Source organism: Rhizobium beringeri (assembly GCF_004306515.1).
Taxonomy (GTDB): Bacteria; Pseudomonadota; Alphaproteobacteria; order Rhizobiales; family Rhizobiaceae; genus Rhizobium; species Rhizobium beringeri.
The window spans coordinates 2,224,872-2,670,065 of record NZ_SILG01000001.1; the positions used below are offsets into that span (position 1 = coordinate 2,224,872).

451 protein-coding genes, 11 pseudogenes, 3 riboswitches and 1 other annotated feature (1 of these 466 cut by a window edge) are annotated in these 445,194 nt (G+C 61.3%); of the genes and pseudogenes, 205 read left to right on the plus strand and 257 right to left on the minus strand.

Annotated features, from left to right (window positions below):
* Together mobA and mobB are read left to right on the plus strand one after the other, a co-directional pair.
* Window positions 1-366, plus strand: the 3' portion of a protein-coding gene (gene mobA / locus ELH03_RS11225; protein WP_128410749.1) for a molybdenum cofactor guanylyltransferase MobA. 264 nt of this gene lie to the left of the window's left edge; only the last 366 of its 630 coding nucleotides appear in the window; its start codon lies beyond the left edge, outside the window; it ends in the stop codon at window positions 364-366.
* Window positions 363-884 carry a molybdopterin-guanine dinucleotide biosynthesis protein B gene (gene mobB / locus ELH03_RS11230; RefSeq protein WP_128410727.1) on the plus strand — a complete coding sequence of 174 codons (522 nt, stop codon included), beginning with the start codon at window positions 363-365 and terminating at the stop codon, window positions 882-884. Before mobA ends, mobB begins: the two co-directional genes overlap by 4 nt.
* On the opposite strand, the gene ELH03_RS11235 is transcribed toward mobB, so the two are convergent.
* The 3 genes from ELH03_RS11235 to ELH03_RS11245 all read right to left on the minus strand — a co-directional run bounded on the left by ELH03_RS11235 (window position 816) and on the right by ELH03_RS11245 (window position 5,506).
* Entirely contained in the window at window positions 816-2,981 is a 2,166-nt protein-coding gene (locus tag ELH03_RS11235; protein ID WP_128405358.1) for a PAS domain-containing hybrid sensor histidine kinase/response regulator family protein, read from the minus strand. The genes mobB and ELH03_RS11235 overlap by 69 nt on opposite strands.
* Window positions 2,956-4,467: an ATPase domain-containing protein gene (locus ELH03_RS11240; protein ID WP_128410726.1), complete on the minus strand. Its 1,512-nt coding sequence runs from the start codon at window positions 4,465-4,467 to the stop codon at window positions 2,956-2,958. Before ELH03_RS11240 ends, ELH03_RS11235 begins: the two co-directional genes overlap by 26 nt.
* A 145-nt stretch (window positions 4,468-4,612) precedes the next feature.
* On the minus strand, window positions 4,613-5,506 hold the full coding sequence (locus ELH03_RS11245; protein ID WP_128410725.1) for a LysR family transcriptional regulator: 894 nt from the start codon (window positions 5,504-5,506) through the stop codon (window positions 4,613-4,615).
* Window positions 5,507-5,626: 120 nt separating this feature from the next.
* Between ELH03_RS11245 and ELH03_RS11250 the strand changes: the two genes are divergently transcribed.
* On the plus strand, window positions 5,627-6,022 hold the full coding sequence (locus tag ELH03_RS11250; protein WP_128410724.1) for a (R)-mandelonitrile lyase: 396 nt from the start codon (window positions 5,627-5,629) through the stop codon (window positions 6,020-6,022).
* Between the two features lie 14 nt (window positions 6,023-6,036).
* Window positions 6,037-7,026 carry an aldo/keto reductase gene (locus tag ELH03_RS11255; protein WP_130766309.1) on the plus strand — a complete coding sequence of 330 codons (990 nt, stop codon included), beginning with the start codon at window positions 6,037-6,039 and terminating at the stop codon, window positions 7,024-7,026.
* 101 nt (window positions 7,027-7,127) lie between these two features.
* On the opposite strand, the gene maiA is transcribed toward ELH03_RS11255, so the two are convergent.
* The 6 genes from maiA to ELH03_RS11285 all read right to left on the minus strand — a co-directional run bounded on the left by maiA (window position 7,128) and on the right by ELH03_RS11285 (window position 11,908).
* On the minus strand, window positions 7,128-7,763 hold the full coding sequence (gene maiA, locus ELH03_RS11260; protein ID WP_128403537.1) for a maleylacetoacetate isomerase: 636 nt from the start codon (window positions 7,761-7,763) through the stop codon (window positions 7,128-7,130).
* A 21-nt stretch (window positions 7,764-7,784) separates the two neighbouring features.
* Window positions 7,785-7,967 (minus strand): hypothetical protein, encoded by a 183-nt coding sequence (locus ELH03_RS11265; RefSeq protein ID WP_128403571.1) that lies wholly within the window; start codon window positions 7,965-7,967, stop codon window positions 7,785-7,787.
* A 99-nt stretch (window positions 7,968-8,066) separates the two neighbouring features.
* Window positions 8,067-8,483 carry an organic hydroperoxide resistance protein gene (locus tag ELH03_RS11270; RefSeq protein ID WP_003559993.1) on the minus strand — a complete coding sequence of 139 codons (417 nt, stop codon included), beginning with the start codon at window positions 8,481-8,483 and terminating at the stop codon, window positions 8,067-8,069.
* A 191-nt stretch (window positions 8,484-8,674) separates the two neighbouring features.
* Window positions 8,675-9,997, minus strand: coding sequence for an ATP-binding protein (locus tag ELH03_RS11275; RefSeq protein ID WP_130806677.1), 1,323 nt, complete (start codon window positions 9,995-9,997; stop codon window positions 8,675-8,677).
* Window positions 9,994-10,734, minus strand: coding sequence for a response regulator (locus ELH03_RS11280; RefSeq protein ID WP_018242315.1), 741 nt, complete (start codon window positions 10,732-10,734; stop codon window positions 9,994-9,996). Before ELH03_RS11280 ends, ELH03_RS11275 begins: the two co-directional genes overlap by 4 nt.
* A gap of 124 nt (window positions 10,735-10,858) precedes the next feature.
* A complete protein-coding gene (locus ELH03_RS11285; protein ID WP_128403539.1) occupies window positions 10,859-11,908 on the minus strand; it encodes an alpha/beta fold hydrolase in 1,050 nt (349 codons plus the stop codon).
* 350 nt (window positions 11,909-12,258) lie between these two features.
* On the opposite strand from ELH03_RS11285, the gene ELH03_RS11290 reads away from it, so the two are divergent.
* From ELH03_RS11290 to ELH03_RS11340, 11 genes are all read left to right on the plus strand, one after another.
* Window positions 12,259-14,034 (plus strand): cytochrome c biogenesis protein DipZ, encoded by a 1,776-nt coding sequence (locus ELH03_RS11290; protein ID WP_130658946.1) that lies wholly within the window; start codon window positions 12,259-12,261, stop codon window positions 14,032-14,034.
* Window positions 14,035-14,088: 54 nt separating this feature from the next.
* A complete protein-coding gene (locus ELH03_RS11295) occupies window positions 14,089-14,847 on the plus strand; it encodes an alpha/beta fold hydrolase (protein WP_130658947.1) in 759 nt (252 codons plus the stop codon).
* Between the two features lie 396 nt (window positions 14,848-15,243).
* Complete coding sequence (locus ELH03_RS11300) at window positions 15,244-15,966, plus strand: DeoR family transcriptional regulator (protein WP_128403542.1); 723 nt, start codon at window positions 15,244-15,246, stop codon at window positions 15,964-15,966.
* A 174-nt stretch (window positions 15,967-16,140) separates the two neighbouring features.
* Window positions 16,141-17,169: a deoxyribose-phosphate aldolase gene (gene deoC / locus ELH03_RS11305; protein WP_130658948.1), complete on the plus strand. Its 1,029-nt coding sequence runs from the start codon at window positions 16,141-16,143 to the stop codon at window positions 17,167-17,169.
* Window positions 17,170-17,174: 5 nt separating this feature from the next.
* On the plus strand, window positions 17,175-19,562 hold the full coding sequence (locus tag ELH03_RS11310; RefSeq protein WP_130658949.1) for an aldehyde dehydrogenase family protein: 2,388 nt from the start codon (window positions 17,175-17,177) through the stop codon (window positions 19,560-19,562).
* A gap of 159 nt (window positions 19,563-19,721) precedes the next feature.
* Window positions 19,722-20,177: an RbsD/FucU family protein gene (locus ELH03_RS11315; protein ID WP_130658950.1), complete on the plus strand. Its 456-nt coding sequence runs from the start codon at window positions 19,722-19,724 to the stop codon at window positions 20,175-20,177.
* Between the two features lie 12 nt (window positions 20,178-20,189).
* Window positions 20,190-21,122, plus strand: a complete 933-nt coding sequence (gene rbsK / locus ELH03_RS11320; protein WP_128403545.1) for a ribokinase — start codon at window positions 20,190-20,192, stop codon at window positions 21,120-21,122.
* Window positions 21,119-21,994 carry a carbohydrate ABC transporter permease gene (locus tag ELH03_RS11325; protein ID WP_130766311.1) on the plus strand — a complete coding sequence of 292 codons (876 nt, stop codon included), beginning with the start codon at window positions 21,119-21,121 and terminating at the stop codon, window positions 21,992-21,994. Before rbsK ends, ELH03_RS11325 begins: the two co-directional genes overlap by 4 nt.
* A complete protein-coding gene (locus ELH03_RS11330) occupies window positions 21,991-23,019 on the plus strand; it encodes a carbohydrate ABC transporter permease (protein ID WP_072638228.1) in 1,029 nt (342 codons plus the stop codon). The genes ELH03_RS11325 and ELH03_RS11330 overlap by 4 nt, the downstream gene beginning before the upstream one ends.
* A gap of 44 nt (window positions 23,020-23,063) precedes the next feature.
* Window positions 23,064-24,518: an ABC transporter substrate-binding protein gene (locus ELH03_RS11335; RefSeq protein ID WP_128403547.1), complete on the plus strand. Its 1,455-nt coding sequence runs from the start codon at window positions 23,064-23,066 to the stop codon at window positions 24,516-24,518.
* Window positions 24,519-24,742: 224 nt separating this feature from the next.
* Entirely contained in the window at window positions 24,743-25,831 is a 1,089-nt protein-coding gene (locus ELH03_RS11340) for an ABC transporter ATP-binding protein (protein WP_130658951.1), read from the plus strand.
* 261 nt (window positions 25,832-26,092) lie between these two features.
* Here the strand turns inward: ELH03_RS11340 and ELH03_RS11345 are convergent, their stop codons facing one another.
* On the minus strand, window positions 26,093-28,270 hold the full coding sequence (locus ELH03_RS11345; protein ID WP_130766312.1) for an OmpA family protein: 2,178 nt from the start codon (window positions 28,268-28,270) through the stop codon (window positions 26,093-26,095).
* A 330-nt stretch (window positions 28,271-28,600) separates the two neighbouring features.
* Here ELH03_RS11345 and ELH03_RS11350 point away from each other — a divergent pair, with 330 nt between their 5' ends.
* The 4 genes from ELH03_RS11350 (at window position 28,601) to ELH03_RS11365 (ending at window position 31,610) form a co-directional block, all read left to right on the plus strand.
* Entirely contained in the window at window positions 28,601-29,374 is a 774-nt protein-coding gene (locus ELH03_RS11350; protein ID WP_128403550.1) for a transporter substrate-binding domain-containing protein, read from the plus strand.
* A gap of 113 nt (window positions 29,375-29,487) precedes the next feature.
* Complete coding sequence (locus ELH03_RS11355; RefSeq protein WP_128403551.1) at window positions 29,488-30,294, plus strand: ABC transporter permease; 807 nt, start codon at window positions 29,488-29,490, stop codon at window positions 30,292-30,294.
* Window positions 30,291-31,121, plus strand: coding sequence for an ABC transporter permease (locus tag ELH03_RS11360; protein WP_128403552.1), 831 nt, complete (start codon window positions 30,291-30,293; stop codon window positions 31,119-31,121). Before ELH03_RS11355 ends, ELH03_RS11360 begins: the two co-directional genes overlap by 4 nt.
* Before the next feature lie 222 nt (window positions 31,122-31,343).
* Complete coding sequence (locus ELH03_RS11365) at window positions 31,344-31,610, plus strand: usg protein (RefSeq protein WP_027684414.1); 267 nt, start codon at window positions 31,344-31,346, stop codon at window positions 31,608-31,610.
* Between the two features lie 167 nt (window positions 31,611-31,777).
* Here the strand turns inward: ELH03_RS11365 and ELH03_RS11370 are convergent, their stop codons facing one another.
* Window positions 31,778-32,503, minus strand: coding sequence for a DUF2270 domain-containing protein (locus ELH03_RS11370; RefSeq protein WP_128403553.1), 726 nt, complete (start codon window positions 32,501-32,503; stop codon window positions 31,778-31,780).
* Window positions 32,504-32,618: 115 nt separating this feature from the next.
* Here ELH03_RS11370 and ELH03_RS11375 point away from each other — a divergent pair, with 115 nt between their 5' ends.
* The 4 genes from ELH03_RS11375 (at window position 32,619) to ELH03_RS11390 (ending at window position 35,065) form a co-directional block, all read left to right on the plus strand.
* On the plus strand, window positions 32,619-33,437 hold the full coding sequence (locus tag ELH03_RS11375; protein WP_128410717.1) for a class I SAM-dependent DNA methyltransferase: 819 nt from the start codon (window positions 32,619-32,621) through the stop codon (window positions 33,435-33,437).
* A 130-nt stretch (window positions 33,438-33,567) separates the two neighbouring features.
* On the plus strand, window positions 33,568-34,254 hold the full coding sequence (locus ELH03_RS11380; RefSeq protein ID WP_128410716.1) for a glutathione S-transferase family protein: 687 nt from the start codon (window positions 33,568-33,570) through the stop codon (window positions 34,252-34,254).
* On the plus strand, window positions 34,251-34,592 hold the full coding sequence (locus ELH03_RS11385; protein WP_128403556.1) for an ArsR/SmtB family transcription factor: 342 nt from the start codon (window positions 34,251-34,253) through the stop codon (window positions 34,590-34,592). Before ELH03_RS11380 ends, ELH03_RS11385 begins: the two co-directional genes overlap by 4 nt.
* The gene (locus tag ELH03_RS11390) at window positions 34,589-35,065 is read left to right on the plus strand and encodes an SRPBCC family protein (RefSeq protein ID WP_128410715.1); all 477 of its coding nucleotides are present in this window, start codon (window positions 34,589-34,591) and stop codon (window positions 35,063-35,065) included. Before ELH03_RS11385 ends, ELH03_RS11390 begins: the two co-directional genes overlap by 4 nt.
* Window positions 35,066-35,167: 102 nt before the next feature.
* Here the strand turns inward: ELH03_RS11390 and ELH03_RS11395 are convergent, their stop codons facing one another.
* From ELH03_RS11395 to ELH03_RS11455, 12 genes are all read right to left on the minus strand, one after another.
* Entirely contained in the window at window positions 35,168-37,918 is a 2,751-nt protein-coding gene (locus ELH03_RS11395; protein WP_130766313.1) for a hypothetical protein, read from the minus strand.
* 3 nt (window positions 37,919-37,921) lie between these two features.
* The gene (locus ELH03_RS11400; protein WP_130766314.1) at window positions 37,922-39,604 is read right to left on the minus strand and encodes a molecular chaperone HscC; all 1,683 of its coding nucleotides are present in this window, start codon (window positions 39,602-39,604) and stop codon (window positions 37,922-37,924) included.
* A 410-nt stretch (window positions 39,605-40,014) separates the two neighbouring features.
* Window positions 40,015-40,470, minus strand: coding sequence for a DUF1801 domain-containing protein (locus ELH03_RS11405; protein ID WP_128410712.1), 456 nt, complete (start codon window positions 40,468-40,470; stop codon window positions 40,015-40,017).
* 46 nt (window positions 40,471-40,516) lie between these two features.
* A complete protein-coding gene (locus tag ELH03_RS11410; RefSeq protein ID WP_130766315.1) occupies window positions 40,517-40,987 on the minus strand; it encodes a DUF1801 domain-containing protein in 471 nt (156 codons plus the stop codon).
* Between the two features lie 11 nt (window positions 40,988-40,998).
* Window positions 40,999-41,220, minus strand: coding sequence for a hypothetical protein (locus tag ELH03_RS11415; RefSeq protein WP_128403560.1), 222 nt, complete (start codon window positions 41,218-41,220; stop codon window positions 40,999-41,001).
* 56 nt (window positions 41,221-41,276) lie between these two features.
* A complete protein-coding gene (locus ELH03_RS11420) occupies window positions 41,277-41,687 on the minus strand; it encodes an SRPBCC family protein (RefSeq protein WP_128410710.1) in 411 nt (136 codons plus the stop codon).
* Window positions 41,684-42,007 carry an ArsR/SmtB family transcription factor gene (locus ELH03_RS11425; RefSeq protein WP_128403562.1) on the minus strand — a complete coding sequence of 108 codons (324 nt, stop codon included), beginning with the start codon at window positions 42,005-42,007 and terminating at the stop codon, window positions 41,684-41,686. Before ELH03_RS11425 ends, ELH03_RS11420 begins: the two co-directional genes overlap by 4 nt.
* A gap of 240 nt (window positions 42,008-42,247) precedes the next feature.
* Entirely contained in the window at window positions 42,248-43,075 is an 828-nt protein-coding gene (locus ELH03_RS11430) for an ABC transporter ATP-binding protein (protein WP_130806679.1), read from the minus strand.
* A 10-nt stretch (window positions 43,076-43,085) separates the two neighbouring features.
* Window positions 43,086-43,922, minus strand: coding sequence for an ABC transporter permease subunit (locus ELH03_RS11435; protein ID WP_128403564.1), 837 nt, complete (start codon window positions 43,920-43,922; stop codon window positions 43,086-43,088).
* Between the two features lie 86 nt (window positions 43,923-44,008).
* Window positions 44,009-45,199 (minus strand): FMNH2-dependent alkanesulfonate monooxygenase, encoded by a 1,191-nt coding sequence (gene ssuD, locus ELH03_RS11440; RefSeq protein WP_027684401.1) that lies wholly within the window; start codon window positions 45,197-45,199, stop codon window positions 44,009-44,011.
* A gap of 380 nt (window positions 45,200-45,579) precedes the next feature.
* Entirely contained in the window at window positions 45,580-46,545 is a 966-nt protein-coding gene (locus tag ELH03_RS11450; RefSeq protein ID WP_128403566.1) for an aliphatic sulfonate ABC transporter substrate-binding protein, read from the minus strand.
* Window positions 46,546-46,741: 196 nt separating this feature from the next.
* Window positions 46,742-47,110: a hypothetical protein gene (locus tag ELH03_RS11455; RefSeq protein WP_128403567.1), complete on the minus strand. Its 369-nt coding sequence runs from the start codon at window positions 47,108-47,110 to the stop codon at window positions 46,742-46,744.
* 162 nt (window positions 47,111-47,272) lie between these two features.
* Between ELH03_RS11455 and ELH03_RS11460 the strand changes: the two genes are divergently transcribed.
* Both ELH03_RS11460 and ELH03_RS11465 read left to right on the plus strand, forming a co-directional pair.
* Complete coding sequence (locus ELH03_RS11460) at window positions 47,273-48,142, plus strand: NAD(P)-dependent oxidoreductase (RefSeq protein ID WP_128403568.1); 870 nt, start codon at window positions 47,273-47,275, stop codon at window positions 48,140-48,142.
* Window positions 48,139-48,822, plus strand: a complete 684-nt coding sequence (locus ELH03_RS11465) for a DNA alkylation repair protein (protein ID WP_130766317.1) — start codon at window positions 48,139-48,141, stop codon at window positions 48,820-48,822. The genes ELH03_RS11460 and ELH03_RS11465 overlap by 4 nt, the downstream gene beginning before the upstream one ends.
* Before the next feature lie 40 nt (window positions 48,823-48,862).
* On the opposite strand, the gene ELH03_RS11470 is transcribed toward ELH03_RS11465, so the two are convergent.
* From ELH03_RS11470 to ELH03_RS11495, 5 genes are all read right to left on the minus strand, one after another.
* Window positions 48,863-49,759: a LysR substrate-binding domain-containing protein gene (locus tag ELH03_RS11470; protein WP_128410706.1), complete on the minus strand. Its 897-nt coding sequence runs from the start codon at window positions 49,757-49,759 to the stop codon at window positions 48,863-48,865.
* Window positions 49,760-50,193: 434 nt separating this feature from the next.
* The gene (locus ELH03_RS11475; RefSeq protein WP_130658956.1) at window positions 50,194-51,258 is read right to left on the minus strand and encodes a porin; all 1,065 of its coding nucleotides are present in this window, start codon (window positions 51,256-51,258) and stop codon (window positions 50,194-50,196) included.
* Between the two features lie 717 nt (window positions 51,259-51,975).
* Window positions 51,976-52,464 (minus strand): Lrp/AsnC family transcriptional regulator, encoded by a 489-nt coding sequence (locus ELH03_RS11485; RefSeq protein ID WP_003540387.1) that lies wholly within the window; start codon window positions 52,462-52,464, stop codon window positions 51,976-51,978.
* 69 nt (window positions 52,465-52,533) lie between these two features.
* The gene (locus tag ELH03_RS11490) at window positions 52,534-53,166 is read right to left on the minus strand and encodes a uracil-DNA glycosylase family protein (protein ID WP_128411142.1); all 633 of its coding nucleotides are present in this window, start codon (window positions 53,164-53,166) and stop codon (window positions 52,534-52,536) included.
* Between the two features lie 4 nt (window positions 53,167-53,170).
* Window positions 53,171-53,728 (minus strand): thermonuclease family protein, encoded by a 558-nt coding sequence (locus ELH03_RS11495; protein ID WP_128411143.1) that lies wholly within the window; start codon window positions 53,726-53,728, stop codon window positions 53,171-53,173.
* Between the two features lie 106 nt (window positions 53,729-53,834).
* Here ELH03_RS11495 and ELH03_RS11500 point away from each other — a divergent pair, with 106 nt between their 5' ends.
* A complete protein-coding gene (locus tag ELH03_RS11500; protein ID WP_128404665.1) occupies window positions 53,835-55,370 on the plus strand; it encodes a sensor histidine kinase in 1,536 nt (511 codons plus the stop codon).
* A gap of 103 nt (window positions 55,371-55,473) precedes the next feature.
* Here the strand turns inward: ELH03_RS11500 and ELH03_RS11505 are convergent, their stop codons facing one another.
* Both ELH03_RS11505 and cobT read right to left on the minus strand, forming a co-directional pair.
* Window positions 55,474-55,863 carry a diacylglycerol kinase gene (locus ELH03_RS11505; RefSeq protein WP_128411144.1) on the minus strand — a complete coding sequence of 130 codons (390 nt, stop codon included), beginning with the start codon at window positions 55,861-55,863 and terminating at the stop codon, window positions 55,474-55,476.
* Between the two features lie 139 nt (window positions 55,864-56,002).
* Window positions 56,003-57,019, minus strand: coding sequence for a nicotinate-nucleotide--dimethylbenzimidazole phosphoribosyltransferase (gene cobT / locus ELH03_RS11510; protein WP_011652311.1), 1,017 nt, complete (start codon window positions 57,017-57,019; stop codon window positions 56,003-56,005).
* Between the two features lie 156 nt (window positions 57,020-57,175).
* Between cobT and ELH03_RS11515 the strand changes: the two genes are divergently transcribed.
* From ELH03_RS11515 to ELH03_RS11535, 5 genes are all read left to right on the plus strand, one after another.
* Window positions 57,176-57,958: an adenosylcobinamide-GDP ribazoletransferase gene (locus tag ELH03_RS11515; RefSeq protein WP_128411145.1), complete on the plus strand. Its 783-nt coding sequence runs from the start codon at window positions 57,176-57,178 to the stop codon at window positions 57,956-57,958.
* A gap of 18 nt (window positions 57,959-57,976) precedes the next feature.
* Window positions 57,977-58,195: a DUF1289 domain-containing protein gene (locus ELH03_RS11520; RefSeq protein ID WP_128411146.1), complete on the plus strand. Its 219-nt coding sequence runs from the start codon at window positions 57,977-57,979 to the stop codon at window positions 58,193-58,195.
* Window positions 58,192-58,893 carry a TIGR02281 family clan AA aspartic protease gene (locus ELH03_RS11525; RefSeq protein ID WP_128411147.1) on the plus strand — a complete coding sequence of 234 codons (702 nt, stop codon included), beginning with the start codon at window positions 58,192-58,194 and terminating at the stop codon, window positions 58,891-58,893. Before ELH03_RS11520 ends, ELH03_RS11525 begins: the two co-directional genes overlap by 4 nt.
* A 264-nt stretch (window positions 58,894-59,157) precedes the next feature.
* Window positions 59,158-59,595 carry an EamA family transporter gene (locus tag ELH03_RS11530; protein WP_128411148.1) on the plus strand — a complete coding sequence of 146 codons (438 nt, stop codon included), beginning with the start codon at window positions 59,158-59,160 and terminating at the stop codon, window positions 59,593-59,595.
* A gap of 130 nt (window positions 59,596-59,725) precedes the next feature.
* Entirely contained in the window at window positions 59,726-60,649 is a 924-nt protein-coding gene (locus tag ELH03_RS11535) for a LysR family transcriptional regulator (protein ID WP_128411149.1), read from the plus strand.
* On the opposite strand, the gene ELH03_RS11540 is transcribed toward ELH03_RS11535, so the two are convergent.
* The 12 genes from ELH03_RS11540 to ELH03_RS11595 all read right to left on the minus strand — a co-directional run bounded on the left by ELH03_RS11540 (window position 60,612) and on the right by ELH03_RS11595 (window position 75,385).
* Entirely contained in the window at window positions 60,612-61,349 is a 738-nt protein-coding gene (locus tag ELH03_RS11540) for an SDR family oxidoreductase (protein WP_128411150.1), read from the minus strand. The genes ELH03_RS11535 and ELH03_RS11540 overlap by 38 nt on opposite strands.
* 110 nt (window positions 61,350-61,459) lie before the next feature.
* Window positions 61,460-62,221: an ABC transporter permease gene (locus ELH03_RS11545; RefSeq protein ID WP_128404674.1), complete on the minus strand. Its 762-nt coding sequence runs from the start codon at window positions 62,219-62,221 to the stop codon at window positions 61,460-61,462.
* Entirely contained in the window at window positions 62,218-63,144 is a 927-nt protein-coding gene (locus tag ELH03_RS11550; protein ID WP_128411151.1) for an ABC transporter ATP-binding protein, read from the minus strand. The genes ELH03_RS11545 and ELH03_RS11550 overlap by 4 nt, the downstream gene beginning before the upstream one ends.
* 485 nt (window positions 63,145-63,629) lie before the next feature.
* Window positions 63,630-65,243 (minus strand): glycoside hydrolase family 43 protein, encoded by a 1,614-nt coding sequence (locus ELH03_RS11555; protein ID WP_130766318.1) that lies wholly within the window; start codon window positions 65,241-65,243, stop codon window positions 63,630-63,632.
* A 96-nt stretch (window positions 65,244-65,339) separates the two neighbouring features.
* The gene (mgrA, locus tag ELH03_RS11560; protein WP_105006406.1) at window positions 65,340-66,371 is read right to left on the minus strand and encodes an L-glyceraldehyde 3-phosphate reductase; all 1,032 of its coding nucleotides are present in this window, start codon (window positions 66,369-66,371) and stop codon (window positions 65,340-65,342) included.
* 127 nt (window positions 66,372-66,498) lie between these two features.
* Window positions 66,499-67,632, minus strand: coding sequence for a Gfo/Idh/MocA family protein (locus ELH03_RS11565; protein ID WP_130766319.1), 1,134 nt, complete (start codon window positions 67,630-67,632; stop codon window positions 66,499-66,501).
* Window positions 67,633-67,641: 9 nt separating this feature from the next.
* Window positions 67,642-68,403 carry a sugar phosphate isomerase/epimerase family protein gene (locus ELH03_RS11570; RefSeq protein ID WP_128404679.1) on the minus strand — a complete coding sequence of 254 codons (762 nt, stop codon included), beginning with the start codon at window positions 68,401-68,403 and terminating at the stop codon, window positions 67,642-67,644.
* A 37-nt stretch (window positions 68,404-68,440) separates the two neighbouring features.
* Window positions 68,441-70,903, minus strand: coding sequence for a beta-mannosidase (locus tag ELH03_RS11575; RefSeq protein WP_130766320.1), 2,463 nt, complete (start codon window positions 70,901-70,903; stop codon window positions 68,441-68,443).
* A 123-nt stretch (window positions 70,904-71,026) separates the two neighbouring features.
* Window positions 71,027-72,118 (minus strand): ABC transporter ATP-binding protein, encoded by a 1,092-nt coding sequence (locus ELH03_RS11580; RefSeq protein WP_003540428.1) that lies wholly within the window; start codon window positions 72,116-72,118, stop codon window positions 71,027-71,029.
* Window positions 72,119-72,122: 4 nt separating this feature from the next.
* Window positions 72,123-73,067: a carbohydrate ABC transporter permease gene (locus ELH03_RS11585; protein WP_130766321.1), complete on the minus strand. Its 945-nt coding sequence runs from the start codon at window positions 73,065-73,067 to the stop codon at window positions 72,123-72,125.
* Window positions 73,060-73,965 (minus strand): carbohydrate ABC transporter permease, encoded by a 906-nt coding sequence (locus ELH03_RS11590; RefSeq protein WP_012757807.1) that lies wholly within the window; start codon window positions 73,963-73,965, stop codon window positions 73,060-73,062. Before ELH03_RS11590 ends, ELH03_RS11585 begins: the two co-directional genes overlap by 8 nt.
* A 184-nt stretch (window positions 73,966-74,149) precedes the next feature.
* Window positions 74,150-75,385 carry an ABC transporter substrate-binding protein gene (locus tag ELH03_RS11595; protein WP_128404682.1) on the minus strand — a complete coding sequence of 412 codons (1,236 nt, stop codon included), beginning with the start codon at window positions 75,383-75,385 and terminating at the stop codon, window positions 74,150-74,152.
* 454 nt (window positions 75,386-75,839) lie between these two features.
* On the opposite strand from ELH03_RS11595, the gene ELH03_RS11600 reads away from it, so the two are divergent.
* Window positions 75,840-76,883 (plus strand): LacI family transcriptional regulator, encoded by a 1,044-nt coding sequence (locus tag ELH03_RS11600; protein ID WP_018074623.1) that lies wholly within the window; start codon window positions 75,840-75,842, stop codon window positions 76,881-76,883.
* A 57-nt stretch (window positions 76,884-76,940) separates the two neighbouring features.
* On the opposite strand, the gene leuS is transcribed toward ELH03_RS11600, so the two are convergent.
* The gene (leuS, locus tag ELH03_RS11605; RefSeq protein ID WP_130766322.1) at window positions 76,941-79,457 is read right to left on the minus strand and encodes a leucine--tRNA ligase; all 2,517 of its coding nucleotides are present in this window, start codon (window positions 79,455-79,457) and stop codon (window positions 76,941-76,943) included.
* A gap of 395 nt (window positions 79,458-79,852) precedes the next feature.
* Entirely contained in the window at window positions 79,853-80,761 is a 909-nt protein-coding gene (locus tag ELH03_RS11610) for a LysR family transcriptional regulator (protein WP_130658961.1), read from the minus strand.
* A gap of 172 nt (window positions 80,762-80,933) precedes the next feature.
* Here ELH03_RS11610 and ELH03_RS11615 point away from each other — a divergent pair, with 172 nt between their 5' ends.
* The 3 genes from ELH03_RS11615 to ELH03_RS11625 are packed head-to-tail and all read left to right on the plus strand — an operon-like array spanning window position 80,934 to window position 83,219.
* A complete protein-coding gene (locus ELH03_RS11615; protein ID WP_130658962.1) occupies window positions 80,934-81,548 on the plus strand; it encodes a cysteine peptidase family C39 domain-containing protein in 615 nt (204 codons plus the stop codon).
* Between the two features lie 34 nt (window positions 81,549-81,582).
* Window positions 81,583-82,659 (plus strand): D-alanine--D-alanine ligase family protein, encoded by a 1,077-nt coding sequence (locus tag ELH03_RS11620; RefSeq protein ID WP_128404685.1) that lies wholly within the window; start codon window positions 81,583-81,585, stop codon window positions 82,657-82,659.
* Between the two features lie 14 nt (window positions 82,660-82,673).
* Window positions 82,674-83,219, plus strand: a complete 546-nt coding sequence (locus ELH03_RS11625; RefSeq protein WP_128404686.1) for an AAA family ATPase — start codon at window positions 82,674-82,676, stop codon at window positions 83,217-83,219.
* Window positions 83,220-83,266: 47 nt separating this feature from the next.
* Here the strand turns inward: ELH03_RS11625 and ELH03_RS11630 are convergent, their stop codons facing one another.
* The 5 genes and pseudogenes from ELH03_RS11630 to gnd form a co-directional block, all read right to left on the minus strand.
* Entirely contained in the window at window positions 83,267-83,884 is a 618-nt protein-coding gene (locus ELH03_RS11630; protein ID WP_128411159.1) for a class I SAM-dependent methyltransferase, read from the minus strand.
* A 100-nt stretch (window positions 83,885-83,984) separates the two neighbouring features.
* Window positions 83,985-84,494 (minus strand): GNAT family N-acetyltransferase, encoded by a 510-nt coding sequence (locus ELH03_RS11635; RefSeq protein ID WP_130658963.1) that lies wholly within the window; start codon window positions 84,492-84,494, stop codon window positions 83,985-83,987.
* A 55-nt stretch (window positions 84,495-84,549) separates the two neighbouring features.
* Entirely contained in the window at window positions 84,550-85,044 is a 495-nt protein-coding gene (locus ELH03_RS11640) for a GNAT family N-acetyltransferase (protein WP_128404689.1), read from the minus strand.
* Window positions 85,045-85,056: 12 nt separating this feature from the next.
* Window positions 85,057-85,230: pseudogene (locus ELH03_RS11645) on the minus strand (carbon-nitrogen hydrolase family protein); the annotation flags it as partial.
* A 73-nt stretch (window positions 85,231-85,303) separates the two neighbouring features.
* Window positions 85,304-86,755, minus strand: coding sequence for an NADP-dependent phosphogluconate dehydrogenase (gene gnd / locus ELH03_RS11650; RefSeq protein WP_197729762.1), 1,452 nt, complete (start codon window positions 86,753-86,755; stop codon window positions 85,304-85,306).
* A gap of 210 nt (window positions 86,756-86,965) precedes the next feature.
* Between gnd and ELH03_RS11655 the strand changes: the two are divergent.
* The 3 genes and pseudogenes from ELH03_RS11655 to ELH03_RS11665 all read left to right on the plus strand — a co-directional run bounded on the left by ELH03_RS11655 (window position 86,966) and on the right by ELH03_RS11665 (window position 88,588).
* Window positions 86,966-87,756: pseudogene (locus tag ELH03_RS11655) on the plus strand (helix-turn-helix domain-containing protein).
* A gap of 70 nt (window positions 87,757-87,826) precedes the next feature.
* The gene (locus tag ELH03_RS11660; RefSeq protein WP_128404692.1) at window positions 87,827-88,225 is read left to right on the plus strand and encodes an SRPBCC family protein; all 399 of its coding nucleotides are present in this window, start codon (window positions 87,827-87,829) and stop codon (window positions 88,223-88,225) included.
* Window positions 88,226-88,588, plus strand: a complete 363-nt coding sequence (locus ELH03_RS11665; RefSeq protein ID WP_017988602.1) for a VOC family protein — start codon at window positions 88,226-88,228, stop codon at window positions 88,586-88,588. It abuts the gene before it with no gap.
* Window positions 88,589-88,614: 26 nt separating this feature from the next.
* Here the strand turns inward: ELH03_RS11665 and ELH03_RS11670 are convergent, their stop codons facing one another.
* From ELH03_RS11670 to ELH03_RS11705, 8 genes are all read right to left on the minus strand, one after another.
* Window positions 88,615-89,331, minus strand: a complete 717-nt coding sequence (locus ELH03_RS11670; protein WP_018074610.1) for a PAS domain-containing protein — start codon at window positions 89,329-89,331, stop codon at window positions 88,615-88,617.
* Window positions 89,332-89,579: 248 nt separating this feature from the next.
* Window positions 89,580-90,515, minus strand: coding sequence for a lipid A biosynthesis lauroyl acyltransferase (locus ELH03_RS11675; RefSeq protein ID WP_130658965.1), 936 nt, complete (start codon window positions 90,513-90,515; stop codon window positions 89,580-89,582).
* Between the two features lie 4 nt (window positions 90,516-90,519).
* Window positions 90,520-91,548, minus strand: coding sequence for a zinc-binding dehydrogenase (locus ELH03_RS11680; RefSeq protein ID WP_027684358.1), 1,029 nt, complete (start codon window positions 91,546-91,548; stop codon window positions 90,520-90,522).
* A 56-nt stretch (window positions 91,549-91,604) separates the two neighbouring features.
* Complete coding sequence (locus tag ELH03_RS11685; RefSeq protein ID WP_003540471.1) at window positions 91,605-92,891, minus strand: beta-ketoacyl-ACP synthase; 1,287 nt, start codon at window positions 92,889-92,891, stop codon at window positions 91,605-91,607.
* 12 nt (window positions 92,892-92,903) lie between these two features.
* Complete coding sequence (locus tag ELH03_RS11690) at window positions 92,904-94,109, minus strand: beta-ketoacyl-ACP synthase (protein WP_130806681.1); 1,206 nt, start codon at window positions 94,107-94,109, stop codon at window positions 92,904-92,906.
* Window positions 94,106-94,588, minus strand: coding sequence for a 3-hydroxyacyl-ACP dehydratase FabZ family protein (locus ELH03_RS11695; protein WP_003540474.1), 483 nt, complete (start codon window positions 94,586-94,588; stop codon window positions 94,106-94,108). The genes ELH03_RS11690 and ELH03_RS11695 overlap by 4 nt, the downstream gene beginning before the upstream one ends.
* 117 nt (window positions 94,589-94,705) lie before the next feature.
* Window positions 94,706-94,984: an acyl carrier protein gene (locus ELH03_RS11700; protein WP_003540486.1), complete on the minus strand. Its 279-nt coding sequence runs from the start codon at window positions 94,982-94,984 to the stop codon at window positions 94,706-94,708.
* A 52-nt stretch (window positions 94,985-95,036) separates the two neighbouring features.
* A complete protein-coding gene (locus ELH03_RS11705; RefSeq protein ID WP_128411161.1) occupies window positions 95,037-95,270 on the minus strand; it encodes a hypothetical protein in 234 nt (77 codons plus the stop codon).
* Window positions 95,271-95,416: 146 nt separating this feature from the next.
* Here ELH03_RS11705 and ELH03_RS11710 point away from each other — a divergent pair, with 146 nt between their 5' ends.
* Window positions 95,417-96,139, plus strand: a complete 723-nt coding sequence (locus ELH03_RS11710; protein ID WP_130658966.1) for a Crp/Fnr family transcriptional regulator — start codon at window positions 95,417-95,419, stop codon at window positions 96,137-96,139.
* A 43-nt stretch (window positions 96,140-96,182) separates the two neighbouring features.
* On the opposite strand, the gene ELH03_RS11715 is transcribed toward ELH03_RS11710, so the two are convergent.
* The 13 genes from ELH03_RS11715 to cobU all read right to left on the minus strand — a co-directional run bounded on the left by ELH03_RS11715 (window position 96,183) and on the right by cobU (window position 109,984).
* Entirely contained in the window at window positions 96,183-96,614 is a 432-nt protein-coding gene (locus ELH03_RS11715) for a L,D-transpeptidase (protein ID WP_196767180.1), read from the minus strand.
* A gap of 145 nt (window positions 96,615-96,759) precedes the next feature.
* Window positions 96,760-96,960: an ECs_2282 family putative zinc-binding protein gene (locus ELH03_RS11720; protein WP_128404697.1), complete on the minus strand. Its 201-nt coding sequence runs from the start codon at window positions 96,958-96,960 to the stop codon at window positions 96,760-96,762.
* 89 nt (window positions 96,961-97,049) lie between these two features.
* Window positions 97,050-98,030: an adenosylcobinamide-phosphate synthase CbiB gene (gene cbiB, locus ELH03_RS11725; RefSeq protein ID WP_128411163.1), complete on the minus strand. Its 981-nt coding sequence runs from the start codon at window positions 98,028-98,030 to the stop codon at window positions 97,050-97,052.
* The gene (locus tag ELH03_RS11730) at window positions 98,027-99,112 is read right to left on the minus strand and encodes a threonine-phosphate decarboxylase (RefSeq protein WP_128411164.1); all 1,086 of its coding nucleotides are present in this window, start codon (window positions 99,110-99,112) and stop codon (window positions 98,027-98,029) included. The genes cbiB and ELH03_RS11730 overlap by 4 nt, the downstream gene beginning before the upstream one ends.
* Window positions 99,109-100,416, minus strand: a complete 1,308-nt coding sequence (locus ELH03_RS11735; RefSeq protein WP_128411165.1) for a cobyrinic acid a,c-diamide synthase CobB — start codon at window positions 100,414-100,416, stop codon at window positions 99,109-99,111. The genes ELH03_RS11730 and ELH03_RS11735 overlap by 4 nt, the downstream gene beginning before the upstream one ends.
* The gene (gene cobA, locus ELH03_RS11740) at window positions 100,413-101,252 is read right to left on the minus strand and encodes a uroporphyrinogen-III C-methyltransferase (RefSeq protein ID WP_128404701.1); all 840 of its coding nucleotides are present in this window, start codon (window positions 101,250-101,252) and stop codon (window positions 100,413-100,415) included. The genes ELH03_RS11735 and cobA overlap by 4 nt, the downstream gene beginning before the upstream one ends.
* A 189-nt stretch (window positions 101,253-101,441) precedes the next feature.
* Window positions 101,442-102,395: a nucleoside hydrolase gene (locus tag ELH03_RS11745; RefSeq protein WP_128404702.1), complete on the minus strand. Its 954-nt coding sequence runs from the start codon at window positions 102,393-102,395 to the stop codon at window positions 101,442-101,444.
* A gap of 161 nt (window positions 102,396-102,556) precedes the next feature.
* Window positions 102,557-102,964 carry a cobalamin biosynthesis protein gene (locus ELH03_RS11750; protein ID WP_128404703.1) on the minus strand — a complete coding sequence of 136 codons (408 nt, stop codon included), beginning with the start codon at window positions 102,962-102,964 and terminating at the stop codon, window positions 102,557-102,559.
* A 62-nt stretch (window positions 102,965-103,026) separates the two neighbouring features.
* Window positions 103,027-103,683, minus strand: coding sequence for a cysteine hydrolase family protein (locus ELH03_RS11755; protein ID WP_128411166.1), 657 nt, complete (start codon window positions 103,681-103,683; stop codon window positions 103,027-103,029).
* A gap of 129 nt (window positions 103,684-103,812) precedes the next feature.
* Window positions 103,813-104,463 (minus strand): cob(I)yrinic acid a,c-diamide adenosyltransferase, encoded by a 651-nt coding sequence (cobO, locus tag ELH03_RS11760; RefSeq protein ID WP_113545845.1) that lies wholly within the window; start codon window positions 104,461-104,463, stop codon window positions 103,813-103,815.
* Entirely contained in the window at window positions 104,460-108,401 is a 3,942-nt protein-coding gene (gene cobN / locus ELH03_RS11765) for a cobaltochelatase subunit CobN (protein ID WP_130766323.1), read from the minus strand. The genes cobO and cobN overlap by 4 nt, the downstream gene beginning before the upstream one ends.
* A gap of 4 nt (window positions 108,402-108,405) precedes the next feature.
* Window positions 108,406-109,455: a cobalamin biosynthesis protein CobW gene (gene cobW / locus ELH03_RS11770; protein ID WP_113545847.1), complete on the minus strand. Its 1,050-nt coding sequence runs from the start codon at window positions 109,453-109,455 to the stop codon at window positions 108,406-108,408.
* A 4-nt stretch (window positions 109,456-109,459) separates the two neighbouring features.
* Complete coding sequence (cobU, locus tag ELH03_RS11775; RefSeq protein WP_128405645.1) at window positions 109,460-109,984, minus strand: bifunctional adenosylcobinamide kinase/adenosylcobinamide-phosphate guanylyltransferase; 525 nt, start codon at window positions 109,982-109,984, stop codon at window positions 109,460-109,462.
* A gap of 395 nt (window positions 109,985-110,379) precedes the next feature.
* A riboswitch (cobalamin riboswitch) is annotated at window positions 110,380-110,776 on the minus strand.
* A 259-nt stretch (window positions 110,777-111,035) separates the two neighbouring features.
* On the opposite strand from cobU, the gene ELH03_RS11780 reads away from it, so the two are divergent.
* The gene (locus ELH03_RS11780) at window positions 111,036-112,826 is read left to right on the plus strand and encodes a chloride channel protein (RefSeq protein ID WP_128412270.1); all 1,791 of its coding nucleotides are present in this window, start codon (window positions 111,036-111,038) and stop codon (window positions 112,824-112,826) included.
* Between the two features lie 28 nt (window positions 112,827-112,854).
* Here ELH03_RS11780 and ELH03_RS11785 read toward each other — a convergent pair.
* The 4 genes and pseudogenes from ELH03_RS11785 to ELH03_RS11800 all read right to left on the minus strand — a co-directional run bounded on the left by ELH03_RS11785 (window position 112,855) and on the right by ELH03_RS11800 (window position 115,336).
* Window positions 112,855-114,152, minus strand: a pseudogene (locus ELH03_RS11785) (adenylate/guanylate cyclase domain-containing protein).
* Window positions 114,153-114,254: 102 nt separating this feature from the next.
* A complete protein-coding gene (locus ELH03_RS11790; RefSeq protein ID WP_205934420.1) occupies window positions 114,255-114,425 on the minus strand; it encodes a DUF1127 domain-containing protein in 171 nt (56 codons plus the stop codon).
* A gap of 110 nt (window positions 114,426-114,535) precedes the next feature.
* Complete coding sequence (locus ELH03_RS11795) at window positions 114,536-114,808, minus strand: DUF4242 domain-containing protein (protein ID WP_003560176.1); 273 nt, start codon at window positions 114,806-114,808, stop codon at window positions 114,536-114,538.
* Between the two features lie 42 nt (window positions 114,809-114,850).
* Complete coding sequence (locus ELH03_RS11800) at window positions 114,851-115,336, minus strand: hypothetical protein (RefSeq protein ID WP_128405417.1); 486 nt, start codon at window positions 115,334-115,336, stop codon at window positions 114,851-114,853.
* Between the two features lie 186 nt (window positions 115,337-115,522).
* On the opposite strand from ELH03_RS11800, the gene ELH03_RS11805 reads away from it, so the two are divergent.
* A complete protein-coding gene (locus ELH03_RS11805; RefSeq protein ID WP_113545853.1) occupies window positions 115,523-116,656 on the plus strand; it encodes a helix-turn-helix transcriptional regulator in 1,134 nt (377 codons plus the stop codon).
* Window positions 116,657-116,737: 81 nt separating this feature from the next.
* Here the strand turns inward: ELH03_RS11805 and ELH03_RS11810 are convergent, their stop codons facing one another.
* The gene (locus tag ELH03_RS11810; RefSeq protein ID WP_128405416.1) at window positions 116,738-117,508 is read right to left on the minus strand and encodes an SDR family oxidoreductase; all 771 of its coding nucleotides are present in this window, start codon (window positions 117,506-117,508) and stop codon (window positions 116,738-116,740) included.
* Window positions 117,509-117,771: 263 nt separating this feature from the next.
* Between ELH03_RS11810 and ELH03_RS11815 the strand changes: the two genes are divergently transcribed.
* Window positions 117,772-118,329 carry a hypothetical protein gene (locus ELH03_RS11815; RefSeq protein ID WP_128412268.1) on the plus strand — a complete coding sequence of 186 codons (558 nt, stop codon included), beginning with the start codon at window positions 117,772-117,774 and terminating at the stop codon, window positions 118,327-118,329.
* A 22-nt stretch (window positions 118,330-118,351) separates the two neighbouring features.
* Here ELH03_RS11815 and ELH03_RS11820 read toward each other — a convergent pair whose 3' ends face one another.
* The gene (locus ELH03_RS11820; protein WP_128412271.1) at window positions 118,352-119,806 is read right to left on the minus strand and encodes a cobyric acid synthase; all 1,455 of its coding nucleotides are present in this window, start codon (window positions 119,804-119,806) and stop codon (window positions 118,352-118,354) included.
* A gap of 650 nt (window positions 119,807-120,456) precedes the next feature.
* On the opposite strand from ELH03_RS11820, the gene ELH03_RS11825 reads away from it, so the two are divergent.
* Window positions 120,457-121,458: a glycine betaine ABC transporter substrate-binding protein gene (locus ELH03_RS11825; protein ID WP_197729993.1), complete on the plus strand. Its 1,002-nt coding sequence runs from the start codon at window positions 120,457-120,459 to the stop codon at window positions 121,456-121,458.
* Window positions 121,459-121,479: 21 nt separating this feature from the next.
* Complete coding sequence (locus ELH03_RS11830) at window positions 121,480-121,842, plus strand: hypothetical protein (RefSeq protein WP_197729994.1); 363 nt, start codon at window positions 121,480-121,482, stop codon at window positions 121,840-121,842.
* Between the two features lie 87 nt (window positions 121,843-121,929).
* On the opposite strand, the gene ELH03_RS11835 is transcribed toward ELH03_RS11830, so the two are convergent.
* On the minus strand, window positions 121,930-122,085 hold the full coding sequence (locus tag ELH03_RS11835; protein WP_003540537.1) for an entericidin domain-containing protein: 156 nt from the start codon (window positions 122,083-122,085) through the stop codon (window positions 121,930-121,932).
* A 148-nt stretch (window positions 122,086-122,233) separates the two neighbouring features.
* Window positions 122,234-123,175, minus strand: coding sequence for a LysR family transcriptional regulator (locus ELH03_RS11840; protein WP_017960848.1), 942 nt, complete (start codon window positions 123,173-123,175; stop codon window positions 122,234-122,236).
* Window positions 123,176-123,248: 73 nt separating this feature from the next.
* Between ELH03_RS11840 and ELH03_RS38635 the strand changes: the two genes are divergently transcribed.
* Window positions 123,249-123,437: a hypothetical protein gene (locus ELH03_RS38635; protein ID WP_012757852.1), complete on the plus strand. Its 189-nt coding sequence runs from the start codon at window positions 123,249-123,251 to the stop codon at window positions 123,435-123,437.
* A gap of 111 nt (window positions 123,438-123,548) precedes the next feature.
* Here ELH03_RS38635 and ELH03_RS11850 read toward each other — a convergent pair whose 3' ends face one another.
* Window positions 123,549-124,157: a LysE/ArgO family amino acid transporter gene (locus ELH03_RS11850; RefSeq protein WP_128412265.1), complete on the minus strand. Its 609-nt coding sequence runs from the start codon at window positions 124,155-124,157 to the stop codon at window positions 123,549-123,551.
* 100 nt (window positions 124,158-124,257) lie between these two features.
* On the opposite strand from ELH03_RS11850, the gene ELH03_RS11855 reads away from it, so the two are divergent.
* Window positions 124,258-125,151, plus strand: a complete 894-nt coding sequence (locus ELH03_RS11855) for a LysR family transcriptional regulator ArgP (RefSeq protein ID WP_128401677.1) — start codon at window positions 124,258-124,260, stop codon at window positions 125,149-125,151.
* Window positions 125,152-125,190: 39 nt separating this feature from the next.
* Here ELH03_RS11855 and ELH03_RS11860 read toward each other — a convergent pair whose 3' ends face one another.
* The 7 genes and pseudogenes from ELH03_RS11860 to ELH03_RS11890 all read right to left on the minus strand — a co-directional run bounded on the left by ELH03_RS11860 (window position 125,191) and on the right by ELH03_RS11890 (window position 129,586).
* Window positions 125,191-125,550 carry a hypothetical protein gene (locus tag ELH03_RS11860; protein WP_128401678.1) on the minus strand — a complete coding sequence of 120 codons (360 nt, stop codon included), beginning with the start codon at window positions 125,548-125,550 and terminating at the stop codon, window positions 125,191-125,193.
* Window positions 125,551-125,659: 109 nt separating this feature from the next.
* The gene (gene greA / locus ELH03_RS11865; protein WP_128401679.1) at window positions 125,660-126,142 is read right to left on the minus strand and encodes a transcription elongation factor GreA; all 483 of its coding nucleotides are present in this window, start codon (window positions 126,140-126,142) and stop codon (window positions 125,660-125,662) included.
* Between the two features lie 213 nt (window positions 126,143-126,355).
* Window positions 126,356-126,541, minus strand: coding sequence for a DUF3008 family protein (locus ELH03_RS11870; RefSeq protein WP_003560205.1), 186 nt, complete (start codon window positions 126,539-126,541; stop codon window positions 126,356-126,358).
* Window positions 126,542-126,578: 37 nt separating this feature from the next.
* Window positions 126,579-126,789: pseudogene (locus ELH03_RS11875) on the minus strand (hypervirulence associated TUDOR domain-containing protein).
* A gap of 116 nt (window positions 126,790-126,905) precedes the next feature.
* Window positions 126,906-127,139, minus strand: a complete 234-nt coding sequence (locus ELH03_RS11880) for a DUF2171 domain-containing protein (protein WP_012757858.1) — start codon at window positions 127,137-127,139, stop codon at window positions 126,906-126,908.
* 81 nt (window positions 127,140-127,220) lie between these two features.
* Window positions 127,221-128,177 (minus strand): DUF2950 domain-containing protein, encoded by a 957-nt coding sequence (locus ELH03_RS11885; protein ID WP_130766326.1) that lies wholly within the window; start codon window positions 128,175-128,177, stop codon window positions 127,221-127,223.
* Between the two features lie 20 nt (window positions 128,178-128,197).
* Window positions 128,198-129,586, minus strand: a complete 1,389-nt coding sequence (locus ELH03_RS11890; RefSeq protein ID WP_130766327.1) for a DUF3300 domain-containing protein — start codon at window positions 129,584-129,586, stop codon at window positions 128,198-128,200.
* A 449-nt stretch (window positions 129,587-130,035) separates the two neighbouring features.
* Between ELH03_RS11890 and ELH03_RS11895 the strand changes: the two genes are divergently transcribed.
* The 5 genes from ELH03_RS11895 to ELH03_RS11915 all read left to right on the plus strand — a co-directional run bounded on the left by ELH03_RS11895 (window position 130,036) and on the right by ELH03_RS11915 (window position 134,401).
* The gene (locus ELH03_RS11895) at window positions 130,036-130,500 is read left to right on the plus strand and encodes a hypothetical protein (protein WP_128401682.1); all 465 of its coding nucleotides are present in this window, start codon (window positions 130,036-130,038) and stop codon (window positions 130,498-130,500) included.
* Between the two features lie 198 nt (window positions 130,501-130,698).
* Window positions 130,699-132,417 (plus strand): SulP family inorganic anion transporter, encoded by a 1,719-nt coding sequence (locus ELH03_RS11900; protein WP_128401683.1) that lies wholly within the window; start codon window positions 130,699-130,701, stop codon window positions 132,415-132,417.
* Window positions 132,418-132,459: 42 nt separating this feature from the next.
* A complete protein-coding gene (gene ppk2 / locus ELH03_RS11905) occupies window positions 132,460-133,293 on the plus strand; it encodes a polyphosphate kinase 2 (RefSeq protein ID WP_128401684.1) in 834 nt (277 codons plus the stop codon).
* A gap of 67 nt (window positions 133,294-133,360) precedes the next feature.
* On the plus strand, window positions 133,361-133,693 hold the full coding sequence (locus ELH03_RS11910; protein ID WP_128401685.1) for a hypothetical protein: 333 nt from the start codon (window positions 133,361-133,363) through the stop codon (window positions 133,691-133,693).
* Between the two features lie 180 nt (window positions 133,694-133,873).
* The gene (locus ELH03_RS11915; protein WP_128401686.1) at window positions 133,874-134,401 is read left to right on the plus strand and encodes a CYTH domain-containing protein; all 528 of its coding nucleotides are present in this window, start codon (window positions 133,874-133,876) and stop codon (window positions 134,399-134,401) included.
* 72 nt (window positions 134,402-134,473) lie between these two features.
* On the opposite strand, the gene ELH03_RS37375 is transcribed toward ELH03_RS11915, so the two are convergent.
* From ELH03_RS37375 to ELH03_RS11935, 4 genes are all read right to left on the minus strand, one after another.
* Window positions 134,474-134,728: a hypothetical protein gene (locus ELH03_RS37375; protein ID WP_233941259.1), complete on the minus strand. Its 255-nt coding sequence runs from the start codon at window positions 134,726-134,728 to the stop codon at window positions 134,474-134,476.
* 12 nt (window positions 134,729-134,740) lie between these two features.
* Window positions 134,741-135,781 carry a DUF2955 domain-containing protein gene (locus tag ELH03_RS11925; protein WP_128401688.1) on the minus strand — a complete coding sequence of 347 codons (1,041 nt, stop codon included), beginning with the start codon at window positions 135,779-135,781 and terminating at the stop codon, window positions 134,741-134,743.
* Entirely contained in the window at window positions 135,771-136,877 is a 1,107-nt protein-coding gene (locus ELH03_RS11930) for an HlyD family secretion protein (RefSeq protein WP_128401689.1), read from the minus strand. The genes ELH03_RS11925 and ELH03_RS11930 overlap by 11 nt, the downstream gene beginning before the upstream one ends.
* Before the next feature lie 155 nt (window positions 136,878-137,032).
* Window positions 137,033-137,290 (minus strand): hypothetical protein, encoded by a 258-nt coding sequence (locus ELH03_RS11935; RefSeq protein WP_128401690.1) that lies wholly within the window; start codon window positions 137,288-137,290, stop codon window positions 137,033-137,035.
* A gap of 144 nt (window positions 137,291-137,434) precedes the next feature.
* Between ELH03_RS11935 and ELH03_RS11940 the strand changes: the two genes are divergently transcribed.
* The 7 genes from ELH03_RS11940 to ELH03_RS11970 all read left to right on the plus strand — a co-directional run bounded on the left by ELH03_RS11940 (window position 137,435) and on the right by ELH03_RS11970 (window position 145,958).
* The gene (locus ELH03_RS11940) at window positions 137,435-139,255 is read left to right on the plus strand and encodes an adenylate cyclase (RefSeq protein ID WP_128401691.1); all 1,821 of its coding nucleotides are present in this window, start codon (window positions 137,435-137,437) and stop codon (window positions 139,253-139,255) included.
* Between the two features lie 142 nt (window positions 139,256-139,397).
* On the plus strand, window positions 139,398-140,708 hold the full coding sequence (locus tag ELH03_RS11945) for an alpha/beta hydrolase (protein WP_128401692.1): 1,311 nt from the start codon (window positions 139,398-139,400) through the stop codon (window positions 140,706-140,708).
* A gap of 47 nt (window positions 140,709-140,755) precedes the next feature.
* Complete coding sequence (locus ELH03_RS11950) at window positions 140,756-142,912, plus strand: mechanosensitive ion channel family protein (protein WP_130658982.1); 2,157 nt, start codon at window positions 140,756-140,758, stop codon at window positions 142,910-142,912.
* 55 nt (window positions 142,913-142,967) lie between these two features.
* Entirely contained in the window at window positions 142,968-143,366 is a 399-nt protein-coding gene (locus ELH03_RS11955) for a hypothetical protein (RefSeq protein WP_128401694.1), read from the plus strand.
* Window positions 143,367-143,475: 109 nt separating this feature from the next.
* Window positions 143,476-144,123 carry a MarC family protein gene (locus tag ELH03_RS11960; RefSeq protein WP_064250888.1) on the plus strand — a complete coding sequence of 216 codons (648 nt, stop codon included), beginning with the start codon at window positions 143,476-143,478 and terminating at the stop codon, window positions 144,121-144,123.
* A 319-nt stretch (window positions 144,124-144,442) separates the two neighbouring features.
* A complete protein-coding gene (locus ELH03_RS11965) occupies window positions 144,443-144,643 on the plus strand; it encodes a hypothetical protein (RefSeq protein ID WP_128401695.1) in 201 nt (66 codons plus the stop codon).
* A 295-nt stretch (window positions 144,644-144,938) separates the two neighbouring features.
* Window positions 144,939-145,958 (plus strand): GlxA family transcriptional regulator, encoded by a 1,020-nt coding sequence (locus ELH03_RS11970; protein WP_018242426.1) that lies wholly within the window; start codon window positions 144,939-144,941, stop codon window positions 145,956-145,958.
* Window positions 145,959-146,078: 120 nt separating this feature from the next.
* Here ELH03_RS11970 and ELH03_RS11975 read toward each other — a convergent pair whose 3' ends face one another.
* The 3 genes from ELH03_RS11975 to ELH03_RS38500 all read right to left on the minus strand — a co-directional run bounded on the left by ELH03_RS11975 (window position 146,079) and on the right by ELH03_RS38500 (window position 148,695).
* Complete coding sequence (locus tag ELH03_RS11975) at window positions 146,079-147,410, minus strand: diguanylate cyclase (RefSeq protein ID WP_047620983.1); 1,332 nt, start codon at window positions 147,408-147,410, stop codon at window positions 146,079-146,081.
* A gap of 186 nt (window positions 147,411-147,596) precedes the next feature.
* Window positions 147,597-148,427 carry a response regulator gene (locus ELH03_RS11980; RefSeq protein ID WP_130766328.1) on the minus strand — a complete coding sequence of 277 codons (831 nt, stop codon included), beginning with the start codon at window positions 148,425-148,427 and terminating at the stop codon, window positions 147,597-147,599.
* Window positions 148,428-148,572: 145 nt separating this feature from the next.
* The gene (locus ELH03_RS38500) at window positions 148,573-148,695 is read right to left on the minus strand and encodes a hypothetical protein (protein ID WP_261319549.1); all 123 of its coding nucleotides are present in this window, start codon (window positions 148,693-148,695) and stop codon (window positions 148,573-148,575) included.
* A 128-nt stretch (window positions 148,696-148,823) separates the two neighbouring features.
* Between ELH03_RS38500 and ELH03_RS11990 the strand changes: the two genes are divergently transcribed.
* A complete protein-coding gene (locus ELH03_RS11990; protein ID WP_130766329.1) occupies window positions 148,824-149,807 on the plus strand; it encodes a squalene cyclase in 984 nt (327 codons plus the stop codon).
* On the opposite strand, the gene ELH03_RS11995 is transcribed toward ELH03_RS11990, so the two are convergent.
* The 3 genes from ELH03_RS11995 to ELH03_RS12005 form a co-directional block, all read right to left on the minus strand.
* Window positions 149,793-150,404 (minus strand): TetR/AcrR family transcriptional regulator, encoded by a 612-nt coding sequence (locus tag ELH03_RS11995; RefSeq protein WP_128401698.1) that lies wholly within the window; start codon window positions 150,402-150,404, stop codon window positions 149,793-149,795. The two genes, ELH03_RS11990 and ELH03_RS11995, sit on opposite strands and share 15 nt — an antisense overlap.
* A 19-nt stretch (window positions 150,405-150,423) precedes the next feature.
* Window positions 150,424-150,927, minus strand: coding sequence for a DinB family protein (locus ELH03_RS12000; protein WP_128401699.1), 504 nt, complete (start codon window positions 150,925-150,927; stop codon window positions 150,424-150,426).
* A 115-nt stretch (window positions 150,928-151,042) separates the two neighbouring features.
* The gene (locus ELH03_RS12005) at window positions 151,043-151,567 is read right to left on the minus strand and encodes a DUF6428 family protein (RefSeq protein WP_128401700.1); all 525 of its coding nucleotides are present in this window, start codon (window positions 151,565-151,567) and stop codon (window positions 151,043-151,045) included.
* A 42-nt stretch (window positions 151,568-151,609) separates the two neighbouring features.
* Between ELH03_RS12005 and ELH03_RS12010 the strand changes: the two genes are divergently transcribed.
* The 6 genes and pseudogenes from ELH03_RS12010 to arsK all read left to right on the plus strand — a co-directional run bounded on the left by ELH03_RS12010 (window position 151,610) and on the right by arsK (window position 155,534).
* On the plus strand, window positions 151,610-151,966 hold the full coding sequence (locus ELH03_RS12010) for an ArsR/SmtB family transcription factor (protein WP_128401701.1): 357 nt from the start codon (window positions 151,610-151,612) through the stop codon (window positions 151,964-151,966).
* Entirely contained in the window at window positions 151,963-152,493 is a 531-nt protein-coding gene (locus tag ELH03_RS12015; protein WP_128401702.1) for an arsenate reductase ArsC, read from the plus strand. The genes ELH03_RS12010 and ELH03_RS12015 overlap by 4 nt, the downstream gene beginning before the upstream one ends.
* Window positions 152,493-153,188: an MIP/aquaporin family protein gene (locus tag ELH03_RS12020; RefSeq protein WP_128410615.1), complete on the plus strand. Its 696-nt coding sequence runs from the start codon at window positions 152,493-152,495 to the stop codon at window positions 153,186-153,188. The genes ELH03_RS12015 and ELH03_RS12020 overlap by 1 nt, the downstream gene beginning before the upstream one ends.
* Entirely contained in the window at window positions 153,185-153,607 is a 423-nt protein-coding gene (arsC, locus tag ELH03_RS12025; protein ID WP_128401704.1) for an arsenate reductase (glutaredoxin), read from the plus strand. Before ELH03_RS12020 ends, arsC begins: the two co-directional genes overlap by 4 nt.
* Window positions 153,582-154,307 carry an arsenical resistance protein ArsH gene (gene arsH / locus ELH03_RS12030; RefSeq protein WP_165420520.1) on the plus strand — a complete coding sequence of 242 codons (726 nt, stop codon included), beginning with the start codon at window positions 153,582-153,584 and terminating at the stop codon, window positions 154,305-154,307. The genes arsC and arsH overlap by 26 nt, the downstream gene beginning before the upstream one ends.
* Window positions 154,304-155,534: pseudogene (arsK, locus tag ELH03_RS12035) on the plus strand (arsenite efflux MFS transporter ArsK). Before arsH ends, arsK begins: the two are co-directional and overlap by 4 nt.
* Window positions 155,535-155,555: 21 nt before the next feature.
* Here the strand turns inward: arsK and ELH03_RS12040 are convergent.
* The 5 genes from ELH03_RS12040 to ELH03_RS12060 all read right to left on the minus strand — a co-directional run bounded on the left by ELH03_RS12040 (window position 155,556) and on the right by ELH03_RS12060 (window position 162,031).
* Window positions 155,556-155,822 carry a hypothetical protein gene (locus tag ELH03_RS12040; protein WP_017994411.1) on the minus strand — a complete coding sequence of 89 codons (267 nt, stop codon included), beginning with the start codon at window positions 155,820-155,822 and terminating at the stop codon, window positions 155,556-155,558.
* Between the two features lie 112 nt (window positions 155,823-155,934).
* Window positions 155,935-158,469 carry a mechanosensitive ion channel family protein gene (locus ELH03_RS12045; protein WP_130658986.1) on the minus strand — a complete coding sequence of 845 codons (2,535 nt, stop codon included), beginning with the start codon at window positions 158,467-158,469 and terminating at the stop codon, window positions 155,935-155,937.
* Window positions 158,470-158,560: 91 nt separating this feature from the next.
* The gene (locus tag ELH03_RS12050) at window positions 158,561-159,112 is read right to left on the minus strand and encodes a DUF924 family protein (protein ID WP_128405112.1); all 552 of its coding nucleotides are present in this window, start codon (window positions 159,110-159,112) and stop codon (window positions 158,561-158,563) included.
* Between the two features lie 130 nt (window positions 159,113-159,242).
* Window positions 159,243-160,307, minus strand: a complete 1,065-nt coding sequence (locus ELH03_RS12055) for a histidine kinase dimerization/phosphoacceptor domain -containing protein (protein WP_130766330.1) — start codon at window positions 160,305-160,307, stop codon at window positions 159,243-159,245.
* Between the two features lie 278 nt (window positions 160,308-160,585).
* A complete protein-coding gene (locus ELH03_RS12060) occupies window positions 160,586-162,031 on the minus strand; it encodes an MFS transporter (protein WP_128405113.1) in 1,446 nt (481 codons plus the stop codon).
* Window positions 162,032-162,599: 568 nt separating this feature from the next.
* On the opposite strand from ELH03_RS12060, the gene ELH03_RS12070 reads away from it, so the two are divergent.
* From ELH03_RS12070 to ELH03_RS12130, 13 genes are all read left to right on the plus strand, one after another.
* Window positions 162,600-163,925 carry an ABC transporter substrate-binding protein gene (locus ELH03_RS12070; protein WP_130658987.1) on the plus strand — a complete coding sequence of 442 codons (1,326 nt, stop codon included), beginning with the start codon at window positions 162,600-162,602 and terminating at the stop codon, window positions 163,923-163,925.
* A 105-nt stretch (window positions 163,926-164,030) separates the two neighbouring features.
* Window positions 164,031-164,999, plus strand: a complete 969-nt coding sequence (locus ELH03_RS12075; protein WP_128405109.1) for a carbohydrate ABC transporter permease — start codon at window positions 164,031-164,033, stop codon at window positions 164,997-164,999.
* Complete coding sequence (locus ELH03_RS12080; protein WP_128410619.1) at window positions 164,996-165,949, plus strand: carbohydrate ABC transporter permease; 954 nt, start codon at window positions 164,996-164,998, stop codon at window positions 165,947-165,949. Before ELH03_RS12075 ends, ELH03_RS12080 begins: the two co-directional genes overlap by 4 nt.
* Window positions 165,946-166,158 (plus strand): hypothetical protein, encoded by a 213-nt coding sequence (locus tag ELH03_RS12085; protein WP_128405450.1) that lies wholly within the window; start codon window positions 165,946-165,948, stop codon window positions 166,156-166,158. Before ELH03_RS12080 ends, ELH03_RS12085 begins: the two co-directional genes overlap by 4 nt.
* Before the next feature lie 3 nt (window positions 166,159-166,161).
* Complete coding sequence (locus ELH03_RS12090) at window positions 166,162-167,259, plus strand: ABC transporter ATP-binding protein (RefSeq protein WP_128405451.1); 1,098 nt, start codon at window positions 166,162-166,164, stop codon at window positions 167,257-167,259.
* Complete coding sequence (locus tag ELH03_RS12095) at window positions 167,252-168,259, plus strand: ABC transporter ATP-binding protein (RefSeq protein ID WP_128405452.1); 1,008 nt, start codon at window positions 167,252-167,254, stop codon at window positions 168,257-168,259. The genes ELH03_RS12090 and ELH03_RS12095 overlap by 8 nt, the downstream gene beginning before the upstream one ends.
* A 53-nt stretch (window positions 168,260-168,312) precedes the next feature.
* On the plus strand, window positions 168,313-169,956 hold the full coding sequence (locus tag ELH03_RS12100) for a dihydroxyacetone kinase subunit DhaK (protein ID WP_130658988.1): 1,644 nt from the start codon (window positions 168,313-168,315) through the stop codon (window positions 169,954-169,956).
* 46 nt (window positions 169,957-170,002) lie between these two features.
* Window positions 170,003-170,623, plus strand: a complete 621-nt coding sequence (dhaL, locus tag ELH03_RS12105; protein ID WP_128405454.1) for a dihydroxyacetone kinase subunit DhaL — start codon at window positions 170,003-170,005, stop codon at window positions 170,621-170,623.
* Window positions 170,620-171,018: a dihydroxyacetone kinase phosphoryl donor subunit DhaM gene (gene dhaM / locus ELH03_RS12110; RefSeq protein WP_128405455.1), complete on the plus strand. Its 399-nt coding sequence runs from the start codon at window positions 170,620-170,622 to the stop codon at window positions 171,016-171,018. Before dhaL ends, dhaM begins: the two co-directional genes overlap by 4 nt.
* On the plus strand, window positions 171,018-171,362 hold the full coding sequence (locus ELH03_RS12115; RefSeq protein WP_128405456.1) for an HPr family phosphocarrier protein: 345 nt from the start codon (window positions 171,018-171,020) through the stop codon (window positions 171,360-171,362). Before dhaM ends, ELH03_RS12115 begins: the two co-directional genes overlap by 1 nt.
* Entirely contained in the window at window positions 171,346-172,920 is a 1,575-nt protein-coding gene (locus tag ELH03_RS12120; RefSeq protein WP_130766331.1) for a putative PEP-binding protein, read from the plus strand. Before ELH03_RS12115 ends, ELH03_RS12120 begins: the two co-directional genes overlap by 17 nt.
* A gap of 1 nt (window position 172,921) precedes the next feature.
* Window positions 172,922-173,329: a hypothetical protein gene (locus ELH03_RS12125; RefSeq protein WP_003540656.1), complete on the plus strand. Its 408-nt coding sequence runs from the start codon at window positions 172,922-172,924 to the stop codon at window positions 173,327-173,329.
* Between the two features lie 51 nt (window positions 173,330-173,380).
* The gene (locus ELH03_RS12130; protein WP_128405458.1) at window positions 173,381-174,373 is read left to right on the plus strand and encodes a dihydroxyacetone kinase subunit DhaK; all 993 of its coding nucleotides are present in this window, start codon (window positions 173,381-173,383) and stop codon (window positions 174,371-174,373) included.
* A 16-nt stretch (window positions 174,374-174,389) separates the two neighbouring features.
* Here the strand turns inward: ELH03_RS12130 and ELH03_RS12135 are convergent, their stop codons facing one another.
* The 3 genes and pseudogenes from ELH03_RS12135 to ELH03_RS12145 form a co-directional block, all read right to left on the minus strand.
* On the minus strand, window positions 174,390-175,118 hold the full coding sequence (locus tag ELH03_RS12135) for an esterase family protein (RefSeq protein WP_128405459.1): 729 nt from the start codon (window positions 175,116-175,118) through the stop codon (window positions 174,390-174,392).
* Window positions 175,115-176,075 (minus strand): annotated as a pseudogene (locus tag ELH03_RS12140) (acetylxylan esterase). Before ELH03_RS12140 ends, ELH03_RS12135 begins: the two are co-directional and overlap by 4 nt.
* Before the next feature lie 85 nt (window positions 176,076-176,160).
* Window positions 176,161-176,778, minus strand: a pseudogene (locus ELH03_RS12145) (NAD(P)H-dependent oxidoreductase); the annotation flags it as partial.
* Between the two features lie 93 nt (window positions 176,779-176,871).
* Between ELH03_RS12145 and ELH03_RS12150 the strand changes: the two are divergent.
* Window positions 176,872-177,543: a TetR/AcrR family transcriptional regulator gene (locus ELH03_RS12150; RefSeq protein WP_128405464.1), complete on the plus strand. Its 672-nt coding sequence runs from the start codon at window positions 176,872-176,874 to the stop codon at window positions 177,541-177,543.
* Window positions 177,544-177,585: 42 nt separating this feature from the next.
* Complete coding sequence (locus ELH03_RS12155; protein WP_197727747.1) at window positions 177,586-179,103, plus strand: epoxide hydrolase family protein; 1,518 nt, start codon at window positions 177,586-177,588, stop codon at window positions 179,101-179,103.
* Between the two features lie 91 nt (window positions 179,104-179,194).
* Here the strand turns inward: ELH03_RS12155 and ELH03_RS12160 are convergent, their stop codons facing one another.
* Together ELH03_RS12160 and ELH03_RS12165 are read right to left on the minus strand one after the other, a co-directional pair.
* The gene (locus ELH03_RS12160) at window positions 179,195-179,587 is read right to left on the minus strand and encodes a VOC family protein (protein WP_105006477.1); all 393 of its coding nucleotides are present in this window, start codon (window positions 179,585-179,587) and stop codon (window positions 179,195-179,197) included.
* Between the two features lie 185 nt (window positions 179,588-179,772).
* A complete protein-coding gene (locus ELH03_RS12165; protein WP_130658990.1) occupies window positions 179,773-180,555 on the minus strand; it encodes an alpha/beta fold hydrolase in 783 nt (260 codons plus the stop codon).
* A 370-nt stretch (window positions 180,556-180,925) separates the two neighbouring features.
* On the opposite strand from ELH03_RS12165, the gene ELH03_RS12170 reads away from it, so the two are divergent.
* A complete protein-coding gene (locus tag ELH03_RS12170; RefSeq protein WP_130658991.1) occupies window positions 180,926-181,612 on the plus strand; it encodes a GntR family transcriptional regulator in 687 nt (228 codons plus the stop codon).
* 10 nt (window positions 181,613-181,622) lie between these two features.
* Here ELH03_RS12170 and ELH03_RS12175 read toward each other — a convergent pair whose 3' ends face one another.
* Both ELH03_RS12175 and ELH03_RS12180 read right to left on the minus strand, forming a co-directional pair.
* Window positions 181,623-181,991 (minus strand): Rap1a/Tai family immunity protein, encoded by a 369-nt coding sequence (locus tag ELH03_RS12175; protein ID WP_432422306.1) that lies wholly within the window; start codon window positions 181,989-181,991, stop codon window positions 181,623-181,625.
* Window positions 181,992-182,140: 149 nt separating this feature from the next.
* Complete coding sequence (locus tag ELH03_RS12180) at window positions 182,141-182,752, minus strand: O-methyltransferase (protein WP_130766332.1); 612 nt, start codon at window positions 182,750-182,752, stop codon at window positions 182,141-182,143.
* A gap of 269 nt (window positions 182,753-183,021) precedes the next feature.
* On the opposite strand from ELH03_RS12180, the gene ELH03_RS12185 reads away from it, so the two are divergent.
* Window positions 183,022-183,792, plus strand: a complete 771-nt coding sequence (locus ELH03_RS12185; RefSeq protein WP_130766333.1) for a siderophore-interacting protein — start codon at window positions 183,022-183,024, stop codon at window positions 183,790-183,792.
* 189 nt (window positions 183,793-183,981) lie between these two features.
* Here the strand turns inward: ELH03_RS12185 and ELH03_RS12190 are convergent, their stop codons facing one another.
* The 6 genes from ELH03_RS12190 to ELH03_RS12220 form a co-directional block, all read right to left on the minus strand.
* Window positions 183,982-185,193 (minus strand): FAD-dependent oxidoreductase, encoded by a 1,212-nt coding sequence (locus tag ELH03_RS12190; RefSeq protein WP_130658996.1) that lies wholly within the window; start codon window positions 185,191-185,193, stop codon window positions 183,982-183,984.
* Window position 185,194: 1 nt separating this feature from the next.
* On the minus strand, window positions 185,195-186,424 hold the full coding sequence (locus tag ELH03_RS12195; protein WP_128412294.1) for an Atu1372/SO_1960 family protein: 1,230 nt from the start codon (window positions 186,422-186,424) through the stop codon (window positions 185,195-185,197).
* A gap of 23 nt (window positions 186,425-186,447) precedes the next feature.
* Complete coding sequence (locus ELH03_RS12200; protein ID WP_128412295.1) at window positions 186,448-187,110, minus strand: amino acid ABC transporter permease; 663 nt, start codon at window positions 187,108-187,110, stop codon at window positions 186,448-186,450.
* Window positions 187,107-187,766, minus strand: coding sequence for an amino acid ABC transporter permease (locus tag ELH03_RS12205; RefSeq protein WP_128405374.1), 660 nt, complete (start codon window positions 187,764-187,766; stop codon window positions 187,107-187,109). Before ELH03_RS12205 ends, ELH03_RS12200 begins: the two co-directional genes overlap by 4 nt.
* Window positions 187,767-187,773: 7 nt before the next feature.
* Complete coding sequence (locus tag ELH03_RS12210; protein WP_047610405.1) at window positions 187,774-188,526, minus strand: amino acid ABC transporter ATP-binding protein; 753 nt, start codon at window positions 188,524-188,526, stop codon at window positions 187,774-187,776.
* 183 nt (window positions 188,527-188,709) lie between these two features.
* Window positions 188,710-189,588 (minus strand): ABC transporter substrate-binding protein, encoded by an 879-nt coding sequence (locus ELH03_RS12220; RefSeq protein ID WP_128405372.1) that lies wholly within the window; start codon window positions 189,586-189,588, stop codon window positions 188,710-188,712.
* A gap of 162 nt (window positions 189,589-189,750) precedes the next feature.
* On the opposite strand from ELH03_RS12220, the gene ELH03_RS12225 reads away from it, so the two are divergent.
* Together ELH03_RS12225 and ELH03_RS12230 are read left to right on the plus strand one after the other, a co-directional pair.
* Window positions 189,751-190,806 (plus strand): GlxA family transcriptional regulator, encoded by a 1,056-nt coding sequence (locus ELH03_RS12225; RefSeq protein WP_128405381.1) that lies wholly within the window; start codon window positions 189,751-189,753, stop codon window positions 190,804-190,806.
* A gap of 149 nt (window positions 190,807-190,955) precedes the next feature.
* Entirely contained in the window at window positions 190,956-191,429 is a 474-nt protein-coding gene (locus tag ELH03_RS12230) for a MarR family winged helix-turn-helix transcriptional regulator (protein WP_130658998.1), read from the plus strand.
* Between the two features lie 32 nt (window positions 191,430-191,461).
* Here ELH03_RS12230 and ELH03_RS12235 read toward each other — a convergent pair whose 3' ends face one another.
* Window positions 191,462-192,763 carry an epoxide hydrolase family protein gene (locus tag ELH03_RS12235; protein WP_130766334.1) on the minus strand — a complete coding sequence of 434 codons (1,302 nt, stop codon included), beginning with the start codon at window positions 192,761-192,763 and terminating at the stop codon, window positions 191,462-191,464.
* 232 nt (window positions 192,764-192,995) lie between these two features.
* Here ELH03_RS12235 and ELH03_RS12240 point away from each other — a divergent pair, with 232 nt between their 5' ends.
* Window positions 192,996-193,412, plus strand: a complete 417-nt coding sequence (locus ELH03_RS12240; protein ID WP_130766335.1) for an NUDIX hydrolase — start codon at window positions 192,996-192,998, stop codon at window positions 193,410-193,412.
* A gap of 41 nt (window positions 193,413-193,453) precedes the next feature.
* Here ELH03_RS12240 and ELH03_RS12245 read toward each other — a convergent pair whose 3' ends face one another.
* Window positions 193,454-194,497: a DUF3095 family protein gene (locus ELH03_RS12245; protein WP_130766336.1), complete on the minus strand. Its 1,044-nt coding sequence runs from the start codon at window positions 194,495-194,497 to the stop codon at window positions 193,454-193,456.
* A gap of 118 nt (window positions 194,498-194,615) precedes the next feature.
* Window positions 194,616-195,011 (minus strand): Ohr family peroxiredoxin, encoded by a 396-nt coding sequence (locus ELH03_RS12250; RefSeq protein WP_130766337.1) that lies wholly within the window; start codon window positions 195,009-195,011, stop codon window positions 194,616-194,618.
* Between the two features lie 273 nt (window positions 195,012-195,284).
* Between ELH03_RS12250 and ELH03_RS12255 the strand changes: the two genes are divergently transcribed.
* On the plus strand, window positions 195,285-196,082 hold the full coding sequence (locus ELH03_RS12255; RefSeq protein WP_130766338.1) for a class I SAM-dependent methyltransferase: 798 nt from the start codon (window positions 195,285-195,287) through the stop codon (window positions 196,080-196,082).
* 26 nt (window positions 196,083-196,108) lie between these two features.
* Here the strand turns inward: ELH03_RS12255 and ELH03_RS12260 are convergent, their stop codons facing one another.
* The 4 genes from ELH03_RS12260 to ELH03_RS12275 all read right to left on the minus strand — a co-directional run bounded on the left by ELH03_RS12260 (window position 196,109) and on the right by ELH03_RS12275 (window position 200,623).
* A complete protein-coding gene (locus tag ELH03_RS12260) occupies window positions 196,109-196,729 on the minus strand; it encodes a hypothetical protein (protein ID WP_130766339.1) in 621 nt (206 codons plus the stop codon).
* A 123-nt stretch (window positions 196,730-196,852) separates the two neighbouring features.
* Window positions 196,853-197,200: a CAP-Gly domain-containing protein gene (locus ELH03_RS12265; protein ID WP_012757920.1), complete on the minus strand. Its 348-nt coding sequence runs from the start codon at window positions 197,198-197,200 to the stop codon at window positions 196,853-196,855.
* A 137-nt stretch (window positions 197,201-197,337) separates the two neighbouring features.
* Complete coding sequence (locus ELH03_RS12270; protein ID WP_130766340.1) at window positions 197,338-198,654, minus strand: extensin-like domain-containing protein; 1,317 nt, start codon at window positions 198,652-198,654, stop codon at window positions 197,338-197,340.
* Between the two features lie 151 nt (window positions 198,655-198,805).
* The gene (locus tag ELH03_RS12275; RefSeq protein WP_130766341.1) at window positions 198,806-200,623 is read right to left on the minus strand and encodes a methyl-accepting chemotaxis protein; all 1,818 of its coding nucleotides are present in this window, start codon (window positions 200,621-200,623) and stop codon (window positions 198,806-198,808) included.
* Between the two features lie 290 nt (window positions 200,624-200,913).
* On the opposite strand from ELH03_RS12275, the gene ELH03_RS12280 reads away from it, so the two are divergent.
* Together ELH03_RS12280 and ELH03_RS12285 are read left to right on the plus strand one after the other, a co-directional pair.
* Window positions 200,914-201,300, plus strand: coding sequence for an acyl-CoA thioesterase (locus ELH03_RS12280; protein WP_130766342.1), 387 nt, complete (start codon window positions 200,914-200,916; stop codon window positions 201,298-201,300).
* A gap of 19 nt (window positions 201,301-201,319) precedes the next feature.
* Complete coding sequence (locus tag ELH03_RS12285; RefSeq protein ID WP_017994435.1) at window positions 201,320-201,907, plus strand: hypothetical protein; 588 nt, start codon at window positions 201,320-201,322, stop codon at window positions 201,905-201,907.
* 121 nt (window positions 201,908-202,028) lie between these two features.
* On the opposite strand, the pseudogene ELH03_RS12290 reads toward ELH03_RS12285, so the two are convergent.
* From ELH03_RS12290 to ELH03_RS12310, 5 genes and pseudogenes are all read right to left on the minus strand, one after another.
* Window positions 202,029-202,726: pseudogene (locus ELH03_RS12290) on the minus strand (DUF4405 domain-containing protein).
* A 33-nt stretch (window positions 202,727-202,759) separates the two neighbouring features.
* Complete coding sequence (locus ELH03_RS12295) at window positions 202,760-203,242, minus strand: cytochrome P460 family protein (protein ID WP_128405361.1); 483 nt, start codon at window positions 203,240-203,242, stop codon at window positions 202,760-202,762.
* A 57-nt stretch (window positions 203,243-203,299) separates the two neighbouring features.
* Entirely contained in the window at window positions 203,300-203,716 is a 417-nt protein-coding gene (locus ELH03_RS12300; protein ID WP_197727748.1) for a carboxymuconolactone decarboxylase family protein, read from the minus strand.
* 25 nt (window positions 203,717-203,741) lie between these two features.
* Window positions 203,742-204,830: an alpha/beta hydrolase gene (locus ELH03_RS12305; RefSeq protein WP_128412299.1), complete on the minus strand. Its 1,089-nt coding sequence runs from the start codon at window positions 204,828-204,830 to the stop codon at window positions 203,742-203,744.
* A 141-nt stretch (window positions 204,831-204,971) separates the two neighbouring features.
* A complete protein-coding gene (locus tag ELH03_RS12310; protein WP_130766343.1) occupies window positions 204,972-205,871 on the minus strand; it encodes a LysR family transcriptional regulator in 900 nt (299 codons plus the stop codon).
* 156 nt (window positions 205,872-206,027) lie between these two features.
* Between ELH03_RS12310 and ELH03_RS12315 the strand changes: the two genes are divergently transcribed.
* On the plus strand, window positions 206,028-207,017 hold the full coding sequence (locus tag ELH03_RS12315; protein WP_128400517.1) for an aldo/keto reductase: 990 nt from the start codon (window positions 206,028-206,030) through the stop codon (window positions 207,015-207,017).
* A 94-nt stretch (window positions 207,018-207,111) separates the two neighbouring features.
* On the opposite strand, the gene ELH03_RS12320 is transcribed toward ELH03_RS12315, so the two are convergent.
* From ELH03_RS12320 to ELH03_RS12345, 6 genes are all read right to left on the minus strand, one after another.
* The gene (locus ELH03_RS12320) at window positions 207,112-208,296 is read right to left on the minus strand and encodes a DUF1501 domain-containing protein (protein WP_128400516.1); all 1,185 of its coding nucleotides are present in this window, start codon (window positions 208,294-208,296) and stop codon (window positions 207,112-207,114) included.
* 115 nt (window positions 208,297-208,411) lie between these two features.
* On the minus strand, window positions 208,412-209,923 hold the full coding sequence (locus tag ELH03_RS12325) for a DUF1800 domain-containing protein (protein WP_130766344.1): 1,512 nt from the start codon (window positions 209,921-209,923) through the stop codon (window positions 208,412-208,414).
* 184 nt (window positions 209,924-210,107) lie between these two features.
* Window positions 210,108-210,455, minus strand: a complete 348-nt coding sequence (locus tag ELH03_RS12330; RefSeq protein WP_003560330.1) for a DMT family protein — start codon at window positions 210,453-210,455, stop codon at window positions 210,108-210,110.
* A 270-nt stretch (window positions 210,456-210,725) separates the two neighbouring features.
* Complete coding sequence (locus ELH03_RS12335; RefSeq protein WP_128400514.1) at window positions 210,726-211,976, minus strand: MFS transporter; 1,251 nt, start codon at window positions 211,974-211,976, stop codon at window positions 210,726-210,728.
* Between the two features lie 420 nt (window positions 211,977-212,396).
* Window positions 212,397-213,206, minus strand: coding sequence for a class I SAM-dependent methyltransferase (locus tag ELH03_RS12340; RefSeq protein WP_128400513.1), 810 nt, complete (start codon window positions 213,204-213,206; stop codon window positions 212,397-212,399).
* Window positions 213,207-213,287: 81 nt separating this feature from the next.
* The gene (locus ELH03_RS12345; protein WP_128400512.1) at window positions 213,288-214,199 is read right to left on the minus strand and encodes an AraC family transcriptional regulator; all 912 of its coding nucleotides are present in this window, start codon (window positions 214,197-214,199) and stop codon (window positions 213,288-213,290) included.
* 93 nt (window positions 214,200-214,292) lie between these two features.
* On the opposite strand from ELH03_RS12345, the gene ELH03_RS12350 reads away from it, so the two are divergent.
* Complete coding sequence (locus tag ELH03_RS12350) at window positions 214,293-215,030, plus strand: SDR family oxidoreductase (RefSeq protein WP_130766345.1); 738 nt, start codon at window positions 214,293-214,295, stop codon at window positions 215,028-215,030.
* 301 nt (window positions 215,031-215,331) lie between these two features.
* On the opposite strand, the gene ELH03_RS12355 is transcribed toward ELH03_RS12350, so the two are convergent.
* On the minus strand, window positions 215,332-216,213 hold the full coding sequence (locus ELH03_RS12355) for an NmrA/HSCARG family protein (protein WP_128400510.1): 882 nt from the start codon (window positions 216,211-216,213) through the stop codon (window positions 215,332-215,334).
* A 100-nt stretch (window positions 216,214-216,313) separates the two neighbouring features.
* Here ELH03_RS12355 and ELH03_RS12360 point away from each other — a divergent pair, with 100 nt between their 5' ends.
* Window positions 216,314-217,237, plus strand: a complete 924-nt coding sequence (locus tag ELH03_RS12360; RefSeq protein ID WP_128400509.1) for a LysR family transcriptional regulator — start codon at window positions 216,314-216,316, stop codon at window positions 217,235-217,237.
* Window positions 217,238-217,310: 73 nt separating this feature from the next.
* Here the strand turns inward: ELH03_RS12360 and ELH03_RS12365 are convergent, their stop codons facing one another.
* The 4 genes from ELH03_RS12365 to ELH03_RS12380 all read right to left on the minus strand — a co-directional run bounded on the left by ELH03_RS12365 (window position 217,311) and on the right by ELH03_RS12380 (window position 220,781).
* On the minus strand, window positions 217,311-218,777 hold the full coding sequence (locus tag ELH03_RS12365) for a SulP family inorganic anion transporter (RefSeq protein WP_130766346.1): 1,467 nt from the start codon (window positions 218,775-218,777) through the stop codon (window positions 217,311-217,313).
* A 70-nt stretch (window positions 218,778-218,847) separates the two neighbouring features.
* Window positions 218,848-218,903: a sequence feature (sul1 is cis-regulatory element that is thought to sense ions involved in sulfur or methionine metabolism; They are found in Alphaproteobacteria), on the minus strand.
* A 139-nt stretch (window positions 218,904-219,042) separates the two neighbouring features.
* Window positions 219,043-219,294 (minus strand): hypothetical protein, encoded by a 252-nt coding sequence (locus tag ELH03_RS12370; RefSeq protein ID WP_128411882.1) that lies wholly within the window; start codon window positions 219,292-219,294, stop codon window positions 219,043-219,045.
* 102 nt (window positions 219,295-219,396) lie between these two features.
* Complete coding sequence (locus ELH03_RS12375) at window positions 219,397-219,774, minus strand: response regulator (protein ID WP_018074478.1); 378 nt, start codon at window positions 219,772-219,774, stop codon at window positions 219,397-219,399.
* Window positions 219,775-219,992: 218 nt separating this feature from the next.
* Window positions 219,993-220,781: a DUF899 domain-containing protein gene (locus ELH03_RS12380; RefSeq protein WP_130766347.1), complete on the minus strand. Its 789-nt coding sequence runs from the start codon at window positions 220,779-220,781 to the stop codon at window positions 219,993-219,995.
* Window positions 220,782-221,044: 263 nt separating this feature from the next.
* On the opposite strand from ELH03_RS12380, the gene ELH03_RS12385 reads away from it, so the two are divergent.
* Window positions 221,045-221,635, plus strand: a complete 591-nt coding sequence (locus ELH03_RS12385) for an ankyrin repeat domain-containing protein (RefSeq protein ID WP_412034407.1) — start codon at window positions 221,045-221,047, stop codon at window positions 221,633-221,635.
* Between the two features lie 78 nt (window positions 221,636-221,713).
* Complete coding sequence (locus ELH03_RS12390) at window positions 221,714-222,205, plus strand: YHS domain-containing (seleno)protein (protein WP_105006516.1); 492 nt, start codon at window positions 221,714-221,716, stop codon at window positions 222,203-222,205.
* A 19-nt stretch (window positions 222,206-222,224) separates the two neighbouring features.
* On the opposite strand, the gene ELH03_RS12395 is transcribed toward ELH03_RS12390, so the two are convergent.
* Window positions 222,225-224,441 carry an adenylate/guanylate cyclase domain-containing protein gene (locus ELH03_RS12395; RefSeq protein ID WP_130766348.1) on the minus strand — a complete coding sequence of 739 codons (2,217 nt, stop codon included), beginning with the start codon at window positions 224,439-224,441 and terminating at the stop codon, window positions 222,225-222,227.
* A gap of 233 nt (window positions 224,442-224,674) precedes the next feature.
* Between ELH03_RS12395 and ELH03_RS12400 the strand changes: the two genes are divergently transcribed.
* Window positions 224,675-225,442 carry an adenylate/guanylate cyclase domain-containing protein gene (locus ELH03_RS12400; RefSeq protein WP_130659005.1) on the plus strand — a complete coding sequence of 256 codons (768 nt, stop codon included), beginning with the start codon at window positions 224,675-224,677 and terminating at the stop codon, window positions 225,440-225,442.
* Window positions 225,443-225,632: 190 nt separating this feature from the next.
* Window positions 225,633-226,430 carry a class I SAM-dependent methyltransferase gene (locus ELH03_RS12405; RefSeq protein ID WP_128400503.1) on the plus strand — a complete coding sequence of 266 codons (798 nt, stop codon included), beginning with the start codon at window positions 225,633-225,635 and terminating at the stop codon, window positions 226,428-226,430.
* A gap of 126 nt (window positions 226,431-226,556) precedes the next feature.
* On the opposite strand, the gene ELH03_RS12410 is transcribed toward ELH03_RS12405, so the two are convergent.
* The gene (locus ELH03_RS12410; RefSeq protein ID WP_233941269.1) at window positions 226,557-226,775 is read right to left on the minus strand and encodes a DUF982 domain-containing protein; all 219 of its coding nucleotides are present in this window, start codon (window positions 226,773-226,775) and stop codon (window positions 226,557-226,559) included.
* Window positions 226,776-227,026: 251 nt separating this feature from the next.
* Here ELH03_RS12410 and ELH03_RS12415 point away from each other — a divergent pair, with 251 nt between their 5' ends.
* Both ELH03_RS12415 and uvrB read left to right on the plus strand, forming a co-directional pair.
* Window positions 227,027-228,817, plus strand: a complete 1,791-nt coding sequence (locus ELH03_RS12415) for a glycoside hydrolase family 15 protein (protein WP_130766350.1) — start codon at window positions 227,027-227,029, stop codon at window positions 228,815-228,817.
* 326 nt (window positions 228,818-229,143) lie between these two features.
* Entirely contained in the window at window positions 229,144-232,155 is a 3,012-nt protein-coding gene (gene uvrB / locus ELH03_RS12420) for an excinuclease ABC subunit UvrB (protein WP_130766351.1), read from the plus strand.
* Between the two features lie 61 nt (window positions 232,156-232,216).
* Here the strand turns inward: uvrB and ELH03_RS12425 are convergent, their stop codons facing one another.
* Window positions 232,217-232,840: a hypothetical protein gene (locus ELH03_RS12425; protein WP_128411889.1), complete on the minus strand. Its 624-nt coding sequence runs from the start codon at window positions 232,838-232,840 to the stop codon at window positions 232,217-232,219.
* Between the two features lie 687 nt (window positions 232,841-233,527).
* On the opposite strand from ELH03_RS12425, the pseudogene ELH03_RS12430 reads away from it, so the two are divergent.
* From ELH03_RS12430 to dusA, 8 genes and pseudogenes are all read left to right on the plus strand, one after another.
* Window positions 233,528-233,645, plus strand: a pseudogene (locus ELH03_RS12430) (GNAT family N-acetyltransferase); the annotation flags it as partial.
* Between the two features lie 223 nt (window positions 233,646-233,868).
* Complete coding sequence (locus ELH03_RS37910; RefSeq protein ID WP_245462733.1) at window positions 233,869-234,540, plus strand: hypothetical protein; 672 nt, start codon at window positions 233,869-233,871, stop codon at window positions 234,538-234,540.
* On the plus strand, window positions 234,501-234,809 hold the full coding sequence (locus ELH03_RS37915; RefSeq protein WP_245462735.1) for a hypothetical protein: 309 nt from the start codon (window positions 234,501-234,503) through the stop codon (window positions 234,807-234,809). The genes ELH03_RS37910 and ELH03_RS37915 overlap by 40 nt, the downstream gene beginning before the upstream one ends.
* A gap of 73 nt (window positions 234,810-234,882) precedes the next feature.
* Window positions 234,883-235,269: a GNAT family N-acetyltransferase gene (locus ELH03_RS12440; protein ID WP_128411890.1), complete on the plus strand. Its 387-nt coding sequence runs from the start codon at window positions 234,883-234,885 to the stop codon at window positions 235,267-235,269.
* Between the two features lie 383 nt (window positions 235,270-235,652).
* A complete protein-coding gene (locus ELH03_RS12445; RefSeq protein WP_130766352.1) occupies window positions 235,653-238,505 on the plus strand; it encodes a cadherin domain-containing protein in 2,853 nt (950 codons plus the stop codon).
* Between the two features lie 229 nt (window positions 238,506-238,734).
* Window positions 238,735-239,202, plus strand: coding sequence for a DUF3828 domain-containing protein (locus ELH03_RS12450; RefSeq protein WP_128411892.1), 468 nt, complete (start codon window positions 238,735-238,737; stop codon window positions 239,200-239,202).
* 541 nt (window positions 239,203-239,743) lie between these two features.
* Window positions 239,744-239,956 carry a cold-shock protein gene (locus tag ELH03_RS12455; RefSeq protein WP_003540801.1) on the plus strand — a complete coding sequence of 71 codons (213 nt, stop codon included), beginning with the start codon at window positions 239,744-239,746 and terminating at the stop codon, window positions 239,954-239,956.
* 195 nt (window positions 239,957-240,151) lie between these two features.
* Window positions 240,152-241,153, plus strand: coding sequence for a tRNA dihydrouridine(20/20a) synthase DusA (dusA, locus tag ELH03_RS12460; protein ID WP_128411905.1), 1,002 nt, complete (start codon window positions 240,152-240,154; stop codon window positions 241,151-241,153).
* A 38-nt stretch (window positions 241,154-241,191) separates the two neighbouring features.
* Here dusA and ELH03_RS12465 read toward each other — a convergent pair whose 3' ends face one another.
* Window positions 241,192-242,148, minus strand: a complete 957-nt coding sequence (locus ELH03_RS12465; protein WP_130766353.1) for a S1C family serine protease — start codon at window positions 242,146-242,148, stop codon at window positions 241,192-241,194.
* 635 nt (window positions 242,149-242,783) lie between these two features.
* Between ELH03_RS12465 and ELH03_RS12470 the strand changes: the two genes are divergently transcribed.
* From ELH03_RS12470 to ELH03_RS12490, 5 genes are all read left to right on the plus strand, one after another.
* A complete protein-coding gene (locus ELH03_RS12470) occupies window positions 242,784-243,620 on the plus strand; it encodes an alpha/beta fold hydrolase (protein WP_128411894.1) in 837 nt (278 codons plus the stop codon).
* A 43-nt stretch (window positions 243,621-243,663) separates the two neighbouring features.
* Complete coding sequence (locus tag ELH03_RS12475) at window positions 243,664-243,945, plus strand: hypothetical protein (RefSeq protein ID WP_128411895.1); 282 nt, start codon at window positions 243,664-243,666, stop codon at window positions 243,943-243,945.
* 195 nt (window positions 243,946-244,140) lie between these two features.
* Window positions 244,141-244,356, plus strand: coding sequence for a hypothetical protein (locus tag ELH03_RS37920; RefSeq protein WP_128411896.1), 216 nt, complete (start codon window positions 244,141-244,143; stop codon window positions 244,354-244,356).
* Between the two features lie 304 nt (window positions 244,357-244,660).
* The gene (locus ELH03_RS12485; RefSeq protein WP_130766354.1) at window positions 244,661-245,143 is read left to right on the plus strand and encodes a BA14K family protein; all 483 of its coding nucleotides are present in this window, start codon (window positions 244,661-244,663) and stop codon (window positions 245,141-245,143) included.
* A gap of 149 nt (window positions 245,144-245,292) precedes the next feature.
* Window positions 245,293-245,883 carry a GNAT family N-acetyltransferase gene (locus ELH03_RS12490; RefSeq protein ID WP_130766355.1) on the plus strand — a complete coding sequence of 197 codons (591 nt, stop codon included), beginning with the start codon at window positions 245,293-245,295 and terminating at the stop codon, window positions 245,881-245,883.
* Between the two features lie 128 nt (window positions 245,884-246,011).
* Here ELH03_RS12490 and ELH03_RS12495 read toward each other — a convergent pair whose 3' ends face one another.
* The 3 genes from ELH03_RS12495 to ELH03_RS12505 all read right to left on the minus strand — a co-directional run bounded on the left by ELH03_RS12495 (window position 246,012) and on the right by ELH03_RS12505 (window position 249,147).
* The gene (locus tag ELH03_RS12495; RefSeq protein WP_128411899.1) at window positions 246,012-246,911 is read right to left on the minus strand and encodes a DUF3313 domain-containing protein; all 900 of its coding nucleotides are present in this window, start codon (window positions 246,909-246,911) and stop codon (window positions 246,012-246,014) included.
* A gap of 212 nt (window positions 246,912-247,123) precedes the next feature.
* Window positions 247,124-248,479 (minus strand): sensor histidine kinase, encoded by a 1,356-nt coding sequence (locus ELH03_RS12500; protein WP_128400487.1) that lies wholly within the window; start codon window positions 248,477-248,479, stop codon window positions 247,124-247,126.
* Window positions 248,476-249,147: a response regulator transcription factor gene (locus tag ELH03_RS12505; RefSeq protein ID WP_064652883.1), complete on the minus strand. Its 672-nt coding sequence runs from the start codon at window positions 249,145-249,147 to the stop codon at window positions 248,476-248,478. Before ELH03_RS12505 ends, ELH03_RS12500 begins: the two co-directional genes overlap by 4 nt.
* Before the next feature lie 141 nt (window positions 249,148-249,288).
* On the opposite strand from ELH03_RS12505, the gene ELH03_RS37380 reads away from it, so the two are divergent.
* Entirely contained in the window at window positions 249,289-249,435 is a 147-nt protein-coding gene (locus ELH03_RS37380; protein WP_003560398.1) for a hypothetical protein, read from the plus strand.
* Window positions 249,436-249,450: 15 nt separating this feature from the next.
* Here the strand turns inward: ELH03_RS37380 and ELH03_RS12510 are convergent, their stop codons facing one another.
* Window positions 249,451-249,993 (minus strand): NADPH-dependent FMN reductase, encoded by a 543-nt coding sequence (locus ELH03_RS12510; RefSeq protein ID WP_128411906.1) that lies wholly within the window; start codon window positions 249,991-249,993, stop codon window positions 249,451-249,453.
* A 157-nt stretch (window positions 249,994-250,150) separates the two neighbouring features.
* Between ELH03_RS12510 and ELH03_RS12515 the strand changes: the two genes are divergently transcribed.
* From ELH03_RS12515 to ELH03_RS12525, 3 genes are read left to right on the plus strand one after another with little or no spacing between them, the layout of a single operon-like run.
* Window positions 250,151-251,170 (plus strand): ABC transporter ATP-binding protein, encoded by a 1,020-nt coding sequence (locus ELH03_RS12515; protein WP_128400486.1) that lies wholly within the window; start codon window positions 250,151-250,153, stop codon window positions 251,168-251,170.
* A complete protein-coding gene (locus ELH03_RS12520) occupies window positions 251,167-251,967 on the plus strand; it encodes an ABC transporter permease (protein WP_128400485.1) in 801 nt (266 codons plus the stop codon). The genes ELH03_RS12515 and ELH03_RS12520 overlap by 4 nt, the downstream gene beginning before the upstream one ends.
* Window positions 251,925-252,773: an ABC transporter permease gene (locus ELH03_RS12525; RefSeq protein ID WP_197729995.1), complete on the plus strand. Its 849-nt coding sequence runs from the start codon at window positions 251,925-251,927 to the stop codon at window positions 252,771-252,773. Before ELH03_RS12520 ends, ELH03_RS12525 begins: the two co-directional genes overlap by 43 nt.
* A 25-nt stretch (window positions 252,774-252,798) precedes the next feature.
* Here ELH03_RS12525 and ELH03_RS12530 read toward each other — a convergent pair whose 3' ends face one another.
* A complete protein-coding gene (locus ELH03_RS12530; protein WP_130766357.1) occupies window positions 252,799-253,320 on the minus strand; it encodes a winged helix-turn-helix transcriptional regulator in 522 nt (173 codons plus the stop codon).
* Between the two features lie 89 nt (window positions 253,321-253,409).
* On the opposite strand from ELH03_RS12530, the gene ELH03_RS12535 reads away from it, so the two are divergent.
* Window positions 253,410-254,051 carry a dihydrofolate reductase family protein gene (locus ELH03_RS12535; protein ID WP_130766358.1) on the plus strand — a complete coding sequence of 214 codons (642 nt, stop codon included), beginning with the start codon at window positions 253,410-253,412 and terminating at the stop codon, window positions 254,049-254,051.
* A gap of 271 nt (window positions 254,052-254,322) precedes the next feature.
* On the plus strand, window positions 254,323-254,541 hold the full coding sequence (locus ELH03_RS12540; RefSeq protein ID WP_205934237.1) for a hypothetical protein: 219 nt from the start codon (window positions 254,323-254,325) through the stop codon (window positions 254,539-254,541).
* 166 nt (window positions 254,542-254,707) lie between these two features.
* Here ELH03_RS12540 and ELH03_RS12545 read toward each other — a convergent pair whose 3' ends face one another.
* On the minus strand, window positions 254,708-255,352 hold the full coding sequence (locus ELH03_RS12545) for a TetR/AcrR family transcriptional regulator (RefSeq protein WP_130766359.1): 645 nt from the start codon (window positions 255,350-255,352) through the stop codon (window positions 254,708-254,710).
* 88 nt (window positions 255,353-255,440) lie between these two features.
* Here ELH03_RS12545 and ELH03_RS12550 point away from each other — a divergent pair, with 88 nt between their 5' ends.
* Window positions 255,441-256,094: an O-methyltransferase gene (locus ELH03_RS12550; protein WP_130766360.1), complete on the plus strand. Its 654-nt coding sequence runs from the start codon at window positions 255,441-255,443 to the stop codon at window positions 256,092-256,094.
* A 52-nt stretch (window positions 256,095-256,146) separates the two neighbouring features.
* Here the strand turns inward: ELH03_RS12550 and ELH03_RS12555 are convergent, their stop codons facing one another.
* A complete protein-coding gene (locus tag ELH03_RS12555; protein ID WP_130659017.1) occupies window positions 256,147-256,764 on the minus strand; it encodes a TetR/AcrR family transcriptional regulator in 618 nt (205 codons plus the stop codon).
* Between the two features lie 138 nt (window positions 256,765-256,902).
* Here ELH03_RS12555 and ELH03_RS12560 point away from each other — a divergent pair, with 138 nt between their 5' ends.
* Complete coding sequence (locus ELH03_RS12560; RefSeq protein ID WP_130766361.1) at window positions 256,903-257,934, plus strand: aldo/keto reductase; 1,032 nt, start codon at window positions 256,903-256,905, stop codon at window positions 257,932-257,934.
* A gap of 267 nt (window positions 257,935-258,201) precedes the next feature.
* On the opposite strand, the gene ELH03_RS12565 is transcribed toward ELH03_RS12560, so the two are convergent.
* Window positions 258,202-259,077, minus strand: a complete 876-nt coding sequence (locus ELH03_RS12565; protein WP_130766362.1) for a bifunctional helix-turn-helix transcriptional regulator/GNAT family N-acetyltransferase — start codon at window positions 259,075-259,077, stop codon at window positions 258,202-258,204.
* A 118-nt stretch (window positions 259,078-259,195) separates the two neighbouring features.
* A complete protein-coding gene (locus ELH03_RS12570) occupies window positions 259,196-259,630 on the minus strand; it encodes a MarR family winged helix-turn-helix transcriptional regulator (RefSeq protein ID WP_130766363.1) in 435 nt (144 codons plus the stop codon).
* Between the two features lie 124 nt (window positions 259,631-259,754).
* Between ELH03_RS12570 and ELH03_RS12575 the strand changes: the two genes are divergently transcribed.
* Entirely contained in the window at window positions 259,755-260,123 is a 369-nt protein-coding gene (locus ELH03_RS12575) for a hypothetical protein (protein WP_130766364.1), read from the plus strand.
* 17 nt (window positions 260,124-260,140) lie between these two features.
* Here the strand turns inward: ELH03_RS12575 and ELH03_RS12580 are convergent, their stop codons facing one another.
* The gene (locus ELH03_RS12580) at window positions 260,141-260,608 is read right to left on the minus strand and encodes an Lrp/AsnC family transcriptional regulator (RefSeq protein WP_128412106.1); all 468 of its coding nucleotides are present in this window, start codon (window positions 260,606-260,608) and stop codon (window positions 260,141-260,143) included.
* A 124-nt stretch (window positions 260,609-260,732) separates the two neighbouring features.
* Between ELH03_RS12580 and ELH03_RS12585 the strand changes: the two genes are divergently transcribed.
* Complete coding sequence (locus ELH03_RS12585) at window positions 260,733-261,944, plus strand: argininosuccinate synthase (RefSeq protein WP_130766365.1); 1,212 nt, start codon at window positions 260,733-260,735, stop codon at window positions 261,942-261,944.
* Between the two features lie 318 nt (window positions 261,945-262,262).
* On the plus strand, window positions 262,263-262,436 hold the full coding sequence (locus tag ELH03_RS37385; RefSeq protein WP_164902023.1) for a hypothetical protein: 174 nt from the start codon (window positions 262,263-262,265) through the stop codon (window positions 262,434-262,436).
* A gap of 97 nt (window positions 262,437-262,533) precedes the next feature.
* On the opposite strand, the gene ELH03_RS12590 is transcribed toward ELH03_RS37385, so the two are convergent.
* Window positions 262,534-263,124: a TetR/AcrR family transcriptional regulator gene (locus ELH03_RS12590; RefSeq protein WP_130766366.1), complete on the minus strand. Its 591-nt coding sequence runs from the start codon at window positions 263,122-263,124 to the stop codon at window positions 262,534-262,536.
* 132 nt (window positions 263,125-263,256) lie between these two features.
* Between ELH03_RS12590 and ELH03_RS12595 the strand changes: the two genes are divergently transcribed.
* Entirely contained in the window at window positions 263,257-264,087 is an 831-nt protein-coding gene (locus tag ELH03_RS12595) for a class I SAM-dependent methyltransferase (protein ID WP_128412108.1), read from the plus strand.
* 41 nt (window positions 264,088-264,128) lie between these two features.
* Here the strand turns inward: ELH03_RS12595 and ELH03_RS12600 are convergent, their stop codons facing one another.
* On the minus strand, window positions 264,129-264,512 hold the full coding sequence (locus ELH03_RS12600) for a VOC family protein (RefSeq protein ID WP_128412109.1): 384 nt from the start codon (window positions 264,510-264,512) through the stop codon (window positions 264,129-264,131).
* A 215-nt stretch (window positions 264,513-264,727) separates the two neighbouring features.
* Here ELH03_RS12600 and ubiA point away from each other — a divergent pair, with 215 nt between their 5' ends.
* The gene (gene ubiA, locus ELH03_RS12605; protein ID WP_128412110.1) at window positions 264,728-265,642 is read left to right on the plus strand and encodes a 4-hydroxybenzoate octaprenyltransferase; all 915 of its coding nucleotides are present in this window, start codon (window positions 264,728-264,730) and stop codon (window positions 265,640-265,642) included.
* Between the two features lie 37 nt (window positions 265,643-265,679).
* Window positions 265,680-266,456 (plus strand): phosphodiester glycosidase family protein, encoded by a 777-nt coding sequence (locus ELH03_RS12610; RefSeq protein WP_128412111.1) that lies wholly within the window; start codon window positions 265,680-265,682, stop codon window positions 266,454-266,456.
* Between the two features lie 2 nt (window positions 266,457-266,458).
* On the opposite strand, the gene ELH03_RS12615 is transcribed toward ELH03_RS12610, so the two are convergent.
* On the minus strand, window positions 266,459-267,100 hold the full coding sequence (locus ELH03_RS12615) for a glutathione S-transferase family protein (protein WP_128400468.1): 642 nt from the start codon (window positions 267,098-267,100) through the stop codon (window positions 266,459-266,461).
* Window positions 267,101-267,284: 184 nt separating this feature from the next.
* On the opposite strand from ELH03_RS12615, the gene ELH03_RS12620 reads away from it, so the two are divergent.
* Window positions 267,285-267,899, plus strand: coding sequence for a LysE family translocator (locus tag ELH03_RS12620; protein WP_128412112.1), 615 nt, complete (start codon window positions 267,285-267,287; stop codon window positions 267,897-267,899).
* A 35-nt stretch (window positions 267,900-267,934) separates the two neighbouring features.
* Here the strand turns inward: ELH03_RS12620 and ELH03_RS12625 are convergent, their stop codons facing one another.
* A complete protein-coding gene (locus tag ELH03_RS12625) occupies window positions 267,935-269,827 on the minus strand; it encodes an ABC transporter ATP-binding protein (protein WP_128412113.1) in 1,893 nt (630 codons plus the stop codon).
* A gap of 227 nt (window positions 269,828-270,054) precedes the next feature.
* On the opposite strand from ELH03_RS12625, the gene ELH03_RS12630 reads away from it, so the two are divergent.
* Window positions 270,055-270,456 carry a GFA family protein gene (locus ELH03_RS12630; protein WP_130766367.1) on the plus strand — a complete coding sequence of 134 codons (402 nt, stop codon included), beginning with the start codon at window positions 270,055-270,057 and terminating at the stop codon, window positions 270,454-270,456.
* A 79-nt stretch (window positions 270,457-270,535) separates the two neighbouring features.
* Here ELH03_RS12630 and ELH03_RS12635 read toward each other — a convergent pair whose 3' ends face one another.
* A complete protein-coding gene (locus tag ELH03_RS12635) occupies window positions 270,536-271,009 on the minus strand; it encodes a VOC family protein (protein ID WP_025395052.1) in 474 nt (157 codons plus the stop codon).
* A 153-nt stretch (window positions 271,010-271,162) separates the two neighbouring features.
* Here ELH03_RS12635 and ELH03_RS12640 point away from each other — a divergent pair, with 153 nt between their 5' ends.
* Window positions 271,163-271,747, plus strand: coding sequence for a nucleotidyltransferase family protein (locus tag ELH03_RS12640; protein ID WP_128412138.1), 585 nt, complete (start codon window positions 271,163-271,165; stop codon window positions 271,745-271,747).
* Between the two features lie 157 nt (window positions 271,748-271,904).
* The gene (locus ELH03_RS12645; protein WP_128412114.1) at window positions 271,905-272,507 is read left to right on the plus strand and encodes a histidine phosphatase family protein; all 603 of its coding nucleotides are present in this window, start codon (window positions 271,905-271,907) and stop codon (window positions 272,505-272,507) included.
* A gap of 239 nt (window positions 272,508-272,746) precedes the next feature.
* On the opposite strand, the gene ELH03_RS12650 is transcribed toward ELH03_RS12645, so the two are convergent.
* Both ELH03_RS12650 and ELH03_RS12655 read right to left on the minus strand, forming a co-directional pair.
* A complete protein-coding gene (locus ELH03_RS12650; protein WP_128412115.1) occupies window positions 272,747-273,751 on the minus strand; it encodes a carbon-nitrogen hydrolase family protein in 1,005 nt (334 codons plus the stop codon).
* A 222-nt stretch (window positions 273,752-273,973) separates the two neighbouring features.
* Window positions 273,974-274,360, minus strand: coding sequence for a VOC family protein (locus ELH03_RS12655; RefSeq protein ID WP_128400464.1), 387 nt, complete (start codon window positions 274,358-274,360; stop codon window positions 273,974-273,976).
* A 193-nt stretch (window positions 274,361-274,553) separates the two neighbouring features.
* Here ELH03_RS12655 and ELH03_RS12660 point away from each other — a divergent pair, with 193 nt between their 5' ends.
* Together ELH03_RS12660 and dapB are read left to right on the plus strand one after the other, a co-directional pair.
* On the plus strand, window positions 274,554-274,769 hold the full coding sequence (locus tag ELH03_RS12660; RefSeq protein WP_128400463.1) for a hypothetical protein: 216 nt from the start codon (window positions 274,554-274,556) through the stop codon (window positions 274,767-274,769).
* 87 nt (window positions 274,770-274,856) lie between these two features.
* Entirely contained in the window at window positions 274,857-275,681 is an 825-nt protein-coding gene (gene dapB / locus ELH03_RS12665; protein WP_130766368.1) for a 4-hydroxy-tetrahydrodipicolinate reductase, read from the plus strand.
* 15 nt (window positions 275,682-275,696) lie between these two features.
* Here dapB and ELH03_RS12670 read toward each other — a convergent pair whose 3' ends face one another.
* The 3 genes from ELH03_RS12670 to ELH03_RS37925 all read right to left on the minus strand — a co-directional run bounded on the left by ELH03_RS12670 (window position 275,697) and on the right by ELH03_RS37925 (window position 277,774).
* A complete protein-coding gene (locus ELH03_RS12670; RefSeq protein WP_130766369.1) occupies window positions 275,697-276,617 on the minus strand; it encodes an ornithine cyclodeaminase family protein in 921 nt (306 codons plus the stop codon).
* 92 nt (window positions 276,618-276,709) lie between these two features.
* On the minus strand, window positions 276,710-277,216 hold the full coding sequence (locus tag ELH03_RS12675; protein ID WP_130766370.1) for a GNAT family N-acetyltransferase: 507 nt from the start codon (window positions 277,214-277,216) through the stop codon (window positions 276,710-276,712).
* Window positions 277,217-277,348: 132 nt separating this feature from the next.
* Complete coding sequence (locus tag ELH03_RS37925) at window positions 277,349-277,774, minus strand: PT domain-containing protein (RefSeq protein WP_130766371.1); 426 nt, start codon at window positions 277,772-277,774, stop codon at window positions 277,349-277,351.
* A 312-nt stretch (window positions 277,775-278,086) separates the two neighbouring features.
* Here ELH03_RS37925 and ELH03_RS12685 point away from each other — a divergent pair, with 312 nt between their 5' ends.
* On the plus strand, window positions 278,087-279,490 hold the full coding sequence (locus tag ELH03_RS12685) for a pyridoxal phosphate-dependent decarboxylase family protein (RefSeq protein ID WP_128400458.1): 1,404 nt from the start codon (window positions 278,087-278,089) through the stop codon (window positions 279,488-279,490).
* A gap of 77 nt (window positions 279,491-279,567) precedes the next feature.
* Window positions 279,568-279,888 carry a low molecular weight protein tyrosine phosphatase family protein gene (locus ELH03_RS12690; RefSeq protein ID WP_128412121.1) on the plus strand — a complete coding sequence of 107 codons (321 nt, stop codon included), beginning with the start codon at window positions 279,568-279,570 and terminating at the stop codon, window positions 279,886-279,888.
* A gap of 108 nt (window positions 279,889-279,996) precedes the next feature.
* Here the strand turns inward: ELH03_RS12690 and ELH03_RS12695 are convergent, their stop codons facing one another.
* On the minus strand, window positions 279,997-280,473 hold the full coding sequence (locus tag ELH03_RS12695; RefSeq protein WP_130766372.1) for a GNAT family N-acetyltransferase: 477 nt from the start codon (window positions 280,471-280,473) through the stop codon (window positions 279,997-279,999).
* A gap of 154 nt (window positions 280,474-280,627) precedes the next feature.
* Between ELH03_RS12695 and ELH03_RS12700 the strand changes: the two genes are divergently transcribed.
* Window positions 280,628-281,413, plus strand: coding sequence for a class I SAM-dependent methyltransferase (locus tag ELH03_RS12700; protein ID WP_130766373.1), 786 nt, complete (start codon window positions 280,628-280,630; stop codon window positions 281,411-281,413).
* A gap of 242 nt (window positions 281,414-281,655) precedes the next feature.
* On the opposite strand, the gene ELH03_RS12705 is transcribed toward ELH03_RS12700, so the two are convergent.
* The 3 genes from ELH03_RS12705 to ELH03_RS12715 all read right to left on the minus strand — a co-directional run bounded on the left by ELH03_RS12705 (window position 281,656) and on the right by ELH03_RS12715 (window position 284,996).
* Window positions 281,656-282,078: a TIGR02594 family protein gene (locus ELH03_RS12705; protein WP_128400454.1), complete on the minus strand. Its 423-nt coding sequence runs from the start codon at window positions 282,076-282,078 to the stop codon at window positions 281,656-281,658.
* Window positions 282,079-282,580: 502 nt separating this feature from the next.
* Window positions 282,581-283,756 (minus strand): MFS transporter, encoded by a 1,176-nt coding sequence (locus ELH03_RS12710; RefSeq protein WP_130766374.1) that lies wholly within the window; start codon window positions 283,754-283,756, stop codon window positions 282,581-282,583.
* Window positions 283,757-284,096: 340 nt separating this feature from the next.
* Window positions 284,097-284,996, minus strand: coding sequence for a LysR family transcriptional regulator (locus ELH03_RS12715; RefSeq protein WP_128412125.1), 900 nt, complete (start codon window positions 284,994-284,996; stop codon window positions 284,097-284,099).
* Window positions 284,997-285,187: 191 nt separating this feature from the next.
* Here ELH03_RS12715 and ELH03_RS12720 point away from each other — a divergent pair, with 191 nt between their 5' ends.
* Window positions 285,188-286,504 carry an MFS transporter gene (locus tag ELH03_RS12720; protein ID WP_130766375.1) on the plus strand — a complete coding sequence of 439 codons (1,317 nt, stop codon included), beginning with the start codon at window positions 285,188-285,190 and terminating at the stop codon, window positions 286,502-286,504.
* A gap of 165 nt (window positions 286,505-286,669) precedes the next feature.
* Here ELH03_RS12720 and tyrS read toward each other — a convergent pair whose 3' ends face one another.
* Window positions 286,670-287,947, minus strand: coding sequence for a tyrosine--tRNA ligase (gene tyrS, locus ELH03_RS12725; protein ID WP_128412127.1), 1,278 nt, complete (start codon window positions 287,945-287,947; stop codon window positions 286,670-286,672).
* A gap of 333 nt (window positions 287,948-288,280) precedes the next feature.
* Here tyrS and ELH03_RS12730 point away from each other — a divergent pair, with 333 nt between their 5' ends.
* Entirely contained in the window at window positions 288,281-290,182 is a 1,902-nt protein-coding gene (locus tag ELH03_RS12730; protein ID WP_128412128.1) for a potassium transporter Kup, read from the plus strand.
* Window positions 290,183-290,275: 93 nt separating this feature from the next.
* On the opposite strand, the gene ELH03_RS12735 is transcribed toward ELH03_RS12730, so the two are convergent.
* Window positions 290,276-291,859 carry a Na+/H+ antiporter gene (locus ELH03_RS12735; RefSeq protein WP_128412129.1) on the minus strand — a complete coding sequence of 528 codons (1,584 nt, stop codon included), beginning with the start codon at window positions 291,857-291,859 and terminating at the stop codon, window positions 290,276-290,278.
* Window positions 291,860-292,420: 561 nt separating this feature from the next.
* Here ELH03_RS12735 and ELH03_RS12740 point away from each other — a divergent pair.
* The 4 genes from ELH03_RS12740 to ELH03_RS12760 all read left to right on the plus strand — a co-directional run bounded on the left by ELH03_RS12740 (window position 292,421) and on the right by ELH03_RS12760 (window position 295,683).
* Window positions 292,421-293,176 (plus strand): SDR family oxidoreductase, encoded by a 756-nt coding sequence (locus tag ELH03_RS12740; RefSeq protein WP_128412130.1) that lies wholly within the window; start codon window positions 292,421-292,423, stop codon window positions 293,174-293,176.
* Between the two features lie 51 nt (window positions 293,177-293,227).
* Entirely contained in the window at window positions 293,228-293,632 is a 405-nt protein-coding gene (locus tag ELH03_RS12745; RefSeq protein ID WP_197729996.1) for a cupin domain-containing protein, read from the plus strand.
* A gap of 221 nt (window positions 293,633-293,853) precedes the next feature.
* Window positions 293,854-294,600 carry an SDR family oxidoreductase gene (locus ELH03_RS12755; protein WP_130766377.1) on the plus strand — a complete coding sequence of 249 codons (747 nt, stop codon included), beginning with the start codon at window positions 293,854-293,856 and terminating at the stop codon, window positions 294,598-294,600.
* 306 nt (window positions 294,601-294,906) lie between these two features.
* Window positions 294,907-295,683: a dioxygenase family protein gene (locus tag ELH03_RS12760; RefSeq protein ID WP_130766378.1), complete on the plus strand. Its 777-nt coding sequence runs from the start codon at window positions 294,907-294,909 to the stop codon at window positions 295,681-295,683.
* 89 nt (window positions 295,684-295,772) lie between these two features.
* On the opposite strand, the gene ELH03_RS12765 is transcribed toward ELH03_RS12760, so the two are convergent.
* The 3 genes from ELH03_RS12765 to ELH03_RS12775 form a co-directional block, all read right to left on the minus strand.
* A complete protein-coding gene (locus ELH03_RS12765; RefSeq protein ID WP_128400447.1) occupies window positions 295,773-296,549 on the minus strand; it encodes a molybdopterin-binding protein in 777 nt (258 codons plus the stop codon).
* Window positions 296,546-297,388 carry a cytochrome b/b6 domain-containing protein gene (locus ELH03_RS12770; protein ID WP_130766379.1) on the minus strand — a complete coding sequence of 281 codons (843 nt, stop codon included), beginning with the start codon at window positions 297,386-297,388 and terminating at the stop codon, window positions 296,546-296,548. The genes ELH03_RS12765 and ELH03_RS12770 overlap by 4 nt, the downstream gene beginning before the upstream one ends.
* Before the next feature lie 86 nt (window positions 297,389-297,474).
* Entirely contained in the window at window positions 297,475-297,744 is a 270-nt protein-coding gene (locus tag ELH03_RS12775; protein WP_128400445.1) for a pentapeptide MXKDX repeat protein, read from the minus strand.
* A 234-nt stretch (window positions 297,745-297,978) separates the two neighbouring features.
* Here ELH03_RS12775 and ELH03_RS12780 point away from each other — a divergent pair, with 234 nt between their 5' ends.
* The 3 genes from ELH03_RS12780 to ELH03_RS12790 all read left to right on the plus strand — a co-directional run bounded on the left by ELH03_RS12780 (window position 297,979) and on the right by ELH03_RS12790 (window position 299,586).
* Window positions 297,979-298,527, plus strand: a complete 549-nt coding sequence (locus ELH03_RS12780) for a sigma-70 family RNA polymerase sigma factor (protein WP_027683988.1) — start codon at window positions 297,979-297,981, stop codon at window positions 298,525-298,527.
* Window positions 298,524-299,168, plus strand: a complete 645-nt coding sequence (locus tag ELH03_RS12785) for an NrsF family protein (RefSeq protein WP_128400444.1) — start codon at window positions 298,524-298,526, stop codon at window positions 299,166-299,168. Before ELH03_RS12780 ends, ELH03_RS12785 begins: the two co-directional genes overlap by 4 nt.
* Before the next feature lie 136 nt (window positions 299,169-299,304).
* A complete protein-coding gene (locus tag ELH03_RS12790) occupies window positions 299,305-299,586 on the plus strand; it encodes a nodulation protein (RefSeq protein WP_128400443.1) in 282 nt (93 codons plus the stop codon).
* Between the two features lie 102 nt (window positions 299,587-299,688).
* Here the strand turns inward: ELH03_RS12790 and ELH03_RS12795 are convergent, their stop codons facing one another.
* The 9 genes from ELH03_RS12795 to ELH03_RS12845 form a co-directional block, all read right to left on the minus strand.
* Entirely contained in the window at window positions 299,689-301,182 is a 1,494-nt protein-coding gene (locus tag ELH03_RS12795) for a right-handed parallel beta-helix repeat-containing protein (protein ID WP_128400442.1), read from the minus strand.
* A 475-nt stretch (window positions 301,183-301,657) separates the two neighbouring features.
* On the minus strand, window positions 301,658-303,148 hold the full coding sequence (locus ELH03_RS12800; RefSeq protein ID WP_128400441.1) for a right-handed parallel beta-helix repeat-containing protein: 1,491 nt from the start codon (window positions 303,146-303,148) through the stop codon (window positions 301,658-301,660).
* Between the two features lie 522 nt (window positions 303,149-303,670).
* A complete protein-coding gene (locus tag ELH03_RS12810; RefSeq protein WP_128412136.1) occupies window positions 303,671-304,642 on the minus strand; it encodes a DMT family transporter in 972 nt (323 codons plus the stop codon).
* A 139-nt stretch (window positions 304,643-304,781) separates the two neighbouring features.
* The gene (locus ELH03_RS12815; protein WP_128400439.1) at window positions 304,782-305,984 is read right to left on the minus strand and encodes an ABC transporter permease; all 1,203 of its coding nucleotides are present in this window, start codon (window positions 305,982-305,984) and stop codon (window positions 304,782-304,784) included.
* Window positions 305,985-305,988: 4 nt separating this feature from the next.
* Entirely contained in the window at window positions 305,989-307,128 is a 1,140-nt protein-coding gene (locus ELH03_RS12820) for an ABC transporter permease (RefSeq protein WP_128400438.1), read from the minus strand.
* Window positions 307,125-307,829, minus strand: coding sequence for an ABC transporter ATP-binding protein (locus ELH03_RS12825; protein ID WP_128400437.1), 705 nt, complete (start codon window positions 307,827-307,829; stop codon window positions 307,125-307,127). Before ELH03_RS12825 ends, ELH03_RS12820 begins: the two co-directional genes overlap by 4 nt.
* On the minus strand, window positions 307,826-309,028 hold the full coding sequence (locus ELH03_RS12830; protein WP_409995849.1) for an efflux RND transporter periplasmic adaptor subunit: 1,203 nt from the start codon (window positions 309,026-309,028) through the stop codon (window positions 307,826-307,828). Before ELH03_RS12830 ends, ELH03_RS12825 begins: the two co-directional genes overlap by 4 nt.
* A 262-nt stretch (window positions 309,029-309,290) precedes the next feature.
* Window positions 309,291-310,361, minus strand: coding sequence for a helix-turn-helix domain-containing protein (locus ELH03_RS12835; RefSeq protein ID WP_128400435.1), 1,071 nt, complete (start codon window positions 310,359-310,361; stop codon window positions 309,291-309,293).
* 264 nt (window positions 310,362-310,625) lie between these two features.
* Window positions 310,626-311,606, minus strand: a complete 981-nt coding sequence (locus ELH03_RS12845) for an SDR family oxidoreductase (protein WP_130659033.1) — start codon at window positions 311,604-311,606, stop codon at window positions 310,626-310,628.
* A 261-nt stretch (window positions 311,607-311,867) separates the two neighbouring features.
* Here ELH03_RS12845 and ELH03_RS37390 point away from each other — a divergent pair, with 261 nt between their 5' ends.
* Together ELH03_RS37390 and ELH03_RS12850 are read left to right on the plus strand one after the other, a co-directional pair.
* A complete protein-coding gene (locus ELH03_RS37390) occupies window positions 311,868-312,044 on the plus strand; it encodes a hypothetical protein (RefSeq protein ID WP_164902022.1) in 177 nt (58 codons plus the stop codon).
* Between the two features lie 8 nt (window positions 312,045-312,052).
* The gene (locus tag ELH03_RS12850; protein ID WP_130766381.1) at window positions 312,053-312,427 is read left to right on the plus strand and encodes a VOC family protein; all 375 of its coding nucleotides are present in this window, start codon (window positions 312,053-312,055) and stop codon (window positions 312,425-312,427) included.
* Between the two features lie 84 nt (window positions 312,428-312,511).
* Here the strand turns inward: ELH03_RS12850 and ELH03_RS12855 are convergent, their stop codons facing one another.
* From ELH03_RS12855 to ELH03_RS12865, 4 genes are all read right to left on the minus strand, one after another.
* On the minus strand, window positions 312,512-313,123 hold the full coding sequence (locus tag ELH03_RS12855) for a dienelactone hydrolase family protein (protein ID WP_130766382.1): 612 nt from the start codon (window positions 313,121-313,123) through the stop codon (window positions 312,512-312,514).
* A gap of 71 nt (window positions 313,124-313,194) precedes the next feature.
* The gene (locus ELH03_RS12860) at window positions 313,195-315,183 is read right to left on the minus strand and encodes a primary-amine oxidase (RefSeq protein WP_130766383.1); all 1,989 of its coding nucleotides are present in this window, start codon (window positions 315,181-315,183) and stop codon (window positions 313,195-313,197) included.
* Window positions 315,184-315,259: 76 nt separating this feature from the next.
* A complete protein-coding gene (locus tag ELH03_RS37395) occupies window positions 315,260-315,433 on the minus strand; it encodes a hypothetical protein (RefSeq protein WP_164902021.1) in 174 nt (57 codons plus the stop codon).
* A complete protein-coding gene (locus tag ELH03_RS12865; RefSeq protein ID WP_128400429.1) occupies window positions 315,430-316,881 on the minus strand; it encodes an APC family permease in 1,452 nt (483 codons plus the stop codon). Before ELH03_RS12865 ends, ELH03_RS37395 begins: the two co-directional genes overlap by 4 nt.
* A gap of 121 nt (window positions 316,882-317,002) precedes the next feature.
* Here ELH03_RS12865 and ELH03_RS12870 point away from each other — a divergent pair, with 121 nt between their 5' ends.
* A complete protein-coding gene (locus tag ELH03_RS12870; RefSeq protein WP_128409465.1) occupies window positions 317,003-318,040 on the plus strand; it encodes an AraC family transcriptional regulator in 1,038 nt (345 codons plus the stop codon).
* Window positions 318,041-318,344: 304 nt separating this feature from the next.
* Here the strand turns inward: ELH03_RS12870 and ELH03_RS12875 are convergent, their stop codons facing one another.
* The 7 genes from ELH03_RS12875 to ELH03_RS12905 form a co-directional block, all read right to left on the minus strand.
* Window positions 318,345-319,040 carry a molybdate ABC transporter substrate-binding protein gene (locus ELH03_RS12875; RefSeq protein WP_130766384.1) on the minus strand — a complete coding sequence of 232 codons (696 nt, stop codon included), beginning with the start codon at window positions 319,038-319,040 and terminating at the stop codon, window positions 318,345-318,347.
* Between the two features lie 42 nt (window positions 319,041-319,082).
* A complete protein-coding gene (locus tag ELH03_RS12880; RefSeq protein WP_128400427.1) occupies window positions 319,083-319,448 on the minus strand; it encodes a cytochrome C oxidase subunit IV family protein in 366 nt (121 codons plus the stop codon).
* Window positions 319,449-319,455: 7 nt separating this feature from the next.
* Window positions 319,456-320,175 carry a heme-copper oxidase subunit III family protein gene (locus ELH03_RS12885; RefSeq protein ID WP_128400426.1) on the minus strand — a complete coding sequence of 240 codons (720 nt, stop codon included), beginning with the start codon at window positions 320,173-320,175 and terminating at the stop codon, window positions 319,456-319,458.
* Between the two features lie 11 nt (window positions 320,176-320,186).
* Window positions 320,187-320,906: a cytochrome c oxidase subunit 3 gene (locus tag ELH03_RS12890; RefSeq protein WP_128400425.1), complete on the minus strand. Its 720-nt coding sequence runs from the start codon at window positions 320,904-320,906 to the stop codon at window positions 320,187-320,189.
* On the minus strand, window positions 320,903-322,681 hold the full coding sequence (gene ctaD / locus ELH03_RS12895; RefSeq protein ID WP_130766385.1) for a cytochrome c oxidase subunit I: 1,779 nt from the start codon (window positions 322,679-322,681) through the stop codon (window positions 320,903-320,905). The genes ELH03_RS12890 and ctaD overlap by 4 nt, the downstream gene beginning before the upstream one ends.
* 55 nt (window positions 322,682-322,736) lie before the next feature.
* Window positions 322,737-323,555 carry a cytochrome c oxidase subunit II gene (locus tag ELH03_RS12900; protein WP_128400423.1) on the minus strand — a complete coding sequence of 273 codons (819 nt, stop codon included), beginning with the start codon at window positions 323,553-323,555 and terminating at the stop codon, window positions 322,737-322,739.
* A gap of 164 nt (window positions 323,556-323,719) precedes the next feature.
* On the minus strand, window positions 323,720-324,109 hold the full coding sequence (locus ELH03_RS12905; protein ID WP_128400422.1) for a c-type cytochrome: 390 nt from the start codon (window positions 324,107-324,109) through the stop codon (window positions 323,720-323,722).
* A 267-nt stretch (window positions 324,110-324,376) separates the two neighbouring features.
* Here ELH03_RS12905 and ELH03_RS12910 point away from each other — a divergent pair, with 267 nt between their 5' ends.
* Window positions 324,377-325,021, plus strand: coding sequence for a LysE family translocator (locus ELH03_RS12910; RefSeq protein ID WP_027683963.1), 645 nt, complete (start codon window positions 324,377-324,379; stop codon window positions 325,019-325,021).
* Between the two features lie 131 nt (window positions 325,022-325,152).
* On the opposite strand, the gene ELH03_RS12915 is transcribed toward ELH03_RS12910, so the two are convergent.
* Complete coding sequence (locus ELH03_RS12915; protein WP_128400421.1) at window positions 325,153-326,076, minus strand: MYG1 family protein; 924 nt, start codon at window positions 326,074-326,076, stop codon at window positions 325,153-325,155.
* A gap of 221 nt (window positions 326,077-326,297) precedes the next feature.
* On the opposite strand from ELH03_RS12915, the gene ELH03_RS12920 reads away from it, so the two are divergent.
* Window positions 326,298-326,795 carry an HIT family protein gene (locus tag ELH03_RS12920; protein ID WP_128400420.1) on the plus strand — a complete coding sequence of 166 codons (498 nt, stop codon included), beginning with the start codon at window positions 326,298-326,300 and terminating at the stop codon, window positions 326,793-326,795.
* On the opposite strand, the gene ELH03_RS12925 is transcribed toward ELH03_RS12920, so the two are convergent.
* The 4 genes from ELH03_RS12925 to ELH03_RS12940 all read right to left on the minus strand — a co-directional run bounded on the left by ELH03_RS12925 (window position 326,792) and on the right by ELH03_RS12940 (window position 330,268).
* A complete protein-coding gene (locus ELH03_RS12925; RefSeq protein ID WP_128400419.1) occupies window positions 326,792-327,355 on the minus strand; it encodes a hypothetical protein in 564 nt (187 codons plus the stop codon). The two genes, ELH03_RS12920 and ELH03_RS12925, sit on opposite strands and share 4 nt — an antisense overlap.
* Before the next feature lie 98 nt (window positions 327,356-327,453).
* Entirely contained in the window at window positions 327,454-328,218 is a 765-nt protein-coding gene (locus tag ELH03_RS12930) for an ABC transporter ATP-binding protein (RefSeq protein WP_128400418.1), read from the minus strand.
* Window positions 328,215-329,246, minus strand: a complete 1,032-nt coding sequence (locus tag ELH03_RS12935; protein WP_261319513.1) for a FecCD family ABC transporter permease — start codon at window positions 329,244-329,246, stop codon at window positions 328,215-328,217. Before ELH03_RS12935 ends, ELH03_RS12930 begins: the two co-directional genes overlap by 4 nt.
* Window positions 329,247-329,251: 5 nt before the next feature.
* The gene (locus ELH03_RS12940) at window positions 329,252-330,268 is read right to left on the minus strand and encodes an ABC transporter substrate-binding protein (protein WP_130766386.1); all 1,017 of its coding nucleotides are present in this window, start codon (window positions 330,266-330,268) and stop codon (window positions 329,252-329,254) included.
* 177 nt (window positions 330,269-330,445) lie between these two features.
* A riboswitch (cobalamin riboswitch) is annotated at window positions 330,446-330,703 on the minus strand.
* A gap of 227 nt (window positions 330,704-330,930) precedes the next feature.
* Here ELH03_RS12940 and ELH03_RS12945 point away from each other — a divergent pair.
* Window positions 330,931-331,533, plus strand: coding sequence for a tetratricopeptide repeat protein (locus tag ELH03_RS12945; RefSeq protein WP_128400415.1), 603 nt, complete (start codon window positions 330,931-330,933; stop codon window positions 331,531-331,533).
* A gap of 65 nt (window positions 331,534-331,598) precedes the next feature.
* On the opposite strand, the gene blh is transcribed toward ELH03_RS12945, so the two are convergent.
* Together blh and ELH03_RS12955 are read right to left on the minus strand one after the other, a co-directional pair.
* Window positions 331,599-332,879: a bifunctional sulfur transferase/dioxygenase Blh gene (gene blh / locus ELH03_RS12950; RefSeq protein WP_128400414.1), complete on the minus strand. Its 1,281-nt coding sequence runs from the start codon at window positions 332,877-332,879 to the stop codon at window positions 331,599-331,601.
* A gap of 182 nt (window positions 332,880-333,061) precedes the next feature.
* The gene (locus ELH03_RS12955; protein ID WP_128400413.1) at window positions 333,062-333,430 is read right to left on the minus strand and encodes a DsrE family protein; all 369 of its coding nucleotides are present in this window, start codon (window positions 333,428-333,430) and stop codon (window positions 333,062-333,064) included.
* Between the two features lie 90 nt (window positions 333,431-333,520).
* Here ELH03_RS12955 and ELH03_RS12960 point away from each other — a divergent pair, with 90 nt between their 5' ends.
* The 3 genes from ELH03_RS12960 (at window position 333,521) to ELH03_RS12970 (ending at window position 336,461) form a co-directional block, all read left to right on the plus strand.
* Complete coding sequence (locus ELH03_RS12960) at window positions 333,521-334,519, plus strand: AraC family transcriptional regulator (RefSeq protein ID WP_130766716.1); 999 nt, start codon at window positions 333,521-333,523, stop codon at window positions 334,517-334,519.
* A gap of 123 nt (window positions 334,520-334,642) precedes the next feature.
* Window positions 334,643-336,115 (plus strand): sensor histidine kinase, encoded by a 1,473-nt coding sequence (locus tag ELH03_RS12965; RefSeq protein ID WP_128409473.1) that lies wholly within the window; start codon window positions 334,643-334,645, stop codon window positions 336,113-336,115.
* Between the two features lies 1 nt (window position 336,116).
* On the plus strand, window positions 336,117-336,461 hold the full coding sequence (locus ELH03_RS12970) for a response regulator (RefSeq protein ID WP_128400411.1): 345 nt from the start codon (window positions 336,117-336,119) through the stop codon (window positions 336,459-336,461).
* Between the two features lie 104 nt (window positions 336,462-336,565).
* On the opposite strand, the gene ELH03_RS12975 is transcribed toward ELH03_RS12970, so the two are convergent.
* The 3 genes from ELH03_RS12975 to ELH03_RS12985 form a co-directional block, all read right to left on the minus strand.
* Window positions 336,566-337,048: a cupin domain-containing protein gene (locus tag ELH03_RS12975; RefSeq protein ID WP_197729997.1), complete on the minus strand. Its 483-nt coding sequence runs from the start codon at window positions 337,046-337,048 to the stop codon at window positions 336,566-336,568.
* Between the two features lie 44 nt (window positions 337,049-337,092).
* On the minus strand, window positions 337,093-337,473 hold the full coding sequence (locus ELH03_RS12980) for a VOC family protein (RefSeq protein WP_128409475.1): 381 nt from the start codon (window positions 337,471-337,473) through the stop codon (window positions 337,093-337,095).
* A 158-nt stretch (window positions 337,474-337,631) separates the two neighbouring features.
* A complete protein-coding gene (locus ELH03_RS12985) occupies window positions 337,632-337,895 on the minus strand; it encodes a DUF1127 domain-containing protein (protein WP_128409476.1) in 264 nt (87 codons plus the stop codon).
* 176 nt (window positions 337,896-338,071) lie between these two features.
* Here ELH03_RS12985 and ELH03_RS12990 point away from each other — a divergent pair, with 176 nt between their 5' ends.
* The 3 genes from ELH03_RS12990 (at window position 338,072) to ELH03_RS13000 (ending at window position 341,890) form a co-directional block, all read left to right on the plus strand.
* Window positions 338,072-340,084 carry a BTAD domain-containing putative transcriptional regulator gene (locus ELH03_RS12990; protein ID WP_130766387.1) on the plus strand — a complete coding sequence of 671 codons (2,013 nt, stop codon included), beginning with the start codon at window positions 338,072-338,074 and terminating at the stop codon, window positions 340,082-340,084.
* A gap of 107 nt (window positions 340,085-340,191) precedes the next feature.
* Window positions 340,192-340,728, plus strand: coding sequence for an ATP-binding protein (locus ELH03_RS12995; protein WP_130766388.1), 537 nt, complete (start codon window positions 340,192-340,194; stop codon window positions 340,726-340,728).
* 175 nt (window positions 340,729-340,903) lie between these two features.
* Window positions 340,904-341,890 carry an aldo/keto reductase gene (locus ELH03_RS13000; protein WP_128409479.1) on the plus strand — a complete coding sequence of 329 codons (987 nt, stop codon included), beginning with the start codon at window positions 340,904-340,906 and terminating at the stop codon, window positions 341,888-341,890.
* Window positions 341,891-342,091: 201 nt separating this feature from the next.
* On the opposite strand, the gene ELH03_RS13005 is transcribed toward ELH03_RS13000, so the two are convergent.
* Complete coding sequence (locus ELH03_RS13005; RefSeq protein ID WP_130659048.1) at window positions 342,092-342,514, minus strand: hypothetical protein; 423 nt, start codon at window positions 342,512-342,514, stop codon at window positions 342,092-342,094.
* A gap of 68 nt (window positions 342,515-342,582) precedes the next feature.
* Window positions 342,583-343,059: a flagellar basal body-associated FliL family protein gene (locus tag ELH03_RS13010; protein ID WP_130766389.1), complete on the minus strand. Its 477-nt coding sequence runs from the start codon at window positions 343,057-343,059 to the stop codon at window positions 342,583-342,585.
* Between the two features lie 145 nt (window positions 343,060-343,204).
* Here ELH03_RS13010 and ELH03_RS13015 point away from each other — a divergent pair, with 145 nt between their 5' ends.
* The gene (locus ELH03_RS13015) at window positions 343,205-343,873 is read left to right on the plus strand and encodes a response regulator transcription factor (RefSeq protein ID WP_113548076.1); all 669 of its coding nucleotides are present in this window, start codon (window positions 343,205-343,207) and stop codon (window positions 343,871-343,873) included.
* Window positions 343,870-345,237, plus strand: coding sequence for a sensor histidine kinase (locus ELH03_RS13020; protein ID WP_130766390.1), 1,368 nt, complete (start codon window positions 343,870-343,872; stop codon window positions 345,235-345,237). Before ELH03_RS13015 ends, ELH03_RS13020 begins: the two co-directional genes overlap by 4 nt.
* A 71-nt stretch (window positions 345,238-345,308) precedes the next feature.
* Here the strand turns inward: ELH03_RS13020 and ELH03_RS13025 are convergent, their stop codons facing one another.
* Both ELH03_RS13025 and ELH03_RS37935 read right to left on the minus strand, forming a co-directional pair.
* The gene (locus ELH03_RS13025; protein WP_245461820.1) at window positions 345,309-346,100 is read right to left on the minus strand and encodes an HNH endonuclease; all 792 of its coding nucleotides are present in this window, start codon (window positions 346,098-346,100) and stop codon (window positions 345,309-345,311) included.
* 249 nt (window positions 346,101-346,349) lie between these two features.
* Window positions 346,350-346,570, minus strand: a pseudogene (locus tag ELH03_RS37935) (phosphodiester glycosidase family protein); the annotation flags it as partial.
* A gap of 279 nt (window positions 346,571-346,849) precedes the next feature.
* Between ELH03_RS37935 and ftsZ the strand changes: the two are divergent.
* The gene (gene ftsZ / locus ELH03_RS13035) at window positions 346,850-347,869 is read left to right on the plus strand and encodes a cell division protein FtsZ (protein WP_113548104.1); all 1,020 of its coding nucleotides are present in this window, start codon (window positions 346,850-346,852) and stop codon (window positions 347,867-347,869) included.
* A gap of 106 nt (window positions 347,870-347,975) precedes the next feature.
* Here the strand turns inward: ftsZ and ELH03_RS13040 are convergent, their stop codons facing one another.
* On the minus strand, window positions 347,976-348,254 hold the full coding sequence (locus ELH03_RS13040; RefSeq protein ID WP_113548073.1) for a hypothetical protein: 279 nt from the start codon (window positions 348,252-348,254) through the stop codon (window positions 347,976-347,978).
* Between the two features lie 211 nt (window positions 348,255-348,465).
* Between ELH03_RS13040 and ELH03_RS13045 the strand changes: the two are divergent.
* Window positions 348,466-348,600: pseudogene (locus ELH03_RS13045) on the plus strand (cell division protein FtsZ); the annotation flags it as partial.
* 107 nt (window positions 348,601-348,707) lie between these two features.
* Here ELH03_RS13045 and ELH03_RS13050 read toward each other — a convergent pair.
* Window positions 348,708-350,249: a cadherin-like domain-containing protein gene (locus tag ELH03_RS13050; RefSeq protein WP_113548072.1), complete on the minus strand. Its 1,542-nt coding sequence runs from the start codon at window positions 350,247-350,249 to the stop codon at window positions 348,708-348,710.
* Window positions 350,250-350,488: 239 nt separating this feature from the next.
* Window positions 350,489-351,313, minus strand: coding sequence for a helix-turn-helix transcriptional regulator (locus tag ELH03_RS13055; RefSeq protein WP_113548071.1), 825 nt, complete (start codon window positions 351,311-351,313; stop codon window positions 350,489-350,491).
* Window positions 351,314-351,404: 91 nt separating this feature from the next.
* Here ELH03_RS13055 and ELH03_RS13060 point away from each other — a divergent pair, with 91 nt between their 5' ends.
* From ELH03_RS13060 to ELH03_RS13065, 3 genes are all read left to right on the plus strand, one after another.
* The gene (locus tag ELH03_RS13060; RefSeq protein ID WP_128405580.1) at window positions 351,405-352,295 is read left to right on the plus strand and encodes an SDR family oxidoreductase; all 891 of its coding nucleotides are present in this window, start codon (window positions 351,405-351,407) and stop codon (window positions 352,293-352,295) included.
* Between the two features lie 257 nt (window positions 352,296-352,552).
* Complete coding sequence (locus ELH03_RS37400; protein WP_018074344.1) at window positions 352,553-352,726, plus strand: hypothetical protein; 174 nt, start codon at window positions 352,553-352,555, stop codon at window positions 352,724-352,726.
* Window positions 352,727-352,905: 179 nt separating this feature from the next.
* A complete protein-coding gene (locus ELH03_RS13065) occupies window positions 352,906-353,838 on the plus strand; it encodes a hypothetical protein (RefSeq protein WP_128404802.1) in 933 nt (310 codons plus the stop codon).
* Window positions 353,839-353,897: 59 nt separating this feature from the next.
* Here the strand turns inward: ELH03_RS13065 and ELH03_RS13070 are convergent, their stop codons facing one another.
* The 3 genes from ELH03_RS13070 to ELH03_RS13080 form a co-directional block, all read right to left on the minus strand.
* Window positions 353,898-354,341 carry an SRPBCC family protein gene (locus ELH03_RS13070; protein ID WP_003560606.1) on the minus strand — a complete coding sequence of 148 codons (444 nt, stop codon included), beginning with the start codon at window positions 354,339-354,341 and terminating at the stop codon, window positions 353,898-353,900.
* Between the two features lie 218 nt (window positions 354,342-354,559).
* Entirely contained in the window at window positions 354,560-354,973 is a 414-nt protein-coding gene (locus ELH03_RS13075) for a GFA family protein (RefSeq protein WP_128404803.1), read from the minus strand.
* A gap of 154 nt (window positions 354,974-355,127) precedes the next feature.
* Window positions 355,128-355,820, minus strand: coding sequence for a type 1 glutamine amidotransferase domain-containing protein (locus tag ELH03_RS13080; protein ID WP_128404804.1), 693 nt, complete (start codon window positions 355,818-355,820; stop codon window positions 355,128-355,130).
* 321 nt (window positions 355,821-356,141) lie between these two features.
* Here ELH03_RS13080 and ELH03_RS13085 point away from each other — a divergent pair, with 321 nt between their 5' ends.
* Window positions 356,142-356,624: an alpha/beta hydrolase gene (locus ELH03_RS13085; protein ID WP_245504877.1), complete on the plus strand. Its 483-nt coding sequence runs from the start codon at window positions 356,142-356,144 to the stop codon at window positions 356,622-356,624.
* A gap of 13 nt (window positions 356,625-356,637) precedes the next feature.
* Here ELH03_RS13085 and ELH03_RS38760 read toward each other — a convergent pair whose 3' ends face one another.
* Together ELH03_RS38760 and ELH03_RS13090 are read right to left on the minus strand one after the other, a co-directional pair.
* The gene (locus ELH03_RS38760) at window positions 356,638-356,724 is read right to left on the minus strand and encodes a DUF6958 family protein (RefSeq protein ID WP_412034408.1); all 87 of its coding nucleotides are present in this window, start codon (window positions 356,722-356,724) and stop codon (window positions 356,638-356,640) included.
* A gap of 29 nt (window positions 356,725-356,753) precedes the next feature.
* Window positions 356,754-357,293, minus strand: a complete 540-nt coding sequence (locus ELH03_RS13090) for a GFA family protein (RefSeq protein ID WP_128404806.1) — start codon at window positions 357,291-357,293, stop codon at window positions 356,754-356,756.
* Window positions 357,294-357,416: 123 nt separating this feature from the next.
* Here ELH03_RS13090 and ELH03_RS13095 point away from each other — a divergent pair, with 123 nt between their 5' ends.
* Both ELH03_RS13095 and ELH03_RS13100 read left to right on the plus strand, forming a co-directional pair.
* The gene (locus tag ELH03_RS13095) at window positions 357,417-358,085 is read left to right on the plus strand and encodes a TetR/AcrR family transcriptional regulator (protein WP_128404807.1); all 669 of its coding nucleotides are present in this window, start codon (window positions 357,417-357,419) and stop codon (window positions 358,083-358,085) included.
* A 236-nt stretch (window positions 358,086-358,321) separates the two neighbouring features.
* Window positions 358,322-358,777 (plus strand): DUF4168 domain-containing protein, encoded by a 456-nt coding sequence (locus ELH03_RS13100; RefSeq protein ID WP_128404808.1) that lies wholly within the window; start codon window positions 358,322-358,324, stop codon window positions 358,775-358,777.
* Window positions 358,778-359,017: 240 nt separating this feature from the next.
* Here ELH03_RS13100 and ELH03_RS13105 read toward each other — a convergent pair whose 3' ends face one another.
* Window positions 359,018-359,404 carry an ectoine synthase gene (locus tag ELH03_RS13105; protein ID WP_128404809.1) on the minus strand — a complete coding sequence of 129 codons (387 nt, stop codon included), beginning with the start codon at window positions 359,402-359,404 and terminating at the stop codon, window positions 359,018-359,020.
* Window positions 359,405-359,534: 130 nt separating this feature from the next.
* On the opposite strand from ELH03_RS13105, the gene ELH03_RS13110 reads away from it, so the two are divergent.
* The 7 genes from ELH03_RS13110 (at window position 359,535) to ELH03_RS13140 (ending at window position 367,316) form a co-directional block, all read left to right on the plus strand.
* Window positions 359,535-360,413 (plus strand): LysR substrate-binding domain-containing protein, encoded by an 879-nt coding sequence (locus ELH03_RS13110; protein WP_130766392.1) that lies wholly within the window; start codon window positions 359,535-359,537, stop codon window positions 360,411-360,413.
* A gap of 224 nt (window positions 360,414-360,637) precedes the next feature.
* The gene (locus ELH03_RS13115; RefSeq protein ID WP_128404811.1) at window positions 360,638-362,293 is read left to right on the plus strand and encodes a putative bifunctional diguanylate cyclase/phosphodiesterase; all 1,656 of its coding nucleotides are present in this window, start codon (window positions 360,638-360,640) and stop codon (window positions 362,291-362,293) included.
* A gap of 74 nt (window positions 362,294-362,367) precedes the next feature.
* On the plus strand, window positions 362,368-362,877 hold the full coding sequence (locus tag ELH03_RS13120) for a hypothetical protein (protein WP_128404812.1): 510 nt from the start codon (window positions 362,368-362,370) through the stop codon (window positions 362,875-362,877).
* A complete protein-coding gene (locus tag ELH03_RS13125) occupies window positions 362,874-364,046 on the plus strand; it encodes a class I SAM-dependent methyltransferase (RefSeq protein ID WP_128404813.1) in 1,173 nt (390 codons plus the stop codon). Before ELH03_RS13120 ends, ELH03_RS13125 begins: the two co-directional genes overlap by 4 nt.
* A complete protein-coding gene (locus tag ELH03_RS13130; RefSeq protein WP_128410052.1) occupies window positions 364,043-366,406 on the plus strand; it encodes a SpoIIE family protein phosphatase in 2,364 nt (787 codons plus the stop codon). Before ELH03_RS13125 ends, ELH03_RS13130 begins: the two co-directional genes overlap by 4 nt.
* 3 nt (window positions 366,407-366,409) lie before the next feature.
* Window positions 366,410-366,970, plus strand: a complete 561-nt coding sequence (locus ELH03_RS13135) for a slr1658 superfamily regulator (protein WP_024320905.1) — start codon at window positions 366,410-366,412, stop codon at window positions 366,968-366,970.
* A gap of 7 nt (window positions 366,971-366,977) precedes the next feature.
* On the plus strand, window positions 366,978-367,316 hold the full coding sequence (locus ELH03_RS13140; protein ID WP_024320904.1) for a slr1659 superfamily regulator: 339 nt from the start codon (window positions 366,978-366,980) through the stop codon (window positions 367,314-367,316).
* Window positions 367,317-367,479: 163 nt separating this feature from the next.
* Here ELH03_RS13140 and ELH03_RS13145 read toward each other — a convergent pair whose 3' ends face one another.
* Window positions 367,480-367,917 carry an Lrp/AsnC family transcriptional regulator gene (locus ELH03_RS13145; RefSeq protein WP_018242678.1) on the minus strand — a complete coding sequence of 146 codons (438 nt, stop codon included), beginning with the start codon at window positions 367,915-367,917 and terminating at the stop codon, window positions 367,480-367,482.
* Between the two features lie 139 nt (window positions 367,918-368,056).
* Between ELH03_RS13145 and ocd the strand changes: the two genes are divergently transcribed.
* The 5 genes from ocd (at window position 368,057) to ELH03_RS37405 (ending at window position 374,537) form a co-directional block, all read left to right on the plus strand.
* A complete protein-coding gene (gene ocd / locus ELH03_RS13150) occupies window positions 368,057-369,112 on the plus strand; it encodes an ornithine cyclodeaminase (RefSeq protein WP_130766394.1) in 1,056 nt (351 codons plus the stop codon).
* A 7-nt stretch (window positions 369,113-369,119) separates the two neighbouring features.
* A complete protein-coding gene (gene ctlX, locus ELH03_RS13155) occupies window positions 369,120-370,052 on the plus strand; it encodes a citrulline utilization hydrolase CtlX (protein WP_165420521.1) in 933 nt (310 codons plus the stop codon).
* A gap of 156 nt (window positions 370,053-370,208) precedes the next feature.
* Window positions 370,209-372,410 carry a M48 family metallopeptidase gene (locus tag ELH03_RS13160; protein WP_130766396.1) on the plus strand — a complete coding sequence of 734 codons (2,202 nt, stop codon included), beginning with the start codon at window positions 370,209-370,211 and terminating at the stop codon, window positions 372,408-372,410.
* A 191-nt stretch (window positions 372,411-372,601) separates the two neighbouring features.
* Window positions 372,602-373,249, plus strand: a complete 648-nt coding sequence (locus tag ELH03_RS13165) for a hypothetical protein (RefSeq protein WP_128401496.1) — start codon at window positions 372,602-372,604, stop codon at window positions 373,247-373,249.
* A gap of 1,012 nt (window positions 373,250-374,261) precedes the next feature.
* The gene (locus ELH03_RS37405) at window positions 374,262-374,537 is read left to right on the plus strand and encodes a hypothetical protein (protein WP_164902054.1); all 276 of its coding nucleotides are present in this window, start codon (window positions 374,262-374,264) and stop codon (window positions 374,535-374,537) included.
* A gap of 41 nt (window positions 374,538-374,578) precedes the next feature.
* Here ELH03_RS37405 and ELH03_RS13175 read toward each other — a convergent pair whose 3' ends face one another.
* The 6 genes from ELH03_RS13175 to ELH03_RS13200 form a co-directional block, all read right to left on the minus strand.
* Complete coding sequence (locus ELH03_RS13175; protein WP_130766397.1) at window positions 374,579-374,800, minus strand: hypothetical protein; 222 nt, start codon at window positions 374,798-374,800, stop codon at window positions 374,579-374,581.
* A 213-nt stretch (window positions 374,801-375,013) separates the two neighbouring features.
* The gene (locus ELH03_RS13180) at window positions 375,014-377,146 is read right to left on the minus strand and encodes a beta-galactosidase (RefSeq protein ID WP_130766398.1); all 2,133 of its coding nucleotides are present in this window, start codon (window positions 377,144-377,146) and stop codon (window positions 375,014-375,016) included.
* Window positions 377,147-377,163: 17 nt separating this feature from the next.
* The gene (locus tag ELH03_RS13185) at window positions 377,164-378,309 is read right to left on the minus strand and encodes an ABC transporter ATP-binding protein (protein ID WP_130766399.1); all 1,146 of its coding nucleotides are present in this window, start codon (window positions 378,307-378,309) and stop codon (window positions 377,164-377,166) included.
* A gap of 46 nt (window positions 378,310-378,355) precedes the next feature.
* On the minus strand, window positions 378,356-379,207 hold the full coding sequence (locus tag ELH03_RS13190) for a carbohydrate ABC transporter permease (RefSeq protein ID WP_024320898.1): 852 nt from the start codon (window positions 379,205-379,207) through the stop codon (window positions 378,356-378,358).
* Complete coding sequence (locus ELH03_RS13195; RefSeq protein ID WP_024320897.1) at window positions 379,207-380,091, minus strand: carbohydrate ABC transporter permease; 885 nt, start codon at window positions 380,089-380,091, stop codon at window positions 379,207-379,209. The genes ELH03_RS13190 and ELH03_RS13195 overlap by 1 nt, the downstream gene beginning before the upstream one ends.
* A gap of 133 nt (window positions 380,092-380,224) precedes the next feature.
* Complete coding sequence (locus ELH03_RS13200) at window positions 380,225-381,499, minus strand: ABC transporter substrate-binding protein (protein ID WP_130766400.1); 1,275 nt, start codon at window positions 381,497-381,499, stop codon at window positions 380,225-380,227.
* 195 nt (window positions 381,500-381,694) lie between these two features.
* On the opposite strand from ELH03_RS13200, the gene ELH03_RS13205 reads away from it, so the two are divergent.
* The 3 genes from ELH03_RS13205 (at window position 381,695) to ELH03_RS13215 (ending at window position 384,143) form a co-directional block, all read left to right on the plus strand.
* Window positions 381,695-382,912: an ROK family protein gene (locus ELH03_RS13205; protein ID WP_128401502.1), complete on the plus strand. Its 1,218-nt coding sequence runs from the start codon at window positions 381,695-381,697 to the stop codon at window positions 382,910-382,912.
* 117 nt (window positions 382,913-383,029) lie between these two features.
* Window positions 383,030-383,416: a cupin domain-containing protein gene (locus ELH03_RS13210; RefSeq protein ID WP_128410056.1), complete on the plus strand. Its 387-nt coding sequence runs from the start codon at window positions 383,030-383,032 to the stop codon at window positions 383,414-383,416.
* Window positions 383,417-383,615: 199 nt separating this feature from the next.
* Window positions 383,616-384,143: a cupin domain-containing protein gene (locus tag ELH03_RS13215; protein ID WP_130766401.1), complete on the plus strand. Its 528-nt coding sequence runs from the start codon at window positions 383,616-383,618 to the stop codon at window positions 384,141-384,143.
* Between the two features lie 78 nt (window positions 384,144-384,221).
* On the opposite strand, the gene ELH03_RS13220 is transcribed toward ELH03_RS13215, so the two are convergent.
* On the minus strand, window positions 384,222-384,959 hold the full coding sequence (locus ELH03_RS13220) for a phosphotransferase family protein (RefSeq protein WP_128410058.1): 738 nt from the start codon (window positions 384,957-384,959) through the stop codon (window positions 384,222-384,224).
* Window positions 384,960-385,410: 451 nt separating this feature from the next.
* Between ELH03_RS13220 and ELH03_RS13225 the strand changes: the two genes are divergently transcribed.
* Window positions 385,411-385,746, plus strand: a complete 336-nt coding sequence (locus ELH03_RS13225; protein WP_128410059.1) for an antibiotic biosynthesis monooxygenase family protein — start codon at window positions 385,411-385,413, stop codon at window positions 385,744-385,746.
* A 60-nt stretch (window positions 385,747-385,806) separates the two neighbouring features.
* Here the strand turns inward: ELH03_RS13225 and ELH03_RS13230 are convergent, their stop codons facing one another.
* Window positions 385,807-386,670, minus strand: a complete 864-nt coding sequence (locus ELH03_RS13230) for a DMT family transporter (protein ID WP_130659591.1) — start codon at window positions 386,668-386,670, stop codon at window positions 385,807-385,809.
* Window positions 386,671-386,772: 102 nt separating this feature from the next.
* On the opposite strand from ELH03_RS13230, the gene ELH03_RS13235 reads away from it, so the two are divergent.
* The 3 genes from ELH03_RS13235 (at window position 386,773) to ELH03_RS13245 (ending at window position 390,770) form a co-directional block, all read left to right on the plus strand.
* Window positions 386,773-388,185 (plus strand): aminotransferase-like domain-containing protein, encoded by a 1,413-nt coding sequence (locus tag ELH03_RS13235; protein ID WP_130766402.1) that lies wholly within the window; start codon window positions 386,773-386,775, stop codon window positions 388,183-388,185.
* Between the two features lie 199 nt (window positions 388,186-388,384).
* Window positions 388,385-390,208, plus strand: coding sequence for a HAMP domain-containing methyl-accepting chemotaxis protein (locus ELH03_RS13240; protein ID WP_128410060.1), 1,824 nt, complete (start codon window positions 388,385-388,387; stop codon window positions 390,206-390,208).
* Window positions 390,209-390,398: 190 nt separating this feature from the next.
* Entirely contained in the window at window positions 390,399-390,770 is a 372-nt protein-coding gene (locus ELH03_RS13245; RefSeq protein ID WP_233941302.1) for a nuclear transport factor 2 family protein, read from the plus strand.
* 71 nt (window positions 390,771-390,841) lie between these two features.
* Here ELH03_RS13245 and ELH03_RS13250 read toward each other — a convergent pair whose 3' ends face one another.
* Together ELH03_RS13250 and ELH03_RS13255 are read right to left on the minus strand one after the other, a co-directional pair.
* Entirely contained in the window at window positions 390,842-391,243 is a 402-nt protein-coding gene (locus tag ELH03_RS13250; RefSeq protein ID WP_003560657.1) for a response regulator, read from the minus strand.
* Window positions 391,244-391,253: 10 nt separating this feature from the next.
* Window positions 391,254-392,999 carry a sensor histidine kinase gene (locus ELH03_RS13255; RefSeq protein ID WP_128410061.1) on the minus strand — a complete coding sequence of 582 codons (1,746 nt, stop codon included), beginning with the start codon at window positions 392,997-392,999 and terminating at the stop codon, window positions 391,254-391,256.
* An 85-nt stretch (window positions 393,000-393,084) separates the two neighbouring features.
* Here ELH03_RS13255 and ELH03_RS13260 point away from each other — a divergent pair, with 85 nt between their 5' ends.
* Window positions 393,085-393,621, plus strand: a complete 537-nt coding sequence (locus ELH03_RS13260; RefSeq protein WP_128410062.1) for a GNAT family N-acetyltransferase — start codon at window positions 393,085-393,087, stop codon at window positions 393,619-393,621.
* Between the two features lie 153 nt (window positions 393,622-393,774).
* The gene (locus ELH03_RS13265; RefSeq protein WP_130766403.1) at window positions 393,775-394,647 is read left to right on the plus strand and encodes a TraB/GumN family protein; all 873 of its coding nucleotides are present in this window, start codon (window positions 393,775-393,777) and stop codon (window positions 394,645-394,647) included.
* Between the two features lie 66 nt (window positions 394,648-394,713).
* Here ELH03_RS13265 and ELH03_RS13270 read toward each other — a convergent pair whose 3' ends face one another.
* From ELH03_RS13270 to ELH03_RS13280, 4 genes are all read right to left on the minus strand, one after another.
* Window positions 394,714-395,628: a phosphotriesterase family protein gene (locus ELH03_RS13270; protein ID WP_130766404.1), complete on the minus strand. Its 915-nt coding sequence runs from the start codon at window positions 395,626-395,628 to the stop codon at window positions 394,714-394,716.
* Window positions 395,629-395,715: 87 nt separating this feature from the next.
* Window positions 395,716-395,856, minus strand: a complete 141-nt coding sequence (locus tag ELH03_RS37410) for a hypothetical protein (RefSeq protein ID WP_165420522.1) — start codon at window positions 395,854-395,856, stop codon at window positions 395,716-395,718.
* A gap of 92 nt (window positions 395,857-395,948) precedes the next feature.
* Window positions 395,949-396,581: a Vgb family protein gene (locus tag ELH03_RS13275; RefSeq protein ID WP_128410064.1), complete on the minus strand. Its 633-nt coding sequence runs from the start codon at window positions 396,579-396,581 to the stop codon at window positions 395,949-395,951.
* Window positions 396,582-396,629: 48 nt separating this feature from the next.
* Window positions 396,630-397,850, minus strand: coding sequence for an ATP-binding protein (locus tag ELH03_RS13280; protein WP_128410065.1), 1,221 nt, complete (start codon window positions 397,848-397,850; stop codon window positions 396,630-396,632).
* 119 nt (window positions 397,851-397,969) lie between these two features.
* On the opposite strand from ELH03_RS13280, the gene ELH03_RS13285 reads away from it, so the two are divergent.
* Entirely contained in the window at window positions 397,970-398,752 is a 783-nt protein-coding gene (locus ELH03_RS13285; RefSeq protein WP_128410066.1) for a DUF899 domain-containing protein, read from the plus strand.
* Between the two features lie 5 nt (window positions 398,753-398,757).
* The gene (locus ELH03_RS13290; protein WP_128410067.1) at window positions 398,758-399,120 is read left to right on the plus strand and encodes a hypothetical protein; all 363 of its coding nucleotides are present in this window, start codon (window positions 398,758-398,760) and stop codon (window positions 399,118-399,120) included.
* Window positions 399,121-399,229: 109 nt separating this feature from the next.
* Here the strand turns inward: ELH03_RS13290 and ELH03_RS13295 are convergent, their stop codons facing one another.
* Complete coding sequence (locus tag ELH03_RS13295) at window positions 399,230-399,883, minus strand: metallophosphoesterase family protein (RefSeq protein WP_128410068.1); 654 nt, start codon at window positions 399,881-399,883, stop codon at window positions 399,230-399,232.
* Window positions 399,884-400,232: 349 nt separating this feature from the next.
* On the opposite strand from ELH03_RS13295, the gene ELH03_RS13300 reads away from it, so the two are divergent.
* Complete coding sequence (locus ELH03_RS13300) at window positions 400,233-400,595, plus strand: ArsR/SmtB family transcription factor (RefSeq protein WP_315855339.1); 363 nt, start codon at window positions 400,233-400,235, stop codon at window positions 400,593-400,595.
* A gap of 1 nt (window position 400,596) precedes the next feature.
* Window positions 400,597-401,052 (plus strand): SRPBCC domain-containing protein, encoded by a 456-nt coding sequence (locus tag ELH03_RS13305; protein ID WP_130766405.1) that lies wholly within the window; start codon window positions 400,597-400,599, stop codon window positions 401,050-401,052.
* 339 nt (window positions 401,053-401,391) lie between these two features.
* Here ELH03_RS13305 and ELH03_RS13310 read toward each other — a convergent pair whose 3' ends face one another.
* From ELH03_RS13310 to ELH03_RS13335, 6 genes are all read right to left on the minus strand, one after another.
* The gene (locus ELH03_RS13310) at window positions 401,392-402,222 is read right to left on the minus strand and encodes an inositol monophosphatase family protein (protein ID WP_130766406.1); all 831 of its coding nucleotides are present in this window, start codon (window positions 402,220-402,222) and stop codon (window positions 401,392-401,394) included.
* The gene (locus tag ELH03_RS13315; protein WP_130659079.1) at window positions 402,219-403,049 is read right to left on the minus strand and encodes a glycerophosphodiester phosphodiesterase family protein; all 831 of its coding nucleotides are present in this window, start codon (window positions 403,047-403,049) and stop codon (window positions 402,219-402,221) included. The genes ELH03_RS13310 and ELH03_RS13315 overlap by 4 nt, the downstream gene beginning before the upstream one ends.
* Window positions 403,050-403,161: 112 nt before the next feature.
* Complete coding sequence (locus ELH03_RS13320; protein ID WP_130766407.1) at window positions 403,162-404,268, minus strand: ABC transporter ATP-binding protein; 1,107 nt, start codon at window positions 404,266-404,268, stop codon at window positions 403,162-403,164.
* Window positions 404,269-404,270: 2 nt separating this feature from the next.
* Window positions 404,271-405,188 (minus strand): ABC transporter permease subunit, encoded by a 918-nt coding sequence (locus ELH03_RS13325; RefSeq protein ID WP_130659081.1) that lies wholly within the window; start codon window positions 405,186-405,188, stop codon window positions 404,271-404,273.
* Between the two features lie 4 nt (window positions 405,189-405,192).
* The gene (locus tag ELH03_RS13330; protein ID WP_130659082.1) at window positions 405,193-406,083 is read right to left on the minus strand and encodes a carbohydrate ABC transporter permease; all 891 of its coding nucleotides are present in this window, start codon (window positions 406,081-406,083) and stop codon (window positions 405,193-405,195) included.
* Between the two features lie 97 nt (window positions 406,084-406,180).
* Window positions 406,181-407,488 carry an extracellular solute-binding protein gene (locus ELH03_RS13335; protein ID WP_130659083.1) on the minus strand — a complete coding sequence of 436 codons (1,308 nt, stop codon included), beginning with the start codon at window positions 407,486-407,488 and terminating at the stop codon, window positions 406,181-406,183.
* A gap of 208 nt (window positions 407,489-407,696) precedes the next feature.
* On the opposite strand from ELH03_RS13335, the gene ELH03_RS13340 reads away from it, so the two are divergent.
* Window positions 407,697-408,848 (plus strand): ROK family transcriptional regulator, encoded by a 1,152-nt coding sequence (locus ELH03_RS13340; RefSeq protein WP_128401526.1) that lies wholly within the window; start codon window positions 407,697-407,699, stop codon window positions 408,846-408,848.
* Between the two features lie 285 nt (window positions 408,849-409,133).
* On the plus strand, window positions 409,134-409,847 hold the full coding sequence (locus tag ELH03_RS13345; RefSeq protein WP_128401527.1) for a DNA helicase: 714 nt from the start codon (window positions 409,134-409,136) through the stop codon (window positions 409,845-409,847).
* 71 nt (window positions 409,848-409,918) lie between these two features.
* Here the strand turns inward: ELH03_RS13345 and ELH03_RS13350 are convergent, their stop codons facing one another.
* Window positions 409,919-410,701, minus strand: a complete 783-nt coding sequence (locus ELH03_RS13350) for a class I SAM-dependent methyltransferase (RefSeq protein WP_128401528.1) — start codon at window positions 410,699-410,701, stop codon at window positions 409,919-409,921.
* A gap of 159 nt (window positions 410,702-410,860) precedes the next feature.
* On the opposite strand from ELH03_RS13350, the gene ELH03_RS13355 reads away from it, so the two are divergent.
* Complete coding sequence (locus ELH03_RS13355) at window positions 410,861-411,883, plus strand: LLM class flavin-dependent oxidoreductase (protein ID WP_128410077.1); 1,023 nt, start codon at window positions 410,861-410,863, stop codon at window positions 411,881-411,883.
* Window positions 411,884-411,979: 96 nt separating this feature from the next.
* On the opposite strand, the gene ELH03_RS13360 is transcribed toward ELH03_RS13355, so the two are convergent.
* The 3 genes from ELH03_RS13360 to ELH03_RS13370 all read right to left on the minus strand — a co-directional run bounded on the left by ELH03_RS13360 (window position 411,980) and on the right by ELH03_RS13370 (window position 414,545).
* Window positions 411,980-412,429 carry a potassium channel family protein gene (locus ELH03_RS13360; protein ID WP_128401530.1) on the minus strand — a complete coding sequence of 150 codons (450 nt, stop codon included), beginning with the start codon at window positions 412,427-412,429 and terminating at the stop codon, window positions 411,980-411,982.
* Complete coding sequence (locus tag ELH03_RS13365) at window positions 412,426-413,532, minus strand: AI-2E family transporter (RefSeq protein WP_128401531.1); 1,107 nt, start codon at window positions 413,530-413,532, stop codon at window positions 412,426-412,428. The genes ELH03_RS13360 and ELH03_RS13365 overlap by 4 nt, the downstream gene beginning before the upstream one ends.
* Window positions 413,533-413,720: 188 nt before the next feature.
* Complete coding sequence (locus tag ELH03_RS13370; RefSeq protein ID WP_128401532.1) at window positions 413,721-414,545, minus strand: helix-turn-helix transcriptional regulator; 825 nt, start codon at window positions 414,543-414,545, stop codon at window positions 413,721-413,723.
* A 97-nt stretch (window positions 414,546-414,642) separates the two neighbouring features.
* On the opposite strand from ELH03_RS13370, the gene ELH03_RS13375 reads away from it, so the two are divergent.
* Window positions 414,643-415,566, plus strand: coding sequence for a phytanoyl-CoA dioxygenase family protein (locus ELH03_RS13375; protein WP_128410078.1), 924 nt, complete (start codon window positions 414,643-414,645; stop codon window positions 415,564-415,566).
* 196 nt (window positions 415,567-415,762) lie between these two features.
* On the plus strand, window positions 415,763-416,698 hold the full coding sequence (locus tag ELH03_RS13380) for a LysR family transcriptional regulator (RefSeq protein ID WP_128401534.1): 936 nt from the start codon (window positions 415,763-415,765) through the stop codon (window positions 416,696-416,698).
* Here the strand turns inward: ELH03_RS13380 and ELH03_RS13385 are convergent.
* From ELH03_RS13385 to ELH03_RS13395, 3 genes are all read right to left on the minus strand, one after another.
* Window positions 416,685-417,947 (minus strand): MFS transporter, encoded by a 1,263-nt coding sequence (locus ELH03_RS13385; protein ID WP_128401535.1) that lies wholly within the window; start codon window positions 417,945-417,947, stop codon window positions 416,685-416,687. The genes ELH03_RS13380 and ELH03_RS13385 overlap by 14 nt on opposite strands.
* Window positions 417,944-418,588 (minus strand): winged helix-turn-helix domain-containing protein, encoded by a 645-nt coding sequence (locus ELH03_RS13390; protein ID WP_128401536.1) that lies wholly within the window; start codon window positions 418,586-418,588, stop codon window positions 417,944-417,946. Before ELH03_RS13390 ends, ELH03_RS13385 begins: the two co-directional genes overlap by 4 nt.
* A gap of 73 nt (window positions 418,589-418,661) precedes the next feature.
* Complete coding sequence (locus ELH03_RS13395; protein ID WP_128401537.1) at window positions 418,662-419,780, minus strand: adenylate/guanylate cyclase domain-containing protein; 1,119 nt, start codon at window positions 419,778-419,780, stop codon at window positions 418,662-418,664.
* Between the two features lie 284 nt (window positions 419,781-420,064).
* On the opposite strand from ELH03_RS13395, the gene ELH03_RS13400 reads away from it, so the two are divergent.
* Window positions 420,065-420,289 (plus strand): hypothetical protein, encoded by a 225-nt coding sequence (locus tag ELH03_RS13400; RefSeq protein WP_128407673.1) that lies wholly within the window; start codon window positions 420,065-420,067, stop codon window positions 420,287-420,289.
* A 115-nt stretch (window positions 420,290-420,404) separates the two neighbouring features.
* On the opposite strand, the gene ELH03_RS13405 is transcribed toward ELH03_RS13400, so the two are convergent.
* Window positions 420,405-420,713: a GCG_CRPN prefix-to-repeats domain-containing protein gene (locus tag ELH03_RS13405; protein WP_128401539.1), complete on the minus strand. Its 309-nt coding sequence runs from the start codon at window positions 420,711-420,713 to the stop codon at window positions 420,405-420,407.
* 231 nt (window positions 420,714-420,944) lie between these two features.
* A complete protein-coding gene (locus ELH03_RS13410; RefSeq protein ID WP_128401540.1) occupies window positions 420,945-421,391 on the minus strand; it encodes an SRPBCC family protein in 447 nt (148 codons plus the stop codon).
* 240 nt (window positions 421,392-421,631) lie between these two features.
* Window positions 421,632-421,774: riboswitch (FMN riboswitch) on the plus strand.
* A gap of 78 nt (window positions 421,775-421,852) precedes the next feature.
* Here ELH03_RS13410 and ELH03_RS13415 point away from each other — a divergent pair.
* Entirely contained in the window at window positions 421,853-422,287 is a 435-nt protein-coding gene (locus ELH03_RS13415) for a 6,7-dimethyl-8-ribityllumazine synthase (protein ID WP_018242719.1), read from the plus strand.
* Window positions 422,288-422,353: 66 nt separating this feature from the next.
* Here ELH03_RS13415 and ELH03_RS13420 read toward each other — a convergent pair whose 3' ends face one another.
* From ELH03_RS13420 to ELH03_RS13440, 5 genes are all read right to left on the minus strand, one after another.
* Complete coding sequence (locus ELH03_RS13420; RefSeq protein WP_128401541.1) at window positions 422,354-423,124, minus strand: SDR family oxidoreductase; 771 nt, start codon at window positions 423,122-423,124, stop codon at window positions 422,354-422,356.
* 63 nt (window positions 423,125-423,187) lie between these two features.
* Window positions 423,188-424,033 carry an alpha/beta fold hydrolase gene (locus ELH03_RS13425; RefSeq protein ID WP_128410081.1) on the minus strand — a complete coding sequence of 282 codons (846 nt, stop codon included), beginning with the start codon at window positions 424,031-424,033 and terminating at the stop codon, window positions 423,188-423,190.
* 270 nt (window positions 424,034-424,303) lie between these two features.
* The gene (locus ELH03_RS13430) at window positions 424,304-425,371 is read right to left on the minus strand and encodes an IS110 family RNA-guided transposase (RefSeq protein WP_130766408.1); all 1,068 of its coding nucleotides are present in this window, start codon (window positions 425,369-425,371) and stop codon (window positions 424,304-424,306) included.
* A 175-nt stretch (window positions 425,372-425,546) separates the two neighbouring features.
* The gene (locus tag ELH03_RS13435) at window positions 425,547-426,146 is read right to left on the minus strand and encodes a TMEM175 family protein (protein WP_128401543.1); all 600 of its coding nucleotides are present in this window, start codon (window positions 426,144-426,146) and stop codon (window positions 425,547-425,549) included.
* A 37-nt stretch (window positions 426,147-426,183) separates the two neighbouring features.
* On the minus strand, window positions 426,184-426,879 hold the full coding sequence (locus tag ELH03_RS13440) for an alpha/beta fold hydrolase (RefSeq protein ID WP_128401544.1): 696 nt from the start codon (window positions 426,877-426,879) through the stop codon (window positions 426,184-426,186).
* Between the two features lie 170 nt (window positions 426,880-427,049).
* Here ELH03_RS13440 and ELH03_RS13445 point away from each other — a divergent pair, with 170 nt between their 5' ends.
* Window positions 427,050-427,676, plus strand: a complete 627-nt coding sequence (locus ELH03_RS13445) for a CGNR zinc finger domain-containing protein (RefSeq protein ID WP_128401545.1) — start codon at window positions 427,050-427,052, stop codon at window positions 427,674-427,676.
* A gap of 187 nt (window positions 427,677-427,863) precedes the next feature.
* Window positions 427,864-428,553 carry a VOC family protein gene (locus ELH03_RS13450; RefSeq protein WP_128401546.1) on the plus strand — a complete coding sequence of 230 codons (690 nt, stop codon included), beginning with the start codon at window positions 427,864-427,866 and terminating at the stop codon, window positions 428,551-428,553.
* Window positions 428,554-428,853: 300 nt separating this feature from the next.
* Here the strand turns inward: ELH03_RS13450 and ELH03_RS13455 are convergent, their stop codons facing one another.
* Complete coding sequence (locus ELH03_RS13455) at window positions 428,854-429,738, minus strand: LysR family transcriptional regulator (RefSeq protein WP_130766409.1); 885 nt, start codon at window positions 429,736-429,738, stop codon at window positions 428,854-428,856.
* 122 nt (window positions 429,739-429,860) lie between these two features.
* Between ELH03_RS13455 and ampC the strand changes: the two genes are divergently transcribed.
* Window positions 429,861-431,018: a class C beta-lactamase gene (gene ampC, locus ELH03_RS13460; RefSeq protein WP_128401548.1), complete on the plus strand. Its 1,158-nt coding sequence runs from the start codon at window positions 429,861-429,863 to the stop codon at window positions 431,016-431,018.
* A gap of 115 nt (window positions 431,019-431,133) precedes the next feature.
* Here ampC and ELH03_RS13465 read toward each other — a convergent pair whose 3' ends face one another.
* Both ELH03_RS13465 and ELH03_RS13470 read right to left on the minus strand, forming a co-directional pair.
* Window positions 431,134-431,910 carry a DUF1194 domain-containing protein gene (locus ELH03_RS13465; protein ID WP_128410966.1) on the minus strand — a complete coding sequence of 259 codons (777 nt, stop codon included), beginning with the start codon at window positions 431,908-431,910 and terminating at the stop codon, window positions 431,134-431,136.
* A gap of 113 nt (window positions 431,911-432,023) precedes the next feature.
* Window positions 432,024-432,926: a LysR family transcriptional regulator gene (locus ELH03_RS13470; RefSeq protein WP_130766410.1), complete on the minus strand. Its 903-nt coding sequence runs from the start codon at window positions 432,924-432,926 to the stop codon at window positions 432,024-432,026.
* A 192-nt stretch (window positions 432,927-433,118) separates the two neighbouring features.
* Between ELH03_RS13470 and ELH03_RS13475 the strand changes: the two genes are divergently transcribed.
* Together ELH03_RS13475 and ELH03_RS13480 are read left to right on the plus strand one after the other, a co-directional pair.
* The gene (locus ELH03_RS13475; RefSeq protein WP_128401551.1) at window positions 433,119-433,844 is read left to right on the plus strand and encodes an SDR family NAD(P)-dependent oxidoreductase; all 726 of its coding nucleotides are present in this window, start codon (window positions 433,119-433,121) and stop codon (window positions 433,842-433,844) included.
* Complete coding sequence (locus ELH03_RS13480) at window positions 433,838-434,326, plus strand: RidA family protein (RefSeq protein WP_128401552.1); 489 nt, start codon at window positions 433,838-433,840, stop codon at window positions 434,324-434,326. The genes ELH03_RS13475 and ELH03_RS13480 overlap by 7 nt, the downstream gene beginning before the upstream one ends.
* Window positions 434,327-434,429: 103 nt before the next feature.
* On the opposite strand, the gene ELH03_RS13485 is transcribed toward ELH03_RS13480, so the two are convergent.
* Window positions 434,430-434,912, minus strand: a complete 483-nt coding sequence (locus ELH03_RS13485) for a Pycsar system effector family protein (RefSeq protein WP_245504887.1) — start codon at window positions 434,910-434,912, stop codon at window positions 434,430-434,432.
* A 186-nt stretch (window positions 434,913-435,098) separates the two neighbouring features.
* Between ELH03_RS13485 and ELH03_RS13490 the strand changes: the two genes are divergently transcribed.
* Complete coding sequence (locus ELH03_RS13490) at window positions 435,099-438,884, plus strand: FecR domain-containing protein (protein WP_130766411.1); 3,786 nt, start codon at window positions 435,099-435,101, stop codon at window positions 438,882-438,884.
* A complete protein-coding gene (locus ELH03_RS13495) occupies window positions 438,884-440,860 on the plus strand; it encodes a CHASE2 domain-containing protein (protein ID WP_130766412.1) in 1,977 nt (658 codons plus the stop codon). Before ELH03_RS13490 ends, ELH03_RS13495 begins: the two co-directional genes overlap by 1 nt.
* 48 nt (window positions 440,861-440,908) lie before the next feature.
* On the opposite strand, the gene ELH03_RS13500 is transcribed toward ELH03_RS13495, so the two are convergent.
* Together ELH03_RS13500 and ELH03_RS13505 are read right to left on the minus strand one after the other, a co-directional pair.
* Window positions 440,909-441,448 carry a GNAT family N-acetyltransferase gene (locus tag ELH03_RS13500; RefSeq protein ID WP_130766413.1) on the minus strand — a complete coding sequence of 180 codons (540 nt, stop codon included), beginning with the start codon at window positions 441,446-441,448 and terminating at the stop codon, window positions 440,909-440,911.
* Between the two features lie 44 nt (window positions 441,449-441,492).
* Window positions 441,493-442,245 (minus strand): nucleotidyltransferase domain-containing protein, encoded by a 753-nt coding sequence (locus ELH03_RS13505; protein WP_128401557.1) that lies wholly within the window; start codon window positions 442,243-442,245, stop codon window positions 441,493-441,495.
* Between the two features lie 284 nt (window positions 442,246-442,529).
* Between ELH03_RS13505 and ELH03_RS13510 the strand changes: the two genes are divergently transcribed.
* Together ELH03_RS13510 and ELH03_RS13515 are read left to right on the plus strand one after the other, a co-directional pair.
* Window positions 442,530-443,225: a fumarylacetoacetate hydrolase family protein gene (locus ELH03_RS13510; protein WP_017961148.1), complete on the plus strand. Its 696-nt coding sequence runs from the start codon at window positions 442,530-442,532 to the stop codon at window positions 443,223-443,225.
* 10 nt (window positions 443,226-443,235) lie between these two features.
* On the plus strand, window positions 443,236-443,766 hold the full coding sequence (locus ELH03_RS13515; RefSeq protein ID WP_128401559.1) for a gamma carbonic anhydrase family protein: 531 nt from the start codon (window positions 443,236-443,238) through the stop codon (window positions 443,764-443,766).
* A gap of 51 nt (window positions 443,767-443,817) precedes the next feature.
* Here ELH03_RS13515 and ELH03_RS13520 read toward each other — a convergent pair whose 3' ends face one another.
* Together ELH03_RS13520 and ELH03_RS13525 are read right to left on the minus strand one after the other, a co-directional pair.
* Window positions 443,818-444,528 (minus strand): methyltransferase family protein, encoded by a 711-nt coding sequence (locus ELH03_RS13520; protein ID WP_130659092.1) that lies wholly within the window; start codon window positions 444,526-444,528, stop codon window positions 443,818-443,820.
* A 226-nt stretch (window positions 444,529-444,754) separates the two neighbouring features.
* Window positions 444,755-445,156 carry a hypothetical protein gene (locus tag ELH03_RS13525; RefSeq protein ID WP_130659093.1) on the minus strand — a complete coding sequence of 134 codons (402 nt, stop codon included), beginning with the start codon at window positions 445,154-445,156 and terminating at the stop codon, window positions 444,755-444,757.
* Between the last annotated feature and the right edge of the window lie 38 nt (window positions 445,157-445,194).

A 445,194-nucleotide genomic window follows, 5' to 3' on the forward strand; every position in this document is an offset into this window, starting at 1 on the left:
GCCGGCCTACCCTCGATCACCCATGTTGTCACCGTCTCGGTGGATTGCCCGTTCTTCCCGGCCGATCTCGTCGTCCGGCTGGCGGCAGCGATCGAGCACCCGTCGCAGATCGCCATTGCCGCCTCCGAGGGCCGCAGCCATTCGGTCTTCGGGCTCTGGCCGGTGACGCTGGCCGCCGATCTCGGAGCCTGGATCGCCACCGACGAGAAGCGCCGCGTACGCGACTTCCTGTTACGGCATGACGTTACGGAAGTGGCGTTTCCGCTGCATCCGACCCGCGCCAGCCTGCTCGATCCCTTCTTCAACATCAACACGCCCGACGATCTCGTCGAGGCGGAACGCTGGCTGGAGGCCCTTCGCGGATGACTGCACCGAAAATTTTCGGCATCGCCGGCTGGAAGAACTCAGGCAAGACGGGGCTCGCCGTCCGACTGGTGACGGAGTTCACCCGCCGCGGCTACAGGATCTCGACGATCAAGCACGCCCATCATGATTTCGACATCGACAAGGTCGGGGCCGACAGCTACCGCCACCGCCAGGCCGGCGCCCACGAGGTCACCATCGTCTCCGGCACCCGCTACGCCATCATGCACGAGCTGCGCGGTGCGCCGGAACCCGAGTTCGAGGAGATCCTCGCCCGCCTCGCCCCCTGCGACCTCGTGCTGATCGAAGGTTATAAGCGCGAGCCGATCCCGAAGATCGAGGCCCGCCGCCTGGAAGCGGCAAATCGTGAACCGTTGGCGCCGAGCGATCCCCATATCTGCGCTATCGCCGCCGATCATGCGGTCACGGATACGGCCCTGCCGGTCTTCGATCTAGACGACACAGGCGCCATCGCCGATTTCATCGCTGACATCGTTGGCCTTGGACAGGCGAGGCTTTGAACCACCTGCGTCAACGCCGGATCTAAGAAGCGGAGCCGTTTCGCTTGCCATCGCCTTGGCGATTTCCTTGGCGAGCTGAGCCTGATCATAGGGCTTTGCCAATCTCGGAAGATCGATATCGGTGCCGGCAGGAAGATCGGCATAACCTGTCGCCAGCACGATCGGCAACGCCGGATAAATGTCCCGCGCGGCCTGGGCAAGCTGTGCGCCGGTCATACCAGGCATCGAATAGTCGGTTATGACAAGGTCGAAATGCTGACCGCTGCTGATCAGTTCCAGCGCCTGCGCGCCGGAGTTTGCCTCGACGACCTCGTGGCCGAGGTCTTCAAGCATGTCGACCGAACTCATGGCGATCAAGGCATCGTCATCGACCAGGAGGATCTTCAGTCTGGATGCAGCTTGCGGAACGGGCAGTTCCGCTTCGATCGCCCGCTCGGGGCGCCGTTCGGTCGCCGGAAGCCACAATTCAGCGGTCGTTCCGATCCCAAATTCGCTTTTCAGACGAAGTGCGCCATTGAGCTGAACGGCAAGTCCGTGGATCATCGATAAGCCTAGGCCCGTGCCCTTTCCGAGTTCTTTGGTCGAGAAAAACGGATCAACCGCCTTCTTCAGCGTCTCCGCATCCATGCCGGTGCCGCTGTCGGCCACCGCCAACACAAGATAGGCGCCTTTGCCGAGAACGCCGTCATCGCCGGCCACCTGCTCCTCGCGCAGCGAGATGGACAGCGTCCCGCCATCCGGCATTGCATCGCGGGCATTGACCGCAAGGTTGAGCAGCGCCAGTTCGAGCTGGTTCGCATCGACCAGCGCCGGCGGCAGGGTTGCCGGCAGGATGGTTTCAATGCTGATCGAGGATCCGACCGAGCGCCGCAGCAGATCTTTCATGCCGGAGACCAGCTCGGTCAGATCGACGGGCTTGACCTGCAGATCCTGCTGTCTGGCAAAAGCCAGCAGCCGCTGCGTCAGCGCCGCCCCGCGCCGCGCACCCTGAATCGCCCCGTCGACCAGACGCGTCGCCTTGGCATCTCCGGCAACGTGCTTGCCGAGCAGCTCCAGATTTCCGAGAACGACCATCAGCAGATTGTTGAAATCATGTGCGACGCCGCCGGTCAGTTGGCCGATCGCCTCCATCTTCTGCGATTGGCGAAGCTGCTCCTCGGCTCTTTCACGCTGGGCGACTTCCTCGAGCAGGGTCTGGTGAGCGGCGTTGACCTCTTTGGTCCGTTCCCTCACGCGCTCTTCGAGGTTTTCATTGAGCCGTCTCAGATTTTCCTCGATGGTCTTGCGGACGGTGGTATCGGAGCAGACGCCGACGAGTTTCCTCGCAGAACCATATCTGTCGGAATAAAGCTGCGCATGGACCTCGGTCCAATGCAGTGATCCATCCGGCCAGATCGTCCTGTGCTCGATCGAATAGTCGCGTCCGGTATCGATCGTCTGGCGCAGGCGTGCCAGCACAAGATCCCGGTCTTCGGGGTGGATGCTTGCGATCAGATCGTCGCGCGTCACATCATCGTCCGGCCTTCGGCCGAAGATCGCTTTGCAGGTGGCCGAAGCAGACAGGGCCATCGAGGATAGCTCCAGCTCCCACGCCCCGAGACGACCGGCGGCGAGCGCCGTCTGCAACCGGCGCTCTCCCTCGCCCAGAGCCTCAAGCCGGACTCGCGCTTCATATTGGCGCAGGCGTCCCTTTAATGCGGTCCGGGCCACGCTGATGAAAGAGGTCGCATGGAACGGCCTTTCCAGGAAGGTGACGTTGCCAAGAACCTCGGAAAGCCTGGCAGCGGCCGGATTTCGTTCAGGCCCGCCGCCACGTGTGGTGAGCACGATGAATGGTAGGTCTGACCAGCTCGGCTGGGCCGAAACCCAGGCGGCGATCGGCTTGAGATCGCTCGAGCGAACGGCCTCCTCCGTCAGGACGCCAAGCGCAACGTCATCGCTGAGCGATGACGCGAACATAGGCAGGTCGGTGGCGGCAATCGATACGAATCCGGCCTCATCGACCAACGATCTCGCCACCCAGGCATCGCGACCGACGGGGGTGTAGATCAATGCTTTCGGTTTGCCGGAATTAGGAATTGCCGCTATCCCCGCCATCGGTCGCGAGGAGCGGCGTTGAGGTCGTGACAAATTCTGGAACGCCGCGAAGCACGCCCTGGAACCCGACGAGAGGATCGCCGAACCTCAAGCCGGAAGCGTCTATGCGATACTCCCGGATGGTATCCTCGTGAAAGCCGGTCCTCTTCTTGATCACCGAGACTGCCCGCCGCACCTTTCCCGCAGCCTCGAAGTAACGCAGCAGAATGACGGTATCGGCGAGATAGGTAACGTCGACAGGTGCCTTCATGTCACCGACCAGCCCGTGCTGGGCAACGGTGAGAAAGGTGTTGGCGCCTTGCCTGTTCAAATATTGCAGCAACTCGTGCATATGAAGGATCAGCGAATTCTCATCCGGCATCGAAGCCTGATAACCGTTGATACTATCGATGATCACGGTTTTCGCATCCGACTTGTCGACGCAGTTGCGCACGCGGTGGGCGAATTCGCCCGGCGACAGTTCGGCGGCATCGAGCTGTTCGATGTGAATATCACCCGCGTTTCGCATGGCTTCGAGATCCATTCCGAGCGCCTTCAGCCGCGTGAAAAGCAGGCCCAACTCCTCGTCAAAAATGAAGGCCGCCACTTTCTCGCCGCGCGCGACCGCAGCCATCAGGAATTGAAACGAGAACGTGCTTTTGCCGGTGCCGGCAGGACCAAGGATGAGTGTACTGGAACCTCGCTCCAGGCCACCTCCGAGAAGCAGATCGAGTTCCGCAATATTGCAGGAAATCTGATCGCGGGCGTAACTCGACCTGTGTTCGGCGGCAACGAGCCGCGGAAAGACGATAACGCCGCCAGTCTGGATGATGAAATCGTGATAGCCGCCGCGGAAGGCCTGTCCGCGATATTTTATGACCCTGAGACGTCGGCGTTCGGAGCCGTAGCTCGGCGCCATCTCTTCCAGATGAATGACACCGTGCACAACGCTGTGCACCGTCTTGTCGAGCACCTCGGACGTCAGATCATCGAGCAGTAGGACTGTCGCTCCTTGTCGGGCAAAATAATGTTTGAGCGCGAGGATCTGCCGGCGGTAGCGCAGTGAGCTTTGCGCGAGCAGCCTTATCTCCGACAGACTGTCGAGAACCACGCGACGTGGCTTGATCCGCTCGAAAGCGGCAAAGATTTCCTTTGTCGTCTCTCCGAGTTCAAGATCCGACGAATAAAGCAGGCTCTGCTGCTGATCGGCATCCAGCAGGCTTTCAGGAGGCACGACCTCGAAGACCTCGATATTGCCATCGATCACCATGCCGTGCGATGCGGCACCGGCCCGAAGTTCGCTCTCGGTTTCCGAAAGGGTGATGTAGAGCCCCTGCTCGCCGAGCCGCGCACCTTCGATCAGGAACTGCAGCGCAATCGTCGTTTTGCCAGCTCCCGGATTTCCCTCCAGGAGAAAAACGTGCCCCGGCGAAAGGCCCCCCGCCAGAACTGTATCCAAACCGGACACGCCAGTCCGAGCTTTCGTGGCAGGTGCCGCAGTATTCATTCACTGTTTCCTTCAATTCCAAGTGTGAATTAGCGGCGAGTGATGGAATGTCAAATCACTGGCAGGCATGATTTCGCATCCGGCAAGAGCCGATCACCAGTGGTTCGGATATATGCCTGTCCGGGCGGCCCGAAACGGTGGGCGTCTATCCTCGATAGCGAAGTGCATCGACGACGAGGGCGAATGCCGGCGACGTATGCCTGCGGCTCGGATAGTAGAGATGGTAGCCGGAAAACGGCAGACACCAATCCTCCAGGACGCGCACCAGCCGCCCTTCGGCAAGATGCGCCTCGACCAAGTCCTCCGGCATATAGGCCAGCCCAAGACCAGCCAGCACCGCGTTCAACCGCAGGGCTATATTGTTGAAGACCAACTGTCCTTCGACCCGAACCCTGAGCTCGCGCCCGTCCTTCTCGAACTCCCATGCATAAACGCTGCCATAGGTCGGCAGGCGCAGATTGACGCAATTGTGATCCGTAAGGTCCTGCGGCGTCAGCGGCTTCGGCCTGGTGTCGAAATAGGCGGGAGCGCCGACCACGGCCATCCGCATGTCGGGGCCGATGCGCACCGCGATCATGTCCTTCGCCACCTGTTCTCCAAGCCGCACCCCCGCATCGTAGCGCTCCGCGACGATGTCGGTCAGACCGTAGTCGACAATGATCTCGACATTGATATCGGGATAATCAGGCAGGAGCTTTTCCAAGGCGGGCCAGAGGACGGCATCGGCGGCATGCTCGCCGGCATTGATGCGAATGGTGCCTGCCGGCTTCTCACGGAAGGCGCTCAAGGCAGCCAGCTCGCTCTCGATCTCGTCGAGCCGCGGTCCGATGGAGACGAGCAGGCGTTCGCCGGCCTCTGTCGGCGCGACGCTGCGGGTCGTGCGGGTCAGCAATCGCAGTCCAAGCCGCTCCTCGAGCCCGCGGATGGTGTGGCTGAGGGCCGATTGCGACACCCCCAGCTTGCCCGCCGCCTTTGTGAAGCTCTGTGCGCGTGCGACGGCGAGGAAGGCGATCAGGTCGTTGACGGCGGGGCGCGGCATTTATGAAACTTTCTCATGGGTTCTTGCCGTTTATACCATCTAATCGCGACCAGGCGCACGCCCTAAATACCTGGTTACTCCGAGTGGACACGTCCACCCGACATCGAAAGGAAGACAAAGATGGATATCAAGCGAAGCGGTTCGCAGCCTTCGGCCAAGGGACCAGCCGATTGGTTTACCGGCAGCGTGCGTGTCGACCCACTGTTTGCCGTGACCAGCCCAGCACGCGCGGCTGGCGCCAGCGTCACCTTCGAGCCCGGAGCCCGCACCGCCTGGCACACCCATCCGCTCGGTCAGACGCTGGTCGTCACGTCTGGCTGCGGTCGCGTGCAACGCGACGGCGGTCCCGTCGAGGAGATCCGCGCCGGCGACGTTGTCTGCTTCGCACCGGGTGAACGCCATTGGCACGGCGCATCGCCAACGACGGCAGTGACCCATATCGCCATCCAGGAACAGCTCGACGGCAAGGTCGTCGACTGGATGGAGCATGTCACCGACACGCAATACCAAGGTTAGAAAAGGAAACTTCTATGCAGAAGCGTGAACTTGGAAAGAGCGGACTTCAAGTCTCAGCCATCGGTCTGGGCTGCATGGGGCTGAGTTACGGTTATGGCCCCGCGACAGATATTCAGGAAGCAACCGCACTGATCCGGCGGGCATTTGAACGCGGCGTGACCTTCTTCGACACGGCCGAGGCCTATGGCCCCCATAAGAACGAAGAGCTTCTGGGAGAGGCCCTCGCCCCCTTCCGCGAGGAGGTGGTGATCGCCACGAAATTCGGTTTCAACTTCGATGCCAATGGCGGCCAGAGCGGCATGAACAGCCGGCCGGAACAGATCCGCGCGGTGGCCGACCAGGCGCTGAAGCGTTTGAAGACCGATGTCATCGATCTCTTCTACCAGCATCGCGTCGATCCCGATGTTCCGATCGAGGATGTCGCCGGCACGGTCAAGGCGCTGATCGCAGAAGGCAAGGTCAGGCATTTCGGCCTCTCGGAAGCCGGCGCCCAGACGATCCGCCGCGCCCATGCCGTCCAGCCGGTGGCGGCGTTGCAGAGCGAATATTCGCTGTGGTGGCGCGAACCCGAGCAGGAAATCCTGCCGACGCTGGAAGAACTCGGCATCGGTTTCGTTCCGTTCAGCCCGCTCGGTAAGGGCTTTCTGACTGGCGCGATCAGCGAAACGACCACCTTCGACAGCAAGGATTTCCGCAACGCCGTGCCGCGCTTTTCTCAGGAGGCGCGAAAGGCCAACCAGGCGCTCGTCGATCGTCTCGGAGAAATCGCCGCCCGCAAAAAGGCAACCTCCGCCCAAGTGGCTCTCGCATGGCTGCTGGCGCAGAAGCCCTGGATCGTGCCGATCCCCGGCACAACCAAGCTGCATCGCCTCGAGGAGAACATCCAGGCCGCTGAAGTCGAACTGACGGCTGACGATCTTGCCAGCATCGAAAGCGCACTCGCCACGATCAAGGTGGAAGGCGAACGTTATCCCGCACATCAGCAGGCAAGGGTCAACCGCTAAGAGCGGCCGACGGGCCATGACGGCGACGTCTTATTGCCAAGATTAGAACACCAGAAGAGAATCGGCCACAGTCACTTGCGGCCGATTCTTCATAGATTGGATTATCGTCTCGGCGCCGGTGTGTTCTCCTGGAAAGCCGGTATTGCCTCCAGTCTGGCGACAATCTCCGCGATACCAGGCCAGCGAGCGAGATCGAAGCCGAGGCGCCGAGCGCTGATCGCCTGCGGGAAGAGAAAGATCTCGGCAATACCAGGCTGATCCCCAATGGCGAAAGCCCCCTGCCTGCGGCCGGCGATCATCGTCTCGACCGCGGCCATTCCCTCGCCGACCCAATGACGATTCCAGGCGGCAATGGCATCGGCATCGGCCTGGAAGGTCTTGCCGAGATGCAGGCCGATCCGCGGCGGCAGCAGCGCGTGGATCTCGGCTGCGATCGCAAGCGCGATCGACCGCGCCTGCGCCCTGCCTTCCGCCGTGTCAGGCAGCAGCGGCGGCTCAGGCTTTATCTCGTCGAGATATTCGACGATCGCCAACGACTGGGTGATGAGAACGCCGCTATCCGTCAGCAATGCCGGCACGAGCCCCTGCGGATTGACGCTGCGATATCCGGCCTGCCGGCTCTCGGCATCCTCGCCGAGGATGGTGACCGGCAGCGCTTCCGCCGTCAGTCCCTTCAGAGCGAGCGCGATGCGGACGCGAGATGTCGCCGAGGAAATTTCATTCTGATAGAGCTTCACGGTCTTTCTCCTTTGGTGAGGTCAGAAGAGGAGTTGCCTTGACGCCAAAATCGGCTCGAACGGCCGCTGCTCCCCGGAAGACGAAGCTGCGGATGCCGCCGTCACGAGGCCTGCGAGCGGCGAAGGCTCCTGCGAGCTTATCTCGTAGATGCAGGGCGCGGCGAAGACCGCCGCTCCCAAAAAACAGATGATCATCAATCTCATCAAATCCTCCATCGACGAGGCCCGATCGGCCTCGTCCTGTTTGCTGTCCGCTCCCGTCACCTGTCCGCCGCTGCCAGTGGCCGGCGAGAAATCCATCCATCAGGCAACGGTCAATTCGACATGGATATTGCCGCGCGTGGCCTTCGAATAGGGGCAGGTCTGGTGAGCTTCTTCAATGAGGGCTCGTGCCACATCCGCTTCAATTCCCGGTAAGCTGACCTTGAGACGGGCCTGCAGGAAATAGCCGCCATCGGCGGTTCCGAGATCAACCTCGGTATCAACGGCAAGATCGGCTGGAAGCTTGACCTTTTGATTAGCCGCGGCGAAGCCGATCGCCCCGATGAAGCAGGCAGACCAACCGGCGGCGAAAAGCTGTTCAGGATTGGTGCCGGCGCGGTTGCTGCCCGGAGGCGAAAGCTTGATATCCAGCTGGCCGTCGTCGCTATGCGACGCGCCGTCGCGCCCGCCTGTCGTGTGGGTCTTGCCGGTATAAAGAACCTTGTCGATCTTTGTCATGGAACACTCCTTGTGTTGTGTCGCTCCAGGCGACTGGCCGCGCTGCGCGGCCGGGTTGACAGAGTGTGGTTTGACCGACGGATATATCCGCCATGTTTCCGAAAACGCCCGAAATGTCACAAAACGTAGCATCCGATATCGAAGACATCTTTACATACAAACATCTCGAAATTTTGCGGTGACTGCCGACGTCAACGAATGGTGACTTCTGCCGCCAGACCACCGCCGGCGCGATTGTAGAGCCGGAGTGATCCGCCGATCTTGGCCGTCAGCTGCTGGGCGATCGCAAGACCGAGACCGGTGCCGCCGGTCTCCCGGTTGCGGGATTGCTCCAGCCGGAAGAAAGGCTGCATGGCGGCTTCCAGCATATCGTCCGGAATTCCTGGCCCGCGGTCCATGACTGATATGACGATATCGTTCTCGGCGCTGCGCTCGACGCTGATCTCGGCAGCACCGGCAAACTTCAGCGCATTGTCGATGAAGTTCGACAGGATACGGCGAAGAGCATGCGGCTTGGTGAAGGCAGCACCCTGAACCAGGCCGATGACGGTGACGGCCTTTCCAGTATCCTGGTAGTCGTAGGCTATGCTGTCGATGAACGAGGCAAGATCGATGCGGGCACTCTTCTCGCCATTGCCATGCGCGCTGCGCGCATAGGCTATGCCATCCTGAACGAGGCGCTGGATCTCGCCCAGATCGTGCACCAGCTTGTCTTTCTCCTGCGAATCCTCCGCCATGTCGGCGCGCAGCCGCATGCGGGTGATCGGCGTCTGCAGGTCATGCGAGATGGCCGCCAGTATCTGGACGCGCTCTTCGAGGTAATGGGCGATCCTCTCCCGCATCGCGTTGAACGCTCTTGCCGCATGCGCGACCTCGCTCGGCCCCGCCTCACTCATAGCCGGACCGTCCTTGTTCGGGTCAAGAGCATCGGCGGCGGCGGCAAGCTCGCCGAGCGGACGGATCGCCTGGCGAACCGCGAACCAGGTGCAGAGGATGAGCAGCACCATCTGGACGACGAAGACATAGGGCAGCCATGCGGCAATCGGCATGACGCCCTTCGGCGTGACGTCGATCGTCAAGGGGCTTCCGTCGCTCAGCGTCAGATGCGCCTGCAGCCGGTTCACATCGCCAGGAATTCGTTCGATCCGGATCGGAAAGCGGTGCCCGATGGCCTCCTCAATCTTTCCTGAGATTTCCGCCCCTTTGCTTGACGTGTCAGGCACGCCGGGAAGGCCGGGCCCGAGCACGAAACGATAGTTGCCGCGGCTCAGCCGTTCGAGAAGATCGCCGCGTTCGCCGGGCGGAAGCCGATCGAGAACGGCAATCGACGTTGCAACGTCGCTTTCCAGCGTGCCGAGCATCACGGCCTTGGCCGATATGTACCGCTCCATATAGAGCACACTGAACGACAGCCCGTAGGCCAAGGCCAATCCGATCAGCAGGATGAGAAAGATCCGCGACCGCAACGTGCTCGGCCAGGTCAGCCCCGAACGCAAGCGGATTGCCGCCTTCATTGGCGCAGCTCCAAGATTTCGACCGGAACCGAAAACACATAGCCTTCGCTGCGCACCGTCTTGATATAGGTCGGTTCGCGCGCATCGTCGCCCAGCCTCTGACGCAGCCGGCTGACCAGGAGATCGATAGAGCGATCGAAGAGATCGGCGTCGCGGCCCTGCGTCAGGCTCAAAAGCTGGTCGCGATTGAGCACCCGCTGCGGATGGTCGATGAACACGCGAAGCAGACGGTATTCGGCGCCGCTGAGCGCAATCGCGGTCCCTTCCTTGTCGAGAAGGTGCCGGGCCACCGTATCGAGCCGCCAGTCGCCGAAGGTCAGCAATTGGCCGGCCTCGCTGATCTGCAGGTTGGGCGGCAACATCCGAGTGCGCCGCAGCACCGCCTTGATGCGGGCGAGCAGTTCCCGCGCGGCAAAGGGCTTGGGAAGATAGTCGTCAGCGCCCATCTCCAGCCCGAGGATCCTGTCCATCTCGTCGGTGCGGGCCGTCAGCATCAGAATCGGGATTGCCTTGTGCCGGCCGGCGCGCAGTTCGCGGCACAGCACCAGCCCGTCATCGCCGGGCATCATCACATCGAGCACGATCAGGTCGACGGCATTGGCTTCGAGAAAACTGCGCATCTGGCGCCCGTCTGCGGCAACGCTCGTGCGCAGGCCGTTCTTCTGCAGATAGCCCGATACCAGCTCGCGGATTTCGCGATCGTCATCGACGATCAGGATGTGATCGACATGATCCATATTTCCCTATTCCTTACCGATAGAAGCGGCCCCCGCCCTCGGCCTGGATGTCGAGGCGGTTGACGCGAGCTACGCATATTCCGCCGGTCGGAGCAACGAGGCTCTGCGACCGGCGGTGCCGATCTTAGAAGCGATCGACATCTATGACAGCTTGCGCGAAGGCCTGCGGCGCTTCCTGAGGCAGGTTGTGGCCAATGCCGCCGCCGATCGTGCGATGCTCGTATTTGCCGGAGAATTTTCCGGCATAAGCGGAAGGCTGCGGATGCGGCGCACCGTTTGCATCGCCCTCCATGGTGATGGTCGGCACCGAAATGACAGGCGTTGCGGCGAGCGTCGTCTCGTAGGCATCGTACTTGGCCTCGCCTTCGACAAGCCCCAGGCGCCAGCGATAATTGTGAATGACGATCGCGACGTGATCGGGATTGTCGAAGGCAGCAGCCGATCTGTCGAATGTCGTATCGTCGAAATTCCACTTCGGCGATGCCGTCTGCCAGATAAGCTTTGCGAAATCATGCGTGTTGCTCTCGTATCCCTGACGACCGCGTTCGGTGGCGAAATAGAACTGGTACCACCAGGCGAGTTCGGCTTTCGGCGGAAGCGGCTTCTTGTTGGCCTCCTGGCTGCCGATCAGGTAGCCGCTCACCGATACCATCGCCTTGCAGCGCTCGGGCCAGAGCGCCGCCATGATGTTGGCGGTCCGCCCGCCCCAGTCGTAGCCGGCAATGACAGCCTTCTCGATATCGAGCGCATCAAGCAGCGCGATCATATCGGCGGCGAGCGCTGACGGCTGGCCATTGCGCGGCGTCTGGTCGTCCAGGAAGCGTGTCGTCCCGTAACCGCGCAGATAAGGCACGATCACCCTGTAGCCTGCCGAGGCAAGCAGCGGCGCGACATCGACGAAACTATAGATGTCATAGGGCCAGCCATGCAGCAGCAATACAACAGGGGCATCCGCCTTTCCCGCCTCGGCATAACCGATGTCGAGCACGCCTGCCTTGACCTGCTTCAGCGCTTCGAAGGACGTGTTGGTTCCGGGCTTTATAGCTGGCACCGATGCGGCAGTCGCAGACGACTGGGCCGCGGCCGTGCCGGCCACGCCGAACTCGACGGCCGCAAGGGCGACTGCCGTCATGCCGAAGAAACGGCGGCGGTGATGGTTGATTTGCTCTGACATCGGTCTCTCCTGTCGAATGGATCACGGTCGCGAAAAGGCCCTCTACTTGTATCCCCGATATGTCGTAAGCAACCGTTTTTTGAATACGGATGTAGCTTCCGGCCGCCTGGATACATTCCGATACAATCGCGCTGCCTCAGCAAGTGGTCGCATTGGCCGCAGCCGTTTCCTCGCCACTGCGGCAGTTTGTATCGCTTTGTATCGCCGCCGCCCTACCCCGACACTTCGGTACATTTTCCCGCAAAGCCGGACACATCGGGGATACTTCACGCCGGCCATATCCCCGCCGTTGCTGGTTCAGGCCCCATCGCCGCCCAGAGCCCGATCAATCGGTTTCAAAGGAAACGATGATGACACTTCTGATCATTGCCTATCTCGGAGGCGCGCTGACGATCCTCAGCCCGTGTATCCTCCCCATCCTCCCCTTCGTCTTCGCCCGCGCCGGACAGCCCTTCGTCAGAAGCACGCTGCCGATGCTGGCGGGCATGGCCGCCACCTTCGCGCTGGTCGCCACACTTGCCGCAATCGGTGGCAGCTGGGTCATTCGCGCCAATGAATATGGCCGGCTTGCCGCCATCGTCCTGCTTGCCCTGTTTGGCGCAAGCCTGCTTTCACCGCGCATTGCAAGCACGTTTGCCCGGCCGATTGTCGACCTTGGCAACAATCTTATCAACGCCACCGGCGGCGGGCGCGGCACCACGACAGTGAAGAGCGCGCTTCTTCTCGGCGTTGCCACCGGACTGCTCTGGGCGCCCTGCGCCGGTCCGATTCTCGGCCTTGTGCTGACCGGAGCTGCATTGCAGGGCGCCAATCTGCAAACGACCTTCCTGCTGATCGCTTATGCCGCTGGTGCAGCAAGTTCGCTTGCCGTCGCCCTGCTTGTCGGTGGCAAGCTCTTCGCCGCCATGAAGCGCTCCCTCGGCCTTGGCGACCGGATTCGCCAGGTGCTCGGCGCTGCCGTGTTGGCAGGTGTCGCCGTCATCGCGCTTGGACTGGATACCAGCCTGCTGGCGCGGATTTCCTATGCCAGCACCGCGTCCCTGGAACAGGCCGTGCTTGACAGGCTGCATGCGAAGCCCTTGGGCGGCGCATCCTCCGAGCTGGCGAGCAACGACGTGATGATTGCGGCCGCCGATGCAAAACAGCCTTTCCGCAGCGATCTGCCCGTCGAAGGCTACGCGCCGTCGCTTGATGGTGCGGTCGAATGGCTGAACTCAACGCCCCTCACCACCGAGCAACTGCGCGGCAAGGTCGTGCTCGTCGATTTCTGGACCTATTCCTGCATCAACTGCATTCGCACCATCCCCTATGTCAGAGCCTGGGCCGAAAAATATGCAGACCAGGGCCTCGTGGTGATCGGCGTCCACGCCCCGGAATTTGCCTTCGAGAAGAAGATCGACAACGTCAAGAAGGCGATCGGCGACTTCCAGATCGGCTATCCCGTTGCGATCGACAATGATTACAGCATCTGGCGCGCTTTCGAAAACAGCTACTGGCCTGCCGCCTATCTGATCGATGCCAAGGGCCAGATACGCTACCACCATTTCGGCGAAGGCAATTACAACAGAACCGAAAAGGCCATCCAGGACCTGCTGCGCGAAGCCGGCAGCCAAACGACGGCAAGTGTGCCGGTCGTGCCGGATGCCAAGGGCGTGGAAGCCGGTCCTGATCTCGGCAATATCCGCTCCGGCGAAACTTATCTCGGCTACGAACAGGCGGCGAACTTCGCCTCTCCGGAAGGGCTGCAGGCCGACACAGCGCACAACTATTCAATCGCCGAACCCGGCCTCAATGGCTGGGGCCTGTCCGGAACCTGGACCATCGGCCGGGATCAGGCGACACTTGATCAGCCGGGCGGCGGCATCACTTATCGCTTCAGCGCCCGCGACTTGCATCTCGTTCTCGGGCCTGGCGCCGGCGGCAAACCGATCCGCTTCCAGGTGAAGATCGACGGCAAGGCGCCAGGACCCGACCACGGCTCAGACATCGATGCAAACGGCAACGGTACGGTGACCGCGACCAGGCTTTACCAGCTCGTCCGCCAGTCTGGCACGGTCGCCGCCCGCAACTTCGAGATCAGTTTCCTCGACCCCGGTGTGCAGGCCTACGCCTTCACCTTCGGCTGAACCTGAGACGCATCACTATCCCGATCATCAACACGACCCAAAGGAGTAATACCAATGAACAGACGTCTTGTTTTCACGGCAGCTCTCGCTTTCGCCACCACGACCATCGCATTCGCGGCAGAGGCTGCCGAGGTCAAGAACATCGTGATCGTCCACGGCGCCCTGGCCGACGGCTCGGGATGGCGCAAGGCAACTGACATTCTTGAGAAGCGCGGCTTCAACGTCACCGTCGTCCAGCAGCCCATCACCTCGCTCGACGACGATGTGGCGGCGACCAAGCGCGTTCTCGACCTGCAGGAAGGACCGACCCTGCTCGTCGGCCACAGCTATGGCGGCATGGTCATTACCGAAGCCGGCAATGACCCCAATGTCGCGGGCCTCGTCTATGTCGCGGCATTCCAGCCCGACAAGGGAGAAAGTCTGCTCAGCCTCGCCAGCTCGAAGCCTGCCGGCAGCATGGATATAAGGGAAACGAAGGACGGCAAATATCTCTATCTCGATCCGGGCGCCTTCGCCGCGGATTTCGCAGCCGACCTTCCGCAAGCCGAAGCCGATTTCATGGCAAAGTCACAGGTCTTCGCCTCGAAGCAAGCATTCTCCGCCAAGATCGCCCAGCCGGCATGGCGGACCAAGAAAAGCTGGTCGATCGTCGCTACCGAGGATCGCTCCATCAACCCCGAGCTCGAGCGTGACATGGCAAAACGCGCCGGCAGCGACGTGACTGAGATCAAGGCCAGCCACGCCGTCTTCGCATCCCAGCCGGAAAAGGTTGCCGATGCGATCGAAAAGGCGGCAAGGAAAGCCGGCGAGTAGCGCGTGCAGCCAGGAATGTCCTAAGCAGTCGCGAGGTGAAGCCTCTGGTCGGAAGGCCCCGACCAGAGGCGTGACGAAGTCGCCCATGCCGGCCGAGAATGTAGATCTCGTCGTCACCCGCTTCCTGGCAGCCGAAGTCGGGCACCGTTTATCAGTTTTGGGACTATTCCATCAAAAAATGGAAGATAAGTCACAAATTCTCATTTCAAATTACGCAGTTTCTCTATAAAATTGAGACGATATGCCATGTTGCGCGCGACCGGCTCGCGCAGAAGCTGTATCTCGGCGTACATGCCGAATCGTAGGCCGAGGGACAAATTAGATGGGAATGGCAGTCCCTTGTTAATTTTTCATCAGAACACTATTCCAGTGTAAACGATAAGGGAGACATGCGATATGGATAGTCGCAGGGGCCGGCGCATCGCAGTCTTATCCGAGGCCCTTTCACAACATCGCATTCTGCACATCAAGAATGCTGCCGAGATCCTGGGCGTCTCAGAGATGACGGTTCGGCGTGATGTCGGCGCCAATGCAGGCCAATTCGCGTTTCTCGGCGGCCATATCGTTCCGGCTGTCGAAGCGGAAAACGATCCCTATGAAATTTCCAAGGCAGCCGACAGCCATGCCGCTGCAAAACGGCAAGTTTGCACACAAGCCATTGATTACATTCACCATGATGATACGGTGTTTTTCGATTGCGGCACCACGTTACCCTATCTGGTCGATCTTCTCCCAGACCAGATTCACATAACGGCGATCTGCTACGCCATGAATGTCGCCGATCGTCTGACGCGAAAACCCAACGTTCGCCTTGTTATGCTCGGTGGTCTTTACCACCCAGCATCGGCGAGCTTTTCTGGTGCCTCGGGGCTGGAGATGCTCGATCAGCTTGTGATCAACGTGGCATTTCTTTCTGCAGCCGGTGTCGATGCCAGGCGTGGCGCGACCTGCGCGCATTTTCACGAAGCGGAGATCAAGAAAAAGGCGATGTCCCGGGCACGAAAGAATATTCTTCTCGCCGACAGCAGCAAAATCGGCAAGCTAAAGCCAGCCTTTTTCAGCGACATGAAGTCATTCGATGTGGTCATCACCGAAAACGGTATGAACGATTTCGACTGAGAAATTCGCATTTTTTCTGCGTCTGTCGAAATCTAAACTTGACGCGGCGGCACGGTGATGCAAACCTCACAAACAATGAAAAAAAAATCACATTTGAGCCAGTTGTGAAGCGCCGCCGCGTGCATCTGCACTTGATGGCAACAGGACTTCACGCTCTGACCGGGAGGATTCTATTTGGAAACCGTTGCTGTTCACAATGCGGCAAACACGGCGCGTCATGGAGCCCCTTCGCGATCGCCGGATGGCACCCATAACCGGCCGCGCAATACCGGTATGGAACTCGATCTGTCGTGGGTGCTTGACACCCGGGTCAACCTGTCTGCCACCGAGCGCCGCATAGTCTCGCTTCCAGGACGCCGGACCGTCAAAAAGGACGCACAGGCGGCGTGGCTCCTCAAGGCGATTACCTGCATCGATCTAACGACGTTGAACGGCGACGATACTCCCGAGCGCGTCAAGCGGTTATGCGCCAAGGCGATGAATCCGGTACGCGCCGACATTCTGGATTCGCTTGGCATGAGCGGCCGTTCGATTACCACCGGCGCCATCTGCGTCTACCATCGTTTTGTTGCAACGGCCGTCGAGGCACTCGGGGATTCCGGCATTCCGGTCGCCGCGGTTTCGACCGGTTTCCCCGCCGGCCTCAGCCCGCACCACCTCAAGGTCAAGGAAATCGAGGCGTCGGTTGCCGATGGCGCGAAGGAAATCGACATCGTCATCACCCGTGAGCATGTGCTGACGGGCAACTGGACAGCACTCTACGACGAAATGAAAGAATATCGCGCCGCCTGCGGTGATGCGCATGTCAAGGCCATTCTGGCGACCGGCGACCTGAAGACGCTCCGCAATGTCGCCAGGGCCTCGCTGGTCTGCATGATGGCAGGAGCCGATTTCATCAAGACCTCGACCGGCAAGGAAGGCGTCAATGCGACGCTGGCCGTGACATTGACCATGCTGCGGGCGATCCGCGCCTATCAGGAGCGCACCGGTATCAAGATTGGCTACAAGCCGGCCGGTGGCATTTCCGCGGCGAAGGATGTGTTGAACTACCAGTTCCTGATGAAGGACGAACTGGGGCGCGAGTGGCTGGAGTCTGATCTCTTCCGCATCGGTGCATCAAGCTTGCTTGCGGATATCGAGCGGCAGCTGGAGCATCACGTCACCGGTGCCTATTCGGCCCTCAACAGACACCCGATTGGATGATCCAGATGACTGTTGCAAAGTATTTCGACGAAATGTCCTACGGCCCTGCCCCTGAGTCCGATATCGAAGCTCGCGACTGGCTGGCGCGCCACGCTTCCGGCTTCGGTCACTTCATCAATGGCGCGTTCGTGCCCTCCGCGTCGGGCAAGAACTTCGACACATTCGAGCCAGCCACCGGCAAGGTCCTGGCGAAGCTCGCGAACGGCGGCGCGGCGGATGTGGACAACGCGGTTGCTGCGGCCCGCAAGGCACAGGCGTCATGGGCGCGACTGCCGGGCCACGCGCGGGCGCGCCATCTCTATGCGCTTGCCCGGATGATCCAGCGCCATGCGCGTCTGATTGCCGTGGTCGAGGCCATAGACAACGGCAAGCCGATCCGCGAAACCCGCGATCTCGATGTGCCCCTGGCAGCCCGTCATTTCTATCATCACGCCGGATGGGCGCAGATCCAGGATACGGAATTTGCCGATCATGTGCCGGTGGGCGTCGTCGGCCAGATCATCCCGTGGAATTTCCCATTCCTGATGCTGGCCTGGAAAGTGGCGCCGGCTTTGGCGCTCGGCAACGCCGTCATCCTGAAGCCTGCCGAATTCACGTCGCTGACGGCGCTTCTCTTTGCCGAACTAGCATCCGCGGCGGGCCTTCCGCCGGGCGTGCTCAATATCGTGACGGGAGAAGGCGAAACAGGCGCGCTGCTCGTCGGGCATGAGGATATCGACAAAATTGCCTTTACCGGATCGACCGAAGTCGGGCGCGTTATTCGCGAGCGTACCGCAGGTAGCGGTAAATCGTTGACGCTGGAACTCGGCGGCAAGTCACCTTTCGTCGTTTTTGACGACGCCGATATTGACGGCGCCGTGGAAGGCGTCGTCGACGCGATCTGGTTCAACCAGGGACAGGTCTGCTGCGCCGGTTCGCGGCTTCTGGTCCAGGAAGGCATTGCCGATCTTTTCCACGAGCGGCTGAAGCGCCGCATGCAGACATTGCGGGTCGGTCAGCCTTTGGACAAGTGCATCGATATGGGTGCGATCATCGCGCCCGTGCAATTGACGCGTATCGAAGCGCTGGTGAAAAAGGGAGTTTCAGAAGGCGCGACACTGCATCAGGCTAAGATCGACCTGCCGAAGGGCGGAAGCTTTTACCCGCCGACGCTTCTCAGCGGCGTGCAGCCGACATCGATCGTCGCAACCGAGGAAATCTTCGGGCCGGTTGCGGTCTCCATGACTTTCCGCACACCGGAAGAGGCTATCCAGCTTGCCAATCACACCCGCTACGGCCTCGCCGCCAGCGTCTGGAGCGAGACGATCGGCTTGGCGCTGAACGTTGCGGCAAAGCTCGCAGCGGGCGTGGTCTGGGTGAATGCCACCAATCTTTTCGATGCCGCCGTCGGTTTTGGCGGCAAGCGCGAATCCGGATTCGGCCGCGAAGGCGGACGGGAAGGTTGCTACGAATATCTGAAGCCGAAGGCTTGGGTCGGTCGTAAGGCGCGCGCAGCAATGCCCGCACTTTCGCAAGTGAAGCCGGTTGCCGGCGATTTTGCCCTGCCAAGCATGGACCGGACGGCAAAACTCTTCATCGGCGGCAAGCAGGCGCGACCGGACGGCAATTATTCCCGTGTCATCGCCTCACCCAAGGGCAAGGCGATCGGGGAGGTCGGCGAAGGCAACCGCAAGGACATCCGCAATGCGGTGGTTGCCGCACAGGCCGCCTCCGCCTGGTCGAATGCGACCACTCATAACCGCGCCCAGATTCTCTATTACATCGCCGAAAACCTCAGTGGCCGCGCCGACGAGTTCGCCTCGCGGATAACAGCGATGACCGGCGCTTCCGCAGCCAATGCAAACGCCGAGGTCGACGCCGCGATTTCCCGTCTCTTCACCTACGCAGCCTGGGCGGATAAATATGAAGGCGGCATTCACCAGCCGCCGCTTCGCGGCGTTGCCCTGGCCATGCCGGAAGCCATCGGCGTCGTTGGCGTCATTTGCCCGCCGGAAGCGCCGCTGCTCGGCTTTATCAGTCTGGTTGCGCCGTTGATTGCCACCGGCAATCGTGTCGTCGTGGTGCCGAGTGAGCCCTTCCCGCTTTCGGCCACGGATTTCTATTCCGTTCTGGAAACGTCGGATGTGCCCGCCGGTGCCGTCAATATCGTCACCGGGTCGGCGATCGAACTGGCAAAGATCCTTGCCGCGCACAATGACGTTGATGCGTTGTGGGCCTTCGGCTCAGCGGAACTTTCGACGACGGTGGAGAAGCTGTCTTCGGGCAATCTCAAGCGAACCTTCGTGGACAATGGCAAGGCGACGGACTGGATGGACAGAGCCGCTGGCGAAGGCGCGCTATACCTTCGCCGGGCTGTGGATGTGAAGAATATCTGGATCCCCTACGGAGAATAAGGGCTCCAACTCTGGTCATCCGGGCGGGAGGAGAACCGCGCCGGCAGGCGAGAACAACGGAATTTGAGGGAATCGCAGAGCTGTAACGGAGCTGCGGTTATCGGGCTCTGTTTTGCGGCACGAGGTGCTGCGAAATGGTGCAACTAAGGGAGGATTTCCATGCTTAAGAATATCGATCCGGCTCTGAATGCGGATGTGCTGCACGCGCTCCGGTCCATGGGGCATGGCGACACGGTCGTCGTTTCCGACACCAATTTTCCTTCGGATTCCATTGCCCGGCAAACGGTGCTCGGCAAGCTGTTGCGCATAGACAATGTGTCCTCTGCCCGCGCCATCAAAGCCATTCTTTCGGTAATGCCGCTGGATACGCCGCTGCAGCCGTCTGCCGGGCGAATGGAAATCATGGGCGCGCCGGACGAGATCCCTCCAGTGCAGCAGGAAGTCCAGGCCGTTATCGACGGCGCCGAGGGCAAGCCGGCGCCGATGTACGGCATCGAGCGGTTCGCCTTCTATGAGGAAGCCAAAAAGGCCTATTGCGTCATCGCCACGGGCGAAAACCGCTTCTATGGCTGCTTCCTGTTCACCAAAGGCGTGATTCCGCCGGAAGCCGTTTGAAGGGAAACGATAATGAAGGTGGGTGTTTCGATCCTCGGGATTTTCGTCGCCGACACGGCCTATCTGGCCAAGCGCATGCCAAACGTTGGCGAGACCATCACCGGGACCGGTTTTGCAGTAGGCCCGGGCGGCAAGGGATCCAACCAGGCTGTCGCTGCTGCCCGCGCCGGTGGAACAGTCTCCTTCATCTCGAAGATCGGCCGCGACACGTTCGGCGATATGGCGCTGAAGACCTATGCGGAAGCAGGCGTGACGCCGAAGGTCGTGCAGATGGATGATATGCCGACCGGCGCTGCCTTCATCTACGTCAATGACGGCAACGGCGACAATGCGATCATCGTCTATCCAGGTGCCGCAGGCACCATCGGCGTTGGTGATGTTGAGGCGGCACGCGAAACCATCGAGCAATCGGCTGTCTTCGTGACCCAGCTCGAACAACCGGCCGAAGCGGCGCAGCGCGCCCTCGAAATCGCCCATGCGGCCGGCGTTACCACAGTTTTCAATCCAGCGCCGGCCGAGCCGTTTCCGGACACGATCTATCCGCTCTGCGACTATATCGTGCCAAACGAAACCGAGGCAGCGGCCATCGTCGGTTTTCCGCTCGACACGCTCGACGATGCCAGACGGGCTGGCGACGCCCTACTTGCCAAGGGCGTGAAAGCCGCGCTGATCACACTGGGTGGTCGCGGTGTGTTGTATCATACGGCAGGGCAATCGGTTCATGTTCCGGCGATCTCGTCGGGAGCAGTCATCGATACCACCGGCGCCGGCGACGCATTTGTCGGTGGCTTCTCGGCAGCGCTCTCGCGGGGCGCTAGTCCCGTCGAGGCCGTGCGTTTCGGCTGCGCGACCGCCGGTATTGCGGTGACGCGGCGGGGTACCGCACCTGCAATGCCGAAGATCGAGGAAATCGAGGCGCTTCTCCAGAAAGGAGACGCGGCATGACCCGCAACGATCCGATCAAACACTTCTTCATCTGGCCGGCGTTGCTGATCGTGCTGGTGATCTCGATCTTCCCGCTGATCTATTCGCTGACCACCAGCTTCATGAGCCTGCGGCTCGTGCCGCCGATCCCCGCGCATTTCGTCGGCTTCGGCAACTATACGGAACTGCTTCAGAATCCGCGCTTCTGGAATGTCGCCTGGACGACGACGATCATCGCTTTTGTCGCAGTCGCGCTGCAGTATGTCATCGGTTTTTCCGTGGCGCTCGCGCTCAACCGTCGGGTGCCCGGAGAAGGTTTGTTCCGGGTCAGCTTCCTGGTGCCAATGCTGGTGGCGCCCGTTGCCGTTGCACTCATTGCCCGCCAGATCCTCAATCCCACGATGGGGCCGCTCAATGAGTTGATGACCGCCTTCGGCTTTCCCAATCTGCCGTTTCTGACGCACACCAGATGGGCTATCGGCGCCATCATTTCCGTCGAAGTGTGGCAGTGGACACCCTTCGTCATCCTCATGCTTCTTGCCGGGTTGCAAACCCTGCCGGAGGACGTCTACGAGGCGGCCGCGCTTGAAAATGCCAGCCCCTGGCAGCAGTTCTGGGGGATCACTTTCCCGATGATGCTGCCGATTTCGGTGGCTGTGGTCTTCATCCGCCTCATCGAGAGCTACAAGATCATCGACACGGTGTTCGTCATGACAGGCGGGGGGCCTGGCATTTCGACCGAAACGCTCACCTTGTTCGCGTACCAGGAGGGCTTCAAGAAGTTCAACCTCGGCTACACCTCCGCCCTGTCCTTCCTGTTCCTGATCGTCATCACCGTGATCGGGCTCGTCTATCTCGCCATCCTGAAGCCCTATCTGGAGAAGCACAAATGAGCGTGCGTGACCTCAAAGGATCCGGCCGCTGGTGGGCGCTCGCAGGCTGCCTGCTCTGGCTGGCCTTCACCTTCTTTCCGCTTTACTGGGTCGCGATCACCTCGTTCAAGTCGCCGCTTGGGGTCGTCGGCGGGCCGACCTATATTCCATTTGTCGACTTCGACCCGACGCTGACAGCCTGGAGCGAGCTTCTGTCGGGCGCGCGCGGCCAGTTCTACAACACCTTCATCGCTTCCACGATCGTCGGGCTTTCCGCATCGGTGCTGGCCACCTTCATCGGATCGATGGCAGCCTACGCGCTGGTGCGCTTCACCTTCGAGGTCAAGCTGCTGTCCGGCGTGATTTTCGTCGTTGTTGCTTTCGGCGGATATCTGCTCGGCCGTCATGTGCTGGGCTACGGGCAGGCCATTTCGCTGATCTTTGCCTTTGTTGCAGCGCTTGCGCTCGCCGTTGGCTCCAGCCGAATGAAGCTTCCAGGGCCGCTCCTCGGCAATGATGATATCGTCTTCTGGTTTGTGAGCCAGCGCATGTTTCCGCCGATCGTCGCCGCCTTCGCCTTGTTCCTGATGTATACGGAAATGGGCAAATTGGGGTTCAAGCTGGTAGACACCTATACAGGCCTCACCTTCGCCTATGTCGCCTTCTCGCTGCCGATCGTGATCTGGCTGATGCGCGATTTCTTTGCGGCACTGCCGGTTGAAGTCGAAGAGGCGGCGATGGTCGACAATGTGCCGTCGTGGAGAATTTTCTTCGGTATCGTCCTGCCCATGTCCAAGCCGGGCCTGATCGCGACATTCATGATCACGCTCGCCTTCGTCTGGAACGAGTTCCTGTTCGCACTCTTCCTGACCAGTTCCAAATGGCAGACCCTTCCCATTCTCGTCGCAGGGCAAAACAGCCAGCGCGGCGACGAGTGGTGGTCGATATCGGCAGCCGCCCTGGTCGCGATCATACCCATGGTCGTCATGGCGGGCATTTTGAGCAGGCTGATGCGGTCCGGCCTGCTTTTAGGAGCAATAAAGTGACCGTTCGACAAGCCTAGTCATTGTTCAATTCCGGGGAGGAAAACATGAGAAGATTGCTACTGAGTTCAACGGCCGCGGTACTGCTGGCGGCGGCAGGCACGACATCCGCGCTCGCGTGCGAACCGGACTACACCGGTGTCACGCTCACGGCCACGACGCAGACGGGGCCTTACATCGCTTCTGCGCTGCAACTCGCGGCCAAGGGCTGGGAGGAAAAGACCTGCGGCAAGGTGAATGTGGTGGAATTTCCGTGGTCGGAACTCTACCCCAAGATCGTAACCTCGCTGACCTCGGGCGAAGACACGTTCGACGTGGTCGCCTTCGCACCAGCCTGGGCACCGGACTTCACCGATTTTCTCTCGGAGATGCCCAAGACGATGCAATCGGGTGCCGATTGGGACGACATCGCTCCGGTTTACCGCGAGCAACTGATGGTCTGGAACGGCAAAGTGCTGTCGCAGACCATGGACGGTGACGCGCATACCTATACCTACCGCATCGACCTTTTCGAGAACGCCGACAACCAGAAGGCCTTCAAGGCAAAGTATGGTCATGATCTCGCGCCGCCGAAGACCTGGAAGGAATATCTCGACATCGCCGAGTTCTTCCAGCAACCGGACAAGGGCCTCTGGGGCACGGCGGAAGCCTTTCGACGTGGTGGCCAGCAATTCTGGTTCCTGTTCAGTCACGTAGCGGGATACACCAGCCATCCCGACAATCCCGGCGGCATGTTCTTCGATCCTGACACGATGGATGCGCAGGTCAACAATCCGGGCTGGGTGCGCGGCCTGGAGGAATATATTCGCGCTTCGAAGCTGGCGCCGCCAAATGCGCTGAACTTCTCGTTCGGCGAAGTGAACGCGGCCTTTGCCGGTGGCCAGGTCGCCGAGTCGATCGGCTGGGGCGATACCGGCGTCATTGCCGCCGACCCGAAACAGTCGAAGGTTGCAGGTAGCGTGGGCTCGGCATCACTGCCGGGATCGGACGAAATCTGGAACTACAAGACCAAGAAGTGGGACAAGTTCGACAACGTCATCCAGACCTCTTTCATGGCCTTCGGCGGTTGGCAGGCAGCCGTACCGTCGTCTTCCAAGAACCAGGAGGCCGCCTGGAACTATATCCAATTCCTGACGAGCCCGGCAGTTTCTGGTCAGGCGGCGATCACCGGCGGCACAGGCGTCAATCCTTACCGTCTATCGCACACGACAAATACGGAGTTGTGGTCGAAGATATTCACCGAGCGTGAGGCAAAGGAATATCTTGGAAGCCAGAAGGACGCGGTGACCGCCAAGAACACGGCGCTCGACATGCGCCTGCCGGGCTATTTCTCCTATACGGAAATTCTTGAGATCGAGCTTTCCAAGGCATTGGCTGGAGAAGTGACGCCGCAGCAGGCGCTGGATACCGTGGCTGCCGGATGGAACAAGCTGACGGACGAGTTTGGCCGCGACAAGCAACTGGCAGCCTATCGTTCGTCGATGGGCCTGCCTGCGAAGTAAGCCCATTCTCCACAACCCATCCCGGCGGTGCCGGGATGGGATTAGACATCGTTTGAAGAAGAAAGAAACCATCGCCGCTTAGAGCGCCCTGCGTCCTTTCGGACGCACAAAGGACGCTCTAACTCTTTCAATCCTCGCATCGTGCTTTCCAAAAATCGATTCCGATTTTCGGAAAGAACGATGCGCTAGGCCAGGCGATGGAATTTTCATGAAAAGGTTACAGCATGTCCCAGGTGCGTTTGGATCAGGTCACCAAGTCGTTTGGTAGCGTTGAGGTCATCCCTCCGCTCGATTTGTCAATTGCCGACAAGGAATTCGTGGTTCTTGTCGGACCTTCCGGCTGCGGGAAGACAACCACCCTGCGGATGATCGCGGGGCTGGAACAGACGACATCAGGGGAAATCCGTATCGGCGAGCGGGACGTTACTGCGCTGCGCCCGGGTCTGCGCAATTGCTCGATGGTGTTTCAGAATTACGCGCTCTATCCGCATATGACAGTCGCCGAAAACATCGGCTACGGCATGAAGGTGCGCGGGACGCCGAAGCAGGACATCGATGCCGCCGTTGCAAATGCGGCGCGCATTCTCAATCTCGGTGCCTATTTGAAACGCAAGCCGAATGCGCTCTCAGGTGGCCAACGCCAACGCGTGGCGATTGGCCGGGCGATCGTTCGCCAGCCCGATGTGTTCCTGTTCGATGAACCGTTGTCCAACCTCGACGCTAAATTGCGCATTGAAATGCGAACAGAAATCAAGCTCTTACACCGCAGGCTCAAAACCACGATCGTGTACGTTACACACGATCAGGTAGAGGCGATGACGATGGCAGATCGGGTCGTGGTTATGAATCAAGGGCGGATCGAACAGGCCGCTGATCCGATCACCCTTTATGAATCCCCGAAGAACCTCTTTGTCGCTGCCTTCATCGGCTCGCCAAGCATGAACTTCATCGAGGGGCGACTTGTACAAAACTCCGGTGGAATTGCCTTCCAAGCCGAGGGTGGGGTCGATATTCCGGTTCCAACGCAAAGAACCGAGCGCCTTTCGGCGGCAGTGGGACAGTCAGTCGTTCTCGGTATCCGACCGGAACATACTATGGTTGGGGATCCCAACGTTTCAACTGTGAGCCTTCATGTCGCCGATATCGAGCCCCTGGGTCCATACACACTGGCGATCGGCAAGGTCGGGTCAGCGGCCTTTACTGCTCAAATCCACGCGTCATCGCGCGTTGGCCCGGATGACAGGATTAGCGTTCCAATTGATACCCAAAAAATGCACTTTTTCCTTAAAAGTACCGGAGACACGGTGGGCTAAGAAGAACCGTGAACTTATACGGCAATCCACCAAGAGGACGTTCGGACATCGCGGTCTGCGCCGTATGAATTCAAAGATACGTGGCGCCGCCGCATAGGCGCTAAAGGGCGTCGCAATGCCTCGATGATTGACGACAATCCGCTCTCCTGCCCGCTGGGGAGAGGAGCGAGCCGCACTTCTCAACCATCCTTCAAGCCACTAGGAAAGAAGAAGCAAGAACGGAATGCCCCTCCCCAAGGACGGAGAGGGGCATCCACATCATCACTTGTTGGCAGCGACCGGGCGGACCAGTGCCGTGACGCGGCGGATGGTGACGCGGCGGTTTTCCTGCTCAGGGGCCGACGTGTTGACCTTCAGGTATTGCTCACCATAACCCTGCGTCGCAAGGTTCTCCGGCGCGATGCCGTAGACGTCGGAGAGCACATTGGCGACTGATTCCGCCCGCTGGTCGGAGAGGAGGAGGTTGCTCTGGTCTGAGCCGACAGCATCCGTATGACCCTCGATCAGGAAGGTCTCGCTCGGATCCTTCTCGAGCACCTGACTGATCGCGTCGGCGACCTTGCGCAACGTGCGTGCCTGGGTCATCGGAATGTCGGCGCTGCCAGTCGCGAAGGTGATCGTGTCGAGGTCGATGCGGCGCACCTTGTCGCGGATGCGGGCCGAATACTTCACCTCATCCAGCGAATAGACGCGTTCCACCGGCTCGACAGGCGGCTCGCTCAGGAACTCGTAATAGTCCCGGTTCGGGTCGCTGCGGGTATCGATGATGTAGTCGCTGAGCGGCACACGCAGCCGCATCGGCGGCAGGTCGGCGCCCGGATCCTCGAAATAGTCGCGGTCCGGATCGTCATAGAGATCCTGCGAATAATAGAGCACGTCCTCGCGTCCGCGTGCGTCGACGCGCGACCGCTGGATGATGTCGCCGTAACGGTTGCGGATCGTCACGATGCGATAGCCTTCCGGCCGCGTAATCGTCTCACGGTAGCGGTCGCCGGAGAGCTCCTCGTAGCTCGGCCGTTCGCCGTCGCGCAGGAAACGTCTGTCGTCATCGCCGCGCACGATCGTCCTGTTGTCGTACTGGATGATCACACGGCTGTCGTCGCCGCGGTCGTCGAAACGCGCGCCGTCGGGACGGACGAATTGCGGCCGCTCGTCGAGCTTCCTGCCCTTCTCGCGGGTCACCGCCTCGAGTTTGACTGGCGCTGGCGCTTTGGCGCCGCTCAAAGCCTGTGCATCGGCATCCGAGGTCGGCACCTTCACCTCCTGGCTGTCGGCGCGCTGCCTGTCGCGGTCGCGGCGGCCTTCTCGGCCCTTGCTGCGGTCGGCATCCTTGTCGCTGTCGAGCACGGCCCCACCGTTCTCCACCGGCAGCACGACGGTCTCGCTGCTCTTGGCCGGATCTGCGGCGATCTTCTTGCGGCGCTCCAGCTCCTCGGGAGAAGCCTTTTCCGGCGCCGGGATGGCCTGCTCCACCTGCTGGCCGCCGCTGGCATCCGGCAGCGGCTGGGCAGTGTCAGTCGCGGGCGCGGCGGGCTGTTCGCCGGCAGGCTTTGCCGCCGTTCCATCCTTGGGCTTTTCAGCGGGCGCAGCTTCCGGGGCCGCCGCCTTGTCTTCAGTCGTCTTGTCTGTAGGTGCTTTGTCTGCGGGTGCTGCAGTCTCGCCCTTTGCCGGCTTTTTCTCGGCCGGCGCCTCGGCGGCGGGTTTTTCCTCCGGCTTGGCTTCGGGCTTGGCTGGTTCGGCGGTCGGCGTCACGGCCTCGGGAGCGGCAGGCTGGGCCTCTTTCTCGGCCTTGCCCTTGCCTTTATCCCGACCCTGGGCCTTGTCCTGCCCTTTATCGCGCTTGCCGCCTTCCGGCTTGGCTTCTGGCTGCGCCTGCTCCGTCTCCGGCTGAGCTTCCTTTGCCGCCGGCTGCTGTTCGGGCTCAGCCTGCTGCGTTTCCTGTTTCTTTGGCTTTTTCGGCTTGTCCTGGGTTACCGGCTGCTGCTGTTCCTGCTGCGGCTCGGCCTCCGGCTTTGCCTCGGGCTGGGCTTCCGATTTGGCTTTCCGCTCTGGCTTGCCTTCCGGCTGCGGAGCAGGCTCCTCTTTCGGCGCCGCTTCGGCCTTGGGCGGTTCCGGCTCTGCCTTGGGTTCGGGGGCTGGCGCTTCCTTGCGCTCAGCCTTCGGCTTTTCGGCGGGCGCTTCCTGCTGCGCCGGCTTCTCGGCGGCCGGCGCTTGTTCGGCCGGAGCTTCCTCCTTCTGCTTGCGCTTCTTCTTCAGCAGCTCCTCTTCGGAAGGCGCATCCTGCGCCACCTGGAAGCTGCCCTGCTCGGCCTGCCGCACGGGCGAAGCCTGCGTCGCGACGTCGCGCACGGCCGCCATCACCGCTGCCGGCTGTAGAGCCAGCGAAAGAGAAAGCAACGGAAAAGCCGCGCTCGCGAACAATCTTGATTTCATGCCCATCGGGTTTCCTCGATCCTGTTTGAGCTTCTTAAGGCCGCCAAGCCCTGGTTCCGCCCCTAGCTTCGCATTGAGGCGAAACGGCGGAATGGCAATTGCCGAGCCGCCGATTTGTTCCGGTTCTAGGAAGTTGGGGATTAACCTCGCGTGAATGTTGCAGTCTGCCGGCGTTCATCTCGCCTGCTATTTGCACCGCACAATTGCGATGGGATTTGTGTTGCAATTCCATCAAAAAAAGTCTGATTATCGCCGCAAGGCGGTCTCGGGACCGTTGAACTGCGGCCGTCAGCCCAAGAGAAAAAGGAGCGGCGGCTACCAACAGAGAGGATCCTCATGCTTAATCCTACCCGTATTTTCGCGGCAGCCTCGATCGCGGCGATGTCCCTTTTTGCCGGCTCGGCCATGGCCGACGGCGAGAAATATGTGATCGGCACCGATTCGACCTATCCGCCCTTCGAATTCGTTGATGCCAGTGGCACAATCCAGGGCTTCGACATCGACATCACCAAGGCGCTCTGCGCGGAGATGAAGGCCGAATGCTCCTTCGTCAGCACCGACTGGGACGGCATCATCCCGGCGCTCAACGCCAAGAAGTTCGACATGATCGTCTCCTCCATGTCGATCACGCCGGAGCGTCTGAAGCTCGTCGATTTCTCCAACAAGTACTACAACACCCCGCCGGCCATTGCCGTGCCGAAGGATTCGACGATATCAGACGTCGCCGGCCTCAAGGGCAAGGTGATCGGCGCGCAGACCTCCACGACGCACGCCAACTATGCCGAGAAGCATCTCGCTGACACTGAGCTGAAGCTCTATCCGACCGCTGACGAATACAAGCTCGACGTTGCCAGCGGCCGTGTCGACGCCGTCATCGATGACGTCGTCGTTCTTTCCGAATGGGTCAAGTCCGACGCCGGCGCCTGCTGCAAGATCCTGACGACCCTGCCGGTCGACAAGGAAATCAACGGCAACGGCGCAGGCATTGCCATCCGCCAGGGCGATCCGCTCAGGGAAAAGCTGAACACGGCGATCGCTGCGATCCGCGCCAGCGGTGAGTACAAGAAGATCCAGGACAAGTACTTCGACTTCGACGTTTACGGCGAATAAGAAAATCGTTATCTGGCCGATGAACCTAATGGCGGGAGGCTTGCTCTTCCGCCATTTTTGTTTGACAAAGATTGCAAGATCAAAACGGCAAAAGCCGTGAGGGGAATTCTCGCATGGGCGGATTATTTTCCGCGCTGGGCTCCTTCTGGAGCTGGATTGTGCACATTTTCGATCCGCTGTGCGGACCCGTTGGCATCTTCACTTGGTTGGGGCAGTCGACGATCCTTGCCTGTGGCGATACCGGCTGGGGCGACGAGATCGCACTTGGCCTGCAGGTCACCGTTTCGGTGGCGATCGTCACCCTGCCGATCGGGCTCGCCATCGGCTTCCTGGTGGCGCTCGGCCAGCAGTCGGAGGAAAAGCCGCTGCGGCTTGCGGCCGGGATCTACACGACGATCTTTCGGGGCCTGCCGGAGCTTTTGACGCTCTTCATCATCTACTACGGCATGCAGATGCTGATCCAGTCTCTGCTGACCTTCGTCGGTTATGACGGGCCACCGGTCGAGATCAACGCCTTCTTCGCCGGCGTCATCGCGCTTTCTGTTGTCTTCTCCGCCTATTGTTCGGAAGTGCTTCTCTCGGCCTTCCGCGCCATTCCCAAGGGGCAATATGAGGCAGGCGACGCGCTTGGGTTGCATAGTGGCCACACACTGCGCCTGATCATCCTGCCGCAGCTCGTGCGCATCGCGCTGCCGGGCCTGACGAATCTCTGGATGGTGCTGCTGAAGGACACCTCCTACGTCTCGATCATCAGCCTTGCCGATATCCTGCGCCAGACGAGCGTCGCCGTGCGGGTGACCAAGGAGCCCTTCTTTTTCTATGGTCTGGCCTGCTGTCTCTATCTGGTGCTCGCCATCCTCTCCTCCTTTCTGCTCGTCTATGTCGAGCGTTGGGCCAAGCGTTCGGAGATCCGTCGATGAGCTACGCCGAATCGCTGATCCCGCCGCAGCCAGCACCCCGCGAGGTGATGAAGCCGATGACGCCGGCGCGTATCGCCGGCTATATTCTCGTGGCCATCTGGGCTGTGCTCGCAGCACTTCTCGTCATTTCCGTCATCAATGGCTGGGATCCGGAAAAATTCATTCGCTACGGGCCGCGTTACCTCCATGGTCTCGGGATAACGCTGAGCCTCGTTTTCATTTCCGTCATCTGCGGCGCCATCCTGTCGCTGCCACTTGCCGTGGCGCGCATGTCAAAGAGCCGTGTGCTGAATGCGCTGGCCTACGGCTACATCTATTTCTTCCGCGGCACACCGCTGCTTGCCCAGCTGTTCTTGGTCTATTACGGCCTCGGCATATTCCGGCCGCAGCTTGAGGCCGTCGGTATATGGTGGTTCTTCCGCGATGCCTGGTATTGCGGCCTTTTTGCCATGACCATCAATACCGCGGCCTACCAGGCGGAAATCCTGCGCGGCGCCATCGAAAGCGTGCCGCATGGCCAGCGAGAGGCGGCGAATGCGCTGGGTATCCACACGTTCATCGCCTTCCGTAAGATCATCCTGCCGCAGGCTCTCATCGTCGCACTTCGCCCTTACGGCAACGAGATCATCCTGCTGATCAAGGGCTCAGCGGTCGTCGCCATCATCACCGTGCTCGACCTGATGGGCGAAACCCGTTACGCCTTCTCCCGCACTTTCGACTACCAGACCTATCTCTGGGCAGCGATCTTCTATCTCACCATCGTCGAAGCCTTACGTCATCTCTGGGCCTGGATCGAGCGCCGCCTGACCCGGCATCTCAAGCGCTGATGCATGACGCCCAAAAGTGTGTCGCGGTTTTGGGATAACGGCATGCATTAAACAAAAGCCGGACTTGGCAGCACTCTCCGAGTGATGCTGCCAAACCGTTGAAATTAAAAATAAATTGCCCTTTTATCGAGTATCTGTAAAGCTTCCGTTAACCACTCGCATGTTTCCATATCATGCAGCGCTAATAAGCGCGCGAGTGGGAACAAGAAGAAGCGGAATACGATGCACAAGGACATGGAAAAACAATTACAGGGTTATGGTCTGACGACCGCCCAGATCCTTTACCACCTGCCGGACCACCCGGTGATCCTGCAAACCTACGTCTGGCAGGATTACGACCTCGCCCCCGATTTTCCCGAAATGCGCGGTTTCCTGAAATTCTGGGAAGAGAAGCTCGACGGGCCACTGCACTCGGTGCGCTACATCCACCGCAAGCTGATCTCGGCAACCGAGTGGCGGGCACTGAAGGGCGAGTTCATCCTGCACTGATCGGCTCTGGAGTGTGGTGCCGAATAGGGCGAATGGTTCAGGCCGTATCATGCTCCACTGCATAATTCCTTAAATCGGAATCGATTTAAGGATAAAATTATGCAGCAACTCAAAGTGCTACAGCGTCCTTTGCGCGTCTCAAAAGACGCGCGGCGCTGTAGGCCGCCTCAGACATGCGCCTCGCCATGGCGGAATTCGCCTTCGTCACGATCCGGGCGAAGCGCGAAACCGAGCATACCGAGATAGAAGGCGATGACGATTGCGATGACCGCAAGGCCGGGAACCGGCCCGAGCACAGCATTGTCGATGACATAGGCCCATGACTGCGCCTGTAGCGCCGGCATGCCTTCCGTCTGCAATTTCGGCGTCGAGATCTTCAGGCACCAGGCAAGGAGCAGGATGAAATACATCCAGCCGTAATTACGCTTGAGACGGCGGTGCATCGCCTCTTGATAGCTGAGCAGGAAGCGCGGCTTGCGCAGGCTGCTGGCAACCACCACAGCCCATTCGCCGCCAGCTCCAGCCTCGGGCGCCAGAATCTCAGCAAAGTAGCAGCGCTCAAGCTGGCGAATGCGCGCGCGGTAGATATCGAAGAAGCGGTAACGCCGCGCTTCGATCATCAGAAGCAGCGTCACCAGCATCATCCCGAACAGCAGCACTCCGTGATGCGAGGTCGGCGTCGACAGCGACACCGAAAGGAGTGCTGCGACCACGGTGATCGCCCAGTTGGACGTCCGGTCGATGCGGTCGCGCCAACTCGTCATCCGCCCGAGTTCACCACGGTAATAATGGCAGAGCGCATTGGTGACCTCGATTGGTGTCCTAGGCAGCAACAATGGCCGCGCGCCCTCTCCTTCCCTTGCCGATAACGTCCTGTCTTCCTCCATTTTCATGGCTCGTTCCTCCCTTCGTCTTCTTTTCGGTCATTCTGCGCCCGCAAGCGCACCATTGCAAAACATCCAAAGCCGCCTTAGACGCATGCCTGAAACAAAAGGACGATGGACTGCGATGGCAAAGAAGATCGACGAAGAAGCCCTTGGCGAGGCCTATAACCGCGCGCTGGCGCTGGAAAAGGCCGGCGATGTCGACGCGGCAGTTGCAGCCTATCAGGAAGTCCTGGCAATCGATCCCGACGATCACGGCGGCGCGGCCGTGCGCATCGCCGCGATGGGCCGCGGCGAAACGCCGGTCAAGGCGCCCGACGCCTATGTCGAGACCTTGTTCGACCAGCATGCCGAGGTTTTCGAGGACGTGCTCGTCGAGCAGCTCGGCTATCACGTTCCGATGCTGGTGCGCCAGCGCCTGCAGGCGCTGAAGCTCGGACCGTTCAAGCGGCTGCTCGATCTCGGCTGCGGCACGGGCCTCACCGGCGGCGCGCTACGCGACCTCTGCGCCGATATGACCGGCATCGACATATCGGAGAAGATGGTCGAGATCGCCCATGAGAAGGATCTCTACGAGACGCTCTTCGTCGCCGAGGTCGAGGATTTCCTCGACGACAATGACGAGGAAGCCTTCGATATCATCGCCGCCACCGACGTGCTGCCGTATCTCGGCGCGCTCGAACCGCTTTTCTTCGGCGCCGCCGAGAACCTGACGCCGAGCGGCTTGTTCATCTTCTCCTCGGAAACCCTGCCCGAGGAAATACTCGCCGGCCGCGCCTATATGGTCGGCCCGCACCAGCGCTTCGCCCATGCCGACGCCTATGTGAGAGAACGCCTGACGGCCACCGGTTTCGAACTCGTCGAGATATCGGATATCAACGTGCGCATGGAAGATGGCCAGCCGACACCAGGCCATCTGGTGATCGCCAGATATATCGGCTAAAGCCACTTCACCTGATATATCGCCTGACGGAATAGTTTCTCGGTTGGCGAAGTATCTGTTGCGTGATGCGTCATGACCTGATAGTTAGTCGATCGGTAAAGTTTACCGCAACGATAGGAAAGGTCGCCGCATGTCGCTCGTGCTCTATGGACATCCGCTCGCCTCCTTCTGCCACAAAGTGCTGATCGCGCTTTATGAAAACGGCACCCCTTTCGAAAATCGCATCGTCGATCTTTCCGACGAAAGCTCGCGCGCCGATCTCTTCGGCTTCTGGCCGATCGGTAAGATGCCGCTGCTGCGGGACGAGGCACGCGACAGCACCATTCCCGAGACATCGATCATCATCGAATATCTCGAGCAATATTATCCCGGCTCCGTTCGCCTGCTGCCGCTGGAGATCGACAGGGCGCTGCAGGTCCGCCTTTGGGATCGCTTCTTCGATCACTATGTCCAGGCGCCGATGCAGACGCTGGTCAGCAATCACCGGCGTCCTGAGGGCACGGCGGACGAAATCGAGGTGACGGCCGCCAAGGCGACGCTTGCCACCGCCTATGCGATGATCGAAAAGCAGCTCGCCGACAAACCCTGGATATCCGGTGACGGCTTCACCATGGCCGATTGCGCCGCAGCCCCCGCACTCTTCTATGCCGAGACGCTGATCCCCTTCACTCCGGAGCAGCCGAACCTTCGCGCCTATTACGATCGGCTGCTGGGGCGCCCTTCCTTTGCAAGGGCGCTGGAAGAGGCCCGCCCCTACTTCAAGTTCTATCCCTACAAAGAGAGGCTGCCCGCCCGCTTCCGGGATGCGGCGGGATGATCGAAAGCCAAGCGGATCTCGACCGCATGTTCCATGCGCTTTCCGATCGCAGCCGCCGCGGCATGATCGATCGCCTCGGCCGCGGCCCGGCCTCCGTCACCGAACTGGCCGCGCCGCTTGCGGTTGCCCTGCCGACGGTGATGAAACACCTGCAGGTGCTGGAGGAGAGCGGCCTCGTGCTCTCGGAAAAATCCGGCCGAGTGCGAACCTACCGCCTGCGGCAGGATGCGCTTGCCGCACTCGAGCGCTGGATAGAACAGCGAAAGATCCGCTGGACGACCACCTTCGACAGGCTGGATCAATTTCTCGCCAATGAAACGGAGAGCCTTCCCGAATGACGACACGATCCGCCGAACACGCCACTCTCGTCATCGAGCGTCACCTGAAGGCGCCAGTCGCCCGCGTCTTCCGCGCCTGGTCGGCGCCGGAGGCCAAACGCCAATGGTTCGCCTGCCACGGTGAGTGGGTGCCGCTGGACTACGGGCTCGATTTCCGCCCCGGCGGCGCGGAAAGGAACTACGTCGCCGATACCGACGGCCTTCTGCACGCCTATGATGCCCATTACATCGACATCGTTCTCAATACCCGCATCATCTATGCCTATGAGATGAAGCTCGGCGAAACCCGCATCTCCGCCTCGCTCACAACCGTCGCCTTCGAAGCCGAAGCCGGCGGCACCAAAATGGTCTTCACCGAACAGGTGGTATTCCTCGACGGCTACGCCGACAACGGCGCCCGCCTCCAGGGCACCGAAATCGGCCTCGACAATCTGCAACTGTTTCTCGAGCCCGAGGAAAGCCCGATCCACTGACACATCTCAAGTCGATCGCAATCCGGCGACAGGATGGGAGGAGAGCATTCGCAACTACACCTTCGATGGCATGTCGGGCACCGACAAGTGCGACGCCAGTCGCTAAGGCGTATGTGAATCCATTTTTTTGACCAATGTCTTGAGTGACGATTTCAAGGCGTCACCATTGGCATTGCCGATAAAGCACCTTCCGGGTGTCTCGCGTGCCCGCTGAAAATCTGCTTCAGCCCGCTTGTCATCTCCTAATGCCTGGAGCGCCTGACCTCGCGGAGCGTAAAACTCGCTGCACTCCTTCGCGTCCAGCGCCTGATCATATTCGAGGATCGCATTGCGATAATCCTCTCTGTTGATGAACCAGTTGCCAAGAAGAAAATGGCTGTGTGCGATCAGCCGATTACGGGTGAAACTGTAGATGCCGTGTTGGGGGACAATGAACCGAAGAATCTCTACGATGGCATCCGGCTCGGCCTCGGTGAACCGATCCAATTCATCGTCAATCGCATCGAACCGGTCGTCCAGTTGGGTGAGTGGTAAGTCGGGACCGGATAGCCTTCCGGTTGCAGAGGCATTACGATAGCACGCAGGCTCCGCAAGCGCGAGCCGCCCCAACGTCTGCCAAAGATCGGCACTCGACGAAATGCCGGCATCGGGCGAATTCGCCAAGGACCGCGCGATTACTTCACGCATATGTGAGCGATCCGTTTCGCTACTCGAATCAAGACACGTGCGGGCAACGTCGAAATAACTCGAGCGCGCCAATGCTGCATTCAGACGAGGCAGTGCCGGCGCTTCGTTCGCAGAGCGATCGCCATGCTCCCTGAAGTAACGTACAACGCCAGTTTCATCGCTGTTGTCCTCGTTAACGGATGCGAGGGGCGGACTCTGATCCGCAACAGCGACTGGCCGCAGCGGCCCGGCCTCGTAAAGCCTATCGGCGGGAACCGTTAGTAGCCAGTGAAACTGACCGACGAGCTGAACATCGCTGTCGACAAAATTGCCAATTGCGTTCGCCAGGAATTTGCCGATCAACAGCCAGCGCATCTCCTCCGGAAAGGCATCCAGATTCGGACCATTAGTGCGCGGCGGCATGGCGGCCCAGACTGCTGCAATGGCTTGCGGGCCTTTCGCAAGATTGAGCGTTAGCTTCCAGGCCGCAAGCGATCGCTCGATCTGCATGCGCCCTTCCGGCGTTGCCGAACGGTATGCATCGGCAAGGACACGCAATTTACGTTCGCGTTCCGCAGCAGGGGTCACGATAGCAGGACCTATCAGTACCCGGTCCGAGCCAGATATCCAGCTCTGGCTAAGCAATCGATCCTCGCGGCTGTGCAGCTCGGCCAGCCATCCGCGGTTTCCGAGATTGCGCACCAGGAGGTCGGCTCCCTTGCCGCGTTCGCTGAAATTCGCCTGCTCAGACGAAATTACGAAATCGATCAGATCGAAAAGCTGGCCGTCAGGCAGCCGGTCGTCGCTTGCGACTGCAACGAAGGCCGAGACGACGATCTCCGAAACGACAGTTTCAACCGGCCGATCCATGTCGTCCTTCAGCTGCCAAAAAGTCGAGATCATGATCGGCACCGAAACAAGCACAGCCAAGGACAGAAAGACCTCGCCCATATATATGAGCCGCTCATATTCCCGCCATTTATTGCGCAACGTATCCGGCCTGGGTTTCCTCGACCAGAGTCCAAGACGGTCAGCATACATCACCCGCTGCAACGCGGCGCCGACCGCCAGCCGGTTAAGAAACACCGCCATGACTATGCGCGCGCCCAGCAAAACAGGAATGCCCGTCAAGGCAATGAGCTGCGCGGTATCGTTGTTCAACGAGAAACCGCCCATCGCAATCACGGCCAGGAGCGCGAGAAAAAGTCCACCCTGCCAGATCAACCCGGCAGACACCGACCGTGTCCCCGGTAAGATCAAGGTTTTCAGGTCAAAGCGAAATGGCCAACGACCGCGATCGATTGCCTCCTTGTGGAATTTGACCAACTCGGCCGTTTCCAACGCAAAAAGTCGATCCTCATCCGGGAAGACCGGCAGGCCGGTACGTCCGTCGGTATAGGCCGTCCGCCCGGCCGCTCGCCGTTGCAGAACGTTACGTGCCGATTGCGCATGCGCCAGCCACGAGAAGTAAATCATGGCGGCCTCCTGGCCGCAAAAATGTATGAGGTCGGCCGGTCGCTCGGCAAACCGGCATTGCTGCTCAATCGTTTCGACGAGAGCGGAAACGCCGCGCCCTTCCGCGAACTCTCTGGTGGTTTCGAGCCCCTGGAGGCCGATGGGGGGAAGAATCGATGGAAACCGACGGCCAACTGCTTCCAGAAATTGCTCGTGACGCTGCAGGTTCATGCCCGCAGCGAGATTAAACAGCTCAATCCACGGCTGCGCCTCATAGACCGCAGGGTCCGTCCCCCAGGGACGCCCTTTCTCCCGTGCCACGATTTCGTTCAGGCGCTCGAACGCCAGTCTGTCGCTCCCGTCATCAATTGCCTCGAATTCGGCCGGAAATTCCGCCGGCTTTGCAATCGATGATTCCAATCGTGGCGTTATTTCGCCAGTCATGTCAGCCTTCGGCTGCTCGCAGCTGCCGGTATTATCTCGCGCCGTCGACTCGTTAACGTCGACATCCCACCCCACGCCATCGCGGCCGTCGATGGCCGCCGTCAACAGTTCAGCCGGTTGCGTGTTCGCCCAATTCAACGCGGCATCGCGCGCGCCAACCAGCCGCTGGAATCCCTCCGGATCCTCGTCGGGCCGAAAATCGCGGAGTCGCCGGGCATAAGCACGCCGAATATCGTTTTCTTCCTGCGTCGGTGCGATTTGCAGGAGCGTCCAGTAAGTTTCAACCATGGATTAAAGAATTCTGCGTTCGAACTGGTTCAATGTTTCGGCAAATGCACGGCGCAAGCCGTCGAGATCGTGGTTTGCCTGATCGTGCAGCGCGGTCTCGAATTGCAGGAGAAGCTGCGCAACGTGCTCCCGTGCTGGCCCCAACGATTCAACGTACAGTCTTTCAGCCCGTGCGATCAGCGAGCGGTTTTCCTGCTGATCGCGTGGCGCCAGCTTGATGGATGCCAGCGCCGCGAAGCTCTTGTCGAGCTCCTGGTCGCTGAGATTAGACTGGTTGCGGAAGACCTTTCGTTCGACATGCCCCGTTGAGATCACCTTTACTTCGACTTCCAGGGCGCCGTTTATGTCATAGGTGAATCGCACAGCCACAGATTCCCTGCCAGCAGGCCCCGGCGGGACCGATACACTAACGGCCCCGATCCGCACGTTCTGCGATGGGCGCATGTGCTCCCCCTGCAGCACCTCGATATTGACGTACGTCTGCATGTTCGACGCCGTCCAATAGGTATTTTCCCGGCTGATCGGGACCACGGCATTGCGCTCGATGATCGGGGACAGGATGACGCCATCAGGTGCCCTAGGATCGAGGACGGAGGTCCCAAGGGTAAAAGGACATACATCCGTCATGATGACTTCATCGAGAGCGCCGCGACGATGCTTGAGACCGGACTGCACCGCCGCACCGATCGCGATGGCATGGTCGGGCCGCGCATGTACCAGCGGAAAGCGGCCGAACAGCCTGGTGACGAGATTGCGCACGAGGGGCATCCTGGTCGCACCGCCGACGAGAACGATCTGATCTATCTTGGCAATGTCGACACGTGCATCGCGAACCGCGCTTTCGATCGGCATGCGCATTCGTCTGAGGAGCGGCGCTGCCGCTTCCTCGAATGTGGTCCGGCGCACCTCTCCAGTGCATTTCGTCTTGCCGAGCGTTAAATCATAACCTGCCTCCGCCCTATCGGTCAGAGCGAATTTGAGCGCTTCCGCCTCGCGCAACAGCCGCGCCCGGTCAGCAGGCTCAAGCTTGGCTTCGTCCAACTCATGTCGTTTGACCAAGAGCTCGACGATCACATCGCGAAAATCATTGCCTCCGAGCAGAGAATCACCAGCCGAAGCCCGGATTTCCATCACGTTCTCGTATTTGTGCAGTAGCGACACGTCGAATGTTCCGCCCCCGAGGTCAAGGATCAGAAAACATCCGTCTCCCACCGCCTCCAGGCCATGCGCCAGCGCCGCGGCAGTGGGCTCATTGATCAACCGCTCGACCCTCAGTCCGGCCAGTCGGGCTGCGTCGAGCGTCGCCTTGCGCTGAGGGTCATTGAAGTAGGCAGGAACCGAAATGACGGCTTCGACGATCTCTTCGCCCAGGCCGGCTTCGACATCATCCTTAAGCGACTTCAGCACCAGCGCCGACAGTTCCTCGGCGCGCCAGGTTTTGCCGGCCAGTTGCACGGTGTTGGCGCTTCCCATCCAGCGCTTGAAGGAAGCGACGGAGCGCTGCGGATGTGTGATCAATCGATCGGCAGCCGCCCGCCCGACCAGCAGCACGCTGTCGTCGGCAATGCTGACCGCCGATGGCGTTAGGGTTTCACCAAGCGCGTTGGCGATGAGTTCTGCACCATTTTCCGACCAGACGGCCACCAACGAATTGGACGTGCCAAGATCAATACCGATAATTGCCATTAAAACCTCGGATGCGAATTAAACAGGTGTGGCGTCTGCGCCGCTGCAATTGTGGTCACTTCTTCGCAGCCAGCGTCATCGTGTCCCGATGGCGGCCATCGTTGCACAAATCCGGATATGTATGAGAGCTGGCACAGGAGGCATTCTGACTATGAGACGATGTTATTTATGCATCTCATAGTTGATCAAAATTGAAGCATGTTTCAGAAAGTCGATAAAACTCTATCGATATAGGCGATGATCCTCAGCACCTGGCGGAGCAAGCCAACTTAGAGAGCTGCAAGGTATGTCGAGGCATGCGCGCAGCAAGGACGCGCGCCGACATCCGCAGCTCGACGACGCGCAGACGGCGACATGGTCAAGCAAGTCGCCACATTGTCCGGTTAGGTCCCGATTTCGCGGCTAGCGCCTCAAGCGCTGCCTGTTTTCTTCCGTGAGCCGGCAGTCCGCGCTGAAGTATTGAGGGCGGCGGCGGCGCGAACGAGCGTCTTCAACGCCTGCTCGTCAATCTCATCACCTTCGTGGAAATCGATGGCGCGCCTGGTATTGCCGTCAAGGCTGGAGTTGAAAAGGCCTGAAGGGTCCTCCAGCGAGGCGCCTTTGGCGAAGGTCAGCTTCACGACGCTTTTGTAGGTCTCGCCGGTGCAGATGATGCCGGCGCGCTCCCACACCGGAACCCCTCTCCACTTCCATTCCTCGACCACATCGGGCTCAGCCTGCCTGATGAGAGTTCGGACCCGAGCGAGCGTCTCGCCTCGCCAATCGCTCAACTCCTTAATTCTCGCATCGATCAAACGAGAAGGAGAGTCTCCGTCCTTCTCTTCGCTGGAGCCGCTCTTCTTCATGGTTGCCGTGGCTTTCTTCATCGATATTGCTCCTCCATCCCTTAAGTGCTGATGACCTGGCATCCGCTCACATTCGTTCACCGGGCAATTGGCTGGCTTGCTCCACCCAGGCGGCGAGCTGGGCCTCGTCGAGTTGGTCTTCCTCATGAATATGGAAGTAACGCACTTCCTTTTGTTTGGACTCGCCGGCCGGGATGGGACTGAGCGACGTGCCGCGGAAAAAAGCGAGTTTGATGTACTTCGCGAAGCAATGGACACCGAGGAACCAGCCCTGCCCTTCGATGCCATAGAGGGGCGAGTTCCATTTGACTGCCTTATGCACATCAGGAACGGTACTGGTGACGAGCGCGTCGAGACGGCGCCCGACATCGCTTTTCCACCCCGGCATGGCGGCGATATAGGCCTGCACGGGAGCATCTCCGTAACCCTTGGCGATCTGCGGATTGCCGCCCGAGAGAAGAACTGGATTTGCGATGGCTGCCTCGGCGGCAGTCTTTTTTGTGACTTTCGCAGAGGTCCTCGACGTCCTGCCAGCCATTCTGTTCACTCCTATCCGCTGCTGCGACCCGCGCTGCGCCATCTGGCGGCATAAGGCAGGACGAACAAGTACAGACCGGTGAGCAGGAGTAAGGCGAGCGGAAGAAGCGCCAACAGCCCTACCCAGACCGACGATTTCTCCTGCACCATCGCGATGATATTAATTATGACGGCCAGCGTAAAGGCAATGGACAGCCAACGGTGGATCTGCCGAAACCAGTTATTCCAATTCAAGGGAACCTCCTGCGAAAACGAGCCGAAGCGGATGGCGTGATCCGTTGGCAACTGTCTCATTCGATCCGTGCCAGCACCTGCTCCAGCTTTGCGAAGAATTGTTGCCAGCCGCTCCTGGCGCCCCCGTAAGCCTGCCGCTGATCCGGCCGGAAGCCTGACTGCTCCATACGCAGGTGCGTGCCCGCGCTGGTGGGCGTGAGAGTCCAGGTGACGACGCTTGCGAGATCATAGGCAGCCCAGGTGTAAGACAGGGTTTTGTTCGGTTCGACTTCCAGGACCTGGCAATCGACCGATCCCCAATCCGCGCTGAGCTTAAAACGGTGATCCACGACCGGCACGAAGTCGTTCTTCATCAGCCAATCCGCAATCAGATGCGGCTGGGTGAGCGCGCGCCAGATCTTTTCCGGCGGAAAAGGGATCTCTCGTTCGACGACGACGGAACGGGTTTCAGTCGATGTTTCGGTCATTGGTCCATCCTTTTCAGTAGATCTTCCAGCTGGTCGAACCGATTCTGCCAAAAGCCAGCCATCTCACTTGTCCAATCGACCAGCGGCGCCAGCGCACCGAGCTGGGCGCTATAGTGCGTCTGGCGACCTTCGTGACGGTCACGCACCAATCCGGCCTGCTTCAGGATTCCGAGATGTTTCGAGACGACCGGTTGCGAGACCCCGGCGCGTGCCGTCAAAGCCCCGACCGTCTTCTCTCCTTCGCGGCACAGCCGTTCGAAAAGAGCCCTCCGTGTCGGATCGGCGAGCGTTCTGAAGAGCACGTCTTGAGCGTTCGACATCCACAATCCATACCCCATTGGCTATGGATAAACGTATAGCCATAGAGGTATGGGTGAGTCAAGCTGGACGTGAGACAACGCGATTTGCTGATTTTTGGTGCGCGCAATAGCGCGCCTCGGCAGAGACAAATTGAACGTCTCATACCCTGGCGCCTATACATTTTCACTATGGTCATGCATGCTCGCTCGGACACGCCTCGCCTATGCCGAGGTCATGCAGCTTCGCGAACAGGGCTGGGATCAATGACCGCCGTCGGTGCCGAGGATCGCGGCAAGCAGCCGGCCTTCGAGCTCGGCGAGGCCGGGATGGCCATGCCGGCGCGGATGTGGATAAGGAATGGGAAGATCGAGTGCGATCCGCCCCTCATCGAGCACGATGACCCGGTCGGCGAGATGCACCGCTTCACTGACATCATGGGTGACGAGCACGGCAGTGAAACCGAGTTCACGCCAGACACGGTTGACGAGTTCCTGCATGCTGATCCGCGTCAGCGCATCGAGCGCGCCAAGTGGTTCGTCGAGCGCCAGCACGCCCGGCCGGCTCACCAGCGCCCGCGCCAGTGCCACGCGCTGCCGCTGACCGCCGGAAAGGCGCGCCGGCCATTCTCCGGCCTTCTCGCCAAGCTGGACTTCGGCAAGCACGGCGTCGGCCGCCTTCAGCGCCGCCCGGCTGTCGATGCCGTCGCCGAGCCCGACGACGACATTGTCGGCGACACTGAGCCAGGGCAGCAGCCGTGGCTCCTGAAAGACGATGCGCGCGTTCGGGCTCGCCTGCGCGCCGTCAGCATCCTCGAAATGCAGCTCGCCGGCACTCGGCGCGTCGAGACCCATCAGGATGCGCAGCAGCGTGCTCTTGCCGCAGGCGCTCTTGCCGATAACGGCAACGAACTGGCCGGCTGGAATATGCAGATTGATGCCGCGCAGTACGCGGTTGGCCCCAAAGCTCTTTTCAAGCCCCGTCAGGCTGATCGCCGCGGGCGCACTGCGGCCCACCGCGGGCGCGTTTTCACGCGCATAAGCTGGCTCTTCGGCGACGGCGTGAAAACGCTCATGTGCGATCGAAGTCATGGCGTCTCTCCTATTTCTGATAGACCGGGTTCCAGGCGAGCAGCCGCCTCTCCAGAACCCGGGCGATGGCATCGGCAAGCTTGCCGAGCACGGCATAGATGACGAGGGCGAGCACGACGACGTCAGTCATCATGAATTCGCGGGCATTGTTGGCCATGTGGCCGATGCCTGAGGATGCGGCGATCGATTCCGATACGATCAGCGTCAGCCACATGATGCCGAGCGCATATCTGAGGCCAACGAAGATCGACGGCAGCGCGCCTGGAAAGATCACCTTGCGAAACAGCGTCCAGTTGCCCATGCCATAGACCTTGCCCATCTCGATCAGATCGCGATCGACATTGCGCACGCCGTGATAGGTGTTGAGATAGACGGGGAAGAGCACGCCGAGCGACGTGAGGAACAGCTTCGATTCCTCGCCGATTCCGAACCACAGGATGACAAGCGGGATCATCGCCAGATGCGGAATGGTGCGCAGCATCTGCAGTGTCGTGTCGGTCAGCTGCTCGGAAATGCGCGACACCCCGTTGGCGATACCGAGCAGGAAGCCGATCGAACCGCCGACGAGAAGGCCGGCAAAGGCGCGGCCGGCGCTCACCAGCACGTCGTTCGGCAACTGGCCGGAAACCGTCGTTGACCAGAAGGCGAGGCCGACATCGGCCGGCGACGGCATGATGCGCGATGAGATCCAGCCGGCCGAGGAGGCAAGCTGCCACAACGCCACGATCGCCACCGGCACCAGATAAGGGGTCAGCTTGTCCAAGCCAGGCAGCGGCAGGCGCAAACCCGCCTTCCCGGCCTTTTCGGAAGCGACCGACCGTACGAACGGAGTATCGAAAGTCGACATGCATTGTCCTCGCGCTTATCGGGAGCAGGATGCCGCAAGCCCTAAGCGGCTTGCGGCGGTGTCACGCTCTGCGTCTTCGTTCGAGATCAGGAACCGGAGACGACTTTCAGATTGCCGCCATGGCTGCCGCCTGCGAAGACCTGCTTACGGCCGAACTCGTTGTTGAAGCCCAGGCGCTGCTGCTCGCGGGTGATGCCGAGTTCAGGGAAAAGTAGCTCGGCGACGCGATAGGCCTCTTCGAGATGCGGATAGCCGGAGCCGATCACCGTATCGATGCCAATCTCCTGATATTCGCGAAGGCGTGCAGCCACCGTCTTCGGCGAGCCGACCAGCGCCGTGCCCGCACCGGCGCGCACCAGGCCGACGCCGGCCCAGAGGTTCGGCGAGACTTCGAGCTTGTCGCGGCGCCCGCCATGAAGGGCGGCCATGCGCTTCTGGCCGACCGAGTCGGACTCCTGGACAAAGCGCTCCTGCGCCTCGCGGATCGTATCGTCGTCGAGATGGCGGATCAGCCGCTCGGCTGCCTCCCATGCCTCATCATCGGTTTCGCGCACGATGAAGTGCAGACGAATGCCGAAGCTCACCTCGCGGCCGCGTTCGCCGGCGGCTTTGCGCACCTTGGTGATCTTCTCGGCAACCTGTGCCGGCGGCTCGCCCCAGGTCAGGTACTTGTCGACGCGGCCGACGGAAAAATCGATACCCGCATCCGACGAGCCGCCGAAATAGAGCGGCGGGCGCGGGTTCTGCACCGAGGGGAAGCCGAGGCGCGCATTGGTCGCCTTGATGTATTTGCCGTCGAAGCTTGCCGTTCCCTTTTCCAGCAATTCCTCAAAGACGGTGAAGAACTCCTCCGCATGGGCGTAGCGTTCGTCATGCTCGAGATGGATGCCATCGCCGGCAAGCTCCGCCGGGCTGCCGCCGACCACGATGTTGAGCAGCAGCCGGCCGTTGGAGATGCGGTCGAGCGTCGTCGCAAGACGCGCGTAATAGGCAGGCGATGCCGTTCCCGGGCGGATCGCCACCAGGAACTGCAGCTTCTCGGTCTTGGCGGCAAGGGCTGCGGCGGTCACGAAGGATTCCTCGCAGGCAACCCCGGTCGGCAGCAGCACGCCGGAATAGCCGAGCCGATCGACGGCCTGGGCGATCTGCGTGAGATAACCGATCTCTGGCGCACGGTTGAGCTCGGAGGAGCCGAGATAGGTGCCGTCGCCCGATGTCGGGATGAACCAGAGGAAATTGATAGGCTCGGATGTGCCTGTATGGGAGGTGGTGGTCATGGAAGACGGTCCTTTAGCTGCGAAATTCGAAAATCAACTCGCGCGGTCGAGATGGCCCCTGGCAAGCGGCGACACACAGACTGCCCACTCGGCGCCGCCGCCGCGCGAAAGCTTGGGAGGATCGCGGTGGCGGCGGAGGCTGTTGTAAGGCCGGCTGTCCATCTATGCGCGAGCATCTGAAATATCCCTGTCGATCGGATGGCGGCTGGCCGACGCCTTTCGGTGTCCGCGTCGATCGTCAGGATACTGACATAGACTACTAATTAGATCGACAATATCAATTTGCTATTATAATCCGTTTTGGAGAATATTTTTCCGGTTCGGCGGCATGAAGACCCTCTCCATACCGCCTCGCGGAAATCTTAGTCCTGGCCGGAAAATCAGCTCGCCTTGGGACGCCAGACGATATCGCCGGTCACGAGCTTCTTCGGCAGGATGCCGAGCCCGTAGAACTCGTCTGCGAGTGCCTGCTGATAGGCGGCGGCGGCATCGGTGATGGTCGACACGCTGCCGAGATTGGCGCCCTTGCGCGTCAATGTCATGCGCGTCACGTCAGCCGGCACGCCGGTGATTTCGGAAAGCTCCTTCACCGTTTCGTCGAGATTGCTCTGTGCCGACTTACCGACCTCGGCAAGCTCATCGATCACGTCGACGACCACTTGCCCGTTGGCGTCGGTGAAATCACGGTTGGCGAGGAAGAAACTGTAGGAGTCGACGATGCCTTCAGCGGTCGTCAGGATACCTGTCTCCGGATCAGCTTCGGCAATCGCCAGATAAGGATCCCAGATCGACCAGGCGTCGATGCTGCCATTCTTGAAAGCTGCGGCGGCATCTGGCGGCGAAAGATCGAGCTGCTCGACATCTTCGGGCTTCAGGCCTGCCTTGCGCAGAACCTTGACGGTTACATTATGCGCGCTGGAGCCGCGCTTGAAAGCGACCTTCTTACCCTTGAGGTCTTCAAGCGTCTTGATCGACGAATCCTTGCGCACGAGGATGGCCGAGGCTGCCGGGCTGCCCTTGTAGAGACCGACATAATAGAGCTGCCCGCCGGCAGCCTGGGCAAAGAGCGGCGGCACATCGCCAGTCGCGCCGAAATCGAGAGCGCCGGCGCCCAGCGCTTCGAGAAGCGGCGGGCCGGAGGTGAATTCCGACCAGCTGACGGTAATGCCGTGATCGGCAAGCCGCTTTTCAAGTGCGCTGCGACGCTTGGCGAGCGCCAGCACGCCATTTTTCTGCCAGCCGATACGGAATTCGCTGGCGGCAGCGCGTGCCGGCCTGACAGCCGGCAGGATTGCCGTGGCCGCGGCTGCTGCGAAAAGCCCGAGCGTTTGTCGACGTGAAATCATGACTTTCCCCTTTTGATGGTGCCGGGCCTGTTTTCGGCTGGTCGACCCTGTCAGTGATGAATGCCATGATGATGAAATCTATAATTTATATCGACAATTTTATTTGCGAGATTCCGCCTTTGCTGAAATTTTGCGGCCCGAAAATCGCCCTCAAACGAAATTTTTTCGCGCGCGGCTTATGCTTCCCCAACCCGGTTCACTCCCGACCTTCGGCGGCCAGCCGCTCCCGGATGAAGGTGGGGCCGCCGGCAAGACGCTTCGCAAGCAGGCTTGCGGGATCGACCATGCGCCAATAGGGCGTGACCGTCGAAACCGGCTCACCCTTTTCCAGCGCGCCGTAGGACAGCTCAGCGATCGCACGCAAATGCCGCTGCACAGTCACCGGGCAACAGGCGTCCGCCCCGTATTGCGCGGCGAGATAGCGACGGAGAACACCGACGTCTGTGAGGATACCTTCCGGTGCCGATCGTATCTGCTCTGCGACCATCTCTTGCGATGGAATGAGCATCGCCTGCATTCCGTTGCGGCCTTTGCGCCGCGGCTTGATCGTCGGAATTTCGCTCATGTCACCCCCGGAACATAATGCCTTCCCTCCAATCTAGGGCTCGTCCGAAGGGCCGCCAGCCTCATATGCGTCAATCGGAAGGAAGTCCGCCTTCACGGGCTTTTCTGCTCCCGCCGTTTCGGTTAATCCTCGAACCTGCACTTGAGGAAAAGGATAGGACATATGGCTAAAGTCGCGTTCATCGGTCTCGGCGTCATGGGTTTCCCCATGGCGGGCCATCTGAAGACGAAGGGCGGCCACGATGTTACCGTCTACAACCGTACCGCCGAAAAAGCCGCCGGCTGGGCCGAGAAATTCTCCGGCAAATCCGCCTCCACCCCGGCCGAGGCCGCGGTCGGTGCCGATTTCGTCTTCGTTTGCGTCGGCAATGACGAAGATCTCCGATCGGTGACATTGGGCGAGAACGGCGCCCTGCACGGCATGAATCGCGGTTCAGTGCTGATCGACAACACCACCGCCAGCGCTGAAGTCGCCCGCGAACTTTATGCCGCGGCAAAGGAAAAAGGTGTCGATTTCATCGACGCTCCCGTCTCCGGCGGCCAGGCCGGCGCTGAGAACGGCGTCCTGACCGTCATGTGCGGCGGCGACGAGGCCGTCTTCGAACGCGCCAGACCTGTCATCGACGCCTATGCCCGCATGGTTGGTTTGATGGGACCGGCAGGCTCGGGCCAGTTGACCAAAATGGTCAATCAGATCTGCATCGCCGGCCTTGTCCAGGGACTTGCTGAGGCGCTGCATTTCGGCAAGCGCGCCGGCCTCGATATCGAAAAGGTGGTCGAGGTGATTTCCAAGGGTGCCGCCGGCTCCTGGCAGATGGAAAACCGCCACAAGACCATGAACGCAGGAAAGTATGATTTCGGCTTCGCGGTCGACTGGATGCGCAAGGATCTCGGCATCGTGCTCACCGAAGCCCGCCGCAACGGCGCCAAGCTGCCGGTCACCGCCGTCGTCGACCAGTTCTACGGCGACGTGCAGGCGATGGGCGGCAATCGCTGGGACACATCCTCGCTGCTCGCCCGCCTCGAAAAATGATCGACCCCTCCTCCGATGCGGCCGAATTGATCGCGCATCTCGAAACGCTGCGCTCGGGGGAGAATGTTGCTGGCATGGCGCGCTTCGGCATCGTCACCGATCGCGCCATCGGTATCTCCAATCCCGACATCAGGGCGGTCGCCAGGCTGGCGAAGAAAGATCACGTCAGGGCAATGCAGCTCTGGCGAAGCCATATCCGCGAAGCCCGCCTGCTTGCGCTCTACACAGCCGAGCCGAAGCGGTTGACGACGGAAGAAGCCCGAAATTGGGCCGATGATTTCAATTCCTGGGAGATCGTCGATTGCGCCGCCGATCTCTTCGTTGAAGCCCGGCTGGATGAACTCATCTCAGACTTCGCCGCCGACGAGCGTGAATTTATCAGGCGCACCGCCTTCGCCATGATTGTCGGTGCCGCGGTTCACTTGAAGAAGGAACCTGATGCGACCATCCTCGCCTGGTTGCCGCTGATCGAGGCCCATGCCGGCGACCCGCGAAACTTCGTGCGCAAGGCGGTCAACTGGGCGCTGCGCAGCATCGGCAAGCGCAATCTCGCCTGCCATGCGCCGGCACTGGCGCTCGCAAGGGCCCTGGCGGAAAGGCCTGACAAAACCGCCCGCTGGATCGGCAAGGATGCCGTCAGGGAGCTGGCCGGCGAAAAGCTATTGGCACGGCTGGGATAAGGAGAATGTCGGCTCGAATAGAGATGCCTGGCGCTGTGAGTCAATGCTGTCTGGATTTTTCGACCAGGAAATCGATCAGGACCCGCACCGCCGGCGGCATGCCCTTGGCTGTTGTGAAAACGATGTAGAATTGGCTCTCCTCCGACTGCCATTCCGGCAGCACCCGCACCAGCTTGCCGGCCTGGAGATCGGCCTCGCAGGCACTTTCGAGCAGAAGCCCGAAGCCGAGGCCGGCACGGGCCGCGTCGAGGATAGCGGTCATGCTGCGGCAGGTGAGCCGTGGCTGATGCCGAATCACCTGTTTGGTGTCATTCGGACCGACCAGTTCCCAGGTGTGGAACGACACCCATGACGTCATTGCTAACGTCGGCAGGTCCGCGAGTTCGTCCACGCAATTCAAGGTGCCGGTGCGCTCGACGAGCGACGGACTTGCAACCAGGATACGCCTGATACGGTCGAGCTTGCGCATCGTCAGGCTCGTCTGCGTCTCCGGCTCGTTGGTCGCCCTCACCTCGAGGTCGATCCGCTCGTTGATGAGGTCGGCGCGCCGGTCGGAGCCGATGATCTGCAGCTTGATCTTCGGATAACGTTCCAGGAATTCGGGCAGGATTCCCCCGACCGAGATGTCGACGAGGCCGAGCGGGCAGCCCATCCGCACCACACCTTGCGGGTCGGACTGAGCCTCGCTGACGATCGATTTGGCGCGATCGGCCTCCTGCAGAATGGTCTGGCATCTTTCGTAGAAAGCTTGGCCGATCTCAGTCACCCGGAAGTGACGGGTCGAGCGTTCTATGAGCCTTGCACCAAGCCCTTCCTCAAGCCGGCTGACCCGCCTGCTGAGTTTCGAACGTGGTATTTTGAGATCGCGACTTGCAGACGCGAAACCGCCGCTGGAGACGACAGCGGCGAAATAATAGTAGTCGTTGAGATCGTCCATAAGAACAAGCTATCCGAGAGTAGGAATGAATGCCGGCCCCAGCAAGGGTTGTATCCTCTCTCGCAAAAAGCTGTGATCACATTGTCGGCATTGGATTTTCTCTTCGCGACCTGTTGCGACAAAGCCAGCCAACACCGCATAGGAAGACAGACCAACAGCCGTCCGCGCGATAAATCTATCGGTGGATCCAGCTCGTTTGAAAGATTGAAAACGGGGTGCCTCAAGAAACGAGGCGGGCAGATGCCGACGTGCGCGCAACGTACCTGTTGGGCTCACCTGAAAGACTGTCTTGAAGACGGCGCTTCAAAAACGCTGCAAGGACGGTCCGGCAGGGAAGACCGGACCCGTCCCCGTAGCTGATCGGAGGTCACTCGGATCAGAAACTGATTTAAGTGCTCCCGGTCCGAAGACCGGGAGCATATCCACCAAGTGGATTAGAACGAACGCTGCAGACGGAAGTAGCCCGTCGTGGAGTCGTCAGCATCTTCCGGATCGAGGTACTGAACCGAAGCCTTGGCGTAGAAGTTGTCGACGATCTGGTAATCAACGGTCAGACCGACCTTCCATGCATCACCGGCACCGTCGTAATCGCTAGGAACGGTGTCAAACGCGCTGGCACCGCCGATGTAGTTGGCGTAGTACTGAACACCCGGGGTGATTTTCAGCTTGTCGGTTGCCTTGATGGCGTATTCGGCAGCAACTGCCCATTCAGCCGTCGAGTAGTAGGAGTTCGGGCCGGAAGAGTACACAGCAGCGAGGCCGAGCGTACCGGGACCGATGTCAACCGTACCCATTGCACGGACAGCGCCGTCTTCGTTGTCGACGTCCCAGCCGCCAGTGACCTGGTAGCTGAACGCGCCGGCAGTGCCGCCGATGCCGAAGGCAACGCCGACATTGTTCGGACCATCGTTCGGAACAAGGAGGCCGGTGACGGGATCCACGTCACCCTGATAAACGCCGTCTTCCAGTTCATCGACGCTGATGCCAGCGTAGAAGGTGCCGCTTTCATACTGATAGCGGAGCGAGTTGTGCAGCGTTACGACCGAGCCGATGTCGTCGGTTTCGCCAGAGAGACCATCGTCCCACCAGCTGTAGAACAGACCAGCGCGGAAGCCCGCGATGTCGAGGTAAGCGGAATCGAGAATGGCGTCCTGAGCCGTGGCGTTGTCAGCATTGAACTGCATGACGATGACGCCGGTCAGCGGACCATATTCGGTGTCGCTCTTGGCCGTGAACTGAACCTGACCGCGGGTGACAGCATCCCAGTCCGAATCGCCGCCGACGTCTTCGCCAACGTTAACCTGGAAACGGATGTAGCCTTCGATCTTGAGGCAGGTTTCGGTGCCCGGGATGTAGAAGTAGCCGGTGCCGTAAGCGTCGCAGACGCGAACATATTCAACCGGTTCCGGCTCAGCAGCAACAATAGCGTCAGCTGCAAGAACCGGCGTCGATGCAGCAAACGCTGCTGCTGATGCAAGCAAAACCATTCTGATGTTCATTTACCAATCCATTCCTTTGTCGATCGGGGCTGGCTTCAGATCGGGTAATCGATTTGAAGCCGGCCCAGTTTGAACAGCCATCTCGGCGTGCGGATCGATCGAACCGCCAAACCGTCATCACATACAAGGCCCTATCAAGCAATTCTCGATACACGCCAGATGGGTTCTCACGGGCTACTTTCCCCGACAACGTGATTTTTATACAACAATTTCAGATATTTGGACGAAAAACATGCCAAACGGCTCCGCGACGGAAATCTTCCATCGCAAGCCGCAAACGCTACACCCCTTTGTCAAATTCTCCACCGTCCGACCCCCGTCGAACATACTGGTGAAGCACATAAACTCTACCGCCTGCTAACGAGCACAAACAAGGTGGCGGTTTAGAACATAGTGTCCTGAATTCGATACCAATGAGACAAAATTATGACAGATCGCCCATTGGTTTCATCGACCATAACCCCGGAATCCTTACCAGGCTATTCACTTTTCCAGGAATTTTGTTCGATTTGAGCGTTTTTTCGCTATTTTTGAGGCTTTTTTACAATAGCAGATCGCGCATGCCTAAACTCGGCCTTGCCGAAGCGGCAATCCCACGTGCGGCCAGAGTGTCACACGCCGCCTCCAACGGGCATATCCCCGCTCAGACTCACGCCTGGCCCCGGACGCTCGCTGGATTTTGCATTATCGCGTGCGGTCACGGCCGCACGCTTGACCTCAATCTTCGTTGGATTTGGCATTATCGAGAATCATGTAGTCGAGCGGCAGCTGCGTCGAATACTTGATCTGCTCCATCGCGAAGGCGGAGGAAACGTCGCGAATCTCGATCTTGGCGATCATCCGCTTATAAAAGGCGTCATAGGCGGCAATATCGGGCACGACGACTCGCAGGAGATAATCGACATCACCGCTCATCCGGTAGAATTCGACCACTTCGGGGAATTCGGCGACCACCTCGGAAAAACGGCGCAACCATTCGATCGAATGAGTGGCAGTGCGAATCGACACGAAGACGGTGACCTTGGTGTTGACCTTCTCCGGATCGAGGATGGCGACTCGGCGCTTGATGACGCCGTCTTCTTCCATCTTCTGGATGCGCCGCCAGCATGGCGTCGTCGAAAGCCCCACTTTCTTGGCGAGATCGGCAACGGCAAGCGTCGAATCTTCTTGCAGAAGACGCAGTATTTTTCGGTCGAGGCGGTCCATGCGCACAACAGTCCTTTCGAATTATTTTCTTTGTATAACTCGATTCCGCGCAACTAAAAGAATTTTGTTTCAGGAAAGCAGCATTTTCGTCCGTTCCTGCAAGACCGGGAGCAATTCTTTCTCGAACCAGGGATTGCGCTTCAGCCAGCCGCTATTGCGCCAGCTCGGATGCGGCAGCGGCAGCACCGCCGGCAATCGGTGGGACAGAAGACAGTCACGCCACGCCCGCACCGTCTCGGTCATATTGTCCCGCCTTTCACCGGCCATATGCCAAGCCTGCGCATATTGGCCGATGACCAGCACCAATTCGATCTGTGGCATGGCCGAGATCACCCTTTGCCGCCAGAACGGCGCGCATTCGCGCCGCGGCGGCAGATCCGCGCCCTTACCGTCGTAGCCAGGAAAGCAGAAGCCCATCGGCACGATGGCGAATCGGTCGCGGTCGTAGAAGCTTGCCCTGTCAACGCCAAGCCATGACCGCAGCCGGTCGCCCGAGGCATCATCGAACGGCAGCCCGCTCTCATGCACCCGAAGCCCGGGCGCCTGCCCGGCGATCAGGATGCGTGCGCTCGACGAGATCACGGCCACCGGGCGCGGCTCGTGCGGCAGCCGGTGCTCGATGCCTTTTGCCGGTGCGTCTCGACAGATACGGCAGGAGGCGATCTCCCGCCGCAGCATCTCCAGCGTGGCCTCGTCGGTCATAACTTTACTCCCATCCGACGATCTGCCCCATGAAGTGCAGGACGCCGTCGAAACCCGACCTCTGGCGCGCATGGTCGCGCACATCGCGCGGCCGCTCGAAAGTCCCGGCCCAGAGTCCCGCCTTTTCAGCCTTCGCCTCGGCTTCCTCCCTCTCATAACCGCCATAGGAGATGGCCATGCCCCGGCGCACCATGGCGGCATTGATGTCGCCGCCCGCCCCGCTCCGGCAGATGACGAGCAGCCTGTCGTAGCGGTCGTGCCGGCTGCCCTGACAAAGTGTTCCAGATGCCAGCACCATGCCCTGCAGCGCCTCGCGCGCCGCGCGGCCACAGGCCCAGGCCTTCCCTTCCCGCTCGCAGCTCTGGTTGAGCTCCGGCGCATCGATGCCTTCGAGGCGCAAACGTTCGGCTCCCAATGTCAGACTGTCGCCGTCGGCGGCATGGAAAGCACCCATATGCTCGATTTTTGCCGCATCATTGAGCTTGGCGGCGATCAGCGCCACGAGCGCCAGCAGGGCAAAAGCGGTCACGCCGTCGCGAATCAGGCGCAGGCCCCGTGTCACGCTTTCGCCTCCTTAAAAAACAAATCCTTGGCAAAGATGGCAAACATCTTCTTAAGAATTGTCGATTAAGCTCTTATCCACCCTGGGATGAAGTTTCAACGTGCACATGAGTACCGGCGTAAGCACATCGACCGACAAGATCATCGTCGACAGGTCGCGCAGCCACCGCAATAAGGCCGTTTCCAAGGCCGTGCGGCAGACGCGCGAACGTCTTCAGTCCGGTCATGCGTCAAATTCCTCCTTCGATCGTGACGTGCTCAACATGTATGTGGCATCGGTGCTGCAGAGCGCGACGATCATGCCGCTCTTCGTCGTCATCGTCACCGCGCTTGGCGTCTATTTCACCCAGAATACGCAATTGCTCTTCTGGGCGCTGCTGACGCTCACCTGTCACACCGGCAATATCCTGCTGGCGCGGCGCGCCCGCCGGCAGGAAATCACTTCCGAGAGCGCCCGCAAATGGCGCCGCCTGCTGCTGCTCGGCCAGTTCCTGCTCGGCTGCTGCTGGGCCGTCTTCGCGCTGCAGGACTGCGACACCTGCGAGCCGTCGAGCTTCATTCTCTATAAGGGTGCGACACTGCTGATCGCGCTCTCCGTCACAGCCATGTCGAACTTCATGCTGACGCCCGCCGTGCTTGCCGCCTTCTCGCCCGCGGTCCTGGCGCTCGCCGCCAAGAGCGGCCTGTCGCGCGACCTGCTCGAAATCAGCCTGACGGGGGCCTTCACCACCACCCTTGTCTTCTTCAATTATATCAGCGACCGGCTCTTCAAGTCGAACCTCAGGATCCTCTCCTACCAGTCGGAGAAGGACGACCTGATCGCCGAGCTTGAGGTCGCGAAATCGATGTCGGACGAGGCTCGCCGCCGCGCCGAAGAGGCAAACCTCGCCAAGTCCCGCTTCCTTGCTTCCATGTCGCATGAACTCAGAACCCCGCTCAACGCCATCCTCGGCTTTTCCGAGGTGATGTCGGCCGAGGTCATGGGGCCGCTCGCCAATCCGACCTACAAGGAATATGCCGGCGATATCCACCGCTCCGGCCAGCATCTGCTCGATCTCATCAACGAGATCCTCGACCTGTCGCGCATCGAGGCCGGCAAATACGAGCTGAGCGAGGAGGCGATTTCGCTGCTCGATATCACCGAAGATTGCATCGGCATGGTCCAGCTGCGCGCCCGCGCCAAGAACATTGCCATTTCGGACCAGTTCGAGCGGCAGCTGCCGGCCATCTGGGCCGACGAGAAGTCGATGCGCCAGGTGGTGCTCAACCTTCTCTCCAATGCGGTCAAGTTCACACCGCAGGGCGGCGAGATCCACGTCAAGGTCGGCTGGACAGCTGGCGGCGGACAGTACATCTCGATCAAGGACAACGGCCCCGGCATTCCGGAAGAAGAGATTCCCGTTGTCCTGTCGGCCTTTGGCCAGGGCTCGATCGCCATCAAGAGCGCCGAACAGGGTACCGGCCTCGGCCTGCCGATCGTCCAGGCGATCCTTGCCAAGCATGACGGGCAGTTCCTGCTGAAATCGAAGCTGCGCGAGGGCACCGAGGTTATCGCCATCCTGCCTGCCAAGCGCGTGCTCCAGAGCCTGCCGGCCGTCGAGGAGGCTCAGGCCGTCGCGCGCAAGCGCAAGAGTTTTGCCTGATTCAGCTAAAGCATGATGCCGAAAAGTGTGAACGGTTTTCGGGCAACATTATGCGCTAATTTTAGAATTGGATCCGGATGACTTCAGGCCGATCCAGCTGAAATCATCCTGATCCAAAGAACAGGTGCTTGCCGAGGACAAAGCCGAGATAGAGACAGCAGGCGGCAATCATGCAGGTTACCGCGAAGGAGCCGAGATCCTTGGCATGTTTGCCGACGATCGAAATCTCCGGCGAAATCCGGTCGATCACCTCTTCAACGGCGGTATTCATCGCCTCCATCGAAAAGAGCCCGAGAAACAGAATCACTGCGACGACGATCTCGCCTGCAGTCGCTCCCACCAGCGCCAGCGCCGCGATCGAAACGACGAAGAATCCGAGTTCCTGGCGGAAAGCCGCTTCTTTCAGCACCCGCAGAAAGCCCGCCCAAGAGTAGCTGGCGGCGGCGATGAAATGCCGAAGTCCGGTCTCTTTCGTCACCGCAGGCTTCGTCAAGATGCCCTCTCCTCTTCCCGTTGCATCACAGACCGGGAGAGGCTTTGCCGTCTCCCCTTCGATGAGCGAATACGCAAATACCGAATCCATTTGGGCGGCGCAAGCGAACGCATGCGGATCGGCGGCACCGACCGCGGCCTTAATGCTTATTCGACACACCCGCCTGGGCGAAGGTCGCCATGCCGGAATGGCAGGCGGCGGCCGCCTTGACGATGCCGGCGGCTAGCGCCGCACCGGTGCCTTCGCCGAGCCGCATGCCAAGCGCCAGAAGCGGCGTCTTGCCGAGCATCTCGATTGCGCGAAGATGCCCGGGCTCGCCGGAGACATGACCGATCAGGCAATGATCGAGCGCGGACGGATTGGCAGCCTTCAGGATCGCCGCCGCGGCGGTCGCGACATAACCGTCGATCAGCACCGGGATGCGCTCCATGCGAGCAGCAAGAATGGCGCCGGCCATCGCCGCGATCTCGCGGCCACCGAGCCGGCGCATGATCTCCAGCGGATCGTCGAGATGGTCACCATGCAGCGCCACCGCCTTTTCCACCGCCGCGATCTTGCGCTCCAGCATCTCGCCTTCCGAACCGGTGCCGGGTCCGACCCAGTCGCGCGCCGAACCGCCGTAGAGCGCATAGTTGATCGCCGCCGCAATCGTCGTATTGCCGATGCCCATCTCGCCGATGCAGAGCAGGTCGGTGCCGCCGGCGATCGCCTCCATGCCGAAGGCCATGGTCGCGGCGCAATCGCGCTCGGAAAGCGCTGCCTCCTCAGTGATGTCACCGGTGGGATAATCGAGCGCCAGATCGAAGACTTTCAGTCCAAGATCATAGGCGACACAGATCTGATTGATCGCAGCACCGCCCGCTGCGAAGTTCTCTACCATCTGTTGCGTCACCGTTGGCGGAAAAGGTGTGATGCCTTGCTTGGTGACACCGTGATTGCCGGCAAAGATCGCCACCAGCGGCCGGTTGACGGCAGGTGTGCGGCCGGTCCAGGCGGCAAGCCAGAAAGCGATTTCCTCGAGCCGTCCGAGCGCGCCCGGCGGCTTGGTCAGCTGCGCGTCGCGTTCGCGCGCGGCCACCAGCGCGCGGGCATCCGGCCCCGGCAGGTCACGAAGCAGAGTACGGAAATCGTCGAACGGCAGGCCTGAAACGCTCATCTGTACGGTTTTCCTATAAATCCGGGTATTCTTGTTTTTTCCACGCAAATCAGCTTCTTTGCGAATGGCAACTCTCTTAAAGCGGGCGGACGAGGCGAACAACTCCAAAAGCGCAGCCGCGACCATAAGCCGAGACCTCCGGCAGAACGAAGCAGAATGAAGATCAAGGACTATGCGGTCGATACCGCCCGCGCCGTCGCCTTCCTCAGCCGCATTCCCATGCCGCAATCGCTGTTCAAGGGCTATGACGGCAGGCTCGGCCCGCTGGTGCGCGCCTTTCCCTTCGCCGGCATCGTCATCGGCTTCATCCCTGCACTCGCTCTCCTCCTCCTTTTGGGGCTGCGTGCGGACCCGCTGATGGCAGCCCTGATCGCGCTTTCCATCCAGGTCTTCGTCACCGGCGCGCTGCACGAGGACGGCCTGGCCGATACGGCCGACGGCATCGGCGGCGGCAAGAGCCGCGAGCACAGCCTCCTCATCATGAAGGACAGCCGGATCGGCACCTATGGCGCGATAGCGCTGATCCTCTCCTTCGTGATCCGCGCAGCCGCGCTTGCCGCCATCGCCCGCCATTCCGCGCCGCTCGCTGCCGCGCTTGCCATTCCCGCTGTCGCGGCGCTGAGCCGCGGCGCCATCGCCTGGCACTGGCAGCGGTTGGCGCCGGCAAAGGCCGATGGCGTGGCCGCCTCGACCGGCCAGCCGGACGAGGCGACGATGCAGTTTGCGCTCGCCTCATCCGGCCTCGTCGCAGCGCTTCTGATCTGGCCTGCCTTCGGCCTGCGGCCGCTGGTCGCAAGCCTGCTCGCCACCGGCATCGCAGGGTTTGCCGTCACCGCTTTCATCCGCCGCAAGCTTGCCGGCCACACCGGCGACACGCTGGGCGCAACGCAGCAAATTTGCGAGATCGCCACCCTTTGCGCCCTTGCCACGGCTCTTTGAAACTCCGATATATCCTCCATGCAAACACCCTGTGTTCACGTCTGCTCCCTGGTTTCAGCCACCGGATTTTGCGCCGGCTGCGGCCGGACTCTTCAGGAAATCGGCAGCTGGATGAGCTACTCCGACACCGAGCGAAGACGAATCATGGCGCTGCTGCCGGCAAGGCTTGCAGGTGCCGCCACGGCGTTCGATCACATGAAAACAAACCTCGCCAGCGGGCCGGAGCGGCCTTTATGATCCGTTTGACCGTCTTCCTCGTTGTGATCGGCATCGGCCTTGCCGTGCTGATCGTCAACAATGACAGCGGCCGCATCCTCAGCCTGCAGAGCGATGACTTCGGCCGCGTCGTCTATCTGCTGCCGATCGCGCTGATGCTGTCTGCCGGCATCTGGGGGAGCCGGCGCAGCGTCGGCGAAACGATGCGCCAGATGATGATCTGGCTGGTCATCATCCTGGCGCTTGTGACTGTCTATCTCTATCGCCAGGAGGCACTCGGCGTCGGCAACAGGCTGCTCGCCGGCCTCGTTCCCGGCCACGCCGTCGTCGTCACCACAAGTGAGGGCGGCCAGGAGATCATTCTGCACAAGCTGCTGAACGGCCATTTCGAAGCCGATGTCGCTGTCAACGGCCAGACGATCGAGATGCTCGTTGATACCGGCGCCAGCATGGTGGCGCTGTCGCGCGAAGACGCCGAACGGATCGGCATCGACCTCTCTCGCCTCACCTATTCCATGACGGTCATGACCGCCAATGGCCGCGGCCGCGCAGCACCTGTCACCCTCGACCAGGTGGCGATCGGACCGATCATTCGCAACAATGTCGCAGCCAGTGTCGCCGAAGACGGCCGGCTCGACCAGAGCCTGCTTGGCATGAGCTTCCTGGAAACGCTGGGCTCGCTGCAGATGCAGACCGACGAACTCCGCATGCGCGATTAATGCGGCTCCGCCGCTTTACGGCGACAACCGGATCTGGCAGCTTGGGCACAAGAACAACAAGACCACAAAGAGCAAAAAGAAACTCCTGCCGCATAATTCCTTAAATCGGAATCGATTTAAGGAATTTTGCAACAATTCAAAGTGCTACAGCGTCCTTTGCGCGTCTGAAAAGACGCGCGGCGCTGTAGTCTGGTGGCACCGCATGTTCGACCGGCCTTCGCCCGAAGCGAGGCCTTGACCCATGGGTGCGACAGGAGTTTCGCAATGAATTCACTCTGGCCGATCGTCATCGGCGGCGTTCTGCCCGCCCTGTTCTGGGGCATCACCGCCATATTCCAGAAGCAGAGCGCCACATCAGCCACCGGCTCCGCCGTCTATCTGATAGCCTTCGGCGCTGCCTGCGCGCTTGCTGGCCTGATCGCCGCATTGATCTGGCGCCCTGCCCCATGGACCGCCGAAGGTCTCGGCTTTGCCGCCACATCAGGCGCCTGCTTTGCCGTCGGCACCGGCCTCATCAGCTTTGCGCTTTTCACTTACGGTGTCCCCGTCTCGAAACTCGCGCCGATCTGGAGCTGCAACGCGCTGGTGACACTGGCAATCGGCGCCGTCTTTCTCGGCGAAGCCTCCGAGCTCGACATAATAAAGCTCGTCGCCGGCACCCTCCTCATCATCTCGGGCGCCCTTCTCGTCAGCAGCGCCTGACGGAAACCCGGCGCAATATGCGGCAGCACAAGATGAGCGGTTCGCCGCCCCATGCTCCTGCGTTGCAGCGCGTTCTGCTTTGTTGATATCCTGCGTCAAGGCGCCTGTGCGCGCCGTACCGGAGCCCGACATGAACCCACGACAATTGAAGACATTCCTAGCGGTGATCCGGCACAAAAATCTCACGCGCGCCGCTGCCGAGGTCAATCTCGCTCAGTCGAGCCTCAGCGACCAGATACAGGCGCTGGAAGAGGAACTGGGCGCAGACCTCTTCCTCCGCTCCCGGCAGGGCGTCGTCCCGACACCGGCAGGCGCGGCCCTCAAGGCCTATGCCGAAGAGATATTGGCGCTGAACGACGAGGCGAAGGCCGCCGTCAGTGCTGCAGCCGGCAGCGCCGGACAGTCTATCACCTTGGGTACGCTCGAAACCATCGCAGCCGAAAGGCTGGCGCCGTGGCTGTCACTCTTTCGCAAGAAGAACCCAGACCTCGGCCTCAAGCTCAAGATCGGCGGCAGCGGCGAATTGCTTGCGCAATTGCAGCAGGGCTCGATCGACGTCGCCTTCACCTTCGATCGCGGGCATCAGGATGAACGCTTCTTGACGCGCCGCATCTGCAGCGAACCGCTGGTGCTGATTGCCGGCCGCGATTCGCAAGCCCGACCACCCGCAAGCCTCGCGGCCCTGAGCACCGTGCCCTTCGTCGCCACCGAAACCGGCTGCGTCTACCGACACCTGTTCGACACGGCCTTTGCCGAAGCGCACATTGCAGCACCATCAATCGTCACGGAAGCCGACAGCATCGCGACGATCATCCGACTCGTTGCATCCGGCACCGGTTATGGCCTTGTGCCGCGCCTTGCGGTCGGCCCGGCCGCAACACGGGGCGACGTCGTCGAACTGCCATGGCCCGGCAAACCACCCGCAGCCTCGCTGGTGATGATGTGGCGGCGCAGGCGCGTGCAGCCGCCGGCGCTTACCCTTCTGCTGCAATCGGCAAGCGAAGAACTCTCGCCGCTCAGACCAGCCGATGCCCGCCTTCGACATGCAGGATAGTGCCTGTCGTGAAGCCGTTGCCGATGAGGAAGCGGATCGCATCGGCAATATCATCAGGCTGTCCAACGCGTCCGGCCGGCAGGCGCTGCGCCATCGCATCGAGCGTCGCCTGCTTGGCGTCGCCGGCGACGAAGCTCCAGATCGGCGTATCTACCCATCCGGGAGACACCGCGTTGATCCGGATCGGCGCCAGCTCGATCGCCAGCGCCCTGACCAGGCCTTCCAGCGCCGCATTGACGGCTGCGACCACCGATCCACGCGCCGCAGGCCGGTAGGCCGCGATACCTGACGTGTAGGTGATCGATCCTAAGGGCGGCAAATGGGCGGCGCCATATTTCGCCAGCAGCAGCGGCCCGTAGAATTTACTCTCGATCACCCTTTGCGCCGCCGCAAGCTCGATCGAAGGCAGCAGCTGATAGGCGCCCTCGATATCGGCCGCCGTGCTGACGATGTGATCGACCGGCCCGCTATTGCGGAACAGCGCCGCGACCTCTTCCTCCCGCGATATATCGGCGGCAATCGTCGCCAGTCCAGGATGGTCATCGAGATCGCGGCGGGCCGCCGCAAGCCTATCCTCGCTGCGTCCTGCGATCGTCACCGCCGCCCCTTCCCCGAGCAAACGCCTCGCCAGCGCCAGCCCCATTCCGGAACTGCCGCCAACAATAATGATCTTCGCGCCTTCGATCCTGATATCCGTCATCTGCCGTCTCCTTCTTGGCTGACGCAGCAGATGCCTCAGGCCGGAGCGGAAGAAAAACAGAAGAAACCGATGACATCATCGAGTTTTCCGATGGTTGTTTCAGAAAACGATCAGTTGCGCAGCCGGTAACCGGTCTTGAAGATCCAAGCGAGTGTTCCCAAGCAGATCACCAGAAACACCGTGATCATCGCCAGGCTGATCGCCGGGTTGACATCGGCGATGCCATAGAAGCTCCAGCGGAAGCCGCTGACGAGATAGAGCACCGGGTTGAGGTGGCTGACCGCCTGCCAGAATGGCGGCAGCATACTGACCGAATAGAAGCTGCCGCCGAGGAAGGTCAGCGGCGGCACGACCAGCATGGGAATGAGGTTCAGCTGTTCGAAATTGCCGGCCCAGATGCCGATCATGAAGCCGAACAGGCTGAAGGTAATCGCCGTCAGCAGGAAGAACAGGATCATCATGAAGGGATGCTCGATCCTGACGTCGACGAAGAGATTGGCGGTCAAGAGAATGATGAAGCCGATCAGCATCCCCTTGGTCGCCGCCGCCCCGACATAACCGAGCAGGATCTCCGTCATCGCCACCGGCGCCGAAAGCACCTCGTAGATCGTGCCGGTGAATTTCGGGAAATAGATGCCGAAGGAGCCGTTGCTGATGCATTGGCCAAGCAGCGTCAGCATGATCAGGCCGGGCGTGATGAAGGCGCCGTAGGACACGCCCTCCACCTCCTGAATGCGTGAACCGACCGCGGCACCGAAGACGATAAAATAGAGCGAGGTGGAGATCACGGGCGAGATGACGCTCTGCAGCAGCGTGCGGCGCGTACGCGCCATCTCGAAGAAATAGATCGACTTGACCGCCTCGACGTTCATTTGCTCGCTCCCACCAGCGCCACAAAGATGTCCTCGAGCGAGCTCTGCCGCGTCGAGAGATCCTTGAAATGGATATTGTTCTCGCCGAGCCGGGTCAGCAGGGCTGCAATGCTTTCCTGCTCGTTGTCAGTATCGAAATCATAGGTCAGGCGGTTGCCGTCTGCCTCCAGCGTCAGTCCATTGCCGGCAAAACAATCCGGCAGCCGGCTGAGCGGTTCGGTGAGATCGAGAATGAGCTGCTTGCGGCCGAGCTTGGCCATCAGCGCTGCTTTGTCCTCGACGAGCAGCAACTCGCCGCCATTGATGACGCCGACGCGGTCGGCGATTTCCTCGGCCTCTTCGATATAATGGGTGGTCAGGATGATCGTGACGCCGGAGGCCCTAAGCTCTTCGACGACATGCCACATGTCCTTGCGCAGCGTCACGTCGACGCCGGCGGTCGGCTCGTCGAGGAAAAGGATATCCGGCTCATGCGAGAGCGCCTTGGCGATCAGCACTCGCCGCTTCATGCCGCCGGAGAGCTGGCGCAGCATATTGTCCTTTTTGTCCCAGAGTGAGAGCGCGCGCAGCACCTTCTCTATATGGGCAGGATTGGCTTTCTTGCCGTGCAGACCGCGAGAAAAGCTCACCGTATTGAACACCGTTTCGAACTGATCGGTGGTCAACTCCTGCGGCACCAGCCCGATCATCCCGCGGGTGGCGCGGAAATCCTTCACGACGTCGTGGTCCGCGACCAACACCCGGCCGCCGCTCGGATTGGCGATGCCGCAGATGATCGAGATCAGCGTCGTCTTGCCCGCGCCGTTTGGCCCGAGCAGCGCCAGGATCTCACCCTTTTCGACGTCGAGATTGATGCCCTTCAGGGCCTCGAACCCATTGGCATAGGTCTTGGTGAGGTTCTGAACGGAAATGATGGGGGCCATGCGGGACTCTTGCGGATTCTCGGAATTACTTCGGCCGCTATATAGTCCCTTTGTAACGCTTTAACATCCTTTAGCCATGAACACTGCATTCACGCTGCTAACACAGTTGGCCCGCTGACCTGCTGACGTGGGCGAAGTAGCCGGCATCGGGTTTTCGCGAAAGAAAGGCAGCGTCGGCTTCGGATGTCATCATCCGGTGATATTCATGCCCGATAAGGGAGCCGAGGCCAGCACCGGCATCCGCCCCGCCGCCCACCCCTTTGCGGAGCCGTCTCCGGGTGTTCTCGTTGCGCCCCTTTTTCGCTGCCTCGGCATGTAGTCAAAGTTATTGTTCAGTCACGAAGTGCTTGGAACCGGCCAGTATCCCCTGTCTAACCGCGTCCCGTCTTAGCCGGCCCTGCGCCGGCTTTCTTTTTATCTGCCTCTTCTCCGCTCCTCGCTCTTTCCGTGATCCACGCGGATGAAAGCGACCAAGGGTGCACCCCTCACAGCTCGTCGTAATTGAACCAGTCGAAATCCGCGGCCTTCGCCCGGCCCGACGTATCGAAGGCGAATACACCAGCGAAGGCGCCGGTGAAGGAGCCGTGTTCGCCGCGTCCGCCTTCGTCGGAAATCACGCCGGCGTCAAGGATCGGGCCGATCGGCTGCCAGGCGCCCTTGCCTTCTGTCTGCCAGAAGAATTGCAGGTCGTTCTCGCGGATTTCCATGGCGAGCTGAACGCGACCCTCGGCGGCGATCGAAACCCCGCTTTCGGCGGGAAAGCTGAGGCGTCCGTTCGGGTAATCGCCGTTGCAGGAGAGGATCGTCACGCAGCGGCCGAGTGTTTCGTGCAGCGTTACGGCAACCGCGTGGAACTTGTGGCGGTTGTAATAATGCGTCAGCCCCGCCACCTGCTGATAGGTGTCGGGCGAGAACTCGATCACGGTTTCGGCGCGGAAACTGTGGTGTTCCTGGCGGCGGGCGACCAGCGACTGCTCAAACCAGGAGCCAATGCTTTCGCGCGCAATCAGGCGCAAATGGCCGGCACGATCCGTCAGGTTGAAGATGCGCTCGGGCTCGGGCGTGCGCAGCCACTGGAAATCGGCGGGCAATGTGCCGCCGTCGAAGTTGTATTCGCTGCGCATCGGCTTTTCCACGGGCACCGCGCCAAAGAGGCCCGGCACATCGACATCGGGCACTGAGGTGCCGTTTTCAAGATAGAGCCAGTCATCGTCGCGCCAGACGCATTTCTGTAAGGATGTCTCGCGCCCCAGCGTGCAGCGCCGTTTCGGCGGTAGCGGCCGGCCGCACAGATGGGTGTGATAGGCCTCGCCCTCGGGCGTCTCGACATATTGACCGTGCCCTGCCCGTTGCAGCACCGCGCCCGGGTGATCCTTGGAGGTGATCAGATGCATGTTCGGATGCATCTCATAGGGTCCGTCGATCTTTCGCGACCGCGCCATGGTGACGGCATGGTCGTAGCCGGTGCCGCCCTCGGCGGTGGTCAAATAATACCAGCCATTGCGTTTGAAGAGATGCGGGCCCTCGACGAGGCCGAGCGGGCTGCCGGCGAAAATGTTCTTGATCGGCCCCTTCAGCGCCTTTGCCGCCGGATCCCATTCCTGCAGCAGGATGCCGTCGAAGGCCGGCGATTTCGGCGAGCCGCCATAGCTTTCGGTGCGGTGGTTCCACTGCATGTTGACGAACCACTTGCGGCCGTCATCGTCGTGAAAGAGCGAGGGATCGAAGCCGGAGGAATTGACATAGACCGGCTCGGACCAATCGGCCTCGATCGTAGGTGCCGTGACGATGTAGTTCGGCGCATCCTTGAAATTGCCGTCGTAGCGCTTGACGTCGGTATAGACCAGCCAGAACTGCCCGTCGGCATAGGACAGGCACGGCGCCCAGATGCCGCAGCTATCGGGATTTCCGCGCATGTCGAGCTGCGATTTGCGCTCCAGCGGCCGGCGCACCAGCGTCCAGTTCACCAGGTCGCGCGAATGGTGGATCTGCACGCCGGGAAACCATTCGAAAGTCGAGGTGGCAATGTAATAATCAGCGCCAACGCGGCAGATCGACGGATCGGGATTGAACCCGGGCAGGATGGGGTTGCGGATCATGACAGGGTCTCCTCCGACCGGCGGGTGCTTTTGCTGTACGTACATCAGAGTATAGCAGAAAAAGGCCCGGAAGACTTGCCTCCGGGCCTGAGATGACTATTCGCGTTCGGCGGACTTGGCCCAGAGGTTGATGTCGGCCTCGCGGGCATAGACGTCGATCTCGGCGAGTTCCTCGACACTGAATTCGAGATTGTCGAGCGCCTTGACGCAATCGACGATCTGCGACGAGCGGCTTGCGCCGATCAGCGCCGAGGTCACGCGGCCGCCGCGCAGTACCCAGGCGATCGCCATCTGCGCCAGCGTCTGGCCGCGCCTTTCGGCGATCTCGTTGAGCTTGCGGATATTGTCGATGATCGAGGGGCGGATGTAGTCGCGCTTGAGAAAGTGGTTCTGCGCCGCGCGGCTGTCTTCGGGAATGCCACCGAGATATTTCGTCGTCAGCATGCCCTGGGCAAGTGGCGAGAAGACGATCGAGCCCATGCCGACCTCATCCAGCGTATCGAGCAGCCTGTCGTCCTCGACCCAGCGGTTGAGCATCGAATAGCTCGGCTGGTGAATCAGGCACGGTGTGCCGAGATCCTTGAGGATCTTTGCGGCTTCGCGCGAGCGCTGCGAATTATAGGAGGAAATGCCGACATAGAGCGCCCGGCCGGAACGGACGATATGATCGAGCGCGCCACAGGTCTCTTCCAATGGCGTTTCCGGGTCGAAACGGTGCGAATAGAAGATGTCGACATAATCGAGGCCCATGCGCTTCAAGCTCTGGTCGCAGGAGGCGATCAGGTATTTCCGGCTGCCCCATTCACCATATGGTCCGGGCCACATGTCGTAGCCGGCCTTGGAGGAGATGATCAGCTCGTCGCGAAGCCCAGCGAATTCGGTGCGCAGGATCTCGCCGAAGGCAGTTTCGGCGCTGCCGGGCGGCGGGCCGTAATTGTTGGCGAGGTCGAAATGGGTGATGCCGAGGTCGAAGGCCGTGCGGCACATGTCGATCTTGCGGTCATGCGGCGTGTCGCCGCCGAAATTGTGCCAGAGGCCGAGGGAGACGGCCGGCAGCTTCAGGCCGGAACGGCCCGTGCGGTTATATTTCATTTTCGAATAGCGGTCTGCGGCTGGTTGCCAGCTCATGATCCCAATCCTTAAAAGCAATTCCGGGAAAAGCGTGCAGCATTTTCCCTGAAAATTGCGCGTAACAAACGATCGAAGCAAAAAGGCGCGGGCTCGTCGCCCGCGCCGACAATAGAGTGTCGCAGGCCTACTTCAAGAGCGCCTGCGCTTCTTCGATGCCGAGGGCGGCCGGCTGCGTGCAGGTGGTGGTCAGGTCGATGAAACGGCCCTCCTCGCCCGATTTCAGGATCGAGGTCATGACGTCGACGCCGTGCAGCGTGCGGTCCAGCGAGCAGCGCGCATCGCGGCCTTCGATCAGCGACATCACCATGTCGGCAAGGCCGGCGGTGCGGTAATTGGCGCGCGCGCCGTTCGGGTTTTCCTGGTTGATCTTGCCGAATGGATGCTCCCAGGCGTCGAGCGGCTTGATGTCCTTGTCGCGGCCGCTGGCCTCGACGACGCCGCCGAAGAAGTTCGGGTCCGGCACGTAGAGCGAGCCATCGGTGCCGTAGAGCTCCATATTGGCATGGCGGTGCGACCACACATCCCAGCTCGCCGTCAGCGTCACCGTGGCACCGTTGACGAATTCGAGCAGCGCCTGGATCGTCGTCGGCGTCTTGACCGGGATGATCTCGCCATTGCGCGGCTCGCTGGTGATCGTGCGGGTGGGCGACGCCATCGAGGTCATGCCGCCGACGCGCTTCACCGGGCCGATCAGATTGATCAGATTAGCGATGTAATAGGGGCCGAGATCGAGGATCGGGCCGCCGCCCGGCAGGAAGAAGAAATCCGGGTTCGGATGCCACATCTCCATGCCGGGGCTCATCACGTAGCAGGCGCCCGAGGTCACCCGGCCGATGCCGCCGTCATCGATGAACTTGCGGGCGAGTTGATGGGCGCCGCCGAGGAAAGTGTCAGGCGCGCAGCCGACGGCAAGGTTCTTCTGCTTGGCGATACGGCGAAGCTCCTCGCCCTCTTCGAGCGAAAGCACCAGCGGCTTTTCGGAATAGACGTGTTTTCCGGCCTCGAGGATCGCCTTCGATACCCGGAAATGCGCATCCGGGATCGTCAGGTTGACGACGACGTCGATCTCGTCATTGACGAGAAGCTCGTCGATCGTCTGCGCTTTGACGCCATATTCCTCGGCCCGCGCCTCGGCCGCCTGCGCGTTGATATCGGCGCAGGCCAGCACCTTCAGCCCCTTGAAGAGCGGTGCCAGCGAGAAGTAAGTGGTGGAGATGTTGCCGCATCCGATGATGCCGACGCCAAGTTCCTTGGTCATGATGAAGCCTCAGTAGGTCTGGAAGGATGCGATCGAGCGGCTGATGTTGCGGTCGATGTCATTCGGGTTGTCGTGTTCGACGACGTAGTGCTTGGCCTTGGTGGCGCGCAACGCCGTCATCAGCCTGGCCCACTCGACCTTGCCGTGACCGACATCGGCCCAGCCGCTCTCATCCGTCGCCTCGCCGGCCGGTGCGATGTCCTTGACATGCACGGCGGTGATGCGCGGTCCGAGCTTCTCGATCCAGGCGAAGGGATCGGCGCCGCCGCGGATGACCCAGGCGATATCGGCCTCCCAGGAAATGTCGGGCGCGCCTTCAAAGATGTACTCGATCGGCCGCGAGCCATCCTGCAGCTTGAAGAATTCGAAATCATGATTGTGCCAGCCAAATTCGTAGCCGGCAGCCTTGTAGGGCTTGCTGATCTCCTGCAGCCGCTTGCCGAAGGCGACCCAGCCGGCAGCGTCGGACGGGCGTTCCTCGGCCGCCAGATGCGGTGCATAGATCGAATCCATGCCGAGGATCTTGGCAATGTTCAGCGACTTCTCGACCTCCTTCTCCAGGAAATCGGGGCTGAAATGACCGGTCGCCATCACCAGGCCGTTCTTGTCGAGGTCGGCGCGAAGGCTCTTCAGCCCGGCATCGTCGAGATCGGCATAAATGCCGCCGAAGCCCTCGACCTCCGCGTAGCCTGATTTGCCGAGCTTTTCGAAGATCGCCGAATAGGGCTGGAAGTTGCGGGCGCTATAGAGCTGGTAGCTGAGTTTCGTCATCATGTTCTCCTTGGGCCTCGTGCCCATTCTTGCAAGATCAATCCGCCGACTGGCAGGAATACAGGTCGTAGAACCGGAACTCCGGAAGCGCGCCACGATCAAGCGGCCGTGCCGGGGTAAAGGTGATGCGGCGGCTCTCACCGGCCGCAAGATCGAAGGCGTTGTCGGAATATTTGCCCTCCGTCTCGGTCTCGATCATCACGAAAAGCGCAAGTCCCCTAGCGGTGACGTTGATGTCGACGGAGCCATTCTCCTCGATATATTCGTGGGTGACTGTCAGCCCCGCGGGCTCCAGCTCCAGCGCCTTGTAGGTGCCGTTGACGTAATGCCCCTCGCCGCCCGTGCCGTTCGACGCGGTGAAGTGCCAGGCAAGCAGCGTTCCCTCGGGAATATCGGAGACGTCGATGCTTGTGGCAGTGACGGCCGCATCCGGCGAACACACAGCCTGCACGTCTTTCAGGTGCCGGCGTTCGCCCTTTACCGTCAGGATCGAGACTGCAAGATCAACGCTGACATCGGCAAGCGTGTCGTTGACCAGCGAGAAGCGGATCGTCTTTCCGTCATCGGAAGGAATGGCAGCAACCGCGACCGGCTGGAAGAAGCGCTTGACGAGGTAGTGCATCGCCTTCCAGCGGCCGCCATAGTCGAGGCTCGACCACGAGGCCACCGGCCACGTGTCGTTGAGCTGCCAGTAGATCGTGCCCATGCAATGGGGTTTGAGCGACCGCCAGTATTCCACCGCCGTCTTGATCGCCAGCCCCTGCTGGATCTGGGAGAGATAGACGAAGTTCGGAAAATCCTTAGGGAAGCGGAAATAACGGAACATCGTGCCGGCGATGCGCTCGTTGCCGCCGGCATTCTTCTGGTGCAGTTCCATGACGGGTGAAGCGACGTTCATGTCCTTCTCCTCGGCATAGGTCCTGATCACAGGCAGCGAGGTATAGGACTGGAAGCCGAATTCCGAGCAGAAGCGCGGACGCACCGAACGGTAATTGTCGAACGACTTGTTCTCGTGCCAGACCGACCAGTAATGCATGTCGCCGGATCCGTCCGCATGCCAGGCGTCGCCAAAATCGAGATAGCCGGACGCCGGGCTCGACGGCCACCAGAGCGCGCCGGGCAGCGCGTTCTTCACCGCCTGCTCGATGGTGCGGTTGAGGCGATCATAGGAGACGAGATAGCGGTCGCGGTCCTTCCTCGATTCCTCGAACCAGGTGAGCGCTCCGACCAGTTCGTTGTCGCCGCACCAGAGCACGATCGAGGCATGCGAGGAGAGCCGGCGCACCTGGTAATCGACCTCGATCGTTACATTGTCGAGGAAGTCCTCGGTCGAGGGGTAGAGGTTGCAGGCGAACATGAAGTCCTGCCAGACCATGAGGCCCAGTCGGTCGCAGAGATCATAGAAATGATCCTGCTCGTAGAAGCCGCCGCCCCAGACGCGGATCATGTTCATATTGGCGGCTTTGGCCGATTGCAGCAGGTCCTCGGTCTTCTCGGGCGAAGACAGCGAAAATAGCGCGTCGGCCGGGATCCAGTTGGCGCCGCGGCAGAAAATCTCGCGGCCGTTGACCTTGAAGGCGAAGCGGCTGCCTGACGCATCCGGCGTGGTGATCAGTTCGATGGTGCGAAGGCCGATCTGCTTGGTCACCTCATCCGTCGGCAATTGGACAGAAAGCCTGTAGAGCGCCTGCTCGCCGCTGCCAGACGGCCACCAGAGGCGCGGATTGTCGATATGGAAGAGGTGGTTGACATGGGTCTCGCCATTGACGCCGACATCCAGGCGCACGCGCTCGCCGTCGAGCTCGAAATAGACCTGGGCAATGTCTGGCCCCTTGGAAAACAGCGTCGCCGTCACTTTGAGATCGACCGAACCGTCATTATTGTGGGTCTGGCGGGTGACGACGTGTTCGATGCGCGCCGTTTCGAGCTTTTTCAGCGCGATCGTCCCGTAAAGGCCGAGCGGCGCAATGGCGATGTTCCAGTCCCAGCCGAAATGGCATTGCGGCTTGCGCAGCATGTTGCCGTCGGGGATTGGCGAATTGCCGGTGCTATAGGGAATGTAGAAGGGCTGCTGCTTCTGCCGCGCAGCAGCAATGGCGATGCTGGAGGCAAAGACGATGCGGATGCTGTTGTCGCCTGATTTCAGCATGCTGGAGACATCGGGCCGGTAGCGGCGAAAGCTGTTGTCGGCTTCGAGCGCCAGGAAGCCGTTGACGTGGACGCTGGCGACCGTGTCGAGATAATCGATATCGAGATACCAGTCGCCTTCGACCTTAGGAAGCGTGAAGCTGCGCTCGACCGCCCATTCGCGCTCGGCGACCCACTGCACCTTTTCCTCGTTGCGGCCGAAATAGGGATCGGGGATCAGGCTTGCGCGGTGGAGCGCGGTGTGCACGTCGCCCGGCAAGATGATCGCAGTGCGGATCTCGCCGTCGACGGAGGCTAGCTGCCACGAACCGGAAAGGTCGATGTTGAAACCGTTCTTCGGCAAGGATGTCATAGTCGTATCCCGATCGGGCCGCTCCTGGGATCGCCGGACAAGCCGGACCGCGGCCGAATTTGGCTGGCCTGATGGCCGATTGGAGGTAAGGCGGCGCCATTTCGGCCCCGCCCGCATAGTTCTCTAGAGACGCAGCTCGCTTTCGGCATCGAAGACCGAGGCGACCGTCATGTCGAAGCTGAGCTTCACCTTGGCTCCGACGTTGAAGCGGCGTGCGCCGTTGACACGTACCGACATCGTGTGACCGGCATGTTTCAGCCACAGCAGATTGTCCGCGCCCATCGGCTCCTCGATATCGACGGTGGCGTCATGTTCTTCGCCGCCGGTATTCTCGTTGACCTTGATGTGTTCTGGACGAACGCCGAGAACCACCTTGCGGCCGGGCTGCAGCGTCTCGCTGGCGTCGTAGGCAGCGAGCGAGAAAATGACGCCGTTGGCCAAAAAGGCAATGCCGTCGCCTGACTTGACCAGCTCGCCGTGCAGGAAATTCATCGACGGCGAGCCGATGAAGCCGGCAACAAACAGATTGCGCGGCCTGTTGTAGATTGTCGTCGGATCGTCGAGCTGCTGGATGATGCCGCTCTTCATGATGGCGATGCGGTCGGCAAGCGTCAGCGCCTCGATCTGGTCGTGGGTGACGTAGATCATCGTGTTCTTCAGCGACTGGTGCAGGCGCTTGATCTCAACGCGCAACTCCGAGCGGAGCTTGGCGTCGAGGTTGGACAGCGGCTCGTCGAACAGGAAGACGTCGACATCGCGCACCAGTGCCCGGCCGATCGCCACGCGCTGGCGCTGGCCGCCGGAAAGCTCGGCCGGCTTGCGCTTCAGGAGCGGCTGAATCTGCAGGATTTCGGAAGCGCGCGCCACCCGCTTGTCGATCTCTGCCTGCGGCACCTTGGCGACGCGAAGACCGAAGGACAGGTTCTTCTCAACGGTCATCTGCGGATAGAGCGCATATGACTGGAACACCATGCCGATGCCGCGGTCCTTCGGCTCTTCCCAGGTGACGTTCTTGCCCTTGATGAAGATCTGCCCTTCCGAGGCGTCGAGCAGGCCGGCAATGCAATTCAGCAAGGTCGACTTGCCGCAGCCGGAGGAGCCGAGCAGCACGAGGAATTCGCCGTCGTTGATGTCGAGATTGAGATCCTTCAGCACGCTCACCGCACCGAAGTTCAGGGACAGATCCTTGATGGAGACGCTTGCATTCATATTCATGAGATCAACCCTTCACTGCGCCGGCGGCGATGCCACGGACGAACAGCCGTCCCGACACGAAGTAGACGATGAGCGGCACGAGACCGGTGAGGATCGTTGCCGCCATGTTGACGTTGTATTCCTTCACGCCCTGGACGGAATTGACGATGTTATTGAGCTGCACGGTCATCGGATAGGTATCCGGCCGGGTGAAGACCACGCCGAACAGGAAGTCGTTCCAGATGCCGGTCACCTGCAGGATCATCGCGACGACGAAGATCGGCAGCGACATCGGCAGCATGATCCGCAGGAAGATCTGCCAGAAGCCCGCACCGTCGACACGCGCCGCCTTGAACAGTTCCTCCGGCAGCGACACGAAATAGTTGCGGAAGAGCAGCGTCAGGATCGGCATGCCGAAGATCGAATGCACGGCGACGAGGCCGGTCAGCGTGCCGTAGATGCCGATTTCGCGCAGGATGATGACGATCGGATAGATCATCACCTGATAGGGAATAAATGCGCCGACGATGAGGATCGAGAAGAAAAGCTCGGATCCTCTGAAGCGCCAGTTTGCCAGCGCATAACCGTTCACCGAGGCAATCGCGATCGAGATGATCACCGACGGCACCGTGATGCGCACCGAATTCCAGAAGCCGCGCGACAGGCCATCGCAGTTGAGGCCGGTGCAGGCCTGCGCCCAGGCTTTCACCCAGGGTTCGAAGGTGATCTCCATCGGCGGAGAAAAGATGTTGCCGAGACGGATTTCCGGCATGCCCTTCAGCGACGTCACGACCATCACATAGAGCGGCAGCAGATAGTAGAGCGCTGCGATCGTCAGTGTGCCGTAGAGCATGATGTTGCGCGCCGACACCGCCGGGCGCGGCCGGGGGCCGGTGGGGCCCTCGCCGAGTTTCGGCGCGACGGCGTCGATGCCCGCAGCCGTGGTGTTGAGAGTTCCTACATCAGCCACGCTTGCGCCCTCCGCCGAATTCCAGATAGGCCCACGGAACGATAATGATCGCGACTGTGACGAGCATCATGGTCGAGGCAGCAAAGCCCTGCCCCAGGTTTTGCGCCTGGAACATGTAATCGTAGACATATTTCGCCGGCACTTCCGAGGAAATGCCCGGTCCGCCCGATGTCTGCGCGACCACGAGGTCGTAGACCTTGACGATGCCGGAGGCGATGATGACGATCGTCGTAATGAAGACCGGCCGCATCATCGGGATGACGATGAAGAGATAGGTCCTCCACATCGGAATGCCGTCCACACGCGCCGCTTTCCAGATGTCCTCATCGATCCCACGCAGGCCGGCAAGCATCAGGCACATGACGAGACCCGTTCCCTGCCACAGCGCCGCGATCAGAATGCCGTAGATGACGATTTCAGGCGTATAGAGCGGATTGAAGGTGAAACTCGTCCACCCGATCGAGCGCACCACTGCCTGAATGCCGAAATCGGGATTCAGAACCCATTGCCAGACGAGGCCCGTAACGATGAAGGACAGCGCGAAGGGATAGAGAAAGATGGTGCGGAAGGTGTTTTCGAAACGGATCTTCTGGTCCATCAGCGCGGCGAGCATGAAACCGATGACCAGGCTGAAGATCAGCGAGAGGATGCCGTAGACAGCCAGATTCTCGATCGCCGTCACCCAGCGCGGCGCAGCCCAGAGGCGCTGGTACTGATCGAAGCCGACAAAGCTCAAACGCGGAAGGAGCTTGGAATTGGTGAAAGAATAAAAGATCGTCCAAAACGTGCCGCCGACAAAAATCACCAGCGCCGTCAGGATCATCGGAATGGACGCAATCTTGGCATTCAGATTGCGCAGCAACTTATTTGGCCGGCCTGCTCGCGCTTGACCCGTCATGAATACTTCTCCTCAAATCGCAACTGCGACCAGTGACAGATCGGCAAGTCGCCGCCTGTCGTCTCCACCTCCGATACCTGCTGAAGATGCCGGAGAGACCTCGCCGCCCGCCGGACCATCACCGACCGTCCGGAACGATCCGGCCCCCATGGGAGCCGGACCGCAAGAGCAGCGAATCTGCTGATCAGTCAGCAGAAGCGATGATCCCGGCAAAACGCTTTTGAGCGTCTTCCGGCGTCATCGACGGATTGGCGAAGAATTCGGAGAAGAGGTCTTCCTTCTGCTTCTGGCTGTCAGCCGAAAGCAGCTGGTCGGTGCCTTGGATCACGTTGCCCTTGGCCAGGATGTCGAGACCCTTCTTCATGCAATCGTTGGCGGCGGCGAGATCGACGTCGCCGCGAACCGGCAGCGAACCCTTCTTCAGGTTAAAGGCAACCTGGGTCTTGGGATCGAGCAGGGTCTTGGCAAGCACGGCCTGCGCCTTGGACTTTTCTTCGTCCTTCAGCAGCGGGAAGTAGAAGGCGTCGCCGCCAGTCGAGATGATCTCGTTCACGCCGAGGCCCGGCAGGCAGGTATAGTCGGTACCAGCCTTCTGACCGGCGAGCGCGAACTCACCCTGCGCCCAGTCGCCCATGATCTGGCCGCCGGCCTTGCCTGTGATGACAAGGTTGGTGGCCTGGTTCCAATCCTGGACGTTACTGCCTTTGGCCATGCGCCGAGCGTCGTCGGCGGCCTTGAACACCTTGGCGATTTCAGGACCGGCAGCAACTTCCGCATCCTTGTCCTTGAACACCTTGTTGAAGGTATCCTTGCCGGCGACAGCAACCATCAGCACGTCGAAGGCGCCTGTCGCCTGCCACGGCTGACCGCCGACGGCGAGCGGAATGATACCAGCCTTTTCGAGAGCCGGAGCGGCAGCAACGAACTCGTCCCAGTTCTTCGGAACCTCGACGCCGGCCTTCTTGAAGGCGGCGTTCGAAAGCCACAGCCACTGCCAGGAGTGGATATTGACGGGAGCGCAGTAGATCTTGCCGTCGATGGTGCAGGAATCGAGCAGGCTCGACGGACGAACGATGTCCTTCCAGTGCTCGGCGGTCGCCACATCGGTCAGATCGCGCATCAGGCCGGCCTGAACGAGTTCCTCGGCCTGGCGGCCATGGTTGAACTGGGTGGCGCCCATCGGGTCGCCGCCGGTGATGCGGCTGATCATGATTGGACGGGCAGTGCCGCCGGAACCGGCGATCGCGCCGTCGACCCAGTGGTTGCCGGTGGCGTCGAATGCCTTTGCCAGTTCGGCGACGGCAGCTGATTCGCCACCCGAAGTCCACCAGTGCGTGACTTCGAGATCGGTGGCATTTGCGGCGCCGAACGGAAGCGCGGCTGAAGCGGCAAGCAGGGCCGCCATCATACGGATTTTCATGAGTTCTCCTCCCTCACTGAAACGTTGCCGGAAAAACTTAGATCAATCGATTTCTCCACGCAACTGCCCGCAGGCAAATTTTTCCGCAATAACGGGAATTGCTACTTCTGCCTGTTTCCATCAGAAGCGCCGCATCCCCTGAAGCGATATTCAGTCGGCCGTTCTCGCACATGCGTTTTCGATTTATCTAGTTGAATATACATAGTAATTTTATGCGATAAATTTAGCCGTCCAATTCAACCTCTTCGCAATCGCAAAAAAACAGAGCAAGAATTGCCGATTCAACCTATACGTACAATGTTGCAACGCACACAACAAAAAGCACTCGACATTTCTACTGTATCGTTACAGATTGCATTCCTCAGGGAGGCGCGATTTTGGCAGGCGGCGGGCTTACGACGCTGGAAAAAGCCTCTATAAGCGGCACCAATTCGCGCGAGGCAGGCCTAAAGGGATGGAAAACAAGGGAAATTTCGGGAACGCGGCATCGACGCCGGCAGCGCGCGAGCGCCCGACGTTGAAGACGATCGCCTTCATGACCGGCCTTGGCGTGACGACGGTGTCGCGGGCGCTGAAGGATGCGCCGGATATCGGGGCGGAAACCAAGGAGCGGGTGCGCATGGTCGCCCGCCAGCTCGGCTACCAGCCGAACAGGGCGGGCGTGCGCCTGCGCACCGGCAAGACCAATGTCATCGCCCTCGTCCTCAGCATCGACGAGGAGATCATGGGCTTCTCGAGCCAGATGGTCTTCGGCATCTCCGAGGTGCTATCCGGCACGCCCTATCATATCGTCATCACACCGCATTCCCACAGCAAGGACCCGATGCTGCCGGTGCGCTATATCCTCGATACCGGTTCGGCCGACGGCGTCATCATCTCGCGCATCGAGCCGGACGATCCGCGCGTAAGGCTGCTGAGCGAGCGCGGCATGCCCTTTGCCACGCATGGGCGCACCGATGCGGGTCTCACGCACCCCTTCCACGATTTCGACAACGAGGCCTTCGCCCATCAGGCGGTGGAAAAGCTGGTCAAGCGCGGCCGGCGCCGCATCGCCCTGCTGCAGCCGCCGAGCAAGCTCACCTACTACGCCCATATCCGCATCGGCTTCCAGACCGGCCTGCATGACTACGGCGCCGAGGAAGTGCCGCTGCGCGTCAACACCGACGCACCGCTCGCCGACATCCGCGACATCGTCGAGGTGATGATGCGCTCGGCCAACGCCCCCGACGGCATCGTCTGTTCGGCTGGCAGCGCGGCGATCGCCGTCAATGCCGGCATCGAGGCCGCCGGCAAGGCGCTCGGCCGCGATCTCGACATGGTCTCCAAGCAATCGGTACCGATCCTGAACTGGATCCGCCCCGAGATCATAACCGCCCAGGAAGACGTGCGCCAAGCCGGCCGCGAAATGGCCAAAGCCGTCATCGCCCGCATCGACGGCGTCGAACCGGAACTGCTGCAGAGCGTAAGCCAGCCGACCTGGCCGGAGAGCGGCAGGTAGGCGGTCGGTTGAGGGAACGGACCGTCGGGCTCAAGTCCGACGATCAGCTTTGGATCATCACAGGTCTTCGACGACGAAATTCACCAGTCGCCCCGGGACCAGAACTTCCTTGACCACCATTCTGCCGTCGAGCAAGGCCATGACAGCGGGTTCCGATCGCGCCGCTGCCAGCAGCGCCTCGCCGAGATCGGCGGCGGCTTCGAAGCGGTGGCGAACCTTGCCGTTGATCTGCACCACATATTCGCGGGTTTCCATCTCGATCATCGCTGGGTCGAAGGTCGGCCAGGAGACCCATGTCAGTGTTTCCCCGTGACCAAGCTTGCTCCATAACTCCTCCGCGATGTGGGGCGCAAAGGGTGCCAGCAACAGCACGAATGTCTCCACCACTTCGCGCGGACGCGCGGCTTCCAACGTCAGTGCGTTGGCCAGTTCCATCAGCCGGGAAACCGCGGTGTTGAACCGAATTGCTTCGATATCCGCCGTCACGGTCTTCACCGTCTGGTGGCGCAAGCACAGAAGCTGCGGGCTCGGAGCCGCCTCCCGCACCGCTGCGGAGAGTCCGTCGCTCTCGTCGCAAACAATACGCCAGGCACGCTCCAGAAACCGGCGCACACCGATCACGCCAGCCGTCTGCCAGGGTTTTGCCGCATCCAGAGGCCCCATGAACATCTCGTACAACCGCAAGGCGTCGGCCCCGAATTGATCGACAACATCGTCGGGATTGACAACGTTCAGCTGCGACTTCGACATCTTCTCGACGGCGCGCTCCACTTCGACCGGCCCAGCGAACCATCTGCCCTCCTCTTCGACGACGGAAGACGGCGCGTAATACCGGCCCGCCGTATCGCGGTAGGAATGAGCAAGGATCATGCCCTGGTTGAACAGACGCTGGAACGGCTCTTCTGTCGAAACGACCCCGATATCGTAAAGAACCTTGTGCCAGAAGCGGGCATAGAGCAGATGCAGGACCGCATGTTCGGCACCGCCCACGTAGAGATCAACCGGCATCCAATAGCGCTCGGCCTCGCGCCCGACGGGTTCGCGGGCGTTGCCGGGATCGAGGAATCTCAGAAAATACCAGCAGGAGCCCGCCCATTGCGGCATCGTGTTAGTCTCCCGCCATGCCGGAATGTCGGTGCCTGGCACGATCATTTCGACCCAGGCATGCGCACGGGCAAGCGGCGGTTCGCCATCCGGCGTCGGGGCGTAGTCGTCCAGTTCAGGCGGCAGCAGCGGCAGGCATTCCTCGGGCAGCGGTATCACCGAGCCATCAGCCAGATGCAGCACCGGTATCGGCTCGCCCCAGTAGCGCTGGCGGGAAAACAGCCAATCGCGTAGGCGATAGGTGACCTTGGGCCAGCCTGCGCCGCTCGCCTGCAGCCAGGCAATCATGGCTTTCCTGGCCTCCGGCGCGGCCAGACCATTCAGGAAGCCGGAATCAACCATCCTCCCCTCGCCCTCAAAAGCCGCGTTTTCGATGTCGTCCGCACTGTCGATCACGCGAATGATCGGCAGGCCGTGTGCGCAGGCAAAGGCGTGGTTCCGCGCATCATGGGCCGGCACCGCCATCAAGGCGCCGGTGCCGTAGCCCGCCAGGACGTAATCGGCCACCCAGATCGGCAGCCGGGCGCCGGTGGCGGGATTGACCGCATAGGCGCCGGTGAAGACGCCGGTCTTCTCGCGTCCAGCATCGGTACGCGTCGTTTCCTCCAATGCCTCGGCCTCGGCAATATAGGCGTCAACCGCCTCTCGTGCTTCGGGCGTGACGGTGGTGGCGACATCGGGATGCTCCGGTGCGAGCACGACATAGCTTGCTCCGAATAGGGTTTCGGGGCGCGTCGTGAAGACGGTAATGCCCTCCGCGCCCTGCTCGAGCGAAAAACGGATTTCGGCCCCTTCAGAACGCCCGATCCAGTTGCGCTGCATGGTTTTCAGGCTTTCGGGCCAATCCAGGCCATCCAGTCCCTCCAGCAGCCGGTCGGCATAGGCGGTGATGCGCAACATCCACTGGCGCATCCTGCGGCGGATGACGGGATCGCCGGTCTCGACGTAACGCCCGTCCTTGACCTCCTCGTCGGCGAGCACGGCGTTCTGTGCCGGGCACCAGTTGACCGCGACCTCGGCTTGATAGGCGAGGCCCTTCTCGAACAGCTTCAGGAATATCCACTGCGTCCAGCGCACGTAGGCAGGATCGGTGGTGGCCAACTCGCGGCTCCAGTCATAGGAGAAACCCAACCTCTGCACCTGTCCGCGAAACGTCTCGATATTGCGCTTCGTCGTGATATCGGGGTGCACACCAGTCCGCATCGCGTGGCGCTCCGCCGGCAGGCCGAAACTGTCCCATCCCATCGGATGCAGGACGTTGAAGCCGCGCATACGTTTGTAGCGGCACATTATATCCGTGGCAGTGTAGCCAAGGGGATGGCCAACATGCAGGCCCGCGCCCGAAGGATACGGAAACATGTCGAGCGCGTAGAATTTCGGCCTGGCCGGATCGATTTCCGCGCGAAAAATATGGTGATCGGCCCAATAGGCCTGCCACTTCGGTTCGATCGTCCTGGGATCATAAGGCATGTATCACTCCTGGCGCCGGCCGGCTCTGGCGGCGGCGTGTCCTGAAAAATGGAGGCGTTCTTTGGTTCAGGAGCAGCTACGGCTGCCGGTGCTCCGGTGACGTCCGGCAGCCGCGGCTAAGTCGAAACGCGTGCGGAGTTGCGGCGCAGGACGTCTGCACGACGCTCCGGACGAAAAAAGCGCGATGTGGCTTTGGAAACGATCTGGTGTCCATGGACGGTGGCTCAAGGCAAATAAGGAGAAAGCAAACGACAGTGTTAACCCGGCTCCGATCAGGAGGCCGTGGTGGTAAGTCGTGCGTCGCGTGCGCGAACGTCTGCTGCTTGAGTTGCCATAACCATGAACCAAGAGTGCCCGATATGATCGCTCCTGCCAAGAGTGCATTCGCGCGAAAATCAGGACCTGTTCAAATCCCGCGGCGCGCTCTTTGCCAGTTGATCGAGCACCGCCGCGATCTTCGGGTTACGCGCCTCGCCGCGCCGGCTAATCGCATAGATGCTCCGGTAGGTGGATGGCGCCAGCGGCTTGACGGTCAGGCTTTCGCCAAAATCTCGAAGCGCCAGTCCAGGCATCACCGAAATCGAGCATCCGGCTTCGACAAGCGCGAACACGACTTCGAAACTGTCGCTGAAACCGTTGATGACGGGCTCGAAACCAATATCACGGCAAGCCTGGCGGATGGCCCTGCAATAGGCGCTGGAGGCAACGTCGAGCGCCCAATGTTCATCCCTCAGCTGGGCGAGTTCGATGACGGGCTCGCTCCCCAGCCTATGGCCGGCGGGCAGAAGCACGAAGAGCTGGTCGCGGCAGAGGAACAGCATGTCGGCCGTGCCCTCCAGCGTATCTGGATCGAAGGATATGTCGTCGGCAACGACGATATCGGCCTGCCAGGCCCGGAGCGCTGCCACGCCTTCGGCAGGTCCCATCGTCGTCATGACGATGTCGAGATGCGGATGGTCGATGGCGAGCTGGCGCATCGCAGCGGGAATGAAGGACGAGGCCGAGGACGGTTGGGTGGCGATCCGGAGGTCGCCGGCGACGATGTTCTGCAGCTCGGCAATATCGGTTTTGGCTTCCTCGACGACGGCGAATATCCGGTCGGCATGCAGGACGAGCCGCTGGCCGGCCGGTGTCAGCGTCACCCCTCGCCCGCGCCGCTGGACGAGCGGGATTCCAACTTCGTCCTCCAGTTGGGCGATCTGCTGAGAAACGGCCGATGAGGAAATACCCAACGCGTCGGCGACCGCCGCCATCGTCTCGCGGCGCGAAAGCTCGCGAAGCGTGCGCAATCGGAAGAAATCCAAACCTGTTTCTCCTTGATCGATCGGCCATAATTTCTAACCTATATACTTATTTTAATTAAGTGGACCTGAAGGAAACTGCACCTTAGCCTTGGATTCGCAAGCGGGGCATCGGTTCGAAAAAAGCCAAGATTGCCGGCCATCTCATGAGACGAACCACAGGGATATCGACAGGATGCAGCAGAGCGGCGTGCCTTATTTCAGCCAATGGGAAACACCCGGCATGACGTTGCCGGTGCTTGCCGAGGGATCGCAGGCTCTGCTCAGCGATCCGCTCTGGCGCCACTCTGGGGCCGCGACGATCGAGGAATATGCGCACTGGGCGGCCAATGTCTGCGGCATGGCCTGCCTGAAGATGATCCTTGCCGCGCGCGGCGAGATCCATCCGACACTCGAGCTTGCCCGCGCCTGCACCGCCTATGGCGGTTATGTCGTCAACGAGATCGACGCCACGATCAAAGGGCTGATCTACGCACCCTTCGTCAGCTTCGCCACCAACCGATTCGCGCTTAGCGCCGAGACGATGACCGGCGTCGAGACATCGGCCATTCCCGACCTTCTGTCGAGGCGGCGGTTCTTCATCGCCTCGGTGCATTCAGGCATCCGCTGGCCGGAACGCGAGCCGCCCTCGAAAGGCGGACACCTGGTGCTGGTGACGGCAGCCAGCGATAAGACGATCCGTTTCCACAACCCGTCCGGCCACGACGCTGCCAGCCAGGCCGATGTGACGCTGCCGCTTGCCGTCTTTGACCGCTTCTTCGCCAATCGGGGCATATCGGTCGACGCCTGACCCTTTTCAACACCAGATCGTTTCGGAGGTTTTCATGACCCCTTCCCCACACAGGCTGTGCATTGCCGTGCTCTTCGGCGGCCGCTCGGCCGAGCATGAGGTTTCCGTGCTCTCGGCAACCAATGTCATGGGCGCACTCAAGCCCGAAAAATACGATGCCGTCCCCATCTTCATCACCCGCGCGGGACAATGGCTGCTGAGCAGTTTCGAAGACGGCATATTGGCGACGCCTTCATCGGGCACCGAAATCTGCCTCGTGCCGGGCGGACGGGGCCGGATGCTCGCGATCTCGGCCCATGGCGCGCCGCATGAGTTGGCAAGGATCGACATCCTGTTTCCCGTGCTGCACGGCCCCCATGGCGAAGACGGCTCAGTGCAAGGCGTGGCGGAGGTGGCTCGCGTGCCGCTTGCCGGCTGCGGCATCCTCGGCTCCGCCGCAGCGCTCGACAAGGACATAGCCAAGCGCCTGCTGAGGGCGGCGGGCCTGCCGGTAGCGCGTGCGGTGACGATCCACCAGGGTGCTGCCCCTTCGCTGGCAGCCCTCGAAGGTGAACTCGGCCTGCCGCTCTTCATCAAGCCGGCGCGGCAGGGATCGTCGGTCGGCGTCGCCAAGGTCCATGCCAGCCAGGAATTCGCGCCCGCCCTTGCCGAAGCCTTCCGCCACGATCGCACGCTGCTCGCCGAAGAATTCGTGCATGGCCGCGAGATCGAATTCAGTGTGCTGGAGGATGCGGCAGGAGAACTCTTCGTCTCTCGGCCGGGCGAGATCGTGCCGGCGGAAAGCCACGGCTTCTACAGTTACGATGCCAAATATGTCGACGAGAAAGGTGCGGCGCTGAAAGTGCCGGCCGAGCTGCCGCAGGAGGTCGAGGCCGCCATGCGCGACGTGGCCGCAAGAGCCTTCCGGGCCGTCGGTTGCGACGGCATGGCCCGCATCGACTTCTTCCTGACTGATGACATGCAGTTCCTCGTCAATGAAATCAACACCATCCCCGGCTTCACCGATATCAGCATGTATTCCAAAGCGATGGCGGCAAGCGGCGTCGGTTACGCCGAAATCATCGACAGGCTCGTCGACCACGGCCTGGCGCGCGCCCGCCGGGCCGCCTAGGCGGGAGCTTGAACATGAACAAGTCGGTCTTGATTTCGGGATGTTCCGGCGGCGGAAAATCGACGCTGCTTCAGGAGCTTGCCGCCCGCGGTCATGCCGTCGTCGAAGAGCCCGGCCGGCGGATCGTCAGCCAAGAGCTCGAGGGCGACGGCGCAGCCCTGCCCTGGGTCGACATGGCGGCCTTCGCTCGTCGCGCGATCGAGATGGCGATCGCCGACCATTCGGCGGCGCGTGAGCAGACCGGCTGGACGTTTTTCGATCGCGGGCTGGTCGATGCGGCGGCAGCGCTTCAGCACCTCACCGGAGAACCGATCCTGGAAAAATTGAGCGTCGCCCACCGCTATCACCAGAGGGTTTTTCTGACCCCGCCATGGCCAGAAATCTACACGACCGACCCCGAGCGGCGCCATGGCTTCGACGAGGCGGTCGCAGAATATGACCGGTTGGCCGCGATCTATCCAACGCTCGGCTACGACGTCGTCACGCTGCCGAAAATTGCGGTCGCAGACCGGGCGGATTTCATCCTCGACTGCCTCTCTCGGGAAACGAGGCAGCAGTAGACGAGATCATAAGGGTCGTGTGCTTCTCGGCCGCCGTCTCAGAGGCCTCAGCGCCTGCGAAAGACGCACCACTGGAACGACTGCCGGCCACCAGCGGGTGTTGCGTGCTCCTCGCGCCACTCGCGCTGAAGCGCGAAGGTGGACGAGAATTCGGTCGCAAGCGCTAACGCGTCGTAACGCTGGACCGGCAGGCCGCTGCACCGTTCCGGCCCGTCCGGCGCAAAGGTCGCTATGATCAAGACGCTGCCCGCCACCGTGCCGGTTTCGAGCGCGCGTCGATAGCCCAGCCGCTGCTCGGGCTCGGTGAGGAAGTGAAAGACGGCGCGGTCGTGCCACACATCGTAATGGCGGTCGGGTTGCCATGCCGCGACGTCGGCAACCACCCAGGCGATCCGGCCGGCTTCATCCCGCAGCCGCGCCTTGGCGACCTCGAGCGCCGGCGCGGCGATGTCGAGGACGGTGAGGTTGGACCACCCGCGCTCAACAAGACGGTCGACAAGGTTTGATGCGCCGCCGCCCACATCGATCAGCGAGGCCGTGACCGGCAGTTGCAGCTCGTCAAGCGCCCGCAAGGAAGGCCCGGGCGTCGGCTGATACCAGCTGACACTGTCGGCAGATTTCGTGCGGTAGACCTCGTCCCAGTGTTCCCGTTTCCCGCTTGTCATCCGATATCCCCATCTCTTGCGGAGCCCGACATCTTAACTGATCGACATGTAGGGACAGAGACGTCCGCAACCAGTCGCAGTGCGCCTCAATGTTCTCCGTTCAGGAAGCGAAGTGACGATAGACCAGATCCTTAGGGTCATCTCGGGGTGCTGTGAGATCGAGGCGCGCGCCCAGCCGTTCCGCAACGGCAACGGAAGCAGCATTGCCAGGAGCGATATAGCTGACGAGCGATGGCAGCTTGAGCGTCGCAAAGGCCCAGTCGCGCAGCGCCAGCGCCGCTTCGGTGGCATAGCTCTTGCCCTCATATTCCTCATAGACGAACCAGCCGAGCTCCTTCTCAGGAAAGAGCGGTCCGTGATTGATCCCCACCTGACCGACGCATTCGCCGGTTTCGCTGAACTCGATCATCAGCGCTCCGTGCCCGAAAAGCTGCCAGAGAGCGACGTCGTGACAGAACATCCCCCACGCCGCGCGCAGATCGAACGGGCCGCCCATTCCGACCGATCTCGGCGACGCCATCAGCTGCGCATAGGCGGCGAAATCGTCGATATCTGGCATGCGGAGCCTGAGACGCTTGGTTCGGATGGTCATCGCGCCCGTTTCGGACATGTCGCCGCCTTCTCTGTCAGTTTGGTTTTGAAGCTCGGCCGTTGAACGGAATATCCTAGCTTTCAAATGCCGGGGCGAATTGCAACGTCCCGCTTGGCGGGGATCCGCGAAAAACAATCCGCTGCACGAGCCGCGTATCGAGGTCGAGGTACTTCAGTTGCCCGTCACTGCTGAAACCGACACGGCTATAGATGTCGGGATTGCCGATCAGGGCACATCCGCTGGCACCCATCTCGTTCAGCAGTTCAAGTCCCCTGGCAATCAGGGCCTTGCCGATCCCCTGCCGCTGTCTCTCCGGCTTCACCGATATCGGCCCCAGCCCGAACCAGCCATCATGCGCGCCGTCGATGGTGACAGGTGAAAACGCGACATGCCCCAGGATCTCGCCGTCCTGCCCAGCGACCAGCGATATCGTTAGATCGCCGTTTTCACGAAGTCTTCGGACAATCTCCGCTTCCGTCCCGTCGCTGTAAGGCATCGGCTTGAAGGCGGTCCAGGTCAGATCATGGATCGCGTCGATATCCTCCGGCGTTTCGTCTCGGATAAGCATCTCTATCAATCCTCAATCGCGATAGCTCACAGGTTCTATGCAAGGAAAGTCGAAGACCAGCAAGCCGGGCTCCTCCAGAGGCAGCTGCGCCACGACCTGCCCTTCCGGGTTCAGCACCGCCGTCGGCCCCCAGGCGATGCGCCCGTCGCGCTCGCCTGTCACGTCGGACGAGATCAGCCACAGGCCGGCAATAGGGAGCCTGAGCGACGCAACCACGAAAAAGCCCGGCGCGGCGGCCGGGCTTTTCCTCGATCTCTTCTCAGAAGGTCGACGCACCGCTGCCCCAGGGGCCGTGGTGGAAATCCTTGCCGTCCAGGCGGTCGAAACCGTGGGCGCCGAAGAAGTCGCGCTGCGCCTGGATGAGGTTTGCCGTTCCCCTGCCCTGGCGGTAGGCGTCGAAATAGGTCAGTGCCGAGGTCAGTGCCGGAACCGGCAAGCCGGCCGAAATGGCAGCGCCGACGACGCGGCGAAGTGCCGGGATCGATTCCTTGACCATGTCGGAGAAGGCAGGCGTGACGATCAGGTTGGCAGCGTCAGGTGCCTTGGTGAAGGCCGAGGTGATCTCGTCGAGGAACTGCGAGCGGATGATGCAGCCGGCACGCCAGATCCTGGCAATCGTCGGCATCGGCAGCGACCAGTTGAACTCGCGCGATGCTTCCGCCATCACCGCGAAGCCCTGCGCATAGGCGCCGATCTTGGCGGCAAACAGCGCCAGTTCGAGATCCTTGTTCAGCTCGGGGCCGTATGCGATCGGGAAGGACACAGCCTGCGTGCCGAAGATCTTTTCGGCGGCTTCGCGCTGCGACTTCATCGAAGAGAGGCTGCGGGCGGCGACTGCGGCTTCGATCGCCGTTGCCGGAATACCCATGTTCTGCGCCTCGATCGCCGACCACTTGCCGGTGCCCTTCTGGCCGGCCTTGTCGAGGATCATGTCGACCATCGGCCCGCCGGAAACCGGATCGGTGGCCGCAAGCACCTTCTCGGAGATTTCGATCAGGTAGGAGTTCAGCCGGCCCTTGTTCCATTCGCCGAAGATGCCGGAGATTTCGGAGGCGCTCTTGCCAAGGCCGTCGCGCAGGATGCCGTAAATTTCGGCGATCATCTGCATGTCGGCATATTCGATGCCGTTATGGATGGTCTTGACGAAATGGCCGGCACCGTCATTGCCGAGCCAGGCGACGCAGGGCTCGTCATTGTAGCGGGCGGCAATCGATGTCAGCACCTTCTCGACGCGCTTCCAGGACTCTTCGGTGCCGCCGACCATGATCGACGGGCCATGGCGCGCACCTTCTTCGCCGCCGGAAACACCCATGCCGATGAAGGTCAGATCGGTATTCTTCAGCCGGTCGAAGCGGGCGACGGTGTCGCGGAAATTGGCGTTACCGGCATCGATCATGATGTCGCCCTTGGAGAGATGCGGGCGCAGCAGCTCCATCTGCTGGTCGACGGGCTCGCCCGCCTTGATCATGATGATGATCGGACGCGGCGGCCGGATCGCATCGACGAACTCTTCGATCGTCTTGCAGGGAACAATCTGCTTCTTCAGATCGCCGGCGCTTTCGTAGAATTCGTCGGTTTTCTCCGGCGTGCGGTTGAACACCGCGATTTTATTGCCTTTCTCCGCGATGTTGAGCGCCAGGTTGGAGCCCATGACCGCAAGGCCGATCAGTCCGATTTCTGCCTTTTCCACGACAAACCTCCGATGTGTCATTTGGACCGGTGTTGTGGCACTGTCTCGGTCAAACGGCAAGTCTCGCAAGGGTCTAATCGGTTCGCAAAAGCCAATGAAATGAAGCTTGCAATATCGCCGCTTGTCCGACAACCCACAGGCTGCCGCTTAATCCGAAGCCGCAAGTTTTTCGAGCATCCTGCCCGTATTGCCCTATCTCATGTTATCATCAGTGCCCCGGGAGATATCGCATTGGCATCGGGAAGACGAAAAGATACGGCTCTCCTGGCGGCCCGCGCCGGCCGCTACCGCGAGTCTGTGCCGCCGCCGGCGCTGCGACGCCATTTCAGCCGCCTCTGGTCGCATGCGCTGCATGACGGACCGCCGGCAACGGTGGCGATCGTGCCGGACGGTTATTGCGACCTGCTCTGGATCGACGGTCGGCTGGTCGTCGCCGGCCCTGACCGGACAGCGGCGTTTCCCGTCATCCGGCCGGGCGCGACTGTCATCGGCGCACGTTTTGCGCCCGGCGCCGCAGCACCCTGGCTGAAGACGCCGCTCTCGGCACTGGTCGGCTGCTCGGTGCCCCTCGCTGACATCGGCCGGAAGGACACGGCCGAATTCGAAGCGCGGCTTGCGGATTGTCCCGACCCCTTGGCCGCCACGGCGCTGTTTAGCCGCCTGCTCGAAGAGACCGCGCGCGATGAGGAGGAGCCCGCCCGCGACGCCGCCATGATCTTCGCCGCCGCCGACAACGCTCGCCCGGCGTCCGGTCTGCTCGACCACCTCGGCATGAGTGAACGGCAGCTGCGCCGCCGCTGCCACCACCATTTCGGCCACGGCTCAAAGACGCTGGAACGGATTCGCCGGTTCCAGCGTTTCCTCGACCTCTGCCGCAGGTCGGGCGCGATGCCGCTGCCCGTCTTGCGCTCGAAGCGGGCTTTGCCGACCAGCCCCACATGACACGCGAGGTCGGCGAGCTCTCGACGCTGACGCCTGCCGTCATTCTCGACCAGTTCAGCATACGGCAAAGAGCCGATTGACCGTTTTGTTCAAGACGCTGCTGGCCGGTCTGTTATTCTGACGAAACCAAATGCCGGGGACCTGCAAGCCATGTCGACAATGCCCGCGAAAATCATCCACCTGTCGATAGAGCGCGACTGGCGCGACGTCTATGACTTCGCCGGCAAGCCGGAGAACATGCCGCTCTGGGCCTCCGGCCTTGCGACCGGCTTAGAGCCTCACGGCGCCGACTGGATCGCCCACGGCGCTCTCGGCAGCGTCAAGGTGAGCTTCGTTCCTGCCAATGAATTCGGCGTGATCGACCATACGGTGACGATCGAATCCGGCCTCAGGGTTTATAATGCCCTGCGCATCGTGCCGAACGGCGATGGCTGCGAGGTCATGTTCACGCTGCTGCGTCTGCCCAACATGACCGACACACAGTTTTCCGCCGATGCAGCCCATGTCGAGAAGGATCTCGCCATGCTGAAAGCCCTGATGGAGAGATAGATGGCCGAGAAGACAGAAAACCACGACCGCCGCATCGACTATGTCGAATTCAACGTCGCCGACATTGCCGCCGCTAAAGCCTTTTACGGCTCGGCCTTCGGCTGGCGCTTCACCGATTACGGCCCCAATTATTGCGAATTCGACGATGGCCGGCTGAAGGGCGGCTTTACCGACTTCGGACCGGTGCGGCCGGGCGGTGGCCCGCTGGTCGTCGTCTATGCCAGTGATCTGGAAGACGTGCTGACCTCAGTCGAAAGAGCCGGCGGCACGATCTGCCGGCCAATCACCGATTTTCCCGGCGGCCGTCGCTTCCACTTCCTCGACCGCGATGGTTACGAGCTCGCCGTCTGGGCGGCTGCTTAGCCAGACTACCCAAGGCAGCCGATTGATCAGGCAGCCTGCGACAGCCGATCGAGATCTTCCATGACGAGCAGGGCGCCGATCACGGTACCGCCCGCATCGCGCAGCGGCGACATGCGACAGCGCACCTGCCGCGATTTGCCGCTGCCGGCCGAGCGCTCATAGGAATAGTCGATCTGTTCGCCGGCAAAACAGGCGTCGAGCTTATGCTTGGCGCATTCGGCGAACCGCTCCTCGCCGATGAATTCGGAAAGGTGGCGGCCGATGAGCTCCATCGGCTTCCTGTTGAGATGGGCGCTGTTGGCTGGATTGGAATAGAGGTAGCGATAGTCCCTTGTCAGCACCGCCACGCGATCCGGCAGGCTTTCAAGGATTACCGCGTTGAGGAACTGGCCATTGTCGGTATCAGGCACATAGGCCGGCGGCGGCTCGATGCGCACATCCTGCGGCGAAGGCACGCGCCAGTCCGGCCCATGTGCCCCGAAATAGCGGTCGAGCAGGTAGGAAAGCACCGACGTGTGCTCCGTGACGCTGGCGCTGTCGTCGGCATCCTGGCTGATCAGGTGGCTCACAAACTGCAGCTGCATGTAGACTTCGAGCAGATTGACTGCCCGGCAGGCGAGGATTGCCTCGACCAGCGGCTCGACATGGCGGTCGAGCGCCGTGACGCGCTGGTCGTCGCCCAGGCGTATGGCTTCCTCGATTTGCACGCAACGCAAGGAAAAAGCTCGAAAAAGCTCCAGCAAGACGCCTCCACTCCCATTGTACCAAGAGACGAGTCCGAAACCTCACACGGCTGCATTTCCCAAAAATGCGCCTTCCGGTAGACATTATTCGCGCCTTGGTGGTGACGGGTAACATGAAGTGCCCTCAGTTTCAATCCGAGAACACCTGCCGCTTTTCACCGCTGATAAATGAGGGTGGACGTTTTTGGAGCATGATGCCGAAAGTGTGAGCGGTTTTCGGGCGACATTGTGCTCTAACTCATCCTGATCTAAGGCGCGAGCGTCTGCTTAATCTGCCAGCGGTCGTGATACCAGAGCCACTGTTCCGGATATTCCCGCACCCAGCTTTCCACCTTGTCGTTGAGCAGCTGGGCGGCCGCCGGCAGGTCGAGATTGCCATTGGCGTCGCGCGGCATGTCCAGCCGCGGCTCGATTTCCAGCCGGTAGCGATTTCCCGGCAGTCGGATGCAGCGCGCCGGATAGACTTCGCAGTCGAACTGGCGCACCAGCTTCGGCAGCAGTGGATTGGTCTTCACGTCGCGGCCGAAGAAGGTACCCTTCAGCCCCTTGCGGAATTTCTGGTCGACCAGCACGCCCACGCCCTGACCTGCTTCCAGCTGACGGGCAAGCGCGAAGGACGAACCGGCATGCGAGGGCACGAGCTTGCCCATGCGCGCGCTCCTGAAGTCGAACACTTTCTTGGCGACATAAGGATTATTCGGCGGCCGAAAGAGCACAGTTACCGTGAGCCCGAAGGCGGCGCCCGCCACCGGCAGCAGCTCGAAATTGGCGGTATGGCCGGTAAAGACGATGAAGGGGCGCGGATTGTCACGCAGGTCGAGGAAGATCGGGACGCCCGACACCTCCACCCTGCCCGGCTCCGACTTTTCGGGATCATAGTCGAACAGCTGGTCGAGGAAGACGTATTCCGCAGCAAGCCGGCCCATATTGCCCCAACTGGCGAGCGCGATCTCCTCGATCTCGGCCTCGCTCTTCTCAGGAAAGGCGTTGCGCAGATTGGTCAGCATCAGTCTGTGGCGGCTGGTCAACCGGCCGAGGCGGCGCATCATCCTGTCGGCGAAGCGGATCGCGCCATCGGCCGGAAACAGCTTCAGGAAATTCAGGAAGCCGAACATCATCTGCGCCACCAGCCATTGCTGGAAATTCCTGAGCGCCAGAACGATCCGGGTGATGAACAGCTTCACGCGGTCAATCCATCTTCAGGATGATCTTGCCGAAGATCTGGCGCGATTCCATCCGCTCCAGCGCCCGGTCAATATCGCTGAAGCTGACCTCGGTATCGATGACGGGATGGACGAGCCCGCGGCCCATCTTCTGCATCGCATTCGCCATGTTCTCCATGCGGCAGCCGAAGGAGCCAAAGAGCTTCAGCTGCTGCTGGAACAGCATCATCAGGTTCATCTCTGTGGAAACACCCGAGGTCGAGCCGCAGGTGACGAGGCGTCCGCCACGCTTCATGCAGAGCATCGAGCCCGCCCAGGTGTCCTTGCCGACATGTTCGAAGACGACGTCAACGCCCTTCTTCTTGGTGAGTTTGCGCACCACGCCCTCGAAACGGTCGGTGCGGTAGTTGATGACGTGATCGGCGCCGAGCGCCTTGGCCCTCTCGATCTTGTCGTCCGAGCCGACCGTGGTGATGACGGTGCAGCCGATCTTCTTGGCAAGCTGGATTGCCGCCGTGCCGATGCCGGAGCCGCCGGCATGGACCAGGATGGTCTCGCCCGGCTCAAGCTTGGCATTGTCGAACAGCATGTGCTCGACCGTGCCGAAAGTGACCGGAGCAAGCGCCGCGCCGATCGCGTCGACGCCGGGAGGAGCCGGCACCAGCAGGCGCGCCGGCAGGTTGACCTTCTCCTGCGCAAAGCCGTCGAGATGGAAGCCGTGCACGCCTGAGACATGTTCGCAGAGATTGTCGCGGCCTTCACGGCAGGGACGGCAGAGGCCGCAGGTGCGCGCGCCGTAGATGGAAACGAGCTGGCCCGGCAGCACGTTGGCAACGCCCGGGCCGATCGATTCCACCACGCCCGAGGCTTCCGCACCGATGACCAGCGGCATCTTGCGCTTGGCGAATGCCATGCCACGCCAGCCCCAGACGTCGATATGGTTGAGCGCCACCGCCTTGACGCGCAGCGTCACCTCGCCAGCGGCTGGAGCATCCGGTTCCGGCAGATCGGTGATCTCAAGCTTGCGGTCGTCGATCAGTTGCAAAGCGCGCATGGCAAAATCCCTCGCCTGAAGGCGTCATCTCGTCTCAAAAATTTGTCGGGAACCGCTTAAGCCGGTTCGAGCGCCATGACAAGGCTGGCATTCTGCCCGCCGAAGCCGAAGGAGTTGGAAAGCACGGCTGAAACCTGTGCTTCCCGCTTCTTGTTCGGCACGACATCGAGAACGATCGACGGATCAGGGTTGTTATAGTTGATGGTCGGCGGCAGCGTTCCGGTCAACATCGTCTGCAGCGAGAACACCGCCTCGACGGCGCCCGCCGCTGTCAGCGTATGGCCGATCATCGACTTGTTCGACGAAACCGGGATGCCGACGAGCCGATCGCCGAACACAGCCGACATCGCGCCATACTCCATCTTGTCATTCTCCGGCGTCGAGGTGCCGTGCGCATTGATGTAGCCGATGCCGCTCTCGTCGATGCCGGCATCGGCAAGGGCCGCGCGGATCGTCGCGATTGCCGGGCCGCCATCGGGCGACGACCGGGTGCGGTGGAAGCTGTCAGCCTTGTCGCCGGCGCCCTTCATGATGCCGAGCACCTTGGCGCCGCGGGCGACTGCTGATTCCAGCGATTCCAGCACCAGCGTCGCCGCGCCCTCGGCGATGACGAAGCCGTCACGGTCCTTGCTGAATGGCTTGGAAGCCTTGGTCGGCGGATCGTTCTGCGTCGAAAGGGCTGACAGCAACGAGAAGCGGATCAGCGCTTCGGCACTCAGCGATCCGTCGGTCGCGACCGTCAGCGCGCGATCCGTGCGGCCCTGGCGGATTGCCTCGATGCCGAGCTGTATCGCCGTGACGCCCGAGGCGCAGGCGGTCGACAGCGTCACGGGCAGGCCGCGCGTGCCAAACCGGTCGGCAAGGCGCTCGGAAATCGCGCCGAACAGTGCCGCCTCATGGAAGGCCGGGTCCGGACGCTGGCGCAGCGCCGTCAGGAAGCGCTCATAGGCATCACCCGGATGGTCGGAGGCCGGCGAACGGTCGGCAAGCTCGAAGCGCGCGCTCCATTCCGGCTCGATCGGCGGGGCGGCGAGGAATAGCGGGCCGTTGAAATCGCCGGAAAGGCCGGCATCGGCCAGCGCCTCGATCGTCGTTTCGCGGGCAAAGGCATAGGAGCGCTCGACGGCGTTCGGCACCGGAATGCCGATGAAATCGACGGTGCCGGCGATCCGCGTCGACAGGCCCTCGGTCGGGAAGCGGTTGATCTCGTGGATGCCCGACGTGCCTGACGAAAGCGCTGCCCAGTTGTCGCTGAGGCCCTGGCCGAGCGAGGTGATGATGCCCATGCCGGTAACAGCCACGATCGGACGGCCGAGGTGATCTCTATAAGCGGAAGCTGTCATATCTCTCACTCCTCACGCATCTGCGGAAAGAACGGCAACGCCCTCGCCGCGCTGGTGTCCGACCGTGGTCACGACGGCGGCGGTGGCGCCTGCCCGCATCGGCGCCTCATGGGCGGCATCGAAGGGTGGAACTTTTGCCTTGCCATCGACGGCAAGCGCCGCAAGCGCCAGACCCAGCGTGAACTGCGTCTCAATCGCATGGCCGGTGATGCCGCCGAAGCCACGGATCGCAACGTCCGGCAATTGATGTTCGAGCACCGCCCGCTCACGGGCGGCCAAATCATGCATGCCGGTCGATCCGGAAAAGATCGCTGTGCTTTCGGCGGCAAGCCCGGCAGCCGGCCCCAAAAGCCGCTCCAGCCGGACTTCGAGATTGCCGGAATTGCGGTTGCCGCGGTCACCCTCGACCGCGTCGATGACAGCATAGATATGGGCGCCGCGGGCTTCGGCGTGTTTGCGCGATTCGAGCACCAGGAAGGCGCCTGCCGAACCGGTGATCATGCCGCCGCCGTCGCTCGGCTTGCGCGACCAGAGCGGCACCCAGTTGCCGCGCGCATGGGCGCCGATCGCTTCCGTGAGCAGGATCATATCGGGCCGTTCGGCCGCGAAGGCGCCGCCGACCAGCGCATGCGAGGATTCGCCTGATTTGATGCGGTAGAAGGCGGTCTCGACGGCGGATATGCCGGCTGCTTCCTCGCCCATGAAGGTGCGCGACGAGCCGGTGACCTTGTGCACGATCGAGATATTGCCGGCGAGCAGGTTGGAAAGCTGGGCGAGGAACAGCGTCGGCCTCAGCTCGGTCGTCAGCTTCTCGTTGAGCAGCAGCTCGCGGTCATTGCGCTTCAGCGCTTCGTCGACGATCAGTGTGTCGACATTGATGTCGCGCTCGCCGCCGCCGGCCGCCACGATCATGTCCATCGTGCCGCAGGCTTCGATATCATCCTTGAAACCGGCATCATCGAGCGCAAGGCCGGCGGCGAAGACGCCGATGCGCTGCCAGTTCTCCATCTGGCGCTGATCACCGCGCTTGGCGATCTGCTGCGACCAGTCGATCTCGGGCAGTGGATGCACCGGATAGGGCTTGAACTTCTCGGTCTCGACGATCGCCTTCGGCGTGCTGGCGGCCGAAAGCAGCGCGATATGCGCATCCTTGCCGACGCCCTGACAGGTGACTATGCCGATGCCCGAGATGACGACGTCGTTTGCAGCCTTGCTCATCCAATCACTCCCTGCGCCGCGATCGCTTCGAGAAGCCCGATCTCGCCGGCACGTTTCTTCACGATATCGCCGAGCGGCACCTCGGAAAACGGCATGGTGCGCAATTTCAGCTGCGCATCGCAGACCTTCTTACCACCGCTGGTGATTTTAGCCTTGGTGACCGCGAAACCCGAACCGTCATGCTCGAGCACCGCCTCGATGTCGAGCACGGCTTCCGGTTCGACGAAGGTGCGCATCTTGGCGCCGTCGACTGTCATCAGGAAGGGCATGGCTGCAAAATTGGTGACGGCAAGCACCAGCATGCCGGAGGCCTGCGCCATGGTCTCGATCAGGAGCACGCCGGGAACGAGCGGCATGCCGGGAAAATGACCCTCGAAGACAGGGCTCTTCGCCGGCACGACGGATCGCGCCTTAAGCGTGCCCTTCTTCAGGTCCACCGCTTCGACGCGGTCAATCATCTGGAAATATTCCAGCAGCATTCGGATCCTCCGGCCCGACAGGCCAGATCCGCCCGCCGGTGACGCCTACTTAGGAACAAAATCGCCCGGCCGCCATATTCAGGGCGGCAGGGCGTTCAAAAAAGACTGTTATATCGCTCAGGCCTTGGCTGCTTTGAGCTCGTCGATCTTGGCGCAGAGGTTCTTCAGCACGAAGTATTCTTCGGTGGAAACCTTGCCTTCGTTGACTTCCTGCGTCCACTTTTCGAGCGGGATCTTGATGCCGAATTCCTTGTCGATCGCAAAGACGATGTCGAGGAAATCGAGGCTGTCGATACCGAGGTCGTCGATCGTATGGCTCTCCGGCGTGATCGTCGCGCGGTCGATCTCACTGGTTTCTGCAATAATGTCGGCAACTTTATCGAATGTAGCGGTCACGCGCTGTACCTCATGAAATGACGATTTAAACCCCCTCATAGGCAAATCCATTTCAAAAGCCAATGCTTTCGTCCCGGCGTTGCGGCAATTTGCCGGCTGGGTGTTGCCTAAACAGCAATGGAATGCCGGCCTTTGCCGTCACCCAAGGCGCGAGGCGATGCCGCTGCAGAAAACCCGTCTCGCCAGCGAGGGCGAAAAAGCCGTTCGAATCAAACCCGCGGACGGCCTCGTCTCGACGCCGCACTTCCAATAACAGCCAGGGCACGCAAACTTTGATCTGGATCAAATCGCGATCCGGCCAAAATTGATAATCATCAAGCCGCGCTGGAAGAAATCGGGATAGCCGAACCCGCAATCGCGGCGTAATCGTCTAGGCTATGCCCAGCATGCCCGGCTACGCATGGCACACGCGGATTTCGAAGGGATCAGGATATGGACGTCGCACATAGTCGGGTTCTCGAGGTTGGCATCCCCGTCGCCTGCCGCTCCTGCCAGGCGCGGCACGGCGTCGTCTGCGGCGTACTGTCGAGCGGTCAGTTGAAGGACCTCGGCCGCCACTCGCTGCGCCGCAAGGTCGATGCTGGCTGCGAGATCATCGCTCAAGGGTCGGAAAGCTCTTTCTATTCGAACATCATGCGCGGGGTGGTGAAGCTCTGCAAGATGATGCCGGACGGGCGCCAGCAGATCGTCGGCCTGCAATTCGCTCCCGATTTCGTCGGCAGACCTTTCGTGCGCGAAAGCTCACTGTCGGCCGAGGTTGCGACCGATGCCGAAATCTGCGTCTTCCCCCGCAACCTGCTCGACCGCATGATATCGGAAACGCCGGAACTGCAGCGCAGCCTGCACGATCAGGCGCTGAAGGAGCTGGATGCCGCGCGCGAATGGATGCTGACGCTCGGCCGGCGCACCGCCGAGGAGAAGGTCGCAAGCCTGCTCCACCTCATCGCCACCCATGCCGAACCGCAAACCGCCACAAGCACCGCCTTCGACCTGCCGCTATCCCGCGCCGAGATCGCCGATTTCCTCGGTCTGACGATCGAAACCGTCAGCCGCCAGATGACTAGGCTGCGCAAGAGCGGCGTCATTCGCATCGAGAATTTCCGGCATATCATCGTCCCCGACATGGATGAGCTGGAGAGGATGATCAGCGCGTAAACTGGGATCAGCTGCCGATTTCGGGTCAGGCACTGATCCGGGATTAGCGTGTGATCACTACGCGGGTATTGGCAAGACCGGCCTGTCGCGCCAGCGAGAAGAACTGCGCCGCATTATCGGGATGCAGGCGAACGCAGCCATGCGAGGCCGGCCGGCCCAGGCGTTTCAGGTCGAAGGTGGCATGAACGGCGTAACCGCCGTTGAAGAACACGGCAAAGGGCATCGGCGCATTGTCGTATTTCCTGGAGCGGTGATCGCGCGACAGCCACTTGGCGCTCCACGAACCGGTCGGCGTGACATAGCCGTTGCGCGCGGTCGAAACCTTCCAGCGATACTTGACGAAGCCGTTCTCGGAAACGGTCATCATCTGCTTGCCGATGCTGATATTGGCGACCAGCGTTGCTGCCTGAGCGGCAACGGGAGAAAACTGCAGCAATAAACTTGCGGCCGCAGCCGCCAAAATCGTCTTCATCATAACCCCTCTTCGAACTCGCGCAGCTTAATTGCGCCCTCACGAAGAGAGACTACGGCAATACTTATTATATTGCTTTAATCCGAATGGTAATCACAATTTTAACGAGCCAAAGCGACAGCTGGCGCCGGAAGATAGCGGCACCTGCTCACTGGAGTTTGCGCGCCGCCGAAGGCTTCTTGAGCCCCTGGTAGGCCTTGTTCATCCTCTCGCGGATCGAGGCCATTGTGCCGAGATTATGCCCGCAGGCAGCACAGGTGATGATGTCGGTCTCCCGGATCTCGGGCCGCTCGAACTTCATCTTGGTGCTCTTGCACTTCGGGCACGGTAATTCAACCTGAACTGTCATCGCTCTGCTTCCGGTCTGATGGAGATATGAGGCGGTCGGAATAAACGTTTGCGCCTGGCCTGTCCACTGGGGGCATGCACGGCACAATCCTACAGAAAACACAAAAACAGCCCGAACGTAACACCGGCGAGCACCATGCAGCTGGCATAGAATACCGATACGCCGTCCTCGATGTCGCCTGATGTCGCCACGTCGCGGCCGGTGTCGTTGATCATCGGTTCACGCACGATGACGCCGCCATAGATGCGCGGCCCGGCGAGCTGAACGTTCAGCGCACCCGCCATGGCCGCCTCCGGCCGGCCGGAATTCGGCGAGCGGTGCAAGGCCCCGTCGCGCATCGCCACGCGGATCGCCTCACGGCCGGCGCTTGTTCCCCGCCGGATCCAGGCACCGGCGGCAATCAGCAGGATGGAGAGGCGCGCAGCCGGCCAGTTGGCGACATCGTCGAGCCGGGCGGCGGCCCAGCCGAAGTCGATGTATTTTTCCGACTTATGGCCGATCAGCGAATCTGCCGTGTTCAGCATCTTGTAGGCGAAGAGCCCCGGCAGGCCGAAGACGGCATACCAGAGCGCCGGCGCGACGACGCCGTCGGAGAAATTCTCGGCAAGGCTTTCGATCGCCGCGCGGCACACGGCTGGCTCGTCCAGCGTCTCGGGATCGCGTCCGACGATTCGGGAAACGGCGGCCCGCCCGCCGGCAAGGCCCTCGTCGCGCAGTCCAGCGGCGACGGCCGCGACGTGATCAGCAAGGCTTTTCTGCGCCAGGAAGATCGCCACCAGCCCGGTCTCCAGCAAGATGCCGACAAGGCCGAACAGTGCGAAGAACCGGCTGAACACGAAGCCTGCAGCCACCGCCAAAAGAAGCAGCGCCAGGATGGCGGCGATACCGTTCATTCGGCGTTGCGAGCCCGTGAGACTTGCTGGGTTGAGCTGCCGGTCGGCATAGGAGATCGCCGCGCCGAACATGACGACGGGATGCGGCATCCGCGACCACAGCCATTGCGGATCACCGGCGATTCGGTCGAGCAGCAGCGCCAGAAGCAGTACGAGAAGGTTTTCGTCGATCGTCATCGCTCAAATCTCTGAAGGGCTTCGCCAAGCCGCCTGTCTGCCGCCGGATCGGGCGTCAGCCCGAAACGCAGCCACTCCGGCGCATAGTCGAACTTGCGGACGAGAATATGATGGCGGCAGAGATGTGTGTAAATGTCGCCGGCTCTCGCATCGGCGACAAGGGTGAAGAGTGTCGTTCCTCCTGAAATCTGCAACCCGGCGCCCGTCAGCACCGCATGTAGGCCGGCGCAGCGTTCAATGATGCGACCGCGAATCGGAGAAACGTCCGAGCGCAGCAGCGAAGCTGCGAGCGAAAGGGCCGGGCCGGAGACCGCCCAGGGGCCGAGCCAGTCTTCGAAACGCGTGAGAATATCGCTGCGCGCAATCGCAAAACCGAGCCGCAGGCCGGCAAGCCCGAAGAACTTGCCGAAGGAGCGGAAGATGATGAGGTTGGAAAGTTGCGGCGCACGGGATGCAAGGCTGAGCGCCGGGTCGGTATCGCCAAAGGCTTCGTCGACGACAAGAAGTCCGTCCGCTGCCTTCATCCTGTCGTGCAGGGCAATCAGCGTTTCGGCCGGCCATACCAGCCCATCAGGATTGTTCGGATTGACGACGACAGCCAGCCGATGCCCGGCTCCGACCGCGGCAAGATCGTCGACCGCATCGACGGCAAAACCGGCCGAGGCGAAGGCGCGCGCATACTCGCCATAGGTCGGCGTTACCACGGCAACCTTGTTGTCCGTCACGGCGATCCGCTCGTCCGTCACGGCAACCCTGTTGTCCCTCACGGCGACCCTGTCGTCCGTGCCGCCAACCAGCCTACCCGCCTCGACGAGACGCGGCAGAAGCTGGATGACCGACTGCGTACCTGGCACCGGCAGCGGCAGGATCTCGCCGCTGCGGTAATGATCCCGCGCCGCACGCCTTGCCTCATCGATGAGATGCCGGTCCGGCAGGCGATGCCAGGCCCTTGCCGGAATGTCAGGCAGGGCGACGGGGCACGGATTGATGCCCGTGGAAAGATCGAGCCAATCTTCCGGGCTACCGCCGAAGGCAGCGGCAGCCGCGGTGATGCCGCCGCCGTGGACAATCGGTGCGCTCATGCGGCGGCTCCGGCAAGATCGATCAGATGCATGTAGGAGCCTGCCACTTGGTCGCGCCTGAGACCAGCGGCACCCAGATCGGTTCCGAGCGCATCCTGCACCTGAAAAAGCCGCTTGCCCTCGCCCTCGGAGACGACGCTGGAATAGTGGAATTCATGGGCCGTCATCATCCGCGCAAAAAAGGCGCCGTCGAGGGGCACAACACGGCGATAGCCGAGATGACGCTTTCGCTCGGCATAGGTGGTGACGACGGGCAGCAGGCCGAGCATTTCGTGGCGATGCCCCTTTGCATCGATCAGGCCGTCGCCAAGCACCATGTAGCCGCCGCATTCGCCATAGATCCGGATGTCGCGCGCTGCCGCATCGAGCATGCCGGCGCGGAAATTCTGCGCCTCTGCCAGCCGCCCGGCATGCAGCTCGGGATAACCACCGGGCAGATAGATCGCATCGGCATCACCAGCCGGCGCCTCGTCGGCGAGCGGCGAGAAAAAGGAAATCGCAGCACCCCGGCGGCGCCAGCCGAGCAGCATATGCTCGTAGGAAAACGCAAAGGCGACATCGCGCGCCACGGCGATGCGGGCACCCAACGGCGGCAACCGGTCGATATTGGCGGCCGACGGCCGGTTGAGCCCCTGCTTGGCGATGCGCAGCAGGAATTCAAAATTACATTCCTCGGAGACGGCATCCGCCGCATGGTCGATGAAATTGTCGAGGGTTGCGTGTTCGCCGGCCTGGACGAGGCCGAGATGGCGCTCCGGCAGGGAAAGCGCCTTGTCGCTGCCGATGACGGCGATGACAGGCATGCGGATAGCTTCGAGCGCCTGCCGCAGCATCGCCTCGTGCCGGTCGCTGCTGACCTTGTTGAGGATGACGCCGGCGACGCGGACATCAGCACGGAAACCGGCAAAACCAGTAACCAGCGCCGCCACCGACTGCGACATGCGCGAGGCATCGACGACCAACACCACGGAAAGCCCAAGCTGGGCCGCCAGATCGGCTGCCGTCCCCCTTCCGTCAGCCGCCCCGTCGAAAAGCCCCATCATCGCCTCGATGACGAGGATGCGGTCGCCAGAACGGTGAAGGGCGGCATTGGCCGAGATCAGCTCCGGGCGCATCGCCCAGGGATCGAAATTCAGACAGAGCGTGCCGCTCGCTGCCGCATGGAAGGCGGGATCGATATAGTCGGGGCCGGCCTTGCCGGGCGCGACCGCGATGCCGCGCCGGCGAAGCGCTCGGAGCAGCCCAAGCGTCACCGTCGTCTTGCCGGCGCCGGAGGAAGGGGCTGCGATCAGGAGGCCGCTCATGCTCTCACCTTGCCGGATCGGCGGAACGGATCGGGTTGCAGGCGCCGCCCCGCCAGCGCGCCAAGCCAGTCGAGCGAAGCTCGGAGCCGGACCACCTCACCGACGACGACCACTGCCGGCGGCTCCAAGCCGGAGGCGGCAACGGCCCCGGTCGCCTCTCCGAGCGTTGTCTCCAGCACCTGCTGCCGGCCGGTGGCGGCATTGCAGACGAAGGCGACGGGTTCCGACGCCAGCCGTCCTGCGGCGATCAGGTGGGCGCTGATCTCGGCGATATGCTTCATCGCCATGTACATGACGATGACGGGCGAGCCCCGGCCGATCGCCTCCCAGTCGATCCTGTCGGGCACGATGCCGGAGGAATCATGGCCGGTGAGGAAGGTCACGGCATGGTTGATGTCGCGATGCGTCACCGGAATGCCGGCATAGGCGAGCCCGCCGATGCCGGCGGTGATGCCGGGCACGATGCGGAAGGGGATGTTGTGCTCGACCAGCGTCAGCGCCTCTTCGCCGCCGCGGCCGAAGACGAAGGGATCGCCGCCCTTCAGCCGCAGCACTCGCTTGCCGGCGCGCGCCAGCTCCACCAGCCGCAGCGAAATGTCGCGCTGCTTCGCCGAAGGCTTGCCGCCGCGTTTGCCGGCATATTCCACCAGCGTTTCCGGCCGCGCCAGCGCCAGGCATTCCTCGTTGACCAGCGCATCGTGGACGATGACGTCGGCCTCGGAAAGCCCCTTGGCGGCGAGCAGCGTCAAAAGCCCGGGATCGCCGGGACCGGCGCCGACGAGCCAGACGCTGCCCGGCTCAAGCACCGGAAGATGGGAGAATGCGGCATCGATCATCCTGCTGATCTAGGCCCCGCAAAGGGCAAGGTCAACGCCGCGCCCATCACCTCACTTGAAGTTGCTGAGATGACCACGACTCACTTTGTGAAGTGTCGGATTCAAATCCTCGGAGAACCCGCACAACGCAATGAATATATTGCAATATATCCCGAAGACCGGCCGCGATGCTGCCGGCCTTCAAGCTTGTCAGGCTGCAAGCAGCGTATTGCGGATGAGGTCGAGGACCCTCTCCGACTCGATGCCGGTGCAGACGATCTGGCTCGGCAAGCCATCCCAGGCGCCATCAGGTGGAAAATGCCGCCCATCTCGCCTGACGATCGTCTGGCCATCGGCAATGCCGCCGCAGACGACGCGCACCGCACCCGATATCGACGAGAACAGCTCCGGCGCCACGGCATAGACACAGGCGCAGCTGTCATGCACCATCATGCCGTCCTCGACCGCATGCTTGTAGAAGTCGATGTAGGACTGCGAGAGTGCGTCGAGCTGCTTGACCGCCTTGTCACCCCTAGCTGCCATTTCACCGAGATAGCTGCGGCTCATCGTGGTGATTGCGGTGACATCGAGGCCGATGACGGCCACCTTCCACGGCGCGGTCATGACGATGTCGGCGGCCTCGGGATCACCGTGGATATTGGCCTCGGCGACCGGCGAGACATTGCCCGGCACATAGAAATTGCCGCCCATGATGACGACGTCCTTGGCCAGCGTCGCAATCTCGGGGTCTTCCTTCAGCGCCAGCGCCAGATTGGTCATTCGGCCAACGGCGACGAGTCGCACTTCGCCCGGATGGGCGCGCACCGTGTCGATGATAAAGCGATGCGCCGGGCGCGGATCGAGCGCCAGGTCGATCGTCTCGGGCACGTCGATATCACCGAGGCCGTTCTCGCCATGCACCATGGCCGGCCACGGCCGCTCGGCGCGCGCGGAATCGATGGTGACGCTGGCGCCTTTTGAAACGGGTGCCGGAATATTCCATTCGCGCTTGAGGAAGAGCGCATTGCGCGTCGTCGTCTCGACCGAGGCGTTGCCGAAAACCGTGGTGATACCGAGAAGGTCGATCTCGGGATGACGATGCAGGAAGAGAAGCGCCATGGCGTCGTCGACGCCAGGGTCGGTGTCGTAGATGACCTTGTGCATGAGATATCCTCTAGATGTGAACCGGGAGGCTGCCGGACGGCGCCGCGAATTGGCGCCACCATAACGCCAGAGAATGCTGCTGAAAAGTGCGAGCAGTTTTCAGCCGACATCATGATCTATTTTATTGATCTTGATACGGATTCAGACTTTAGCTGATCGCCCTAAAATCTGCGGGCCAATGCCGCCGTCGCATGCGCAGATTTGATCTTGGCGACGACAAGCTCGGCCGAGGCGCCCGCTGCGGCCAGCGCTGCCGCCTCGGCGACGCCATGGCAGCCGACGCGGGCAAAGACGATTTCCGACGGATTCTTCAGCCGCGGCGTCTCCTCCTCCAGCCGCGCGGCGGCAAAAAACACCGCCGGCACGGAGAGATGAGCGGCGACCGCAAGCACCGCTGGCTCGCTCTTACGGCTGTCGATCGAAGCGATGGCGGCAAGCGCCTCCGCACCTGCGCCCGCCTCCCGCAACGCCCATTCAGCGAGCGCCAGCACCTCGTGCACCGGCGCGCCGCGCTCGCAGCCGAGTCCGAGCACCAGACGCCGAAGACCGTCGAATTTCACGTCACTCATGATCTGGTCCCTAACACGCATCGGACCCAAGACACAGACCTGCGGCATCTTTGGCTCGGCGTTTACTTGCCGAACTTGATCTCGTCGATCGCAGTGAGCGTCGTCTTGGCCGAAACGCCGGGCGCGTTGGCGAAATGCCAGGCGACATACTGCTCGGCATAGGGATTGGTGGAGGACATCCCGTCAACAGGCAGGATGACGTTCATGCCCTTCAACGCCGCATAGGCGGCCGTATTCAGCACCGCGCCTTCCGAGGCCGTGCCCGTGACGATGACTGTTTTGACGCCCTTGTCCTTCAGGATCTTTTCGAGATCGGTGTTGATGAACTTGTTGGCGCCGGATTGCACGACCGGATCGCCCTCCTTCGGCGCCAGCGCCGTGGCGATATCACCCGAGGTCGCACCGCCGGTGATGCTGTAGACGACGGGAACGCCGCTCGCGCGCGCCTCTTTCATTAGCTTTTCGACCTTCGGCAGCGAAGCGATGCAGCGCTGCTTGGTCTTGGTGTTGCACGGCCCCTTCTCCGGGTTCTGCGCGCCATTGAAATCGAGAAGCAGAAGTGCCGTATCCGACGTCTTCACATCGACCGGTTTCAGAACAGGAGCAGCCGGCGCCTTCACCGTGCTCCAGTCGTCGATGATCGTCGCCTTAGCGACGGATGAGACGAATGCGGCAATCAAAAGAGAGCCGGCGAATGCGGCTACGGCATTGGTTTTCATGATGATATTCTCCGGGGATAAGGGGTCGCGGCAAATGTCCGAATAAGCCATCCGCCTGTCAAATCACCAAGCCGCGACCGGTATTTGATCCGCGTTCGATTACCTCTGGGGATGGATGTCGCGCGCCGATCAGAACTCCACGCCCGGCTGACCCTTGATGCCGGAGCGGAAGGGGTGTTTGACGAGTTCCATCTCGGTGACCAGATCGGCGATCTCGATCAATTCCTCCTTGGCGTTTCGGCCGGTCAGCACGACATGCGTCATGGCGGGCTTCTCGCTCTTCAGGAAGGCGACGATGTCGTTGATGTCGAGATAGTCGTAGCGCAGCGCGATGTTGATCTCGTCGAGCAGCACCATGGAATTGCCTTCGTCGCGGATCAGTTCCTTGGCCTTTTCCCAGGCGGCCGAGGCGGCGGCAACATCGCGGGCGCGGTCCTGCGTTTCCCAGGTAAAACCCTCGCCCATCGTGTGGAACTGGCAGAGGTCGGAGAAATGCTTCTCGATCAGGTCGCGTTCGCCGGTCCACATCGCGCCCTTGATGAACTGCACGACGGCCGACGGCTTGCCGTGGGCGATATGACGGAAGATCATGCCGAAGGCGGCCGAGGACTTGCCCTTGCCCTTGCCGGTGTGAACGATGATCAGGCCCTTGCCGTCGGTCTTGGTCGCCATGATCTTATCGCGCGCGGCCTTCTTCTTCGCCATCTTCTCGGCGTGGCGCGCATCATCCTTGCCAGCTCCGCCGTCTGCGATCTCGCTATCAGGGGTCTCGTCGCTCATTGGGTTACCTCAATCTGTTGAGTAGAAGCCAGGTCGAACCGGGCCGAATTGCTGCGCGGCGTCCAGAGGCTGCGGTCGATCGCCTCCAGCAGCCGCTCCTTCATCTCGTCGAATGCCGCAGGGTTCTTTTCGATCATGAAATCGCGCACGCCGGGATCGGCAACGAAAGCTTGGTACACCGCCTCGAAATGATGCTCGCCGACCGCACCCGTCGTCGCCGAAAAGGCGAAGAGATAATCGACGGTGGCGGCGATCTCTGCCGCCCCCTTGTAGCCGTGGCGCATGACGCCCGATATCCATTTCGGATTGACGACACGCCCGCGCACGACGCGGCCGATCTCCTCTTCCAGCGAGCGGATCACCGGCTTTTCCGGCCTTGAATGGTCGTTGTGATAGATCGAGGGACGCGCACCGGAGAGCTGTTCGGACGCCGCCGCCATGCCGCCCTCAAACTGGTAATAGTCATCGCTGTCGAGCAGGTCGTGCTCGCGATTGTCCTGGTTCTGAATGACCGCCTGCACCGAGCGCAGCCGCTCCTCGAACAGACCGCGTTCGGCCTTGCCCTCCTCGCCGGCGCCATAGGCATAGCTGCCCCAGACGAGATAGGCCTCGGCGAGATCGGCGCGCCGTTCCCAACCCTTCTCGTCGATCAGCGCCTGCAATCCGGCGCCATAGGCACCAGGCTTCGAACCGAAGACCCGGTAGCCCGCCCGGCGCGCCGCCGTCTTTTCGTCAAGACCTGCAGCCGCAAGCCGCGCCGCCTCGCTGCGCATCCGCTCGGCAATAGGATTATCGCCAGCATCCTCCTCCAGCGCGCCGACGGCGCGGATCGCCTTGTCGAACAGCGCGATCTGCTCGGGAAAAGCATCGCGAAAGAAGCCGGAGATCCTGAGCGTCACGTCGACCCGCGGCCGTCGCAACATCGCCGGCGCAATGATCTCGTAGCCGGTGACGCGGCGTGAACTCATGTCCCAGAGCGGCTTGACGCCGATCAGCGCCAGCGCCTGGGCGATATCGTCACCGCCGGTGCGCATGTTCGACGTGCCCCACGCCGTCAGCCCGAAGGAAACCGGCCATTCGCCATGATCCTGCACATAGCGGCGCACCAGCAGCTCAGCCGATTTGCAGCCGAGCTCGTAGGCAGCGGGCGTCGGCACTGCGCGGCTGTCGACCGAATAGAAATTCCGCCCCGTCGGCAAGACGTCAGGCCGCCCGCGCGTCGGCGCGCCCGAGGGACCGGGCGCGACGAAGCGGCCGTCGAGCCCGTTGAGTAGACCGTGAATTTCGGCGGGGCCGCAGGCGAGGATGGAGGGCTTTAGGCGGGTTTCGATCTCGGAGAGTACACGTCTGGTTTGGGACCAGAGGGTCGGGCATTCCATCTCACCGGAAACAAACTTTGCCGCCAGCAGTTCGATGCGCTCGACGGCGTCTCCGTTGGTTCGCCAAGGGGCATCGAGAATATCTGCGAGGATTTCAGGTCGTGGGCCTGTCCAAGGAGCGGCCATATCGGTGTCGAGAGGATCGAAGGAAGACCCCTCCCCGACCCCTCCCCACAGGTGGGAGGGGCTTGCTGGGCGCGCCGTCTCAACATCAGCTTTGGCAACGGAGGCTGCCGCAAGCGCGGAGGTAAGTCCCTCCCCCTTGTGGGGAGGGGTTGGGGAGGGGTTTCTTACCTGGCGAAGGGGTGAGGGGTTTCCGAACGCATCCACCGCGATCGCCCGCTGCAAACTCGCATCACCGCCCTCGCCAAGCCCGCGCGGCACCCGCGCCAGCGCCACGGTCAGGTCAGTCAGGAGCCGTCCTTCTGGCGAGACCCCGAACACATGCAGCCCGTCGCGGATCTGCATTTCCTTGAGGTCGCAGAGATAGGCGTCGAGCTTCTTCAGCGCCTCGCCCTCGCTTTCACCCTTCGTTATGCCGGCATCCCGGTCGAGGCCGATATCGGCAACGAGCTCGAGGATCTGGCGGCTGAGCAGCCGGATGCGGCGGGGATCGCCGCCCGACGCCTCGTAATATTCGTCGACCAGCGCCTCCAGATCCTTCAGTGGCCCATAGCTTTCGGCGCGCGTCAAAGGCGGCGTCAGGTGATCGATGATGACGGCAGCACTGCGGCGCTTGGCCTGCGTGCCCTCGCCTGGATCGTTGACGATGAAGGGATAGAGATGCGGCAGCGGCCCGAGGATCGCCTCGGGATAACAGCTTTCAGACAGCGCCAGCGCCTTGCCCGGCAGCCATTCGAGATTGCCGTGTTTGCCCATATGGATGACGGCATGAGCGCCGAATTTCTCGCGCAGGAAAGCATAGAAGGCGAGATAACCGTGCGGCGGCACGAGATCCGGCGAATGATAGCTCTCTTTCGGATCGATATTGTAGCCGCGCGCCGGCTGGATGCCGACCAGCACATCGCCGAAACGGGCAAAAGGCAGGGCGAAGACGCCCTCGCGAACATACGGATCATCTACGGGATCGCCCCAGCGGGCTCTCACCTCATCCTGAATCTTGTTAGGAAGAGATTCCAGGAAGCTGTTGTACAGACTCAGGGAAAGCGTCTCGCGGATGATCTTTCCATCGGAACCGGAATTGGTCGGCCCTTGCATCAGGTGCCGGATCAGCGCATCGCCGTCGGCGGGAATCTCGGCGACCGGATACCCGGCCACCCGCATAGCCTTCAGCACCTCGACGGTGCCGGCCGGCGTATCCAAGCCGACGCCGTTGCCAAGTCGACCGTCCCGGTTCGGGTAGTTCGCCATGACGAGCGCGATGCGCCGGTCGCCGGCGAAAGTCTTCCGCAGCCGCGCCCAATTGGCGGCAAGCTCCGCCGTATAGCGCACCCGGCCGGCATCGGCCTGGCTGGCGACGATATTCGTCTCGACCAGCGCATCGTAGCGCGCCGCCGTCTTGAAGGAGACCGCCCGCGCCAGCACCCGGCCATCGACTTCAGGCAGTGCCACGTTCATGCCGAGATCGCGCGCCGATAAGCCCTGCGAGGAAGCCGCCCATGCCTCCCTCGACGAGGCCGACAGGATCGCCTGCAGCACGATCGCCTCATTCGCCTCCAGCACCGTCGGCTGCCGGTCCGCACCTGGCGCGGAGACCGCAAAGCCAGTCGTGTTGATGACGACATCGGGTTTCAACGCCGAAAACACGCTCTCGATAATGCCTGTCGAAACTGGATCCTTGAGACTATAGGCAAAGATCGGCAGCGGCCGGAGGCCGAGTGCGGCCAGCGCTTCGACAAGCGCTTCGATCGGCCCGGTCTCGCCGCTCTGCACCAGGGCGCGGTAGAAGCTGATGGCAACTGTCGGGGGTTCAAGCCCCGCCTCCGCTACCATCCCCGCACCCGAAGACATCTCTGCAACAGCCCGACGCCACTCCTCAACCCCGATCAATCCCCGCCCCGGCCACCAAATACCTGCCTTCATCAAAGGCACAGCCGGCGCCGGTTTCTCGGCACCCGACAGCATAGCCTCGGCATAATCGAGAAAGGCCCGCGTATTGGCGTCGCCGCCCTCGATCAGATAGGCCCAGAGCGCGTTCAGATCGCCCAGATCAACATTGGAGAAAGGAACCAGCCCGGCATCCGGCCTGGCATCACCCGGCAAAACCGCAATCAGTGCTCCGGCGCGGGCCGCCGCCGCATGCAGCGCTTCCAGCGCATAGTGGAAATAGCTGGCGCCGCCGAGCGCACGCACGATGATCAGCTTCGCATGCCGAGCAGTGCGCTCGACATAGGTATCGACCGACATCGGATGCTTGAGGCTCATCAGGCTGGCGAGCCGCAGCGAAGGTGCTGTCCGGCTATCGCGATGGGCCGCCGCGATCGCGGCAAGCTCGGTGTCGGCCGCCGACAGGAATAGGATGTCGCCCGGCGTCTGCCCGAGGTCGATGGCCTCCTCGCCGTCGCTGATCGTTCCCTGCTGGGCCAGAAGCAGATGCATCGGTCTATGCCAGCGCTTCGATCGCCGCCCTCACCGCGCCCTGGTCCATTTCATGCAGGCCAATGACGACGAGGCGTGTGCCGCGCTTTTCGCCTGAGCCCCAGGCGCGGTCGAAATAGTGGTCGATGCGGCTGCCGACGGCCTGGAGCTGCAGGCGCATCGGCTTGCCTGAAACGTCGACGAAACCCTTGAGACGCAGCACGTCATGGGCTGATATGATGTCCTTCAGCGCTTCGACGAAGCCGGCGGCATCGGCAATGGCTCCGAGATCGACGACGAAGCTGTCGAATTCATCATGGTCGTGCGGCGCACCGTCTTCATGCTCCAGCTCGTGATGCGACTTGCGATTGGCGACATCGTCCTCTGTGCCGACGCCAAGGCCGAGCAGGATGCCGGCCGACACCTCGCCGTTCCTCGCCTCGATCATCACGGGCTTGCGCACCGTGCGGGAGGCAACCTCGTCGCGCACCCTGATAAGGCCGGCAGCATCGATCAGGTCTGTCTTGTTGAGCACGATGAGGTCGGCGCAGGTCAGCTGATCCTCGAACAGCTCCTCGATCGGGCTTTCGTGATCGAGCGATTCATCTTCGGCACGGCGCGCATCGACCGCATCATGATCGTCGGCAAAACGGCCGGCGGCTACAGCGGCGCTGTCGACCACCGTGATGACGCCGTCGACGGTCACCTGGGTGCGAATGTCGGGCCAGTTGAAGGCGGCGACCAGCGGCTGCGGCAAAGCAAGGCCCGAGGTCTCGATGACGATGTGATCGGGCCGCTGTTCGCGCTCGAGCAGCTTCGTCATCGTCGGAATGAAATCGTCCGCAACGGTGCAGCAGATGCAGCCATTGGTCAACTCGATGATGTCGTCCTCGGTGCAATTATCAGCACCGCAGCCCTTCAGCACGTCGCCGTCGACACCGAGATCGCCGAATTCGTTGATAATAAGCGCAATCTTCTTGCCGCCGGCATTGGTCAGCAGGTTGCGGATCATCGTCGTCTTGCCGGCACCGAGGAAGCCGGTGATGACGGTTGCGGGAATCTTCTGCTGGTTCATGGACTTAACCCTTCATTTTCAGCGGCAGGCCTGCCGCGATGAAATAGACTTCGGCGGCCTTCGCCGCGATCGATTGGTGCAGCCGGCCGGCATGATCGCGAAAATCCCGCGCCATGCGATTATCCGGCACGATGCCGAGACCGACCTCGTTGGAAACGAAAACGAGCCGCGCCTTCGCAGCGGGCAGGAAATCGGCAAGTGCGGCAAATTCCGCCGCCATCTCACGCTTCTCCATCATCAGATTGGTGACCCAGAGCGTCAGGCAATCGATCAGCACGATGCGCCCCTCGCCGTCGATGGCGGTAAGCCTGCCGACAAGATCGAGAGGCTCCTCATGCGTCGTCCAGGACGGACCGCGATCGGCCTTGTGTTGCGTTATGCGCGCCTGCATCTCCTCGTCCCAGGCACGGCCGGTGGCAAGGTAGTGGCGATCCAGATCGGTCGCGGTGACGAGGGATTCGGCGAACCGGGACTTGCCGGAGCGCGCACCGCCGAGGATGAAGACGGCGTTGGAAGGAGCGACGGTCATGCGCAAACGGTCCCTCGGGTGAAGGACATGTGGTTTGCCCCCCACTGTCCGCTCGAGCTTCTGCTGCAGAACGAACCGCAGTCCAAAGCCGTCTCTTTGACTTCCATGGGATCAGACGAGGCAAAGCATCGCCACATGTCTCTTCTCCCCAGCGGGGAGAAGGTGCCGGCAGGCGGTTGAGGGGGCGAGCGGCAAAGCCGCGAATGCACTGAGCGCAAGCGAAGGGCAATGATGAAGGGCGTGCCGTGCGGCCCCCTCATCCGACCCTTCGGGCCACCTTCTCCCCGCTGGGGAGAAGAGGAAGCAAATCGCGCCGCACCAGGCCGCGCTGAATTCAATCGTTCAGCCAAGACAACCTCCGTGCTGGCAACGGGCATAGTGCCCAGGTGTGGGCTTCTCGCCCGGCACGCATGGCAGGTCTCCTGGCTCGCGGTTATCGGCCGCGATCGGGGCAGACCGGAAACCGGTCGCCCTGATCGTGCCAGCGGATCATCCTCGCCTTCCCGGCTGCATCAGTGAAAAGGTGGACGATTCGTAGACTTGAGAGGCGTCCGACCCCGGTTGATCACCATGCATATCCAGTGGCTTTTCCGGCATATCGCCCGTCCCGCCCGCCCGCACGATTGCAGGCTCCGAGCCGGAAGGGCTTGATGCCGGATGGAAGACCCTGACCGCTCTACAGTCGCGGGGTCGGCTGTGATGAAGGCGCCCGGCTTGGGTCCGCCCCGTCACATTCCCTTTTCATCCGGAAGGGCGCAACACCGATCCGGAACCATCCGTTATGTCAGGATGGTCAGTCGACCATCCGTTATCGGGATGGTTAGGCAAGCACAGGGGGGAAGTCAACCGGCCTTGGCGGAAGCTCGATCGCCAGCCACGCGACACACTTACTCAAACACGACTTACCCTACCTAAAATATCGTCATTTATCAGTGGCTTACGTCATAAAAATTTATCCCAACCGCCGGCTTTTCGCCGCAATTGCGTCGCAAGCGGACTGCGCGACCATCTCTGCCCTTGACCGGGCCTCTCCCCGCCTAGTTGTCTAGCCATGCTTATGAAATTGGATCGGCGCCGTTTTCGTGCGCTGCGTGTATTCTTCGATCCGGGACGCCTGCGGGCGCTGACCCGCCGTAGCGAGGTCGGCCTGTCGCTGGCGGGCGCCGTCGTCGGCATCATCTCGGGTCTCGCCGTCACCGGCATGAGTTACGTCTCCAACGAGCTGCATCAGCTGGTCTTCGGCATCGCCGACAGCGAGCGGTTGAGCTCGTCCGAGATCGAGAACAAGATGCTGCTGCTCACCGCCCCCGTCATCGGCGGCGCCCTGCTCGGCCTGTTGCTCCTAGTGCTGGCGAAACGACGGAAGAAGCCGATGGTCGACCCGATCGAGGCCAATGCGCTGCATGGCGGCCGCCTGTCCTTGACCGACAGCATCATCGTTGCCGTGCAGAACCTGATTTCCAACGGTTTTGGCGCCTCCGTCGGCCTGGAGGCCGGCTATACCCAGCTTGCCGCCGGCCTCGCCTCGAAATTCGGGCTGAAGCTGCAGCTTCGCCGCTCGGACCTGCGCACCCTCGTTGGCTGCGGCGCGGCGGGCGCCATCGCCGCCGCCTTCAACGCGCCGCTGACCGGTGCTTTCTATGCCTTCGAGCTGATCATCGGCACCTATACGATCGTCTCGCTGACGCCTGTCGTCGTCTCCGCCCTTGTCTCCACCCTGATCGCAAGGCTGCTTGCCGGCAGCGATTTCACCATCGATATCGGCAGCTTCGGCTCGGTCGTGCCGGCCGATTATATCCCGGCACTGCTGCTCGGTGCTTTCTGCGCCGGTGTCGGCATCCTGATCATGCAGGGCGTCGCCTTTGTCGAAGAGCTGGCACGCAAGAGCTCGATCGCCCCACCCTTCCGCCCGGCCCTCGGCGGCATCATCGTCGGGCTATTGGCGATGATCTCGCCGCAGGTGCTCTCAGCCGGCCACGGCGCGCTGCATCTCAACCTTTCCCGTGAGGTGGCAATCCCGACGCTGATCGGCCTCTTCCTCTTGAAATCCTTCGCCTCGGCGATCTCGATCGGCTCCGGCTTCAGGGGTGGGCTGTTCTTCGCCTCGCTGTTCATGGGCGCCCTGCTCGGCAAGCTCTTCGCCTATTGCGGTCCCTATTTCGCCGATGCGACGCTGACGCCCGTCATCTATGCCGTGGTCGGCATGAGTTCGCTTGCCGTCGCCGTCATCGGCGGGCCGCTGACCATGACGTTCCTGGCGCTCGAAATCACCGGCGATTTCCCGATCACGGCGCTGGTGCTTGCCGCCGTCATCACCTCCTCGCTCGTCGTGCGCTCGACCTTCGGCTACTCCTTCGCCACATGGCGATTCCATCTGCGCGGCGAAAGCATCCGCAGCGCCCACGACGTCGGCTGGATCCGCAACCTGACGGTCGACAAGCTGATGCGCGCCGACATCAAGACGGCAAGGGCTGGCATCTCTCTGGAGGAATTCAAGCAGGCCTTCCCGATCGGCTCGACCCAGCGCGTCATCCTCGTCGAGGAGAGCGACAAATATGCGGGCCTTGTGCTGGTGCCGGAGATCTACGCCAATCCGACCGACGCCCAGGACGAGGGCAAGACGCTTGCCGATTTCATCCACTACCGCAACGATTTCCTGCAGCCGCAGATGAATGCCAGGCAGGCGGCGGCGATCTTCGACAAGAGCGAAAGCGAAGCACTCGCCGTCGTCAACAACCTGATCGAACGCAAGGTGATCGGCCAGCTCAGCGAAAGCTATACGCTGCGCCGCTACAGTGAAGAACTCGACCGCCGCCGCCGCGAGGTCTCAGGCGAGATCTGATCCGTCGTCGCGCCATCGGATCGACGCTTCAGGATACGGCGTCGGCGAGCTTGAACACGTTTACCGCTTTCGAAACCCCGCGCAACTCGAAGGATCCCAGACATTCGTTGGCGACGGCGCAGGTGACGGCGAAGCTTTCCGACATCAGAAGGTGATGTCCGAGCGTGCTGCAGAGTTTTTCGAGGCGCGAAGCCTCGTTGACGGCGCTGCCGATCACCGTGAAATCAAGCCTGCCGCGTGCGCCGATATTTCCGTAGAAGACCTCGCCGAGATGCAGCACGACATCGACGCCGATGTCAGGACCTCCATCATTCCTCCGCTGACCATTCAGCACCTTGTTGGCTTCCAGAATATTCTTTGCGGAAGCCAGTGCAGCCATGCAGGCCTTTTGCGGATCTTCAGCATCGGTCGGAAAGATCGCCAGCACGCTATCGCCCATGAACTTGAGGATCTCGCCCGAATTTTCCTCGACATGCCAGCCGATCAGCTCGAAATGTTCATTCAGAAACCCGGCGATTTCGCCCGGCTGATAAACCTCGGTCAGCGCCGTGAAGTTTCTCAGGTCCGCAAGCAGGATCGCAGCATTGATCGCCCCTCCCTTTCCCCTCTGAATATCGCCTGCAAGGATGCGTGCACTTGTCTTGGCGCCTGTATAGACGGCGAGGATATCCGATGCGGTTTTCGTTGCCGCGATACGATAACAAGCCAGCCCCAGCGCCGGGAAGAGCTTCGCGACGATCGCCAGTTGATCATCAGAAAATCCGCCCGGCCTGTCGCTTGTGAGAGACAGACTGACTCCGCGTAGCGCAGCCTCCTTCGGGAACTCCAGCAGGCTGACCAGATGATCCGTGCCGCCGCTATGCGCGAATTCCGCAAGCTGCGGGTAGTCATCGACACCCTCACCCTTGGCGATGTTCCAGCGACCTGACGTTTCGCCACGGCCCAAAAGAAAATAGATCGGGGTCTTCTCGAAATTCAGCACTCCCGCAGTGCCATATTCGGCATTCTCGATCGTGGTCGCACCGCCGCGCACGAAATTGGCCGAGACGCCGCCATACATGGGATGAATTGACGGCATTGAAATGCTTCCCCGCCAAATCGGAAAGCCATCCGCGATCAACCGATCGCACAATCCGGCTATCAGCTCGGCAATGTGCTCAGCTGTGATTCCATGTTCTATAAGCCACTGAATATGATTGCTAATTTTAAAACCTCCACATGAGCCGCCACAATCTTATGATGGCAAATCGGGCAAATGGGCGGCAATCCGAACCGGGTCGCCACGACATCCAGTGATAGCCCGGCCAAACCGATGTTTCTAGCCATCGAGCTCGGCGACCACAACCGCGGGGCAGATGGCAGAGAGACTGATACCGGTATCGACGCACTGCAAGGTTTTACGCCCGATGCGGACGCCCGCCAGGGACGCTAGCGGAACCTGCTCCAGTCTGCATCCTGGGAGGCGACGAAGGGTATTTCGCCCCTCGACACGGCAATGTCTTTCAGCATGTGATCTGGCAAGGCGCCAAGCTGATTTGCCGCCGATCGCCTGCGCCGCCAGACGACAAGGGCGCGCAGCGGAGAGGTAAGCAGCGCCATCACTTTGCGCAGTCGCAGGTCGACCGCGCCGGACAATTTGCGCGTGCCGATGGCAAGATCGCAACCCGGAGAACCGGCCGGCGACTCGTTCGCCGGCCGGTTCCGACATCCTAGCGCGCCGAATGTGGGCCGATGAGCGTCGTGATCTCCGTCACCCGGTCCGCCGGAAAGCCACCCTTTTCCGCGTGCCGATAGACCGCTTCGGCGCTCTCGGCCTCATGAACGCAGTACATCTTGTCCCCGGTCACATAGCTGGTGATCCAGGTATAGGGTTCGCCGAGGGACGCTACGACGGCGTTGGATTTCGCCGAGATCTCGCGCAGGGTTTCCTTGTCCATGTCCCCGAGACCTGGAATGTTTCGTTCGACAACGAATTGCGGCATTGTTTTATCCTTTCATGATGTTTTGAGTGACCTGGCGCTTCATCAACCGTGCGCATGCCGGCAGCTGACGTCAGGGTTCATGTCGGCGAACGGTCCCTTCGGATTGTTCTTCCATGCCCAGACGTGCAGCTCGTAGAAAGCCGGAAGGCCGTAGCGGTTCGGTGCGTTCGTGAAACTGAACAGCTGGCCGCCGAGATTGGCGGGACCTTTCGTCGTGATGTATTCGACAGCGACGAGTTTCATCTTGCCGTGTTCGTCAGGCTCGTACATCACGGCCTCCGGCTTGGAGAGATCAATGGCCTCATCCTTGATGAGGTCGGCACTGACATAGTGGATACCCATCGCACCTCCATCTATGCCGCTGGTGCATGGGATCGGCGAATAGCCTTCCTTGACGGCCTGGTTGACGTCCCGGAAGCGCGCATTGGCCTCCCGGACCTGTTCCGGCAGGCCGCCGCCGCCGAGCGCTGCAGCCGGAAGAGCTGCCATAATGAGAAGCGCCGCGATCGGCGCTTTTGTCGCTTTCATGAAGATTGCCCTCCAATTTCTGGTTGTCCAAGCCGATTGGATTCCGGCCGGCAGTGCGTTGTAAAAAATCCGCGCGATGAAACATCTCCCGCATGGGGGATGAAATCTTCCGCAAATCCCGGAAATGAAGGCGCCATGGCCGGCGACAATTGACCGGGCTGGCCGGGCTGATGCAGGATTGTGATCATGGAACAGCAGCTGTCGGAAATTATTGGCGCTATTTATGATTGCGTGGCCCGGGAGGATGCCTGGCCAAACGCTCTTCGTCTGATCAATGGTCAGGTGAATGGTTTTCTAACCACGCTTGCCGTCTTCGACACCACCACGCGGTCCGCACGGCTGGCCCAGATCGCCTGCGACGACGGAGAGGCCATCCGCACCCTCGTCGCGCATGCGAAGGACGTCCCGTTCTTCCACCTTCTCCACCGAATGGAGATCGATCAGCCGGATACGCTGGAGCGGATGTTTTCCCTCTATGGACCCGATGGCGAAGCCGTCTGGAAGAGCGGTGCGCTATACCAGAACTTTCATGCCAGGTATGGGGTTCTAAACTCGATCGACATGGCCGTGCTGAAGCGCCCGACCCGTGTCGGGACGATCAACATTTCGGTGCAATACGAACCGAGCGAACGACGTATCTTCGACATCGTCGGGCTGCTCGGTCCGCATATCCGCCGTGCCGTGACGATCCACGACATGTTCGAGATGGAGCGCGCCGAAGCCGCCGTCCTCAGGGAGGTCATCGACGCCCTCGATCATGCGGTCTTCATCGTTGCAGAAGACATGACAATCCTCTTCGCCAATGAAGCCGCCGAAGCACGCCTGCGCGAGCAGCACGTGGTCCACTCGCTTTCAGGCCGTCTGGCCGCTCGCTACAGTTATGCAGGCGCCGCCCTTTCCAACGCCGTGGCGCTTGGCGCGCGCGACGAAATCAGTCTCGCAGCCGCTGGGATCGATGTTCCTCTTGCCTCGGCGGAGCGCCCCGCCGTCGCTCACGTTCTGCCGTTGCAGCGGCGCACCGAAAGGGGACGCTTTGAAAGCCGGGCGGCGGCGGCGATCTTTCTCGCCGCGGCGGGAACGGTGATCCAGTCGGCCGTCGAAGCCGTTGCTGCCCTTTTTGCTCTCACGCCTGCCGAACGGCGCGTGGTCGGCTACGTGTCCGAAGGCATGACGCGATCCGAGATCGCAAATGCACAGGGCGTTGCCGACGGCACCGTGAAATCGCAACTGGCCGCCATCTACGACAAGACGGGAGCGGAAGACCAGCGCAGCCTGCAGCAGCTCGTACGCGAACTCAGCCCACCTGTCAGGCGCACCTAAGAAGTCGACATCAACCTTCGGCCGACTGACAGCAGATGCGAAAAGGCACGCCGGCGCGACAGCAGATGCGGGCATCTCCGCTCACATCCTGACCGTCATTCCGCCGTCGACCGTCAGCACATGGCCGTTGACGAAGGAAGCGGCGCCGCTTGCCAGAAACAGCGCCGCGCCAGCGATCTCGTCTGGCCGTCCCCAGCGCTGGACCGGGATGCGCTGGCGCACGAAGGGCATCAATTCCTCATTCTGAGCCATCACCGCATTCGTCTCGGTGGCGAACCAGCCGGGCGCAATCGCGTTGCTGGTGATGCCGTACGGGCCGAACTCGACCGCCATGCCGCGCATCAGGCCGGTCAGGCCCTGCTTGGCTGCTGGATAGACGCAGTCGCCAGGCATGACGACATGGCCGCTGATCGAGGTCACCGCGATCAGCCGGCCGTGATTGCGTCGCTTCATCAACACGGCAGCGTCGCGCGAAAGCGTGATCGCCGCCGCCAGATCGGTGCGCAGCAGCTCGATGATCGCATCATCGTCGAATTCAGCCAGCGGCCGCCGGTCGCGGGCACCGACATTGTTGATCAAAATATCGAGACGACCATGGATCTTGTCGATATCGGCCATCGCAGCACGCTGTGCCTCGCGGTCGGCGATATCGAATGCGGCGGCCTCCGCCGTGCCGCCCGCGGCACGGATGGTCCTGACGGCGCCTTCCAGCGTCGCCGCCGTGCGTCCATTGACGATGACATGCGCGCCGGCCTCGGCAAGGGCGCGCGCCATCTCGAAGCCCAGACCACGGCCGCCGCCGGTCACGAGCGCCACCTGACCTGCCAGTGAAAATCTATCCAATATGCTCATAGTTCGTCGCTCTCAACCGGGTCCGCCACGACAATTAATGGACTCAGTCAACTAATTTGGCAATAGCCGAACGACGGCCGATGAACACCAGTGCCCGCCCGGGAGATATTCCGACTAACCGAGCAGGCTGAGAAGGACGTCGATGAGCCCGGATAGAATTTGCCCTGCAGTGCGGTCACTTCGGCTCAGGCTGTTGGCTGTTGACTTGCTTCGGCATTGTGAAACGGTTCCGAAATCGCAGAGGGTGGAGAATGAAATCTAGATTGCTCATCATTGCTCTATCCACGCTGCTTGCAACGGCTGTGAACGCCGCGGCGGACGAAGCCCTGCCACCTTACTTCGCACCACTTATAGCGGGACAGGGAGTCGAGATCGAAGCATGCTACACCGCAATCCTGGTACGCGATGGGTTGGACTCCCCTGCTTGTAGTTCTACGCGATGGCTGATTTTGTTCACACAAAAGAAGGCGAAAGTTGCCGCTCGCGACTACCAGGACAAAACAGGTTTCAAAGAGATTATAAGCAAGCTCATCCAAGCAAGAAACGGAAAACGGGTGTATGTGCAATCGCCTGCCCAAACACAGCAGGTTATCGACAACATCAGGACCGTTGTTGGCATAGCTCGATCTGAGTTGAAGGATGATAAAGTATCGCACTGCTTGGCAGATATCAGATATAACAATTATCCCTCAAGCTTATACTGTGATTATGCGATAGCGGTTATCAATCTTACGCTTTCCGCACTCACCGAGACACCTCCCATTAAGATGCGGAGAGAGGACTTGGCGGCGGTTCTGGAACAAGCGCTTCCGGCGAGATAATTTTTCCAAAAGTCCACACTTCCTAACCGAGCAGCCCGGCCAGCCAGCGTGGATCGAGATGACGTTCCAATTCCCCGGCGACGTCGTCGAGCGCCTGCTCGACGCTCTCGCGGTAATTCCTCCGCTCGCCTGATAGGCCGAAGCTTTGAAGCAGTCGGGCGCGGTAGGTGTCACTGCCGAAGAGCCCGTGCAGATAGGTGCCCATGATCCGGCCGTCGGCCGAAAGCGCCCCGTCGGGTGCTCCATCGATGATCGCCGAAGGCCGATTGCAATCCGGGCCGCGGGTGATGCCGAGATGGATCTGGTAGCCGGCAAGCGGCGCGTTATATTCGGTCGAGCGAGCCTGGCTGTTGCGCACGGTCTTCTCCGGCGCCATCTCGGTCTCGATGTCGAGCAGCCCAAGCCCCGGCGTCTCGAGCGTCCCACCCTCGATGCCGAGCGGATCGTGCACCGTCCGGCCGAGCATCTGGTAGCCGCCGCAGATGCCGATCACCCGGCCGCCGCGCCTGACATGCGCCTGGAGATCGCGGTCCCAGCCTTGCGCCCTGAAGTCGGCGAGATCCGATATCGTCGATTTCGAGCCGGGAAGCACAACGAGGCTCGCATCGGCAGGTATCCGCTCGCCTGATCGCACGAAGACCAGTTCGACATCCGGCTCGGTCCTCAGCGGATCGAGATCGTCGAAATTGGCGATACGTGGCAGCACCGGCACGGCGATCTTCAGCGCGCCCGCCCCGCCCCTCGCCAGCCGTTCGAGCACAACCGAATCTTCGGCCGGCAGGCGCGCCGCACCCGGCAGCCACGGCACGACGCCGAAGCATCGCCAGCCGGTAAAGCCTTCGATGGCGCGGATGCCGTCGTCAAACAACGAAACGTCGCCGCGGAATTTATTGATGATATAGCCCGCAATCATCGCCCGGTCGCCATCATCGAGGATTGCATGCGTACCGACCAGCGAAGCGATGACGCCGCCGCGGTCGATATCGCCGACAAGCACGACGGGCACGCCGGCCCGCGTCGCAAAGCCCATATTGGCGATATCGCCGGCCCTGAGATTGATCTCGGCCGGCGATCCGGCGCCCTCGACGATAACGAGGTCGACGCCCGCAGCCACTTTTTCGAAACTTTCGAGCACGGCGCCGAGCAGCTCAGGTTTCAGCCGCTGGTAGTCCCGCCCCTTCGCCTGGCCGAACACCCTGCCCTGCACGATGATCTGGCTGCCATTTTCCGATTGCGGCTTAAGCAGCACCGGGTTCATGTGCACCGAGGATGGCGTGCGCGCGGCCAGCGACTGCAGCCACTGCGCCCGACCGATCTCGCCGCCGTCATCGGCGACCGCCGCATTGTTCGACATATTCTGTGGCTTGAACGGCCGGACCGTCAGCCCGCGATTGGCCGCCAGCCGGCAGAGGCCCGCAACCAGAACCGTCTTGCCGACATCGGAGCCGGTTCCCTGCAGCATGATCGCTCTTGCCATGGTGGCCCGCATCCGCCTCTCGTTCAGGCGAGGCCTACAATGGGCGGCAATCCCGGGTCAAGACTTGGCCCAAAGTTCCGTCTCTGAAACGCGAAAACCGCGCATGGCCATGGCTCTGCGCGGTTTGCCGAAAACTCAGGCGTCTTCGCCCTTACACGGCGAAGCTCGCTTTCTCCGGTACGCACTACCTGAACCAGAGAAGCGGCGGTCATTGCCGCCACGACCCAACTGATAACGGCACATTCTTACCGGAGAGTTATTGAAGGCTTACGCAAATGTTAATTTTGATCTTTTTTGACATTCTCGTCGAAATTTCTGCCGAAGATCCGCCGCCGATCGCGAAGAGCGTGCATTTCGCCCAGGGGCGCCATTTTCGAGATCCTCACATAAATTCTTCGAATTCAATAATTTAGTCACGCAACCATGAGCAGAAGATGGTTGATTTCTGCGAGCGAACGCGTAGGCTCCGTCACAATGCGCCATTGTTGAACATGGCCTGCGACGAGTTGCCGGAGCCGCAAGGACGGACGGTGCCCGTGAACCGGAAAGCCTGTTGCTGAATCGCCCGGCAGGCGTTTTCCCTTCGGGTGCCGGAGATATTTGTCGGTTGATTTCAGAGCCTGCGCGTCCGCCTAAGAAGAATTCGGGGAATGACGATGAAGACGTTTCTGATTCCGGCCGTCTTTGCCGCGGCTATTTCTACCGTCACGCCGGCTGAAGCCGCCGAATGCGGCAGCGTTTCGATCGCCGAAATGAAATGGGCCTCGGCAGGCATTGCGGCGAGCTTCGACAAGATCATCCTGGAAAAGGGATACGGCTGTTCCGTCACCATTGTCGATGGCGACACCTTGCCGACCTTCGCCTCGATGAATGAGAACGGCACGCCCGACATCGCCTCGGAATACTGGATCAATTCCGTCAGGGCCCTGCTCGATCAAGCCATCAACAGCGGTCGGTTGGTGCAGGGGGCCGAAATCCTGGCGGACGGCGCCGTCGAGGGTTGGTGGATCCCGAAATTCATCGCTGACGCCCACCCCGACATCCGCTCGGTCGAAGGCGCGCTGAAACATCCCGAACTCTTCCCCGCCGAGGACGACCCGTCGAAGGGCGCAGTTTACAACTGTCCCGCCGACTGGAGCTGCCAGATATCAACCACCAACCTGTTCAAGGCGCTTGCCGCCGACAAGAAGAGCTTCGAGCTTGTCGAAACCGGCAGCCCCGAACAGCTTGATGCGTCGATTGCCCGCGCTTTCGAAAACAAGGTCGGCTGGCTCGGTTATTACTGGGCGCCGACTGCCATCCTCGGCAAATACGACATGACGCGCCTGAGCTTCGGCGTCGGCCACAACAAGAGCGAATGGGACCGCTGTACCGCGGTTGCCGGCTGCTCGAGGCCGCAGCTGAATTCCTACCCGGTCTCGCGCGCCTTCACGCTGATGACCCGGTCTTTCGCCAGCCGCGCCGGACCTGTCACGACCTATCTCAAGACCCGCAAATGGGACAATGAGACGATCAACCAGGTGCTCGCCTGGCAGGACGAGAATCGCGAAAGCAACGAGGATGCCGCGATCTATTTCCTTCGCAATTACGAGAGTCTGTGGACGAAATGGGTGCCAGCGGATGTAGCCGGGAAGGTCAAGGCGAGCTTATAACGACCCAAAACACGATCAAGCATGGACGATTCGATGACAGGCAATGTTCCCTTTCCCGACCGCGATACCGTTGCGGAAAAACTCGCCGCGCTGTCGGAGACCGACAAGTCGTATTTGGTGCTACTGATGGAAAATGCCGCCCAGGACGACAACCTGCTCGACGGCCTGCGCCGCCATCTCGATCTTGCCGCCGGATCGCGTTTCCTGAACTCGCTGAAGCTCGAAAATCTGGGAATTTGGCTCGGAACCCAGGCGCCGGACCGGTTACAGATTCGACTGATGGAAGCCGCCCGCTCCAGCCAACATCCCGCCTACCAGGCCTTCCGGACCGGTCTCGACCGAGCCGGCGGGCTGGAAAAGCTTTATCCCCCGGTCATCCGTTAGGAAGATCCGGCCCCGGTCATCCGTTAGGATGATCCGACCCAGTCAGCACGTGATCTGGCAATCCCGGAAGGAACCTGAACCGTGGGGTTACTTCTTCGCGGCGCGGTCGACCGAGCGGCCGGCATCCTGCGTAGCGTTCACGGTATTTGCCGTATCCTTTCCTATGCCGCGGATCGTGTTGCCGCAGGAGGAAAGGGCAAGAAGAACCATCAAGGCTGCGGCAATTTTGGCCGTTGTCGTCATCTCGGATATCCTTGTTTGAAATCTACCCCGAACGGCGACAATTGCCGTCCGCGCCAATAACGCACGACAAACCAAAAGGTTCACTGGCTATAAGGACACCCGCTACAGCGCCGCACTTTCGATCGGCTCATAATCCTGTCCGATGCAGCTAGGCGGCCACCGCCTTCGCTCTCTCGGCAAAGGCGCCGCGAATGCTGTCGGCCACCGTCTCGATCGGCCCCGACACTTGGGAGGCGGTCAGCAGGCGGATATCGAAGGCGCCGAGCTCCGGCAGCCCTTCCTGAGGCCCGAGGATCGCCATGTCCTCGTTGACATAGGACAGCGGCAACGGCGCGATGGCGAGATCGGAAAGCACGGCAGCGCGCTGCGCCATCGTGTGGCCGCTGAGATAGGCGACGCGATAATGCCGCTTGTTGCGTTCGAGCTGGGAGAGTGCCTCCTGACGCCAGATGCAGCCGTCTTCCCAGATCGAGATCGGCAGCGGATCGCGGCGATGCGCCGAACCGCACTTGGCGCCGGCCCAGACCAGCCGCTCGCGGAATACCACCTCTCCGCCAGTCGGGAACGGCCGTGTCGCACAGTTGATCAACGCCAGGTCGAGCCGCTGCTCCTCCATGCGCTTCTTCAGCCCGATGCTCATGTCGATCGTCACATCGACCATGATGCCGGGATAGCTCTCGGCGAAACTCTTCAGGATGCTCGGCAGCAGCCGTTCGCCGATATCCTCCGGCGCGCCGAGCCGCACGACGCCGCTGAGCTCCGGCATGATGAAGCGCGACACCGCCTCGTTCGACAGCGCCAGGATGTTGCGCGCGTAGGACAGCAACATCTCGCCGTGGCGCGTCAGTGATACCGAGCGGGCGTCGCGCAGAAACAGCGTCGCACCAAGCTGTTCTTCAAGCTTCTTGATCTGCATCGACACTGCCGACGGCGTACGGAAGACCGCCTCTGCGGCGGTCGAAAAATTGCCTGTCTCGGCGATTGCCACGAAGGTACGCAGCACTTCGTTATCAAGCAAAGGAATGGGACGGCGAAATGGAATGCTCATCGTCGCATCTTTCAATTTTTCTGATTTATAACCCCATATCATTTTGTTTGATTGAATGTCAATTGACCCTCATATTTCGGGTGTCGGCAGCTAAATGCAGCAAAGGAGGCCCGACATGTCTCAAACAAGCATCTGGAATATCGTACAGGCCCTTTCCGCATTCAAGTCGCAGAGGCGCAGGGATGCCAACCATGAACATGCGCTCCGGGAGCTAAGGCGCTTTCCGCCACATCTGCTGGCAGATTGCCAGCGCGAGCTCGAGTTGACCGTCCCGGAGCGCCGCGCTTGCGATGGGACGCGGTAGAGACGCTTCATCGCTTTGAATCCGCTGAGGATCTGGGCAGATCGATGCCGGTCAACTCGCAACGTCCCGCTCGACCTGCGCCGCAGCGAATGATCGACGGTCGAACCGCGATCACATCCCGCCCAGCAGTTTGAAGGCTATGATCCACATCGTGAAAGCGACGAGCGTTTCCAGCATGCGCCAGGATGAAGGTTTGGAGAAAATCGGCCGCAGCCGCTTTGCGCCATATCCGAGCGAAAAGAAGAACAGGAAGGAACCCGTCACCGCCCCTGCGGCAAAAGAAGCCTGTTGTCCCGGATATCGTGTCGATATCGTGCCGAGCAGCACGACCGTGTCGAGATAGACGTGCGGATTGAGCCAGGTGAGTGCGAGGCAGGTTGCGAGCGTCTGCCGAAAGCTCGATGTTTTGGCTTCCCCGGCCGTGAGAGCGGCGGACGACCGCAAGGCCGAATAGAGGCTTCTTGCCCCGTACCAGACCAGAAATGCTGCTCCGCCATAACGCATGACAGGATCGAGCCAGGGCATGAACCTGGCGATTTGCTGGAGGCTGGTCACGCCAAGCACGATCAGCGCGGCATCGGAGACCGCGCATGCGAGGCAGACGGCGAAGACATGTTCGTTTCGCAAGCCCTGGCGGAGGATAAAGGCGTTCTGCGCGCCGATGGCGACAATCAGGCTGAGGCCCATCATCAGGCCGGTTCCATAGATCGGAAAACTCATCGCTTCGGCCACCGCCCCTCATTTCGCTGAGGTTGCGCTATCGCGATTGGGAGAATTAGGCTAGTTAATCTACCTTACTCTGATTAAGTGAAACTAATCTGTGCTCGACTATCCCGCTCTGCGCGCCGTCGCAACCATTGTCCAAACAGGCAGCTTCGAAAGAGCTGCGACCGTCCTGAACGTGACCCCATCGGCTATTTCTCAGCGCGTGAAGCAGCTCGAGGAACGTCTCGGCGTCGTCCTCATCGTCAGGGGCACGCCGTGCACGGCGACCGAAAAGGGAGAATGGCTGTGCCGCCATATGGAGAATGTCGGCATGCTGGAAGCCGAACTCTTCGGGCAGTTGCCGGCTCTCGTCCATCCCGACGAACCACGCCAAAGGGTCACGCTTCAAATCGCGACGAACGCCGACAGCCTCGGGACATGGTTCGTCGAGGCCATGTCGAATTTCGCCAGGAGCTCTTCCTATCTGCTGAACGTCGCCGTCGACGATCAGGACCACACCGCCGAATGGCTGCAGCGCGGGCGGGTGATCGCCGCTGTCACCAGCCTGGAAAAGCCGGTCCGCGGATGCCGACGTTTTGCCCTCGGCATTCTGAGTTACCATGCAACGGCAACCCCCGACTTCGTCGCACGCCACTTTCCGCATGGCGTGACATCAGAGGCGATCCGCAACGCCCCGGCGCTGACCTTCAATCAGAAGGACAGGCTGCAAAGCAGCTGGGTGCGGCGAATGTTCGGACGCGATCTCGACTATCCCACCCACTGGCTGCCATCGCCGCAAAGTTTCGTCGAGGCGAGCCTATCGGGTATGGGTTGGGGGATGAACCCGACCCAGCTGACCCGCGAGCATCTCGCGTCCGGACGGCTGGTCGAGCTGGCGCCCAACACACCGCTCGATGTCCCGCTCTACTGGCAGATCAACCGCCTCGCCGCCGATCGTCTGGCGGATCTGACGCGCGAAGTTGTCACTGTGGCCAAGCGCCGTCTTTGACGCGTCACTCAAGAATGCAGCAGAACCGGGTCGCTTTTATCAGACGTAAGCCGTGCGGTTGCCGAACTCACTGGTCTCGTCAAAATTCGTCGTGCCGATACGCTCGCTTTCGCCGGAAAATTCTCCAGGAGCGTCACCGGCAGGCTTCGATGCAGTAGACGCCTGAGTCTGGCTGCTCTCGCTCGCTTCAAGCTTGGCAATCTTCGCCTCCAGCGTATCGATGGATTTTTCGATCGTGGCCTTCTCTTGCTCGTCCTGCGTTTCCGACAGGGCTGCCTTCTTTTCGGCAAGCTGTGCCTCGAGAGAGGCAAGCTGATCTGACGAACTGGAAGACGAGGTTGTAGCGGTTGAACTCAAAATGGTGGATGCAGAACTGGAAATTGCGCTGACCATGAGCATGACTTTCGATGGTGGAATGTCATCGTTCTAGCCACCGATGGTAAAGGTTCGATAAATAAAGTACCGGATGGTACCAAAATAATGAGAGGGCTGCGCGAACAGCGCTCTCCTATGCGATGGCGATGATTTCCAGTTCCTGGCCGCCTGTCTCAACCACATCGCCGACAGCCTTGCCCATCAGCAACCGCGCCACCGGAGAAACGTAGGAAATCGATCCGGCTTTGGGATCGGCTTCGTCCTCTCCGACGATACGATAGGTCTGCACGCGCCCGTCGTCACGGCGGAAAGTCACCGTGCCGCCGAAGGCGACGGTGTCGGTTGACGTAGGGTCAGGCACGAGCTGGGCAGTGCGAAGTCTTGCCGCTAAATAGCGAAGATCACGCAAAGGATTGGCTGTCTGCCGCCGCCGTTCGTTCACGTCGTCGATGGTGCTCGCGCCATCATAGGCCTCGCGAGCCTCTTTGAACTGCAGCTCGAGAGCCTTCAGTCCTGCTTCCGTAACAAGGTTCGGATGCGCCGAAATCGGACGATCGGGCAGCAGGGTTTCCGAAGCGGTTTCGAAACTCTCTTCCTTGGTAAAAGCGACGGCCAATCTCGGACTCCGTTTTAGCGCGATGCGCTCTTCTAGCTGATGGGCAATTGCCTCGAAACGATTGTCGGAACCATACACCGACCGCGAACGAACCGCCAACCTTGCTTCATAGGCAGCCGTCGCCGGCGGCAGAGGCAACCGCTTTCAAGATCACCGCCCCGTAGCTGTTAAGCGGCGGGAAGGTCCTGCAACGCATGGCGGTGCTCGGCACCCTTATTTCGAAACGTGCTGGGGTTTGCCCTTCCTCTTGGTTGAGGCGAACTCCTCGAGCTGCTTTTCGCTCATGGATTCGACCATTTGTTTCGAGGCGCCTTTGAGTTCGCTCTTGGGCGTCTCGCCGCGCTTGGCCGAAAGTGCGGCGCCTGCGGCCTTTTGCTGGGCCTTGGACTTGGCTGGCATATCAATCTCCTATCGCTTGAACGGGCGGTGGCCGGCGTCAAAGCCTCCTGAGTTCGTCGGGCTTGTGTGCAGCGCGCTTTCCCGACTTGTCGCTCTCGACGATATATTGCGGCTCGGCCTTCGATGCCTTCACGCTATGGCCTATGATCTTTGTCGGACTGCTCTGCCTTTTTGACCACCCTGCCCTCTGTTTTTCCCTGGCTGGTATTCCAGCTTACCTCATTGCCCTTCTTCAATTGCTTCGACATGACAGGTTCCTTTGACAGCATGATGCCGAAAAGTGTCAGCGGTTTTCGGACGACATCATGCTTTAATCATCCTGTTCTAAGGAGGCTGCGGCCCGCAAGCCGCAGCCGACCGGCTGTCAGTTGATGGTGGCCCACTGGCTTCGAACATCCCTGGCGTTCTTCGACAGATGGACGTGAGCATCGACGTGATCGACCCAGTCGATCGGGATCAAGTGGTGCTTGCCGTCCTCCGAATCGAGCTTCGTCAGCTTGATACGCGTGGGGCCGTCGAGATGATCGACTGTGCCGACATGGGTGCCGTCGGCAGCCCGCACTTCCATATGTTCACGGATCTGCTCTGCGGAAATCATCGTTTCCTCCTTTGCAACATTGTCAGGTACGAAGCGGCAACGAGGTGGAGCAGACTTGGTTCCCAACACGCGCGACCGTGTTCAATCAGCAGTCACGTCCCAATTGTCACCCGGGTTGAAGGTCCTGACGCCAGCAGCTATTTTTTCGGTCTCCCGACCGAGATCGGCCTGGTAGACCGTGCCGTTCGCGTTCACGACGAAGGCGTGCACGCCGGTTTCGCCATATCGGATCGGCCAGGCGATAAGGGCAAATCCTGCGATCATGTTGCCGTTGATCACGTAATCGAACTTTCCGCCCGCGATGTTCGGCCCCTGGCTGTCGATAATCCTGTAGCGATAGCCGTAATAGCCCTCGCCGGCCTTGGCTTTATCAAGCGCCGCATTGTCTTCGAGGGCGTTGCCCGCCGGGCTATCACCCTCGCCCAGATCAGGCGACCAATAGAGACCATCGGTTTTGCCATCGCTGCTGATCAGTTTCTGGGCATATTCCAGAACGCCGTCGTCGTCGTGGTCGGCGGATGAATATTCCTTTTGGGCGTCGACATAGGCCCGCATCGTGTCGATGGTCTGCAATTCGTTCTCGCCGACGCGACGATCGATGATCTCCTCGAACCCGGCATAGGTGTCGAAGCCCCATTTGCCATCGTCGCCCTTCGCGATCGGAAATGGCAGAGGCCATAATTTGTCACCGATCTCGATGATCTTGCGGCCGTCGACGTCCTTCACGACGATCTTCTTCTTCGTGCCGTCCCGGATCTGTGCGTAGGTGTCCATCACCCCTTCGCCTGCCTTCGCTTTCGCGGCATCAATTCCCAGCAGCGCCGCGAACTTGTCGAAATCATCAGCCGACAAGGCCGCCTTGAAGGCGTCGACGGCTTGTTCCGGCGTCTCGAATACCGGGGGATCGCTCTGCGAAGCGAAGCCCGAGATGACGGTCTCATCGGATGGCTCTGCTGCAGATGTCGGAACCGGATTGGTGGCGAGAGACGCAAGAGCGAACACAGAACCCAGAAGCATGTTTCTGACTGACTTGGTCATGACTTTCCTCCTTCTTTCGGTCACCGACGACCGCCGCCGCGGCCGCCGCCGCCGCGGCCGCCGCCACCGCCACCGCCACGCATTGCTCTACCGCCGCCGCGATTGCTCCCGGCCATGGCCTGTCGGCCGCGGTTGGACTGCATCTGCGCGCGCTTGCCGCTGTCGACCTGACCGAGGGCTGATGGCTTTCTGGGCCGGCTGTCGACCCGGGCCGCAGGCTTCGGCTTTGCGACCTGGCGTTTGGCGTTGCCCCCAGGCCTTGCTTTTTCACCAGCTCTGTTCGTCGTCCTCGCGTCGGGCCTGCGGTTCTGCGCGGCCTGCGCTGCCTTCCCGCCTCCAGGAGCCGCTCCCGTATTGCCTGCCTTGTTGCGGGCAGCACTGATCCTGTCCGCATCGACCTTGCTCTTGCGGACATCGTTGACACTGATTTTGCCTGGCTGGTCGCGGATCGTGTTCACACGGTCGTTGCCTCCTGCTCCGACCCTGTTGCCGGGATTCGCCTCGATACTGCTCCGGAAGGAGCTGCGGTCGATCTTGTTGAACTGCGCGCCGTCGAACCCGATCTTGCTGCGGTCGACATTCTTCCAGTCGACGTCGTTGATATTCACTTTGCCGTTGATGTTGTTGAGGCAATTGTTGCAGTCGATATCGACATTGCCGTTCCAGCGCCCGCCCCATACGCCCCAGCGGTTCCAGTCGACGGCGGCGGCCCACACCGCTCCCGTCACCACGCCCGCGAAAAAGGTGGCGGTCGGATAATAGTAGTTCGGATACGGCTCGGAATAGTAGCCGATAGGCTCGGCCACATAGTTTGGTTCATACAGCATCTCCGGCGCGTATTGTGGAACGTAGATCTTGTCAGGACTGGCGGAGACGATCACGACGTTGTCGTTCTCCTGGCTGACCTTGATCTTGTCGTCGGTCTTGATGATGTCGTCGGCGACCGCTTTGTCACGCAGTTGTTGTATGGCGATCAGGACGTCCTTCTGCTGGTAGGAGAGCGCCTCTCCGAGCGACTGCGTCCAGTCCAGATCCTCGCTCATCATCGTCACGATCTGAGGATAATTCAGCAGCGATACGATGCTGCCATCCCACGTCGTCTTCGGCTTGAGCTTGGGCTGCTTCTTCAGGGTTTCGAGAAACCGGGCTGCTTCCACGACCTGCAGTGGGTAGAGCGACGCCGACGTGACGAGCGCAACCAGTTCGTCCGGATAAAGCGCGATCCGCGCCACCAGGATTTCGAGTTCGTCCTCGCTCAGCGGCGCCGGCGCGTCGTCTTCCGCCACGACGGGATTGGAAGCGGCCGGCTCCTGCGCGGCGGCAGGCGGAGTCAGATGTGGCGAAAACGGGAAACCTGCAAAAGGCAGGAACAAGCCCGTGGCGAGTAACAATGCGTGAGGTCTAGCCATCTCAAATCCTCCCTGCGGTCAGACATGGTGTGTAGGCTGTCGACTATTGTATCTTCGCTCGTGCCGCATACTCCTCCGAGTGAAGGAAGATTGATAGCTAAACATCGGCCAAGCCGTCTTTTGCTCCAAATTTATAGCAAAAACAGCGCCAGGCGTAGTCGCGGGACTGATCTGGTACGTATGTTACAGTAACACACTTACAAAAGCGGAGTTCAGCGCGCTGGCTAAAATCGACCGCGGGCCGCTTGATCACGCGGTCAGACACACGGAACCTGCCGCCTTTGAAGGCGATATGGCACGCCAATTATCAGTCACCGCAAGGGCGCGGCTGACGGCTAAAATATCGGCCAGGCCGTAGGTTACCAGAACCTACAGTATCATACTGTCTAGTTTGACTTATCGGTGCTGTAGTTTTCGGTCTTGGCCTTCGGCCACTGGGAGGCAACGTCATGGCTGAAAGTGAAAAGTCAAATCCTCAAATGCTTAGCGCGGACGAATTGAGGCAGAAAGCTCTGGAACTGCAGCTGATAGAAATGCAGCGTGATGACAAAGTCAAAGCGCGTGAAGCAAAAAAACACGCGGAGTTCGTCGATGACTTCTTCCGCAAACACGTCGGCGACAAGGAACGTGACATTATCAGGCGCGTCGTCATGAAGGCAGCCGCCGACGGCAAATCCGAGGCCATGGTCTATAGCTTTCCGTCGAGCTTCTGCACGGATAGCGGCCGCGCGATCAACAGTGCCCGGCCAGAGTGGCCGACGACGCTTCAAGGAAAAGCCAAGGAAATATATGATCTTTTCGTCGAAGTCGCCCGGCCTCACGGCTACAAGCTGAAAGCGATGGTCATCAGTTTTCCGGGCGGCATGCCGGGCGACATCGGCTTCTTCCTGAATTGGGAGGCACCAGTCGGCTAGGCCGCTGCGCAACTATGCAGTTCGTCAGCCATGGGTTCGGCCGGCGCATCGGCGCCCGCGGTCAACCCTTCGGCTGATGCTGCTTGGCAAGACCATCTTCGTCAAAGCCCAATCTGCGCCCAGTCTGGAGCGATCGGAGGCTACCCACTGGTAGCCTGAGTTCGCTTCAGCAGATGAATGAATTTCCGGGGGAGTGGCATGCTTCAGCGTTTTCATATGCCGATATTCAGGGGCCTGGAGGGATTTCGCGCGGACTGGCTGCGAAGCGATATTCCTGCGGGGCTGTCGATTGCAGCTGTCGGCCTGCCGAGTGCGATCGCTTATCCCGCCATCGCCGGCCTCCCCCCGGAAACAGGGATATATGCAAGTATCGTCGCGCCCGTTGCCTACGCTCTGTTCGGGCCGTCGCGGCTATTGGTGGTCGGGCCGGACGCCGGGACCATGGCGGTTCTCGCAGCGGTCATGGGAACTGTCATCGCCGCGCAACCCGCCGGCACATCAGCCGATCCGGTTGCGATCGCGTCTGCCCTGGCGCTCGGCGTCGGAGGCTTCTATTTTGCAGCACGGCTGCTGCGGCTGGGCGTCCTCGCAAGCTTTCTATCCCGCCCGATTCTGGTCGGTTTCTTTGCCGGCGTATCCATCTCCATCCTTGTCGGGCAGATCGGCCGCTTTACCGGGGTGCGTATCGAGTCCGACGGCCTCCTGCCGCCGATTGCCGAGATCATTCGCAAGAGTGCCTTGATCCATTGGCCGACATTGCTGTTCGGCCTCGCCATGTTCGCATTGTTGTGGATCGTGAAAGCCACACGGCTGCCTGTACCGGGACCCGTCGTCGTCGTCGTCGTTTCCGTCATTCTCTCCGCCATCTTCAACTTTGAAGCCGCAGGCATCCGCGTCGTTGGTGATCTCCCTACCGGGCTGCCGTCATTCTCCCTCCATGCACTCTCGCAAATGCCCATGGACAGGATCGTGCTTGGGTCGGCAGCCGTCTTTCTGATCAGTTTTGGCTCGAGTATCGTCGCCGCGCGGAGCTTCGGGGCGCGCTCCGGCGAGGAGGTCGACGCCAACCAGGAACTGATCGGGCTGGGCGCGGCGAACATCGCCCCCGGCCTGTTTGGTTCATTTCCCATCGCCGTGTCCGACTCGCGTACAGCGATCAATCTTGCAGTCGGCGGCAGATCGCAGGCAGCCGGTCTCGTTTCCGCCGTGACCCTGATGGCGGCGCTGCTTTTCTTGCATGATGCCCTGCGCATCCTGCCGATCCCCGCCCTGGCAGCGATCCTCGCGGCAGCCGCAATCAGCCTGATCGATGTCCACGAGCTGAGAAAGATATGGCACATCAGCCGTATGGAGTTCGTCTTCGCCCTGATCGCCATGTTCGGGGCTATCAGCTTCGGAGTGCTGAACGGCGTCATCGTCGCGATCGCCGCAACCTTGATCTATCTCCTGCGCAAGACGATGTTTCCACGAGACGTACTTCTTGGCCGCATTGCCGGACGCGATGGCTTCTACGATATGCAGCGCTTTCCGGACGCTCGGGGCATTCCTGACATCGCCATATGTCTCATCCAGGGCAATCTGCTGTTTTACAACGCGGATTATGTCCGCATCCGGCTTCAAGCCATCGCTGATGGCCTGCCGGCCGAAACACGTTGGTTCATCCTGGACGCCAGCGCCATTGCGCATATCGACAGCACCGGCGCCGCAGCACTCGATGCCGTGCAGGCAAACCTCTCCGGGCGGGGCATCGCCTTCGGCGTCGCTCACCTGAACGCCGAGGCCACGGAGCTGCTGGAACGCGCAGGCGTCGTTGCCGGCATCGGAGCAGAAAATTTCTTTGACGACACGGAAGACGCGCTGCGCGCCGCGCGCCTTGGGGACGGAAGCGATCGGCCTTTGGCCGGTGGTCACAAGTGAGGTCATGGCGCGAAGGCACCTTAGCGGGGCGAGGAGGAAGTGATGAACAAACGGCAGGATGACGACACCGATGTAGACGAAAAGAAGCGCAAGAAGTCCTGGAACTACGACAAGGAAATCGTAAAACTTCAGGTCGAACTCGCGCATCTGCAGGCCTGGGTGAAGAAATCGGGCGCCCGCATCGTGATCATCTTCGAGGGCCGGGATGCTGCCGGCAAAGGCGGGATGATCAAGCGAATTACCGAGCGCGTCAGTCCACGGGTCTTTCGCGTCATCGCGCTGCCAGCGCCAACCGATCGCGAAAAGACGCAAATATATATGCAACGCTACATCGCACATATGCCCGCCGCGGGCGAAATCGTCATATTCGATCGCAGCTGGTACAATCGCCCCGGCGTGGACCGGGTGATGGGATTCTGCTCGGAGAAAAAGGCAAGGCGTTTTCTCGAGCTGGCTCCCGGTTTCGAGGCCTCGATCGTCGAAAGCGGCATCACCTTGCTGAAGTACTTCCTCACGGTCGGCGAGGAGGAACAGGATCGCCGCTTCAGACGGCGGATCGACGATCCGCTGCGGCAATGGAAGCTCAGCCCGATGGATGTCGAGTCGTACCAGCGGTGGTGGGACTACTCGGTTGCTTACGACGAGATGATCCGGGCGACGGACCGCCAGTACGCCCCATGGTGGATCGTGCCGTCGGACGACAAGAAGCGCGCGCGCATCAACTGCATCTCGCACATCCTGAAGTCGATTCCATACGAAAAGGTGAAGTTCGACGCACCGGACCTCGGGAAGCGTCAGAAGCGACCCGGTAGCTATGTCGAAGACGAAAGCGTCCGTCATGTGGTGCCGGATGTGGTCGCCGAGGACAGACGATGATCGAAGCCGCGCGGGAACAGCGCCGGCTGTCCGGCGCGGTGATGTTTTCAATCAATGGGAGTGTGTGATGATCTATCCGTCAATCCGTGTGCTGTCTGTCGCCATTGCCTGCATTCCTCCATTGGCCGGCACATGCGGTTCGCAAGCTCGTGCCGCCGAGCCATTCGATCAATTTCCGATCGCGATAACCTGCGAATATAAAAACCTGCACCAGGTTTTCTATCTCACCAGATTGGATGCGGATGGTGTGGCCACTTACATCAACCCGAGCAAGCTTGCCGGAACGATATCTGTCCGCGGGACCGCCAAGGCGTTGGGCGAACCAGTCGGCGGAAGTTGTCTCGGTAAAACACTTGAGCAGCTCAGGGCGTCGGGACAGGTCCTCGATCTGAAGCGCTAGCAACCTTCCCTTCCGGATGTCCTGGATCCGGCATGTCGCAATCGACGGCACGATCCAGCGGGAGGGAGGCTGCACCCTGCATACCCAATTTAAGGTTCGGACTGCGGGGCCTGGTGGGGAAGCCCGTCATGCATCGCCATCCAGGTTCGTCGGGGTTCGGAACGACAAAGGGAGGGCAAGATGACCGCGGAGATTGAGCGAAAATACCTCGTCGTAAACGATAGTTGGCGGGACCACGCTTCCAAAGGCGCCGCATTCTGCCAAGGTTATCTACTGGCTAGGAAAAACCGCTTCGTGCGGGTCAGGATCATCGATAACGCACATGCCGTCCTGACCGTTAAACTCCGGACCGGGCGCCTGCGGCGCGAAGAGTTCGAATATGAGATTCCCTATGCCGATGCCCTGGAAATGATCGCCTATGCAACGAGTGTGGTGGATAAGACCCGCTATGAGGTGAACCATTGTGGCTGCCTTTGGGAGGTGGATGTCTACAGTGGCGTCCACGACGGACTCGTTGTCGCAGAAATCGAGCTTGCCGACGAAAGCGACGAACCTCCCTGCCCGCCGTGGCTCGGCCCGGAAGTGACCGGAAATGCCGCATTTTCCAATCGTACACTCGCAATGTTTGCGCGACGTAGCGAATACGGCAGCCGGAATATGTTAAAGCTGCAACCTGCTGGCCAGCTTCCCCGACGGAGGGAACAATGAGTGTCTTGGTCACGGGCGGCAGTCCCTCCGTGCCGGGTTGAAAGCAAAGACCTGATGCTAACGCATCGGCAGTCAGCGCTGCAGGTCGTAGCACTGCGCCCTGCGGCTCCCGGTCTGGCAGGTCGGCGAGAAATGGAGGCGATAGCGCCTTTCTTTCATGCATTCGCTGAAGCCATTAGGGTCGGGTGGATCCTTCCACAGATGGGCGAGTTCGCAGTGCTTGCGGGCATTGAGGAAGTCTTCTGTTCTCTGGGCGGCGTCTACTGAAGCCGCCGAAGCGACTAACGCCAAGAACATCGCGGGACTGAAGACAGCCGACTTCTTCAAGGTAACCTGCTCTCAGAGTACGACTGAGTCATACCGACTCTTCGTTTCCGCGGCCCGCGGCCACAGGATTGCGGCAAACAACAGCGCATAGATCAACGCCGCCGCGACATAGACGATGCGGGTGGCGAAAGATTCTGCAGCACTCCCCGGCAGAGGCGAGACCCCGAGGCCGAACAAAATCAGGAACGTCGTCAGGGCGCCAGCAAATATCGGTGCGTCCTTCGAGCGGGCGGCCGCGCGCCCTCCAATGAGGAGGACGACGACGAGAACGATGAGGAAGATCGAGAAAAGATTGGGGCGCAGTGATAGCACGCCGTAGGCAACGGAGGCGAGCACGCCGCCGAAGAGGTTGACGAGCACGAGCCCGATCGCCGCCCGCGCGCTCGCAGCAACGTCGAGCTGCCCGAGCAGCGACGCCACGGTTATCGGAATGACCGCCGCAGCGGTCAGGTTGTCGCTCGTCAGGCAAATCACGACGGAGCCCAGAAGGATGACCGTGTTGGCCAGTGCCCGACCCAAGGCCGGCGGCCGCTCTTCGATCGGCGCCGCCCCGATCTGGTGGGAGAACGGCTCGGGAAAGACCGCATGCGCAAACCACATCAGGGCCGTACCCGACAACACCCCGGTGACTAGGATGGACAGGATGGAGTTGGCGAGTTCCTTGTTGAGGATGCCGAGCAGAGGCACGATGATCGCAACGACGAGCACGAGAAAGACCGCCGCTCCTCCTTTTCCCGTCGACTGCGCCGCGAAGCATGCGAAATAAGTCAGCCCCAGGATCAGCAGAAAAGGCGCCGGACGGTCGCCGAGCACGTCGGTCAGAACCATCATCGCGATCCCGGCGATCAGCATGACCATCGCCGCGCCGAACGTCTTCGCAAGCGGCATGGGCCGCGAACTACCAAGCAGAAACTGGGCGGCAAAGAGCGGACCGAGGAAGGGCACGATGGCCCCCGCATAGACTGCGAGCGTGAAGCCGATGGAGACCGCGAACGCTACCCGAAGCCCCTTGCGTTTCTGCTCCTCGACCGCAGGGCTCCTCTCAGCGGACATAGGTCAGCACCGACATGATGCGGATCCAGAGCGATCCCCAGGCATTGGTGACCGGGTTGTCGCCGGTGTAGATGACGACGGTCGCCTGCGATCCGTAGCGGACGCCGCCCTTGGGCCTCTGCGCCTCCTCGATGATGAGCCGGACTGGAAACCGCTGCGGCTCCTGGACCCAGCCGCTATCGCTCCGGATCGTCGGCAATCCGGTGTTCGGGTCCGTGCTGCCTTGCGATACGCCGAAACCAACGCTCTCGACTTGCGCCGGAAACACCCGACCGGGAAGTGCGTCGAAAAGGACTTCCGCTCGGTTGCCGACTGCGACATTCTCGAGGCTGTTCTCCTTGAAGGCGGCGGCGATCCAGATCGTTCCGACATCGATAAAGGTCATGGCTGACTGTCCAGCCGACACGACCTTACCGGTTGTAAGTTGGAGGTTGGTCACGACCCCGGCCGAAGGTGCCTGAACGGTGGTCCGCACCAGATCGAGCCGTGCCTTTTCGAGCGCTGCCAGAGCTGCCCGGAGCTGCGGATTGTCATTTCCGCTCGGCCCGAGCTGCTCCTTGGCCTTGGCCAGCTCGGCCTCAGCACCGGTGACGGCCGCCTCTGACTGACCGAAAGCCGACCTGGTTGATTCAGCCCGCGCCTTGGAATACACGCCCCTCTTTTCCAGCTCTTCGGCACGCGCAGATTGTTCGCGAAGATTGTCCCGATCGACCTGGGCCGTTACGAGCTTTGCCTGCGCCGCGTCGACAGCAGCCGTTGACGCGCCCATTGACTGGCCGACACTTGCAAGGCTCGCCTCGGCCTCACTGACCGCGAGTTCGTAGCGCTCGGGATCGATACGAAAGAGAATCTGATTGGCCTCGACGCGCGAGTTGTCGACGACGCCGACTTCCACCACCCGGCCGGTGACTTCGGGTGCGATGCCGACGATATAGGCCTGGACCTGAGCCTGCGAGGTCGATGGCGTGCGCCGTTCCATGAAGATGGAGAGGACGAACAAGACGAGCGCCAGCAGAGCGACGATGAGGGCTATCCTGCGGAGCGGATTCCGAGGCGTTGGGGAAATGGCAGGCTCGTCCAAGTCTTCGGAAACCACGGCAATATCCTTCGGAAGCGTTTCGTTTCGTGGAAGCGCAAAGTTTCAGCGCCGGACGTCTGTCGCGATGGTCGCTACCGGGCGATGGAACGCAAGTAGGTAACCGTAACATACGCCTCGCGATGGCTCGCCGCCGGGGGCCGGTCTCGCGCGTATCAGCGAGCGGGTGGCGGCAGCGAGGCGTCAAGCGCGCCCTCTATCTCCTTGGAGAGTTCTGCGATCAGCTCCCGGTATTCGACGACGCGCTCGTCGCGCTTCGGATCGGTTGAGACGTTCCATTTTTGCAGCGCCGATTGGGCGTCGGCAAAGTCCCTGCAGATTTCCCGAAAGTCCTCACTGCGGGCAGAGAGATCATCGATCGCCTTGATCCTGGCTGGAAATTGCCGACGGACTGCGGTCATGCCTTCGTCCATGGTTCACTCCCTAACGGCATTTGGAACGCTGCTTCTGCAACCTGTGCCAAGCCCGATCTTCGTGGACGACGGAAGGTTCGTGGAGTATGTTACTGTAATATACGGTCTGGCAGTGATGTGACTCAACGGGGGATTGGGGCAAACATGCAGACGTGGACACCAGCAGAGGGGTCTGCAACACCCATTTCTTTGAGGCCGGCGCCTCAAGCCGACGACATCAGGGAGCAACTGGAACGTGTCATCTCCAGCCCTGAATTTCCAGGTGTCGGTCGCGCAGCGGCGTTTCTGCGCTATGTCGTCTCGGAAACCCTTGAGGATCGGGGCAACCGGATCAAAGCCTACTCGATCGCGATCGAGGTGTTCGGCCGGGATGCCGGCTTCACCCAGGACGATCCGGTAGTCAGGATCGAGGCCGGACGGCTGCGGCGATCGCTTGAGCGCTATTATCTCGTCGCTGGGCAGCATGATCCGGTCAGGATCGACATTCCCAAAGGCGGATATATCCCAACCTTCACCTGGTCCTGTCCGGCGTCGGTCGACACCGGAGACGAAGAAGCTGGCGAAACATCACCCTCTGAGGTCAGCTCCAGACGCTGGTGGCGCGCAAGGCGGGTCTTGTTGCCGGGTGCTGCTGCGCTCGCTGCAGTGGCTATTTCGCTATATTGGATCGGGACGCGGTCTCCCGCTCCGTCGCTCGAACGCGTTGCAAGCCTCTCGCCCGATCGTCCGGCCCTCGTGGTGGCTCCCTTTACCAATCTCGGCGAAGGGCCGGAGGCGCAGCTCTACACGGCCGGCCTGACCGAGGAACTGATGACCATCCTGCCGCGGTTCAAGGAGATCAAGGTCTTCGGCCGCGAGACGTCCAAGTCTCTCCCCGCGGATGTTGGCGCATCGGAGATCCGGACCGAATTCGGCGCACGCTATCTCCTTGCCGGCGGCGTACGCATTTCGGGCAAGCGTCTTCGCGTGACGGCAAGATTGCTCGATACGTCGGACGGCGAGATCCTCTGGTCGCAGAACTATGACAATGATCTCGCATCGGAGGACCTGTTTGCGATCCAGACGGATGTCGCCAGAAAAGTCGCGACCGCCATCGCCCAGCCCTACGGGGTCATGGCACAGGTCGACTCCGCCAGTCCGCCGCCTGATGATCTCGGCGCGTATGAGTGCACGCTGCGCTTCTATGCCTATCGTTCGGAACTGAGCCCCGAAGCGCATGCGCGCGTGCGGGATTGCCTCGAGGCCGCGCTCGCACGGTTTCCGAACTACGCGACCGCTTGGGCAATGCTGTCGATCGTCTATCTCGATGAGGACCGCTACAAGTTCAATCCGACGCCAGGCCAGGATGCAGCCATACAGCGTGCACTCGATGCCGCCAGGCGCGCAACGCAGATCGATCCGAACAATACACGCGGACTTCAAGCGCTGATGACGGCGCTGTTCTTCGACAGGCAGCTCGCTGAATCACTGCGTGTGGGCGAGCAGGCGCTCGCCACCAACCCCAACGACACCGAACTGATGGGCGAGTTCGGAACCCGGCTTGCGATCGCTGGCCAGTGGCAGCGCGGAGCAGACCTTCTGGACCAAGCCATCGCTCTGAATCCGGGAAGCGGCGGCTTCTACCATGGAACGCGAGCCTTGGCCGCCTACATGCTCCGCGACAATCACACCGCCGTGCTGGAGATCCGGCAGGCGAACATGCAGAAGTTCCCTCTCTTCCATGTTGTCGCTGCCATCATCTACGCGGAGGCAGGCATGATGGACGACGCCCGCCGGGAAGGCCAGGTATTCGTCAGCATGCGACCTGACTTCCTGCCGAACCTTGTAACGGAACTCGCAATGCGCAACATGCAGCCTGAAGATCGCGACCGTCTGATCGAAGGGCTTCGCAAGGCAGGGATGACGGTGCGCGATCCCGATGCAATCGCGTCGACCGCCGCCACCTCGGATCTGCAACCCCGCTGATACTGTCTCCCCGACCGTAACATACCCGATCATACGGGTAAGCCATCTCATCTTCGCATAGTCTCGCCCGGTGCCGACTTCGACCGCCGCGGCGTGCGGCGTCGAGGCCTGCCCGAACTTGACTGGTCGATGGGGAACAGCAGTGAGCACAAAATGTCGCAATGGCCGAATTCGACCAAGCCCTTCCCCAGGTCTGAAATGGATCTCGGCTCTCATGCTGGTCTGCGCATTAGCCGGATGTGGCGGTCACGCGAAGAACGTGCTCATTCCCGTTGCGGATAGCGCGCCCAACGCCACCAAGGTCGACATGCTCGTGGCCACGACGCGCAGCCGCTCGACGATACAAGGCGAGATGTTCACGGGCGAACGCGCACTCGCCCCGGCTTTTGCCGACATCACAGTGTCCATTCCCCCAGCGAACGTCCGCAAGATCGGCGAAGTCGCCTGGCCGAGAAGGCTTCCATCCAACCCGGCAACCGACTTTGCAACCTTGAAAGCCGACGAGATCACGCGCGACGACGCCAAGAAATGGCTGAGCGCCTCAGTCAGGAAGAGCCACGACCGCAGCGTGCTCGTGTTCATCCACGGTTTCAACAACCGCTTCGAAGACTCCGTCTATCGCTTCGCCCAGATCGTCAAGGATTCCGGCGTCCATAGTGCGCCCGTGCTGGTGACATGGCCGTCGCGCGGCAGTCTGCTTGCATACGGATATGACAGGGAGAGCACGAACTACACGCGCAACGCATTGGAGACGCTCTTCCAGTATCTCGCCAAGGATCCTGAGGTGAAAGAAGTCTCGATCCTTGCGCATTCCATGGGGAACTGGCTGGCGCTGGAAGCGCTTCGCCAGATGGCGATTCGCAACGGCCGCCTTCCCGCCAAGTTCGAGAATGTCATGCTGGCCTCGCCCGACGTGGACGTCGATGTCTTCCGCCAGCAGATCGTCGATATGGGTAAGCAGCATCCGAAGTTCACCTTGTTCGTTTCGCGAGACGACCGCGCGCTCGCGGTATCCCGCAGAGTATGGGGCGACGTCGCCAGACTCGGCGCCATCGATCCCGAGCAGGCCCCCTTCAAGAAGGAACTGGCCGACAGCCAGATCACGGTGATCGACCTCACCAAGGTCAAGGCGGGCGACAGTCTGAACCACGGAAAGTTCGCGGATTCGCCCGAGGTCGTTCAGCTGATCGGCGCACGGATTTCCAACGGCCAGACGCTAACCGACAGCAAGGTCGGGCTCGGCGACAAGATCCTTGCCGCGACGACGAGCACGGCGGCGGCGGCGGGCAGCGCAGCCGGCCTGATCCTTGCCGCCCCGGTCGCCGTCGTCGATGCGGATACCAGAGACAATTACGCCGGCCAGGTGAGCGGCCTCACGGGTCCTGTGGGTACGCCGCCGAAGGCATCCGAATGCACCGCCGCAGGCCGATCGAAGGAGTCGTGCAGGCAATGACGGTTCAGGAACCGGCAAACTGACGTTCATAGAGATCAGGATAAACAATGCCACTACTTTCCAAGATCCGCATGTTTAAAGCACTTATCACGGCGGTTGCCCTGGCTTCCGTTCTCCTTTGTGCCTCGATTGCCGTGGCGCAGAGCGTGACGCCTGCGAGCCCACAGCCAGAAAGTGTCCAGCGCTTTATCGGCATGTTCTCGGATCCTGACGTCCAACGCTTCCTGCAGCAGCAGTCGCAAGCAGCCAAGGCCGCGGCGGAACCGCCCTTGGAAACCCCGAACGCAGACCCTTCATTCTCGGAATTCACGATGCGATTCCGTGCCCATGCCTCAAGTCTTCTCGGCGCCATCCGGTCCTTTCCCCTGGAGACGATGCGAGGCGGGGCGGTGCTCGAACGGGACATCCAGGCGAACGGCGGGACGCGGCCGATCTTCCTGGTCGCTGCCTTCGTCGCCGTCGGGCTGGCCGCGCAATGGCTGTTCTGGTGGATCAGCGCCGGCTGGCGCTCATGGATGGCGCGCGCGTCCTTTGCCACAGTTCGCGAGAGGGTGATCGCATTGGCCGCGAGGCTTCTGTGGGCGGCATGTTACGTCCTTTCCTTCGGGCTTGGCAGCATCGGCTTCTTCCTGCTGTTCCAATGGCCGCCTGTTATCAGGGAGATCGTCGTCGGCTATCTCTTCGCGATCGTCGTCTTCCGTCTGGCAAGCGCGTTTTTCGACGTGCTTCTGGCGCCACGGGCGGAGGAAGAGGGTCGGTTCCGTGTCGTCCCGATCACGAAGGATGCCGCCGGCCACTGGGCGAAACGCCTGGGTTATCTCGTCGGCTGGTATGCCTTTGGCTGGGTGACCATCCGCCTGCTCGGCACCCTCGGCTTTTCCGTTCCGGCCCGGCAACTCGTCGCCTATTCCCTCGGCCTCGTGCTCCTCGTCATCGGCATCGAAGCCGTTTGGAGACGTCCGTCCCGATTGACTGCCGGCCAAGCCAGCCGGATCGGACTACGCGCGCGGAACTGGCTCTGGACGGTCTACTTCGTTGCCGTCTGGCTGCTGTGGGTGGTCGGAGCCATGAAGCTGTTCTGGATCGCGGTGGTCTGTGCCGCCCTGCCCGGGGCCATCGCCCTCACCAAGGCGTCGGTCAACAATATCCTGAGCTCTTCCGCGGATGAAGAGGACGGCCACAAGAAAGGCACCGTTGTCTCGGTGATCGTCGAGCGCGGTATCAGGGCAGCGCTGATCGTCGGAGCGATCGTTCTGCTTGCGGATGCCCTGGATATCAGGCTGACGCAGATGACGATGCAGGATTCGCCGCTTCTACGCCTCGTGCGCGGCCTCCTCAGTGCCGGGATCATTCTCCTGATCGTCGATCTCGCCTGGAGCGTCGTGAAGGTCATGATCGACCGCAAGCTCGGCGACACCGAGGCGGTCCTTGAAGTCGGCAGCGAACGGGAGCGGCGGCGGACACGTCTCAGAACCCTGCTGCCGATCCTTCGCAATTTCCTGATGATCCTCTTTGTCGCCATCGCGATCATGATGGCGCTGTCGTCGCTCGGCGTGGAAATCGGCCCATTGATCGCAGGCGCCGGTGTGGTCGGCGTCGCGATCGGTTTCGGGGCACAGACCGTGGTGAAGGACGTCATCAGCGGGATGTTCTACCTGCTCGACGACGCCTTCCGGGTGGGCGAATATATCCAGAGCGGCAGCTACAAGGGTACCGTCGAGTCCTTCAGCTTGCGGTCCATCAAGCTCAGGCACCACCGCGGCGCAGTCTACATCGTGCCCTTCAGCGAACTCGGAGCAGTCCAGAACATGAGCCGCGACTGGGTGATCGAGAAGATGACGATCACCATTACCTACGATTCCGACATCGAGAAGGCCCGCAAGATCATCAAGAAGATCGGCCTGGAGCTGTTCGAGGATCCGGAATTCAAACCGACGACGATCGAGCCGCTGAAGATGCAGGGGATCGACAGCCTGGGCGACTCCGGCCTGCTCCTGCGGATGAAGGTCATGACGCTTCCGGGCCAGCAGTTCACGCTGAAGCGGCGGGCCCTGCGGATGATCCATCAGGCGTTCAACGAAAACGGCATCAAGCTCGCCGTGCCCACAGTTCAGGTCTCGGGCGGCAAGGACGACGCTGTCGCCGCCGCTGCCCAGCAGACGCTTGCGGCACACAACGCAGCCGCAGCCGCAACCCCGGCCTGAGGGCGGCATCTTCGAGGAAATGAACACACACAGGAGAGCAATCGGAGGAAATGAAATGAAGATCCTGGTCACCCTGTCGCGCATGCTTGCGACACTTGCCGTCATCATGACGGTCTGCGCACCCGTCCTCGTTCCCGTGACGGCCGAAGCCCGTCGCGGCGTAGCGGCATGCGGCCCGAGAGGCTGCGGTGCTGCTGCCTGCGGACCGCGCGGATGCGCTGCAGTCGGAAGCACCCGTCCTGCCGTTCGGCCGCCCGTCCGGCGCGGCGTCGTGGTCGTCGCCCCTCGCCGCTACTGGCGCCCGGGGACCGCCATCGCCGCAGGTGCTGCCATCGGCTTCGTCGCCGGTGCTGCCGCCGTCTCACTGGCAGGCACGCCGCCACAGTCCGGTCAATGCTGGTACTACACCTCGCCCGCCAAGACGACGGGCTTCTGGGACGTGTGCCCGCGCTGAGCGATCCGGCAGAAAAACTGCCAGCTCGTTTGGTTCTCTTCGTCGCCCGCCCTCCCCTGAGTGGGGAGGACCTCGATTTCTAGGTCACAAATTTTAGAGGGTACGTTCCATGGATTTCACAGTCATCGATGCCGCACTCGTCGGAAAACTTCTCCTGCTGCTTCTGGTCGGGCTGGGGCCGAAGATCGCCCTGGTGCCGTTTCTGGAGAAGACCCATGCCTTCGATACCGAAACCAAGGCGCGCATCGGCCGCCAGATGGTTTTGGTCGCAGTGGTCACAGCCTTGATCCTTTTTGCCACCGGCGCTTTGCTGATGCGGCTTCTCCATATCACGGGTGGCGCAGTCGCCGTCGCCGGCGGTATCATCCTCGCGCTTATCGCGATTAAGATGGCATCAGGACCAACAGAGAAGCCGCATGAGGAAACGGGGCTTCCCGTCGATCCCGAAAAGATCGCCGTCTTTCCGCTTGCGGTCCCTTACCTGCTCAATCCTGTCGGCATCACCGTCGTCATCATCGCCTCCGGCGAAGTCGTCTCGATTGCCAGCGCGATACTCGTCATCGGCCTGATTCTGATCGTCGCTGCGTTGGACTATGTGGTGTTTACCAATATCGACGCGCTCGCCAAGCGCATGAAGCCTGCCAGTCTGATCGTCTCGGAGGTCGTCTTCGGGATTCTGCTGACCGCAGTCGCAGTCCAACTGGTCGTCAGCGGGCTTGGCAATCTCGGCATCATCACCCCGACCGCCGCGCATTAGATGCGGATGATTTGCGGCCCGATGGCCTAAAAATCTGAACCCGGATTTAAATCAAAAAATAGAGCCGAAAGCCGCTCGGTTTTCGGCGTCATGCTCAGTTGCGGATTTGCTATCCCCTGAGCGGAAAGCCCGGAGATTAAGGTCGATAACAAACAGTCACCATCGACCGCCGGCTCAAGGCCATCATTCAATATCTCTGATGTTATCCATAAGTTCTATTCGTTTGAATGATGAGTTTCCAGGGCCCATATTGTGATCATGGACATGGACGAACCTCCCATTGACGACCATGCCCCTGACCCTAGAAAGGACCCGGAAAATGACCACGCTCACCTATCGCGGTGGTGGTAAGTCCCTCACCTCCGGCCAAGGCCGCTTCGATCTGGCACATTATGCCCGCAAGCTCACCCTCGCCTGGACACGCTGGCAGACGGCTCGCGAAATTGAAGCCATGCCCTTCGACATCCGCAAGGACATCGGCTGGCCGAGCACGGACGACAGCAATCACCGGACCATGTAATGAATGCGACATTCCACCCAAGATGAGGGCGGCGTCTGCACTACGCAACGCCGCCTTTTTCGCGGCCTGACCGTCCATTCCCAAGCCCTTTTCAGTCTTGAATTTCAGTCGCCTATCAGCCCGTCATCCGCCCTATCCGCAGCCATTTCGGCAGTTTGACCGGCCAAATCGTGGCCGATGTCGCATATTTGCTCTTCCCGGCCGCATTTTTCCATGCCAGTGTCGCTTTCAGGACATCGGCGCGACGCATTCCGCGCAACGAATGTGTCATCGCCCCTCGAGCATGGATTTCGCTATGAACAGGATGCAGATCAAGAAGCGTTCGCTGGTCTTCTTTATGGTACCGCAATTCACCATGCTGCCCTTTTCGGCGGCCGTGGACACCTTGCGCATCGCCAATCGCATGCTCGGTTATCAGGCCTATACCTGGCGGCTGACCTCTGTCGATGGAGAAAAGGTCTATTCTTCCTGCGGCATCGGCGTCGAGGCCAATTCCTCGCTTGCCGAGGAACGCCGTCATCTCGGCGGCGAAAACCGGCCGGGCATGGTGCTCGTCTGTTCCGGCATCGATGTCGAGCAGTTCAACAACAAGTCGGTCAATGCCTGGCTGCGTGAATGCTACAATCGCGGCGTCGCCGTCGGCAGCCTCTGTACGGGCGCGCATGTGCTTGCCCAGGCCGGTCTCCTGAACGGCAAGCGCTGCGCCATCCACTGGGAAAACCTGCCGGGCTTTTCGGAAGCCTTCCCGCAGGCGGAGGTCTATGCCGATCTATACGAGATCGACGGCAATCTCTATACCTGCGCCGGCGGCACCGCCTCGCTCGACATGATGCTGAACCTCGTCGGCGAGGATTTCGGCGAAAGCCTTGTCAACCGCATCTGCGAGCAGCACCTGACCGATCGCGTGCGCAACCCGCATGACCGCCAGCGTCTGCCGCTGCGCGCCCGCCTCGGCGTGCAGAATGCCAAGGTGCTGTCGATCATCGAGTTGATGGAAGGCAATCTTGCCGAGCCGCTGTCGCTGATCGAGATCGCCGACGGCGCCGGCCTCTCCCGCCGCCAGATCGAACGGCTGTTCCGCCAGGAGATGGGTCGCTCGCCGGCCCGCTACTATCTGGAAATCCGCCTCGACCGTGCGCGCCACCTCCTGGTGCAGTCATCAATGCCCGTCGTCGAGGTCGCCGTCGCCTGCGGCTTCGTCTCGGCCTCGCACTTCTCCAAGTGTTATCGCGAACTCTACCATCGCTCACCGCAGCAGGAGCGCGCCGAGCGCAAGATGACCATGGCGACCGCTCGCCAGGCCGTCGCCGCTTGAGACGATAAGAAGACCGTCGCCGCTTGAGACGATAAGAAGGCCGTCGCCGCTTGAGACGATAAGAAGGCCGTCGCCGCCTGATGTGAAAGGCGGCGACTTGGCTCTGCCCTTCGGATGGCGCTATTGCGCCGCCTCTTCCGTCATCCTGGCGTCCGAATAGACCTGGTTGCGGCCCCTGTGTTTGGCCATGTAGAGAAACTGGTCGGCAGCGTTGAGGTAATTCTCGAAGGTCTCGTAACCGCCGATCTCGGCGATGCCGATCGAAATCGTGACGCCGAGTTCCTCGTCGTCGGCCGTGACTTTCAGCCGCGAAATGTCTGAGCGGATCTCGTCGCAGAGCTTGGTCGCAGCAGCGGAATCCATCTGCGGGAAGAGGATGGCGAATTCCTCGCCCCCGAGGCGCGACAGAAGATTGTCGCTGCCCTCAAAGATCGTAAACAGCCTGTTTGCGACAGCCTTCAGCACCTTGTCGCCGATCTCGTGGCCATAGGTGTCGTTCAGCCGCTTGAAATGGTCGATATCGAGAATAGCGACGGAGCTCGGTACCTTCAGCCGCAGGCACTCGTTCACCAGCTTCGGGCCGTTGTCGTAGAAATAGCGGCGGTTATAGAGGCCAGTCAGGTAGTCGCAGGCCGCCGCCGCCCTCAGCTGCCGCATCTGCGCCAGCGTTTCGGCATTGTTGGCGATGCGGCATTGCAGCTCCTCGGCAACGAAAGGCCGGTAGACGAAATCGCTGGCGCCGGCCTTGAGAAAACTCGCCGAAAGCATGCGGTCATTGGAGGAGGAAACGCCGATGACACGCAGCCTGTCCGAACCAAATCGATGGCGGATGCGCCGCGTCAGCTCATAGCCGCTCATATCGGGCATATGGTGATCGGTGACGACGAGCTCGATATCGCTATAGGCCTCGAGCGCCGCCAGCGCCTCGAGCCCCGAATTTGCCTCGACGACGAGATATTGCTGTGCCTTCAGCAGGTCAACGAGCACCTGACGCGCCGAGACGACATCGTCGACGACGAGCACCCGCGTCTTGCGGTTGGAGATCGCCCGCCGGACGGTGGCGACCAGATTGTCGAGCGCGAATTCATTGTCCTTCAGCACGTAATCGATGACATTGCGCTCCATAATCTTGTTGCGCGTGTTGAGATCGAATGTCGCGGTGAAGACGATTGCCGGGATATCGTGCTCGATCGTGCAGTCGAGCGCTTCACCATAGGGCGAATCCGGCAGGTTGAGATCGACGACGGCCATGGTGTAGCCGTGACCGTCCTCGGCAAGTTCCTTGCGAAGAGCTTTCAGCGACGGGCAGGATTTGACGGCAAGGCCGAGCTCCGTTTGGAACCGGTGACAGAGCACGGCGGAAAACATCCGGGAATCTTCAACCAGAAGTATCTTGAGCCCGCCGGAGCGCAGCCCGATACCATCCCGCTGGAAATCCGCTTGAAAAGCCACAGCCCCTACTCCCCGATGCGTCCGATGGGCTCGACTCGGCCCTCTCCCCGGCGGGGACGATAACCGAGAGGCCTGTGCGCGTGAAGGGGACAAATAACGGTGACATTACCTGTAATTGCAGAAATTCGACGACTGTCTCCGACCGTGATATCCGCCCCCTTGGCGATACCGATACTGGAGGAGCCGTCAGGCAACCGCCCGCTCCTTGCGCATCGATTGAATCTGCAGCAGCGTATCGAGGTTCTGGTTGACGCGGCAATAGAACTCCTCGTCAATGAAGGGACGCAGCATGAAATCGTTGCCGCCGGCCTTCAGGAATCGCGCCGAAAGCAGCCGGTTCGAGGAGGAGGAAACACCGATGATGCGCAGCTCGTGCGAGCCGATGCTGGCGCGGATGCGCCGCGTCAGTTCGAAGCCGTCTATGTCGGGCATGTTGTAGTCGGTGATCATCAGGCCGATATCGCGGTTGGCCTTCAGGATCTCCAGCGCCTTGCCGCCGCTCTCAGCGACGCTGACACGGAAATTGTAGCGCTTCAGCCGGCTCGACAGCAGGGCGCGCGCGGTCGCACTATCATCAACGATCAGCACGTGGTGGCGGTGATTGGTGAGGAAGCGGCAGATCGATTCCGCCAGCAGGTCGACGGCGAAGATATTGTCCTTGAGGATATAGTCGACAATATCCTTGGCCATCAGCTTGTCGCGCATGCTTTCATGGAAGGTGCCGGTAAAGACGATTGTGGGTATGGAGAGCTCGACCAGATATTCGAGCGCTTCGCCGTTTTCGGCGCCGGGCAGATTGATGTTCGAGATCGCCAGCGTGATCGGATCGGAAGACTTGTCGTAAGAAACCTGCAAATCCTCGAAGCTGCGGCAAATCTCGACATCGATGTCGAACAGCTCCTTGAGGCGTTTGCTGATCATCGAGGTGAATACGTTGGAATCTTCCGCGACAATAATACGCGCACCAGCAAACATTTCCCCGGAATATTGCATCCCCGAAATACCTAGAAACGCCATAGCAAACCTTTGATGTAAAATCTGTCCCCGGATCAAACTGATACACCAATTGATTTGAATAATTATTAATCGGCGCGCCCAGATATAAACGAAGAGGCGGCCCGATGAGGCCGCCTCCGATTTCTTTGCGGATATGATTAAGAAATCAGGCGCAAAGCGCCGCATTCTCGGCATCGAACGGGCTTTCGCCGACAACCGTCGCATTATAGGTCGACCCGAGGATTTTGATCTTCAGCTTCGTGCCTTCCCTGACATAGTTCGGCGGCATCGCAAGCGCCAGCGCCTGACGCGACCACGTCGGATTTAGAGGATTTCCCGTGGGCCTGTCCGGGTGGCACCGCACGGCCGAAGCGATTATAAACGAGCCATCGACCCGACCCACGACAGGTTCGCCCCATGATCCAATCCGACCCGGTGATCGAATGGCTTCTCGACTCCGATCCGTCGATCCGGTGGCAGGTGATGCGCGACCTGCTCGATACCCCAGATCGGGAATGGATGGCCGAGCGGGCCAAAGTCGAGACCGAGGGCTGGGGCGCCAGGCTGCTCTCCTGCCAGGACGAGGACGGGCAATGGGCGGGCGGCGCCTTCCTGCCCGCCGGTTTCGACGCTCGCGAGTGGAAGGAGCGCGGCCAGCCGTGGACCGCCACGACTTTCTCGCTGTCGCAATTGCGGGAGTTCGGTCTCGATCCAGCCTGCACGTGCGCCAGGCGCACCGTCGAATTGATCGGCGCCAACGCCCGTTGGGAAGAAGGCGGCCAGCCCTACTGGGAAGGCGAAGTCGAGGAGTGCATCAACGGCCGCACCGTTGCCGACGGCGCCTATTTCGGGATCGACGTCTCGCCCATCGTCGACAGGCTGGCCGGCGAGCGTCTCGACGACGGCGGCTGGAACTGCGAGCGGATCAATGGCTCTGTCCTCTCATCTTTCGCCAGCACCATCAACGTGCTGGAAGGCTTGCTGGAATACGAGGGATCGACCGGCGGCACGCATCGGTCTCGAGAGGCGCGCAGGACGGGCGAGGAGTTTCTGCTGGCCCGCAACCTCTTCCGCCGCCTCGGCACCGGCGAGCCGGCCGACGAGCGCTTCCTGCACTTCCTGCACCCGAACCGCTGGCGCTACGACATTCTGCGCGCGCTCGACTATTTCCGCTCCAGCGCGATCCTGACCGGCAATAATCCCGATCCGCGTCTCGGCGAGGCGATCGATCACCTGCGTTCCAGACGCCTGCAGGACGGCAGCTGGCCGCTCGACGGGAGCCCTGCAGGTCGGGTGTGGTTCGAAGTCGATGACGGGCAAGGCAAGCCCTCGCGGTGGGTGACGCTCCGGGCGATGCGGGTGCTCAGATGGTGGGATGCCCAGCCTTCAATCAATGCCTGACGGCAATCCCAGCGCGCGCAGGAAATGCACCTCGATCGCCCGGAGCAATTCGGCGCGGGCCGAGGGCGTCTCGCCGATGCCGGGCTGATTGACCACGCCGTGCAGGGCGTTGAACAGAAACACCGCCGTGAAGCCGGGATCGTCGATCGACCAGGCATTCTCGCCAGCGCCAGCGGCAAGCAATTCGTTCAGATGGTCAATCAGGATGTTGCGCGAAAGCCCTTCCCTTGTTGCGGGAGGTGCTGCCACGAAGGCGAGATGATGCAGCCCTGCCGCGTCAAGATAGCCAATGGCGCATGCCGTCGACCAAGCAGCAAGCTTCCCGCGCCAATCCTCTTGCCGCCGTCCTTCGACCGCCGCGACGATGCCATCCAGCACGCCCTGCACGAAACGGGCGCGCAGCGCCTGGAGAACATCAGCCTTCGAGGAGAAGTGCAGGTAGAACGTGCCCTTGGCGACCCCCGCCCCCGTCGTGATCTCCTCGATCGTGGTCCGCTCCACACCCTTTTCCAGAAACAGCAGTTCGGCCGCGGTCATCAGCTCGTCGCGTCGCTCTTCGGGGGGCTTGGTTCTCAGTTTTGATACATTGGCCGGCATCGGCAGGACTGGTCCACTCTCACTGACGGCGCGCGGGATCGGTCCTGTGCAGGTAGCCCGTAAACACGTCGCGCATTGCGGTGCTCTCGATATCAGGCAGCAGGCGACCGACCTCACCGCGATGATAACCGCCATGCGTCACCACATGGGCCAACATCTCCTCGCGGGACATGCGTCCGCGTCCGCCATCGGTGAAGGTGAAGTCGACGAACTCCTCCATTTCCGGAAGGGTTATACGCGAGGTATAATCGATATACCAACGGTCCGTTTCCCGGATATCGGACGACAGCTGCGCCAACGGCGGCGCTTCGCTGCTCCAGCTCGCCGCGTAGGAATGATCCTGTCGTTGAAGATTGGCGACGAAAATACGATCGACGAGATGGGCGTGATTGAGCACACGAAGGGCTGAGCGAAAGTCGTCCGATCGCACCTCAGCCCCGAGCGCGTTCAAGGCATCGAGAAGCTCATCGTCAACGCTGGCTTTGTACTGGAACAGAGAGTTCAACAGGGTCTGTGCGCTCATTGCGATCTCCGGGTGTGAAACGGGCGGCGCCGGCATCAAACCGACAGCCTCCATTTATACGACTGACTGGTGGTCAGTCAATACGATCCCGACCGAGCTGCACAATCATGTGTCCTTACGCGCAACAGCCGCTCGTTGCCGCTCGCAGCCCACAGCAAGCCGCGGCCTTGCTGTTTTCCTCTGCCAGCCAGCGATCGCGCGGCTTGCAGCTTGCCGGCCGCGGCGAAAGCGAAACATGGACAGCGCCGGCGCTGAGAATCGGCATCGCCGCGCAATAAAGCTGCATCGGCCGCACGCCGTCGCTGACTTCGAAGGTCAGCTTCGCCGAGCCATCCAGCTGCACGTGGTCGGTAACCTTGCGGATGATCGCCTGGAACTTGCCGGCCGGCATATGCGTGCGGTCGCCTTCCTCGATATCCCAGAGCTGGATGAAGATCTCCGTCCAGGCCTCAGGATTGGCGCCACAATCGAGGGCCGAGAATTGGCCCGCCTTGACCTCGGTGATATGATAACCAGGCTTCACCGGCCGGCCGTCGTAATAGAAAACCAGCGGCGCGTCCCTTTCGCCGGCGAGCGTATTGAGTAGCACGCCAAGGCTGATGTCGTCCTCTTGAATTTTTCCGTTGTCGATCGCGTTCATATCAGCTAATCCTCATTTCAATAATTCAAGGATCATTGAAATATGGATCAACGTCAAGCCCTCGTCGCATTCGGTGCTCTCTCGCAAGAGACTCGCCTGCACATCGTCCGCATGCTCGTGGTTTCGGGTCCCGATGGCTTGGCGGCAGGTTCGATCGCGGAAAAGGCGGAGGTCTCGCCGTCCAATATTTCCTTCCACCTGAAGGAGCTCGAACGCTCAGGCCTGATTACGCAGCAGCGCGAATCCCGCTCGATCATCTACACCGCCAATTACGAGGCGCTGGGCGGCCTGATCCGTTTCCTGATGGAAGACTGCTGCGGCGGAAACCCTGAGATCTGCGCGCCGGCTGCTGCCGTCGCCGCATGCTGTGCACCTGCAACCAAGGAGGAACTGCAATGACCACAGACCGCGTTTACAACGTGCTTTTTCTCTGCACCGCCAATTCATCCCGCTCGATCCTGGCTGAATCCATCCTGGAGACCGAGGGCAAGGGCCGGTTCAGGGCCCATTCGGCCGGCAGCCAGCCGAAGGGCGAGGTCAATCCCTATGCGTTGAAGGAGCTGCAGGCGCTGGGTTATCCCGCGACCGGCTTCCGCTCGAAAAGCTGGGACGAGTTCGCCGAGCCGGATGCGCCGGAGATGGATTTCATCTTCACCGTCTGCGACACTGCCCACGGCGAAGCCTGCCCGGTCTGGATCGGCCATCCGATGACCGCCCATTGGGGCGTCGAGGACCCGGCCGTTGTTGAGGGCAGTGAGGTCGAGAAAGGCCGCGCTTTCGCGCAGGCCGCCCGCTTCCTCAAGAACCGGATCATGGCTTTCCTCAGCCTGCCGCTGTCGTCGATCGACAAGCTGGCGCTGGAATCGCACCTGCGTCAAATCGGCGCCATGGAAGGCACGTCCGCAAAACCGGCGACGGCCGGCTGATGGCGCCGTTCGATCTGCCGCGCCGTCTGGTCGCAGAGGCCCTCGGCACCGCCATGCTGGTCGCGACCGTCGTCGGGTCGGGTATCATGGCGACATCGCTGACGGAGGACGTGGGACTTGCCCTGCTCGGCAATACGCTGGCGACCGGCGCCATCCTGGTGGTGCTGATCACCGTGCTCGGACCGATCTCTGGCGCCCACTTCAACCCCGCGGTCTCGCTGATCTTTGCGATGTCGCGGACGCTGGCGAAACGCGATCTCGCTGGATATGTCGTTGCCCAAATCTTTGGAGGCATCGTCGGGACCGTCGCCGCCCATCTTATGTTTGCCCTGCCGCTTCTGGAAATGTCGAGCAAGATACGCACCGGCGGCGCGCAATGGTTTTCGGAAGGCGTTGCCACTTTCGGCCTGGTCGCGGTCATCCTCGCCGGCATCAAGTTCGAGCAGAAGGCGGTGCCGTGGCTGGTTGGACTCTATATCACCGCCGCATACTGGTTCACCGCCTCGACCTCCTTCGCCAATCCGGCCGTCGCCTTGGCTCGCTCGCTGACCGATACCTTCTCCGGCATTCGCCCGGTCGATCTTCCCGGCTTCTGGATCGCCGAAATCATAGGTGCGGTCGCAGCCCTTCTCCTGTTCACCTGGCTGCTGCAGCCGGGCACTTCATCAACCCTGTCGTCAGAGGCAAAGCTATGAACGTCACCATCTATCACAACCCTGCCTGCGGCACCTCCCGCAACACGTTGGCGATGATCCGCAGTGCCGGCATCGAACCTGATATCATCGAATATCTGGAAAACCCGCCGTCACGTCACGAACTGGGCAAAATGATTGCCGATGCCGGCCTGACCATGCGCGATGCCATTCGCCAGAAGGATACACCCTACGCCGAACTCGGCCTCGACAATCCCGATCTAAGCGACGATCAGCTTCTCGACGCGATGCTGAAAGATCCGATCCTGATCAACCGGCCTTTCGTCGTCACCCCTCTCGGCACGCGCCTGTCGCGACCGTCGGAACTTGTCCTCGAAATCCTGCCGGAAACGCACAAGGGCGCCTTCACCAAGGAAGATGGCGAGAAAGTGCTCGATGCCGAGGGCAAGCGCATTGTCTGATCTGCCTGCCGTATCGCCGATGCATCTGCATCAACCGGATATGGACGCACTCAGGCCGGCGTTCTCGACGCACAAGCCCCGCATCCTGATCCTTTATGGCTCCTTGCGAGCCGTTTCCTATAGCCGCCTGCTCGCACAGGAGGCGGCACGGCTGCTCGAATATTTCGACTGTGAAGTGCGCATCTTCAATCCGGAAGGTCTGCCGTTGCCCGACGCCGAGCCGGCGAGCCACCCAAGAGTTCAGGAACTGCGCGAATTGTCGGCTTGGTCGGAAGGCCAGGTTTGGGTCAGTCCCGAGCGTCATGGCGCGATGAGCGGTATCATGAAAGCGCAGATCGACTGGATTCCGTTGTCGGTTGGCTCGGTCCGGCCAACGCAGGGCAAGACGCTGGCGGTGATGCAGGTCTCCGGCGGTTCCCAGTCCTTCAACGCGGTGGGTCAGCTCCGCATTCTTGGCCGCTGGATGCGGATGATCACTATCCCCAATCAGTCCTCGGTCGCCAAAGCTTTCCAGGAATTCGACGCGGACGGCCGTATGAAACCTTCATCCTATTACGACCGCGTCGTCGACGTCTGCGAGGAACTTGTGAAGTTCACGCTGCTGACCCGTGATGCCTCGAACTATCTGACCGACCGCTACAGCGAGCGGAAAGAAGAAGCCGAAAAGCTCGAACAGCGTGTGAGCCTCAGATCTCTATGACCATCAGCACCGAACGACCGCCGGTAGCGGCCATTGTCGCACTCGGGCTCACGCAGATCATCGGTTATGGATCGCTCTATTACAGCTTCAGCATCCTCGCCCCCGACATGGCCCGTGATCTGGGCTGGTCATCGGAATGGATCTTCGGCGCGCTCTCCGCGGCCCTTCTGATCGGCGGCTTGGCCGCACCTCTCATGGGCACATGGATCGATCGCTTCGGCGCAGGCAGGATCATGACATCGGGCTCGGCGGTTGCCGCCGCGGCCTTGGTCGCCTGCGCCTTCGCGCCGGGAAAGATCGCTTTCGTCGCGGCATTGATCGGCATCGAGATCGCCTCGAACCTGGTGCAATATGGCGCCGCCTTCGCCCTGCTCGTGCAGATCAGGCCGCGCGTCGCCCAGCGCAGTATCACCTACCTGACGCTGATCGCCGGCTTCGCCTCGACCATCTTCTGGCCGATCACCACGGCGCTGCACGCGCATCTGTCATGGCAGAATGTCTATCTGATCTTCGCCGCGCTTCATCTCGCTATCTGCCTTCCCATTCACGCCTGGCTCTCCCGTGACGTCAGCGAGACCAGGAAACGGACCGGAGAGGAGGCCGCAAAACGCGTCGAGCCGAGCCTTCAGCCATCGGTGCGAAGGCCGGCCTTTATCCTGATGGTGACGGGCTTTGCTGTGGAAAGCTTTGTGAACTCAGCTCTTCTGGTTCACATGGTGCCTGTGATGTCGGCACTCGGCCTCGGCGCCATGGCAGTGGTGGTCGGAACGCTCTTCGGCCCGTCACAGGTGCTGAGCCGCCTCATCAACATGATCTTTGGTGAGAGCTTGTCGCAAGTGATGCTGGCGATCATCTGCGCCATCCTGCTGCCGACAGCGCTTGTCATCCTCATCGCCACCGCACCCTCAGTGCCCGGCGCGCTGGTCTTCGCCGTCATCTTCGGCCTCGGCTCCGGCCTTAACAGCATCGTCTACGGAACCTTGCCGCTCGCGCTTTTCGGAAGCGATGGCTATGGCCGGCGGCAAGGACAAATCATGTCGGTCCGTCTTGTCGTCTCCTCGATGGCGCCATTCGCGCTTGCCTTCCTGGGGCAATCTCGGCATATCGTGGTCGCTGTCGATCGCTGCATTGCTCAGCACCGTCGCCGTTGCCGCATTCCTCGCCATTATGCGGCTGACGCGCCCGGTTGCCCGGCCGGAATCTGTTCCCAATCCCCGAGAAGCTTGAGCGCATTAATCCGGACAGGCGCTACTTGACGACGGCCGAGCCCTTGACGATGTCGATCGTCTCGCCACCGTCGAGCCCGATGCGGTCGCCGTCGGGCGTTGTCATGAAGCAGCCGGAAGCACAGAGGTTTTCCGAAGCGCCGGCATCGACCACGACCTCGACGCGCTGGCCGCTCTCGGTGATGACGAGCACGACGGCGGCTGGATCGGTGTTGGTGATGGATGCCGCTTCAGCCGCGGGTGCGGCAAGCAGCGGGACAAGCAGAACGGCGGCAAATCTTGCCATCATGTGCGGCGGCGCTGGCGCGCCCTCCCCTCGAACGATCGGTGCTGCCCCCGGCAGCGATCCCGATAGTGGAGATCATGCACATATAGCTGTGAATGATGGCTGAATGACCCGTTCAGCCTTTCCGATTGCCGTCTGCCGTCTTGCTGCGCAATTGCCGCACCGGCTGCTCTTCCTCCTCCATGGGCGTGTCCGCCGAGTTTTCCTGCTCGTTGGGTTGATCCCTACCCGCATCGGCAAGCGCGGGACGAGCCTCCCGATGGATGGTAAGATCTGTCTGTGGCAGCGGGATCTCGATGCCCTCGGCCTTGAAGCGCTTAAGGATCTCGATCCTGAGATTGTTGCGCACCGCCATGCCGTCACCCATGTCGGCGAGGAAGAAACGCAGCTCGAAATCCAGCGAATAGGGGCCGAAGCGCAGGAATTCGACATGCGGCTCCGGATTGCGCATGACGAGCGGTATCTTGGCCGTCAGTTCCAGCAGGATGTCCATCACCTGCTGCGGATCGGCGTTGTAGGCGACGGAAACCGGAATTTCCGAGCGGCCGATCTTGTTGCGGTGCGTCCAGTTGCCGACGAGGCCGTTGATCAATTCCGAATTCGGCACGATGATCGACTGCTTGCGGAAGGTCTCGATCTCCGTGGCGCGCACCGAAATGCGTTTGACGATGCCTTCGGCCGTGCCGGAAACGACATGGTCGCCGACCTTGAACGGCCGTTCGACGAGCAGGATCAGGCCGGAGACGAAGTTGGAGACGATGTTCTGCAGGCCGAAACCGATACCGACCGAAAGTGCGGAGGCGACGAGCGCGAAGCTCGACAGGTCGATGCCCGCTGCCGAAACGCCGATGATCGCCGCTATGCCGACGCCGAGATAGCCGATACCAGTCTTGACCGAATTGCGCACGCCAAGATCGACATGGCTTCTGGCCATCACATTGCCGTCGAGCCAGCGCTGCAGCCAGCGCGTCAGCAGGTAGACGCCGGCAAACAGCAGGATGCCGGTGCAGATGCCGAGCAGCGAGATGCTGATACCGCCGAGCCTGACCTCGGTGAACAGCCGATAGGCAAGAATCTGCAGGTCCTGCACGTGGAAGCCCCAGAGCAGCAGGATCAATGGGATGCCGACGAGAAGAGCCACTGCATAGATTGCAAGGCCGACGACCAGGCCGGCCTGGTCGATCGCCACCGGCCCGAGCTTGAAGCGGCGCGTCAGGAAGCGCGCAAAGAAGGTGTCGCCGAAGCTCTCCTGCCTGGATATCGCCTTGCCGGAGAGCAGACCGACATACATGGTGACGATGACGGCGCCGGTGATGATGAGCTGTGTGGCGACGAAGCGCGCCAGCCCGACGTACCCCGTCAGCGCGGTGAGGATGAGACCGGCGCCGACGACGCGCAGGATGATCGCCATGCCGCGCGGCCAATGCCGGCCCGGCGCATCGGGATCACCGTTCCTGGCCAGCATCGGTTTGCCGAATGAGACCGAAATGAGGATCAGGCCGATGATCAGCGCGGCAATCAGGCTCCTGACCACGGTCAGCACCAGCGGCGAGCCCATCGACTCGCCGATCGTGCCGAACAGATAATCGAGCGCGTTGACGACGGCCATCGCCAGCAAGCAATAGCCGATCGAGAGCGCGCCGCGATTGGAAAGCCGAACGAGCCGCCAATGCGGTTCGTTCGGCGCGAAGATGGCGTTGACGAAGCGGCCGACGAAATAGACGAGCCCGATCGCCCCGAACAGCGCGCCGATGACAGGTGCGATGTCGGGCCTCAGCACATTGAAACCGTTGAGGAAGAAGAACGAGGTGACGAGCAGCACCGAGAGCGCCAGCGTGCGGATCAGTGTCGACCAGAAGGCGATCGACAGCCGGCCGATATAGGACGGGTTCTCCACTGCTTCGTCGCGGCGCAGATACGAGCCGAACAGCCGGTAACTGCCGGAGAGCAGGATCAGCGCCGAGGCGAGCGACAGGAAGATCGCGGCAAACATCGGGAAACGCTTGAATTTCCAGACGAAGGTGGCCCAACTGGACAGGGCCTGCGAGAATTCGCTGGCCTCGTGCACGAAGGCGCTGGCGGCATCGTCGAGCACCGAGACCGAAATCTCGGTACGCCTGAGCAGCGTATCGGCAAACAGCCGCCGCCGCATCTCGGTGATCTCGTTGACGAGCTTTGTTACTGTGATCGACAGGTTTTCGGCGTCGCCCGTCAGCGCGTTGATCTGCGCGCGTTCGGCGGCGAGCGCATTGCGTTCCTGGGTAACGATCTCGGCCTCCGGCGGCTGCCCGTCCTTCGGCGGATCGCCGATCTCGGCAAGCCGGTTCTTGATCTGGTCGAAACGCGGCCTGAGATTGACCGATATGGTGATGACGGCGCGGCTGAGTTCGTCGGCCTTGGTCGCAAGCCCGACCAGGACATCGTCATTATCGGCATTCTGCTTGGCGCCGTCCTGAAGCGCCGTCAGTTGAACCTTCGCCTTGTCGATCTCCTTTGTCGCCTGGTCGAGCGGCGTATCGGCAAGCGGCGCCTGCGCGGCCGCCGGTGCCTGTGGCTCCTGCGCAAAGGCCGCAGCACCCTTGAAATGCGCGCCGGCGACCGCCAGCGTCAGCAGAAGAATGGTGCGAAGCAGGATAGGTCTCAGCCGCAAAAGCGCCTCCGGAAGGGTTGTCGTCGGGGTAGAATGCCAGCTTGTCATAGTAAAGAAAGGCGACAGAAAGGCGGAAGCTCCCTGGAAAGGCTTAGAAACCGGCGCCGGGCTGGGAAAGATAGTCGCGCTCTCTAGCCGTCGACTCTCGCCCGAGCATAGCATTGCGGTGCGGAAAACGGCCATATGCAGCGATCACGTCGCGGTGGCGGATCGCATAATCGAGATATTCTTCATCGCCAAGCGCAGCGAACAGTTCCACCGATCGCTCCTGCTCGCCAAGGTCTTCGGCGTGTTCGAACGGCAAGTAGAAGAAGGTACGGCATGCGGCCTCCACCGCCCGGTCGGCGCCGGATGCCAGCGCGAGCTTGGCTTCGCGAAGCGCCAGCCCGTCGGTCGCAACGGCAAGTGGGGTGCCGCGATAGATGTTGCGGGGAAACTGGTCGAGCACGATCACAGCCGCCAACCGGCTCTCCGCATCCGCCCGCCATTCGGCGCCAACATCCGCGGCAAGGGCCAGATGGGTATCGCGAAAAACCGTGCTGATCTCCGCGTCGAGGTCGGGCGTCGCGCGGAACCACAGCTCCCGGCCGCATCTGACGAACCAGAAATCATAGACTTCCTTCGGTGTGCGAATCGTCGTCATGTGTCCTCCCCTAGCGTCATGTTCCTTGATGCGATGTCGGTAAGCTATTGTAGAGATGGGCAAACGGCGTGCTGTATAGGGCAAACGCAGCGGCGAACGAGAGAAACATCGTCGAGTCCAGCGTCAAACGCTACTTCACCTCGTGCAACGAAAACACCAGCGTCGCCTTGGTTCCGCCATGGCCGGGGTCATAGGCGAAATCCGATTTCAAGCTGGCGGCCATGGCCGTCAGAATGCGTGTACCAAGGCCGGTTCCCCTGGCCGGGCTCGATGGGTCGAAACCGGCGCCGTCATCCTCGACGATGACACGCAATGCCTCTTCCGTCTGGTCGACGATGACGCGGATCTCGCCCGGCACGCTGTCCGGATAGGCGTATTTGAAGGCATTGGTGACGAGTTCGCTGACGATCAGCCCGAGCGTGATCACCTTGTCGGTCGCCAGATTGACCGGCTGCGCGGTGAGTACGATCCGATGCGGCCGCTTGTCGTCGCGCATCGAGGCTTCAAGTTCGGTGAGCAGGCTGTTCAGATATTCGTCGACCTGGACCGAGCCGACCTGCCGATTGGTGTAGAGCCGACGGTGTACGCTGGCGATGGCGTTGATGCGCATCTGCGTTTCGTGCAGCGCATCGATCGCCACCTGGTCCTTGGTCATCGAGGATTGCATGCGGATCAGCGCGCCAACGAGGCCAAGGCTGTTGGCGATGCGGTGATTGACCTCGGCAAGCAGCAGTTCGGCATGGTCACGCTGCTGGCGGATCACCTCCTGCGCCTGCGCCGTCTCGCGGCGAAAACGCGCCCGCTCCAGGGCCTGTTCGAGCGCGGCCGCGAGCAGGTCGAAATAATCGGCTGAGATCCCCTTGAGCATGTAATCGTCGGCGCCCGCCTTCAGCGCCGCGACCGCGATGCTTGTATCGTCCGAACCCGTCGCATAGATCACCGGCGGATGATCCGGCATCGCCATGATGCAGGGAAGAATGTCGAGGCCGGTCTCGTCAGCTAGGATATGATCGAGCACGATGGCGTCGATACCGCCTTCGCCGAGTCTCGCAAGACCGGCAGCGCCGCTCTCGGCCCACTCGACCGAAAAGCCACACCGATGCAGGTTTTTCTGCATCAGTAGGGCAAGCCCCTCGTCGTCGTCGATATAGAGGATGTGGATCGGAGCATCCACATCGCCGTTAGAATTGCTCATTCTGTCTCCCGGCGTTCTCTCGCAGCGACGACCGCCCGCAGGCGTCCGAGTCGTCCGCATGGCAATGTCGTATTGCATTGGCCGCCTGGGGTAAACAGCAGTTATCCCTCGCTCTTGTCGCAGGCGGCGCGGAAGGAGGATGTCGGGAATCCGGCATTTTCAGAACATGACCCTGGCCTGGGGGAATCCCCATGGAAGCCGCTGAAGGAGATGGGAAAACGAAGAACCTGAAATGAGATGCATAAACGCCGAGCGGCCCGATTGGTTCCGCCCATAAGCTAATTTTTCTGGAATTTCCGATGGCCGGACACTTCGGCCCCTGCCTCTGCCGGCAATTGCAGGAAGCGCAGCGACGAGACGACGCCGATCGCGCCGACCACGACGAAAGCCCAGCGGAAATCGGCAAGAACCGGATTGTCGGCGCCCCTGAGAGCCGAGCCGATATTGAGCACGGCCGCCGCCACCGCCACGCCGAGCAGCATCGATACCTGCTGCAGCATGCTCGACAGCGTAGAGGCCGAGCTTCGCTGCGCCGGGCCGATATCGGCGAAGGCCAACGTGTTCAGCGCGGTGAATTCCATCGACCGCGACAGGCCGGCGAGAAAGAGTAGCGCATGGATGAAAAACGGCGGCGTCTCCGGCGAAAGGAAACCACAGGCGGCGATCGAAAGCGCCGCGATCAGCCCATTGACCCCAAGCACGGTGCGAAAGCCGAAGAAGCGCAGCAGCGGCGTCGTCACCGCCTTCATGCTGAAATTGCCGAGGAAATAGACGAGCAGATAGCTGCCGGCGGCAATCGAGCTCAGGCCGAAGCCGAGCTGAAACAGCAGAGGCAGCAAGAACGGCGTTGCATTGATGGCCATCCGGCAAGCGGTGCCCGCCGACAGCGTCGACATCGAGAAGGTCTGGATGCGGAAGGCCGAAAGGTCGAGCAGCGGGTTGTCGACGGCAAAGAAATGCCGCGTCGCCATGACCGACAGCACGATGCCCGCCGCCAGCATTGATATGACGAGCAAAAGTCCGCCCTCCCATTTGACCGAGAGTTCGAGGGCGGCGAGCAGGAAGGTCAGGCCCGCAGCACTGAGGACGAAGCCCATGAGATCCAGCCGGCCGGGATTGGTCTCACGCTGCTCCGGCACGAAACGCAGCACCAGCGCGATGCCGAGAATGCCGATCGGGATATTGATGAGGAAGTTCCAGTGCCAGCTGGCATAGGTGGTGATGAAGCCGCCGAGCACCGGGCCGATCACCGGCGCCGTCAGCGCCGGCCAGGTGATCAGCGCGATCGCCTGGACGAGTTCCGACTTGCGGGCGTTTTTCAGCACGATGATACGCCCGACCGGCGTCATCAGCGCGCTGCCCGCCCCCTGCACTGCGCGCCACAGCACAAATTCCGCAAGGCTGCCGGACAGCCCGCAAAACAGCGAGGCGCCGGTAAAGACGGCAATCGACATCAGGAAGATGCGGCGCGCACCGAACCGGTCGCCGAGCCAGCCCGACAGCGGAATGAAGGCGGCCATCGTCAGCATATAGACAGTGATGCCGATGCTCATCGACACCGGCTGCACGCCGAAGCTTGCCGCCATCTGCGGCAACGAGGTGGTAACGATCGTACCGTCGAGGATCTGCATGAAGAAGGAAACGGCAACGACCAGCGCCACGATCTTCGCCTGGCGGCCGCTCGCGGCCTCTTGCCCATTCTCGCTCGTCTCTGCCGTGGTCATCGATCTGCCAATAAAAATTCCGGATGACGCGACAGGAAACGGGAAGGAAGTCGATCGGAGATCTGCCGCGCGGGGGAGCACGGACATGGAAAGCCGCGCACTGGCTGAATACGCTCGTTGCAGCCGGGCGGAAAGGCTAAATCTCGCACTACGTAGGAATATTCCCGATGCAGCCGGATAGCTGGCCGCTATCGATCCCAAGAAAGGATTCAAGAAAAAGGCCCCGCCGAAGCGAGGCCAAGCTTGATCCGCTCCGGGGGAAAACAGGAGCGGCGCGCAGTCCATACCGTGCGATCCATGTCGCAGCGAGGCCAGATGTCGCTGCATCGGTACGCTCGCCAAAGAATTTTCGAGATCGGACTAAAAGATCGGATCCCAAAAGTCTCCGCCCATGTGGCGCCACACCTGTCGCATTGCAGCAACGATTGACGCTTGCAATGTTTATAAAAATGGATATCACTAAACATATTGCTAAACATGATGATTGAGGAGTTCATGTGAGCATTCTCTGAAGTGGGTGAACATGCGACGCCGGCGGGGAGCCGGCTTTTGGTTCTGGGAGGAACTTATGCAGAAAACATCGAAAGCCCTTTTGGGGCTGGCCACGGCATTCGTCATGTCGTCGGCATTGCCCAATCTCGCCAAAGCCGATGAATTGACGCTGTGCTGGGCCGCATGGGACCCCGCCAATGCGCTCGTCGAGCTGTCGAAAGAATTCACCGCCAAGACCGGCACGCAGATGAAGTTCGAATTCGTTCCCTGGACGAGTTATGCCGACCGCTTCCTCAACGAGCTGAATTCCCACGGCAAGCTCTGCGATCTCATCATCGGCGACAGCCAGTGGATCGGCGGATCGGCCGAGAACGGCCACTATGTCAAGCTCAACGACTTCTTCGACAAGGAAGGCATCAAGATGGATGACTTCGTGCCGGCGACCGTCGTCGGCTACTCGGAATGGCCGAAGAACACGCCGAACTACTGGGCGCTGCCTGCCATGGGCGACGTCGTCGGCTGGACCTACCGCAAGGACTGGTTCGAGAAGCCGGAACTGCAAAAGGAATTCAAGGAGAAATACGGTCGGGATCTCGCAGCCCCAAAGACCTATGACGAGCTGAAGCAGATCGCCGAGTTCTTCCAGAAGCGTGAGATCGACGGTAAGACCGTCTACGGCGCCTCGATCTATACCGAGCGCGGCTCCGAAGGCATCACCATGGGCGTGACCAACGTCCTCTACGACTGGGGCTTCCAGTACGAGAACCCGAAGAAGCCCTATGACATGGAAGGCTTCGTCAACTCGGCCGACGCGGTCAAGGGCCTCGAATTCTACAAGTCGCTTTATGATTGCTGCACACCGCCCGGCAGCTCCAACGTCTACATGGTCGAATCCGCCGATGCCTTCAAATCCGGCCAGGTCGCCATGCAGATGAACTTCGCCTTCACCTGGCCCGGCCTCTACAAGGACGAGAAGGTCGGTGGCGACAGGATCGGCTTCTTCCCCAATCCGGCTGAAAAGACGCACTTCGCCCAGCTCGGCGGCCAGGGCATCTCGGTGGTCTCCTACTCCGACAAGCGCGATGCAGCCCTGCAATACATCAAGTGGTTCGCACAGCCCGACGTGCAGGCCAAATGGTGGGAACTCGGCGGCTTTTCCTGCCTGAACTCCGTCGTCAACGCGCCAGGCTTTGCCAAGAGCCAGCCCTATGCCCAGGCCTTCCTGGACTCGATGGCGATCGTCAAGGATTTCTGGGCCGAGCCGAGCTATGCCTCGCTGCTGCAGGCCATGCAGAAGCGCGTCCATAACTACGTGGTCGCCGGCAACGGCACCGCCAAGGAAGCGCTCGACGGTCTGGTGAAGGACTGGAGCGACGTCTTCAAGGACGACGGCAAGATCTGACGCGTGGCATCCCTGATGCGCGCCATCCTCGGCAGGATGGCGGCCCGGATCGGCAGACGAGCCGGGCCGCCAAATTTCCCATATCCCAAGAGACCGGGTGAAAACTTGACTATTTCCTCTTCCTCGATCGTCGAGAAAGCAGCCGATGCGACAGCAAGGGCGACGCCCGTCTCGGTCGCCCGGCGCGTCCGCGGCCTCTCCGACAGGGCCATCGCCTGGCTGTTCATCGCGCCTGCCATCACCCTGCTGTTGGCGATCAACATCTTCCCGCTACTTTGGGCGGTCTATCTCTCCTTCACCAATTACCGCGCCAACCGGCCGAACGCGCCGGTCCAGGGAGTCGGCCTTGGAAATTACCAGCGCGTCCTCAACGATCCCGATATCTGGCAGGCGATGCAGACCACCGCGCATTTCGTTTTCTGGACGATCGCGCTGCAGACGGTGATCGGCTTCACGCTGGCCTATCTGATCGACCGCAAGTTTCGCGGCCATGCCTTCTGGACGACGATTATCCTGATCCCGATGATGCTGTCGCCCGCCGTCGTCGGCAATTTCTGGCGCTTCCTCTACGAGCCGCAGATCGGCCTCTTCGCCTATGCCGTGTCGATGGTGTCTGGTATCCCGACGTCGGATATCCAGATGCTCGGCAATGTCTCGCTGGCGCCCTGGGCGATCATCATCGTCGATACCTGGATGTGGACGCCCTATGTGATGCTGATCTGCCTCGCCGGCCTGCGCTCGATCCCCGACTATATCTACGAGGCGGCCGAGGTCGACCGCGCCTCGCCGTGGCGCCAGTTCTGGTCGATCACCGTGCCGATGGCTCTGCCCTTCATCATGCTCGCCGTGCTCTTTCGCGGCATCGAGAATTTCAAGATGTTCGACATGGTGACGCTGCTCACCGGCGGCGGACCAGGCTCGGTCACCGAGGTCGCTTCGATCACGCTGAAACGCGCCGCCTTCGAAAGCTGGGCGACCGGCCGGGCCTCGGCCTTCGCCATCGTCCTCTTCGTCGCGGTGTTCGGCCTCGCCAACATCTACGTCAAGGCATTGAACAAGGTGAAGCAACGATGAGCGCCGCCAACTCAGCCCATTCGGTCGTCGAACCGAGCCTGTCCAACAAGCGCATCGCCGGCACCATCGTCGTCATCTATGCGCTGATCACCCTTATCCCACTCGTCTGGATCTTCCTGACCAGCATCAAGTCGCCGCCGGATTCGATCAGCTATCCCCCCAAGATCGTCTTCACGCCATCGCTCGAAGGTTATTGCAATCTGTTCACCACGCGCACGCGGCAGACGCCTGATTACATCGCCTCGCTGCCGGCGCCGGTCGGCACCTGCGATGAGGTGACGCGCAAGCGCAACATGGTGATCGCCGGCCCGTCAAACTTCATGCCGCGCTTCGTCAATTCACTGGTGATCGCCTTCGGCTCGACCTTCCTCGCCGTCTTTCTCGGCACGCTCGCCGCCTACGGCTTCTCGCGCTTCAAGGTGCCGCTCGCCGACGACCTGCTGTTCTTCATTCTGTCGACGCGGATGATGCCGCCGATCGCCGTCGCCATTCCGATCTACCTGATGTACCGCGAGCTCGGCCTATCCGACACAGCATTGGGCATGATCCTGCTCTACACCGCCGTCAACGTCTCGCTCGCCGTCTGGCTGCTCAAGGGCTTCATCGATGAGATCCCGCGCGAATACGAGGAAGCGGCGATGATCGACGGCTATACTCGCCTGCAGGCCTTCCGCAAGGTCGTACTGCCGCAGGCAACGACCGGCATTGCCGCAACCGCAATCTTCTGCCTGATCTTCGCCTGGAACGAATATGCCTTCGCCGCTCTTCTGACCTCGGGCGAGGCCCAGACCGCGCCGCCCTTCATCCCGACGATCATTGGCGAAGGCGGGCAGGACTGGCCGGCGGTCGCCGCCGGCACGACGATCTTCCTGATCCCGATCCTGGTCTTCACCATTCTCTTGCGCAAGCAGCTGCTGCGCGGCATCACCTTCGGAGCCGTCCGCAAATGAGCCATCTGATCGAAACACCCGCCCCGGCCCGTCCGAAGCGGCCGTTCTTCCTGCGCCGCGGCCCGATGGAAACGATCGCGACCGTGCTGATCGGGTTGGGCTTCCTGATGCTGTTCCAGCCCTTCCTGCTGGTGCTCTACACCTATTCGCTGGTGACCCTGCTTGCAGGCACCGTCATGTTCATCATCGTTTCGAAATTCCCGGAGTAAACCATGGCGGACATCCGGATCGAAAATCTCCGCAAAGAGTTCGGCAGTTTCGTCGCCGTTCAGGATTCCAGCTTCACCGTCCATGACGGCGAGTTCCTGGCGCTGCTCGGGCCTTCCGGCTGCGGCAAGACCACCACGCTGCGCATGATCGCCGGCCTCGAGCTGCCAAGCAGCGGCAAGATCTATCTCGACGGCGAGGACGTCACCTTCAACCGCGCCAGCGCCCGCGACATCGCCTTCGTCTTTCAGCTCTTCGCGCTTTATCCACATATGAACGTGCGTAGGAATATCGGCTTCCCGCTGCTGTCGCAGGGCATGGCCAAGGCAGAAATCCGTCAACGCGTGGAAGAGACCGCCCGCCTGCTGCAGATCGACCATATTCTCAACCGCTCGGTATCGGGCCTTGCCGGCGGCGACCGGCAGCGCGTGGCGCTCGGCCGCGCCATCGTCCGGCGTCCGAAATGCTTCCTGATGGACGAGCCGCTCGGCACGCTCGACGCCGAGTTCCGCGAGATCATGGTCCACGAATTGCGCGAACTGCACAACCGCATCCACGCGACCACCGTCTACGTCACCCATGACCAGCACGAGGCGATGGCGATGGCCGACAAGATCGCCGTGATGAACCATGGCGTCATCGAGCAGTTCGGCACGCCGCAGGAGATCTATGCCAAGCCCGCAACCATGTATGTCGCCGATTTCATCGGCTCGCCGCCAATGAACTTCATGCGCTTCACCTCGGGCCTGAAAAGCGGCGACCGCTCCATTCTGCTCGACGGCGTCGACGTCACCGTTCCTGAGATCCACCAGGACATGGTCGAAAGCGAGCTGGCGCTCGGCGTGCGGCCGGAGCATATCCGCTTCAGCGACGCCTCGGCGCTGCGCGGCGCCGTCTATGGCAGCGAATATCTCGGCACCAACCAGGTCGTCGCTGTGGAAACCCCAGGCGGCCTGATCAAGGCCCGTGTTCCCGCCAATCGCAGCTTCCAGATCGGCGAGAGGGTCGGCCTGGAGTTCAATCCGGCGAAACTCGCACTCTTCGACTGCACGTCGGGCCGCGCGGTGCCATCCTCACTCTATCAGGAGACCCGGCATGGCTGATGTCGTCCTCAGGAACCTCGCCAAGCGCTTTGGCGACACCCAGGCTCTGGCCGATCTCGATCTTTCGATCCGCGACGGCGAGTTCGTCGTGCTGCTCGGTCCCACAGGCGCCGGCAAGACGACGACGTTGCGGCTGATCGCCGGCCTCGAAAAGCCCGATAGCGGCCGCATCGAAATCGGCGGCCGCAATGTCGCCGCCGAAGCCCCCGCCGAACGCGACGTCGCCTTCGTCTTCCAGCAATATTCGCTCTATCCGCACATGACGGTTTACGAGAACCTCGCCTTCCCGCTGAAGGCGCCGGTCCGCAAACTAAGCGCCGAGGAGATCGACCGTCGCGTCCGCGAGGTCGCGCGCATGGTCCGGATCGACCACAAGCTGGAGAACCGCTCGACTAGGCTTTCCGGCGGCGAGATGCAGCGTGTCGCGATCGGCCGGGCACTGGTGCGCCGGCCGGCGATCTATCTGATGGATGAACCGCTGTCCTCGCTCGACGCCAAGCTGCGCGCCGAACTGCGCTTGGAGCTGAAGCGTATCCAGAAGGAACTCGGCTCGACGCTGCTCTATGTCACCCACGACCAGGTGGAAGCCATGACCATGGCCGACCGTATCGGCATCGTCGCCGAGGGCCGCTTGATGCAAGTGGGAACACCGCGCGAAATCTACGGCAATCCCGCCAACTTGCACGTCGCCGCCCGCCTCGGCCAGCCGCACATCAACCTGTTGCCGGCCGACCTGCTGCCGGGCGGCAGGCCGCCCGCGGGCACCAAAACCGTCGGTGCGCGCACCGAACATCTCGACATCATTGTCGGCAAGGATGCCAATGCCGAGATCGACTGGATCGAACATCTCGGCGACCAGAACCATCTGCACATCAGGGCTGGCAATCACAAGCTCGTCACACTTGCGGATCCATATCTGGCGATCGCGCCGGGAGACCGGATCAGCCTGACGCTACGCGATCCGCTTTATTTCGACGCGAGTGGACAGCGCCTTTCCTGACCGGCAAACAGACATGATGATGGCATGAAAAACAAACAGACGGGTCTCAATCGATGAAACACTTCTTCAACCGCAGGGAAAACATCGTCACCGAGGCCTTGGATGGTCTGCTTCTGACGAGCAGCAATGGTCGTCTGGCCCGCCTCGACAGCTTTCCCGACATCAAGGTGATCCTGCGCGCGGACTGGGACAAGTCGAAGGTGGCGATCATCTCCGGCGGCGGCGCCGGCCATGAGCCCTCCCATGCCGGCTTTGTCGGCAAGGGCATGCTGACGGCGGCCGTATCCGGCGAAATTTTCGCCTCGCCAAGCGTCGATGCCGTGCTGACGGCGATCCGCGCCGTTGCCGGCCCGAAGGGCGCCCTGCTGATCGTCAAGAACTATACCGGCGACCGGCTGAATTTCGGCCTTGCCGCCGAAAAGGCGCGCGCCGAGGGCTTCGACGTCGAGATGGTCATCGTCGCCGACGATATCGCCATCCCCGACATCAACCAGCCGCGCGGCGTCGCCGGCACGCTGTTCGTCCACAAGATCGCTGGTTATCATGCCGAAAGGGACGAGGATCTGAAGACGGTCGCAGCCCAGGCCGCGGCAGCGGCCGGCAACATCGTCTCGCTCGGCATGTCGCTATCCACCTGCAGCGTGCCCGGCCAGGCGCATGAGGACCGTCTCGGCGCGGACGAAGGCGAACTCGGCCTCGGCATCCATGGCGAACCCGGCGTCGAGCGCATCATGCTGCAGCCGGTCGCCGATATCGTCGCCACCATGGTGGCGCGCCTGTTGCCGACGTTGCGCGAAGGAGGAAGTCATGCCCTCCTGATCAACAATCTCGGCGCCGTGCCGCCGCTCGAAATGACCGTCATCGCCAATGCAGTGCTGTCCTCGCCGCTTGGCAGCCGCGTCCGGCTGATCATCGGTCCGGCGCCGATGATGACCGCGCTCAACATGAACGGCTTCTCGCTGTCGCTGATCCGGCTGGACGCCGAGCGCGAGATGGCGCTGACGGCGGCGGCCGAGCCGCATGCCTGGATGCCGGCCGTCGAACGCCACGAGATCCAGATCATCGCCGCACCGAGAACATCAGCCGGACTGAACGGCGCCAATGGCAAGGCCGGAGAAAATGATCGCAACCGGCGCCTGATCACAGCGCTCTGCGAGCATCTGATCTCGCAGGAAAGCGAACTCAACCGGCTGGATGGCCGCGTCGGCGACGGCGATACCGGCTCGACGGTGGCCTCAGGCGCCCGCAGTGTGCTTGCCCGCCTCGACACGCTGCCGCTCGATCGGCCGGCGGCAACGCTTGCCTCGCTCGGCGATATCCTCGGCACCAGCATGGGCGGATCGAGCGGCGTGCTGCTGTCGATCTTCTTCACCGCCGCGGCAAAGGCGATGGCCGACAAGGCCGATATATCAGCAGCCCTTCTTGCCGGGCTCGACAGGATGACGTTCTATGGCGGAGCCGGAGTCGGCGACCGGACGATGGTCGATGCGTTGTCGCCTGCCCTGCAGGCGCTCGCATCCGGCGATGTCGCCGCCGCGGCAAGGGCTGCGGCAGCGGGTGCGGAGTCGACGAAGACGATGATGAAGGCGAAAGCCGGACGCGCCTCCTATGTCGGCGAAAGAGATCTGGCGGGTGTCGCCGATCCCGGCGCCGTCGCGGTTGCCGGCGCGTTCGGCGTGGCGGCAAGCCTCGCCTGACGAAAGAGACGTTTGATAGCCCGCGGGAGGCGCGGCGACAGGGAGGATGGCAGTGCAGGCTGAACCGGTGCTTGTGGCAGGATTGATCGAGGTGTGCCGCGCGACGATCGCGGCAAACAGCGATCATCTCTGCGCGCTCGATCGCGCCATCGGCGATGGCGATCACGGGACCAATATGCGGCGCGGCTGCGAGGCGGTAAGCGCCGAAGGCGAAAGCCTGTCCAGCCTGCCCTTTCCCGACGCCGTGGAAAAGATCGGCCTAACACTGGTGATGAATGTCGGCGGTGCCGCCGGGCCGCTCTATGGCACGCTGCTGATGGAGATCGGCCGCGAGCTTCGCAAAAATGATGAAAAGGCCGATTTTTCGCAGGTGCTGAAACAGGCGATCGACGCCGTGGCACGGCGCGGGCGCGCGCATGCCGGCGACAAAACCCTGCTCGACGTGCTCTATCCCGTGCATGCGGCACTCGCCAGCCGCTCGCCGCTCGGCGCCATCGCCCGCAGGGCCGAGCGTTCCGCCAACCGCACTGCTGACATGAAGGCAATGCGCGGGCGCGCGGCCTATCTCGGCGATCGCTCCATCGGTCATGTCGATCCCGGCGCGTCGAGCTGCGCGCTGCTGACCACGGCGATCTGCCGCTATCTCGGGGAGCACCGTCCGCAATGAATGGAAAGACCGCAAATGTGGGTATCGTGATCGTCTCCCACTCGCCGTTGGTGGCAAAGGGGATCGCCGACATGGTGCGGCAGATGGTCGGCGACTGCGTGCCGCTCGCCTGGTCGGGTGGCAACGTCCATGGCGACCTCGGCACCGATGCCGGCGGCATCCTGAGAGCCATCGAGGCCGCCTGGTCCGATGCCGGCGTCGCCGTCTTCGTCGATCTCGGCGGCGCCGAAACCAACAGCGAGATGGCGATCGAAATGCTGGGCCTTCCCCGCGCGGCCCTCGTCTCCATCTGCAACGCGCCTTTGGTCGAAGGCGCCGTCATCGCCGCCGCCGAGGCGTCGGGGGGCGCGTCGCTGGCCAAGGTCGTCGCCACAGCCGAGGAACTGTCCCCCTGATGACGAGCGGATTGCGTAGTGAAAAACAGGAGCCCGATCCATTGCACGTGAATTACCAGACGGAGGTGGAAGTCAAGCACGGTGTCGGGCTGCATGCCCGCCCCTCCGTCACCTTCACGCGGCTTGCCAAGTCCTTCCCCTGTTCGATCGAGATCGCTGTCAACGGCAGCGACGTCTGGCTGAACGGCAAGAGCATCATCAAGATCATGGGCGCGAGAATCCGAAAAGGGTCGATTCTCAGGATCCGCGCCGACGGCATTCTCGCCGAAGAGGCGATCCGCGCGCTGAAGGAACTCATCGAGCGCAACTTCGATGAGGAAAAGAAACATGGCCGAACCGCTTAGACTGAAAGCGAAGAGTGCATCCCCGGGCATCGCATCCGGCCCGGCCTTTCTGGCCGAGCGGCCGGACGCCGTCCCTGCGTCCCGAGCCGTCGGTGGATACAGCGCGCTGGAGAAGGCGATCGACATCTCGATCGGCGAACTCGAGCGCCTTGCCGAGGGCGCCGATGCCGAAAGCCGCGATATCATCGATTTCCAGATCGAGGTGCTGCGCGATCCGACGATCGCGGAAGCAACAGGCGCACGCATGGAGGCCGACGAGAACGTCGTCTTCGCCTGGGTCGCCACCCTCGACGCCTATATCGGTGAACTCGAAGCGGCCGACGAGGAACAGATGCGGGCGCGCGCTGTCGATATTCTCGACATAAAGAACCGCGTGCTCGGGGCGCTGGCCGGCACCCCGATCGCCGATTTCCCGCCCGGCTCGGTCTTCGTTGGCAAGGATATGGAGCCGAGCCGCTTTCTCGCCCATGACTGGTCGAAAGGCGGCGGCATCGCGCTGTTTGCAGGCAGCACTGCCGGCCATGTCGCCCTGCTTGCCCGGGCGAAATCGGTGCCGATGGTGGTCGGCACGGGTCGTTTTTCGGCAGCAGATGGAGATCCCGTTCGCGTGGATGGCAACGCCGGTGCAGTCGTCCTGCAGGCGGGCGGCATGCTGATCCCGGCACCGGCACAAATGCCCGCCGGCGACACGCAAACCGGCAGCAGTGAGCTGCGCACCGCGGACGGCGTGCCGATCCAGCTTTCCATCAACATCAACGATCCCGCCGAGATCGATGCGCTCGATCCGGCAACGGCAGGCGTCGGCCTGATGCGCTCGGAATTTTCAGTCACCTCGATCGCCGATGCCGCCAACGAGGAGCGCCAGCTGGCGATCTATCGCCGCGTGCTGGAACAGGCGGGCGATAGGCCGGTGATCATAAGAATGCTCGATATCGGTGGCGACAAGCCGCTCGCCGGCCTCGAAGACCTGCCGGCTCTCTCCGCCTCGGGCCTGCGCGGCATCCGGCTGCTGCTTGCCCGCCCGGAAATCGCCCGCGTCCAGGCCCGCGCCCTGCTGCGCGCGGCCGTCTTCGGCAGGCTGTCGGTGATGCTGCCGATGGTGACCTTTCCCGACGAGATCGACAGGATGCGCGAGCTATTCCGCGAGGAAGCCGAAAAGCTCGGCCGCCGCGCCGTGCTCCATCGGATGCCGCCGATCGGCATGATGGTCGAGGTGCCGGCCGCCGCCTTGATGCTCGACGCCTTCGGGTCGGCGGCGTTCTTCTCGTTCGGAACCAACGACCTCACCCAATATCTTGCCGCCTCCGCCCGCGACGATATCGACGCCGATGCCAGCAAGGCCGCACCCGCCGTGCTCCGGCTGATTACCCAGGCGGTGAAGCTTGCCGCCGGCAAGCCCACCAGCATCTGCGGCGACATGGCCGGCAATCCCGGTTATCTGCCGGGGCTGCTCGCCGCCGGCCTGCGACATTTTTCCGTGGCGCCGGCCCGGCGTCCCGCGATAAGATCGGCGATCATCGGCCTCAACGCCGATGGCACAAGGGCAGCCGGAGAATAGGATGGCGCGCGAAGACACCGAAGACGCCATTATCGCCTACAAGTCCATTCTGGCGCAGATCATCGACAACAGGCCATCGGGCACGCGCCAGCGCCTGGCGACGGCGCTTGGAAAACATCGCAGCTTCGTCACCCAGATCACCAGCCCGACCTATGCAACGCCGCTGCCAGCGCGCCATCTGGCCACCATCGTCCGCGTCTGCCATTTCAGTGCCGCCGAACAGGAGCGCTTTCTCGAAGCCTATCAGGCCGCCCATCCCGGCAAGCTCCCGGACCTCGGCCATTCCGAGAAATTGCGGCACCTGTCGCTGATGGTGCCCGACTTCGGCGACGACAGGAAAAACCGCCTGCTGGAGGAGGCGATCTCCGATCTGGTGCAGAAAATCGTCGCGATATCGGGTGCGGAATGACGAGCGGGTTGATTGACGTAAAGTAATGCTTTTGGCCTTGGGAGGGGCTTAATGAAGAAGTTCATGAACACTGCGGAAACCATGGTCGCCGAAAGCGTCGAAGGCTTCGTGCGCGCCCATGAGGCCTTCGTGGTGTTCGGGCCCGAGCGCAAGTGCATCCGCCGCCGGCATCTCACGCCTGAAAAGGTGGCGCTCATCTCCGGCGGCGGTGCCGGTCATGAGCCGATGCATATCGGCTTCGTCGGCCACGGCATGCTGGATGCCGCCTGCGTCGGCCATATCTTCACCTCGCCGACACCGAGCCAGATCATTGCCGCCATCGAGGAGGCCGATACCGGCGCCGGCTGCCTACTCGTGGTCAAGAATTACGACGGCGATCTGATGAATTTCGAAATGGCGATCGAGATGGCCGGCGACCGCCACAGCCTCGACATGGTCGTCGTCAGCGACGATATCGAAACGTCGAGAACAGGCGAAGACCGTGCCCGGCGCGGCGTCGCCGGAACGCTCATCGTCGAAAAGCTCCTGGGTGCTGCTGCCGAACGCGGCATGTCGCTGGCCGAGTTGAAGCAGCTCGGCGAAAGATTGAACACACGCATCCGCTCGATGGGTGTGGCGCTGAACGGCGTGACGGTGCCGCAGACCGAGCGCACGACATTTGCGCTCGGACCCGGCGAAATGGAAATGGGCGTCGGCATCCATGGTGAGCCTGGCCATGCCAGGCAGCCTTTCGCCGCCTCCGACACCATCATCGGCCATCTCTGCGAGACCATCGCCGGAGACATCGCGGCAGCGCCTGATACCAAGGCGTTGCTCTTCGTCAACGGCCTCGGCGGCACGCCGCCCGCCGAACTCTACCTCGCCTATAATGGCGCCCGCCGCTTCATCGAGGAAAGAGGCATGTCGATCGAGCGCTCACTGGTCGGAACCTACGTCACCTCGCTCGACATGCAGGGACTGTCGGTCACCCTTGCCTTGCTGACCGACGAGGAGATTGCGCTCTGGGACGCGCCGGTGGCGACGGCGGCTTTGCGTTGGCCGTGACGGCATCTCTAGGGTGTCAGATGTAAAGCGGTGCCATCTTCCGCCAGGCGCCGGCGCGGTGGGCGCGTCCGTCCCAGACATGTAACTGATGGCCGACATTCTTCTCGCCCAACAGCCGGCTGAGATAGCGGTTATTGTCGAGGAAAGGATCGGCATCGCCGATGGTGAGAACGATCTCGAGCTGACGCAGCCTGTCGAGCCGCCAGTCGTCGCCAAGTCCGGGCAGGAAATGCGCCGGCGTGTGGAAATAGATGCTGTCGTCGTAATAGCCGTCGAACAAGTCGCCGAAGGATTCCACCTTCATCGTCAGGTCGTAGCGGCCGGAAAAGGCAACGAGCTTGCGGAAGAGATGCGGATGGCGGAAGACGAGGCTCGCCGCCTGGAAGGCGCCGAGGCTGCATCCGTGCACGATGGTGCAGTCGTGCGAGTTCTTCGCCGCCATCAGCGGCAGCACCTCGTTGAGGATATACTCCTCCAGAGCGGCATGCCGGCGGATGCGTTCGGCCGGATGGCGATGGAAGCCGTAGAGGCTCTCGGCCGCCAGGCCCTCGATGCAATAGAGTTGAAGTTGCCCGGCCTGCAGCTTGTCGGCAAGGCTTCCGACCAGGCCGAGTTGCTCATATTCGAAGAAGCGCCCTTCCCGCGTCGGGAAAACCAGAACCTTGGCGCCGGCATGGCCGAACACCAGCATCTCCATGTCTCGATGCAGCCGCTGACTGTACCAGCGCAGATATTCGCGGTTCATGGCACCCTGAAAAACTGACCGATCTTGTCGCGGAGAACCGCCTCTTGCTCAGCGCTGCCAGGATAGTCGAAATGCCCCGCATCCAGGATGAAGATTTCATTAAATTTTGGTATCGCATTTGCGACGGCGAACTGACAGGGCGGCGCGACGGAAGGATCGAAAAGGGCAACGGCCGTCAGCATCGGCACCTTGATCCGGCTGGCAGCGGTCGCCGCATCGTAGAAGCGCAGCGTTTCCAGCACGTTTCCATGTTCAGCCTGATATTCCTGCACCGATTCCGCACTGCCGACGCTCGGTAACATCAGCCGCAGCGGCTGATGCCCGAAACTCGGCAGCGCCAGATGGCCGCGATCGATGCGCTCGTCGTAGGGCGATCGCCATCGCCCCGACGCCGCCGCCGAAGCTGATGCCGCTATAGCCGATGTGCCCTGAAAGCCAGGGATAGAGTGACGTAAGCGTCGAGACGGCAAGCCAGATATCCTCGACGCAGCCGCCGATGATATAGCCCTCCGGCTTGTCGATATCGTGCAGCACATGCCAGGACGGGTTCTCGGAGATCGGCGGATGCGCGCTGAGCGACAGCCCCCGGCAGCAGGGAAATATGAGCGCCGTTTCCCTGACCGGCAGATCGAAATCAGGATGATCCCGCCCGCCGTAACCGTGCCCGACGACGAGGCCGCGCCGCACCTGCCCTTCCCGCGGCAGGAGCAGCCAGCCGCCGATCCGAAACTCGCCGGTCGAGAGATAGACGAGGTCGAGCACACGCCAGTCGGGATGGGTGATCCGGCTGCGGGAAAGCACCGGCTGCGGATCGACCGTCAGCGCCCTGAGATAACGCGCCTCCCAGAAATCGTCGAAACCCTCAGGGGACTCGGGCGGATCGACCGCAAGAAGCTCTTCGAGCTGCATGCCGTAGGTCGGATCGAACTCGAAGGGATGGGTCGTCGGAATACTCATCCAAGGCTTGTCTCGTGAAAAGGCCGGCGGCGCAAGACTCTGCCTTAGCCCAGCCGATAAACCTTACCGGCACTCGGACACCTTTAGCGGCGTCAGTCTCCTCGTATCGCCCGGATGTGACGAAGAGCCTGTGGCCAACGGCGCGCGCAGTCTCCAGATGGGCGGCCGCATGGTCCGGTCCGGCTTCGAGCAACAGCTCCGATGTCACGACGCGGGCGCCGCAATAGTCGAAGATCCCGTGATCGATCTGCGTCTTCATGGCGCCGAAATAGCCGTGCCGCATATAAGTCCCGGCATCGGCGCCGCCGAGGCCGACCAGATGCACCGGTAGGCGGCCAAGCAGCTTCACCAGCCCGGTATCCGGGCGATCGTCGTAAGCCCAGCCATTGGTGAACACCCGGTCGATCCATCCCTTGATAAGCCCCGGCATCGACCACCAGTAGACGGGATAGACGAGCACCAGCGCATCGGCGCGGTCAACCCTTGCCTGCTCGGCAGCAACGTCGGCGGGCAGCACCCCTTTCCTCAGATGCAGAGCGATATCGGCCGCGGTGAACCGGGGATCGAAGCCCTCGGCCGAGAGATCGGCAAACTCGACGGAATGGCCGGCATCTGAAAGTGTGACACCTTCGGCAAGATGGGTGGCGACGCCGTGGGTGAGCGACTGGGGATCGGGATGCGCGACGACGATGAGCGCGTGCATGCAGAAAACTCCTGTTGAATGATTGCGGACGGAAGTCCCGGGCTGTATACTTTTGGTAAGCTACTTTCAGTAAGTTACTTTTGGTATATAGTGATATCAAGCGCCGAAACAACAGGTCAGCCGACCGATCCGCAACCGCGCCGCCGCCTGTCGCGGCAGGATCGGCATCGCCAGTTGCTCGACGTCGCTTGGCAGATCGCCCGTGACGAGGGAACGGAAGCGCTGACCCTCGGCCGGCTTTCCGAGCTGGCGGGCGTAACGAAACCCGTGGTCTATGATCATTTCGAAACCCGCCCCGGCCTGCTCGCAGCGCTCTACCGCGAATTCGACGCCCGCCAGACGGCTGTGATGGACGCAGCCCTTGCGGCAAGCCAGCCGTCGCTCGCCGACCGGGCCACAGTCATCGCCACCTCCTATGTCGACTGCGTGCTTCTTCAGGGCCGCGAAATCCCCGGTGTGATCGCAGCACTTGCCGGCTCGCCGGAACTCGAAAGGATCAAGCGCGAATACGAAGCGGCCTTCATCGAGAAATGCCGCATCGCGCTTTCGCCCTTTACCGGTACCGGCACGATCGCCGCAGCCGGCCTCTGGGCCATGCTCGGCGCCGCCGAAGCCCTCTCCTATGCCGCCGCGTCGGGCGACATCACCGCCGTCGAGGCAAAGAACGAACTCTTCGAAACCATCGTCGCGATGGTGGCGAGAAGTATGGGCGGCGGCACGCATCCCGATCACCTGCGCAATACGGCCGGCCTCGCATCGAGATGATCCGGCGGGAATACCTGTAGCGAATCCACCGCCCGCTTCGCCATGGAACTCGGTTATTTCGCGACCCTGGTGAGCGACGCGAGGGCCGCCTTCTCGCACCTAATGATGCATGCTGCGCACAAGCTGAACGGCCCGACCTACGCCCATGCTATTCTGACGACGGCCGAACTCATCGAAGTCTTGCCCAAGGCGTGTGCTTCAAAGGACAATGCCATGACCATGCTCTTCAAAATGCTCACAAGTGCCGGCTCGGAATCCCTGAACCGCGACCGGCGCAGGTTCCTGACCACCGCGGCGATCGGGATCGCCGCCGCAGGCGCGACCAGCCTGTTTCCGTCCTATCCGGCATCGGCTGCCACGGGAGATGCGATCCGCCCGTTTCGCGTCGACACTCCCGAGGCGGACCTCCTCGACCTTCGCCGGCGCGTGCTGGCAACACGCTGGCCCGAACGCGAGACGGTCGACGACCAGTCGCAGGGCATACAGCTCGAAAAGATCAAGCCGCTCGTCCATTATTGGGGCACCGGCTACGACTGGCGAAAGGCGGAAGCGAAGCTGAACGCGCTGCCGCAATTCATCACCGAGATCGACGGCCTAGACATCCACTTCATTCACGTCCACTCGAAACATCCGAATGCCCTGCCCGTCATCATCACCCATGGCTGGCCGGGATCGGTATTCGAGAACCTCAAGATCATCGGCCCGCTCACCGATCCGACCGCTCATGGCGGACGCGCCGAAGATGCGTTCGACGTGGTCATTCCGTCAATGCCGGGCTACGGCTTCTCCGGCAAGCCGACCGGCACCGGCTGGGGGCCGGACCGCATCGCGCGGGCCTGGGCGGAACTGATGAAGCGCCTCGCTTACGGCAGCTACGTCGCCCAGGGCGGCGACTGGGGCTCGCCGGTCTCCGGCGCGATGGCACGGCTCGCGCCACAAGGTCTGCTCGGCATCCACATCAACCTGCCGGCTGTCGTGCCGCCCGAAGTTGCCGCTGTGCTCGCCGCGGGCGGGCCGGCGCCGCAGCGACTCTCCACCGAGGAACGCGCGGCGTTCGATGCCCTCAGCGCCGCAGCCAAGATGGGGAACAGGTCCTATGCCACGATGATGGGCACGAGGCCGCAGACGATCGGCTACGCCATATCGGACTCCCCGGCCGGCCTTGCGGCATGGACGCTCGGTCATCCAGGCTTCACGCACTGGACCTACGACAGCAGCGATCCCGAAAAGTCTCCCGACGAGGTGCTCGACGACATCACGCTTTACTGGCTGACCAACAGCGCCGCTTCCTCGGCCCGGATCTACTGGGAATATGGCGGCGGGCGCAGTCCCGTCCTTGCGGCCGGGGAGAAGACCTCCAAGATCGCGCTTCCGGTCGCCATCACCGTCTTTCCTGGGGAGAGCTATCAGGCCCCGGAGACATGGGCCCGTCGCGCCTATCGCAACCTTATCTATTTCCACAAGGTCGACAAGGGCGGCCACTTCGCCGCCTGGGAGCAGCCCGAGCTCTTCTCCGCCGAGCTTCGAGCAGCGTTCAGGCCGCTGCGCCGACCGATATGAGAGGAGCGGCGCCCCCTCGCCGCTCAGGGATGCTGCCGCCTGGTATGATTGTCCATGATCGGCACCGGGGTCGCCTCCCTTGGCGCCAAGCTCACGGATTCCAGCCGCCGCTGCCATAGGGGCGCGTGATGATTTCAACCAGGTGGCCGTTCGGATCTTCGAAATAGACCCCGCGCCCACTGTCGTGGTCATTGGTCTCGCTCGGCTTCCGCTGGCCGGGGTCAGCCCAGTAGCGCAGGTTCCGCTCGCGAATTCGATTGAATATCGCCTCGAATTCACCGTCTCCGACCAAGAAGGCGTAGTGTTGGCGGACGATCTCGCCTTCCGTATCCATATAATCGAGATTGGCGTCATTGTCGGTCGTGACCATGTAGAACGGGCCCCAGCGCCGCGGCGCCGGCAGCCCCAACATGTCGGCCAGAAAATCTGCCGAGGCCTTGCTGTCGCGAGCCAAGAGGATTGTATGATTGAAGTGGATGGCCATAGCGGTCTCTCGCAAACGAGGTGAACTGCAACCTCGATGGAGGCTTAGCTCGGTTAAACACCCTTGTCCGCCTCTTGTTCCGAACCTCGGCCAAACTTGACGCGACCGTCGCGGCATCATGGCCCATCACCAAAGCAAGCCGGTGACCAGCCGGCGAACGGCCCTGCCGCTTCCCGGCCTCGGCATCAGTCCGTATTTTGCCCCGCCGCCGTGAGGATCAGCTTTGTGAGCTCGTCCGGGTGGGAGATCAACGACAGATGGCTGGCCTGGATTTCAATGGTCTTTGCTCCCATGCGTTTGGCCATGAAGCGTTCGAGATCGGGATTGATCGTCCGGTCCTCGGTCGAGACGGCATACCAACTCGGCTTCGAACGCCAGGCGGCCTGTGTCGTCTTGCCGGTCAGCAGCGCCTTCTGGAACGGTTGCTGCACGGCATAGAGCACTTTCGCCTTCGCCTCCGGCAGGTCGCCGGCGAAATCACGCAGGAAGGCTTCCTCGCTGAGGCGTCCCTCGTCGCCGTCGAAGACGATGCCGGCGGACGCCGGCGGCGTCGGGAAGGTTTTGGCGAGAGCGGTATAATCCTCATCCGCATCCGGCGCCCGCGCCGCGACATAGACGAGCGCCGAAACATCCGGGTGCACGCCGGCCTCGGTGACCATCATGCCGGAAAACGAATGCCCGACGAGAACCGTCGGGCCATCCTGCCGGTCGAGCACCCGCTTCACGGCAGCGACGGCCTCGGGCAGCGTCGTCAGCGGGTTCTGCACCGCCGTGGCATTGAGCCCGGCCGCTTGCAGGCGCGCGATCACCTCGGTCCAGCACGAGCCGTCGGCAAACAGCCCGTGCGCCAGCACGACGTTGCGCGCCTTCACGGGAGCGGATGTCGCGGCCATGCCGCGTGTGGCAAGCAGAGAAGCGGCGGCGCCGGCAACAAGGGCGGCCGAGAAAGTCCGTCTGTTCATCATCATGATCTGGTTCCTCGTGTGTCCAGGAATTGAAGGATCGAAAGCATGTCGGCTCGGGACCGAAGAACGGAAGCCAAGTCAAAATCGGTTGGTCTGTGATGCCGTGTCGGGACGGTTCGCTTTGCTCGGCGCGACGCGCTGGCCTTCGTCACGCTGCGGCTCCCGTCGTATTCAAATTCGGCAGTTGAAGCGGTTTTGCGTATGCAGAGGCCCGCTTACTGGAGATTTATGTATTCCCATCCGACATAATGTCAATTATTGAATACGTAACACCTTCGTGATGCCGCACATGTATACGCCGAACGGGCACGCAATCGCATTTGCATACACGGGCGCTCGGGGCCGATGCTTGAAACAGATTGGAGACAACGGAATGGCGAATGGTTTCGAAACCGGGGATGACGGCGATGATCGAGGGTTGCTCTCCGACCGCATTCGCAACGCCCTGACCGATGAGATCGCCACCGGCGCGCTGGCGGCGGGCGCAGCGTTGGACGAACAGCAGCTTGCCGATCGTTTCGGCGCCTCCCGCACGCCGGTTCGCGAAGCGCTGCGTCAGCTGGCGGCGGGCGGCCTCGTCGAGCTTCGCGCCCGGCGCGGCGGCGTCGTCGCCCGCATGACGCCGGAACGCATCATGGAGATGTTCGAGACGGTGGCCGAGATCGAGGCGGTATGTGTCAGGCTCGCCACCTACCGCATGACGCCGCTGGAGCGGAGCCACCTGATCGAACTGCACGACCTCTCAGAGCCGATTGTCGAAGCCGGAAATTTCGACGCCTATGACAGCTTCAACCGCCAATTCCATGAAGCCATCTATCACGCCACCCACAATGGCTTCCTTGCCGAACAGGCGATCGCCGTGCGCAACCGCCTGAACGCCTTCCGGCGCACGCAATTGCGCCAGGGCGAACGGCTGCGCCGATCCCGGGACGAACACGAGGCGATCATGCAGGCGATAGCCGAAGGCGACGGCGAAATGGCATCCCGGCGCATGCGCGCCCACATGCTGAATGCCGCCACCTCGCTCAGCCGTTTTATCGAAACCAACAAGCCCGCGTAAGTTCGACGTCCTACGGCGCGGGGCAGCGGTATTTGTAGGCGATCAACGTCGTCATCAACTCGTCGCCGGTGGCCTCGCGTATGCCGGGATTCTCGTCCAGGAATGTACACAACGTATTGCTGATTGCTTCCGCGGTGGTTCCAACCGGCACACAGACGTTTACCCCAACGGAGTTGGCAAAATACGCCGAGTTCACCATTGCTTTCGGCGCGGGAACGACTTCGGTGAAAATACGGCGGGCCAAATACTCGTCCCGGTTCCACTTGTCCAACCAACCCGCGACATATCCGACGACAAACTGCCGTGAGCCGCCGCAATCAGAATAAAGGAAGTCACCGCTCGAAAATCCGGCGGGAACCTTTGCTGAAGCCGTTGCCAAAAGGGTGGCGATAAGGATGCCCTACATCACATCTCCAAAGCTCGCTATAACGCAGAGCTTTGATCGGGACCGTGTCGGAAATTAGCTTAAAACGTGTCTTCTTTTTTGCTGCAACTAAAAACAAAATGGCCGCTAATCTCACCTCAGCCTCAATCGAACCGACTGACCTCAAGCCCGCTGCCGACCGGCAGGAGCACGCTTGATATCCCGGGCTTGGCACGGACAGCCTCGCCATAGCGTTTGAGATCATCGCCTCCCGGGCGCAGCATGTTGTCAGCGACGATGATCGCGCCCGGATTGAGCCTGGGATAGAAAGCTTCGAGGCAGGGAACGTAGAGATCCTTCCAGAGATCCACCAGCACGAAGTCGATGCCGGAGGAAAGCGCGCCGATCATCTGGACGGCATCCCCAACCTTGAATTCCACATACTCGGCGAGCCCTGCCTTGACCGCCATGTCGCGTGCGTAGGCCGATTTGTAACCGTGCATTTCCATGGTGATCAGCCGCCCGCCAGAAGCGCGCGCGGCTTCCGCCAGCCATATCCCGGAATAACCGAAGGAGGTGCCGAGTTCGAGAATGGTCGGGCTCTTGAGGCTCTTGGCGAGGATATTGATGAACTGTCCGGTCGCAGGCCCGACCGCCCGCAGCCGCTGATCCTGTCCTCCGTCGCGCCCGCCAGGAGGCAGTTCGCGCGGACTGTTATGCTCCGTCTCGATCATCGCGTGATAGATGTCGAGCACGTCCTGGATTCTGCTGTTCATTGTCTTCTCCATGACCGCCTGCGCGTTGATCAGCCGATCATTGCCCGACCGAAACACCGCCGGAAAGTTAAACTTTGGCAATCATCGCCATTGCTACGCCCCTTGCGGTTGCACATGCCGCCGTCGTCGGCTACATCATGCCGTCAATGGTCGGGTCACCCGGCCACGTAAGCGTTAACGTCACTCAACGCGTATGATCGAACGGCTCTGCGGCTTCGATCTGCGCGACTGTGTCCTGCGGATCGAGTTCAAAGAGCTCCTGAGGACACATGGATAACAATCAACTCAAAGATCAGACTTCACCGGCTCCCGGCATCGAACGGGTCCGCCACGACACGCGAAGGCGCACTCTCTCGGTCGAGAGCGTCGTCGACATCACTCCCGGCATGCGCCGCATCACATTGACCGGCGATGATCTTGCCGATTTCATCAGCCTTGCCCCCGACGACCACATCAAGATTTTCGTGTCGGCCGCCGATGGCAGCGAAGAACGCCGTGACTACACGCCACGCCGTTATGACAATATCGAACGGAAATTGATCATCGATTTCGCCTTGCATGAGGCAGGTCCAGTGACCCAATGGGCGATCGACGCGCGCGCCGGCGACAGTCTCGAGATCGGCGGACCAAGGGGCTCCGCCGTAGTGTCGAAGACCGTAAAACGATGGCTGCTGATCGGCGACGAAACCGCACTGCCGGCGATCGGCCGCCGGATCGAGGAGAGCAGCGCCGGAACCGTCATCACCACAATCGCAGCCGTCAGCGGCCCGTTGGAAGAACAAGTCTTCGAGACATCAGCCGAACTGCACGCCCACTGGGCGCACCGGCCTCTTTCGCAGGCAACCGATGCCACTGCACTGCTGAAACTGTTGAGCACGGTCGATATCCAGCCGGAAACCTTCATCTGGGTGGCGGCGGAAGCCTCGGTGACACGCGATATCCGCGCCTACCTGCTGGAACGAGGTTGCCCGCTCGGCTGGATCAAGGCATCCGGCTACTGGGTGTTCGGCAAGGCCGATAGGACCGAGAAATTCGGCTAGGACCAACCCGCATTCCGGATTCCATTTGGTGATGAGTTCTGACTCCCTTCGTTCCGGATTTTAAGATCCGGAACGATCAGATTGAGGTGAAGAGGTATGAATTGAGCGAAGTCCCGGCAGCCTCTGCCGGAACGCTGCGGCAGGTGGAAGAGCGTCCACAACTGTAAGCACCGGGCGCCGACCACCGACTTATTGAACGAGATCGACCACGCGGCGGGCAGAACCTAATGCAAGCGTCCATCCCAACATGCCGTGACCGGCATTGATGTAGAGACCTTTGATGCGTCGGGAGGCAGCGATAATGGGCTTGGAGGTCGGAGTCATAGGCCTCTCGCCCGACCATCTCATCAGTTCGTCCGATCGCTCGAAAAGGTCGGGCAGCACTGCAGACGCGGCCAGCTTGAGCGTGTCGAAACGTCTGGCATCAAAACCGGCCCCGGGACGCTCGATGTCTGCCAGTCCGGCGACACGAAAACGGTCGCCGATGGCTGCAAAGGCAAGCTTTCGCTTGACGTCTGTCAGGCTGATACTTGGTGCAAGGCCAGTTCTTGGAATGGTGAGCGAGTAGCCTCTGACGGGGCGTATGTCCCGGGCTTCAGGCAAATCGGACATCAGGGAGCGGATCTGCGGTCCTGCCGCAACGATGGCCGCGTCGACGCGAAGCTCGTCGCGGTCCTCGAACCTCAATCCTGTCAGCACGCCTCCCGTTTGGACGAAGCTCGAGACCCTCCTGCCGAAAAGCACCGACACCTGCCCGCGCTCGATCATCCAGGCGGTGAGCTGGCGGCAAAATCCGGCCGCATCGCCGAGGGCATCACCTGGAGTGTAAACGGCCCCGGCAATCTCTCCCTGATACGCGGCGAGCGCAGGTTCGATGTTTTCCGCCTCCACTCGCGTCAGCAGGCGCTGTTCGAAGCCAAGGGCATTCTTGCGGGCGACACTGGAATCCGCGGCAGCAAAACTTTGCCGATCGGCGTAGAGATGCAGTTTTCCGGCGACACGGTAATCGAATTCGACATCGGTTTCCTTAAGCAGGATTGCGAGCTCGTGACGGGATTGTTCGGCAAGGCGCAGGATGTCCTGCGTATTGTTCCACCAACACCTGAACCGGGTATTGGCAATAAATTTCAGGCCCCAGCATAGAAAGTCCCGATCGAGTTGCCAGCGGATCCGGAAGGCCGGATCGCGGCCCATCGCGATGGATGGCAGATGCTTCAGCAGGGCTGGCGATGCCATAGCGTCACCATAGGCCCAGGACAGCTGCGCGGCGTTGCCGGCACTCGCCCCCATGCCAGGCTCACTTGCCGCATCGATAAGTGTCACATCATGCCCCGCCCGGGCCAGAAGGTAGGCCGACGATACGCCGATGACGCCGGCGCCGATCACCGCAATACGCGCCATCTCAAGCCTCGTCGCCGACGACGGCCGTCAACTCGACCTCAACGGGAACCCCGCGCGGCAGAGATGTTACGCCGATCGCGATGCGGGCATGCGCCCATCGATCCGGGAAAAGCTCTCGGAGTAGTTCCGAAGCGCCATCGACGACGGCGCCGTGGCGCTCGAAAGCAGCATCCGCCGCGACATAGCCCGCCAGCCGGACGAAGCCCAGAATGTTGTCAAAGCCGCCCGCAGCCCCCTCCAGCTGCGCAAGCGCATTGAGAAGCGCCCAGCGCGCGCATTCTCGCCCCTCTTCGATGGAGACGCGTGCTCCGAGGTGTCCCGTCTGCAGCACCACTCCGTCCTTCAGCGGCACCTGACCGGAAACGGTGATGATATTGCCGTTCCGCACAGCCCCGGAAAATGCACCTGGCGGCGAGGATGCTTCCGGCAGAGCAAGCGCGAGCTGTGCCAGCCGTTCGCGTACGCGATTGCTTCCAGCCGATGAAGCATCGCGTGCCTTGCGGGCCGCCGCTTCTGCGCTGCGGTCGACAAAGGCCCCTATGATATTCCTGTCGAGTTCGGTCAGCCGGTATTCGGGATGCCACTGGATGCCGAGGCAAAAGCCGTCCGTTTCCCCTTCGAACGCTTCGATGGTGCCGTCCGGCGCCCTTGCAGCGATACGGAAGCGCCCGTGGCCGGCCAAAGCATGCCGGTGCAGGCTATTGACGCGTGCCGGCCCCTTCCCCACCCAATCGGTCAGCACGCTGCCCGGCTCGACTATGATCTCGTGCGCCAAAACGTCGGGGATATCTTGCGGGATGTGTGATTCGGCGGCGGCCGGCAGTTCGGATTGAAATTTGCCTCCAAGGCATTCACCGATCAGCTGCATGCCGTGGCAGATGCCGAGAAGCGGCTTGCCCGTTTTCAAGGCCTGCTCGACCAGCTGAATTTCGAACTGCCTGCGCGCGCCTGTCACCTCCGTCCCCGGCCGCGCACCGGTGAGGACGATCCCATCGGCGAGTGCCAACGCCGAGGCCAGGTTCTCGGTGTTATAAGGCAGGATCAACGGAATTCCCCCGGCCTCGGCTATGGCGTCCGCATAGTTGGCACGCACCACATACTCCGTCTCGGTCGGCGCATCAGGCGCCTCGCTGACGTCGGGCGTCATGAGGATCACCGGCCAGCGAGGTTCATGCGATTGCGTTGCATGCCGACGGGCGTTGCCCGTGACAACGGTCGTTTCAATGGTCATGGTCTTGGCCTTGTGATGACGAGTTAGCGGGCGGCCGGAAGGGCTAGCCGGCGTGAGAGGACCGAGAAAGGCCAGGCTATCGCGAAGTAGCAGAGGCCGACGCCAATGTAGATTTGCAAGGGCAGGAAAAACTCGGTCGCCATGGACCGCCCGGTGAGGACCAGTTCGTTGACGGTAATCAGCGAAGCGAGCGAAGAATCCTTGAGCAGCGAGACGAAGGTGATGATCATCGGCGCCAGAATGACACGCGCGACCTGCGGCAGGATGATCAGGACGAAGCTCTGGGCCGGGGTAAAGCCCGCGGCCAACGCGGCTTCGCTCTGCCCGGCCGGTATAGCCTTCAGGCCGGCGCGGAAAAGCTCTGCGACCTGGGCCGCGAAACACAACGCCAGGCCCGCAATCGCCGCGCCGAAAGCATCAAAGACGATCCCGATACCCGGCAAACCGAAATAAAGCAGAAACAAAACCGCCAGCAGCGGCACGCCACGCACGATCGTCACATAAAGGGCCGCAAAATACCTTAGCGCCGCGAAACTGGATTTCTGGCAGAGCGACAGCAGCAAGCCAAAAACGAATGCCAGCGCAAAGGCACAAACGGAAAGCAGGGCCGTATTCACCATCGCCCGCAGCAGGAGAGGCAGCCATTCGGCACCATAATCGCCATAGGGCGCTAGGAATGCACTCATCCTTTCAATCTCCCGTAACGTCTTTCGAGGAACCGCGTGACCTGCATCAAGGGCAAGCTCAGCAACAGGTAGAGTGCCGCCGCCGTCGCGTAGATCATTGTTGTCTGGAAGGACGACGTCACCATTGAACGGGCAAAGAACATGATTTCCGGCGCCGCAATGGCCGAGACGACGGATGTATCCTTGAGAAGCTGCACCGCGTAGTTCCCGAGCCCTGGAAGCGCTATCCGCATGGCCTGTGGCGTCAGGATCTCAAAGATCGTCTGGAGCGGGGTCAGCCCTGCGGCAAGCGCCGCCTCCGCCTGCCCACTAGGCAGCGCGGCGAAACCGGCGCGAAAGATTGCACAGGTGATCGCCGCTCCGATGAGCCCGAGGCCCAGGACGGCCGCCGTGATTGACGTCAATTTCACGCCGAGGCTGGCAAGCCCGAAATAGAGGATGAACAGATGCGTCAAGGCCGGCACATTGCAGAGAATCTCGCAACAGGCATCGATCGTCAGATCGATGAACTTGATCCCGGCAAATTGCCTGAGCAGGGCGAGAAGGAACCCGAAGACGGCTGCGAGCGCCAGTGAGGCGATCGTGACGAAAACGGTTACGCCGAGCCCGGCGACGAGCCCCTCGACGACCGAGAAGAATATGGAAAATCCGGTCATGACGCGCCTAGTGCCGGATCTTGTTGAGAAACGCTTGCGTGCGCGCTTCGCGGGGAGCGGTTATGACCTGGCGTGCCGGCCCGGCTTCGACGATGGTGCCGCCGTCAAGAAACAGGACGCGATCGGCAATGTCGCGCGCAAACGCGATCTCGTGAGTGACGATCAGCATCGTGCGCCCTTCGGCTGCCAGCTCCTCCATCACTTTCAGAACCTCCTGGACCAGTTCGGGATCGAGTGCGGATGTCGGCTCATCGAACAGCATGAGCTTGGGCTTCTGGGCAAGCGCTCGCGCAATCGCGACACGCTGCTGCTGGCCGCCGGACAGTTCGAGCGGTGAGGCGTCGGCGCGGTGTGTCATGTGGACTTTGGCCAACATTTCCAAAGCCAGTTCGCGTGCCTCGGCAGCAGGCAGGCCGCGCACCTTGCGCGCCGCGATCGCCACGTTTTCCGTCACCGACAGATGCGGCCAGAGATTGAAGAGCTGGAAGACCATGCCCATCTCGGCGCGTTGCGGTGCAAGTTGCCGGTCGCTCATGACATGGCCGTTGCGCACGCCGATCCGCTCGCCGTCGAGGCGGATCTCACCGGCACTGGGCTTTTCCAGAAAATTCATGCAGCGCAGACAGGTGGATTTCCCGGAGCCGGATGGGCCGATCAGGGCAATCTTCTCACCTGGCGCGACATCGAAATCGATGCCTTTGAGAACTTCGATAGGACCATAGCTCTTGCGCAGGCCTGCAACGCTGAGAAGCGCATTCATCGCCGTTTCCTTATGCGATCATATCTACAGCGCCGCGCGTCTTTTCAGACGCGCCAAGGACGCTGTAGCACTTTGAATTGCTGCATAATTTTCTCCTGAAATCGATTCCGATTTAAGGGATTATGCAGTAGGCGAAGAGAGTGGACGAAAGCCGCGAATTGCAGCTTCCGTCCGCACGGTCGTTCAGCCGCCAGCTGCGCAGGACGGCAGCTTGTAATCTGCGGGGCGATCGACGCCGGCGCGGAAATTTTGACCCACAGGCTTGAACCAGACATCCGACGACAATCCGTAGCGGGCGCCGATTTCCTTCATCTCGCAAGTCTTCCACATGTCGGCGATGATGGCGTCCATCTTCTGGCGCAGATCGTCGTTCTTCTGATTGAGGCCATAGACGACCTGCCCGAGACCGGTCAGCAGCGGGAAATCCGGACTGTTATCGGTGAAGGCAAGGAAGTGCATATTCCAATCAGGGTTCTGCTTGATGGCGAAGGAGATCACCGGCGGATCGCCGATGACAGCGTCGATGCGCCCGGCGATAAGATCGCGCACGGCCGCATCGGAAGTGTCGTAGAGCGAGAGCTGGAGATCTTTGATGCTCTTCAATTCCGGAATGAACGAAAAGCCGGTGATCGTGCCGATCTTCTTGCCTTCCAGGTCAGAAAGCTTGTCCCAGTTCGTCTTCGTCGACTGCATGATGCCGTTCTTGAAGTAGTGGATCGGCTCGGACAGGGTCATGATCTTCGTACGCTTTTCAGTCCAGCCCATGGTGCCGAGCATGACGTCGACGCGGCCTGACTGAACGGAGGCGATGGTACCCGACCATTCCATGAGCGCAGGCTGAACCTTGAGGCCGAGCTTGTCGGCAATGCGCTGCATGATTTCACCGTCATAACCTACCAGCTTCCCGTCCTGCCAGCCGGAGCCGGGCATGTCGCCGGTGAAGGCAACCGTCAGCTTGCCCTGCTCGGCAAGTTCGAAAGCATTGGCGATAGATGAAAGGGACATGAAGCTGCCTGCCAGCAGAGCGCACGTCACCATCCTTCTCGAAAGAGAAAGTGCCATTGTTCTGATCCTTGATTTGTTGGTTCCCCGGTCCGGTGGTTTCTGTCCCCGGATGTCGCGTTCGACGAGAGGAAACTTGACACTGAAGACTGCCGCTGAATTTTATAAATCGGACATTTTCTTTGAAAAAAGGACATGATGACTCTATCATCGCCACACGCCATGATCACATCCGAGGAACCTTCCGAAATATCCGCCAACGAGCCGGACTATGTGCGCTGGCTCGACGATCTTTGGGCCGAGCGACTTCTGGTCGCACGCGACCGAAAGGCCGATCTCTCTGTCGGCATTCTCCTCTGGCCGACCTTCCCGATGATGTCGCTGACGGGTATCGTCGAGCCTCTCAGGCATGCGGCGGACTTTGCCGACAATTCCCGTCCATTACATTGTCGCTGGTCGATCATGGGGGCTCCGGGCCATGCAGCGGTCGCCAGCTGTGGCATCCGGGTTCACGCCGATGCGCCCTACATTAACCCGACCGACTTCGACTACGTCGTGGTTATCGGTGGCCTCCTGCCACATCTGCGCGCCGCACCTAGCAAGCATCGCGACTATCTCAGGGTGGCGGCATCGGCAGGTGTCCCGGTAATTGGCGTGTGTACGGGCGCCTTCATATTGGCGCAGGAGGGACTGCTCGCCGGACGCAAGGCGTGCGTTCATCCCTTTCACGCGGAGGACTTCCGGATTGCCTTCCCGCGTCTTGCCTTCTCCACCCGCGATGACTTCCTGATCGAAAACGGCCGCATTACCGTGCCTGGCGGCGTATCGATCCTGTCGCTGATGACTGAACTCATCCGCACGCATTGCGGACCGGATCGGGCGGCCAAGGCCGTGCACCAGCTTTCGCTCTCGGAGCAGAAGCACATGAGCGCCTTCGATCACGGCCGCGCCACAACATTTCGCCGCACGGAAGATTCGCGCATACAGCGAGCCGTCGTTCTCATTGAGAGTCGGAAAGGCCGCGACGTCTCACCGGAACAGGTGGCCTCTCTGGTCGGCCTGTCACCACGCCAGTTCGCGCGTCTGTTCCAGGACAATATCGGCATGACCCCGAAGCGCTTTATAGTCGAGACGAGATTGCGCTATGGCCGGTTTCTGGTCGAAAACAGCACACTGCCCATGACGGCGATCGCCTTTGAAATCGGGTTCTCCGACTCCGCCCATTTCGCGACCGCTTTTCGCAAGAAGTATGGGAAGCCTCCCAGGAGTTTCCGCTGATCTTTGTCGAGTCACCACAAACGGCAGGATCGAAAATCGAATTCGACACTATTGCGATTTAATCGGATGCGATTTATATAGATATCATCGTCAGAAAGCTTGGACAGGATGGACCTATGCCGACATCTAAAGCAGCTAAGGGGCCGGATATGCCCGCGCCCACCTCCTCGCCAGCGAGCAAGGAAGGCAGGAAACTTTCGAATTTCCTGTGCTTCGCGGTCTATTCGGCAAATCTCGCCTTCGGCCGCGCCTACAAGCCGATCCTGGACGAGCTTGGCCTGACCTATACCCAATATATCGCCATGGTGGCTCTCTCCGAAGAGGACGACCAGACCGTCGGCGTGTTGGGGGAAAAGATGTTCCTCGAATCCAACACCCTGACGCCCATCCTCAAGAAGCTGGAGTCGAATGGCTATATCACCCGTCACCGCGATCCCGCCGACGAACGGCAGGTACGGGTCAGCTTGACGCCGGCGGGACGCCAACTCGTTGAATCTGATCCCGCCAACGCGCTGCTTGGCGCCACCGGCCTCGGCGACGACTTTCCCGTCGTGCAGAAATCGGTGACGACGCTGCGCGATAACCTGCTGCGGTCAACGCAGGGCGAACCGGGGAAATCGTGATCGCGGCATCAGTCGCCTGATCCGGGGTGGGTCTACTGCCGCAGCGGCCGGAACGCCGTCCTGAGCTCGGCAGTGAAAGCCATCGGCTGTTCCCAGGCGGCGAAGTGACCGCCCTTCGGCAGCCTGGCGTAGTGGATGAGCTTCGGATAGGCCTTCTCCGCCCAGCTCTGCGGCGCCTGGTAGATCTCATCGGGAAAAGCACTGACCGCCACCGGGATCTTGATGCCCCTGGGGTCGAAGAACCCGCCCGACGGATGGTGCGCGTTGTCCCAATAGAGGCGTGCCGAGGAGATTGCGGTGTTCGTCAGCCAGTAGAGCGTGATGTTGTCGAGGATATCGTCCTTGGTCAGCCCCTCGGGCTCTCCGTCGAAAACGCGGGCGATCATCCGGTAACTGCGGATGTCGTGGTCGAGCATCCACGACGCAAGCCCGACCGGCGAGTCGACGATCCCGTAGAGCGTCTGCGGCCGGTTGTTCATCTCGATGGCATAGCCCAGCCCATTCTTGTAGAAGTCGTCGAGCTGATCGAAGGCGCGCCTTTCGTCCGGCGACAGGTCGGCTGGCGGCATGCCGCCGGCGGCAAGAGCCTTAGCGATGTCAGCAGGAACCGTGGCCGCCATGTTCGTATGGATGCCGAGCAATCCCGGCGGCTCCTGCACCGCCATCAATTCGGTCACCGCGTTGCCCCAGTCGCCGCCCTGCGCCACGAATTTCGTGTAACCGAGACGTTGCATCAGCGTCACCCAGGCGTGCGCGATGCGCGGCGGATTCCAGTTCCCCGCCCCCGTCGGTTTCCCGGAAAAGCCGTAGCCCGGCAAAGACGGGATCACCACGTCAAATGCGTCCTCTTCGCTCCCGCCATGCGCTGTGGGGTCGGTGAGCGGTTCGATGATCTTCAGCTGCTCGATGATCGAGCCGGGCCATCCATGTGTGACGATCAGCGGCAGCGCATTTTTATGCTGGGAGCGCACGTGAATGAAATGGATATCCAGCCCGTCGATCTCGGTGATGAACTGCGGCAGCGCATTGAGCCGCGCCTCCATCTTGCGCCAGTCGTAATCCGTCGCCCAATGCTTTGCGAGTTTCTGGATCGTTGCGAGCTGCACGCCCTGCGTATCATCCGCGACGGTCTCCTTGTCAGGCCAACGGGTGGCCGCGACGCGCCGGCGCAGATCGTCAAGCTGATCCTCGGGGAAATTGGCGCTGAAGGGGATAAGCCCGTCGCCGTTTGCCTCAGCGCTACGCGTCCCGGCAAACATGCTCATGGCTCCGGCGGCGGCCGTGGCGGCAAGCAGCTCGCGCCGCGTGGGCGTCGATAGGGATGTGGGTGGCATGACGCTCTCCTCTCCGTTTGATCTGTTCGGAAACGGACGAAGATCGACTGACCGACCTCGTTCGTAACAGCAGGTCATTCGCGTCTGTCCGGGGACTATGCGCCCGGGCAATGAGGGGGTCAACTTACCCTGTCAGGCTATGCATCGACTGTCTCGATAGACGACTGGTCCTTGCAAAGAGCCGTGGCTGCGGGCAGCATCGGCGCGAGATCGATGAGGCAGAGGAGAATGCATGCCCGACATCGCGATGGGCGTCTTGAGCCAGAACGGAACCGTTCTTCTGGCTAGGCGCAGTGCCGAGCGCAAGGTGCACCCGGACCGCTGGAGCCTCCCCGGCGGCCATGTCGAAGAGGGCGAAGGCGCCGAGACGGCAATGTGCCGGGAACTGATCGAAGAAATAGGCGTGACGCCGCAGCGCTGGCGGTTTGCAGGACGGTTCGGATCGGAAGGCCCGCCCGAAGCATCCGTCATCTTCCATGTCTATCACGTCGATAAATGGCACGACCAACCGCGACTTGTCGGTGATGAACACACAGAGCTCAGATGGTTCACCGCCGCCGTGATAGAAAAGGAAACCGAATTGGCGTTGCCTCAGCTCACTGACATGCTGGCAAACCTGGCCATGCGGGAAACAGGCACGCCCGCTTAGGTCACTTCACGGTCACGACGTCTCGCCGGCTGGACGGCTCTTCAGTGCGCATGATGCTGAACGTCACCAAGCGCACCGGCCTCCATCATCTCGGCCGCCCTCGCATAACCGCCGCCCATTCCGTCGAGGAAATGCAGGTGCGAGTCCGCGCTGCCTGATGGCACGAGGCAGGTCATCAGCGCATGCGACTGGCGGTGCAGTCCGAAGTTGATCTCGCCGCGCGCCCTTGCCGGAACGAGGATCGCTTCGACCCTGTCGATCTGTTCCGGCGTGCAGTCCAGCGTCAGGCGCAAACCGTCGTCGAACTTGCGGAAATCCGAGCTGGCGGCGACCTCCGACCAGCCTTTCGCATCGACCTGCTTCCCGCTGTCTCCTGACAAGGGAACACCGGCGGGAAGCGGATGAGATTGGCGCGGCGCGGTATCGAAAACCGCAAGCACACGCTTCGCCAGCGCCGCAAAGACCTCGGAACTGATATGGTCACTTGGCTCGACCAGCAGCGACAGGATCTCGCCTCGCTGGCTTGGGAATGGGGTCCAGTCACAGCTCAGTCCAGTCAGATCAGGCTTCGCCGCGTAGCGGCCCGGCTTGACCAGATACCGGCCATTCCTAATCTGCTGCTCCGCCCATTTGAGCCCTCCCCCTGTAAACATCGCATAGGTCGCGTTCTCGGAGGCGGCATAGCGGGCAATTCTGACGTCGCGCCCACCGGCCCGGATTTCACGCACGGTGAGCAGCCCGATCCGAAGGTTGAGGTCGAGATCGGTGCTGGCAAAGCTTGCGACCTGCCGCAATGCCGAGGTCGCGGCCATGATGCCCTGCGGCGGCAAGGCGAATGCCGCCCCATCCCCACGAAACACGAAGGGGAAATCGAACGAACCCCAGGCATTGCCGAGCGCCGCGATAACAGATGCGCCGGCATAGTTGACGTCTTCATAGCGCCCCGACCGGATCGCAGCGGTCGAGCTGACGACGTCGGTGATGCCGATCAGCCAGTCATCGGGCAATGGCTCATAGACATCAGGGTCGAGCACGAGTGAAAACTCGTCATAGGCCTGGTGCGGCTGGGCGTGGCTATTGATCATGGCATATTCTCCAGATCGGCAAGGTTTCCGGTGCCTGCTACCTCAGGAAGGGGTCTGCCAGCCGATCGGCAGGCCCTCCGCATCAAATCCTCTGACGGTGGGGTCCGCCCTTCCCCGCTCAGACAAGCCTGGTCTGGACGTCGATATTGCCGTGTGTCGCCTTGGAATAAGGGCAGATGCCATGGGCTGCCTCGATCAACTCCTCAGCAACGTCGCGATCGATGCCGGGCAGGCTGACATTGAGGCGCGCCCTGAGGAAGAAGGAGCCGTTATCGACGTTGAGATCGATCTCCGCGTCGACCTCGGGACCGGCCGGCAGCGCGATCTTCCGCTGCGAGGCGGCGAACTCGATGGCGCCGATATAGCAGGCCGACCAGGCGATGCCGAACAGGTTTTCGGCAGCCGGATGCGGTTGCGGCAGCTTGATGTCGATCGTGCCGTCGCTGCTGCGTGCAGAGCCGTTGCGGCCGCCGGAGATGTGGGTTTTGCCGGTAAAAAGAAGCTTCTCGGTCATGATGATATCCTTTCGGTTTGATTTATTACGCGTCCGATTAAATCGGATACGCTCTAATACGCCGCACCAAAACCGATGTCAACACTATTCCGATTTAATCGGATGCGATTTATTTCTCCGGCCAAACTCATCACATCAAGGTAATCCTCAACGTCAGCTGTGCGAGCAGGCCGACCCGCTGCGCAAAGTCACGTCTTGTCCGGGAACAGAGCCCTCTATAGGCTCTGCCGGCAAGCGCGAGGTGGCTCCCATGAAAAAGCCCGGAGAGATGCCATGTCCTCCATAACGGCAGACAATGCGGGACACTATGTCGACAGCCGGAAGCTCGCCGCGCGGGCTCGACTGCATAGCCAATACACCATCGCCGAGACGCCCTGGTTTCCATGGGTTGCGGCGCAATTGTCCCTGAAGTCGGGCGATCGTGTCCTCGACGTCGGCTGCGGACCGGCCTGGTTCTGGGCAGCAACGGCAGGTCTGCTGCCGGAGAATCTTGACCTGACGCTCGCCGACCTTTCACAAGGCATGGTCGACGAGGCGGTGGCGCGTTGCAGCGCCCTGCCATTCGGCTCCGTCTGGGGTTGCCAAGCCGACGCTGCCGCGCTTCCCTTCGAAGATGGCGCCTTCGATGCCGTGGTCGCGATGCATATGCTCTATCACCTGCCCGAACCGGCCGCCGGCATCGCGGACATGTCAAGAGTGCTGAGGCCGGGCGGCCTACTCGCGGTCACAACCAACGGCGCCGGCAATATGCGCGAGATCTACGCGCTGACGACCTTGTTCGGCAGTGCCCCATCTGATCCGGCTGCCGAAGCCTTCGGATATGACGCTGCCGAACGATCGATGCGGTCGCAGTTTGGAAACGTGAGCATGTCGCAGCATCCGGCAAGCCTGAGGATCACTGAGCCCGAGGATGTATTCCTGGCGCTCACCTCCTACCCGCCCGGCGATGGCGCCAGCGAGCTCCAGCTCACCAAGTTCCGTCAAGCCGTTGCCGATGCCTTCAGCCAACGCAACGGCGTGCTTGAGGTCCGAAAAGAGACCGCGCTGTTCCTGAGCAGGAAGACGGCCTGATCCGTATCGCGGTGTCTGATGCGGCCTTACGACCGCGGCCGGCCGTCGTCGAACAGCGTGGCCAGCCACTGATAATATCGCGGCTGCTTCTCCCGCAGCTGGCTGCGCGAATGAGGCGGCCGGTCGATGTCGCCGAACAGGTAGACGCTGGCCGTGACCGCGAAGAATTCGTGGCTATTGCTCATCATGTAGGAATCGCCTGGCCAGACCCGCCGGCCGATATCGAAGAATTGCGTGACATCGGCATTGTCGAATCCCTCAGGAAGCATCCGGTCGTGATAAGCATGCAGAAGTTCATGCAGGATGATCGGCTTGTCGGGCGCAAGATTTTTGACGCGCAGGTCGATGCCGGTCTTGCTGCTGTAGTGGCCAGGCCCGGCTTTTGCGGCGGCGGGGTTGGCCCAGATCCTGATCGTGCGCATGAAAGTGAGGGCATCGGGTTTCAGATCGACATGCTCGACAATGTCGAGCTGCCGCTTGACGGCCGCGACCATCTCCCGATCGGGCTCCGCGCCCTTGGCGTTGGTGAGATCGACCTGCCATCCGTGATAGTTGAAAACCAGCGGATCGGCGGCCGCCGCATCCGTTGCCGCGACCGTAATGGCGATGGCAGCGCAGAGCGCCAGGATTCTCGAAATCGGTCTCACGGCCCCTCCTCTACATGTCCGACGCGGACTGTTGCACAGGCACCCTGAAGGCACAATCGCGTCACCACGGCGTTGATGTCGCGCGCATAAAGTCGGAAAAATGCTGATGTCGCCGGGCGGCGCTCAGACCTTTTCTTTCTTCCTGATTTTTTCCTTCGGTTCCACCGGCGCATCGGGCGTCGGCGCCAGAAGCTTGCGCAGTGACGAGATCTTGTCCTTCACCAGCGGCCGGAAGCGCGTCGCGCGATAGGGCATGTCGGCCGCACCATAACCCTCCGGCCCGTCGTCATTGCCGCGATTGATTTCCGCGAGCTTCACCCCGATGAAGGTGCCGTCGATATAATGGGTATATTCGCCCACCCAGCGGATCGTATAGATCTCGCCTTTGCGGATGAGCTGGTCGATGCTGACATGCTTGAAGGTATCGTTGATGCAGACGACCTTCTGGCCGACGTGGAAATCATAGCTCATGGATCAAACTCTCGAAACGGCAATCCGCCTCGCCGATCTATAGCGTGCCCTGCGGCGGGGATGAACCGTTTTCTGCCAGCCCGGCCCAATTGCGGCCGCAACATCAGCATCCGCCGCATGGTTTAGGAGGACATGCATCAGTCACAATAGGCCTTGCCGCTCTTGCGGGAGCGCAGATCGAAGTGAAAGTGGTTCCAGTGCTCCGGGTTGCTGCCCGGACCGAGTACGGTGTTGAAATAGCGGCAGCTGTCGCTGCGCACCGCCTTCAGCAGCCGCCCCTCGCGTAGCGAGAACAGCCCCTTCTTGCGCACGTCGATCTCGTGGCCGTTCTTCAGCACGAACTTGCCGACGTCGATGGCGTTGCCGCGGGCGTGTTCCGACATCGGATTGTATTTCTGCCGGCTGTTGTTCATGCGCCGGCAGGAATAGCCGCCGAGCGGCTGGATCGTCTTGATGCCGGACCAGTAACGGTAGCGGGCGGACGGTGCCAGTTCGTTCTTCACCCATTTGGCGAAGGCGAGCGTCACCTGGCAGTTCAGCGTTACGGCCGGGCGAACGCCGATATTGCCGGAAAGCCCCTTCAGCGACACCGGATAAGGCACCTGACAGGCCGGCCCATTCGAAATCGGCGGCTTGTCGTCGAAGAGCACGCCCATGCGCTTCAGCTCGCGCCGGCAGGCAAGCTCGGAGGATGGCATGACGCTGGGATCGACGGGTGCCGCCGGCTCGCTCATCATCGGATTGTTCGGCCGCAGCATCGCGACCTCTTCGCTCTCGTCCTCTTCGGGAACACGGGTTGGCGCCACCACGGGGCTGCCGTCGTTCCAGGCGGGCGCCCGGCTCATCTGCGTCTGCGCAGCCGGTTGCGGCATCGGCTGCTGCGCGGGTTGGCGCATAGGCTGGTTGAGCTGCGTCGGATTGTCGGTGCCGATGCCGTCGACAACCGGCTCGGTGGCATTGCCCTCGGCGATCTGCTGCTGTTGCTCCTGCGCCAGCCCGACGACCGGCTCGGCCCCGAGCTCATCATCCATGTTGACGCCGCCGGATGGGATCGCAAGATCCTGCGTGCCGCCCCAGTTCTGGTTCTGCTGCGCCAGCGCCTCGTCGCTGTCGATCATCGGCAGCTTGCGCCCCGGTGCGGTTTGCGACGGAGCGGCTCGTGCAGCGTGGCCAGTACCGGCAAGGTTCGGCGTGTCGAGGTAATCGACGGAGCCCTGGCTATTGCCGACGGGCGCGCTGGAAACCGGATAGGAGGCCTGACTTTCCACGGGTGCCATTCGGACCGAGGGCGCCATGCGCGCCGCTGGCGCCCGCGCGGGCGAGATCGAGCTGACCCTGGTGCCGTTGTCGACATTGGCCGGCGGCACCAGCCCATCACTGATCGAACAGGTCGTCAGCGCCGCCGAGAGGATAACGGGCAAAAGGATTCGCCGAGGAAAGGAAACAAACGCCATACTCTTATCGCTTCCACAGGCTGGCTGGGCAGTGACCGAAAAAACTCACTCCAATTTTAATTAAAAACGGTGAATGAAAACTTACCGGCACAATCTGAACGCGACGGAATTGAAAAAGGCCGGTTTCCCGGCCTTTAATCTCTCCGCTTCCTCACGCTGCCCGTGTGTATCGGGTCACCGCCGACTGCTCCGCGCGCAGGCGAAAATTCGCGAGCAGCGTTTTCAGCTGGGTGCTTTCGTCGGCAAGCGTGCGGCTTGCCGCCGTCGTTTCCTCGACCATGGCGGCATTCTGCTGGGTCATCTGGTCCATGTGGTTGACGGAACCGTTGATCTCGTTCAGCCCCGTTGACTGCTCGCGTGCCGCCGTGGCGATCGATGCAACGTGATCGTTGACCTGATTGACCAGCGCCTCGATCTCCAGCAGCGCTTCGCCCGTCGAGCGCACCAGCGCCACCCCGCCCTCAACTTCCGTCGCCGACCGGCTGATCAGCTCCTTGATCTCCTTGGCCGCATTGGCGGAACGCTGGGCGAGTTCGCGCACCTCTTGGGCAACGACTGCAAAGCCGCGGCCCGCTTCGCCCGCCCGCGCGGCCTCGACGCCGGCATTTAGCGCCAGAAGGTTCGTCTGGAAGGCGATCTCGTCGATGACCGAGATAATCTGACCGATGCGGTTGGACGAATCCTCGATCCGGCCCATCGCGGTGACCGCATTGCGGACGATCTCTCCAGATTTTCCGGCGCTTGCCTTGGTCTCGGCCACCATCTCGCGCGCCTCGTTCGCCCGTTCGGATGCCGTCTTGACCGTCGCGGTGATCTCGTCGAGCGCTGCCGCCGTCTCTTCGAGTGCGGCCGCCTGCTGCTCCGTGCGCTTCGACAGATTGCCGGTCGCCTCGCTGATGTCGGAAGCGCTTTCGTTGACGACATGGCTCGATTCGGCGATCGCATGGATCACACCGTTCAGCGCATCGACAGCGGCGTTGAAATCGCCCCTCAGCTTGGCGTAATCCTCGCCGATATCGCCGATCACAACCGTCAGGTCACCGCCCGCCAGCTTCTCCAGGCCGACGCCGAGCGCCTGCATCGCTTGAGTTTGCCGTTCGGACGCCGAACGCAGACTTGCCTCGTTGCCGCGGCGCTCTTCCTCGATCTGCCGCTGCCTATCGTCTTCCCGCCCGCGCAGCGCGCTACGCTCACCGACGGAGTCGCGCAGCACCAGCAGCGCCTTGGCCATCTGGCCGATCTCATCGCGACGGTCACTGCCTGCGATCTCCACCGATGCTTCTTCGGCGGCAATCGCGTTCATCGCCGCCTTCAGCCGGGCGATCGGCGCCGTCACGCTGCGCACGATGGCATAGGCGATGGCAATTGTCGCGGCGGCGCCAAGCAGGCAGAGCAGCGCGGCCCACATCGCGTTCTGGCGATAGAGCGCGGCAAGATCATCCGCATAGACACCTGTGCCGACGATCCAGCCCCAGGGCTCGAAACCGGCGACATAGGAATATTTCAGCACTGGCTGGTCGGCGCCCGGCTTCGGCCAAAGATAATCGACGAAGCCCTTACCGTCCTTCTTCACCTTGTTGACGAACTCGACGAACAGGAACTTGCCGGTCGGATCCTTCATCTGGGAGATATCGGTGCCGTTCAACTGCGGCTTGATCGGGTGCATCACCATGGTGGGACGCATGTCGTTGATCCAGAAATAGCCGTCGGCGCCGTAGCGCATCGCGCCGATCACGTCCTTGGCGGCCGCCTGCGCCTGTTCGCGGGTCATCGTGCCCGCCTGCTCCATCTTGTAATATTTGTCGAAGATGCCGAGCGCCGTCGCATCCATTTGCGCCAGCCCCGCCTTCCGCTCCGCTTCCAGCTCGGAATAGGAATAGTTCAGGAAGAAGACCATCGTCGCCGCCAGTACGGCAAGTGTGAATCCGACGAGGCAGTAAAGACGGGTGGAAATCTTGATGTTGCGCATGAGGTTCCCGGCGATTCTTGTATTTGAGATCGATCGCATTCTGAATTGCCGGAATTACTGGAGCGTAAAGCTTAATTAGAAGATGATTAAATAACGTTAGGTCAGGTAACAGTTGCAAAATTCAACCATTTGAAATCGAATGGGATTTCAATCGGCAAAGGCGGCAACATTTTTCTCGTCGACCGCCTGTTGCGCTTGGCCTTGCCGTCTTTTACAGCCCACAGCCTTTGCACTAGGGTGCTCCCCAGTGAATCGCCGGCCCATGGCCCGCACCAGATGGAGAAGACTTGATGACCGATGCCGCCAAGCCGAGAGGCGAACTGACGCTCAGGACGCTTGCCATGCCGGGCGATGCCAATCCAGCTGGCGATATCTTCGGCGGCTGGGTCATGGCGCAGATGGACCTTGCCTCAGGCATCCGCGCCGCAGAGCGTGCCAAGGGCCGCGTCGTCACCGCTGCGGTCAAGGAGATGGCCTTCGAGTTGCCGGTCAAAATCGGTGATACGCTTTCCGTCTATACCGATATCGACCGCGTCGGCCGCACCTCGATCACCCTCTGCGTCGAAGCCTGGGCGCACCGCGCGCGTTACGCCAAGATGGAAAAGGTCACGGCTGGCACCTTCATCATGGTGGCTCTCGACGAAGAGGGCAAACCGAAGCAAGTCCCCAAGGAGTGACAGACCAAGGATTGAAAGTATGGAAACGGTCAGCTCGCCGGAGGTCTTCCTTCACATCAAGGTGGTGATGGGCATGGTCATCAGCCTTTCGCTCGCCAGGGTGCTGACCGGCCTTGCCGGCATCGTCCAGCATCCAGGCAAGGCCAAGGTCTATCCCATCCATCTCGGCTGGGCACTGTCGATGTTCCTGTTCATCATCCATATCTGGTGGTGGGAATATCGCCTGCAGGCCGTGCCGGCCATCGGCTTTGGCATCTATCTCTTCCTGATCTGCTTCTGCAGCCTGTTCTTCCTGCTCTGCGCCCTGCTCTTCCCTGCTACACTCGACGAATATGGCGGCTACGAGGAATATTTCATTTCCCGGCGCAAATGGTTCTTCGGCATCCTCGGCCTGACCTACGCCGTCGATATTCTCGACACGGCGCTCAAGGGCCATGAACGCATCCTCTCTCTCGGCTGGGAATACCCAGCCCGCAACATCATCTACATCCTCCTCTGCGCCATCGCCGCCTGGACTCCCAACCGCCGCTTCCACGCCGCCTTCGTCATCGCCAACCTGATCTACCAAATCAGCTTCATCTTCCGCCTCTATGATGTGCTGGGGTGAGACGTGGTCCCGCGAAGCGGGAGCAATCGATCCAGTGAATCGATTGCAGCTTCGAACGCCCAGAGCCCAAGCGAAGGGCCGGGCAGCCGCAAACTCCATCCCCACAAAACCGTCACAAACATCACTCGCCGGCATCCGTCACCCGCCGTACCCCACCCACCCATCGAAGCCAGACGACCGCGTAATGCGCAGCGCACGCACACGTCCCCAGGATCGCGATGTGATTCAGGAAGAACCCGATGGTGGACTCCTGGAAGTCCCAGAATCGATCGATGGCCGGGCAATGAGCCGGTCTCCGATTCCCATGACGAACAGGCTGTGGATGCCCCACGCCGCTATTGCGCCCGCCGCTGCGCGAAGGGATGCAGTCCTGATCGCGTTTGGGGCACCGACCCGCAAAAGCCTGCCTATGACGGCCATGATCATCGACCAGTGAAGGCCGAGATGGACGGCTGCGAGGATGAACGCCCAATAGGCCGCAAGGATGTGAATTTCGCGCGCCGTCGGCCCGCCGCTCACGGGAAGGAAAGCAAACACCATGCGGGAAATCAGCATGCTGGTCACCAGCAATGCTGATATCGCCAGGGCGATCGAGATATTCGACGCGATTGTCAAAAGGTTTGGCCTGCCGAGCGCCGCCTTTGGCAGCCTCGCCCACCACCGCCTGTTGAAGACGTTGTGCGAGACGAGAAGGACGAACATGCTAGTGCCGATCAACTCATGCGAGGTGTTGTCGAGCCACCAGTAGGCGAGCGCGGCCAAGAGCAGCCCGGCGGCGGTGAAGTCGAGCACGAGGCGGATCACGAAAAAGGGACTCACGATGCGACGCCCTCACCGGGGTCTCGATCCGGCCTAGTCAATGACGGCTCCGTCAAATTCCTTGAGAGCGTCGAGGGTGTAGAGGAAGTCTTCGTCGGCCCTGGACGAATGACAGGACTGGCACCGCGCCGTGTTCTCGGCCATGTTGACGCTGCCGTCCGGCTTGAACCATTGGAACTGCCAGTCGCCGGTGCGACGGTCTTCGTCATAATCGCTGCCCCAGCCGGAACCCTTTTCCATGACGAAGGTGCGATAGACTTCCCCATCACGGTAATCGACCAGCACGAAGTGCGTACCGTCTGGAACGGGCTGCCCATTCTTCACAGCCTGGATGGCTTCGTTCGTCGTCATGATGTGCTCGGTCACGTTGCCGCGCCTGACGGTCGTGTAATGAACGAGGCCTGCCAATTCGGGCAGCGTCGTCCGGTTCGGTTCGGCATCGACGTTCCAGCCGACCAGAACCACGGCGCCAGCCATGGCAAAGAGAATGGAAATGCGCTTGATGAGATGACGCATGGATGTCTTTTCCTGGTTTTGTGCGGAAGATTCGGTAAAGGCGGAAGGCGGCTCGTCTCATTCGCGTCCGAAGACGTCCTTTGCGACGGCAACGGCCGAGACCGCGTTCGGCCAGCCGGCGTAGAAGGCAAGGTGGGTGATCGTCTCGATCAGCTCGTCCTCGGTCACACCGTTCTGGCGGGCCATGGCAAGATGGGATCTGAGCTGGTCGGGCCGGTTCATAGCGATCAGCGCGGCAACAGTGACCAGGCTGCGATCCCGCTTCGACAGCTGCGGGCGCTCCCATATGTCGCCATAGAGGACGTCGTCTGTCAGTTCCGCCAGCTTCGGCGCGGTCGCGCCCATCAGTTGCTGGGCGCGCGAGCGCCGGGACTTATCGTCCTCTTCGGCCGGTGCCTGAGCACTGACGACGCCCGGCAGAACGGCCAGCATCACGCTGGCGGACAGCATCAAGTTTCCCAACAATTGTTTCATGGTCTTCACCTCATGATTTCCGGGATCAGTCGAGCTTCCTCTCGCTAAGGAAAGCCGAGACCAGGTCAGCGATCTGGATGTTGTTCAGGTCGGAGAACGCGAAGTGGGTGTTACCGCGGATGCCGATCTCGGGAAGGTGCACGACGGTGACATCGCCGCCATGCTTGTTCACGGTGTCCCGCCACAGGCGGGCCATTGCCAGGCGCACCCGCCAGCTGTCCTGTGCCGGCATCGTCGTTGGCTGGTCGGGGATGTTGTCGCCATAGTAGATGACGATCGGGATCTTGGTCAGCTTGATGAAGTCGTCCATCGGCACCGGCACGCCCTTCAGCGTGTCGAAGGCGCTCGGCATATCGGCGGGGACCTCGCCTGCCGGAAACACGAAGCTGCTGCCGGGTTCGAAGGCGACGATGGCTTTAACCTTGTCGCTTTTGATGGCCGTTAGCCAGCCCGGTCCGCCGCCCTGCGAGTGAGTGAAAAGAATGCCGGGACCGATTTTCTCGAACAGCTTTGCCACCGCATTGGACACAACGTCCATATCGAACGGCCCGGTGTTCGGCGTCATCGCGCGGAAGTACTGGTTCAGCGCTTCCGGATCACGGGAGAATTGCACGCCGTCGAAATAGTTCGGCCAGATACCAACGCGAAACTGGTTGAACCAGAGCTGCTCGTCCGCTGTCGGCTTCACCACCGTCTCGGCCATGCTCCGCCCGGCCCCGCCCCGGCGCGGCTGGTCGAGGAGATAGGTGGAGAAGCCTCGACGCAGGAAGATATTCTGGAAGCCTTCGCGGCCGTCGGGCGTCGTCTCCCAGGTCTTGGAGAATTGTCCGGCACCGTGCCACATCACGATCGGATACTGACGCGGGTTTGCCGGCACCTGATAGAAGGCAAAGGCATGATCGCCGTGATAGGTCTGCCCCGCGGGATCGAGAGGTTTCAGCGGATCGAAGGTTCCGGGCGCCGTCGTGCTGGTTCCCCCGACGGCAAAGCTGCCCTGCTCCTGGATGACCAATGGCTCGGGCTTTACCGCATCGGCAGCCGTCGCCAATGGCGCGGCAAGCTGCGCTGAGGCAAGCAGCAATGCGGCCAGGGTGTTGGACAATCCATATCGCATGTCGGCTTCTCGCTTCGTTTCAGATGGCGAGAAGGTAGCGGCATCGGACGGAAAGGATTAGCCGGCCTGAACAGCTAGGGTCTATTAGGCTGACTAATTAATCACAGGCTGTTGATAAGCCGTGATGGAATAAAATCGGCACTATTTTCCTCTATAGCGTAGCGCATCGACGAACAGGGTGAAGGCGGGAGATGCATGCCGCCTGTTCGGATAGTAGAGATGGTATCCTGGGAAAGGCTGGCACCAGTCCTTGAGAACCCGGATCAGGCGCCCGTCTTCAATGTAGGACTGAACCTGATCCTCGGGCATGTAGGCCAGCCCCAGACCGTCCAACACGGCGCCGATCCTCATGGCAACGTTGTTGAACACGGCCTGGCCCTCGACACGGACGCGCAATTCACGTCCGTCCTTCTCGAACTCCCAGGGATACATGGTCCCGTGCGTCGGCAACCGCATGTTGATGCAGTTGTGCGCCGTCAGATCCTGAGGGACATCAGGGCGCGGATGGTGCTCGAAATAGGCGGGCGCTCCGACGACCGCCATGCATATCTCGGGGCCGATCCGGACCGCGATCATGTCCTTTGCCAAATGCTCGCCGAGCCGGATGCCGGCGTCGTAACGCTCGGCGACGATGTCGGTCAGGCCGTAGTCGACGATCACCTCGACATTTATATCGGGATGACCAGGAAGAAACCGAGCCAATGCCGGGGCGAGAACGGAAATCGCCGGATGCTCGCCTGCCGTGATGCGAATGGTGCCCGCCGGCCGCTCGCGCATTTCGCTGAGCGCGGCGATCTCGAACTGGATTTCTTCAAATCTCGGTCCGACCCGTTCCAGCAGACGTTCTCCTGCCTGCGTCGGCGACACGCTTCTGGTCGTGCGGGTCAAAAGGCGAAGCCCGAGCTTCTCTTCGAGACCGCGCACCGTCTGGCTCAGCGCCGATTGCGACACGCCGAGCTTGGCGGCCGCCCTGGTAAAGCTCCGCTCCCTGGCGACGGTGAGAAAGGCCACGAGTTCGTTGAAATTGTTGTCCTGAGGCATTCATTAGTCCGTCTTATAGGTTCATGCGCATTACAGCATCTAATCGAAAGCTGACACGAGGACTAAGTTCACGTCAACTCGACCGCGAGACCGGCTGCTCCCGCGCCGCGGAACGGACTGCCCCGAGCCCAAACAAAACCAGGAATGGATACGACCATGAAAACACGCACTATCGGCGATCTCCAAGTCTCGGCACTTGGTCTCGGCTGCATGAGCATGAGCGCCGCTTACGGCCCGCCCGCCGATGAAGGTGACATGATCAGATTGATGCGCACCGCCCATCAGCAGGGCGTGACCTTGTTCGATACGGCCGAAGCCTATGGCCCTTTCGTCAATGAAGAGCTTGTCGGCAAAGCGCTCGCACCGATCCGCGACCAGGTGGTCATCGCCACCAAATTCGGCTTTGATATCGATCAGCAAACCGGTGAACGCCGCGGCGGCACGAATAGCCGCCCCGAACATGTCAAGGCAGTTGCCGATGCTTGCCTGCGCCGCCTGAAGACGGACCGCATCGACCTGTTCTATCAGCATCGCGTCGATCCCGACGTGCCGATCGAAGACGTGGCCGGTGCCGTCAAGGACCTGATCGCAGCCGGCAAGGTCAAACATTTCGGCCTTTCCGAAGCCGGCGTTCAGACGATCCGCCGCGCCCATGCCGTCCAGAAGGTGACAGCCGTCCAGAGCGAATATTCGCTCTTCTGGCGCGGCCCCGAGGCGGAACTGCTGCCCACCCTTGAGGAACTCGGCATCGGTTTCGTGCCCTTTAGCCCACTCGGCGCAGGCTTTTTGACCGGTAAGATCGACGAGAATACCAAGTTCGATCCAAGCGATTTCCGCAACAGCGTGCCGCGTTTTTCGCCCGAGGCGCGCAAGGCCAATTTTGCGCTCGTCGACCTGATCAAGCGGATCGGCGACCGCAAGGGCGCAACACCCGCGCAGATCGCCCTCTCCTGGCTACTGTCCCAAAAGCCATGGATCGTCCCGATCCCCGGAACAACGAAGCAGCATCGGCTGGAAGAGAATCTCGGGGCGGTAGACGTCGACCTGCTGCCCGACGACCTCGCCGAAATCGACGCAGCCCTCTCCGGCATCGAGGTTCAAGGCGAGCGGCTTCCCGAGGCAGCGCTGAAGATGACTGGCCACTAAAGGCCTATCACCCCGGCCCCTCGCTTGGGCTCAGGGCGTTCGGCCCTGCGATCGATTCACTGGATCGATCGCTCCCGCTTTGCGGGACCGGGCCTCACCCACGCAGAAACTGCGACCCCTTGTCGAACCCCAGCCCCGGAAAGATCTTCCCCGTCAAATCATCGGCAGACACATCGAACTGCCGGTAGAGCATCGCCGCGGCGAGTTCGCGCACGTCGGCGGTCGGCATCAGGTCGCGGTCGTCGAGCAGCTGGCCGTCGCCGATGCCCGGCCAACGGCCGAGGATGCGGCCGCCGTTGATGGCGCCACCGGCAAGCAGCGCGCAGCCGCCGGTGCCGTGGTCGGTGCCGGCTGAGCCGTTCTGGCGCACCGTGCGGCCGAACTCGGTCATGGCAAGCACCACCGTCTTTGCCCAGATCTCGGGCCCGAGCGTGGTCTTCAGCGTATTGATCGCCTGCGAAAGGTCCTGCACCGGCCGCTTGAACTGGCCGGCCTGGCCGATATGCGTGTCCCAGCCGCTGATCGAGAAGCTGGCGATGCGGTAATCGCCCTTCAGCATGTTGCCGGCGAGCGCCGCCACATCGGCGATCTTGGCGCCGCGCTGGCCCTCCGGCTCGACCATCATCGAGGCGGTGTCAGCCCGTGTCGCCTCGGCAAGCGCCTCGGCGAACGGCGGATCGCCGGCATAGAGCCGCGCCAGGAACTGCATCTCGTCGCGCGCCGGCGTCAGATTGGAATCCGACGCCCAGACATCGACATTGTTGGGTCCGGAGAGGATCAGCTCCGTTGAAGTGTTGATGTCGATCGCCTTGCGCGCATCCGAGCGCGGAATGACGGCGAGCGCCCGATTCAGCCAGCCGGTCTTTTCCTCGGCGACATGCTCGCCGCCGGATTCCAGCATGTCCTGCCCGTCGAAATGGCTGCGCTGGTCGCGGTAGGGCGTCGATACCGCATGCACGAAGGCAAGCTCGCGGCTCTTCCACAGCGGCATCAGCTCGGCCGCCGCAGGATTGAGGCCAAAATGGCCATCGAGATCGAGAAGCCCGGTATCGGGCGTCAGCGCCAGTGCCGGCCTGAGCGCCGCAAAGCCGGCATCGCCATAGGGCTGCACAAGATCCAGCCCGTCCATCGCGCCGCGCAGCACGATGGTGACGAAACGGTTGTCACCCGGCATCGCCGCGAAAGTGACCGGCGTGAAGACGGGGGCGGCGGCAAGACAGCAGGCAGAGGTCAGAAAGCCGCGGCGGGACAGCGAAATCCGGTTCATGGGCAGCGTCATGGGCGAGGCCTCCTAAGCAGGTTCCGGAAAAGTGTCCAACGGTTTTCCGGCCAGAACCTGCGACAAAACAAGGGAGCTAAGCAGACGAAGCGTTGGCTTGCCAACGAAAGTCTGGTTAGCGGCGATTGAATTCGGGCGATGCCAGCACCAGCGTCAGCCCGCTGATCTTGTTCGGCGCCTGCGACACCACGCGGATCGTCTCGTCGCGGGCAGCATCGGCAAGCGTCGACTTCAGGAATTCGCGCGGATCCTCATCCCGGCCGAACTGTGCTGCGGCCCGCCTTGCCCAGGCCAGCCGCTCGGCGAGCTGGCTGCCGGTGATCCAGGCGGAGAAGCCTTCCTCGAAACCGGCCGGGCTCGGCGGCAGCCAGGTCGGCTGCCCCATGCGCCTGAGTGCCCCCTGCCCCAGCGCCCGCGCCGTCTGGAAGGCTTTGAGGCGCTTCTCCCTCGCCTCGCCGGCAGGATCCGTCGTCACTGGCGATCCTGCCATGCCAGGCGTGTTCGCCGCCATGTCGCCCTCATCAGTACCCTGCTGGTTGGCCGCGAGGAAACTGCCGACAACGCCGTTGACCGGTCCCGCATTCAGCGCCCTCAGGCCGGCGACGACATAATCGAAGGGCTGGCGCGCCTTGGCGCCCTCGTCGCGCCAGGCGGCAGGATGGTCGAGCATGGCGGTGTAGACGGCGGTCAGGTCGCCATCCGTCTTCTTCCAGGCTTCGGCCATGTCGGACACCATCCCCTCGTCTGGCTGGTCGGAGATGAAATGCACCGCGAGCTTGTGGCTGATATGCGCCGCCGTCTTCGGATGGAGCGCGAGATCGTCGAGCATGTCGAGATAATCGTCGCGCGAGCGCCTGCGCCCGCCATAGCTGACGCCGAGCACCTCATGCTCGCCGGGCTCCGAAATATTCGGCCGGAAGGCGATGTCCATCTCCTTGCGGTCGATGGTGAGCCCCGTCAGCACCATGGCTGCCGCGGTCACATCCGCCTGGCTATAGCCGCTGCCAGCGCCGAGCGTGTGCAGCTCCAGCAGTTCGCGGCCGAGATTTTCGTTCAGCCCCTTGTTGCGTTTCATGCCGCCGGCCGAATCCGGCCCGAGCGAATCCGCCTGGTCGAGATAGATCAGCATGGCCGGATGGGCGGTGGCATTGCGCAAGAGATCGCCGAACCTGCCTGAGATGAACGGCCGGATCGCCTCGGCCTCGTAGAGCGGCACGATGAGGCGCATCGGCAGGCTCTTGTTGGCGCTGGTGGAGAAATGATCGGTCCAGAAGGTCGCCAGCCGCTCGTAGAAGCCGTACGGCGACAACACCGCCTGCATCAGCCGCAGGTTCGAATCATGTTGAAACTGCTGCTGCGCCTGGCGCTGCACCCCTTTGCGCATCTCGCGCTGCGTCGTATCGTCGGTCACCGTCTTGGCGTCCTGACGGATCTGCTTGAGCTGCTCCTGCAGGCTGAGGATCGCCCGGTGGCGCATATCGGGACCGCCAAGGGGAAAGTCCGGCATCGCCGCCACCCCCTTGCGCAGCTGGCCGATGAGCTCGTCCTTGCTGCTCGGCGGCGCCTCGCCTGGCCGGAAACCATAGCCGAACCGGAGCGCCGCCATCGTCGGGAAAGACAGGCTCATGGCAGATCACCTCCTGATCACTGCTGAAGCAATTCCAGCAAAAGCGCACAGCGGTTTTGCGCCCGGAATGCGCAAAACCAAAAGCTTGAGGTGACAGGCTGCCAGCCGATTGCGACCGCAATCTGTAGGAAATGCGGCAATATCTAGACATGGACGATTTGTAATCTATTGAAAAGGCTAAAGTTTATGCACGGAAGATGAAGGATGCACCAATTGCGATCAGGGCAAAGCCAATCGCATGGTTCCAGGTGAGGTTCTCGCCGAGCCAGAAAATCGAGAAGCCGGAAAAGACGATCAGCGTGATCACCTCCTGCATCGTCTTCAACTGCGCCGTCGTATAGACCGCCGAGCCGATACGGTTGGCCGGCACCGCCAGGCAATATTCGAAAAAGGCGATGCCCCAGCTGACGATGATGGCGAGGAAGATCGCGCTGCTCTTGTGCTTGAGATGCCCGTACCAGGCAAAGGTCATGAAGATGTTGGAGGCAAACAGCATGACGACGGGCCAGACGGCGGCGGGAGAAAAGGACATGGAATAACTCGGGACTGTAGAGGGAAAGATCGATCCGGCGAGATGCCAGCGGGCCTTACCTAGCACGCCGTCATTCGACGGCAAGCCCTCAAGGCTCGGACCAATCGTCTCACGCGACTGATTGGGATCAGCGGCAGCTCGCGCAGCGGCTTGCCTTCCAGCATCAGCCTGTTGCGGTCGGCGTTTTAAGATCGCATCTGCGGTTGCAAAGTGCTGAGGAGTTGAAAGGCCGGCGACAAGTGCCGCCGGCCTTCATAACCGCAGGCAGCGCTAGATTCGCATCGCGCCATGCGGTTCCTCGGCCTCCTCCGTGCCGAAGCGGACGTCCTTCTTCTCGTAGCCGAAGCCGGCAAGGGCCGCGACGATGAGCGCCACCACGGCCGCGACGATCAAGAGCGCATAGGCATAGTCGCCGTCCCAGCGGGCGGCCAGCCCCGCCTGCAGCGTCGCATTGCCCGAGGCGAGCAAGTTGCCGAGCTGGTAGGCGAAGCCAGGAAAGGTGCCGCGCACCTCGTCGGGCGACAGCTCGTTCAGATGCACCGGCACGATGCCCCAGGCGCCCTGGACGAAGAACTGCATCAGGAAAGCGCCGATGGCGAGCAGCACCGGCCCCGGCGCATAGGCCCAGAGCGGCGCGACGGGTATTGCGATCAGTGCGGCGATGACGATAGCCTTCTTCCGGCCGATCCGCTGCGACAGCGCCCCGAAGAACAGCCCGCCGCAGATCGCCCCGATATTGTAGACGATGGCGATCGCGCCGACCGTATAGCTCGAATAGTTGCGCTGCGTCTCGAGGAAGGTCGGGTAGATGTCCTGCGTGCCGTGGCTAAAGAAGTTGAACGCCGTCATCAAAAGCACCGCCCAGATGAACAGCGGAATATTCTCGCGCAAGACCGTCAGGAACGGCCGGCGGCCCTCGGCCTGCCGCTTCAGGAAGGCCGGGCTCTCCTCGACATTGCGTCTGATGTAGAGCACCAGCAGCGCCGGCACCGCGCCAACAAAAAACATGCCACGCCAGCCGATGACCGGGAAGAGCAGGAAGAACACGATCGAGGCGATGAGATAGCCCGAGGGATACCCGGCTTGCAGGATGCCGGAAACGATGCCGCGGCTTTCCTCCGGCACCGTCTCCATAACAAGCGAGGCGCCGACGCCCCATTCGCCGCCCATGGCGATGCCGTAGAGCGCCCTGAGCACAAGGAACATGGTGAGCCCTGTCGAGAAGCCGGTCAGGAATTCGAACAGCGAATAAAGCAGCACGTCGGCCATCAGCGTGATGCGCCGCCCGTAACGGTCGGCCGCCAGCCCGAAGATCAGCGCGCCGAGCGCCCGCATGGCAAGCGTCAGGAAGATCGCCACCGACACGGCGGGAACGTCGGTGTGGAATTCCTCGGCGATATATTTGAGAACGAAGACGAGAATGAAGAAATCGAAAGCGTCGAGTGTCCAGCCGAGATAGCTGGCGATGACGGTGTTGCGCTGCTGCGGCGTCAGCCGGCGCAGGCTTTCCAAAGCGGACATCTGATATTCCTCCGTCCGAAAGCGGCGGCGAGGCGGGCAATTCCGGATGCCGTCGGAAGGGGTGCCCGAAACGGGCGGGTGATGCTGTTACGGCAGCGTTTGCAGTCGGAGACAGCGGGCAATAACGTCAGCAATGCTGCCCGTGTTCCATCACGATTGCCGTGATCGGCCGGCACGTCCAGCGCCACCATTGAAGGCATGCCACTCTCCAGCGCCTTTTGTTCTTGGCGCGGCATCCTCCAACGCCCCTGATCCTGAGGCGCGGAGCCCACAGCGCGAAGCCTCGAAGGACATGCCGCAACGCCGCTGCTTGCGTCCACTTGACGCCGGCCGCGCCGCCCCGTCCTTCGACGCGCCTCAGGGTTCTCTCCGGCGTTGCCACCATACCCACCACACTCGGTCGCAGCGAAAATGCCATGCCTAGCTCTGGCCCGGCACCCTGCCCCGGCACGCCCACGCCACCGATGCGAACGACCGCGGCCCATTCGGCTCGCCAGCCTCGTAAGCGGCCCTGACGGCGGCATCGACCGCCTTTCGCTTCGCCGAGTCGAGCCCTGCGACATATTTACCGAGCGGTCCCTCGCCGGCGGCGATCGGGCCCCAGTAATCCTCGAAGGAAAGATATTCCATCCGGATCAGCAGCGAGGTCTCCTCAACATCGGCTAGGCCCTGCGCGATGAAGCTCTCCTGCATTTCCCCCGGCCGCATCATCGGCTGGAAACAATATTTGCGCCGCAGGGGCAGCGCGCCCTCATCAAGCATCGCCACCGTATCCCACATCATCCGCATGCCGGACATGCCGCCATAATGGTCCCAGACGGCGGCCGCGACCACGCCACCCGGGCGCACCACACGGCGCATCTCGGATACCGCCTTTCCCGCCTCCGGCACGAAATGCAGTACGAGCAGCGCCATCGCCCTGTCGAAGCGATTATCCTCGAAGGGAAGCGCGCAGGCATCGGCCTGCTGGATCGATACGCGCGGATCGGTGTTGCGTCGCTTTGCCGCCTCGACGAAGACCGTTGAATAATCGATGGCGACGATCTCGCGAAGACCCGGTGTTTCCGCAAGGGTGAAGGTCAGGCTGCCAGTCCCGCAGCCGACATCGAGCACGCGATCCCCATCCGCCAGACCGGCGAAATCGACCAGCATCGGCGCCAGCTTCCTGCTCCAGCGCCCCATCAGCCGTTCATAACCATCCGCACTTTCGACATTGAAACTCGACGGCATTGAAGTCTCCCCTTCAAGGACGATGGTCTGCCGACGGACAATAGGATTCCCCAGCAACCCTAGCAAGCGGAACAGCCGTTCTCACCCGACCTTCGCGTCCGACCAGTAGCGCTTCGGTGCGCGCCCGAAGACACGCTTGAACGCGTTTCCGAAGGCGCTTTCGGAGGAATATCCGAGTGCCGCGGCAAGGCCGGCGACCGAGACATCCTCTCGGCGCAGGGCTTCGCGGGCGCGATGCATGCGCCAGCGCGTGACATAGTCGAGGGGTGCAACGCCGACCAGTTCCTTGAAACGTTGCGCAAAGGCGGAGCGCGACATGCCGATCCGGGTCGCCAGCGCCTCGACCGTCCAGCGATGGCCGGGGCTGTTGTGGATCAGGCTGATCGCCGCGCCGATCTGCGGATTTGTCAGCGCGCCGATCCATCCCGTTTCGGCAGCACCCTCCCGGCCCACATAGGCCCGCAGCGCCTGCACGAGCAGGATGTCGCCCATGCGCCGCGTCATCAGCGTCGAGCCCATCTGCCCGGCCTCGAGTTCGTCGTCGAGGGTTGCGAGCGTAGTGCTGAGGAGTGCGGCGCCGCGGTCGCTGGCCGGGATATGAATGAACGGCGGCAGCGCGTCGAGCAGCAGCCGGGCGTTGCCGCCTCCGATGACGAAGCTGCCGCCGATCAGCGCGGTCTCGCCACCGCCGTGCCGGGCGATGTTGGAATGCTCCCAGTCGAAGAAGGCGATCCCGTCCTCCGGCTCCCTATCGAGATCGTTGGCGATCACATAGGCGGGCGCATTGGCAAGCAGGAAGGTGTCGCCCGCGACAAGCGAAAATGGCGACTCACCCGGCAGAACGATCGAGCACGCGCCGCGGAGGACAGCAACGAACTTGAGCGCGGGCTTGGCCGGAAAACGAAACGCCCATTGCCCGCCGACCTCGAAACGCGTGCAGCGCGCACTCTCTATCTCGAGCAGCGAAAAGACATCGGACAAGGGATCGATCACGGGTTCTGGACGATCTCGACGAAATCAAAGAGCAACTAGCATAGATTCTCCAGGCAGTACCTGCAATCCTCAAAGGCACAAAGGAGAACGAAGATGCCTGATATCAAGGATAAGGTTATTGCAATCACGGGCGCCAGCAGCGGCATCGGCGAAGCCACAGCGCTGCTGCTGGCCGAGCGCGGTGCGAAGCTCGTGCTTGGAGCCCGCCGCGCCGACCGGCTGCAGGCCCTGGCGCGACGCATCGCCGAAAAAGGCGGCGAGGCCGTCTGCCTCGCCATGGACGTGAAAAAGCGCGAGGACCTCACAGCTCTCGTGGCGCTTGCCTGCAACAGCTATGGCAGGATCGACGTGATGATCAACAATGCCGGCATCGGGCCGATCTCCCTTCTTGATGAACTGCGGGTCGAGGATTGGCAGGAGATGATCGACGTTAACATCAAGGGCCCGCTCTATGGCATCGCCGCGGCCTTGCCGGTGTTCCGCCGGCAGGGTTCCGGCCACTTCGTCAGCACGCTCTCGACCGCCGGCCTCATCATCAAGCCGACCATGGCCGTCTATGCCGGCACGAAGAACGCCATGCGCACCATCGCCGAAGGCCTGCGGCTGGAGGCCGGCCCGCATCTGCGCGTCACCAACATCTCGCCGGGATTTATCAAGACCGATTTCGCGGGCTCCATGACCAGCCCAGAGATCAAGGCAGAGATGGCAAAGCGCATGGACGAGATGGCAATTTCACCCGATGCTATCGCCCGCGCCATAGCTTTCGCCATCGAGCAACCCGCCGATGTCGATATCAGCGACATCGTTGTTAGGCCGACCGCTCAGGCGTGAGGTATCGTTGGCAGCGGCGGCTCCTGTCTATCTCGAACAGCAGGACAATCGCCATGCGGCGTGGAAGCGATCGATCTGCCAGTCCAGCGCTCTTCAATTCTGCGATGTAGAGTTCGGACATGCCCTTTGCTCTCCGTCATGCCCGGGCTTGACCCGAGCATCCACGCGGCACCCGCGAGCGGCCGTGGCCCATGGATCCTCGGCTTAAGTGTAAAGCCCGAGGATAACGGAGAATGTGGCCAAGACCATCAAGGCATCACCTGTCGGTGACACCGGTCAGATCACCGGTGTCACAGCGAACTCAACCAGCCGCCTTATCGAGAACACTCCAGTCAAAACCGCGTGCCCAGTCGGCGTAGCTGTGCCATCCGACATCGGGGAAATCGCGGCGCAGGGCGGCGATATCGGCGTCGTAGCCGGTACGGTCGAACCATTCGAACATCAGCGCCGTATCCTCGCTCTGCTGCCGTATCGCCGCGATCGGCAATTCCCGGTAAGTGATGGGGCGGCCGAGCACCTCGGACAAGATCTTCGCCTGCTGCTCGCCGGACAATTCGTCGCCGGCAATATCGAAACGCTTGCCGAACACCTGCTCGCGCCTCTCGGCCAACGTCGCGACGAAAGCACCGATGTCATCGATGGTGACCTGTTGCAGCACGCGGGCGGGCGGCAGCGCTGCGGCATAGACGCCCTGACGCAGCCCGTCGATCGCCCAGGGCGCCACGGTGTTCTCCATGAAGGCGACGGGTGCGCTGATCGTGTAAGGGATGCCGAGGCCTGCAATGTGCTTCTCGACGAGATACTTGCTGTCGAAATGCGGAATGCCGGTCGTCTTGTCGGCATCGGCGACGGAGGAATAGATCAGGTGGCCGATGCCGGCGGCCTTTGCCGCATCGGCGGCGGCAATGCCCTGACGGGTTTCCGCGTCCGTTCCGGCCTCGTAGCTGTTGCCCATCAGGAACATCGCGTCGACGCCCTCTGCCGCCGCTGCCACGGATGCCGCGTCGTCAAGATCGCCGGCGACGACCTGGGCTCCTGCCGCGGTTAGCCGCTTTGCGCCGTCGCTCTCGGGCCGACGGGTGATCGCCTTGACGCGGTGTCCCCGCGTCATCAACGCGCGTGCAACCGCGCCGCCTTGCTGGCCGGTGGCGCCTGTGACCAGTACGCTTCGTGTGTTGCTCATCTGCCTGCTCCTTGTTGTGACTGATGCAGCAAAGTTAGGGCCTGTCACATTGAACCATAATGGCCTATAATTGGAAAACATCGTACCATACCAGGATACAATGCTCGATCTCAACGATATCATGATTTTCGCCCGCGTCGTCGAATCGGGCAGCTTCACCGCCGCCGCGCGCTTGCTCGGCATGCCGAAGACGACGGTCAGTCGCCGTATCGCCGCACTCGAGCGCGAACTCGGCATCCGGCTTCTGCAGCGCACGACCCGCAGCCTCAACCTGACCGCTTCGGGGCGTCTCTACTACGAAGAAAGCAGCCAGGCGCTGCGCACGATCGAGGGCGCCAACCAGCGGCTTGCCGAAGAGAGGGCCGAGCCTGCCGGCACGATCCGTATATCGGCGCCGGTCGGCTTCGGTGGCCACTTCCTCCAGGATGCGATCTTCGAATTTCTTTCGACCTACCCGAAGACGAGCGTCGAGCTGCGCCTGACCGACGACAGGCTGAACCTCGTCGAAAGCGGTATAGACCTCGCCTTCCGCACCGGCGTCCTCGAAGATTCTACCTTGGTGGCCCGCAAACTCGGTTCGATGCACCGCCTTCTCTGCGCAAACCCGGATTATCTCGCCCGCTGCGGCCCACCTGGTGTGCCTGAAGATCTCGCCCGCCACGACTGCGTCATCGCCGGCCAGGCCACACATGCGCAATGGTTGCTGGAAGGTCCGCACGGTCAGGAAACGGTCGCGGTTTCGGGCCGCTTCGCCGCCAACGAGATGCAGGCGGTGATGGCCGCCGCGATCGCCGGCCATGGCATCGCCCAATTGCCGCACCGATTCGCCGAAGCCTGCATCAAGGACGGGCGGCTGCGCCGCGTTCTCGACGGCTATACGACCCCGGCCGGCGGCTTGCATGTCGTCTATCCCAGCAGCCGACACCTGCCGCCTTTGGTCAAGGCATTCATCGAACTGGCCGTCAGACGGCTGAACGCCACGGGAATCGGCGGCGGCGATGATTTCGCGATCGTCTCGCGCTAGAACAGGATGTCGTCCGAAAACCGCTCACAGTTTTCGGCATCATGCTCTAGGAAATCCGCCCGCTCTCGCGCCGTCACACCTCTTTCAGCACCACCTTGCTGTCGAGGCTTCCGATCAAGGTCGCGCTCGCCTGGTTGAGGCCCACGACCTCCACGGCTATGCCGTGCGCCCCGAACCGTTGGACGACCTTGTCGAGTGCGGCAACGGCGGTGATGTCCCAGAAATGCGCTTCGGACACGTCGATCAGCACAGACTTGCCGATCGCGTCCTGAACGTCGAAGGCTTCGACGAAGACGTCGGACGATGCAAAGAACACCTGGCCGGACACGCGATAGGTCAACCGCCCGGTAGCTTGGTCGGGCGCCGCGTCGACGCGCAGCAGGCGGGCAACCTTGAAGGTGAAGAACACGCCGCTGAGCAGCACGCCAACCGTCACCCCGAGCGCCAGATTGGCGGTGAAGACGGTGACGACGACGGTTGCCACCATGACGGCGCTCGACATCCTGGGATGAACCACAACGGATCTAAGCGACGACCAGTCGAACGTGTCGATCGACACCATGACCATGATCGCCACCAGCGCGGCGACCGGAACCTCGGAGACCCACGGCTTCAGGAGCACCATCAGGATCAGCAGGAACGCGCCGGCAAATAGCGTCGAGAGCCGGCCGCGCCCACCATATTTCACGTTGCTCACCGTCTGGCCGATCATGCCGCAGCCGGCGATACCTCCGAACAGGCTCGCGGCCGCGTTGGCTAGGCCGAGACCAGTGCATTCACGGTTCTTCGAGCTTGGCGTATCCGTGAGATCGTCGACGACGCTCGCCGTCATCATCGATTCCAGCAACCCGACCATGGCGATGGCAAATGCAGGTCCGGCGATGATCCGAAACGTTTCAACCGTCAGCGGCACCGCCGGCCAGCCGAAAACAGGCAGCGAATCCGGCAGCTTGCCGAGGTCGGCGACGGTGAGAACGGGAAGTCCGAGCGCCATCGAAGCGACGGTCAGGATCAGGATGCAGATCAGCGGCGACGGGATCGCGGTGGTGATCCGCGGCGTCAGGTAAATGATGACAAGCCCGGCAATCAGCACGGCATATTCCATCCAGCCGGCGCCGACAATATGCGGCATCTGCGCGGCAAAGATCAGAATAGCCAGCGCATTGACGAAGCCGGTGCGGACGGATTTCGAGACGAAGCGCATCAACACGCCAAGCCGCAGCAGGCCGAAGGCGATCTGGATTAACCCCGCCAGCAGCCCGGCCGCAAAGAGATAGGGCAAGCCGTGGGCATGCACCAGCGGTGCCGCGACCAGCGCCACCGATCCGGCGGCGGCCGAAATCATCGCCGGGCGTCCGCCGGTAAAGGCGATAACGATGCCGATCACGAAAGAGGCGAACAGCCCGACCTCGGGATCGACCCCGGCCACGAACGAGAAAGCGATCACCTCGGGGATCAGAGCGAAGGTCGCCACCGCTCCGGCAAGCATTTCGCGCATGGGATTGGCGGACCAATCACGACGGATGGAGGAAAGCAGCATAGGATGGATTCTCGCAAAGCACGGCCGGACCCGCTCTGCCGAGCGGTCGCGTAATGGCATGCAGGTTTTGCGTTATCTGGCGGATCGGCGGCCAGAAGAGCCACCCGGGGTCTCACCGGGTCCGTGGTGAATGCCTGTTGTATAGACGAGATTTTTATCGCAGTGCAACATTCAATTGCGCTGAAATGAAAAACGCAGAAGTCGACGAGCAAGCCTCAGACACCCGAAGCGCGCGCTCCCTGCGCCTCTCTGGATTGCGGAACCCTCACTGCCAGAGGAAGTCCGGCCCGGTGCTCTGCGACGTCAGCTTGAGCGTCCCATCCGGTTGGACGACATAGGTTTCGAACACACGGTAACCGAAATCGCCAAGAAAGGTATTCTTGACCACCGTTCCTGGACGATAGGGCGAATGGAGGACCTCTCCGCCATAGGTGAGGCTGCCCGGAAGAGGCTGCGGATCCCCTGCGCTGGCGCAGGCCGAGAGGGCGAAAAGAACGCCAATGAGCGCATATTTCATCCGGACTATCTCCTCGGGCAGGCAGCAGCGGCCTGAATGACGTCGATCTCCTTCTTATCACAACGCAGCTTGCTGCTGTTCACAAAGCAGCCTTGCTGCTGTTCACAACGCAGCCTTGCTGCTGTCGAAGTTTTTGCGTCGCTCCTCTGCCCGCGAGAGCGCGCTGGCGATCCTCTCATCGGTGAAGGGCTTGGAGATCACATCAAGCGCGCCTTCGATACCGTGACCGACATTCTCGGGACTGCCGGTCACGAAGATGACGTCAACCCGATGGCGGTCGATCAGCCGGCGCGCGAGCTGAGCGCCGCTCAGCCCATCGGAGAGACTGAGATCGACGAGCGCGACATCACTTCTTTGAGCGTGGGCGAGAGCCTGCTCCACCGTCGAAACCGGGCCGATGGTCTGGTGTCCAGCCTCTTGCGCAATGCGTTCGAGTTCCAGAGCGATAAAATTCTCGTCTTCAACAATCATGACCTTCATGAATAAGCCTCCTCATAGACGGCCTGTCAGGCGCACTGCCGGTAGCGGCTACAACGCAACCGTCCCCGGAATGTTTCCACTTTGAGAAGAATAAGTTGGCGATCGGCGGGCAGCGCCGCGTGCAAGGCGACGGCTCTATGGCGGGCGACCCGAAGATTCGACGGCGCGGCACGACGGATCGGAGCTCGCCCGCCGCCGGCCGCCGCTACCCGTCTCGCTCACGATTTCTCGTTTGCACTCTCGGCTCGAAATGCCGCCTCGCCGGCATCTGACACCTCGACCCATTTCTTGTCGGGCTCGGCGTCCGGCACATAGCTGTCGTGCCAGTTCCACCACTTGTAGGTCGGGGATTGCGGATAGCCCTCGGGCGAATCCTCCCAGACTTCTTGGCGGCCGAGCGGCGTGATGTCGAGATAGTTCCAGGTGCCGCCCATCTGCTCGTCGCCGCGGTTGTTGATGAAATAGGTGCGGAAGATGCGCTCGCCGTCGCGGTAGAACACGTTGGTGCCGTGCCACTCGTCGACGCCGAAGTCCTTGTCGAAGCTGTCGGTGATCGTCACCCAGGGCATCGTCCAGCCCATCCGCGCCTTCAGCCGTGCAATGTCGGCCTGCGGCGCGCGCGAGGCGAAGACCAGCGTCGTGTCGCGCGCGTTAAGATGGGCGACGTGAGCGACCTGATCGGCCACCATCGAGCAGCCGCGGCAGGCATGCTCGGGCCAGCCGAACACGCCGGGCTCGTAAAAGGCGCGGTAGAGGACGAGTTGGCGTCTACCTTCGAACAGGTCGAGCAGGCTGACTTTGCCTTGGGGACCCTCGAACGCGTATCCCTTTTCGACTGCCATCCATGGCATGCGCCGGCGCTCGGCGGCCAGCGCGTCGCGGGCGCGGGTCTCAGCCTTTTCCTTCACGAGCAGCTGCTCGCGGGCCGCCTCCCAAGCCTGCGGCGACACGACCGACGGTTTGTGCATGGCTTGTCCGCTTTTTCCATTCTCGGCCGAAGCAGTCATGGCTTTCATCTCCTCATTAGGGCGATTTCCCGGGCTTGGAAGCCCGGTTCATTGCGCATTGGTCTGAGATAGTTTCGCATCGGAAATCGAACAGGGGGAGTAACAAGTGTGACCGTATTCCCCGGAGCCGCCGGTCGTAGCCGTGGCGCACGAATGGTGTTGGCCGGGAGCGCGTTCATTAGCGTAATCTTGTTTACGAATGGGTCGCGTGCTAAAACGCCACAAAACGGCGCATGCCCCCCAATCAAATCGAGATCGTGCCCGTGAATGTTTTTATCGCGACTATTGCTGCGCTTGTCATTGGCGTTATGCCCTCGTGGGCAGGTCCTTTGCACGACGCGGCCAAGGATGGCGATATCGCCCGCGTCACACAGTTGCTGGGCCCGAGCTCCGATCTGTCGGAGCCCGATGAGGCGGGTGAGCCGGCGCTGATTATCGCGTCATTGGCGGGCCATGCCGATGTCGTCGCTCTTTTGCTGGATCGCGGCGCCGACATCGAAGTTCGCAACAAGGGTGGGCTGACGGCGCTGCATGCGGCATCCTATGGAGGAAATCTGGAGGTGGTGAAACTGCTTGTCGCAGAGGGAGCTGATGTCAACGACAGGAAGAATTTCTATCAGATGTCGCCGCTGCACGGCGCCGCCGAAGAGGGCCGCACCGAGGTAGTGGCTTTTCTGTTGACCAAGAATGCGGATGTCGAAGCGACGGAAAGAAACGGGTACACGCCCCTCACTCAAGCCGGGTGGCGGGCGCATTGGGATACGGCCAAATTACTCATGGAAGCCGGTGCTGTTTGCCAGAAAGCCGAGCTTGTAGGCGAACCGCTCTACAAGGAATGCACCAAACGGCAATAGCATTTCGCTTGAGGTATCAGACCGCGTCCGGGAACGGAGCTTGTTATGTCTTATCATGTGCAAAAATGCGGAACGCGCATGGGCGTGGCTGTTGGCGCTGCGGTCATGCTGCTTTCCTTCCTTCAGCCTGCGGGGGCCGAGGAATTCGTCAATACCGGCTATTTCGGCGATATCGCGATCAAGGGTTATGACCCGGTTGCCTACTTCACTGAAAACCAGGCCGTCGAAGGATCCGAGACATATTCCTACCACTGGCTTGGCGCGACCTGGTATTTCGCCAGCGCTAGAAATCGCGATCTCTTCAAGGGCGATCCATCCAGATATGCGCCGCAATATGGCGGCTATTGCGCCGACGGCGTATCCTTCGGGACAGTGACCACCAATATCGATCCCAAGGCCTGGCGGATCATCGATGGCAAACTGTATCTGAGCTATGATCCTGGGGCGGCAGAAGGCATGGAGAAGAACCCGACCAAGGTGACCGACTCGAAGAAACATTGGTCCGAAGTTCAGCAGACGCTGATTTCAGAGAAGATGCACACCGTCTGGCAGCAACCGGCTACGAAATGAAGCCGCAACGCCTGGCCCCTCAGGGTACGGGTGAAAAGAACGTCAGGGCGCGCGGCGTCACATGTATGTACTGCCTGTCGCCCTGTTCGCCCGACGTGTTGCGGTAAACATATCCGCACACCATCCGGTCGAGGAAATAGCCGTCGAATTTTTCGCAGATTCTATCGCCCCGCACCTCGACAATGCCGGTGATATTGGTATTCGCGCTGCGATAGGCGGTATTTCCGGCCTTGTCGAAATACTGGATGAAATCCGTGCCGTTCTTGTGTTTGCCCGTCCAGCTCTTGCCGTCGACGAGATTGCGCAGCTCTGCCTCGCCGAGCCTGTCGGCTTGATTGCCTGTAAAACCGAAGGGCCATTCAGGAATGCCGGCCTTGCGCAATCCGGCCAGATGGCGCTGCAGATCGCCGTCCCGCCAGTAATCATAGAGATAACCGTAATAGGTGAGATTGCTTTCGGGGAAGAGTTCCAGCAGCTTTGCCGTTTCCGCCGCGGCCTTGGTTTCATTGCCCTGATCCGCATAGGCCGCCGCCAGATATTCGCGCGCCGGCTCGACCTTCGGCAGGCTGTCGAGCGTCGGCTCTATCAGCGAGATCGCGCGCCGATCGTCACCCGCGGTATAAAAGACGATCCCTGCCAGCAGTTGAAAGCTCGACGCCGGCGAAGGGTCGAGCCGCAAAGCCTTTTCCATCTCAGTAACCGCCTGCCCGCTGCTTCCGGTGTGGACCAGGATGAGAGCGAGGTTGGCGGCGGCCTCCGCATCGTTCGGCTCCATCGCAACCGCCATGTTGGCGGAGTTTCTGGCCTCCGTCTCGCGCCCGTCCACCCATTGCAGCAGGGCAAGCACGGTGTGCGCCCTGGCATTGTTGGGATCCAATTTGAGGGCCTGCCCGGCGGCGTCATAGGCGATCTTGCGGGCGACGGCGGCCGACCAGAGATAATTATAGTCGTTGCGCCAGACATCGACGGCGACGCGGGCGATTCCCGCATGGGCATTGGCAAAGCCCGGATCGAGGTCGATCGCCTTCTGGTAGAAAGACAGGGTCCGGCGATAGGTGTCGACATCCCTGAAGATGAAGCCCTCCTGCTCGGCCCTCATGTAATAATCGTAGGCTTCGAGATTTTCGGTCGGGATCCGGGCTAGTTGATCGCGCTCGCGCGCGCTGAGCTTGACCGACAGAGCCGAGATGATCTTGCCGATCACATCGTCCTGAACGGCGAAGAGGTCGGCATACTGGCGATCGTAGCGCTCGGCCCAGAGCGACAGGCCGGTGACCGCGTCGATCAGTTTGACATTGATCCGCAGCCGCGGCCCGGCCCGCTGCAATGTCCCTTCGAGCACGTATTGAACGCCGAGTTCGGCGGCCACATCCTGAATCTTGCCGACGGAGTCCTGGATGGCGAAGACCGAATGGCGGGCGATGACGAAGAGACCCGACACTTTGGACAGCTCGGTGATCAGGTCGTCCGTCAGACCCTCTGCGAGATGGTCGTGCTCGGTGTCGCCGCTGACATTGATGAAAGGCAGAACCGCGACCGAGGGCCTGTCCGGCAGCGGATAGGCGAAACGTTCACCAGGCCCCGGCGGTTTTGCCGGCATCCATGGCTGCCACCAGAGTGCTGCGCCCGCAAGAGCAAGGACAACGGCCGCTGCGATGCCTGCCAAGAGCCGGCGTCTCGGTGGGCGCCTCGGGCTTGGGAGGGTTTTGCCGGCAGCAGTGGGGTCAAGCAGGACGCGATAGACCCGGACCGGTTCGGTGATGCTCTTCAGCCGCTGCTCGCCGAGCGAAGCGAAACCGACTGGGATTTTCGATTTCACCTGATCATATGTCGTGCCGGATATCGCGATGCCGCCTGGCTCCGCCAACGCCTGTATTCGATCGGCGATATTGACGCCGTCACCCTGGATGTCCTCGCCCTCGACAATGATATCACCGAGATTGATGCCGATCCGGAACTCGAGCCTGCGCTCTGGGAGGACCGCGGCACTCTGCGTGGCTTTCAGTTGCTGGACCTCCACCGCGCAACGCAAGGCATCGACGACACTCTGGAATTCGACCAGCAGACCATCGCCCATGGTTTTGACCAGCCGGCCATGATGACGCTCGATCGCCGGCTCGAAGACATCATTCAGGTCCGCTTGAAAACGTACGCGGGTGCCCTCTTCGTCGATCTGGCTCAATCGACTGTAACCGACGACATCAGCGATCAGGATTGCTGCAAGACGGCGCTCCATCCCCGGTCTTTCCTGGAGAGCGAATGTATTGTTAACAATATCCTACAGTAGGTTCCATCGTGATGCTATCGCCCGGGCCGCACGATATTCAATTTGGCGGTGATGTGCCTGATCAGGATGGCGCCGGACGAAATACTTCAAGCCATCGTTGTCTTCGATGATTGGGAGAGTTGCCAAAAGCAGGAGAGTGTCGGAAGCTTGTTTTTTGGCTCTCAGGCGATGGATTTGGAGATATGACGGCAACCTCTTCCACGGAGCCAACCAGGCACGGCAGCGCCAGGATCTGTCGCGGCTGCTGGGACCAGATGCATATGCCGATTCCGATCGGCGGCCCCCTCGCCTTGCCCTTCCGCGCCTTCGGCATCACCCGCAGCAAGATGAATCCCGATATCTGCACGATCTGCGAACGCTCCTTCCAATATGTCAAGAAGCAGCGCCAGATCACCGTCGACGCCACCATCCTGTTTGCCGATATCAGGGGCTTCACGGATCTGTCGGAGCGCATCGAGGCGGTGCAGCTGAGCGAGATCGTCAGCCTGTTCCAGGATCGCTGCGCGCAGGCGATCTGGGCGCATGATGGCATCGTCAACAAGCAGATGGGCGACGGCCTGATGGCGATCTTCAATTTCCCGATCGTCAGAAAGGATCACGCCGGCGCCGCGATCCTGGCCGCGCAGGAGATCCAGCGAAACTGCGCCGCCGCGCTGAGCGGTCTGGTGCTCGAGGCATTGCCCGGCCGCACCCTCGGCGTCGGCGTCGGCATCCATTCCGGCGAAGTCCAGATCGGCGAATTCTCAAGCTTTCGCAGCGATTTCACCGCGATTGGCGGCGTCGTCAATCAGGCCGCAAGGCTGGAATCCCAGGCCGCAGCCGGCGAGATCCTGATCTCGGCCGAAACGGCCGCAAAGGCGCCCGATCTCACGCCAGGCGCCGAAACGCGCATGCTTGTGCTAAAGGGCATCGAGCAGCCGGTGCAGGCACGAGTGCTGGCCAAGCGCTGAGCGATGCGCCACGGCCTTATTCGGAGCATCATCCCACCCCCAACGTGGCAGCCACATAGTCCCCGTTCGGCAATTCGGCGGATGGACACGGCGGCATTGGCCTTGCCGATGTCAGGCGCGCGGAACAGCACTATATCAGTGCAGCGAGTTTATCGCGTCACTGGAAATGATCGGGAGGTTCCGGAAGCCCATGCCATCCACCTTCGTCGCCAAGGGTGCCGAGGCCTATGAAGCCAGTATGGGGCGCTGGAGCCGGTGGCTGGCCGCGCCTTTCCTTGATTTCGCCGGCGTGCCATCCGGCGGTCGTGTCCTCGACGCGGGCTGTGGCACCGGCAGCCTGACGCTTGCCCTCACGGGTTATCCCGAGCTGGAAGCCATCGAAGCCCTTGATTTCGAGGAGAACTTCGTGGCGGCTCTGCGCTCTCGCACGGATGATGCGAGGATAGGGGCGCAACAAGGCGATGTCTGCGCCCTGCCCTTCGAAAGCCAGACCTTCGACGCCGCCTATTCCCTGCTGGTGCTGCATTTCGTCTCCGACGCTCATAAGGCAGCGCGGGAAATGCGCCGAGTCCTGCGACCGGGTGCTGCCGCCGCCGCCGCAGTCTGGTCCTACGAAGGCATGCCGAGCTGGCGCCTGTTCTGGGATACGATCCTTGCACTGGAACCCGAAGCCGCCGGCAATGGCGTGCCCTCCGGCAGGCGGCCACTGACGGCCGAGGGCGAATTGCGCGAACTCTTCGAGACTGCCGGCTTCAAGGATATTGCCGAAACCACGCTCGCGATTACCATGGACTATGCCAATTTCGAAGATTTCTGGCTTCCGAAGGTCTACGGCCAAGGCACCTTCGCAGCCTTTTTTGATGCGTTGCCCGAGCCGAGGCGCGATCGCCTTCGGGATGCGCTGAGAGCAGCCTATCTCGCGGGCGAGCGTGAGGATGGTCCTCGTGGGTTTGAGAGCGTGGCCTTCGCAGTGCGGGGTACTGCTTAGCGTCATTCCACCGATGGCGGATGCAGCCGCTGCATGGCTGCTTCCGCAATACACTTCCAAAGCCAGACATCGCTTGGCCGTAAACCGGTGCCCGTCCCCGAACCGATGGACGACGCTTCCGACAGCTCAGCAAACGGGTACCGCGGCTTCGGCCCCGTCTTCATCATCGTTGATCGACACGCCGGCTTCCAGCGCGGCCAGGATGAAGGCCTGCCGCACCGTCTCGGCCGGCATCCGCCCGGCAAGCCAGGCGCGGCAGAAATCGATCGCCCTCTGCTGATGGACGCCGCCATTGACCGGCCAGTCTGAGACGAGTGCATAAAGCGCGTCCTGCGGTGAGCGCAAAACCAGCCGTTCGCCGGTATCGAGGTCGATCGAGATGGGGGTTCCCCAGAAGGCAGAATGATCGCTAATGGCAGTAGCACCTGAAGCTGAAGTGACAGGAATCTAACTGCGGAAGGTCGATTCCGGTTCCGATACGAGGGTCGGACGATTGCCGCGCGGGCCGGCATGCCTACCGCCCCGTTAGTTTCCGCGCTTGACCTCCGCGCACGGCCTCTACCTAAAAGCCCGACTGCTATGCAAAGGAGGCTCCGGTGTCGGTACCCATTGAGGACTACGCGCTCATCGGCGATTGCGAAACCGCCGCACTCGTCTCGAAGAACGGCTCGATCGACTGGCTCTGTTTTCCGCGCTTCGATTCCCCCGCCTGTTTTGCCGCCCTGCTCGGCGCCGAGGATAACGGCTTCTGGTCGCTGTCACCATCAGGTGAAAATGTCCGCGTCACGCGCCGCTACCGCAACGATACGCTCATTCTCGAAACCGAGTTTCAGACCGAGACCGGCACCGCCGTTCTCATCGACTTCATGCCGCTTCGCGATGGCACGAGCGATCTGATGCGCATCGTCGAGGGCAAGAGCGGCACTGTCGCCTTCGATATGGAGCTCAACCTTCGCTTCGATTACGGCCGAACCGTTCCCTGGGTCACGCATGGCGAGGATGGCGGCATCACCGCCATTGCCGGCCCGAACAGGCTAACCCTGAATTGCGCCGTCCCGCTCGAAGGCCGCGGCCTGAGCACGGTCGGCTCCTTCCAGGTTGCCGCTGGCGAGAGCCAGATCTTCACCCTGACCTGGTCCCCCTCGCATATGCCGCAGCCGGCTCAGCGGCAGGTGGAATATGCGCTGCCGGACACGGAGGAATTCTGGCAATCCTTTGCCGCGGCCTGCCCGAAAGTGGGCCGGTGGACGGAACAGGTCAAACGCTCGCTCATCACGCTCAAGGCACTGACCTACATGCCGACTGGCGGCATCGTCGCCGCGGCGACTACCTCCCTGCCGGAAAAGATCGGCGGGCCGCGCAACTGGGACTACCGCTATTGCTGGCTGCGCGACGCGACGCTGACCCTGCTCGCCCTGATGAAACTCGGCTATTACGAGGAAGCCAGTGCCTGGCGCAACTGGCTGCTGCGCGCGGTCGCCGGCGCCCCGGCGCAGATGCAGATCATGTATGGCGTCGCCGGCGAGCGCAATCTGCTGGAATGGCAGGTTCCCTGGCTGAGTGGCTACGAGGGCTCGACACCCGTACGCATCGGCAATGCCGCTGCCGAACAGGTGCAGCTCGATGTCTATGGCGAGGTGGCCGACGCTATGCTGCAGGCCCGCAAGGGCGGGCTTCCGCCGCATCACCGCGAACGCGAACTGGCGGCGGCCATTCTGCCCTTTCTCGAAAAAATCTGGGTGGAGCCCGATGAAGGCATCTGGGAGGTGCGCGGCCAGCGCCAGCATTTCACCTATTCGAAGGTCATGGCCTGGGTGGCCTTCGACCGCGCCGTCCAGATTGCCGAGGCGGACGGCGAGCCCGAGGCCGCCGCACGTTGGCGCACGCTCGCAGATCACATCCATGCCGAGGTTTGCGAGAAGGCTTTCGATCCCGAACTCGGCTGTTTCGTGCAGGCCTACGGCTCCAAGGCGCTTGATGCCAGCCTGCTGCATCTCGGCATGGTCGGCTTCATCCCGCCTGATGATCCGCGCTATGTCGCGACAGTCGAGGCGATCGAGCGCAAGCTGCTGCGCGATGGCCTGCTGCTGCGCTACGAGACGCAGGAGGTGGACGACGGCCTGCCGCCAGGCGAAGGCGCGTTCCTCGCCTGCAGCTTCTGGCTCGTCGACGCCCTCGGCATGATCGGCCGCCGCGACGATGCGCTGCGCCTGTTCGAGCGGCTGTTTGATATCTGCAACGATGTCGGGCTTCTGGCGGAAGAATATGATCCCGCCGCCCGCCGCATGCTCGGCAACTTCCCGCAGGCCTTCAGCCATGTCGGGTTGATCAACAGTGCGTTGAACCTCGCGCGGCTGGAGGGGCCGGCGGACCAGCGTTCGGCTTGATGAGTGTAGAACCGCTGAAGAAAGACCCCTCCCCAACCCCTCCCCACAGGTGGGAGGGGCTAATCCGGCGGCACCGCCTTGCCTCTTCCGAAACGTTGAGGATTTGGAAAGCCGGCGCGGCAGGTTAAGCCCCTCCCACTTGTGGGGGTCCGAAGGACGGGTCGAGACCCGTGGCTCGTCCCCGGCATCCGACAGGATGGGTTTGGGGCGGGGTCTTTTAGTATCACGCGACCGGGAGACTATTCAAAAATCCGAACGATTCATTCGTTTCCCTTTTGTACTCTTTCCCTCTTCACTTTCGCGCTGACTCTCTCCATATTCGCGGCATGGCCAGATCTCCGAAGAAATCCCCCGCCCCGAATGGCTTCGAGGAAGCCCCTCAATCGTCCTTCACCGGGACGCCCTTCGAGTGGAACGAGAAGGACAAGCGAGTCCCGGCAGACGAGTCCGCGCCGCTTTCCGGCTCCGTCGCCGATTGGGTGAAGCAGCTGGAGGCCGATGCCGAGGCCTCGGGCGTCGAGACCCAGCGCCAGATCGCCTCCAAGGCCGGCAAACACCGCAAGAAGGTGGAGATCGCCGCCTCGAAATCGGCCCGCGGCACCTCGATGGGCGGCTCGACCGATCCAAAGACGCGCGCGGCCGCCGGCCTCAATCCCGTCTCCGGCATGGATACGACGCTGGAGGAGGCCTCTTCGCTGCAGGCCGGCACCGCCGTCACCGCCACGGTCGAAGCGCTGTCGGCGCTGATCGAGAGCGGCAATCCGCTGCACAAGAACGGCAAGATCTGGACGCCGCACCGCCCTGCCCGGCCCGACAAATCCGAAGGCGGAATCGCCATCCGCATGCAGTCGGATTACGAGCCGGCAGGCGACCAGCCGACCGCCATCCGCGACCTCGTCGAGGGGCTGGAGAATGGCGACCGCAGCCAGGTGCTGCTCGGCGTCACCGGCTCCGGCAAGACCTTCACCATGGCCAAGGTGATCGAGGCGACGCAACGCCCTGCCGTCATCCTGGCGCCGAACAAGACGCTGGCCGCCCAGCTCTATTCCGAATTCAAGAATTTCTTCCCCGACAATGCGGTGGAATATTTCGTTTCCTACTACGATTATTACCAGCCGGAAGCCTATGTGCCGCGCTCCGACACCTATATCGAGAAGGAATCCTCGATCAACGAGCAGATCGACCGCATGCGCCACTCGGCGACGCGCTCGCTGCTCGAACGCGACGACTGCATCATCGTCGCTTCGGTCTCCTGCATCTACGGTATCGGCTCGGTCGAGACCTATACGGCGATGACCTTCCAGATGTCGGTCGGCGACCGGCTCGACCAGCGCCAGCTGCTGGCCGACCTCGTCGCCCAGCAATACAAGCGCCGCGACATGGATTTCACGCGCGGCTCCTTCCGGGTGCGCGGCGATACGATCGAACTCTTCCCCGCCCACCTTGAGGATGCCGCCTGGCGCATCTCGATGTTCGGCGACGAGATCGACGCCATCACCGAATTCGACCCACTCACCGGCCAGAAGGTCGGCGACCTGAAATCGGTGAAGATCTACGCCAATTCGCACTATGTCACCCCGCGCCCAACGCTGAACGGCGCCATCAAGTCGATCAAGGAAGAGCTCAGGCTGCGCCTCGCCGAGCTGGAGAAGGCCGGCCGCCTGCTGGAGGCCCAGCGCCTGGAGCAGCGCACCCGCTACGATATCGAAATGCTCGAAGCCACCGGCTCCTGCCAGGGCATCGAGAACTATTCGCGTTACCTCACCGGCCGCGACCCCGGCGATCCGCCGCCGACGCTGTTCGAATATATCCCCGACAACGCCCTCGTCTTCATCGACGAAAGCCATGTCACCGTGCCGCAGATCGGCGGCATGTACCGGGGCGACTTCAGGCGCAAGGCGACGCTGGCCGAATATGGCTTCCGCCTGCCCTCCTGCATGGACAACCGGCCGCTGCGCTTCGAGGAATGGGACGCGATGCGCCCCGACACCATCGCCGTCTCGGCCACCCCTGGCGGCTGGGAGATGGAGCAGTCGGGCGGCGTCTTCGCCGAACAGGTGATCCGCCCGACCGGCCTGATCGACCCACCGGTCGAGGTTCGCTCGGCCCGCACCCAAGTCGACGACGTGCTCGGCGAGATCCGCGAAACCGCCGCCAAGGGCTACCGCACGCTGTGCACCGTGCTGACCAAGCGCATGGCCGAGGACCTGACCGAATATCTGCATGAGCAGGGCGTGCGCGTCCGCTACATGCACTCCGACATCGACACGCTGGAGCGCATCGAGATCCTCCGCGATCTGCGCCTCGGCGCTTTCGACGTGCTCGTCGGCATCAACCTTTTGCGCGAAGGCCTCGACATTCCCGAATGCGGCTTCGTCGCGATCCTCGACGCCGACAAGGAAGGCTTCCTGCGCTCGGAGACCTCGCTGATCCAGACGATCGGCCGCGCCGCGCGTAACGTCGACGGCAAGGTCATCCTCTATGCCGACCAGGTCACCGGCTCGATGAAGCGGGCGATGGAAGAAACCGGCCGCCGCCGCGAAAAGCAGATGGCCTATAACGCCGAACACGGCATCACCCCGGAATCGGTCAAGGCCAGGATCTCCGACATCCTCGACTCCGTCTACGAACGCGACCACGTCCGCGCCGATATCTCGGGCGTCTCCGGCAAGGGCTTCGCCGATGGCGGGAACCTCGTCGGCAACAACCTGCAGACCCATCTCAACGCGCTCGAAAAGAGCATGCGCGACGCCGCCGCGGACCTAGACTTCGAAAAAGCCGCCCGCCTCCGCGACGAAATCAAGCGCCTCAAGGCAGCAGAGCTTGCCGTCATGGACGATCCGATGGCCAGAGAAGAGTCAAAGGCAATGGAAGGCGTCAGACGGAACGCCAAAGCGACCAGCGAGTCCCTTCTCCCGGCCGGCGAGAAGGTGCCCGGCAGGGCGGATGAGAGGGCCACCCCCTCCTACTTCTCAAGACCCAGCCTCGACGACATGGGCCCAGGCACCGATGCCACCACTCCCCTCTTCCGCAAACCCGCTCTGGATGAGATGGGCCGCGACATCGCCGAGCCCACGAAGAAGGGCCTCTTCCGAAAAAACGACCTCGACGAAATGACCGTCGGCCGAACCGAAAAACCGATCACTGGCGCGCTGCCGGAAAAGCCGGATGCCGCCAAAAGCACGAAGCGGTTTTCACCGCTGCTGGAAGGCCAGCCGGAACGCGATGACGTGCGGCCGGTCGTGCGTGGGAAGACGGGTGTTGGGAGCTATGAGGACCCGGGCGAGCAAATGCGCAAGGGGCGGACGAAGGGGAAGACCGGGCGGCCGGGGCGGTGAGATTCAAATGCTGCCGCAGCAGCCGACCAGTGCATAAGTGACTGTCTGCGACTTCGGGCACCTACTTTTGCTTTGGCTTTTCCATGGCGCCTTCTGCCTCTGCGAGACGTTCGAGCAGAAATGCGTCCGGCCCGACTTTAAATCGCGCGGGATTCTCTGGACTGCGCTTTTCAGGCGGTATTTCATATATCGTGAAATGCTCATGGATTGGTCGAGTTAGTACGCATTGCGCAACAATCTCCTCCCCAAATTCCAGCAGGCGAGTTAGCGCTAGCTCTAAGTCAGGCAAAATCAACGAAGACTGCCCATGCTGTCCGTTGACGTCTCGTCTCCAGCACGGCGAAGCAATAGTCGGCCCGACAACACGGTAATTTTGAAGTATGAGGGAACCGGAATGGCCCCCAGGATGCTCCATGGCATTTCGACGTTTAACTAGCTCTGCAATCCATGTCGCATCGGCCCGAAACATCTGCGTAAGGCGATGCCCAGAACCATAATTGCATTCTGCCCATGCTTCGGCTTTGCTAGCCAAACCTTTCTTGTCCCAGAAAATAGACGAATCTTCATTTAGATTTTCTCGATAAATTTTGTTGATCGGTGCAACGATATCTCGAAGATACTGCTTAGCTACCATCAGAAAATTTTCGACCTCGTCCTGTAAGTTTATCAGGTAAGGGATGGCCATCGCACCACTCCCAAAGATATTCCTTATTCCCGCAATTGCAGCTCGATCATTTTCTTTTAATTTTTCTAGGCAGTCATGACATCGCAACAATTTTTTATGCAATCAAATATCAGAGATGAGGCATCATATCTTTCTACATCACTAATATCCACCCATTTCAGCAATTCTATACTCTGAAGCCCAAGTCAAGCAACGATAGGATTCGACGTCCCATGGTTAGATATACTTTGCATAGTGAATATGGGTTTTCGCATTTTTTCGATCCCGCCACAGGAAAAGCCTCGGCCGCTCAAGGGTACCACTCACGTCCCGCCAGATCGAAGCTCAACCTCATCCCACCCAACTAGCAGCATCCATGGAACAATATTTTGGCAAAGCTTACGCGATAAGCTTGTTTGGATTCGCTCCAGACCGCCAGCTCCAATACAAACCTTACCCACTTAGCACAGTGACATGCACAGCAATGGGGCGTGCGTTGGGCTAAGTCAGCGCCCACCAAGCAATAAAGCCGGTGCCGGCAGCCCCGGCCGTCCCCATTCCGTCGGTGATGCGATGCCGGAGCGTTCCACTGAGCGAGGCGGCGGCGGGCGCGGTGAGCGGGATTGGAACACCACCCTTGCAGGCGGATAGAAGGGGTGCTGCGTAAGCGTAAGCGCATTTTCGCCTGAATCCCAAAGAAAAGTGCCCATGCCAGACCTCCGCGTCGACCCCTTCCCCGCCGCCGCCGAACGCAACACCCTCTGGTCTGCCGCCTGGGACGCCCGCCCCGCGCGACTTCACCCGCGTCCTGTCCCGTAGCTTCGCCCGGTATAAGACCGCCGCCCTCTCCCGGCCGATGCGCACCATCCGTCATTGATCGGCAACAGCTTTGCCCTAGCTTCTGCTGGCGGCCGGCCGCTGCGGCAGCTTCGGGGGACGACATGCATGAACGAACGCGTGAAACGCGCCGCGTGAATCCGGTTCGCCGCAACGCGCCACGGACGGCGGGCGGGCGGTTGCCACCTCTTTCGCTGGCGCCGGAGTCCAGGATGCGGATCGTCAATCTTTCGGTCGGCATCGCCTTGATCCTGACGCCGGCGGCAGCTTACGCGGACACGACACATCAGGGAAACGCCGACATGTTCAAGACCCTTTTCTCGAAAATAGGCCTCCGCTCTGAGGGGCAGCCCATGCCGGCCGCGCCGCCCGAAACGCTGGCGCAACTGCGCGACGCTGTTGCCGCGCGTCTGCGCAGCGAAGCCGCGGTCGAAGAAGTTGCGGTCGACCCCGGCAATCCCGCCGTTCTCCGTGTGCGGCTTGCCAATCGCGGAAGCGAAGCGGTGACGGGGACGGTCGATGTCACCAACGTCTACGGCAGGCTCTATACGCTCCGCAACGATCTGGACCGCGAGGCCGCCATCGAAAACCTCGTGCAGAGCGTTCTCGTCACGGTCCGCAGGTCGGAACTCGACCTGCAGCATGTTTCGCCAATGTCCGGTTCCGGCAGCCAGGGAATGAGCAGGATGCGGCAACGTCCCTGGCGGAGGAGCTTGCCGGCGACGTGGCGATTGTCTTGCAGCTGGACACGCCGCAAAGCCTGGTCGGGCTCTCGCGCGCCGATCTCGGCGAGCGCTCCGTCGCCGAGCTCCGCCAGGCCGCGCAGGGGAATATTCTGCGGGAAATGTCAAAACTCCAGGAAGAACGGGTCAACGATCACATGATCGCCTACCGGATCGACGACAACCCACCGCTGACGCCGGCCATCGTGCTGACGGATGAATTCTGGGCGATGGTGGACAAGAATTTCCCGGATGGTGCCTTCCTGATCCTGCGCCAGCGCGACGGGGTGGCCGTGATCGACCGGAAAGCGCCCTCCGCGCTGACCACGGCCCGGCAGTTGATCGACATGGCAAAGCAGCGCGGCGTCGATTTTCTCTCCGACAGGATTTTCGAGCGACGCGACGGCCGGCTCGTCGCCGTGACGGAATGAGCCCGTGACGCCGCCGTGGCCCGTTATCGGAAAGGCCTCCGTTCCATGCTCCGCTGAATGAAGGGAACCGCCAATGCTGGAACTGCGCATCGACCCTTTCCCGTCCGCCGCCGAACTGAACGCCCTCATTTTCGTCGCCTGGGGCAGACCGCAAAGCCGGGATTTCACCGCCATCCTCTCCCGCAGCCTCGCCCATATCGGCGCCTACCACGACAACCAGCTCGTCGGCTTCGTCAATGTCGCTTGGGATGGCGGCATTCATGCCTTCATCCTCGATACATCGGTCCATCCCGACATGCAGCGGCAGGGGATCGCAACGCGTCTGGTCAAGGAAGCAACGCGGGTTGCGCGGGAGCGGGGCGCCGAGTGGCTGCATGTCGATTTCGAACCGCGCCTGACCGGCTTCTACCGCGCCTGCGGATTCAAGCCGACGAAGGCAGGACTCATCAAGCTCGTGTGAGGCGTCCTGCGAGAGAGGCCGAAACAAGTCGAAGCCAGCACCAACCTGCGATAGTGACACGGACCGCCGTACGGCGCGGCGCCACCGAAGAATCCGCTGAAAACACAATTGTGGCGAGAGTATCCCACCCGAAAAGGAAAGATAATACCATTTAGGAGACCAAAGTATGCCTTTGAGTTCCCAAATTAAAACTCGTTTCTCCAGTATTTCATCGTTAGTTTTTCATTAAAAAAGCAATGAAAAGACACAATTTTGCATTGAAAACTTAATCGGGGATTGGCATAGATCCCCAGGGGGTTGTCGTCCGTTGAAGCTGCAAGAACAGTTCTACTGAGGATTTCTCATTTTCATAGAATGCAACGCATCTTTTTGGAAAGTTTAATATGGCCTTGAATATTCTGGACACGAACGGCGCAACGATCACCAAGACCGGCGCCGAATTCGAAGCTTACGACGGCATCCGGGACTCCGCCGCAAATCCTTCCTCGCCTGTCACTTTGGTTGTCTCGGATTCCAGCGTGGCCGATCTGGCCGATGAACTGGGTTCGGTCTCCGCGAGGGTGACTGGTTCGAGCAACGGCAGCACGATAACGACGGGCACAGGCAACGACACGCTGCTGGGTGGTGACGGCGCGGACACGCTGAACGGCGGCGCCGGCGACGACACGATCAACGGTAATGGCGGCAACGACAAACTGATCGGCGGCGGCGGCAACGATAGGATCACTGATGGTGGTTTTCCCGTCTTTCTGCCGGGACCTGGCGGCCCGCAGCCGGAGCTCATCGACATTGACGCCGGCGCTGGCGACGATTCCATAACCATAGACAGACTCGCGTTACAGATTTCAGGAACAATCGATGGCGGCACCGGGATCGATACGCTGCAGGCCCCATCGCTCCAGGGCCTGACGATCAAGAATATCGAAATCCTTGATACGGGGTTTTCGCAGGTTAGCGGTTCGAGCGCACAGTTCGAAAGCTTTGATAAGATCGTCGGCTCGAGCGATCCATTTTTTAATATTCGTCCGTCATTGACGGTGACCGACAGCACCCACCTCGATCTTTCCGACGAATTGGGAGCCCGTGGGGCTTTCATTACCGGCTATGACGGCGTTGACGCCAAGACCGGCAGTGGCGACGACGAGTTTTGGGGCACCGACGTCAATGATATTTTCGACGGCAGCGGCGGCAACGACCTAATCAATGGCAATGCCGGCAATGACAAATTGACCGGCGGCACCGGCAACGACACCATCAATGGCGGCGACGGGACCGACACCGCGGTCTTCTCAGGCAACTTTGCCAATTATTCCCTCGCGATCGACAATGGCAGCCGTGTCCTGACGAGCGCACTTGAGGGCACGGACAAGCTGACAGACGTCGAATTCGCGCGCTTTGCAGATGGCGTCTACAATTTCGCCACGGAAACCTTCACCGTCAACAGCACCGAGCCGGGTACTCCGCTGAATATCCTGGACACGAACGGCGCCACGATTATCAAGACCGGCGCGGAGTTCGAAGCTTACGACGTCATCCGCAACTCCGCAATCAATCCTCTCGTCCCAGTGAACCTGGTCATCTCGGATTCAGGGACGGTGGACCTTGCAGACGAACTGGGCTCAGGCTCCGCGAATGTGACGGGCTCAAGCGGCGACAATGTGATCACGACGGGTGCAGGCCAAGACAAAATCAATGGCGGTGACGGAGTAGACACGTTGAACGGCGGCGCCGGAAACGATGAGATCCGTGGCGAAACTGGCAATGACACACTGAATGGCGGCATCGGAAACGATGAGATCAATGGCGGAAATGGCAATGACACGCTGAATGGCGGTGACGGCAATGACCTGCTCTGGGGAGACGCAGGAAATGACGTCATCAGAGGCGGTGCGGGCAACGATACGATCTCAGATGGTGAGCACTTCGGCTCTACCCCGGAAGTTGTCGACATCGACGCTGGCGACGGCGACGATGCTATCACCTTACAATTCGCTCCACCGCTTTCCGGAACAATCGATGGCGGTGCCGGGATTGATGCCCTGCAAGCCTCGTCGCTGCAGGGCCTGACGCTCAAGAACATCGAAGTCCTTGAAACGGTGGGATGGTCAGTTGCCGGCTCGAGCGCGCAGTTCGAAAGCTTTGACAAGATCGTCTATTCGACCGATCCGACCTTGAATTATAAAGCCGACTTGGTGTTGACGGACAGCGCCCACCTCGATCTTTCCGACGAGTTGGGAGATCGCGGGGCTTTCATTGCCGGCAATATCTCCGGCATTGACGTCAAGACCGGCGGCGGCGACGACGAGTTTACGGGCACGAACGGCAACGACATTTTCGACGGCAATGGCGGCAACGACATCATCAATGGCGAGGCCGGCAATGACAAATTGACCGGCGGCGCCGGCAACGACACCGTCAATGGCGGCGCCGGTATCGACACCGCGATCTTCTCCGGCAATTTCGCCAATTATTCGTTCGCATTGAACAATGGCGATCACATCCTGAGAAGCGCCGCGGAAGGGACGGATACGCTGACAGACGTCGAATTCGCGCGCTTTGCCGATGGCATCTACGATTTCGCCACGGAAAAGTTCGCGCTCGACGGCAGCAATAGCGCTCCGACCAATATCCAGCTGTCGAAAACCGCCCTGTCAGAGGACACGCCGATCTGGACCACAGTCGGCCTGCTCAGCGCCAAGGACGCCGATGGCGACGCGCTCACCTATACGCTGCTCGACGGGGCGAACGATCACTTCCGGATAAAGGGCAATCGCATCGTCACCTCGAAGGCTCTGGACTACGAGACGGACAAGTCGCACACGATCAAGGTCGCGGTTTCGGACGGCAAGGTCACCGTCCAGAAGGACATCACGATCAACGTCCTCGACGTCAACGAAGCCCCCGTCAACCAGGCGCCGATCAAGCTCGCCTTCTCACGCAGTTCAGTCTCCGAGAATATCGCCATCGGCACCTCGGTCGGCCTGCTGACGGCCGTCGATCCGGAAGGCGGCGCGGTCAAATGGCGGCTGACGGACGATGCCGACGGCATCTTCAAGCTCGTCGGCAACAAGATCCAGACGAAGGCTGCAATCGACTACGAAAACACCCACAGCCTGACCTTCACCGCCGAAGCCTACGACGCGGCTGGAAACGCAACCAGCCACGATTTCACGCTCGCCGTGAAGGACGTCTTCGAGCCGTCGTTTTCGAGCTTGTCGCATGAGGCGTTGATCTAACTGCGGCTTGATTCCAAGCGGCGACGCAATACGTCGCCAATGGCTTTAAAAACGGGGGGCTTGCGGTCAGCAAGCTCCCCGTGTCGATGAGGCGGAACGAGGCGCCCCGCCGAATCTCTTCTCCCCACTGGGTAGAAGCGGGAGTTCGGGCTGACCGCCCGGTCCAAATTGCTGCTCCCCCTTCGCACCCGGTTCGGCTATAACTCCTGCCGATCCGAGGAGAGCCCGCATGCGCTTGCCCACAATCATCCTCGCCCTCGCCATGGCGGCGCTCGCAGCCTTTCCCACGTCAGCGGCAACCTACAAGACGCCGAAGGCGCTGCTCGAGGCGCTCTATAGCTACGACACCGACAACAGCGACGCCGAGGCGCCCTCGCCCTATTCCGCCTTCTTCTCCGACCACCTGAACAAACTCCTCCAGACCGATCTCGACAACACGCCGGAGGGCGATGTCGGCGCAATCGACTTCGATCCCGTCATCGCTGGACAGGATGGCGCCGCGAGCGACGTCAGGATCGGCCAACCGATCCTGCTGGATGATAAGGCCGAGGTGGAAGTGCAGTTCGAAAACGGCGCGGAGGTGACGCTCTTCTACACCCTGGTGCGTGAACGTGGCGGCTGGAAGGTCGACGACATCGCCAACCAAAAGGGGGATAATCCCTGGAGCCTCGGCGCGTTGCTGGGTGTTGCGCAGTAGGCGGCCCAGCCACCCGCCCTCGTGGATCGAGGCGACCCTGCGTTTGTCACTGCAATCGATTCATTGGATCGATTGCTCCGTTCCTCACTCCACCATAAGGGCTGATCGATGCGCCTGCCGCCCCGACCGCCCCAGGAACAATCCTGCCCGGCTATCGAATCCGCCCGTCATCCCGTTTCGGCACGGAATCCCGATATGGCACAGCCGTGCAAGAATCCGTTAACCCATCGTCAAGTATCTGAATCTTCGGCATTTCCCGTCACGGTAGCGGGCATGGCACAATAATCCCGCTTGCTTTTTGCCCGAAATGCTGGCACGAATTGACTTACTCGGGCATTTGCATGCCGGTGACTGGACTGATGTGGTAATCCCTTCCGTTTGGAAGGCGGCGCGGGAATACCCGCCTACGTAGACGTTCTTTCCCCGTACGTGACTTCTCCGACTGACCCTTCGTCCCAATCGATCGGGGCGAAAGCTAAAGCCGTCCGCTTCCTCTCGGGGGCGCGGATACTACACAGACTAAGGGAAAAGGACGATCCCAATGGCCACCAAGGGCACCGTAAAATTCTTCAACCAGGACAAGGGTTTTGGTTTCATCACGCCGGACGGCGGCGCAAAGGACGTTTTCGTCCATATCTCTGCGCTGCAGGCTTCTGGCATCCAGTCGCTGCGCGAAGGCCAGCAGGTTACCTTCGACACCGAGCCGGACCGCATGGGCAAGGGCCCGAAGGCTGTCAACATCTCGGCTTCGTAAGTCAGACTTCCGCTCACGCGGCATGAACGGCGCTCCGCAAGGGGCGCCGTTTTTGTTTGTGGTCGCTCAGTTTGTCGATCGCATCACCAAGTGTTATATGCGCGGTAATGGATGACCCCGCCCCTCACGGCGGTGACGGCGCGGCAGTGGGGCACCGAAGTGCGGCGCCCGGGAACAAGGAACAATGGAACGTCGATGACGCAGAAGAGGCCGATTTTTGCTGTCGCCCCGATGATCGACTGGACGGATCGGCATTGCCGCTATTTCCACCGGCAGATCAGCCGCGAGGCGCTGCTCTATACCGAGATGGTGGTGGCCGATGCGATCATCCACGGCCCGCGCGACCGGCTGCTCGGTCATGACGCCGCCGAGCATCCCCTGGCATTGCAGCTCGGCGGATCGGACCCGGCAAAGCTTGCCGAGGCGGTGAAGATCGCCGAGCCCTACGGTTATGACGAGATCAACCTCAATGTCGGCTGCCCCTCCGACCGTGTGCAGTCGGGCACCTTCGGCGCCTGCCTGATGCTGACGCCGGAGACGGTGGCCGAATGCATCGCGGCGATGAAGAGGGTTGCGACCGTGCCGGTGACCGTGAAATGCCGGATCGGCGTCGACGAGCAGGAGCCGGAACAGGCGCTGCCCGAGCTGATCACCCGCGTTCTCGACGCCGGCGCCGATGCGATCTGGATCCATGCGCGCAAGGCCTGGCTGAAGGGCCTGAGCCCCAAGGAGAACCGCGAAATCCCGCCGCTCGACTACGACATCGTCTACCGGATGAAACAGCGCTGGCCTGACGTTTTCATCGGCATCAATGGCGGCATCCGCACGCTCGACGAGGCCGCCGTTCATCTCGACCATGTCGATGGCGTCATGCTTGGCCGCGCCGCCTATCAGAATGCCGCAATCCTTGCCAACATCGACCAGCGCTTCTTTGGTGCGCCTGCGGCCGAACCGGATTGGGAGGCCCTGCGTGACCGGATGATGGTCTATGCCGAACGCCACATCGCCAGCGGCGGCCGGCTGCAGCACGTGGCGCGCCACATGGTCGGCCTCTTTACCGGCCTGCCCGGCGCACGGCGCTATCGCCAGATCCTCTCGACCGATGCGGCAAAAACCGGCGCCGGGCCGGAGGTGCTGGCAGCAGCCTTTGCGGCGGTGGATTTCTCAGGGACGGAGCAGGAGGCAGTCAGCGCCTGACCTCAGGTGATGTCTTGTCATGGCGCCGAAGCGCGGCGTCACGAGCGGGCCATCGGCAGCAAGATCTTCTTCTCGATCCGGCCCGCCACCGAAAACACCAGGATTTCCGTATCCCTGCCGATCCTGCTGCCATCCATCAGTCGGACAATATCGTCGACGCCGCCGACCGGGCTGCCGTCAATGGCGAGGATATAATCGCCTTCCTGCAGCCCTCCCTTCGCCGCCGGCCCATCGGCTTCGACGCGCCGGATGCGAACGGAGGTCGTTTGTACCGTGCCTGCCGCAAGGGCCACCCGGCGCGGCAGCACGATCGTATCGCCTGCAATCCCAATGAAGGCGCGCCTCACCTGGCCGTATCGAAGAATCTCTGAAACCACGAAATTGGCCATATTCGACGCCACGGCAAAAGCGATGCTCTGCGCGCCCTGAATCACGGCGGTATTGACGCCGATGACCTCTCCGCTTGACGACACCAGCGGCCCGCCCGAGTTGCCGGGATTGAGCGCCGCATCGGTCTGGATGACGTCCTCCATCAGCCGGCCGCTTGCGGCCCGCATCGATCGGCCGAGCGCCGAGACGATGCCGGCGGTAACAGTCCATTCGAAGCCGAGCGGGTTTCCGATCGCGACGGCGATATGCCCCCTGCGCAGGCGTTGGGAATCTCCGAGTTTCGCCCAGGCGCCGGTGCTTGTATTGGCGCGAATGAGGGCGATATCGGTATCCACATCGCGGCCAAGCACGCGGCCCTCGGTAACGAAGCCATCGGGCGTGGTGATGCGAACCACCTTGGCGTCGTCGACGACATGGTTGTTGGTGATGATCAGGCCGTCAGGCGAGACGGCGAAGCCTGACCCGTGCCCTTGCCGGCCACCCACCCTCGCGATCCGGCTGACTGCCGGCCCGACGATGTCGACTGCTGCAGCGATCGATTGCGAATAGGCATCGATCAGCGCCCCATCATTCTGAGGCGCTATGTCCTTATCCATGTAACCCATTATTAGATCCTCAGGCGGCAATAACGGCCGTCCCGCCGCCGGCGAAGCGGTCGCGATTGCGACGGTTCGCCATTGTGCTGTTTCGTGAGGATTAGATGGTTGGGCATAGACCCGTGTTCAAGTGAGCGCCGGCGGCGGTCTGCAATGCGCGCAACGCAGAGAATGCCAACACACCTAGCCGGAGAGATATACTGAACTACCCGGACAGATATCTTGAACGAACGCCAAAAAGTTGGCTCATTGCAGACATTCGCCCGTCAAATCAGCTGCCTTCGCTACGCCATGACGAACCTGCCTGAGGTGTCCAACAGGCCGACATGCCGGGGATCAAAAGAATGTTCGCAGCACGAAGCAGTCAGGCGAGGATCGCCAAATTCCCGTCCCGTCTTGCGAGATGGACGGGCGGCTGCGCGCCCAATTCGCGGAGACATACAAACTTATGTCATATCAATAGAATAGAAAGAGCCTTTCAATAAGCACATCAGCATATTCAGAGCCGGTTGATCCCCTCAGGCGCGACCTTCTTGCCCCTAGCCTCCGGCGCAACGGCGCTCGTGGCCTTGCCAATTCTGCCGGCAACGGCGCAAACTTCTGACCGCATGAATCCAATCCAACCCCAACAACGGAGCCAAGAGATGACCACAGTCACAACCAAGGACGGCATCGAGATCTTCTACAAGGATTGGGGGCCGAAGACCGCCCAGCCGATCATGTTCCATCACGGCTGGCCGCTATGCTCCGACGACTGGGATACCCAGATGTTGTTCTTCCTTGAGAAGGGCTATCGCGTCGTCGCCCATGACCGACGCGGCCACGGCCGCTCCACCCAGGTGGGTGACGGTCATGATATGGATCACTACGCCGCCGATGCCGCAGCCGTCGTCGAGCATCTCGATCTCAGGAATGCCATCCATATCGGCCACTCCACCGGCGGCGGCGAAGCGACCCATTATGTCGCCCGCCATGGCCAGCCGCAGGGCCGCGTCGCCAAGCTCGTCATCATCGGCGCCGTGCCGCCCATCATGGTGAAAACGGATGCCAATCCCGGCGGCCTGCCGATCGAGGTCTTCGATGACCTGCGCCGGCAGCTCGCCGCCAACCGCTCGCAATTTTATCGCGATCTGCCGGCCGGCCCGTTCTACAGCTTCAATCGGCCGGGCGCGAAAGTGTCGGAGCCGATCATCAACAATTGGTGGCGCCAGGGCATGATCGGCGGCGCCAAAGCGCATTACGACGGCATCAAGGCCTTTTCGGAAACCGACTTCACCGAAGACCTGAAGATCATCACCGTGCCGACCTTCGTCATGCACGGCGATGACGACCAGATCGTGCCGATCGCCGACTCCGCCCTGCTCTCGGCCAAGCTGCTGCAGAGCGCCACGCTGAAGGTCTACGAGAAATTCCCGCACGGCATGTGCACCACCCATGCCGACATCATAAATCCCGACATCCTCGCCTTCATCAAAGGCTGATCCGTGATGTTACCGGGCGCCGACGAGGCGCCCGGTTGCCACGATGGCTTGCCATCCTCCACGCCGGCGTTCTGGCCACGTCGATCGATTGACAGCCAGAGACTCATTTTCCCATGAAACCGTTTTCGCCGATTTGCGTTTAGCGGCCATGAAAAGAGAACGTGAACCCTCATCAAAGGCTTACCGGCAGGATCGTTTCGAAAACACCGAGCGAGCCGCCAAGGAAACCATCGAGGCGGAGCAGCGAGCCCGCCGCGAAAAAACCAAGCGGCTGAAAGAGCTGCGCCTGTCACAGCAGGGAGCCAAGGACCCCGCAACCAAGTAGATCTCACGCTGCACTATCCGGTTGGCACGCCGATCGGTCTCATATCCATGCCTTGCCACCCTCACCCGCGTCTTCCAGTGCGTGCCCCGAATTGTTTTTGAATTTCGGACCTTCGCCCATCTTGCAGAGCAAAGATCGCGAAATTATCTTTTTTCCACGATAGCGATTCACGGCATCGAAGAAGGGCAGATTGCGATGTCAGACAAGCTGTTCAGCACGCGTGACGAACCGCTCACCTCCGAAGACCTCGATGTGTGCAGGCGTGTCCACGAAGCTCTGTGTAGCGGGCTAAAGATGGACAGATCAAGCGAGGAGGCCGACCGTCTGGGCTCCCTTATCATCGAGCTTTACCGCCAGGGTGTGCATGACGAAAGCCAGCTCCGATTGCTGGCCGGCGGAAGGCGAGCCTGATAGCTCGAGACGTCAAGTTACCTGCAGCTTCTCCATTTCCCTCGGCGTCAAGCCTGCCCTGATCCGCCACCATTGCGGGATCTGGTGCATGCCTGCCGGACAGCTTTGGTGTCGTGGATGACGGTGGCGGCGCGTCTGGGTTGAACCGGCTGTTCACCGAATGACCGATGGCCTGTCGCCTTGGCCTATCATTACCTACGTTAGTGCCGACGCACATACCGCGCCTCATTCCATCCCAAAATGAAACCTATTCCCTTCCCCTGCGTTACTCCCTCGATACATCCGTTGACCCAAGGTGAGTGAAATGAACAGATTCGCCATCATTGCCCTGTCGATAACGACGGCCTTCTCCGGAATGCCGGCCTCGGCAGGTCCGGCTTTCGTGCCGAGCCCGGTGCAATCGGCGCAGCCGGCGCCTCAAAATACGGATGCCCGCATCGTGACCATCGGCTGCAATAACTTCACGAACTGCCCGGGTCAGTTCAGTAATAGTCGCAGGTGGTATCGCAACCGCCATCATTATCGTGACCGGAACTACGACCGCGACGACCGCTATGGCTGGGATCGCCGCTACGATCGCCGGTATCGCGGCCATGACAACACCGGTGCCATCATAGGCGGTCTGGCGGCCGGCGCCCTCCTCGGCGGCATCATCGCTTCGCAGCCGCGCACGCGTGCCTACAGTTCTGATTCGCATGCCGAGTATTGCTATAGCCGCTACCGGTCATACCGCGCCTATAACAATACCTACCAGCCGAACTACGGCCCACGCCGTCAGTGCCGGTAACCCGGCCGATCCATCAGAGCAAGCCTCGCATGAAGATGCGGGGCTTTTTTGATGGCCGAAAGCCCGTTGCACGGCTTTCAATCGGCGGTCAGTCGTGCTTGTCTGCCCGGCCAGATTGGTCGGTTGGGCGACACGAACCTAGGTGCGAAATGACATCTGGACATGCAGCAAAGCCCGCCAGCCCCGTCGTCCTGGTGCCGCCGGATCTGGAAAACCTGTCGAGCTTCGAAGCGGCGCTCGCCGCTGGCTGGTCTCCCGATCCGCGCCGCGCGGGCGACGAAACCTATGTACGCGGTGAGCTTCAGCGGCTGCGCCAGGACCGGGCGAAGTTCCTCGACGATCTCATTCCTGATGGCACGCGGTGCGCCGGATCCGGACCGCCGCCTCTGACCACCCGACTGTTCTGGATCTGGGACGGCGAATTCTGCGGCAGCATCAGCCTGCGTTTTCAAGCGGGCACCGAGGAGCTGCCGCCCGAGGTGTCGGGCCATGTGGGATATTCCGTCGTGCCGTGGAAACAGCGCAATGGCCACGCGACCACCGCGCTGAGCCTTCTGATGGCCGTGGCATCGAAGGAAGGCCTCGACCACCTGGTCGTCCTCTGCAACGAGGACAACGACGCCTCGCGCCGCGTGATCGAGCGCAATGGCGGCGAATTGTTCATGCGCGGCCCGCATCCCTCCGACAGACCCGATCAGATCAAACTGTATTTCTGGCTGAAGCCCGGAGCCGCCGGCTGACGTGAAGCGCGACGGATTTCCAGACGGACGGAGCACAGGCCTTGCCCGCCTTTGCTCCGTCCGTCCCGTCAGCCTGGGGCTGGCTGAATGCTGGTCGCGGAGCGGCTGCCGTCGCCGCGCATCGTCTCTCAATAGGTCGCGGCCGGTTTCGGCTTCTTCTCGGTCCATTGCGGCGGCGCGCCGTATTTGGCAGCCACAGCTCCCATCAGTCCGGGCGGCCGACCGAAGGCGTCGCAGGCGGCGTATTTCGGTTTTCCGCCGAGCCACGATTTCATCCGCTGCCCCGATGGCAGCGAGATATCCAATCCCTTCGGCTCCTTGCCTTTGATCAGCATGCGGGAAAACTCGCTGCTGAATTTCGAAGCCAGGCTATAGGCGTCGCCGACTTCGGAAACGCGGGGGTTGTTCTGCAGCGAGTTTGCCCCGCGCGACCAGACGATGGCCGCCCGCTGCACGCCACCGCTGTCGATGGCTTCCGCCTCGACCGCCAGTCCGCCCAGGCCGGCCGGCAGCCGCGGCACGCCGACCGGCAGCACGAAACCGGTACCGACGGTCACGACGGTCGAAACACCCGCCATCGCCTTGTTGGTCGGCACGATGTCGGTGACAACCGAGCGGATTGTCAGGTCCGACGGCTGGCCGGCTGAGACCAGCTGATATTTGTCGCTGAGCGAAATGCAGAGCGCCCGGTCCAGCGCGTTCGCCACCATCACGCGGTCGGCGTCCGATTTGACGCGGGTCGCGGCGCTGAAGGCGAAGGTCGTCGGCACGATGCTCACCGTCTTTGCCGGGCTAAGGCGCGTCCCATCGACATAGACGCGCGATTTCGACAGCTTGCCCTTCGGCGCGCCGAGATTGCCGTAGGAAGAAAGCGTGCCGGCCTCCTTCAGTGGCACCGAGCTGCAACCGGCCGCGGCCATGGCGAGCGCCAGCGGCAGAGCGAGAGACAAGCCTCTCGACGCCAGTGGGAAGGAAAATGGGAATGGATTGCTGCGCACGCTGTCTGGCCTCCGTCGCCGATAGCGCATAACCCCGAAAATCGAGATCGATTTTCGGAAAGGATTATGCGCAGGTTTAAAACGCTAGAGCGTCCTTGGCGCGTCCTGTCGGACGCGCGGCGCTCTAGTGTCCGGCGAAAGTGGCGGTCGACAATTGCCGCAACATTACAGATCGCTTCCCAGAGCCTTTCCTAGAACCAGGAAAGGCTCTAGGGGCGGATGCTGCTCAACCAGGCCCGACCTTATGCGAGTTCGATCGTCACCCGCGTCCCGGCAGCACTGCTCTCGATACTGACCTCGCCGCCATGATTTGCGGCGACCTGCTTGACGAGGCTGAGGCCGAGACCGGCGCCCCTGCTCTTCGGGGTGACGCGATAGAAAGGCTCGAACACCAGCTCCCGATGTTCGGCCGGAATACCCGGCCCTTCGTCGGCAACACTGATCCAGCCGCCGCCGGAAGGCGAGCGCGATACCGAAACCGTGATCATCCCCCTGTTGCAACCGTGGTCGATGGCGTTGCGCACCAAGTTGCTCACCGCCCTCGGCAGGGCAGAAGGGCTGCCCCGGCGTTCAAGGCTCTCCGCCTCGCTTAGAAACGAGATTTGATAGCCGTCGGCAATCGCCAGCGGCGCGAGATCGGCAACGACCGTTCGGGCGACTTCGACGAGATCGATCGTTTCGTGCAGATCGATCGCCTGATTGTTGCGCTCGAAATCGAGCAGTTGTTCGGCAGTCTCGGCGAGGCGCGCGACGTCATCGAGCAATCGCCTTCGGTCCTGGCCCTCGGGCGTTCCGTCGATCCGCGTCTGCATGATCGCGATCGGCGTCCTGAGTTCATGCGCGGCATCGATCAGGAAGTGTTGCCGTTTGCGGAATTCATTTTCCAGCCGGTCAAGCGCCTCGTTGAAGGCAATCACCAGCGGGGCCACCTCCTTGGGGATGCCGTCCAGAGGCAGGCGTGCATCGTAGCGACGAGGTTCGATCTCCGATGCCTTGCGGGCAACCTCGCTGACACTGGCCAGAGCACGCCTGACAATTCGCGGAACGGCAAGGAAAACTGCCGGCAACGCAACGGTGAGCAGCGAGACATAGATCGGATAGACGGCGCCCATAAGGACAAGAACGGGCCAACCCTTGTCAGCGACGCCGCCAAACAGAACCCGGAGCTCGCCTATGGCAGTCTCCACGTTTTCAACGGACGCGATCTCGTTCGTGTCGACCGATCCCCTGATGTCTGCGCCCTGGAACAAATGGGTGAGATGCGCAATTTCGCCATAGGCTGCAGGGATGGCGCCATAGGATACCGAAGAACCGTTCGTCGTGGCGGCGACATACCAAAGCCCGTTATACTGCTCCTTGAGCGACGCCAGCTCTGGCGTATCGCGTATTTCAAGCTGGCCCTGCGCATCGAGCGCGACGGACCGGGCCAGTACCGCGGTGATATGATCCTCCAGCGCGACATTGGGAGAGAGGATCGTGGCGCCATAAACGCAGAGGCCGAAGATCACCGCCGCCACCACGGCGACGAAGACAATGCTGAGCTGCCAGCTGAGCCGCCACCAAAGCGATGGATTGGCGTATTGCGTCTTGGCCATCATTCTTCCTTCATGAGATAGCCGACGCCGCGGATATTATGGATCGCGACGCCGGCACCGGCATCGATCAGCCGCTTGCGCAACCGCGAAATATGCGCGTCGAGCGCATTCGACTGGATTTCCTCTTCGTAATTATAAACCGCGGCCTCCAGCGTCGAGCGCAGCACGGTCTTCTCCTTGCGCCTTGCGAGTGCCGCCAGCACCAGAAGTTCGCGCCGGGGCAGGTCCAGCGGCACGGCATCGACGGTGACGCTCAGATGCAGCGGGTCGATCACCATCCGTCCGGCAGTGATCTTGAGTTCGGCCAGTTCAGGCGATCGCCGCAGCACGGCCCTGAGCCGCGCCATCAGTTCCTCCACAAGGAACGGCTTGCCGAGATAGTCGTCGGCGCCGAGATCGAGCCCTTCCACCCGCTGCCTCGGTTCGTTCAGCGCCGTCAGCACGATGATCGGCGTATCCTTGCCCGTCCGCCTGAGCTCCGGAATGAAGCTCAGCCCCTCTCCGTCGGGGAGGCGACGGTCAAGCAGGATCGCATCGTAGCCATTCTGCCGCGTCAACTCGACGGCGTCTGCCAGATGCATCGTGTGGTCGGTGACAATCCCATGTTTGCCGAGTGCGGCCGACAGCGCCTCGGCCAGCTCCCTCTCATCCTCTATCAGCAGTATCCGCATCGCCCGTCCATTGTCTCGCTCTCCCCCTTCTGTCTGCCACAAGGGTTGCGGCAGCATTGCGGAGCTTGCAAGGCAGCCGGTCATGCTGCTGCAATTGTTGAAGTCCAGCACAAAGAATATTCGCGGCAGCTGGAGATCAAGATGATCCGACCTATCCTTCGTCTCCTGACGAGACACTTCCTCTCCGCCTTTATCCTGGCCGCACTGCTCGCAGCCCCACTCGTCATTCTGCACACGCTTCACGAAAAAACGGCATTCGAGAGCGGCCTGCTGATGGATGTGCGGTGATGCAGCGGGCGAGCTTCAGGCGGTCTTACTGTCTGCCATGCAATAGGCCGAAAAGGCCTGAAGATAGGCCTCCACCCTGGAACGATTATCCGCCATCTCGATGCTCCGAAGCACCTCGGCTGGATCCAGTTTCATCAGAGGGAGTCGAAGGAAGATATCGCCCGCGAACCGGTCGGTGATGGTCGCGAGAACGGTGCGAAGACCCGCCAGCATATCGTCGCCCCGATGCGATGCATGCAGCAGGGCAATCGGCTTATGGACGATCTCATCTCCCGACACGAGCCAGTCGATCGCATTCTTGAGGCCGCCCGGGATGGATCGAACATATTCCGGGCTGGCAATGATCACCCCGTCGCTCTGAGCGACCACATCTATGAAATCCCGCACCGCCTCCGGTAGAGATTCTCCCTCGAGGTCAGGCGAGAATACCGGCAACCGTCCGACACCGTCGAAGATCGAAACCTCGATATCGCTGGGCGCTATGGTACGGATCGCCCGCAGCATAGCCGTGTTGGTGGAATTGAGCCGGGCGCTGCCGGATATTGCGAGAATCCTCATGATCCTAACAGGAATCGATTGATCATGGCTGTCAACGCAAAAGGCTAGGTTCGATTGAGTAACGCCAAAAAGGCGACTTTTGCTTGAACTGGCCAAGCCCCGCGTTAGCCTGGGTACTGCTGCCGAATCGGCTGGAATCACCCTCGAGGAAATACACATGTCGGCTTTGATCGAGGCGCGGGGCGTCAGCAAACGCTTCCGGCAGCACAAGCGATTTCCGGGCCTGCTGGGCGCTCTGAAGACGCTGGTGACCAGCGAATACACCGAGGTTCAGGCGGTTTCCGACATCGGTTTCGACATCGCGGCGGGCGAAGCCGTGGGCTATCTCGGCCCCAATGGCGCCGGCAAATCCACGATGATCAAGATGATGACCGGCATCCTGGTGCCGAGCGCCGGCACGCTCTCGGTGCTCGGCCGGACACCGCATCTGAAACGCATGGACAATGCGCGCGAGATCGGCGTTGTTTTTGGCCAGCGCAGCCAGCTGTGGTGGGACCTGCCGCTGGTCGACAGTTTTACCTTGCACCAGCGCATCTATGATATCCCCGTCGCGCGTTACGCGGATAATCTCCGGCGCTTCAGCGAATTGCTTGACTTGACGCCCTTTCTCGACCGCGCGGTGCGCCAGCTCAGCCTCGGCCAGCGCATGCGCGCCGAGATCGTGATGTCGCTGCTGCACGATCCCAAGATCCTTTTTCTGGACGAGCCGACCATCGGTCTTGATGTGGTCGCCAAGGATGCGGTTCGGCGCTTTCTCGCCGAGATCAACCGCGAGCGCGGCGTCACCATCATTCTCACCACCCATGACCTGCAGGACATCGAGACAATCTGCCCGCGGCTGATCATGGTCGATCACAGCAGGCTCATCTTCGACGGCGAGTTGAAGAGCCTGCGCGCGGCATTGGGCTCTGCCCGGCGGCTGACACTCGAATTTGCCAGTGACCCTGGACCGCTGCCATTGCGCACCGCGGCTCTGGTCAGCGACGAGGGCTTGCGCAAGAACTATCTCATCGAGCGTGAAGACATCTCGCTGGTCGCAATCCTGTCGGAGGTCGGCAGCGGGCGCGACCTCAAGGACGTGGCGCTGCACGAGCCCGACATCGAAGAGGTCATCCGCACCTTCTACCAGCGCCGCAACGCCGACCAGCGTAGCAATGCCAAGGCCCGGGCATCATGAGCGCCTATGTCGCCTTCGCGCGCAGTTCCTTCCATTCGCAACTCGCCTACCGCAACGAAGTATGGGCCAATATCTTCGGCAAACTCGTGCAGGTTTTCGCGCGTGTCGCCATCTGGCAGGCGGCCTATGCCGGCATCGGCGCAATCGTGGTCGACGGGGTCTCCCTGCAGCAGATGGTGACCTATGCGCTGCTTGGCGGCGCCGTGATGGGCGCAACCCGCCCCGAAAGGATCATCGGCGAGATCGGCCGGTCGCTCAAGACGGGCGATGTCGCGGTCTGGCTGCTCAAGCCCTTGTCCTATCCGCTCTATCTCTTCGCCAATGAATGCGGCAGCTTTGGTTATCGCCTGATGACCCAGGTCATTCCGACCGTCGTCTTCACCGCGTTGTTTTACGGCATGCTGCCGCCGGCAAGCCTCTTCGATGGCCTGATGTTCATCGCCTTCTGGGCGCTATCCTTTACGTTGCTGTTCCTGATGTCGGCGCTCTTCGGCCTCGTCGCCTTCTGGCTGATGACGAGCTTCTCGCTGGACTGGATCCTGGGCGCCCTGCTGCAATTATTCTCGGGCTTGCTGATACCGTTCTGGTTCTTCCCCGAACCGCTGGCCACGATTGCCCGCCACCTGCCCTTCGCCTGGGTGGTCTATTATCCCAATGCCGTCTATCTCGGCAGGCTTTCCACGGCCGATGCCTGGCTCCATCTCGGCCTGGGTCTTGCCTGGGCCGCGTTGTTCCTTACCGGCGTCCTCTGGCTATGGCGCCGGGCCTCCGGCCGCATCACCGTGCAGGGAGGTTGATCGTGCTCATTCATCACCTGCGCGTCCTTCCACTGCTGGTCCGAATGCATGTCCGCTCCCAGATGGAATATCGCGGCGCCTTCTGGCTCGACCGTCTTGCGCAGATCCTTTCCTATGGCAGCGTCTTCGCCACCATCGGCATCCTGCTCACCCGCTTCGACACGCTCGGCGGCTGGACCTGGCCGGAGCTGGCGCTGTTGTTCAGCTTTCAATTGCTGGCTTATTCGCTGGGTGCCGCGATGAGCTTCGTGCAATTGCGCGACCTCGAAGAACTGGTGCGCTTGGGCACGTACGATACGCTGCTGGTCAAGCCTTTCAGCCCCTGGGCCTATCTGGTCTTTTCCGGCCTCAATATCGGCTATACCGGCCACGTCATCCTCGCGGTGGCGCTGATGGGCTGGGCCGTTCTGTCCGTCGACTTCGCCTGGTCGATCTGGTCCGCCTCGTTCCTAATTGCTGCGCTCATCAGCGCGACGCTGCTGACCGCTGCCCTCATTACCATGATCGGCGCCACGGCGCTGATCTGGGTGCGCTCCAACCACCTTTTCTCGATCTTCTTCGGCTTTTGGGAATTGACGCGCTACCCGCTCAATATTTTTCCGGGCGGCATACAGGCCATCCTCATCACCGCGGTTCCGCTGGCCCTGACCAGTTCGGTCCCCGTCGGCGCCCTGCTCGGCAAGCCCATCCCGATCCTCGGGGACTGGGCCGGGCCTGCATCTCTTGTAGCCGGCCCGATTTGGGTGTTGATAGCAATCGCTCATTGGCGGTACGCCACCGGCAAATACCAGGGTGCCGGAGGCTGATCGGGCCGACTACTTTCCTGTATATTCAGGATGCCTGCGACAACGATCGCGCGCGAACCTCTAGGAACGCCGCCGTCAGCTTCGCCAGTACGGGCGAGGTGCATGTGCCGTTGGCGCCGCCGATCGGATCGACGATGTGGATCTGCCGGAGATCCTCCATGAATTCGTCCCAAAGCGGCGGCCCGCCTTCTTCGAGAAGCTGCGCGCGGATGCTCAGCTCCTCGCTGACCGGGAGATGGCGCCGCCCCCAGGCGCCGATCATGGCGAAGACGGGAACGAGCTGAATCGCTGGCTCCAGGAGGCTGTAGATCGCTTTCTGACTGTGGCTCGGATCGTCCCGCTTGCTGATGAACCCGAGCGAAAGCAGACGCTTCAGCCTGGCGGCGAGAATGTTGGAGGCGATGCCCTCCTCCGAATGGGTCAGAAGATCGCGGAAATGGCGGCGATTGCCGTACATGATGTCCCTGATGATGATGAGGCTCCACCGGTCGCCCAGCACTTCCATCGTCAGGTTGATCGGGCAACCCGACCGCAGTTCGATATCCACGATATTCTCCTTTGAAAAACTGGTTGCATTATAGGATCACTTATGCGACAACGCAACTAGTTTCAAAATGCAATCATATGGAGGAGAGCATGCCCAAGGTGCGTGTCGCAGCATTTTCCCTTTCCATAGATGGTTTCGGCGCCGGGCCGGAGCAAAGCATGAGCGATCCGCTGGGCAAGCGGGGGACGGAGATGTTCGAATGGTTTTTCCGCACCCACACCTTCCGCGCGATGATCGGAAAGGACGGCGGCTCTGAAGGCGTTGACGAGGATTATGCGGCTCGCGGCATGGCCAATTTCGGCGCATTCATTCTCGGGCGCAACATGTTCGGCCCCATCCGCGGCGAGTGGCCGGATGACGTCTGGAAAGGCTGGTGGGGGCCGAATCCGCCCTATCACACGCCGACCTATATTCTGACGCATTATCCCCGCGAACCGATCGTCATGGAGGGCGGCACGACGTTTCACTTCGTCACCGGCGGCATCGAGGAAGCGCTTGACAAGGCGGTGGCTGCGGCCGGCGACAAGGACGTGAAAATCGGTGGCGGCGTCAGCACCGTCCGCCAATATCTGAAGGCTGGCCTGATCGACGAATTGCATTTCGCCATCTCGCCGGTCGTACTCGGCAAGGGCGAAGCGATGTTCACGGGCATCGACCTCCCCGCCCTCGGCTTCCGCGTCGCCGAGCATGTCGCAACCGAACACGCCACGCATATCGTGCTGGCGAAATAAACGAGCCCGGTCGGTATTCTAGGCGCTTCCAGATGGAACACCTCGGCCGCATCGAAGGCGTCCGCAACATCAAGACGGAAATCCCGATGGAGAAGATCAAGCAATCCTGGCCGATACCGCTCTGACGAGCGCCTGTCGGGATCGTTCGGCTGTCACCAAGCCGTGTCAAAATGGCCGTGGTATTGCTGCTGAATGAGCGTAGAGTAAACGCCATCGCTCATCGGATCATCGACACGACCGCTTGCGAGGCTATAGGTGCTCTTGCCGTTTCATGGAGGGTACGAAGGTGCTCCTGTCGCTCATCTCGCTCAATGATGATGACATAACCATCGTCACCGATGCCGTTCGGCAATGGTGCTGCGAGAGGAAGCTCGACATCGACAGCATCGAAGGACGCCACGCCATCACCGTCGCCGTCGATCTCGTTCAGTTGAACACCGGCCGCGACAGACTGTTTTCCGAGCTGTCGAAGCAGTTGGACGACCGCTAGAATCCGACATCCATCCATCGAAGCCGAGGCGTCCTCCAATGACCGATGTTGAGGATGCCGCGCTTTCCCTTGCCGCCCCGTTGCGTCACCGCCGAGGAGCATCCGCGCCTGAGAGAGCCTCATCCTGAAGTCTCGAAGGACGAGGCGGGCTTTCCGGCGGGAAACGTCATGCCCCGTCCCGGCCAGCCCCAAGCCGTTCGAGGTAGGCGCAAAACATATCGGCCATGGTGTCGGCATAGACGTCGATCTCGGCAAGGTTCCGAGGAGCCTCCGAGAACTGCTTGCCCACCGTGCCGAGCGTCGTGGTGATCAGGTCGCCGACGAGCACCCGGGTCGCCTCCGGCGCGCAAGGCAGCGCTTCCTGCATAAATAGTTCGACGATGCGGTCGCCCGATGCCCTCGCCGCCTGCGCCTCCGGTGCATCGCGATAAAGAGGTGCCGCGTCATGGAGCGCCACGCGCATCGCCGCCTCCTCGCACTCCGAGCGGAGGAAGGCATGAACGAGGCGGCGCAGCCGTTCGAGCGGCGGCCTTTGCACATCGGCGAGGATGCCGCCGAGCATGTCCGTCGTCTGCCGCCATTCGTCGCTCTGCAGCCGGAAGAGGATCGCCGCCTTGTTGGGGAAATATTGGTAGAGCGATCCGATGCTGACGCCCGCCCTTTCGGCCACCCGCGCCGTGGTGAAGCGCTGGGCGCCTTCCCGCGCCAAAACCTGAGCAGCGGCATCCAGGATCGCCGCCACGAGCTCCGCCGAGCGGGCCTGCTTGGGCTGTTTTCGTGAGGAAATCCGGGCCCTTGGACGATCAGTCATGGCGGCGCTCAGCAATGCGAATAGCAGATGCGATGAATTACTCGTATTTTTCGCTCCAGACAAGAAGCTGTCACCAAGGAGATATGACATGACGACACTGACCACCGCCCCGCTGGCACCCTTGCTCAATGGCCTGTTCGAAGAGGCCGCCACGGCGACGAGCCCGGCAATGTCGGCCCTGTCAGGTGATGAGCGAATGCGCCTGATCGGCAGCAAGACCGAATATCTCGACCTTTACGGGCGCCTGAAGGATCTCTGGCTTCCCGTCTCCAGGGAGGCCGGCGCGCTGCTCTACATGCTGGCGCGAAGCAGCCGCGCACGAACGATCGTCGAATTCGGCACATCCTTCGGCATCTCGACCCTCCATCTCGCAGCCGCGCTGCGCGACAATGGCGGCGGCCGGCTGATCACCAGCGAGTTCGAGCCGTCGAAGCTGGCCCGCGCCCGCGCCAACCTGACGGCGGGCGGCCTCATCGACCTCGTCGAGATCCGCGAAGGCGATGCCCTTGAGACCCTGAGCACGGATCTCCCGGAAACGATCGACCTGCTGTTCCTCGATGGCGCCAAGGCGCTCTATCGCGATATCTTGGAACTGGTGGAAGACCGCCTGAGGCCGGGCGCCCTCATCGTCGCCGACAATGCCGACCTCTGCCCGGAATACCTCGCCCGCGTACGCTCGCCCGCAGCCGGCTACCTCTCGACACCATTCGAAGAGGATATCGAGCTGTCGATGCGGACCTGATGATCCCAGGCCGTTACCCGGCCAGGCGTGCGCCAGCCGGGCGATCGCATCCTCACCGCTGTACGGCGCCGTAGCGCAGCCCGTCGACCAGCAGCGAAACCATGCGCCGGGCATGTTCGGGCCCTTGGGCGTAGGCGTGCATGCTGAGGCTCGCAGCCGCATTCAGAAGATCCTCGGCAGCGATATCGGTGCGCACCTCGCCGGCGGCAGCAGCGGCATCGAGAAGCGAGCGAAGGGCCGGCTGCAGTCGCTGCTGGAAGTAGGCGGGCAAGGGATCGAAGGCCGGGTTGCCAGAGTGCAGGGCCGCCGCAAGCCCGCGCTTGGCCGCGATGAAACCCACGAACCGCTGCATCCATCTGGCCAGCGCCTCACCCGGCGCATGTTCGGCGGCAAGGATCGGCGCAGCGTCGGCGCAGGCATCGATTTCGCGGCGGAAGACGGCGACGACGAGGTCGGAACGCTCGGGAAAATGCCGATAAACAGTGCCGATGCCGACGCCGGCTTTCTCCGCGATCTCACGCACCGGGGCGTCGACGCCAGAACTCGCAAATACCGCCATCGCCGCCTGAAGCAGTCCGTCGAGATTGCGCTTGGCGTCGGCACGCACCGGCCTGTCCGCCTTTTCCCCGGGCTTCAGGCCGTCCCCCTGCTCTTTGCTCTCGTCGTTCATCTTTCATCCGCTTGCAAAACGGAACATCGTTCCGTATATAAACGGAATACGGTTCCGTTTATGCAAATTAACACGGCGCGACGGTGTTGGCCACATCGACGCGCACGAAGTCCGCCTCCCCAATAAAAGGAACAGACCATGCAATACCGCACGCTTGGAAGAACCGGCATCAAGGTCAGCCCCTATTGCCTCGGCGCGATGATGTTCGGCGCCGCCGGCAATCCCGACCACGAGGATTCGATCCGGATCATCCACAAGGCGCTCGATGCCGGCATAAACTTCATCGACACCGCCGATATCTACAGCCGAGGCGAATCGGAGGAGATCGTCGGCAAGGCGCTCAAGGGACGGCGCGACGACGTCGTGCTCGCCACCAAGGCGCATCTGCCGATGGGCGACGACCCGAACCGCCAGGGCAATTCACGCCGCTGGCTGACTCACGCGGTCGAGGATTCGCTCCGCCGCCTGCAGACCGACCATATCGATCTCTACCTGATCCACCGGCCAGCACCCGATACCGACATCGAGGAGACGCTATCCGCGCTCACCGACCTCATGCGGGCGGGAAAGGTGCGGGCGGTGGGATCGTCGACCTTTCCCGTTTCGGAAATCGTCGAGGCGCAATGGGTTTCCGAGCGCCGCGGGCTGGCCCGCTTCCGCGTCGAGCAACCGCCCTATTCGATCCTCAACCGCGGTATCGAACGCGAGGTTCTGCCCGCCTGCGAGCGTTACGGAATGGGCGCGATGGTGTGGAGCCCGCTGGCGATGGGCATGCTCACCGGCAAATACCGCAAGGGCGCGCCGCAGCCCGACAGCGCCCGCGCCAAACGCTTCCCCAGGCAGATGAACGATGAGCGCCGGCTGGACGCGGTCGAACGGCTCATCCCGCTCGCGCAGCAGGCAGGGCTTTCGCTGGCGCACATGGCGATGGCCTTCGCTATCGCCCATCCCGCCGTCACCTCGGCCATCATCGGCCCGCGCACGATGGAGCACTTCGACGATCTGCTTGCCGGCGCGGGGGTGAGCCTGACGGACGAAATCCTCGACCGAATCGACGCGATCGTCCCGCCCGGCACCGATACCGGCCCACTGGAGGCGGCCTATAACCCGCCTGCGGTGATACAGCCGAACCTGCGCCGCCGCCCACCCGCCGAGCGCTTCGTCGCCTGATCCTCACGGGGTGAGGCCCGGTCCTGCGAAGCAGGACCGATCGATCCAATGAATCGATCGCAGGGCCGAACGCCCTGAGCCATGCGAAGGGCCGGGCAGCGGCGGCACCCTTACCTCCCTCGTTCCCGTGCTCGTCACAGGAATGAGAGAGGAGAAAGGGTAACATCTGCTGCCAACTTGACTGCCGTTCCGTTTCAAATTGCCGAAAGGCCAAAAACACAGACGTCCGCACGATCAACCATTTGGGCAGCACAACGCGACCTTCGCTTAAAGGCGTTTCTCAAAGAACCTGTCCGGGTATGGGTCGTCATTGAAACGGTCGATCTCACTCCAGCCGGTTCCGCGATAAAGCTGTGTTGCCTCGGGCAGCGCGCTATTCGTATCCAGACGCAGGAGCTTGAAGGATAGCTCGCGGGCGATGTTCTCGGCGGCCGCCATAAGGCGCGTTGCGAGCCCAAGGCCACGCGCTGACGGGGCGACCCAGAGCCTTTTGATCTCCGCAACCTCGCCGCCATTGCCCTTCAGCCCGACACAGCCGATCGGCAGGCCATCCGACATGGCCACCAGGAACGCACCGTGCGGACGGATCATATCCTTGGCGTCGGGATCGCGAGAAAGCGATACATCGAAACCCTTCTCGAAGCGGCGTGCAAGTTCGCCGTAGTATTCGTTCAGACAATAGCTGGCGTCCTCGTGCCGAGGGTCTTTCTCCTCGAGCACGATCTGCTCACGTCTTAGCGAGGAAGCGACGATATCCATGGCGCGCAGCAGTTCGTCCGGGCGGCGATGGCGCGCCAGAAATGCTTTCGCCTGCGCATTGGAAAGCGCTTCATAAGCCTGAAACTCGGAACGGCCGGTTTCGGTCAGCCCGGCAACGCGGCGACGTGCGTCCTGAGGGTTCGGCACCGTCTCGATGAGACCCTCCTCTTCCAAGCTGCGCAGCAGACGGCTCATCAAGCCGGAGTCGAGACCGAGATAATCGCGGATCACCGCAACATCCGATTGCCCCCGGCCGATCGAATTGAGGACGCGGGCAGCACCCAGCGGACGGCCGCGTCCGAGGAAAGACGTATCGAGAGCGCCGACTTCGGAGGTGACGGCACGGTTGAAGCGACGGACACGAGAGACAGGATCGTAGGTCATATTATCTGACTTTAGTCAGATAATTGATCCTGTCAATTCAAAGCACTCCAATGAACAGCCCTCATCTCTATGCGATCGTCCAGGGCACGGGAAACGGCAATCGGTCCCGAAAACCCCGTCACCCCTCTCCTTCGGTCTTGGCAAGCAGCCTCGCCAGCTCTTCGAGCTCTCCGGCCGAAAGGTGCAGGAGTTCCGCCGGCGGGCGATAATGCTCCGTCAACAGTTCGTCCTTGGTGGCTGCGCCCTTCCCGGTCAGCCGTACCAGCTTGACGCGGCGGTCACGTGCCGGCGTGACGCGTTCGGCAAGGCCCGCCCGCTCCAGCCGGTCGACCAGCCACGTCGCAGTCGAGGCGTCGCACCCCCATTGGCGGGCAAGCGCGCTGATCGGCTCCCCCTCGTCGTGCAAAGTGAACAGAGCCCTGGAATCATTTGGCGTCAGCCCCCTTCTCTGAAGGCTTTCCAGCCGCTGCGGCGCCGATTTCATCAACAGATTGAACATCATCCGCCACGCCGAGGCAGCGGCTCTGGCATGACGGTCGGGGGCGGAAGGCATCAAATATCCTCGTAAGTGCACTTGAAAAGTAGTTTTATTACTCAAATTATCGTATCAATCAAATCTTATTGGCGACTTCCCCCGGAAAGCCCATTGCGCTTCCACCTTGCTAAGGAGCCATGCCATGCGTTCAGCCATCGCGATCCTCTTCCTGATCGAAGCCTGTCTTTATGCCGTTGCCTCCCTCACCCATGCCGGGTTCGTCCTCCAAGGCCACGAACACCGACAGGCGATGATTGCCGAAGCGGTGATATCAGCCGTCCTCCTTCTCGGCCTGATCTTGCTCGCCCTCGACCGACCATGGAGCCGCACGGCTGCGATCTCGGCCCAGTCCTTTGCCCTCCTCGGCACCCTCGTCGGCGCCTTCACCATCGCCGTCGGCGTCGGTCCGCAAACCAGGCTCGATTACATCACCCATGCCGTGATGATCCTGCTCCTGGTCACAGGCCTCGTCTGGCTGGCAAGGAACCGGAACGCCTCTCCCCTAGGATAGGGATCGTGCCACGACGTCTATCTCAACGGCAGTTCGAAGCTTCGCTTCAGCGTTTCCATCGGCACGTCGGTCTTGACGCTGAGGACGCTCGGAATGCGCGTCAGGTGATCGGCCTGAAAACGCCAGTAGCTATGCAGATCGGCGGTCACGATCCGAAGCACGGCATCACATTCCCCTGTCGTCAGGTAGCATTCCATCACCTCGGGAAACCGCCTGACGGCTTGGGCGAACTGAAGCGTGACCTCGGCGTCCTGGGTCTTGAACCACACGCGGGCAAAAACCGTCAGCCCCGCGCCGACCTTTGCAGGGTCCAGCACGGCGACGTAGCGATCGATGATCCCGGCCTCTTCCAGCAGCCGGACGCGACGCAGGCACGGTGACGGCGACAGGCCTACCTCCTTCGCCAGATCGACGTTCGAAATACGCCCATCGCGCTGAAGCACGCGCAGGATATGGCGATCGATTGGGTCCAACGTGATTAGCATTTCATAGCTCCAAGCATTCTTCAAATGGCAGAATATGCCAAATTTTTGTAATTTTGAAGAAGCTTTGCAAGCTCATTGCGCAGGACTTGGCCTATCGTTCTAGCATCGAGATGGAGATGGGCTAATGACGAAGATAGAGAAAATTGTGCTTTCTTATTCGGGCGGGCTGGATACCTCGATCATTCTCAAATGGTTGCAGGAAACCTACGGATGCGAGGTGGTGACTTTCACCGCCGATCTCGGCCAGGGCGAGGAGCTCGAGCCGGCACGAACAAAGGCGGAGATGTCGGGGGTCAAGGACATCCGAATCGTCGATCTGCGTGAGGAGTTCGTCCGCGATTTCGTCTTTCCGATGCTGCGGGCGAACGCGCTCTATGAGGGGCAGTATTTGCTGGGCAGTTCCATCGCACGGCCGCTGATCGCCAAGCATCTGGTCGGCATAGCCCGAGAGGTTGGCGCGGATGCCGTTACCCACGGCGCGACAGGCAAGGGCAATGATCAGGTCCGGTTCGAACTGGCCGTCAATGCACTCGACCCGTCGCTTAAGGTCATTGCTCCCTGGCGCCAATGGAACATCCGCTCCCGCATGCAGCTTCTGGAATATGCCGAGAAGCATCATATCCCGGTGCCGAGCGACAAGCGCGGCGAGGCGCCGTTCTCGATCGACGCCAACCTGCTGCACACCTCGACCGAAGGCAAGATTCTCGAAAATCCGGCGGAGGTCGCGCCCGATCATGTCTATCAGCGCACGGTAGATCCGCTCGATGCTCCCGACACGCCCGAGATCATCACCATCGGTTTCGAAAGGGGCGATCCCGTTTCTGTGAACGGCAAGGCCATGACACCGGCCGCCTTGTTGACCGAACTCAATGGACTGGGCGGCCGGCACGGCATCGGGCGGCTCGATCTGGTTGAAAACCGCTTCATCGGCATGAAGTCGCGGGGAATTTATGAAACGCCTGGACGGACGATCCTGCTCGCGGCACACCGCGGCATTGAATCGATCACGCTCGATCACGCCGCGGCGCATCTGAAAGACGAGATCATGCCCCGCTACGCCGAGCTGATCTATAACGGCTTCTGGTTCGCGCCCGAGCGGGAAATGCTGCAAGCCTTGATCGACCAAAGCCAAGCCTTCGTCAGCGGCGATGTGACGCTCAGGCTCTACAAGGGAAGTGCCTCAGTTATCTCCCGCACCTCCCCCTGCTCACTCTATTCCGCCGACCTCGTCACCTTCGAGGAAAGCGCTATCGCCTACGATCATCATGATGCCGAAGGCTTCATCAGGCTCAACGGCTTGCGGCTCAGGAACTGGGCGGCCCGCAATGGAAGATGACCGCTCGATCTTACGTCAGCCAGCGCACTTAACGCTCGGCAGATACCGGACGAAACGGGCCGGTTCAGATACTCATAAACTGCGAGGGTCAGATGGGCCGATAGGTCAATGCCCACATTGACGGCACCTACCCTCGTGGCTGACCGAAGCAGTCCCGGCATCCAGGGAGAAGCGCGAATCCGATTTCAAACGATTTTAAAATCGCAGCTCGACAAGTTAATCGATTTTAATTTTATCGTTAAAATTTTCTTGTTGCGACGCAAAAGAATTTAGACATTAATTTTTGCGGATGCTCAGTTTATTCGTTGGAGAACTCGCATGACTGTGACATTTCCGCTAACCGAAAAGCGCGATGCGGAGACATTGCTGAAGCACTTGACGTTGCACAATCTCAGCTTTCCGGGAAACTGCGTCGTGTCGCTCAAGACGCACGTCGCCCAGGTCTCGTCCTCTCATACGACCGCGCTCGGCACCGCCCGTACCGCCTGGTAGCGATTGAATGTCCCGGCATCGCCGTCGACAATAGGATCGAAGCAATCCTCGCTGGGTCGCCCACGCGGAGAAGGATGAAGCCGAGCGCGTCGACAGCTTATCTCGCGGCAGGCAGCCCCATGCCGGCGAGCTTCAGGATATCCTCGACCCTTGCGTCCGGATCGGCGCCGGGTTCGACCTGGCCGTCTATCATCAGCAAGGCAAGGCCATGCGTCAGTGACCAGAGAAAGAGCGCGGCGTTCGGCACCTCCTCGGGCGTCAGCCGCTTTTCGAGGTCGTCCTTCATCTGCCGGTAGACCTGCATCCGCAGGGCGCGTATCGATTCGTTTCCCTTGGAATAGGCCTGAAAACCCTCCCCGAACATCAGCCGGTAGAGACCGGGATTCGCGCGGGCAAAGGCGACATAGGCGATGCCGCCGGCGAGCAGATTGCGTCGAGGACCGGTTAGCGCGGCATCGATGCTTTCGCTGAGTTCGACAAACCCTTGTTCGGCGAGTGCTGCCGAGATGGCGTCCAGGCTGCTAAAATAGTGGTATGCCGCCGGAGCCGAGACGCCGGCGCGGCGGCCGATCTCCCGCATGCTCAGCGCAGCCGGGCCTCCCTCCTCCAGCAGCGCCCTCGCCACGGACAGCAGCGTGGGGCGCAAATTGCCATGATGATAGCGGGTCGATCCGTCGTGCGTGGCCATGTCTCGATCTAATCTTTACAGCGTTAAAATCATGCTCTAGTCTTCCCGCGATGACAAGGTATCCGCCGCGGTTCGGGTGCCGGCAAGCTTCCTGCCCGCGCCAGCAGCAGATTTACAGAGAAAGAGGCTTTCATGCGAGCATCGGAACCAAGCCGCACCGCGATCGGCGCGGCGGCGTATCGAGCAGCGCACCAGAGCATGGACGGCGGCGCCATCTTCTTAGACCCCTATGCCCGCCGCATCCTCGGCGAGGTTGCCTGCGCCGAGGCCGATCTGAAAGCCCAGGACCCCTCCACGCGATCCTTTCGCCTGTTTATGGCGGCGCGAAGCCGATATGCCGAAGATTGCCTTGGCCTCTCCGTCGCAAGGGGCGTCAGACAAGCCGTCATCCTCGGTGCTGGGCTCGACACCTTTGCGCTGCGCAATCCCCATGCCGGCCTGAAGGTCTTCGAAGTCGATCATCCCGCCACGCAAAGCTGGAAGCAGATGCGGCTTGACGAGACCGGACTGACGCAGAGCCTGCCGACATTCGTTCCCGTCGATTTCGAACATGAGGATTTGAAAACGCGTCTCACCGATTCCGGCTTCGAGCCCGAAACGCCGTCCTTCTTCATCTGGCTTGGCGTCGTGCCGTATCTCAGGGAGGCGTCGGTCTTTGCCTTGCTACGCTTCGTCGCCGGCCTGCCGAGTGCATCCATCGTCTTCGACTACAGCGAACCCCTCGAAAACTATTCGCCGGAACGCCGCGCCCGGGCCGCGGAAATGGGCGCGCGCACGGCTGCGGCCGGCGAACCATGGCTGACGCACTTCGATCCGAAGGAAATTGCGGAGCGATTGCTGAGCCTGGGCTTCACATCCCTGGAGGATATCGGCCCGACCGAAATGGCAAAACGCTTCTTCGGCCTGCCCAGGGATGCGCCGGATCGCGGCGCCGGTCCCCACGTCATATTCGCCGGCAAATAGGGAAATCCCCGAGACGTCGAGTTGCGGCGATCGAGCTGGCCTCAGCCGTCGTAGACGACAGCGATCTTGTTTCCGGCGGGGTCACGCACGTAAGCGGAATACCAGTTCGGCCCGTAGTGCGGACGTAAACCAGGCGCGCCCTCATCCGTTCCGCCGTTGGCCATGGCAGCATCGTAAAAAGCGTCCACCTCGGCGCGGGACTTGCCCATGAAAGCAACCATCGAGCCATTTCCGGCGCTCGCCGGTTCGCCGTTGAACGGCTTGCAAACCCATAGAACGAAACCTTCACCCTTGCCGCCTTGGGAATAGGCGCTCCATCCGGGAAACTCCCGATGTTTGCTCCATCCGATCGTGGCCAAGCTCGCATCATAGAAGCCATTCGATTTGACGGAATCGATTGCGCCGACGGTTGCGTAGACACTCATGATCTTCCTTTCGCTGCTCCAAGATCGGGAGAATTCATATCGCAACCATGTGAACACAACAAGAACATCTAACTGCATTTTCCGCAGAAGGTCAGCGACCAATCGCAAACGGACGGTTATTGCCGTGTCTGCAAAAATTCCTATTCTGGGCAACGCCGATGGCGACAAAAACCTGAGGCTTCACGGCTATTTGCGACAGGAAATTTGGATCCCATATGACGACTCTGAGCCGCCCTGATCTCAGCGATATCCACCGTGGCGACTGGGTGGATCGCCGGCTGCCGGCCGCATGGCGGCCATATACGCGGTTGGCGCGGCTGGATCGCCCGGTCGGAATATGGCTGACGCTCTTCCCATGCTGGGCCGCCCTTATCCAGGCATCCCATGGTCTCCCGGACCTCAGGCAATTGGCGATCTTCTCTCTCGGCGCTCTTCTGATGAGAAGCGCCGGTTCCACGATCAACGACATCGCCGATCGGAAGTTTGACGGCCATGTCGAACGGACCCGCTTTCGGCCCTTGGCAAGCGGAGAGATCACCACGCTGCCGGCCTTTGTCTTCCTGGCCGTTGAACTCGCGCTTGCGGCCTCGCTTCTGTTTTTCCTGACGCCTTACACCCGCCTCATCGCGATATGTGTGTTGCCGCTCGTCTTTGTCTATCCGCTCTGCAAGCGCTTCACCCACTGGCCGCAGGCCGTCCTGGGCGCGGCATTCAATTGGGGGATGCTGATGGCATGGGCCGAGGCTGCCGGACATATCCCGGTCGGCGCCGTGCTGATGTGGGCCGGGGCCATCGCCTGGCAGATCGGCTATGATACGATCTATGCCTATGTCGATCTGAAGGACGACACCCGTCTTGGCCTGAAATCAACGGCAATCCTGTTCGGCCGGCACGGCAAGACCTTTATCGGCCTGTTTTATGCTCTGGCGGTCGGCGCGTGGTCGCTCGGGGGCTGGCTGTTGGAAATGTCGCCGCCTTATGCGATCGGAATGCTGGTGATCGCCGTCCATCTTGCCTGGCAGACCCGGCGGATCGATCTTGCCCGCCCGGACATGAATTATCGCCTGTTCCTGGCGAATATCCTGACGGGGGTGCTGCTCGCCTGCACGGCGTTCGCTGGAACATGGTAAGCGGCTTGATGGATTTGAAAGATTGGACGCGGCACCGATGACCTATCTCAAACACAGCGTGCTCGCCGCCGCCATCATGCTGACAGCAACGATGACATCCATGCATCAGGCGCATGCGCAACCATGCGAGCAGGAAAGCTTCGAAGAGGCGAAATACGTCGTCTGTACGCTGGAACCGGGCAAAGCCGACCTGCGATTGTTCTGGAAGAACGCTGATGGCGCGCCATACCGCGCTTTTTCAAGCCTTGCCGAAGCCGTTCGCGCCGAAGGGCGAACGCTGGCTTTCGCCGTCAACGCCGGGATGTACCGGGCCGATTTTTCGCCGATGGGACTCTATGTCGAGAACGGCAGGGAATTGAACCCCGCCAATACGACAGAGGCCGAAAGCTCCTCGGGTCAGGTGCCGAATTTTTATAAGAAGCCGAACGGCGTATTCTTTCTCCGTGAAACAGGCGCCGGGATACTCCCGACCGATGAATTTCTGAAGCGTCGGCCCAAGGTGCGGTTCGCCACCCAGTCCGGCCCGATGCTTGTCATCGCCAACGAACTGAACCCGATCTTCATCGTCGGCTCGACAGACCAGACCCGCCGCAGCGGTGTCGGAACCTGCGAGCGCGGCGCGGTTCGTTTCGCGATCAGCGAAGACGGGGTGAATTTCCACGATTTTGCACGGCTCTTCCGCGACCATCTGAAATGCCCGGATGCCTTGTTTCTCGATGGCGGACGCGGTGTCGGACTTTACAATCCTGAAATGGAACGCAACGACCGATCCTGGCACGGCGGCTACGGCCCCATCTTCGGGCTTGTCGAGTAGGGTCAGTCTGCCGCGGCAAAATGCGCCATCTGGTCTGCATGTGCCTTTGCGAAGGATGGGCGGGCTGTGGCGCGCGCGACATAGTCACGGCAGGCGGGATATCCCGCCAGCCCGTCGAACCGGTCGATGAGGCGCAGCACATCGGCCATGAGGATGTCGGCGACGGAGAAGGTGCCGGCCAGCCATTCGCGCCCTGCCAGGACCGGCTCCATGTGCTTCAGCCGGTGGTCCTTGAGGAATGAGTTCATAAGCCCGTATGCCGGCGCATCACCCGTAATGCCGGAGAAGATCAAAATCGACCAGGGCAGGCTTGCCGCCTCGACGGAATTCAGCGCCGCAAACAGCCATTCCAGAACTTCGGCGCGACCGCGTGGATCGGCAGGCATCAATGCATCGCTGCGATTGCCGAGATGCAGCAGGATGGCCCCGCTCTCGAAGATCGAGATATCGCCATCGGTCAGCCACGGCACCTGGCCGAAGGGCTGGTGCGCGAAATGCTCCGGCTTGCGATCGCGAAACGGCACGCTCTCGACGCGATAGGGCAAGCCGCTCTCTTCGAGCGCCCAACGCACACGCAGGTCACGCACATAGCCCCGCGGCATCTCGGGAACCCAATCGAAGGTGGTGAGGGTAAGGTCGCCCATCCGGCATCTCCATTGTCGCTTCATTCATGGCAAAGGACGGACGAGCGACACGCGCTCCGACATGACCGGCAGGTTTTTTCGTCATTGCCAGCCCGATACCTGATGCATCGGGCCTGGGGAGGACGAGCCTTTCAAAAACCGCCTGTTTTGCATAGGCTCCCGGCCTGCAAAGTAGGAAAGCCGGATGGAATATATCGATTCACTCGCATTGCTCGTCAGCGTCTACATCGTCTCCCTCGTCAGCCCCGGACCGAATTTCATCATCGTCACCAACACGAGCATGACGGTATCACGCGCCGCCGGGCTCTTTGCGGGTCTCGGACTTGCCTTCGCATCCCTGACCTGGGCCATCATGGCGATGGCGATGGCGGGGCTCGGCTTTCTGCTGACGCATTTCGATTGGCTGCATATAACGTTGCAGGTGGTCGGCGCGCTGTATCTGATCTGGCTGGGCCTGAAGATGATCCGCGGCGCGGCCAAACCGTTGAAGACGACAGGCTCGACCGAAGTCACATGGCGCTCCGCGATGCGCCGCGCCTACGTCGTCAGCATGACCAATCCGAAATCGGTGGCTTTCTTCGGAAGTATCTTTGCGATTGTCATCCCCGCACATGCGCCCGTCTGGCTTTATTGCGTCATCGCCCTGACCTGCTTCCTTCTTTCGGCTCTCTGGTATTGCGGCCTGGCCTTTTTCTTCTCGAATCCGCGCGTTTCCGCCAGTTTCCTGCGGTTCAAGGCCAGCATCGAGCGCGTGATGGGCGCCGCCCTCATCGGCAGCCGCCTGCTCCTGGTCCGCTGATGTCATCCCGGTTTACGGGAGGGCCAGCCGCTCGGTCAGGTCGCAGGCGAGGCCAGCAAGGGTTCATCCGAGGGTTCGTCGATATCTTCGGGAATGAAGCCGCCGGTCTGGCGTTTCCACAGGCGGGCAAACAGGCCGTCGCGTTCGACCAGTTCGTCCGGCCTGCCCTCTTCCACGATGCGCCCGTGATCGAGCACGACGATCCGGTCCATCCTGGCAATGGTCGACAGGCGGTGGGCGATGGCGATCACCGTCTTTCCCTCCATGACGAGGTTGAGCCTTTCCTGGATGGCGGCTTCGGACTCGCTGTCGAGGGCGGAGGTCGCCTCGTCGAGCACGAGGATCGGCGCGTCCTTCAAAAGAACGCGGGCGATGGCCACGCGCTGGCGCTGGCCGCCTGACAGTTTGATGCCGCGGTCGCCGACGAAGGCATCATAGCCCCTGCGGCCTTCGCCGTCGGAAAGATCGGCTATGAAGGCATCGGCGCTGGCCATCTTCGCCACCGCTTCGATCTCGTCCGTCGTCGCCTCTGGCCGGCCGTAACGGATATTGTCGCCGACCGAACGATGCAGCAGCGCGACGTCCTGCGCGATGACGCCGATGGCGCGGCGAAGGCTTGCCTGCGTGACCGCGCGGATATCCTGCCCGTCGATCAGGATCGCGCCGTCGCCGATATCGTAGAAGCGCAAGAGCAGGTTTGCGAGCGTGGTCTTGCCAGCGCCGGAGAGACCGACCAGGCCCACCTTCTCGCCGGACCGGACCGTCAGCGACAGCTCGTCGATGACAGGCTTGCCTGATTTGTAGGCGAAACGGACATTCTCGAAACGGATTTCACCACGCTCGACCACGAGGTCCTTCGCATCCGTCCGGTCGGTGATGGTGGGCGGTGTCGTCATTACAGGCATGGCATCCTTGATCGTGCCGATCGCCTGGAAGATCTGTTGGCCCATCTGCAGGAAGACGAAGATCTGCGACGACAGCCGGTTGAGAATGTAGACCGCGCCGACGAATTCGCCGACCGTGAGAAAGCCTTTGACGAGGCCGGAAAATCCAATCGCCAGCATGGTCAGCCACAGCAGCGTGTTGAGAACCACGACCATCAATTCCGACGAACGATAGATACGCTGTTCGCTGTGCTGCGTCTGCACCGCCTTTCCTATGATGCGGCGGATCGCGCCCGCCTCGCTATCTTCAGCCGCAAACTGCTTGATCATCTGCATGTTGGTATAGAGATCGGTGATGGCGCCGGCGACCAGGCTGCGCTGCTTCGCGGTGCGGCGCGAGCGCTCGACGAAGGTCGGCACGATCCTGGCGGTGAATACGACATTGAGCGCGATCCAGATGACGACAGGCAGGGCAAGCTGCCACGCGAGCGCGCTCAGCAGGATCACGGAGCCCACCAACTGCATCAGGAAGCGTGGGATGGACTGGAAGGCGGCGAGGATCTGCTGCTGGACGGCGGAAGAGACCTGCTGCAGCCGTGAGGAAACCTGGCCGGCATAGAGATCATGGAAGAAGGCAAGGTCCTGCCGCTCGACAGCCTTATGGCCCTGCCACTGAATGGCAGCCGGCATGCCGATGCCGAGCGTGTGCGAGTTCAGCGTATTGAGCATGAAGGACACGATCGGCATGACCGGAAAAATCAGGAAGCCGAGAATGGTCAGCAGCAGCCATTCATCGCGCAGGAAGGCGGGAGCGCCCTGTTGCGTCACGCCATCGACGATGACCGAAAGTCCCCAGACGATCGTCAGGTTGATCACCTCGAACACCATGGAGCAAAATGCCAGCGCAATCAGCACACCCCGAAACATCGAGATGAAATGCAGGAGCACCGTTACAGGCCCCTTCGAAGGCAGCGGCCGGTAGGGGATGTCGAGCGGCCGGATCAGGCTTTCGAAGGGACGATAGATCGCATCTGAAATCGACATGGGCCACTCGGATCAAAAATCGGGAGAAGGCGCGGACTCAGCTACGCTGGGTCGCAGAAAATCACCTTCCAGCCGCGATCTCAATTAGAAATTTCAGAAAATCTGCCAACAGGAGGTATCGGTTCGCAAGCGCTGGAAGCAGGCGGCGGCGAAAGGCGCCAATTGCGGTCGTCACGGGATTGGGGCAGATTGAGATCGTTGTATGGTACAGGACGGAACCTACGCTCATGCTGACGGGCTCATGTCATTGCGGCAAGGCGGGCTGGACACCTGAGGGTGATCCGGGCTCGATCACCGCCTGCAACTGCACGCTCTGCAGACGTTACGGCACGCTGTGGGCTTATGACTACGAAGGAGAGCGCATCGCTCTCACCGGTGAGACCGCCTCCTACACCCGCGCCGACAGGGACGAGCCGTCTCTCGAAATATTGTTCTGCCCATCCTGCGCCTGTGTCTTGAGCTGGCGCGGCCTGCGTCTTCGAAAGGATGGCCGCTGGCGCATGGCCGTCAACATGCGGCTTGCGCCGCCGGATCTCGTTCACGATCTGCCTATCGATCATTTCGACGGCCTGGACACGTTTGAGGACCTGCCTTCCAAAGGGCGCTGCGTACGCGATCTCTGGTTCTGAGCCGACTGCGAAGATCGCCACCGGGCCGGATCACACCAGACCTGAACTCTGGCAAAAGATCGTTCTGCGCAAGGCCACCTCAGCCACGCCGCGCCGCCTCGATCGCCGCAATGTCGATCTTCCTCATGGTCATCATCGCGTCAAAAGCACGCTTTGCCTCGCCACCGCCTGCCGAGAGCGCTTCGGAAAGGACGCGCGGCGTAATCTGCCAGGACACGCCCCACTTGTCCTTGCACCAGCCGCACTCACTTTCCTGGCCGCCATTGCCGACGATGGCGTTCCAATAGCGATCGGTTTCTTCCTGATCGTCGGTTGCGATCTGAAATGAGAAGGCTTCGTTGTGTTTGAACGCAGGACCGCCGTTCAGGCCGATGCAAGGAATGCCCGCAACGGTGAATTCCACGACCAGTACGTCTCCCTGCTTGCCGTCAGGATAATCTCCCGGTGCACGAATGACGGCACCCACGGCGCTATCGGGAAAAGTCGCGGCATAGAAGCGGGCAGCCGCCTCAGCGTCTTTGTCGTACCATACGCAGATCGTGTTCTTTGCCATTGCGCGGTCCTTTCGCTCTTCGCTTCGCATTTCCCAGTGAAATAAGAGGCAAGCCGTCTTTCTCCAGCCCAGTTCGAGCAATTTCACGCGGACGATTGCGATCATCGTCGATCGACGAGAATCGGCTATGCTCGCAAAATGGAAGGAATGAGCGTGGGGATCACGACTGAACAGTTTCTGGCCCGCATACGGCTTAATCCGGTCAACCATCTGCTGTTGGAGAAATTGCCGGCTCTTGGCCTGCCGCAGTGTATGCTGACAGCTGGTTGCCTGTTCCAGACGGTATGGAACTTGAAGACTGGAAATGATCCCGAGCACGGCATCAAAGATTATGACGTCTTTTATTTTGACGACCATGATCTCTCATGGGAAGCAGAGGACGAAGTGATCTGCCGTGGCAAGGCCTTGCTGGGAGACCTCGCAGACAAAGTTGACATAAAGAACCAAGCTCGAGTCCACCTCTGGTATGGAGAGAAGTTTGGCAAAGACTTCCCCGCCTTCAAGTGCACTGAAGACGGCGTTGATCGTTATCTTATCTCCTGTACTCGGCTGGGAGTGAGAGTTCGTGACGGCAGCCTCTACGCACCCGATCATCTCGACGACATGTGGCACGGCATCCTTAGGATGAACCCGCTCAACGCTCAGCCCGAATTGTTCGCCCGCAAATGCAGACAATATCAGCAGCGCTGGTCGTGGCTGCGTGTCGAGGCGGAGGCTTCAGGCGATGATGCCCAGTGAGTTCCTTGGTAGCTTTGAGCCGATAGAAAAACATCGGGCTCGCCCGGATCACTCCAATTGCGGTCATCATTGAACTGTCGCACGACCTAGCTGCTACAATCGGCCTCGGGCGGGTCGCTCAGCTAATTGTTTCATCAATTCATTTTGGACAACACCAATGATTTACCTGCTTCGCCACGGCGAGACCATTTGGAACACCTTAGGTCGGTTCCAGGGCCAAAAAGATTCACCGCTTACAGAGCGCGGCATCGAACAGGCCGAACAGATGGCGAAGCTTCTGAAAAAGGAAATGGCAGGGAGCCAACAATCATTCCAACTCCATGTCAGCCCTCTCGGCAGAACGCAGGAGACTGCGGCTCGCATCGAACGGGTGTTGCCACTGGCGGCTCGTCCGGAATCGCGGCTAATGGAGGTGACCGTCGGTTCTTGGGACGGCATGACCAAGTTCGAGATCGACAACGAGTTTCCAGGAATGCTGGACGGGTCCGACGCTTTCGATTGGTATTTCAAATCTCCAGACGGGGAGAGCTTCGATGCTGCCTGTGCGCGAGCAAAGGACTGGATCGCAGGCATACATGAACCGACAGTTGCGATTTCCCACGGGCTGTTTGGCAGATTGGTACGTGGTGTATATGGCGGTCTTTCGAAACGGGAAATGTTGGAATTGCCCGTTCCCCAAGACGGGTTTTATCGTCTTTGCGACCGTGAGTTCAGCCTGGTAAGCGGTTCGGCTGATATAATATCCGACGTTGTCGCTTAGGAAGGGTTCATCCCTGAGTGACGGCTCCGGCCGCCAAACGTCATCGCTGATTATAACGCGGCTCAATGCCAGAGATTGACGCCTCGACTTGCGACCATCGACCTCCATGCCCTCAGAATGAGGCTCTCTTGGCGCTGCATCACCGGTGGAGCCGAGCCACCGGTGATAAAATTCAACGCGCCTGAGCCACAGGAAAATCATTGGGCAAGCGCGTCGGTTGGATGAGGTTCGATACGGCTCTAAAATCTATCCCGCGCATCGCTGCGCGGATCGCCGGCCACGCGATGCGGCTCGTAGAGGCCGCTCCGCGCCTTGCGCCGCCACGGCCGGGAAAGATCGCCGGGATTGTCGTCGATATCGGCCAGCGATATGGCGGCCGTTCCTTCAGCAGGGCATTGCGCCGCCCATCGGCCGCCGGGCGCGACGACCCCGGAAGAGGCCGGATCAGCCTGACCGGGATGGGCAAGGATCGAGAAACTGACCCAGTAGCTGTTGCTCGCCGCATGCCCTTGTGCCTCGGCGGCGAAGGACGGCTCATTGGCCGGCGAACCGCCTGTGGACGAGAACAGCACGCAATGGACGTCGAGCCGCTCATATTCGCTAAAAATCTCCGGATAGTGGCATTCCATGCCGAGAGCGCAGCCAAAGCGGATGCCGTCGACCTCGAAGGTCACGGGGATCGAACCCGGGGTGTACATGAAGGAGATCTTGGTGTTGGACAGCAGGCGCTCGTCGTAGCGCGTCACCAGTTCGCCGCGGTCGGAGACGACATAGAGGCTGTTGTGCGGCCGGTGCGGCGCCGTCAGTGGATGCACCGAGCCGATGACCGTCCAGAGGCCGAGTTCACGCGCCAGCCTGCGCGTTGAATCCAACTCCTCGCGAAGCACGGCCCATTCGAACCGCCGCCAATCGGAAGGCCCGATCTCCCGCGGCCCGATTTCCGACATGATGCGCTTGTTCGGCGATGATGTCGCCCCTTCGGGAAAATGGACGAGCCGCGCGCCCGCCTCCCGCGCCTGGCGCATCAGCAGGCGCATCTCCTGGCCGCTCCAGCGAAGCTTGTCGATATCGCGGGGATCGTCCGCATAGGTGGTCTGCGCCACGGCGAGACGCAGGCGTCTTGCCTCAAGCGCTGCGTCGTTCGCCGACTTTGGGAAAACATGCATGCGGGCGGTGGTGTAGGATTCACCCGTCTTGGCGGCGCGCGCACGCACCCGCCGTTTGAAATTTCCATTCTCAGTCATAACAAGGGCCTCTCACGTTCCGGACATCGTTCCCCAGCAACAGCCCAAAACATCAGGACCAAGATCACGACCCGAGACGAAAGTCCCTTTGCCTCCGCTTGAAGACCCTGCTGGGGAAGGTCTGGAGAGGTTCGGCGGTAGGCCACGCCGAAGCAAAGATGCCGAGGCGGCTGCGATTCGTCAATTCGGGAAATGGCCGGAATCGGCTGCCGAGCACCTACCTTAAGCGGGCCTACCTTGATCCACCCGCCACGGCGGATCGAGGCGGTTCGAACCGGCGAAATAAAGGATGATGCGGTTGCCGCCGGGGTCGAACAGCTCCGCTTCACGCCAGAGCCAACTCTTGTCCTCCGGCCCGCTCACGAAACGAAGACCGGCTTGGCTGAGACTGCCGACCGTCTCGTCCAGGTTCTCGCACTCGAAATACACCGTGGTTCCGCCACCACCACTTTCGCCCTGATGCAAGGAGAAGGTGCTGTCTCCGTCCGGGCAGACAAAGCGCGCATACCGGGGACGGGCGTCGACGACAGGCCTGAGACCGAGAATGCAGTAGAAGTTCCAGCCCGCATCAAGGTCAGGCATCGTAATGGTTACCTGGTTCAGGCGCATGACCTATCCCCTCAGCTGAGTTCGCCCAAAACTGTCCGGCGGTTTGGCACCACGACATTCATAAAAACAAAGACCTGAAGCCATCGCATGAATCAAATTCTAAGCGAGTAGTTTTAGTGTCATCGACACAAAACTCGTGTCAGACTGTGTAAGCTGCGCACACGACGGCGCGCCGATCGAGAAGGCCGAAGCCATGCACAAGTTCACCGTATCAATCACCCGAGAGATCGAGGCCGATACCGCCGAGGAAGCTGCCTTGCTCATGTACCAGGAACTATCAACCGGACCGATCCCTGACCGCTACTCCGTCACCGACGAGACGAAGCTGGCCACGGAGGTGAAGCTGGACCGGGACAAGGCCGACGAATTCGCCAGCATCGATCACACCGCCGACCCCGGCAACTGGTAAGCGGCAGACGACCAGAGGGACCACAGGAGATACGGTTTTTCGCCGGGAGCGGAATGCAGTAGTTGCAGGTCGCCTTCTCCGGCGCGAATGCTGGATGTAAATAGCCGCTCAGCCGGAAATATCGCGAGCCAAGGAAAGACCGTGACCTCACCAATCAAAATAGCCGTCGCCGGCGCGAACGGCCGCATGGGGCGCGCCATCTTGCCACTGCTGGCGGCCGATCCGGATTTCGCGTTCGTCGGCGGCATCGGCCGTGAGGGCTCCATGGGCGCCGGGCTGATCAACCGTTCGGCCGCGATTAAGGCGGCCGCCGTGATCCTGGATTTCACGACGGGAAGCGCTGCCGCCGAACTTGCCGGCTTGTGCGCTTCGGCCGGTGGACCGGCCCTGGTGATCGGGGCCACGGGTTTCGAGCCGGATGAACTCGAACGGATCGCAGAGGCCGCCCGCGCGATTCCGATCCTGCGCTCCAGCAATTTTTCCATCGGCGTCAACATATTGGTCGGCCTCGTCGCCCAGGCGGCCCGCGCCCTTCCCGCGCATGGCTGGGATATCGAAATCCTCGAGGCCCATCACAACAGGAAGATCGACGCGCCGTCCGGCACGGCACTGATGCTCGGCGAGGCCGCCGCCGAGGGCCGTGGAGTTTCCCTTGCATCCGTCGAGCGGCGCGGGCGTGACGGCATCACCGGCGAGCGCCCGACCGGCGAGATCGGCTTTGCCGTGTTGCGCGCCGGCGGGATCGTTGGAGAACACAGCGTCCTGTTTGCCGCCGCCGAGGAAGTTGTGACGCTCTCCCATTCGGCTCTCGATCGCGGCATGTTCGCCCGCGGCGCGCTTGCCGCCGCCCGCTGGATCGCAGGGCGCACACCCGGCGAATACGCAATGGGAGATGTTCTGGGGCTCGCATAACTAAGAGAAACTGGCTCAAAGGATATCAAGGATTGCCGAGGCGACGACGACTTCGGTTCCCGCCAGCCCGACGGAGCAAAACAGGGTCGTATCCTCGGGCGATCCCCGACCGGCCGCTTTTCCGGCAATGATATCGGCAAGGTCGGCCATGCGATGCTCATTGCCGGAGCCGGCGAGGAAAAAGGGCGACGCATAGGCGCGCGTCTGCTCGGGAGAGTCCGTCGCGATCACGGCTGCGACATAGGCGATATCCAGGCCGAGTTCATATCCCTGCTGTGTTTTCGGGCCAACGGTGTTGACGTGCACCCCGGGCTTCAAATCCCGCGCATGGATGACCGGTGTTTGGCTCGTCGTCGCGCAGATGACGATGTCGGCACCATCGACGGCTTTAGAGGCGCTGCCGGCAGGCTCCACCTCAATACCCAAGGCCTGCTGCATCTCAGCTGCAAAGGCGGCGCGATTTTTCGCGTCGCGGCTATAGACGCGGGCGCGATCCAGCTTTCGAACGGCGGCAGCCGCGGCAAGCTGGGTTCGCGCTTGGGCTCCGCTACCGAGGATCCCGACGGTCCTGGCATCCGGCGCGCTAAGATGTCGGATGGCGAGACCTCCGATCGCACCAGTTCTGAGGTTGCCGAGGCGCGCTCCAAGAACGATGCCTTTGAGCCTGGCGTCGTCGGCCAACCACACAGCGACGATCTGCGAATGCTCCATCCCCTCGAATGTTTCATAGACCCGAAAGCCCGCGAGCGGTTTCTCGCCGAGGATGCCACCGACGGTGAAGACGAGATCGCCGCGATCGGGAAACGAGACATGATGCCGGGGCGGAGAGATCAGCCGGTTGCCGGCTCTCGCGAGAAAAGCGGTCTCGAGCGCATCGATTGCGACCGCCATCAACGCGCCGCTGACCAGATCCTCGTCTTTCAGGATTTTCGTCATGACCAAACCTCCAGGCCGGCATCCTGCAACCCCAAGCCCGCTTGAGGTCAATAGGTCAGGCAAACCGATATGGGCTGATATTCGCGTGAGAGCTAACCGACCAGACGGCGAGCCATCATGACGTCGTCGATCTCCCTGCCCTCCTCCAGAACCCCGCCGGGAATTCTGCCGATCTCGGAAAAGCCCTCCCGCTGATAGAACCGTATTGCCGCCGGGTTCTCCGCGCTGACGAAGAGTTCCAGCTGCAGGATGCCGATATCACGCGCGTGATCGGCAGCAGCGCTGAGCAGTCTCGCGGCAAGCCCCGTTCCGCGCAGGCTCCTTCTGACGTAGACCATGATGATCGTCGCGCGATGAGCCATCTTGCTCGACCGCTGTCGAAGCAGGCCCGTTATGCCGACAGGTTCGCCATCCTGAAAGGCGATGAAAACCGGCTCGTTCAGGCGATTGCGCCACTCCTCGAGAGAAAGAGCCACCCAGTCTTCGTAGCGGCTTGCAAAGAGGGAAGGTTCGGTGCGAAGCGCTTCCAGACGGATGCGCCTGAAAGCCTCCACTTCGTCTGCCTGGATATGTCTGATCGTCGTGCCGCTTCCATCCATCGGGACCTCCTGCAAGATGAGAGGTACTCTCAATACAGATGGCCCCAGCCGTCAACCGGTGTCAGCAAGCTTCATACTTCAGCCCATGCTCGGAGTTACGAGATCGAACGGAATCCATCATCTCAGCGCCGATTACTGCGCCGGACTCCCCAGCCGACCGCCCTTCCGGATGACCGGTCCATCGGTTGGCCCGACTGCCGATTGATCGGTCGGCCTCGCGGCCGGTTCGTCGGTCGGTCCGCCCACTGGTTTACCAGTTGGCCCGTCGACCGGCTGGCCGGCGGACCGGACGACCAAGGGATCGGCTGGCTGGACGGCGGATTGATCGGTTGTTGGCCCGGGCACCGACTCCCCGGTTGCCGCGGGCGCCGGCTCGCCGGTTGCCGCGTTCAACGGCTCACCGGTTGGTCCGGCCGCTGATTGCTCGGTTGGCTTGTCGATCGCGAATGGTACAACTTCACGGATGATGAAGAGAAGAACTATCCCGACCAACGTGCACGTAAGCGCGTAGAGAAGGAAATATTTCAGTGCACATACCCCGTTGATTGGCAGCACCAACTTGACAATGGTGCAAATGATATTTCCACATTATTGAACGATACTTGAAAAAAGGCAATCATTTTTAACAAGAGCCACGAAATTTCAAAAATGCACAGAACGGGATAAGGTAGTTATTGTAGATATTTAGGAAGCGCCTCCCCGATGCTCAATTTGTTTTGAGGTCTCGGCACGCCCAAGGAAGGCCCCGGAACCCAGATCCGGGATCTGCCAGGCGAAGACAGCCCCGGCGATATCGGCTAGATTGCGTGTGCCGGCAGCCTGCTTTCGAGGGTGAGGCCCTCCAGGATCGGTGGCGGCAGGGGGATCCGCATGACGGCAATTGCATCTCTGTTTCAGGAAGCCGCCCGCCTTGCGGCGGGATTCCGGCAGGCAGCGCCCGCCCGCCATGTGCCCACCCACGACTATGCAGCCTCGCTTGCCTGTTTCGACGAACCGCTGCCGGTGGCCGGTTCCGATATGCTTGATGTCATCAGGCGTCTCTCGGACGGCGCCGAACCCGGGCTGCACGCGACCACAGGGCCGCGCTTTTTCGGCTGGGTCATCGGCGGCTCCCATCCGGTCGGCGTCGCGGCTGATTTCCTCACCAGCGCCTGGGGCCAAAATGCCGGAAACCATGCCGTTGCCCCGGCCGCGTCAGCCGTCGAGACCGTCGCGGCGAGATGGCTCCTCGATCTCCTGCAGCTGCCGGCCGAAAGCTCGGTCGGCTTTGTCACGGGTGCGACGGTGGCGAACTTCACCTGCCTTGCCGCCGCACGCGGCGAGGTGCTGCGCCAGGTGGGCTGGGATGCCGATGCCAACGGCCTGTTTGGCGCGCCTGAGATTACAGTGCTGATTGGCGACGATGCCCACACAACGGTGTTCTCCGCGTTGCAATTCCTAGGGCTCGGCCACGATCGCGTGCTGCGCGTGCGCACCGATCCGGTAGGCCGGATAGACCCGGCCGCGCTGGCGGGCACACTCGATACCGTCTCCGGTCCCGTCATCGCCATTCTCCAGGCGGGGCAGATCAATACCGGCGCCTTCGACGATTTCGCCGCCATCATCCCGCTGTTGAAGGCGAAAGGCGCCTGGGTGCATGTCGATGGTGCCTTTGGCCTCTGGGCGCAGGCATCGATGAAGACCAGCCATCTCAGCCGCGGCATCGAAGCGGCCGACAGTTGGGCGACCGATGGCCACAAGTGGCTGCAGACGCCCTATGATTGCGGCTATGCCATCGTCCGCGAGGAACTCGCCCATCGCCGGGCCATGACGATCGCCGCGAGCTATCTGCCGCTCGCCGGCCAAGGCGAACGCGATCCCTCCCATTACGTGCCCGAGCTTTCGAGGAGGGCACGCGGCTTTGCCACCTGGGCGATGCTGAAACATCTCGGCCGCGACGGCATCACCACCCTCATCGATCAGTGCTGTGCCTCAGCGCGGCTGATCGCCGATCTCCTGTCGCGGCAACCGGGCATCGGCATACTCAACGACGTCGTGTTGAACCAGCTCGTCATCCGCTTCGGAACGGACCTGCCCTCCGAAGAAGGCGACGCGCTGACGCGAAAGACGATCGAAAAGATCCAGGCGGACGGCATGATCTTCGCCGGCGGCGCCAAATGGCGCGGCCGCGACGTCCTGCGCCTCTCCGTCACCAATTTCCAGACGACATCAGATGAGGCGCAACTCGCCGCACGGAGCATCATCGCTGCGTTCAAGAGTGTCAGCCGAGGGTGACGCATCAACTCCCTTTGGTTCGCCCGGACACGGAATTGTGCTATCGCCGGCCCTGTTCGCTTGAAGAGAGAAGAAGCGTGAAAAACGTCCTGTTCGTCTGCAGTCAGAACAAGCTTCGCAGCCCGACGGCCGAACAGGTCTTCGCGAACTGGCCTGATATCGAAGTCTCCTCGGCCGGCACGAACAAGGATGCCGAAAATCCGCTATCGAACGAGCTGATCGAATGGGCCGATATCGTCTTCGTCATGGAGAAGGCTCACCGTGCGAAAGTTCAGGGCAAGTACCGGTCAGCTCTCAAGGACAAGCGGTTGATCTGCCTTCATATTCCTGATGACTACGATTTCATGGACCCAGCGCTCGTGCAGCTGCTGAAGGCAAAGGTGCCTCGGCATCTCTAAGCTCGGTCATGCGACCGTAAAACGCCGCCCGCACAAGGCGGGCAATTCTTCCGTCCGCCCGCGTTGCGCCAATGGTGGCAACTTGCGGCCAAGCTGCGGGGCCGATGGTCAAACTTGTTGAAAGACATATTCCGGAAACTCGGCCGCACCGCGACTTAGGGCTTTCACCATCAACAGACCGTCATCGAAGTAGCCGTTTCTCGCGTAGAACTGGTGCGTACGCTCCCTGCCCAGCACCATAGCGATGCGGATCACCGCGCATTCAGTCCGCTCCGCCTCCGCCTCGATCCACGCCATCATCTTGCCGCCGATGCCCTGACTACGCACGTCGCTGTCTACCACCACATTGTCCGTCTCGACATACTTGCCGCACCACAACTGAGTGCCAGTCCAGAAACCCGACGCGCCCACCATCCGTTCGTCGATGTATGCTGCTATGCAGCGGTAGTTGCTCTGTGCAAACATGGCTGAAAGTCGTTGGCAAACCACGGCCTCACTCAGGCGACTAACCTGGCTGTACAGCGGGAAAATTGTCATCATCTGATCGAGGCCGACCAGTTCGCGGATGATCACTTCGTCGGACACAGCAGCCCCCTATCCTTTCGATCGCATGATTGTGCACGCGAACTTGATCATGATCCATAGGCGTGAATCGCTTACAGTGGACCACCCGTCTTCCCATTGACACACGCTCCGCTTATAGCTCCCCGCCCGTTCCGATCGCGCAGGGAGGAGAACCATGAACGCCAATGATGTCGCCGCCCATTGGGAGAGCAATGCTGAAACCTGGACGATCTATAGCCGCGCCGGCTACGACAAATACCGCGACGCGCTAAACACGCCGGCCTTTCTGGACATGCTGCCGGCGGTAGCAAACCTTGCCGGGCTCGACCTGGGCTGCGGCGAAGGCTCCAATACTCGCGCCGTCGCCCGCCTCGGCGCCCGCATGACCGGGCTCGACATCGCGCCGACCTTCATTCGCTATGCTCGCGAGAGCGACGCAGAAGCGCCGCTCGGCATCGACTACGTGCTCGGCGACGGCCAGAGCATCGATTTCCCGGAGGCGAGCTTCGATTTCGTCACCGCCTTCATGTCGATGATGGATATGGCCGACCAGCGCGGAGTGCTGAAGGGCATCCACCGGGTCCTGAAGCCGGGCGGCTTCCTGCAGTTTTCGATCTTGCATCCCTGTTTTGTGCCGCCGACGCGCCGCAATATCCGCGACGAGGCCGGCAAGCCCGTCGCGGTTGAGATCGCCGATTATTTCGACGAAAGCGACGGCCGGATCGATCGCTGGATCTTCTCCTCCATCCCCGAGGCCGAACGGGCGACGCTGACGCCGTTTGCCGTCCCGCGCTTTCACCGGACGCTGTCGACCTGGGTGTCGATGATCGTCGAAGCGGGACTGACGATCGACGCTTTCGGCGAGCCCATGGCATCAGTCGAGGTGGCTCTCGCCGAGCCAATGGTCGCCGATACCCGCATCGCACCGATCTTCCTCCACGTCAGGGCGCGCAAGACCTGAAAGCCCACTTGCCGGCAGTTGTCGCCGAGGTTGGAACGATTTTTAAGAAGCCAAACTTTTTCCGGGAAAGCCCGAAACATCAGCGGCAAAAACTGCCTGCCTGTTTTATGGAAAGTTAGCCCCTTAAAAACCTCTCTGTCAACGGCAAGATATTGAATCCAATCATCTTTTGCAGACAAGAGGTTTTTAAGGAGCGATACCTCGCCTTTTTCAGAAGCGATGCCTGCTCCCTTAGGCCGGCATCATCGTCGCACCGCGACGACCGAACTGGCGCGATATCTGGATAGCTGGACCCGGTTGGATTGGTTGCCGCCGAACAGGTAGACGTACTGGCGGCGCTGGTCGATGTGATCGAACAGGCTGACATGAAAGCGCCGACCGGTACGGATCACCACGACATCTCCTCGCCTGGCGGCGCGGAAGAACACCGGCTTGCCGAACTTCCTCCAGGACGCCGCCATGTTGGGGTTGGGCGGCGGTTGGCGCGAAGATCGCTTGGCGACAAAGGCCAGGAACGCCCCGCACCACGATACTCTGCGCGGATTGATGCTGAGGAAGGAGATGGAGCGTTCGTGCATGCTCTTGTACTTGGACGCCGTGCCGAGCATGTCCGCCTCACAGGGCACGGCAAGCGCCATGAGGACGATGACGAGAATAACCTTCATAGTTACCCACCATTGTTTGTATAATCTTGAAATTCCGAAATGTGGCGAAGAATAAAACAGGCGCGGCAACGTAGATGCGAATTATGGCGTGATTTAGAAACAACTAATACTGGCATTTTAGCGGCGGAAATTTGTCCGAAGCGAGGCGCGGATCTCCGTGGGCGAGCCTCCCTTTTGCGGCCGGACACGACCATCACAAACCCCGCAAAACATATGTTTTGCTGGGCCGAGAGGCTGGAGTTTCGCCATCCCAACCAGGTCCATTCAGACGAGATGGACTGTGTCCGCAATGCTTGAGCAGCAAAACCATTCGCCAAGAGTTGACGACAGTGCGCGGAATTAGCTCCTCACCTATACGAGCTATATTTCCGATTGCCGTTCATAATACTTCGATGTGATGGGAAATACATTGCGCTCGCCCAATTCATCAGCGAAAGCCGGAGGTTGCCCCTCCGGTTGCGGACGTGAACGAGCTTACGACAGCGGAGGCCGGCGTGGCGTGTCAACCGTGTGGTTGCGCCGGTTCGGGCTGGCCTGTGACCGGGGCAGGATCAGCGGCAAGTGCCTTGGTGACCAGCAGTGCTGCGGCGAGAACAGGGACGACCGCCCAGTACGAAAAGCGGATGCCGAAGTGTTCGGCAACGAAACCGAGCAGTGGCGGCCCGGCAAAAAACACAAGGAACGTCGTCTGCCCGAGCGCTGCAACGTTGACGGGTGCGGGTCGATCCGTGCGTCGGGCCGCAGCCGAGATGGCAAGCGGATAAACTGAAGAGCAGCCGATACCTGTCAGGCCAAAGCCTGCGAGCGCGACAATAGGGTGTGTCGCCGTCGCAACCATGACAACACCGATGGCCGCGATCCCAAGGAGAGTGATTGCGACCGGGCGAGGATTGAAGCGGTCGATGACAGGGTCCATGCCGAGCCGCCCGATGGCGATGAACGAGGAGAAAATGGCCACGCTGAGCCCGCCGACGAAGGGTTCGACCGCGAATACGTCCCGCATATAGATCGCCGACCAATCGACGCTTGCGCCTTCGGCAAGAAGCGGAGCTGCGGCGACAAGGCAAAGGGGGAGCAGTCCGATCGTGGGAAAAGCGATGATCGGCGTATCTCCGGGGTGAGCGTCCTGCCGCCGGGGCGCATTCTCGATCCCGGAGAAAACGATCGACCCGGCAATCAAGACCGTCACCAGGACGATGAAGGTATGCAGTTCCATGGAGACGGCAGCCTGCCGCATGCCGGCGGCAACAAGGGCGGTGATGCAGAAGCCGAAGCTCCACATACCGTGAGCCCGGCTCATGATGCGGTACCCAAGCAGCGCCTCATGGCGATCGGTTTCGATATTGGCGTTGATCTCGAATGCTCCGGTGAAAACGCCGGCAATGAAGAACAACGGCACCGCCAAGAGAGCTGAGGGCATCCAGGGGATCAACGCGAAAAACAGCGACGCACCGAAGACGGTGACGAAGGCGGTGGGGCGCGCACCGAGCCTCTCGATGAACCTCACCGAGAACGTCAACCCGCAGAGAACACCGGAGGACAGGACGGCGAGCAGAAGGCCAAGCTCGCCTTCCGTCAGGCTAAACTTGAGCTGAAGGTCGGGCAGCCGCGAAACAAACGCCCCCAGGGAAAGGGCCACGGCAAACTGAATGAAGAAAATACGGTGGTGCGGCTTCATCTCGCGGACTCTGCTCCGATTGGGGCGGGATTGAAGCCCAGGCATCCGACGGCATAGCTGGACATTCCGACGAAATGGCGACTGGCTCGGACACCCGCGGTCTCAGCATTATCGACCACCTTTGCTGACAGCCCCTGTCAGCATGATGCAGCCGGTAATTACACAGTGGTTGGCAGCCGCTCACGACTGATGTCCACTTATTGGCACCATCAGCGATCACCATTCGGCGCTGCCGAGCAGTAATTCCCGCTCCCTGCATCAACGGGAGGCTGCACCGCATAAGATCGCGGATCACCTCCGCGGAACGGGAACGAAGCGCTTGCTTTGACAGGTCACACACTCAGTTCATCGAGTGGAACGTCTCAAAAATCAGCGCCCTCAGCCAGCGATGCACGGGATCTGCGTCCATGCGGGGGTGCCACGCCTGCACGATGTTGAAACCCGGCACGGCTACCGGCAGATCAAAGGTTTTGATATGGCTCATCGCGGCGGCCTTGCAATATGACTTCGGAATCGAGCCGATCAAATCGGATGCCGCCGCAACTGCTATCACCGCCGGAAAGCTTGGCACGATCAGCCTGACATCACGGACATGGCCCAATTCGGCGAGCGCCCTGTCGATCGGACCGGCGAAATCCGCTTGCAACGAGAAGAGCACGTGGCCCGAGGCGGCATAGCGCTCGGCCGTTATCCGATCTGCATCGAAGATCGGGTGCCCTACCCTTGCGAGACCGACATACCGATCCTCGAAAAGGGTTTGGCAACGCAGCTCCCCGCTGTCACGCGGGAGAACACCGATGTCCAAATCTATGGCCGCGTCCCTCAAGGCCTGAACGTCCTTGTCCGATCTCGGCGCAAAGCGAAGCCTTATCCCCGGCGCAGCGTTCGTCACAGCGGCGCTCAGACCCGCGGCGTAGAGAAGCACGAATGCTTCATTGGCACGGATCGTGAAGTGGCGCCGCACCTCCCGAATCTCCACGGTCGACGGCGGACTAAGCACGGCTTGCACGGCTTCTTTCAACAAGTGTACCTCGGCACCAATCGCCAGGGCATGGGGCGTCGCAACCATGCCACGCCCGGCCGGCACAAGGATCGGGTCACCTAGCGCGGTCCTCAACCGTGACAGCGTCCGGCTCATGGCGGACGTGCTGAGGCCAAGCCGACGAGCGGCGGCCGATACGCTCTGCTCGCGCAGCAACGCATCCAGTGCCACCAAGAGGTTAAGATCGAGATCAGACATGGCTCAATTCTATTCAGGCACGGCGCAAGACGCAACGGTCAATTGATTTTGTTGCGTCTGGCGCGGGCAATCAGCAAAGCCTAAGTAGTCGACCGTCCAACAAACATCGAGGAGTGCTTATGTCCCTCACCTACACCGCACCAATTTCTCAAGACGGCCTGGCGTCGCCTCGACGGTACCTGGCTATTGCCATGTTGCTTCTTACGCTTGTTCTTGTCGTTTTGGACGGAGCCATTGCCAATGTCGCCTTACCCTCGATCGCGGTCTCGCTGCACGCCGAGGCGGGTAGCACCGTATGGGTCGTCTCGGCCTATCAGCTGGCCGTGCTCGTTGCCATTCTTCCATGTGGCGCGCTGGGTGAAATCTACGGCGCGCGGCGGGTCTTCCTGATCGGCGTCGCGCTGTTCACTGCGGCTTCCGCGGCCTGCGCCTTCGCGGGCGACCTTCCCTTACTGATCCTTGCTCGTTTCGCGCAGGGCTTGGGAGGTGGCGCGATCATGGCGCTTGCCATGATGAACCTGCGCTCGGCTGTGCCGCAGCACATGCTGGGCCCTATCATCGGCATCAATGCCATGGTCATCGCCATTTCCTCCGCTGCCGGCCCCGGCATTGCCGGCGCCATCCTTTCCGTCACCACCTGGCCTTGGCTGTTTGCAGTCAATATACCACTCGGCGTCATCGTTCTGCTCGGCGGCGGTCTGCTCGGGCAAATTCAGGGCGCGAAGCGCAAGCTGAACGCGAAGGCGATGCTGGCCAACACGCTGATGTTCATCCTTTTCTTCTGCGGCGCCGACCGGATAGCGATCGCGCCGATAAGCGGCGCCGTCCTCATCGCCGCCTCGCTGGCCTGCCTTTTCGTCCTGCTGCGCCTTGAACGGACCAGTGACGCACCAATCGTTCCCACGGACCTGCTGGCGGAACCGGCATTCCGCGTGGCGGTCATCGCCTCGATATCGTGCTTCTGCGGCCAGATGCTGAGCTACATCGCGCTACCCTTTTACCTTCAACACACGTTGCACATGACGCCGGTTCTGGCCGGTCTATACATGATGCCCTGGCCTGCCGCGACCGCGATCATCGCGCCCATTTCGGGACGTTTGGCAAACCGCGTCAAGACGGCATGGCTTTGCGCCATCGGCGGCGCGCTGCTCGCCCTGGGCCTCCTGGTGGTCGGATTCGCCCCGCCCGATCCGAGAGGTATCGCGTTTCTCGTCGGCACTGTGATCGCCGGCCTCGGTTTCGGACTGTTCCAAACGCCGAACAACCGAATTCTCCTTCTGTCGGCACCGAAAGCCAGAAGCGGCGCCGCCGGCGCCATGCAAGGCACCGCGCGGCTTCTCGGCCAAACCCTGGGTGGGATCTGCATGTCGATCATCTTCGCAACATTGCCGTTGTCGAACGCGCTCGAATTTGCGGTCGTCACTGCGGGCGGCTGCGCGGCAATAGCGAGCCTGGTCAGCCTGAGCCGGGCTCGCTACGAAGTGGCGAGACAGCCTGGAGCGGCTTGAACAGGCGGTTCGCGGTCGTGCGGGTGAACGAGGGCGTTCTGCCCTCGGCTGTTCTTTCTCGTTGCATGAAGACCGCTGCCGCACACGCTGCCACATCAAGCTTGTATCCATGGGAGCGCGACAAAGTGGTCGACTTGGACCGCTCCCCGCATTGAAGACACCACACTAAACCGACTGAAGGAGGACGTGTCGCTTCTTGCCGACCGATAGCCGGATCACGCCGTCCTGAACGTCGGAGTCGCCAAGCCGCATTGCCTCGTCGTTTACACCGCCGCCGTTCACCCGAACCCCGCCGCCGACGATCAATCGCCGTGCTTCGCTTTTCGATTTGGCGAGGCCGGCGGCGACCATGGCGTCGACAAGCGGAAAATCGCCGCGAAGGTTATCCGGGAGCCTGACCGTCGGGAGACCAGCCGGTACCTCGCCCGCTTCGAAGGTGCGCCGGGAGGTTTCGGACGCTTGCGCTGCCGCATCTGCCCCGTGGCACAGGCTGGTGATCTGGTCGGCAAGGATCTTTTTCGCTTCGTTGATCTCGGAATCCCGAAGCACGTCGAGGCGTGCAATTTCACTTAAGGGTAACTCGGTGAACAGCCTGAGAAAACGACCCACATCGGCATCCCCGGTGTTTCTCCAGAATTGCCAGAACTCATAGGGCGACAACCGGTCGGCGTTTAGCCAAACCGCCCCCGAAACGCTCTTGCCCATCTTCACGCCCGACGACGTCGTCAGTAGCGGAGCAGTCAATCCAAACAGCGCTCGCCCGCCAATCCGCCGTCCAAATTCAACGCCGCTGACGATATTGCCCCACTGGTCGGAGCCACCAAGTTGAAGCAGGCAGCCGCGGCTTTCTGCGAGGACATGAAAGTCGTAGGCCTGCATGACCATGTAGTTGAATTCCAGCAATGACAGTGATTGCTCTCGTTCCAACCGTTGGCGCACGCTCTCCGATGTAAGCATCCGGTTGACTGAAAAATACGGCCCAATATCGCGCAGAAAATCGAGGTAGTTGAGCCCACCCAACCAGTCGGCATTGTTGACCATGACAGCATCGGTCGGGCCGTCCCCGAAAGCGAGGAACCGCTCGAAGACACGGCGGATGCCGATCAGGTTTTTCGTGATCTGCTCGTCGCTGAGAAGGGGACGCGACGTGTCGCGGAAGCTCGGATCGCCCAGGCGGCTTGTCGCACCACCGAGCAATGCAATGGGTTTGTTGCCGGTCTTCTGGAACCACCGCAGCATCATGATCGGAATGAGATGCCCGACATGCAGGCTGTCGGCGGTGAGATCGAAGCCGTTATAGGCTCTGCCGGCTCCTGAACAAAGCCAATTGTCCAATGCTTCCAAGTCGGTGCATTGATGCAGGAAGCCGCGCTCGCTCAGAGTGCGAAGAAAGTCGGATCTAGGTCCGGTGGGCTGAGAGGATAGTATCACGAGGGTCTCCATTTGGGCCGATGAGGCCGGAGACCATCTGTTGACACACGTGCCGCCGACCGTGCGGCGTCTCGAGTGTCAGGAATATGACCTTGCGCCGCTCTATGGGAGCAGCGTGTAATAGAAGCTCGAAAGGTTCAGGGCGCAGGTCATGCATCCCTATTACCATGCGACAGCGCAATCGCAAGGGGATGCGAACTGACGATATTTGAACGGATCGCAACGCCACCCTCCCATCCCCGCATCCGCCCCTCACAAAAATATTCGCACCCGCATCAATTTGCTTGCCGTTCTGCAATGCGGCATATGTTTGTTCTCATAGGCAAGTGGCATGAGCGGGGAACCATGACGTCGACGCATATGGAGAAGACGGGGGACGGCGTCGGCAGGAAGGGCTTTGTCGGGCTGGTCATCGGCGCGGTCGGCGTCGTCTATGGCGATATCGGCACTAGCCCGCTCTATGCCTTTCGCGAGGCGCTGAGGCCGTTTGCTGCCGATGGCGTGCATGAGGCCGAGGTCATTGGTCTGATTTCGCTGATGGTCTGGACGCTGACGATCATCGTGACCTTCAAATATGTGCTCTTCCTTCTCAGGGCGGACAATGACGGCGAAGGCGGCGCGCTTTCGCTGCTCGCCCTCCTGATGAAGAAGATGGGACGAAACGTGCCGGTGCTCTTCTTCGCCGGCCTGATCGGCGCTGCCCTCTTCATCGGCGATGCGATGATCACGCCGGCCCTGTCGGTGATGTCGGCGCTCGAGGGCCTGAAATTGATCACACCCGCCTTTGCCGAATACGTCCCGCTTGCATCGGCGGCGATCATGATCGTCCTGTTTGCCGTCCAGTCGAGGGGAACGGCTGCCGTCTCCAAGCTTTTCGGGCCGATCACGGTGTTGTGGTTTCTGGCCATGGCGGCCGGCGGCCTGATCCATATCGGCGACGACTGGAGGATTCTGGCCGCGCTCAATCCGGCCAATGCATTCCTGTTCCTCACCCATGCCGGCAGCGTCGGCCTCATCGTGCTCGGCGCCGTTTTTCTGACGGTGACGGGTGCCGAGGCGCTCTATGCCGATCTCGGGCATTTCGGACGCCGCCCGATCCAGATGGCATGGTTCGTGCTCGTCTTTCCCGCATTGTTGCTGAACTACCTCGGGCAAGGCGCGCTGGTTCTCGCCCATCCCGAAACGGCCGGCAACCCGTTCTTTCTGATGTATCCCGACTGGGCCTTGCCGCCGATGGTTCTGCTGGCGACGATGGCAACGATCATCGCCAGCCAGGCGGTGATAACAGGCGCATTTTCGCTATCCCGCTCGGCGGTTCACCTCGGCTTCCTGCCGAGGCTGAGGATCAAGTTCACGTCGGAGACCAACACCGGCCAGATCTACGTGCCGGCCGTCAATCTTCTCCTGCTGGTCGGCGTGCTGATGCTGATCTTTTCCTTCGGCGACTCCGAGTCGCTGGCGACCGCCTACGGCATCTCCGTGACTGGAACCATGGTCATCTCGACCATGCTGGTCTTCCAGTTCCTTCGGGTCGTCTGGGGCTACTCCCTCGTGCTCGCCGCCGCCTGGCTGCTGCCGCTCTTCACCATCGAAGTCATGTTCCTGGCGGCGAATCTGCTGAAGATCTACGATGGCGGCTGGGTTCCAGTCGCCCTTGCGCTGGCGATCATGATCCTGATGTGGACATGGACCCGAGGCCAGGCCTATCTGAAGAGACTGCGGGCCAACAACGAGATCCCGCTCGATTCCTTCATCAGGTCGATCGAGCGAAAGTCCGACCATTCGCCGGTCACCGTTCCGGGAACGGCAGTCTTCCTGACCAGCGTTCCTGACCGGACACCGAACGTGCTGCTCCACAATCTCAAGCACAACCACGTGCTCCACGAACAGAACGTCATCCTGACCGTCTGGACCGAGGACGAACCTTATGTCCCCGACAGCCGCCGCATCAAGATCAGCCAACTCTCGCCGCGTTTCGTCCGCCTCGACATCACCTTCGGCTTCATGGACGACCCTGATGTCACCAAGGCATTGGCTCTCTGCCGCGAGGGCGGCTTCAAGTTCGAGATCATGAGGACCTCCTTCTATCTCGGCCGCCGGAACCTCGTCAGGACGCCGAACACCGGGCTGCCCGCCTGGCAGGAGCGCATATTCATGGCGCTGGAGGGCTTGGCCATCGATCCGTCCGATTACTTCAACCTGCCATCCAACCGCGTCGTCGAACTCGGCGAACAGATCGCCATTTAGGGCAGGACGCCGCTCGGCGGCGACATCAGGACCGCGCTTGTCTAAGCCTCGATATCGCAATGCGTTGAAGCCGAAGACGCGAGGCGCTGAACCTCACGCCTTGGCCGAGATCGCACTCAGCTCCTCGAGATCGAGATCCCGTTCCAGCTCCAGCAACGTCTCGTCGTCGATCTCGCCGGCGCGATGAAGGCGTATGAGTTCCCGACGCCCGATGGCAACCGCTTCGAGAATGACGTCGAAATGCGCATGCAGCACCGGTATATATTGCTCGGTTTTCTCGGCGTAGTCGATGATCGACGTGGCGCGGCGCTGGTAGCGCTCCAGCAATTGCGGGTGGATGAGTTTTCCTTCTTCGTCATAGGCCAGGCTCTGGACGATGCCGAACTGCGCCTGCGCCATGGCGGCTTCGGCCTGGCTCATCGTCAGGCGCGCTCTTTCCGACTCCGGCTCCACCAGCCGCGCCCAGGCAATCACCCGCCCCAATGTCGTGCCCTGTATGAGCACGGTTCCGAGAATGACGGCGAAGGCTGTCACGAGGATGAAGTCGCGGCCGGGAAATCCTTCCGGCAAGCTCAGCGCCAAAGCAAGCGTCACCACGCCACGCACGCCCGCCCAGCTGAGAACGGTGGCGCCGCCGACGCCGAGCGGCGCGGCGCGTGTGAACCCCAGGGCAGTGCATAACCTGATGACGAAATCGGCGGCGAAGACCCAGGCAAAACGCGCGAGCACGAGCGCCACGAGGATCGCCAGCATCGGCAATCCCATGGTCGCGATCACGGTGGCAAAGCCGCCGCCGCGTTCGACGACATCCCGGAGCGACAGCCCGATCAGGATGAACACCGCCGCTTCCATCAGGAAGATCATCACCGTCCAGAACGAGATGCCGCGCATGCGCATTGCGGCTGAAAGCACGGTGTGCTGGTGCCAGCTCATGATCAGGCCGGCGGTAACCGTGGCGATGACGCCGGAAACATGCAGTTGCTCGCCGAGCAGATAGGCAATCCAGCCGAGCAGCACCGAGGCTGCGATGATGAGATATTCGTCGCCGAGACGCCGGACGAGTTTGTACCATGCCGTTCCCACAACGATGCCGACGACGGCGCCGCCGAGCGCCAGCACGAGGAAGCTGCCGGCCGCCTCCCCCGCGCTGAAGGCGCCCGTTGCGGCAGCGGCAACGGCAAAGCGGAAGAGAACCAGGCCGCTGGCATCGTTGAGCAGGCTCTCGCCTTCCAGCAGAATCTGAAGCCGCCGCGGCAGCCTGACCCGCTGCAGCACAGCACGCGCCGCAACCGCATCAGGCGGCGCAACGATCGCGCCAAGCGCCGCGCACGCCGCCCAGGGAAGCGACGGAAAGATGAGGTGGGCCACAACGGCGACGACCGCGCAGGTGAAGAACACCGCGCCGACGGCAAGCGAGGCGATGCCGATCACATGCCGCCGCAACCGCCCGGCGGCAATGGACCAGGCGCCGTCCATCAACAGCGGCGGCAGGAAGATGACCAGCACCAGTCCGGGATCAATTGATATCGCCGGCAGGCCCGGCACAAACGCCAGCGAAGCGCCACCCGTCAGCAACGCCACGGACGGCGGCAATCCGAGCCTGTGGGCGGCATAGTGCAGCGCGATGATCGCAAGAAACATCGCGATGACGAGCTCGAACAAGTGTGTTGGTTCCATATGCCTCTGCCCCGGCTCGGAAACGAATCTTGGATGCCTACGGCATTCTTCCTTAAATCGAAATCGATCTAGGGAAGAATGCAGCAATTCAAAGTGTTACAGCGTCCTTGCACATCTGAACAGACGCGTGCGCTGCAAACGCCGCCGGCCTGGCAACGGCTGCTCCAGAGGCAGCCGGAGACAATTTTCGCTTTGTGCTATCAACGCTCGGTCTACACCTAGCGATTTCCTTCAGAGCTAGCCGTATTGAGCTTGCTTGGAACTGCCCTCACCTCAATCACACCTCAATGATCCGCCCGGCACATGTCATGTGGCGATGCTGAATCTCCGCGCGCCATTTGAGTTGCGCCTGATCGCATTAAGGAGGATTCTGCCTGGCACCGCGATGCCAGGTTCGGTCTCGGCTGACCTCAGCCATGGCGACGATATACGGCGACTTGACTTGTCCAAGCCTCAAACGTCTTTCGCGGCTCATTCCGACTTGCGTGATCTAGATCTGAGACATCTGGCCCGAAAGGGCGTCAACACCGACCCGAAGGGGCGTCAAAAGGGAGGTTCGTCATGAAAATCGTTCTTATCGGCGGCACGGGGCTCATCGGGTCCAAGACCGCGGCGCGTCTGCGCGTTAAAGGCCACGAGGTGCTGGCCGTCTCACCAAGCACCGGCGTCAACACCATCACCGGAGAGGGCCTGGCGCAAGCGCTGGCCGGCACCGACGTCGTCGTCGACCTTGCAAACTCACCGTCGTGGGAAGACAAGGCGGTCCTTGATTTCTTCGAAACCTCGGGCCGCAATCTGCTCGCTGCGGAAGCCAAGGCCGGCGTCAAGCACCATATTGCGCTCTCCATCGTCGGAACGGAGCGATTGCCTGAGAACGGCTACTTCCGTGCCAAACTCGCCCAGGAGAAACTCATCAAGGCATCGCCTATCCCCTACACGATCGTCCATTCGACGCAGTTCCTCGAATTCCTGAAGGGCATCGCCGACGAAGCCACTGTCGGCACCGTCGCGCGTCTTTCTCCCGCAGCTTTCCAGCCCATCGCATCGGACGACGTTGCCGATGCGATGGCGGACGTCGCGCTTTCAAAGCCGCTTAACGGCACGATCGAGATTGCCGGGCCTGAGCGCGGCCCCATGCACGAGATCGTTGCCCGGTATCTGAAAGCGATCAACGATCCGAGAAGGGTCGAGGCAGACGTTCATGCGCGCTACTTCGGGTCTGAACTGGACGATCGATCGCTTGTGCCCGGCGAGGGCGCGAGGCTCGGCAAGATCGGCTTTGAGGATTGGTTTCGACAGTCCCAACGGCCGACCTAGATCAAGGCATCAAACCCACATCCGCATTCAACGAGCAGAAGGATTACGGCAATGAATTCAGCTTTGTTATCGCTATGTGTGTCGGCCACGGTTTGCCTTTTTGGCACTTTGGCGGTTGCTGCCGAAGACGGCGCAGCCGTCACACCGCTCATGAAAAAGAACCTTCCGAATTATCCCGGCAAGGAAGGGCTGATGATATCGGTCGAGTATGGGCCGGGAGGTTCCTCGCCTATTCACAAACATGAGGCGAATGCATTCGTCTACGTTCTGGAGGGCTCGATCGTGATGCAGGTCAAGGGCGGAAAAGAAGTCACCTTGTCACCGGGAGAGACCTTCTACGAAGGTCCTTCCGACATTCACCTGGTCAGCCGCAATGCGAGCAAGTCCAAACCGGCGAAGTTCATCGTCGTGCTGCTGAAGAAGACGGACGCTCCGGTTGTCATGCCGGTGAAGTGACATTCAGTAGGATAGCGGCGAACCCGTGCGTCCTTGAGGCGACCAACTCCTCTTTCGTCATGCTCGGGCTTGTCCCGAGCATCTGCTGTCGGCGCAGCAAATGCCAGGCACAAGGCCGAGGATGACGTCGAGTAAAGAGCGAGGTTGTCGCCAACCCCCGAGGCGTCCTTGGCAGCCAAGGCGTCCAGATCACAGTTCGGCACAATAGATGGAGCAAGCAGATGAAAATTACGGTCATGGGAGCGAGCGGGCGCATCGGAACGGGGCTCGTCAAGGATCTTCGACAGGCAGGTATCGAAGTGGTCAGCGCATCCCCGTCTCTAGGCGGAGTCGACAGCGTGACAGGAGAAGGCCTGAGGTCAGCCATAGCAGGAGCCGACGTCGTCATCGACGTCACCAACGCCGCATCATTTGGCGACAGCTCCGCCCTGGCGTTTTTCAAGGCCTCCACCCGGAATCTGCTGGCGGCTTCCGCGGATGCAGGCGTCGGCCACTATATCGCCCTTTCCGTGGTGGGAACGCCTCGCCTTGTCGAAAGCGATTATTTCCACGCGAAGATGGTGCAGGAAAATCTCATCCGGGCAGCGCGGCGGCCCTATACCATCCTCCATTCCACGCAATTCTTCGAGTTCATCGGCGGTGTGGTCGACATGGCGGCGGATGGAGGCTTCCGGCTTCCTTCGGCGTCCATACAGCCCATAGCTGCCGATAACGTTGCCGAAATTCTGGCCGAACTGGCGATGGGAGCAGCAAGGAATGACACGATAGAGATCTGCGGGCCTGAGCAATTCGGCCTCGACGAAATTGCCCGCATGCACCTCACCGCGAACGAAGACACACGCCAGGTCATGACCGACAACAGCGCCCGCTACTACGGCGTCGAACTGAACGACGACACACTGCTACCGCGCAAGGGAGCACGGTCGGGTTCGCTACGGTATGCCGACTGGCTGTCTATGTCAGACTGATCGTTGACGCGCTAGGAAATGGCTGCGTCACCGACGCTCCGGCTTCAGTCTCCGGAGCGAGGGCCACAGGAAAGGAAGATCCCATGGCTCGCGTTCAGCGACGATACCGCCGCCAGAACCAGCGGTGGCTACTGGTATCACCGCGAACGGCACAGGCCCGCCGCCGACGTTCTGGACCCGGGCTTCCAGGACCAGCTCATGGACAAGCTCGCTGAGCTGACAGGCATAAAGCTTTTCTGCTCAGATTTAATTGGAATTTCTGGTCTACCCTCCTTAAATCCTGCGTCTTGAGGCAAAGGAAGACAGATGAAAAGGCGGACCCTTGTGCTTGGAGGTGCGGCCATTGTCGCATCATCGGTGACTGCGGCGGCAATCTGGCCGCGGCGGCATATCACTGTTGCCGCCGGGACATTCGACTGGAAGGGAACGGATTTCGTAAGCGGCGGCACAAAGTCGATCGCCGTGGAAAAGCTGCCCGCGCCGCTCTTTCGCACCCGTCCGAATTGCGTCGTGACCGTCGCCCAGACCCTTGGCCCCTGCCATGTCAACAATATTCCCGCCCGTCAGGATGTCTCGGAAGGAAGGGCAGGACTCCCTTTGCGGCTGGCCGTTCGTATCGTCCATGCGGCCGATTGCCGGCCGGTCGAAAACGCCGATATCGAGATCTGGCATACCGATCACCGCGGTATCTATTCCGGCCGTGAGGCTGCGCAGATGTGTACGCTTGGCGATGCCGAGGCCATCAGCGGGCTCGCCTTTCGCGGCCGCCAGCTGACGAATGGAAACGGGCAGGTAAGCTTTCTGACGGCCTATCCCGGATGGTACCAGGGCCGCACGCCGCATGTTCACTGCCGCATCCTTGTCGAAGGCAAGGAGCTTCTCGTCAGCCAGATCTATTTCGACGATGCGCTGAGCGACATCATCTATGGCGAGCATCCCGACTATCTCGGGCGCCCTGCCCGCGATACACGCAACGACGAAGACGGCATCATCCCGGAGGACGCTGCCGATCACATCTTCGATTTCGAAAAGCTCGACGGCGGCGTGCTGTCCGCCACCATCACGATCGGCCTTTCTGCCTGAGCTCCGCACCCTCGACCACGACGACCTCCGGCCGTGGCATCCGGCACGAGGAAAAGGTCAAGATCGGCATGTCGGTCGGAGCACGCCGCCTATATGCCCGCATACCATTCATAACCGCGATCCTCCCAGAAGCCGCCATTGCCGCCGTAAAGCTGGCTGAGATCGGCGACGGCCTCGATTCCGGTCAGGTATTTTGCCTGCTTGTAACCGAGCTGGCGCTCGACCCGGAGCCGGAGCGGCGCGCCATGGGCGACTTCGAGATCGCGGCCGTTCATGGTGTGGGCAAGGATCGTCTGGGGGTGGAACGCATCGATGAGATCGATACTTTCATAATACCAGCCGCTGCCGTCGAGCGTCTTTTCGTATTCGTCGGCGCAGTGGAAAACAATGTAGCGGGCTTCGGGTTTCAGACCCGCCGTTTGCAGCAGCGCGCCGAGCGGCACGCCGGTCCATTTGCCGATCGCGCTCCAGCCTTCGACGCAGTCATGCCTTGTGATCTGCGTGCGGGCCGGCAGGGCTTTAAGATCCGCCAGCGACAGCTGCATCGGCTTGTCGACCAGCCCGCTGACCTCGAGCTTCCAGCTCGAAAACCGTTGGTTCATCCAGTCGATATACCGGGCATTATCCGGCATGCTCGTGCCATTGGCGCGGAAGGTCGGCGAGATGTCGGCTTCGGTGAACTCGCGCGCGAGCGCGTCGTCGCCGAGCAGGAAGCGTTGCGTCTTCATGCTGAAGCCTTCGGCGATCTTGAGCACGGATTTCGTCCGATCGCTTTCGACGAGGGCATCGCAGCCGGCGAGCCCCAGCGCCGATGCCGTCATCGTCGCGCCGATCAGGAAGCGACGTCTGGTGATGATGCGGCTCATGACTTTCCTCCCTGCCCGATGTCGTAATAACCGGTGATCATCGAGCGCAGATTGTTGAACACGCCCGAAACCAGCACCATCGCCACATGCACCGCGACGAAGGCGACGAGCGAGAAGGCGGTCAGGAAATGCAGCGTGCGGGCCGATTGCCGGCCGCCGAACAGATCGAGCAGCCAGGGCGCAACCGCATTGAAGCCCGGCGACATGGTAAGCCCCGTCCCGATCATCAGCGGCAGCAGCACGAAGATTACGGCGACATAGGCAAGTTTTTGCAGCGTATTGTAGTGGCGTGCTTCTGGCCCCTTGGGAAAGCGCAGCCGGGCGTGACTGACGATCTCATGGCCGAGATGCGAAGGCTTCAGCTCTTCGGCCGCCGGCAGCAGATCGCGACGGAAATGCCGGCTGACAAAACCATAGGCGAGATAGATGAAGCCGTTGATGACGAACAGCCAGGCAAAGAAGAAATGCCAGCGCCGGCCAGAAGCCAGATCCTGGTAACTCGGCAAAGTCAGCCAGTTCGGAAAACCGCGCACAGTAGCGTCGCCGTCGACGTTCGAAACTCCGAGAACGCCGGTCGTTGTAAAGGCGAATGCGCCGACGCGCGTCACACCCTTCAGCCCATCGCCTTCCTGCTCCGCCTCCACGGAAATGAAGGACGGATCGTTGTCGGCGCCGTACTGGCCCCAATAAAGCGCGGGATGGGCATTGAAGATCTGCAGGCCGCTGTAAAGCAGCACCGTCATGCACAACACATTCACCCAGTGCGACAGGCGCACCAGCAGGCCATGGCGATAGAAGAGCGTGCCTCCACTCGTCATGCCGGCATCGGTCGTGGCCATCGTAATTCCTCCGGATCGGCGTAAAAGGTCTTCGCGAGAAAAGACGCGGCCGCTGGCGATAAAGTTTCAGCGGCCGCGGCCAAAGCTTACTTCATCGCGTCGCAGGCCTTCATCATCGTGTCCTTCTTCATGGTGTCCTTCTCCATGCCCGCATTGTGCATGCAGTCGGCCTTGGTGCTGCCGGTCGCCATGTTGTCCTTCTTCATCGCGTCCTTGGACATCGCATCCTTCGACATGGCGTCGGTCTTCATGCTGTCTTTCTTCATCGCATCGCTGCTTTGGGCGTTGGCGACGCCGGCAAGCGACAGGCCGATAACGAAGGTGCAGGCGGCAAGGCTGGAAAGGATCTTGGTCATGAGGGTCTCCTCGGATCGATTGACATGTCCGCCGACACTCGCCGACGGCTCACAGTCCTGAATTCGATCCCCTTGCGAAGGCGGTTACAGCCTCACGCTTATGTGATAGCGCTACAGCGCCGCGCGTCTTTTGGAGACGCGCAAAGGACGCTGTACACTTTGAATTGCCGCCGGAAGATTTTTGAATCGACCTGTAACCAAAGCGTCATCCACGCGAATGACATTGCAGACGACATGACGAGCGCCCATTCGGAACAAGCACTGAAGATGCTGATGCTTCTTTCCCTTGACGGGGACGAGGCGGCCTATCGACGTCTGCTCGTGACGTTGCGGACCCTGCTCGTCGGTTATTACGGCGGACGTATCGGCACTACCGCGAAATCCGACACGGAAGATCTTGTGCAGGAGACGTTGCTGGCGCTGCATTCGCGCCGAGCGACCTATGACAGGGAGCGGCCGTTCACCGCGTGGTTCTTCTCGATTGCCCGTTACAAGCTGATTGACCATCACCGGAAGCATGGCGGCCGGTACAAGGCGGAAATGGAGCTGGACGAGGAGATCGAAGACGACTTCAGGGAGGATGCGATTGCAGCGCGCATGGATGTCGAACGGCTGTTGAGCGGCCTGCCGCAGCACCAGCAGGAGCTGATCCGGCAGGTCAAGCTCGAGGGGCAGTCGGTGGCCGATACGGCAAGCCGCACCGGACAGTCGGAATCGGCGGTCAAGGTCGGCGTTCACAGAGGTATCAAGGCGCTGGCGGCAAGATTGCGAGGTGGAATGTGAGAGAGACTGAGGACGTGATCGACAGCCTTGTCCGGGATCTGAAGCCGGTGCCGAGACATGCGCTCGAACGCCGCTTCGCGCTCGCCATCCTGACCGCTCTGGCAATCTCGCTGGTGCTGATGCTTGTCGTCGTCGGCCTTCGCACCGACATGGCGCAGGCGCTGATGCTGCCGGTCTTCTGGATCAAGTCCGCCTACAACGCCCTGCTCGCAATCGCCGCCTTCGCAGCCGTTTACCGCCTGTCCCGGCCGGATGGCTCGGAAGGCCGCTTTTTCGGGATTGCCGCGGCCATCGTACTCGCCCTCGCCGTCATGGCGGTCATCCAGCTCGCCTTGTCACCCGCCGCAAGCTACCCCGTGCTGGTGCTCGGCTCCTCCGCCCTGCATTGCCCGCTGCTGATCTTTGCCTTTGCCATGCCGATCCTGATCGCAAATACCTGGGTGCTGCGTGGCGGCGCGCCGAGCAACCTCGGGGTGACCGGCTTCATCGCCGGCATTGCCGCCGGCGCATCCGGCGCCTGGGTCTATTCCTGGTTCTGCACAGAAAACGGCCTGCCCTTCGTCACCCTCTGGTATTCGCTCGGCATCCTCCTGACCGGTGCGATCGGCGCGCTGCTCGGGCCCCGCCTCCTGCGCTGGTAGCACCGGCTGGTTGCGGCGCAGCGCCGATAATCCTTCATCCTGCATGAAACCAGATGCAGCATTCCTGCGTACTACTCCGGGGATGAGTAGTGCGTACCCCCTGAATAGGAAAATACAGGCAGCGAGGAATGACGGCATGGTCAGGAAAGAAGGCGTAGCCCATATCACCCGGCAAGCCGCGGAACAGGGGCTGGCCAGGCTGATGATGCGGCTGCCTGCGACGCGGGCAACGATCAGAGCGGCCGCGGCGAGCCAGCCCCATTTTTACGAATTATGCGGCACGTATGGCGAAGCCTGCGCCGTCCTCGATCGCATGCGCCGGGATAGATCGGCCGATCCCGCAATTATCACCGAATACGAGATCATCTGCGCGGAAATCGAAGTCGACGTCATCAGGATCCTGCTCGGCGATCAATGAGACCCTCGCAAGCGCCGGGGCAGATCGCCGCCCTGATGATTCAGCGCCGCCGATAAGGTTATGGCCGCCCACCGCGGCATCGAACGGGGCGATACGCCCCCATCAGGTCAGCAGATCATCCACATGGATGGAGATGCTCAGCGTATCCGTGTCGAAATGCAGCGAAGTCCCATCCGAGATCTTGTAGTGGAAGGTATCGCTCACGTCTCCGCTGAGCCCGGCGAGTTTCGCGGCGTCGGCCGTATAGGTGTAATCGCCATCACTATCGACATGGATGGTGCCGTATTGGCCGGTGAGCGTCACGCCGTCCTTGTCGACGTATTCGCCCTCGAAGCGGCGAAGCAGCAGGGTTCCATTGGCCGAGCTGTCGTTTTCAAGGATATTGCCGTTATGGGCAGCGTCCAGGTCGGACGAGATTTTCAGGCTGTCATGGGTTGCAACAAGCGCAGGCGCCGTGTCCGTATGCGTCGTATCGCCGACCGCGAGACTATCGCTGCTCGCAAGCAACGTCGCCTGGGCTTCGTCGAGCGTCGTGTTGTTACTGACCGGAAAGGTGTTCGCGGCGATGATGGCGGGAGATATGCTGTAGGGAGTGACATCGCTGGCGATGACATTGTCGTGGAAGGAGCCGGATGCCGGCCTGTCGACCTTCAGCGCTGCCTGCGACAGATCGTCGAAGACGTTATTGTGAATATCGATATCTTCGCGAACGTAAGTGGTCGTGCCGGCGGCACTGACCGCCACGCCCCATACGCCGTCATGGATGTAATTGCCTGATATATCGTAGTCTCGCGTATCGCCCTGATCGCCGAGACCGATGGCGTAGGACCAGCTGTAGCCACCATAACCTGAAATATCGTTGTCGTGAATAGCGACGTTGGTGCCCGCTTGTGCGCCGATCCCGAAGCCGCCACCGATAATCGCGTTGTCCTCGACCAAGGCATTTACGGGCCGAACGAGCGCGATGACGCCCTTCGGCGTGGCGGCGCCCGTCTGGTCGAGGTAATTGCCGCTGATCACGATGTTGCTGCTGTCATTCATCTGGACGGCATCTGCCGCGGTGCCGTGGGCGTTGGTGACGGTGTTGTTGAGAAAATTGACGCCGTTGACTTTTTCGATCCAGACCCCGTCGCCGTTCACGTCGTTGATCGTGCTGTTTTCGATGGTGATGTTCGAACCGGTCCTGAACGTGACGGAACCTGACTTGCCCGCCAGTCCGGTATGATCGACCTCGACATTGCGCACGGTCCAGTTCGAAACAGAGCCGCCATAGATGGCCGCGCCGCCGGTATCCGATATCTTGATATTCTCTATGACGATGTTCGATGCATAGAGGCTGTGGATGCCGTCGTTGGGGCTATGGATGACTGGCGCATCGCCGACCCCGTAGCTGCCGATGGTGATCGGGGCATTCACTGTGCCGGAATATTTCAGATCGAGCTGGTCGTTGAACACGCTTCCGGCGGCGAGCAGCACGCTGTCGCCCGGCTGCAGCTTCAAGTTTTCCACCGCCCAGAACGATGCAAACGGCGTGTCCTCGCTCGTTCCACTGTTGCCGTTGGAGCCTATTGCTGGATTCACATAATAGATTGCCATATCGCCTTGTTCTCGAATTGCCGCGCAGCCGTCTGGATCGGCTGCGACGCGTGGATCGGATGCGGTCGGGGCTAAAGGCCATGTTAAGAGGGCCTTCGATATTGCCTTCACGACGGTTGGCAGACCCTATGGGCCTGCCTTGGTCCCGAGAAACGCCTGGCGGTGGCGATATCCTACGAACTACAACTTATACGAAAACAATCTACTAAAAAGCGACCGAAAGGTGAATGAACGATAATCGTACCCCTCGGCGACGTATGGTCGCAGAGGCTGTAGACGTTCTGTTTCAGGTCAGTCGTAAGCCAGAAAGGCGAGGCCGTGTGGCACGCCCCTTACCCTCACCCGGCTGCAGCCGGATGAGGGGCGCTGCGGAGCCATTTGATGGCGAGAGCAACGCTTCCCCGGGGAGCGGAAGCAACGCCTCCCCGGGGGAGTCACGCCTCCCCGGCGTAGCGCCGCTCCCGGCACCCTCACCTCAGCTCAGCAAGCTATCCAGGTGGAGGTAGACGGTCAGCGTATCCCCGTCGCTATGATGCGAGGTTCCATCGTTGACCCCGTAGCTGAAGGACTCGCTCACATGTCCGCTATGGTCGGTGGGGAGCTTCGTTTCATCGAGCGTGTAGGCATAGTTGCCTTCCCTGTCCACGTGGATGTCGCCGTATTCCCCGGTCAGCGTAAGGCCGTGCTTGCCGACGGTTTCATCCCCGAAGCGGCGAAGCACCAGGGTGTCATTGTCCGAGCTGTCGTTTTCGAGAAGATTGCCATGATGGGCAGCACCCGTATCGGTCAGGATCTTCAAATTGTCATGGACAGCGACAACTGCCGGATCCGCGACCGCCTCCGTTACTGCGGCAGTCTTGGCAACCGGGCTCGCCAGCGCCGTCTCGACATTGGCGACCGTATGGTTGCCTGTGACCGTGAAGGTATGAGCGTCGACGATGGCGGGCGAGATGCTGGTGGCCTTGGTGCCGGTCTCGACGGTATTGTTGTAAAAGGAGCCTGATGCGGGCCTGTCGACCTTCAGCGCCGCCTGCGTCAGGTCGTCGAAGACATTGTCGTGGACGTTGATATTCGTGCGGACATAGCTGGGGCTGCCGGCAGCGGAGATGACCACACCCCATGCCCCATCGTGGATATGATTGCCCGCGATATCGTAGTCTCTCGTATTGCCCGTGTCGCCGAGACCGACGGCGAAGGACCAGCTGTAGCCGTGAAATCCCGATATGTCGTTGTCGCGGATGGCAATATTCTTGCCGGCCTGCGCGCTGATGCCGAAGCTGCCGCCGGTGAGCGTATTGTCCTCGACCACGGCACTCACCGGCCTGACGAGTGCGATCACGCCCTTCGGACTATCGGCATGCGTCTGGTCGAGATGATTGCCGCGGATCAGAATGTTGCTGCTGTCGTTCACCTGCACGGCATCGGCCGTCGCGCCATGGGCGTTGGTGACGGTGTTGTTGAGAAGCTTGATGCCGGTGACCTTTTCGATCCAGAAGCCGTCGCCTCTGACGTCCGATATCTTGCTGTCTTCGACCGTGACGTTCTTGCTGCTCCGGAAGGTGACGGCGCCCGCATTTTCCGACAATCCCGTCTTGGCGATCTCGACGTCGCGGACCGTCCAGTTCGTGACACTTCCGCCATAGATGCCCGCACCTGATGTATTCGATATCTTCAGGTTCTCGATGACGATGTTCGAGGCATAGAGACTGTGGATGCCGTCGCCGCTGCTGTGGATGACGGGCGCAACACCCGTCCCGTAACTGCCGATCTTGATCGGCGCACTCTCGCTGCCTGAATATTTGATATCGAACTGCTCGTTGAACACGCTTCCCTTGGCAAGAAGCACGCTATCGCCGGGTTTCAGTTCCAATGATTCCACTTTGGACAAAGTCGCAAAAGCCGATTTCTGGTCCGTTCCGCTGTTGCGGTTGGAGCCAGTCGCTGAGTTCACATAGTAGACTGTCATATCGCCATGTTGCCCTGTTCGTCGGATCGCTAAGTCGCCGCCGGGATCGCCCAGGATCGGCCGATCGGATGCGGCGGGGGGCAGCCGGCCACGGCAAGAAGGCGATAAGATGTTGTCAATGGGGCAATGGGCGGGTTCGCGAGCCTCATTCCACAGGCAATTGCCTGGTGTGACGAAAGTTACAACTTGGGCCGAGAAATCGGCGACTTCGAGGTGAATAAATCGCGGCGTGTTTGCGCGAGGCGCACGTCGCCTTCGGTCTGTACGCCATGTGATTCTTGCCTTCGCTTACGCTCAAGGCGTGAGGAGCGCCAGCGACGAACGCCTTGAGCGTAAGCGAAAGGCGTACTCCAAGGTGAAACCCTACCCCCCTCGCCCTCAAAGCCGAGGTCAGCGGCAACCATGTCGCAGCGATGGGGAGACCTCAGGCCCTACAGCGCCGCGCGTCTTTTAGACGCGCAAAGGACGCTGTAGCACTTTGAATTGCTGCATAATTCCTTAAATCGATCCCGATTTAAGGAATTATGCAGGAGCCGCTTCGGCCTTGGTCTTCGGCTTCAGCAGGATGATGAGAAGCAAGCCGGCAATGATGAGTGCCGCGCCTTCGAGGTGATAGCGTTGCAATTGCTCGCCGAGGATCAGATAGGCGAGCACGGCGATGAAGATGGTCTGAATGTAGAGGAGGACGCCAGCCCGAGCCGCCCCCAGTGCCTCGATGCTACGATTGAAGAGGTAGTACATGACCGCCCCGCCGGGGATCGCGACATAGGCGAGCGCGATGAGCCCGCTGCCGTTGAGCGTCGAGCGCTCGTCTGAGAATAGCTCGAACAGGTAGAAGGGCAGCGCCGTCAGCACCGCCGCGCCGAGCAGCAGCACCAGGAGCGCAAGGCGATTCATATCGAATTTCGCGCGGCGGAGCAGGACGGTATAGAGGCTGAAACAGAACGCGCCAGCGACGATCCACAGTTCACCCGGGTTGAAGTCGAGCCGCATCAGCGCGGCCGGACTGCCCTTGATGATGATGACCACGATCCCGAGAAAGGCCAAGATCGATCCGATCACCTGCCAGTGTCCCATCGGCTCGGCCAGCATCAAACGGGCAAGGATCATGGTGATGATCGGGATCAGGGCGATGATGATGCCGGCAGTGGTGGCATCGGCATGTTCGAGGCCGACAAAAATCATGCCCTGGCAGATCGCCAGTCCCACACCGCCAATGAGAAGCAGTTCGAGCGGGCGAGCCCGCACCAGCGCGACCATGTCGGCGAAATGCCGGCGCACGATCGGCATCAGGATCGCGAAGGCGATCAGCACGCGCCAGAAGCAGAGCGCCCAGGGCGGCATCTCGGTAGAAACCCATTTCGCGGCGATATAGACGCCGGCCGACAGCAGCCAGCAGAGAACACCCACGGAATAGGCGGCGGCAAGCGAATTGCCTGCCGCCTGTTCCGTCCCGACTGTGTCGCGATGGACCGCCAAGACATTCATTGCCATGGCTCAGTTATGCCACAGTTTCCATGGGCTGCACAGATGAGGCGGCGGCGCTCCGCCTGTTGCAGATGTCTCCTTCGGGCCGATCAGGACGGGTCGCCATGATGATGTGACTCGCCCGGAGGGTTTAGACAGCCAGCCTCTACCCCCTCGCCCGCAAAGCCGAAGTCAACGGCAGCCGTGTCGCCGCCAGCGCCGGCAACGCCCCGCCGATGATGCCGATGGCAAGGCCCAGCAGGCCGGCGGTGAGTGCCACGTCGGCGGTGACGTCGAGCTGGAAGGCCATCTTGGTATTGTCAGCGCCCATCGTGCTTGCCTGCCAGCCGTTAAAGGCGAGCCATGAGACGAGGATGCCGAGCGCCGACCCCGCGACAGACAGCAGCACGGCCTCGACCCAGGTCGCGGTAAAGGCCGGCAGGCGGCCGAAGCCGAGCAGACGCAGCGTGGCGATCTCGACAGTGCGGTCGGAAACCGAGCTCATCATCGTGTTCAGCGCGCCGGCCGTTGCGCCCACCGCCATCAGCAGCGCGAGGGGCCAGCCGAACAGGCGAATAAGGCTCTCGGTGCGCTCGGATTGCGCGGCATAGAGATCGGCCTCGGAGACCGCGGCGAGCTGGGCGCCGGGAATTGCCGAAAGATGCTGTCTCAGCGCGTCCAGACCACCCGCCCCATCGAGGCGCATACGCAGGCTCTGCACCTGCCCCTGCCGGTCAAAGGCCGATTGCACCGCTTCCAGATCCGCCCAGACCTCGGATTCGAAGGCGCTGCCGCCCGAGGTGAAATGCCCGACGACAATCCAGTCGACCGCGCCGAGCCGCACCCTGTCGCCGACAGCGAAGCCGGAGAACTCGTCGGCGATACGGGCGCCGACGACGATTTCGCGGGCGCCTTGGGAAAAGAGCCGCCCCTGCGAAAGCATCGCTCGATCGCGCAAGCCGGAGCCGGCCGGATCCATGCCGCGTAGCGACAATGTCTGCTCGGCGCCATCGCTTGCCCTGATGACATCGACGGGAACAATGACCTCGCGCGACAGCGCCAATCCGCCCGCCGCGTCGCGCACCACGCCGATATCGCCGGTCATGGCGCTTAGGCTGCGGATCGCCTCGGCCGGCACGTCCGAGCCGGTCTCCTGGTTGGTGCCGCCGCCAAGGACGACCGCGATGTCTGGCGAGCCGGCGCCGCCAAGTGCCCTCTCGAAACCGCGCGCCATGGCGAGAAACCCCGACAGCACCGCCACGACGAGAGCGACCGACAGCACCATCGACAGCGAGATCCAGAGCCGCCGCGGCAGGCTGCCGAGATTGACTCTGATCATGAGAAATATCTGCTTGAGCGCTGATGACATTGGACTATCTCGATCTGAAGGCGTTGACGATGGGCAGGCGCATGGCGTTGAGGGCGGGCAACAGCCCGGTCAGGAGCCCGAGACCAGCAATGATGGCGACGGACTTCAACAGCACCGACAGACTGAAGGCGAGGCCGAACTCGGCGCCGATCAACAGCGTCGCAAGCTTGGCAAGAAAGAGCCCGCCCGCCCCACCGGCTGCGAAGATGAACAGCGTCTCGCCGAGCACCAGCGTCATGATCCGGCCTTGGGAAAAGCCCAGCACCTTCATGACGCCGATCTCGAAGCTGCGTTCCCTCACGGCAAAGAGCATGGTGTTCACCGTGATCATCAGGATGGTCACCAAGGCCGCGCCGACGACGAGACTGACGATCAGGCCGACGTCGGCGAACTGCCGCAGGAAGGCTTCGAGGAACTGCTTTTCTGACTGTGTCCGCGTCTGCGCCGCCGAGTTGGCAAACAGCGCATCGATCCGCGCCGCCAGCACGCCCGGCGACACGCCCTGGCGCGGGCGCACCACGAAGGCGTCGACCGTATCCTTGTCGCGCGCGCGAGCCGCATTGATCGTATCGTAGCGGGCGAGCATGAAATAAGTGTCGGTGCTGGCATTCGCACCCTCGAAGATACCCGCGATCACGAAGCTCCAATCGCGGCTTCCATCGGTCTTCATCAGCTGGCTGGTGACGCCGATGCGCTGGCCGACCGACCAGCCCTGCGCCTCCGCCAATGCCCGGCCGACGAGCACCCGGTCGCGGCTCTCTTCGAGCGCTGCGATCAGCTCCGGCGTCAGCCCGAGCTCGTCGCCATTGGCAGCGGCAATCGAGCGCGGAACGACTGCGCTCGTCATGACGACATTCTTCTCCACCTCGACGAACCCACGCATACGCGCGGTATAGGCGACGGCGGCGACATCGCCGTCCGCAGCGATCCGGTTGAGATAGGCGAGCGGCAGCGGCAGCCCTCGGCCTGATTTGTTGAAGACGCCGAGCAGATTGTCGCTGGCGCCGGCCGCCCCTTGGCTGCCGCCGAGGAAACTCGCCGTCAGGGCGTAGATCAGGAAGGCGATGCCGACCGAGAACATCAGCAATGTCGCCCTCAGCCGCTTGCGCCAAACATTACGCCGCATCAGTTGGAAGAAGGTCATCGGCCCCTCCCTTGCTGCTCGACGAATTCGCCCTTGTTGAGATGCAACGTGCGTCGGGCGAAGGCGGCGGCCTCGGGATCATGCGTGACCATGATGATAGTCTTCTGAAGCTCGCTATTGAGAAAACCCAGCATCTCGAGGATATCGTTGGCCGATTTCCGGTCGAGATCGCCGGTCGGCTCGTCGCAGAGCAAGAGGTCGGGATCGCCGACGATGGCGCGGGCAATGCCGACACGCTGCTGCTGCCCGCCGGACATGCTCGATGGAAACTGCCGCTGCCGGCCCGCAAGACCGACGAGCTCCATGACAGTGTCGACGCGGGCGTGCCGCTCCTTTCGCCCGAGCGGCTTCAAGAGCAGCGGCAGCTCGATATTCTCGCCGGCATTCAGCATCGGCAGCAGATTGTAGAACTGGAAGACGATGCCCATGCCATGCGCCCGCCACGCGGCTCTGGCGCCCTCGCCCATCTGCTCGAGATGGCTGCGGCCGATCCTGATCTCCCCGGCATCAGGGCTGTCGATGCCGCCGAGCATGTTGAGCAGCGTCGATTTCCCCGAGCCCGACGGCCCCATGACGGCAACGAAATCGCCGCGCGCGATGGAAAGGTCGAGCGAGGAAAAGATCGGAATCGTCTCCGCGCCGATCCTGAATGCCTTCCGGACGCCGCGAAGCGCGATATAGGGTTCTTGAGAGTCGGTCATCGCTCTGCTCCTTGCTGATGGTCAGTGATATTCGCGGCCTGCGGCCGAAAGGTCGCAGTTCCGCCCGCCTGCGGGCCGAAAGTTGTTGTTTCGTCCACCACAAGGCGGATGCGCGCGGCCATGGCGGGGCGCATGTCTGGAGGCGACGAGGAGAGCGACAGGCGAAGCGTCACCGTCCCCTTCTCCCGCGAGATCATGGGCGCAATCTGCGATACTTCGACCGCAAACGGCTGGTCGGGAAAGCCGTCGAGCACCGCCTCCCCACGCAAGCCCGGCCGCATCAGTGCAATATTCGCCTCGGCCACATCGGCATCGATGACCATGTTTGTCATGTCGGCAATCGCAAGCAGGCTTTCATTCTCCCGCACGCTGTCCTCGCGCGACAGCACGGTGTCGCCGACATGCGCGGTAAGCCGCGTGACGGTACCTGATATCGGCGCCCGGACGGCCAGTGCCTCCACCTGCTCGCGCGCCCTTTCGATATCGAGATCCGCCTTGGCCACATCTTGCCGTGCCTGCAGGGCGGCATTTTCGGCAGTGTCGAACGCCGTCTTCGCCTCCTCCAGCGTCTGCGCGGACATCGCATCGCGCCCTGCCAGCCGCTCGGTGCGCGTGAGGGAAGACCGCGCCTGCGCCAATTCGATAGTCTTCGCCGCCAGCGCCAGCCCCGCCGATTGCCGGGCGATCTCGGCCCCCTCAACCGCAAAGCGGGCGCCCGCATCGTCGAGCCGCAGCAGCACCTGCCCCGCCGCAACCTTGCCCCCCACCTCGACTTCGACGTCGACGATCCGGCCCTCATATTTGGAAAAGACGGTAGCGATATCGGGTGCCACGACGTAGCCGGAGCCGGTGACTTCCCGGGTTGGCAAGGCCGGGCTCGCTGCTTCATCGGCAGGCAACGCCCGCCCATGCTCGGCAGTAGCGCCGCCCTCGGCCGGCGCCTCCGCTCCACGAACGGATATCGCAGGGTCGCTGCTCGCGAAGCCTGCAAGCATGGTCTCGATGCGCTCAAGCGCCTCGGGCCGATAGAAAAGAACTACCGCCAGCGATGCCGTCGCGGCAAAGGCCAGCATTGCTCCGGGGATCACACGCCGCCGGACACGGGGCTCCGGCGGCTCTGTCTCGAAGACCGCGGGCTCGATCGAAAGCGATCTCAGCTTGGCGGCAAGGTCTCGGTCATGTTCTGATGTCGTGTTCATGCCGCAAGAATGACGAAGGGCAGCCACACCGCGACCTCGAACGCGTTTCTGGCAGTCCTCGATCGCGATTGTGTACGTGGCAGGCAAGGCACCGGGGTCAGCGCTGATGGTGAGGAGGCCCGAAGGGCCGTCTCGAACCACGAGGGCGGGTGATTGCGTGGGTGCAGGCTCATGCTGCTGGATGAAGCGCCGGTGGCCAGCCCCGTCCTTCGAGGCCCCTTAGCGGCACCTCAGGAGGAGGCGGAAGAGGACTGGCCTCAATTCAGGACGACACCGGAGGGAAGCCCGCGCCCTTCTTCTGCCGCCAGGCAAGCGGCGTCATATCCGTAACCCGGCGGAATTCGCGGTTGAAGTTGGACTTGGTCTGGAAGCCGACCTCGAACATTACCTCGGTCACCGATTTCTGGGTAGCGGTAAGCAGCCGGCAGGCCTCGCCGATCCTGTAGTCATTGACATATTGCGAGACGTTCTTGTCCATCGCTCGGTTGATCGCCGCCGAGATCTGGCGGGCGGGAATGCCGGCCTTGCGGGCCAGCCGGTCGAGATTGAGATTGGCGTCGCGATAGAGCCTCTTTGCCTCCATCAGCGCATCGACCGTGGCGATCGTCTCCTTGTCCTCGGTCGTTTCGGGCTTCAGCGCCGCCTCCACCGTCTCGGCCGGCGCCTGGCTTCGGCTGGCGGCTGCGGCCGCAATACCGAGGATGACAAGGACGGCGAGGTTGCTGACGCTGATCAGCGTCAGCGCATGCTCGCCATGCGCCCATGTGAAATCGAGAAAGACGAAGATATCGACTGAGGCCGACAGGCACAGCGCCACCGCCGCGAAGATGATTGCCCGATAGGCCGGCACCGCCCCCTCGAAGGGCGCTAGCCGAAGCGCATCGGCGCCCGGCCGCATCAGAAGCAGGATCGCCAGGGCATAACCGACGAACACAAGCACCAGCGCAATATCGATCACATCCCGCCGGGACACCATCAACAAGAGGATGACGGCGGCGGGCACGGCATGCAGCGCAATCCGCGCCGCCAGCGGCCGCCGGCTCGTCCTCACCAGCCTCGAAACCCCGGCATAGGCGAGCGGCGGCACCATCGCCGCTGTGACGGGCGCAATCACGCCCACCGCCTGCACCCCATACCCCCAGCGCAGACCGGCGAGGATGGATTGCAGCACGGCGAACAGGATCAGTGCCAGAAACGGCCGGTTGGGCTGCGCCTCCTCGTCGCGCCGGAGGACGGTGACGAAGAGGACAAGCAGCAGAAGGGCAACGACGAAGGGAAGCGGAATGAACAGCATGGCCTGGTAGGATCGGAGTGGCGAACAGATGGCCATCATTGCCGAGATCCTCACCCGGCGCGACCTCCATCATGTTTTTGGACGCGTTTTAGGCTGGGATTTTTTGTGAACTGCATACCGTGATACCCCCGTCCGACCCTTCGGTCGCCGGCCACAAGTCTCAATCCGTCGTTGAGGTCGGTATGGTTGTTTTCCAGCCAACCCGACAGGCTGTCGAGATCGGCGACATCGCAAGTCCGGCGATCAGCGCGAGCACGACCGCCTGCGTCGGGTCTTTTGGAAAGTTGTTCTACGAAGAACTGCCTAGCCGAGAGCGCTTTGCGCAGCGCAAATCCGATCGACCAAAGCATCAAGATCGCCCCTTGGCGGGCGGTTCTTGGCCAGGCGCTGCTTGAGATGCATGATCGGCTCCGCCAGAATTTCATCAAGGCTCTCGGCGCAGGTGAAATCGCCTGCCACACTTTTGACCTTTGAATTGTCAAAGATCGCCGACCATGCCTTGTCGCCCCGCAGCGGCCCAAGCCACTCCGGATTGTAGCGGACCAGGGTGTCCGTCGGCACGTGTACGATCCTGGGCTCGACATCAAGCAATCTGGCGATCGCCGTTTGAATATCGTTCCAGATGTGGGCGCGGTCGGAGGTGATATGGAAGATTTCGTTCAACGCCGCCGGCTTGCCGAAAAGCCCGACAAAGGGCACCGCAAAATCAACCGAGCGGGTCAGCGTCCAGGGCGTATGGCCATCGCCCGCCACGATGGTGGGCTCGCCATCCAGCATGCGTCTCGCCATGACATCGCTGTCGCCCATCATGATGGGCAGGCCCGTGCGAACGGTGTGACTGGGACGGACGATGGTCCAGGCGAGATTCTGGGAATTCTTGAGCAACGTCTCGCAGGCGATCTTGTCCTGACTATAGCGCCAGTAGGGGTTGATCGCCGGTGTCTGCTCGGTAATCACGTAGTGGCGCGGCGGCTTTTCATAGACCGAGGCCGAAGAGATGAAAATGTACTGGCCACACTGCCCCGCAAACACATCGATATCACGCGCGATCTGATCGGGTGTAAAGGCAATGAACTGGCAGACAACGTCATAATTGGCCTTGGCGAGATCCACATAGGCGGGTGCCGCGAGATCACCGACGATCGAGGTAACCCCCGAAGGCAATGGGTTGCCTCTCAAACTGCGGTTATAGACGCTGACATGGTGACCCTGAGCCACGGCGCGCTCGACGCACGGATATGAAATCTGGCCGGTACCGCCAACGAAAAGAATTTTCAAAGCCATGTAAAGGACCCCGGTGTCGGATGTGGCGGGATATACGGTCAGTCTTCATAGCGTGAAAGAAATTGGTCGTCTCCTGCAAAATCAGGCGCACCGGGTCACGTCGTTTGGTCGACTAGCCCTCTCGACCAACGTCGTGACATTCCGCACAAGCCGATCGGTCGACGTGAGGTTTGGCCGCAACCATTGCCGATACCGCAAAGATCTCTATCTCAAGCGAATGATGCCGCTTCTGTTTGATATCAGCACAAGACCGAGGCTCTCTTGAAGGATTATCTGCCCTATGCAGCCGGGGCGCTGGCAGGTTTGCTGGTCGCCTTCCTCATGTCTGGCCTGTTGGCGCTGACGGAGACGCCGCAGCTCGTGCTTTTTGCATTGCTGCCGGCAGTCGGCGGCGCGGTCGTCGAACGTGTTTGCCATCGCCGGTCCAACAATTCTTGAAGGGCTCCATGGCAAGGCTGAAAGAAATCGTCATTGATTGCGACATTCCCTCGCGTGTCGCCCGGTTCTGGGCGGAGGCGCTCGATGGCTACGACGTGATGCCATATGACGACGAAGAACTGGCCCGTCTTGCCGCCCTCGGATTGACACCCGACACCGACCCGACCGTGATGGTCGAGGGTCCCGGAACCCGCCTTTGCTTCCACCTTCGCCAGGGGGAACGTCCTGTCCGCAACCGGCTTCATCTCGATATTGCCACCCCCGATCGCGCCAGGGAGGTAGAACGGCTTTTATCCCTCGGAGCGACCTTCGTCCGGGAAGCAGATGGCTACACGGTCTTGAATGATCCCGAAGGCAACAATTTCTGCGTGGCGTCCGAATAGTCCGCGCCGCGCCGCAGGATGAGCGGCACCCATCTCAAGACGGCTATGCCGGAGCCAAACCGGATCTCTCGCGGAATGTCTGGATCAGACGCGATTCAGGAACTCGATCACGCGGAGGGTGAGCAGCGCGGTCGCATCGGCGTCATAGGACGGCAGCGAGTTGTCGGCGAAGTAGTGCTGATCACCTGGGTACAGGAAAAGCTCCGCGTCCTCGACCTTTTCCACGATCTCGCGGGCGGCATCGATGTCGCCCTCGCCTGCGAAAATCGGGTCGTTATCCATGCCGTGGATCTGCACTGCGACACCGTCCGGCCAGGGTCCGAAGGCCCACTCGCCGCTGATCGGCAGGCAGGAATAGAAGAGCAGCGCCCCTCGGGCGCCGGGCCGTGTCTGCGCCAGCTTCTGCGCCGGCAGCACGCCGAACGAGAACCCGGCATAGACGAGCCCGGGTGGCAATTCGTCGGCGACGCGGACGCCGCGCTCCCTGACCTCGTCGAATCCGATCTCCCCGATATAGGCGAGACCCTCCTCGATGCTGGGGAACGTGCGCCCCTTAAACAGGTCAGGCGTGTGCACGATATGGCCGGCTGCCCTGATGTCATCGGCGAATGCACGCACACCCGGGGTCAGCCCTTGTGCGTGGTGAAACAACAGGACCTCAGCCATACGGAGCCTCCGGGTGGGATGGTAGGGCAAACATTCTGCAACTCTACAGCGTCATTCCCTCGCCGGGAAGAGTGCCGACACGGTACAGAAGCTGCCATGGTCTAGGCGTGGCAGCAGGAACCGTTTCCGGTGTCGTCGGGCGAAGGCTGCAGGCGATTGTCGACGCTCTGGCTGTTTCCTTCCGGCGGCAGGTCCATGGCGGTGTTGGATGCGAAGAAGCCGTTTGGTTTCAGCGTGAAGCCGGCATATTCCACGGGCATGATCGGAAAATCCTCGGGCTTGCAGACATGGGTATGGCCGAAGGAATGCCAGAGCACGACATCGGCATTCTCGATTTCCCGATTCTGCTTGACATAACCCGGCAGGCCGTCGCCGCCGGCGTGCACGTTCGGATAATCGCCGCTCGCATATTTTTCCCTGGCATCGAAGGCGGTGACCCAGATGTGTTTCTTGGCGAAGCCGCCGCGCTGGGCAACGGTCGAATCCGGCTGGGCAAGCATAACAGGCGACGGCATGACGACAATCTTGTAGCCCGGCGCCTTGCCGACGCTGTTCTGAATGTTTGGGTTGGAGACTTTCCAGTAGCGGCCGGTCTCGCCGTTGGCGAGTGCCGGGGAATCGAGTTCGCGCTTCAACACACGAGTCTTGGTATCGAAGACATTGCCATAGGGGTTGTCTTCACCCCAGGGACGCGGCACGAACTCATGCTCGGTTACGGTATTGTCGCCGCCGTCGACATCCATGTGCAGACGCGCATTGAAGAAATGCTGGTGGGTCGGACCGCCGAGATGGTCATCGACCATGCCGCCCCATGGATAGGTTTCGCCGGTCGCGACCGCCGCGGTCTGGATGATGCCGGTGAGCTTGGCTTCGAGTTGGATCGTGCCGTCCTGGTAAAGATACCAATAGAAGCCGTAATCGTAGTTGCCGACGGTTGCGAAGAAGGAAATGACGAGGCGGCGCGAACGGCGCACTTCGAAAATACCGTTGCGGAATTCGTAATGCTTCCAGAGGATGCCGTAATCCTCCTCATGCATGCAGATGGCATTCTTCATGATGAAGGGCTGGCCGAAATCATCGGCCGCCGGCACGTCGAAATAGTGAATATGGCCGAGGCAGTCGCAGCCGAGTTCGAGGCAATTGGCCAGGCGTCCGAGACCATATTCGCCAGCATCGAAGGCGCTTTTCCAATAGTGGTTCGCCGTCGGATCGGCATAGGGTACGACCATTTCGGTGACACTGGCGCGAAAGACGACTGGCCTTAGCCTGCCCTGATCCTTGATGCCGAGTTCATGCAGAACGAGCCCCTCGCGCGGGGTGAACCCGACACGGAAACTCCAATTCTGCCATTCGACTTTCCAACCGTCGACAGTAAAGCTCGACCCTTGCGGCTGAACGATACCCAGCGGCTTGAGATCAGGCCGTGGTTCCGGGAAGGTTTCGCGGCCATAATTGTGCTTCTTCCTCGGGACCGGAATGATCTTCTCATCGTCGACGAGATCGACCACTCGGTTGGTGATCAGATCGACCACCGCCACCACGCCCTCGATCGGATGCGCGTAGCCGTTGTCACGGATATCCTCGCGCCAATAGGACACGGCGCGGACGATGCGCTTTCCCTTCTCGAATTCGCGGCCAAAATAGCCCGAGGAAAAAGGATCGATCTGGATGAGCGGAATATCCTCGTCGGTAATGCCGCGCTTCTTGACGGCAGCGATCCAGCGCGGATCAGATTTGACGGTGCCTTCAACGGTTTCGAATTCGCACAGCATGATCGGCGGCTGGCCATAGGGCAATTCATCGACGGGCAGCCGGATATAGGAGGACACCGTGCCGGCAGTCACGTCTACGACGCCCTCGAAGGTTTCGCCATTGCTGATGTCGATTGCCAGGATGAAGGCGAGGCGCGGCAGCCGGTCGCCCAGGCGATAGACGGCAAGATCCGCCTTGGTCGGCTCCTCCAGCCGGGTTATCGGAAAGCGGAAGGTGGGTGCGAGTGTCTGCGTATCCTTGAGTATGGCAACGGCAGAAGCGATCTCGTCGAGGCTCAGGGGATCGAGCGGATGGGTGACTGCGACAACGGCGTCCATTGAAATACCTCTTGGTTTCAAGCCTCTTGGTTTCGGGGGGAGACGACGCACCATGGCGCGTCGCAAGTTGCGGTGATCAGGATCGACCGGAGCAGATCTGCGTATCGATCATCATCTGGTCCGCATGAATGCAGAACACCGAGCAGAAGGCGTGTGCCTCGAAGGCAACCAGCAATGTTGCGCCGGCAAGCATCGCGACCGCGAGAACCAGAAGGCGATCGACGGGTGCAAATTCAGCAATCGCACTCATTCGAAGACCCTTCCGAGGGAGGCGTAGAGAGCGGGCTTGGATCTCTTGATCCGGATCGCAAACAGCGCGCCAAGAATGCCCACCAGCACCATGGCATAGGGGAAAGCTTTGACGATCAGGCTTTCGCTGCCGGAAAGGAGTGAAAGATTGGAACTGACCAGCACGAGCGAACCCATGAGACCGAGGAGCGCGAGCATCGGAGCGGTCATCGTGGTCCAGGCGCTGTAGCTGTTCGGCGTCTTGCGGAAGAACATGATGATCGCGACGGAGACAAGCACCTGCACCAGCAGGATACCGATACCTGCGAGCGCGGCCATCCACGAGAACACGACGGTGTAAGGATCGGCGCCGAAGATCACGAACAGGCCAAGGACGACGGCCGCGATCAGGCTTTGCAGCAGACCGGCAGCATAGGGTGAGCCATGCCTGGCGTGCACCTTGCCAAGTACCTGGGCTGCCAGGCCTTCACGGCCAAGAGCGAAGAAATAGCGGTTGAGCGTATTGTGGAAGGACAGGATACAGGCAAACAGGCTGGTGATCAGCAGCACGTTCATCGCCTGGCTCGACCATGCGCCGAGCACGGAATTGGCGGCGGTGAAGTAGAAGCTGTCGAGGCTGGCAGCCGCAGTAGCCTGCACCTTGCCCGGACCGTAGAATTGCACGATCGCCCAGGTGGAGAAGGCATAGAAGAGGGTGATGAGCAGCACGGCAACATAGGTGGCACGGGGGATGGTCTTTTCCGGATCTTCGGCTTCCTCGCCGAAAATGGCCGTAGCTTCGAAGCCGATGAAGGAACCGATGACGAAGACCAGCGCCACACCAAGACCGGGCGCAAAGACCGACGATGGCGCGAAGGAGGAGAAGCTGATGCCTTCTGGTCCGCCGCCTGAAAAGACGATGGCAAGATCCAGAACCAGCAATATGGCGATTTCGGCAATCATGCAGACGCCGAGGATCGCGCCTGAGAAGGCGATGTTGCGCTGACCGCAGACCAGCACGACGACGAGTGCTGCGAAGGCCCAAGCCCACCAGGGCAGGACCAGCCCGAGCGGCGCTATGGCGTTGGCCATGAAGAAACCGAACAGGCCATAAATGGCGATCTGAACCGCGCTATAGGTGACCAGCGCCATGAAGGCGCCACCCACACCCGCCGGCTTGCCAATGCCGTGGGTTATATAGGTGTAGAAGGCTCCTGCCCCGCCCACATGCCGGCTCATGGCGGTGAAGCCGACCGAGAAGAGCAGGTAGAGCAGGCCGGCAAGCACGAAAGCGCCGGGGACGCCTGCACCATTGCCAAAAGCGAAAGCGGCCGGCGAAGCGCCGACGACGGCCGTGAGCGGCGCGGCCGCAGCAACGACGAAGAACACGATATGGGCGAGGCCTACCGAGTCCTTGGCCAGACGACGCTCCGGCGATGATGGTGCGGGCATGCTTGCTTCCAGTGTCATGGAGAACCCCTCTTTGCTTGTTTGTTGCCAAGAAGGTAAGCGCGGCGATCTGGCCCCGAAATTGCAGTTTATGCCAATGAATCGATAATTCGCGCCACGAAGGTCACCGGAGACGCTGAAAATGGCAGTTGCATCGCATTTGATCAGCCGCATGCCCGCAGTTGCTTCAATTCGAGCCTCCGTTTTGATCCCGCTGGTGCAACAAATCGATAAAAGATCCGGGAAAACCGACCTTCTTCTGGCTTCGCACGGCATTCTGCGCTCGCAACTGGAAGATCCCTACGCTGTCCTGCCCATGGCGCGTTATGTCGCGCTGTTCGAGGAAGCCGCGACCATAACAGGCGAACCGGCACTGGGAGCCCGCATGGGCACCGGATTCAAGCCCGCCGACATCGGCCCCATCGGCATGCTCTTTGCGCTCTCGCCGACCATTCGCAGCGCTTTCGAACGGCTGTCGAAATATGTCAACGCGGTCCAGGGCGCGACCAGTTCCGGCGTGTTCGAGGAGAATGGCGATTTTGTCTGGACCTACCGGATCGTCGATCCCGGCATGTGGCCACGCCGGCAGGACAGCGAATTCACGATTGCCGCCTCCTGTCAGCTCGTCCGTTCGTGCTTCCGCCGTGGCTGGCGGCCGATCGAAATCCAGCTCGAGCATCAGGCCCCGCGCGACGCCAGCATGCTGGAACGCATCTATGGCGCGCCGATCCTCTTTGGCCAATCCGGCAACCGGATCGTCATGAACAAGGCGGATGCCGATCGTGTGCACCGCTTAGAAGACAAAAGCCTGATCGAAATCCTGGAGCGGCACATCGGCGATCTGGTCAACGAGCCGGCGGCCGGCGATGTCGTCACGGAAAAGGTCCAGGCTCTGATCAGCATCTATCTCGGCCGCAAGCCGATCACGGTCGCAACCCTCGCTGCCGAACTGAAGATGTCGCCACGAAGCCTGCAGCGCCGGCTGTCGGAGGAAGGCGTGTCGCTTCGCGATCTCGTTCGCCAGCACCGCCAGACACTCGCCGCCCATTATCTCGGCGACCAACAAGTCGCACCGATGTCCGAGATTGCGCGTGTGCTGGGTTATGCAGACAACACGGTGCTCTGGCGTGCGCTGCGATCCTGGGAGAGGAAGGGGAGTCATCCATCTTCGGGCCGTTGATCGAAGATGCACGGCAACGGAGATCGCCCGATTGCTGCCCTACGGACGGAACCAAAAGCCCGGCATCCTCCAGCGCCCGAGCACGGCATTCTCCAACGCCCCTATGGTGACGGTGCCTACTTCTCCTCCCTCATTCCTGTGCTCGTCACCGGAATCCAGCCACGGCGCGTCCGCGCCGTGAATGACTCTCATACGACGAAGGTCGTTCTCCGGCGCCCAAGGACTTGGACACACTGGATTCCTGTGACAAGCACAGGAATGAGGGAGGTTGGGTTGGCGTTCTCGTCGTCAGCCAAGCACGCTTTCAGCAACGCTCGACGCCCTTTGCCGCCAGGATGTCATCAACGGCTATCGACGTCAGAAATTCCGACAGCTGCCTGGCAGCTTCTGCGTCCGTTGAATCGGCGCTGATGCCAATGGCGAAGTCAATGTAACTTTGGAGTTCTGCCGGAAACCGACCCACAAGCATGACCTCGGGAGCGGCGGCGAGAATCGAAGTCACGGGAACGACGCCCAACTCGGCCTCCCCACGGCCGACGGCCGGCGCTGTCTGCCCTCCGGATATGGCCACCAGCTTGGGCATCACCTCATCGGCTATTCCCAAGCGTTCCAGCAAACCAGAGAAGTAGCCGCCGCTGCTTCCTTCACTGGCGTAGGCGATCGATCTGGCGCTCTTCAACGCATGTTTGAATGCTTCCACCGATCCAATGTCGAGCGGCCGGCCTCCTGCCTTGGCCGCGACCCCCATTGCTATCCGGCCGAACGCGACCTCGCTCCCCGCCTTGACTTTTCCCAAGGCGGTCAGATCCTCAACCAGGTTCGGATTGGTGATGACGAGGTCAAAAGGTTCCCCGGCTTCGATCTGCTTCTTGACGACGACAGGATTGAGCTCCCACTTGAGCGCAACTGTGAATCCCGTGTCCGTTTCGAACCGGCATATGAGAGCAAGGACGGCAGGCCGGACCGCAATAGCGCCAAAAAGGCGGATTTCCTGGGTCATGGCCCAACCTCTAGGATTTCGAAGCCTGCCTCTAACCTATCCCTACGGCCCCGCCCCAAAGAATGCCACCCGCGTGAAAATCGTATAGTCCGCTTCCGATACCATCAGCGCCACGAACACCAGCACCAGCAGCGGTGGCAGCAGGATGGCGTAGACGAGCGCCAGCCTTTCCCAGGCCATGTGCATGAAGATGGCGACGATCAGGCCGGCCTTCAGCATCATGAACAGAAGGATCAGCGTCCACCTCAAGTAGCTCTGGACGCCGAGATAATCGACCATGTAGGAGGCCGCGCTGAGCACGAAGAGCAGGCCCCAGACGAAGAGATAGAGCCGGATCGGATGCTGCTGTCCGGTATGTGCCTGTGCATGCGCCGTTTGGACTTGTGCATGCGCCGTTGTTTCGCTCATGACGACCTCACCACAGATAAAAAAATGCGAAGATGAAGACCCAGACCAGGTCGACGAAGTGCCAGTAGAGGCCCATGATCTCGACGGCCTCGTAGCGGCCTTTCCGGCTGGTGAAGAAGCCGCGCCGCTCCACGTCGAAATCGCCCCGCCAGACCTTGCGGGCGACGATGATGAGGAAGATGACGCCGATCGTCACGTGGGTGCCGTGAAAGCCCGTGATCATGAAGAAGGTCGATCCGAACTGTGCCGCCCCCCACGGGTTCTCCCAGGGGCGCACGCCTTCGGTGATCAGCTTCGTCCACTCGAAGGCCTGCATGCCGACGAAGCATGCCCCAAGAACCGCCGTCAGCAGCATCAGGATCGCCGTCGTCCGGCGGTCGCGGCGATAGCCGAAATTGACCGCCATCGCCATGGTGCCGCTGCTAGAGATCAGCACGAAAGTCATGATCGCAATCAGGATCAGCGGCACGTCCTGGCCGCCGATATGGAGCGCGAAGACCTCGCTCGGATTAGGCCATGGAACGGGCGTCGACATGCGGGCGGTCATATAGGCGATCAAGAAACAGCCGAAGACGAAGGTGTCGCTGAGCAGAAAGATCCACATCATCGCCTTGCCCCAGGAGGCGGTCTTGAAGGCGCGCTGATCCGAGCTGAAATCGGACGCGACACCGCGCAGGCCTGCCGGTCTGAGGTCTGCCCCGCCGTGTGTCTCGATAGTCTGTGCCATCTGCAAACCCCTTAGTTCAGTAGCGTGCGGCAGAGATCGACGAAATCATTCGCCCAGCCGGCAAAGAGCGCGAAGAGCAACAGCCAGACGGCGAGCATGAAATGCGAATAGATGGCGGAGAGATCGACGCTGAGGCGCAGCCTCTCCGGCGCAACGTCGGTTGAAAATGCCCTGACCGTCGTATGCGCGAGCACGGCAAGCCCGCCGAGGATATGCAGCCCGTGCAGGCCGGTCAGCATGTAGAAGAAGCTGTTGGCGGGATTGTCGGCAAGCACGTAGCCGGCTGACACCAGCTCCCGCCATGCCTGGACCTGCCCGACGAGAAAAGAGACGGCGAGGACAAACGCGGCGGCAAGCGCCGGCCGCAGGTTTTCCATGCGGCCATGCCCCGCTTCTCGTTTTGCCCATTGCAGCGCCGCACTGCTCAAGGCGAGTGCCGCGGTGTTCACCCAGAGGAGGCGCGGAACCGGCATCGCCCACCAGTCGGCGGACGCCGCACGCATGAAATAGGCGCTGACGGCAAGGCTGAAGACGGCGCCGACGACGCCGAGAAACACGAAGAGGCCGATTTTCACCGCCGGCGCGGGCGACTGTTGCCGGTCGACGCCGTCATGAGCCGGCAGCTGTACGGACCCGGTTTCCAGCCAGGGCTTCGAGGTCAGCCGCTGCCCTGCCAGCCACCAGATGATGATGGCGCCGATGGCGGCAAGGAAGACCAGGATGACGTTCATGCGTGGACCTCCCGGGTTACGCCGCCGCCTGACGGCACATTCTGCGGAATGAAATCCTCGGCGGCCCCCGGCACGCTGTAGTCATAGGCCCAGCGGTAGACGATAGGCAGATCCTTGCCCCAGTTGCCATGCGCGGGCGGCGTCTGCGGCGTCTGCCATTCGAGCGTCGTTGCTCGCCATGGATTGCCGCCGGACTCCCTGCCCCGGAAAAGACTCCAGACCAGATTGAACAGGAAGACCATCTGCCCGGCCCCGACGATCAGCGCCATGACGGTGATGAAGATGTTCAGCGTATGGGCCGAAGGCGGAACGAAGGCCGTCTCTCCCATCTCGAAGTAGCGGCGCGGCACGCCGAGCAGGCCGAGATAGTGCATCGGAAAGAAGATAGCATAGGTGCCGAGGAAGGTGATCCAGAAGTGGATATGGCCCAGCACGTCGTTCAGCATGCGTCCCGTCACCTTCGGATACCAGTGATAGATCGCCCCGAAGATGACGAGGATCGGCGCCACACCCATGACCATGTGGAAATGCGCGACGACGAACATCGTATCCGACAGCGGCACGTCGACCACAACATTACCGAGGAACAGGCCGGTCAAGCCGCCATTGACGAAGGTGACGATGAAGGCGAGCGCAAAAAGCATCGGCAGCGTCAGGTGGATATCGCCGCGCCACAGCGTCAGCACCCAGTTGTAGACCTTGATCGCCGTCGGGACGGCGATGATCAGCGTCGTGGTGGCGAAGAAGAAGCCGAAGGCCGGGTTCATGCCGCTGACATACATGTGGTGCGCCCAGACGACGAAGCTGAGCGCGCCGATGATGACGATCGCCCAGACCATCATCCGGTAGCCGAAGATGTTCTTGCGCGCATGCGTGCTGATCAGATCCGAAACGATGCCGAAGGCCGGGAGTGCTACGATATAGACCTCCGGATGCCCGAAGAACCAGAACAGATGTTGGAACAGGATCGGGCTACCGCCGCCGTGCTGGAGCTGCGTGCCCATCTCGACAATGGCGGGCATGAAGAAGCTCGTGCCGAGCACGCGATCGAACATCATCATGACGCAGGCAACGAAGAGCGCGGGAAAGGCCAAGAGCGCCATCACGGTGGCGGTGAAGATGCCCCAGACGGTGAGCGGCATCCGCATCAGCGTCATGCCACGCGCCCGCCCCTGCAGCACGGTCACCACATAGTTCAGCCCGCCCATGGTGAAGCCGATGATGAAGACGATCAGCGAGGAGAGCATCAGCAGGATGCCCCAGTCCTTGCCGCCCGGCGTGCCGGAGAGAACGGATTGCGGCGGATAAAGCGTCCAGCCCGCCCCGGTCGGGCCGCCGGGCGCGAAAAAGCCGGCGGCGAGGATCAGCACCGCAAGCAGGTAAATCCAGTAGCTCAGCATGTTGGCGTAAGGGAAGACCATGTCGCGCGCGCCGACCATCAGCGGAATGAGGTAATTGCCGAAGCCGCCGAGGAACAGCGCAGTCAGCAGATAGATCACCATGATCATGCCATGCATGGTGATGAACTGGTAATAGTGATCGGCATCGATGAAGGCGAAATAGCCGGGAAAGGCGAGCTGAATCCGCATCAGCCAGGAGAGCACCAGCGCCACCAGGCCGATTGCGATGGCGGTGATCGAATATTGCACGGCGATGATCTTGGCATCCTGGCTGAACACATATTTGGTCCACCAGCTGTGTGGATGATAAAGCTCGACATCCTCGACTTCGGCAGAGGGGATGGCGCCTGCGCTGTCGGATGGAATCTCGACCATGATCTCTCTTCCCTTCCCGCCGGTTCCTTGAACCGGCACGCGGCCTCCGGCCGGTTCAGTTTGCCGGCGGTAGCTCTCCCGATGACGCCGTCAACTGGGTGAATGTCTGCTGCTGCCCGAGCCAAGTCTGGTAGTCCGCATCCTCGTCGACAACGACGGTGCCGCGCATTTGCGGATGGCCGACACCGCAGAGTTCGGCGCAGAGAATCTCGAAGGTCCCTGTCCGCGTCGGCGTGAACCAGAAATAGGTGATCATGCCGGGGATCATGTCCATCTTGGCGCGGAATTCCGGCACGTAGAAATCGTGGAGCACATCGACCGAGCGCAGCAATATGTGCACCGGCTTGCCGATCGGCAGATGCAGCTCGCCGCCCTCGATGATGACGTCGTCGAGGCCGCTTGCATCGTTTTTATCAAGACCGAGCGGGTTTTCGGGGGTGACGTCGCGCGTCTCCGCGCGGCCGAGCTTTCCGTCCGCTCCGGGCAGCCGGAAGCTCCACAGCCACTGCTGGCTGACGACCTCGACCGATGCGGCATCAGCAGGCACCGTGATGAACTGGTTCCACACGATCAGGCCGGGCGCCAGCATCGCCGCAACGCCGACCGCCGTTCCCCCTCCCAGCAGCAATTCCAGCCTGCGGTTCTCAGGCTCATAATGCGCCTTGTTTCCCGGCTTGTGCCGGAAGCGGAAGACGCAATAGGCCATGAACGAAACCACCGCCACGAAGACGATGCCGGTGATCCAGAAGGTGATAACGAGGGTGCTGTCGATATAGGTCCAGTTGGACGCGATCGGCGTCCACCACCACGGGCTCAGCACATGGAACAGCACGGAGCCGACGACAATCAGGACGAGGATCAGCACGACAGCCATGTCCGCTCCTCCCTGAGCAGTCGACCCGTGAAACCGCATTCCGCAAAAAGTCTGTCTTTATTATCGCACAGATAGAAAATATCGGCAATTACGGCAATTTAGGCATGCGCCACCGGCTGCGACCCGTCATTTGGACTATTGCCCGTCATTGGGAATATTGCCCATCATTGAGAATACTGTTTGAGATAGGCGATGAGATCGGTGATCTCCTTGTCGTCCTTGACGCCGACAAAGGCCATCTTGGTGCCCTTCACCTTCGCCTTCGGATTGTGCAGATAGTCGCGCAGCACTGTCTCATCCCAGACGAGACCACCCTCGCCGGCCGCCTTCATTCCGGCCGAATAGGCAAAATTAGGATGCGTTCCCGCTTTCCTGCCGAACAGCTTGTTCAGCGACGGACCGACCTTGTTTGTATCGGAATCGGCGACATGACAGGTCGCGCATTTTTTGAAAACGGCAGCGCCTGCCGTCGCATCGCCCTCCTGCGCCCCGGCGTTACCGGGGGAAAGGGCAATCACGGCTGTGGCGATCAGCAGAACAGCACGGTAATCCATGGCAAACCTCATCCTCCTCAAGGTTGCCAGCCACTCGCACCCTCCGCTATCTCTCGCGTGTGAGTGGTGGTTGTATGGCGTAAAGCTTAGTCCTTCACGATAGCAAGTCAATCGGTTCCACAATTTGGACGCGGGCCAGGCCTGTTCCAGTCCTCCCGGGAGGGTCCGTCACCCTCGAGGATTGAATATTGACGCCGGTATCGGCGACGACATACTTGACCGCCGGCTTCAAAGCCGCCCTCGAAACCAGCTCAGGAAAGGCGCGCAATGTCGATTGCTGAAATTCTGTCTTTTGCTTTCGTCACCTCGCTGCTGATCATTTCCCCCGGGCCCAACGGCGTCCTCATCGCCAAGACGGTGCCGGCCTCGGGGCGTGGCGCCGGTTTCGCCAATATTGCCGGCTTCGTCGCCGCCTTCTATGTGCACGGCACCCTGTCGATCTGCGGCATCTCCCTGCTGCTGGCTCAGTCGGCGCAGGCCTTCCTCGTCGTCAAGATGATTGGCGCTGCCTATCTCTGCTGGATCGGTATCAAGGCGCTGGTCGGCGCTTGGCGCGGTTATGCTGCCGTAACGTCAGTGGCCCCTTCCCGTAAGGTAAGGCACCTCCCCCGCGCCTTCCTCGAGGGGTTCCTCACCAACGCCCTGAATCCGAAGGTGTCGATGTTCTACCTCGCGGTTTTCCCGCAGTTCATCTATCACGATGCCAATGGCCGGGCCGCGATCGGCGAGGCTTTCCTTCTGGTCACCGTCCATGCCAGCCTCAACGTCATCTGGTTCGGCTCGATGGTCATGCTCTTTGCGAGGCTCGCCAGAGCTGCGCGCAACCAGCGCTTCCAGCGCTGGCTGAAAGCCGCGACAGGCGTGGTCTTCATCGGCTTCGGCGCCAAGATGGCGACATTGCAGGCCGGATAGCGAAGACGGGCAAACCGCCTTCGTCACGGAAAGGCTGGGCGAACGTCCGGAGGGCGGCAACAGGATCAGCGACCGGCCGCCGGGACTGAATATGATACTGGCCTCGCGCAACCTCAACTGCCGCCGTTTAACTACGCCCCGATCGAAAGCGCCTCTTTTACTGCCAACTCGGCCATGGCGAGAGCGGCCTCGCGAGTCTTGGCGGCGGCGATGAAGCGGCCGTTGTGGCAGAAGCTTGCGCCCTCTATACCGCAAACCGCCTCCAGTGCGCCATTGGTGAGCCCGGCCCATGCTGCCGGCAGATCGGCGCGGAGCTCGAACCCCTCCTCGGCGCGGCGAATACCGGTCACGCACCAGTCCTTTTCGCGCGGATGAACGACGAACAGCAGGTGATCGGCGCCTGCCTTGACGATCGCGGGACGGAAGGGCATGCCCCTCGGCAATTCCAGAACACGCCCCTGCCCCGCAGCTTCGATTGCCCGATGCACGATCGCCTCAGCCCGCAATTTCGCGGCACTCTGGGCGATCCTGGCCTCAACAAAACTGCGGGCAATGGCAAGGGCCGCGTGGAAGGCGCGGTTATCGGCCTCAGGGTCCGTCTCGTCGAAAACCGGCTTCAGGGTCTCCAGCAGCGCCGGCAGCGTCAGCCCGGCCAACGGCCCCGAGGGGCTGAGCGCGCCATTATCAGTCAGATCGACCGGCAGCACGAAGCTGGCGTCGAAAGAGCTGTGCATCGCTTCCACATGTGCTTCGGGAAGGCCGAAGGCTGTGAGATAATCACGGCCGTAATGCTTCCAGATCAGGCCGAACGAGCTGTAGGGCTGGCCATCGTCGCGCAGCGGCGCGCCGCGCTGGTGGTGATCGAATATCCCGGCAGCGGGATCATAGGTTCCGCCGACATCATAGATGATCCGGTCTTCGCCCGGCGTGATCCACTCCGGCGCCCGGCTGCGGACGATACGCGCCTGCGGGAAAAGCCGGGTCAGGATGACGCTCGACAGCAATTCGTCGGCATGAAAGCCACCGGAATGGGTGACGAGGAAATCGGGGATCATGGGAGCTATGCGCCTTGTCGTTCGCGGAGAGTCCGCTTGCAGGTCGGCACCAAATAACCGTTGCCGGCTGCTATCTCAACCCATACCTTAAATCGGAGACGATTTAAGAATTAAATGATGCAGCAATCCAATGTCTTACAGCATCCTTTCGCATGTCACCGAGATACCGGCCTCTGGCGGGATTCATCGAAGCCCCTGAAGGGTGCATCAGGAGTAAGTCCGTGGAGATCCCTCAGCACTTTCACGTTGTCGAGACGGCCGTATGGCTTGTGAACCACCGCATCAATTCTGCCCTTCCCGGTTACCTCATGATCAGCTCCAAGACCGACACCAACAATCTGTCGGATTTATCTGAAGATGCTTTGGCCGAATTCGGCCCATTGCTCGCAAGGGCTCAGAGTGCCCTGAAACAGCAATTGAATGCTCAGCGCGTCTATATCGGCCGATACGGGCACACGCCTGGTTACCCGATCCATTTTCATGTGATCCCGATATATGACTGGGTGGAGGAGTTGTTTTGGAAGGACGCTCGCTATCGCCTGCTCGAGAATTTCGCAGAGGGACCGGGGGAAACCGCAACGGATGGCGCGGAACTGACGCTGTTTGTCTGGCGCGAGTTCTGCGAACGCGCAGAGCCGCCACCGGTCAAAGGGCCATCGGTCTCAGAGGCCATCGAGCTGCTGCGGGAGACAATGCGGTTTCCGGCGCCTCAAGCCTAAGACAACACCGTTCCCGGCTGTCTTGCAACGAGCGCACGGCCAGCTGCGGCGCCGGCATGCAGGCAGATGAGCCCGATCGCCGCGAGAGAATTGATCAACAGAACATCAGCCACCACCGATGCCGAAAACGCTCCTTCGCCTGACGGAAGCACCGCCGTTGCGACAAACAGCACGCCTTCATAGGCAACGAACCCGGCCAGGAAGACGCCGGCCATCGTAACGGTAAGATCTGTCGAGAGACGAAGTACCCCGAGCGCCGTAGCCAGGCATGCAAATGCCGCGATACCGATCGCCAGACCCCAGGCATAGCTGTCCCAGGTCTGGGGATAGCCGAGCACGAGATATCCGACCATCTGGTTGGCAAGCCAGGCCAGCAGAACCGCCGTCACCGCCATCCGCCGTGGAAGAATGACCGCCGATACCGCGGCCAAGGCCACAAAGGGCGTGATGCAGGCAAAAAGCAGGCTGAGAGCGACGCTCGCACCTGAAATGACGACGACCCAGGCGACAGCGAAGCTGGGTGCGACAGGACGCAGGGGAAGCTGATTTCGTTCGAGCATCTCGAAACTCCATTCGACCGCGAGAAATCATACGCCAGTCCGGGAAAAAGGCTAGCGAGGCCATACCTCCTCTTGAGATCGAAATTCCCAGCCATTCCTCAATCCATGACGTATTGGATATGATGCCGGCCGTGCACGGCCGATTTCTGGACATGAGCGCGAACGCCGAAGACCCGGCCGATCATATCCTCCGTCAGCACCTCCTCCGGCGCCCCCGAGGCGACGACCTCGCCTTTCTGAAGCACCGCCAGCCTGTCGCAGAACATCGCCGCCAGATTGAGATCATGCAGCGCGACGATGCAGGTGATGCCGAGCTTCGAGATCAGCGAGAGAATGTCGAGCTGATGCTGGATATCGAGATGGTTGGTCGGCTCGTCGAGCAGCAGTTCGCTCGGCGCCTGCGCCAGCGATCTGGCAATATGGACGCGCTGGCGCTCGCCGCCCGACAGCGTCTGCCAGAGCTGGCCCGCCCTCTCCCGCATGCCCGTCCGCGACAGGGCCTCGTCGACGGCTGCGTCGTCTCCGGCGCCCCAGGACGACAACAGCCCGCGATGCGGCGTGCGGCCGAGCCGCACCACGTCGCGCACCGTCAATTGCGTATCCGTCGTCGTCTGCTGCTCGACGAAGGCGACGCGCCGCGCAAGCGCTGCGCGCGACAGCGATGATATATCGTCATCGCCGAGCCGGATGACGCCGCTGCGAACCTTGCGCAGCCGGCAAATCAATCTGAGAAGGCTCGATTTGCCGGAACCGTTCGGCCCGAGCAGGCCGAACACCTTGCCCCTTTCCACCGTTAGGCTGACGCCGTTGACGATGACGGTATCGCCGGCGGCAAAGCTTACCTGGTCGACGCTGATGCTCATGCATTTCCTCGCACGCGATAGAGGATGATGGCGAAGGCCGGCGCGCCGAAGAGCGCGGTGACAACGCCGATCGGCAGGATTTGCTGCGGTATGATGACGCGCGAAACAATATCGGCGCCGACCATGTAGATCGCACCGCCGAGCGCTGTTGCCGGCAGCAGCCGCCCATGCCCCGGCCCGACGAGGAAGCGGGCGGCGTGGGGAATGACGAGGCCAACGAAGCCGATCGAACCCACCATGCTGACGACGCTTGCCGTCATCGCCGCCGTCATGCCGAACAGCACGATTTGGACGCGGCGTATGGGAATGCCGAGCGAGGCGGCGGCATCCGTGCCGAAAGCGAAGGCGTCTAGCGCCCGCACATGGGCCATGCAGATGATGAAGCCGGCAAGCGCGATCGGCACCGACAGATAGACATCGGGCCAGCGCACGCCGCTGAGCGAACCCAAAAGCCAGAACAGGATGCCGCGCGCCTGCTCGGCATTCGCCGATGTCGTCACGATGTAGGAGGTCAGCGCATTGAAGAGCTGCGAACCGGCGACGCCGCAAAGGATGATGCGCTCGCCGCTTCCCCCCGCACCCGTCGCCAGGAAGCCGACCAGCAGAAAGGCAATGACCGCACCGATGAAGGCGCCGCTCGACAGGCCGAGAACACCGTAGCCGAAGCCGAGGATCATCACGCAGACGGCGCCCGTCGAGGCGCCGGCGGAGATGCCGAGCACGTAGGGTTCGGCCAGCGGATTGCGCAGCAACGCCTGCAGGATCGCGCCGCAAAGCGAGAGCGATGCGCCGGCGCTGGCCGCGACGAGCGCGCGGCTCAGACGATAATCCCAGACGATGCCCTGGTGGATGCGGCTGAGCTCGAAATCCGTTCCGAACAGCCGGTTCGAAACCGCCTCCGCGGTGGTCGCAACGGGAATTGCGATCTCGCCGATGGAAACGGCAAGGCTGATCATCAGCCCGAGCAGGAGAAGTGCCGCAATGGTGAGCGCACCAAGCGCCCACCATCCCTGTTGCCTGACCGACATTGCCTTCACTGCGCCAGGCCGAAGGACTTGATGCCGTTCGCCAATGTCTCGATGCCGTCGATCGTGCGGATCGTCGGGTTCATCGACTGTGCGTCCATCATCACGAAGTGCTTGTTTTTGACCGCGTCCAACTCTTTGGTCACAGGATCGTTCTCGAGGAAATCAACCTTGACCTTAGGATCGTCAGCCGCGTAACGGCGGCGGTCCATGGTCGCCAGCACGATGATGGCAGGGTTCGCCTGGGCGATGGTTTCCCAACCCACCAGCGGCCATTCCTCTTCCGTGGTGACGACGTTCTTCGCACCGATCGTCTTCAGGATATAGGCGGGCGCGCTGTTCTTACCGGCGATGAAGGCGTCGCCGTTGACCTCTTTGCTGGAGAACCAGAAGACGACGGGCAAGTTCTTGCCCGATGCGCCTGATATCGAAGCGACGGCATCCGCCTCGCGCTTCTTCAGCTTGGAAATCAGCGCATCGCCGTGCTCCTTCACGTCGAAGATCTCCGAGAGCTCAGCGATTTTTCTGTAGATCAGCTCCATCGTGAACAATTCCCTGCGCACGCCGTCGCCGCCGTCGGTATTGACCTTGGCGACGCAATCGGCCGGCGCGAGATAGGTATTGATCCCGAGATCCTTGAACTGCTCCCGCTTGCCGACGGATCCCTGCGCGCCGACATGCCATTCGAACTCGGCCGCCACCAGGTCGGGCTCCTGCCCGACGACGGATTCGAAGCTCGGATCGTTGTCGGCAAGCCGCTTTATCTTGCTGTTGGCCTCGGCATATTGCGGCAGCACTGGACCGACCCAGACGGCCGTTCCGGCGATCCTATCGGCAAGGCCGAGCGAGAAGAGAACTTCGGTCATGCCCTGGCCGATCGAAACGATCCTCGCCGGCGCCTTTTCGAAGGTCACCTGCTGGCCGCAATTGGTGATGGTCAAGGGATATCGGGTCGCGGCAAGGCTTGGTGCCGCAAGGCCGGCGAGCCCGAAGGCAAATGTCATGGTGGCGAGAATCTGGCGCATGGAAAACCTCGATCAAGGGAAAAATCACGGCCGTTCCGCTCATGTGCGCGGACCGAAAGCACGCTTAGGCGTGAACTAGCCGCAGGAGACCCAATCGAGGCGGATGCATGCCGGAATTCGGCGAAGGTTCAGCAGGTCAATCATATCTGTTCCTTTCCGGGCATCCCCGCCCGGTTGATTGGATCGTGATTGACGGCAGGTCTCCTGGCTTGCGGATATCCGTCGTTTCATCCGCCTTCCCGCGCGATAGTTCGCAGTGGCAGGGCGATAGGCCCATCAGAGATGGCCAGTCGCTGGCCACTCCTGAGATGATCGACAATCCGCTTACAGTTGCGGGGGCAGCCACGGTCTCGGTCCCTACTGGGTCGTCCTCACCGTGTTCCCTATTAATCCCCTTGGAGTCATCTTCAGGGAACCGTCGCACCCAGTTATGTCGCCCACCCGCCTGACGTCAATGATTATTGCGGAGGATCGTGCCGGCTCACCATGGCAAATTGCGAGACCTAAAAGCAAAACTCGCCAGCGCCCTCGAGCAAAAGCTATCGTCTGCGGTGCTGACGCCAGCGCCGGGGCATCCGTCGGCGTGCGTCACGACGGATTGCGAAAGGCAGGCCCCCGACATAGCTTTGGCGCCACCGATTTCAACGAGGTTTGATGTAGCAATGAGCAATCCGGATAGCGCCGATCTCGCCGCAGCCAGGATAGGCGCAATTCGCCAAGCAGCCGAGCAAGGCGATGCGCAAGCACAATTTGAATTGGGCCACATCACTGCACGAGGTGAAGGTGTCACCGGGGATAAAGCCGAAGGCGCGAGATGGCTTCGGAAAGCGGGCGAACAAGGTCATGTCGATGCGCAATTCCTCCTGGCTGGCCTGTATCTCATGGGGGACGGCGTTGCACAAAGCGCGCCCGAAGGCTGCAAGTGGTTTGAGAAAGCCGCCAGTCAAGGCCATGCCGACGCACAGTATTTATTGGGATTGATGAGAGAAGACGGCGACGGTTGCGATATCGATCCAACAGACGCCGTGAGATGGTACGGCCAGGCCGCAAATCAGGATCATGCCGGTGCACAATACAGGCTAGCCCAAATGAAAGAGCATGGCGTGGGCTGCGAGATCAATCTGACGGAGGCATTCAAATGGTACCGTCGTGCAGCGCTTCAGGATTACCCTGATGCAAGAGAAGATCTGCTCGAATTATGTCGTGCACATCCAGACCTGCCGCTCCCAGTATCAGAATTGCTCGATGGCAAAGGTCGTTCCTGATATCCAGCCCTTTGTCCGGCGGCGCAATCGTCCAGACGCCGTCGCCACCTGCTAGTCACTCCGCCCTACAACGCATCCAGCGGAATCTTCAAATACCGCCTGCCATTCTCCTCTGGCTCGGGCAGCCGCCCGCCGCGGATATTCACCTGCAGCGCGTGCAGCATCAGCTTCGGCTTCGGCAGGGTGCGGTCGCGGGCCTGGCGCAGCGCCACGAAGCCGGGCTCGTCGATGCCTGCGATATGAGGATTAGCGCTTTTCTGGGCGGTCACCGTGCTTTCCCAGCGCGGGTGGCGGCCGCCCGGCTGGTAGTCGTGGCCGGAAAAGAGGCGGGTCTCCTCGGGTAGCGACAGGATCGCCTGGATCGAGTGCCAGAGGGCACTGGCGCTGCCGCCCGGGAAATCTGTGCGCGCCGTGCCGGAATCCGGCGTGAACACTGTGTCGTGCACGAAGGCGGCGTCGCCGATCACATAGGTCACCGAGGCGAGTGTGTGCCCGGGCGAAAACATCACGCGGGCCTTAAGCGCGCCGATCTCGAACGTGTCGCCATCGGCAAACAGCCGGTCCCATTGCGAGCCGTCGGTCGCGAGCGCCGGCCAGTTGTAGATCTCCTTCCAGAGCGTCTGGACGTCGGTGACGTGGGCGCCGATCGCGGTCGGCGCACCGGTCTTCTCATGAAGATAATGCGCGGCGGAGAAATGATCGGCATGCGGATGCGTGTCGAGGATCCATTCGACCGTCAGCCCTTCACTTTTGATATGAGCGAGGATGGCGTCGGCATTGGCCGTTCCCGTCGCCCCCGACATCTCGTCGAAATCGAACACCGGGTCGATGATGGCGCAGCGTTTCGTCGCCGGGTCGGAAACAACATATTGCACACTGCAGGTGCGGGGCTCGAAGAAGGCCTTCACACCAGCCGCCTGCCTTGACCGCTTTTCCAGCCAACGGCGCGCGCCGGCAAGATCGAAGCCGAGGTTTTGACCGAGGGCCTCGACATCTCCGGGCTTCATCCGCCCGTCGAGCACCTCGCCCAGCGCGTAGAGCGTCAACGCCCGCGTGCCGCTCTTGCAATGGGCGACGACCGGTCCCTTGGCCTCGGCCATCGCCGCCTGGAACGCACGGATATCGGCCTCGGTGATCTCGGTCCCCTTCACCGGCACGAAGCTGTAGGCGAGCCCGGCGGCGGCGGCGGAAGCCTTTTCCGCCGTATTGCCCGGCTGCGCCGGCTCCTCGCCATCCGGCCGGGCATTGATGACGGCGGCAAAGCCATCAGCCGCGAAGGCGGCAAAACCTGCGGCGTCGGGCTGCCCCGCCACCGATATCAGCTCATTGACCCTCACGGATGTCATCGAAGCCCCCGCGCTGCCCGCACCAGGCATTATCGCACGTATATCGATACAATCTCACAAGTATATTGCCGAACGCAAGAATAGGCGCTTGGTATTCCTCTGCACCCGTCGCCGATCCGCAAAGCCTGACGAAACCGGCGGGAGACGCCGCCCAAACTCCCACTCGGCCCGGCCGTGTATCGTCAAAACGACAGCGTCGCCGCACCTTCCTTGATCTCGGCATGCATGGCGCTTGCACCGACGATGACGACGCCATCGAGCAAGTCTTCCTGCGTATAACCGCGCGAGGTCACGCAGGGCGGACAAGCCCAGATCGTGCCGCCGCGCTGCTGGAAATTTTCGATCAGCATCGAAAGGGGATCGAGCGGCGGTACATGCGTCATCCGCTGGCCGCCCTTGCGCACCAGGTCGATCCCGGTGCTGGTGAGGAATATCGAAACCTTCAGCCCGGCAGTGATGCCGCCATTGGCAATGGTGAAGGCGACGGAGGACAGTTCGGATTCGATGCCCTTGGTGACGAGCACGACCAGTTTATCGCTTTGGGTTTGCATAGTATTCTCCCGTTTGTCAGGGTGAACGGCGTTCACCTGGTCTGAACGAGATGATGATAGGAGGGTGCGCGGGGCGCGTATTTGGCCGGAATGCGTGAAGCCTTGTCCGAAAATCCAGGCTCTGCGGGCGGTGTCGCACGCGACGACGTGCTGTCGGCGCTGCTGTCGACGATCCGCCTTTCGGGATCGCTGCAGTTTTGTTTCATGCCGACGGGCGACTGGCAGACCGATACCGCGCCGTCGCTGGCAGGTCTTTCGGCGAAGGCTTCGGGCACGATGCCGTTTCACATCGTTGTGGCCGGCCACTGCTGGCTGAAAACGGAAGGTGAAGAGACCGATCTCGAGGCGGGCGACGTGCTGGTCTTTCCCTTCGGCACCGGCCATCAGCTCGGCGCCGGAAGAGACGGCATGCTGGTGCTGCCCACCCGCGACCTGCCGCAAAAGCCGTGGCGTGAGATTCCCGTGCTCCGCTACGGCGACGAGACACAAGGCGTACGGCTGCTTTGCGGCTATCTGCAGTGGGATGGCCTGAGCTTTGCGCCGCTGCGCCAAGCACTGCCGAGGCTGATCCATGTCAGGACACTGGCCGCCAATGACGGCGACTGGCTGCGCGCCACCATCCGCCAGATGGTCGAGGAGGTCGACAGGCCGCGCGCCGGCAGCGTCTCGATGCTGCCGCGGTTGACCGAAATCATCTTCATCGAGATCCTGCGCCATCAGATCATGATGGCCGAGCCAAGCTCTGTCGGCTGGCTGGCAGCCCTCGCCGACCCCGCGCTCTCGCGTTGCCTCTCCCTCATTCACGACGATCCCAGGCGTGATTGGTCGCTGGAACAGCTGGCGGCGGCCTCCGGCCTGTCGCGCAGCGCGCTTGCCGATCGCTTTCAGGCAATGCTCTCGACATCGCCGATCCGCTATATCAGGGACTGGCGGCTCTACCTCGCAAGCGTCGCACTCGCCACATCAGGCCAGCCGATCGCGACGATAGCCTACGAGGCCGGCTATGCCACCGAAGCCGCCTTCAACCGCGCCTTCTCCCGCGCCTTCGCCACCCCGCCGGCCGCCTGGCGGGCGATGGCGCGGGCGTAGAGGGTGATCGGCTCAATAAGCCAATGCTCAAGAGAGATTGGTAGGAAGAAGCCGCAACATCCATGGGTGGAAAAAATCAAGGGATGCGCTAATTAGAAACACCATCAAAATTTGGAGCGAGCCTTGGATTCCGAATCCCCTCAGCCACTCACAGCTCGCTTTCCTGTCGGTGGCGGGGAAATTGGCCGGCTGATCCAGACCCGCGACTGGAGCAAAACGCCGCTCGGTCCTCTCGACCTCTGGCCGCAAAGTCTGAAGACGGCCACCAACATGCTCCTGCTTTCACCCGTGCCGATCGTTCTTCTCTGGGGCCAAGACGGCGTGATGATCTACAACGACGCGTACTCCGTGTTCGCCGGCAGCCGCCATCCGGATCTTCTCGGTTCCAAGGTCCGCGAGGGCTGGAGCGAAATTGCCGACTTCAATGACAATGTGATGAAAGTCGGACTGTCAGGGAAAACACTCGCCTACGAGAATCAGGAGCTGACGTTGTTGCGCCACGGCAGTCCGGCTCCTGCCTGGATGAACCTCGACTATTCGCCCGTCCTCGACGAAAGCGGAAAACCCGCCGGCGTCATCGCAATCGTCGTCGAAACCACGAAAAGCGTCCTTGCCCAGCGTCGGCTGCGCGAGAGCGAAGAGAGGTTCAGGGCGTTCACGACCGCGACAACCGATATCGTCTACCGTATGCGCGCCGACTGGAAGGAGATGCAGCAACTCGACGGTCGTAACGTTCTCGCAGACACGGCCAATCCAACTGTCGCGTGGCAGGAGGCCTATTTGTTTCCCGAGGACATTCCCGCGATCCAGGCGGTGATCGATGAGGCCATCACAAGCAAGGGTGTTTTCGAATGCGAGCATCGCGTCCGGCGGGCCGACGGCAGCACCGGGTGGGTGCTGTCACGGGCTGTTCCACTCTTGAACGACGCAGGCGCCATCGTCGAATGGTTTGGGGCTGCGACCGATATCACCGAGCGGCGACGCAAGCAGCAACAGCTGGAACTTGTCGTTCATGAGCTCAACCATCGCGTCAAGAACAATCTCGCGATGGTGCAGGCTTTTGCGTACCGCACCTTCCGGGATGCCGAAGACATCCCTCGTGCACTGGACAGTTTCACTGCGCGGCTGGTGTCGCTCGGCCGTGCCAATGATCTGTTGACAGGCGAACTGTGGAGCAGCGCGTCGTTGAAACAGACGCTCGACCAGGCGACCGTTCCGCATCGGCCGGACGGCGAGCGATGGAAGCTGACCGGAGACGATATCCGGGTTTCCGCAAAAACGGCGCTGGCGCTGACCATGGCCTTTCACGAACTCGGCACAAACGCTGTCCGCCACGGGGCATGGTCGAATGATGGCGGCGCCGTCAGCGTCAAATGCTCCCTCCAAATCATCGACGATGGAACGCAACGCTACCGCATAGATTGGGACGAACATGGCGGACCGCGTGTCGAGCAGCCGAAGAGGAAGGGATTCGGCACGGTCCTCATCCAGCGTGGCCTTGCCGCGGAGACCGGAGGCAGTGTGGATATCTCGTTCGCCGAAACGGGTTTTTCCTTCCGTCTCGACGCTCCGGCAGACCGTCTCCGGAATGAATGACATGGCCAAGCGCGTCCTGGTCGTTGAAGATGAAATGACCATCGCCATGATGATCGAGGACATGCTCATGGACCTCGGTCACGAAGTGGTGGCAACGGCCGCGCGCTTGCCCACGGCGCTGGAGGTTGCCGGCGACGGTAATCTTGATTTCGTCATTCTCGATGTGAACCTCGCCGGGCATCAGTCATTCCCGGTGGCGGCAGTCCTTCAGCAGCGCGGTATCCCGTTTGCCTTCGCAACCGGATATGGGCCAGCGGGTATCGATCCCGCCTTTGCCGGCCGACCGGTGCTGACCAAGCCGTTCACAACTGCAGATCTCGCCGCTGTCATCGAAACTGTCGGCTGAGACCCAAGAGGGCCGACGCCCAAGTCCAAGAGCCGCCCCAATGAGACGTGTTATGGCGGGCGATGGCGCAGGGCTGAGGATCCGATCGACACCCTGATGATCAATCAGCGCGGTTGCGGACCTGTCAATCCGAGGGCCAGCGTGATGTCGTTGATGATCCCCAATCGCGCTTCGATCACCGCGATTTTCTCAGGCGTATCGGCACCAAAAGCCTCGATATCGATGAACAATTGCTCGCAGCCGCCTGGCGTGACCGTGCCGAACATCTGGCCTGGTTCGTCGCCTATGTTTCGCCAGCTGTGCGGTACATGTGGCGGCAGAACGACGACGGTTCCCACAGGCGCGTCGAACGCCTCGTCGCCGCATTGGAATCGATAGAGCCCGCGGATGACCCGAAAGACTTCCGTCTCCCGCGTATGCGTGTGCGGGGCCGGACCATGACCGGGCGGCGTGAAGGTTTCCCACATCCCCAACGCGCCGCCGGTCTCGGCGGCAGTGGCATGGATGACGATCCTCGCGCCAAAGGGCGTGCTCGCCACGCGCTCCTTGCCGGGCAAAGAGACGACGGCATTCCTGAAACTCGACATATCCACCTCCCCCTCGATTGCATTCTTTGGGCGGAGCCCTGCGCTCACCCTTGCGGCGTCGGCTCGTTGAGCATCGCTTCGATATTGTATCCGTCGGGATCGAGAACGAAGCAGGCATAATAGTTCTCTTCATATTCCGGCCGCGGGCCGGGCGCACCATTGTCTCTCGCACCGGCTTCGAGCGCGGCCCGATAAAACGCCTCGACCTCCGCCCTGCTCCGAACCCGGAAGGCAACGTGTAAACGCGTCAGAGGCGGCTTGTCGTCGGTGTGCTGGATCTCGAACAGGCTGCCGCCGACATCGAAGGCCCAGAACACGCCCTCCTTTCCGAAGGAGAGGCGATAACCCAGAGGTTCGAAAGCGCGCTCGTAGAACAATTTGCTCTTCTCAAGGTCACTCACTGCGATGGTGATATGATCGATCATGCCGTGCCCTCCCTATCGTTCCAGCGTCCCATCATAGTTGAATCCCGGCAGCGGAAAAACAGGCAAAGCCCACTCGATGTCCTGCCAATGCCGCCGCCGTGAGCTCTTTCCGGCCGCTCGACCGGCAGCCGACGCGTCCCCGCAGTCGAACATTCCGACTATCGCATCGACATCAACTTCGTCATCAGCCCTGCCTTGATTTCGAGCACGGGTCGATTGACCTGGGGATGACCGATGTCATCCCGGGGATAACCGATGTCCCTCAGCTGGTCGGGCGTCAGATCTGCCAATGCCTTTCGTCTTGCGACGCTCCGCTGCCACTTCCTCAGGGCAGCGACGATGATTGCGACGCTGTTCGGCCTGAACCCGAACAACTGTCCTTTCGGCGCGCTGATGCCGGCGTGAGTTTCCGTGTGAGCCATTTTCAGTCTCCCATTTGTGAGATTTGCAAGTGGGAGCCTGACACGCGGGCGTATTCCGGCTGTTCGGTTCAGCGTGAACGGCCAGGAAAACTTCGACAAGCCGCCGCTAAATCGGTGTTAAATCTATCTGCCGAAATGCTATTCTGCGGTGGCGGTCGAAATCTGGGAGACGATCTTTGCGCATCAGGTTGCTGGGTGGCCTTGAAGTGATGTCCCGGGAGCACCGGCAAATCCGCTTCACCACGCGCAAGACGGCACTTCTTTTTGCTGCCCTGGTGCTTGCAGGCCGCCGCGGCCATCGCAGGGAACTGCTTTCCGAAGCTTTCTGGCCGGGACGAAGCAATGAGCAGGCCCGCAACAGCCTGCGCCAGGCGCTGGTCGATATCAGACGATCGTTTCCGGCTGGCGCGGATGCCGCCGTCTACATCGACGGGGATCAGGAGACTGTCGCGCTGATAACAGGTCCTGATGAAATCGACATTTCGATCTTCGACCGCAAACTGGAGGCCGACCGGACGGCCGATCTCGCCTTCGCCGCCGATCTCTACCGCGGCGAGGTGCTCGCAGGCGAGGCCATTCCGGACGGGCTGGATGAGTGGTACGGACCCTATCGCAGCACATATCAACGCAAGGCGCTGCAGCTGGTGGAGCGGTTGAGCCTCGCATTCTCCGAGCCAGGCTCGGCGGAAGAATCGGCTTGCGAAGGGCTCGCCGAAAGGCTGCTGGCTGTGGACCCGACCATGGAGGCCGCCCATCGGGCGCTGATGCGGATCCATGCTCTCAGGGGTCACGAAAACGCGGCCCTGCGCCAGTTCGAAGCCTGTCGGGCGTTCTTGAAGAAGCATCTTCAGGCAGAACCCGAGGCAGAGACCTCCTCCCTGGCCGCTTCGCTGCAATCGCGCCAGGGATCTGAACATCAGCGGACGGCATCCAGCCTCGACGTGGCCTCACAGCCGCAGGTCTTCCCAGCCCCGGCGAAACATCACGACCGGCCATCGGTTGCCGTATTGCCGTTTCAGAATCTGAGCGGCGACGCGGAGCAGGAATATTTCGCCGACGGCATCGTCGAGGACATCACCATCGCGCTTGCTCAATTCCGCCACCTCTATGTCATCGCACGGAATTCGAGCTTCACCTACAAAGGTCAGGCGGTCGATATAAAGCAGGTCGGGCGTGAGCTGGACGTACGCTATGTGGTCGAAGGAAGTGTGCGCCGGACCGGTGACCGTCTGCGCATTGCCGGGCAACTCATCGACACGTCGACCGGTACACATCTTTGGGCCGATCGTTTTGACGGAACCCTGGCTAATGTCTTCGATCTTCAGGATCAGGTCGCCTCGAGCATCGTCGGCGCCATAACGCCGAAAGTGGAGGAGGCTGAGATCGAGCGTGCCAAACGCAAGCCGACCGAGAGCCTCGACGCTTACGACTACTATCTCCGAGGCCTGGCGGCCTTCGACCGAACGATCACCAACAGATCGGTCATCGACGAGGCCTTGCGGCTTTTCATGAAGGCGATCGAGCGTGACCCGGAATTCGCCATAGCCCATGCCCGCGCGGCACGCTGCTACGCTACGCGAAAGAGCAACGGCTGGATGCTCCATCCCGCAGACGAGACTGCCGAAGCGACCCGGCTGGCCCGGAGAGCGGTCGAACTCGGCTGGGACGATGCGGTTGCGCTCACCTACGGCGGATATGTCATCGGTTATGTCGGCGGCGACCTCGACGACAGTGCGGCCTGCATCGATCGCGCAGTCTTTCTCAATCCGAACTTGGCGGCAGCGCTCGGCGTCAGCAGCTGGGTGAAGGCTTGCCTCGGCGAGCCCGATAAGGCCGTCGAACACGCAGCCCTTGCCATGCGCCTCAGCCCTTTGGATCCACGCTTGTTTGCCTGGCAGTTCAACACCGGGCTCGCGCATTTTTGCGCCGGTCACTATGAAGATGCTGTCGCCTGGGCAGGAAAATCGCTACGCCACCAGCCGAACTACCCGAGCGCCATGCGCGTGATGGCGGCGGGCCAGGCCATGGCCGGGCGGCTTGCGCAAGCCCGCGAAACGATCGCTCGCCTGTGCCTGATGGACCCCGCCCTCCGACTTTCCAATCTCGCCGACGTGCTGCCACCATTCCGGCGACCGGACGATCGCAATCGATATATCGAGGCTCTCAGGATGGCGGGACTGCCGGAGTAGCTGCCGCTTCAGCGGCTTCTTCAGAACGAAGGGGTCATGCCGGGTTATTGCCGACCCCCTATCGGCTAATTGCGAGACGATGCTGCTTCGTGCGAAATTGCCATGCTATGAATCACACGGGCGAAGTTCTCATTCTCACCGGGCCGCCGGGCTCCGGAAAAACCACGACGGCCGAGGCGCTCGCCGGCGAGCCCGGCTCGCCGAAGGTCCATCTTCATTCCGACGACTTCTGGCATTTCATCAAGAACGGCGTGATCCCGCCCTATCTGCCGGAAGCTCATGAACAGAATATCGTTGTCGTCGACGTGTTGACGAAGGCGGCGGCGGGCTATGCCGGCGGCGGCTACTTCGTCGTCGTGGACGGGATCGTCGGGCCGTGGTTCCTGGAACCGTTCCGGAAAATCGCGGCACCCCTCCACTACGTGATTTTGCGTCCGCCGCTCGATGTCGCCATCCGGCGCTGCCGGGAGCGTGGCGGCAACACGCTGACCGATCCCGGCCCTATTGCAGAGCTCCATCGACAGTTTTCATCGCTGGGTGCATTTGAGCGACATGTTCTGTCGACGGATGGACACGACAGGAAGGAGACACTGGGCGCGGTTATCGAAGCCGTGCAGAGCGGAGCCTTCCAGCTGGCGTCATGACGTCAAGCCATCGGCCTTCAGAGCAAACGGGCGCTCCCGCCCTTGGCAATTCGCCGCTTCCCAGTTCTCTGGGAGACATTCATGAACCCAACTCATAAGCCCATGCCGATATCTCCGGCTAATCGATACAAGCCTTTGCCCTTAGGTTACGATCAAACCTGAGGAGGACATCCGCATGATCAAACGCAAGCTCGGCCAAAGAGGCCCTGACGTATCGGCGATCGGTTTCGGCTGCATGGGGCTGAACTACCATCGCGGGCCGGCGATGGAGCGCGGCGATGCCATTGCGCTCTTGCGGGCGGCGCATGACCGGGGCGTGACCTTCTTCGACACGGCAGAGGCCTACGGGCCATTCACCAACGAGGATCTCGTCGGCGAGGCGCTGGCGCCGATCCGTGATGAGGTGGTGATCGCGACGAAATTCGGCTTCAAGGATGGCCGGCCGGAAGTCGGCTTGGATAGCCGGCCGGAACGCATCCGTGTGGTCGTCGAAGAAGCCCTCAAGCGGCTTCGCACCGATCGCATCGATATCTTCTACCAGCATCGGGTCGACCCTGCCGTACCGATCGAAGAGGTGGCAGGCACGGTGAAGGATCTGATCGACGCCGGCAAAGTGCTGCATTTCGGCCTGTCAGAAGCGGGCGTCGAAGCCATCCGCCGCGCCCATGCCGTCCAGCCCGTCACCGTGTTGCAAAGCGAATATTCGCTCTGGTGGCGCAACCCGGAACGGGAAATCCTGCCCGTCGTCGAAGAACTCGGCATCGGCTTCGTGCCCTATAGCCCGCTCGGCCGCGGCTTCCTCACCGGCAAGATGGACGAGAACACCAGTTTCGAAGGCGGCAACGACCACCGCAAGACCAATCCGCGCCTTTCGGCCGAAAACCGCAAGGCAAACCAGCCGGTGGTCGATGCGATCGAGGCGATCGCCGCTCGCAGAAACGCGACCGCGGCCCAGATCGCCATCGCCTGGCTGATGGCCAGCAAGCCCTGGATCGTCCCCATTCCCGGCACCACCAAGCTGCACCGGCTGGAAGAGAATATCGCTGCCGCCGACATCACCTTCACATCGGAGGAATTGGCCGAGATTGACGCGGTCTTCTCAGGCATCGAGATCCACGGCGACCGCTACTCCGCAACGTCGGCAGCCCGCGTCACGCAGTGAGCCGAAGGCCCTTCAGTCGCCGACGCTAAATCCCCCTGACAAGGGATCGACCAATTCGGGCGGCGGGAGCATTTCCTTCAGGTCGAGAGGATGGCGTTCGACCTCGACGGCGGTGTCACGGCCTCCGAGAAACCCGCAAAACCGCCCGCGAGACGCGGGCGGCTGCATCATCGTGCGGGCATCCGCCTCAAGCGCGGATGATCAGTCCTGCCCCTGCAGGCGGTCCATCACCTGGAGCAGCAGATCCGCGCAGGCCTTCATCGGTTCGTCCTCGGCGCATTTCAGATCGATCCGGGTGTTCCCATCCTCAATCCGGAAATGGGCTGCCTTGGACGGCGGTGGCGGTGGCGGGCGATGACCACGGAAGCCCATGTCGCCACGAAAGCCCATGTCGCCTCTCCGACCATGCCATCGGTAATCGGGGCGATCTCCCGGCCTCGCATCCGGCCCGCCCATCATCGGCCCGTCGTCATCAGGAGCAGACGAAGACGGAGGCGGAGGCGGCGAGCCGGGTTCGGCCGCCGCCGGTGGAGTCCCGGCGGATGGCGGAGCGGGCGGCTGTTGGGCGAAGGCGGTGCCGGCCAGTGCGGCAAGGGCAAGGCCCGATAGGAGAAGTCGTTGCATGGAAGCGTTCCTTTCGGAGTTAGGAGGCGTGTCTGTAAACACCGCAGCGCGGCTTTGGTTCACGCCCGTCAGGGCCTGTGATCGAAATCGGCAAACCGTCTGTGCGGCGGACCTTTCGGCGGACGCAGCGCTTCGGTGCGTCCGTCCTGGCGAACGAGGTAGCTCGCATGCACGAAGCCGTCGTCGAAGCGCCCTTGCACGGTGACGGCTTCATCCCGGGTGACCAGAGCGCCATCCTCGCCGGCCCGGCCGGTTTCAACAAGCGCCTTGCCGCTCTCGTCCTGCAGCACAAACTTGTTACCGTAAATCTCGGCAACCTTGCCCTTGATGGTGACGAGGCTGGTGGCCGGCATGGCCGAAATCGCCACCGGCGTCAGCGGCGCCATCTCGGGCGTCGGACGCATCATCTTCACGGCGCTCGCGCCCCCGGCAGCACCGATGACAAGCGCCACGGCCGCGGCGATAACGGGAATCGTCAGCCGGCGCCGGCGCGGCACGGGCGCTGCGCCCTCGGCATGTTCGTTGTCCTGGTCTTCATCAGGCATATATCTGCTCCTTGCTTCAGTAATAGTCGCAATCTAGCCGCCACACCCCCTCGCCTGCCTGAACCTCTCCGTTCAGATTGAGTTAAGCTCGGCCCGATAGTTTTGGCCCGTCCCCAGAGATGCCCTGCGATGAAAGCCCTGCCTCATGCGCGTACTGCTCGTCGAAGATGACGAAGACCTGAGCGGCCGGATCGCCGCCGTACTGCGATCGGAGAACTTCGTCGTCGATATCGCTCGCAACGGCGAGGACGCTCTCCATGCGGGGCTGACCGAACTCTTCGATGTCGCAATCCTCGACCTCGGCCTGCCGAAGATCGACGGGGTCAGCGTGCTGAAGGGCTGGCGCGAGGGCGACCGCAACCTGCCGGTTCTGGTGTTGACGGCGCGCGACGGCTGGCCGGATAAGGTCTCGAGCTTCAAAGCCGGCGCCGACGATTTCCTCGCCAAACCCTTCAAGGTGGAAGAACTGGTGCTTCGCCTGCGCGCCTTGGTGCGCCGGGCGTCCGGTCACGCCGCCTCACGGCTCGTCTGCGGCGCGCTGGTCTTCGATGCGCAGCTCGGCACCTTCGAGCTCGACGGCCTGCCGCTGAAGCTGACGGCGCTGGAATGGCGGGTGCTCTCCTGCCTGATGCTGCGCAAGGAGATGATCGTCGACCGGCGCGAACTCACCGAGCGCGTCTATGACGGCGATGCCGAAGTCGACTCCAATTCCATCGAAGTCATCATCGCCCGCCTGCGCAAGAAGCTCGGGGCCGATCGGATCGAAACGGTGCGCGGCCGCGGCTATATGCTGACGGCAGCAGTGACGCCATGAAGGCCCCCTCCCTCAAGCCGAAATCGATCGCCGGCCGGCTGCTGATGTTCTCGGGCATCTTCGTGACGCTGGCGCTCGCTGTGGCCGCCATCGTGCTCTGGCTGGCGCTCAAAACGGTGGTGCGCGAGCAGGTTGACCAGCGCCTCGACACCCAAATCGGCGCCCTTGCCGGCGCGGTGACGCGTGACGCTGAGGGACGGATCGCCCTCTCCGCGCCGCTCGATGCGCCGCCCTTCGATCGCCCCTCATCCGGCTGGTACTGGCAGATCGATGACGGGCAACAGCGCCTGACCTCCCGCTCCCTGATGAACGGCACGATAGACGCACCGCCGCCCCGGCAGGACCTGCGCCATGTGCTGATGGGCATGCCGACATCAGGCAGGGGCGGTGATCGCGGAAGAGGGCCGCTCTACCTACGCCAGGCCGTGCGCAGCATTGACGGCATGACACTGACGATCACCGCGACGGCGCCGATGATCGCCCTCGTCGGCCCGGCGCTCGGCGCGCTCTTCTGGCTGGTGCCTTGCATGCTGCTGCTCGGCCTCGTGCTGATGGCCGGCACGCTCTGGCAGATCCGCTTCGGCCTGCGCCCGCTGAAATCCATAGCGGCCAATATCGATGCCATCAACCGCGGAGAACGTGCCCGCCTGCCCGATGAGGCAACCGTCGAGCTCGCGCCGCTCGCGCTGAAAACCAATGCGTTGCTGGTGTCCAACGAAGAGAGGCTCGCGGCGACGCGCATGCAGTTCGCCAATCTCGCCCACGGCCTCAAGACGCCGGTGGCGAGCCTGGTGCTGGCGCTCGACGAGCAAAACGATCCCGAAGGCGCATTGCGCAGCCTCGCAGCCCGGATCGACAACAGGATCAAGCATCACCTCGCCGCCGCCCGCCGGGTGATGGCCTCGTCGGACAGTGTCGCCAGCACCGACATGGCGACTTCGGTCACCGATCTCCACCGGGCGATCGGCCAAATCCACGCCGAGCGCAACATCGCCTTCGACACCGATATATCAGAGGGCCTGCGAGTCGCCTGCGACGAAAGCGATGTCGAGGAAATGCTCGGAAACCTGATCGACAACGCCTTCAAATGGGCAGCCTCCCACGTCACCCTCCGCGCCCACCGCGACGGCCCAACCGCCCGCATCACCATCGATGATGACGGCCCCGGCATCCCCCCGGGCCGTCTCGCAGCTGTGCTGCTGCCGGGTGTGCGTGAGGATGAGCTTGTGCCGGGGAATGGGTTTGGGCTGAGTATCGTGAGTGAGCTGGCGGGGCTTTATGGCGGGTCGCTGGTGCTGGAGGCGAATGGGGCGGCGGGGTTGCGGTGTGTGTTGTGTTTGCCGGTGGTGGGGTCGGGGCGGTAGGATTTTGGCTGGTTCGATAGAAGGTGAAAGTGCTGCCGAGTGATCAGCGTCTTTTGGGTTCTTATCATTTGTCACAACGCTCTCCCGACTACGACCTCGTACGGATTACAAATATTCGTGCCTTGCTGCGAGTGACAGGAAGCAAATAGGTGAACCAAGACCGTCAACCATTCAGCCCTGCGACGGAAATACAGACCGTGAAGATGCCGTGTCGATAACCTTTCGGGATTCTCTGCGTTGCCAACAAAGTTGTAAACGTCATCACGCGTTCCCATCAAAAGCGCTCGGATATCCGTGGCATCGAAATAATCATCGCCGTATTCAGCCATCGCATAGCAATAGCCAATTTTTGCAATCATCATTGCGAACGGACCATTGATAAACGGAACCCTAGTCCTGACATTTTCGAGACCGTTGCCCCCTAAGTTGAAGAACGCCAGCCGTGGATTAACAAGAGTAGCCCCTCGATCGATTCCAACTAAGAGCCCCGCCTGACTAAACTGCACTAGCGAGAAGTGTTTCGGGTAGTCCTCGATCGGGAAGTCAAGGCGTTTTCCCTCCTCGCCCATCACTGAATCGCCTGCAAAGACCTCAGGCATATGTCGCGCGTCGCGCGGTCCGCTACCTTTCGACTTGCCACGGAGACCTAATAGCACCCTGGGGACTTTAAGGTCGACATTGAGCGCTTGGTTCTCGTATTCTTGATTGGAGCGCGTAGCGCATTCCTTGCAGGAACCGTAGCGTATCACCAAGGAGCCATTGATAGCTTCGGGGATGATGTGCTCGTCAGTGAGATCTGCCTGCGTAAATACTTTTCGGCAAAAGACACATCTTCCGTCCAGATAGTAATTCTGCTTCCGCATTGCCAAAGAGCGCATGCCGTAGGCAATACAACTTATCAGACGATTCTCATAATTGTTGCTTCGTGCAAAACGGCCTTTACAGTACTCTCAAAATAGGCTGTGCACCCGATATCCAAATCGTCCCATTGACGCCCGTCGATTTTAGGGACCATCAATCCTCTTCTTCGAAAGAGCCCAGAACCAGCCCTACTGACCGTCGCATCCGCCAGCCGGCCGTTTCGGGGACAAGCCGCATTCCCGCAACTGCCGTCATTCCACCACGCCAAACATGGCCCATACCCGCTATGCCAGGGCCAGTCGTTACGGCCCATCTCGGGATTGTAGATCCCCACCCCTCGCCCGCCATCCAGAAACAAGGCATCGGGGCATTTCAGATGGTCGCGGAAGAGCCGCGCGAAGTCACGGAAATTCAACCCGTCTTCGCTGATCGAGACACGATCCGCGCCGTGACCGCAGGTTCCCACACCGCTCGGCGGGCTTGGTCCGCCGAGCGGAGCCTCATAAATTTCGATCTTTGGTCTGCCTCTGGCGTAAGGCTACCTTCGCGACCTATTCCTAAAGCATAAATGTCAGCTCCCGGCATGATCCTCCCTCCCTCAAAGCCGCAACCAAGCTCCCTTCCCGGTCATCTCCGCTCTCGCCGAGACGTCTTTCGCCTCGCCTCTGCCTTGTTGCTCGCGTATCGTGGACGCACGATTCGCCGTCCGCAAACGAGGGTGGGCATGAACGAAGCATCAAAGGAGAGCGCGATGACGGACGCCAAGAGCGGCATTTCGGGACTACGGCCGCATATTACAGTCATTGGCGTCGGCGGCGGTGGTGGTAATGCGATCAACAATATGATCGCGGAAAAGCTGGCGGGCGTCGAATTCGTCGCTGCGAACACGGATGCTCAGGTGCTGGCCACCTCCAAGGCGACGCGCCGCATCCAGCTTGGCGCGAATGTGACGGAGGGTCTCGGCGCCGGTTCGTTGCCGGAGGTCGGCCATGCGGCTGCCGAAGAGTCGCTCGATGAGATCATGGATCACCTGGCCGGCTCGCACATGTGCTTCGTCACCGCCGGCATGGGCGGCGGCACAGGCACGGGTGCTGCACCTGTCATCGCCCGCGCTGCGCGTGCCGCCGGCATCCTGACGGTCGGCGTCGTCACCAAGCCCTTTACCTTCGAAGGCAACCGCCGCATGCGGATGGCGGAAATCGGCATCGAGGCGCTTCGCCAGGCCGCCGATACGGTCATCGTTATTCCCAATCAAAACCTCTTCCGCATTGCTGATGCAAAAACGACGTTCGCCGATGCTTTCATGACAGCCGACCGCGTGCTCTATGCGGGCGTCGGCTGCATTACCGATCTGATCGTCAAGGAAGGCCTGATCAACCTCGATTTTGCTGACGTGAAGTCGGTCATGCAAGGTATGGGCCGCGCCATGATGGGCACTGGCGAAGCCTCCGGTGAGAGCCGCGCGATGAAGGCGGCGGAAGCAGCAATTGCCAACCCGCTTCTCGACGATATCTCGATGCGGGGCGCCAGGGGCGTGCTGATCTCAATTTCCGGTGGTTCGGATATGACGCTGTTCGAAGTGGACGAGGCGGCAAGCCGCATTCGTGACGAAGTCCAGGAAGACGCCGATATCGTCGTCGGCGCGATCTTCGACCGCAGCCTCGACGGCAAGTTCCGCGTCTCGGTCGTGGCGACCGGCCTCGAAGGCAGCCCCCTGCCCGCATCCGCGCCTCACGCCGCCGAGCAGGTCCAGACGCGTACGCTGCAGTAAGCGCAGCGGCGCGATCCGAGTACGACCGGCTGCCGCGTCTTTTCAGACGCGCGGCGCCGTCGTGCGCTCCGGGAAATCGCCGCGGTCACCGGTCGTTGATTCGCGATCACCTGTCGTTGATCGTGGGAAGGTGCGTTTCGACCTCTACGCGGCGCTTGTCATCCAACGGCTCAATGTGCTTCTGCCAGAAGGCCTCGGCCTCCGGCGTGTCATCATCCCAGTGGCGGATCTTGACAATATTGTCATCGATCTTGGCCAGCCGTTTGCCGCCAAGCCGCAGGTATTCGTCCGCCAGTTCTTTGGATCGGGTCGTTTGCATGTCGTGCTCCTCCATAGGCGAACCGAAAGGCCGATCGTCTTTACCGGGTTGGCCGGCAATCGGCATCCCCGTTATCGGCGCTTCCGCGCCTTCCAGTTAAACAGTACGGCGGGATCATGGTTCCAAATCATCGGCCGAGACCGGGTCTACGCGGCCGGCTGAAGGCGTCGGCCGCCATCCATGTTCCGCACGGCCCGCCGCTCTTGCTGCCAGGACAGCCGGAGACGCCTCGTACTGGCAGGAGAGCGGCCTTGTCCGGAACGGCAAGACTGCATACGTCGGGGCGATCTTCGACCGCAGCCTCGACGGCAAGTTCCGCGTCTCAGTGGTCGCGACCGGCCTGGAAGGCAGCCCGCTGCCCGCATCAGCGGCTCACACCGCCGAGCAGATCCAGACGCGCACGATGCAGTAGCGTGGCTGCAATTCGCTGATTTGTGTTTGCGAAGGCTCCGGCCGGTTAAACGCCCCGCCGTAAAGAGAACGGGCGGGGCGGCGTCGGCATTCGGCCAGCAAAGACCGTCAGACGAAGAGTATGTCCGAGATATTGTGCACCACGGAGATTTCGTCGATCCCGGTGTTGGTGATGTAGAGATTATCCGCCGCTGAATCATAGACCACGTTGGTGATCAAGTCGTCTCCCGGTATGGCGATGTTGACGTCGACCGCTGTCTTGACCCCGGTTTCAAAGTCGAAGGCCGTGCCGATATGCTCGCTGCTGGAGGAATCGCCGAAGAAGAACGTGCCGTCGACGGCAAAGCCGTAGCCGAGCCCGCCGGCCGCGAAGGTCTTGGACTCGATCGGGTTCAGCGTGTCGGGATCGATCTTGGAGACTTGCCAGGTAGCATCATCGATGCGGCCGACGACGTAAATGCCGGTCGAATCCTGCATCGTATTGACGGCCGTGTATCCACCCCAGTCGAAGGTACCCGCCCCGTTCTGGCCGATAAGGCCGGGAATCGGGTCGCCCTTCTGATCGAGCGATCCGTCGGCGGCATCCCACTTTGCGAGATAGGTCTGATCGGGGAAAGGGTCCTCCTCGCCTCTCGCCTCGTTGGTTCTTCCGATGATCTCGCCGCCGCGGACCGAAAAATAGGTTCCGCCGATGTCATATTCGCCCTTGTCATAGTCGCCGAGAGAGATGGCGCCGCTGGCGTTGTCGGCTTCAAATGCGGCTGCGTTGTCGTAAATGCTCACCATTGAATCATCTGGGAAACCATGGCCGGAACTGACGTAATACTTGCCGGTTAGCGGATCGATCGCGACCCCCTGGAGTTCGTAATGGTCCAGGAAGGGGCGCACCACATCCGCCTGGGCCTCGACATGATTGGTGTTCAACGACTTCTCGTCCGTCACGCCGTCGACGGTCAAGGTGATCACGCCGGCATCCGCGTGACCGGCGCCGTCGGAGACCTTGTAATATTGGAGTTTCTCCGTGATATGCTCGCCGTCGTTGAGGCCCGCCTTTACGGCCGGATCGAGATCGTAGGTGAAGCTTCCATCTCCTGCAAAATGGAAGGTGCCGAATTCACCCGCCACGTCGGTCGTCTGCCCTTGCCCCTGACCGGCAGGAATGCTCGTGCCCTCGACCGAACGCAGGAAAAGCGTGCCCGCCTCTCCAGCGTGATCATTGGCAAGCACGTTGCCGGCCATCTCGCTTCCTTCGCGGAAGGAAAAGGCGTCGTCGACCGCGACCGGCGGGCTCGTCACCCCGTGAATGTCGAGCGTGAAATGGCCGACATCGGTATTGCCGGAGCCGTCGGAAATCTTGTAGCCGATCGTCTCCGTCAGCGTCATTCCGTCAACTAAGCCCGCCTTGGCCGCCTCGTTCAGCGTATAGGTGTAAGAGCCGTCGGCCTTGACGTGGAACGTGCCGTATTCACCCTCGATATCGGTGATCGCTCCATCCTTCTTGGCAAGCACCCGCTCGCCGTCGAAGAAGTTGAGAAACATGTTGCCGGAGCCACCGGCGAGATCATTATCCAGCAGGTTGCCTGAGATCACGTCATTCTCGGAAGCGCTCCTGACATCATCGACCGCCACAGGTTTTGCAAGCACTGTCATGGATATCTCCTTCAAGATCCATTCGCCTTGGTCTATCGGGAGGAAAGCAGCTAAGACCGGGACGGTCAACAAATTTTCTAGCAGGAGTAGTATTTTAGCTTTTCACAGCTCTGCCATGCTTAGAGGCTTCGCCTCAGGCGGATGCCGCCGACGCAGACAGCACCATCAAAACCGACGCGGCGACCAAGACCGCAGCGAGGCGATGACCGCTTATCATCGATCGACCAATTGCCCTCGCCTCAGCCCACCAGCTCCCTGATCTTCGCCGCATCCTCCGCCGTCGCCGGGTTGTACACCACCATGCTGAGATCCGGCCGGCCATCCACCTGGAAGGCGGAATATTCGAAAGCGAGTGGGCCGAGGATGGGGTGTTTGATGTGCTTGGCGCCCTCGCCGTGGCTGCGCACGTCATTGTCGCGCCACATCGCCAGGAATTCAGGGCTCTTGCGGCAGAGTTCGTCGACGAGGGGCTCGACTTCGGCCGCGGCACCCGCGCGGGCCGCATCCACGCGGAAAGCGGCGACGACAAAGCGGGCGACACTTTCCCAGTCGTACTGGGCGCCGCGTACGCGCGGATCGAGGAAGATGAAGCGCAGTACGTTGCGCTCTTCCGGCGGCAGCGCGCCGTAATCGGTTAGAAGCACAGTCGCCGCCCTGTTCCAGGCAATCACGTCCCAGATGGCGTTGCGGATCAGCGCCGGGCTCGGGTCGAGCGCATCGAGCACGCCCTGCAATCTCGGCGTCACGCCCTCTTGCCTGTGGTAGCGCACCTCGGGCGGCCGACCGAGGCCGATGAGGAAGAGATGCTCGCGCTCGACATCCGTCAGCATCAGCGCGCGAGAGATCCGGTCGAGCACGTCGGCAGACGGCGCACCGCCGCGCCCCTGCTCCAGCCAGGTGTACCAGGTCGGGCTGATATTGGCGCGGCTCGCCACCTCCTCGCGCCGCAGACCCGGCGTGCGCCGCCGCTCCCCCGCAAAACCGAGGGCCGCGGGATCGAGCCTGACGCGGCGCCCCTTCAGATAGGCGCCGAGCCGGTTATCCGAGGTGACGAATTCACCCATCCTGTTAGCCTTTATACCATGATAATATCACTACTTTACCATGATACAGGCAGAGCCGATATGTGTCTTCGGCAAAAACTGGAGATATCACATGCGCGTATTCGTCACTGGAGCCACCGGCTGGGTCGGCTCGGCCGTCGTCAATGAATTGATCGCCGCCGGCCATCAAGTGCTCGGCCTCACCCGCTCGGACAAGGGAGCGGATCAACTGGCGGCAGCCGGTGCTGCGATCCATCGCGGCACGCTCGATGATCTCGAAAGTCTGAAGAGCGGTGCGGCTGAGGCGGACGCCGTGATCCACACGGCTTTCAACCACGATTTCTCGAAATTCGCCGAAAACTGCGCCGCCGACCGGCGCGCCATCGAGGCGCTCGGCGAAGCCCTTCAAGGCTCCGATCGTCCGCTGCTGGTCACAGCCGGCCTCGGCTTTGCCCCCGGCCGCATTGGCACCGAGAAGGATCCGCCCATGCCGACGTCGGAGACCTACCCTCGCGCCTCCGAAATCACCGCGGTATCGCTTGTCGCCCGCGGCGTGCGCGCCTCCACCGTCCGGCTGCCGCCCTCGGTGCATGGCCATGGGGACCACGGCTTCGTGCCGACCCTGATCGATTTGGCCCGTCGCAAGGGCGTCTCGGCCTATATCGGCGAAGGGCAGAACCGCTGGCCGGCCGTGCACCGGCTCGATGCCGCCCGCGTCTATCGCCTGGCGCTGGAGCGCGGCGCCGTCGGCGGCCCGTTCTTGTCAGTCGCAGAAGAGGGAGTTCCCTTCAGGCAGATCGCCGAGGTCATCGGCCGGCGGCTCGATGTGCCCGCCGTCTCGCTCTCACGGGAAGAAGCGGCCGAGCATTTCGGCTGGTTCGCCATGTTCGCCGGCTTCGACATCCCGACATCGAGCGAGCATACCCGCACGCTGCTCGGCTGGCAGCCGCAACAGCCCGGCCTCCTCGCCGATATCGACCATCCCGCCTATTTCGGTGGGTAGGAACCGTGTCCGCATATAAAAATGGAGCATTTCCGTGACTGGAGAAAACGGAAATGCCTGCCGGCTTGGCTCGTGAGGAGAACCAGCGGCAGTTCCCATCGGGTGCGCGGCAGCGAAGCGAGGCGCCGACGGCGGGTGAGTGAGCGTTTCCCTCAAACCCGTCGCCTTCGCAGAGGGCACTGCGCCGGCAGAAAATATGGAACAGTGTCGTCCGCCATCGGTTGATCAGAGGTCCACCTCAAACATGGAGCCGAAAAATGAGCAAGACCAACGCTCGTGAACTTCAGAAACGCGCCGAACGGCAGGTGAGGAATACCAGCGCCGGCGGCCATCTCGGCGGCACATACTTCGGGCAGCAACCGGACGGAAAAACCGCCTCGTCGACCAACAATGATAGCGCCAAGGCGCGGCCGAACGACGGAAGCAAATAGGGCCGCAGGCCTCACCTCACCCCTAAGTAAAGAATTCTCCTGCGCCCAGGGATCTGGGCGCCTCCCCTGCTCGCGCCATCCACCTCGCTATTGATCGGCGACGCCTCCGCGCTAGCTTCTGCTCGCGGGCCGAGCGGCCGCGGGGGATACGATCTATGGGCGAAGGCGGAGGGGGCGACGTGGCATCCTATTCGATTGACGATGCGATCCGGGAACTTGCGCCGGCTCTCGGCAAGGCGCCGGCGGGCGCAGTCAGCGGCGAATGGACAGCCACCACGATGCAGGCGGGGCATTCCTCCCGGACGGGCGGTTACCGCGATGCCGAAGGAAACTATGTCCCGGAGGCCTCCAGGCATCCACTCGATATCATCTCCGATGTCGTCGAAAAGCTGGGTGCATCAGGGGTGCCCCGCTTTAACAAGGTGATAATCCGCTGGAAGAAGCCGAAGTTTCCCTTCATGCGGGGAGAAATCACACTCGAAACCAATTACGATCGAACGATCGTGCCGCGCGGCCCCGACGACCCGATCTACGAAACCGCAGCCGCTGCGCGGCGCGTCTTCTGGCAGAGCCACGGTACAGTCCAGGGGGACTTTGCCGCTGAGCGCGGAACGGCCAACATTCACGCCCAGACGAAATGGTTCGGCCCGCATCGCCGCATCCTCGCCATCCATGCGCCGGGAAGGCTGACACTTGCCACCGACGGGCTGTCGACACCCTGGGCCGGCATATCCGAGCCGGAGAATGGCGTCGAATGCGAGCTTTTCATGGAATTCGACGCCGCGAGACTGGATGCGGCCGGAATCGAAAACTGGGCGAACCTGTTGATCAACATCGGCGACCTCGTGGCAGACGGGTATCGCGTCGCCCGCGATGTCGAGAAGCACGGCGCCATCCTGTTCTGCCGGCTGACCGAAGATTACCGCCCGATGACCCGCATCATGCTCAGCCGCGACGCAGGCCGGATCGACAGTCTGCCTTTCGGCTCCGTACCGCTGATCCGGGCAACGCCGATCGCGGAAAGCGAAATCGAGGGGCAGGACCTTTCCGACGACTGGGGCGCTGCGGCCGCCCGCCACGCCCTGGCCAAACGCGGCATGGCGATTGGTTGATGTCGCCGATGCCGGGCGCCAATGCCGGGCGACTATCGTCCGGCCGGCGCGATCTTGCGCTATTCCTGGATGTCGGGTTCGACGACCCTGGCGAGGTTTCGCAGCGACTCCTGCCAGCCGAGATAACAAGCCTCGGGCGGAATGACATCAGGCACACCTGCCTGCACGATGTCCACCTCGGTGCCGACCGAAACTTTCTTCAGCGTCACGGTGACTTCCATTTCGCCAGGCAGGTTGGGGTCGTCGAACCTGTCGGTGTAGCGCAGGCGTTCGCCCGGGACGAGCTCGAGATATTCGCCGCCGAAGGCGTGGCTATTGCCCGTCGTGAAGTTGCGGAAGGACATTCTGAACGTGCCGCCGACAACCGGCTCCGAATGGTGCACGGTGCAGAGGAAGCCGTTCGGCGGAAGCCACTTGGCAAGTGCGTCCGCCTCCAGGAATGCGCGATAGACTTTCTCCGGGCTGGTCGCCAGAACGCGGTGCAAGCGTATGGTACTCGGCATGGTCGTGATCCTTTTTGGATTTACGGAATGGACGAACCTAGGACGGGCGTGGCTTGGCCGATCCGACACCGGATCGAATTTTTCTTCAAGAAAAATGCTTAAAGCGTGTCGCGCAAAACTGTGCAGCGGTTATGCGATAACGATATGCGTGGAAACAAAGACCTAAAGCGCAACGAGCAAATCTGAAAGATTGCGACGCGCTTTAGGGGTATCGCGGCTCAGCTAGGCATGCCATCGAACTGCGGAAGATCGAGCGGCCTTGCCCAGGCCAGCCGGCGCCGGGTGAACATTTCGACCCCCGGCTTGATCAGTTCGGGCCGGTCGAGGCTGCCGAGCGTCACGAAGACGAGGCCCGGAAAGCTCTCCAGGTTGCTGCTGAACAATCTGGCGCCGCAATCGGGGCAAAAGTTGCGGTCGAGCCCCTTGCCTGAATCGGCGATGTAATGAAACGCCTTCGGGCTGCCGCTGATCACGGTGAAATCCTTTTGCGGCACGGCGAAGAACGTGGCGGCCTCGCCGCCCGTTGCCCTCTTGCAGTCCAGGCAATGGCAATTGGCGACAAAGTTCGGGTCCGTGTCGAAGGCAAATCTCACCGCGCCGCAGGCGCATTGCCCCGTATATTTCCTCGTCATATCAGGTGCCTTTTCTTCCTGTGTTTGAACGTTTGGCTCTCCAACGCCGCTGTTCCACAGACGTCGTTGAAACGCGCTTGCGGCCGGGTCAGCACAAGCCAAATAGGGAGATCTCGACGTCCCGGGCAGCAATCGTGCTCAGGGGCTGAAGCGCTTAAGCCGCGGCCTGCTTTTTCAAAGCATCGAGCAGCGTCCGGGCGCCCTGTTTTGACGAGGCCGGGTTTTGGCCGGTGATCAGCAGGCCATCCTGGACGACATGCACGCCCCAATCCGCTGTCTTCGAAAACTTTGCGCCCTGCTCTTTCAGGACGTCCTCGAGCAGGTAGGGAACAACCTCGACCAGGTGCATGGCCTCTTCTTCGGAGTCGGTGAATCCCGTGACGGCCCGGCCCTTGGCGACGGGCTTTCCATCCGGCGCTTTCACATTCGTCAGGATACCGGGTGCATGGCAAACGAGCGCCACAGGTTTTCCCGCCGAAAGCATGTCCTCGATAAGCGACAGCGCATTGCGGTCGTTCGTCAAGTCCCAAAGCGGACCGTGCCCGCCGGGGAAGAACACGCTGTCATAGTCCGCCTGGTTGATGTCGGACAGCTTCAGCGTGTTGGCGAGCGCCCCCATTGCGGCCGCGTCTCGTTCGAACCGTCTCGTGTCTTCCGTCTGGAAGGCCGGCTCATTGCTCTTCGGATCGAGCGGAGGCTGGCCGCCCTTCGGCGAAGCGAGTGTGATATCGACCCCGGCGTCGCGGAAAACGAAATAAGGAGCAGCAAGCTCCTCGAGCCAGAATCCCGTCTTCTTGCCGGTGTTTCCCAACTGATCATGCGATGTGAGAACCATGAGAATTTTCATTGCTCAGCTCCTTCAAGCCGGCCGGCGGACAACGCCGTCGGCACCCGAATTTACGGTGAATACTGCCTGCAGATCTCATGCTGAAACGGGAGAGGACATAGAGCGGCTGCGCGGCGAAACAAGCTCTCCCGCGGGGCGTTCGCTAGAATTGCTTTAGCCGAAGCCTAACGCTCCCAGAAATCCTTCGCCGATAAAGCGTGCCGCGATGAGCAATAGCCCGCCCAGCCTTGCCTCCGTCCATGCCGGCGAATAAAATGGCGCGATGGTGAAGCAGGTCAAGGAGCCGGCGAAGGCGTTCACGATCGCTGGGACAACAAGCTCGTGGCGAGCCTCGAGCGCGAGCTCGGCGAAAACTATGCCGTCCGCTATCCGCACATGCCCTGCGAGGACAATCCTCGCTATGCTGCCTGGAAGGCTACGCTCGTCAGCGAATTCGCAGCCCTGGAGGACGGATCCATTCTCGTCGGCCACTCGGTCGGCGGCACCATTTTGACGCATGTGCTTGCCGAGCAGCCGCCGAAAGTGAGGCCCGCGGGGCTATTCATCATCGCCGCGCCCTTCATCGGCGAAGGCGGCTGGCCGAGTGATGACATCGACGATGGCAAGGATCTCTCACAACGCCTCCCGCCCGGCATTCCCGTCCATCTCTACCACGGCGCCGCCGACGCCGAGGTGCCCACAGCCCATGTTCACCTCTATGCCAAAGCGATCCCCCACGCCGTGGTCCAAACGCTCGAAGACAGGGATCACCAGCTCAACAATGATCTGAGCGAGGTCGCTCGCGACATCCGTTCCCTGGGCTAAGCCAGCAGATGTATCAAAGGCATTTGAAAAGCCTGACCGGCTTTCCCGGCCCGCGCTGGATGATGCGCTTGGCTTCGAGATCCAGCTGAACGGCCTTCAACTACCATCCGGCCTTAGAACAGGATGATTTTAGGCATCGATAGCTCCTTTGATGGCGATGTCGGGGGCTTTGAAACCCATCGCAATCCACGCGGTGAGAAGTCTGCCATAGAAGCCGGTCGTCGCCAGTGCGCCGGAAGGAACGTCATCAGGCACGCCCGCGCGATCGGGCGCAGTCTGGGTCATCGTGCGCAATTGCAGAGGTGGAAGCTCGTCCTGCTTCCAGAGATTGCCGTAGAGGCTAAGCCAGTGGCCGCCCTTGAACTCGAGAAAAACAGGCGTGTTGCAGCAGGACGCCAGGACGCGCCGCGTTGAAGCGTTAGGTCCGAGGCGGAATTCCCGCAGGTTTTCGGTTCCAGCCAAAAGGCTGACCCGATCCTTGCGATAGAGCACGTAGCGCGTACCGCCATGGATCGTCCGGATCGCCGCCGGCACCGGAAGCGTCTCCAGCCTTCCGGCCGCGTCACTGCAGCTCTTGCAGTGGCACTCCGCGCTGATGATCGGTGCGCCGCGCAGTTCAAGGCGTAAGGTTCCGCAGGCACACGTCAGATGGGTTGGCTTGCTTTTCATGACATCACTCGCTGTTGAGGGTCGCCGGATAGTCGCAAAATCAAACTAGACCGTTTGGTTCCGTTATAAGAACTAGACGGTTCAGTTTGATCATGTCAAGTAGGGTTTGAGCGGAGATCGAGAATGTTGATACCCGGTATTGAAGCCGACCTGGCCCATGGGCGGACTGGCACTCGTTCGGAGCGCAAACAGGCGGCCATCGTCGGTGCCGCGGCCGAAGTCTTTCTGAGCACCGGCTATGCCGGAGCCAGCATGGACGAGATCGCCAGTCGGTCCGGCGTGTCCAAGCAGACGGTCTACAAACACTTCTCCAGCAAGGAGGCGCTGTTCGTCGCGGTGCTCACCCAGATGATGGGCGAGGCAGATACCGCCGTTCACACCGGCCTCCCCCAGGTGGAGAATCGCGCTCAGCTGGAAGCCTATCTCCTTGATTACGCCGTCCGCCAGCTCACCATCGTCCTGACGCCGGGGCTGATGCAGTTGCGCCGGCTCGTGATTGCGGAGGCGCAGCGTTTCCCGGAACTCGCCAAGGTGCTTTACACGCGCGGGCCCGCACGGGCGCTCGAAGTCATGGGCAGCGCTTTCGAACAGTTGGCCGGCAAGAACCTGCTGCAGTTCTCCGATGCAACGGTCGCCGCGTCACAGTTCAACTGGCTGGTCATGGCCGATCCCGTCAATCGGGTGATGATGCTGGGCGATGCGGCCATTCCGACGAAGCAGGAGATTCACCGGCACGCCGAGGCGGCTGTCGCCACGTTCCTGGCGGCATTTCTGCATCCAGATAAGCGCTGAACGCCACCGCAGGTCCGGGCATCACAGAATCCGGCATTGACTGGAATTTTCCGCACGTGCCGACATGCCGGCGGTCACAAAGCTGCCGCTCAATCGTCAGCAAATCGCCCCCTTACCGCCGCACCGTGCCCTCTTAAAGGTTCCATCGTCGCGACCTCGCCGGCCTTTGAGCGGCTGAGCGATCGACCGAGGCGGTCTTGCTGCCGATCAAATCATGCACTTGAAGAGGAATGAATATGATCAATCGTTACACATCTGTCGCAACATTGAGCACTGTGGTCTTCAGTCTGCTTGCTTTCAGCCCGGCATCCGCTGTCGACACGGCCCAGGCGCAACAGCAGCCGCCGGCGCAAGGCCAGACGCCGATGCAGGGACAGCCCGACGGCACCGGTGCGACAGCAGCCGTCAGCGATCAGAAAATCGAGGCCTTCGCCGTTGCCTATCTGCAGGTCGACAAGGTGAGGCAGGAATATTCGGCCAAGATCGGCGCGACGAAGGACGAGACTGCCAAGCAACAGCTGCAGGAGGAGGCCAAGAAGCAGATGGTCGACACCGTCAAAGCTTCTCCCGATATCTCTGTCGAGGAATACTCGTCGATCCTGACGGCCGCGCAGAGCGACCCGGCTCTGGCCAAGAAAGTTCTGGAAAAAATCGGCACGCCGCCGCCGGGCCAGCAGCAGCCGCAGCAATAGGCTGCGCGCGGCGCTGTAAGTCGCCACAAATAGGCAGCGGGCGTCTTGCCGTTCACGCCGGAAGCAGAGCCCGCCATTTGCCGGGCTCTGCTTTCCACCTAAAAAGTCGACGAAATGATCGGCTAGAACAGGATGATTTTAGGCCGGGTCGGCCTAAAATCTGAATCCTGTTCTACATTATATAGTTAGAGCATGATGTCGTCCGAAAACCGCTCACACTTTTCGGCATCATGCTCTGGCTCAGTATTGCGACCCGCTCGTGTTGTTCAGGTCGTGCCGTTCGGTGCCCGTCAGCGGCGGGTTGAAGATGCTGACGAGAATGAGATCCTGATCCTTGCCGCCGCGCAGATAATGGCGGTCGTGCTTGTCCAGCACATAGATATCACCGGCACGGATCGGAAAGACGTTGCCGTCCATATCCTCCACTTCGCCCTCGCCCTTGATGCAATAGCAGGCCTCCAGGTGATTGCGGTATTGAAGCAAGGCCTCGCTATTGGCGCGAACGACGGTATGGCAAACCGTAAAGCCCATGCCGTCGTCTTTGGTCAGCAAGCGGTGGCTCGTGCCGTTGCCCCAGTCGACGAAACGCTCGGTGAGCTCCACCTCCTTCAGATTTCTGACGAACATCGCAGATTCTCCTGATAAATTATTGAAGATGTAGCGATGATTCATTTTTATCGCTCACGACAATTAGCTATTGAAATAGCTGGCATTTTCAAATGATGATTCTTGCGTCATCTGTGAGGAAATTTTACAAATGCAACTGCCGCCGTTGAACGCCCTGCGCGCCTTCGAAGCCACGGCCCGCCTGATGAGCCTTTCGAAAGCGGGTGACGAACTGCACGTTACCCATGCGGCGATCAGCCATCAGATCAAGCATCTGGAGACCTGGCTCGGCCGCAAGCTGTTACAGAAATCAGGCCGCGGCGTTGCGCTGACCGCAGCCGGCGGCGAATATTACCGCGCCGTATCAGGATCGCTGGCGGCGATCGCGCATGCGACCGGCAACATGCGGCGCGATCACAACATGCGGGCCATCACCGTCGGCTGCATTCCCTCGATCGCATCTCGCTGGCTCGTCCCGGCCCTGCCCTCCTTCCAGGAGAGCGACCCCGATCTCGACGTCAGGATCGTCTATGCGCGCGCCGAAGAACGCTTCGACGACGAGAGCCTGGACGTGCTGATCACCATGGGCGAGGATCTGAGCGGCGGCAGGGAAAGCCGCCTGCTCTTCTCCCGCCGCAACCAGCCCGTCGCCAGTCGCCATTACCTTGCCAAACGCAACTGGACGATCGACGACGTCTCGCTCGCCGGCGCCGATCTGCTGCACGACGAATCCGTCGATGGCTGGAAGGAATGGTTCCGCAAAGCCGGCCAGAAAGCGCCGGAGCCGCTTCGAGGGCCGATATTCCAGGATTTCAACATGCTGGCGACGGCCGTCATCGCCGGCCATGGCGTGGCGCTCTGCCCTGTCGAAGTGTTCCGCCGCGAGATCGAACGCGGCGATCTGCTGATGCTTTCCGACATCGCGACGGCAGAGAACCAGGGCTATTACGTCATATCGAACAGCTGGGCGAAAAAGCCTGTCCGCCGCTTTATCGACTGGTTCATGACTGAGTGCGGATCGGGCGCGTGAGATCCCCTGCCCGCAGTTCATCGAAGGGGTCGCCGCCGAGACGATGGATGCAAATGGGTCGCGGTAATAAAGAAGTGGTATAAGCCCATCCGTGCGCGAGTTGGGCAGAGGTTGGGGATTGTTAATCAGAAATGCCTAATGTAAATCTTGGCGTGCACAAGTTGTGCGGGAGCTGATTTGCTACAATATCTGGTTATGACATGCGACTAGGGAGGGCCTCGGACATGCAGAAAATTCATGCGGCCCCCTCGGCGCTCGGACAAACAGAGGCAAAAGCTTCGAGCTCCATCGACCGGCTTTTGTTCTTTGACCGCGATTTCAATCCCGTCGAGAATTTGCTGGGCAATGAGCTGCCTGCTTCTGTCAAACCGGCAGCGTCGTTTTGGGAGCATTTTCCTGAATTGGACAAATCGGCGATTACACTCGCCCTCCGTTCTTTGGGTGACAGTGCCCAACCCTTGCAAATATCGGGGGATCTTGGCACGCCAGCGTCGCACGGACTGACGATCTATCGGATCGGAGATCTGTTTGCCGTGGTTCGGTCAGAGGAATCTGCCGACGATGAGCGCGCAACCCTTTTGCATCTGGCCACCCACGATCCACTCACTGGATTGCCGAACCGACGCCAGTTCAGCGAGGACCTCGCTGTGTTGTTACGGGAGACCGCAGGCTCGAACGAGACTCTGTCCCTGATGCAACTCGATCTTGACGATTTCAAACCCGTTAACGACACGCTTGGGCATCCGGCCGGCGACAAGCTCCTTCAGCTCGCTGCAAGCCGCATTCAAGAGTGCCTTACCAGCGACGACAGAGCCTATCGACTGGCGGGTGACGAATTCACCGTCATATCAAGGGGCCCGGGACATCCCGCCAAAGGGCATCGGCTAGCAGAATCTTTGGTTGATGCATTCAAAAAGCCCTTCACGATAGATGGCATCGCACTATTTGTCGGTACCAGCATCGGCATATCTGCTGCTCCACCGGACGGTACAACTCCGGAGCAGCTGATGAAGGCGTCCGACGTCGCACTCTACGCCGCGAAAAAGGACGGGCGCGGTCGCGCAAGACCGTTTGATCCGTCAATGCTTGAGTTGCTGGAACAACGCGAACTGCTGCGCCGCAGCCTTCGCATGGCCCTGGTCCAAGAACAATTCTCTATTGAGTACCAACCCATCGCCGAGGGCGGCAGCATTGTCGGCTTCGAAGCATTGCTCAGATGGAACCACCCTCTACTTGGAAAAATCCCGCCAACGGCATTTATTCCGATGGCCGAGGCCGATGGAATGATGCCGGAAATAGGTGCATGGGTTTTGGAGCAGGCATGTCGCGAGGCAATGAACTGGCCGCAGAACTACATCGTCGCGGTCAATTTGTCCGCGGCTGAATTCTTGACAAGCGGCCTCACTGATCGGGTATCCCAAACGCTAGACTTGATCGGGTTGCCGCCAGACCGTCTGGAGCTTGAGATAACCGAAAGCGTGCTCCTTGAGCGGACCGTCAACAATATCGACACCCTGAATACTCTCAACGTGCTAGGGATACGAATCTCGCTTGATGATTTCGGGACCGAATATTCTTCCCTGAGCTATCTGAAGACATTCCCGTTCGACACGATCAAAATCGACAAATATTTTATCACCGACCTCGAAAGCGATCTGAAAGGCCAGGCAATCGTCCGCTGCATCGTCAACCTCGCACATGACCTCGACATGCAGGTGACAGCCGAAGGCGTAGAGACGCCGGGTCAGGCGGAATGGTTGCGCAGTGTGGGCTGCGACAGACTTCAAGGCTATTTGATTAGCAGGCCGCTTCCGGTCCAGGCGATTGCCGAGTTCATCACCCGGGCGGAAACATCCGTAAGCCCTGCGCTACCACAGTGAACAACCGATTTTCGCCGTGCCTTTAGAGACCGCAGCATCAACCTGACGCCCCAGGTAAAAGAAGGGAGGGTGTATTGGAACAGGAAGCAGCTAGCTTCGATGACCATGCATTTGCGCCGATGGTATCGCTGGAACTGAACGTTGCAATGTTCAAATCCCGATGGCAGTTTTGCGACAGGATTACGGAATATCTCTCAGACATTCTCGGCCAAGGTCACAGCGATCCCGCTCGATATTCCAATTTTCTTTCCGTCGCGACGAACGAGCTCATCGAACTTGCTTTCCGTTCAACGAGCGAGCCAGGAAGGATAAGTTTCAGTCTCTATAGGAGCGCGACAGTCAATCGGCTGAGAATTGCATTTCCCGGCGAGGAAGCATTTGGCCGCAAGCACACCAATGCAAGATCAAGCGAACACCAACCTGTCCCCGGCGCCGGCTCTGGATACTTGGTGATGAAGTCCGACGGGACGGTTTTGCTCAGCGATTTGGCAGCAATATTCCGCGCCACGATCCGAATTGAGAAAGACAGCGGACAAGGGATACAGATCACTGCGGATTTCCCTTCGGCCGAGGACTTCCGATGAGCCTGCTCCCCTTGCCCTTTACTGTTCATTTTGATCCGACAAATCAGGAGCTGTTGCTGTCCGGCAAGATGCGACCCGAAAGCGCCGCTGAGATTGCCGATGTCCTCAAGCTGGTGCAGCAAAGTTTGGAAAAATACAGCGGGGTCGTTTACCTCAATGTCAAACGTCTGACGCACATCAACATGACTGCCTTCGCCACCCTGTCCGATATCCTCACGGCAAGCTGCCGGACCAGGCCGGAACGGAAGATCGTCATCATCACATCGAGCGTGGTGGCATGGTCGACCTCTTTGTTCGAGACGCTGGCGGCAGCACAACCAAACTTGTCGGTTGAAGTCTACGATTCGGCATTTTATCCGGGCCAGAGCTTTGTCGAGGATGAGACTTTCATCCCCATTCTGCGCACCCAGACGAAAATGACATGGAGGCACGAACGTGAACTGTTGCCTCGCCACGGCCTGCGCAACGGTCTTGTCATTGCGGATATCTGTTGCGGAATTGGTGATTTCGCGGCCTTAATTCAGAGGGAATTTAAACCGGCACGCCTTGTCGCGCTGGATCATTCCGTGCGCAGCCTCGAATATGCTCGCAGGGTCGCTGCCGACTTCGATCTGCAGGGAATCGAGTACACCTATGGTGACGCCTCCCAAATGCTGCTGCGAGACAATCAATTTGACTTTGTGACCTGCCGACATTCACTGCAGATCTTCAACCGTCCCGAGATGCTGCTGCGGGAGCTCTATCGCATCTGCAAGCCTGGCGGCCGTGTCTACATCACCAACGAAAAAAATTCGCATTGCCTGGGCGAACCACATGCTGAAACAATAAGATGGACTTACGAGGAGGTCGCCAAACTGTTCAGGTACTTCGACATGGATGTCGAGATGGGGCCGAAAAGCCGCCATCTCCTCGCCGACGCGGGGTTCGATAGTATCAGGGTCGATTCCTTTATGGTCACGAACCTGGACGGGGATCCCCAAGACTTCGCAGACATCATCGAAGCTTGGGAAAATGTCTACGCAGGTGAGATGGCCGTTCGAAGGGGCGACTCATTGGATTTCATTCGCAGGTTCCGGCAGGGATTCAAAGATCATGTCTTTGCTGCTCTTCACCCCAAGGGTTATGCAGGCTGGCCGATCTGGGCAGCTTCCGGCCGAAAGCCGCTGTGATGGACGAGAGATCATCGAAGAGACCGGCAAGACTAGGCTCATTTCGGGCAAAGTTCATCTTGGTTGTCGGTGGAGCTGTCCTCTTTGATCTGCTGGTCAGCGGCGGACTAGCACTTTGGAATGTTCAGAGGCTGTCGCGCGACGCCACCCTCGAAGTCGGACAGGGCCTTGAAGCGGCAAGCCAGGAATACATCCGTACATATGCTGATTCCACCGCAGCCCAGGTGAGTTTGCTCCTGCGGCAGGTTCATAGCGACGTCGGCACCTTGGCAGGTGTGCTCCAGGCGCAAATCGACGATCCCGAGCGTAATTCCGATGTCGGCGCGGCGATCGCGCGCACATCGCCTGGCAGCGTCAGCCTTGTTTACGACGAGAAGGGAAAATGGTCTCAGAACCTGCCCGGCTCCGCTTCGGTTGTGAGCGTCTGGGGTTACTTGCTCGGACCTGACCATCGGCCGAAACCCGACATCCAGCGCGATCTAGAGACGAGCGCGGTTCTCGACATCGTTGCGCCGAGCCTGCTGCAGCACGGCGCTTCCAAGCTGCAGATGTACTACATCGGACCGAAAGAACGGCCAATCTTCAGGACGGCGCCTTACACCGACCAGGCTCAGACCTTCGATCGCCTTTATTCGGGGCACAACGAAGCCGATTTCTGGGACTTCTTTTTCCCCGGGCTTTACGAGTCCTGGCAGAGCTGGGCCAAGGACGCGAAAACGCGGCCGGTCGCCGACGATATCACGCAGACCGCTCCATATACCGATGCCATTACCGGAAAGCTGATTGTCAGTTTCTTTCATCCATTGTGGACAGCCGACCGGCAGGATGTCGCCGGGACGGCTGGCGCGGACATCACACTCGACCAGCTCGCGCAGATTGTTGAGAATGTGAAAGTGGCCCAGTCCGGCTTTGGATTTCTCGCAATGTCCGACGGAAACGTTGTGGCGATCAACAGCACAGGAGAAAAAACCCTCGGTCTGCGTTCTGCGAGCGATGCGAGCGGAGCCGGCGCCTTGACCGGCCTGGAGCGCTCCCTAAAGGGAAGCTCCCAGCCTGCCATCGCCAAACTGGCTCTTGACCGAGAACAGGGCATTCAGCACCTGCTGTTGCAGCAGGACGGCAACGAGGTCCCCTATATCGCTATCGTCAAGAAACTGCCGGCGACCAATCTCTGGGTCAGTGGCCCGGTTCGGCAAGAGGCGATGTTGCTGGGGGTGGTTGTGCCCGAGCGAGAAATCCAGGCCTCGCTCTATGCGGCCCAGGCCAAGATTTCCGAAGCGACGAACCGGATCGTGCTCTACCAAATTCTGGCGATCCTGATGTCCCTACTGATCGTGACGATCGCGGTCTTTGCGGCCTCGAAACGAATAACCAGCGGAATCAGCGCCCTGGCAGGGGCCGCCAAACGGATTCAGGCGAAGGATTATTCCGTCAGAGTGGCCATCACAAGCAGGGACGAAGTCGGTGAGGCCGGTGAAGCCTTCAATCGCATGGCCGAAGAGATCAGCTATCACACCGAAAATCTCGAGCAGCTCGTCGAAGAGCGAACCGCTCAAATCGAAGATGCAAAGGAAGAGATTTCGACCCTGAACGCACAGCTCCAGCGAGAAAATCGACGTCTCGGAACAGAGCTGGCCGTCGCCGAGAGAATCCAGCTCATGGTTCTTCCGCTGCATCAGGAGCTTGAAGAATTTCAGGCCCTCGAGATCGCAGCCTATATGAGACCGGCGGAAGAAGTCGGCGGCGATTATTATGACGTGTTGAAGAGCGGAAATCGGTTGAAGATTGGCATCGGCGACGTCACCGGACACGGGCTCGAAAGCGGCGTGTTGATGTTGATGGTGCAGTCCGTCGCCCGCGCCCTGCAGGAAGCCGGAAACACCGATGCAGTCAAATTTCTCACGGACCTGAACAGCGCCCTGTTTAAAAATATCGTGAGGACTAAAATCGACAAGCATCTCACTCTGGCGTTTCTTGATTACGACGGAAAAGAGATGATCCTGTCGGGACAACACGAGGAAGTTGTTGTCGTGCGGGCGAACGGCGAAGTCGAGCGCATAGATACCATGGATCTCGGCATACCAATCGGGTTGGAAGCGGACATTTCTGCCTTCATTAAAACCCGTGAAATAGCGTTCGAGAAGGGGGACCTCATACTCCTGCATACGGACGGCATAACAGAAGCCGAAAACGACGCGGGAGAACTGTTTGGCATCGAACGTCTTTGCCGCGAAGCACTTCGCTTGAAGGATCAGAGCGCCGAAAAAGTCGTTTCCGGAATTGTAGCGACATTAATGCTCTTCATCGGATCGCAGAAGATTTACGACGATATTACGCTGCTCGCAGTGCGACATAGGTGAGACATGACGCCAACGGTATATGGTATGGAATCTCTGGTGGGCATAAGCCTGGGTTCGGGCACTCGCCTCACGTTAAGCGATGGACCGCTTCAGCTTGGATGGAAGCACTCAGGAATGACTGCGGACTTCATAGCGGAAGTCATGGCTCTGCCCTATTCACGGTCAAGAAAAGACTACATGCAGGCGCATCATGACATCGGATACCTCAGCAATGAGCTGATCGAAAATGCCGTTAAATTTCGACAGCCTGGAGAGATCCTCATTGAGGCCGGCATATTCGACGGAACGTTCTTAATACGGGTCAAGAACACGATCGATGGCGTGACATCATCTCGCTTTCAGCAACTGCTGCATCGCCTTCAATCGAAGGACCCAGGAGAACTTCTTCTTGAGCAAATCGAAACCAATGCCATATCCGCAGCAAGCGGGTCGGGCTTGGGCTTGCTCACCCTTTTGAGCGACTACGACGCAAAAATGGCATGGGCATTCGAAGGCAATAGTGACCAGCATATCATACTGACGACGACTGCAGCTGTGGCGATGCCACCCTCCTCCAATCTGTGAGCGAAGAATGGAAATCAGCGACGAAAACTTCCGCGTATGGGCTGAGAAAAACGAGGTGTTTTTCGATGGCGTATTCCGGCTGGCGGGACCGGACGCCTATGCGCCGATTTACTCATTGGTATTCGGCCTGCTCCATGAGGGGCACAAACAGGTGACGTTCAACCTGACGGGTCTCGAATTCCTCAATTCCTCGGGCATAAATCTCTTGGCTAAGCTGACGATTGAAGCCAGAAAAATGGGCGACCTCCTGCTCGTTGTCAAAGGCACCAACCAATATCCATGGCAAGCGAAGTCCCTCCCGAATCTCAAGAAGTTACACCCGCTTCTCGATTTGCGCTTGGCGTGATTCTCTTTCGGGGGAAGAGCCAATTCACACCTCGACGCGCCGTCAGAAATCGAAGTCAAAGCCAACAGCCGCCGATTTGAGCAGCATCCATCGGCTTCTTCGCCATCCCCCGCAGCGCCGGCCCATCGTGATGGCGCTCCGCGTCGACCACACTTGGCAGCACTCAGACGCTGCTGAGGAGGAGACTGGTCTCGCTGTTTGCGACACCGTCGATCATGCGCACCTCGCGTAGAACCCGGTCGAAGTCGGCAAGGCTTGCGGCCCGGATATCGGCGACGAGGTCCCAGTTGCCGTTGGTCGTGTGCAGCGCTGAAATCTCCGTAAGGCCGCGGAGCTTTCGTATGACCTGGGTCGTCGACTTGCCGACGACCTCGACCATCATCACGGCACGCACGGCATTGACGTCGTAGTCCTCCCGCACCCGGACGGTGAAGCCGAGCAGCGTACCCGTCTCCATCAGGCGATCCAGCCGGTTCTGAACTGTGCCGCGTGCGACACCGAGTGCATCGGAAAGCTTGCTCAAGGAAGCGCGCCCATCGGCGCGCAGGTGAGCGATAATCCGGCGATCCAGATCGTCGGGTGCGTATTTCGCGATGGTCATATTGCCTCCCTGGTAAAATCGCGCAAATGAGCTGAACGAATTGCACAATTTACTGCCAGAATTAGCACAGATTTGAGCTTTCGGCCAACATGCAGGACAGTTAGTCTTTCTCCTCGAGCATTTGCAGGAGGAACTCAGCATGTCGTCGCCCCTTCCATCGGAAAAAGCTCTCGTACCCTTCGTCAGCGTCGAGAACATGATGCGTCTTGTCCACCACATCGGCATCGAAACCGTTTTGACCGAACTGACCGACGTCATCGAGGCGGATTTCCGCCGCTGGGGATCCTTCGACAAAACCCCGCGCGTTGCCTCTCACTCCGGCGAAGGTGTGATCGAGCTGATGCCGACCTCGGACGGCGAAATCTACAGCTTCAAATATGTAAACGGCCATCCGAAGAACATGGCGCAAGGCCTGCAGACCGTGACGGCTTTCGGCCTTCTGGCGGAAGTTTCGACCGGCTATCCGGTGCTGCTCACCGAAATGACCCTGCTGACAGCGCTGAGAACCGCCGCAACTTCGGCCATGGCCGCGCGGCACCTCGCACCCAGGGGTGCCCGCACGATGGCCATGATCGGCAATGGCGCCCAGGCGGAATTCCAGGCGCTTGCCATGAAAGCCGTCTGCGGCATCGATCACATCAGGCTCTACGACATCGATCCGCTGGCGACGGAAAAGATGGTCCGCAACCTTGCAGGCACGGGGCTGACGGTGACCGCCTGCAGCTCGTCCCAATCGGCTATCGAAAATGCCGATATCATTACGACCTGCACCGCCGACAAGCAGTACGCGACGATCCTGACCGACAACATGGTTGGCTCCGGCGTCCACATCAATGCCATCGGCGGCGACTGCCCTGGCAAGACCGAGCTGCACCGCGACATCCTGTTACGAGCCGATACCTTTGTCGAATATCCGCCACAGACCCGCATCGAGGGCGAGATCCAGCAGATGGATGCCGACTATCCCGTCACCGAATTCTGGCAGGTTGTGACGGGAAAGGCGACCGGCCGCCGCGATGCCAGTCAAATCACCCTGTTCGACAGCGTCGGTTTCGCGATCGAGGATTTTTCCGCTCTTCGTTATGTCCGTGACAGGCTTAGGGGGACCGGGCTTTACCAGGACCTCGATATCATCGCCGATCCGGACGATCCGCGCGACCTGTTCGGCATGTTGCAGCGAGCAAGGCAGACATAGGAGCGCGATGATGCCAAGACAGGTCACATATTCCGTCCAGGCGCCCTCTGCAGTCGTCATGGTCCGGCCGCACCACTTCACCGTGAATACCGAGACCGCCATCGACAACCTGTTCCAGTCCAGCCCGGATACGACGGAAGCCCTTTCACTGGCGACCTACGACGAAATCACCCGGGCGGCCGATGTGCTCAGAAGCCATGGCGTGAACGTGCATCTTTTCGACGACATCGGTACCGAGACACCGGATTCGGTCTTTCCCAACAACTGGTTTTCCACCCATGCCGGCGGTCATGTGGCGATCTATCCGATGAAGGCCGTCAGTCGCCGGCACGAGCGGCGCAGCGACGTCATCGAAATGCTGAAGAGCCAGTATCGGGTGCAGGAGGTGATCGACTATTCCGGCCTCGAGCCGGACGGACTGTTTCTCGAGGGCACCGGCGCCATGGTTCTCGATCACATCGATCGGGTGGCCTATGCCGTCCGCTCCGACCGCACCGATCCAATCGCGCTGGAACGCTTCTCGACCCACTTCAACTTCGAGCCGATGGTATTCGACGCGCGGGATGGAAACGGCGTCGCCGTTTATCACACCAATGTCCTGATGTGCATCGCCACCGACTTCGCCATGATCGGACTGGAGATGATGACCGATGCAGCAAGACGGCGGGAGGTCGTTCTAAGACTGGAGCGCTCCGGCCGCGGCGTCATCGCACTCACCAACGATCAGATCGCCTCTTTCGCCGGCAACGCTCTCGAACTCCAGGGAAATGCGGGGCGTATCCTTGCGCTCTCGACCACGGCGTTTGCATCCCTGAGCCGGGATCAACGCAACACGATCGAAGAAAGCGCCGAACTGGTCGCGCTTGATATCCCGACGATCGAGCGCGCCGGTGGATCGGTCCGCTGCACGCTCGCAGGCATCCATCTGACGCCGCGATGATTGCGTGATGGCGGTGGAAATTTTGCGACTGCCGTTTGACACTCTCATGAAACTCAGCGAGGCATCTTGTATGAAGTCGACACCCTTTCGATAACGGGCGCGCGGCCAGGTTTTTTTGACCTCGCAAATGGGGAGGAAAAATTGGGGGGAACAAGCATGGAGCAAACCAGCCGCCGACAAGGAACCCGCAAAATTGCAAGCCTCGGCTTGGCGGCGTGGGTGCTGCTCCTGCCGATCGCACTGGTCTCTTTGGGGATTTGGCAGACACAGCGTGCAGCCGAAACGCTTGAACATGCGCGCCGTTCTTCGGTCGAACTCTCGACGACCCTGGCTCAGGTGAAAAACATCGCGGCATCCAATCCAACAGCCATTCTGACCTTCCAGGGAGCGGGCGAGCCCACCTCCGTTGCTGCCCTGGTCGCCGTTTCGCAAATCGAGGAAGCCCTTTCTCAAGCCAACGAGGAGCTGGAAATCTCGCAGATCCGCCGGCCATTGGTTTGGGGAACGATCAGCGGAGCCGTACTTGCGTTTTTCGGCGGTGCGCTGGGACTGATGGCGGCCGGCATTTCCGGGATCCGCGCGCGCGCCTCCCAGCGCCAACTGATCACGAGCTTTCAACGTCTGCGGTCGCTCCTTCCGTTCATTCTTGCGACCGTTGTAATCGGGTTTTCTGTCGGCGTCATTTCGGCGACTCTCTTCGAAGCAGTCAGCATGGGCCTATGGGCAGATTTTACCACGGGCAGTGCCAAGCTTTTCGCGGTCGCCGTCGTCCTCGCTGTCATCGCAGCCTACAGCGCCTTCATGGCGCTGCGTGGCTTAAAGGATGTCTTTGCCCTGTTCACACCCGAACCGCTTGTCGCGGCGGGACACGTCATCGAAGAAACGCAGGCTCCTGAACTGTGGCGTTTCGTGCGCAGCCTGGCCGAGTGGCAAAAGGCTTTGTTGCCCGACACGATCATCGTCGGCCTCGGCCAGGGCTTTTTCGTAACGGAGAGCCAGCTGCGTCTCTGGCCTGAGGACAGACTGGTGACCGGACGGTCGCTCTATCTGCCTGCGGCCTATCTTGATCTTCTCGACCAGGCCGAAATCGCGGCAATCATCGGCCATGAGCTCGCCCATTTTTCTGGCGAAGACACCACCTATAGCCAGCAATTCACGCCGATTTATGCAGGCCTCTGGCGTGCTCTTGCAGCTCTTGGACGCGCCGACGGTGGTCGCTTCGTCCTGTATCCGGCGGTCAAGCTCGGCTTTCACGCCATGCAGCGGTTCGATCATGCCGTCGCACACTGGAGCCGGCTGCGAGAATTCGATGCTGACTGTAGCGGCAGCCTGCTGGCGACGCCGGCAGACGCCGCCTCGGCTCTCATCCGCACGGGGATTATCGCTCCCGCCGTCGCCTATGTTCTTCAGCGCGCATATGCCGGATCTGATGATACCGCTTCCGATGATGCCTGGCCTGACCTCGTCGCGCAGACGACGGAACTGGTCACCACCAATGGATGGAGCGATCCGATGCCCCTTTTGGGAGATCGGCAACCGCATCCGACCGACAGCCATCCGCCGACGATCCAGCGGATATCGGCCCTCGGTGTGGAAATTGGCGATGACCTCCTGAGACGAGCGATGCGCCAGCCGCAGCCGGGAGCTCGCTCTTTTGCGGACGATCTGTTTTCGGATTGGGCCGGACTATGCCGTCTGTTGAGCAAGGATTTCATCGACGACGCGCGCATGATGCGTGACCGCCGTCGCGAAGTGCTTGAAAAGGTGGTTGCCGGGGCCTCACAGGAGACCGTTGTCTACGACAACGTCAAGCCGATGATCTGGACGATGGTGATCGTCGCCATGATTTTCGCCGGATTTGGCCTGACGGTCGTCTTTCTCAGTGGCCAATTGGGCCTCGGCTACGATGAATTCGCACAGTCACTGATCGCCGCGATCACCGCCGTCGGCGCTGTCAGCTCCCTTCTCTATGCGGCCTTTCTCTATCGGAGCGCGGCACGACCGCTCATGGTGCTGACCCCGGACGCATTGCTCGCCTCCAGACTGGACAAGCCGGTTGCCTGGACGGATGTTGCGGGCTACGCGGTCTACGCATCGAGCCGTTTTGCCCTGCGCCTCTGGCTCAATCAGGATGCGCCGCTGCCAAAAAAAAATTGGCGTGCGATCTATAGTAAAATCGACCGCCGGCAGCGCATCGTCACGCTGGGTGCCCTGGGGATCAAAGGGATGAAGGCCGCCGACTTCAGCGCACTCGTCGGCCGATATCACGAGGCCGCTTACGCCCGACAGGAGCTCGCCGCCGCTATGTTGCACTCGTCCCGCGATGCGTCCGCAGACGAGACAATCGGAAAACACTGAGCAGCAGCGAGCTCAACCGATGGCCGCTTCGGGCGAAGAAGGAAACGTTAAGCACTTCAGGTCATCTAAGACCATTGCCGGGGCCGGCATCGGACCTCGGTCCGATGTGCAATGCGCGATCACCGTCTAACCTCTCCTATCTGCTCAAGCCGTGTATCTGCACGGCGCTTGTTCCGACTTGGAGGAAAACAATGCGGATAGCAACCTTAGCGTCCCTGGCCGCGCTCTCGCTGGCTCTTGCAGCGAGCCCGGCAACGATTGCCGGAATCGATATGACCGCACTGGCAAAGAACGGTGGAAACGGTGGCGGCAACGGTGGGGGCAATGGCGGCGGTCACGGCGGCGGAAGTGGAAACAGTGGCAACCATGGCAGCAGTAGCCAGGGCGGCAGTTCAACCCACGGCAACTCCAAATCTCAAGGCGTGAAAGGCAAATCCACCGAGGCGACAAGCAAGTCGAAGTCCGCGAAGGCAGACGAGACTAAAACCGGCACGAAAGAAAAAAACCTGTCGGCGCAGCTTGCGGGTCTGAACTCCTTGAAGCGTAACTATAAGGCATTGATGCATACGTCGGACCCACGCATGACTGCCATCGCGGCCTATGCCGTGGCTTATGCCCAGTATGAACTCGACAATGGAATCGAGCCCGCGGCCGATGACCCGCTGTTGGGGGATCAGGCGCTTGAGGACGCATTGGCTTCAGCGACGAAAACCGGTGAAGTCAGCCCGGCGGTTTTGGAAGAAGCCAAAACCATCTTGGGGGTTGGCGACGCAAACGGAAAGATCGATCAAATCCGCACCTCTCTGGAGGACGCCGCGCCGGTGACATCAGACGAATAGCCGAGAATTCAGGTGCGAGCGGTGCGGAGCTGACAAGTATGGCTCCGCACTAAACTACGAAAGAGCATTTCCGTTTTGTTTGAGTACGGAGATGCTCTTTTTTTTGCAGACACAGAACCCTCTGTTGAAACTACTCCAAGATGAATGCGCCTCTATCAGGCCAGTTCATCGAACAATTTCACGACGCCAAGTCATCGTCGTTATTCCCTATTTATCAGAAGGCCGGCCGGGCAAACAGGTTCTCCTGTCGCTCACAGCCCAGATGCCGTCGACGCTGTGCTCGACCCGAAAACGCACTCCCACTCAATCATGAGACCCTTCCCAAACTCCCGGCCAAGGCTTTAGCTCACTTTGCTGGATGTAGGATCATCCGGCTTTAACGCAGGATGACCACAGTGGAGGTCAGCCGCCCATGCTTTAAGGCGAACGTTCTTTTCAGCGCGTTCTGCGATTTCGCTGGTCGTAATTTTCTCGAAAGTGCGTCTGGTCATCTCAAGCGGATCGCGGCCTTCGGTTAAGAGTCAAGTGAATTGCTGACAGAATAAATTATAATACTATTGAGTCCGAAATAGAATTGATTGAAAAAGGATGAATTCTTCAGACGTTTTATAAATTTTATTTTAAATGGTTCGACAATTTCACGATTTTTCTTTATGCACGCTTACTGATACTTACGTGAACGCATAAAGAACTTTCGAGCATTCCAGCTGTTGCGAGCAGTGTTTTCTAGGCTTCACGCCAGATTTGGAACGAAAGCGGATCAAAACGAGTTCCAAGAACAGCTGAGTGAAACCGGTTATGGCTCTGCCTCGCCGGTCCCTATCCCGACGGCGGAACCCATCGAATAGCGCCCCGGTCGCTCTCGATGCATCGGCGGCGGCGTGATGCCACGTTCGCCGCCGCGGCATCATTGCAAACTGAAGGTATCGTAACCACCTTAAAGGTGACGGCAGCTATGTCACGGGCGCTGCTGTTTGAGGGCAATTACCCTAGCCCCAGGAAGGAGGACGTCATGTCTTCCACTCATTTGTCAGAAATTGATGATCCAACCAACATCGGCCTTATCAGGACGGTTCTTCGAAGTGCCGGTTTTCGGGGCAGCCACGCTGTTGCAGACTCCGAAGAAAAACGTGCCGCGCTTACCTTTCTCAAATCGGAATTTCGAAATGGCGTGTCCTCGGAAAACGAATTGTTGTCGGCGCTGAAACGTCGAGACGATCTTTTACCGCCGGCACTTCGACGAATGCAGGGGATATCGCAAACGACGTCGCGATCGCAGCACTCATGAAGGCGCATTTAAACTATCTCAGTTTCGATCTTCAGACTGTGCTATGATGAGTAATGGCACAGTTCTCCGCACTTGACGCAGCCACACGGCGGGTCACCGATGATCGAATCCAGATCGCGGTCCAGGAAGCCGAAATTGCCGGGGGCGTTCTCCGGGGCGAACCTACGTCTTTGGCTCGAGAAAAGCTCAAGAGCTGTTTGCAAAATCTTCGCCTTCACATCTTTGCGCGTGACCTGATCCAAGCGAGGATAAGCGTAGATCATCACCTGCCGCCCATTTCGAGGACATAAGTTCCACGAAACTGCATTAAACGACGAGCTGTAAATTCATTGCGTTCCCGCCTTCCTTCCCCAGACTGGTGCTCCACGATGATGACCGGTATTGAGCCGAAGGAGCTTCAGGCACGTTCCCTCGCCCCATTTGGGGGGAGAGGGTTGGTGTGAGGCAGCTCTTGGGCTTCGACGGCGCGCGCAAGCTCATCTCTGCAGTTCGATGATCGCGCAGCCATAGCCTTCGAGATCGAGCCGGCCGGCAACGGGGTTTTCATCATTCAGGAGATCGCGGCCAGCGGGGACGCCGCCGATGGCAGCCGGCTGGTCTGTGTAGTTCTGGATGAACAGCAGCCGACGGTCGTCATTCATCCGCATGGTCACCTCGACACCCTCGGGAAGCTCGCCGATCAGCGGCTCGATGCCGACGGGTGCAAATAGCCGCCCGCCAAGCGCTGCCGTCAGATCCGGCGTGAGATAGGTGCCGACATAGACCACCTGCCCTTTACCGACCTTGCGCGACGTCGCCATCGGCTGGCCCTCGGCATAGCGGTTCGACCAGGCCGCGACCACTTCGACATCGCCGTCGGTCGCAAGGTTTTCATAAAAATGGCCAGCAGCGAGTTCGCGGTTGCCGATCTTGAAACGGCGCTCGCGCCGGTGCGATTCCGCCGGCTTGTTCGGCGGAATGACAAGCCCGCCGGAGCGTTCCATCACGTCGAACAGCCCGTTGGCGCCGGGGGCGGCGAGACGGCCGAAATCCTCGACGCGCACGCCCGTGAGCTGAGACAGCGAGGTGCCGGGCGCGGTCTCGCGGATAACGTGGTTGTCTTCGTTGCGCGTGCCGGTGCGCGCGCCGATGACGACGGTGCCGCCTTGCTCGGCGAAGGATTTCAGCCGTTCTGTCCATTCGTCCTTCCACATCACCCAGTGGGGGACATAGAGCAGCTTCAGCTTGGAAAGGTCGTCCTCGGGATGAATGAAGCCGCAGGCAATGCCGCGGTCGTAGCAATATTGGTGCAGCAGGATCGCATCGTCCTGTGGGCTCGGCAGGCCGATCGGATAGGTCTTGTGAGCTTCCTGATTATCGAAGTCGGATCCGGCAATGCCGACATCCATGCGCACATAGGTGCCGAGGATCTTGGGCGCTAGCGCGGTCATCTCGGTTGCGAAGCGTTTCGCCTCCTCATAGCGATGGCGGGCGACGTCGTCGTGGTCGATGATGCCCATCCAATAGATCTCGGCGCCGAAATGCGCAGGGCGCCAGCGGAAGAACATCAGACCGTCAGCGCCATGGGCGACCGAGGAAAGCGCCATGCGACGAAGTTCGCCCGGCTCCGGCGTCAGCGTGCAGAAACCCGGCTGACTGCCGAAGCCCGATTGCTGCTCGGGAACGATATAGTTGCCGGAAAAACCGCGGCAGATATCGAGGTGCAGCGCCTGGACCTTGGCGTGGTTTCCGAGCCGTTGGAACTCGTCGTAGAGCATCGGATAGATGTCGTAGCCGACGAAATCGAGATCGGTGGTGAACTGGCCGCGAAAGTCGATATCCCTAAGGCCCCCGAGATTGTGGAAGACGAACCACGAGGGTTGGACGGCGCGCAGGATTTCCACTTGGTCGTGCTGGAAGCGCGCCGTCGAAAAGGCCAGGAAACGATGATAATCCTGGAGGTGGCCGGGGCTCGGGAAGGTCGGGCCAAACTCGATCGGCAGCACCACCTGATCGAAGCTGTCATAGGCCGTCGCCCAGAAATCGCCGCCCCACGCCGTGTTGAGCTTGTCGATCTCGCCATATCTGCCGGCGAGAAAGGCCTGGAATTCGGTGAGCGTCGCCTTCGAAAAGCTCTCCGGCATGCTGGTGTTCAACTCGTTGTCGGTCTGCCAGCCGACGACAAAAGGATTGTCGCGATAGTGCTCGGCCATCGCTTTGGTGATACGCCGGCTGTGCTCGCGAAAGACCGGGCTTGCCGTGTCGCAATGCTGGCGCGAGCCATGGCTCATTGGCCGACCCTTGCCGTCGACCCTCAGAATCTCTGGATGCGCCACGGTCAGCCAGCGCGGCGGCGTTGCCGTCGGCGTGCACATGATCGTGTCGATGCCGTAGCGCCCGAGCATGGCGATGGCGCGGTCGAACAGATCGAAATCGAAGGTGCCGAGCTTCGGCTCGAGAATATGCCAGGCGAATTCGGCCATTCTGACCACGTTGAAGCCGGCCTTCGCCATGCGCTCGGCGTCGCGTTCCCAATAGCTTTCATCGACATGTTCGGGATAGTGCGGCGCGCCGACGAGAAAGCGGTCGGTCTTGACGGGGTTCCATACGGAGAGGGTCTTGTCGGACACGGTGGTCTTTCCTGTGTTTATCTGTCGAGGATGGTCTTGCGGGTGCTGATCGTGCGTCCGCCGTCGGACGAAAAGAGATAGAGTTCACTGGCGTCGAGCTTCAGCGCCACGTTCTGGTCGGTGGCAAAAGGCGCGACGTAGCTGAGCTGCACCGTGATGTTGCCGGTGCCGCTTTCCGAGGCGATGGTCCTGAGATTTCCGGCATCGATGTAGAGAATGGTTTCGCGCCCGAGATGCTCGACCAGTCGGACCGCACCGTTGATCGCCCCGCCTTGGTCAGCGTCGGCGACCACCGATATGTTTTCAGGCCTTACACCGAGCGTCAGGCTGGCGCCTTTCGGCAGCACCGCGGCCTCCGCCAGTTCGACAGTCACCGGCACCAGGCCCGGCGCCGAAACCGTGATATTGCGGCCGGACACCTCATCGACGGTAACGCCGAGGAAGTTCATTCGCGGGGCACCGAGAAAGCCCGCGACGAAGAGGTTGTCAGGGTTGCGGTAGAGTTCGAGCGGTGAGCCGACCTGCTCGATTACTCCCTGGTTCAAGACGACGATCCGGCTCGCCATGGTCATGGCTTCCACCTGGTCGTGGGTGACGTAAACCATGGTGGCGCCGAGTTCGGCATGCAGGCTGCTGAGCTCGACGCGCATCTGGGTTCGAAGTGCGGCGTCGAGGTTCGACAGCGGCTCGTCGAAGAGGAACACGTCGGGCGAACGGGTGATTGCCCGGCCGATCGCCACGCGCTGTCGCTGGCCGCCGGAGAGCTGCTTCGGCCGCTTCTCCAGCTGGTCGGTGATCCTCAGGATCTTGGCGGCGCGCGCCACGGCCGCCTCGATCTCGGCCTTCGGGCGCTTGGCCATGCGCAAACCGAAGCCCATGTTCTCCGCCACCGTCATATGCGGATAGAGCGCGTAGGACTGGAAGACCATGGCGATGCCGCGGTCCCCAGGCTCCTGTTTGCTGACGTCGCGGCCGTTGATCAGGATCTGGCCGGAGGAGATCTTTTCCAGGCCGGCGATCGACTTCAGCAGCGTGGACTTGCCGCAGCCGGAGGGGCCGACCATGACGATGAACTCACCCTGCGCCACGGAAAGATCGATGCCGCGCAGCGCATGATAGGCGCCGTAATTCTTGTTGATCTGTCGGAGTTCGAGACTGGTCATACGTCCTGGCTCTCTGCTGTTGAAACTTGGAACTTTAGGAGATCGCTCATCCCTTCACCGCTCCCATCGTCAGACCAGCGATGAAGTGCCGTTGCATCAGGAAGAACATGACGACGGGCGGCACGGCGACGACGATGGTGCCGGCGGAAATCAGGTTCCAGGCCGACACCCATTCGCCGCGAAGATTGGCAAGGCCGGCGGTAACAGGCTTGACGGAGTCGCTGACGGTCAGCACCACGGCCCAGAAATAATCGTTCCAGATGAAGGTGAAGATCAGGATGGCGAGTGCGGCAAGCGCCGGCCGCACCAGCGGGATCGCCACATGCACCAGCGTCTGGAAGGGAGAGGCCCCCTCGGCTCGCGCCGCCTGGAACAGCTCGTCGGGCAGTGCCGCGATGAAATTGCGCATGAACAGCGTCGCAAAGCCCGTCTGGAAGGCGACGTGGAAGATGATCAGCGCTGCCGTGGTATCGATCAGATCAAGCCGGACCATCAGGTCGCGCACCGGGATCATCATGATCTGGTGCGGCAGGAAATTGCCGCCGACGAACAGCGCGAAGATCAGCATATTGCCGGGAAAGCGGTAACGCGACAGCACGTAGCCGGCGAGCGTGCTCAGTACCAGGACGCCGATCACCGAGGGAATGGTGATCGTCAGGCTGTTGAGGAAGTAGCGGGCCATCGGTGTCTGCGTGAAGACCGCCGTATAATTGTCGATGACGCCGATGCCGGTCGGCCATCCCCACAGATTGCCGCCCATGACATCCTCGGTCGAGCGGAACGAGGTAAGGATGATCGCAAACAGCGGGCAGAGCCAGAGCAGCAGGACGATGACGACGGCGAGCACATAGAGGCGGCGCTGCCAGATGGCGGCTTCGGGAATAGGACGAGGATACATCAGCCTCCCCTTTCTTCGGTATGGATGATGCGGCTGAGGTACCAGACGATGAACGCGGCCATGATCACGAACAGCACGGAGGCAATCGCCGCGCCGTAACCGAAGCGGTAGGAGAAGATCGACTGTTCGAACATCTGGTAGGCGAGAACCGAGGACGAACCGAAAGGGCCGCCGTTCGTCATGACCGACACCATGTCGAACGAACGCAGGGCGCCGACGACAGTGACGGCAATGGCGATGAAAGTGACTTGGGTCAGCTGCGGCAGCACGATGTGCCACAGCATGTTCCAGCCCCTCGCCCCGTCGACGCGCCCGGCACCGATCAGCTCTTCGCTGAGATTGTTGAGACCGGCGAGATAAAGCACCATGCAGAAGGTGATCTGCGGCCAGAGTGCTGCAATCACGATGGCGAAAGTGACGAAATGCTCGTCGGAGAGAACAGCCGGCGCCGTCGCCCCGAAGGCCTTGAAGATCAGCGCAAGCAACCCGAACTCCGGCGTATAGACCCAGGTAAACACCACGCCGACCGTCACCGAGGCGAGCACCAGCGGAATGAAGAACAGCGACTTCAGAAAGCGCATGCCGCGGATTTTCTGGTTGACCAGCAGCGCAATGGCGAGCCCGATCGGCGGTGCCGCCATGAACATCACCAGCCAGATCAGGTTGTTCTTCAACGACACGTAGAATTGGGGGTCGTCGTAGAGTTCGACGTAATTGCCGAAGCCGATCCACACCATCGGGCCGAAGCCGTCCCAGTCGTGCAGGCTGATCCAGAGGCTCCTGACGGCCGACAGCAGGATGACGGTGAAGAACAGCAATATCGCCGGCGCGATGAGTAAAGTCGGGGTGAGCCACCAACGCTGGCGGCGCCATAACATCAACATCTCAAGAACCTCATTAATACAGGAGCATACTCATGCGTGCTCCGGGAGCAGAGGCGCACCTCCCCCAAGGGGTGGAGGCATACAGCCTCCACCCCTTGGAAGCAGCGGTTCGCCGCCGCCCCTGGGAGAGCTGCTAGATCTTGTAGATGCGCTTGCGCGTGCCCTCGAGGCGCGTCAGGATCGCCTTGCGCCGATCGGGCTTGGCCATGAACTCCTGGAAACCGACGAGGCCGGCCTGCGCCATGTCGGGATCGCTGTCGCGGTCGTAATATTGCGACGTGCCCTGCACCGTCTTCATCGTCTCGACAGCGACGTTGACCAGCGGGTCTTTGCTTGGCGGCAGGTCGTGGCGCGGCGGCACATTGCCGCCCGGCTCCAGATAGGCCGCCAGATTCTCCGGCTTGTAGAAGTAGGCGAGGAATTCGCGCGCGCCCTGCTTGTTCTTAGCCTTGGCGGGAATGTGGATCGAGTTGACCGAGAACTCCTCGAAGTGGCCGACCTTCGCGTCGAGCACCGGGAAGGTCGCGTAAGAGAGCTGCGGCAGATCTTCGGCGGTGAAAGCCGAGCGCAGGAAAGCGCCGAGGTTCATCATGCCGGCCTTCTTCTGCGCCAGCAGCGCGGCGGCCTCCTGCCAGCCGAAGGACGTGTGGTTCTCCGTGAAGAACCCCTTCGAAATCATCGCCTCCCACTGGTCGAAAACCGCTGTCAGCGAGGGATCGAGATAGCTCATCTCGCCGTTCATCAGCGCCATATGCTTGTCGAGGCCGTTGATGCGAAGGTTCATCTGGTCGAACCAGCCGGCCGCCGGCCATAATTCCTTGGTGCCGATCGCGACCGGCGTGATGCCCGCGGCCTTGCACTTGTGGCCGTAGGCCATGAACTCTTCGGCCGTCTTCGGCACGGTCAGGCCATGCTGCTCGAACACATCCTTGCGATAGAACATGCCCCAGAGCGTGCCGCCTGTGGGGAGGCCGTACTGCTTGCCGTCTTCGGTGACGGCCCCTGCCGTCGCGCCGAGCACGTCCTTATATTTCTCTTTCTCGAAAAGGTCGGAGATATCGTCGAAGAGGCCGCGCTTGACGAAGGCGCGCATGCGGTTGCCCGAAAACCAGGAGCAGACGTCGGGCGCGCCGGCGACGAGATAGTTGCGAATGGCCGTCTTGTGGGCCTCGTGGTCCATATTGTTGATGACGACGTTGACGCCGGCTTCCTTGCTGAAGCCCGCGGCAATCGCCTTCAGCGCATCGAGTGCGGCACCATTGTTTTCGGCGGAGATCATCGTGACCTCCTGGGCCTGCGCGATCGCCGGGATCGGAAAGCTGCCGGTGACCGCTGCGGCGGAAACCAGCCCCGCGCCTTTCAGGAAGCGTCTGCGGGTGGTCGACGGAAATTGCTTCAAAAATGTCATTGAATTCCTCCCAGTTGATCGATCAACATCTCCCGACCGTCGCCTCCTCCATGAAACGACCGACCAGGCATTCAACGCTACGATCCGCTCGGCGATTCCAGCGATAATCCGCTTGGCTGAGTTGATCCGCGGCCGAACTTATGCATAGATCTTTGCAGCTCGCAATAATTAATTTACAAAATTAAGGAATGCATCGTGAAGTTAAAAGGCGACCAAACCACGGCAAGAGCCATGAACCGACGCCTCATTCTCAACCTCCTCCGCCGCGAGGGGCCAAGGAGCCGGGCCGATATCGCCACCGTCATCGGCCTCAGCCCCGCCGCCGTCACCTTCGTCGTCGCCGACCTTCTGGAGGAAGGCATCGTCATCGAAGGGAAGACCGTACCCGGCCTCACTGGCCGCCGTCCGATCCCGGTGGATATCAACTACGAACACGCGCTTGCCGTCGGCTTCAAGCTGATGGTCGATTCGGTGGAGTGCGTGGCAACCGACCTTGCCACCAACCCCGTCGCGGCCATGCGGGTAAGCCTCGACGGCCACGACCCCGATAAGGTCGCCGACCTGCTGGCAGGCACCGTGCCCGAACTGGTGAAGCTCGCCGGACGGCCGGATGCGAGGCTCGCCGGCATCGGCATCTCCATGCCCGGCGTCATCAACCACGAACAGACGGCCTGCGTGCGCAGCTACCGCTTCAAGTGGGACAATGTCCCCCTCGCCTCGCTGGTCGCCAGCCGCGTCCATGTGCCGGTCTGGCTGGAGGACGACACCAACGCTTATGCCATCGCCCAGCAGCTCTTCGGGCTCGGCCGCCAGCATCGCAACATGGCGGTTCTCGCCGTCGGCGTCGGCATCAGCTGCGCGCTTGTCATCGACGGCAAGCTCTATCGCGGTGCCAACGGCGCGGCCGGCAAGTTCGGCCACACTCTCTACGAGGAGAACGGCCGGCTCTGCGAATGCGGCAAGCGCGGCTGTCTGATGGCCTACCACTCCGAAATCTCGATGCTCCGGCGCTGGCGGGAAGCGACCGGCCGCGAGGAACTGGGACTGCCGGAATTGTCGGCTGCGCTCGCATCAGGCGATGCCGCCGCCCTCGCCCTCGTCGCCGATTCCGGCCGCGGCATCGGCACCGCCCTTGCCAATCTCGTCAACATCACCGATCCCGAAGTCATCGTCGCCGGCGGCGAAGCCGTCTCCCTCGGCGACCCTTTCCTGACGCCGCTACGCGAAGCCCTCGCCGCCCGGACCTTCCGAACCGCGCCGCCCCTCCTGCCCGATTGGGAGGATAATTCCTGGGCTCGGGGTGCCGCCGCGCTGGTGACTCAGAAAATATTCGACTTCGAATCCTCCGGCGGCATCACGGACATTGCCAATCTCGCCGGCGTCAGACCCGCGGACTCGTCGTCGGCGGCATAATGATACACTGGATTACAAAAATGGGGATTTTCAGACACATCCCTGGTTCAATCCTCAGGTGAAATTCGGACACGACCCAATGGTCGAGATTGGTTTCAATCCAGGAAGGATGACCACATGAAAATGATCCAGGCTATCGCGCTCGCCCTTGTTCTCGGCGGCGCAGCAACAGCACATGCAGAACAGCCGCTGCAGCGCACCGATCTCATCAAGAACGATATCGACGTGCCTGGCCACGAGGCCGTCCAGGTGCGCGTCGATTTCGCTCCGGGCGTTCTCGCCCCCAGTCACTCGCATCCCGGCGAGGAGATCGCCTTCGTCATCGAAGGAACGCTGGAATACCAGCTCGAAGGCAGACAGCCGGTTACTCTTAAGGCCGGCCAATCCCTTTTCATTCCCTCCGGCGTCGTTCACTCGGCGAAGAACGTCGGCAGCGGCAAGGCTTCGGAATTGGCAACCTACATTGTCCGCAAAGGGGCGCCGCTCGTCGTGCCCGCCAAGTGAGTCAGTTGTAGAAACTCGCGTCTGGATCGGGAGCAGCCGCTGCACGAAGCGCTCGCCCCCGAACCTTCAGAACCGCGCGGCTTGCGTGGTAGCGCCGTTTCGCTCTTGCGGTCGCTTTCCATTCACGGCAGCATGGCCATACGGAATGATGGAATTCGTGTCCCCAGTCATCTGAACCTCTCACATCAGGAGGATTATCATGGCAACGTCGGAGCGCCACTCCTTTGTCGTCCACTGGAGCGAGATCGAACGGCCTGACGACTCGCACTATGACGATGACGACGAACTGATGAGCATTGGTGCGCCTTTCGGACGATATTTCGGCCTGACGAAATTGGGCATTCATCACGAGCGATTGCCGCCTGGCCGGCGCACATCCTTTCCGCACGCAGAGAGCGCCGAGGAGGAATTCGTCTACGTTCTCGAAGGCGAGCCCGACGTCTGGCTCGACGGCCATCTCTATCGACTGAAACAGGGCGACGCCGTCGGATTTCCTGCCGGCACCGGGATCGCCCATAGTTTCCTCAACAACACGCAAGCCGAGGTACATCTCCTCGTCGTCGGCGAGCGCCACAAGGCCGAGAACCGCATTTTCTACCCGCTCCACCCTCACCGCCGACCGCTGCATAATGATTGGTGGGATGACCATCCCACCCACGCCCTCGGTCCGCACGATGGAATGCCGCACCTGGTGCGGGAAGCAAAGGGCCGAGGAAACAGCGAATAGATCAGCCAGGGCCATAGCTGGCCGCAATGACAGCTTCGGACAAAGCGGATACCAGCGCTCGGTTCGAAGCTTCGACAGTTAGGAGCTTAGGCCAGCCAACCGCAACAGCTCATCATTTTCGTTTGCAACACCTTCCGTCAGCCGGGCGGCGGCAATCGGGGGAAGCCAGGCGAGAATGCCGCTGACCTCCGACCCCGTGAGCGAGGCGTAAGCTTCGACATAATCCATCGCCCGGTCCGGCATCGCATGGCGCAACAGGACATACGTTCGGCAGACATCGGCCAGGGGATTGCCACAGCAGGCGTCAAGCCAGTCGACGATTATGAGTCCCTGCCCCGAGCCGTGAATATTCCACGGGTGAAAATCGCCGTGACATACCCTGTCGCCATCCGGAAGGGACTCGAGTTCCAACAACAGCCGCTTTCTGGATGAAGCATCCAAACGCTCGGCTCGTCTGATCCGGGCGGAAAGCCTCGCCATCAGAGACGGCAAGCCCTCCCCCGGCTCTTCGTGAATACTTCGGTGCAGTTGCGCCATTTCCTCAAGCTGTGCTTCTCCTGCCATCGAGACGAATTGATCTGCAAAACAGGAACTGGGTGCGCGATCCATCAACACGCCCCAGCGCCCATCAAATTCACCGACCGCGTGGACCTTTGGTGTTGGCAGCGCAAGCCTCTCAAGGATCGACAGGTTTGCAGCTTCCCTGAATGACGACGCTTTACTGGCAGTTGGCCTGTACAGCTTGAGCGCCAACGCGCCATATTCGAAGACCTCGGCTTCTTTACCCGAACCAAGGAGCCGACCCGTTTCGGTCATTGCGAAGCCCCCATTTCTGAATTCAGCAGGTGGATGGTGATCTCGCGAGAAATGCCGCTATCACCGCCATCGCAGTTTGCCACGGTCGACGAAAACGAGTGAGCGAAATTGTCGAGGCCAGCACCTGCCGCCGGCAGACCTGGCCGGGGCCATAGCCATAGGAGCAACTCTTGCGCTTTCCCGACATTGAGAGCGCGCGAGAGCCCAGGCTGCCGTCACAACGGATCGCTGATACCTATCAACGAGAACTTGTCGAACCAGGATGGATGGTATTCAGTCCGAAGCTCCGGCGCAGCCGTGGCGGAACGGCATCGAGCTGTCATGGCAGGTGGATGACTCACGATGAGGGGCAATCCGCCGCGCCTAAGATTGCTCGCTTTCGCAGTATGCCGACAGCAGTCATAGCGATCGCGGCGATAAGCCACGCATATAGCAACCGATCGGAGCTCAAATGCCCACCGCCGCTTTGCCTGAACCGCCATACTATATGGTCAGTTTTTCCTCTCAACGAACAAAGGTCGACAACGGCTATGGCGAGATGGGTTATGCGATGACGGAACTTGCAAAACAGCAGCCGGGTTATCTCGGCTTCGAAAGCGCTCGCGGAGCAGACGGTTTCGGCATACTCATCTCCTATTGGAAGGATGAGGATAGCATTCGAGCCTGGAAATCAGTCGTCGATCACATTCAGGCGCAAAATCGCGGTCGGTCAGACTGGTATACTCGGTACGAAATCCGTATTGCGCTCGTCAAGCGAGCCTATGGATTCAATATTGAAGAGACATGAGTTGGCTTGTTGAAGCATCTCGCCCCCTAAAACCTATCCTCTGTAAAGCGATGGACAAGCCTACCGCGCAAACCTGCGGGCTCCGGCCACGCAGAGGATGACGGCAACGGTCACGGCGAGCATGGCCCAGGTCACGGGCTCGTCGAGCAGGGTTGCGGCGAGCGCCAGCCCGAAGAACGGCTGGAGCAGCTGCAGTTGGCCGACGGCAGCGATGCCGCCCTGCGACAGGCCGCGATACCAGAAGATGAAGCCGATCAGCATGGAAAACAGCGAGACATAGGCAAGGCCGAGCAGCGCCGGCGCTTCGATGCCGGTGAAGGTTGCCGGCCTATGCAACAGCGCGACTGCGGCCGTCACCGGCAGCGACAGCACGAGCGCCCAGGAAATCACCTGCCACCCGCCGAGGGTGCGTGAAAGCCTGCCGCCTTCGGCATAGCCGAGGCCGCAGACGACGACTGCCGCCAGCATCAGGAGATCGCCGACCGGCGAGGCCGTCAGGCCCTGCGTCAGTGCGAATCCCGCCACCAGCGCGCTGCCGAGGACGGAAAAGAGCCAGAATGCAGGCTTCGGCCGTTCTCCGCCACGGACCACGCCGAAGATCGCCGTCGCGAGTGGCAGCAGGCCGATGAAGACGATCGAATGGGCTGACGTGACATGCTGCAGCGCCAGCGCCGTCAGCAGGGGGAAGCCGACAACGACGCCCAACGCCACGACGGCCAAGGAGAGAATATCGCCTCGGCTCGGCCGCTTCTCTCTGAAAGCAATCAGCAGGCCAAGGGCGAGAATGCCGGCGATCGCCGCGCGCGCCACGGTGAGAAAGACCGGATCGAACTGCATCACCGCCACGCGCGTCGCCGGCAGCGATCCGCTGAAGATCACCACCCCGATAAAACCATTGATCCATCCCGATGCCATGCGGTCCAACTCGCGCTCCATGATGCGCTGCACTCCTTCATTCTCTAGCTCTTATCGGCCAACACGGATGGTTATGACAGTCACAGTCTGATACAATTTCGCGAAACTGTAATGGTGCAGGAAGCAATACGGATGAGCGAAGGACGCACGCGCGTGGAGATGGTCGCCGCGACGATCAGGCAGCGCATCGCCGGGCGCAGCCTGACGCCGGGCGCAAAGCTACCCTCTGTTCGAGGGCTGGCCGCAACGTTGAAGCTGTCGACTTCGACCGTCGTCGACGCTTATGAGCGGTTGGTCGCGGAAGGCGCGATCCTGGCAAGGCCGGGCTCGGGATTCTACGTCGCCAACCAGGCAGCGCCCTTTGCGCTTGCCGAGGTCGGGCCGAAGCTCGACCGCGCGGTCGATCCGTTCTGGATATCGCGGCAGTCGCTGGAGGCCGGCGAAGCCGACCTGAAGCCCGGCTGCGGCTGGCTGCCGCCCTCCTGGCTACCGGGGGACGGCATGCGCCGCGGGCTGAGAACGCTTGCCCGCGCCGACGGGCCGGCGCTCGCCGATTACGGCTCGCCGCTCGGCTTGCCACAACTGCGCCAGCTGATTTCCCGCCGCATGGGTGAACGCGGGATCGAAGCCTCTCCCGACCAAATCATGCTGGCCGATTCCGGCACGCAGGCAATCGATCTGCTCTGCCGTTTCTTGCTGGAACCCGGCGACACCGTGCTGGTCGACGATCCTTGCTATTTCAATTTCCATGCGCTGCTGCGCGCCCATCGGGCAAAGATCGTCGGTGTGCCCTACACGCCGTCCGGTCCCGATATCGAGGTGTTTGCGCAAGTCGTCGCCGATGAGCGTCCGCGGCTCTACATCACCAACTCCGCCATCCACAATCCGACCGGCGCAACGTTGTCTCCCGTTACGGCTCACCGGGTTCTAAAACTCGCCGACCAGTTCGATCTGACCATCATCGAGGACGATATCTTCGCCGATTTCGAGCACACGCCGGCGCCCCGCCTTGCCGCCTTCGACGGGCTCGAGCGGGTCATCCACATCGGCAGTTTCTCGAAAACTCTGTCGGCCTCGGCCCGCTGCGGCTTCGTCGTGGCGAAAACGGAATGGATCGACGGCCTGACAGACCTGAAGATCGCCACCTCCTTCGGCGGCGGCCGGCTGACGGCGGAACTGGTGCTGAACGTCTTGAGCGACGGCAGCTATCGCAAACACATGGAGACGCTGAGACACCGGCTCTCCCGGGCGATGAGCGAGGTCTCGGCCAGACTGAAGCACCTCGGCATAACGCCCTGGCTGGAGCCTCAGGCCGGAATGTTCCTCTGGTGCCGGCTGCCCGACGGCATCGATGCGGCTGATGTGGCGCGCGCTGCGCTGGAAAAGAGGATCGTTTTGGCTCCCGGAAACGCATTCAGCCTGTCGCAATCGGCAACGAATTTCATGCGCTTCAACGTGTCCCAGACACTCGATCCGCAGGTGTTCGAGGCGCTGGGCGACATCCTGCCGAAAGAGAGGCACTAGACACAAGGGTCCTCTTCGGCGGCAACCGTCCTCGTACTCGTGGCTATCCGCGGAAGACGCAGGGAACACCGCCGCCTGCCCGTTATGCCTCATACATATATTCATTTTTCTTTAAATGCAGAGAGTTAGAATCCGCACACGCCAAACGATCACCAAGTCTAGAACTTTGGCCTGATCATTGCTCCGAAGAAGGTATTGCATGCGCAAGCCAAACGTTCGAACCTCGCTGACAATTATCAATGTAACGTTTGCATTCATCTTCCTGAGCTTTGGGCTGTTTTCCCTCAGGAGCGTGCAGCAGGTTAACCAGGACACGACGGCAATCGCCAAGAACTGGCTGCCGAGTGTTTCGGTAGCCCGCAATATCGGCTTCCAGTTGGAACGCATGAAGTTTGACTACGCCAACCATATCATGTCGATCAGTGACCAGGCCATCGCCGCCGCAGAAGCAAAGATTACCTCTCAGCGCACTGAGCTTGACAACGCGATTGCAGCCTATCGGCCGCTTATATCCTCGCCGCGCGAAGGCCAATTGCTGCAGCAGATCGAGGAGCAGGCCGTCAGTTACCAGAAATCGTCCGAGCCTATGCTGGAAAAGTCCCGCAAGAACGACAACGAAGTTGCCAAGACGATCTTCTATTCCGACATGGAGCCATTGGTCGACCGCGCGGAAGAATTGGCCAATGAATTGCTGACGATAAACGTCAATGGCTCCGAGGCGTCCTACGAAAACAGTCAATCCACGTACTTGGACATTCTCTGGACGACTTGGGCGTTCACGGCACTCCTGCTTGCAATCGTTGCTGGCGCGATCTCCTATGTGGCAATCCAGATCTCGCGTCCGATCAAGAAGATCACGCAATCGATGACCGGCCTGGCCGCTGGCGACACCGGCACGCAGATTCCCTATTCCAGCCGCACGGACGAAATCGGTGCGATGGCGGCAGCGGTTGAGGTCTTTCGGCAGACGGCGCTTGCCAAAATCAGAGCCGATGAAAATATTGAAACGAATCGGGTGCTGACGGAATCCGAGCGGCAGCGCCGCGAGCAAACCGAGCGCGCGCGGGCTGCGGCTATGGCGCAAGCCACGAACGGATTGGCAGAGAGCCTGAAGCAACTTGCCGGCGGCGATCTCACCGTTCAGATCAGCGAGCCTTTCGATGCAGATTTCGAGGGCCTGCGCCAGGATTTCAACGACGCCGTCGCAAAGCTCTGCCAGACCCTCGTCGAAGTGGCGGGATCGGCCGTCAATATCGACGGCGGCTCGAATGAAATCGCCAATAGTGCAAACGACCTGGCGAAACGAACCGAACAACAGGCAGCGGCGCTCGAGCAGACGGCCGCGGCTCTCGATGAAATCACAGCCAATGTCGCATCCGCCTCCAAGCGTGCCGAGGAGGCGCGTGAGGTAGCCGCGCAAGCGAATGCCGGTGCGACGACATCAGGTGAAATCGTCAGCCAAGCGGTCCAGGCCATGAGCCGGATCGAGCAGTCCTCCAGCCAGATTTCCAACATCATCGGCGTGATCGACGAGATCGCGTTCCAGACCAATCTCTTGGCCCTCAATGCCGGTGTCGAGGCCGCGCGCGCCGGCGAGGCAGGCAAGGGATTTGCCGTGGTGGCGCAGGAGGTCCGCGAACTGGCGCAGCGCTCCGCGCAGGCGGCCAAGGAAATCAAAACGTTGATCCATGCATCGGCGGGAGAAGTCGCAGCCGGCGTCGGACTGGTCTCGAAAACCGGCGAAGCGTTGAAAACCATCGGCGAGCTGATCGTTGCCATCAACCGCCATGTCGAGGCCATCGCCGTCTCCGCCCGGGAACAATCCGCCGGGTTGGCGGAAATCAACACGGCTGTCAACAGCCTCGACCAAACCACGCAGCAGAACGCCGCCATGGTCGAAGAGGCGAGCGCCGCTTCCGCATCGCTTGCCGACGAAGGCGCCACGCTTCGCCAGTTGATCAGGCAATTCAATCTGAACGATATCGTGCAGGACAGCGCTTACGCGCGTCGCAGAACGGCTTGAGCCGGAGGACGATCGCATCGCGAAGCACGGAGTCTACCGGCTTCGCGAACAGGAATGCGGGCCGCTGCCTCCCTGCGCGACCTTCGATGCTGGTCCTAGCTGACGTTACTGAGCAGGCGGGCTGTCGCGATAGCGTCGCGAGAGAACAAAGTGATATCGTTCGACATTCGCGTATTTAGGGAATTTGAAAATGTCTGATTTCGATCTCGAAACCATTCTGGGCGAACTCCTGCAGAGGGAGCCGATATTCCATCGGCATGCCTTCGGCACGAGCCGTAACGATTTGGAAGCCATGACGACGGAGGATTTCTTCGAGATCGGCGCAAGTGGCAAGATCTACCGGCGCGACTTCGTCATCGCCAACCTGTTGGAGCGCTATGAGCAGCCGGAGCCTCACGACTGGCCCTGCCGGGACTTCTCGATCCGCCGACTCGCCGAAAACCTCTATCTGCTGAACTACACGCTGGATGAACCCGGCAGGACGACGCTCAGAACGACCATCTGGCAAAGCTCTGGCGGGAGCTGGAAGATCGTTTTCCATCAGGGAACCATTGCCGGCTGAGCCGGCAATGTCAAAATCGCGCGAGGCGTGGAATTGAGCGTAGCCGGCACCCCTAACCCCGCCGTCGATCATCAAAACGACCGGTGGACCGCCTTGTCATTGGCAAGACGGGTCACGCAGCCTTCGAGCTTGGCGAGCAGCAGATCGAAGTCGAGCGGCTTCGTCAGATAGTCCGCCGCTCCGCCGCGCAGGCCGGCTAGCGTGTTTTCCCGGTCGGTCAGTGCCGTCAGCAGGATGAAGGGAATGTTGGAGAGCTCGGGATGATTGATCTGAATTTCCGCCAGAAGCTGGTGCCCATCCATAACAGGCATCGAAATATCGCTGATGACGATATCGGGCCATTTCGACAGGATCATTTCCAGTCCCTCGGCGCCGTTCGAGGCCTCGAGTGTCTTGTAGCCGGCTTCGCTCAATTCTTCGACGAGCAGGTTCCGGATCTCGACTTCGTCTTCTATGCACAGGACTGTAACCATGAGCTCTTCCTTAAGCTGCGACTTGTTGATCCGACAATAGAAACTCTATTGGCAGAAGAATGGTGAATGTTGTGCCTTTTCCGAGCTCGCTCGTCACCTCGACGGTGCCGCCATGCAGTTCGACGACCTGCTTGACGACGTTGAGGCCGATGCCCGTTCCGGCAATGCCCGTCGCGCTGCGGGCGCGATAATAGGGCTGGAATAGCTTCGGCAGATCCTCCGCATCCATACCGATGCCGCTGTCGGAGATGGCGATCTCCACCGTTTTCTCGTCGGCCCGGGCGCGAACATGAATGTCAGGCGCGTTGGGCGAATATTTGACGGCATTCGAAATCAGGTTGGTGAAGACCTGTTCCATCGCGCTGCGGTCGAACGTCAATACATCCGGTATGGGCTCGAGATCGAGATGGAACACATGCGAGCGGCTGAGATGGCGCTGTCTGTCGCAGCAGCTGACGAGCAGGGCTTTCAGATCGCCTTCGCTGCGCTTCAGTATGATCTTTCCGGTTTCGAGCCGGCCGCTGGCGAGAATACTCTCCATCAGATCGACCATGCGCACGACCGCGCTGCGGATCACGCCGGCTTTTTCATGAACGTAGTCACCGCTGACGTTGGTCGTCGAGCGGCAGAGCCGCTGGGCAGCGGCGTCGATGATGGCGAGCGGCGTGCGAAACTCGTGCGAGGCCATGGCGACGAACTGCCGCTGAAGCGCATTCACCTGGCGTTCGTGCACCAGCAGACGGTCCAGTTCCTCTCTCTGCCTTTCGATCTCGGCCGTTCGATCGGCCACCATTTCTTCCAGATGGTTGCGGTGGTGGGTGAGCTGCGCCTGGCTGTCCAGCAGGGTCAGCGAGGTACGATGCAGACCTCGTCCGAGCCAGAACACCACGGTGATCAGCAGCGCTAGACAACCGAGCCCCGCCGGCGCGATCTGCTGAAGCAGCATGTATCCGGGCCGGATGGGAGGCCACACGAAATAGCCGATCGTGCCGCCGTCATGGGACGATACCGGCACTTGCGCCCGCTCGTCCTCGCCTTTCGAAGGCGCGAAATGCAATCCTTCGAGCAGCGCATGTTGGGCGATACTTTCAGCAGCCTTTCCATCGATGAACTTGACCGAGATGGCGATGAATTCCTGGCCCGCCTCGATCTGCATCCTGGCCGAACTCGGCAGAATGGGACGCGCGCTTGTTATCGCCGGCCTGTTGCCGATCATGATCGTCCGAACCGTGGCCAGTTGACCAAGCGCTTCGGCGCCGGGTTTTGCAGCCCGCTCGACGAGAGCGGCGCGCATCTCTCCAGCAAGAGCGGTCATTTCATGGCCGTCGTCGTCACCGAGCCGCGGCGGCATGGCATCCGCGCCGTCGCGGAACGCAAACATCAGGCGATTGGTATCGTCGAAGATATAGGTTCTGTCGTGCCCGAAATACTGGCTCGTCCACCGACCGACATTGTCGAGCAGCCATTCATGGTTTCGCTGCTTGGCATAGAGGAAGGCATCATCCCATTTGGTGACGCTTTCCTGCTCCCGGGGAAGTGCCGCGATCTGCTCTTCCAGTCCCTGCCGAACGAAGTCGGCCTGCCGACGGAGCGAGAGATCATCGACCTTCATGGCGGCGAGCCACGCAAATCCGCACAGCAACACAGCCGCCGCGCAGGTGAGCGTCACCAGGACGAATGTAATGTGGGATGTGAGCCCGACCTTCAATACCTGCAACCTTTTGATGGCGCCCGCTGCCGAGAAATTGACACGCAAAGGTTGACGGACCGTGAATTATGCGCTCCCGTGCGGGTCTGCGGCAGGTCTCCCATAGGCATCGCAATCGTTGAAGGAGAAGCACATGGATGCAGCAGCATCGTCGGATACATCAGGCATCAGGATCGAGCCGATCGCTGCCGCCCATATCGACAGCTTTCATGATGCGCTCGACGTGGTCGCGCGGGAGAAAAAATACCTGTCCATGCTGGAAGCAACTCCCCTGCCGCAGACGCGTGAGTTCGTGATGGGCATGATTGCAAAAGGCAATCCGCAATTCGTTGCCACCGCTCAAGACCAGGTCGTCGGCTGGTGCGACATCAGCCGGCATTTTTTCCCGTCGCACGCCCATCGCGGAAAACTCGGAATGGGGATCCTTTCCGCCTATCGAAGCAAGGGTCTCGGACGCATGCTCATCGAGACCACATTGAGAGCTGCGCAGAAAAGCGGTTTTGCCAGGGTTGAACTCGATGTTTATGAAGACAACGCCCGTGCTATCGCTCTCTACGAAAAGATGGGATTTGCCCGCGAAGGCATCGTCCGACGTGCGGCACGCATCGACGGTCGGTTCATCGATGCGATCAGCATGGCGCTTTTGTTCGACGAGCGCGGTGCGGCATAGTCCTGGTATCGCCGAGATTTTTTGAACGAGTCCAGTTGCCTCCCGTCCCCTGGACGCCCATCATTTCCACCGGGAGTTGGAACAAATGCTCTTTCACGCGATTAGTCCGATGCGAATACGCCGCCATGCATCGGGCTCAGCGAGGAGGCAGCCATGCACATCACCCGCCGGCAATTTGCAGCCCTTGCAGCCTTGCTTTTCCTGCCGGGGATGCCGAAAGCGGCAGACGAGGAGAACGCCGTCGTCTGGCGCGCCAAGTCCCCCGCGAACGACCATGTGCTTTTCGGCTATGTGCGCATCCGCGCCGACACTTTTCCTGACATCGTCGCCGAGGGAAAACGCCTGATCGATCAATCGAAAACGGTTCTGATCGATGTCAATCCCAGCCTTACCCTGTCGACCGCCAAGTTCAAGAACAGCGATCTCAAGCCCGTCTTCGCAGGTTTGACGCCATCCGATCAGGACGAGTTCAAGACCATCCTCTCAAAATCCCCGGCAAAGGGAGCAATCGAAAAACTTTCCGGTTTCGAGGCGAGCCTGCTTCTCATCGGCGAAGGGCAGCACGCCTTCGGCCCCGACGCACCGAGCATCGGCCTGGCGCTTGCGAAGTACGGCGCATCGATCGGGCGCGATGTGAAGACGCTTGCCGCCGACGGCGAGATGCGGGCCATGCAGAAGCCGCTGACCCTGGAGACGGTCAATTCCGTCGGCCCGGACTCGATCACCTACCTTCTTGATCTGCGCCGCCGGATCGGACCGATCGGCGCCTATTTCGACGAACTCTACAAGGCTCGAAAGAGCGCAGAGATCGCAAGCCTCGGAGAGGAAATCACCGCCAAGGGCATCGTGACGCCCACCGATCTCATCGATGCGGACAAGCTACGCGCGCTCCTCATCGAGCGGATCGCAAACCTGCCGGCAGGCAAGAACGCTTTCATCATCCTGCCGATCGGCCTTTTGAACGGTCCTTACAGCATTCTCAGCGAACTCCGCTCCCGCGGCGCCGAGGTGTCGGCAATCGGCTGAACCGGGTCTTGAGCAGTTCCAGATGTCGCGACATGATTGGCGAGCCTCTCTGGCCCGGCCACTCCCCTATCGGGCGAAAGCCTCGAACGGATTGTCGTGGGTCAGGCGCATCAGGGTCCCGTCGTCTATGCCGCGCCGTTTCAGCTCGGGCAGCAACACCGTGGAAAGATGGGTGTACGGCTTGGGTATCCCGCCCATCGGCAGCGCCGGATCGAACCAGCCGCGGTCATGGCTCAACAACAGGCGATCGCCGCAGCCCGCCTCCAGCGCCTTGATCACCAGATCCGCTACCTCGTTGTCTCCGCCTCGGCCGACATGGTCATATTCGATCCAGGCGCCTCGCTCAGCGACGGCAACATTATAGGCGAAGTCCTTTTCTTCCTGCGTATGGATCGAGATGAACCTGTCGGCCCTGTAGCCTTCCGCCTCGATGACATCGAGCTGATCCATGACGACCCGTCCCCTGATCGTATGACTGCCGATGACGGCGTCCGTCTGCGCCGCGGCGCGCGCGGCTGCGCGCAGGATTTTCGTCTCGAGCGCCGTCATGCCGTCATCGCCGGCGCTGAGCTTGATCCAGCCTGCCTGGAACCCGGTCTCATCGATCTGCTCCGTCAGCTCTCGAAGCATCCACGCCTCCAGCTCCTTCTCGGTAGCCTGGCGGACCCATTCGGGAATCCAGGGCTCACGGTAATTGCCGGTGGGCACGACTATCGGAAAATCCGTCGCGAGCGACACGGCAAGATCGATATCCGCACGGCGTCCAACGCCGCCCGTCGAGCATTCGACCAGTGCCGTCACCCCGAGCTTCTTGATCCGTTCGATTTCGGGGGCCATCAGCCGAACGACGTCGTAGATGTCTGCCTCAGCATAACCGGGCTGGTCCGGCGTCCTGAGGTCGACGAAAACGTGCTCATGCGGGAGGATCATCCCAAGTTCGGATTTGCTCTTAGGCCCGAGCGTCGTGCGCAGATGTTTCAAATTCTCTCCCCCTACCGTCGCACCGGCTTGGTGCACAGCCCCCTCGACCGACACCGAAGCCTCGACACTGCCCGCGAAAGTAGATCGTCACGTGACGAAATCAACCGCTCGCTCGATCGAAGTTCCCACATCTTGACCCTTGATGTCGGCTTCCCACTTGGCGCCCAGATTGCTGGCGAGCTGACTGTCGCTGGGAGAGATATGCCGCACGGCTACTTTCCTTCCCATCCTTGCCTCTCCCGGCCCTTCGCATAGCTCAGGGCGTTCGGCCCTGCGATCGATCCACTGGATCGATCACTCCCGCTTTGCGGGACCGGGCCTCACCCCGGCCGGCGCACCGCGCGGACCTTGCCGCTGGCGCCGCCACCGCAGAAGAAGCAGTCGGCGCCGTCGGATTCGAGGCCGGAGACGCCGGTGCCCTCGGGCATCTCCAGCCGCTCCAGCACCTCGCCGGTTTCGGGGTCGATGCGTCTGACATCGCTGTCGTCGCCTTCCCAGGTGCCGTGCCAAAGCTGGCCGTCGACCCAGGTGACGCCTGTGACGACGCGATTGGATTCGATGGTGCGGAGGATCTTGCCGGTTTCCGGGTCGATCTGATGGATCCTGCGGCCGCGGTGCTGGCCGACCCACAGCGAGCCCTCGGCCCAGGCAAGGCCGGAATCGCCGCCATTGCCGGGCGCCGGGATGGTGGAAAGGATACGGCCGGTCTTCGGGTCGATCTTGTGAATGACATCCTCGGCGATCTGATAGAGGAACTCGCCATCGAAGGCCGTGCCGGCATGTGATGCGACCTCGATCGAGCGCACCACCTCGCCGCTTGCGGGATCGAGCGCATTCAGCCTGTCGCCCGAGGCGAACCAGACGTGCTCACCGTCGAAGGTGACGCCGTTGACGCGTTCGGCGCCGGGAAAGGGTCCATATTCACGGATGATAGTCGCAGTCGATTTTTTCATCTCTTCCATCCTGTTGCCCATAGGGCCATCCTCATCGGTCAGGCCATACTAATCGCTTGGCAACGGTCCCGGGAGTAACAAGATCGTCGGGAAACCGGGTAGCGGCGGGCTCATCCAGCGCCGCGCCCGCCCGCGCCCGAAGGACTGCACCCTGCCTTCATCGGCGAGCGAATCCAACGCCCGCTGCACGGTGCGCGGGCTGGCGCCGAGCGCGATCGCCAACGCCGAGCTCGACCACGCCTCGCCATCGGCGAGAAAGGCAAGCACCGCCCCATGCTGGCCTTCGACGAGCGGCACCAGCACGGCGGTCTCTTCGGCACGCCGTGGCGAAAGCGCAAAGCCGCGTTTCGTCGCCGAGACCTCCGCCAGTCCCCGCAGTTCGGCACGCAGCCGGCCGATCTCGACGCGCAGCCGGGCACGATGCGATTCATCGGCATGTTTGCCGCGGAAGGCGCGCGCGATGAGCGTGCCGCGTGCCACATCCGCCGGCCAAGCTTCGGCAAGCGTCCGGGCGAGCGTGAAGAGCACCGGCCGCGTTGCCAGCGACACCGAAAACTGATCGTCGCGCACGACATGGCGGCAGGCATCAACGACGAGCGTGCCCGAACCGAGCAGCTCTTCCACCTCCTCGAGCAGCAGCGGGCTTTCCCGCCAGCGCGAGATCAACCGCGCCACCGGCGCGCTGAGCACGTGGGCGGCATTTTCCACCTCCGCCGTCAATACCGGCATACCGGCCTCGCGCGCAGCCTGCCTCGCCCGGTCGAGAGCCTCGTGCGCCGCTTTCGTCTGCAGGCGCCGGATCGCGATGCCTGCGACCACCAGCTCATGAGCGGCCCTTGCCGCCGGCGGCAGCGGCGTTGGATCGAGCGTTTCCAGCGCCCGCTCAGCCTCGTCGAGCCGGCCGATCAGCACCAGCCGGCGAAGCTCGACATTCCTGGCATGGGCGGCATTGACCCTGTCGCCATGCGCTTCGAGCACCTTGCGCGCCGCTTCCAGCGCCTTGGGTGGCCAGGTGAGATCGCGCGAAACGAGCGCGATCTCGGCCTCGGCGACCACGCAGCGGGCCCGCGCCATCGCCTCCCGCGGGCCGAAGGCGCGCGCCGCGCTCTTCAGCAGCGCCTTGGCGCGGACGAGATCGCCGAGCTGCGCCATCGCGATGCCGCGCAACGCCAGCGCCGGCGCATCGTCGCGAAGCGCCACCCGCTTCAGCGCGCCGAGCGCATCGCCCACCGCCAGCGCCCGCGCCGCCGCCGTGATCAGCGAGTCCATTCAAATCCCGTCACACTTGTCACTCCCACCATTTCCCCGGCTGGCCTTAGATTTGTCGTCGACCGGCAAGCAAGCCTGCGCCGGATGCTACGACGAGACACAGGCAAAGGAGAAGACCCATGACGGCACAGCTGAACGCAACACGCCAGCAGTGGCTGGCAGCAAGGCTCGATCTGCTCGAGGAGGAGAAGGAACTGACCCGGCAGAGCGACGCGCTGGCGATGAAGCGCCAGCAATTGCCGCGTGTGAGGATCGACAAGCAATATCGCTTCGACACTGACGGCGGCAACGTCTCGCTGAAGGATCTCTTCGGCGGCCGCTCGCAGCTGCTCGTCTATCACTTCATGTTCGGGCCGGATTATACCGCGGGATGCCCGTCCTGCTCGTCGATCGCCGATGGCTTTAACGGCTTCTTCGTTCACCTGGAGAACCACGATGTGGCCTTTTGGGCGGTCTCCCGGGCGCCGTTGTCAAAGCTCGAAGCATTCAAGCGACGGATGGACTGGAGCTTTCCTTGGGCCTCCTCCTTCGGCAGCGACTTCAACGGCGATTTCAGCGTCTGGTTCTCTGCCGAGCAGCAGCACCAAGGCGATGTAGACTATAATTACCGCCGCGAACCGCCCGCCCCCAGGACTGTCCAGGAATGGCAGCCACGCGGCAACGAGGCCCCTATCACCCAGATCGCCGCCATGACCGGCACCGATGTCCCCACCTATACCCGCGACCGCCCGGGTGTCAGCGCCTTCGAGCTCATCGACGGCGCCGTCTACCACAGCTATTCCAGCTATGCGCGCGGGCTGGACGGGTTATGGGGCATGTACCAGTGGCTCGACCGCGCACCCAAGGGCCGCAACGAAACCGGCATCTGGTGGCGCCACCACGACCGGTACGGCAAGGAGTGACGCCGATGCTGCTCTCCGCCCACACTCCAAGCAGAGGCGACGGCAACGTCGCTCTCAACGCGGCCGAATGGCTCTCGCTGGCTGCCGCCGCAGACGGATCAGCGGCTAAGCCGAGCGGTGGCATGGCTAGCCCAGGCAGCCGGATCACCGGTCGTGTCGCCGATTGGCTGTCGCTCGCCGCAGCTCCGACATTCGCGATCATGGCGCTGTTGACGGCCATGACCGACAGCGTCGACATGATCTGCACGACAACGCCGGATGCCTTCCCGATCGGCGGAATGGTGCCCATGTACCTGCTGATGAGCGGCTTCCACCTGGCGCCCTGGCTGCGGCTCGCCGCCGGCTGGCGGGGCATAAGCCCCCGATAACGCTCCGCGACGCCGCCGGTATCTCCTCTCCCCAGCGGGGAGAGGAGGGTGCAAGCCGCACTCCCGCTCGGCCGCGTCCGGCTTCACCTCCTTGCCAAAGCGACCACGTTCATGCCCTCACCTCGATAAAGTCGATCGGCCCGCCGGCGACATTGTCGTCGAAGACCGCGCAGGAAAGCTTGCCGCCGAAGACGCAGCCGCTGTCGATGTTGGTGCGGTTTCCTGTCGTCACCGGGTTGGATAGCGACGGTGTATGGCCGTGGACCAGGTGCTTGCCCCAATAGTCGCTGGACTCACCGGGAGGGAACCGTAGCCAGAGAAGATCGCGCTTGGTCTGCCGTTCCAGCGGAAATTCCGGAACAACGCCGGCATGGACAAAGATGCGATATCGATCAACATGCATGAGGGGACGATCGGCAGCCCATTGCAGATGCTGGGGCAGAACTCTGCCGCCATAGGACATTTCGGTTTCAAGTCCGCCGATGCCGCTGCCGATCCACACGTCTCTGCTATCGCTATCGCTATCGGCATAGGCAGCGACCATCAGGTCCTCATGATTGCCTTTCAGGCAGATCCATCGCCACGAGTCCGATGGACCGGCGATGATCCGGTCGAGGACACTTTTGCTGTCAGGCCCGCGATCAATATAGTCGCCAAGGAAGACGACCGTCCCTTCAGACGCATAAGCCTCGACCCGATCGATCATCCTGTTCAGCGGATCGATACAGCCATGGATATCGCCTATGGCAAACGTGTAGCGCATGTTTCATTTTTAGCGCCTGTCGGGGGCCAGGTGAAGTCCGGATCGCCGCGGCAGAACTCAATACTGCCGACAGAATCCGACTCATTTCCCAGCCTATCGGCACAAAATAAAAGCCCTCATCCGTCTGCCAGCCACTTACTTAAATGTGGAATACTTTCAGTCGCAAATATCTGTCGTGAAACTCCCACTTCTGCGAGCGGGTTTTGCGACAGGGATTTACAGGAAAGTTCAGCGCTGGCGGCTTGTCGCGGAAGTTAGAGAAATTGTGCGACAAGCAAAGTGCGAACAAGCTTCATGTCCCTTGCTCAAAGCGTGTCAGTCAAAAAAGATAGCCGCGGGGATATCTATCTTGACCGATCCATCAGCTTCCCGTAAAGATAGCCATATGGATACCTATGAAGTGAACTTCCCGAAGATTTTCGGGGCTTTGTCCGACCCGACCCGACTCGCAGTCGTCGATAAGCTCTTGGATGGACCTGCCTCGGTGACCGATCTGTCGCGGCCGTTCGATATGGCCGGCCCCTCGTTCCTGAAGCACCTCCGCGTCCTCGAAAACGCAGGCATCGTTGCGTCAAACAAGTCCGGGCGGGTCAGAACGGTCAGCCTCGTTCCAGACTCGCTGATGCAGGTGGAGCATTGGGTCCGTCAACACCGCGCCCGACTTGGGGAACGTTTCGACAGGCTTGGCAACTTCCTAAGTCAGGAGCAGTAAAGTGACAAAAACGGAACAAGAGCACAGATCGATTACCATCGAGCGCGTTTTTTCCAATTGCGTGGATCATGTCTGGGCGGCGTGGGCGATTCCCGAAAAGAAGAAAGCATGGTTCGGTGAAGGATTGGCGGAATTCGACTTTCGCGAGGGAGGAGCTGAGCGCAGCAGCTTCGTCACGGACATGGGAACCCACACCAACCAGACACACTATTTCGAGATCAAGGAACGCAAGAGGATCGTGTTCGCCTATTCGATGGCGGTCGATAGTCGTATCCATACGGTGTCGCTGGCGACCGTCCTGTTCTCCGAACACGGCGGCGGGACGAAGCTGACTTATGTGGAGCAGTTATGCGTCATCCCGCCGAGCGACGGGGCTGAAGGGCGGGAACACGGCTGGAAAGGGCTGCTGGATGGGCTGGAGAGCTATTTAGCCGGTGATATCCAAGACAAGGCGTAGCAAAACTCCCAATTAAAGCGAACAGTTCGTGACTGGATTTTGCGACATCGCGAAAACAAGCATTCCGCAACTGATGAGTGCGTAGAATGCTTCACGTAGATTTTTCCAGCAAGATAAACCACCCGAAACGTCCATGTCACAACGGGATTCGGCATTAGTATCTACTTGGATTCCACATTTAAGTTAGGGGCTGGCATCCGTCTGCCGCGATCTCCGTTCCTTCCGTTCACGTGTCGCATAGCAAGTCCCCCCGCCCCGTTAGGGTGAGGGGTAGTGTCTTGCGGCTCGTCCGCTTTGAGTGAGTACCCTTGCCAGACTTTCCGCCAGCGCGCCGGGCTATCACCCCTCCGTAAAACTCCGGCGGATCGCTTCCCAACTCTCGGCATCCGGCGCCAGGAGCAGCCGGCCCTTGGTCATCGTAGGACGATAGGCTTCGCCGCTGAGCAATGCCCCGTGGCCGCCGGCTTCGTGATGGATCAGCGCGCCGGCGGCGTGATCCCAGGGCTTGAGCTCGGCGTTGAGCGAAAAGCTCATCGCCCCCGATGCCACCGCCCGGTATTCATAGGCCGAGCAGCGCCATGTGGTGGTGCGGGCAAAGCGCAGCAAGCTCTGAGCGTAGACCGGCTGCTCCTCGGCGGGGAACATATGGAGCGGCACGAAGCCGTGCATTTCCCCGATCGGCCCAGGCAGCGCGGCGCTGAGCCGGGTCTGCCTGCCATCGCGGGCAATATGCCACGCCCCTCGCCCCAGCCGGGCGGCGAGGAAATCGCCGGTGACGGGATAGTGGATCAGCCCGGCTACGGTTTCTCCGCCGGAAACGATTGCCACGATCATGCCGAACAGCGGCAGGCCATGGGCGAAATTCCAGGTGCCGTCGACAGGATCGATGATGACGGCGAGATCGGCGTCGGCAAGCCGCGCCAGTATGGCGGGATCGGCCGAAACCGCCTCTTCGCCGATGAGCAGTGCCTCAGGAAATCGCGCCGAAAGCGCCTCTGTGAGCCGTCGCTCGGCGCCGAGATCGGCATCGGTCACCAGATCGTCGGGAGCCGTCTTGGTGCGGATGCCCTCGGCGTTAACGCCGAGGAAGCGGGGCAGGATCTCCGCCTCAGCCGCCCGGCGCATATCCTCCATCACGGCGGAAAATATATCGTCCGACACTTCCCTCATGCGCGGCGCGCCTCGATATAGGCCTTGAGCGCCGCCGGCTGGTCGGTCTGGATGACGCTGATGCCGGCCGCCATCATCCGTCCCCAGATTGCATCCGGATCTTCAAGTGCCGCACTGTCGGTCAAGCCGCAGCAGGAGACCGGATCGAGCGTGTTGACCCAGAGCGAGATTCCGGCGTTGCGCAGACGTTCGTGCTGGCCGGCCAGCGTCTCAAGCTCATCGAACTTGGCTTCGCACATGAACGGGCGCGCCGCGATGACTGCCTTTGCGGTCTCTTCGGCGCTCCCGATCCTGAAAAACGCCTGGCCCATGAACGGAATGCCGTTGATCCCCTTTTGCCTGGCGAGCCAAGCCAGCGCCTCCGGCGTGCCGGCACGGGCCTTGAGATCGACCTGGTCGGCCATGCCCATTTCTTTGACCTTGGCGGCGACGATGCCCATCATCTCGAGGTCCTTGAGATCGAGATCGACGAAGATGCGGCCGCGCACGGTTTCAAGCACCTGTTCGAGCGTCGGAATGGTCTGCGTCGTGAAAGGCTGGTCCGGCCCGCCATCGGCCATGCGCAGCCGCAGGCTGGTGATCTCGGCGATCGTCATCTCCTCGGGGATGCGATCGATGCCGGCCATGCGCTCGAGCGTGTCGTCATGCAGGATGAACAGCACGCCGTCGGCGCTCTGGCGGATGTCCACCTCGACGATGTCATAGCCGCCGGCAATCGCATTCTCGATCGCGGCAAGGCTGTTTTCGGGAGCCTGATGCCAGGCACCGCGATGGGCGACGATGGCGCAGGAACGCGACGGGTCGGCAATGTGGTCGATGTATTTCATGGGGCTTCCTCTAGAATAATTCCAGCAAAAGTGCGCAGCGGTTTTGCGTCCGGAATTGTGTTAAAACAAAGAGATAGAACATTTCCGTGTTTCGGAGAAAAACGGAAATGTTCTAGTTTGCGCCGAATGCGCCTGGTATGGCCTTGCCGCTCTCCGCATCGAAGAGATGCAGGCGGGAGGCAGGGAAATTGAGAGAGAGTTGGCTGTGATCCGGTATCTCGACACCGAAGGGCGTGGCGATCCTGACGACCGAGCCGCCAAGCTCGGCTGCCAGGATCGCGTGCGAGCCGAGATCCTCGCGAAACCGCAGAGCTGAGGTGACCAGCTGTCCGTTAGCCGTACCGCCGATCAGGATATCTTCGGGGCGGATGCCGAGCTGATAGGCGCCGGTAAGTGGGGCTTGCGCCACCACCTGCCCGTCCGCGAGCCGGAGGACGGCGCCGTCGCCGGTGACGGGCAGGATGTTCATCGGCGGCGCGCCGATGAATTTGGCGACGAAGACCGAGGCCGGCTGGTGATAGATCGCCTTCGGAGTGTCGAACTGCTCGATCCGCCCCTTGTTGAGAATGAGGATGCGATCAGCAAGCGTCATCGCCTCCACCTGATCATGGGTGACGAAGACGGTGGTGGCGCCGATGCGCCGGTGCAGCTCGGCAAGCTCGACACGCATGTCGTGCCTGAGTTGTGCATCGAGATTGGAGAGCGGCTCATCGAATAAAAGCACGCCGGGCTCGCGCACGATGGCGCGTCCGATCGCTACGCGCTGGCGCTGGCCGCCGGAAAGCTGCCCCGGTTTGCGGCCGAGGAAGTCCGACAGCCCGAGCATCTTCGCCACCGCACCGACCCGCTCGATGCGCTCGGCCTTCGCCATGCCTGATACCTTGAGGCTGTAGGCGATGTTGTCGAAGACGCTCATATGCGGATAGAGCGCATAGTTCTGGAACACCATGGCGCAGCCGCGATGTTTCGGTTCCAGATCCTGCACCTGCCGGCCACCGATGACGATCGTGCCGCTGCTCACCCGCTCCAGCCCTGCGATCATCTGCAACAACGTGGACTTGCCGCAGCCGGAGGGACCGAGCACGACGGTGAATTCGCCGGCCCTGAGCTCGACATCCATCGGCGGAATGACGACGGTCTCGGCGTCATAGGCCTTGGCGACGCCTGACAGCGTGATGTTGGCGGCAGCGGCGCGGATGGCCATGTCGATGGCGTTCATGGCTATTTCTCCGTGAGAGCGAGGCCCTGGACCAGATAGCGCTGCAGGAGCGCGATCATCGCGAGCGGAATGATGGAAACGATGACGGCGCCGGCCATGATCATCGGGAAGTCAGGGATCTCCCCTTCCGAATCCGGCACAAGCCGCGCCAGCCCGACGACGGCGGTCTGCATGTCTGACGTCGAGGCGGCGACCAGCGGCCAGAGATATTGCGTCCAGCCGCTGAGGAAGGTCAGCACGAAAAGCGCGGCGAAGCTGGTTCGCGACAAGGGCAGCAGGATATCGAAGAGGAAGCGGATCGGCCCTGCCCCATCCATGCGCGCCGCCTTGAACAGATCCTTGGGCAGGGTGAGGAAGAACTGCCGGAACAGGAAAGTACCGGTGCCATGCGCCACAAGCGGCGCGATCAGGCCGAAATGCGTGTTCAGCACGCTCCATTCGAGCTTCACCGGCGCGCCGAAATATTCGGCGATCAGCCCGTTCAGGCCTGTGACGTCGAGCAGCGCATTGACCGGCGAAAACACGTTCGACGCCACCTGGTAGGTGGTGATGACACGGATCTCGATCGGCAGCATGATGGTCGCCAAGATCAGTGCGAAGACCACGCCCGCCCAGCGAACACGGAAATAGACGATGGCATAGGCCGACAGAAGCGACAGGACGCAGGTCGCGAATGCATCGCCAAGGGCGACCACCAGACTGTTGAACATCTGGATCGGGATGTGCGTCTCGGTGAAGATGTGCGCCGCATTGGCGAAAAACTGATCGCCGGGGTACCAGGCGAGCCCGTTGCGCAGCATGAATTCATAAGATTGCGAGGCTGTCGCCAGCGTCAGATAGAGCGGCCCGAGGATATAGACGATGCCGACGATGAGGACGAGGCCGGCTGCGATGTTGAGAGAACGTGCGTTTTCGATCATGGGGTCACCGCTCGTAGTTGATGCGCCGGCCGAGGAAGAGGAACTGGGCGGCGGTGAGGAGGACGACGAAGACCATCAGGATCGCCGTCTGGGTCGAGGCGCCGGAGAGGTCGTAGCCGCTGAAGCCGTCGGTATAGATCTTGTAGACGAGCAACGTGGTGGCGCCGCCGGGACCGCCATGCGTGATCGTATCGATCAGCGCGAAGGCTGAGGTGACGCTTTCGGTGAACTCGAGCACCAGCGTCAGGAAGAGCTGAGGCATGATGAGCGGCAGCTGCACGTCGAAGATACGCCGCCAGGGCCCTGCCCCATCCATCGCGGCTGCCTGATGCATGGTCTTCGGGATCGATTGCAGGCCGGCGAGCAGAATGACGAAATTGAACGGGATGCCGCCCCAGACATGCGCTGCAATCAGCGTGATGAAGGCGTCCGTGCCGTTGATGCCGGGCGCCCAGATGCCGGGGAAGGCCGAGTTGAGTGGCGCGAGCACGCCAACGAAGGGATTGAAGATGAAGGCGAAGACGACGCCGATCGAGGCGCCGGCAACCCCCTTCGGCCAGACGAGCACATTACGCGCCGGCAGCGACAGGCGGATCTTCCGGTCGGCCGCGACCGCAAGGATCAGCGGGATCGCCACCGCGAGCGAGGAGGCGGTGACCATGAAGACGATAGTGCGCCAACAGCCCTCCCAGAACTCCGGATCTGAGAACACGCGGGCAAAATTACCCCAGCCGACGAACATCGAGCCGCCGCCGAAGGGGCGCTCGAGGAAGAATGACCAGTAGAAGGCCTGGAAGACAGGCACGTAGAAGAAAAGTGCGATCAGCAGCATGAGCGGCGCCACCAGCACAAGCGGCAGCCAGCGATGGCTGAAGAGAGAAGATTCCGACGTCATGGAAAAGCCCTGCATTAAAAGACCGGCATGGGCGTATGGGTCCCATGCCTGACACACGGGAGCGCTTGGGACGCGCCCCGTGCGTGGGATGTCGGGATCACTGCATTTTCACGCCCTTGTAGGTCTGCTCGAAGCGGCGCAGCAGCTCGTCGCCGCGCTTCTTGGCGTTGTCGAGCGCCGCCTGCATGGTCTCCTGGCCAGCAAAGGCCTTCTGCGTCTCTTCCATGAACACTTGACGGAACTGCACATAGAAGCCGAGACGGATGCCGCGGGTATCCGACGTGCGCGGCTGGTTCATCGACTCGATGCCGACGGCGGCTGTCGCATATTTCGGCGAGTTCGCCTCGCCGCTCTTGGCGATCGCATCCATCACGTCGTTGGTGACGGGGACGTAACCGGTGGCGGCGGTCAGGAACATCTGCTGTTCGGGACGACGCAGAAAGTCGAGGAAGGCCTTGGCACCTTCGACCTCGGCCTTGTCGTGGCCCTTCATGATGTAGATCGAGGCGCCGCCGACGAAGGTGTTGTGGCGCTCATAGCCCTCATACATCGGCGCCATGCCGACGGTGAGTTCGTATTTGCCTTCAAAAGCCTTCGCCGAGGCGGTATAAGAACCTGAAGAGTTCTCCATCATCGCGCATTCGCCGGTGTTGAAGGCTGCGGTGAAGTTGCCGGCCTTGGTATCGGCATTCAGCTTGACGAGGCCTTCCTTGCGCCAGTCGATCAGGTTCTGCAGATGCTTGGCGGTGAAGGTCGTGTTGAAAACATATTCGGCGTCGAGACCGTCATAGCCGTTATGCTTTGAGGCGATCGGCAGGCCATGGCGGGCGGAAAACTGTTCGAGCACGCGCCAAGTATCGCCATCGGTGGTGAATGGGCATTCATGACCCGAAGCCTTCAGCTTGCGGGCGGCCTCGATGATCTCTTCCCAGGTCTCAGGCGTCTTGGTGATGCCGGCTTTCTCGAGCTCGGTCTTGTTGGTGTAGAAGAGCAACGTCGAGGCATTGTAGGGCTGCGCGAAAAGCGCCCCGCCGGAGGTTTCGTAATAGGCCCGGGCGCCTGCGATATAATTGTCCCACTTGACCTCGGGCAGCTCCTCCTGGACCGGCACGACGGCATCAGACAGCATCAGGTCGAGTGTGCCGGCGTCGAAGAACTGGATGAGGACGGGGTGGTTGTTGGCACGGAAGGCGGCGATTGCCTTCTGCATCGACACTTCGTAGCTGCCCTGGCCGACGCAGGTGATGTGATGCTCCGATTGCGCGGCATTGAAAGCGCTGCACTGGTCCTGGATCGCCTTTTCGACGACGCCCGTATTGCCGTACCAGAATTCGATATTGGCGGCCTGCGCCGAACACGCGCCCGCCGTCAGCGCGGCCGCAGCCGCCAGAATGGAAATCTTCATTTTTACCCTCGCCTGATTTGATTGGCCGGCTTCAAGCCCGGCACCGGTGACGGCGATTTATTACACATTGCGTGTAACAATTTAGTGACGACCGCAAGGTACTTGTGACACGGCAGGGCTGCTGCTATAGGACACGAAAGGAAGCACCCGAGGCGACAGCAATAATTACTACACGCCTATGGTAATTATTGGCGACGGAAGTGTTGATATGGCCTATTTCCCGGAGCCGCTGATCGCCCAGCACTTCCTTCGCGAAGGCGGCGGCGTCGTCTCGTCGAACGAACGCGATCTGCTGAGGTTGATCTGGCGTCATCCCGGCCTCTCGCGCTCTGAAGTCACCAGCCACACCGACCTCACCCAGCAATCCGTCTACCGGATCATCGACCAGCTGGAGGAACGCGGCATCATTTCCTTCGGCTCGCCGAAACCCGGCGCCGGTCGCGGCCAGCCGAGCCCGACGCTCCGACTGAATGGCCGCTATGCCTATTCCTGCGGCATCTCGGTCAATACCGACGTGATCGGCATCTGCCTGATGGATATATCAGGCAAGGTGCTCGCCGAAAGCAGCATCACCTTGCGGGAACGGTCGATGGCCCAGTCGCTCGATCTCGTCGTGGAGCAACTGGTCGAACATCAGAGGGAAAACGACCTCTCCGAGGAGACTTTCTTCGGGATCGGCTTTGCCATCGCCGGCTTCCACGTCAGTGGCACCCGCTACAATGCCCCACTGCCGCTGCACGAGTGGTCGCTCATCGAACTCGGGCCGCTCTTGACGGAATTCTTCGGCAAGCCGGTCTGGGTGCACAATGGCGGCAAGGCGGGAACGGTCGCCGAATCCATGTTCGGCGCCGGCCGCTATATCAAGCACTTCGCCTATCTGAGCTTCAACTACGGCTTCGGCGGCGGCCTGGTCAGCAACGGCGAGCTGCTGCATAACGGCATCGGCAATGCCGGCGAATTCTCGGGCATGTACGACGCCGAGGAGAATAAGCGCCGGCCGGCTTTGCAATATCTGATCGAAAATCTCAACCGCAATGGCGTCGACGTTCCCTCGATCAGCTACATGCGCAAGCATTTCGATGCCAAGTGGCCGGGCGTCGTGGAATGGGTGGACGAGGTGACACCCGCCTATAGCCGCCTCATCAACGCGATCTGGGCGATCTTCGATCCGCAGGGGATCGTTTTCGGCGGCCAGATTCCGCCGGCCCTGGCGCAGATGCTGATCGACCGCACCGAGATCTTCGACCGCCCCCGCTACGGCGTGCCGCGGCCCCGCCCGAAGCTGATCATCTCCGAGATAGCAAGCGACGCATCGGCCATGGGGGCCGCCATCGCCCCATTCAAATCAGCCTATTATTGATCCGAACTACTTCGCCGCCGTCGGGCAGAAATCGACTCCCTCTCAGCCGTTTACGGCAACTCCCTGCGCTTCCGCTTGAGCACATCACGGATTTTTCGTCAGGACGCGATGCCGGCGATTTTCGGCCGACCGGTCCTGCGCTATGATCTGATTCTGGCGCAGCCCACGCCTCCCCCTCCATCGGGAAAGCAGACGTCATGTGGGGCCATCTGACACCGAACCGACTGTTCGAGCATCTGGCATAAGGAGGGATTGCGGAAACCGCTCGCAATAGGAGGTTTACGAATGAAGATGTCTGCGCCTATCTATCACCTGAAGCGTAAAGCTAAGCAGTTGTCCCGCGCCGGGGACATACCGCTTCACCAGGCGCTCGACCGCATAGCCCGGGACGAGGGCTATAGCGGCTGGAGCCTGCTTGCGGCAAAAGCAGCGGCGGCAGCGCCCGCCGGCAAATTGTTTCAGCGATTGCTGCCCGGCGACCTGCTACTCGTCGGCGCCCGGCCCGGCCACGGCAAGACCCTGATGGGCCTCGAACTCGCTGTCGAGGCGATGAAGACGGGCCATCCCGGCGTGTTCTTATCGCTGGAGTATACGGAAGAAAACGTTGAGGATCGCTTTCGCGCCATCGGGGTGGATCGGGCGCAATTTCAGCACCTGTTCGAATTCGACGGCTCCGACGCCATCAGCGCCGGCTACATCACCGAAAAACTGGCCTCCGCCCCGCGCGGCACCCTCGTCGTCATCGACTATCTCCAACTGCTCGACCAGAAACGGGAGAATCCCGAACTCTCGGTCCAGGTCCGCACTCTGAAGGCTTTCGCCCGCGAGCGTGGCCTGATCATGGTCTTCATCTCCCAGATCGACCGATCCTACGAGCGATCGCAAAAGCCCCTGCCTGATATCGCCGATATCAGGCTGCCGAACCCGCTTGACTTGAAACTGTTCGACAAGACGTGTTTCCTGAACGACGGCAAGGTCGCGTTTCAGGCGGCGCGATAGGCGCGACGATTAGAATCCGGTCGCGAGTCTCTCGCGACCGGGATCGCGCCCAACCCAAGCAACGTCTCTTGTCAGATCGGCTTGATCTCGCCCCAGACGATCCTGGTACCTACAATGAAACTCAACTGATCATCATTCGAATAGGATCGCAGCAGTTCGGAAAGTTCCGCGTCAAAGCTTGCGATGCGGCCGCCAAGTTTTGACGGTGCAAAAGTATCCCGCGAATGCTGGCAGGAGATGAAATCCTCGACGCTCTGCTCGAAAGGATGCTCTGATACGAAGTGTTCGTTGCCATGGAGGTTGAGATGGCTCTGGTAGCTTCGCATGCCCTCGGACTTTTTATCGTGATCGAAAGGCCGACCCGCCACCTCTGGCACCCACTTCCTTAGGAAAGAATGCCAATCCGATTGCCATGGAGGCTCGAACGGCTCGTCACCGGAAATCACGGCCATGATATGGCCTGGCGCGGCATTTGCCAGAAGATGCGGAAACAGCCTGCTATGATCCATCCAATGGATGCTTGCCGCTGCAACCGTCAGATCGAAAGGTCCACCGTTGGTCGGGAAATCCTCGGCGAAACTTTCTATCCACCGGATATTCCGCGCGTTACCGCCCGGCAGCGATCTGCCGAGAGCGATCATCTGCTCAGAGGGGTCAACTGCCGTGACACTTGTAAACGCACCCGCCAGCGGGCGAGAGATTTTTCCAGGCCCACAACCAATATCCAGGAGATGCTGTGATCGCGGCGCAATTGCCAGAAGCTTTCGAAATACGGCGTCGGGGTAAGGTGGGCGATACCGGTAATTTGCGACAACGTCGGTTTCCGAAAAGGAGGAGCCCCTGCGCTGATCCATCAAAACTCCATGCTCTCGCCGCCTAAGCAGAGGCTGTAACACACGTTTATGTCAATGGGTTTTCATCGGTTCGGCCATCCGGTTACGATTGTCTTCCGGGCCGAAACTGTGCCATGACCGATCGACCCCAGATACAACAGATCAAGGTGCGGCATCGGCATGAAGAAGATCGGTTTCCTCTCGTTCGGGCACTGGACGCCCTCACCTCAATCGCAGACGCGCTCGGCAGGCGATGCGCTGCTGCAGTCGATTGACCTTGCCGTCGCGGCCGAAGAGCTCGGCGCCGACGGGGCGTATTTCCGCGTGCATCATTTTGCCCGCCAGCTGGCCGCCCCCTTCCCACTGCTATCAGCCGTCGGCGCTAGAACCAACCGGATCGAGATCGGCACCGCGGTCATCGACATGCGCTACGAGAACCCGCTCTATATGGCTGAAGATGCCGGTGCGGCTGACCTCATCGCCGGCGGCCGCCTGCAGCTCGGCATCAGCCGTGGTTCGCCGGAACAGGTGATCGATGGCTGGCGCCATTTCGGTTATGCCCCGCCCGAAGACCAGAGCGAGGCCGACATGGCCCGCCACCACGCCGAAGTCTTCCTCGAAGTGCTGCGCGGCGAGGGTTTTGCCAAACCGAACTCGCGGCCGATGTTTCCAAACCCGCCCGGCCTCCTGCGCCTCGAGCCGCATTCCGAGGGCCTGCGTGAGCGGATCTGGTGGGGCGCAAGCTCGAATGCCACCGCCGTCTGGGCGGCCAAGCTCGGCATGAACCTGCAGAGCTCGACGCTGAAGGACGATGAGACGGGCGAGCCCTTCCACGTCCAGCAGGCCGACCAGATCCGCGCATACCGCGAGGCCTGGAAAGAAGCCGGCCACACGCGCCAGCCGCGCGTCTCGGTCAGCCGCAGCATCTTTGCGCTGGTCGACGACCGCGACCGCGCCTATTTCGGCTACGGCAATGACGGTGAGGACAAGATCGGCTTCATCGACGAGAAGACCCGGGCGATCTTCGGCCGCAGCTACGCCGCCGAGCCCGACGCCCTGATCAAGCAGCTCGCCGAAGACCAAGCCATCGCCGAAGCCGACACCCTGCTGCTGACCGTCCCCAACCAGCTTGGCGTCGATTACAACGCCCATGTCATTGAAGCAATCCTCACCCACGTCGCGCCTGCGATGGGTTGGCGCTGACGCCGCGGCACGACAGGCTGTCTTCGGCGGCCACAGCGCCGCGCGTCTTTTCAGACGCGCAAAGGACGCTGTAACACTTTGAATTGCTCCGGCACATTATGGCTCATGCGCGGTTTGATTTGCCGGGGCCAATTTCCCCATGGCCTGCTGGATGGCCGAGAAGAAAAGCGCCGTCGTGATCCCGAACATCATCAGCCCATTGGCTGCCTGCAGCGGCGCAAGCAGCCGGATACGGCCATCCAGCACGACATCGCCATAACCGAGCGACGTGAAAGTGACGCCCGAAAAATACATTGCCGTTTCGAAGTCTTCGAAGGCACCGAGCACGCGATATAACAGCGCCCAAAAAGCGACCTGGAAGATATTGCCCAGCATGAGCACAATCATCAGGACCGAGAATTGCACGAAGATCGTCCGCCAGGGCTTTCGGCCCACGGGTTGCGTGCGCGCGTGAGCAAAATAACGCGCGGCCAGCACCGAAGCCAGCGCCTGGAGTGCGAGGCAGATCGCCATCGCAAGCAGGCCGAGACCAATGACTTTGATCATGGGGCCGGACCTTCGATCCGGGGGCCGTCCTCGACCGGGCGCTGATGCAGCCACTCCATCAGCAACACGAAGCCGACGGCCAGCAGCACGGGGCCGACAAATATGCCGAGAAGGCCGTCAGCTATCATCCCTCCGATGACACCGACCAGGATGACCGGCATCGGCACATCAGATCCACGGCCGAGCATCAATGGTTTGAGCAAATTGTCGCTCAGCCCGGCAATGAAAGACCATATGGCGAAGATGATTGCTGGTGTTGTCGCTTCCGTGACAAAGACATAGGCCATGACAGGCAGAGTGAGCAGCAGCGGTGGTATCTGCACGACTGCCAATAGAAACGTGACGAGCGTCAGGGCACCGGCCGCCGGAACGCCAATGGCGAAAAAGCCAATGCCAACGAGCATCGACTGGATCGCCGCCACACCGACCACGCCGACCGCCACGCCCCGGATCGTTGTGGCGGTAAGGTGGACGAGCCGGGCACCCCGCGCCCTGCTGTTGGTGACGAGTTCCAGCAGACTGAGGGCAAAAGCCGCAGCACCCTTGGCGTAAGCGACAAGCACGGCGGCGATCGCGATGGAAAGAACGAAGGACAGCCCGCCAGAGGCCAGGCCGCCGGCGAAAGATGCGAGCCACGCAGCAGGCTTACTCAGCATCTCGCCGTATTGACGCAATGCCGAGGGCAGGTTGGCGGCAGCGAGCGACCAGCCGTCCGAGATCTTCGTACCGACCACCGGCAGGTCGGCAAGCCACGTTGGAGGCGGCGGAATTGTCAGGCTATGGTTCTGCAAACTGGACACAAGCCAGTAAATGGAAGACCCAAGCGACGTGATCACGACGAACATCGGCACCAGCACGACGGCAACGCCGACGATCCCGATGAAAGATGCCGACCAGCGATTGCCGATCCGGTCGGACAGGCGCAGATGCAAGGGATGAAGCATGACCGCCAGGATCACTGACCAAAGCAGAATGCCGAGGAACGGCAGCATGATCCTGGCGCAGACATAGACCAGAAGCGCGACGACTCCCAATTGAACCGCTGCATGGATGATGGACGGTCTCGACGGCACGAGATCGACATTCGATGCGCTGGACGTCATTTTCCCCTCCCGGCCCGGCCTCCGCCAACGAGCGAAGCCGGACGCTCACGCATCGGACGGCGAAACCTTCCACCCGGTATCGGACCTGCGCGGCGAAGATTTTGCCGACGCCATGAAAGATCGTCTCCAACGTCCCACCATCATACACGACTTCGTGAAAGCGGGATACGGCCAGTGCCGCCGGGCTCTCAACCCCTGGTATACCTGGCGCGAAATTCGCGAGGACTGCAGCCCTCGCGTTCGTGAAAGACACGCGAAAAATAAAACGGGTCATTCAGGCCGACCATGGCGGCGATGGTTTCGATCTTCTCGTCAGTGGTTACCAAGAGCTGTTTCGCGTGGTCCATGCGCGCACGAAGCTGGAATGCCTTGGGCGGCAGCCCGGTTTCGAGCGTGAACCGCCTGCGCAGCGTCGCCGGCGACATGCCGTGCTCGGCGGCGAAGGCTGTAATGTCCAGCGGTTGCATTGCGCGTTGCCGCAGCGTCTCGACGATTTCGGCCATGTCGGGCCTGTCTCGGCGCTGATCGGCCGCGCCGCTTGCCTGTCTTGCGGCTGATATGACGATGCGATGCAGCATCAAGGCCGCCGATGCCGGCCCGAGGTTGGTATCGTCGAGCAGGTCGGCATGCAGGATGCCGAATAGCCGCGCCATCTCATCTACGTGATGCAAGGCCACGACGGGCTGTCGCTCGGTCATGAGCCTCAACCGGACGAAGTCCCGCGTGAATGATCCTTCGAAAAGCGCCCAGCGCTCGTCCCAGCCGCCTTCGTCGGGGCCATAGGAATGCACCCGGTTGGGAAACAGCCAGAACAGCGCAGGTCCGGTCAGGCTCAGGCGGCCGCTGGCGGCGGTTTCCAGCCAGCCCTGCCCGCGCTCTACCAGGACGACGGCGAAACTCGGCAGTTTCCGCTCCGTCACCGCGCGGCGAGCCTGCTGCCTGCCGCTGCCGGTGACAGCAAGTCCACCGGCAGCGGCAAGCGGCGTTCTATAGATGGCTTCGGTGTTTCTCATGATGAGCGAAAAGTCCAGCTATGAATTTCCTCTATGTCGGTTGGCGTGCCGGATCAGGTAATTGATGACAAGCCAACTCAAACGACGGAGGAGTGAAATGTCAATTGCTGCGGAGGTCATGAGGGTCCGAAAGCCGGAATTTCCCCTTGCCGCCCATGGCAAGACCTTGCCTGTGGAGCGGACGGGCTTGCTCACGCCGACCGATCCCGCCATCGGTGTCGACGCCATCCGCCGCCGCTACCAGGACGATGGCTATGTCTGGCTGAAAGGCCTTCTGCCGAAGGCTGGCGTGATCGACTTCCGCCGCTGGGTCTTCGAACATCTCGCCGAAACCGGACTGGTCGAGCCCGGCAGCGATTTTTCTCTGGGCATCGCTTCTGCCGGTGGCTTCGACAGGAGCCTGGCGGACCGGCGCCTGATGTCGCTCGTCCGCTCAGCCGCCTATGAAGGCTTCTGTGCGCAACCGCCGCTCGCCCGCTTCATGGACGATTTCCTGCAGGGCATCTCCTATTTGCACAAGCGCAAGCTCATGCGTTTCATCCAGCCGGGATCCCCGGCGGCCACGCCCGCCCACTACGATCTCGTCTATCTCCGCGGCGGCACCAGCCGCCTGGTGACGGCCTGGATTCCAATCGGCGACATCCCCACCGAGATGGGCGGCCTGGTTTACCTCGAAGGCTCGCACGCACTGGGCGTCAAGATGGAAGCCGAGTTCCAGGCCGCAAGCGGCGATCTTTCTCCGGAAGAGCGGATCAGCGCCTATAACAGCCACATGGCGGAAGGCGGCTGGGTCTCGAAGGATCTCCCTGGTATGGCGGAGCGCTTCGACACCCGCTGGCTCGCCGCCGATTATGAGGCCGGTGACGTGGTGCTCCACTCGCCCTACATGATCCATGCCTCGACCACCAACCAGGACCGCAGCCGGCGGCTGCGCCTCTCCACCGACATAAGATATCAGAATGTCGACGACGAGATCGACGTCCGATGGAACAACCACTGGAGCCTCGGCGACATGCTGTAGCCCGGCTTTTCCAGTGCCCATCTTTGACCTGCGATCCGGTGCGATGGCTGCTATAGCAGGTTGATTGGCGAAGGGACGTCTACATAGAAGCGAAGCGTGGGGACCTTACTGCCGCGATGGGCGTTGATGGTCCGGGCCTTGAACGATCCCATCACTGCCCGACTTATTGACGTAGCCGAACCGCTCGAGTTGCTTCATGCCGCGTACGAACCTGAACGATATCCTGATCTTCATGGCCGTCGTCGATGCGGGGAGCTTTATCGCCGGCGGCCAGGCCATGGGCCTGTCCCGTTCGGCGGCAGGCAAGGCGGTCATCCGCCTGGAAGACCGGCTCGGCGCGCGCCTGCTCAACCGCACAACGAGAACGCTGAGCCTGACCGACGAAGGCCGGATGTTCTACGAGCGCGGGCTGCAGATCCTTGCATCGGTCGACGAGGCGGAGGCGAGCGTGGCAGGGCAGAACAGCACGCCGCGAGGCGTTCTCAGGCTCACCGTTCCCGATGCCTTCGGGCGGCTCGTCATGCTGCCTCTGCTTGAAAAATATCTTCGGACCTGGCCCGACATCCAGGTCGAAGTGAGCTTCACCGATCGCCTGGCCGACATCGACGAGGAAGGCTTCGACCTGGCGATCCGGATCAGCGCAACGACGACGTTGGACACCCGCCTGGTCTCGCGCGTCATCGCCAGCTACAAGGCGCGGCTCTGCGCCTCGCCGTCGTACCTTGCCGAGCGCGGCGAGCCGGGCGATATCGACGATATCACGGCCCACGACTGCCTGATTTTTGCCAGCCGCAATCAAAGGCAGGGCTGGCGCTTTCGCGGTGAAGGCGGTCCCTGGGTCAAAGCGCAAGGGCGCAGCCGTCTGAGGCTCGACAGCGCAGAGGCAATCCGCGACGCCGCCCTGGCGGGACTGGGGATTGCCCTCCTTCCCGATTTTCTCGTCGCCGACGATCTCGTCGCCGGGCGCCTCCGGCAGGTCCTGCCCAGCCTCGAAACTGACGACGCAAAGATGGCCGTTCTCTATCCCGACAAGCGCCTGCTGGAACCGCGTGTCCGCCGCTTCATCGATCTGATGGTCGAGGAGCTTGGGGACCAGGGCCAGGCACGCAACCGCGACGCTAGCTCTGGGTGATAGGCTTGTCGAAGCCGCGAAAGCTCTTCAGCGCCAAGGGAAAGAGGGTTGCGGCGAGATAGGCGAGCCCAGTGAGCGAGAGTGCCGCGGCGAGGCCGATCATGCTGATCAGTGCGCCGCCGACGAGGCCGCCGAAGGGGATGAGCGCGAAGCAGAGGGCGGCGTTCATCGCGGTGACGCGGCCGGTCAGCGGCTTGGGGATGCGCTCGAAGATCACCGCCGACAGGATCGGATTGAGGAAGCCCGAGGCAAATCCTGCGATTGCCAGGGTGAGGAAGATGAGCGGAAGCGGCGCATCCAGCGCAATAACGAGAAAGCGCGGAAATCCGGTCAGCAGGAAGGCCACGGTATAAACCATCAGGCGCGGCATCCGCTCGCCGATCGCAGCGGCAATCGCAGCACCCGCGATCGAGGCGCCGGTGAAGGCCGAAAACATCGCCCCCAGCAATTCCGGGCCATGGCCTGAGCTCTGCGTCCAGACGGGCAGCAGCACCGCGTGATAGGCCTGGTCCAGCAGGTTGGTGGTCGCCACCATGATGACGATGCTGACGAGCACCGCGTCGCCGCGCAGAAAGCGCCAGCCTTCCCTGAGATCGCCGAGATAGGAGGACATCCCGCCCAGCCGGGCCTCGGGCAGGCCGCATGGTTCCGGCATGCAGCGCGGCTCGGGGACGCGCCGCAATCCGGGGATGCCTACTCCCACAATCAGCGCAGCGGCGGCGAAGGTGACGGCATTGACCACCAGCGCCTGGCCCGGGCCGATCAGGCCGATCAGCGCGCCGGCGCCGGCCGCACCCGCGGTCGAGGCCAGCCGCTCGATGGCGCCAACGAGGCCGGTCACCCGCTCGAGCGGCACCGCCGCCAATTCGGCAATATCGGGCACCATCGCCTGTTTGGCAGCATCGGATGGACCGCGCAGCACACCCATGGCAAAGACGACAGGCAGCAGCAGCGACATATCAAGCAGGCCGAGCCAATCGAGCAGCGGCACCAGCATCACCACGGCCACCGACGCGGTGTCGCAGACGACAGCGATGCGCTTCGGGCCGACGCGGTCGATCAGCGGCCCACTGAGCGCCTTGGCGGCGACATAGGGCAGCATTTCCATCATCGCCGTCAGCCCGGTTAAAACGGGGCTGCCCGTCGTGCTCAGCACCAGCCAGGGAATAGCGATGGTCGACAGCCGCGTGCCGGAAAGCGAAAGCGTCTCGGCCGCGGCAAGCGCCAGGAATGGCCGGCCGCTCCTCATGACCCATCATCCCCCTCGCGATGCGGGAGCCGGCCCGGATAGGGAAAGGCGTGCAGCATGATCGAGAAAGGAACCATATCCGGGCGTGCCAGCTCCCCCAGAGGCGGAGCCACCCGCATCGCTTCGAGAATGGTATCGGTCAGCCGCTTGGTCAGGGCTTCGGCCTGTTCGGCCGTCATCGGGATGATGATATCGCTGGCCGTACTCGCCTTGCGCCATTCCGCCGGCAGCTCGGCATATTCCTCCAGCGCCTGCTGCATCTGGCCGACCTGCAGAGAGAGTATCGCCTGGTTGAAGGCGAGATCGAGATCCAGCGCTTCGCCCTCAACCTCGCTTGCCGGCACCGAGGTGAGCTCGTGGCTGGCGCGCCACCAGCGGTCGCGCCGCGAAGCATGCGGCGCTTCCTCTATGAAGCCGTATTGGGCGAGCTGACGCAGGTGATAGCTGGTCGCGCCGCTATTCAGCCCGAGCCGCGCCGCAAGCTGCGTCGCCGTGGCGGGTCCATCGACCCGCAGCATGCCGAGCATGCGCAGCCGGACAGGATGCGTCAGCGCCTTCAGCGCGGTTGGATCGGGCACGACGCGGCTGAGGGTGCGGGGTGCGGTGACGGATTGAGCAGGCGGCGGGCGCGGATTTTTCATGCCGGAAGCCTACTATTGCAAAGATATCTTTGCAAAGCTTTCTTTGCATAAATGCAACTGCCCTGTCCGCGGCTCAATCCTCAGGCAGGGTGAAGACCGCGCAAGGGGCGGCGATGCCGCGCAAGGTGTGCTCTCCGAGCGGCATCAGGGCCGTTGCCGTATTCGCCGCCACTGCGCCCGAGATCAGCACACTTCGGCCGAGCGGCTTGCACAGCCCTTCCAGCCGGCTGACCAGATTGACGGCGGGGCCGATGGCGGTGAAATCCAGCCGGTCGGCAGCACCAATATTCCCCCACAGGATCTCGCCGAAATGCAGTGCTGCGCCGAAGGGCAGCGGCGCCAGCCCCTGCGCCTGGCGCACCTGATCGAGGTGGGCCATGCCCGCGCGGCTGGCGGCGACCGCGCGCAGCGCGGCCTCGCAGGCCTCGCGATCCCCTCGGGCAGCGTCGCTCTCGCTCGACGTAGCCGTGACCGGAAAGATCGCCAGCACGCCGTCGCCGATGAACTTCAGCACCTCGCCCCCGAAGGCATGCACGGCGCCCGCGACACGGTCGAACCAGGCGTCCAGTACGGTGATCATCACGTGAGGCTCGGTCACCTCGGAGAGCGCGGTGAAGTCGCGCAGATCGGCGCAGAGAAGGGCTGCGCGGATGGTCTCGCCGGTGCCGCGGGCAAGCGCGCCGGCCTGCACCCGGGCGGCGCTGCGCCGGCCGAGATAGGCTTCAAGCAGCGCGGCCCGCGCCTCCCGCGCCGCCAAAGCGGCGAGCGGGGCTGCAGAAAAACGCGCAACTTCGTGCAGCAGGCCAGCCTCGGCCGGGCCGAATGCGCTGCCCCCTACCCCGTTTGCAACCCCCGCCCAGCCAAGCAGCGGGCTGTCCAATGCCTGATTATCCTGCGTAGGCCCGATCCTGGCCTCCCATACCGGCCCGAGCCCGGCCAGCCACTCGCGCCCAGCCTCGCTCTGCGGAGCCGCGGCAAAGGCTAACGCCTCGATGACAGCACCGGTCTCGGCGCGCCACAGCCAGGTGCGCCGCGCTATGATCGGATGCGGCACCGAAAGGGTCAGCGCGCCGCCGGAAAGCGGCAGGCCATCGGCCAGCAGCCTGCGCCCGAGTTCGGCCAGAAACCGTTCGGGACCAGGCGAGGCGCCGGCCTCGTCAACCAGCCAGGCAAGGGGGGACGGCAGATCCATAGCTTAACATCGCACGCTCACCGGGGCAGCCGCAAGGACATCCCCGGAGTGACCGCTTGCGGTCATCCCGGGTTCGACAAGCAGATATCCTGCACGTTCATCAGGACACGCCACGGGTGTCCGTGAGGACATTCCCATCGACTCAACCTGTCACCCCAAAAGTGCGTCCACTCCCCTGTCGAAAAACCATCCACTGCGGTGGAAAACAAAAAATAAACACTTTAAACTTGCGCGACTTTGATTCCATTATAGGGCCGTTCGTCATCGTGTGATTGAGGGGTGCGATGGGCACGATATTCTGGCCAAAAGATCCGCTGGATGGGAATGACATGACGCTGCTGACGTCGATCCTTCGGCGATGGTGCGAAAGGTATCAGGTCGAGCTGACGGCGGAGGAAAGCAGCCGCAAGGCGAAAGAACTCGTCGAATGGTTCGAATTCGGCGTCAAGGATCCCGTCGAGCTCGAGGAATTGATCGACGACACGCACTGGCTCGTCAGCAGGATCTGACCCTCTCGGGCAAATCGCAAGAACGCTGGCTGTCAGCGTCGGCGAAGCTGTTTTATGAGAAAAGGCCGGGCGAAAATCGCTCCGGCCTTCGTCCATTTACATCTAAGCGAGACCTTTAGTCATCATCCCGCCAACGCCGGTCGCGATCCCAGCGCCTCTCATGGCGCCAGCGCGGGCCATCCCAATCCCGGTGACGCCGCTCCCAACCCCAGCGGGGCGGACCACCGTAGAAAGCTACCGGCGGCGGGCGTCTCCAGTTTCGCCGGCATTCACCCCAGCGCGTCAGATGCCATCCGCGACCGCAGGCGTAGTCGACCTTTGTGACGTTGCTCTGGACTTTGATTGTCCCCATCGGCATCGCCTCCGCGGTACCGATCGAGAGGCCGCCAACGAGCAAGGCAGCCGCGATAGAAAGTGCTTTCATCGAGAACTCCATTTCAATCCAGCCGCCCCTACTTTATGGCCGCTAAATTGAACTGGAGATGAACTGCGCGTTCATGTTTGGCGCTAGAGCGTGATGCCGAAAAATGTGAGCGGTTTCGGACGAAATCGTGCTCTAACTCTTTAATTTAGAACAGGATTCAGACTTTGGGTTGATCCAGTCTAAAATCATCCTGTTCTGGCAGCGCGCGATGTCGAAGGTGGAAAAGCCGGGCTACGTCCTGCCGTAAAAAGGGTCGGGACCTGGATCACGCCCGGCGGCGACTTCGGTCAGCCGCTCGAGGTAATGCGCCCAGCCTTCCGCATGGCCGGCGCATTGGTCGGCGCTGGGCAGGCCGCTATGGGTGAGCCGCAGCAGCGTTCCGCCTCCCTGCTCGATCAGGTCGATCTCGACCAAGCTCGACCCTGGCGGCACCACTTCGCTGCCGTCCCAGCCGAAGCTGTAAGCAAGGCGATGAACCGGCACCACCTCACGAAACGAGCCGCGTGCAAAGCGGGCGCCGGTGACGTTGACGAGATAGAGCCCGCCGGGCTGCGGCTCGACCTGCGCTTCTGTTCCCATCCAGCGCAGGATCTTCTCCGGATCGGTCATCAGTGCAAACACCGCAGCCGGCGGCGCCGCGATATGCGCCTCGCGGTGAACGACGAAAGATTCTGGCATCACTCTCTCCCATGGTTGTCACGGCCCCGCCCAGGCGGAGACAGCGCGTCCTGTCTTGTCGTGCTTCTGACGTGGATGTCCTCACAGAGAGCATGTAGGCGCAAGCTCCTCCTCCGCAAGAGGGATTGCCCGTCGCCATCGACAAACGAGCGAAATCGCCGCTTGCGGAGCCCTGATCCAGCTCCGGCCGCGAAAGCATTTCGACCTATTGCCAGCCAGTCGCCTTCCCCCTATTGTTCGCGCCGTTCTCAGGGCGGGGTGAAAGTCCCTACCGGCGGTATGCAATTTTGATTGCGAGCCCGCGAGCGCCTTCTCAGGAAGGGTCAGCAGATCAGGTGAGATGCCTGAGCCGACGGTCATAGTCCGGATGAAAGAGAACGTGCGTTCCTGCCGCCCTTGCGGCTGTCGGGAACGTTCGTGATCGCCTTGGGTGATGTGTCTGTTCGCCAAAGGAGATTACCGTGACACCCACCCGCTACGCCTTCGTCAAAGCCAGCTGGCACGCCGACATCGTCGACCGCGCCCTTGATGGTTTCTACCAGCTCGTTCCGCCCGAGCAGGTCGACGTGTTCGATGTTCCCGGCGCATTCGAGATGCCGCTGCTCTCCCGCGATCTTGCGGCAACCGGGCGTTACGGCGCCGTCATTGCCGCGGCCTTCGTCGTCGACGGCGGAATCTACCGCCACGAATTCGTCGCCCAGGCCGTCGTCGATGGGCTGATGCGCGCCGGCATGGATACGGGCGTACCGGTACTTTCCGTGTCGCTGACGCCGCATCAGTATCAGGAAACCGAGCACCACAAGCAGATCTACCGCGCACATTTCGTCGAGAAGGGCCGTGAAGCAGCAAAGGCGGCTCTGACGATCGGCAAAACCCGCGCCGCTCTTGCCGCGTGACAGCGGCTCGACGAGCAGAAGAACAACAGGCGATGAAGACGGCGGGCAATCCCGCCGTCGCCCACATCAGATCGACTTCACCTCGCCGCCATCCATGCGCAGCGTCGAGCCGGTCATCCAGCGGGCGCCCGGCGATACCAGGAACGCCATCAGCTCGGCGATTTCCTCCGGTTCGCCGTAGCGGGCGATGCCTGCTTGCTCGGGGAAATTGGCGGTCGCCTCTTCTACGGTCAGGCCGTGCAGCGGCGCCCAGTGCTTGAGATAGGAACGGCGCCGGCCGGTCATGACGGGACCGGGCAGTACGCTGTTGACCTGCACGCCATCGGCGATACCGCGATCGGAAAAGGCCTTGGCCAGCGCCACAATGGCGGCATTGATCGTTCCGACCGCTGCATAGGGTGCCTTCGGAAATACCGCCGAATTGCCCGACATCAGGACGACGGAGCCCTTGGTCTCTTTCAACGGCGGCCATGCCGCGATCGTCAGGCGCCGCGCGCCATGCAGCTTCAGAGCCAGTCCGCCCTCCCACTGGGCGTCGGTCATTTCGAAAAGATCGATCTGCGGCACCGCGCCGGCGATGTTAAGCAGCGCATCGATGCGGCCGAGGGCACCGAGCGCCTGATCGACCACGGCCTGCGCCGCCGCCGGCTCAGCAAGGTCGGCGCCGATGACGAGGGCCTGCGCGCCGACCGCCCTCACCGCTTGCGCGGTCTCCTCAAGGTTGGCGCGGTTGCGGGCGACCAGCACCAGCGCCGAAAAATCGCGCGCCAGGCGCAGCGCCGTTGCCTGGCCGATGCCCTGGCTGGCGCCGGTAATGATGGCTACTGAGTTCGACATGGCAGATCTCCTGTTGGCGAGAGCCACGGCCCCCCTTCCGGAGGGCCGTGGCCGGGTTTTCCGTCAGCGGGCCAGAAAATCGCGGATCGCGGCCGCGATCTCGGCGGCGTGCGTTTCCAGCGCAAAATGGCCGGTGTCGAGGAAGCGGACGACCACATTGGGATTATCGCGCTTGAAGGCTTCGGCGCCGGGCGGCAGGAAGAACGGATCGTTCTTGCCCCACACGGCCAGGAACGGCGGCTTGTGGGTGCGGAAATACTCCTGGAAGGCAGGGTAGAGCGCGACATTGCTCTTGTAGTCGCCGAAAAGATCAAGCTGCACATCCTCAACATCAGGCCGGGCCAGATAGAAATTGTCGAGCGAATAGCCATCGGGCGAAACCGTGGTCGGATCGGCGACGCCGTGGGTATATTGCCAGATCGTCGCCTCCGGCTGGAGCATCGCTTTCAGCGCATTGCGGTTCTCCTCGGAGGCGTCCTCCCAATAGGCCTGGATCGGGTTCCAGCCGTCGCTCAAGCCCTCGACATAGGCATTGCCGTTCTGTGAGATGATCGCCGTGATCCGATCGGGATGCTTCACGGCGAGGCGGAAGCCCGTCGGTGCGCCGTAGTCGAACACATAGACGGCGTAACGGTCGAAGCCGACGATTTCGGTGAAGCGGTCGATCGTCGCCGCGATCCCGTCGAAGGTGGCAGGCCGCGCCGGCAGGTCGGATTGTCCGAAGCCCGGAAGATCGGGCGCGACGATGTGGAAGCGGTCGGCCAGCAGCGGAATCAGGTCGCGGAACATGTGGCCGGCGCTCGGAAAGCCGTGCAGCAAAAGCAGCTTCGGAGCATCCGGCGAACCTGCCTCACGATAGAAGATCTTGAAGCCATCGACGTCGGTGGTGCGGTATCTGATGGTGGACATGACAGTCTCCAATGAAAGAACGCAAGGGGCAGAACACCACCATTTGGCGGCTTTTCCTTGGGTTCGGTTAAGTTTTGACCGGCATTCGCACCGATCGGCAAAGTCTCTCTTTCCGCCGGACAGATCGCTTTGCTGTCCTTCGGTTCTTGAACCAGTCTCCAATGCGTGACCTGATGCCTGGGGCTTCGGTCACAGAGTGGCGTTCGGCTCCCGGTTTCCCATTCTCCTTGAGAAGCGCAGCCCAGTCCTGCCGGGCTCGCTAGACTGCCATCAGGACAACCGGGATATCGTCGACGCGCCTTCCATGGTGGCGGTGCCGCGCGGCTCGTAGGCGCGCTGGTCACGCAGGATCTGGAAGGCGATCGTCAAAAGCTTGCGCGCGATGGCAACCCGCGCCTTGTTTACTCCTTTGATCTTCAGATGCTCGTATTGGGCGCGCAGCTGCGGATCGCTGGCGATGGCAGGTGTTACCGCCTCGACGAAGGCCCAGCGCAGCCACTTGTTGCCCTGCTTGATGATCTTGCCGTGGAAGGTCTTGCCGCCGGAGGAATAGGTCGACGGCACAAGCCCGGCATAGGCGGCAAGCTTCTTCGGGTGGCGGAACCGCGATATGTTGTCGATCTCCGCATCGATCAGCCGGGCGAAGAACTCGCCGATGCCGGGGATCGTCTTCAACAGCTTGACGTTGGCATTGGCCTTGGTCATCGCCCGGATCGTCGCTTCCGACTGTTTGATCCGCATGTCGATGTCGCCGATGAAGGCGAGACCACGGTCAATCTGGATGCGGTCGATCTCCGAGACGTTCACTTGAGCCAATTGGACGCGGCCGGCCTTGCCAAACAAATCGCCAAGCTTCTTCAACTGCGCCGTCTGCTCCGGATAGCGGTCGAACACCGTGACGATGCGGTTCTTGGTCATCGTGCGCAGGCGCACGTAAAACATCCGCTCGCGCAGCGCGACGCGAAGGTCCCGCGATCTCTCGCTTGGCGCCCAGGCTTCGGGTACCAGGTCGGCTCTGAGCAGATGTGCCAGCACCGTCGCGTCGATCTTGTCGGTCTTGATCTTGGCGTCGGCGATCGCTTTAACCTTCAGCGGATGGGCGAGAACGACATCATCACAAATGTCGTCGAGCCAGTCGTACATCACCATCCAGTTGCGCGTCGCTTCGACAACCGCATGCGAGTTCTCCCGATAGCGTTCGAGAAACCCGCCCAGCGACTGTCGGTCGTTCTTCACCCGGCCGGATCTCAGCGTCTTGCCGCTGCTGTCCTGAACCACCAGGTGGCTGTAGGATTTGTGATAGTCGACCCCGATATGGTATACATAAGAGGCAGTCATGCTTCCAACTCCCTTATTGAGATCTTCGAAACCCCAATAGGATAAGCCGAAAGGCTGGAAGTGTGACTGTCCCTCGATCATCATCTGCATCTCAGTGATCCGTTCTCTCAACGGGCGCGGCCTCTTTCATGCCACCTCCTTTGCGTTGATAACTTGTTTGATATTTTCCGTGTGGTTATTCCGCCTGCCCTTGCAGGCGGCTGCTGAAGATCTCCGGCTGGAGATAGAGAACGAGGGCGCAGCAGATCAGGAAGAAGCCGAGGAGCGGTACGAAGGGGGCAACAAGCCCCGCCAGGGCAAAGATCGCCAGGCCAACGAGGGTTCGACGGCGCGCCAGCCGGCGGGCTTGCTCAGGCATGGCATCCGTCTCGACATGCGCCAGGATCTCGCGCTCGAACATGAGATAGGCGGCATTCACCAGCACGAAGACGGCGGCGTAGACGGCAACCGGCATCGGCGCGAGGTCGGTCCTCGCCATCCAGGCTGTGGTGAACGGCAACAGCGACACCAGGAACAGGTGCACGAAATTGATCCAGATCAGCCGGGTCGATGCAAAATGCACCAGCCGTAGCAAATGATGGTGGTTGATCCAGATGATCGCGATGAACAGGTAGCTCAAGGCGTAGCTGACCAGGGTCGGCCAGAGCGCAAGCATGGCTGTGATTTCAGGGGACTCGGGCGCCTTCAGCTCCAGCACCATGATGGTCATGATCACCGCGATCAGAGCGTCCGAAAACGCGCTCACGCGCTCCGTCGTCATCTTCTGTCCGTGCATCTCAATTCCTCCTCATCCCATGTTTTGACGGCTGAATTCAGGCCGCTGCTACTGCGGCGACCGCCTCCCTGACGATGTCGAGCACGGCGGCAGGCGCCGTAACGATTGGCGTGTGGTCGGCGGCGTGAGAGCGCACCCGCGCCTGCATCCGCTCGGCCATGAAGCGCTGGTTGTCGGCAACGATCATCCGGTCCTGTTCGGCGACCAGGAACCAGGCCGAGCGGTCCTTCCAGAGCGGGCGCGACACGGGGACAGTGATGCAGGCCGGCGAAATCGGCCGCTGCACGGCGGCCAGTACCGCCTGCTCCTCATCAGTCGCATTCTGGGCGAATGCCGAGGCGAAGGCCTCCTCCGGCAGGTAGATCAGGCCGTGATTGTCCGGCGAAAGCTTCGGCGCCTGCGGATGCGGCGTGCCGCGATAGAAAATATCGGCCACCGTCTCGCCCTCGTCGGGCGCCAGCGCCGCTATATAGACAAGCCCCTTGACCTTCTCTTCCCTGGTCGCGGCGATCACCGCGCCGGCATAGGCATGGCCGACGAGAACCACTGGCCCCGTCAACCGCTCCAGTGCGCGATCGAGTGCCGCGACATCGTCACTGAAGGAGGTCAGCGGCAGCGGCGCTGCCACCACCGTCAAGCCTTCGGCAGCCAGAAGCTGGATGATCTTCGACCAGCTCGAACCATCAGCCCAAGCGCCATGGACCAGCACAACATTCACATTCTCTCGGGACATCGGCCTTCTCCTCTGCGTCCTGATGACATTAAGTAACCTATCCAATGCTGATATAACGGTTACTATTGGATCGCATAACTTGTCAAGACCATTCGAACAGGTTACATGTCAATTATGTCTTCAAGAGGCCGCCCACACTTGGTGTCACGGCGGCCGGAACAGGAGTTATGATGGGCAACCGCTCACCCGCCCTTTTCATTGGCGATGCGCTGGGGCTGGATTTTCTGAATTCGATCGCGACACCGGTCGATACGCCGGTCGATTGGATCGACGACGGCGAAGGCCTGCTGCGCTGGCTGGAGCAAGCAGCACTCGTTCCTCACGAAACGCTGGAGGCGATGCGGGCGCAGGCCTTGCCCGGCGAACTCGACAATGTTGCCGATCAGGCAAGGCATCTGCGCGAGTGGTTCAGGGATTTCGTCCGCACCCGCAAGGGCCGCCCACTCCCGGCAAATGCCCTGAACGAGCTGGAGCCGTTGAACCGCCTGCTCGAACGCAACGAGGGCTTCAGCCGCATCGTGGCAAGTCACGCCGATGGGCACGAGACGCTGGCGCTTCAGCCGATGCGCAAATGGCGCTCGCCCGATGCACTGCTGCTGCCGGTCGGCGAAGCACTGGCGCAATTCGTCTGCACCGAGGATTTCTCCACAGTGAAGGCCTGCGAGGGACCGGTCTGCACGTTGCTTTTTGCCGACCACACCCGTGGCCACCGGCGGCGCTGGTGCAGCATGGCGATGTGCGGCAACCGGGCAAAGCAGGCAGCCCACCGGCATAGGCTGAAGGCGGATCACGAGTGATGCGCCGTCAGCCGGATCTCTGCGTGGCTGGGCCGGAATCTGCCTTCAATCGGAATAGGCATGGAATCCGCTGGTACCGGCCAAATCAGACAGAATAATTGATTCGACGGCCTCACCGCGCTGTGGTCCACTGGCCATTGACATGTATCGCCATTCTTAACGCATCCAAAACCCCAAGGAGCTGAAGATGAGCAATGCAATGCGCAGTGAAACCCCCATTGAGACCCCGAGAACACAGCCCGTCGACACCAAGCTCGAGGTGGTCGTCATCCCCGTTTCCGACGTCGACCGCGCCAAACGTTTTTACGACGGCCTGGGCTGGCGGCTCGACGCCGACTTCGCCAATGATGCCGATTTCCGTGTGATCCAGTTTACCCCGCCCGGCTCCGGCTGCGCGATTATCTTCGGCAAGAACGTCACCGCTGCAGCCCCCGGTTCCGCCCAGGGGCTCTACCTGATCGTCTCCGACATCGAGGCCGCCCGCCGCGATCTCATCGCCCGCGGCATCGAGGTGAGCGAAGTGTTCCATGACGCTGCCGGCGTCTATGCAGGCAAGGACGAACCCTATCTGTTCGGGCGACTCCGGATCTCCGGCCGCGATCCCGACCACCGCAGCTATCGCTCCTTCGCCTCTTTCAAGGATCCCGACGGCAACGGCTGGCTGTTCCAGGAAGTCACCACGCGGCTGCCGGGGCGCATCGACGCCGACGAGACGAAATTCACGACGTCGACCGAGCTTGCGTCAGCCCTCCGCCGCGCGGCTACCGCCCACGGCGAACACGAGAAGCGAAACGGCGGCAAGCACGACGAAGGCTGGCCGGACTGGTACGCCGAATACATGGTCAGCGAACAGGCCGGCAAGCAGCTGCCCCTATAGGCAAAGGCGGCAACATTCTCTGAGAAGCAAGGGCGTTTCGGTATGGCGCGCGCCATACCGAAACGCTTTTTCGTGTCTTCGCCTCACCAATCTCACCGATCACCTTGCCGACGTCAGGATGTCCCCCCGCCTCTCGCTGTTGCAGTCAACCGATTATCCCGTCGGGCATATCGCCCGGACGTCGGATACGAGTCCGCCTCGCGCTTCGCCATCCGCTTCCGGAAGCATTTCGGCTCCGCGCCGCGCCCCTATCCGCGGCGGCGTAAAACGAGGTCGAGGATCGGGATCCGCCAGAAGCTCTCATTGAGATGTGGAAGACATCTGCGACGTTATCCAATCAGAAAATGCCAGCATGGCTGCTGTTGATGGCCTTGATTGAAGTCGGGTTAGCCAATAGCTGCCCAATGATATGGTCGTGGGAAAAGGTTGTCTTATAGCCCCTGATGACAGATGCCTGGAAAACATCGACGGCGGCGCCAAAGCGATTCCCAGTCCCTGCAGAGCCGCCTCCATCATGGCGACGGAAGAGTCGAAAACGATACCTGCGTTGACCTGCGTCGCCGGTGGAACGTCGGCAGCCGCGAACCATGTACTCCACTCGTCCGCCCTGTAGCTCCTCAAAAGCGTTGCGTCGACCAGGTCAGCAGGCGACCTTAAACGGTCCGCCAGTTTGGGGATGCACAGAGGCGAAAGCGGAGCGTCGAACAGGCGCAACGCTTCTGTGCCGTGCCAGGAGCCACTGCCGAAGCGAATGGCAAAGTCCAGTCCCTCAGCGGCCATGTCGACGCGATTATTGTTTGTCGAAATGCGCACGTCGATGAACGGATGCTGCTGTTGAAAATCCGGAAGCCTTGGCAATAACCAGCCGACAGCAAACGTTCCGACCACGCCCAAAAACAGCAATTCCCGAACCTGCCCGGCTTCAATCCTGTCCAGCGTGATGGCCATTTGATCGAAGGAATTGGTCAAGGTCGGCAAAAGAACTTCGCCTTCCGCGGTGATTTTCAAACCCCTTGGGAGACGCTGGAAAAGGGCAACGCCCAATCGCTTCTCCAGGCTTTTCACCTGCTGGCTTACAGCGGCCTGGGTAACACAAAGCTCGATCGCGGCGCGGGTAAAGCTGAGATGTCTCGCCGAAGCTTCGAAGGCCCGCAAGCCATTCAAAGGGAGGAATTGCCGAACCATATTAGCCCTAGATTTTCTTGGATCTCCTCCGAGATATCATCGTTTGCTACCGCAAAACAGTGCCATTAAATGCCGTCCTCATGCGCTCCATCGCTGATTAAACTGCCTCCAGAGGATGAAAAATGAAGCGTGATTGGATAGGAATTCTATCGGCCGCCCTGGTCGCGACATGCATTTCCACAAATGGCTTTGCGGCTGACGAGATGAAACTGAAAGCCATCTCGGACAGCGCGATCAAACCGGTCATGGATAAATACGGCATCCCGGGCATGGCCGTTGCTATCACCGTTGACGGAGAGGACCACATCTTCAACTACGGCGTCGTGTCGAAGGATGCAAATACGCCCGTCACTGCGACCACCATGTTCGAACTCGGATCGATCAGCAAAACGTTTACGGTTACCCTTACATCCCACGCGGAAGTGACCCGCCGGCTTTCGCTGTCGGACAAGGTAAGCAGATATCTTCCATCGATGAAGGGAAAGCCCTTCGGCGATGTCGCGCTGTTGAATTTGGGCACGCACACGGCTGGCGGATTTCCGCTGCAAGTTCCTGATGACGTCAAAACCGAAAAACAACTGATCGACTATTTTGAAGCCTGGCGCCCCTCATATGAGGCTGGAACCCACCGAACTTATGCCAATCCAAGCATCGGGATGCTTGGATATATAACGGCGAAAAGCATGGATGAGGGTTTCGTCGCCTTGATGGAAGGCAAATTGTTTCCCTCCCTTGGATTGAAAAGCACGTTTATTGATGTGCCGAAATCGCGGATGGCCGACTATGCCCAAGGCTACAAGCGAAGCGGTGAGCCGGCTCGTATGACACCTGCCATTCTTTCGTCCGAGGCCTATGGAGTGAAATCCACAGCAAGCGACATGATCCGGTTCATCGACGCGAACATGGGTCTGGTCGAGCTGGACGAGAAGCTCCAGCAGGCGATCACGAATACGCATAGGGAATACTTCGATGTCGGCGCAATGACCCAAGACCTTATTTGGGAGCAGTATTCCTATCCCGCGACGCTGACGACGTTGATGGAAAACAATTCGAGCGCGATGCTGAAGACCATTCCCGTCAAGCAACTGACGCCCGCAATGGAACCGCGCGACGATGTGTGGATCAATAAAACCGGCTCAACGAATGGTTTCGGCGCCTATGTCGCGTTCATCCCGAAAGAGCGGCTCGGCATCGTTATTCTGGCCAATAAAAACTATCCCAACGAGGACCGCGTCTCTGCCGCTTACCAAATACTGACTGATATAACTTCGGCGCGCTGACCCGGTAGAGCATGATGCCGAAAAGTGTGCGCGGTTTTCGGACGACATCATGCTCTAACTATGTAGAACAGGATGATTTTAGGCCGACCCGGCCTAAAATCATCCTGTTCTGGCATCAGCGGTCGAAGATGTCCCGCCACTGCTTCTCACCGATCAGGCAGTCAGTGCCCGCCTCAGCGCCGGCGATCTTCTGCACCATCGCCGGCGGGGATAGGTAGCTGATCTCCAGTACCAGCTTGCGGCGCACGGCAATCGCGAAATCCTCGATCTTGCGAACCGGCAGCACGAAGGCGCCGGGACCGCCGATCACGCAATCCGCATAATATTTGTCGAGCCCGTTGGGCGCATCGGAGGGCCGCAGCATGATGGCGAGGCCGTTGATGATCATGCCTGCTTCCACCGCCTTGTCGCGGGCGGGGGTGACGGGATCGCCGGAATTGTTCGGGCCGTCGCCGGAGACATCGATCACCTGTCGCCTGGACTGAAAGGGACTGGAAACGATCATGCTGGCGCCCTGGACGATCGCGGTGGAGATCGATGTGCGCCGTTGCGTGGCAATCGGTCGGGCTTCGAGCTTGTCGGCAAAAGCGATCGCATCCCCTTCCGTCTCGATTACCTGCCAGTCGATCACGGAATCCTGGACGACATAGCCTGCCCATTCGAAATAGCTGATGGCGATGCGGCCGGTCAGCCCGCCCTTCACCGCGTCGATGAATTCCTTGTGCTTGAGCGCCTCGACATAACCCTCGCGCTGGATGCCGATCTCCTCGAAATCCATCGACCGCGAGGTGTCTACGGCAAGCACGAGGGTCACGTCGACCTCGCTTCCGCCCGCCTGGGCGGCCGGGGTAAGGCCTGTAAGACCCATAAGCACCGCAAGTGTCGTCAGCATTGGCCATCCAATCCCTGCGCCATCCAAGCCAGCAAACTCTAACACAGCTTGGCCGACGCAGGATGCTCGCCCGCGCGCACGGCTTCAATTTTCGGTGATGGATTGGAAGGCCTTCAATGCAAGGGAAGCCACAAGGGTGTCTTCCATGCCTTCAGCGCCTCGAGAAAGACCTGCAATCGGGAAGGCAGGAAGCGGCGTGTGGGATAGACGGCGTGCACGAAAATTTCCTCGGACGACCAGTCCGGCAGCAAGCGAATGAGTTCCCCTTTTCTGATCTGCTCGTCGCAATAGGTCGACGGCAGCAGGCCGATGCCGTGTCCGCGATAGGTGAAGGCACTCACCGCATCGAAATCGCGGCTCGATACCGGTCCCGAGACGTGCAGGCGAACCGATTTGCGACCGCTCACGAGATGCCATTCCGCCTCGCCGTTGCGGCCGTTCAAGAGAATGCACTGATGATCCTTCAGGTCTTCGGGCTTTGCAGGAAGCACCCTGCCTTTCACATATTCCGGTGCGGCGACCAGATAGCGCACGCTCTTCCCGAGCCGCTGCGCGACGATGGTCGAATCCTTGAGTTCGCCGAAACGAATGCCGAGATCGATGTTCTCCGCGATCAGATCGAGGAACAGGTTGGTGACGAAGAGATCGACCTGGATCTTCGGATATGTCTTCAGGAAGGCGGAGACGAATTCGTAGAAGACTTCCTGTCCCAAGATGACCGGCACGGAGATCTTCAGCAGACCTTCCGGCTTTTTCTGCGTCTCCGTGAGTACCTGCTCGGCATCAAGGAGATGGGCGAGTGGTTCGCTGCACTGACCGTAATAAGCCCGCCCCTGCGCGGTCAGGCTCAGCTTACGCGTCGTCCGCTGCAGCAGCGTCACGCCGAGCTGCTCCTCCAGCGACGTCACCTTCCGGCTGACGGTCGATACCGGCATGCCGAGGGAATGGGCAGCGCGGCTGAAGCTGCCATACTGCGCCACCTTCACGAAAACAGCGATATCGTTCAGATCAGCCATACGGGATTTTTGCATGGATGCAAAAGAGAATCCAGATATTTCCATCTAATCGGGTAATGGAGTTTTCGCCATATTCACCTTGCGAAAACAAGACAACCCGATGGAGGCGCATTCGCAGCAGCCCCATCTCGAGCGACCCCGCCTTCGCAAGTGCAAGGCCCGCGTTGCCCGAACCAGATTATGGAGATCAGCATGACTACGAGAAAAACAGTCATCGTCACGGGCGCCTCCCAGGGTATCGGAGCCGGCCTCGTCAACGCCTTCATCCAGCGCGGCTACAATGTCGTCGCTACCTCGCGCCAGGTCAGCGCCTCGGAGGCTTTCCAAGCCTCGGACAGACTGGCGCTGGTCGATGGCGACATCGGCGATGCCGAAACCGCAGCGCGGGTGGCAAGGACTGCAATCGATCGCTTCGGCTCGATCGACGCGCTCGTCAACAATGCCGGCATTTTTCTAGCCAAGCCATTCGTCGAGTTCACGATGGCCGACTTCGAGAAATTGTCCTCGACCAATCTCGAAGGCTTCCTCCACCTGACCCAACTGGTCGTCAGGCAGATGCTCGCACAGAAAACGGGCGGCAGCGTCGTCAGCATCACCACGCCATTGACCGATCATCCGATCGCCGGTTTCTCCGCGTCGGTGTCAATGATGACAAAGGGCGGCATCAACGCCATCTCCAAGAACCTGGCGATGGAATATGCGAACGAGGCAATTCGCTTCAATATCGTCGCTCCCGGTGTGGTGGACACGCCGCTGCACAAGGACAATCCGAAGGACTTCCTGAGGACGCTGTCGCCGATGGCAGGCATATCCAACGTCGAGGAGATCGCCGACGCAGTCGTCTTCCTCACCGAAGCGCCGCGCGTAACCGGGGAGGTGCTGCACGTCGACGGCGGCGCACATCTGGGCAGATGGTAGACCATGCGAAAGCGCAGGCAGCTGGCGCGGAACGGCGGCTGCAGGAACTCGGCATCACGCTTCCCCCACCGCCGACACCCTTCGGGGCCTATGTCGAAGCGACAAGGACCGGTAACCTGGTCTTCTTCAGCGGGATGCTGCCGGTCGTCGGCCATGAGCCCCGCTATATCGGCCGCGTCGGTGGCACGCTGACGGCGGAAGACGGCAGGAAGGCCGCCGAAACGGCAACGCTGAGCGCGCTCGCAGCCGCCAGGGACTATCTCGGTTCACTGGACAGCGTCGTCAGGGTCGTCAAGCTGGGCGTCTATATCGCGACCGAAGGCGATTTCCGCGACCATCCGAAGGTTGCGGACGGAGCGTCCGAAATGCTGCTTGCGGTCTTCGGCGAGGAAAAGCTCTCAGGCCGCGTCGTGCTCGGCGTCGCCAGCCTGCCCCTCGGCCTGCCGATCGAACTTGAACTCGTCCTCGAAGTCGAGAATTGAAAGTGGCCGGGCACGTCTCTGCGTGCCCGGCGAAAGCACGCCTCGCCCTTCGAGGCCCTTGCAAGGCCACCTCCGGGCGAGGCTCTCTTGGGCCATGTTGCGCTCACACCGCCACCAACAGCAGCACGTAAGCGATCACACTCACCATCAGCCCGCGGAACGCGAAGGTAACGCAGCGATATTTGCTGCGGGCGATGGCGGAGAGGATGTTGGCGTTTTCGAGATACTGGTCGAAGAGATAGCGCTCGTCGCGCCGCAGTGCCGCCTCGAAGAACAGATCACGGTGGTTCTGCCAGGCGCCCCAGAACAGCGAGGTCGAGCTGTCCAAACGGCGCGGCAGCACGACAAGGATCGCCGACAGGATGGAAAAGACCGAAGCGGCGGCAAGAAGGCCCGAGAACAACATGCTCCCTGGCGTCCCGCTCGCGTACCGCGCCAGGCTGAAGACTGCTCTCACCTCGCTTGAGCTCACCAGGAAGGCCAGCATGAAACTAAAGATATAAGCAGCCTTCTGGTCTGAGATCTTGATCTGATCGTAGAATATGTCGTTGATTTTCTTGATATGGTCAAAATACCCGGCGCCAATGTCACCTGTCGACGGTTAGCTTGGCATAAGTTCAGTTGCACTCTCGAATTCGCTCACGTGAATACTCCACCCAACAAGTGTTTCCCTGATATTACACTTCACAGCGAATTCAAGAACACGTGTGCAATGCGCTTGACTTTTCTTTTCTACATGGACAAAGGGGAAGTGGGATTTGGGGTTGGGGTCATGCTGGGTCGCTGGAAAAACATCTGTCGCGCCGGGGCGGCGCTTGCGCTTGTCGTGCCGGGCTTTTCACCGGCGGCGGCCGACCCGGTGCAGCGCGCAACACCGGTCGCCGGTTCCGTCATCGCCCGCAAGATCGGCGAGGAGGTCCGCTTCATCGACGTGTCGAACTGGCGTGTCGTCGACATCCATCAGGATCTCCTGACCGGCGACGTGTTGCGCACCAACGCCAACGGCCAGCTCGCCATTGTCTTTTCCGATCATACCCAGGTTCGCCTTGGCCGCAATTCGTCGCTGCAGGTCAAGAAGATGGCCGCGAGCGGCGACACGACGCTGGAGCTGCAATCGGGAACGATCTGGGCGCGCGCCGAGCGCGGCGGCCAGGGCCTGACGGTGGAAACGCCGGCGGCCGCAGCCGCCATCCGCGGCACCGACTGGACGATGACCGTCGAGGGCGCCAAGACCTCGATGATCGTGCTCGAAGGCCGCGTCGCGCTTACCAACCCGCAGGGCAGCGTCGAGGTGAACGAGGGCGAAGGAGCGGTCGCCACGATCGGCCAGGCGCCGCGCAAGCTCGTCATCGTCACACCCGACGATCGCGAGCAGATGCTGTTCTACCTGAACCTGCGTGACGGCTTCGGCCTGATGCCGACCTCGCCGCTGCCGGCAGGCCGCATGGCCGACGAGCGCCGCCGGCTGCTGGCTTTGCCGCCGGAGCGTCGCACCACCGAGGACTGGCTGGAGCTTGCCGAAGTGCAGAGCGCCTTCGATGGCCGGCAGGTTGCAGCCGCCACGCTTCAGGAGGTTCGGGGCCGCAAGCTGACGACCGCCCAGAAGGCCCGCGTCGACCTGATCGATGCCACGATCGCCGGCTCCGAAAAACGATACGACGAAGCCGCAAGGCTATTTGCGGCAGCACTGCCGCATCTCGACGCCAACCGCCGCAACATGGCGCAGTATGGCGGCTATTTCGCCCGTTCGCTTGCCGATCCCGCCGATGTCGAAAAACCGCCGTCATCAGCTGTCGGCCCCTATGGCGCGATCATGCAGGCCTACACCGCCGGCTTTCTGCAAAATCCGCGCGCCGCCATCGATGTGATCAGCCAAGCCGAGAAGCGTTTTCCCGACGATCCCACCCTGCCCGCGATCCGCGCGCAGCTGGCGCAGTTGATCGATGACCGCGCCCAGATGCAGGAGGCGGTGAACCGCGCCCTCTCGCTCGATCCCAACCACCCGATCGCCCTTGCCGCCCGCGCCTCCTACAAGGCGAGCTACGAAAGCGACATCGACGGCGCTTTGGCCGATCTGAACCGCGCCATCGAGCTTGCGCCGGGGGCATCGGGATCGTTAAACTCGATGGGCCTGCTGCAGAGCGCCCGCGACGCCAATGGCGAGGCCGAGGCCGCCTTCCTGAAGGCGATCGCGCTCGACCCGCAGGACCCCGTCCCCCACGGCAATCTTGCCATTCTCTATCTCGACCAGTCCAGGATGAAGGATGCCAAGCGCGAGATCGATGCGGCACTCGCCGTCGATCCGTCCTACGACATCGCTCTCCTCGCCCGCGGCCGCTACTACCTGCAGACCGGCGAGCGCGACAAGGCGCTGGCGGACTTGCTGGCGGCCAGCACCGCGAATCCGGCGCATTCGCAGTCACAGCTGATGCTCGCCGCCGCCCATTACGAAAAGGGTGACCGCATCCCCTCCGCACAGGCGGTCGACAATGCCGACAGGCTCGACAAGAACGATCCCGTCATCTCCTCCTTCCGCACCGCCGTCGACATCGACGACTACGACGCCGACGGCGCGATCCGCAACGCCCAGGAGTTTCTCCGCCGCTCCAGGGCGCGCGGCGGCGACTACAGCGCGCTCGGCGCCAACCAGGATGCCGGCTCGACGCTGAACAACGCCTTCCGCCTGCAGGGCTTGGACGCCTGGGGCCGCTATTATGGCGATGCGGTCTTCAGCCCCTTCGAGGGCAGCGGCTACACCGACCAGTCGATCAAGGGCAGCATCTTTCCCTTCAGCAACGCGACTGATTTCGGCGACGACAATATCAGCCAGTACCGCGTCAACACGTCGAGCTTTTCCTCGCTCTTCCAGGGCCTGCTGCTCGATCCGCATATGCTGTCGGGCCGTTCGCGCTCGGCGACGCTTCTGCGCACCCCCTTCATCGAAGGTTCGCTCGGCGGCGGCATCAACAGCGTCGACGGCCATACGAGGCGCATCGGTGAGGCCGAAATCCAGGGCTTCTCCAACGAAACCATCCCGCTCAGCTTCTACGGCAACCTGAACTGGGAGGAGATCGCTCGCGACGGCAACTATACGGATTTCGGCGGCTTCTCCACCGAGAACAAGATCCTCAGCGGCAATGGTTATCTCACAGCGACGATCACCCCTGATGATCGTATCGTCGCTTATTTCAATGGCGCCAGACGCGATTTCGACCTCGACACCTTGAGCAGTAATTCCCAGCTGTCGACCATTCTGAACGACGGGCTGTTCGATCCCATCCTCGTTCCCTTTTTCGGCATCCCGCGGGTGCCTGATGAGTTACCGCTCTATCAGACCCGGCGCGACATCATTACGACGACCAATGCCGGCATCGGCTGGAGCCACACATTCGGCTACGAAAACGTGCTGAACACGGCACTGCTCTATTCCGGCACGCGAACGAAGACGACCGACGAACTGGCGTTCGACTGGGAGACGGTGCCGTTCCTTGGCGGTCCCGGCACCGATATCCGCCCGTTTGGACAGATCAGCCAGGACCAGAGCTCGAAGACATATGTCGCCGCCCTCAACCACGATATCGGGGCAGGACCCCTGACCTTCCGCTACGGCGTCGAAGGCGGCTGGATCGATGCCCATAACAGCAGCTTCCTGCACATCGAGGATATCATTCCGGGCTTCCTCGACGGCACGACGCTTGGCCCCACCGAGGCCGACAACCGCGTCGATATCGCCCGCGCCTATGTCGACGTGCTGCACGAGATCACCCCTGATCTGAAGGGGGAATATGCGCTGTTCGGCACGCGCATGTCTGGCGACGGCGTCGATGTCAGCCGGCTGGAGCCGCGCTTCGGCCTTGCCTGGTCACCCGTCCGGAACCATTGGCTGCGTGCCGCCTTCATGCGTCAGAGCGTCGATACCGGCGTTCCAACGCTGGCGCCGGTCGGCATCCTCGGCCTGCAGCCGAACCAGTTCTCGGTCGGCATCGAAGGTTATAGCGATACGGTGGCGCTGCAATGGGATGCCGAGTGGACCGATCGTTTCTTCACCTCGGTCGAATACCAGCACCAGGAGTTGCATGATTTCTCGATCGACTTTCCGCTGATCTCGCTTCCGGCGGCCGACAGCCTGCCGCTGTCGCGCGGCAGCGTGGACCGCGCCGCCGTGACTGCCAACGTCGCGCTCGGCTACGGTTTCGGCCTTTCCGCCACCTATGCCTACATGGAATCGGAGAACAAGGACCCGCTGGAGCCGAACTACGGCGGTACGCTGCCGTTCATTCCCCGCAACTCTGGCCAGATCGCGCTGACCTGGGTGAACGAGGCCAAGGTCAAGGCGACGGTGGCGGCCAATTATGTCGGCGAGCGCGATGGTGACGATCTCGGCACGAAACTCGACGACTATTGGAGCCTCGATGCCCACCTGATCTGGGAACCCCTGGACAAACGCATCGCGCTGGAAGCGGCCGCCTACAACCTGCTCGATGAGGATTTCGAGCTCACGCCCGGCGTGCCCGGCTGGGGCCGCGCCTTCAAGGGCACGCTCAAAGTCCGCTTCTGATGCGGGTGCGAGGCAAGCCTCGGCCGACCGGCGGGCAAGCCGAAAGCCGTCATCTGAGGCTGCTGGTGCTGGCGCTCGCAACGCTCGTCACCATCTCGCTGCTGTCGCGCCTGCCGGCATGGTTGCTGCTGGAACTCAGAAGTTTCGACTATCTCTCGACCGTCAATGATCCACGCCCGCCGCAAGGCGGGCCTGTCATCGTCGCGATCGACGAGCCGTCGCTTGCCGATATCAATGCGCAGTGGCCCTGGCCGCGCAGCCTGCATGCCGAGCTTGTCAGGCAGTTGCGCACGGCCGGCGCCCGTGTCATCGGCCTCGACATCATCATGGCCGAACCCTCGAACCCCGACAACGACGACGCGATCACCAAGGCCGTCGGCCCCGATGTCGTGCTCGCCGGCGACGAAACGCTGATCGAGACGCCACAGGCTTCCCAACTGATCCGCGCCACGCCGCTGCCGCAGCTGACCGAAGCGGGTGCTGTGACCGGCATTGCCTCCATCGATCTCAGCGGCGACGGCACGTTCCGGCGCATTCCGGGCTATCAGGACGGTTTTGGCGCCATGCTAATGAAAGCGGCATCGGGAACAGCAAACGCAGCCCTGCCGGCCGGCCGGCTCATCCAATCCTTCGGTCCGGCCCGCAGCTATCCCACGGTCTCCTACTACCAGGCGCTCGACCCTGAGAACCTGCTGCCACCGGATTATTTCAAGGGCCGCGTCGTGCTGGTCGGCCTCAGCCTGCAGAATGCCCCTGCCATCGACAAGGGCGGCGTCGATGCCTTCGCCACACCCTACACCGTCCACACCGGCACGTTGACCTCGGGCGTCGAGATCCAGGCGACGATCTACGACAATATCCGTCGTGGCCTGTCGATCGCGGAAGCCCGCCTGCCGCTGGTCGCCGCCTGCATCCTGATCTCCGTGCTGCTCGCCGCCGCCACCGTCTGGCGTTCGACGGGATGGTTGACGATCGTCGCCAGCGCCGTGGCCGTGTTCGCCTTCGCGGCGGCGAGTTTTGCCGGCATCCGATTTGCCCACGTCTTCGTCTCGCCGCTTGGGCCAGTCGTTGCCTATGTCTCGGTCGCCTTCGGCCAGGCCGCCTTCGACTATGCCGAGGAGCGCCGCAACAAGCGGCAGATCATCCGCGCCTTCGCACAATATATCTCGCCCGATCTGGTCAAGCGCCTGTCGAACGATCCCTCGCAGCTAAAGCTCGGCGGCGAGCGGCGCACACTCTCGGTGCTGTTTTCGGATGTGCGTGGGTTCACCACCATCGCCGAGACGCTGAAGGACGATCCGGAGCAGCTGACCGGCCTGATTAACCGGCTGCTGACGCCGCTTTCCGACGTGGTGATGGATCATGGCGGCACGATCGACAAATATATGGGCGACTGCATCATGGCCTTCTGGAACGCCCCACTCGACGATCCCGACCATGCGCTCCACGCGGTCACCGCCTCGCTCGCCATGCAGGCGGCGATATCGAGCCTGAACCGTGAGCTGGAACGGGAGGCGGCGGCGCGCGGCGGCAAGCCGCATGTGCTGAAGATGGGCGTCGGCATCAACACCGGCGAATGCATCGTCGGCAACATGGGCTCGACCCGCCGCTTCGACTATTCCTGCCTCGGCGACAGCGTCAACCTCGCCTCCCGCCTCGAAGGCGCCTCGAAGAATTATGGCGTAGCACTGCTGCTCGGCGAGGAGACCGCACGGCTGGTCGCCGGCACCTACACCGTCGTCGAGCTCGATCGCATCATCGTCAAAGGCCGCACTGTCCCCTCGCCCGTCTATACCGTCGTGCACAAGGCCAAGGCCGAAGCCCTCGCCGCCCATCGAGCCTTCACGCAAGCGAAATACGCCGGCACACTTGCGCCATCCGACCCCGCCTTCGACAGGCTGGCCGCCGATATCCCCGAGCTTGCCCCCTATTACGCGATCGTCCGCGATGCGCTGGCCGAATCCGGCGAGGAATGACCGGCGACGACGTCTTCTCACGCCTGATAATTGCGCACGGATGTTCGTTCATGAGCCACTCGTTTTGCCAAAGGCGTACATGTTAGTCGGCGCGCCATGCAGCATCACCTCCCGCTCGAAGTTGAAGCCACATTTCTCAAGAATGCGTCTTGAAGCGGCATTGGCGGTGCGAACTAATCCGATCACCCGCTCCGCATGAAGATGATCAAAGGCAACCGCCAGGGCTTCCCCGACCAATTCCGTGGCGTATCCATAACCCCAGCTCTCGGGTTGCAGATGATAGGAAAGGTTGAGGCCGTCGAATTCCTTGGAAACGGTCACGCCGCCGAAACCGATCAACGCACCGTTCTCCTCAACGGCCCAGCGCCCAAACCCGTGATCTTTCCAATGCCCGATGTCGCGCGCAAGCCGCGCTGCACTTTCTTCCGGCGAGTCCGGGCGCGGCACCGGTCGGTGTGCGACCAATTCCGGCCGCGAAAAAAGTCTGGTCAGGAAATCGATATCCCCTTCCGCGGGAATTCTGAGACGCAATCTGGCGGTACGCCTTACCGCCGACGGCAAGGCACTCTTGAATTCGTTCTCAAGCATCTTCCATCCAATTTTGAAAACTCGGCAATGTGACTGATACCAAATTATTCCAGGCGGCGCGCTTCCAGCGGCGCGTCCTGCCTGAATCCCTCGAAATAGCGGCCGCCATGTAAGGCAAGCTCCCGATCGGCCAAAGCCAGAAATCGGGCGCCATCGCCCGCTGCCGCCAGCCTGAACGCCGCGTCGAATTCCGCTGCCAATTGCGCGTCGAGCTCTCTCATCAGACGCGGCGCCCATTTTCCCCGGCCAGCCCACGCGCCACGCCCGAGGAGGATCAGGTCGGCGAGCTTTTGATAGAGCGGCGCGGCGATGGCGGCGATCTCTTCGGGCGGGCGCGTTCCGCGCAGATCGTCGGCCAGATCGGTGACCTGATAGCGCAGCAAGTCGTAGTCTGCCCCGGCAAGAGGCTTGGGTCCTGCCGCCAGCATCCTTGCCGCCCTTGCCTGGATGACGTGGGCGCTGTCGATATCCGGCCCCAGTATGCTGCCGGTGACAATCATGTTGACCATGATGGGATAACCGCTGTCGGCATCCTGATGGAGATAATGCGCCAGTGTCTGCGGATCGTGGACGAAGGCCTCGACCGGGAAACCGTCCTCAGTGAACGATTCCCGCCAGGCTCTTTCGAGCGACGGGAACACGACGACCAGATCGATATCCGAAAACGCGGTTCCCTCGCCACGCATGAGGGAACCGGCCACATAACTGAAAGCAGCCCCGGCAAAGCGGCTGGCGACACAGTGGCGGGCAGCGGCCAGCGCCCGCTCCGCAAGAATATGCTTCTGGATATCGTCCACGATCTCGTCCTCGAATGCGGACACGGGCGGGAACAAAAAACCCGCTCGTCTCCGGCGGGTTGGTCTTAGCAGCGATGAACGGAATTCAGTTCACGCGTCTACCACCCACCGCGGCGCGGTGGTCGTAGACGTCATCGAAACTCTAAAAATCCTGCTCATGGCCAAGATTACCCCGCGACCATGACAGCGTCAATGCACCGAAGCCGGACGCCAAGGACGGCTTTCCCGCCGCGATGTTTTCCGTCTAAGATGGCGCAAGACTCGTAAACAGGAAGATCCCGCCAATGTCCGATCCCGTCACCGTCATCCCGCTTCCGCAACCGGTGCTGCTGCCGGTCGAGGGCAGCGCCGAGCGTTTTCCGGTGCGCCGCGTCTATTGTGTCGGGCGCAACTATGCCGACCATGCCATCGAGATGGGCCATGATCCCAGCCGCGAGCCGCCCTTCTTCTTCCAGAAGAATGCCGACAACCTGCTGCCGGCGGGCAAGGCCTTTCCTTATCCGCCGCTGTCGAACGACGTGCATTACGAGGTCGAGTGCGTGCTGGCGCTGAAATCGGGTGGCGCGAACATTAAGGCCGCCGACGCGCTCGACTGCATCTACGGCTACGCCGTCGGCATCGATTTCACCCGTCGCGACCTACAGGGCGAGGCAAAGAAGCTCGGTCGTCCCTGGGAAGTCGGCAAGGCCTTCGAACATTCCGCTCCCGTCTCTTCGATCATTCCGGCAAGCCGCCTCGGCCACCCCGCCGAAGGCAAGATCTGGCTGGAACAGAACGGCAAGCGCGTGCAGGACGGCGATCTCAACCAGATGATCTGGAAGGTGCCGGAGATCATCGCCGAACTGTCGAAGCTCTTCACCCTCGCACCGGGCGATATCATCATGACCGGCACGCCCGCCGGCGTCGGCGCGGTGGCCAGGGGCGATCGCATCAATTGCGGCATCGACGGCGTAGCCACCCTATCGGTCGAGGTCGTCTGAGGAGAAAGCGATGCCCGTCTACGCACTTGGCGGATCGACGCCGAAACTGCCCGCCGCTGGCCTCTATTGGATCGCACCGGACGCCAATATCATCGGCCAGATCGAGCTCGGCGAGAATGTCGGCATCTGGTTCAGCGCCGTGCTGCGCGGTGACAACGAGCCGATTACCGTCGGCGAAGGCACCAACATCCAGGAAGGCGTGATGGCCCATACCGACATGGGCTTCCCGCTTACGATAGGCAAAGACTGCACCATCGGCCATCACGCCATCCTCCACGGCTGCACCATCGGCGACAACACGCTGATCGGCATGGGTGCGACCATCCTGAACGGTGCGAAGATCGGCAACAACTGCCTCGTCGGCGCCAATGCGCTGGTCACCGAAGGCAAGGATTTCCCCGACAACTCCCTGATCGTCGGAACTCCTGCCCGCGCGGTGCGCGTGCTCGATGAGGCGGCAATCGAAGCCATCCGCCGCTCGGCAAAAAACTACGTCGCCAACTGGCAACGCTTCGCGCGGGACCTGAGGAAAATCGATTGATAGGATAACGCGAGGCTGGTGGTCAGGCGCCCTTTGCGCCCGCCAAGGCGTTCACCACACGCCCGGAATCCAGCGCCAACGCACACGCACCATATAGTCCGCATAGCCTTCGAGGCCCTTGCGCAGTTCGGCCTCCTCGCCGAGCGTACGGCCGAAGAGGACGATGACGAGCAGGCCGGCGGGAATCAGCGCGTAGAGCGATCCAAGCGACAGCGCCATGCCGACGCTGAGCACGATGGCGGTTGCGTATCCGGGATGGCGGATGGCGGCGTAGGGTCCGGTGTCGATTACCTTGTGGTCGCGGTCGGTCTGGATGCGCACCGTCGGCTCGAAATGCCGGTTGACCGATTGCGCCCAGGTTAAGCCGAGATAACCTGACGTCATCAGGAGATAGCCGATGAAGACGATCCAATCGGGCTGTGGCGCCCAATGGAAACGCCCGTCGTCGAACGCGCCGACCGGAAGAATGGCGGCAAAGAGAATGATTGTCAGCGTCGCCACCACTGCGTCCCAGGGCCTAGTGCCTTTCTGATATCGGCTGCGCGCCGCAAACAGCTCCGGATTTGTCCGCCAGATCCAGATGATCGCGACACATGTCAGTGCAAGGAAGAGGCCGAGAAAGATCCAGCCACGCGGCCAGTCGAGCGTACCGGCCGGCCAGAACAGCGCGGCAAACATCACGGCAATGGTGATGGCGAGCGAGCCGAGTGATGGCGCCGCCGCTGCGAACGAATGATTGGGCCGAGTGTCCTGCTCTGTCATGACCGCTTTTCGTTCAACCCGGAATGAGCTGTCTGCTTCCAAGGGACGCCGCCCAAGTCTAACACTACCGCACCGGATTGAGGAGACGGAACGCACCCCGATGGCAGTGTAGGGAGCGAAAGCTGCCCTTGATCGCAACGACGCTTTTGCATCCAGCATTCGAGATGTCGGAAAATTCTGCCGGCGCCGCAATGATGGTTGAGGGCGGATTTCGGTAAAGAGCCGCCTACTCGGCAGCTTCCAGAAACTGGCTGTTTCGCGAGGATGAGGCAAGAGCCTGAACCCTGGCTTCGGCCTTGGCGATCAGCTGATAGAATTCGTCCTGTGCTTCGACATCCAGCTGAATAACGGCATTGACGTCATCCGGCGTATCGCAAACGCAGGCGACCGCCGAAATGGGACAGATGCCGCCAGGATAACGCTTGCCGGCGCCCGTATAGGCGCGGCGGCCCCAACGCTCGGAATAAACCGTCTCTTCCCGCTCGAGATGCAGGATCGTTCCCTTGCAGGCGATCACGATAGCCGCCTTACCGTAAGCGAACCAATGATAGTTCAGCTTCCGGAGAATATATTTGCCGGTGATATCCTCGCCAGCCAGTTCGGCAGGGTTTTCAATCATTCTAATCATGACGGCTTCCTCAACGTTTAAACAATATCCGTCATGTC

What these genes read in the sequence shown, in the direction of transcription:
- mobB (WP_128410727.1), top strand. Translation starts at nt 363, where the DNA reads ATGACTGCACCGAAAATTTTCGGCATCGCCGGCTGGAAGAACTCAGGC.
- ELH03_RS11235 (WP_128405358.1), bottom strand. Translation starts at nt 2,981, where the DNA reads ATGGCGGGGATAGCGGCAATTCCTAATTCCGGCAAACCGAAAGCATTG.
- ELH03_RS11240 (WP_128410726.1), bottom strand. Translation starts at nt 4,467, where the DNA reads ATGAATACTGCGGCACCTGCCACGAAAGCTCGGACTGGCGTGTCCGGT.
- ELH03_RS11245 (WP_128410725.1), bottom strand. Translation starts at nt 5,506, where the DNA reads ATGCCGCGCCCCGCCGTCAACGACCTGATCGCCTTCCTCGCCGTCGCA.
- ELH03_RS11250 (WP_128410724.1), top strand. Translation starts at nt 5,627, where the DNA reads ATGGATATCAAGCGAAGCGGTTCGCAGCCTTCGGCCAAGGGACCAGCC.
- ELH03_RS11255 (WP_130766309.1), top strand. Translation starts at nt 6,037, where the DNA reads ATGCAGAAGCGTGAACTTGGAAAGAGCGGACTTCAAGTCTCAGCCATC.
- ELH03_RS11265 (WP_128403571.1), bottom strand. Translation starts at nt 7,967, where the DNA reads ATGAGATTGATGATCATCTGTTTTTTGGGAGCGGCGGTCTTCGCCGCG.
- ELH03_RS11270 (WP_003559993.1), bottom strand. Translation starts at nt 8,483, where the DNA reads ATGACAAAGATCGACAAGGTTCTTTATACCGGCAAGACCCACACGACA.
- ELH03_RS11275 (WP_130806677.1), bottom strand. Translation starts at nt 9,997, where the DNA reads ATGAAGGCGGCAATCCGCTTGCGTTCGGGGCTGACCTGGCCGAGCACG.
- ELH03_RS11280 (WP_018242315.1), bottom strand. Translation starts at nt 10,734, where the DNA reads ATGGATCATGTCGATCACATCCTGATCGTCGATGACGATCGCGAAATC.
- ELH03_RS11285 (WP_128403539.1), bottom strand. Translation starts at nt 11,908, where the DNA reads ATGTCAGAGCAAATCAACCATCACCGCCGCCGTTTCTTCGGCATGACG.
- ELH03_RS11290 (WP_130658946.1), top strand. Translation starts at nt 12,259, where the DNA reads ATGACACTTCTGATCATTGCCTATCTCGGAGGCGCGCTGACGATCCTC.
- ELH03_RS11295 (WP_130658947.1), top strand. Translation starts at nt 14,089, where the DNA reads ATGAACAGACGTCTTGTTTTCACGGCAGCTCTCGCTTTCGCCACCACG.
- ELH03_RS11300 (WP_128403542.1), top strand. Translation starts at nt 15,244, where the DNA reads ATGGATAGTCGCAGGGGCCGGCGCATCGCAGTCTTATCCGAGGCCCTT.
- ELH03_RS11310 (WP_130658949.1), top strand. Translation starts at nt 17,175, where the DNA reads ATGACTGTTGCAAAGTATTTCGACGAAATGTCCTACGGCCCTGCCCCT.
- ELH03_RS11315 (WP_130658950.1), top strand. Translation starts at nt 19,722, where the DNA reads ATGCTTAAGAATATCGATCCGGCTCTGAATGCGGATGTGCTGCACGCG.
- rbsK (WP_128403545.1), top strand. Translation starts at nt 20,190, where the DNA reads ATGAAGGTGGGTGTTTCGATCCTCGGGATTTTCGTCGCCGACACGGCC.
- ELH03_RS11325 (WP_130766311.1), top strand. Translation starts at nt 21,119, where the DNA reads ATGACCCGCAACGATCCGATCAAACACTTCTTCATCTGGCCGGCGTTG.
- ELH03_RS11330 (WP_072638228.1), top strand. Translation starts at nt 21,991, where the DNA reads ATGAGCGTGCGTGACCTCAAAGGATCCGGCCGCTGGTGGGCGCTCGCA.
- ELH03_RS11335 (WP_128403547.1), top strand. Translation starts at nt 23,064, where the DNA reads ATGAGAAGATTGCTACTGAGTTCAACGGCCGCGGTACTGCTGGCGGCG.
- ELH03_RS11340 (WP_130658951.1), top strand. Translation starts at nt 24,743, where the DNA reads ATGTCCCAGGTGCGTTTGGATCAGGTCACCAAGTCGTTTGGTAGCGTT.
- ELH03_RS11345 (WP_130766312.1), bottom strand. Translation starts at nt 28,270, where the DNA reads ATGGGCATGAAATCAAGATTGTTCGCGAGCGCGGCTTTTCCGTTGCTT.
- ELH03_RS11350 (WP_128403550.1), top strand. Translation starts at nt 28,601, where the DNA reads ATGCTTAATCCTACCCGTATTTTCGCGGCAGCCTCGATCGCGGCGATG.
- ELH03_RS11355 (WP_128403551.1), top strand. Translation starts at nt 29,488, where the DNA reads ATGGGCGGATTATTTTCCGCGCTGGGCTCCTTCTGGAGCTGGATTGTG.
- ELH03_RS11360 (WP_128403552.1), top strand. Translation starts at nt 30,291, where the DNA reads ATGAGCTACGCCGAATCGCTGATCCCGCCGCAGCCAGCACCCCGCGAG.
- ELH03_RS11365 (WP_027684414.1), top strand. Translation starts at nt 31,344, where the DNA reads ATGCACAAGGACATGGAAAAACAATTACAGGGTTATGGTCTGACGACC.
- ELH03_RS11370 (WP_128403553.1), bottom strand. Translation starts at nt 32,503, where the DNA reads ATGAAAATGGAGGAAGACAGGACGTTATCGGCAAGGGAAGGAGAGGGC.
- ELH03_RS11375 (WP_128410717.1), top strand. Translation starts at nt 32,619, where the DNA reads ATGGCAAAGAAGATCGACGAAGAAGCCCTTGGCGAGGCCTATAACCGC.
- ELH03_RS11380 (WP_128410716.1), top strand. Translation starts at nt 33,568, where the DNA reads ATGTCGCTCGTGCTCTATGGACATCCGCTCGCCTCCTTCTGCCACAAA.
- ELH03_RS11385 (WP_128403556.1), top strand. Translation starts at nt 34,251, where the DNA reads ATGATCGAAAGCCAAGCGGATCTCGACCGCATGTTCCATGCGCTTTCC.
- ELH03_RS11390 (WP_128410715.1), top strand. Translation starts at nt 34,589, where the DNA reads ATGACGACACGATCCGCCGAACACGCCACTCTCGTCATCGAGCGTCAC.
- ELH03_RS11395 (WP_130766313.1), bottom strand. Translation starts at nt 37,918, where the DNA reads ATGGTTGAAACTTACTGGACGCTCCTGCAAATCGCACCGACGCAGGAA.
- ELH03_RS11400 (WP_130766314.1), bottom strand. Translation starts at nt 39,604, where the DNA reads ATGGCAATTATCGGTATTGATCTTGGCACGTCCAATTCGTTGGTGGCC.
- ELH03_RS11405 (WP_128410712.1), bottom strand. Translation starts at nt 40,470, where the DNA reads ATGAAGAAAGCCACGGCAACCATGAAGAAGAGCGGCTCCAGCGAAGAG.
- ELH03_RS11410 (WP_130766315.1), bottom strand. Translation starts at nt 40,987, where the DNA reads ATGGCTGGCAGGACGTCGAGGACCTCTGCGAAAGTCACAAAAAAGACT.
- ELH03_RS11420 (WP_128410710.1), bottom strand. Translation starts at nt 41,687, where the DNA reads ATGACCGAAACATCGACTGAAACCCGTTCCGTCGTCGTCGAACGAGAG.
- ELH03_RS11425 (WP_128403562.1), bottom strand. Translation starts at nt 42,007, where the DNA reads ATGTCGAACGCTCAAGACGTGCTCTTCAGAACGCTCGCCGATCCGACA.
- ELH03_RS11430 (WP_130806679.1), bottom strand. Translation starts at nt 43,075, where the DNA reads ATGACTTCGATCGCACATGAGCGTTTTCACGCCGTCGCCGAAGAGCCA.
- ELH03_RS11435 (WP_128403564.1), bottom strand. Translation starts at nt 43,922, where the DNA reads ATGTCGACTTTCGATACTCCGTTCGTACGGTCGGTCGCTTCCGAAAAG.
- ssuD (WP_027684401.1), bottom strand. Translation starts at nt 45,199, where the DNA reads ATGACCACCACCTCCCATACAGGCACATCCGAGCCTATCAATTTCCTC.
- ELH03_RS11450 (WP_128403566.1), bottom strand. Translation starts at nt 46,545, where the DNA reads ATGATTTCACGTCGACAAACGCTCGGGCTTTTCGCAGCAGCCGCGGCC.
- ELH03_RS11455 (WP_128403567.1), bottom strand. Translation starts at nt 47,110, where the DNA reads ATGAGCGAAATTCCGACGATCAAGCCGCGGCGCAAAGGCCGCAACGGA.
- ELH03_RS11460 (WP_128403568.1), top strand. Translation starts at nt 47,273, where the DNA reads ATGGCTAAAGTCGCGTTCATCGGTCTCGGCGTCATGGGTTTCCCCATG.
- ELH03_RS11465 (WP_130766317.1), top strand. Translation starts at nt 48,139, where the DNA reads ATGATCGACCCCTCCTCCGATGCGGCCGAATTGATCGCGCATCTCGAA.
- ELH03_RS11470 (WP_128410706.1), bottom strand. Translation starts at nt 49,759, where the DNA reads ATGGACGATCTCAACGACTACTATTATTTCGCCGCTGTCGTCTCCAGC.
- ELH03_RS11475 (WP_130658956.1), bottom strand. Translation starts at nt 51,258, where the DNA reads ATGAACATCAGAATGGTTTTGCTTGCATCAGCAGCAGCGTTTGCTGCA.
- ELH03_RS11485 (WP_003540387.1), bottom strand. Translation starts at nt 52,464, where the DNA reads ATGGACCGCCTCGACCGAAAAATACTGCGTCTTCTGCAAGAAGATTCG.
- ELH03_RS11490 (WP_128411142.1), bottom strand. Translation starts at nt 53,166, where the DNA reads ATGACCGACGAGGCCACGCTGGAGATGCTGCGGCGGGAGATCGCCTCC.
- ELH03_RS11500 (WP_128404665.1), top strand. Translation starts at nt 53,835, where the DNA reads ATGAGTACCGGCGTAAGCACATCGACCGACAAGATCATCGTCGACAGG.
- cobT (WP_011652311.1), bottom strand. Translation starts at nt 57,019, where the DNA reads ATGAGCGTTTCAGGCCTGCCGTTCGACGATTTCCGTACTCTGCTTCGT.
- ELH03_RS11515 (WP_128411145.1), top strand. Translation starts at nt 57,176, where the DNA reads ATGAAGATCAAGGACTATGCGGTCGATACCGCCCGCGCCGTCGCCTTC.
- ELH03_RS11520 (WP_128411146.1), top strand. Translation starts at nt 57,977, where the DNA reads ATGCAAACACCCTGTGTTCACGTCTGCTCCCTGGTTTCAGCCACCGGA.
- ELH03_RS11525 (WP_128411147.1), top strand. Translation starts at nt 58,192, where the DNA reads ATGATCCGTTTGACCGTCTTCCTCGTTGTGATCGGCATCGGCCTTGCC.
- ELH03_RS11530 (WP_128411148.1), top strand. Translation starts at nt 59,158, where the DNA reads ATGAATTCACTCTGGCCGATCGTCATCGGCGGCGTTCTGCCCGCCCTG.
- ELH03_RS11535 (WP_128411149.1), top strand. Translation starts at nt 59,726, where the DNA reads ATGAACCCACGACAATTGAAGACATTCCTAGCGGTGATCCGGCACAAA.
- ELH03_RS11540 (WP_128411150.1), bottom strand. Translation starts at nt 61,349, where the DNA reads ATGACGGATATCAGGATCGAAGGCGCGAAGATCATTATTGTTGGCGGC.
- ELH03_RS11545 (WP_128404674.1), bottom strand. Translation starts at nt 62,221, where the DNA reads ATGAACGTCGAGGCGGTCAAGTCGATCTATTTCTTCGAGATGGCGCGT.
- ELH03_RS11550 (WP_128411151.1), bottom strand. Translation starts at nt 63,144, where the DNA reads ATGGCCCCCATCATTTCCGTTCAGAACCTCACCAAGACCTATGCCAAT.
- ELH03_RS11555 (WP_130766318.1), bottom strand. Translation starts at nt 65,243, where the DNA reads ATGATCCGCAACCCCATCCTGCCCGGGTTCAATCCCGATCCGTCGATC.
- mgrA (WP_105006406.1), bottom strand. Translation starts at nt 66,371, where the DNA reads ATGAGCTGGCAACCAGCCGCAGACCGCTATTCGAAAATGAAATATAAC.
- ELH03_RS11565 (WP_130766319.1), bottom strand. Translation starts at nt 67,632, where the DNA reads ATGACCAAGGAACTTGGCGTCGGCATCATCGGATGCGGCAACATCTCC.
- ELH03_RS11570 (WP_128404679.1), bottom strand. Translation starts at nt 68,403, where the DNA reads ATGACGAAACTCAGCTACCAGCTCTATAGCGCCCGCAACTTCCAGCCC.
- ELH03_RS11575 (WP_130766320.1), bottom strand. Translation starts at nt 70,903, where the DNA reads ATGACATCCTTGCCGAAGAACGGTTTCAACATCGACCTTTCCGGTTCG.
- ELH03_RS11580 (WP_003540428.1), bottom strand. Translation starts at nt 72,118, where the DNA reads ATGAATATGAATGCAAGCGTCTCCATCAAGGATCTGTCCCTGAACTTC.
- ELH03_RS11590 (WP_012757807.1), bottom strand. Translation starts at nt 73,965, where the DNA reads ATGACGGGTCAAGCGCGAGCAGGCCGGCCAAATAAGTTGCTGCGCAAT.
- ELH03_RS11595 (WP_128404682.1), bottom strand. Translation starts at nt 75,385, where the DNA reads ATGAAAATCCGTATGATGGCGGCCCTGCTTGCCGCTTCAGCCGCGCTT.
- ELH03_RS11600 (WP_018074623.1), top strand. Translation starts at nt 75,840, where the DNA reads ATGGAAAACAAGGGAAATTTCGGGAACGCGGCATCGACGCCGGCAGCG.
- leuS (WP_130766322.1), bottom strand. Translation starts at nt 79,457, where the DNA reads ATGCCTTATGATCCCAGGACGATCGAACCGAAGTGGCAGGCCTATTGG.
- ELH03_RS11615 (WP_130658962.1), top strand. Translation starts at nt 80,934, where the DNA reads ATGCAGCAGAGCGGCGTGCCTTATTTCAGCCAATGGGAAACACCCGGC.
- ELH03_RS11620 (WP_128404685.1), top strand. Translation starts at nt 81,583, where the DNA reads ATGACCCCTTCCCCACACAGGCTGTGCATTGCCGTGCTCTTCGGCGGC.
- ELH03_RS11625 (WP_128404686.1), top strand. Translation starts at nt 82,674, where the DNA reads ATGAACAAGTCGGTCTTGATTTCGGGATGTTCCGGCGGCGGAAAATCG.
- ELH03_RS11630 (WP_128411159.1), bottom strand. Translation starts at nt 83,884, where the DNA reads ATGACAAGCGGGAAACGGGAACACTGGGACGAGGTCTACCGCACGAAA.
- ELH03_RS11635 (WP_130658963.1), bottom strand. Translation starts at nt 84,494, where the DNA reads ATGTCCGAAACGGGCGCGATGACCATCCGAACCAAGCGTCTCAGGCTC.
- ELH03_RS11640 (WP_128404689.1), bottom strand. Translation starts at nt 85,044, where the DNA reads ATGCTTATCCGAGACGAAACGCCGGAGGATATCGACGCGATCCATGAT.
- gnd (WP_197729762.1), bottom strand. Translation starts at nt 86,755, where the DNA reads ATGACACATCGGAGGTTTGTCGTGGAAAAGGCAGAAATCGGACTGATC.
- ELH03_RS11660 (WP_128404692.1), top strand. Translation starts at nt 87,827, where the DNA reads ATGTCGACAATGCCCGCGAAAATCATCCACCTGTCGATAGAGCGCGAC.
- ELH03_RS11665 (WP_017988602.1), top strand. Translation starts at nt 88,226, where the DNA reads ATGGCCGAGAAGACAGAAAACCACGACCGCCGCATCGACTATGTCGAA.
- ELH03_RS11680 (WP_027684358.1), bottom strand. Translation starts at nt 91,548, where the DNA reads ATGCGCGCTTTGCAACTGATCGACGACCGCAAGCTTGAGATCACCGAT.
- ELH03_RS11685 (WP_003540471.1), bottom strand. Translation starts at nt 92,891, where the DNA reads ATGACAGCTTCCGCTTATAGAGATCACCTCGGCCGTCCGATCGTGGCT.
- ELH03_RS11690 (WP_130806681.1), bottom strand. Translation starts at nt 94,109, where the DNA reads ATGAGCAAGGCTGCAAACGACGTCGTCATCTCGGGCATCGGCATAGTC.
- ELH03_RS11695 (WP_003540474.1), bottom strand. Translation starts at nt 94,588, where the DNA reads ATGCTGCTGGAATATTTCCAGATGATTGACCGCGTCGAAGCGGTGGAC.
- ELH03_RS11710 (WP_130658966.1), top strand. Translation starts at nt 95,417, where the DNA reads ATGGACGTCGCACATAGTCGGGTTCTCGAGGTTGGCATCCCCGTCGCC.
- ELH03_RS11715 (WP_196767180.1), bottom strand. Translation starts at nt 96,614, where the DNA reads ATGATGAAGACGATTTTGGCGGCTGCGGCCGCAAGTTTATTGCTGCAG.
- ELH03_RS11720 (WP_128404697.1), bottom strand. Translation starts at nt 96,960, where the DNA reads ATGACAGTTCAGGTTGAATTACCGTGCCCGAAGTGCAAGAGCACCAAG.
- cbiB (WP_128411163.1), bottom strand. Translation starts at nt 98,030, where the DNA reads ATGACGATCGACGAAAACCTTCTCGTACTGCTTCTGGCGCTGCTGCTC.
- ELH03_RS11730 (WP_128411164.1), bottom strand. Translation starts at nt 99,112, where the DNA reads ATGAGCGCACCGATTGTCCACGGCGGCGGCATCACCGCGGCTGCCGCT.
- ELH03_RS11735 (WP_128411165.1), bottom strand. Translation starts at nt 100,416, where the DNA reads ATGAGCGGCCTCCTGATCGCAGCCCCTTCCTCCGGCGCCGGCAAGACG.
- cobA (WP_128404701.1), bottom strand. Translation starts at nt 101,252, where the DNA reads ATGATCGATGCCGCATTCTCCCATCTTCCGGTGCTTGAGCCGGGCAGC.
- ELH03_RS11745 (WP_128404702.1), bottom strand. Translation starts at nt 102,395, where the DNA reads ATGCACAAGGTCATCTACGACACCGACCCTGGCGTCGACGACGCCATG.
- ELH03_RS11750 (WP_128404703.1), bottom strand. Translation starts at nt 102,964, where the DNA reads ATGAGTGACGTGAAATTCGACGGTCTTCGGCGTCTGGTGCTCGGACTC.
- ELH03_RS11755 (WP_128411166.1), bottom strand. Translation starts at nt 103,683, where the DNA reads ATGAAAACCAATGCCGTAGCCGCATTCGCCGGCTCTCTTTTGATTGCC.
- cobO (WP_113545845.1), bottom strand. Translation starts at nt 104,463, where the DNA reads ATGAGCGACGAGACCCCTGATAGCGAGATCGCAGACGGCGGAGCTGGC.
- cobN (WP_130766323.1), bottom strand. Translation starts at nt 108,401, where the DNA reads ATGCATCTGCTTCTGGCCCAGCAGGGAACGATCAGCGACGGCGAGGAG.
- cobW (WP_113545847.1), bottom strand. Translation starts at nt 109,455, where the DNA reads ATGAACCAGCAGAAGATTCCCGCAACCGTCATCACCGGCTTCCTCGGT.
- cobU (WP_128405645.1), bottom strand. Translation starts at nt 109,984, where the DNA reads ATGACCGTCGCTCCTTCCAACGCCGTCTTCATCCTCGGCGGTGCGCGC.
- ELH03_RS11780 (WP_128412270.1), top strand. Translation starts at nt 111,036, where the DNA reads ATGCTTATGAAATTGGATCGGCGCCGTTTTCGTGCGCTGCGTGTATTC.
- ELH03_RS11790 (WP_205934420.1), bottom strand. Translation starts at nt 114,425, where the DNA reads ATGGCGCTGCTTACCTCTCCGCTGCGCGCCCTTGTCGTCTGGCGGCGC.
- ELH03_RS11795 (WP_003560176.1), bottom strand. Translation starts at nt 114,808, where the DNA reads ATGCCGCAATTCGTTGTCGAACGAAACATTCCAGGTCTCGGGGACATG.
- ELH03_RS11800 (WP_128405417.1), bottom strand. Translation starts at nt 115,336, where the DNA reads ATGAAAGCGACAAAAGCGCCGATCGCGGCGCTTCTCATTATGGCAGCT.
- ELH03_RS11805 (WP_113545853.1), top strand. Translation starts at nt 115,523, where the DNA reads ATGGAACAGCAGCTGTCGGAAATTATTGGCGCTATTTATGATTGCGTG.
- ELH03_RS11810 (WP_128405416.1), bottom strand. Translation starts at nt 117,508, where the DNA reads ATGAGCATATTGGATAGATTTTCACTGGCAGGTCAGGTGGCGCTCGTG.
- ELH03_RS11820 (WP_128412271.1), bottom strand. Translation starts at nt 119,806, where the DNA reads ATGGCAAGAGCGATCATGCTGCAGGGAACCGGCTCCGATGTCGGCAAG.
- ELH03_RS11825 (WP_197729993.1), top strand. Translation starts at nt 120,457, where the DNA reads ATGACGATGAAGACGTTTCTGATTCCGGCCGTCTTTGCCGCGGCTATT.
- ELH03_RS11830 (WP_197729994.1), top strand. Translation starts at nt 121,480, where the DNA reads ATGGACGATTCGATGACAGGCAATGTTCCCTTTCCCGACCGCGATACC.
- ELH03_RS11835 (WP_003540537.1), bottom strand. Translation starts at nt 122,085, where the DNA reads ATGACGACAACGGCCAAAATTGCCGCAGCCTTGATGGTTCTTCTTGCC.
- ELH03_RS11840 (WP_017960848.1), bottom strand. Translation starts at nt 123,175, where the DNA reads ATGATATGGGGTTATAAATCAGAAAAATTGAAAGATGCGACGATGAGC.
- ELH03_RS38635 (WP_012757852.1), top strand. Translation starts at nt 123,249, where the DNA reads ATGTCTCAAACAAGCATCTGGAATATCGTACAGGCCCTTTCCGCATTC.
- ELH03_RS11850 (WP_128412265.1), bottom strand. Translation starts at nt 124,157, where the DNA reads ATGAGTTTTCCGATCTATGGAACCGGCCTGATGATGGGCCTCAGCCTG.
- ELH03_RS11860 (WP_128401678.1), bottom strand. Translation starts at nt 125,550, where the DNA reads ATGCTCATGGTCAGCGCAATTTCCAGTTCTGCATCCACCATTTTGAGT.
- ELH03_RS11870 (WP_003560205.1), bottom strand. Translation starts at nt 126,541, where the DNA reads ATGCCAGCCAAGTCCAAGGCCCAGCAAAAGGCCGCAGGCGCCGCACTT.
- ELH03_RS11880 (WP_012757858.1), bottom strand. Translation starts at nt 127,139, where the DNA reads ATGATTTCCGCAGAGCAGATCCGTGAACATATGGAAGTGCGGGCTGCC.
- ELH03_RS11885 (WP_130766326.1), bottom strand. Translation starts at nt 128,177, where the DNA reads ATGACCAAGTCAGTCAGAAACATGCTTCTGGGTTCTGTGTTCGCTCTT.
- ELH03_RS11890 (WP_130766327.1), bottom strand. Translation starts at nt 129,586, where the DNA reads ATGGCTAGACCTCACGCATTGTTACTCGCCACGGGCTTGTTCCTGCCT.
- ELH03_RS11895 (WP_128401682.1), top strand. Translation starts at nt 130,036, where the DNA reads ATGGCTGAAAGTGAAAAGTCAAATCCTCAAATGCTTAGCGCGGACGAA.
- ELH03_RS11900 (WP_128401683.1), top strand. Translation starts at nt 130,699, where the DNA reads ATGCTTCAGCGTTTTCATATGCCGATATTCAGGGGCCTGGAGGGATTT.
- ppk2 (WP_128401684.1), top strand. Translation starts at nt 132,460, where the DNA reads ATGAACAAACGGCAGGATGACGACACCGATGTAGACGAAAAGAAGCGC.
- ELH03_RS11910 (WP_128401685.1), top strand. Translation starts at nt 133,361, where the DNA reads ATGATCTATCCGTCAATCCGTGTGCTGTCTGTCGCCATTGCCTGCATT.
- ELH03_RS11915 (WP_128401686.1), top strand. Translation starts at nt 133,874, where the DNA reads ATGACCGCGGAGATTGAGCGAAAATACCTCGTCGTAAACGATAGTTGG.
- ELH03_RS11925 (WP_128401688.1), bottom strand. Translation starts at nt 135,781, where the DNA reads ATGTCCGCTGAGAGGAGCCCTGCGGTCGAGGAGCAGAAACGCAAGGGG.
- ELH03_RS11935 (WP_128401690.1), bottom strand. Translation starts at nt 137,290, where the DNA reads ATGGACGAAGGCATGACCGCAGTCCGTCGGCAATTTCCAGCCAGGATC.
- ELH03_RS11940 (WP_128401691.1), top strand. Translation starts at nt 137,435, where the DNA reads ATGCAGACGTGGACACCAGCAGAGGGGTCTGCAACACCCATTTCTTTG.
- ELH03_RS11950 (WP_130658982.1), top strand. Translation starts at nt 140,756, where the DNA reads ATGCCACTACTTTCCAAGATCCGCATGTTTAAAGCACTTATCACGGCG.
- ELH03_RS11955 (WP_128401694.1), top strand. Translation starts at nt 142,968, where the DNA reads ATGAAGATCCTGGTCACCCTGTCGCGCATGCTTGCGACACTTGCCGTC.
- ELH03_RS11960 (WP_064250888.1), top strand. Translation starts at nt 143,476, where the DNA reads ATGGATTTCACAGTCATCGATGCCGCACTCGTCGGAAAACTTCTCCTG.
- ELH03_RS11965 (WP_128401695.1), top strand. Translation starts at nt 144,443, where the DNA reads ATGACCACGCTCACCTATCGCGGTGGTGGTAAGTCCCTCACCTCCGGC.
- ELH03_RS11970 (WP_018242426.1), top strand. Translation starts at nt 144,939, where the DNA reads ATGAACAGGATGCAGATCAAGAAGCGTTCGCTGGTCTTCTTTATGGTA.
- ELH03_RS11980 (WP_130766328.1), bottom strand. Translation starts at nt 148,427, where the DNA reads ATGGCGTTTCTAGGTATTTCGGGGATGCAATATTCCGGGGAAATGTTT.
- ELH03_RS38500 (WP_261319549.1), bottom strand. Translation starts at nt 148,695, where the DNA reads ATGCCGCCGAACTATGTCAGGGAAGGCACGAAGCTGAAGATCAAAATC.
- ELH03_RS11990 (WP_130766329.1), top strand. Translation starts at nt 148,824, where the DNA reads ATGATCCAATCCGACCCGGTGATCGAATGGCTTCTCGACTCCGATCCG.
- ELH03_RS11995 (WP_128401698.1), bottom strand. Translation starts at nt 150,404, where the DNA reads ATGCCGGCCAATGTATCAAAACTGAGAACCAAGCCCCCCGAAGAGCGA.
- ELH03_RS12000 (WP_128401699.1), bottom strand. Translation starts at nt 150,927, where the DNA reads ATGAGCGCACAGACCCTGTTGAACTCTCTGTTCCAGTACAAAGCCAGC.
- ELH03_RS12005 (WP_128401700.1), bottom strand. Translation starts at nt 151,567, where the DNA reads ATGAACGCGATCGACAACGGAAAAATTCAAGAGGACGACATCAGCCTT.
- ELH03_RS12010 (WP_128401701.1), top strand. Translation starts at nt 151,610, where the DNA reads ATGGATCAACGTCAAGCCCTCGTCGCATTCGGTGCTCTCTCGCAAGAG.
- ELH03_RS12015 (WP_128401702.1), top strand. Translation starts at nt 151,963, where the DNA reads ATGACCACAGACCGCGTTTACAACGTGCTTTTTCTCTGCACCGCCAAT.
- ELH03_RS12020 (WP_128410615.1), top strand. Translation starts at nt 152,493, where the DNA reads ATGGCGCCGTTCGATCTGCCGCGCCGTCTGGTCGCAGAGGCCCTCGGC.
- arsC (WP_128401704.1), top strand. Translation starts at nt 153,185, where the DNA reads ATGAACGTCACCATCTATCACAACCCTGCCTGCGGCACCTCCCGCAAC.
- arsH (WP_165420520.1), top strand. Translation starts at nt 153,582, where the DNA reads ATGCCGAGGGCAAGCGCATTGTCTGATCTGCCTGCCGTATCGCCGATG.
- ELH03_RS12040 (WP_017994411.1), bottom strand. Translation starts at nt 155,822, where the DNA reads ATGATGGCAAGATTTGCCGCCGTTCTGCTTGTCCCGCTGCTTGCCGCA.
- ELH03_RS12050 (WP_128405112.1), bottom strand. Translation starts at nt 159,112, where the DNA reads ATGACGACGATTCGCACACCGAAGGAAGTCTATGATTTCTGGTTCGTC.
- ELH03_RS12055 (WP_130766330.1), bottom strand. Translation starts at nt 160,307, where the DNA reads ATGAGCAATTCTAACGGCGATGTGGATGCTCCGATCCACATCCTCTAT.
- ELH03_RS12060 (WP_128405113.1), bottom strand. Translation starts at nt 162,031, where the DNA reads ATGACCACGGCAGAGACGAGCGAGAATGGGCAAGAGGCCGCGAGCGGC.
- ELH03_RS12070 (WP_130658987.1), top strand. Translation starts at nt 162,600, where the DNA reads ATGCAGAAAACATCGAAAGCCCTTTTGGGGCTGGCCACGGCATTCGTC.
- ELH03_RS12080 (WP_128410619.1), top strand. Translation starts at nt 164,996, where the DNA reads ATGAGCGCCGCCAACTCAGCCCATTCGGTCGTCGAACCGAGCCTGTCC.
- ELH03_RS12085 (WP_128405450.1), top strand. Translation starts at nt 165,946, where the DNA reads ATGAGCCATCTGATCGAAACACCCGCCCCGGCCCGTCCGAAGCGGCCG.
- ELH03_RS12090 (WP_128405451.1), top strand. Translation starts at nt 166,162, where the DNA reads ATGGCGGACATCCGGATCGAAAATCTCCGCAAAGAGTTCGGCAGTTTC.
- ELH03_RS12095 (WP_128405452.1), top strand. Translation starts at nt 167,252, where the DNA reads ATGGCTGATGTCGTCCTCAGGAACCTCGCCAAGCGCTTTGGCGACACC.
- ELH03_RS12100 (WP_130658988.1), top strand. Translation starts at nt 168,313, where the DNA reads ATGAAACACTTCTTCAACCGCAGGGAAAACATCGTCACCGAGGCCTTG.
- dhaL (WP_128405454.1), top strand. Translation starts at nt 170,003, where the DNA reads ATGGCAGTGCAGGCTGAACCGGTGCTTGTGGCAGGATTGATCGAGGTG.
- dhaM (WP_128405455.1), top strand. Translation starts at nt 170,620, where the DNA reads ATGAATGGAAAGACCGCAAATGTGGGTATCGTGATCGTCTCCCACTCG.
- ELH03_RS12115 (WP_128405456.1), top strand. Translation starts at nt 171,018, where the DNA reads ATGACGAGCGGATTGCGTAGTGAAAAACAGGAGCCCGATCCATTGCAC.
- ELH03_RS12120 (WP_130766331.1), top strand. Translation starts at nt 171,346, where the DNA reads ATGGCCGAACCGCTTAGACTGAAAGCGAAGAGTGCATCCCCGGGCATC.
- ELH03_RS12125 (WP_003540656.1), top strand. Translation starts at nt 172,922, where the DNA reads ATGGCGCGCGAAGACACCGAAGACGCCATTATCGCCTACAAGTCCATT.
- ELH03_RS12130 (WP_128405458.1), top strand. Translation starts at nt 173,381, where the DNA reads ATGAAGAAGTTCATGAACACTGCGGAAACCATGGTCGCCGAAAGCGTC.
- ELH03_RS12135 (WP_128405459.1), bottom strand. Translation starts at nt 175,118, where the DNA reads ATGAACCGCGAATATCTGCGCTGGTACAGTCAGCGGCTGCATCGAGAC.
- ELH03_RS12155 (WP_197727747.1), top strand. Translation starts at nt 177,586, where the DNA reads ATGGAACTCGGTTATTTCGCGACCCTGGTGAGCGACGCGAGGGCCGCC.
- ELH03_RS12160 (WP_105006477.1), bottom strand. Translation starts at nt 179,587, where the DNA reads ATGGCCATCCACTTCAATCATACAATCCTCTTGGCTCGCGACAGCAAG.
- ELH03_RS12165 (WP_130658990.1), bottom strand. Translation starts at nt 180,555, where the DNA reads ATGATGATGAACAGACGGACTTTCTCGGCCGCCCTTGTTGCCGGCGCC.
- ELH03_RS12170 (WP_130658991.1), top strand. Translation starts at nt 180,926, where the DNA reads ATGGCGAATGGTTTCGAAACCGGGGATGACGGCGATGATCGAGGGTTG.
- ELH03_RS12180 (WP_130766332.1), bottom strand. Translation starts at nt 182,752, where the DNA reads ATGAACAGCAGAATCCAGGACGTGCTCGACATCTATCACGCGATGATC.
- ELH03_RS12185 (WP_130766333.1), top strand. Translation starts at nt 183,022, where the DNA reads ATGGATAACAATCAACTCAAAGATCAGACTTCACCGGCTCCCGGCATC.
- ELH03_RS12190 (WP_130658996.1), bottom strand. Translation starts at nt 185,193, where the DNA reads ATGGCGCGTATTGCGGTGATCGGCGCCGGCGTCATCGGCGTATCGTCG.
- ELH03_RS12195 (WP_128412294.1), bottom strand. Translation starts at nt 186,424, where the DNA reads ATGACCATTGAAACGACCGTTGTCACGGGCAACGCCCGTCGGCATGCA.
- ELH03_RS12200 (WP_128412295.1), bottom strand. Translation starts at nt 187,110, where the DNA reads ATGAGTGCATTCCTAGCGCCCTATGGCGATTATGGTGCCGAATGGCTG.
- ELH03_RS12205 (WP_128405374.1), bottom strand. Translation starts at nt 187,766, where the DNA reads ATGACCGGATTTTCCATATTCTTCTCGGTCGTCGAGGGGCTCGTCGCC.
- ELH03_RS12210 (WP_047610405.1), bottom strand. Translation starts at nt 188,526, where the DNA reads ATGAATGCGCTTCTCAGCGTTGCAGGCCTGCGCAAGAGCTATGGTCCT.
- ELH03_RS12220 (WP_128405372.1), bottom strand. Translation starts at nt 189,588, where the DNA reads ATGGCACTTTCTCTTTCGAGAAGGATGGTGACGTGCGCTCTGCTGGCA.
- ELH03_RS12225 (WP_128405381.1), top strand. Translation starts at nt 189,751, where the DNA reads ATGATCACATCCGAGGAACCTTCCGAAATATCCGCCAACGAGCCGGAC.
- ELH03_RS12230 (WP_130658998.1), top strand. Translation starts at nt 190,956, where the DNA reads ATGCCCGCGCCCACCTCCTCGCCAGCGAGCAAGGAAGGCAGGAAACTT.
- ELH03_RS12235 (WP_130766334.1), bottom strand. Translation starts at nt 192,763, where the DNA reads ATGCCACCCACATCCCTATCGACGCCCACGCGGCGCGAGCTGCTTGCC.
- ELH03_RS12240 (WP_130766335.1), top strand. Translation starts at nt 192,996, where the DNA reads ATGCCCGACATCGCGATGGGCGTCTTGAGCCAGAACGGAACCGTTCTT.
- ELH03_RS12245 (WP_130766336.1), bottom strand. Translation starts at nt 194,497, where the DNA reads ATGATCAATAGCCACGCCCAGCCGCACCAGGCCTATGACGAGTTTTCA.
- ELH03_RS12250 (WP_130766337.1), bottom strand. Translation starts at nt 195,011, where the DNA reads ATGACCGAGAAGCTTCTTTTTACCGGCAAAACCCACATCTCCGGCGGC.
- ELH03_RS12255 (WP_130766338.1), top strand. Translation starts at nt 195,285, where the DNA reads ATGTCCTCCATAACGGCAGACAATGCGGGACACTATGTCGACAGCCGG.
- ELH03_RS12265 (WP_012757920.1), bottom strand. Translation starts at nt 197,200, where the DNA reads ATGAGCTATGATTTCCACGTCGGCCAGAAGGTCGTCTGCATCAACGAT.
- ELH03_RS12270 (WP_130766340.1), bottom strand. Translation starts at nt 198,654, where the DNA reads ATGGCGTTTGTTTCCTTTCCTCGGCGAATCCTTTTGCCCGTTATCCTC.
- ELH03_RS12275 (WP_130766341.1), bottom strand. Translation starts at nt 200,623, where the DNA reads ATGCGCAACATCAAGATTTCCACCCGTCTTTACTGCCTCGTCGGATTC.
- ELH03_RS12280 (WP_130766342.1), top strand. Translation starts at nt 200,914, where the DNA reads ATGACCGATGCCGCCAAGCCGAGAGGCGAACTGACGCTCAGGACGCTT.
- ELH03_RS12285 (WP_017994435.1), top strand. Translation starts at nt 201,320, where the DNA reads ATGGAAACGGTCAGCTCGCCGGAGGTCTTCCTTCACATCAAGGTGGTG.
- ELH03_RS12295 (WP_128405361.1), bottom strand. Translation starts at nt 203,242, where the DNA reads ATGCGTCATCTCATCAAGCGCATTTCCATTCTCTTTGCCATGGCTGGC.
- ELH03_RS12300 (WP_197727748.1), bottom strand. Translation starts at nt 203,716, where the DNA reads ATGAAACAATTGTTGGGAAACTTGATGCTGTCCGCCAGCGTGATGCTG.
- ELH03_RS12305 (WP_128412299.1), bottom strand. Translation starts at nt 204,830, where the DNA reads ATGCGATATGGATTGTCCAACACCCTGGCCGCATTGCTGCTTGCCTCA.
- ELH03_RS12310 (WP_130766343.1), bottom strand. Translation starts at nt 205,871, where the DNA reads ATGCCTCAGGACAACAATTTCAACGAACTCGTGGCCTTTCTCACCGTC.
- ELH03_RS12315 (WP_128400517.1), top strand. Translation starts at nt 206,028, where the DNA reads ATGAAAACACGCACTATCGGCGATCTCCAAGTCTCGGCACTTGGTCTC.
- ELH03_RS12320 (WP_128400516.1), bottom strand. Translation starts at nt 208,296, where the DNA reads ATGACGCTGCCCATGAACCGGATTTCGCTGTCCCGCCGCGGCTTTCTG.
- ELH03_RS12325 (WP_130766344.1), bottom strand. Translation starts at nt 209,923, where the DNA reads ATGAGCCTGTCTTTCCCGACGATGGCGGCGCTCCGGTTCGGCTATGGT.
- ELH03_RS12330 (WP_003560330.1), bottom strand. Translation starts at nt 210,455, where the DNA reads ATGTCCTTTTCTCCCGCCGCCGTCTGGCCCGTCGTCATGCTGTTTGCC.
- ELH03_RS12335 (WP_128400514.1), bottom strand. Translation starts at nt 211,976, where the DNA reads ATGTCCGCTTTGGAAAGCCTGCGCCGGCTGACGCCGCAGCAGCGCAAC.
- ELH03_RS12340 (WP_128400513.1), bottom strand. Translation starts at nt 213,206, where the DNA reads ATGCCGTCGAGTTTCAATGTCGAAAGTGCGGATGGTTATGAACGGCTG.
- ELH03_RS12350 (WP_130766345.1), top strand. Translation starts at nt 214,293, where the DNA reads ATGCCTGATATCAAGGATAAGGTTATTGCAATCACGGGCGCCAGCAGC.
- ELH03_RS12355 (WP_128400510.1), bottom strand. Translation starts at nt 216,213, where the DNA reads ATGAGCAACACACGAAGCGTACTGGTCACAGGCGCCACCGGCCAGCAA.
- ELH03_RS12360 (WP_128400509.1), top strand. Translation starts at nt 216,314, where the DNA reads ATGCTCGATCTCAACGATATCATGATTTTCGCCCGCGTCGTCGAATCG.
- ELH03_RS12365 (WP_130766346.1), bottom strand. Translation starts at nt 218,777, where the DNA reads ATGCTGCTTTCCTCCATCCGTCGTGATTGGTCCGCCAATCCCATGCGC.
- ELH03_RS12370 (WP_128411882.1), bottom strand. Translation starts at nt 219,294, where the DNA reads ATGAAATATGCGCTCATTGGCGTTCTTTTCGCCCTCTCGGCCTGCGCC.
- ELH03_RS12375 (WP_018074478.1), bottom strand. Translation starts at nt 219,774, where the DNA reads ATGAAGGTCATGATTGTTGAAGACGAGAATTTTATCGCTCTGGAACTC.
- ELH03_RS12380 (WP_130766347.1), bottom strand. Translation starts at nt 220,781, where the DNA reads ATGACTGCTTCGGCCGAGAATGGAAAAAGCGGACAAGCCATGCACAAA.
- ELH03_RS12390 (WP_105006516.1), top strand. Translation starts at nt 221,714, where the DNA reads ATGGGCGTGGCTGTTGGCGCTGCGGTCATGCTGCTTTCCTTCCTTCAG.
- ELH03_RS12395 (WP_130766348.1), bottom strand. Translation starts at nt 224,441, where the DNA reads ATGGAGCGCCGTCTTGCAGCAATCCTGATCGCTGATGTCGTCGGTTAC.
- ELH03_RS12400 (WP_130659005.1), top strand. Translation starts at nt 224,675, where the DNA reads ATGACGGCAACCTCTTCCACGGAGCCAACCAGGCACGGCAGCGCCAGG.
- ELH03_RS12405 (WP_128400503.1), top strand. Translation starts at nt 225,633, where the DNA reads ATGCCATCCACCTTCGTCGCCAAGGGTGCCGAGGCCTATGAAGCCAGT.
- uvrB (WP_130766351.1), top strand. Translation starts at nt 229,144, where the DNA reads ATGGCCAGATCTCCGAAGAAATCCCCCGCCCCGAATGGCTTCGAGGAA.
- ELH03_RS12425 (WP_128411889.1), bottom strand. Translation starts at nt 232,840, where the DNA reads ATGGCCATCCCTTACCTGATAAACTTACAGGACGAGGTCGAAAATTTT.
- ELH03_RS37910 (WP_245462733.1), top strand. Translation starts at nt 233,869, where the DNA reads ATGCGGATCGTCAATCTTTCGGTCGGCATCGCCTTGATCCTGACGCCG.
- ELH03_RS37915 (WP_245462735.1), top strand. Translation starts at nt 234,501, where the DNA reads ATGTCAAAACTCCAGGAAGAACGGGTCAACGATCACATGATCGCCTAC.
- ELH03_RS12440 (WP_128411890.1), top strand. Translation starts at nt 234,883, where the DNA reads ATGCTGGAACTGCGCATCGACCCTTTCCCGTCCGCCGCCGAACTGAAC.
- ELH03_RS12445 (WP_130766352.1), top strand. Translation starts at nt 235,653, where the DNA reads ATGGCCTTGAATATTCTGGACACGAACGGCGCAACGATCACCAAGACC.
- ELH03_RS12450 (WP_128411892.1), top strand. Translation starts at nt 238,735, where the DNA reads ATGCGCTTGCCCACAATCATCCTCGCCCTCGCCATGGCGGCGCTCGCA.
- ELH03_RS12455 (WP_003540801.1), top strand. Translation starts at nt 239,744, where the DNA reads ATGGCCACCAAGGGCACCGTAAAATTCTTCAACCAGGACAAGGGTTTT.
- dusA (WP_128411905.1), top strand. Translation starts at nt 240,152, where the DNA reads ATGACGCAGAAGAGGCCGATTTTTGCTGTCGCCCCGATGATCGACTGG.
- ELH03_RS12465 (WP_130766353.1), bottom strand. Translation starts at nt 242,148, where the DNA reads ATGGGTTACATGGATAAGGACATAGCGCCTCAGAATGATGGGGCGCTG.
- ELH03_RS12470 (WP_128411894.1), top strand. Translation starts at nt 242,784, where the DNA reads ATGACCACAGTCACAACCAAGGACGGCATCGAGATCTTCTACAAGGAT.
- ELH03_RS12475 (WP_128411895.1), top strand. Translation starts at nt 243,664, where the DNA reads ATGGCTTGCCATCCTCCACGCCGGCGTTCTGGCCACGTCGATCGATTG.
- ELH03_RS37920 (WP_128411896.1), top strand. Translation starts at nt 244,141, where the DNA reads ATGTCAGACAAGCTGTTCAGCACGCGTGACGAACCGCTCACCTCCGAA.
- ELH03_RS12485 (WP_130766354.1), top strand. Translation starts at nt 244,661, where the DNA reads ATGAACAGATTCGCCATCATTGCCCTGTCGATAACGACGGCCTTCTCC.
- ELH03_RS12490 (WP_130766355.1), top strand. Translation starts at nt 245,293, where the DNA reads ATGACATCTGGACATGCAGCAAAGCCCGCCAGCCCCGTCGTCCTGGTG.
- ELH03_RS12495 (WP_128411899.1), bottom strand. Translation starts at nt 246,911, where the DNA reads ATGCGCTATCGGCGACGGAGGCCAGACAGCGTGCGCAGCAATCCATTC.
- ELH03_RS12500 (WP_128400487.1), bottom strand. Translation starts at nt 248,479, where the DNA reads ATGATGGCCAAGACGCAATACGCCAATCCATCGCTTTGGTGGCGGCTC.
- ELH03_RS12505 (WP_064652883.1), bottom strand. Translation starts at nt 249,147, where the DNA reads ATGCGGATACTGCTGATAGAGGATGAGAGGGAGCTGGCCGAGGCGCTG.
- ELH03_RS37380 (WP_003560398.1), top strand. Translation starts at nt 249,289, where the DNA reads ATGATCCGACCTATCCTTCGTCTCCTGACGAGACACTTCCTCTCCGCC.
- ELH03_RS12510 (WP_128411906.1), bottom strand. Translation starts at nt 249,993, where the DNA reads ATGAGGATTCTCGCAATATCCGGCAGCGCCCGGCTCAATTCCACCAAC.
- ELH03_RS12515 (WP_128400486.1), top strand. Translation starts at nt 250,151, where the DNA reads ATGTCGGCTTTGATCGAGGCGCGGGGCGTCAGCAAACGCTTCCGGCAG.
- ELH03_RS12520 (WP_128400485.1), top strand. Translation starts at nt 251,167, where the DNA reads ATGAGCGCCTATGTCGCCTTCGCGCGCAGTTCCTTCCATTCGCAACTC.
- ELH03_RS12525 (WP_197729995.1), top strand. Translation starts at nt 251,925, where the DNA reads ATGGCGCCGGGCCTCCGGCCGCATCACCGTGCAGGGAGGTTGATCGTG.
- ELH03_RS12535 (WP_130766358.1), top strand. Translation starts at nt 253,410, where the DNA reads ATGCCCAAGGTGCGTGTCGCAGCATTTTCCCTTTCCATAGATGGTTTC.
- ELH03_RS12540 (WP_205934237.1), top strand. Translation starts at nt 254,323, where the DNA reads ATGGAGGGTACGAAGGTGCTCCTGTCGCTCATCTCGCTCAATGATGAT.
- ELH03_RS12545 (WP_130766359.1), bottom strand. Translation starts at nt 255,352, where the DNA reads ATGACTGATCGTCCAAGGGCCCGGATTTCCTCACGAAAACAGCCCAAG.
- ELH03_RS12550 (WP_130766360.1), top strand. Translation starts at nt 255,441, where the DNA reads ATGACGACACTGACCACCGCCCCGCTGGCACCCTTGCTCAATGGCCTG.
- ELH03_RS12555 (WP_130659017.1), bottom strand. Translation starts at nt 256,764, where the DNA reads ATGAACGACGAGAGCAAAGAGCAGGGGGACGGCCTGAAGCCCGGGGAA.
- ELH03_RS12560 (WP_130766361.1), top strand. Translation starts at nt 256,903, where the DNA reads ATGCAATACCGCACGCTTGGAAGAACCGGCATCAAGGTCAGCCCCTAT.
- ELH03_RS12565 (WP_130766362.1), bottom strand. Translation starts at nt 259,077, where the DNA reads ATGACCTACGATCCTGTCTCTCGTGTCCGTCGCTTCAACCGTGCCGTC.
- ELH03_RS12570 (WP_130766363.1), bottom strand. Translation starts at nt 259,630, where the DNA reads ATGCCTTCCGCCCCCGACCGTCATGCCAGAGCCGCTGCCTCGGCGTGG.
- ELH03_RS12575 (WP_130766364.1), top strand. Translation starts at nt 259,755, where the DNA reads ATGCGTTCAGCCATCGCGATCCTCTTCCTGATCGAAGCCTGTCTTTAT.
- ELH03_RS12580 (WP_128412106.1), bottom strand. Translation starts at nt 260,608, where the DNA reads ATGCTAATCACGTTGGACCCAATCGATCGCCATATCCTGCGCGTGCTT.
- ELH03_RS12585 (WP_130766365.1), top strand. Translation starts at nt 260,733, where the DNA reads ATGACGAAGATAGAGAAAATTGTGCTTTCTTATTCGGGCGGGCTGGAT.
- ELH03_RS37385 (WP_164902023.1), top strand. Translation starts at nt 262,263, where the DNA reads ATGACTGTGACATTTCCGCTAACCGAAAAGCGCGATGCGGAGACATTG.
- ELH03_RS12590 (WP_130766366.1), bottom strand. Translation starts at nt 263,124, where the DNA reads ATGGCCACGCACGACGGATCGACCCGCTATCATCATGGCAATTTGCGC.
- ELH03_RS12595 (WP_128412108.1), top strand. Translation starts at nt 263,257, where the DNA reads ATGCGAGCATCGGAACCAAGCCGCACCGCGATCGGCGCGGCGGCGTAT.
- ELH03_RS12600 (WP_128412109.1), bottom strand. Translation starts at nt 264,512, where the DNA reads ATGAGTGTCTACGCAACCGTCGGCGCAATCGATTCCGTCAAATCGAAT.
- ubiA (WP_128412110.1), top strand. Translation starts at nt 264,728, where the DNA reads ATGACGACTCTGAGCCGCCCTGATCTCAGCGATATCCACCGTGGCGAC.
- ELH03_RS12610 (WP_128412111.1), top strand. Translation starts at nt 265,680, where the DNA reads ATGACCTATCTCAAACACAGCGTGCTCGCCGCCGCCATCATGCTGACA.
- ELH03_RS12615 (WP_128400468.1), bottom strand. Translation starts at nt 267,100, where the DNA reads ATGGGCGACCTTACCCTCACCACCTTCGATTGGGTTCCCGAGATGCCG.
- ELH03_RS12620 (WP_128412112.1), top strand. Translation starts at nt 267,285, where the DNA reads ATGGAATATATCGATTCACTCGCATTGCTCGTCAGCGTCTACATCGTC.
- ELH03_RS12625 (WP_128412113.1), bottom strand. Translation starts at nt 269,827, where the DNA reads ATGTCGATTTCAGATGCGATCTATCGTCCCTTCGAAAGCCTGATCCGG.
- ELH03_RS12630 (WP_130766367.1), top strand. Translation starts at nt 270,055, where the DNA reads ATGCTGACGGGCTCATGTCATTGCGGCAAGGCGGGCTGGACACCTGAG.
- ELH03_RS12635 (WP_025395052.1), bottom strand. Translation starts at nt 271,009, where the DNA reads ATGGCAAAGAACACGATCTGCGTATGGTACGACAAAGACGCTGAGGCG.
- ELH03_RS12645 (WP_128412114.1), top strand. Translation starts at nt 271,905, where the DNA reads ATGATTTACCTGCTTCGCCACGGCGAGACCATTTGGAACACCTTAGGT.
- ELH03_RS12650 (WP_128412115.1), bottom strand. Translation starts at nt 273,751, where the DNA reads ATGACTGAGAATGGAAATTTCAAACGGCGGGTGCGTGCGCGCGCCGCC.
- ELH03_RS12655 (WP_128400464.1), bottom strand. Translation starts at nt 274,360, where the DNA reads ATGCGCCTGAACCAGGTAACCATTACGATGCCTGACCTTGATGCGGGC.
- ELH03_RS12660 (WP_128400463.1), top strand. Translation starts at nt 274,554, where the DNA reads ATGCACAAGTTCACCGTATCAATCACCCGAGAGATCGAGGCCGATACC.
- dapB (WP_130766368.1), top strand. Translation starts at nt 274,857, where the DNA reads ATGCTGGATGTAAATAGCCGCTCAGCCGGAAATATCGCGAGCCAAGGA.
- ELH03_RS12670 (WP_130766369.1), bottom strand. Translation starts at nt 276,617, where the DNA reads ATGACGAAAATCCTGAAAGACGAGGATCTGGTCAGCGGCGCGTTGATG.
- ELH03_RS12675 (WP_130766370.1), bottom strand. Translation starts at nt 277,216, where the DNA reads ATGGATGGAAGCGGCACGACGATCAGACATATCCAGGCAGACGAAGTG.
- ELH03_RS12685 (WP_128400458.1), top strand. Translation starts at nt 278,087, where the DNA reads ATGACGGCAATTGCATCTCTGTTTCAGGAAGCCGCCCGCCTTGCGGCG.
- ELH03_RS12700 (WP_130766373.1), top strand. Translation starts at nt 280,628, where the DNA reads ATGAACGCCAATGATGTCGCCGCCCATTGGGAGAGCAATGCTGAAACC.
- ELH03_RS12705 (WP_128400454.1), bottom strand. Translation starts at nt 282,078, where the DNA reads ATGAAGGTTATTCTCGTCATCGTCCTCATGGCGCTTGCCGTGCCCTGT.
- ELH03_RS12710 (WP_130766374.1), bottom strand. Translation starts at nt 283,756, where the DNA reads ATGAAGCCGCACCACCGTATTTTCTTCATTCAGTTTGCCGTGGCCCTT.
- ELH03_RS12715 (WP_128412125.1), bottom strand. Translation starts at nt 284,996, where the DNA reads ATGTCTGATCTCGATCTTAACCTCTTGGTGGCACTGGATGCGTTGCTG.
- ELH03_RS12720 (WP_130766375.1), top strand. Translation starts at nt 285,188, where the DNA reads ATGTTGCTTCTTACGCTTGTTCTTGTCGTTTTGGACGGAGCCATTGCC.
- tyrS (WP_128412127.1), bottom strand. Translation starts at nt 287,947, where the DNA reads ATGGAGACCCTCGTGATACTATCCTCTCAGCCCACCGGACCTAGATCC.
- ELH03_RS12730 (WP_128412128.1), top strand. Translation starts at nt 288,281, where the DNA reads ATGACGTCGACGCATATGGAGAAGACGGGGGACGGCGTCGGCAGGAAG.
- ELH03_RS12735 (WP_128412129.1), bottom strand. Translation starts at nt 291,859, where the DNA reads ATGGAACCAACACACTTGTTCGAGCTCGTCATCGCGATGTTTCTTGCG.
- ELH03_RS12740 (WP_128412130.1), top strand. Translation starts at nt 292,421, where the DNA reads ATGAAAATCGTTCTTATCGGCGGCACGGGGCTCATCGGGTCCAAGACC.
- ELH03_RS12745 (WP_197729996.1), top strand. Translation starts at nt 293,228, where the DNA reads ATGAATTCAGCTTTGTTATCGCTATGTGTGTCGGCCACGGTTTGCCTT.
- ELH03_RS12755 (WP_130766377.1), top strand. Translation starts at nt 293,854, where the DNA reads ATGAAAATTACGGTCATGGGAGCGAGCGGGCGCATCGGAACGGGGCTC.
- ELH03_RS12760 (WP_130766378.1), top strand. Translation starts at nt 294,907, where the DNA reads ATGAAAAGGCGGACCCTTGTGCTTGGAGGTGCGGCCATTGTCGCATCA.
- ELH03_RS12765 (WP_128400447.1), bottom strand. Translation starts at nt 296,549, where the DNA reads ATGAGCCGCATCATCACCAGACGTCGCTTCCTGATCGGCGCGACGATG.
- ELH03_RS12770 (WP_130766379.1), bottom strand. Translation starts at nt 297,388, where the DNA reads ATGGCCACGACCGATGCCGGCATGACGAGTGGAGGCACGCTCTTCTAT.
- ELH03_RS12775 (WP_128400445.1), bottom strand. Translation starts at nt 297,744, where the DNA reads ATGACCAAGATCCTTTCCAGCCTTGCCGCCTGCACCTTCGTTATCGGC.
- ELH03_RS12780 (WP_027683988.1), top strand. Translation starts at nt 297,979, where the DNA reads ATGACGAGCGCCCATTCGGAACAAGCACTGAAGATGCTGATGCTTCTT.
- ELH03_RS12790 (WP_128400443.1), top strand. Translation starts at nt 299,305, where the DNA reads ATGGTCAGGAAAGAAGGCGTAGCCCATATCACCCGGCAAGCCGCGGAA.
- ELH03_RS12795 (WP_128400442.1), bottom strand. Translation starts at nt 301,182, where the DNA reads ATGGCAATCTATTATGTGAATCCAGCAATAGGCTCCAACGGCAACAGT.
- ELH03_RS12800 (WP_128400441.1), bottom strand. Translation starts at nt 303,148, where the DNA reads ATGACAGTCTACTATGTGAACTCAGCGACTGGCTCCAACCGCAACAGC.
- ELH03_RS12810 (WP_128412136.1), bottom strand. Translation starts at nt 304,642, where the DNA reads ATGGCAATGAATGTCTTGGCGGTCCATCGCGACACAGTCGGGACGGAA.
- ELH03_RS12815 (WP_128400439.1), bottom strand. Translation starts at nt 305,984, where the DNA reads ATGTCATCAGCGCTCAAGCAGATATTTCTCATGATCAGAGTCAATCTC.
- ELH03_RS12820 (WP_128400438.1), bottom strand. Translation starts at nt 307,128, where the DNA reads ATGACCTTCTTCCAACTGATGCGGCGTAATGTTTGGCGCAAGCGGCTG.
- ELH03_RS12825 (WP_128400437.1), bottom strand. Translation starts at nt 307,829, where the DNA reads ATGACCGACTCTCAAGAACCCTATATCGCGCTTCGCGGCGTCCGGAAG.
- ELH03_RS12830 (WP_409995849.1), bottom strand. Translation starts at nt 309,028, where the DNA reads ATGAACACGACATCAGAACATGACCGAGACCTTGCCGCCAAGCTGAGA.
- ELH03_RS12835 (WP_128400435.1), bottom strand. Translation starts at nt 310,361, where the DNA reads ATGATGGCCATCTGTTCGCCACTCCGATCCTACCAGGCCATGCTGTTC.
- ELH03_RS12845 (WP_130659033.1), bottom strand. Translation starts at nt 311,606, where the DNA reads ATGGCTTTGAAAATTCTTTTCGTTGGCGGTACCGGCCAGATTTCATAT.
- ELH03_RS12850 (WP_130766381.1), top strand. Translation starts at nt 312,053, where the DNA reads ATGGCAAGGCTGAAAGAAATCGTCATTGATTGCGACATTCCCTCGCGT.
- ELH03_RS12860 (WP_130766383.1), bottom strand. Translation starts at nt 315,183, where the DNA reads ATGGACGCCGTTGTCGCAGTCACCCATCCGCTCGATCCCCTGAGCCTC.
- ELH03_RS37395 (WP_164902021.1), bottom strand. Translation starts at nt 315,433, where the DNA reads ATGAGTGCGATTGCTGAATTTGCACCCGTCGATCGCCTTCTGGTTCTC.
- ELH03_RS12865 (WP_128400429.1), bottom strand. Translation starts at nt 316,881, where the DNA reads ATGACACTGGAAGCAAGCATGCCCGCACCATCATCGCCGGAGCGTCGT.
- ELH03_RS12870 (WP_128409465.1), top strand. Translation starts at nt 317,003, where the DNA reads ATGGCAGTTGCATCGCATTTGATCAGCCGCATGCCCGCAGTTGCTTCA.
- ELH03_RS12875 (WP_130766384.1), bottom strand. Translation starts at nt 319,040, where the DNA reads ATGACCCAGGAAATCCGCCTTTTTGGCGCTATTGCGGTCCGGCCTGCC.
- ELH03_RS12880 (WP_128400427.1), bottom strand. Translation starts at nt 319,448, where the DNA reads ATGAGCGAAACAACGGCGCATGCACAAGTCCAAACGGCGCATGCACAG.
- ELH03_RS12885 (WP_128400426.1), bottom strand. Translation starts at nt 320,175, where the DNA reads ATGGCACAGACTATCGAGACACACGGCGGGGCAGACCTCAGACCGGCA.
- ELH03_RS12890 (WP_128400425.1), bottom strand. Translation starts at nt 320,906, where the DNA reads ATGAACGTCATCCTGGTCTTCCTTGCCGCCATCGGCGCCATCATCATC.
- ctaD (WP_130766385.1), bottom strand. Translation starts at nt 322,681, where the DNA reads ATGGTCGAGATTCCATCCGACAGCGCAGGCGCCATCCCCTCTGCCGAA.
- ELH03_RS12900 (WP_128400423.1), bottom strand. Translation starts at nt 323,555, where the DNA reads ATGGCTGTCGTGCTGATCCTCGTCCTGATTGTCGTCGGCTCCGTGCTG.
- ELH03_RS12905 (WP_128400422.1), bottom strand. Translation starts at nt 324,109, where the DNA reads ATGGATTACCGTGCTGTTCTGCTGATCGCCACAGCCGTGATTGCCCTT.
- ELH03_RS12910 (WP_027683963.1), top strand. Translation starts at nt 324,377, where the DNA reads ATGTCGATTGCTGAAATTCTGTCTTTTGCTTTCGTCACCTCGCTGCTG.
- ELH03_RS12915 (WP_128400421.1), bottom strand. Translation starts at nt 326,076, where the DNA reads ATGATCCCCGATTTCCTCGTCACCCATTCCGGTGGCTTTCATGCCGAC.
- ELH03_RS12925 (WP_128400419.1), bottom strand. Translation starts at nt 327,355, where the DNA reads ATGCTCGAACGAAATCAGCTTCCCCTGCGTCCTGTCGCACCCAGCTTC.
- ELH03_RS12930 (WP_128400418.1), bottom strand. Translation starts at nt 328,218, where the DNA reads ATGAGCATCAGCGTCGACCAGGTAAGCTTTGCCGCCGGCGATACCGTC.
- ELH03_RS12935 (WP_261319513.1), bottom strand. Translation starts at nt 329,246, where the DNA reads ATGTCGGTCAGGCAACAGGGATGGTGGGCGCTTGGTGCGCTCACCATT.
- ELH03_RS12940 (WP_130766386.1), bottom strand. Translation starts at nt 330,268, where the DNA reads ATGCGCCAGATTCTCGCCACCATGACATTTGCCTTCGGGCTCGCCGGC.
- ELH03_RS12945 (WP_128400415.1), top strand. Translation starts at nt 330,931, where the DNA reads ATGAGCAATCCGGATAGCGCCGATCTCGCCGCAGCCAGGATAGGCGCA.
- blh (WP_128400414.1), bottom strand. Translation starts at nt 332,879, where the DNA reads ATGACATCCGTGAGGGTCAATGAGCTGATATCGGTGGCGGGGCAGCCC.
- ELH03_RS12955 (WP_128400413.1), bottom strand. Translation starts at nt 333,430, where the DNA reads ATGCAAACCCAAAGCGATAAACTGGTCGTGCTCGTCACCAAGGGCATC.
- ELH03_RS12960 (WP_130766716.1), top strand. Translation starts at nt 333,521, where the DNA reads ATGCGTGAAGCCTTGTCCGAAAATCCAGGCTCTGCGGGCGGTGTCGCA.
- ELH03_RS12970 (WP_128400411.1), top strand. Translation starts at nt 336,117, where the DNA reads ATGGCCAAGCGCGTCCTGGTCGTTGAAGATGAAATGACCATCGCCATG.
- ELH03_RS12975 (WP_197729997.1), bottom strand. Translation starts at nt 337,048, where the DNA reads ATGTCGAGTTTCAGGAATGCCGTCGTCTCTTTGCCCGGCAAGGAGCGC.
- ELH03_RS12980 (WP_128409475.1), bottom strand. Translation starts at nt 337,473, where the DNA reads ATGATCGATCATATCACCATCGCAGTGAGTGACCTTGAGAAGAGCAAA.
- ELH03_RS12985 (WP_128409476.1), bottom strand. Translation starts at nt 337,895, where the DNA reads ATGGCTCACACGGAAACTCACGCCGGCATCAGCGCGCCGAAAGGACAG.
- ELH03_RS12995 (WP_130766388.1), top strand. Translation starts at nt 340,192, where the DNA reads ATGAATCACACGGGCGAAGTTCTCATTCTCACCGGGCCGCCGGGCTCC.
- ELH03_RS13000 (WP_128409479.1), top strand. Translation starts at nt 340,904, where the DNA reads ATGATCAAACGCAAGCTCGGCCAAAGAGGCCCTGACGTATCGGCGATC.
- ELH03_RS13005 (WP_130659048.1), bottom strand. Translation starts at nt 342,514, where the DNA reads ATGCAACGACTTCTCCTATCGGGCCTTGCCCTTGCCGCACTGGCCGGC.
- ELH03_RS13010 (WP_130766389.1), bottom strand. Translation starts at nt 343,059, where the DNA reads ATGCCTGATGAAGACCAGGACAACGAACATGCCGAGGGCGCAGCGCCC.
- ELH03_RS13015 (WP_113548076.1), top strand. Translation starts at nt 343,205, where the DNA reads ATGCGCGTACTGCTCGTCGAAGATGACGAAGACCTGAGCGGCCGGATC.
- ELH03_RS13020 (WP_130766390.1), top strand. Translation starts at nt 343,870, where the DNA reads ATGAAGGCCCCCTCCCTCAAGCCGAAATCGATCGCCGGCCGGCTGCTG.
- ELH03_RS13025 (WP_245461820.1), bottom strand. Translation starts at nt 346,100, where the DNA reads ATGCGGAAGCAGAATTACTATCTGGACGGAAGATGTGTCTTTTGCCGA.
- ftsZ (WP_113548104.1), top strand. Translation starts at nt 346,850, where the DNA reads ATGACGGACGCCAAGAGCGGCATTTCGGGACTACGGCCGCATATTACA.
- ELH03_RS13040 (WP_113548073.1), bottom strand. Translation starts at nt 348,254, where the DNA reads ATGCCGATTGCCGGCCAACCCGGTAAAGACGATCGGCCTTTCGGTTCG.
- ELH03_RS13050 (WP_113548072.1), bottom strand. Translation starts at nt 350,249, where the DNA reads ATGACAGTGCTTGCAAAACCTGTGGCGGTCGATGATGTCAGGAGCGCT.
- ELH03_RS13055 (WP_113548071.1), bottom strand. Translation starts at nt 351,313, where the DNA reads ATGGGTGAATTCGTCACCTCGGATAACCGGCTCGGCGCCTATCTGAAG.
- ELH03_RS13060 (WP_128405580.1), top strand. Translation starts at nt 351,405, where the DNA reads ATGCGCGTATTCGTCACTGGAGCCACCGGCTGGGTCGGCTCGGCCGTC.
- ELH03_RS37400 (WP_018074344.1), top strand. Translation starts at nt 352,553, where the DNA reads ATGAGCAAGACCAACGCTCGTGAACTTCAGAAACGCGCCGAACGGCAG.
- ELH03_RS13070 (WP_003560606.1), bottom strand. Translation starts at nt 354,341, where the DNA reads ATGCCGAGTACCATACGCTTGCACCGCGTTCTGGCGACCAGCCCGGAG.
- ELH03_RS13075 (WP_128404803.1), bottom strand. Translation starts at nt 354,973, where the DNA reads ATGACGAGGAAATATACGGGGCAATGCGCCTGCGGCGCGGTGAGATTT.
- ELH03_RS13080 (WP_128404804.1), bottom strand. Translation starts at nt 355,820, where the DNA reads ATGAAAATTCTCATGGTTCTCACATCGCATGATCAGTTGGGAAACACC.
- ELH03_RS13090 (WP_128404806.1), bottom strand. Translation starts at nt 357,293, where the DNA reads ATGAAAAGCAAGCCAACCCATCTGACGTGTGCCTGCGGAACCTTACGC.
- ELH03_RS13095 (WP_128404807.1), top strand. Translation starts at nt 357,417, where the DNA reads ATGTTGATACCCGGTATTGAAGCCGACCTGGCCCATGGGCGGACTGGC.
- ELH03_RS13100 (WP_128404808.1), top strand. Translation starts at nt 358,322, where the DNA reads ATGATCAATCGTTACACATCTGTCGCAACATTGAGCACTGTGGTCTTC.
- ELH03_RS13105 (WP_128404809.1), bottom strand. Translation starts at nt 359,404, where the DNA reads ATGTTCGTCAGAAATCTGAAGGAGGTGGAGCTCACCGAGCGTTTCGTC.
- ELH03_RS13110 (WP_130766392.1), top strand. Translation starts at nt 359,535, where the DNA reads ATGCAACTGCCGCCGTTGAACGCCCTGCGCGCCTTCGAAGCCACGGCC.
- ELH03_RS13115 (WP_128404811.1), top strand. Translation starts at nt 360,638, where the DNA reads ATGCAGAAAATTCATGCGGCCCCCTCGGCGCTCGGACAAACAGAGGCA.
- ELH03_RS13125 (WP_128404813.1), top strand. Translation starts at nt 362,874, where the DNA reads ATGAGCCTGCTCCCCTTGCCCTTTACTGTTCATTTTGATCCGACAAAT.
- ELH03_RS13135 (WP_024320905.1), top strand. Translation starts at nt 366,410, where the DNA reads ATGACGCCAACGGTATATGGTATGGAATCTCTGGTGGGCATAAGCCTG.
- ELH03_RS13140 (WP_024320904.1), top strand. Translation starts at nt 366,978, where the DNA reads ATGGAAATCAGCGACGAAAACTTCCGCGTATGGGCTGAGAAAAACGAG.
- ELH03_RS13145 (WP_018242678.1), bottom strand. Translation starts at nt 367,917, where the DNA reads ATGACCATCGCGAAATACGCACCCGACGATCTGGATCGCCGGATTATC.
- ocd (WP_130766394.1), top strand. Translation starts at nt 368,057, where the DNA reads ATGTCGTCGCCCCTTCCATCGGAAAAAGCTCTCGTACCCTTCGTCAGC.
- ctlX (WP_165420521.1), top strand. Translation starts at nt 369,120, where the DNA reads ATGATGCCAAGACAGGTCACATATTCCGTCCAGGCGCCCTCTGCAGTC.
- ELH03_RS13160 (WP_130766396.1), top strand. Translation starts at nt 370,209, where the DNA reads ATGGAGCAAACCAGCCGCCGACAAGGAACCCGCAAAATTGCAAGCCTC.
- ELH03_RS13165 (WP_128401496.1), top strand. Translation starts at nt 372,602, where the DNA reads ATGCGGATAGCAACCTTAGCGTCCCTGGCCGCGCTCTCGCTGGCTCTT.
- ELH03_RS37405 (WP_164902054.1), top strand. Translation starts at nt 374,262, where the DNA reads ATGTCTTCCACTCATTTGTCAGAAATTGATGATCCAACCAACATCGGC.
- ELH03_RS13175 (WP_130766397.1), bottom strand. Translation starts at nt 374,800, where the DNA reads ATGATCTACGCTTATCCTCGCTTGGATCAGGTCACGCGCAAAGATGTG.
- ELH03_RS13185 (WP_130766399.1), bottom strand. Translation starts at nt 378,309, where the DNA reads ATGACCAGTCTCGAACTCCGACAGATCAACAAGAATTACGGCGCCTAT.
- ELH03_RS13190 (WP_024320898.1), bottom strand. Translation starts at nt 379,207, where the DNA reads ATGTATCCTCGTCCTATTCCCGAAGCCGCCATCTGGCAGCGCCGCCTC.
- ELH03_RS13195 (WP_024320897.1), bottom strand. Translation starts at nt 380,091, where the DNA reads ATGTTGATGTTATGGCGCCGCCAGCGTTGGTGGCTCACCCCGACTTTA.
- ELH03_RS13200 (WP_130766400.1), bottom strand. Translation starts at nt 381,499, where the DNA reads ATGACATTTTTGAAGCAATTTCCGTCGACCACCCGCAGACGCTTCCTG.
- ELH03_RS13210 (WP_128410056.1), top strand. Translation starts at nt 383,030, where the DNA reads ATGAAAATGATCCAGGCTATCGCGCTCGCCCTTGTTCTCGGCGGCGCA.
- ELH03_RS13215 (WP_130766401.1), top strand. Translation starts at nt 383,616, where the DNA reads ATGGCAACGTCGGAGCGCCACTCCTTTGTCGTCCACTGGAGCGAGATC.
- ELH03_RS13220 (WP_128410058.1), bottom strand. Translation starts at nt 384,959, where the DNA reads ATGACCGAAACGGGTCGGCTCCTTGGTTCGGGTAAAGAAGCCGAGGTC.
- ELH03_RS13225 (WP_128410059.1), top strand. Translation starts at nt 385,411, where the DNA reads ATGCCCACCGCCGCTTTGCCTGAACCGCCATACTATATGGTCAGTTTT.
- ELH03_RS13235 (WP_130766402.1), top strand. Translation starts at nt 386,773, where the DNA reads ATGGTGCAGGAAGCAATACGGATGAGCGAAGGACGCACGCGCGTGGAG.
- ELH03_RS13240 (WP_128410060.1), top strand. Translation starts at nt 388,385, where the DNA reads ATGCGCAAGCCAAACGTTCGAACCTCGCTGACAATTATCAATGTAACG.
- ELH03_RS13245 (WP_233941302.1), top strand. Translation starts at nt 390,399, where the DNA reads ATGTCTGATTTCGATCTCGAAACCATTCTGGGCGAACTCCTGCAGAGG.
- ELH03_RS13250 (WP_003560657.1), bottom strand. Translation starts at nt 391,243, where the DNA reads ATGGTTACAGTCCTGTGCATAGAAGACGAAGTCGAGATCCGGAACCTG.
- ELH03_RS13260 (WP_128410062.1), top strand. Translation starts at nt 393,085, where the DNA reads ATGGATGCAGCAGCATCGTCGGATACATCAGGCATCAGGATCGAGCCG.
- ELH03_RS13265 (WP_130766403.1), top strand. Translation starts at nt 393,775, where the DNA reads ATGCACATCACCCGCCGGCAATTTGCAGCCCTTGCAGCCTTGCTTTTC.
- ELH03_RS37410 (WP_165420522.1), bottom strand. Translation starts at nt 395,856, where the DNA reads ATGGGAAGGAAAGTAGCCGTGCGGCATATCTCTCCCAGCGACAGTCAG.
- ELH03_RS13275 (WP_128410064.1), bottom strand. Translation starts at nt 396,581, where the DNA reads ATGAAAAAATCGACTGCGACTATCATCCGTGAATATGGACCCTTTCCC.
- ELH03_RS13280 (WP_128410065.1), bottom strand. Translation starts at nt 397,850, where the DNA reads ATGGACTCGCTGATCACGGCGGCGGCGCGGGCGCTGGCGGTGGGCGAT.
- ELH03_RS13285 (WP_128410066.1), top strand. Translation starts at nt 397,970, where the DNA reads ATGACGGCACAGCTGAACGCAACACGCCAGCAGTGGCTGGCAGCAAGG.
- ELH03_RS13290 (WP_128410067.1), top strand. Translation starts at nt 398,758, where the DNA reads ATGCTGCTCTCCGCCCACACTCCAAGCAGAGGCGACGGCAACGTCGCT.
- ELH03_RS13295 (WP_128410068.1), bottom strand. Translation starts at nt 399,883, where the DNA reads ATGCGCTACACGTTTGCCATAGGCGATATCCATGGCTGTATCGATCCG.
- ELH03_RS13310 (WP_130766406.1), bottom strand. Translation starts at nt 402,222, where the DNA reads ATGAGGGAAGTGTCGGACGATATATTTTCCGCCGTGATGGAGGATATG.
- ELH03_RS13315 (WP_130659079.1), bottom strand. Translation starts at nt 403,049, where the DNA reads ATGAAATACATCGACCACATTGCCGACCCGTCGCGTTCCTGCGCCATC.
- ELH03_RS13320 (WP_130766407.1), bottom strand. Translation starts at nt 404,268, where the DNA reads ATGAACGCCATCGACATGGCCATCCGCGCCGCTGCCGCCAACATCACG.
- ELH03_RS13325 (WP_130659081.1), bottom strand. Translation starts at nt 405,188, where the DNA reads ATGATCGAAAACGCACGTTCTCTCAACATCGCAGCCGGCCTCGTCCTC.
- ELH03_RS13330 (WP_130659082.1), bottom strand. Translation starts at nt 406,083, where the DNA reads ATGACGTCGGAATCTTCTCTCTTCAGCCATCGCTGGCTGCCGCTTGTG.
- ELH03_RS13335 (WP_130659083.1), bottom strand. Translation starts at nt 407,488, where the DNA reads ATGAAGATTTCCATTCTGGCGGCTGCGGCCGCGCTGACGGCGGGCGCG.
- ELH03_RS13340 (WP_128401526.1), top strand. Translation starts at nt 407,697, where the DNA reads ATGGCCTATTTCCCGGAGCCGCTGATCGCCCAGCACTTCCTTCGCGAA.
- ELH03_RS13345 (WP_128401527.1), top strand. Translation starts at nt 409,134, where the DNA reads ATGAAGATGTCTGCGCCTATCTATCACCTGAAGCGTAAAGCTAAGCAG.
- ELH03_RS13350 (WP_128401528.1), bottom strand. Translation starts at nt 410,701, where the DNA reads ATGGATCAGCGCAGGGGCTCCTCCTTTTCGGAAACCGACGTTGTCGCA.
- ELH03_RS13355 (WP_128410077.1), top strand. Translation starts at nt 410,861, where the DNA reads ATGAAGAAGATCGGTTTCCTCTCGTTCGGGCACTGGACGCCCTCACCT.
- ELH03_RS13360 (WP_128401530.1), bottom strand. Translation starts at nt 412,429, where the DNA reads ATGATCAAAGTCATTGGTCTCGGCCTGCTTGCGATGGCGATCTGCCTC.
- ELH03_RS13365 (WP_128401531.1), bottom strand. Translation starts at nt 413,532, where the DNA reads ATGACGTCCAGCGCATCGAATGTCGATCTCGTGCCGTCGAGACCGTCC.
- ELH03_RS13370 (WP_128401532.1), bottom strand. Translation starts at nt 414,545, where the DNA reads ATGAGAAACACCGAAGCCATCTATAGAACGCCGCTTGCCGCTGCCGGT.
- ELH03_RS13375 (WP_128410078.1), top strand. Translation starts at nt 414,643, where the DNA reads ATGTCAATTGCTGCGGAGGTCATGAGGGTCCGAAAGCCGGAATTTCCC.
- ELH03_RS13380 (WP_128401534.1), top strand. Translation starts at nt 415,763, where the DNA reads ATGCCGCGTACGAACCTGAACGATATCCTGATCTTCATGGCCGTCGTC.
- ELH03_RS13385 (WP_128401535.1), bottom strand. Translation starts at nt 417,947, where the DNA reads ATGAGGAGCGGCCGGCCATTCCTGGCGCTTGCCGCGGCCGAGACGCTT.
- ELH03_RS13390 (WP_128401536.1), bottom strand. Translation starts at nt 418,588, where the DNA reads ATGAAAAATCCGCGCCCGCCGCCTGCTCAATCCGTCACCGCACCCCGC.
- ELH03_RS13395 (WP_128401537.1), bottom strand. Translation starts at nt 419,780, where the DNA reads ATGGATCTGCCGTCCCCCCTTGCCTGGCTGGTTGACGAGGCCGGCGCC.
- ELH03_RS13400 (WP_128407673.1), top strand. Translation starts at nt 420,065, where the DNA reads ATGGGCACGATATTCTGGCCAAAAGATCCGCTGGATGGGAATGACATG.
- ELH03_RS13405 (WP_128401539.1), bottom strand. Translation starts at nt 420,713, where the DNA reads ATGAAAGCACTTTCTATCGCGGCTGCCTTGCTCGTTGGCGGCCTCTCG.
- ELH03_RS13410 (WP_128401540.1), bottom strand. Translation starts at nt 421,391, where the DNA reads ATGCCAGAATCTTTCGTCGTTCACCGCGAGGCGCATATCGCGGCGCCG.
- ELH03_RS13420 (WP_128401541.1), bottom strand. Translation starts at nt 423,124, where the DNA reads ATGTCGAACTCAGTAGCCATCATTACCGGCGCCAGCCAGGGCATCGGC.
- ELH03_RS13425 (WP_128410081.1), bottom strand. Translation starts at nt 424,033, where the DNA reads ATGTCCACCATCAGATACCGCACCACCGACGTCGATGGCTTCAAGATC.
- ELH03_RS13430 (WP_130766408.1), bottom strand. Translation starts at nt 425,371, where the DNA reads ATGACTGCCTCTTATGTATACCATATCGGGGTCGACTATCACAAATCC.
- ELH03_RS13435 (WP_128401543.1), bottom strand. Translation starts at nt 426,146, where the DNA reads ATGCACGGACAGAAGATGACGACGGAGCGCGTGAGCGCGTTTTCGGAC.
- ELH03_RS13440 (WP_128401544.1), bottom strand. Translation starts at nt 426,879, where the DNA reads ATGTCCCGAGAGAATGTGAATGTTGTGCTGGTCCATGGCGCTTGGGCT.
- ELH03_RS13445 (WP_128401545.1), top strand. Translation starts at nt 427,050, where the DNA reads ATGGGCAACCGCTCACCCGCCCTTTTCATTGGCGATGCGCTGGGGCTG.
- ELH03_RS13450 (WP_128401546.1), top strand. Translation starts at nt 427,864, where the DNA reads ATGAGCAATGCAATGCGCAGTGAAACCCCCATTGAGACCCCGAGAACA.
- ELH03_RS13455 (WP_130766409.1), bottom strand. Translation starts at nt 429,738, where the DNA reads ATGGTTCGGCAATTCCTCCCTTTGAATGGCTTGCGGGCCTTCGAAGCT.
- ampC (WP_128401548.1), top strand. Translation starts at nt 429,861, where the DNA reads ATGAAGCGTGATTGGATAGGAATTCTATCGGCCGCCCTGGTCGCGACA.
- ELH03_RS13465 (WP_128410966.1), bottom strand. Translation starts at nt 431,910, where the DNA reads ATGCTGACGACACTTGCGGTGCTTATGGGTCTTACAGGCCTTACCCCG.
- ELH03_RS13470 (WP_130766410.1), bottom strand. Translation starts at nt 432,926, where the DNA reads ATGGCTGATCTGAACGATATCGCTGTTTTCGTGAAGGTGGCGCAGTAT.
- ELH03_RS13475 (WP_128401551.1), top strand. Translation starts at nt 433,119, where the DNA reads ATGACTACGAGAAAAACAGTCATCGTCACGGGCGCCTCCCAGGGTATC.
- ELH03_RS13480 (WP_128401552.1), top strand. Translation starts at nt 433,838, where the DNA reads ATGGTAGACCATGCGAAAGCGCAGGCAGCTGGCGCGGAACGGCGGCTG.
- ELH03_RS13490 (WP_130766411.1), top strand. Translation starts at nt 435,099, where the DNA reads ATGCTGGGTCGCTGGAAAAACATCTGTCGCGCCGGGGCGGCGCTTGCG.
- ELH03_RS13495 (WP_130766412.1), top strand. Translation starts at nt 438,884, where the DNA reads ATGCGGGTGCGAGGCAAGCCTCGGCCGACCGGCGGGCAAGCCGAAAGC.
- ELH03_RS13500 (WP_130766413.1), bottom strand. Translation starts at nt 441,448, where the DNA reads ATGCTTGAGAACGAATTCAAGAGTGCCTTGCCGTCGGCGGTAAGGCGT.
- ELH03_RS13510 (WP_017961148.1), top strand. Translation starts at nt 442,530, where the DNA reads ATGTCCGATCCCGTCACCGTCATCCCGCTTCCGCAACCGGTGCTGCTG.
- ELH03_RS13515 (WP_128401559.1), top strand. Translation starts at nt 443,236, where the DNA reads ATGCCCGTCTACGCACTTGGCGGATCGACGCCGAAACTGCCCGCCGCT.
- ELH03_RS13520 (WP_130659092.1), bottom strand. Translation starts at nt 444,528, where the DNA reads ATGACAGAGCAGGACACTCGGCCCAATCATTCGTTCGCAGCGGCGGCG.
- ELH03_RS13525 (WP_130659093.1), bottom strand. Translation starts at nt 445,156, where the DNA reads ATGATTAGAATGATTGAAAACCCTGCCGAACTGGCTGGCGAGGATATC.